Source organism: Bradyrhizobium sp. USDA 4354 (assembly GCF_054060315.1).
In genome coordinates this window covers 1,638,860-2,097,771 of the sequence record NZ_JBSSDC010000001.1, presented here as the reverse complement: position 1 = coordinate 2,097,771, position 458,912 = coordinate 1,638,860, and the positions used below count along the sequence as shown (strand labels likewise).

The window sequence follows — 458,912 nt, the reverse complement described above, 5'->3', positions numbered from 1 at the left end:
GGTCGTTGTCGCCGTCCTGGTTCTCGTCGTTCTCGTCATTGTCCTCGCTGTCGGCGCTGCGCTCGTCGCCGAGCTCGAGTGCCGAGAGCAGGTCGTGCACGGCGTCGCCGAACTTGGTCTGGTCCTCGAGCACGCCGTCGAGCCGGTCGAGCCGCCTGCCGATCTTGTCTTCGAGAATAGGACGCCAGAGATCGACCATCTTCCTCGCGGCCGTCGGCGGCGCCATGCCGGTCAGGCGCTCGCGCACCAGCATCGCCAGGGCGTCGGCGAGCGGCGCATCGGCGCGGTCGGTGATCTCGTCGAACTTGCCGCGGTGAAAATGATCATCGAGCATCGCGGTGAGGTTTTTGGCAACGCCGGCCATGCGGCGCGCACCGATCGCCTCGACGCGAGCCTGCTCGACCGCCTCGAACACGCCGCGGGCCTGCGGATTGCCGGGCATCAGCTTGCGATGAACCTTGGGATCGTGACAGGCGAGCTTGAGCGCGATGGAATCGGCGTGGCCGCGAACGATCGCGGCATCACGCTTGGTCATTTTCCGCGCCGGCTCGGGCAGCCGCGCCTTGCCCGGCGCAAGGCCCGGGCGCTCGGCGGCGAAGGAGACGTCGAGCTCGGGCGATTTCGCAATCGCCTTGAGGCAGGAAGCGACCGAGCGCTTGAACGGCTCGGTCGGCGCTTCCTTGTTGCTGCGGAATTTGGAGTTGGAGGTGGTGCTCATCTCGATCTCACCGTCGTCCCAGGCTCAACCTGAGCCGTCGTCCCCGCCTGGTGCGCAATTGCGCACGGGGCGCGGGGACCCATAACAGGACGTCGTTTGGCGAATGGTGGAATTGATAGCTCGCGCCACAACGCCGCCCTGGGGTTATGGGTCCCGGATCGGCGCTCACTGCGTTCGCTGGTCCGGGACGACATCGTGGTTGGGTCAGCTCAGCGCCACGTTCACCGCCGATTCCGGCAGCTCCGCGTTGAAGCAGCGCTGATAGAACTCGGCGACCAGGGGACGTTCGAGCTCGTCGCACTTGTTGAGGAAGGTGACGCGGAAGGCAAAGCCGATATCGCCGAAGATGTCGGAGTTTTCCGCCCAGGTGATCACCGTGCGCGGGCTCATCACCGTCGACAGGTCGCCGTTGGCGAAGGCGTTGCGGGTGAGATCGGCGAGGCGCACCATCTTGTTGACGATGTCGCGGCCCTCCTGGGTGCGATAGTGCTTGGCCTTGGCCAGCACGATCTCGACTTCCTCGTCGTGGCTGAGGTAGTTCAGCGTGGTGACGATCGACCAGCGGTCCATCTGGCCCTGGTTGATCTGCTGGGTGCCGTGATAGAGGCCTGACGTGTCGCCGAGGCCGACGGTGTTCGCCGTGGCGAACAGGCGGAACGCCGGGTGCGGCTTGATCACCTTGTTCTGGTCGAGCAGCGTCAGACGTCCCGAGACTTCCAGCACGCGCTGGATCACGAACATCACGTCGGGGCGGCCGGCGTCGTATTCGTCGAACACCAGCGCGACGTTGTTCTGCAGCGCCCAGGGCAAAATGCCGTCGCGGAATTCGGTGACCTGCTTGCCGTCGCGGACCACGATGGAGTCCTTGCCGACGAGATCGATGCGGCTGATGTGGCTGTCGAGGTTGACGCGCACGCAGGGCCAGTTCAGGCGCGCCGCGACCTGCTCGATATGGGTGGATTTGCCGGTGCCGTGATAGCCGGTCACCATGACGCGGCGGTTCTTGGCGAAGCCGGCGAGAATGGCGAGCGTGGTGGCGCGGTCGAAGCGGTAATCGGAATCGACTTCGGGCACATGAGGATCGACTTCGGAATAGGCGGGGACTTCGAGATCGCTGTCGATCCCGAACACCTGGCGCACCGACACCTTCATGTCGGGCAGACCGGAAACTTCCTCAACTTTGGACAGGGCGGCGGTCGTCATCAATCCTCCGAGGTCCCGGGCGGTCCCGAAACCGGTTATTCGCACGTTGGCTGCGGCTGGGTGCTGGAAAGCAACCTATCAGAGACAAGTGGCGGGCAGAAGCCCGCCCTCCAATCAAAGTTCCATTGTCTTTTCATTTAGATAGGCAAGGAACGCAGATTTTGGAGGGCTGCGTTGCGAATCACGCCCGAATTTCGGGCGGGGTAACGTCTCTGCCTGCCCAAATGGCACGTTTGCCGCATGCGCTTACTTAGGTAGGGTCTAAACTCCAATGCTCCAGCCCGCCGCAGAGACGACGTGACGTCCTTCCTCGATCCCCTCATCTCATTCGTCTCGGCCCATGCATGGCTGGGCTATCTGACCCTGTTCCTGGCGGCGCTGCTCGAAGCCGTTCCGGTGGTGGGGTCGGTGATCCCCGGCTCGACCATCATCCTGGCGCTGAGCGCCCTGGTGCCGGGCGGCGAGCTGCAGCTGCCATGGGTGCTGCTGGCGGCCGTGCTGGGCGCGGTGCTCGGCGACGGCTCGGCCTATTGGATCGGGCACCGGCGGCAGCGCGATATCCTCAACACCTGGCCACTGACCAATTATCCGCGCGTGGTCGCGGAGAGCGAAAGCTTCTTCAACCGCTTCGGCACCTGGGCCGTGTTCTTCGCCCGCTTCGTGCCCCCGATCCGCGCCTTCGTCCCCGTAACCGCCGGCGCGCTGGGCATGGCACCCGCGAAATTTTACGCGGTGAACATCCCGGCGATCCTGGCCTGGGCGCCCGCACACGTGCTGCCGGGCGTGCTGGCGGTCTCGGCCCTGCACGAATATGCCGGGCTGCATCATCACGCCCATATCGGCAAGCACATCTGGATTCTGACCGTGGTTGGGGTTGCGATCGTGCTGGGCGTGGCGGTCTGGATCTATCGCCGCCGGCAAAACGCCATCGTCGCAACAGTCAAGCCACGGGCGTCGCTCTTACCCTCCCCTGGAGGGGGAGGGTCGGCGCACGTTGAGCGCAGCGAAACGGGCGATGGGGTGGGGTGACGGTCGCTCCACATCCAACAGTGCCCATCTTGAGAGATCACCCCACCCCGCTCGCGCTGCGCGCGATCGACCCTCCCCCTCCAGGGGAGGGTGGCAGTGCGCCTCGCCGCTTCGCGCTGTTCGGGACCTAACCTAACTCCCCGCCCTTCGCCCCGGTGCCGGTCCCACATACCGCGCCCGCGGCCTGATCAGCTTGCCGAACTGCAATTGCTCGCTGGCATGTGCAATCCAGCCGACGCTGCGGGCCATCGCGAACAGCGCGAGCTCGCTGCCGGCGGGCAGGCGCAGCGCGTGCACCAGCACCGCGAGCGCATAGTCGATGTTGACGAATTCGCCGGTTGCTTCCGCGATGCGCTCCGGCAGCTCGCGGGTGAATTTACGCGGCGCGCCGGCGCGCGAGAGCGCATTCAGCAGCGATTGCGCGCGGGGATCGCCGCGCTTGTAGACGCCGTGGCCGAAGCCGGCGAAACGTTCGCCGAGCGCGACGCGCTCGCGCACCATCGGCTCGACGTCGCGGTCGACCAGGGTCTTGACGAGCTGCGAGGCCAGCACGCCGGCGCCGCCATGCTTCGGCCCTTTCAGCGCGGCAAGGCCGGCGATGACGGAGTCGTAGAGATTAAGGCCGGTCGAGGCCGCGCAGCGCGCGGTGAAGGTCGAGGCGTTCAGCTCGTGATCGGCCAGCAGCACGAGCGCGCGGCGGATCAGATCGGGCGCATGCTTGTTGTCCGCCGCCCAGGCCCGCGCGACCTGCTGATGCAGCGGCTCGGCCGACGGCTCGGCATTGAGCATGGTCGCGACCAGCAGGCGGACGATGCGCGCGCCGACCATGGCGCGGCCATCGGGCGCACGAGTGAAAGCGCGGGGATCGGCGCTCGCGGCCAGGGCCAGCACGGCGATGGCGCGGTCGATCGGCGCCGCCCGGCGCGCGGCCGCTGCGATCGTGCGCATCTCCTCGGAAATCTCGGGCTGATTGTCGGGCGCGAACGGATCGACGCCGGAGACGTCCCAGAGCAGCGTCGCGGTGTGCTCCAGCGTGTCGCTCTGGGAAAGATCGACGCAATTGACGCCGCGATAGATCGCGCCCTCCTCGGTGATGGTCGAGATCTCGGTGTCCATCACCGGCAGGTCGGCGTCGAAGCTGCGCAGGCCGCGCGGCTCCGGCGACGGCACGCGACGCTCCTTCAGCGCCCGGACGTCCTCGGCGCGATAGCGGTTTTTTCGCGAGTCCGGCGTCGGCTCGGAGCGGATCAGGCCGCGGCTGACATAGGCGTAGAGGGTGGCCGGCGAGATCGCGAGCTCGGCGGCGGCTTCCCGGGCGGAAAGGTACAGCCCATCGGAATTTTTCATATTGATTTACGTAATCAAGATTGATCAATCTGTCGAGAGGCCCGATCTTTCCGCCGTGAAAGGAGACAGGCCATGAATATCCACCTCACCAAAAGCCAGATCGGGCTGGACGGCGTTCCCGCGGCTGAGACCGTGCTGAGCCATGTCGATGGCGATCGCGGCGAGCTGATCATCGCCGGCGAACATGTCGGCCGGCTCGCAAGCCAGTCGAGTTTTGAGGGCGTCACCGCCCGGCTCTGGAACGGCGCGAGCAAGACCGGCTTGAGCGAAGCCAATGTGCGGGCAAGCCTCGGCGTGGCGCGCGAGCGCGCCTTTGCGCGGTTACCCGACCTCTTGTCCGCGACGCACGGCATGGGCATCGTCGACGGGTTCCGGGCCGCGGTCGCCGGGCTTCGCGCCGAGAACGGGCTGGAGCACGAGGCGACGATCGTCGGCGCGTTTCCGGTGATCGCAGGCGCGCTGGTTCGTCGCGCCAAGGGACTACCGCCGGTCGCGCCCGATCCGAATGCAAGCCATGCGGCCGATACGCTGCGGGCGCTGCGCGGCGCCGCGCCGGAGCCGCGCGAGGTCGCAGCACTGGATGCCTATTTCGTCACGGTCTGCGATCACGGCATGAACGCCTCGACCTTCACCACGCGTGTGGTGGCCTCGACCCAGGCCGACCTGTTCGCCGCCGTCACTGCCGGTTACTGCGCACTCACCGGTCCCCTGCATGGCGGCGCGCCGGAGCCGGTGCTGGAGATGTTAGACGCGATCGGCTCCAGCGAGCGCATCCGGCCATGGGTGGATGCGGCGCTCGCGCGCGGCGAACGGCTGATGGGCTTTGGCCATCGGGTCTATCGCGTGCGCGATCCGCGCGCCGACGTGCTCAAGGCCGCGATCGAGCGGCTTTCGGCTGAAGGCGCCGACCTGCCCTTTGCCGGCGAGGTCGAGGCCTATATCCGCAGCGCGCTGCGCAAGAAGAACCCGGATCGGCCGCTGGAGACCAATGTCGAGTTCTTCACCGCGATCCTGCTCGATGCGCTGGCGATTCCACGGCAGGCGTTCACGCCGATCTTCGCGGTGGCACGCAGCGCAGGCTGGACCGCGCATGCGCGCGAGCAGCAGCGCACGGGGCGGTTGATTAGGCCGAGCTCATCGTATGTGGGGGCGATGCCGGAGGGGTGATGTATCGCGGATATCTCCGCGAGTCCGGGAATCGTAGGGTGGGCAAAGGCGCACTGGCGCCGTGCCCACCATCGATCTGAAAATGCAACAGAAGCGGTGGGCACGCTTCGCTTTGCCCACCCTACGATAATTACACTTGAATTCGCGAGGCCTTACGCCTCCCGCACCACCGTCTTCAGATAGTTATACGCCTTGATGATCTCGATCAGGCGGTCTTCGGTGGAGCGGTCGCCGCCGTTGGCGTCGGGGTGGTGCTGCTTGACCAGGGCCTTGTACTTGGTCTTGACGTCGGCAAGCGTGGAGTCGGGGCCGAGGCCCATGACCTGCAGCGCCTTGCGCTCGGCGTTCATCACCTTGCGCGTCTCGGCCTTGGGCTGCGCTTCGGGCCCGCGGCGCCAGTTGGCGCGGCCGTTGATCTCGCTGAACATGCTGAACGGATCGGACGCCATGTCGATCTCGGCTTCCGCATTCTTCTTGCCGCCATTGGCGCCCATCTTCCAGGTCGGTCGATGGCCGGTCAGCGCATCCTTCTGATAGCGCGCGACCGCATCAGCGTTCATGCCGGAGAAGAAATTGTAGTTCTGGTTGTACTCGCGCACGTGGTCCAGGCAGAAGTGCCAGTATTCGCGCTGGTTCTCGCGTCCCTTCGGCGCGCGATGGCTGCCCTTGTTCTGGCAGCCGGCCCATTCGCAGGCGACCGTGGTCTCGCGCGGCTTCGCTTCCGGCTGCTTGCCCCGCGGCTTCACGCGGATGGAGTCGAAGAACTTTGATGAATCGATCGGCATGGCTGACTTTGACTACGCAACGCAAAAACCTTCAAGTCTTGACATTGCAATTCGCTGAGCACCCGGTCGAAGTGACCTCGGACGTCCGGGTATTGACGGGGCGCGATCACGCACCTTAATGGCACACATGGCTATGAAAGACACTATCAGCAACAAGTTGCAGGAAGCTTTCACGCCTGAAAGCCTGCAAGTCGTCGACGAGTCACATTTGCATGAGGGCCACGCCGGCCATCGGCCGGGCGGCGAGACGCACTTCCGTGTGTATATCGTGTCTGCCGCCTTCAAAGGGAAGAGCCGGGTCGACCGCCATCGCATGATAAATTCGGCGCTCGCCGCGGAACTCTCCGGCAGCGTCCACGCGCTCGCGATCAATGCGCAGGCGCCGGGGGAATGATCTTCCTACCCTCCCCTGGAGGGCAGGGGAATCGCATGTGGGATTCTGTAAGTCATTGCGAAGCGGCGAGAAATTGATTCTGAAGGTAGCTCCTGATTCGGATGGAGCGGCCGATGAACCGATTTGCGGAGTGCTTCGAGGAATTGCCGGACCCGCGCGCGGACAATGCGCTGCACGATCTGACGGAGATTTTGTTCATTGCGTTGATGGCGACGCTGTGTGGGGCAACGAGTTGCACCGACATGGCGCTGTTTGCGCGGATGAAGGCCTATCTTTGGGAGGGTGTGCTGGTGCTCGAGCATGGTCTGCCGAGCCACGACACGTTCAGCCGCGTGTTCCGCATGCTCGATCCGGCAGCGTTCGAGAAAGCCTTCCAGCGCTTCATGAAGGCCTTTGCGGAAGGCGCGAAGATCAAACAACCGAGGGGAGTGATCGCGCTCGACGGCAAAGCGCTGCGGCGCGGCTACGAGCGCGGCAAGAGCCATATGCCGCCCGTCATGGTGACCGCTTGGGCGGCGCAGACCCGCATGGCGCTGGCCAACGTGCAGGCGCCGAACAACAACGAAGCTGCCGGCGCGTTGCAGTTGATCGAACTTCTGCAGCTCAAAGGCTGCGTGGTGACGACCGATGCGCTGCATTGCCATCGCGGCATGGCCAAAGCGATTGTGGCACGGCGCGGCGATTACGTGCTGGCGGTGAAGGAGAACCAGCCGGCGCTGTTGGCCGACGCCAAGGCTGCCATCGGTGCCGCAACGCGCAAGGGAACCAGAGCGACCACCACCACCGATGCCGATCACGGGCGCAAGGAAAGGCGCACTGCCGTTGTCGCACCGGTCAAGGACATGGCGCAAAAGCACGACTTTCCCGGGATCAAGGCCGTGGCCAGGATCACCAGCAAGCGCGGCAAAGACAAGGCCATCGAGCGCTTCTTCCTGATGAGCCAAGCCTACAGCTCCAAGGATGTTCTGCGTATCGTCCGTACTCACTGGACCATCGAAAACGGCCTGCATTGGCCGCTCGACGTCGTCCTCGACGAGGATCTGGCCCGCAACCGCAAGGACAACGCCCCGGCCAACCTTGCCGTACTCCGGCGTCTTGCCCTCAATGTCGCCAGAGCCCATCCCGATACAACCACCTCCTTGCGCCTCAAGCTTAAGCGCGCCGGATGGAACGATGCCTTTCTCTTCGAGCTTCTTGGCCACATGCGATAGCCCTACCCTGGAGGGGGAGGGTCGCTGCGCATGGAGCGAAGCGCAATGCGCAGCGGGGTGGGGTGATTTCTCCACACGAACAGCGCCCGCGTGGAGAGATCACCCCACCCCGCTCGCGCTGCGCGCGATCGACCCTCCTCCTCCAGGGGAGGGTAAGAAAGAAATCAGAACGACGTCCCGGCCCTTCTCGGCTTGACCTCTTCCAGCTCCGTCTCCCGCGGCACCGGTGAAATACGGAGCGCGGTGATGCGGTTGCGTTCGCGGCGGAGGACGCGGAAGCGGAAGCCGTGGAAGGTAAAGCTCTGGCCGCGGTCGGGGATCGAGCGCGCCTCGTGAATGACGAGGCCCGCCACAGTCGTTGCCTCCTCGTCGGGCAGGTGCCAGTCCAGCGCACGGTTGAGATCGCGGATCGGGACCGAGCCGTCGACCACGACGGAGCCATCGGGCTGGCGGCGCACGCCGGCGACGACCACGTCATGCTCGTCGGAGATATCGCCGACGATCTCCTCCAGAATGTCTTCCAGGGTCACGAGGCCTTCGACCTCGCCATACTCGTCGACGACGAGCGCGAAATGGGTCTTGCGGCGGCGGAACGCCTTGAGCTGCTGGGAGATCGGCCGCATCTCCGGCACGAACCAGGGCGGCAGCATGATGGTGGTGACGTCGATGCGCGAGGTATCGCCCTCGGAGGCGCGAATGGCCCGCAACAGATCCTTGGCGTGCAGAATGCCGATGATGTTCTCCGACTTGTCGCGCCACAGCGGAATGCGGGTATATTCGGTGGCCAGCACCTCCCGCACCAACTCTTCCGGCGGCAGGTCGGCATTGATCATCACCATGGCGGTGCGGTGAACCATCACGTCGGACACGGTGAGCTCGCCGAGGCGGAAGACGTTGTGAATGTATTCGGCCTCGCCGCTCTCGATCTTGCCGTGCACTGCCGATTCCTCGACCAGCCCCTCGATCTCGGAATCCGTCAGGATCTCGTGCTGCGAAAACTCCTGGACGCCGATCAGACGCAGGATCGCGCTCGACGCCGTGTTCAGACACCAGCTCAGCGGATAGAACACCAGGTAGGAGGCATGAAGCGGATACGCGATCCACTGCGACACCGGCATCGGCTCCCTGATCGCGAGCGTCTTCGGCACCTGCTCGCCGATGATGATGTGCAGCGAGGAGAAGACCAGGAAGCCCGCAACGAACGAGGTGAAGTGCAGCGTGGCCTCCGACAGTCCGAGCGGGCTGAGGACAGGGCTCAGCAGCGCAGACACGGTCGGTTCACCGATCCAGCCGAGCCCGAGGGAGGCCATGGTGATGCCGAGCTGGCAGCAGGCGAGATAGGATTCGATGTTTCCCATCATGGTCTGCAGCAGGCGCGCGCCGAAGCGGTTCTGCTCGACCATGGCCTTGACGCGAAAGCCGCGGCTCTTCACGAGCGCGAATTCGGCAGCCACGTAGAACGCGTTGGCCGCGAGCAGGAGGGCCGCAAGCAGAAGATTGATCGAAATCGAACTCATGTTTGCCTCGCGACCGCCCCGGCATTCCCCGCCGTTTCGCGGGCGGCCGATCTGAACGGCCCCGCCATCACTGCGCGAGCTTCTCTCTCAGGAAGTCGCGCACCGGCGCCGGCTCGACATCCTTCGCGATCACCGCGCGGCCCACGGCCTCCAGCAGGATGAAGGTGAGCTTGCCGCGCTTGACCTTCTTGTCCTGCGCCATCAGGGCCATCAGCGCGTCGGCATCGGCAAGCCCTTCCTGCGCAAAGCCCGCGATGTCCTGCAGGCGTGTCGGCAGGCCTATCTCGATCAGGTGGCGTTCGACACGCGCCGCGTCCAGCTCGCCGATCATGCCGAGCCTGGCCGAGAACTGCGCCGCCAGCGTCATGCCGATCGCGACGCCCTCGCCGTGGAACAGGCGGTCGGAGAAGCCGGTCGCCGCTTCCAGCGCGTGGCCGAAGGTGTGGCCAAGATTGAGCAGCGCACGCTCGCCGGTCTCGCGCTCGTCGCGCGCGACGATTCCGGCCTTGGCGCGACAGGAGGTCGCGATCGCATGCTCGCGCGCCGAACCGCCCTTGAAGATGTCGGAATGGTTCTTTTCCAGCCAGGAGAAAAAGGCCTCGTCGCCGAGCACGCCGTATTTGGCGACCTCGGCATAGCCGGCGCGGAACTGGCGCGGCGACAGCGTGTCGAGCACGGCGGTGTCGGCTATGACAAGCACCGGCTGGTGGAAGGCGCCGAGCAAGTTCTTGCCCTGCGGCGAGTTGATGCCGGTCTTGCCGCCGACGGATGAATCGACCTGCGCCAGCAGCGAGGTCGGCACCTGCACGAAATCGACGCCGCGGCGCAGGATCGCCGCTGCAAAGCCGGCGAGATCGCCGACCACGCCACCGCCGAGCGCGATGACGAGATCGTTGCGCTCGATCTTCGCAGCGATCAGGGCTTCGCTGACCTTTTCGAGACCCGCATAGGTCTTGGAGATCTCGCCTTCCTCGACCACGATGCGCGAGGTCGGAATGCCGCTCGCGGCAAGCGACGCTTCGGTCGGCTCGAGCCAGTATTTTGCGACGGTGCGGTCGGTGACAACAGCCGTGCGTACGCCCGGCCGCAACGCTGCGACCCGTTCGCCAAGCGACGACAGCACGCCGCGGCCGATGACGATGTCATAGGCGCGATTCTCCAGCGCGACGTCGACCTTGACGGGATCGGAATGTTTCAACGGCGCAGTCATCTTAACGCACTCGCAACGTCGGCAGGTGGTTGGGCGGCCTGTCCACCGCACAGATGGGCGTGCAGCGCCGCGATGCATTCCTCGACGATTCTGTCGTGCGGCACGTCGCGCGAGGCGATCGTGAGGTCGGCATTGGCATAGACCGGCTCGCGCTCGGTGAGGAGGCGCGTCACGGTTCCCTCGGGGTCGGCGGTCTGAAGCAGCGGACGGTCGGCGCGGCGGCGGACGCGGCGCATGATGACGTCGTGGTCCGCCCGGAGCCAGATCGAGACCGCCTTGGCGGCGATGCGGGTCCGCGTCTCCTCACGCATGAAGGCGCCGCCGCCGGTCGCCAGCACCACGGGGCCACCCTCCAGCAGGCGCGCGATCACGCGGGCTTCGCCGTCGCGGAAATGCGTCTCGCCGTGGCGCTCGAAAATCTCCGGTATGGTCATGCCGGCCGCCGCCTCGATCTCGGTGTCGGCATCGACGAAGGGCAGCTTGAGCCTGAGAGCCATGCGGCGACCGATGGTGGATTTGCCCACGCCCATCATGCCGACGAGCACGATCGAGCGCGCACCCAGGGCCGACAGGATATCGGCCTCAGGCGAAGCTTGGATCGGCAACGCAGCGTCAGACATGAATCTCGCTCAATCTGCCGCCAAAGGCGGCATGGTTTGGCCACCTATACGACCCCACAGGGGCCCTCGCCAGTGGACTCTTGCCACGAAACGACGAACATGTTGGATGATTTCATTGGTTAATTTGCTCGCCGGAACCCCAGTCCGATGCCCAGCCTGTTCCGCTTCCTGACGGTCGTCGCCGTGATCGCCGGCATCGTCTATGGCGTGGTCTTCGCGCTGGCGAACTTCGTCAATCCGAAGCCGCGGGAAATGACGGTGACGATCCCGCCGGATAAGTTTCTCAAGAAATAGGAGCTAGCCTCCAGGGCATGCGCGCAAAGCCCTCCGACACCAAGCTCACCGGCCTGTTCCTCGACATGCTCGCGGCGGAACAGGGCGCCGGACCCAACACGCTCGACGCCTATCGCCGCGACCTCACCGATTTCTCCGAGTTTCTGGGCCGGGTCGGCCACACATTTGCTGACGCCGAAACGCAGACGCTGCGCGACTATCTCGCCGATCTCGACACCCGCGGCTTCAAATCCACCAGCGTCGCGCGCCGGCTGTCGGCGATGCGGCATCTCTACCGCTTCCTGCTGAACGAACGCATCCGCACCGACGATCCCGCGGCGATCCTGTCCGGCCCCAAGCGCGGGCGTGGCCTGCCAAAGGTGCTGTCGATCGCCGATGTCGACCGCATGCTCCGCCGCGCCAGGGAGTTGAGCGAGGCGGAAGATGCTTCGCCCTCGAAACGGCTGCGCGCCTTGCGGCTCTATTGCCTGCTGGAGGTGCTCTATGCCACGGGCCTGCGCGTCTCCGAGCTGGTGGCGCTGCCGCGTTCGGCGGCCAAGCGCGACGCTCGCATGATCGTGGTGCGCGGCAAGGGCAACAAGGAACGACTGGTGCCGCTGAACGAGGCCTCGCGGCAGGCGATGGCGGATTATCTCGCCGCGACGGAGGCTGCAAAGGCCGACAAGAAGAACAGCGTGGCCGCCTCGAAATGGCTGTTCCCCTCGTTCGGCGAGAGCGGACATCTGACGCGGCAGCATTTTGCCCGCGACCTGAAGGAGCTCGCGGTCGCCGCCGGGCTTCAGGCCCGCCTGGTCTCCCCGCACGTGCTGCGCCACGCCTTTGCCAGCCACCTGCTGCACAACGGCGCGGACTTGCGCATCGTGCAGACCCTGCTCGGCCACACCGACATTTCCACGACCCAGATCTACACCCATGTGGTCGAGGAGCGGCTGAAGAGCCTGGTGCGCGACCTGCACCCGCTGGCGGAGAAGTAATCAGGTCTCGTGCCCCGGACGCGGCGCAGCGTTCCCGGCGATGCGAAGCATCGTCGGGTTACGGTGCGCTGCAGAGCCGGGGCCCATGCCGCTTGCTGGGTCCCGGCTCTGCGCAGCAGCGCTATGGAAGCGCTGCAGCGCGTCCGGGACACGAGAGCTCGTCCGGGGTAACAGCCGAAACCGCCTTGACTTCGGCCACATCTCCGCAGAAAGAGCCGGGGCCTCACCACTGATTTGGCTCCCTGCCACGAGCGCACAAGCCAACTCGTTGAAGAAGCTACACTTCTTTCCGCGACCCCAACCTCGCTTCGCTCTCTCGCCCCGTGCCCCTATATTGAGTTGATGCAAGACCAGATGCGCAGCTATCTCGACTTCGAAAAGCCCGTCGCCGAGCTCGACTCCAAGGTCGACGAATTGCGCGCGCTCGCCGCCACTGGCACCGACATCAGCGACGAGATCGGGCGGATCGAGGACAAGGCGGCGCAGGCGCTGGCCGACCTCTATACGAACCTGACGCCGTGGCAGAAGACACTGGTGGCGCGGCATCCGCAGCGGCCGCATTTCAACGACTTCATCAAGGGCCTGATCACCGAGTTCACCCCGCTCGCCGGCGACCGCAAGTTCGGCGAGGACGAGGCGCTGGTGGCCGGCTTCGGCCGCTTCCGCGGCGAGCCGATCTGCGTGATGGGCCAGGAGAAGGGCGATTCCACCGAGAGCCGGATCCGGCACAATTTCGGCATGGCGCGGCCCGAAGGCTATCGCAAATGCGTGCGGCTGATGGAGATGGCCGAGCGCTTCGGCCTGCCGGTGCTGTCGCTGGCCGATTCCGCCGGCGCCTATCCCGGCATCGGCGCCGAGGAGCGGGGACAAGCCGAGGCGATCGCGCGCTCGACCGATGCGTGCCTGGCGCTGACCGTGCCGAACGTCGCCATCATCACCGGCGAGGGCATGTCGGGCGGCGCCATCGCCATCACCACCGCCAACAGAGTGTTGATGCTGGAGCACGCCATCTACAGCGTGATCTCGCCGGAGGCCGCCTCCTCCATCCTCTGGCGCGACGGCACCAAGGCGCAGGAAGCCGCCAACAACATGAAGATCACCGCCCAGGACATGCTCCGCTTCGGGGTGATCGACACCATCCTGAAGGAGCCGGTCGGCGGCGCCCACCGCGACCCCGCCGCCATGATCGCCACCACCGGGGATGCCATCGCCAAGGCCTTCGACGAGCTGCGGGGCCTCGACGGCGACGCCATCCGCAAGCAAAGGCGGCAGAAATTCCTCGATATCGGCCGAAAACTGGGCTGATTCGGGCTCGATTCCGTGTCCCGGACGCGGTGCGGCACGAAGTGACGCTCCGCAGAGCCGGGACCCAGCAGGCCTAGAGCTCGCGGTCAGCCATGGGCCCCGGCTCAGCAGCGCACCGCTAAAGGGCGCTGCGCTGCGTCCGGGGCGCGAGACCGCCCAAGGCACGGCCCGCCGGTAACCCCGCATTAACCCTTTTTTTGCCCAAATCGGCGATCTGAGTCCTGATTGGGCCGAAAGGCCCAAGTTACGTCCCAAGTCGCGTCCATTCAGTCTTCGTTGACCATGCCACTGGGCCAACGCCCTCGTGATCCCCGCTCGGGTTGCGACCACATGACCCAGAGGTTAGAATTTTAATCAATGGCTTCAGGGCATAAGCGCTGGAGCGTGAGCTGAAAAAACCCGTCATGACGGGTCCGGTTTTCCGGTCGGATCATGCTCCAGAAGAATTGGGGTTCGCGCTTCAATGCCCGGCACGGTGTGGGGTCCATCTTGATTTCTCGTTCGCTTGCTCGCGCGCTCTTGGCTTCGGTTGCGCTGATGACGGCCGGCGGTCTGCTGGCCGGCTGCAATAGCGACCAGATCTCGCTCGCGACCAACGCCAAGGCCAATCAGCCGGTGCCGCCGAAGCTGATCGCCGCCATGACCGAGAAGGACATGGACCTGCAATCGCCGATCCTGGTGCGCCTGTTCAAGCAGGAGGCCGAGCTCGAGGTCTGGAAGCAGACCCGCTCAGGCCAGTTCGCGCTGCTCAAGACCTATCCGATCTGCCGCTGGTCCGGCGATCTCGGCCCCAAGGTGCGCGAAGGCGACCGCCAGGCGCCGGAAGGATTCTACTCGATCAATCCGGGCCAGATGAATCCGCAATCGGCCTACTATCTGTCCTTCAACACGGGCTATCCGAACGCGTTCGACAAGGCCTTGGGCCGCACCGGCTCGCAGCTGATGGTGCATGGCGACTGCTCCTCGCGCGGCTGTTACGCCATGACGGACGAGCAGATCGCGGAGATCTATTCGCTCGGGCGCGAATCCTTCTTCGGCGGCCAGAAGGCGTTTCAGCTGCAAGCCTATCCGTTCAAGATGACGCCGGTGAACATGGCCAAGCACCGGAACAATCCGAACATGGCCTTCTGGAAGATGATCAAGGAAGGCTATGATCATTTCGAGGTGACGCGGCAGGAGCCGAAGGTCGATTTCTGCGAGAAGAAATACGTCTTCGACGCGGCGAAGCCGGCGGACGCCAAGCGCGATCCTGTGTTCGACGCCTCGGCGAAATGTCCGGCCTATGTGATCCCCGAGGAGATCGCCAGCGCCGTGCGCGAGAAGCAGGCCAAGGACGAAGCCGAATACGCCAAGCTGGTCGCCAAGGGCACGCCGGTGGCGCGCATGAACACCGGCATCGACGGCGGCATGAACAAGGTGTTCGCCGCCAAGATTCCGGAAGGCTCGACCGGGCTGTCCGAGGGCGCCGAAGGCACCACGCTGCAGATGCTGGCCATGGCGAAAGCGCCGGGCACGATCCCCGGCCACGTCAATCCGCCCAAGCCGAATCTCGACGCGGTGGCGTCCGCGCCTGGGCCGAAGGAAGAGCCAGTGGTCGCGGTGAACGCACCCGCTGCCAACACGCGCGTCGCCGCAGCTGCTCCGGCCGAGAAATCCCAAGAAAAATCCGGCGGCTTCTTCTCGAATCTCGGCCGCAAGATGGGCCTCGGTACCGCCGACACCACGGCGACCACCACGCCTGCGCCGCAGGCCACAGCGTCCGTGGCGCCGGCCCAGACGTCCACGACGCCGCCGACCGCAGCATCCAGGCTGAAGGCCGCAGTGACCCGATTCGTGCCGGGGCATGACAAGTCCAAGGACGCTGCGAAGGACGCGCCGAAGCCGACTGTCGCCGCCGCCAAGCCGGCAGAGCCGCCGAAGCCCGACACGCGGCTTGCCCAGACCCGACCGGCGCTGAAGCCGTCAGTCTCGGACGGCGCAGGTGACAGTGCCCCGATGATGGCCGGCGCCGCCCCCGTGGTGCAGTCGAACTCGTTCGACAGCCGCTTTGGTGCGATGAAGTAGGCCGGGCGAGCCGCGCTCCGTCTCGGCGCTTCTTCAATCGACAATATCTCCCGTCACCCTCCGCGCAACGGCGAAGCCGTTGTCGCTCGGGGTGGCCTTCTTCAGCAGCCCTCGAAGGGCGACGGCCCGGCTGACAGCTCGGCCTTTCATCCTTCGAGGCTCGCGGCACGATGCTGCGCATCGTGCCACTCGCGCCTCCAGCGACAATGGCTTCGCCATTGCGCGGGGATGACGGGACTGGCTGGATACGCGGTGCGAGACTTGAAGGCGGCGACTCGGAGCCGCGCCCTACGGCGCCAGATACCGCATCAGTTCCGGATTGCCCCTCACCTGCCCCGCCTCGCCTTGCAGCGCGACTCTGCCGCGGTCGAGCACATAGGCGTAGTCGGCGACGCGGAGCGCGAGGTCGAGGTGCTGCTCGACGATGATGACGGCGATGGTCTTGGCGAGCTCGATCAGGCGCTCGGTGATCTCCTCGATCACGCCGATCCAGACGCCTTCGGTCGGCTCGTCCAGCAGCAATAGCTTTGGGTCGCCCAGCATGGCGCGGCCGATGGCGAGCATCTTGCGCTCGCCGCCCGAGAGCGTGCCGGCGGGCTGGTCAAGGCGCTGACCGAGCTTGGGGAAGATGGCCAGCACGCGATCGACCGCGGCAGCATCCTTGTTCGCGAGCGAGCCGACGGCGAGATTGTCGCGTACCGACAGGCGCGCGAACACCGAATGCTCCTGCGGCACATAGCCGATGCCGGCACGCACGCGCTCCTGGGTGGCGCGGCGGCTGATGTCGCGGCCGTCGAAGGCGACCTCGCCCTTCCACGCCGGAAGCTCGCCGACGATGGTCTTCATCAGCGTGGTCTTCCCGGCGCCGTTGCGCCCGAGCACGGCAACGCCGCCGCGCCAGGGAATGCCGAGACTGACGTCGAACAGGACCTGGCTGCGACCATAGCCCGCGTCGAGATGCTTGATGTCCAAAAATTCAGGCACGGCGCAGATAGATCTCCTGGACGGATGTGTTGGCCTGGATCTCCGACACCGTGCCTGACGCCAGCACCTTGCCCTGGTCGAGCACGGTGAGGCGATCGCAGATGTCGCGGATGAAATCGAGGTCGTGCTCGACGATGACGAGCGAGCAATGTTCTTTGATCGGTTGCAGCAGCTCGCCGGTGACGCGGCGCTCCTCCAGGCTCATGCCGCCGGTGGGCTCGTCGAGCAGCAATAGCTTTGGCTTGCCGGCGAGCGCCATCGCGATCTCCAGCCACTGCTGCTGGCCGTGCGAGAGCGCGGCGGCCGCATCGAAGGCGCGATTCGCGAGACGGAACTGCGTCAGCATGGACATGACCTGATCGTGCAAAGCGCTGCGCGTACGCGAGAACACGAGGTCGAACAGCGAGCACTGCGCCTGTAGCGCGAGCAGGATGTTGTCGTAGAGCGTCAGCGTCGGCAGCACGGACGTGATCTGGAATTTCAGGCTCATGCCGGCGCGCGCCCGCTCGGTCGGCGTGAACGCGGTGATGTCGGTGTTGACGAAGGAGACTTTTCCTTGCGTCGGCACCTCGGCGCCGGCGATGCACTTCATCAGCGTGCTCTTGCCCGAGCCGTTCGGGCCGATCAGGCCGTGGAACTCGTTCTCGCCGACGGTGAGCGCGGCGCCATCGAGCGCGGTGAGCTTGCCGAATACTTTCCTGATGCCGGCGGCTTCAAGGAGCAGCATTGCGCTTCTCCTTCGGTTTCGCACCGAAGCTGCCGACACGTTCACGCTCGCCGAGGACAAAACTGATCAGGCCGAGCGGCCGGAACAGGATCACGAGCAGCAGCAGCAGGCCGAGGATGATCGGCCAGATGTCGCGGTAATTGTCCGAGAGCCAGAAGCTGACGCCCTCGACGATCACGGCGCCGATGACGGCACCGATCAGCGTGCCGGAGCCGCCGAACAGCACATAGAGCACGACCTGGGTCGAGACTACGACGCCGACCATGTTGGGCCAGACGAAGCCCTCGTGAAAAGCGTAGAGGCTGCCGGCAAGCCCGGCGACGGCGCCGCCAATGGTGAAGATGATGGCTTTCAGATGCTGCGCCTTGTAGCCGAAGAAGGCGATGCGCTGCTCGTTCTCGCGCAGGCCGGCGAGCGCCAGCCCGAATTGCGAGCGCACCAGGAAACGGCAGAGCAGGTAGACCACGACGAGAATGCCGAGCACGAGATAATAGAAGGCCGGCCCTTCCGTGAACTCGTAACCACCTGATGACATCGGCGCGATCGAGGGGATGCCGTTCTGGCCGCCGAGATAGTACCAGCCGCGCGCCAGGCGATCGGCGGCGTAGGAGCCGGTGAGCGTGCCCAGCGAGACGAAGATCACGCTGGAGGGATGCCGCCCCAGCAGCAGGAAGCCGCCGAGCAGGAGGGCGAAGGTGAGGCCGATCAGCGTGCCCGCGGGCAGCACCAGGAAGATGTTGGTGATGTCGAGGTCGCGCGCAAGCAACGCGACGCCATAGCCGGCCGAACCGAAGAACAGGGCCTGGCCGAAGCTCATGATGCCGGCATAGCCCCAGACCAGGTCGAACGACAGCGCGAACAGCGCGAGGATGATCACGCGCGTCGCGAACACGGTGAGATAGTCCTGCAGCACCAGCGGCGCGAGCAGCGCCGCGACGAGCACGACGCCCTCGACGATCGGCAGGATCTTTCGCGTCGAGGCTTGCTTCGCCGTCCCGCTGCTCCCCATGGCGACGTCCGCCTCCCCGCCGATCTCGGCGGGGATCGCCTGTTTCACTGCGCCCATCGACTTCAGCATTCCGCCTCAGCATTCCTTGGGATCGACGAGGCCGTTGCTGCGCGCGACGATCTCGTAATTCCCGCCCTTGGCGACGGCGGTGTACATCTTCATCTTGCAATGCCGCTTGCCCGGCACCATCTCGGCAGGTCCGCCCGGACCTTCGGCGATCTTGGCGTGGTCGAGTGCGGCGGCGACCGATTCCCGGTCGATCTTGCCGGCTTCCTTCACCGCGGCTTCCCACAGCTTCAGGCCGCGATAGGTGCCGGTGGCGGCGCTGCCGGCGGCGAACAGGAAGTTGCCGGGGAAATCCTTCTCGTAGGCCGCCTGGATTTTGGCGTCGAACGGATTCTCCTTGGTCAACACCTTGAAATAATCGAGGCAGCTGGCAAGGCCCTCGATTTCCGCGGCCTGGTTGATGTTGAGCGTGTTCTCGTCGTAGTAGACGCAGGCGAGCCGCCCACCATTCTTGAGGAAGCCGGCTTCATAGAGCTGCTTGAAGAACGGGCCGACGCCGGGCGGAATCACGGTGTTGAAGACGACGTCGACCTTGTTGGAGACGATGCGGTTGACGGTTGCGGAGAAGTCGACCTGGTCGAGCGGGTAATATTCCTCGAACACGACCTCGCCGCCATTCGCTTCAATCACCGTTGCGCGCATAGACGTTGAGCGTGTGCGGCCAGACGTAGTTGGCGCTCGGCAGCGCGAACTTCTTGCCGCCGTTCTTGATCAGCCAGGGGATGAACTCGTCGCATTGCTGCGCGGGCGTCGGCCCGGTGCAGAACAGATAGGGCGTGCACTCCTTGCCTTCGTAGAGCTGCGGATAGATGTAGAGCGTCTTGCCGCGCGCCACGATCGGATCCTTGATCGCGTTGCGCATCGACGAGGTGATGCCGCCGAGCACCATGTCCACCTTGTCGCGCTGAATCAGTTTTCGCACGTTGCCGAGGGCCACGGATTCGTTGGAGGCGGTGTCCTCGATGTACAGCTCGAGCGGACGGCCCAGCAGGCCGCCGGCCGCATTGATTTCCTTGATCACCATCTTGGCGACGTTGGCGTCGGCATTGCCGGCATAGGCGATCGGGCCGGTGAGATCGGTGGCGATGCCGACCTTGATCGGGGCCTCGGCCGCATTGGCCCAGGGCGCCGGGATCACCCAGCTGCCGACCCCGGTTGCGACTGCGCCGGATGCGAAAGCGAAATTGGAGAGGAAGCGACGTCGCGTGAGCTGAGCACGATCGAGCATGTGATTAAACCCCTTTTCCAGCGATGAGGCCCTGCGGGCGGAATTTGATGAAGACAATGGCAAGCACGAAGACGAGGACGTCGGCGACGACGGGCGCCATCACCCAGGGCAGCGCGGCACTGAGCGTGCCGATGACCCCGGCGCCCGCGACCGGCCCGATGAAGGAGCCGACACCGCCGACCATCACCGCGACGAAGCCCTGGATCAGGAAGCGCAGGCCGAGGTCGGCGTAGAGGCTGAACACCGGCACGATCAGCGCGCCGGCAAGGCCGGCGAGCGCGGAGCCGAACGCGAAGGTAGCGCCGTACATCAGGGGCGTGGAAATGCCCGAGGCCCGCGCCAGCGATGGATTCTCCAGCGTGGCGCGCATGCGCAGACCAAAGTTGGTGCGCGACAGCAACAGATAGCAGCCGGCCATCACCAGCAGCGTGATGACGATGATGGTGAAGCGCCAGGCCGAGATGTGCATGGCGCCGATGTCGATGGAGCCGCCGATCGGCTCGGGCACGGTGAGATAGAAGCCGCCGATCAGGCCGCGCACGGATTCGCGGATGATCAGGCCGAGCGCGTAGGTGCCGAGCATGGCGACGATCGGCGCGGCGTAGAAGCGGCGGATGATCAGCGCCTCCAGCACGAAGCCGAGCGCGCCGACGACGAAAGGCGCCGCGACCATGCCGGCCCAGATCGGCAAGCCCTTGGCATAGGCGAGATAGGTGATGTAGGCCCCGAGCAGGACGAACTCGCCCTGCGCGAAGTTGAAGATGCCCATCATGCTGGCGATGATCCCGAGCCCCAGCACGATCAGCACGATGATCGCACCAAAGCTCAGGATCTCGAACGCCGCGACGAACGCGTTAGCCATGCGGTAGAGCCGTCTGCATCAACACCTCGTTCACATCTTCTTCCAATCGCCGATCTGCTCGAAGGCATGGGCGGCGCGGTAGATGGTGGATTCCTCGAACATGCGGCCGACCAGCATCAGGCCGACCGGCAGGCCGTCGACCATGCCGCAGGGCAGCGACATCGCGGGATGATGGGTGATGTCGAACGGCGCGGTGTTCGAGATCATCTCGAGCGCACGCGCAACGTATTCCTCGCGGCTCGCATTGGGCTCCGGCAGCTTGGTCGCCTTCATCGGCGTCGTCGGAAGCAAGAGCAAATCGTAATCCCCGAACGCCTTGTCGTAGGCCGCAGCGAGCCGGCGTGAGATGTTGAGTGCCTTGCCGTAGAAGCGCGGACCGAAATTGTTGTTGATGTAGGTGCCGAGTATCATGAACAGCTTCGTGGTCTCGGACAGCGAATCGGCCTGGCGGCGCCAGCCGCGATGGAAATCCATCAGCGAGGTCGAATAGAGATCGCCGCGGCTGAGGCCGTAGCCGTCGCCGAACATCATGGTCTGGGTCAGGCCTTCGGTGCCGATCGGGGTCCAGATCGCGCCGCCCAGGAGGTGCATCGGGATCGACACGGTCTCTACGGTGGCGCCCAGATCCTTGAAGCGCTTTGCGGCCTCTCGCACGCTCTCATTCACCGCGGCCTCCGCGACCGGCTGCTCAAAACCTTCCTTGAGGATGCCGATCTTCATGCCCTTGACGCCCTGGCCGAGCGCCTTGGTGTACTCCTCGACCTTTGGCGCCTTGATCCGGGAATCGTAGCCGTCGTCGCCGGCGAGCACTTCAAGCAACAGCGCATTGTCGGCGACCGTCGCGGTCATCGGACCGGTATGGTCGACATAGATCTCGATCGGCATGATCCCGGTATAGGGCACGAGACCCCAGGTCGGCTTCATGCCGTAAATGCCGCAGAACGAGGACGGCATGCGGATCGAACCGCCCTGGTCGCCGCCGATTGCCATGTCGACCTCGCCGAGCGCGACCACGACGCCCGAGCCCGACGACGAGCCGCCGGCCGAATACCCCATCTTGTGCGGGTTATGCACCGGCCCGTAGGACCCGGTGTGGCTGCCGCCGGACAGGCAGAAGTGCTCGCAGTGGGTCTTGCCGGCGATCTCGGCGCCGGCATCCAGCATGCGCGTGACGATGGTGGCGTCGAAATCGGGCACATAGCCTTCCAGCGTCGACGAGCCGTTGGTCATGGGCACGCCGGCCAGCATGATGTTGTCCTTCAGCGCAACGGTCTTGCCCTTCAGCTTGCCGCTGGCGGCGCCTTTCACCGTCGATTTGCGGTACCAGGCATTGCGCGGGTTCTCTTCAGCCGAGGGCCGATAGCCCGGCGTGCGAGGATATTTCACCTCCGGCACCTCATCCGGCATCGCGGCAACGAGATTGTAGGCTTCGATCGAGCCCTGCATCAGGCCGCGGAACGAGGCGACGTCGTCGTCGGACAGCGAAAGGCCGCACTGCTCGGCGACGCTGCGAAGTTGGGCGGGCGTGGGAAGGACAACTGTCACGGCGCTCTCCTTGAGGCTTCTTGATCCCTGGCGTTGAACGGAAGCCTCTCGCTCGCGCCTGCACGGCGCGGGCCAACCGGCTTCACGTGGTTACTAGAGACGGAAATATTTTCCTTTTCAAGTATTATTTCGCAAACCCGCTGCGGCGTATCGGCAGCCGCCTCTCAGAGCGTCTTGATGATCTTGAAGTCGAGACCGTCGGCTTCAGCGAGATACATCGGCATCTCGGCGCGGCCGTCGCGAAGCGTCACGGGACCGCGGCCCGCCGAGTAAACGGTGTTGCGCGCGGCCTTCAGCAGCGGACGAAAGGCCAGCGATCCGGCGCGGTTGGCCACGGACTCCAGGAAGCGCAGCCCCTCATAGTTCGACTGGCCGACCGAGCCGACCGGCGGCGCGTTGGCACCGAACATGGCCTGATAACCGCTGAGGAACTCGTCATTGGCCCGCGAGGCCATGCAGTTGAAATAGCCGGAAGCGCAAAACAAATTCTCGGTGTTGTCGGCACCGATGCCGAGCAGCACGGTCTCGTCCATCGCGCCGGCAAGCCGCAGCGTCGAGGGGGCAAGGCCCGCTTCGGCGAAGGCGCGGTTGAAGGTGATGCTGTCGGTGCCGATCAGCGAGATCAGCACCACGTCCGGCTTGGCGGCGCGGATGCGCGCCAGATGCGGCTCGTGATTGTCCTCGCCGACCGGGACGAACTCCTCGCCGACGACCTGCCCGCCCGCTTCCTTGATGTAGCGCTTCACCGCGCGATGCGACTGCCAAGGCCAGACGTAATCGCTGCCGATCAGGTACCAGCGCGCCGCCCTCTTGACCTCCGCGAGCCAATGGATCGCCGGCCGGCTCTGCCAGCGCGGCGTCTCGCCGATCGCCATGACGCCCGGCGTGCGCTCGCCGCCTTCATAGACCGGGGTGTAGATATAGGGGATCCGGCTGCCTGTGACCTTGCGCAGCGCGACGCGGACCGCGCTGATATGCGAGCCCATGATGAGGTCGACCTCGTCGAAGGCGATCGCCTGCTCGGCGCGGCGCACCACGTCCTCGATCGGCCCGCCGGAATCGTAGATCGACAGCTCGAGCTCGCGGCCCAGAATGCCGCCGCGCTTGTTGATCTCGGCGACCGCCAGCATCGCGCTGTTGGTGGAGGTCGGGCCCCAGATTCCGGGCGAGCCGGTGAAGGTGAGAAAATTGCCGATGCGCAGCTTGTTGCGCGCGCCGCGCCGCTTCATGAACTGCGCATCGATCGGAGACAGGTCGAAATCCGCCGCCGATGACGACAAATTCCTGAACAGCAAGGACGGCGGCAACGCCGGGCCGCCGTGAGCCGGGAAGTTTACCGTCGCGCGCACGCCAACTCCTGTCTGGGACCAGACCTGAAAGCACATTGAGCAGGCGGCCGCGGCTTCCGCCCTTTTGTTGGGCAATGATCCTATTTTGAAAATATTGAATATTCAACAATTGAAGTGCATATAGATGCAGCATTGATTGCAAGACATTCACTCAATTGGGTCAAGACGAAGTCTTAGCCGTGGCAAAACCGTCGAAAGAAAACTCCCCGATCACCGAACATCTCGCCTACCTGCTCGCGCAAGCCAACCGGGAGATCAACCGGCAGCTCGAACTGCGGTTGAGCAAGGAGGGCGTGCCGGTCGAGCAATGGCGCATCTTGAAAGTGCTGTCGGATGGCAACGGCCACTCGATGGGCGAGCTCGCGGACGCCGTGCTGCTCAACCATCCGACGCTGACCAAGATGATCGACCGCATGGTGTCGGACACGCTGGTCTACCGCGTGCAGGACCCGAACGACCGTCGCAAGGTGCTGATGTTCATCTCCGACCGCGGCAAGGTGCTGTGCAAGAAGCTCAACTCGCTCGCGGTGGACCAGGAGGAGCACATCCTGGAGAGCTACGGCGATAAGTCGACGAGCGAATTGAAGCGGCTGCTGGAGAGTCTGATCGATAGTTCGAATTAGGACTGCGCGTGAATTGAAACGTTAGTTTGACGAGTTCTCAACACTCGTCGTCCCGGACAAGCGGAGCGCAGATTCGGGACCCATAGCCACAGGCCGTGGTTGTTTCAAAGATTAGTAGTTGCGCTTCTCGCGCGGTATGACGACTGCGCGCCACCGATAGATTCCGCGGTATGGGTCCCTGCGTTCGCACTAGTGCATGCACATATCTTTTCGAACCTAAAAACCGACTCTCAATCAAAGACTTGCTCACCACTCAGCGACGAGAATTCACGAGGGTCGGTCCGCCGGAGTGCAGCATTTCTCTGCACTCCAGAGGCAAGTCATTGATTAGACTCGGGAAGATATGTGCATGCCCTAGTGCGTTCGCAGGGACGACGGTGCGGAGAGAGTCCCGCGCCACATGTACAACTGTCATCGCCCGATTCAATCGGGCGATCCGGTATTCCAGAGACGGTTGTGATTGAGCCGAGAAGCCGCGGCGTACTGGGTCGCCCGGTCGAGCCGGGCGACGACAGCGGAGAATAAGGCGCGAGCGTCGCGCCTCATGCGCGGACGCCAGCGAAGCTAGCCGCTAGGCATACCGCCCGTGGCAGTGCTTGTACTTCTTGCCGCTACCGCACGGGCAATCCTCGTTGCGGCCGACCTTGCCCCAGCTGGCCGGGTTCTTCGGATCGCGCAGCGCGGCGTCGGTGGCCTGGGCGCCGAGCGTGACGCTGGCGAGAGCCATCTCGTCCTCGCCGGTGTTGGGGTCGAGCTTGTGCGCTTCCATCGCCGGCAGGATCGGAGCTTCCTGCTCCGGCGGGACGATCTCGACGCGCATCAGCTGCGCCGTGACGGCCTCGCGCAAGTGAGCGCTCATCTCCTGGAAGAGATTGAAGGCTTCGGTCTTGTATTCCTGCAACGGATCGCGCTGGCCGTAGCCGCGCAGGCCGATGACCTGGCGCAGATGGTCGAGCATGATCAGATGCTCGCGCCAGAGATGGTCGAGCGTCTGCAAGAGGATGGTCTTCTCGACGTAACGCATCACGTCGGGACCCCACTGCGCGACCTTGGCCGCCATGTGCTCGTCGGCCTTGGTCTCGATGCGCGTCAGCAGCTCCTCGTCGGCGATGCCCTCTTCCTTGGCCCATTCGTCGACCGGCAGGTCGAGATCGAGCACGCGCTTCAATTCGTCCTTCAGCCCGGCGACGTCCCACTGCTCGGCATAGGCATGCTCGGGCACGTGCTTGGCGACGAGATCGTCGATGAAGGCGTGGCGCATGTCGCCGACGGTCTCGGCGACGCTCTCGTCCTTCATCAGCTCGACGCGCTGATCGAAGATCACCTTGCGCTGGTCGTTCTGGACGTTGTCGAACTTGAGCAGGTTCTTGCGGATGTCGAAGTTGCGGGCCTCGACCTTCTGCTGCGCCTTCTCCAGCGCCTTGTTGATCCAGGGATGGATGATAGCCTCGCCCTCTTGCAGGCCGAGACGCTGGAGCATGCTGTCGAGACGGTCCGAGCCGAAGATGCGCATCAGGTCGTCTTCCAGCGATAGGAAGAACTTTGAGCGGCCGGGATCGCCCTGACGGCCGGAACGGCCGCGCAGCTGGTTGTCGATGCGGCGGGATTCGTGGCGCTCGGAGCCGATGATGTAGAGGCCGCCGGGCTTCTTCACGGTCTTGGCAGGCTTGCTCCCCTTCGCCGGCTCGACCTCGACGGTCTCCTCGGCCTTCAGCACGATGTCGCGGAAGTGCTCGATATCGGCCTTGATCTGCTCGATCCTCGATGCCTTCTCGGCTTCGTCGGTGATAGCAGCAGTCTCCTGCTGGATGCGCATCTCCAAGGAGCCGCCGAGCTTGATGTCGGTACCGCGGCCGGCCATGTTGGTCGCGATCGTGATCGCGCCGGGCACACCGGCTTCCGCCACGATATAGGCTTCCTGCTCGTGGAAGCGCGCGTTCAGCACCGCGAACAGCTTTGCCGGCTTGCCGGCACGGGCGGCGGCATAGAGCTTGTCGAGCGCGCCCTCCTTGCCGAAATCGATCTGCTTGTAGCCGTTCTTCTTGAGGAATTCGGCGAGCACTTCCGACTTCTCGATCGAGGCCGTGCCGACCAGCACCGGCTGCAGCCGCGCATTGGCACGCTCGATCTCGGCGAGAATGGCCTGATATTTTTCCTTATGGGTGCGGTAGACCTCGTCGTCCTCGTCGAGGCGCGCGATCGGCAGGTTGGTCGGGATCTCCACGACCTCGAGCTTGTAGATGTCGAACAATTCGTCCGCTTCGGTCGCGGCCGTGCCGGTCATGCCCGCGAGCTTCTCGTACATGCGGAAGTAGTTCTGGAAGGTGATCGAGGCCAGCGTCTGGTTCTCGGGCTGAACCTGGACGTGCTCCTTGGCTTCCAGCGCCTGGTGCAGGCCTTCCGAGTAGCGCCGGCCGGGCATCATGCGGCCGGTGAACTCGTCGATGATGACGACCTCGTTGTCGCGGACGATGTAGTCCTTGTCGCGGGTGAACAGCGTGTGGGCGCGCAGCGCCTGGTTGATGTGGTGCACGACGGAGACGTTCTCGACGTCGTAGAGCGACTCGCCCTTGAGCTGGCCGGCATCGCGCAGCAGAGTCTCGATCTTCTCCATGCCGGCTTCGGTCAGCGTCACCGTGCGCTGCTTCTCGTCGACCTCGTAATCGGTCTTGTCGAGCTTGGGCAGGAAGCCGTCGATGGTGTTGTAGAAGTCGGAGCGGTCGTCGAGCGGGCCGGAGATGATCAGCGGCGTGCGCGCTTCGTCGATCAGGATGGAGTCGACCTCGTCGACGATGGCGAAGAAGTGCGGCCGCTGGACCATGTCCTCGAGCCGGTACTTCATGTTGTCGCGCAGATAGTCGAAGCCGTATTCGTTGTTGGTGCCGTAGGTGATGTCGCAGGCATAGGCCGCCTTGCGCTCGGCGTCGTCGAGACCGTGCACGATCACGCCGGTGGTCATGCCGAGGAAGCCGTAGATCTGGCCCATCCAGCCGGAGTCGCGGCGGGCGAGATAGTCGTTGACGGTGACGACGTGGACACCCTTGCCGGCGAGCGCGTTGAGGTAGACCGCGAGCGTCGCGACCAGCGTCTTGCCTTCGCCGGTCTTCATCTCGGCGATGTCGCCCTCGTGCAGCACCATGCCGCCGATCAGCTGGACGTCGAAATGGCGTTGGCCGAGCGTGCGCTTGGCGGCCTCGCGCACGGTGGCGAAGGCGGGCACCAGCAAGTCGTCGAGCGTCCTGCCGTTCGCGAGCTGCTGCCTGAATTCCGCGGTGCGGGCCTTGAGCGCCTCGTCGGAGAGTTTCGAGACCTCTGGCTCCAGCGCGTTGATCGCGTTGACGCGGGACTGATATCCCTTCACCCGCCGGTCGTTGGCGGAGCCGAAAAACTTGCGGGCGAGCGCGCCGATCATGCCTAGTTCCTGTGTTCGCGATTTAACCGCGTTGCAGCCAAGAAGTTGTCACCCGCCTGCCTATTCAACTCACCGTGACGCTTCGCGGCGTCAGAGCCCGGACTGCGGGGGGTCATCCGCCATATGGGTGGGAATTGGGCAAGTCTGGGTTCAACGGCCAAAAACGCAGCAAAATAAACGCCATCGCCATGGTCGCGACCGGGCAGAGATATGGCCCGGTCAGGGCCTTGTCAACGGCGGGCGCATTGCGGCTAATTCATCATTTTGACAGACTTTTCGCGTTGCCAAGCCCCCCTGAATTGGGCGAGTGTCCGCCCCGCTCGAGCAGCCCCCTGCTTCAACAAAAGGATTTTCCATGACCACCTCGTTCCCGGTAACCACCGGCCAGCGCTTCCGCCATGCGTCCGCCCTGGCCAGCTGCCTCGCTCTGGCGCTGTCCCTGGCGTTCGCGGGCCCGGTCCGGGCCGCCGATGATCCGGTGCTGGCGAAGGTCAATGGCGCGGAAATCAAGAAGAGCGACGTCGCCATGGCCGAGGAGGAACTCGGGCCGAGCCTCGCCCAGATGGACCCGGCGACCAAGGACGAGAACGTCCTGTCCTTCCTGATCGACATGAAGATCGTCAGCAAGGCTGCCGAAGACAAGAAGCTCGCCGACAGCGAGGAGTTCAAGAAGCGCCTGGCGTTCGCCCGCAACCGTCTGCTGATGGACAGCCTGCTCGCCAATGAGGGCAAGGCCGCCACCACGCCGGACGCCATGAAGAAGGTCTATGAGGAGGCCTCCAAGCAGATCACCGGCGAGCAGGAGGTGCGCGCCCGCCATATCCTGGTCGAGACCGAGGACGAGGCCAAGGCGGTGAAGGCCGAGCTCGACAAGGGCGCCGATTTCGCCGAGCTCGCCAAGAAGAAGTCCAAGGACCCGGGCTCGGCCGATGGCGGCGACCTCGGCTTCTTCACCAAGGAGCAGATGGTGCCGGAGTTCTCGACCGTCGCTTTTGCACTCGAGCCGGGCAAGATCTCCGATCCCGTGAAGTCGCAGTTCGGCTGGCACATCATCAAGGTCGAGGAAAAGCGCAACCGCAAGGCGCCCGATTTCGAGCAGGTCAAGGCCCAGATCGAGCAGTACGTGACCCGCAAGGCCCAGGCCGAGTATGTCGCCAAGCTGCGCACCGAAGCCAAGGTCGAGCGGCTGGACCAGCCGGCGGCGGATGCGTCCAAGGACGCCAAGCCGTCCGACAGCAAGATGGCGCCGCCGGCGAAGAAGTAAGAATTCGCTGTCACTTCGGTGACGCCAAGAGTATCTAAACCTTCGTGATGCCCGGCCCCAAGCGCGAAGCGCGTCTTCGCACCAAGGGGCCGGGCATCTGCTTGTCCAGATCCCACGAAGGCGCCCGCGATGTCCTCCTCCGTCTCCCCCCTCGCCCCGAAACATGTTCCCGACATGCCCGTGATCGCGGGCATCCGCCTTGCGACGGCCGAAGCCGGCATCCGCTACAAGAACCGCACCGACGTGCTGCTGGCGGTGATGGACAAGGGCACCGCGGTGGCCGGCGTCTTCACCAAGTCGAAATGTCCCTCAGCCCCGGTGGAATGGTGCCGCGCCAAGCTGAAGGGCGGCAAGGCGCGGGCGCTCGTCGTCAATTCCGGCAATGCCAACGCCTTCACCGGCAAGACCGGCCGCGCCTCCACCGCACTAACCGCGAAGATCGCGGCCAAGGCCGTCGGCTGCAGCGAGCACGAGATCTTCCTGGCCTCGACCGGCGTGATCGGCGAGCCGCTGGACGCGACCAAGTTCGACGGCGTGCTCGACCGCCTCGCCGAAACCGCCGAACCCGGCGATTATCTCGCCGCGGCCAAGGCGATCATGACCACCGACACATTCCCGAAGGTCGCGACCGCGACCGTCAAGCTCGGCAAGGCCAAGGTCACCATCAACGGCATGGCCAAGGGCGCCGGCATGATCGCGCCCGACATGGCGACGATGCTCTCCTTCATCTTCACCGACGCGCCGATCGCGCCCGCGGCCTTGCAGGCGCTGCTCAAGAGCGGCGTCGAGGACAGCTTTAACGCGGTGACGATCGATGGCGACACCTCGACTTCGGACACGCTCTTGGCGTTCGCGACCGGCGCCGCCGCCGAGCACGGCGCGCCGAAGATCAGCCGCGCCAGCGACCCGCGCCTGAAGGCGTTCGCCAAGGCCTTCAACCAGGTGCTCGCCAACCTCGCCGAGCAGGTGGCGCGCGATGGCGAGGGCGCGCGCAAGCTGGTCGAGATCACGGTCGACGGCGCCAAGACCAAGGCCTCCGCGCGCAAGATCGCGATGTCGATCGCCAACTCGCCGCTGGTGAAGACCGCGATCGCCGGCGAGGACGCCAATTGGGGCCGCGTGGTGATGGCCGTCGGCAAGGCCGGCGAGCCGGCCGATCGCGACAAGCTCTCGATCTCGTTCAACGGCATCCGCGTCGCCAAGAGCGGCGCGCGCGATCCCGACTATGACGAGGCGCAGGTGTCGGAAGCGATGAAGGCGCCGGAGATCGCGATCAAGGTCTCGCTCGGCCTCGGCAAGGGCCGCGACCGCGTCATGACCTGCGATCTCACCAAGGAATACGTCGCGATCAACGGGGATTACAGGTCGTAATTTCCGCTACTCTCAGACCGTCATCCTGAGGTGCGAGGGATGGGGCGCGAAGCGCCCCATCGGGAGCCTCGAAGGATGCACGGCCACCGCTACAGCCGCGTGGAAAGAGCCGGGCCATCGCCCTTCGAGGGCCGCTGAAGGAGCGGTCACCTCAGGGTGACGGTAAGAGAGCGCGAGAGCCGTGCTTCAAATCACCCCGAGATCCGCGCGTCCGCGACCGCCTTCTTGAACAGCGCGTTCATGGCGTCCGCGATGCCTTGCGTCGGGCTGACCTCGAAATACAGCCCGGGCGAGGCGCAGCTCTGCATGTTCTGTGCGATCTGGCTGTTCGGCGACGGGCCATAGGGGCCGGTATTGAATGGATTGATCCATTTCATGTACCAGGTGTTGGTGGGCAGTGCGAGGTACGTCGTGTACAGCACGGCGATCTTGACGCCCCGATCCCTGATCGTCTTGCACAGCGCCGCATTGAGCGGCGACTGGCAACGCGTGGTGCCCGAGAGCGGTTTCAGGCACGCGGTGTTGCTCTCGTCAGCGACCCCATCGGACACGAAGAACAGATATTTGAGAGGGCTCGACGAAGTGCCGGGGCCGGGCGAACTGATCGCCTTGTCGATCGCAGGAAAGACCGCGGTGAACGGGGTGTCCTGATCGTTGTTCTCGTTCTGGCCGTTCACCGACATCAGGTCGATCTTGCCGGCCGCCGTCTTGGCGCTGGAGAGAGAGGCCGACAACGAAAACAGACTGCGCAGGCCGAGCGTGCTTGCGGAGCCGCCGAAATCATAGATCGCCATTCTGAACTGGTTTGAATAGGTTTGGGTGGCGCTCGCCGTATCCATCAACGACTGCGTGGCGCTCCGAAGCACGTCGATCCGGGTGGTCACACCGAGCTTCTTGGCAAGGTCGTAGTAATTGTTCTTGTCCTTGAGATCGTGGCACGCGAAAGCGCACTTGTCTGACGTGTTGTCGACCATCGTCTGCACGTCGGTCGGTGTCGCACCGACACCCATCGACGGCGAATTGTCGAGCAGCAGATAGAAGTCGATATAGAGCGGCATGCTGGCCGTTGCCTTCGACGTCCCGCTCAACGTCAGCGCGGTCTTGCCTATCAGGCCGAGAAACATGGTGTTCATCGTGGCGTTGAACGCAACGGTCGAGGTGATCGTCGAGCCGGACTTGACCACGGTGGCCGTGACGCTGTTGAGCGTGTAGTCGGTCAGATTGGCGCGATTGGCGTTGAAGATGTTCTCGGCATCGGTGACGCCAACGGAGATCGAGCCGTCCGAGGTCATGGTGCCGGCCGTCTTGAAGGCCGGAGAGGCCTTGGCCATCGAGCCGACACTGGCGGCATCGGCCGCGGCCTGAAGCTTGGACCGGATGTGAGTCGCGCGCGAATAGTCGACGGCACAGCCGACCGCGGTGATCAAGGGGACGCAGGCGAGTGCGAAAATCACCGCGATATTGCCGCGCCGGTCGTGGACGAACCGGCGGATGATGGTGGAAAGCGCAGTGCGCATAACTCGGGCCCGGAGTGGTTTAAGCGTTTCCACCCTAGGAACCGTAGATTAAATATGACTTATGGGAACCTCGGAAACACGAACGCAACGGGGTTAACAAACCGTAATGACGATCTTCAGCGAGCGATATTTTACGCATGGCCGATCTCAAACTGACCCTGGTAGTGGCCTGCGCGCTGGTCGATGCCGACAAGCGCGTCCTGATCGCGCAGCGCCCCGAGGGCAAGACGCTGGCCGGCCTTTGGGAATTTCCCGGCGGCAAGCTCGAGCCGGGCGAGCGTCCCGAGCAGAGCCTGATCCGCGAGCTCCATGAGGAGCTCGGCATCACCGTCGCCGAGCCATGCCTGGCGCCGCTGACCTTCGCCAGCTACGGCTACGAGACCTTCCACCTCCTGATGCCGCTCTATATCTGCCGACGCTGGGAAGGCATGGTGAGGCCGCGCGAGCGCCAGAACCTCGCCTGGGTCCGCGCCAACAAGCTGCGCGACTACCCGATGCCACCCGCGGACATTCCGCTGATCCCGCATTTGATTGATTTATTGATGTGAGCCGCACTGTGCCCCGGACGCAGCGCAACGCTTCCCCGGCGATGCGAAGCATCGTCCGGTTCAGCGGTGCGCTGCAGAGCCGGGGCCCATGTTTGCGGCAAGACTGGGTCCCGGCTCTGCGCAGCAGCGTCACAACGCTGCAGCGCGTCCGGGACACGCATTTACTCCTTCCCCGCCTTCCTCACCGCCTCCGCCAGGCTCGCTTTCGCCGATCCCGGCTTCAGCGGCTGTTGCTGGCTCGCATGCGGGGCCCAGCCGGATAGCCAGATGACGTCGAAGGTCGCACGGATGCGGCCGTCGGCATCGGCAAAGCGCTCGGCGTAGATCTCGGCCATGCGCAGCAGCGTCGCGCGCCGGCTCGGCGTGCGCCGCCGCTCGATCAGCACATTGGCTGCGCCCATGCGGCGGAGATCCTGCATCAGCGCAAACGCGTTGCCATAACGCACCACGACCCGGTCGACATCGGTGACCGGCAGTGCAAAGCCCGCCCGCTGCAACAGCGCGCCGATGTCGCGGAGATCAGCGAACGGCGCCACGCGCGGCGACACACCGCCCTCGCATTCGGCCTCCGCCGCGGCAAACGCCTGCCGCAGCTCGGTCAGGCTGTCGCCGCCGATCATCGCGGCGAGCAAGAGCCCGTCCGGCTTCAGCGCCCGGCGAATCTGCGCGAGCACGCCGGGCAGATCGTTGACGAATTGCAGCGCCAGCGCCGAGACGACGAGATCGAGGCTCTCTGGTGCGAAAGGCAGTTTTTCGGCGCCGGCCGCATCAATCGCGATCCGCGCGATCGATGGAAACCGCGCGTGCAGGACTTTGAGACCTTCGCCGGGAGTCCAGAGATCAGCCGGCGCGTGAAACTCACGCATCACAGCGGCCAACCGGTCTGACATGTCCTCGGCGACCCGATCGAGCAGGAAGCTCACGGCACCTTGCGCCCGCGCACGCCGCTGCCGTGCGTGCAGCAAGGCACGATCGAACAAGGTGGGCGGGGTTTGTGGGTTCTGGGCCATGCCGCTGGTTACGCTGATCTCTACGGTTCTTGCAACGCTCTCGTGTCCCGGACGCGCTGCAGCGCTCTTTAGCGCTGCCGCGCAGAGCCGGGACCCATGCATCTGCACATGCGGCTCTCTGGGCCCCGGCTGAGCAGCGCAGCGCTGCGTCCGCGGCACGAGACGATGGCTTGAGCAATCTATGGTGCAACGCTAGCCTCTCCACATGGAATCCGATGCCGCCCCTGCCCGTTCCATCGCCGCGCCGCTGCGTGCCGCGTGGACGGCCGGCCGCCACGTGCTGACGCGGGCGGCACGGCTCGCGCTCGACATCGCGCTGCCAACGCAGTGCGTATCCTGCCACGAGCCGGTGGACGGCGAGGGCGTTTGCGCTTCGTGCTGGGCGCGGCTGTCGTTCATTGAACGGCCCTACTGCCCGCGGCTCGGCATTCCTTTCGTCTATGATCCCGGCCCCGATATGCTGTCGATGGAGGCGATCGCAAGCCCGCCGGCCTACCAGCGCGCCCGCGCCGCGGTGCGCTATGACGACGTGGCGCGCACGCTGGTGCATGCGCTGAAATACCAGGACCGCACCGATCTGGCGCCGGCTATGGGCCGCTGGATGGCGCGCGCGGGCGGCGAGTTGCTGATGGGCGCCGACATGCTGGTGCCGGTGCCCCTGCATTGGCGGCGGGCCTGGCGGCGCCGCTACAATCAGTCCGGAGCGCTGGCGCGCATCATCGAACGGCAGAGCGGGGTCAAGGCGCGGGGCGACGTGCTGCGGCGGGTGCGCGCGACCGAGCAGCAGATCGGCCTGTCGCGGGCCCAGCGCGCCACCAATGTGCAGGGCGCATTCCAGGTATCTCCCGACCATCAGGCCGAGGTTCAGGGCCGCCGCGTCGTCCTGATCGACGACGTCCTGACCTCAGGTGCGACACTGGATGCCTGCGCACGCGCCCTGCTCCGCGCCAAGGCAGCCCAGGTCGACGTGCTGGTGTTCGCCCGGGTTGTGGAGATCAGGTGAAGTCCCATATAATTCAATGAATTCATGACATGAGAGCGCCAGACGAGATGACTGCTGCTGTCGAGATCTATACCAGGCCGGGCTGCGGCTATTGTTCCGCCGCCAAGTCGCTGCTGACCCGCAAGAAGGCGACCTTCACCGAGTTCGACGTCGCCAAGAACCCGTCCTGGCGCCAGGAAATGTACGGCCGCGCCGGCCAAGGTTCGACCTTCCCGCAGATCTGGATCGGCGGGACCCATGTCGGCGGCTGCGACGACCTCTACGCGCTCGACCGCGAAGGCAAGCTCGACGGCCTGCTCGATAGCGTCAAGGCCGCCTCATGAGCGAGAATCGCACCTTCACCGCCGCCATGGTGCAAATGCGCACCGGCCTGATGCCCGGGCCGAGCCTCGAACAGGCAACGAGGCTGATCCGGCAGGCTGCGGCCAATGGCGCCGACTACGTGCAGACGCCCGAAGTCAGCAACATGATGCAGCTGAACCGCAAGGCATTGTTCGAGCATCTGCAGAGCGAAGAGGACGACACCTCGCTGAAGGCGTACCGGGCGCTTGCGGCGGAGCTGAAGATTCACCTCCATGTCGGCTCGCTGGCGCTGCGCTTCTCGCCGGAGAAGGCGGTCAACCGCTCTTTCCTGATCGGGCCCGAGGGCAACGTGCTCGCGAGCTACGACAAGATCCACATGTTCGACATCGAGCTGCCGGACGGCGAGAGCTATCGCGAATCCGCCAATTACCAGCCGGGTGAGACCGCCGTGATCTCGGATCTGCCCTGGGGCCGCATCGGGCTGACGATCTGCTACGATTTGCGCTTCCCGGCACTCTACCGCGCGCTCGCCGAGAGCGGCGCGTATTTCATCACGGTGCCGTCGGCCTTCACTCGCAAGACTGGCGAAGCGCATTGGCACGTGCTGCTGCGCGCGCGGGCGATCGAGACCGGCTGCTTTGTCTTCGCCGCAGCCCAGGCCGGCCTGCACGAGAACAAGCGCGAGACCTATGGCCACTCGCTGATCATCGATCCCTGGGGCGAGATCCTGGCCGAGGGCGATGTCGAGCCCGGCATCATCATGGCCGAGATCGATCCGGCCAAGGTCGAAACGGCGCGCCGGGCTATTCCATCGCTCCAGCACGGCCGCCGCTTCGGCGTCTCCGATCCCAAGGCGGGGCCGGACCATTTGCACCTTGTGCGGGGCTCGGCATGATCCGCTACGCGCTCCACTGCGACCGCAATCACGCCTTCGAAAGTTGGTTCCAGAGCTCGTCGGCCTATGATTCGCAGGTGAAGCGCAAGCTGGTGACCTGCCCGATCTGCGGCTCGGCCAAGGTCGACAAGGCAATCATGGCGCCGCGCATCGTCGGCAAGAAGGGCCGCGGGCGCGCGACGCCGCCGCCGGAAGCCGCGGCCGCGACCACGCCCGAGGCTGCGCCGTCAGGACCGACCTCGCTGCTGATGGCGCAGGAGCGCGAGCTGCGCGCCAAGCTCAAGGAGTTGCGCGATCACATCGTCAAGAACGCCGACAATGTCGGCGAGCGTTTTCCCAACGAAGCCCGCGCGATGCATTACGGCGACAAGGAGCACCGCCCGATCTATGGCGAGGCCTCGCCGGAAGAGGCGAAGTCGCTGATCGACGAAGGCATCGAGGTCTCGCCGCTGCCGACGCTGCCGGAAGACCGGAACTAAGCCCCCACCAGCACTGCCACGCCGATCACGATCAGCGCAATGCCAAAGACCTCGCGCGGTGAGATCGGCTGCTTGAACGAGTAGTAGGCCACTCCTTGCGCGAACAGCACCTCGATCAGCGCGAGCGTGCGGACGTTGGCGGCGGCCGTCAGCGCGAAGGCCAAAAACCAGAACTGCGAGGCGAAGGCGCCCGTGAAGCCCGCCAGCATCGACGGCCTCCATAGTCCGAGGATTCCCCGCAAGACGTCTGGCGCGCGCCAGAGCAGATAGATCGTCAGCACCAGCGTCTGCACGAACAGGCCAAGCACCAGCGTGAACGACGAGGCTGTCACGAACGAGACGTTCGGCACCGTGATGATGGCGCCGCGAAAACCGACTGCTGACAGCGCGAACGCCGCCGCGGCGACGAGGCCAGTGATGGTCGGCTTCAGCTCCGCAAAGCTCTTCTCGCCGCCGGGGCGCAGCGCGGTGATGACGACACCGACGGTCGCGATCACGATCGCCAGCACCTTCAGCCAGGTCAGATGATCGCCGAGGAAGATGAAGCCGAAGATCGCGGTCTGGATCGCCTCGGTCTTGAGGTAGGCCGTGGTCACCACGAAGGAGCGGTCGTTCATCGCGAGCAGCATCAGCCCGGTGGCGACGATCTGGCTGAGCGCCCCGAGCAGCAGCCACGGCCAGAACACGACCGGCGGCAGACCGATATGATCGCCGGTCGCGACCAGCACCACGCCGAGGAACAGCAGCGAGAACGGGAAGCCGAACAGGAAGCGGATATTGGTCGCACCCCAGGTCCCCAGCGGCTTCGTCAACGACCGCTGCATCGCGTTGCGCACGACCTGGCCGAGCGCCGCGATGACGGTGAAGGGAATCCAGAGGCTGGCGATGGTGAGCATGGGGTGGCGGCCGAAGATTTCGGCCAACCTGCCGCCTGCGGCGAAACAGGTCAATCACGCCCAAGTCATAGGAGCGATGCTCGCGCCAACCGATGGCCTCACACCATCGCTTCCGCGACCACCATGTAGTTCACGTCCATATCGGACGAGAGAGACCATTTGTCGGCGAAGGGGGAGTAGACGACGCCGGTCTGCTCGGTGATGACGAGGCGGTTGTCGAGCAGGCATTTTGCGAGCTCGTCGGGGGTGACGAACTTGTTCCATTCGTGGGTGCCGCGCGGCAGCCAGCGCAGCACGTATTCGGCACCGACGATGGCGAGCGCAAAGCTCTTCCAGTTGCGGTTCAGCGTCGAGACCACCATGAGGCCGTTCGGCTTCAGCATCGAGGCGCAACGCGTCAGGAAGACGCCGACGTCGGTGACGTGCTCGACCACCTCCATCGCCAGCACGATGTCGAAGCGCTCGCGCGGATCGATCTCCTCCACCGTGGTGCAGCGATAGTCGATCGCCAGATGGCTCTTGTCGGCATGCAGCTTCGCCGCCGCGATGTTGCTCGCCGAAGGGTCGATGCCGATGACCTGCGCGCCCAGACGCGACAGCGGCTCGCAGAGCAGGCCGGCGCCGCAGCCGATGTCGAGCACGCGCAAGGACCCGAGGCAATTGAGGCTGCGCACGTTGCGCTCGAACTTGCGGCAGGCGGCGTCGCGGATGTAGCCGAGCCGCAGCGGGTTGATCCGGTGCAGCGGCGCCATCTTGCCGTTGGGGTCCCACCACTCCGCCGAGAGTTTTGAGAATTTCGCGATCTCGGCGGCGTCAACGGTCGAGCCCGGCTGGGCAGAAAGGGAAGTATTTTGCTGCATGCTCATGGTTACGCGCGGTCCTACCGCGTGGTGATCGAACTACGGAAAGCGAGCGGCGAGGCGATGGTCTTGATCGTCTCGATGCCCTCGCCGACGCCACGAATCGTCACGTCGCCGTAGTTGAGAATACGTCCAAGAATGGTCTGGTCGACGTCGACGCTCTCGACCTTGTCGAGCGCCATCTCGAAGGTTCGGCGCTTGATGAAGCCGGTCTTGTGCACGACCCTGAGGTTGGTGACGTCGGTTTCGGTGGTGAAGCGATGGAACCAGCCCTTGATGGTCCAGTACAAGGCCGCCAGAGCCACGAGACCAGAGGCAACGAGGCAAAGCAAAACGAGCCCGTCGGCGGTGGCCTGCCGGGACAAGACGAACAGGACCAGCGCCACGATCCAGGCCACGATGGCCGGAAAGTAGAAGATCCAGTGCGCATTGGTCGAATACAGCACCCGCTCGCCCGGTTGCAGGATCTCGTCGATATAGCGCGCCATGACCTCGGTTAACCCACTACCCCCGCGCCCTGCCCCCGCAGGAACCCGCTTGCCCCCGGCCCCGCCGCTCTGTATACGCGCGGTCGGTATCCGCGAGGCACCGTCCAATGCGGGTCACCATACTGATCCTTATGAAGGAATGCACGCGTCGTCATGAGCCGCCTCGTGATGAAATTCGGCGGCACGTCCGTCGCCAATATCGAACGTATCCGCAACGTCGCACGCCATGTGAAGCGTGAGGTCGACGCCGGCCATGAAGTGGCCGTGGTCGTCTCGGCGATGGCCGGCAAGACCAACGAGCTGGTCGCCTGGTGCACCGAGGCCTCGCCGATGCACGATGCGCGCGAATATGACGCCGTGGTCGCCTCGGGCGAACAGGTGACGTCAGGCCTCCTTGCCATCGTGCTCCAGGGCATGGGCATCCAGGCCCGCTCCTGGCAGGGCTGGCAGATTCCGATCAAGACCAGCGACGCCCATGCCTCGGCCCGGATCGAGGACATCGACGGCAGCGAGATCATCAAGCGCTTTAGGGAGCGCAAGGAGGTCGCGGTCGTCGCCGGCTTCCAGGGCATCAACCCCGAGACGGGTCGCATCACCACGCTCGGCCGCGGCGGCTCCGACACCTCGGCCGTGGCGATCGCCGCAGCCGTCAAGGCGGACCGCTGCGACATCTACACCGACGTCGACGGGGTCTACACCACCGATCCGCGAATCGTGCCGAAGGCCAAGAGGCTCGACAAGATCGCATTCGAAGACATGCTGGAACTGGCCTCGCAGGGCGCCAAAGTGCTCCAGGTCCGTTCCGTGGAACTCGGCATGGTCCACAACATGCCGATCTTCGTCCGCTCGAGCTTCGACAAGCCCGAGGATATCGACCCGCATGCCAACCAGCCGCCCGGCACGCTGATCTGCAGCGAGGAGGAGATCATGGAAAGCCACGTCGTCACCGGCATCGCCTTTTCGAAGGACGAGGCGCAGATCTCGGTGCGCCAGATCGAGGACAAGCCTGGCGTTGCGGCCTCGATCTTCGGCCCGCTGGCGGAAGCCAACATCAATGTCGACATGATCGTGCAGAATGTTTCCGAGGACGGTAAGACCACCGACCTCACCTTCACGGTGCCGGCGGCCGACTACACCCGCGCCAAGGATACGATTACCGCGGCCAAGGCCAAGATCGGCTATGCACGGCTCGATACCGCCACCGACGTCGCCAAGATCTCGGTGATCGGCAGCGGCATGCGCAGCCATGCCGGCGTCGCCGCCCAGGCGTTCTCGGCCCTTGCGGGGCGGAACATCAACATCCGGGCCATTACAACCTCCGAGATCAAATTCTCGGTCTTGATCGACACTGCCTATACCGAGCTTGCGGTGCGCACCCTGCACACGCTCTACGGCCTCGATCAGGCCTAAAGCGCGACCCTCGTCGCGCTTCAGATTGTCGTTTGAGCATGATCTTTCCGGAAAACCGCTTCGCACTTTCCGGACCATACTTAGGCTAATTTTCTCTTAGCGGTCGCAGCAAACGCGAAGGTGTACACACCGTTGCGTTTGGCAGGCGTTTTGCTTGGCAAAACAAGCCTCAATTCGCTATACGGCGGACAGGGTGGGCTGCCGCAGACTGTGTCCCAGTTCAGGCGGCGCTGATTCGGTACAAACGCCAAGTCTCGAGTAGATTTTGGACTTGTGCCTGCGCCGGACAGACAATTTGGTTGTTTTTCTGGAATTTTGGGCCAGCCGCCGGCCGATACCGCCGGGCCCGGCAGACGGAGGAGATTGACGGTTCATGCGGAGCGCGTCGGGAGGTCCCCGCGTCTTGTTGAGACGGCTCCGCGAAACCATGGCGGAGCAGGTCTCGGCCCAGGAGCGGCTGGACAAGATCGTGGTGCTGATCGCCGCCAACATGGTGGCCGAGGTGTGCTCGGTCTATGTGCTGCGCGTCGACAACACGCTCGAGCTCTACGCCACCGAAGGCCTCAACCGCGAGGCGGTGCACAACACCGTGCTCAGCGCTCATGAGGGCCTTGTCGGCCTCGTCGCCAGCGAGGCGACGCCGCTCAACCTCAGCGATGCGCAGAGCCACCCGGCGTTCTCGTTCCGCCCCGAGACCGGCGAAGAAATCTATCACTCCTTTCTCGGCGTGCCGATCCTGCGCGCCGGCAACACGCTCGGCGTGCTGGTGGTGCAGAATCGCGCCAAGCGCAACTATGTCGAGGAGGAGCTCGAGGCGCTGCAAACCACCGCCATGGTGCTGGCGGAGCTGATCGCCTCCGGCGAGCTGTCCGCGCTTGCCAAGCCCGGCTTGGAGCCGGCGGCGCGCCATTCCGCGCAGAAGGTCGGCGCCATCCTCTCGGAAGGCATCGCGCTCGGCCATGTCGTGCTGCACGAGCCCCGCGTCGTCATCAAGGACTACATCGCCGAGGATCTGCCGAAGGAGATCAAGCGGCTCGACAGCGCGCTCGCCAAGCTGCGCTCCGACCTCGACCGCATGCTGGAGCGCGGCGACGTCGCCGATGGCGGCGAGCATCGCGAGGTGCTGGAAGCCTACCGCATGTTCGCCAACGACCAGGGCTGGTCGCACAAGCTGCACGAGGCGGTCGCCACCGGTCTCACCGCGGAGGCCGCCGTCGAGCGCGTGCAGTCCGACACCCGCGCGCGCATGCTGCGCTCGACCGATCCCTATTTGCGCGACCGCCTGCACGATCTCGAGGATCTCGGCTACCGCCTGATGCGGCAGCTGGTCGGCCAGGACCATGCGCCTTCGCGCGAGCAACTGCCCGACAATGCCATCGTCATCGCCCGCGCGATGGGCCCGGCGGCGCTGCTCGATTACGACCGCAAGCGCCTGCGCGGCATCGTGCTCGAGGAAGGCACCGCCAATTCCCACGTCTCGATCGTGGCGCGCGCGCTCGGCATTCCCGCCGTCGGCGAGGTGCCGAACGCGCCCGGCATCGCCGATCCCGGCGACGCCATCATCGTGGACGGAACATCCGGCTCGATCTATGTGCGTCCGTCTCAGGAGATCGAGGCGGCCTTTGCCGAGCGCGTGCGCTTCCGCGCCCGCCGCCAGGCGCAGTATCTGGCGCTACGCGACCGGCCCTGCGTCACCAAGGACGGCCAAAGGGTCGAGCTGATGATCAACGCAGGGTTGGCCATCGACCTGCCGCATATCGAGGACACCGGCAGCGCCGGCATCGGCCTGTTCCGTACCGAGCTGCAATTCATGGTCGGCCAGAGCCTGCCGCGCACCAGCGACCAGCTCGCGCTCTATCGCACCGTGCTCGATGCCGCCGGCAGCAAGCCGGTCACCTTCCGCACCCTCGACATCGGCGGCGACAAGGCGCTGCCCTATATGGAAGCCGTGATCGAGGAGAATCCGGCGCTCGGCTGGCGCGCGATCCGGCTCGGGCTGGATCGTCCCGGCCTGTTGCGCGGCCAGATCCGCGCGCTGCTGCGCGCCGGCGGCGGCCGCGCACTGCGCATCATGTTCCCGATGATCTCGGAGGTCGCCGAATTCGATTCGGCCAAGGCGCTGGTCGAGCGCGAGCTCACCTATCTGCGCCAGCACGGCCATACGCTGCCGGAAAGAATCGACATCGGCACCATGGTCGAGGTGCCGGCCCTGCTCTACCAGCTCGACGAGCTCCTGAAGAAGGTCGATTTCATCTCGGTCGGCTCCAACGATCTGTTCCAGTTCCTGTTCGCGGTCGATCGCGGCAATGCCAAGGTGTCCGAACGCTTCGACACCATGTCGGCGCCGATCCTGCGCGCGCTACGCGACATCGCACGCCGGGCCCACGCGGCGCAGAAGTCGCTCTCGCTGTGCGGCGAGATGGCGTCCAAGCCGATCGGCGCGCTGGCGCTGATCGCGCTGGGCTACCGCTCGCTGTCGCTCTCGGCGACTGCGCTCGGCCCGGTCAAGGCGATGGTGCTCGACCTCGACGCCAAGAAGGCCGAAGCGATGCTCAACCCTCTGCTGGATGCGCCGGCGGGCAGCGTCTCGATCCGGCAGAAGCTGACGGAATTTGCGGAGGCCGAAGGCCTGGCGTTGTAGCGGACCTGTCGCTGCTCCCCGCCGCCTCGCTCCTTCCGCCCTTTGAGACTGAACCGATGTCGTCACTTCCCGAAGCCAAACTGGACGTCCTGCTCGCGCATCACGCCTCGCTCGAGGCTGAATCGCTCGGGCAGCTCACCTCCGAGCGTTATGTGCAGATCACGCGCGAGCTTGCCGAGATCACGCCGCTGATCGAGGCGGTGAAAGCCTATCGTTCCGCCGTCAAGGAGCTCGCCGACGCCGAGGCGCTGATCGCCGATCCCGCGACCGATGCCGAGATGCGGAGCATGGCGGAAGCCGAGCGCGACGAGCTGACGCCCAGAATCGAGGAACTGGTCCAGAAGATCCGCGTCGCGCTGCTGCCGAAGGACGCCATGGATGACCGTAACGTGGTACTGGAAATCCGCGCCGGCACCGGCGGCGACGAGGCCTCGCTGTTCGCCGGCGACCTGTTCCGGATGTACGAGCGCTTTGCCAGCCTTCAGGGCTGGAAGGTCGAGGTGATCTCGGCGAGCGAAGGCACCGTCGGCGGCTACAAGGAAATCATCGCCGAGGTGCAGGGCCGCGGCGCGTTCTCGAAGCTGAAATTCGAATCCGGCGTGCACCGGGTGCAGCGCGTGCCCGACACCGAGACGCAGGGACGCATCCACACCTCGGCGGCAACGGTTGCCGTGCTGCCGGAGGTCGAGGACGTCGACATCGACGTCAAGAACGAGGATCTGCGCATCGAGACCATGCGCGCGCAAGGCGCGGGCGGCCAGCACGTCAACAAGACCGAATCGGCGATCCGCATCACCCACATCCCGAGCGGGATCGTGGTGATGATGCAGGACAGCCGCTCGCAGCACAAGAATCGCGCCTCGGCCATGAACATCCTGCGCTCGCGCATCTACGACGCCGAGCGCCAGCGCGTCGATGCGGCCCGCTCGGCCGAGCGCAAGGAGAAGGTCGGCTCCGGCGACCGCTCCGAGCGCATCCGCACCTATAATTTTCCGCAGGGGCGCGTCACCGACCACCGCATCAACCTGACGCTCTACAAGCTGCCGCAGGTGATCGCGGGTGAAGCGCTGGGCGAATTGATCGACGCACTGACGACAGAGCACCAGGCCGCACAGCTCGCTGCACAAGGCGCGGCGGCCTGAGACGTGAGCAACCCTTTCGCCGGACAATCCATCGAGCGCGCGCGGCGGACGCTGGCTGCGCAACTGAAATCGGCGCAGCTCGACGAAGCCGAGTTCGACGCACGCATCCTGATAAGTGCGGCACTCGGCCTCGACCTCACCGGCCTGGTCACGCAGGCTGCCCGCCCTCTCACCGCAACCGAAGCATCGCGGCTCGCGCAGCATGCACAGCGCCGCATCGCCGGCGAGCCGGTGGCGCGCATTCTCGGGACGCGCGAATTCTGGGGCCTGCCATTCCGCCTGTCGGAAGCAACCCTGGTTCCGCGGCCCGACACCGAGACCGTGGTCGAGCGTGCGCTTGAGCTTTTTCGCGAGCGGCAGGCCTCTCATCCACCCCGCATCGCCGACATCGGCACCGGATCCGGCGCGATCCTGCTCGCGCTGCTGCACGAAATTCCGGATGCTTTCGGCGTCGGCACCGATCTCAGCCAGAACGCGCTCAGAACCGCCAGGGACAACGCCGCGGCGCTCGGCCTCGCCGACCGCGCCGCCTTCGTCGCCTGCTCCTACGCCGCGGCGCTCCGCAGCCCGTTCGACCTCATCGTCTCGAACCCGCCCTATATTCCCTCGGGCGAGATTCCGAAATTGAGCATCGAGGTACGCGAGCATGATCCGCATCTGGCGCTCGACGGCGGCAATGACGGATATGATGCCTACCGCGCCCTGATCCCGCAGGCGGCCGAACGGCTCGCGCCCGGCGGCGCGCTGATCGTCGAGGCCGGACAGGGCCAGGCCCAAAATATTGAAACCTTGATGAGGGGTGCCGCGTTATCGCTGGACAGGCCACCCAAGGCCGACCTGGCAGGCATTCAGCGGGCCGTCTCGGCCCGAAAAATGCCCCCATAAAAGCCGGATTGGGCTGCAAAAACCTCTTGGAATATCGCCTGGGAACGACTACGTTCCGTTCAACACATCGGTGCCGGCCCCCGTAGACCCTACGGGCGAAAGCCGGGCTCTCGGGCGAGAGCTTTACTGATTTAAAGGTTCCAAGCCGCAGGTCCTGTTGAGCGCGATGGCCAGTGGAGCTGCGCTGCTCTCCGACCGCAACGTGAACGAAAGCCAGATATTGCGCTTGAAGACTTACGCAAGAAAGCTGGGCTTGTTTCGGCAGGCGAAATGAATGGGTTCGCTGGCAATGGATGCTGGCGGGTGGGGAACGCGTCTTTGTTGAACGCGATGGTCGACGAACATCGGCAGGGTTCGATCCGCTCTTGCGCGCGGTGCGCGAGGGTTGTGAGCCGCTGTCACCAGGTCACTCCTGGCAATCAGTAATGCGTGCAACCTTTAGGGCTGGAATTGAAGGCAGGACATGAGAAACGGTCAAAACAAGCAGCGGATGCGCAACCGCAACAACAATAACAACAACCGACGCGGCCAGAACCCGATGACCCGGGTCTACGAGTCCAACGGACCCGACATCAAGATTCGCGGCACCGCTTCGCACATCGCCGAAAAGTATCTCCAGCTTGCGCGTGACGCGCGCTCCTCCGGCGACCCCGTTGCAGCCGAGAACTACTACCAGCACGCCGAGCACTATTTCCGCCTGATCGCGGCGGCCCAGGAGCAGTTCCGCCAGAACCAGCAACCGCGCGGCGATGAGCCCAGCAGCAGCAGCGATGACGGCGAGGACGACGGCGAGAATTTCTCGGCCTTCGGCCAGGAGCCAGGCTTCGTCCCGCAGCCCCAGCAGCAGACATTCACGCGCGACCGCGATGGCCAGCGCGATCACCACCACCAGCGTGATCATCAGCAGCGCGACAACCAGCAGCCCTATCAGCGTGACAACCAGCAGCCGCGCGAGCACCGCGAACGCGAGCATCGTCCGCAGCCGCAATATCAGCCACAGCCGCAACCGGCGAACCAGCCGCAGCCCGTCATCGCCGATGCCGGCGGCGTCGATCGCCTGCCGTCCTTCATCACCGGCGCGCAGCCGCAAGTGAATGGCGGCCAGAGCGGCTTCGAGGGCGGTGGCGGCGGCGAGCGCTATCCGCGCCGGCGCCGCCGGCCGCATGGGCCGCGTCCCGAGCGCGAAGCGGCCCCCGCCGCGTCGAGCGACGAGGTCGCCTCGGGCGAGTAAGCTTCTTCTGATGTTCTGATCTGGATCGTCCCGGCCTCGCCGGGACGATTTGTTTTTGACGATGTCCGTTGTCTCTCTCGGTGAGAGCCGCAAGCACGGATCACCTCCCCGTCGGGGAGAGGTGAAGCGAACTGCGCGTCACTGTCGTCGAGGAGGACGGCACCAGCACCGGCTTCGCGAGCGAGGGAATCAGCCGCGCGCGCTCGCGCTTGGCGGGGATCGCGCGATAGACCTGCTTGGTCGCCTCCACGATATGGACGCCGGCAAAGGGCAGCGACATCGCCGCGCCGGCACGTTCCCACATCTGCGCCGATTTCAGCACCCAGCCGCCCGCGTAAGGCGGCATGAACAGCGCCTCGCCCCAGGCGGTCGGCGTGAACCAGGTCTGGCGTAACAGCTCGGTGATCTGCGAGCGCGAGTAGGGCCGGCCGTGACCGAACGGCGTGCTGTCGGTGCGGGTCCACACCCCGCGCCGGTTCGGGATCACGGCGATCACCCGTCCGGACGGCGACAGCACCCGCCACACCTCGCGCAGCAGCGCAGCCGGATCGTCCGACATCTCAAGCGCGTGCACCAGCAGGATGCGGTCGACAGCGGCGTCGGGAAGCGGCAGCGAGAATTCGTCGACCAGCGAGGCCAGCGCCGGCCGGCCCGTCGGCCATTTCAGCACACCCTGGGCCGCCGGCATAAAGGCGAGGCAGCGCTCGGCGTCCTCGCGGAACAACCCCAGATAGGGCGTGGGATAGCCGATGCCGAGCACGCGCTGGCCCTCGGCGCCGGGCCAGCGCTCCCTGATGCCGCGATTGATCATTTGCCGCGCCACGATCCCGAGGCGGCGGGAATAGAACTCGCGGAGGTCGACGACGTCGATGGTCATGACGGCAATGTAACATGCGCGAGGGCACGCCTGCGCGCGGAATATTGCATTGCCTGCGCAACGTTAACGCCATATTTGTCTGCCGGGGCTGAGCGCGATGGAGATGACATGGCCGCCGAAATTCGTACTTTCACCTGTTTAAACGACAATTTCGGTTATCTGATCCACGACGTGGAAACCAAGGCGACGGCGTCGATCGACGCGCCGGAGGCCGGCCCCATCCTCAAGGCCCTGGAGCGTGAGGGCTGGCAGCTGACCGACATCCTGATCACCCATCATCATGGCGATCATGTCGGCGGGGTTGCCGAACTCAAGCAGAAATACAATTGCCGCGTCGTCGCGCCGCACGATAAGACGACGAAGATCGCAAATGTCGACCAGCGCGTCGCCAATGCCGACGTGGTCAAGATCGGCAATTTGCTGGCGCGCGTCGTGGAGACGCCCGGCCACACGCTCGACCACATCTCCTACGTGTTCGACACCGAGAAGACGGTCTTCGCCGCCGACACGCTGTTCTCGATCGGCTGCGGCCGTGTCTTCGAAGGGACCTACCCGATGATGTGGGATTCGCTTCTGAAGCTGCGCGCCCTGCCCGACGACTTCAAGCTCTATTGCGGCCATGAATACACGGCGTCCAACGTCAAGTTCGCGCTCACCATCGAACCCGACAATGCGGCGCTTCAGGCGCGCGCCGCGGAAGTGACGAAGCTCCGGGCCGAGAACAAGCCGACCATTCCTGTGCTGCTGGGCGACGAGAAGCGCGCAAACGTGTTCCTGCGCGCCGATGAGCCGGCGGTCGCGGCCAAGCTTCACATGAAGGGCGCGGATCCCGCTGCGGTGTTCGGCGAACTGCGCGAGCGCAAGAACAAGTCCTGAAGAACAAGTCCTGACGGGGATCGATGCCGACCGCAGCCGAGATCATCGCACGCCTCGAACTCCGACCGCATCCCGAAGGCGGGCATTACCGCGAAACGTTCCGCGATCAAGCCACGGATGCCAACGGGCGTTCGCGCTCGACCCTGATCTACTTCCTGCTCGCACGCGGCGAGCGTTCGCACTGGCATCGCGTCGATGCGGTCGAGACCTGGCACTATTACGCCGGCAGTCCCTTGATGCTGCGCATCGCTCATGACGGCTGCTCGCAGCATGAGGTCCGGCTGGGCACCGACCTCATCGGCGGCGAGCGGCCGCAGGCGATCGTGCCGGCGAATGCCTGGCAGATGGCGGAAACCACCGGCGAGTGGACGCTGGTCGGCTGCAGCGTGGCGCCGGCGTTCGAGTTCGCGGGCTTCGAGTTGGCACCGCCCGGCTGGGAGCCGTAGCTCCACACCGTCATTCCGGGGCGCCGCGCAAGCGGCGAGCTATGATGCGCACTTGCGCATCAGAGAATCCATCTCGCCACCATTGATGCGGATAAATGGATTCCGGGTTCGCGCTCCGCGCGCCCCGGAATGACAATCATCGCTTCCGCAGCACCATATCCTTGGCCGCGATCAGGCCACCGCCGGCAATGAGAATCGCAGCAATCGCGATGTTGGTGCTGGCCTTGGCAAAACCGGCAGCGATGAGGAAGCCGGTCGAGAGCAGCGGCGTCGCGTAGGAGGCGGCGCCGAGCACGCGGATGTCGCCGCGCTTCATGCCGATGTCCCATGCGTAGAAGGCAGCCCCGACGGGGCCGATGCCGAGTGCGATCACCGAGAGCCATTGCACATTGGTCTCCGGCCAGACCGTGGCTTCAAGCAAGCCATGCATCAGCGCGGCCAAAATGGCCGTGGCAAGACAGAAGCCCGCGACGGCATCGGTCGGCACCGCCTTCAATCGACGGGACAGCACCGAATAGCTTGCCCAAACGAAAGCGGCGATGAAGGCCGCGATCAATCCCGGCACCGCGCCCGGCGCAAAGCCGGACGTGTTGCCGGCGAACAGCAGCGCGGTGCCGACGAGGCCGAGCACAGCGCCGATGATGTGATGCGCGGCCAGCCGCTCACCGGGCAGGAATGACGAGAACAGCACGATCAATAGCGGCCACAGGTAATTCAGAAGACCGGCTTCGGCCGGCGGCGCGAAGCGCAGCGCGAGAAAATACAGCGCGTGATAGCCGAACAGGCCGCCGACGCCGACGACCCAGACGACCAGCGGCTGCCGCAGGCTTTTCGCCGCCTCGCTGCGCCCGATCCAGGTGAGCAGGCCGACGACACCGCCAATCGCGAAGGTCATCGCAGCGAGCTGAAACGCCGGGATCTTTCCGGTCGCCACCGTCATCACCGACAGCAGCGACCACATCAGGATGGCGGTCAATCCGATCAGCGTGGCAGTGCGGGGAGTCATCGGCCCAATGTTTCCGTCATGGCCGGGCTTGTCCCGGCCATCCACGTTCTTCCGTGGCGACGGCTGTTGTAAGGCCGCGGATGCCCGGGACAAGCCCGGGCATGACGATGTGGACAATATCAGCCCGCGTGATGCGATCGCATCACACCATGTACTGGCCGCCGTTGACCGTCAGCGTCGAGCCGGTGATGAAGCCGGACTCGTCGGCCGCGAGGAACACGACCGCGCGCGCAATCTCCTCGGGCTCGCCGAGCCGGCTGGCCGGGATCTGCGGAATCACGTTCTTCTCCAAAACGTCCTTCGGCACCGCCTGCACCATTTCGGTGTTGATGTAGCCGGGGCAGATCGCATTGACGGTGATGCCGCCCTTGGCGTTCTCGAGCGCGAGCGCCTTGGTGAAGCCGATGTCGCCGGCTTTCGCCGCGGAATAGTTGACCTGACCGAACTGCCCCTTCTGGCCGTTGATCGACGAGATCGAGATGATGCGGCCGAACTTGCGCGCGCGCATGCCCTCGATGACCTGACGCGTCATGTTGAACAGCGACCCGAGATTGGTGTTGATGACGGCGTTCCACTGCTCGAGCGTCATCTTGTGGAAGGCGGTGTCGCGGGTGATGCCGGCATTGTTGACGAGCACCTCGATCGGCCCGAGATCGGCTTCGACCTTCTTCACGCCCTCGGCGCAGGCGTCGAAACTGCTGACATCCCATTTGTAGACGGCGATGCCGGTCTCGGCCTTGAATTTTTCCGCCGCCGCATCATTGCCGGCATAGCTTGCCGCGACCTTGTAGCCGGCCGCCTTCAGCGCCTTGCTGATCGCCGCTCCGATGCCCCGCGTACCACCCGTCACCAGTGCAACACGTGCCATGTCGTATTCCTTCCCTTGGACTCTTCGGACGTTTCTGACGTGATCGTTTTTAGCTGCGGATTATGCGGGACGTTTGACGGACATCAAGAACAAAACGCCCGGCGTGAGCCGGGCGTCTCTCTTTAGTCGAGGCTTGCGTGGTTGCGAAGAATATTTGATTTGCAACCGCTGCCTTTTTAATCGCGTGCAACGCACGCGCCGACGTGTGCGGCGCACGCGTCAGCTGCGTGTCAGGTCGTCGTCAGTCGCGCGCCACACACATGGCGATGCCCATGCCGCCGCCGATGCACAGCGTGGCCAGGCCCTTCTTCGAATCGCGCTTCTGCATCTCGTGCAGCAGCGTCACCAGCACGCGCGCGCCGGAGGCACCGATCGGATGGCCGATCGCGATCGCGCCGCCGTTGACGTTGACCTTGGAGGTGTCCCAGCCGAGGTCCTTGTTGACGGCGCAGGCCTGTGCCGCGAAGGCTTCGTTGGCCTCGATCAGGTCGAGATCGCCGGCGCTCCAGCCGGCCTTCTTCAGCGCGGCACGCGAGGCCGGGATCGGGCCCGAGCCCATGATCTTCGGATCGACGCCGGCCTGAGCCCACGACACGATGCGCGCGAGCGGCTTCTTGCCTTCCTTGGCGGCCTGCTTCGCGGTCATCAGCACCACGGCGGCAGCGCCGTCATTTATGCCCGAGGCCGAGCCCGCGGTGACCGTGCCGTCCTTCTCGAAGGCCGGCTTGAGCTTGGCCATCGCGTCGAGCGTGGCGCCGTGGCGCGGATATTCGTCGGCGCTGACGACGACGTCGCCCTTGCGGGTCTTGATGGTGACGGGGACGATCTCGTCGCTGAACTTGCCGGCCTTCTGCGCGGCCTCGGCCTTCTGCTGCGAGGCGACCGCGAACTCGTCCTGCTGGGCACGCGTGATCTGCCACTGCCGCGCGACGTTCTCGGCGGTGTTGCCCATGTGGTAGCCGTTGAAGGCATCCCACAGGCCGTCCTTGATCATGGTGTCGACCAGCTCGAAACCGCCCATCTTGACGCCGCCGCGCAGGTGCTGGGCGTGCGGGGCCATGCTCATGGATTCCTGGCCGCCGGCGACCACGATCTCGGAGTCGCCGTTGAGCAGCGCCTGGTAGCCGAGCGCGACCGTGCGCAGGCCCGAGCCGCAGAGCTGGTTGACGCCCCAGGCCGGGCTCTCCACCGGAATACCGGCGGCGATCGAAGCCTGGCGGGCCGGGTTCTGGCCCTGGGCTGCGGTCAGGATCTGCCCCATGATGACTTCCGAGACCCGGCCGGGCTCGATGCCACCACGCTCCAGCGCGGCCTTGATGGCGATGGCGCCGAGGTCATGGGCGGGAAGAGTCGCGAAGGCTCCGTTGAAGCTTCCGACCGGGGTGCGGGCGGCGCTGACGATGACGACATCGTCTGACATGGGCATCTCCTGGGGCTTGAGGTTCTTGTGAAGGGGGCAGGCGGCGCTGGAAAGCAATCGCCAGTCTCGTCAGCCATCCTGTTAACGTCGTTGAGGCATGTCAATCGGCCGAGCACCGAATTCATACCGCAGCGCATTCAAAATAGCGTTCTTGGCGCTTTCGCAAGCAAGATTTTGCTCTGCGATTAACCGTGCCGCACAAAACGGTAGCGTAAGTCCTTTGAAAATGCTTATTTTGTTGCGTTGCGTACTCTTCCCGCCCTGCGGCATTGCCCGACAGGTTCCCGTTCTCCGCGCTTGCAAGTGAGAGCCCATGGCGAAATCAGACCAACCCACCACCATCAAGAAATACGCGAACCGCCGGCTCTATAACACCGGAACGAGCACCTACGTGACGCTGGAAGACCTCGCCGCCATGGTCAAGGACGGCGAAGATTTCCTGGTCTACGACGCCAAGACCGGCGATGACATCACCCGCTCCGTGCTGGCCCAGATCATCTTCGAGCAGGAAAACAAGGCCGGCCAGAACCTGCTGCCGACCACCTTCCTCCGCCAGCTCATCCGCTTCTATGGCGACAGCATGCAGATGGTGGTGCCGAAATATCTGGAGCAGTCGATCGCGACCCTGACCCAGGAGCAAGAGAAGTTCCGCAAGCAGATCGCCAATACGCTGTCCGGGACTCCTTTTGCTCCATTGGAGGAGCAAGTCCGCCGCAACATGGAGCTGTTCCAGCAGACCTTCTCGATGTTCAAGCCGTTCGCAGCGCCCCGTCCGGCCGCCACTCCCGAGCCGGAGCCTGATGCGAATGCCGAGACGCCGAAGAACGGCAATATCGACGAGCTGCGCCAGCAGATGAAGGAAATGCAGGAACGCCTCGAGCGGATGTCGAAGAAGGACGAGTAGTCTTTGATGTGCGCCGGCCCCGTGCGCGGGAGGGCGAGCCATGTCTGACCGAAGCACCCATTGGGACCATGTCTACGCCACCAAGGGCGAGGCCGAGGTCAGCTGGTATCAGGATAGCCCGGCGATCTCGCTCGAGATGATCCGCGCTGCCAACTCCGATCATGACGCAGCCATCATCGATATCGGCGGCGGCGCATCACGACTGGTCGATGCCCTGTTGCAGGATGGATACCGCCGTGTCGCAGTGCTGGACCTCTCCGCCAACGCGCTTGAGGTGGCGAAGAAACGCATCGGCCAAGCCGCTTCGATGGTCGACTGGATCGTCGCCGACGCCACGACATGGCGTCCGACCAAGACCTACGATGTCTGGCACGATCGCGCAGCGTTTCACTTCCTGACTGATCCTGATGACAGGGCGGCTTACGTCGAGCGCCTGCGATCGGCGGTTAGCCCCGGCGGCCACGTCATCATTGCGACGTTTGCACCCGATGGTCCTGAGAAATGCAGCGGCCTTCCGGTGCAGCGGCATGACAGCGCGAGCCTTGCGGCGGAGCTCGGGCCGGAGTTTGAATTGGTCGAGACACGGAGCGAGACGCATCACACGCCGTGGCAGTCGACGCAGGCGTTTCAGTTCAGCCGGTTTCGAAGACGGGGCTTGTAAGGCGTGGCGCGTGCTTGACGTGATGGATTCTCGATGCTCCCACAAGCGCGTCATTGCGAGCGCAGCGAAGCAATCCAGACTGCCACCGCGGGACGATTCTGGATTGCTTCGCTGCGCTCGCAATGACGGAGTACGCGGGAAGCAGCGAGACCTACGCCGCCAGCTTCACTGCATGCGCGAAGTCCCAATAGAGCTTGCGCGCCTTGGTGTAGAACGGACCCGGCTTCAGCTCGCGCTCGTCGATACGGATCACGGGCGCGACCTTGGCGAAATTGCCCGATGAAAAAATCTCGTCCGCGGCCAGGAAGTCGGCATAACGCAACGTCTTCTCGACCACGGTGACGCCGTCGCCGCGAAGCAGGCTGATGACGCGCTGGCGCGTGATGCCGTTGAGAAAGGTGCCGTTCGGCACCGGCGTAAAGACCACGCCGTCCTTGGCCATGAACACGTTGGAATTGCCGAACTCGGCGACGTTGCCGAGCATGTCGAGCATCAGCGCGTTCTGGAAGCCGCGCGAAGCAGCTTCCGCGAGCGCACGCGAATTGTTCGGATAGAGGCAGGCCGCCTTGGCCTCGACCGGCGCGCATTCGGCGGTGGGCCGGCGGAACGGCGACAACGTGATGGCGTTGCCGACGGGCTTTGGCATCGGCGCCTCATAGATGCATAGGCACCAATTGGTGGTCTCGGGGTCGAACAGCACGCCGCCGCCGCTTCCGTTCTGCGCCCAGTACATCGGGCGGATATAGAGCTCGGCATTGGCCGCGAAGCGCGCGATCCCTTCGTTCGCGAGCGTCAGCCAGGTGCCGTTGTCGACCACCGGCTTCAGGCCGAAATTGATCGCCGACTGATTGACGCGAGCGACGTGCCGGTCGAGATCGGGCGCAACACCCTCGAACGCGCGCGCGCCGTCGAACACGATCGAGCCGAGCCAGGCCGCATGCGTGCGCGGGCCCATGATGGACACATTGCCGTCGTGCCATTTGCCCTCGAAGAAGGTCCAGCTCGGCGAATAGTCGATAGGCTTCTTGATCTCGGCCATGACCAGCCTCCCCTTGGAAATATCCGGGCACTATTGTCCCAATTTCTAAACGATTTGCTGCGGGGGCGAGCCATCCTCCCTCCAGGGGAGCGTAAAGCAGGCTAAACCGGCTATAGTGCGGGCAATGATACGGAGTCCGCCATGCCGCTCGATCCGCTCGCAAAGCGTTTGTTGACCATGATGGCGGCGGCTGCGCCGCAGGCGCGGAGCCGACCCAGCGTGGAAGCGCGGCGACAATCGCTGGCAAAGCTGATGCAGTTCGCGCGTGCCGAGGCGCCGGATGTGACCAGCTCCGACGGCGTGCTGACCGGCCCGGGCGGCGAGCTGACCTATCGCCTCTACACGCCGGCAAGCGCTGGGGAGCTCGCACCGGGCTTCGTGTTCTTTCATGGCGGCGGGCTCGTCGCTGGCAGCATTGCCACGCACGACCGCATCGCGGCAGCGCTGGCGCATGCCACCGGCTGCCGCCTCGTGTCGGTCGACTACCGGCTCGCGCCGGAGCACAGATTCCCCGCTGCCGTCGACGATGCGATCGCCGCCACCGAATGGGTCGCGCGAGAGGCGGCATCGCTCGGCATCGACGCGGATCGTCTGGTGATCGGCGGCGACTCCGCCGGCGCCACGCTCGCTGCGATCGTGTGCCAGGAGGCGGCGCAGGCCGCCGGCCTCTCCATCGCCGCGCAATGCCTGATCTGCCCGGTGCTGGATTTCGAGGAGACCTCACCCTCGCGCGAGGCCTTTGCCGAGGGCCACCTGATCGATCGCGCCACGATCGAAGCCGATCTTTCCGACTATCTGCCTGGCGGCATCGACACCGCCGATCCCCGCGTCTCTCCGTTGCGCGCGACACGGCTCACGGGCCTGCCGCCGGCGATCATCCACACCGCCGAGTACGATCCGATGCGCGACGAAGGCAATGCTTATGCCCGCAAGCTGCTCGCCGCGGGCGTCGCCGTCGAGCATGTCTGCCACGACGGCATGATTCACAATTTCCACGCCATGGGCGCGATCCTTCCGCAGGCGCAGCTCGTGCTGTCGCAGATCGGCGAGCAGGTGCGGAGGGCGGTGAAGACGTGAGACGCTCACTTACCCTCTCCCCTTGTGGGAGAAGGAAGAAGGTGTCCAGACCGGATAGATGGGTAACACAGTAGACCGGATGGATGGGTAACAGTTCTCTATCGGCTGGAGGATCAGCCGATGCCTTGGCGAGAGAGCTGTGCAATGGACCAGCGGATTAGCTTCATATCGGAACAGCGAACCGGCTTGTGGACGATGACGGAGCTTTGCGAGCGATACGAGATCAGCCGCAAGACCGGTTACAAATGGCTGGATCGTTACCGGTTGGAGGGACCTGGAGGACTTGCCGATCGCTCCCACGCCGCGCGGGTGCATGGGCGAGCGACGCCGCAGCACATTGTGGATGCGATCGTTGGGCTGCGGCTCGAGCGGCCGAGCTGGGGACCGCGCAAGATCGTCAGCAAGCTTGAGGCTCGCCAAGGGGATGTCGATTGGCCGTCGGCCTCGACGGCGGGCGAGATTCTCAAGCGGGCGGGACTGGTCAGCAGCCGTCGGGTCCGGCGACGAGCGCCGCCGCGTATGGGACAACTGACGGTGCCGCAGCATGCCAACCATGTATGGGCTCTCGATCACAAGGGCTGGATCCGGCTGGGCGACGGATCTCGCGTTGAGCCCTTCACGGTGACCGATGGCTTCAGCCGCTATTTGATTAGCCTGGCGGCGACGGGCAGCACGCAATATGCCGAGTGCCAACCGCTGCTGGAGCGGGCGTTTCGCGAGCACGGCTTGCCGCAGATCATCCGTTCCGACAACGGCTCGCCGTTCGCCTCAACCGGAACCACCGGTCTGACGGCGCTGTCGGTATGGTGGATCAAGCTTGGCATCAGTCATGAACGAATTGATCCTGGCCATCCGCAGCAGAACGGCCGACACGAGCGTTTTCACCTCACGCTTCTGGAAGCCATGCGGCCACCGCCGCCGACCAAGACCGCGCAAGCCCGCCGGTTCGCAGCATTTGTGCGCGACTACAACGAAGAACGGCCGCACGAGGCACTTGGGCAGCGTCCACCTGCCAGCGCCTACCACGCTTCTCCTCGTGCGATGCCAAGTCGGCTTCCGGAGCCGGATTATCCGGTCGAAGCGGCGGTGCGCCAGGTTCGCTCCAATGGCGAGATCAAATGGCGCGGCGATCTCATCCATCTCTGCAGCGCTCTCGCTGGGGAAACCGTTGCCGTGGAGGAAGCCGCTGACGGGCAATGGCAAGTACGTTTCTTCAACGTGCCGATCGGCATCATCGACCAAAAAACATCAACGCTGCGGCGCTGCGCTAGCGCAGCGCCGCAGCGGACCGAACCATGAACGACTGTTACCCATCCATCCGGTCTGTTTTGTTACCCATCCATCCGCTGGACAAGGCAGCATCACGCCCTCGACCCAATTACCGCGCGCGCTGCCACGACATATTCCGGCCAATGCGCGTCGGCATAACGCTCCGCCTGCCGTGCGCAAACGACGTCGGGCGCATGCGCGGCCGCAATCGTGCGCGCGAAGCGCTCTTCGGCTACCGTCACGTCGCCGGGTTCGGCCGACGGTGCAGCGGCGGCGACAGCGGTCGGAGCAACAGCGAGCCCCGCCAGACCAGTGAGCAGGATACGGCGTGACGTGTTCATGGCTGTCGTCCTCCATTGTTCGGCCTGCACTGTGGCGGGCGAGTGTGTCAGCGCGATCACGGCAGGGTACCCGCACATATCCATGCCGTCCATCGCTTGCGGATAGCGCTTGACCAGACGAGCGATCACGTTCCATCTAACAACGGTTTCGCCATCAAATCGCCACGCGTCGGATCGTCACGTGCCTCTTCGCAGCCAATCCCGTCGTCCGGCCATGCGCGCTGCCGCGACGGGATTGCTTTGTCTGGCGATCCCGGCAGGCGCCGCCTTCGCGGCCGACGATGAGGACGAACCGAAAAAGCCGGCAGTGCCGAACATCTATCTCGACCTGCGCACCATCTATGCGGCGATCCCGGCGGGCACGCTCGGGCTCGGCTTCGGCAACACCTCGCTGTCGGCCGCATTCGGAGCGCTGGCGGCGCAACGCGGCACAACGCGGCCAAACGGCTTGCCGGCGGCAAAGGCCGTCGCCGTCGACCTGCCGCTGACCGTCGACGTCAGCGACCGCGTCTCGCTCTATGGCGGCGTGTCGGGCTCCACCATTGACATCGGCGGCGGCTGGTCATCCTTCGATATCACCAGCTGGAACATCGGCGTGCAGGCCGACCTCTACCAGCAGAATGGCGGGAAGATCCCGACCATCACGCTGCAATCGACCCTGACGCAGTCGGTGCCCAACGAGCAGGGCATGACGAATTCCTTCAACAACATCGTGGAATTCGACTACGCGCTCGACGAGGACGAGACACGGGGCTGGTTGGCCGGCCTGCAATATACCACCACCACCATCGCCAGCCCGTTCGCCAGTATCCGGCCGAACACAATCCTCTATGCCGGCGGCTATTATCAATGGCCGAGCAACTGGAAGTTCACCGGACGCCTCGGCATACAGTCTTTCGGCGGCGCGCAGTTCGCAGGCCGAACGATAGCGGAGTCCTTCACCCAGCCGACCCTGCGCCTCGACCTCGACCGCATGGACGACAACGACAACCGCCTGTTCGGCATCACAGCGCAGATCGCGTGGACGCCGAAGCCGGCCTACCAGCTGACGCTGCGCACGCCGCTCTACGCCGTGCGCAATTAGCATGATCCCGGAAAAGTGTGCAGCGGTTTTCCGAAGGGATCATGCTCAAACGAACGAAGCCGCTGCTACTCCGGCACCGGCACGTCGAAGGTGTTGAGCGTGACCGAGACCATGCAGTAGACGCCGACGAGATAGGACAGCTCGGCCGCGCCGTGCTCGCCGAATTCCTTCACTGCCGCACGATAGGTGAGCTCCGGCAGCACGCCACCACCGACCAGTGCCGAGGCCACGTCGTAGGCGACCGCCTCCTGCCTGGTGAGGTCCACCGGCCGCTGGCCGGCGACGATGGTTGCGAGCTTCTCGTCGGAGAGCCCACGCTGCTCGGCCACCAGCACATGGGCATAGAGCTCGTAACCGGATCGGAAATGCGAGCCGGTGACGAGGATCGCGACCTCGCGCACCGGCGCGGGCAGCAGCGGGTTCGACGCAATCGCCTTGACCAGCTCCCACACCGGCTTGCCGAAGCGCGGCTCGCGGATCCAGGGATTCCAGGGCCCGAGCAGCGCGCCGTCGTCGCGCATGTTCACAAAACCCTTGAAGTGGTCCTTGATGCCGGCCTGCATGTCGTCATAGAGCGGCTTCTGTTCAGCACTCAGGTCTTTCGGATCGAGAATGGGAAGGCGCACGGCAGGATCTCCTCGTTGAGAAGACGCAACCGTCACCTGCAGGGGGACGCAAGGCAAGTGAAGTTGCCGTGACGACCGTGCGATTTTACAAGTAGTGTAGAGATGTCCGCACAACCGTGCTATGTCCCGGCATCTGTTATCGCGAGTCATAGAATGATCGATCTAATTGTCGGACTTGATAGTTGGGTTATTCAGGACGGCAACTACGGCGATTTCGCTCAAGCGACAAGCGTCTCATTCGCGCTCGAATTCTACCCGGTAGTCCCGCTTCCGAAGTGCGGTCGATTTGACCGCAAAGCTCCATCACTTAAGCAAATCGTGCAGAGTTCTTACCAAGTTGTTGGCCAGGTTGTGCACGCACAAGAGGATTGGTGGGTACTGGACGCCGGCATCCTCATGTATTGCGACGGGAAGCCTCCTGACAATGTTCGCCTCGACGAGTGGTTGGAAGGACTAATCTCCATTGGAGTAGACCCATTCTTTTACTTCGAAAGCCATGCGCATCAGCCGGGCGCACCCGCCTTGGTCTACGATTGGAAGATCGACAAGATCGAAATGGAGACAGGCCCTTTCATTGAAACGAAGCCAAAGCACTTTGAGCGAGATCCCGAAAAATGCGGATGGCAAGAGGTTGCCAAGACCGATGCATGGCGCGAACAGGGCCCCTATCTGCTCCACTGTACGCGCCTGGGTGGTCCGCGCTGGCCCGAAGGCAGGGATCGTCCCTGACTGGTGCCAGCCGCATCACCTCAGCGCGCTATGCACTTGGGGATTGGCGACATCATCGACCGCGAGCGCCAGCGGCTCGCCTGTCGCCAGGAACGACGACAAGGCCGCCTCGAACGAGGCCGGATCGAGGCCGCGCGCTTTCAACCAAGCGGGCTCATAATAGGTCTGCCGATAGCGCTCGCCGGAATCGCAGATCAGCGTCACCAGCGATCCTGCGAGGTTCGCCTGGCGCATCTCCGAGGCAAGCCGACACAGCGCCAGGAAATTGGTGCCGGTGGAGCCGCCGACTGGGCGGCGCAGCCGGCGCGACAGCACGTTCATCGCCGCAATCGTCGCCGCATCCGGAATCTTCATCATGCGGTCGACCACGCCGGGCACGAAGGACGGCTCGCAGCGCGGCCGGCCGACACCCTCGATCAGCGACGGGCGTTCGCAAACATGGGAACGATCCTGCGTGCGGAAGCAGTCGAAGAAGGCGGAGTGCTCGACATCGGCGACGCACAGCCGCGTCGGATATTGCCGATAGCGCAGATAGCGTCCGATGGTGGCCGACGTGCCGCCGGTGCCTGCACCCATCACGATCCAGTCCGGCAGCGGGCGCGGCTCGCCTTGCAATTGCGTGAAGATGGACTCGGCGATGTTGTTGTTGCCGCGCCAGTCGGTGGCGCGCTCGGCGAAGGTGAACTGGTCCATGTAATGGCCGTTCAGGCGGCCGGCGAGCGCGGCGGCCTCCGCATAGAGGGCGCGGCCGTCGTCGATCAGGTGGCAATTGCCGCCAAAATGCTCGATCGCGGCGATCTTCTCCGCCGAGGTCGTCCGCGGCATCACGGCGTAGAAGGGCACCCCGATCATCTCCGCGAAATAGGCCTCCGACACCGCCGTCGATCCCGACGAGGCCTCGACGACGGGGGTGCCTTCGCGGATGTGGCCGTTGCAGAGCGCATAGAGGAACAGCGAGCGCGCCAGCCGATGCTTCAGGCTGCCGGTCGGATGCGTGGACTCATCCTTCAGATAGATGTCGATGCCTGACAGCGCCGGCACGATCAGCCGGATCAGATGCGTGTCGGCGGTACGGCACTGGTCGGCCTCGATCGCGGCCACGGCCTCGTCGACCCAGCCGCGCCGATAGGCCGGCCCGGCCGGATTGTGCTGGCGGAAGGGGAATGTCTGCATCGCATGAACCTCTCACGATGCGGATAGCGCATCAAGTGCGCAGCTCAAAACTCCAGCGGCGCGTTGTCGACGACTTCCTTCATCACGAAGAAGGTGCGGGTCTGGCGCACGCCGGGCAGCGCGATGAGCTGCTCGCCATGGATGCGGTTGAAATCCTCCATGTCGCCGACGCGGATCTTCAGGAAGTAGTCGAAATCGCCGGCGACGAGGTGGCAGTCGAGCACGAATTTCAACCTCGCGATCGCCTGTTCGAACGTGGCAAAGCTCTCCGGCGTCGAGCGGTCGAGCACGACGCCGACCATCACCAGCGTGCCCTTTGCCACCTTCTTCGGCGCGACCATGGCGCGCACGGTCGCAATGAAGCCGTCCTCGAACAGGCGCTGGGTGCGGCGGTGGCAGGTGGCGGGGCTGATTGCAACGGTCTCGGCCAGCTCGGCATTGCTGAGCCGACCGTTATTCTGCAGCAATCTCAGTATCTTAAGGTCAGTGCGGTCAAGCCGGGCGGCCATGAAAGAAGCTTCCATAAAAATGCAATATCTCGGAAGAACCATTAGCAGTAGATCACATTTCCGCAAGAACTGGCACAACAAATGGGCAATATTCGAGAGCACATTTTCCCGGGGCGATGCTAGGCAACTGCCAACACCAACGCCAATCGGGATTGACCCATGAAGCTCGACAAATTTCCGCGCTATCCGCTGACCTTCGGCCCGACGCCGATCGAGAAGCTGGAGCGGTTGTCAAAACATCTCGGCGGCAATGTCGAGATCTATGCCAAGCGCGAGGACTGCAATTCCGGTCTCGCCTATGGCGGCAACAAGCTGCGCAAGCTCGAATACATCATTCCCGATGCGATTGCCTCCAACGCCGACACGCTGGTCTCGATCGGCGGCGTGCAGTCCAACCACACCCGCATGATCGCCGCGGTCGCGGCCAAGCTCGGCATGAAGTGCCGCCTGGTGCAGGAAGCCTGGGTGCCGCACGAGGACGCCGTCTATGACCGCGTCGGCAACATCATGCTCTCACGCATCATGGGGGCCGACGTACGCCTGGTCGACGACGGCTTCGACATCGGCATCCGCAAGAGCTGGGAGCAGGCGATCGAGGAGGTGAAGGCGGCGGGCGGCAAGCCCTATGCGATTCCCGCCGGCGCCTCCGTGCACAAGTTTGGCGGCCTCGGCTATGTCGGCTTCGCCGAGGAGGTGCGCAAGCAGGAAGCCGAGCTCGGCTTCAAGTTCGACTACGTCATCGGCTGCACCGTCACCGGCTCCACCCACGCCGGCATGCTGGTCGGCTTCGCCGCCGACGGCCGCGCCCGCAAGGTGATCGGCATCGATGCCTCCTTCACGCCGGCGCAGACCAAGGCGCAAGTGCTCGAGATCGCGCAGAACACGGCAAAACTCGTCGAGCTCGGCAATGAGCTCGTCGCTGACGACGTCGTGCTGATCGAGGACTACGCCTATCCCGCCTATGGCGTGCCGTCGGAGGAGACCAAGGAAGCGATCCGCCTCACCGCGCGTCTCGAAGGCATGATCACCGATCCCGTCTACGAGGGCAAATCGATGCAGGGCCTGATCGATCTTGCGAAGAAGGGCTATTTCGAGAAGGGCGCGAAGATCCTCTACGCCCATCTCGGCGGCGCGCCGGCGCTGAACGGATATGCGTATGCGTTTAGGAATGGGTGAGTGAGGGCGTAGCTCTCGCCTCATCCACCGATGTCGTCCCCGGGCAAGCGTAAGCGCAGACCCGGGACCCATACGCCGCAGCAAGAGTTTTGCGAAGACTCGCAGTTGCCAGCTTCCATAACCAGATTGGCCTGTGGTTATGGATCCCGGATCTGTGCTACGCTTGTCCGGGATGACGATGTGGAGAGATCGAGGCTCGCTACCGCGTCCTGACAATCTGCAGCAGCTCGTCGCCGTAATGCTCGAGCTTCTTGTCGCCGATGCCCGGTACGTTGCGGAGCTCGTCGAGCGTGGTCGGCCAGGCCCGGACGATGCCGTCGATGGTGGCATCGTGCAGCACCACATAGGCCGGCACGCCGCGTTCGCGCGCGACCTCTGACCGCCAGGCGCGCAGGCGCGCGCGCAGCTCGGGATCGACATCGCCTTGCGGCGTGCTGGCCGTGGGTGCGAGATCGCCGCGGCGGGATTTGGCGCGACTCGAACGGATGCGGGTGCCCGGCGCCTCCTCGCGCAGCCACACCTCGGTTTCGCCGCGCAGCACGCCGCGCGAGGACTCCGTCAGCTTCAGGGCGCCGAACGCCTCGCTGTCGCTCTGCAAATGGCCCATCGCCACGAGCTGCCGCAGCACCGTGCGCCACTGCTTCTCGTTGAGCTCGCGCCCGATGCCGAACACCGACAGCTTGTCGTGGCCGAACTGCGTGACCTTCTCGGTCAAGCGTCCCACCAGCACGTCGATCAGATGCATGGCGCCGAAACGCTGTCCGGTGCGATAGACGCAGGAGAGCAGCTTCTGCGCCAAAACCTTGCCGTCGCGCATCTTGGGCGGCGCCAAGCAATTGTCGCAATTGCCGCAGCTCTCGGCCATCACGATCTCGCCGAAATAGGCGAGCAGCCGCCGGCGCCGGCAATGCGGCGTCTCGGCGAGGCCGACCAGCGCATCGAGCTTGCCGATCGAGACCCGCTTGAATTCGTCGGAGGCGTTGGACTCGTCGATCATGCGGCGCTGCTGCACGATGTCCGAGAGCCCGTAGGCCATCCAGGCCGCCGACGGCTTGCCGTCACGGCCGGCGCGCCCCGTCTCCTGGTAATAGGCCTCGATGCTCTTGGGCAGATCGAGATGGGCGACGAAGCGCACATCAGGCTTGTCGATGCCCATGCCGAAGGCGATGGTCGCGACGATGACGATGCCGTCCTCGTTGAGGAAGCGGTCCTGGTTACGCGAGCGCAACGCTCCGTCGAGGCCGGCGTGATAGGGCAGCGCCGCAATGCCGGCATCCTGAAGCGCGGCAGCAACCTCCTCGACACGGTTGCGCGAGAGGCAATAGACCACGCCGGCATCACCCATGTGGCGCTCGCGGATGAACTCCTTCAGCTGCGACACCGCGTTGCGCTTGTCGACGATCTCGTAGCGGATGTTGGGCCGGTCGAAGCTCGAGACAAACTGTGGCGCGCCCGTCAGCCGAAGCCGCTCGACGATCTCCTTGCGCGTCAGCTCGTCGGCGGTCGCGGTAAGCGCGATGCGCGGCACGTCGGGAAAGCGCTCGGCGATGATGGAGAGGCCGACATATTCGGGTCGGAAATCATGGCCCCATTGCGAGACGCAATGCGCCTCGTCGATCGCGAACAGCGCCACCTTCGCTTGCGCCAGCAGAGACAGGCAGCGCGGCGTGACCAGGCGTTCCGGCGCGACATAGAGCAGGTCGAGATCGCCCGCGAGCAGGCGCCGCTCGATATCGGACGCCTCCTGCGGCGACAGCGACGAGTTCAGCGCGGCGGCATTGACGCCGGCCTCGATCAGGCCGGCGACCTGGTCGCGCATCAAGGCGATCAACGGCGAGACCACGATGCCGCAGCCTTCGCGCAGCAAGGACGGAAGCTGGTAGCACAGCGACTTGCCGCCGCCGGTCGGCATCAGCACCAGGCAATTGCCGCCGTCGGTGACATGCCGGATGATCTCGCCCTGCGCGCCGCGAAAGCCCGGCAGGCCGAACACCGAATGCAGCACCGACAGCGCGTCGCGGCCGTTGGCCGGCGCAGGCAGCGGAGCGGTGGAGGGAGCGGACATGGGCGCGTCGGGAACAAGGCCGTGAGATTCGTCACAAGGCCAGTCGCATGCTGGCGCGGGCGTGGCAAGGGTATCGACGAGCTGGCACCGCTGCTTCCTCTCCCTCTCCCCGTTCTTACGGGGAGAGGGTTGGGGTGAGGGGCCCTCTCCGCGCATGGGATCGCCGATGGACCTGTACCCCCTCACCCGGATCGCATCTGTCGATGCGATCCGACCTCTCCCCGCAAGCGGGGAGAGGTGAGAGCTACGCCCCGATTCGCCGGAGCGCTTCGGCGACTGTCACGATCGGCATGTTGCGCTTGCCGGCCGCTTCGAGCGCATGTCGCATCAGGTGCGGTGTGCAGCCATAGGGGCTCGGCGCGTTCACGACGTCGTGGCCGTAGAAGATCAGCCAGCCCCCGCTCTCGACCGCCTCGTCGAAATAGCGATCAATGCCTGCCGCATCGATCTCGCAATCGATCAACGGCGAAGCGCGCAGGAATTGGAGATCGATAAGGTCGCGATTTACGCCGGGAAGGATGCCGCGCGCCGAGCGGTATGTCCTTGCAAGCTGCGGCTTGCGCCACACCGAAGCGAGGCCATACGGATAGGCGAAATTCTCCAGCTTGATCGAGGAATCGATGTTGCGGAAATAACTGCGGTTCCGCTCGATCTCGTCGGCCATGGCCGCCTCGTCAAGATCGACCGCGCAGTGGTGCGAGAAGGTATGGCAGGCAATCTCATGACCCGCACGGTGAAGTCGCACAATCGCGTCGTTCGTCAGCCCATGCCAATGATCCGAGGGACGATCGATCAGGCTGCCGGCGAGGTAATAGGTGCCGCGGCCGCCATGCTGCTCCAGAAGCTCGGCGCCCTCGCCTGCGGCGCTGTCGGGGGCATCGTCGAAGGTGAAGCTCACCATCGGCGCATGCGCGGGCAGCCGGTGCGGCGCGGCACGGAAATGCCGGGCCAGCCGATTGCTCACGCGTCCCTGGAGTGCCGACCACACGCAGCGTTTCCCGTGATGTCCTATTTCTCTACTGAAACATTCGTGCGCAGGTTGAGGCAAGCCTAACGCTCGGGTAATCCTAATGCGGCACCAAGACCCCTTCGGCTAGCGCGCCGCCACCGAGGCGTCGGCGCCAGCGCCGAGATAGCGCAACCAATTACGAAATAGCATCGCGGCCGCGTTGCCAGCGTCGATATCGGCGCGCAAGTTCAGCCCAGGCAGCTCGTTGGTGAGGGCCGGATGGCGCTGGTGTGCCGCCTTCTTCTCGAAGCGAACCAGTTTCTCTTCCGTCGCTGCGTCAAAATAGCTCACCGGCAGGCGCGGATAGTTGTCGCGCTCGCGCGCGAGATAGCGGCCGATGTCGCGCAGATATTCGCGCTGGAGCGACAGCGCGTCATATTCCGGGTGGCCCTGGAAAAACACGAAGCGGCTGGCATATTGGCGAACGAAGACGTCGACGCCGGCCGCCGCCGAGCGCGTCAGCACCCGATAACCGGCCTGCGCAAGATCGCTCTCGGCGATCTCGTTCAGGCGTGAATGCGAGACCTTGAGCTGCGCAGGCGCAGCACGGGTCAGGGAATCGCTCGTCACGACGTCGCAATCGAAAATGCCGTGACACTTGGCCGGCAGCCGCCGCCGTTCAATGCCGTCGAGATGCAGCACCGCGGCATGCGCGGCAAGGCACGACCAGATCGTCGAGCGCGTGTTGGTCTTGGCCCAGTCGATCAGGTTCGTGAGGTCGCGCCAGTATGGCTCCTGGTCCAGCTCGGGCGCGATCGGTTCTGCGCCGGTCACGATCAGCCCATCGAATTTGCCGCGCTCGAGATCGGACAGGGCGGAATATTCGCTCTCGACATGCCACTTCGCTTCCGGCGAGCGCTTCACGCTAGGAAGCGAGAAGCAGTGGAAGCGGATGCGGCACGCACCTGCTGCGGCCTGGAGCAGCTTCATGAACTGCCGTTCGGTCGCCTTCAGCGCCGGATCCGGCATGTTGTTGACGAGGCCGATGGTGAGTTCGGCGCCAGCACCGTGCGCGAGATCGTGCGCGGCCGGCACCAGCGTCGGGCCCGCGATGACTTGATCCTTGTCGATCAAGACCGTCATGGGTGACGCCGCCTACTCCGCGGCCTCGAGGCGCGCCGACGGGCAGGCCTTTTCCAGCGCCTGGTCGATGTCCGCGATGATGTCCGAGACATGCTCGATGCCGATTGACAAGCGGATGGTCTCCGGCAGCACGCCGGCGACGCGCTGCTGCTCCGCCGACATCTGCCGGTGGGTGGTCGAAGCCGGATGACAGGCGAGCGACTTGGCATCGCCGATATTGACGAGGCGCGTGATCAGCTTCAGCGCGTCATAGAAGGTCTTGCCGGCCTCCATGCCGCCCTTGATGCCGAAGGTGAACAGCGAGGAGGCGTTACCGTTCAGATATTTCTGCACGAGCGGATAATAGGGGCTGTCCGGGAAGCCCGTATAATTGACCCAAGCGACGCGCGGATCGCCACGCAAGAATTCGGCGACCTTGCGGGCGTTCTCGACGTGGCGCTCCATGCGCAGCGCAACGGTCTCGATGCCCTGGAGCAGCAGGAAGGCGTTGAACGGCGACAGCACCGAACCCATGGTGCGCTGATAGACGCTGCGCGCGCGCTCGATATAGGCGGTCTTGCCAAAGCGCTCGGCATAGACGAGGCCGTGATAGGAAGCGTCGGGCTTGTTGTAGGCCGGGAAACGATCGGCGTATTTGGCCCACGGGAAGTTTCCGGAATCGACGATGGCGCCGCCGAGCGTGGTGCCGTGACCGCCCAGGAATTTGGTCAGCGAATGCACGGCGATATCGGCGCCGTAGTCGAACGGCTTGAGCAAGATCGGGGTGGCGACGGTGTTGTCGACGATCAGCGGCACGCCATGCGCATGCGCGATCTTCGCCACCGCCTCGATGTCGCAGACATTGCCGGCGGGATTGCCGATGGTCTCGGCGAACACGGCGCGGGTGTTCTCATCGATCAGCTTCCCGATCGCATCCGGCTTGTCGCTCTCGGCGAAGCGACCGGTAATGCCCTGGCGCGGCAGGATGTGGGAGAGCAGCGTGTGCGTGGTGCCGTAGAGTTGCGGCACGGACACGATGTTGCCGCCGTGATCGGCGACGTTGACGAAGGCGAAATGCAGCGCCGCCTGACCGGTCGCGACCGCGAGCGCGCCGAGGCCACCTTCAAGCTGGGCGATACGCTTCTCCAGCACCGCGCTGGTCGGATTGGCGATGCGGCTATAGCGAAAGCCCTCGGTCTCAAGATTGAACAGGGCCGCGCCATGATCGGCGCTGTCGAAAGCGTAGGCCGCGGTCTGGTAGATCGGCACGGCCACTGCGTGCGTCGTGGCTTCGGGCTCGTAGCCGGCGTGAATAGCGATCGTCTCGTTGCGCATCGTGCCACCTCCGCGTGGGGCGGGTCGCACTTATTGGCCTGTAATGAGGCATGTGCGTTATCCGCCGTTCCTCTGTTAGAGGCGGGTGGTAAAGCGGACAATAATTCGCTTAGAGATCGAGGAAGTAACCCTAACGCTTGCTGGCGAATTGGCCGGAATCCGGGTTAAATTCGATTAACCGATAGCGCCTTCCTGCGCGGTACCATCCAGCTCGCCGCTGCGCTGCGAGCGCCCCTCTCCCACCCGGCGAAAGGGGCGCATCGTCAACGTGGCGGTACTTGCTTAGGCCTAAGCCATCGTCTCCCACAACCGGTGTGCGAGCACGCCGACGCGCTTCTCGATTGCGGCCGCGGCATCGAGTGCGAGATCCTCGCGATAGCGCCCCGCAATCAGCTGCACGCCGATCGGCTTGCCGTCTTGCAGCGCCACCGGCACCACTGCGCCGGGCAGACCCAACACGTTGATGGCGGAGATGAAGCGGATCTCGCCCCAGAAGATCTCGCGCACACGCTCGGGGCTGATTGCGTCCTCGCGCGGGCCCGGCGTCGGCTTCACCGTGGTCGGCGCCAGCACGACCGGATACTCCTCGAAGAACAATTGCCAGGCACGGATGTGGCCGTTGCGAGCGGCAGTCGCCTGCATCCAGGCCTTGAGATCGAGCACGTTGGCCTTGGCCTTCATGCCGCCCCAGGCCTTGTGAAAATCTTCGGACGTGACCTTCAGCATGGAGGCTTCCTGCATCACCACGGTCTCGTTGGTGATGATGTCGCACCAGGTCTGCCAGACCCCGTTGATGTCGGGCACCTCGACCTCGCTGACGCGATAGCCGGAACGTTCGAGATGATCGGCAGCCTGGCGCAGCGCCGCGGAGACAGACGGATCGATGTCCATGTCCTCAGGGATCTTGGCCAGCGCGACCTTGATCGGCCCCTTCGGCCTTTCGCCGACCAGCGGTGCCGGCACCCACCAGGGATCGCGCGGATCGCGCTGGCTCATCACCTCGAGCGCGAGGCGAACGTCCGCGACGTGGCGCGCGAGCGGCCCCTGCGCCGACATCAGATGCGCCAGCATCGGCCGCTCCGCCGTTGCGCTGGCGTTGAACGCGGGGATGCGGCCCTGCGTCGGCTTGATGGTGGCAACGCCGTTGCAATGCGCCGGCCAGCGCAGCGAGCCGCCGATGTCATTGCCGTGGGCGATGGTGCCGATGCCGGCCGCGACTGCCGCACCCGCGCCGCCCGAGGAGCCGCCGCAGGTGATATCAGGATCCCAGGGGTTGAGCGTCAGCCCATGCAGGGGATTGTCGGTGAAGCCGCGGAAGGAGAATTCGGGCGTATTGGTCAGCCCGATGACGATCGCGCCGGCCTTCTTCAGGTTGCGGACAACAGGCGCATCGGAGGGTGCGACCAGGTTCTTGTTGGCGGGCACGCCGTTGAAGTTCGGCCGGCCCTCGTAATCGACGTTTTCCTTGATGGTGATGGGCACGCCGTGCAGGAGGCCGAGCTCGCCGCCCCTGGCGCGCTGCTTGTCGGCCGCACGGGCCGCGGCAAGCGCCTCCTCGCCGAGATCAACGACGACCGCATTCAGCCTGGGATTGACGGCGCGCATCCGGTCCAGATGGGCCTCGACGGTCTCGACGGCGGAGATCGCGCCGGCGCGGACCGCGGCCGCGGTCTCGACCGCGGACCATTGCCAGATCGGCCCCTTGGGGCGGCGGACCGCGGCTGGCTTGCGCGGTGCCGCCTTCTTGACTGTCGTCTTCGCGGTTTTCGCAATGGCGCCCTTTCGGGCGGTGCTCGTCTTGCTCGAGGTCTTGGTTACCTGCCTTGAAGCACTTTTCTTCTTGCTTGCAGTCTTCTTCGCCACGTCGCATCTCCAAAAAATTGCGCGGCGGAGGTTATGGAGGTCACGCGACCGTGTACAGGCGCGTTTCTGCATGGCGCATTGTCGCGACGCTCTGTCGCAATTCGCAGCCTTCTATGAGCGAGCTCCTATACCAACGGTGGATTGAGCCGCGCAAAACCCTCTTGGACGCGATAGGGATAGTACGGATAAGGCGGCATCACCTCGGTGACCTCATCGAGCCGCTTGATCTGGTCCGCGCTCAGCGACCAGCCGACGGCGCCGAGATTGTCGCGCAGCTGCGCCTCGTCGCGTGCCCCGATGATCACGGAGGAGACCGTGGGACGCGACAGGAGCCAGGCAATCGCGACCTGCGGCACGGTACGAGCGGTCTCCGCGGCAATCGCATCCAGCACGTCAACAACGGCATAGAGGCGCGCATCGTCCACGGGCGGACCGAACTGTGCGGTGGCATACAGGCGGCTTCCTTGCGGCAGCGGCTGGCCGCGCCGGATCTTTCCGGTGAGCCGGCCCCAGCCCAGCGGGCTCCAGACCAGTGCGCCGACACCCTGATCGCGCGCGAGCGGCATCAGCTCCCATTCATAGTCGCGCCCGAGCAGCGAGTAATAGACCTGGTGCGCGACATAGCGCGGCCAGCCATGCCGGTCCGCGATGGCGAGCGACTTCATCAGCTGCCAGCCGGCGAAATTCGAGACGCCGACATAGCGCAGCTTGCCGGCGCGCACGAGCGTATCGAGCGTGGACAGCACCTCCTCGATCGGCGTGAACGCGTCGAAGGCGTGGAGCTGAAGCAGGTCGACATGGTCGGTGCCGAGCCGTCGTAGCGCCGCATCGACCGAGGCAAGCAGTCGCTGCCGCGACGAGCCGGCATCGAGCGGACCGTCGCCCATCGGCAGGCTCATCTTGGTCGAGATCAGCACCTTGTCGCGGCGCCCCTTGATCGCAGCACCGAGGATCTCCTCGGAGGCGCCGTTCGAATAGACATCGGCGCTGTCGAACAGATTGACGCCGGCATCGAGGCAGATATCGACGAGCCTGCGGGCCTCATCGGTGCCGCTGCGGCCCCAGGCGGAGAACAACGGACCCTGGCCGCCGAACGTGCCGGTGCCGAAGCTGAGGACGGGGACTTTGAGCCCGGAAGCGCCGAGATTGCGGTATTCCATGATCGCTCTCCTATTCCGCCGGGCACGCCGCGACTGCGGTCGCCGTGCGATCAAGCCGGAGACTCCACAGCGCCAGCACGAGACCAATGGCCGTGATGCCCGCTGCGACCAGAGGCAGCGCGGAGAGACCGAGCCCGTGACCGATGGTGACGCCCCCGGCCCAGGCGCCGAGCGCGTTGCCGAGATTGAACGCGGCGATGTTGAGGCTGGACGCGAGCGTGCGACCGCTGGGGCCGGCGGCCTCCAGCACCCAAAGCTGGAGCGGGGCGACGGTTGCGAAAGCGGCGATGCCGAGCAGCAAGATCAGCGCGACGGACAGGAGCTTGATCGACAGCACGGCGGCCAGGCCAAGCAGCACGATCGCAAGCGCGGCAAGCGTGCCGGTCAGGGCCCGTGCGAGGCCGCGGTCCGCAAGCCTGCCACCGGCGACGTTGCCGATCGCAAGGCCAACGCCGAACACCAGCAGGATCGGCGACACCGCGGCCTCTGAAAAGCCGGTGAAGCGCGTCAGGATCGGCTGGATATAGGTGAAGACGACGAACAGGCCGGCGAAGCCGAACACGGTCATCGCAAGACCGAGCAGCACCTGCGGACGGCCGAGCACGGCCACTTCTTCGGCAAGCGAGATCGGCTTGTCGCCATTGCCGACATGGCCGGGGACGAGAGCTGCGACCACCGCGAACGCAATCACGCCGATAACAGTCACGGCCCAGAACGCCGCGCGCCAACCGAGCATCAGGCCGAACCAGGCGCCGAAGGGCACACCCAGCAGCGTCGCGACCGTGAGGCCGATGAACATGGTCGCGATGGCGGAGGCGCGCTTGTCCTCGGCGACGAGGCTGGTGGCCACCACCGACCCGACGCCGAAGAACGTGCCGTGGGCGAGCGAGGTCAGCACGCGTGCGGCCATCAGCAATTCGTAGTTCGGCGCCAGCGCGCAAGCCGCATTGCCCAGCGTGAAGATCGCCATCAGCGCCAGCAGCACGGTCTTGCGCGGCATCCGCCGCGTCGCCAGCGTCAGCACCGGCGCGCCGACGAACACGCCGAGCGCATAGCCTGATATCAGCAGGCCCGCGACCGGGACCGAGACGTGCATGTCGGCGGCGACCTGCAGCAGCAAGCCCATGATGATGAATTCGGTGGTGCCGATGCCAAAGGCACCGGCGGTGAGCGCGAGGACGGCGGGAGGCATGCGTGGCTCCAATGGATGAGACGAGCCACGCAGATAGCTGCACTGCAGCAAAACCATTAGGATGTCCATAATCCAATCATTTGTGACGTGAATTCAATATGGCCCGCTTCGATACCAACCGCGCCGCCGAGATGGAGGTCTTCGTCCGCGTCGTCGATCTCGGCGGCTTCACACAGGCCGCACGAAAACTGCGCCTGACGCCGTCGGGCGTCAGCAAGCTGATCTCGCGGCTGGAGGCGCGGCTCGGCGCGCGGCTGGTCAACCGAACCACGCGCAAGCTGACGCTGACGGAGGAAGGCCAGGCCTTCTATCAGCGCTCGTTGCGCATCCTCGCCGAGATGGAGGAGGCCGAGCGCGAGGCGGCCTCAGGCGCGGCGCCGCGCGGCCGCCTCACGGTGAACAGCAACGTTCCCTTCGGCATGCTGCATGTGATGCCGTTGATCCCGCGCTTTCTGAAGCAGCATCCCGACGTCACGCTCGATCTCGTGCTGACCGATACGCTGGTCGACCTGATGCAGGAGCGCGCCGACGTCGCCATCCGCGTTGGCCCGCTGCGCGCATCACGGCTCGTCGCGCGCAAGCTCGGCAGCAGCCGCATGGTCGTGGTCGGCGCGCCGGACTATCTCGCCCGCTGCGGCACGCCGAAGACACCGGCCGATCTCGCCGATCACCGCGGCATCGGCTGGACCTTTCCGCGCAGCATCCGCGGCTGGCCGTTCAAGCGCGGCGACCACACCGAGGAGGCCCTGCCCCCGCCCGTCGCGCGCGCCAGCGACGGCGAAGCCGCCCGCCGCCTCTGCCTCGGCGGCGTCGGTCTCGCGCGCCTCGCCCTCTTCCACATCGGCCCCGACATCGAATCCGGCCGCCTCGTTCCGGTGCTGCAAGGCTACAATCCCGGCGACCGCGAGGACATCCACGCCGTCTATGTCGGCCACACCGCGCCGCTTCCGGCGCGCGTGCGCGCGTTCATCGATTTCCTCGCCGAGCATGTGCGGGTGAGCGATCCCGCGCTGAAGCGGGCGGGGGATGGGAGGTGGAGGGTGGTGGGATGAGGCCCATGACAGAGAGAGCGTCAGTCAATCCCCATTGAAACATGGAGCAACCGGGCGATCGCGGTGTGCCCTCTTCAGGCTGCAGGCCGTTCACCAAGGAAACCGTCGACAGCAGCGAAGACCTGCCAGCGATTCTTCTCCATGAATACCGAGTGCGTGCCTTCGCCGATCTCGACCCATCGGCGATATGGCGCCGCCGAGAGCTTGCTGAACACCGCCTGCGCCATATCCATCGGGCAGTCGCGATCCCATTCGGCGTGGACGATCAAGACCGGTACCGCGAGCAGGGTAGGATCATAGAGCGGCTTGCCGGACGCCCAATATTCCCGGCTGTCCTGGACCGTTCCGTTCGGCGCACGCAGCTTGTCCGGCCCGAGTCCGGTTTTGGCAAAGGTCGCCTCCGCCCACGCATCGAACCAGGCCGCCGGTAGAATCATATCCTTCTTCTGATCGGGAACGCCGTTGAGCCAGCGGCTCTTGGTCGCCGAGCGTTCGACGATACGGTAGGCTCCGAGGGGGCCGCCGGAATCAGCCGCGCTCGGGGTCGTCCGCAGCCATTGCGGCGCGATCAGAGCAAGCTTGTTGACGTGCGCCAGGTTCTCCGAGGCGTAGCGTGACATCAGCGTCGTACCCCACGACCATCCGATCAGGTTGATCTTGTCGACACCTCGCCGCGACCGGATGAACGCAGCAGCGCTCGCGACGTCGCGCACAGCGACGGGCGTGCGCACGATCGGCTGATTGTCGGACGCCGGTGCTTCCATTTCGGTCGGACGGGTCGACCGCCCATAGCCGCGGACATCGACGAGATAGACGTCATAGCCCTCCTGGGCCAGATGATCCATCCAGGACAGGCCATCCAGGCGAAGGTCGAACGAAGCCGACGCCGGATAGGTCGATCCCGCGACGAACAAGACCGTCTTGTCGGCCGAGAACCGGACCAGGTCGGACCGTCGCTTGTTGCGAACGAAGAGTTCGATCCCTGCGGTATCGCTCTGGATCATCATCTCTTCGCTGATGATGGCGTCGGCGATCGATTTATGCATCTCGGTGTCCTCTCAGGTTACACGAACCGCCAGTCGAACCTGTCGCCGCTACGCGTGACGTGTCCGGCTGACGTGTTGGCGAAATGAGCCGTGAAAACGGTCGAGCGATCTTCCGCGGCCTGTTCGAGAAGCCAGCGGCGCGATGCGCGGGCGCGCTCCTCGTCCTCACAAAACACGCTGTTCCAGTCCGGACGAAAGATCTGAAGGGGCTGATGCATGATGTCGCCGCTGAAGAGTGCCTTCTGACCCTGGTCAGTGAGCTGGATCGCGACGTGACCAGGGCTGTGCCCCGGGGTCGGATGGAACGTAAGACCGTCCCCGATCGCAGCCTCGCCATCGACGATCTCGGCCTGTCCGCTCTGGATGACAGGAAGAACGCTGTCCTCGAATACGCCTGCGCTGAAGCCTTCCTTGCCAGCCGGGCCGGACCAATGATCGTATTCGGCCTTGGAGAAGACGTACTTGGCATTCGGGAATGTCGGCACCCAGCGGCCGTCGAGGAGTCGCGTGTTCCAGCCGCAATGATCGGCGTGCAGGTGGGTACAGCAGACATAATCGACCTGTTCGGGTGCGACCCCTGCTTCCGCCAGCCGGTCGAGGAAAGGCAGATTCAGCTGATGAAAGCGTGGCAGCATCGGACGGTTCTTGTCGTTGCCTGCGCAACTGTCGACCAGGATCGTATGGTGGTGCGTCTTCAGAACCCAGGTGTGGATGCTCGCGATGAAGCGCCCCTCCGCCTCGTCGAAGCAATCCGGGATCATCAACGCCCGGTGCTTCTCCAGAACCGACGGATCCCAACCCGGGAAGAGGAAGTCCGGGGCGAAACCCGGACCTCGGATCTCGACAACCTTACGAATGGCAACGTTGCCGATCGCGTGCATTGCGGTCATTTGAAACAGACTTTCTTGCTTTGTGCAGATTGAGGCGTGACCGCTAGGCCGCGACGGCCGCGACTGCCTCGACCTTGGCTGCTGCCGGCGCCGATTGAAGCCAGAACAAGCCGACGAAGAACGAGATCGCCGAAATCACCATCACGTAGTACAGACCGGCGTATATATCGCCGCTCGCGATCTGGAGTGCCGCGGCGATCGCCGGCAAAAGACCGCCGAAATAGCCGTTGCCCACATGATAGCTGAACGAGACCGACGTGTAGCGCACCTGGGGTGGAAACAGATCGGTCATCGCCGATGCCAACGGACCGAAGATCATGCCGGCAACCGTGCTCAGCGCCGCCAGCACCAGAATGATCATGCCGAAATTCATCGCACCTGGATCGGCACGGCTCGGATATCCGGCCTCCTCAAGCGCATGCTTCAGCTTGGCGGTGAACGCCGCAACATCCGGAGCCTGCCCTGCGGCACCAACCGGAATTGCGTTGGTGCCAACGAAAACCGTCGCGACCGCCCCTTTTGCTTCGGACCTGGTCGAATAGGGAGCGCCGAACCGGATCAGGGCGTTCTTGGCGACATCGCACCCCTTGGTGAACTTCGCCGTTCCGATCGGATTGAATTGGAAGGAGCACTCCGATGAATCCACCGCAACGGTTACAGGTACGGCGGCCTGCGCAGCGTGGAGCGCAGGGTTGGCATAGAAGGTAAGCGCCTTGTAGAGCGGGAGGTAGGTGAACGTGCCGATGACGCAGGCGGCCAGGATGAATATCTTGGTACCGTAGCGGTCGCTCAACCAGCCAAAGAAGATCATCACCGGCAGCGTCAGCATCAGGGCCGCGCCGACCATGAGACTCGCGATCTGCGGATCGACCTTGGCCGTGCCGGTGAGAAACACCAGAGAATAGATCTGGGCACCGACCAGCAGCACGCTCTGGGGGACGACCATCGCAAACATCGCGATCAGCACGCGCTTCAGATTCGGCAGCACCCGGAGCGTGTCGTAGATCGGAGACTTCGAGAGCGTCCCCTCATTCTTCATCTTGAGGAAGAGCGGCGATTCCTGCAGCTTCAACCGAATCCAGACCGAGATCGCGAGCGGCAACACCGAACTGATGAACAGGATGCGCCAGCCCCAGTCATTGAATGCCTCGGGCGTCATGCTGGAGCGCATGAGATACACGGATAGCATCGAAAGAGCGAAGCCGATCGGTGCAGACGTTTGCAGCCAGGACGTCAGCCAGCCGCGGCGCCCCTGCGGGGCATGCTCCGCGATGTAGGTCGCGGCGCCGCCATACTCGCCGCCAAGAGCCAGTCCCTGGATCATTCGCAGCAAGATCAAAATCGAAGGCGCCCACAGGCCGATCGACGCATAGCTCGGCACCAGGCCGACGGCAACGGTCGAGAATCCCATCATCAGGATCGTGGTGAGAAAGGTTTGCTTGCGTCCGATCATGTCGCCGATGCGACCGAACACCAGCGCTCCGAACGGACGAACGAGATAGCCCGTGCCGAAGGTGAGAAGCGCGAAAACATTGGCCCAGACCGGATTGTCACCCGAGAAGAAATTGACCGAGATGGCCGAAGCCACCGAGATGTACATGAAGAAATCGTACCACTCGATGACCGTACCGGCAGTCGCTGCGATCATGACCCTTCGCTGCAACTCGATGGTGGGCTCCGCCGCGGCAGGACCGGCGTTTGGCAGCTTTCTCATCTGTACCCCCCAACTGTGTTGTCCGCTTTCGCGGCCCGTATGATCCGGCTTGCGTTGATGTCCTCCGTCGTGGGATATTTGAAATCGATAGATCAGATAGGAGGTATAACCCGGGTGGATGTCAGGGCTCACGACATGCCTCTGCTCGTATCGCTCAAGGTGATGCTCGATGAGAGGAACATCACCCGTGCGGCAGCGCGGCTCGGCATCAGCCAACCGGCACTTTCCGCCCAGCTGGCCAGGCTTCGCGATATCTTCAAGGATCAGTTGCTGACGCCTGCCGCCTCGGGAAAAGGCATGGTCCTCACTCCGCGGGGAAATGAGCTCAAGGAACCCCTGCGACTTGCTCTGCAGAATCTGCAAGATGTCATCGGTGCGCCATCTGGCTTCGACCCGAAGAAATCGGATCGAACTTTCACGATCGGCGCGAACGACAACGCAACCGCTATTGTTGGATCGCGGCTGGTCGCGTTCTCGCGACGGGATGGCTTATCGGGCATCCGGTTCGCTTTCCGCTCGATCGATTCGATGAAATTGGCTGGCCAGCTCGAGGCGGGAGATCTCGACGTTGCGCTGGTTTCGAAAAACGCGGTCCCAAGCGGAATGCCGTCCCAGCCGCTGCTCGAAGAACGGTTCATGATGGCCCAACGTAAGGATCATCCGCGCGGATTGCGGCGGCCCACGATGAAGGAGTATTCGCGCCTGGAGCACGTCATTGTTTCCGGAGAAGGCGGCGGCTTTCGCGGCTTCATCGACGATGTCCTGGCGAAGGACGGGCTGACGCGTCGCGTCGCCGTGTCAGTTCAGCACTACAGCGTCGTGCCGCTCTTGCTGCAGTCGACCGACTTCGTTTGCACTCTTCCGCAGCGTTTTCTCAATCGCTACCAAGATGTGCTGCAATCCCTGCCCCTGCCCTTCGATACGAGGCCCTTTACGCTGCACGCCACCTGGCACGCCAGATTCGATAACGATCGCGGGCATCAATGGCTTCGGCAGCAGCTCAAGGACTGCGCCACCGGCTAGCAAATGGCGGAGAGAGTGTCAGTCAATCCTCGTTGAAAGATAAAGTATTTTTGGCTTTCCCAGACCAAAACTCACCGTTTGAGCTACCGACGAAAATGGGATTTCAACTCCAACGAAAGTAATGTCCTGCCAATCGTAGCGGCCGAATGTTTCCTCAGCCGACCTCTGCAGATTCGAATGCCGACCACAGAGCTTCAACTTCTTGCCGCTGTCGTGCTGCCGGGCGGAAGAGCCGTATCTCGATCGGGACTGTGGACTTTGCGTCTCCGGCCTCGACAAGCGAGCCCGCCTCAATGTCGTCTTCGGCCAGCGTTCGAGGAAGCCAGGCTACACCGTCTCCTGACCTGACCATCGATAGCAGCGTCGCGGCGAGATGCGACGTGAATATCTTCTTCAAGTCCCTCTTCGCCAATTGATTTGCGACGATGCGGCCCAGCCCCGACTGCGGGCTGTAAGCCAGATAGGGCACGGTCTCGTCGTTATGAAGCGACCACCGCGGCTTCCGGCCGGCGTCCGCGACACTGAGGGGAACCAGCGTGTCGGTACCCACGATGATGCTCTTGAACTGCCTGGTGTCGAGCCGGCTGCCCATGCTGCGATGGTAGTGGCACAACAGGAACGATACGTCGCCCCGGAGCATCATCCGCTCACACGCCAGCATGCTGTCGGAGATGAGATTGAGATTGCCCAAGGCAAGGATCTTATCGCTGCTCCGGGCCCACTTTGGGAAAAACGTGAACGATAGCACGTGGGTCGCCGCGATCGAGAGCGGCCCCGTGCCCCTTCCTGCTACTTCAAGGGTCTCGCGTCGCAACTGATGCAGCGCTCGGGTCAGAATCTCCGCCTGGGCGTGAAAATGCTCGCCGGCGGGCGTGAGCGTCACGCTGTGTGTCGTGCGAACGAATAGCGGCGCCCCCACCCAGTCCTCCAATGCCCGGATCCGGCGGCTAAAGGCCGGCTGGGTCACGTGACGGGCTCCGGCGGCCTTGGAGAAACTCAAGGTCTCGGAGAGCGCCAGATAATCCTCGAACCAGATCAACTCCATCGGTGATGCCTAATCGGCATAGCTAATCTCGGCAACAGCATTGGCGTTCTCTCCGACCGAAGCCTACGGATCATCGCAAGCTACACAACACTACAGCAGCACGGAAGTCATTCCGGAGACCGGAGCGGCCCTTCCCAAGCAGCGACAAGGCCGACTGAGGCCCAGCTATCAAGGGAGAAAACATTGAAAAACACGTCTTCTTTCGGATATTTGAGCGAACTCTACGTGCAGGTCCTCCTCGCCATCCTGCTGGGCGGCCTGCTCGGTTATCTCTGGCCCCAGGTCGGGACCAGCCTCCAGCCGCTCGCCGACGGGTTCATCAAACTGATCAAGATGATGCTGTCGCCGATCATCTTCGGTACGGTCGTCGTCGGCATAGCCAAGATGAGCGACATCAAGGAGGTCGGCCGGATCGGCGTCAAGTCGTTGATCTACTTCGAGGTCGTCTCGACCCTGGCCCTTGTGATCGGTCTGGTCGTCGTCAACGTGATCAAGCCCGGCGCCGGCATGAACATCGACGCCAGCCACATCGATGCCGGATCGATCTCGGCCTATGTGAAGGCCGCCGACGGCAGCCACGGCTTCGTGCAGTTCCTGCTCGACATCATCCCGACCACGATCGTCGATGCCTTCGCCAAGGGAATGATGCTGCAGGTCATCCTGGTATCCGTGCTGGTCGGCATCGCCATGGTCCAGCTCGGCGACTACGGCAAGCCGCTGGTGAGCGTGATCGACATCCTGTTGCATGCACTGTTCCGTGTCGTCGCCATGGTCATGCGCCTCGCCCCGTTGGGCGCCGGAGCGGGGGTCGCCTTCACGATCGGAAAGTACGGGATCGCGACGCTCTGGTCGCTCGGCTATCTGATGATCGGCGTCTACGTTACCACGATCCTCTTTGTCGTGGTGGTGCTCGGTGGTATCGCGACGTGGGCCGGTTTTCCGTTGTCGCAGTTCTTCCGCTACTTCAAGGACGAAATCCTCATCGTCCTGGGCACCTGCTCGACGGAAGCGGTGATGCCGCAGATGCTGGTCAAGCTCGAGCGGCTCGGTTGTGACAAGACCGTCGTCGGCATGGTGTTGCCCACCGGCTATACGTTCAACGCGGACGGGACATCGATCTACCTTTCGATGGCTGCCATCTTCGTAGCTCAGGCGACGAACACCGATCTTTCGCTCGGCGACCAGATGGTGCTGCTGGGAGTGCTTCTTCTGACCTCGAAGGGATCCGCGGGCGTCGCCGGCGCCGGCTTCGTGACGCTCGCCGCGACGCTTTCGTCGATCCACACCGTTCCGGTCGCCGGGCTCGTTCTTCTGCTCGGCGTCGACCGCTTTATGAACGAAGCGCGCGCCGTGACGAACCTCATCGGCAACGGGGTCGCGACGATCGCGATCGCGAAGTGGGACGGCGCCTTTAATCAGAAGCAGGCGATGGAAGTCATGCAGTTACACCGCGACGGACTCGTAACGGCCGAGGCCGAAGTTCTAGCGAACGATCATTAACCGAAGACATCAACACCCCTAAAGGAGAATGCCATGCGTATCGTAGACGTCGTCGAAACGACCAAACCAATCTCATCGCCAATTCGGAATGCCTACATCGACTTTTCGAAGATGACCTCCAGCCTCGTCGCTGTCGTGACCGACGTTGTCCGCGACGGGCGGCGGGTGGTCGGCTACGGCTTCAATTCGAACGGCCGCTACGGCCAGGGCGGACTGATCCGGGAACGCTTTCGCGACCGCATCCTCGAAGCCGAACCCGCGAGCCTGCTGAACGACGAGGGCACTAATCTCGATCCGCACCGCATCTGGGCGAAAATGATGTCGAACGAGAAGCCCGGCGGCCACGGCGAGCGCTCCGTCGCCGTCGGAACGCTGGACATGGCGATCTGGGATGCGACCGCAAAGATCGCTGGCAAGCCCCTGTTCCGCCTGCTCGCGGAAATGAAGGGCAAGGAGGCCAACCCGCGGGTGTTCGTCTATGCTGCCGGCGGCTACTACTATCCGGGCAAGGACAACTCCGCGCTGCAGGCGGAAATGCGCGGCTATCTGAACCGCGGCTACAACGTCGTGAAGATGAAGATCGGCGGCGCGTCGATCGAGGAGGATCGCGGCCGCATCGAGGCCGTGCTCAAAGAGATTGGGTCGCAGGCCAAGCTCGCCGTCGATGCCAACGGTCGCTTCGATCTCGAGACCGGCATCGCCTACGCTAAGATGCTGCGCGAATACCCGCTGTTCTGGTATGAGGAGATCGGCGATCCGCTTGACTACGCCCTTCAGGCCGCCGTCGCGGACTTCTATCCCGGTCCGATGGCCACGGGCGAGAATCTGTTCTCGCATCAGGACGCCCGCAACCTTCTCCGCTACGGCGGCATGCGTCCAGACCGCGACTGGCTACAGTTCGACTGTGCCCTGTCCTACGGTCTCGTCGAGTATCTCCGGACATTGGACGTCCTGGCCCGACAGGGCTGGTCGCCGTCGCGCTGCATCCCGCACGGCGGTCACCAGATGTCGTTGAACATCGCCGCCGGCCTTGGGCTCGGCGGCAATGAGAGCTACCCCGACCTCTTCCAGCCTTACGGCGGATTCCCGGACTCGGTCCGGGTTCAAGACGGCCACATCGTCATGCCGGATATTCCAGGCATCGGCTTCGAGGGCAAGTCGGATCTGATCAAGGTCATGCGCGAACTGGCCGAATAGGCCGGTCGTTCAGGCGAACAGCAATCGAAAGCGACCCACATAGGTCGAGAAGCCCTGTTGTGGGTCGCTTGGCGACATCCTCCGAACCCACGGTCAGAAAACTACGGTTTGCCTGGTGACCAGGGGTAACATCGCCCAACTGGCCGCACCCGCCTTTATCGCGCTATCGCGCTACTCGTTGTTTGTGCTGTCGCTTCGAAGAATGGGATGCAGAGGAGAGCAGTGCAGTGGCGGAAGAACCATCCTCCGAACCCACGGCGAAAAACTACGGCTTTGCGCGAGGAACTAGCGCAAAATCGCGGAATCCTTCGGTCGCCTTACTGAAGATTCGAACAATCGGATACTGGAGAGGGCTGTGGTGTAGAAATGGCGGAGGGAGAGAATCTAGAAAGAAAATTGCTCCAGCGCTACCCCTCAGGTTCTCTTGCTAGGTAAGAAGACCAGCACTGGCAGCTTCTCCGCCAGGGAAATGGCCAGAGCCGACAACAAGTTCATCCGGACGCCCTGCACGGGCTGATCCCTACAACGGCAAATTCGTTACAGATATCCGGATCAGGATGGGGGTTCACCTCGGAAGCTGCGCGAGAGGACCATAGAGTGGACTCGAGACCGAGTTCGGGCTCGGGCTCGAGGGGCCCCGGTGACAGGGTGCCGGTCGTCCTAAATAGTCCGTTGAGACTGGGGACAGACCAGTCAACTGGGCCAGTCGCCGGTAGCCCTCCAGAGCGGCCGCTCCTTCACGACTAGCGCCGGCTCTTGATCTCGCGCGCCAGTTGCGTTTGGATATGTCCGTTTGGGGGGAAAGGAAATGCGTCGGCTGAGTTTTGCCGTACTCTGTGTGGCACTAGGGGGATGTTACGCGACAGGCGCAGATGTGCGCGCCAAGCTGGGCCAAGACTACGTCGGGCAGAATGTTGATGCTCTTGCCGTTCGGTGGGGGCCGCCGGCTAGCAGCTTCAAGATGAATAGCGGCGACACCGCGTATAGCTGGCAACTGGCGTCTGGGAGTTTATTTTCGGTTTCCCGTGATGGCCAATCGAGCGCATCGGGAAGTTCGCGGGCATACGCTTGCAAGGTCAACGTCGTTGCAGCGCCGAACGGAACGATCAAGAGTCTCGACACCGAGGACAAGGATAAAAGCCTCTATTACGGGCCCATCCCTACTGGTGTCCAGCTTGGCAGCGTTTGCGCAGAGCAACTTGGAATGAAGCAGCAGTAGAGCCGCGCGCCTTGGAGCTAGCGTAGTTTGTCGGTTCCGATGTGGAGCGTCCAAAGTGATTTCTAAGGTAGTTTCGCTTTTGATCATCGTGCAACTCTTGCATGCCCCATCGGCACTCGCAGCCTGCGGAGACAACGGAGGTCCGGGATACCGAAACCAATCTGGAAAGTGTGTCGGTTGGGAAGCGCTTGCGCGCCAGTGCGGAAACCCGCCCTCAACGAAGTGCACGCCTGAACGCGTCGCTGAGGACTCCGGAGATGCGGCGGCGAAAGGGGCAGCCATTCGGACACTAATGGATCGCTCACATGATGCGAACAAGATGCCGACCAAACCTTAAGACGCGAAGCCTCGGTCTCATCACATCCCGTGCGGCTGCACTCACCGCTATCATGTCACTGCTCGCCGTCCCGACCCTTGCTGCAATCGATCAGACGATCCGCCCGAGTTACATCGGTCAAACCGCAGGCGACATTGATCAGTGGCAGCGGATCCCGCTTCGATCCGAGCAGCGGCTTTCGCGTAGGGCGTCGCAAATCAAGGTCGCTATTCAAACGCGGGGCCCAAGCATGCAAGGGCTCATCCGCATTCCCGGTGCACCAGCTTCCAACTTTGACACGGGGCCCGGCCTGACCATGGTTGACTTAATCAATACCGGAGACGAGACGAGCGGCTATTCCGAGATTGTGGCCTTAGAAATTCTATTTACGCAGAGCGTCCTTGGACAATCATACGAAGCGTATGTAGCCGACGCTGGCGCCAAATAGCAGCCGCCTCCCAAATGGCGCTTGAATACTCCCGAACGCAGGAGTTCTATTTCGTGCAGGCAGGGCCAGACTAAGTGGAGGTGGCGAATGAGCAATGCGCTCGTCGTTCACAAGGCTCACCTGCCGAAGGCCCTTCACGGCGTTAGAGCAGCTCAGTACGTCCGAATGTCTACTGAGATGCAGCACTACTCAATTCAGAACCAGGCTGCGGTGATCGCTGCTTACGCGCACGCTCACAATCTCACTCTTGTGCGCACCTACAAGGACGAGGGTGAAAGCGGATTGCTCATAAAGAACCGGCCCGGCCTCCTTCAGTTGATGGAGGACGTCGAGAACGGGCAGGCCGACTTTGGTCACCTCCTGGTTTATGACGTAAGTCGATGGGGCCGCTTCCAAGACGTAGACGAGAGTGCGCACTATGAGTTCATGTGCAAGCGAGCGGGCATCAAGGTCTCATATTGCGCTGAGCAGTTCGACAATGACGGCACCATGTTGGCCAGCATCGTCAAGAACATCAAAAGAGTGATGGCAGCAGAGTACAGCCGCGAGCTTTCAGTGAAGGTCTATGCGGGTCAATGCCGCTTTGCTCGTCTGGGTTACAAGCCTTGTGGCAACCCCGGCTATGGATTGGTGCGAGAGCTTGTTGATGAGAATGAGCAATCGAAGGGCGTTCTGAAGAGGGGGCAGAGAAAATATCTCGCCACTGATCATGTCCGAGTTCGGCCCGGCGACCCGCGAGAGGTGGCCACTGTCAGGTGGATATTCAAGCGCTTCCTTGCGGTGAAGTGTGAAACGGTCGTGGCTTGGGAGCTGAACAGAAAGAACGTGCCGACTCGTCCAGGGACACCGTGGACGCGTGTGATGGTAGGCGCCATTCTCAGGGACGAAAGCTACATAGGCAATTTGGTCTTCAATAGGCGATCATGCAAGCTGCGAGAAACTCGAACATACAATCCTCCCGAACAGTGGATCCGGGCTGAGGGTTGTCTCGAACCAATTGTTGACCGCGCCACCTTCGCGAAGGTCGCAAAGTTCATTCACGAGCGGCGCGTTGATCTCACGGAAGAGGAGATGCTCGTTCGCTTGCGACGAACCCTGCTTAAAGAGGGGAAGCTGAGTGTGGGCATCATAGACCGCACACCGGGCTTACCATGCGTGGCCACGTGTCAGATCCATTTCGGCAACATGCGCAACCTATATCGATTGCTCGGCTATACTCCCAAGCGCAACTACGAATTTCTAGAGTCGAGGCCTATTTGGTCCGAGCTGAAGACAAGGCTCGCTTCTCGCATTGAAGCCGCCGTTCTAAAGGCGGGTTGTCGGACGAGCACTGGCGGATGGACAGATTCGCTTCGCGTGAATGGCTCGATTTGCGTTTCGATTAGAGCTGCACGCTGGACGCCGGGAATGGAGGAGACCCATTCGCCACATTGGACCATTCAATGCGATACGCATGTGCCCGCTGGGTGGATTGCTGCCATCAGGCTAGCAGCGCATAACAAGGACGTGCTTGATTACGTATTGCTGCCGACCGATGGGAAAGTGAAAAGAACAATTAGATTCTCTGACAGGGCCCGCGAACGCCGAGACATCACCTGCTTCAAAAGCCCTGACGCGCTCGTTCGAGCGATCACCCGGAAGATAACCAGGCAAGCCCGTGCCTTCCGACCCAAGTTAGCAACGCCGAGCAAACAACCGAAAGCAGGCCTGCCCAGAACCAAGAACGGCCGCGCGCGGCACTAATTGACCGAAGGTAGAGGAATGCGCCGAGTATTGTTCCGTAGTTCCTTCGGAAGTCCCCATTGAGTTTCGCGATTTTAGATAACTCAGTAGATGCTTTGACTTCATCAGCCATGCCGCTGGTTCCTTTGAATCGGTGAGCCAGCGCCCTATGAACCACTGTTTTGCCCGACGGTGCAAGCAGTGTTTCGTATTTAACGAATTTTCAATCTTCGCGGGGCAGCCTTGCGTTCAATTGCGTTGACGTCGATTGCGGCCCTAGATTGTGTCCAATTAGACGGACGGGTCGTTGTGTGGGCACCTTTTTTCAGCGCACCCGAGGGCCGCGCATGGGGCGAGACGCCGTGCTCAGGGCGAGCACTCGGGACAAGTGTCGCCAATGCTTTCAAGTACCTTCGCTACCGCGAGGGCAGCCGCCTCAGGCGATAACCCCGCTGGGTGGTGTTGCCGCGCAATCTCAAAGGCCAGATCGCGAGCGTGAGGATCGGCTTTATCTTTCATCCAGCCATGCTCTTCGCACTTCACGGATGGCGCCGGCGTCTTGGAACACCGAGATCGCCCAACCCTGCAAGGTTCGAATCGCCGGCCGTCTATCTCTTCTCGTCAGCATGAAGATCGCTCCTCCCGGACGAATCCGGGTGTCCCTCGCTCGTTCCACGCGGTTAGCACGGGGCAGCGATTCCGTTTTGCGGAGTCTACGGCTTTCCCCGTGTTCCGTGGTCCTGTGAAGAACTTATGCTGAGGCCGCGGGGTCTTCCTTCTCGCCGCTGGCGACGATTTTAAGGGCGTCGTCAGGAAGCGGCCGTTGCAGCGCCTTGGCCTCGTCCCATGGGGCGCGAAGCCAGAGATCGTATTCTTCGGCCGTGGTCAGAATCACCGGCATTGCCTTCGGGTGAACGCGCTTCATCTCCGCATTCGGCTCGCAGGTCAGAAAACCGAACAAATCGGCCGTGACTGCCCCTTCCTTGACCTTTCGCACCGATGTCCAATTCGTCCAGATGCCGGCGAAGGCGACGAGTGGCCGGGAATCCTCCAGGGCGAACCATACCGGCACTTTCTTACCATCCACAGTGTCGTACTCGGAAAACGAGGTCAGAGGGACGAGGCAGCGATTGTCGGGCCCGAGCCATCGCTTCCAATGTTTGCTGCTGGTGTTACGGATATTGGCCGTGCCGCTGTCCGTCTCCATCCGCAGCAATTAGTTGAAGTCGACTGGCTTGCCCTTCGCCTGAAGCTTCTCGGCTCGCTTCTTCGTCGCGTTCATGAGCGCCTCCGAGGAAGACGGCATTCCCCAGCGCGCCATGGCAACTTCACGCCCGTCGGGTACATTGCGGACGATCGGGGCCGGGTAGTCCGGGAAAATGCCTGGCATGCTAGGCAAGTTTCCGACGCTGCTGTTGAGCGCGCCGAACAAACGCCGGATCGCGTCCACGTTCTTGGTCATCGAGTAGAGATTGCACAACGTTCAGGTCTCCGATGCCTGGCGAGGACGGGGTGTCAGTTGCAAGAGGGTGGCCGCAGGCCGCCGGCCCGCCTTAGCACACTTGCTACAACGCAGCCGGCTGGCGAGATCGTGCACCGACATGGTCGGAGGATGACGCAGCGCAGCCAAGTCTACGTCCCTCTTGGTCTTGCAGCTCGAGCATTCAATCTCGAGCCAGGAGTATCCGCCGTTCACGGCTTGGTCCATCGTGGGGGACGGATCGACCGGTCCCCCATCGGCCCACATCTTTTCGTTCCAAGATTCGCAGAGCAGTTTGTCCGCTTGCCTGATGAGAGCTTCGCCTTTAGCGCGGGCTTCAGCCGACCGCGACCCCAGGATCGCGATCATCGCACGGGCCTTGCCGAGTTCCTTGCCCAGAGCCTTTCGGTCGCTGCCTGAGAGAGGTGTCGGGTGATGCTTCGGGGCCATTCGCGGTGCCTAGTCGAACGTTGGCCAGCAGCCATCCTCTTCGTAACGCCCCGTCCGCTGCGTGCAGGTATTGTCCAATAGCCGCTGCCCGACCTCCTTCCAGACAGCGTCTGCACCGTACAGACGGGTGGCGTCGACCTTTCGGATCTCGACCAGCCTGCTGCATCGGCGGCAGCCCACCCGCAAGACATGTTGAGGAATTTGGCTTAGCCGCAGCGCTCCGGAGGGAAGAGCCGGCCTTGCTTCGGCGCGAGCGTCCTCCAGAAGAGCCTGCCAATATTCCGGGGGCAAATCGTCGTCAGGAGCCAATCCGGGGGTCCGCATCGGATGTTGGCGAGCAGCGGTGGCCAGCTTTTCCATCTGTTTCGGTTTTGGCATGCGCCAGCTCGCGGGTCGATCAGACATACCCTATTTAGAACATACCAGGAACGAAAGAGTCGATACCCTCTCGTAGAAAATCGTGCGGTGGGCCTTCCGGGTTGTCGGAACCCGGTGCCCCCGTTCGTCTTGAGTCAAGGCGTCCTGAAGACCGGAGTTCTGCGTACATGGCACCGCGCGCCAATTGGAAAGGCTTCCTGCGATTGTCTCTAGTGACCTGCCCGGTGGCGCTCTACCCGGCCACATCCGAGAGCGAGAAGATCTCGTTCAACCAGCTCAACCGGCAGACCGGGCATCGTATCAAGTACCTGAAAGTGGACGCAGACACCGGCGACGAGGTGCCGAACGAGGACATCGTCAAAGGCTACCAGCTCGAGAAAGATCAGTTCATCGAGGTTACGAAAGAGGAGCTCGAGGAGATCGCGCTGGAATCCACACGCACCATAGAGATCGACGAGTTCGTTGACAGGTCCGATATCGACCCGCGGTATCTGATCCGCCCCTACTACATTCGGCCGGACGGCAAGGTCGGGCATGACGCCTTCGCGGTCATCCGTGAGACCATTCGCGACATGAACAAAGTCGCGATTGGACGCGTGGTGCTGACCAATCGCGAGCACATCATCGCACTTGAACCGATGGACAAGGGGCTCGTCGGCACGCTGCTGCGCTATCCATACGAGGTGCGGAGTCAGCAGGAGTATTTCGACGAGATCCAGGACGTGAAGGTCACCAAAGATATGCTGGATCTCGCCAAGCACATCGTGAACCAAAAGGCGGGGCGGTTCGATCCGGAGAAATTCGAAGACCACTACGAGACCGCGCTGATCGACCTCATCAACCAGAAGCGTGCCGGCAAGCCGATCACGCCCAAGTCCAAGCCCGCGGCGAGCAACGTCGTCGATCTGATGGAGGCGCTGCGCCGAAGCGTCTCCGGAGTGGCCGTGGAGCCCAAGGCAACGAAGAAGTCAGCGAACAAGACGCGAAACGCGGCGGCCGGCCAAAAAGAAATGTTGATGCCGATTGAGGGCAAGAGGTCGGTGAAAGAGGCAGCGACGAAGACGCCCTCAAGCAAACCGCGGCGAAAGTCGGCCTGAAATATCCGGCGCCTCCAGGTGACCGATACTTCGTCGTCCCGAGCGACACGAGTGTTAACGAAACTTATCGCCGCACGGCGGGCCTAGGCCTCTTCGGGAGCTGAGTTTACGGGGCGTGTCTATCCTGGATCTCGATAACTTCCGAGAGCAGATCAGCTGTGACTTGCAAGCTGTTCCTCACCTCCTCAAGCCTTCGACTGCATAGCAATGCGGGACGATGCGATAGCCTCAAGACGAACTCGAACACCCGATCCGAATTGCGCATCAGCTGCAACAGATGTTCGCCGCTCGGGCCGTTCGTGCCCGAAAGCCAATTCTTAGCAGTTCTTTCATTCGCCCCCGTCCACCGCATCAAGGTCTTCTGAGCATGATGGCTGTTGCCCAGCTCGGATCTTAGAATATCGGCTATCAAGGTCGCGTAAGTGGGCGACGCCCCTCCGTCGTTTGGAAACTTCTTGCCCGTTTTCGGAAACATGTTTCCCCCCGAGCTAAGCTATAGTTTCAAATACCAGATCATGCATTCTTGACGCTAGTAGGGCGACGATGTTGCAGGGCACGTCTCATTCAGGCGCTGAAGTAGAAGGCCAGGCTGTCAAACCCGCTGCGGAATACGTGCGGATGTCGACCGACCACCAGCAATACTCAACGGCGAACCAGTCACAGGCCATTCGCGAGTACGCTGTTCGTCACGGCTTTCGTATTGAAAAGACCTACGAGGATAGCGGCAAGAGCGGTCTCAATCTTGATGACCGTCAAGCTCTCAAACAACTCATCGAGGATGTGCAAAATGGTGCGGCCGACTTCTCGACAATCCTGGTCTACGATGTAAGTCGCTGGGGCCGCTTCCAGGATGCCGATGAAAGCGCCTATTACGAATACATCTGCAAGCGCGCAGGCATTTCGGTTCGGTACTGCGCGGAGCAATTCGAGAACGACGGCAGCCCGGTCTCGACCATTGTCAAGGGCGTCAAGCGCGCGATGGCCGGCGAGTACAGCCGTGAACTGTCGGTCAAAGTCTTTGCCGGACAGCGACGGCTGATCGAGCTTGGCTATCGGCAAGGTGGCCCCGCTGGATATGGATTGAGGCGGCAATTGATCGATCAGAACGGTGTCGCCAAAGCGGAGCTGGTTCGCGGCGAACACAAGAGCATCCAAACCGACAGAATCGTGCTCGTCCCTGGCCCCGAACAAGAGATCGAGACCATCCGCTTCATCTACGACGCCTTCGTCGCTCAAGGCAAAAGCGAGCGAGAGATCGCGGACAGCCTCAACGCAGGGAGCGTCACCACAGATCTCGGTCGCGCTTGGTCGAGAGCGACCGTGCATCAAATCCTCATCAACGAAAAATACATTGGCAACAATGTTTGGAACAGATGCTCGTGCAAGCTCAAGGGTCGGCGAATTCACAATCCCCCTGAGCGCTGGATTCGTCACGACCAGGCCTTCGAACCCATTGTCGATGAAGACACATTCAGATCTGCCCAGGCCATCATCTCCGAACGCTGCAAGCGTTACTCCGATGAAGAGCTTCTGGACGTGCTCCGCGGCCTATTGGAGCAACACGGCTATCTCTCCGGAATCATCATCGATGAACTTGAGGTCGGGCCATCTAGCAGCGCCTATCGCGCACGCTTCGGCAGTTTGATCCGCGCCTATGAACTCATCGGCTTCAGCCCAGACCGGGACTACCGCTATATCGAGATCAATCGTGCGCTGCGCCGGATGTATCCTGACTTTATAGCTGCGACGGTGCGCGGAATCGAGGAGATCGGGGGATCGGTCCGCCAGGATACCGAAACCGACCTCCTCACCGTCAATGACGAGTTCACCGCTTCTCTTTGCCTCGTCCGGTCGCAGGAAACCATGGCCGGGTCCTACCGCTGGAAAATCCGCTTTGATGCTGGGCTGCGGCCGGACATCACGGTGGCGATCCGGATGAACCAGATGAACAGCGCCGTGCTCGATTACTACCTCTTGCCCCGCTTCGAGATGGAGGCCGATCAGCTTGCCCTCGCCGAGCACAACGGCTTGGCACTGGATGCCTATCGTTTCGATGTTCTCGACATGCTGTTCGAACTTGCGGCGCGTTCGCAACTGATGGAGGTCAGCTATGGGATCGGCTCAATGCATTGAGATCATTCCTGTTGGGTCCATCGATGTCGTCAATCCGCGCGCACGCAATCGCCGGATTTTCAAAGAGATTGTCACCAGCGTCGCTGAACTTGGACTGAAGCGGCCGATCACCGTCAAGCGGAAGACCAGCGAAGGTGAGCCGCGGTACGATCTTGTATGTGGTCAGGGTCGCCTGGAGGCCTATCAAGCCCTCGGACAGCGCGAGATCCCTGCTGTCGTGGTCGATGCCACAGCCGAGGACAGTGCGATCATGAGCCTGGTAGAGAACTGCGCCCGCCGGCAGCATCGCGCGATCGACCTTTTACATGACATCGAGGGTCTGCGCACGCGCGGCTATGAGTTCGATGACATCGCCCGCAAGACCGGACTGAGCATTGAGTATGTCAAGGGGGTGACCAGCCTCTTGGAAGGCGGCGAGCACCGGCTGCTCCGTGCCGTGGAGGCCGGACAGATGCCCGTCAGCATCGCCGTCATGATCTCGCAGGCGCAGGACACCGACATCCAATCCGTGCTGCAGCAGGCCTATGAAGAAAAGCTCTTGCGGGGACAACGGCTGCTGGCCGCCAAGAAGCTGATTGAGCAGCGGCGACGTCGTGGCAAGGGGTATAAGACCGGCCCCCGACGGGCCGACGGTGCGCCGCTGAGCTCCAATGCGCTGTTGCGGGCCTACCGGCAGGATGTTGACCGCAAGCGGGTCTTGATCCGCAAGTCCAACAGCACCAAGGCACGGCTGATCTTTATCCTGGAGGCCTTGCGCAAGCTGTTGGTTGAGACGGAGTTTTTGGCAATCCTGGAGGACGAAAAGCTCGACACTTTACCCAAGAACCTAGCGTTGCGGCTGCATGGACAGGGCTAGGCCATGGCACGCCGTCCTCACATTTCAGTTCGAATGGGCTTTGAGGAACGGACCGCCATGGTCAGACTGGCCGACATCCAGCCGCTAAAGCTGGTGTCCGAGGAGGTGAAGCGCTCGCCAAAATATCGCCAAATCGCCGCATCCGTTGCTGAGATCGGGCTGGTCGAGCCGCCCGTGGTGGCGCGAAGTCGGGAAAACCACGGAAAATTCTTGCTGCTGGATGGCCATTTGCGCCTCGAGGTCTTGCGAGACCGCGGCCTCTTGGAAGTCGAGTGCCTGGTTTCCACCGAGGACGAGGCGTTCACCTACAACAAGCGGGTGAACCGTATCGCGATCATTCAGGAACACCGTATGATCCTGAAGGCCGTCGAGAACGGGGTGTCGGAGGGACGGATTGCAAAGGCGCTGAATGTCGATGTCGCCAGTATTCGCAGGCGGCGCAAGCTGCTGGACGGCATCTGCGCCGAGGCGGTGGATCTGCTCAAAGAGAAGCATCTGACCCTCAACTCGTTCTCCGAGCTGCGCAAGCTTGCGCCGATCCGGCAAATCGAAGCCGCCGAGCTGATGATCGCGATGAACAACTTTTCCAACAGCTACGTCCGCTCGCTAGTGGCGGCGACGCCGCGCAATCAGTTGGCTGCCGGCTACACCCCGCGCGCGCCCAAAGGCTTGTCGGATGAGCAATTGTCGCTGATGGAGCGCGAGTCAGCCTCGCTTGCCCGCGAATTCAAGGTGGCCGAACAGACCTATGGGACCGACCACCTCGACCTGGTGCTAGCGGTCGGCTACCTCTCAAAACTCCTGCGCAACGGCAGAGTGGTCGGCTACCTCGCCAAGCATTTTCAGGAATTGCTGTTTGAATTCCAGCGGCTGACCGAATCCGAAGCCAACGCGGCCTGATCTGCTCGGCCGCAATTAAATCGACTTGGCTACATTCGCGTATGCCTTCTTATGGAAGAACTCGGCCAGCGGCGGAGCGCTTAACCGGGCTGCCGGGAAACCGGGCTGTCGGGAAGTTGAGCTTAGAGCGCTCGCGTATTGAAAGTTATGACATAAATCGGCCGTTGACCGACCAATGTCAATTCGTCGAATGCAGATGAGCGCGTCGCGGCCAGCATACGTTGAATTTCTTTCCTTGATGATGAAAGAATAGGCGGATCTGACCCACGGCCAGGCGTAAACGCATCAGTGGACACTGGTTGCATGCAACTGCTTCGATTGTTTGTGTCATCGACATTTCGAGACATGGAAACCGAGCGCAACATTCTCGCCCGCTTGGTATTTCCTCACATGCGAAAACTGCTCTCAGCACGCGCTGCCTCTCTTCAAGAGGTCGACTTGCGGTGGGGAGTCACGAGAGCGATGTCGAGCGATAGCGGTGCAGTGGCGATTTGTTTGCGTGAGCTAGCAAGCTGCTTTCCACTCGTCCTCGGCATGGTCGGCAGAAGATCGGGCTGGACCCCTCCCCGAGAGGCCCTGTCGGCATTCGACGCTGCTTTCGCCGCGACCATGCAACCCACGGCTAGCATGACTGAAATCGAGCTTCGCTATGCCTCAAATCTAGCATCCCGAAACGCTGAACCACATTTTCCGATCATGATTCGCTCGGACAGTCTATCCAGCTCCGTCGGAATCGATGAGACCGAATGGATGGCGAGCGAACGGCTGCGAAACTGGGCGCTCGGCTCTTCCGTTGTTCGAGCAATCGAGTACCGGAGCTTTGACGAGTTCGAGCGCCTCGTCGACGCCGAACTTGAGCAGATTTTGTCGGCGCACGTCGGGCGAACGCCATCACAAAACGTCGCTGCTACTTCCCTGCCCGAACTTGCACGATACCGCGACTTCGCAGAACTATCTCGCGCGGCAAGTGGTGGCCGTCCGCTTCTGGTCAACAGCGAACAAGGGACTGGGACAAGTTGGCTGTTACGCCGCTGGATAAATGAAGATCCAACCGGATTGTATATCGACGGACGAGTTGTCAGCGCCGCTGATTTGGTCAAGACGTTGGGAGGCGCCAGCGCGACAAACAACGCCCCTTCAGTCGGAAGAGACATTGCAGGAATTCAAGGCGATGGATTCAGTGACAGCCTAACGTCGCATCTCCTTTCGCGACTTACCCGCGATCCCGCAACACGACGCATCGTCCTGGATCACTTTGACGACGCAATTCCTCACGAAGCACGATCCGAGATTAGCTGGATTCCCTCCTATTTGCCGCGTGGCTGCGGTGTCATAGTCGTCACTCGCAATAGGCGTTTGCAGAAACAGGCTGCCGATTTGGGTTGGCGACGTCACGATATTGGACCAATTAGTCGAGATGAAGCTGTAGATTTCGCCGAGCGCTATCTTGGAGCATTCTCCAAGCAGCTCGAGCGACAACAGATAACAGCTCTCAAATCAGCAACATGGGCCACTCACCTTGCAAGTTTAGTTCTTGCCCTCGATGAATTGCGTCGGCATGGCACGTTTGAAACGCTGGATCTGCGACTTGCAGAGTTAGTCGCGTGTTCAAGCGGCGCCGCTCTCGCTCAGGAGCTGATTTCTGGTCTGACATCGGCAATGCCTCCGGAGTGGCAGCGTTCAGTTGAGGATTCGGTCTTTGCGATCAGAATGAGTCTGAAAGGATTGGAAGAAAGCGAGATTCGGGCGACAGTTGGCGCATCGGCAACTGCCGCGAACTTGCTCGCTTCGGAGGCTCCATTGCCATCTCACCTCTGGTCAGCGATTCGAATTTGCCTCGCATCAGCACTCTCTACCAGAGGGCCTCTGATCGACTTATCTGGAGGCGCCTTGCTAGAATGGGTAGATCAGCGCTTCCTTGTAGATCAGGCGCGTATCAAGGTCACTGCAGCAGGGCTCAGGGCAGCGCTCGAGAATGAGCCGCCGCTGCGTCGCTGGACAGAGGCACCACAACTTGCACAAGTAAGTGGTGGAATGGCTGGACTTGAAGACTTTCTTTCCGATCCCGAGAACATCAGGATGCTGGCCAATGTGGGAGAGACCTTTGCGGAAGGTTGGCTTTTGCGGTTGACGCCTCTCTCACGTCAACGAGTTGTAGCGGAATGGGACGGCCGACTGGCCGCCAGCGCCCGGCCGGAGGCGGCCTGGCAACTTGGACTGATGGCAGCACGATGCGGCCAGACTGACGCTGGGCTGCGTCTAATGGAGCTTGGTACTGAGCAAGACCATAATCCTTCAAGCTCAAGAGGGCACAAAAGCTTGCTTGCCTTCCTGAAGCGCGATGGTGCGTATCTTGATCAACTTGCGAGACGCCTCGCCACTGTACAGGCCGCGACGGATGCCGACGCCGCTGCGGATATCACCGAGGGGATTTCAATCCTCGCTGCCTATGCCGATGGCGTCGTCAAACTCGATCGTTCAGTGGAGCGCGCGCTCCTTTCTCGGTTGACGCAAAACATTCGAAGGCATGGCAATGCCCTCCTCGAAGCTCAGCTGCGCATCTTCTCAGGCCAGATTCTGTTAAACCACGCCAAATGGTTTTGTGCGGCGCGATCGTTCACAAGCGCAGAGAAGATTTTACGCCGGCTCGGGCATGCTCGGCTACTCTGCCAGACACTGGAACGGATCTCTGCGGTGCAGCTGGAACGGAACAAGTTTCGATCTTCTCGGCGCGCGGCGGCCGAGTGCCGCGATTTGGCATTTCGTGCTGGTCTTCCTATTTTCGAGGCCTTGGCATTCGAGCGGCAAATCGAGGTAGAGCGGCGCCGCGCCAATTGGGCGGTGGCTTACGAACTTGTCACGGCATTTCGAGCGCGATGCCGCGAAGGTCTGTGCGACATGCACCGAGCCGATTCGGCGTTGGCGACGCTGGAGGCGACCGATGACCTCCGTCGACCATCACAATGGTGAGCAGTGAAACTGAGCCGCCGATGTTCGATCCGATCGAACTACACTGATTGCTTGATCGACGAGATCCAGCTCGCGCAGCGCACGAATGCGATTGCGGAACGTCGAAGCCGCCTCAATACCAGTACAAGCTTTTTCGACTCGACCTAGTTGTAACCACACACCTTCCGTTCTAGGCCAATGCTGATCTTCTTCCGTCTTCACGGCCGCGTTCGCAGCGGCTCGACACGGCTCGGGCGCGCCGCTGGCAACCGCAATGCTTCGCAGAAAGCTTGTGAGCTCGTTGTGCTGTGCGCTCAGCGTTTCGAACAATGGCCGATTTAGATTCCAGCGCTCATTTCTCTCTACCTTTACGAACGGCGCTGCCGCTCTCTGAAGCTTCACCAACGTTTCGAGCGGGAATTCAAATCCTAGTTGGCCGGCCAACGCGAGCCGAAAGAGCCGTTGAAGAATCGTAAAGTCGCGCATGTTAGCAAGCACCACGCGGGCGTCGGCATCGTTTGAAACGCCGCTAGCCACTGCCTGCTTTATGTCATTATCGATCGTTGGGAACCGCCAAGGATCCCAACTGCTGTCGACGCTGACGTCTCCCTGAGCGGTCTGCGGAACAGCCTGTATCATGAAATCAAGGGGCCACAATGGATCGGCCGCGCGATCCTCGCCTGTGAGGAATGTCAGCTTGTTGTCGAGCCTGAAGGCTGCCTCGCGCACGCCGCTATCTACCAAGTAGGTCGCTGAGGCGGGTTTGGAGCGAAGAGTTCTCAGGCAAACCTTGCTCTCTTCTTTCCGTGATAGACAAGCGAGCAACTCGGAAGCCGCGCCAAACTTAAAGCCGTACTTTTCATACGCCGCAATAGGAAAGCAGTCTGCACCGGCGCCGCAAGCTTGAGCATGCTTGGCAATAGGTTCCACGTAGCGAGGCAATTCATCAAGGAGTTCAGCCCGGTAGGCCGCTGCAGTATCCCCGAGAAGAATTCCCAGGCCGGTTACTCCCACCCGAGCGGCGTTAATGCGGCCCGATATAGGCTTGCCTTGGTCCTCCCTCGTAAAGGCGTCGACGAAACGATCAACTTGGATCGCCGAGCACGCAAAAGGCGTATCTTCAAAAGCCGGATGTACCAGGATACGCCTGGCATTGACGCGAATTTCGTCTCTGTCGGAGCTCTGCGGCTGAGGTAAGGTCGATGTTACAACCCGCCCGTCGGCTGCATATGCAAGCGCGTGATAGGCGATCGCGGGATGATACGGACCAAGCTTCTTGGGGGACTCGGCATCAACGGTGATCGTTAGATATAGACTGCTGTCAATCAACTCCCAATCTAGATTTCGTACATCAAGCCGATCGACACCACTTTGTGGTGGACTGCCTATCAGAACTCCTCCAATCCTACCGCTGAATCTAATCTTGCCGTACGACCGGGCTAACGGAGCCGTTGCGACGCGCGTTGCAGAGGATGGTCCTGCACGAGCCGGGTGCGCGCCGCCACCGCCACCTCCACCTCCACCTCCACTCCCAATACCGCCTCCGCCTCCACCTCCGGACGGAAAATAGTCGCCGTAGGGATTGGGCATGCCGCGCTCCGGCGCGCCAGGCAAACCACGGTGAAGTGAGCCGGGATCATAAGATCCTTCTCGAACTCCGAGAAGCGCGCGCTCGATTTGTTGCGGCGCGTCCGATCGATAATCCGCAACCAATCTTCTATCACGCACACTAAGCGGCACGTGCTCGTCGGAGAAAGATGGCACTCTGTAGTGTTCGTCCGGAGGGCGACCCGTACGCGCAGTTTGCACAACGAAGTCAAAGCTTGCTCGTTCTGCCCACATCCGGCTCGCGACAGAATCTGCTAAGTCGCTGGTCGGGAATGCCGTCTTCAAGAACGCTTCCCCAGCCAAATCGATCGACGCAGGTCGCGCTGCTGCCATTCTAAGCTGCAGCCACAGTCCCTCATTTTGGCGCAACACTTGTATACGGCGATCAAGCGCTTCATCCAGTACAGCAGTCGAACGCTGGACTTCGGCGCGATGGACACTTTCGCTGAAATCGAAAGTTTGTGTCTGACGACCACCTTCCAGATTTGGCGCGGCTGACCGAGTGCTCGCCAACAAAATGCGCTGACGCGCTTCGACCGAGGCAAGATCAAAGCGGTCACGCGGCGTCAACCGGAAGCTATCCTGGAGTGTGCGCGCCACCGAGGCTCGAAATGACTGCCGAAGGAAATCGACAGTAGCGCTTTCCGAGGCTGTTTCAGCTGGGGCCTGTACGTCCGGATCTCTAGTCGCAATTTCGTTAGTAGCCGCAGCAAGGTCAGCCTGCGCCCCCCTCGCAATGAGCGTGAGCTCGAGCGCCGCAGCCTCCGATATGAGAGACGGGCCAAGCCCCAAAACTCCAAGCCCAACGTACCCGAGAAAGGACACGAGCAAACAAACAAAAGCAGATGCCCTACCAACTCGAGATGCCGTTTGAACTGTGGCGACGCTCGTAGCACCACTCGCGAGCCATTCGCTAATTAACTCCGGCTCGCGACGCGCCTTGCTGAGACCCACAATGGAGTGGTTGGCGAGCTGCGCCTCCACGATTAGCCTGCGTAGCGCCGTCTCACGCTTCTCTTTCATACGAGCGGCGCCGGAGGCGTCCGCAAGCGCCTCACCCAATGGAACCTCACGCGTGTCTTCAAGAGTTCGCAATGGAACGGTGATCTGCTCTTCAATCTCCTCAATTCGCTCGCGAAGCGTATTTGCCGAGTTCACCAATCTCCGACGCTCCTCATCATCGGCATCGGCGTTTTCGTCGCCGGCGCGCTGCCTCATACTCTCTTCAAGTTCACGCAAGTTGTTGAGAGACATGACATTCTGAGGATCCTCTCCTAACTGTATGATGGCCTTATTCTGTAGCGCGTTGATACGGGTTGTGTTCTCGGAAGCGATCACTTCCGTACGCCGATCGAGATCAGCGACACCTTTTTGGTCAAGCGTAGTCGCACGCTCAGTCAGTTTCTCGCCGCTAAGGTCACCAAGAGCGGAAACCAGAGCGGCACGGCGTGCTACAAGCGCCGCTTCCCAAGAGCGCCGCGATGCGGAGCGCGAGGCGACAAGCCACACAAGCGCGAGCACAACCAGACAGCCGATCCAAGCTTCTGCCGAAAACCAGCGCAAGCTATCAACTGCCCGCTCGGCTTGATCGCGCACCCATACCACTCGCGAAATTGCAGAAGGCGTGTCAGCAAAACTCGACATATACAAGTTGAGGAGAACACCGACAGTCACAACAATGATCGTCGCCAACAACATGGCGTCGAGGAGCAACCGAACTGTAAGTAGAAGGCCGAAGCGGCCACCGACGGATATAAGACGTCCGGCGTTCGCAGCACGGACGGCTCTTTCCGAGTAGGAAACCAATAGAAACCGGACAAAGAGCCAAGCGACGAATATCGAAATGCCAAGAAAGATTAGGTTGTTGCTAAATACGATCCGCATTGCCCCCTCCTGAAATGAACCGGGCCAACCACCACGCTCAAATGATCACGCTCCCCAACACGGGTTGTGTGATCTACTTCACTAAACGAACGCGAGAATCTATATTTTTGTCAGTTGGGGGTATGATCGTAACGACCTACGATCGAACTGCCACTTAGAGTAGATTGAGTTCGGAAGTTATGGAGATGGTGGTGGCTCGATATCTGCAGACAATATGCCGAAGAGCAACGCACTCGGGCGCCGATCGCAATCTGAGCTGTGCCCGATGGGAACGCCATTTCTTGAAAGCTCTGCGCCGGCCGGCCGAACCAATGACGTTCGCACCAGGGTCAAGCTAGCGCGAGCGCAAACACGCCGCTTCGGAAGAAGTCGCTAGGAGCCATCCTCGAGAAAGAAGTGAAGTGTCGTGGACTTCATGCGGGCAGACGCTCTTCGTGTATCCATTGTTATGGAAGAAGTCGGCCGTTGGCCGATCCGTCCCGCGGACTTAAACTTCTCCCAGGGGATGGCTCGCAACTAAAGCGGCCGAGCCAACTCGAGATAGCGGCAGAACGCGTTTGCCAACTGCATCTGGCGGGGCGTTCGGCACTCGACCTCGAACAGGCGCGGACAGGCAACCAAAACACAGATGCACTTCGCCCGCGAAGTGGCCACGTTTAGCCGATTTGCGCTGTAGAGAAACTCCATTCCCCGCGGGGCGTCGGCATGAGACGAAGTGGTCATCGAATAGATCACGATCGGCGCCTCCTGTCCTTGAAACTTGTCGACGGTACCGATGCGCGCACCCGGCAATCGTTCCTGAAGTTCGAAGACCTGGGCGTTATAGGGAGCGATGATCAGAATGTCCTCCAGCCGGATTGTCGCTTCCTTGCCTGAACCGTCGACCCAGCTTGTGTTGCCGGCGAGAATTTCATCGACGAGTTTTTCAATCTCGTCCGCCTCTTCGGGAGACGAATTCTGGTTACCTACATGCGGTACAGCAAGATAACGAAGGCCCGACCCCATTTACGCGGCCCGATGATCGGATCTCCTGCCGTTCCAATCCCGCGCGCGAGCGAAGTCGGCCTTCATAGAAGAGTTCTGATGTGAAGGCGCAGATATCTGGGTGCAGCCGCCATGTTTCTCCAAGGAAAAGTCCGTGGCCGGCCTCGATCGTTGCGTGCTCGCCCAGGACGTGATCAAGCGCCGATGTCGCAACGCCGTCCGGATGGCTACCCTGTATCGGCTGCTCAAGCTGTCTTGGGTCGCCCAGGAGGACAATGCTCTCGGCCGCCTGGGAAACGGCCAATACGTTTGCCAATGACATCTGCGCCGCTTCGTCCACGAACAGAACATCGACACTGCCTGCCGCATCCGGCCGTGCCCAAAACCAGCTGGTGGCACCGCCAACCTGGCAACCATTGTCGAGCCCGTCGACGAAGTCCGCGTTCTTCGTCGTTTGCTGCAGTCCCGGACGAGACGTCGGCTCATCCTTGACCTTCTGGATGCATTGAATGGGCAGACTTTGCTCGGCGGCCGCTTCCAGGGATTTATCGAGTAAGTGACGAATGACCTTATGGCTATTGGCGGTGACGCCAACCGTCCGCTGGTCACGGGCAAGCGCGCAGATCATACGCGCACCGGCATGAGTTTTGCCGGCCCCCGGTGGCCCCTGCACAGGCAAAACGCTCTGATCAAGCGTGACTGCAGCACGTATTGCGGTCGCTAGCGGCGGCTCGCCGGCTTGCTCGAACACCTGCCCGGACAGACGTGGAGCGACTTTGAGCAGCAAGTCGCGCGCGGCACGATAAGCGCCCGGTCCAATGATCCCGTGGTCCGCGACATACTCACCAATCCGGAACACCGATTCAGCGAGAACCTGATTGTCGATGAACTTATGCGCGAACACGGCCTCTGGATGGAAACTCGCCGTATCCTGGCGCTTCTTGATGTCGATCGTTCTGTCATCATCGGAAATCGCGACGACGCTGCCAAGCTTGTCGCCGCCGACACTTCTCAGATCATCATCAGCGCGAACATCAGTTTCCTGAACCGTGAATTTGTAGCGATGAATCGGCGCCTTCGCTGTTCCACCAGCGTGGCTGAGGAAGGTTAGCTCTCCCAACCCCGCGCGCTCATACAAGAGATCCTCGGCCGACAAATCGCTCATCCGAAAATACTCCCACCAAACCGCCTTGTTCTCGCGACCGAAGAAGTCGATCAAGTGGGCCAGTAACCAGCGCGCCTGCTGCTCTTGGCTTCGCTCGGCGATGTCGTCCGGAACATCGCCTATTAACCGTGCCACAAGTCCAGCGACCCGCCGCTTCCAGGCACTGAGATCCTCACCAATCTCGGCCGCCTTCGGCTGCGGCCGATCGATCGCCTGCCCTTGCGCGATGAGCTCGTCGCGCACCCCCTCAAGCCAGTCCCGCAAGGCGCGAGTCGAGGCGCAATCGTCGCGATTGTAACCAATGATGGCGGCCTGATCGCCTCGTTCAATTCCATCTGCGTCGGCCAATTCGAGGCAGGCCTGCACCCGCGCCATAGCGCCGCCGACATCGATTAGCGCAACGGTGCGGTCAAACCGGTACAGCGGTTCCAGCTTCTTGATCGAGTAACTTTCGACGCTGGCGCGAATGCTCTGCCGGACAATGGCGTACAAGTCCACGAACACGCCCGCGCGAAGCAGGTTGTCGACCTCGTCCTCCCGCGTGGCGTACCGCCCCATCAGACGCTTCAATGCCGCCGGCTCATAGGGCGCGAAGTGATAGATGTGCAAGCCGGGGTGCTTGGTCAGCCGCTCCGTGACGAAGTCGATGAAGCGTTCGAACGCGGCCCGTTCTTGCTGCCTTGTGGTCACCCAGTCGCCGACATAGGCGTCTGTGCCGTCGTCATTGGCATAGAGGTAGCCGAACAGGAACTCGAGCCCGCCGCCGTCCACGAATGGATCGCCCTCGAAATCGAAAAAGATGTCGCCGGCCGAAGGCTCAGGCAGCCGGAATAGGCCGAATTCCGGTACCAGCGGCAGCGGCTCGTAAAGCACCTCGCCCGCAATACGCCCCTCCACCTGGAGCCTCGCCTGCTGGCGAACCTTCTCGTAGCTCGACGAAGTACCCCGATCGGGCCGCCACTGCAGCGGGATCGGCAGGGTCGCAAGTGCGGCCATTGTACCCGCACCTCGCCTCGCCAGCTCCTCAATCTGAGTTTTGGCTATCCCCGCGACGAGCGACAGGTGATCGTCGGCCCGCCGCTTGGAAGCACAAGGCTCGCGCCATCGGCAGACTTCGCAGTGCTCGATCGGGTCGGGATAGAGTCCATCATGCGGAGGCGACGCCGCAAAGGTCTCCAGGCTTTGCTTGATCCGGCGGTAGAACGCCGCAAAATCAGCCACGCGGTAGGCCTCAGGCAGGTACTCCGTGCCGGGCGTCACAACGTGGGCCGCCTCCGGGACCCTCTGCTGTGTGATCGCCAATAAATCCGAGTAGAGGCTCAGCTGCAGAATTGTGTTGCCCTTGGTCTCGCGGGCCAACTTGGTGTCGGTGACCTCGTACGACCAGGCGCCCAAGCCGCTCGGTGCCTCGACCCGCCGCAGCACGTCGGCGCGACCGCTCCAATGCCCATTCCGTAACGCCGCCTGAACGATTACCGCATCGCCCCGCACCATCGCTTGCCGCGTTTGGTCAACCGAGACGTCATCGACACCGACGCCGGCGATAACTGTGACGGTCCCACCCTCCTTGGCCAGGTGATCGACGAAACCCTGCTCGTGAGCCTTGCCGCGCTCCACCAGGGCATCGAGGGTTGGGTCATCGCGGAGTTTTGGCTTGGCCAGCTCGCCCTGGGCGACCTTGAGGTCGAGGTGTGTAAGATACCGACAATTCAGGTGCCCAACCAGGTCGCCAGCGCTGAAGACGATCCCTGCGCCGTTCTTTTGCATCTATCCCCCTGGACTGCTGCCGGGACCCCGAGGGGCACGGCGCAGCAACGATATCGACCTTCCGAGGGGCGCAAAAGGCCTCCGGAAGTAGAATACACACAGCGCGAATGGACAGCGTCCAGGTTATGTCCCGTCAAAACGGCGGCGTGACGACGACATATTTCGGCAGGAACAGCCGCGCGTTCGCGCATGCGATGTAAGGAACGAAATGCGCCCAAACGCTCATTGGCGCCGGCCTCTTCGGTTCGGCAGCGGCATTGCAAGCAGGCTGTGGCCTCGTCTTAAGGTTGAGCTTGCCTACTGGCTTCTGTTCTGGCCTTCTTGCACCCAATGGGGGGAAGCACATGACGCAGAGTTCAGGAGTTTTCTTATTGCAGGGCGAGCACTCGTTGCTCCCGATGGAGCCTGGCCAATTCGCCACCGAGGATGACTTTCAACGGCTGCTAGCTCGTTTCCCGGAATTGCTGGTCGGCGATCAGGTTGATCCGCAAAACCCCCGACGCTGGATTCTGGTCAAGCGCGAGCAATCCATCTCAACGGGCGAAATCGGCGCCTCGGTCTGGTCGATCGATCATGTGTTTTTGGACCAGGACGGTATACCGACCTTGGTCGAGATAAAGCGACAAAGCGATAGCCGGCTGCGACGCGAAGTCGTCGGCCAAATGCTCGACTACGCCGCAAACTGCATCACTTATTGGTCACTCGAGACCTTGCAGGGCGGGTTCGAGAAAACCTGCCGAGAGCTGGGCCGGTCGGCCGATGCGGCTCTCCAGGAATTGTTGGGCGCGAATGACGGCGTCCCCGAATTCTGGGAGCGCGTAAGAACCAACCTTCAAGCCAAGAAGATTCGCCTGCTCTTTGTAGCAGACGTGATTCCGATTGAGCTTCGGCGCATCGTTGAGTTTTTGAACGAACAAATGGATCCAGCAGAGGTATTGGCTATCGAACTCCGCCAATTTGCGAGCAAGGATCTTAAGACGATCGTGCCAACCGTATACGGCCAGACCCAAGCGACTGCCCGAAAGCGCGCCGGTCCGGTGCAGCGGTGGGACGAAACGTCGCTCTTCGAAAAGCTCTCGCGGACCGTAGGAGAGAACGAACTAGCGATCGCGCGAACAATCTACAATTGGATGGGAAAGGGCGGAAGCCGCCCACTCGTTTTCGGGACTGGTAAGGAGAACGGATCCGTTTATCCGGTCTTCAAGCCGAACGGCGTTCCGATCAATCCCGCTTATCTTTCGTCGGATGGCAAGCTGTGGCTTCAGTTCGGCGCCTTGGAGAATAAGCCGGTCTTCGGACCCATCGAGGTCCGCCGCTCCTTGATGGACCACTTCAATGCCATTCGAGGCGCCAATCTGAGAGAAGCAGACCTAACGAAGTATCCCTCCGTTTCATTGCGCACCATCGCGGCCGACCCTGAGGGAAAAGCCAAGCTGATAGCCGCTCTAGAATGGATGGAAGAACAGATCGAGCGAGCACGCTAGACGACGCCTACCTTCTAATTTTCGTACAAAGCGTCTATAGGAGATCGATTTGACGAACGTATTCTATTTTGCGCGATACTCTCAGCAGGAAAACTTTGCAACCAATAACACTCTCTTGCTGATGTATCGACTTTATGAGGAAAGCCGGCGCCGGTTTCAGGAGTTTCTGACGAAACTGCTGGACGAAACAGCTGACGCGCCTATCACCGCTCTCGGCTTGCAGATGAAGCAACAAGAACCCTCCGGAAAGAGCGTGTTAGATGGCTTTCTCTATCAAGATGCTGTCCGCATCGGCATCGAGGCGAAAGGGCTTGGCGTTGAGTTCGATGGAGGACAACTACTGAACCACCTCGATCGCTTCGACAAAAGCGGTTCTGGTTACTTGCTACTCCTCAGGCCAGACAAAGTCGATCTTACCGATCAAGCCTGGAAAGAGTTGCTCGAACAAGCAAAAAAACGGAGAGTCATTGTAAGCTCAATTACGTTCCAACAGATCATCGATAGCTTCAAGGAATGTCTTCGGCCTCACGATGATAATTTGATTGAGCTGATCGATGACTTCGAAGCTTTTTGCAGTGAGCACAGATTGCTAGGAACGGATGACGTCACGATCTTTGTCCCTCCCTGCGGCCAGTCCTTCGATATCAACATAAAGCACAAGCTCTATTTCTGCCCCTCCGACTGGAGCAGAAGGAACGTAAAGTACCTTGGTCTCTACAAGGATAAATCGGTTCAATACCTCGGCCAGATAACAAGAATTGTGCATTGCGAGCGCATAGGACAGCAACTCGTGACCCTAGGAGCTGACACCGCCCCGCTTAGCCATTCCGAACAGTTGCGGGTTTCTGCTGCCATGGATGATGCGAGAACGTCCACTGCGGGCTGGGACATTTCGGTCGGCCACAAATTTTTTCTGTGCGAGGAGTTGCTGCCTACCGCCTTTAATAAATCAAGCCGCGGCGGCATCATGGGTCATCGCTACCTGAATCTGCAAGGATATTTGCCTGCTGCGCGAAGGATGAGCCTGGCCGAAATCGGAGCCGCACTGAACGGAAAGACCTGGGCGTAGGTTCTGTGCAGGAAACGGTTCACAGAACCGTTCGAGGCCCGATCGATGATTGAAACAATCGGCAAATACAGTCCACTCGGCGAATACCTGAGGGGGGAATCCGCCGAGAACATATGGCTGTCACTCGCTCAAATCTCCCAGATAGTTGGCGGGCTGCCGGCCGAAGCGTCCAAACCTCAGTTCTGGGCCAATGCAGCTGATCATCATCGATCACGTCGACAGAACTGGCTAGAAGCCGGGTATGACGCGTTTCTGCGTTTCCGAGACGGTCAACCCGGTGTGTATTTCGAAAGAATGCGCCCGAGCGCGCGAGGGCAGCCATGGTCACGCGATGAGCTGCTGGTATGTGTCGAAAATTACCGGAGGCTGATACTCGCGGAGGAAAGGGGCGAAAGGCTGAACAAGACCAGCCTGAGAGCTGAGGCGATGGAGCGCGGCCTAACTTCGAGGACCACAAGCGCTTACGAATTCAGGATGCAGAACATTTCAGCCGTATTAGAGGAGTTGGGCCTAAGACGAGCGACGGGATACCCTCCCCTAAGGAACGTCGGAAGCGTGAAATCCGCTCTTATTGAGTTGATAAACGAGCTGTGGAACAGAAAAGCCGAGCTCGAAGAGCCTACTGACGACGAGAGCGCCTTGGCTACTCGCATTATTTCCGCTCGACAAAAACTTGATCTCGCCTGTTCGGCACCTCCGCCCGGAATAAAAGACGTGCGGCGCTCAAACTCGCAGACTGAACGTTTTATCCGAGATCCAAACGTGATCGCCTGGGTATTGCTCGCCGCTGCGCACAACTGCGAGGTCTGCGAAGAACCTGCCCCCTTTATCACAACAAGCGGCGATCCTTACTTGGAGGTGCATCACGTACGGCCGCTTAGTGAAGGCGGCCCCGACACGGTCGACAACGCGTGCGCATGCTGCCCAAACTGCCACCGGCGTCTTCACTTCGGATCCGATAGTGCATCGGTCAGAAAACGCCTAATATCCCGAGTAAGTCGTCTCGTTGACTATCCCACCGGCTCCAAATCGCATTGAACCTGCTCTTTGCCAGGTTAAATGTGTCTCCCTGCCGTGGGCGGGTGGTTGGCGCGATTCGTGAAACAGTTGTTATGGAAGAACTCAGCCAGCGGCCGACAACGGTCTCTCCTTCACATGCACCGCGCGCCAAGGTCCCTCACTGAAGCCAAAAGCATCGCTCGATGGCGTCAATTCGATGGGGCCGCGGTCGTAAAAACAGTGAACGAGCCCATAGTCGCTGCAATGATCTAATCGTTGTTCGAGCATTTGGTCGTGTCTTTGGACGCTTTCAAACAAGCACGGTATAACCAAGGCTCTGCAAAGCTGCCTCTCCAGATCCCCCGAGCGGCTCGTTCGGCAGACTGTTGGGCGCGAGCATATCTACCATTCGAGTATTTTGGCCAGTCGACTGCCAAACCTTGAGCCACCAACCACTCGCCGACGTCATCTCCGGTCAATGTACACGTAGCGACGATGCGGCGGTATCTGTCGTAAGAAATCTGCGTACAAGCCAAGGGCCCGCCGGAGATGTGTTCGTAAAGCTGATTGGCGGCCTCTGCACCGCAACGATACAGCCGACCTTCCTCGTCCCTACAAAGCTGATCGTTTTCGGGAGCATCAAGTCCCCAAATTCTTATGCGCTTGCCGTGAATCTCGAGTGTATCGGCATCTATGACGCTGGCCCGTCCCATTAAATCAGAAGAACTTGCTTTATTTCCGTCCAGGATCAGCAATCCAAGGATCGTGAGCACGACTCTTATCGGTCTGGTCCTATCTATCATTCGCGTGGACTAACCATTAACCCGAGAACCAAATGCAATTTGCGACAGCTCCATCAAAATCAAACGGCAGTTTTGCCAGAGACGATAGCGGACGAGGCAAACCATTGATTGCGATAGTCTGTGTTGCGGCGACACCCTCGTCCAAGTCTTGTTCGTAATAGCACCGCTGATAGTTTGGCTTCGACGTATCGCTTAAATCGAAGTTCCACCCTGTTATCACATAGCCGCCGCCAAACGAGAGGCCTTTGAAAACCGTATATTGCGTAAAAGGCGATTCGTTGCTGCTGCTAGTGGCGTCGAGCTGCAACTGTTGCTTAGATGGCTGAGGGACGTCGACTTTGAAATCGCCAGTCACCTTCACCGAAGCGTTTGGATCGAGAGATACAGTGGTCCCCTCTGCCAACTTTACAGTCTGGCTCGGAGCAAGAGTCAAAGAGGCATCGGGCGCGAGCGATACCTGTCCTTCGACTGATGTGTGTATAGTGGCTTTTGACAGTGCCTGCCCTATTGCGGCGGCGACATCATCTGCTGAAGAAGCTACCGATTGGGTGCTGCTATAACCCCAAAAGGCGAATAACCCACCCAATCCGACCAGGCAGAGCGCAATAGCCCAGCCACCACAAAACCAGCCGAAGCCAATGGCCTTTGCGATCTTAGCCTCGGCGGCAAGGCGAGAGTTGATGACTGAGGCGAAGCCTCCTACATCAGCGAAGTCACTGGGATCTGTCATATCCCATCCTTCTTGAACCAAACGCACTTGTTGAATGCTGCAGCGATATCCAGCGATTTGGACGCCGTTTTCGGAGCGTGAATCTTCTCGTCTACACCGATGTCAACTCTAAGGGAGACGTCCGGATTGTCCCCCTTCTCCTGATAGTAGCAGTACTGGGTGGTAGGAACTCGCTGCGCACTGGTCAAAAACTTCCATCCGGTGGTCACCGACCCTTTTTCATAGGACACGGACTTGAACACTGTAAAATTGGCAATTGCTGGCGACGCCTTTTTTGGTTTGGCTGTTGGAGCTTGCGGGACCGAAATCGAGGGCATTTGAACCCTTACTTCACCGTCTGCCTGGACCTTCGCATTTGGATCGAGTCGGAGGCGCGAAGCGGGATCCAACGATAGGGCTTGGCCCGGCGCCAACGAGAGGACATTAGGCTCTAACTTCACCTCTCCGCTTGCGGTACCGCGCATGTGAACTTCGGAAAGTGCTTTGACCAAAGAGTTTGACAGAACAGCCAGCGTCCGTTCCTTTCGCAACACCAACGAATAGCCATAAAATCCAAGGCCTACGGCCGCGCCTAGACCAAGGCCGATTACTCCGAAGCCAATGGCTCTCCAGAAGCCGGACTTTCCGCGTATAAGGAACATTTCGGCAGCTACTCTGCTTTGAAGAGCGCTTGCCAAGGTCTCATTCAGCTTCGATGGGATGATCTTCATCTGCTTGCTAGGCCGAATTTTCCTTCGATTGCCCCTGCGTAGCAGCGACGACCGCATCGCGAGCTTCTTTTCGAATGGCAGTAACTAGGGGACCGAAGAGGTATGCCGCCGCCTCGTCTGGGAAGCTAATTTCGGTTAGTGACTTTTTTGGTTTGATTCTCCGAACGGACGTCATCGCAATCAACGTGGAGGAAAACGCAGCGGCGATCGATGGAATGACGATCAGATACCATTCAAGCAATTTGACGTCGCCATCGTTGACGTCTTTCGGGTCCTTAGCAAGGAGCATCGCGGCATACGCGTGCAACTGTGACTGATAGATCGAACCGCGGCTCTCCCTTTCGGCAGCCCTGATCTCTGCATCAAGCTTTGTGGTGTCATATTTGGGATCTTGACGCAGAGTCTCCGCCTCTTTTACCGCCGCCTCCGCTTCATTCAGTTTTGTCTTAGATTCCGCAATAGCTGCATTCAATGGCTTAAGTGCCGGGTTTGGTTGGCATCGTTGGCGAGTTTCTGGAGCGCCACCCGGCGTCGGACTAGGAATCGTCGTTGTTGTACACTCCTGAGGCTTTTGGGCATTCAATTGAACCATCAGCGCTTGGGTCGCTTGAAATAGTCGGTCCCGTTCACTCTGACGTTGCTTCACAATACTGTCTGCTTGCGTGATCTGGCTCGAAAGAGCTTCGCGTCTGCTCTTGAGTTCAGCCAGTTTAGTATCGGCGATATGAGTTTCCTCGAGTCGCGGATTGAAGGTGGAATTGCCGATTTGAATTAGGGATGTCGAGGTGACCGCGACCGCACAGAGCACACCGACCAAGGCCGCCAGTTTGACATGCCATGAGTTTTGGGTGCGAACTGCCACAGCCAACGGAACGCGAGCTAATTCAACCATGGCCATCGCAATCGGAAATAAGAGAGCGTGTATGGTTTTAAGGTTCGTGGCGTCCGGAAGTTGAGCTACAGTTACGAAATTGTTGGTCAGAATTAGACCAATGATTACGAACTCGACTGCAAACGCGAGAACGATCTGCTTGACGTTGATCGAGTAGCCTCTCTCTTGGTCGCGTTCGAGACGATTTTTCTGCCGCGTTGACAAGGTTGATCGAACCTCAGCCTCTTGCTGATCCAATCTGTCCCGTTCGGTTAGAATCGCGTTCGTTCTGAAAAAATTCATCTCCCCTGCCCCCGCCAGCTATGGTTGTATCATGCCGCAATATTTTAGCTCTATCCAGGCCCGGCTGCCCCGTTCTGGGGATCCCGTCTCAAGTTCGCGCGCTGACCACAAGCGCCTACCTAAACAGCCTTTGAACAATCGTGCTGTCCCTTAACCCATTGAATAGTTTGAACGAAAGGAAGTAGCCGTCGAATAGGACCGCGAAGGGAATCTAGGCGAGGCCTGCCCGTGGATCTCCAGATGCGTCGAAGGACCACTTCGGCAGGCAAACCCGACCGCTCAACGCATGGGCGCGGCATTTTCCCTATGCGACCTAGTAGGAGCCACAAAGTCCTAAACCGCAGAGGGGGCCATTCGCAAATGAGACATTATGGAAGAACTCGGCCAATGACCCCGCTCGGCCCAATTCGGCCGAATGGCCGCTGCCGTTAGGCAAACTTTAAGCATCCACGGCGTCCACTACCTACACAATCTGTGGTTACAACCCAGAATTAATGCGATTGCCCTACACTTCGTCGGTTTTCGGCTAGGGCAATCCCATGTCAAATCTCAAGAACAGCGAACGCTCTCCCATTCCTTTCTTCGGAGCGCGCAAGTACGCCGAAACTCTCATCAAGGAAAATGAACAATTAGAGCGAGAGCGTGATGAGGCTCTGCTGCGCTGTAGAGAGTTGAGCGGCTACGTCACGGAGATTACGGACCGATACGAATCGGCCGTGAAGCAGCTGGAACAGATTGGAGGGGCTTCGCTGTTAGAGGTCGAAGCTCGCCGAAAGCACGTTGAAGTCGAGGTCGCGAACTTAAGTACACAAATCAGCCAGGAGCGTGCGCACGCTGAGGCGGAGAAGCGCGCGATTGCAGCTGAATTCGCGGAAGCGCGCCGCGATATTGTCGAGACAAGAGAGATTGCACTTCTTCAGGAAGTTGGCGTTTACGAGTACAATCACCCGCTGACCGACGCTGTAGCATATCAGGCGGCCCTCGAGCGACTAGAAGATGCCATCAAGTCAGCTGTCAAAAAGGACGGCGGCGCGATTTTAGCAAGCACGAATTGGCAAGTTAACGGCTCCGCCGCCGAAGGTGAGAAGATGGTTCGTGAAGCCTCTAAGCTTATGCTGAGAGCCTTCAATGCCGAAGCGGACAATCTGGTTCGCACCCTAAAGCCCTATAAGCTCGACAGCGCGATTGAGCGCTTGAGCAAGGTTGAGGAGACGATCCGCAAGCTTGGCAAGACGATGCAGCTGCAGGTCTCCCCGGCATACTTTCAGTTGCGTGTCGACGAGCTGCGCCTAACCGCCGACTTCCTCCAAAAGCAGTCAGAAGAGAAAGAGAAGGAGCGGCAGCAGCGCGAACGCATGCGCGAGGAGCGCAAAGCTCAACAAGAAATTGCCAGGGAGAAAGCGAAGCTGGAGAGAGAGAGGCTTCACTACGAGAATGCCTTTCAGGCTCTAGAGGCCAAAGGCGATCAAGACGCGATGCGGCGGCTGCGGGAGCAGATTGCCGAAGTGAACAACGCGATCGAGAGTGTTGAGGCACGAGCGGCCAATACTCGAGCGGGCTACGTTTACGTCATTTCAAACATCGGCTCCTTTGGCGAGGAAATGGTCAAGGTCGGAATGACGCGTCGGCTTGATCCAATGGAGCGCATACGGGAGCTGAGTGACGCGTCGGTTCCGTTCAATTTCGATGTCCATGCACTCTTTTTCTCGAATGACGCGGTAAGTATTGAGGCCGCCATGCACGAGCGCCTCGGCGACTTGAGAGTGAATGCCGTAAATCGCCGACGCGAATTTTTCCGCGCTCGGCCGTCGATCGTTAAAGCACTCCTGAGCGAGTTGGCTGGAGAACTCTTGGAATTCCACGAAGCCGCTGAGGCGATCGAATACAGGCAAACGCTTAACATGCGAGTCGCAGACTAGAGACTGCCCAAGGGCTTCATACCCACCGGCCCATTCGACGGCAGCGGTGGTTTGCTGTCGAAATCCATTGCAGGAAAATAATCGCCCACTTGATCAGCTCGGGTCCCACGTAGCACGCACAAACGCATTGAATACACTATCGTTCTTCCTCAGAGACGCTTACAGCCTTGTCTGAAAGTCGCTGAAATTCTCCCTAAACAGGAAAAAAATCTGCGAGTGGGGGTGGGGCCGGTACGCGGGTCGAACGGTCATGAGGAATCGACTCCCCCCACCCCATCAATTGGCGTCGCCATTCCTCCCCATCCAAGTGGGCTTTTTGTTTTTAATTCTGAACTTTTGGGTGTGAACGATGGAGACCGGTCTTCAGAGCGCCCCGCCAGACTTTTAGCGCCCCCCGTCAACCCGACTGTCAACCTTGTCAACCTTGTCAACCTAACTTTTCAGTACCTTCGGCTAGCGCGGTGGCGCGGTGCGAACTACCCGCGAGTCGTTCTGATACCAGAAGGACCCATGCCTCGCTTCGAGCTATCTCCTGACGTTCGCTAGCAATGGTTCACCTACAATTCTCTCTAACTCTCGCATGTCGACTGGTGGGCGTTGTTGGAAGGTCATAGGAACGACACGCCCCCAGCAGAACTGGGTGCGGCGTTCCTAGACCAAAACAGTCATGCCGACCGGAGCCGCGCCGCCGTTTAGGCCCGCATGCTACGCTGGTCGCGCATGCGTCAGCACCTACTTCCGACGATATCCAGTTCGCCGCTCGTCGCCCTCGTGCCTTTCGGACCGGGCTTTGCGCTTGACGAGGCCCCATAGCTCGCAAAGTGATCCATCGTCGCTACCGTCGTGCCCGACCGACCGACGATGGATGCAAGCGAGCTGAACTGAACGATTAGATTGGATGGTTCTGAACACACACACGAGCCCGCTGCGACGTCCCTATTAGGGGGTCTTCTTCGGGCTTGCAGATCAACTACCTCCCTTAAACCGGGGAGGCTTCTTACCTAGCTTGAGGTCCAGGATATACTGCTGCAGGAAGGCAATCCTGTAGACCACCATGGAGAGCTTCTTCTCAAGCGTTTTCCGGTCATCAGGATCGAGTGGGCTCTTCAATTCGCAAAAAAGCTGCGTTCGCTCGGCGACCAGTTCGTCTAGTTTGCGAAGGGGACGAGCGAGCGCGTGTAGCCAGCTTGTCACTCCGGAATACTTCTCCGCGTCGCGGCGGGTGGCATAGGCATAGACGTCTCGCAGAAAGTTATGGAAATCGCTTTTTTCTCCACCCTTTGCCTCATTCGGCCTAAAGCGTTGAAACAGGCTCCAACCCTGAACAACCAACTGGTATTCCGCGGAAGTGCGGTACTCCTTGAACAGGTTTGTATTGCCACCTTTATCGATTGATCCCCTCGGAAGACCTCTAACCTCCAAGAAACGGTCCGAAGCAGCGTACGTCGCTCGCTCCAATAACGTAAGACTTTGCTTCCACTCGCGGCTGCCATCATAAAACTCGAGCCCTTTGCAAGGCCCAGAGCGATCTGGGGCTTCACGCTCGTGGAGAGAAGCAAAGCCACCGACGTCACTGAATGCCAAGCGGGTAAAGTCGTTCACAGAGGAGATTGCATTCCGCAACACTTCGACGGCAGCTCGGATATCCTCAATTTCGCGAAGGACGTCTGCCGCCCGCGGAGCGTCTTTGCTGCGAATTACATCCTTGTTGTAGACAAATGCCAGCTCTTTGACGCCGGCTTTCGCGCAGTCCCGACAGGTGCATTGCTCTTGGTCGTCCTGATGACTGCCCTTTGGAGTGAGGCCATCTACGGCGCACTCAAAAAACTCAGGCAATCCGCGCGGCGCCGCATCAGCAGGGTTGCTGAGATCCAACGACCAGGGCTTAGGAATATTCATATTTGGACCTTCCCTGAGGACTACCTGATCGAATTCGGCCAGGTTGTTCATCTGACAGACGGAGGGGGACGGCGCTCACTAAGGCATGTTCGATTTACCATCTGATTCGACCTCCAGCGAAGGGCTTGCTGAGCTTTCGAGCCTCCTGTCGGCCGGCCTCCAGCGTCTTTTGGCGCGCAAGTCCAGTCATTTATCGCAGTGTAATCAACATATTCCTCTCGACTGGTCCTGCAACGTCATGTCCGGAAAAACGGCCGGGAATTGTCCCCATGAAACCCCACGTTCTTTCGCAGTTGGCGGCTTTGAAAGGCGCCTCCGCCCCCGCCCTAAAGGCCCGCTGGCGCGAGCTATTCGATACGGAGCCCCCTGCTTATAACCGCCGTTTTCTGGAGAGACGGCTGGCCTACCGCATTCAGGAATTGGCCTATGGCGGCTTGAGCCGGGAAACCACCGAGCGGCTTAAGGCCATGGCGAAGCAATATGCCGACCAGAAGGCGGCAGACCGTAAGGCCCGACCGCCTCTGCGCCCCGTCGCCGGGACGAAGCTGATCCGCGAATGGGAGGGCGTGGAGCACTGCGTCACCGTCCGCCACGACGATTTCGAATATCTCGGCCGCCCCTACAAGTCCTTGTCCTCGGTCGCCCGTCAGATCACCGGCACGAATTGGAATGGCTGGGTCTTCTTCGGCTTGAAAAATTTGATCGGCAAATGAACTCTCGCAAGTCGCAAAAGGGCCGAGCCTCCTTATTCGCCAACTCCTTCGAGAGTGCAGCCACAGGCCGCCCAGGCGTCCGTAAAGTCCGCTGCGCTGTCTACACCCGCAAGTCGAGCGAAGAAGGCCTCGACATGGACTTCAACTCGCTCGACGCCCAGAGAGAGTCATGTGAGGCTTACATCGTCAGCCAGCGGGCGGAGGGGTGGACCGCAGTTTCCGACCGCTACGACGATGGCGGGTTCTCGGGCGGCACCCTCGAACGACCAGCTCTGCAACGCCTCATCGCCGCAGTTCGGGCCGGCAAGATAGACGTTATCATCGTCTATAAGATTGACCGACTTTCGCGGTCGATGCTCGACTTCCTCAATCTCGTAGAGCTATTTGAACGTCACGGCGTGACCTTCGTCTCTGTCACCCAGTCTTTCAACACCAAGGATGCCATGGGCCGCATGGCGCTCAACATCCTGGTGACATTCGCCCAATTCGAGCGCGAGCTGATCGGCGAGCGGATCCGGGACAAGGTGGCTGCCTCTCGCAAGCGGGGCAAATGGATGGGCGGCTGGACGCCGCTCGGCTACGAAGTCCGAGATCGCAAACTGCTCGTTCATGAGGCCGATGCCGAGCGGGTTAGGGCCATTTTCCGTCGCTTCGTGCAGCTTAAGTCTGCAACCCTGCTGGCTCGAGAACTTATCGCTGCCAACCAACGCACACGTTACGGTCACCTCCTAGACAAGACCCTGCTGTACAGAATCCTCCGTAACCGTGTTTATCTCGGCGAGGCCGTTCACAAAGGCACCTGCTACCCCGGCGAACACGAGCCAATCATCGATCAGAAGCTGTGGGATCAAGCGCACAGCATTCTCAAGGAAAGCCCCCGCAAGCGCGCCAACAACAGTCGGGCGCAAACGCCAGCTTTGTTGAAAGGCCTGCTGTTCGGCCCTGATGGAGCGGCGATGTCCCCGACCCACACGCGAAAATCAGGGCGCCTTTATCGCTACTACATCAGCCAGACCGCTATGAAGCAGGGTAGATCAGATTGCCCGGTCAAGCTCGTGCCGGCGGCGGAGCTCGAGCGCATCATCATCGACCAAGTCCGTCGGCTACTGCAAACGCCTGAAGTCATCGTCCAGACCTGGCGCGCGCTGCGAAAGCAGGCCGCAGAGGTCAGTGAAAGCGAAGTGCGAAGCGCGCTGGTCGGGTTTGACGAACTCTGGGAAGAGCTATTTCCGGCCGAACAGGCCCGCATTGTTCAGTTGCTGGTCGAACGCATCGACATCCATGCCGAACGGCTGGATATCACCTTGAAGGTCCAGGGCCTGACCTCGCTGTCCACGGAATTACAGCCCCAGCCCTTCCAGCAGGCCGCCGAATGAACAGACCAACCACCCTCACCCTCGGCCCTATCGGAAGACCAAAGCTCAGCCGCGATGGCCGGACAATGGTTGTGAGTATCCCGATTTCATTCCGGCGATCGGGTGGCCGCAAGCGCGTGGTCACGCCTGCAAATGCGGAAGCCTGGGCGCCTGCGAAGCCGCAGATCGACAATACGCTGATTAAAGCCGTGGTGCGGGCCCATCGCTGGCGCAACATGCTCGAATCCAACCTGTTTAGCTCGGTCCGAGATCTTGCCAAGGCGGAGAAGATCAACGAGTCCTATCTTTGCCGAGTGCTCCGGTTGACGTTGCTCTCGCCGGCGATCACCGAAGCCATCCTGAACGGCCTACAGCCTGGCGGGCTTGAGCTGGCGCAGCTGTTGAAATCCATCCCCGCAGAGTGGGATGAGCAGCAGGTTCTGATCAGCTCCTCTGCCCGGAAAGCTGAAGCGCGTTAAAACCCCTCACAATAATGGAAGGGGTTTACTCGAGTGCGGATTCGCTGATCGAATGTTATGGAACACCCATTCCCATCCGCTTTAAGCAACAACTTGCTGCAATGATTGACAATCGGAAAACGCTTCCTCGGTGCGATCGCGGATATCGAAGCTGCGGGATCAACCAAACAATTGCCCTTTGCTGGCCCGCTCAGATACTGAACAGATAAACTCGGCCAAGGCAATCTTTTCCGCCGGCGAGCAATATAGGGCAGCGATCTTTCGACCGTTCGCATCAATCAGATACACTTGTCCAGTCCCCGGTTGCTTTCCGACTTGGGAAATTGTCTCGTAGGTCCATGGCATAGGTGGAAGATCTGACCGCATTGTAAGCTCTCTTTTTCTGCTAGCTTGATCCAAAGTATATCGACCTCAACTCATGCTTTCACCCAAGCGCAAGCCTCTCGCCGGATGAAAAGAGCCCAGCCCGACAGCCAAAGACCAAAGCATGGGCCGTGGGAGCGTTTACCGGGCCTTCCGAGCTGCCGGACGAGTCTGCTTCAAATGCCATCTCGAGAGCGGCTCCTTGGATTTTGATTCTTTTCGGCTAATAGGACCACGCGTTGTACCACCCACGTGCCGATACCAAGGGTGCGACCAATTTTCAGAATACCCATTCCCTCTGCGCGAAGCTCAAGTATCCGCTTTTCTATCGAGGCCGTCACCGGACGCCGACCGACTTTGGTGCCTCTCCCCTTGGCTCGCACAAGGCCCGCGCTGACACCCTCGCCGGCCACGGCACGCTCGAACTCTGCAAATGCAGCGACCATCTGAAACATCCCCTTGCCCACTGGCGTGCTGGTATCGAGTCCCTGCTGGTGCAGATACAGATCGCACTCAAGGGTCTGCAACTGCGTTAGGACGCGCACCAAGTCCCGCAGACTGCGACCGAGCCAGTTCACGGACCAAGTGATGATCATATCGATTTTACGCGCCGCCGCGTCCTTGAGTAGCCGATCGAAGGCGGAACGATGAGGATTACGACCGTCGAAACTTTCAGCATCTTCATAGAGCCCGACCACATGCCAGCCAGAGCGTGCCGCAACAGCTTCTAGCTCTCGTCGCTGATCCTCCGTGGCCTGCCCCTCCGGTGAAACTTTAAGATAGATGCCGACGCGCTTCATATTAGCCTCCGGAGCAACATCATCTTCAGGAATATATACTAAGCGGCCGATCGCTCATTTCCCAAAATGTTAGCGCAATCCTCCGCCAAGCGTGCGAAGTTGCGCACTTAATGCCGGCCAGTGCTAACGAGTACACTTAGGCGGGGCTCATTTGAGTTTGCCGCCACCAATACAGCGCGCCTGCTGGAATGCTTGCAGTCGCGATGAGTCCCACCGACACGCTGGTCGAGATCGTTGCAGTGCCTTTTACGTAATGCGGCTGCCTGCCCATCAACCGATGGATTGGCGCCGCTCGGAGTTCGCGCCCGAATGGACAACGCCCGTGCTAGCCGACGCATTCCGAAGCAGGCTCATGGCGTAGTCGCTAATTCGCTGGAGAGCGCCTCAGCCTGCTGCAACACGCTCCTGACCGCCGCATCCTGTAAGTCTGGCGGATAGCCATACCTGCGAAGCAGCCGCTTCACATGACGCCTAATGTTCGCCCTTGCCGAATCGCGATGCATCCAATCCACAGTAAGATTGCTTTTGATCACGCTCACCAGTTCGTGAGCAATCATCCGCAATGCTGGCTCGCCCATCATAGCCCGTGCACTCGCGTTTTCCGCAAGCGCATCGTAGAAGGCAACCTCCTCGTCGGTGAGACCGGCCTCCTCGCCTCGGGCCCGAGCCGACCGAATATCTTGAGCAAGCCGAATTAGCTCTTCGAGAACTTCTGTGGTAGAGATGGCATTCGCGTGATAGCGCGCAATGGCGGCTTCCAGCCGCTCGGAAAATGCTTTTGACTGAGTAACGTTGCGCTTCGCCTGAGAACGGACCGCCCCGTTGATCAGCTTTTTCAGCGCCTCTATCGCTAAGTTCCTCTTGTCCATCTGACGCACTTCGGCCAAGAACTCGTCAGAGAGGATCGAAATGTCAGGGGTTTTGATACCTGCTGCTTTCATGATGTCGACGATTTCCGTGGACACTATCGCCCGACTGACAATCTGCTGAATTGCTAGTTCACGCTCCGCGTGGCTTTTCCTCCCATCGCCAGGCACCGGTTTAAGAAGGGCCGCGCGGACCGCCTGGAAAAAGCCGACCTCTTCTCGAATCCTACGAGCCTCATCGCTGCCTGCTGCAAGGGCGAACGCCTTCGTAAGAGAAACGACAACATCTGCAAATCGCCGATGAGCCCGTTTTCTGCCCTCGTCGCTCGTTTCTCTTTCCGCATCCTTTTGCTGGAGTGTTAACACCCAGTCGATCGCACTGGCCATGATGCCGAGTCTGAGCTGGGGCGTCGCCTCTATTAGAAGTGCAGGGCGGTAGTCGAACCCGCCAGACATGTCTGGGCGGAATATCGCTCTCGCAACTTCGTATTTTCCCATGAGGACGCGAATCGCATCGGCTTCATCGATCCCTGTCTCCTCCTGGTCCCGAGCGGAATACTGGCCCAACGCAATCTTCAAATCCTGAGCAATCCCGATGTAGTCCACGATTAGACCTGCCGGCTTGTCGCGGAATACACGATTGACGCGGGCGATCGCCTGCATGAGACCATGACCTTTCATGGGCTTATCGACATACATTGTATGCATGCAGGGCGCATCAAAGCCCGTAAGCCACATGTCTCGGACAATCACCAGCTTAAGCGGGTCGTCGGGAGATTTGGCTCGCTTCGCCAACAACTCTCGCCGGGCCTTCGAGCGCTTGCCAATGTGTGTCTGCCAGCTCGGCGGATCGGAGGCCGCCCCGGTCATCACAACCTTGATTACGCCGGCCTCGTCGTTTTCGCTATGCCACTCAGGTCGTAGCTCTACTATGGCGTTATAAAGGGCCACGCAAATGCGACGACTCATACACACAATCATCGCCTTGCCGTCGAGGGCTCCGATACGATCCTCAAAGTGTGACACCAAATCCTGTGCCACCAAGGCAATTCGCTTGTCCGCTCCAACGAGCGCTTCGACGTTCGACCATTTGCGCTTGAGACGCTCTTGCTCGTTCTGCGCTTCGTCTTCAGTCAGCTCCGAAAGCTCCGCGTCGATTTTCGGCTTCTCATCCTCACTTAGCTCAATGCGCGCAAGCCGACTCTCATAATAGATCGGAACGGTCGCACCATCTTCGACCGCGCGGCTGACATCGTAAATATCGATGTAGTTGCCGAACACAGCTGGAGTGTTCACGTCCTCTTTCTCGATAGGCGTGCCTGTGAATCCGATGAAAGAGGCATTGGGCAGGCCATCTCGCATGTACTTGGCGAACCCATACGAAAATTCTCCAGATTTCTCCACGCGTGCCCGAAATCCATATTGGCTGCGGTGCGCCTCGTCGGCGATCACAATCACGTTGCGGCGGCCAGTGAGGACGGGATAATCTTGAGCTCCCGCCGCCGGCACGAATTTTTGCAAAGTTGTGAAAATTACTCCGCCCGAAGGTCGATCCAAGAGTTCCCGTAAATGAGCTCGATCGAGTGCCTGCTGGGGCGTCTGGCGCAGCAGGTCCTTACACATACTGAAAGTGCCGAACAGCTGATCATCGAGATCATTCCGATCAGTAAGCACAACAAGCGTCGGGTTCTTCAGCGCCGGATGCTTTATTATCTGCCCGGCATAGAACGCCATCAGCAGACTCTTGCCCGACCCTTGCGTATGCCAGATGACCCCCGCTCTTCGGTCGCCCCCCGGCGCGCTCGCTCCCAAGGTACGGGTGACGGCCTCACGCACAGCGTGAAATTGATGATAGCCAGCCAAGACTTTGACGACCTCGCTTCCGGATTCGCCAAACACAGTAAAGTCGCGGAGCAAGCTCAGGATCAGCTGCCGTCCAAATACCCCCTTTAGAACGGTTTCCAGTTCAGGGCTGCATCTTGCCGCGAGGTCATCGCCCGCGACAGTCCGCCATGGCATGAATCGCTCCCTGTCGGCCGTGAGCGTGCCGACCCGCGCAGCGATACCATCTGAAATCACCAACACCGCGTTGGTCCGAAAGACCGAAGGTATCTGCGACTTGTAGGTTTGCAATTGATTGAACGCCCCTTCGAGCGTCGCGCCCTCGTCACCAGGATTTTTCAGCTCGATGACACCGATAGGGAGACCATTGATAAATACCACTACGTCGGGTCGTCGGTTTGCGCCGCTCTCGATCACCGTGAACTGGTTCAAAGCGAGCCAATCGTTGGCATCCGCGTCCTCGAAATCAATGAGGCGAACATGCTCGCCTCCGACAGAGCCATCAGGTCGGCGAACTTCCAACGGGACGCCTTCGATCATGTAGCGATGAAGTCGTCGGTTTTCTCTCACGAGAGCCGGTGTTTCCGTTTGAAGCAGCTTGAACAGAGCCTGTTCTCGGGATTCCGCCGAGAGCCTCGGATTCAACCGCTGGATCGCGGATCTCAACCGCTTCAACAAGACTACGTCTGCATACGTGGCGCGCTCTGGCGAAGTACTGTCTGGGCCCACCGCAAGCGCATTGCCCGTTCGGTAACCAAGCTCTGAGAGCCAAGCAAGTGCCGCTTCTTCCACAATACCCTCAGTGAGGACGGGTGCCACGTCTAGCTATCCGCTTGCAGATGATCGGATGTAATTCTGACCCAAACCGCGCCGTTGGGTGATCGAATCATTTCAAACGATTCGCTCGCCCACGCAAAAGTCTCAAACTGGCCATCGCGGAGAGCAGCGATCTTTACGCCCATGTCCTCTAACTCCGGGACCGAAAAGCAACGGCGCTGCCCAAGTTTCGTGTTACATATTGCATGGCCCCACGCCACATTCTGTGCGTTGTGACAAACATCAGAATACGTTAGCGGCTGAACGTGAAATAAGTTTACTATGGTCGAGCGAGTTGCATTGACAATTTGCTCAGCCGCATTGAGGAGCGCGTCCTCTTCTGAGAATACAATTGTTTCATGCAGCTCTGGATACCTAAGTTGCTTTAGGCACAGGGGGCAATTCGTCAATCCGTTCCTTGTCAGCCCTCGCCGCTCAAAAAGATCTTTCGCCAAGAGGCCCTCGGAGATTAGGATTTCTTCCAGCCACTCCGCTTGAGCACCCACGTATGGGCTGTCAATGGTTTGATTTATGAGCCAAGCAAGTAGGCATTTCGATAAGAAATTGTTTTCGGCATCACAGTACTCCGGCGCGAATATGCCTTGCGGCGGCCCCTCAATGATCTCCTTCCGATTTCCATGTGCAGCAATGCGCATCACGTAATGGCCATGGTCTACCGCTCCGTCCCCTCTGCGATCAACTCGTTCGCCATCTTTCTCCAAGTAACGCACTTCCCATCCCGGAGATGGGGGAAGCCTGTCATATTGATCATGTGTCCGATAAAGGACAAATGCGTTTTGCCCAACGATGACGTTGTGCTGTGCTATTTCCGTGCGAACGGTATGCTGCGCGCTGAAGTACTGATCTGCGTGAACTCGTATCACATACCCGTCGCGGAAATGCTCAAGATCCAAGCCCGCCAAGCGCTCGAATGGAATGATGACCCTATTTGCCCGACTGACATGGTTTTGATACGCGCCTTTTTCTCCCCCGCGTGGCGTCGCAAAACCGGCTTTGTTGATCTTCTTCTTGTCTTTCTCTCTTAAGAAGTCCCACGCCTTTGTTGGGTAATGCTCGTGGACTCCATCATGTCCTTTTAATCTACGACACCCATTTATTCCGCAGATTGGCATCAAAGGACCGCCTTTGCGAGATCAAGCCGTGAATTCTCGGATGACAAGCGTCCAGTCAACAAAAACGGCGCTAACTGCTCGCGCAACTCGATGATCCTGCGCACCTTCGACTGAATCCGAGTAACTTCCTCCACATTTGTGGACGACTGTTCGGCCATATTACAGGAGAAGAGCAGTTTTTGGATCGCCAGGAAATAGCTCACAATTGCTTTCTGCTCGTCAGGCGGAGGCACCCCCATCTCAAATTCAAACAGATCGCCTTTGTACAATTCGGGATACGTTGATCCATTAGCGACTGCATCGAGATAGATCTTGTTGGCGCGCAACCAAAAGGCCAAGTAAAGAGGATTCAGTCGCGGACCGCAGACAAAATTCAAAAAGCCTTGATTGGTTGTGATGGGAACGGCAGCAACGGCAACGGTGCCGACTGGCGCGCGCTTTGTGAGCAGCACGGTGCCAGCGGGCAGGAGCTTCGCAGCACTATTTGTCAGTCCAATCCGAGAAATGGTCCTTTCAGTATGAGAAACATAGAGGGGCGTATAGTCTCCCGTAATTTCCTTGGGAGTCAGCCACGGAATTCCTCCGTCCCAATAGCTGTCTTCTCCAGTTTTCGGCGTTCCGCCACTTTCGGCGGACATGATGCAGCACTGCTTTGCGTTGGGTCTCAATGTGATGCTTGTCCAACGTGACGGTATGGGCAGATATGGCTTAGCCATGGAACAATATCCGAAGACGGTTCATCGAAGATTCCAAGTCGTTGGCGAACCCCGCGACTTCGTCGATGACAGTGAGAAATTCTGACCGAAGAGAGCTGAGAGTCGCATCCTCAAGAGCCAACGGCGGAAACCCCACGTACCGGCCCGGGACGAGCGCGTATCCGTGCTCTGCTATTTCATTTAAGGAGCAGGATCGACAAAAGCCAGGAACATCCACATACTCCGCGGCATGAGATCGCCCCTGCCAAGCATGGTATGTCGAGACGATATGAAAAATCTCACTATCGGATAGTTCACGTCGTGTTCGATCAACCAAATGTCCCATACGTTGCGCGTCAATCATTAGGATCGACTTGCTTCTATCACGCTGGTTGCGCGGAGATTTGTTGCGCGCCAGAAACCAAAGGCTCGCGGCAATCTGTGTCGAGTAAAACAGCTGAGCGGGAAGAGTGATGATGCAATCCACTAAATCCGCTTCGACCATCATCTTGCGGATCTCGCCCTCGCCTGACTGATTCGATGTCAGTGAGCCGTTGGCGAGAACTACTCCCGCCAACCCATCCGGCGAAAGATGATGGGCGATATGTTGCAGCCAGGCATAGTTTGCATTGCTTTCGGGCGGGATACCGAATTTCCATCGACCGTCTTCGCGCAGCCGGTCGCCGCCCCAGTCTGAGATGTTAAATGGTGGATTGGCAAGAATATAGTCGAAGCGCAGATCCCTCAATTCGTCTTTATGGAAGCTGCCCTCGTTGTTCCATCGAATGTCCGCGTCAATGCCGCGCACCGCAAGGTTCATCTTGCACAATCGCCAAGTTGTGTAATTGCTCTCTTGACCATAGATCGCAATATCACCAAGGCGTCCCCCATGACTCTCGACAAATTTTTCTGACTGCACAAACATTCCGCCCGAGCCACAGCAGGGGTCATATACTCGGCCCCTATAGGGTTCCAGCATCTCGACCAACACACGCACAACCGAGCGCGGTGTGTAGAACTCACCGCCTCTTTTTCCCTCAGAGCCAGCGAAGCCGCCAAGGAAATACTCGTAAACGCGACCGAGAATATCCTTGGCCGTGTCGCCGGGCTCCCCCATTCCGATTCCGGAAATGAGGTCGATCAACTCCCCCAACATGACTTTGTCGAGGGCCGGCCGGTTATAATCCTTCGGCAGGACGCCTTTGAGTCCCGGATTAGCTTGCTCGATCGCGCCCCATGGCGTCGTCGATGAGCTTGCCTATTTGAACTTGGCGAGCATTGTCCTGCAAATGGGACCAGCGGGCCTCTTTCGGGACCCAAAAAACGTTCTCCGCCAGATATTCGTCGGGATCTTCAGCCGCAGCAGCATCTTCCGACAGCAAAGCAGCGTGCTTTGCCTCAAATGCGCTCGAGATATGCTTCAGAAAGATCAGTCCGAGTGCCACGTGTTTGTAGTCAGATGGCTCAAGGTTTTTGCGGAGTTTGTCAGCCGCAAGAAACAACTGGGTCTCGAAGCCCAAGTTCGCCGCATTGCCATTCCGGCCGGCGTCGCTGAACTTGTTGGCGTCTATCACTTTGAGCTCCGCTTCTCTCTCGTTCTGCCGTCCTCTCGGCATTCTTAGCAGTCCCCAGTCTTTAGCATGATGCATAAGTCTGAAGTGAGATTGGAATCACCCGTTTGTCAATGATTTGGGCACCAATGGCCTGCACCGTGCGCCGGCCCGAACGCGCAGAGCGGTCTGGCTCCTTCCTCGTGCTGGTGAACGAGGACGACGCCAGGCCTTTTGTTGCATTTGGGGAAGGGAGGGTGGCCGGCCGCGGCGTGAACGAGTGAAAACAACCAGCTACCTAACGCATGACGCCAACGCTCTCCCGCGCCTGGCCATCAATCCTTCCGTTACTACGAGAATTGACTGCCGTATTGGGGCTTGCGCGGCTGTGCGATGAGTTGATGGGCCGGTCCCCTGCGCTGCCAATTGCGTCCGGTCCTGGCGGCCAACGGCACGTCGGATACACTCCGAGTGCAAAGGTTCGCTGCTTCGAAGGGCGAACCGGTAGTTGTCGCCGCCGCTCGGCTGCATCAGAAGAAGGAGGCCATCGCATTTGCGAGCGAATCGCGCCACTCGGCAGAATGTTGGTACCGTCCTTTGACGGCAAGGCTCAGATGCCAACGAATCGTAACCAGACGCGCTGGAGTTTCCCCGGACGATATCCACCGGAACATTCGAGAGTTCTCCGGCAGTCCGGCTCCCTCAGTCCCATGAGCGAGAGAGATCCAAACCGCGGGCCGATCAAGCCGTTGATTTTCCGAGAAATGCCGTACTAGACCAATTTCGCGGGTTCGAAGATTCGGAGAAAATTCGGTTCTCCAGGGGGCATCCAAGGCTCTCCGACATATGAATGCGAGTTCTCCGCGCGCAGAAAAGCGGGAAAACAGCAGAGTTTCTGGCCTCTCTCCAGCCTTCGGTACGAGACGATTTTAGCGGGATGGCGGAGAGAGTGGGATTCGAACCCACGGTACGGTTTCCCGCACACACGCTTTCCAAGCGTGCGCCTTAAGCCACTCGGCCATCTCTCCGGAGCGCCCTCTCTTGAAGGGGCGCCGATGATTTTGCAAGGGATGGCGGGACAAATCGGGCGATTTTCCGCAACTTATTGTATTTACAGCACAATATCCGGCTTCATACGTGCCCTGACCCACTGCCGGGTGAACCACGGGCGGCTCTGGCGCGACGATTCACGGCAAGCCGCCAAACACCCCCGGGGACGCCATGACCATCCACAACACCATCGCCGCGCTGAGCCTGATTTCGGCCCTCGGCTCCGCCCTTGCCGCCCCGGCCCTGGCGCAGGTCTGCACCCGTCAAGGCGTCGACGTCAGCTGCGAGGACGGACGGCGCGGGGTGCTGTCGGGCGATGCCATCTTCTGGCCGGACGGCACGCGCTTGAGCTCGACGCCGCATCAGAGCGTCATCATCGGCAACAAGAGCTCGGTGCATGTCGGGACCGGCGTGTTCGTCGGCCAGGGCAAGGGCGTGGTGCCGCTGGATAACCCCAACGCGCCGAACAAGCGGCAGTGCGCGATCCTGGATGGCGTCTCATATTGCTATTGAGGGGGCGACTCCACCTCGCCCCGCTTGCGGGGAGAGGTCGGATTGCATCTTCGATGCAATCCGGGTGAGGGGGACTCTCCGCGAAACCGACTGTCACCGTCCTTGCGGAAACAGGCCCCTCACCCCGCCCCTCTCCCCGTAAGAACGGGGAGAGGGAGAAGAGCGCTAAATCAACCGCACGCCTGATATCGCCGACTTCAGCCAGCGCAGCGCCTGCGGCGGCTGGGCTGCGAGCGGGGCGACGGCGGCCTTCTCGGTGCGGCACTTCTCGAGTCCGGCGACGAAATCCGCGGACCATTGCTGGATGGTGTGGCCGCGCAGCTTCTTCATCATCGCGTCCCAGCGCATCTTGCGCTCGGTGAGCGGCATGGATGCGGCGACCGCGATCGCGCGGGCCATGCCGTCGATGTCGTGCGGATTGACCAGCAGCGCGGCGTCGAGCTCGTTGGCGGCGCCCGCGAACTTCGACAGTACCAGCACGCCGGGATCGGCCGGGTTTTGCGCGGCGACGTATTCCTTGGCGACGAGGTTCATGCCGTCGTGCAGCGGCGTCACCACGCCGATCTGCGCGGTGCGATAGAGACCCGCGAGCACGGCCTGGCTGAAGCCTTTGTTCAAGTAGCGGATCGGCGTCCAGTCGACCTCGCCGTGGCGGCCATTGACGTCGGTGACGAGGCGCGCGACCTCGTTCTGGAGATTGCCATAGGCCTCGATGCCGCCGCGCGAGGGATTGGCGATCTGAAGCAGAGAGATGCTGCGCGCAAACTGCGGCTGCTCGGTCCAGAGCCGGTCGAACGCGCTGATGCGGTTGACGAGACCCTTGGAATAATCGAGCCGGTCGACGCCGATCGCGAGACGCTCGCCGTTGAGGCTGCGGCGCAGCCGCGATACATCAGGATGCGAGGCTGACTTTGCGGCATAGGCAGCGAACTTCTCCGCATCGATGCCGATGGGGAAGACTTCGCAGCGCGTGCGCCCATGCTGCGAGATCGCAACGCCGTCCTCGATGGCAAGGCCGAGCTCGCCGCCGACATAACCCAGAAAATTCTGGCGATCTTCCTCGGTCTGGAAACCGAGCAGATCGTAGGCCAGCATCGCCGTGATCAGCTCGCGATGGTTGGGCACGCCCTGCATCACCGCGGCGACGGGCCACGGCGTATGCAGGAAGAAGCCGATGGGATCATCGACGCTGAGGTCGCGCAGCTCGGCGCCAAGCGCGAGAAAATGATAGTCCTGCACCCAGAACGCGGTCTTGGCTTTTCGGAAGCGCAGCAGGGCCCGCGCCATGAAGGCGTTGACCTCGCGATAGCTGACATAGTCCTCGCGCGAGACGCGGATCAGGTCGCTGCGCGAATGCAGTGCCGGCCACAGTGCCGAATTGGCGAAGCCTTCGTAATAACCGCCGTAATGCGCCGCCGGCAGATCCAGCGTCGCAATCGCGCCCGTGCCGAGCGCCTCGATCTCGGCGAAAGGTTCCTTCTGATGGCCATCACGCACCCGGCCGGAGGAACCGACCCAGATCGCACCAGAATGTTCCACCACGGGAAGCAATGCCGCCGCAAGGCCGCCCGTCATGGGCTCGTTGGGTTTGCCGCGGGCGACACGATTTGAAACGACGATCAAGTTCACAGGTCGTCCCCTCCTGTTCATTCCACCCCGTTTAACTGCCGTTCATCAATATGGTTCCTGACCATCGTTTCAACCAATTGAAACCAAAATCGGGCGCGCGCGTTGGAACTGGCCTCGCTCGCGGAACCCGCGAATTTTGCTGCAAAGACAGCTTTTCGGTTTCGGTTGCGCAGCATGCATTGAGGCGCGCAATGGCGCTGCGTTGAAGGCATTTATGTCTGCGAGGTGGCGCTGCCTTTGTTTCACCTCGGATCGAGCAGGCGCGCGAGGAAGGCACGCACATCGCTCGGCGCATCGAAGTGGCCATTCACGCCCATGGCGCGGCGGCCGACCGAGAAGGCGAGCCCGTCCATGTCGGGCATGATCGCGAACACCGTTTCATCGGTGACGTCGTCGCCGATGAACAAGGGGCGTCGTCCGCTGAACGGCTCGTGCTTCATCAACTCGCGCACGCCGCTCGCCTTGGTGAAACCGGAATGCTTGATCTCGCAGACGAACTTGCCCGGCAGCACCTCGATCGGCGCATTGGGCAGATCGGCGCGGATCAGCGAAACGGATTCGTAAATCGCCTTCTCCGCATGCGGCGCAAGGCGGTAATGCAGCGCGAGCGAATAGCCCTTGTCCTCGAGCAGAATGCCGGGGCTGAGCTTGGCGATGGCGGCCAGGCGCCGCTTCAGCTCCTTGTCGAGCGGCGGCGCGTGCACGTCATCCGCTTCACTGTCCACCGACAGCCGCATCTCCGCGCCGTGGCCGGCGACGGCGCGGAACACATCCGGCGCGAAGATCAGGTCGATGTCGTTGAGCGAGCGGCCGCTGACCAGCGCCAGCGCCCCGGAGGTGCGCTCGGTCAGATGCTTCAGCGTCTCCGACAGGCCCGGCGGCACCCACACCTCGCGCGGCGTCGGCATCAGCTCCAGCAGCGTGCCGTCGATGTCGAGCAGAATGGCGATTTCATCGAGATGCGGCACCAGCGCATGCGGCACCGGCACCGTTTCCGGCGTGTCGTCATCCAGCATGGTGCGCTTCTGGTCCAATGCCATTTCCGCAAGTTCCGATTTCATCAGTCTACTCCATAAAGGCGAGCGGGCGTGCGATGTGTTCGAGCGATTTGCGCTCCGCGGAGACGGCATAGCGCCACGCCACGATCGCAGCCGCGATCATCAGGACTGCCCCCAGCAGATAGCCGGCGAACACGCTGTTGCGTGATCCCGTGTCGATCAGCGCGCCGAACAGCGCAGGGCCGATCACGCCGCCGATGCCGGTGCCGACCGCATAGAACACCGCGATCGCCAGTGCGCGAACTTCGAGCGGGAAGTTCTCGCTGACGGTGAGATAGGCCGCGCTCGCGGCGGGCGAGGCAAAGAAGAAGATCACCATCCAGGCGATGGTCTGCCCCTGCGCGCTCAGCACGCCGATCGAGAACAGATAGCCTGACAGCGCCAGCAACAGGCCTGACACGCCATAAGTGAACGTGATCATGGTGCGGCGTCCCAGCGTATCGAACAAGCGGCCGAGCAGGAGGGGCCCGAGGAAATTGCCGGCGGCGAAGGGCAAGAGGTACCAGCCGACGTGATCGGCGCTGATGCCGTAGAAATCGGTCAGCACTAGCGCGAAGGTGAAGAAGATGGCGTTGTAGAAGAACGCCTGCGCGCTCATCAGCACGAGGCCGACCAGCGCGCGCTGGCGATAGACCGAGAACAACGTGTGCACGACCTCGGCGATCGGCGTGTGGTCGCGCATCTTCAACCGGATCTTCGTGAAGCGCCCGTCGCTCGTATCCTGGTCATGCCCGACCACCGAGCGCTCGATGCCGTCAACGATGGCATGGGCCTCGTCGGGACGGCCATGGATCATCAGCCAGCGCGGACTTTCCGGGATCCACATTCGCATCAACAGCACGACGAGGCCGATGGCCGCGCCGATCAGATAAGCCAGGCGCCAGCCGAGATCGGGGCCGGTTACGGCGGGATCGAGCAGCACGATGGCCGCCACCGCGCCCATCGCAGCACCGATCCAGAAGCTGCCGTTGATGACGAGATCGGTCCAGCCGCGATAGCGTGCCGGCACCAGCTCCTGGATGGTCGAGTTGATCGCCGTATATTCGCCGCCGATGCCGGCGCCGGTGAGGAAGCGGAATAGCGCGTAGCTTGCGACATCCCACGACAGGGCGGTCGCGGCCGTTGCCGAGAGATAGAGCGCAAGCGTGATGAAGAACAGTTTCTTGCGGCCGATGCGATCGGTCAGCCAGCCGAAGCCGAGCGCACCGAGCACGGCGCCCGCGAGATAGGCGGAGTTGGCGATGCCGAGATCGAGATTGGAGAAATGCAGCGACGGGCTCTGCTTCAACGCACCGGAGAGCGCGCCGGCGAGAGTTACCTCGAGCCCGTCGAGAATCCAGGTGATACCCAGCGCGAGCACGACGCGGGTGTGAAAGCCGCTCCACGGCAGGGCGTCGAGCCGCGAGGGAATGCTGGTCTCGACGATGCGGTCGGTCGCGGTCGCCGCCGGGACTACGGGTGCATAGTTCAGCGCTGGGCTTTGCTGCAATTCCATCGGGTTGTTGCGTCTGATCAATGGAAGCGGCCCCGGTTCACATGACGTGGACGGGGTCGATCCGATCATGGGGGTGCGGCATTCTGCCTGCCACCTGCGACAACGTTTGCGATGAGGCTCGGTTCCCACGGGAACAGCCTTCAAGCACACCCGTTTCCGATTGAGCTCCAAGGAGTTGACGCATGGCTCAGGTCAGAAAGACGACACATTCACGGAAGACAGGCGCGCGCAACGCCGCGCGCCGCAAGCCGAGTACGACGCGCAAGAGGTCAAGTCGCCGTGCAGCGCCGAGGCGCTGGTCGCAACGGGTGACGCAGGAGAGCGACGCGCTCGATCTCAAGCGCGGTGTGTTCAAGCTGAGGGATCCCCGGAAGATAGCGGCCTCGCTGAAGCGTTCGGCCGAGCACAGCTCCCGCCGCAAGACCGGCGCCTATCGCTCGGCGCTGTCGATGCTGACGTTCTACATCAATCGCGCCGGCAAGACGCTGCCGAAGACGCAGCGCACGCGGCTGGAGCGCGCAAAGGTCGAGCTGAAGCGGGCATTCGGGAAGGAGTGAGGCTTGCGCGCCTTTTTTGCTCCGCTGTCGTCCCGGACAAGCGGAGCTGCCGGCAACGCGCAGCGTTGTCGGGAGCGGAGCGCTGATCCGGGACCCATACTCCGCAGCAATCGTTTTGCGAAGGCTCGGAGTTACCGGCGCGTGCAACAACGCAATTCGGTGGTTGTGGGTCCCGGATCGGCGCGCGCTTGAGGGCGCGCTTGTCCGGGACGACAGCGAGTGTGAGGCGATAGGGTCGGCTTCACGCCGCGAACTTAGAGGCAGCGAACCTACGCCGCCCGGATATTCGCCATAAAGCGGTCGAGCTCGGCGCGGAGACGGGTGCTTTCGCTCGACAGGGTCTTGGCCGAGTTCAGCACCTCTTCCGAAGCCGAGCCGGTCTCGGCGGCGCCGCGGTTGACCTCGCCGATATCGGTGGCCGCGGTCTGGGTGCCCTGCGCGACGGTCTGGACGCTGCGGGCGATCTCCTGGGTGGCGGCGCCCTGCTGCTCGACCGCGCTCGCGATCGAGGTCGAGATCGACGAGATCTGGCCGATGGTCGCGCCGATCTCCTTGATGGCGGCGACCGATTCGGCGGTGGCACCCTGCATGCCCGAGATGTGTGAGGAGATCTCGTCCGTTGCCTTCGCGGTCTGGCTTGCCAGCGATTTCACCTCGCTCGCCACAACCGCGAAGCCGCGGCCGGCCTCGCCGGCGCGGGCGGCCTCGATGGTGGCGTTGAGCGCGAGCAGGTTGGTCTGCTCGGCGATCGCCGTGATCAGCTTGACCACTTCGCCGATCTGCTGGGCGGCATGCGACAGCTTGCCGATGCGGCCGTCGGTTTCCCTGGCCTGCACCACGGCGGCCTCGGCGATGCGGCTGGAATCGCGGACCTGGCGGCCGATCTCCTCGACCGAGGCCGAGAGCTCTTCGGTCGCGGTCGCGACCGACTGCATGTTGGAGGAGGCCTGCTCGGAGACGCCGGCGACCTGGCTCGACAGGCTCTGCGTGGTCTCGGCGGTGCGGGTCAGGGTGGAGGCCGCCGATTCCAGCTGCACGGCCGAGGCCGAGACGTTGGAGACGATGGCGCCGACCGCGCTCTCGAAATCGTCGGCAAAGCGGATCAGCTCGGCGCGGCGGCTGGCGGCCTGCTCCCGGTTCTGGACTTCGCTGGCGGCGGCGTCGCGCTCGGCTTTTGCAACGGCTTGAATCTTGAACTCCTCGACCGCGCCGGCCATCTCGCCGATCTCGTCCTTGCGGCCGAGGCCCGGCAGCACGACGTCGAAATTGCCCGAGGCCAGCTCCCGCATCGCCTTGCACATCGCGATCATCGGACGCGAAATGCCGTTGCCGAGCCACAAGGCCAGCGCGACGCCGACGGCCAACCCGCCCAGCGCCAGCATCAGCATCAGCTGCTCGGTCTCTCCGATCGTCGCATTGGCGCTCGCCTCGATGCGTTGCTGGTCCGCGGTCAGATCCGAGCGCAGCTCGGCCGAGAGCTTGAGGATGGTCGCCGCCGTCTTCGTCATCTCGCCGTTCAGCTTGACGATGACCTTCACGTTCTCGGTCAGCTTGGCAAACGAGGTGCGGTACTGCTTCAAGAGATCGCCGATCTCCTTGACGCGATCAGTGATCTTTTGGTCGTTCGCGTAGATGGAGACCAACAGCGTCTCGAGGAACTTGATGCGGGCGATCACGCCGTCGGCGGTCTTCGGCTCCGGCTTGGCCACGAAGGCGCCGACCGAGGTGGAGACCGCCAGATATTGCGAGGTGACGTCCTTGGCCGTGGTCTGAACCGAGCTCAGGCCCGCCAGCGCTGCGGTATCGGCGAGATCGTCGAATTTGAAACGGATCTTGTTGCCGACACTGTTGAGCTCGTCGGCGGCGATCTTGTTGTTCTCGCGCGTCAGGGTGATGATGTCGCCGAAGACTTTCGCAAAGCTCTGGAACTCGGCCTCGAGCTTGCCGACCTGCTCACGGCGGGCGGCGCCGGTCGTCGCGGCCATCGACTTGGCAATCGCGCTCTTCAGATTCCCTTCAGCCGCCTTGGCTGCGGTCTCGTCATCCGCCGCGCCAGTCAGGGTATAGGCCCGTGCCAGCCCCTGATAGGCGATCAGCTCGCGATCGACCGTCCGCGCCTGATCGGCTTCCGATACGCTGGTGCGGTAGGATGCCACGGCGCCTGCGATCCGCTCGAAGCCGAAATAGGCAAATGCCATGCTGACGGCGAGGATGGCGAGCACCGCCCCGAAGCCGAGGATGATCTTTGCGCGAAAACGCAGCGTTGGCAGCTTCGATTGGCTCGACTTCGATTGGCTCGACTTGGATTGGCTCGACTTGGACTTGACCGACATTCCCCCACCCCATTCCATTCGCGGAAAACCAGGCGCAGCCCGGAAGCAGCCCGCTTCCCGACTCCGCTGCACGTTACGGGGCAAAGGATAAGCCACGGTAAATTTATGGCGTCGCAACTTGCGGTTAGACGACGCGGGAAATTGTTAAGGCGCGCTTGTCCGGGACGACAGCGAGTGTGAGGCGATAGGGTCGGCTTCACGCCGCGAACTTAGAGGCCGCGAACCTACGCCGCCCGGATATTCGCCATGAAGCGGTCGAGCTCGGCGCGGAGACGGGTGCTTTCGCTCGACAGGGTCTTGGCCGAGTTCAGCACCTCTTCCGAAGCCGAGCCGGTCTCGGCGGCGCCGCGGTTGACCTCGCCGATATCGGTGGCCGCGGTCTGGGTTCCCTGCGCGACGGTCTGGACGCTGCGGGCGATCTCCTGGGTGGCGGCGCCCTGCTGCTCGACCGCGCTCGCGATCGAGGTCGAGATCGACGAGATCTGGCCGATGGTCGCGCCGATCTCCTTGATGGCGGCGACCGATTCGGCGGTGGCACCCTGCATGCCCGAGATGTGTGAGGAGATCTCGTCCGTTGCCTTCGCGGTCTGGCTTGCCAGCGATTTCACCTCGCTCGCCACGACCGCGAAGCCGCGGCCGGCCTCGCCGGCGCGGGCGGCCTCGATGGTGGCGTTGAGCGCGAGCAGGTTGGTCTGCTCGGCGATCGCCGTGATCAGCTTGACCACTTCGCCGATCTGCTGGGCGGCATGCGACAGCTTGCCGATGCGGCCGTCGGTTTCCCTGGCCTGCACCACGGCGGCCTCGGCGATGCGGCTGGAATCGCGGACCTGGCGGCCGATCTCCTCGACCGAGGCCGAGAGCTCTTCGGTCGCGGTCGCGACCGACTGCATGTTGGAGGAGGCCTGCTCGGAGACGCCGGCGACCTGGCTCGACAGGCTCTGCGTGGTCTCGGCGGTGCGGGTCAGGGTGGAGGCCGCCGATTCCAGCTGCACGGCCGAGGCCGAGACGTTGGAGACGATGGCGCCGACCGCGCTCTCGAAATCGTCGGCAAAGCGGATCAGCTCGGCGCGGCGGCCGGCGGCCTGCTCCCGGTTCTGGACTTCGCTGGCGGCGGCGTCGCGCTCGGCCTTGGCAACGGCTTGAATCTTGAACTCCTCGACCGCGCCGGCCATCTCGCCGATCTCGTCCTTGCGGCCGAGGCCCGGCAGCACGACGTCGAAATTGCCCGAGGCCAGCTCCCGCATCGCCTTGCACATCGCGATCATCGGACGCGAGATGCCGGTGCCGAGCAGGAAGGCGAGAACCGCGCCAAGCAGCGTGCCGCCGACCGCCAGCATCAGCACCAGCTGCTCGGTCTGCCCGATGGTCGCCTCCGATTCCGAATCCAGCCGCTGCTGCTCGGCGACGAGGTCCGCCTTCATGGCGGTGGCTCCCTGCAGGATCGCGCCAGCCGAGCCGTTCATCTCGGTGACGAGATCGTCGACCAGCTTGGCGTTGGTGATCAGATTCTCCAGCGCTTCGCGATAGGCCCCGAGCAGCGCCTTGGCATCTTTCAGGCCGGCGACGATCTTGTCGTCCATCGAGTAGACCGCGCCGAGCGAGTTCTCGACGAATTTCAGCCGCGCCAGCGCGCTGGCGGCGATCGCCTGGTCGGACGTCAGCACGAAATTGGTCGCCGCGGCACTCGCGGTCTGGAATTGGGCGTTGACCTGCTTGGTGCCGAACTCGATCGCCTGCGCTTCGGCGTCGGACGCGTTGTTGCCGATGTCGTCGAGCTTGTATTTCAGGAGATTGGCGTTGCGCTGGAGCTGGTTCTGGACCAGCAACGCGCTGTCGCGCTTGGCCTGGAGCACTTTTGCGAAGGTTGCGGAGAAGCTGGAAAACTCCTTGGCGAGCTTGCCGAGGCTTTCCTGCCGCGCCGGTTTCTTGGCACCGTTGACGGCCTGCTCGATGGCATTCTTCAGACTAGCCTCGGCGTCGAGCGCCGCCTTGGCGTCGTCTTCCTTGCCGGTGACGACGAAATATTTGACGGCCGAACGATAGGCGAGCAGCTCGCGGTCGATGTTGCGGGCAAGATCGGCCTCGGACACGCTGCTGCGGTAGGATCCGACCCCGGAGGCAACCCGCTCGAAGCCGAGATAGGAGAAGGCCATGCTGCCGGCGGAGATCACCAGCACGGCGGCGAAGCCGAGAATGATCTTTGCGCGGAACCTGAGGGTCGGAAATAATGTGCGCTTCGACGGCGAGGCGATACGCCTGGACATTCCCAACCCCCAGCTCATGTTCTTTGCAGCGATTCTGCGGCCCGGAAGCAGCCCTTTCCGAACCGTGCGTAAAATTAGGGCAGAATCCTCAAGGGGTGGTAAATCCGTCCGGTCTGCATTCTGGATGGAGAGCTCCTCCGCAGGGCTTGTCCGGCCTTGCACGGACCAGGCGCCGTGTTGCGGCTAACCGGAAAACGCCTTACTCTCGAATACTTATAAGGCACTTGGCGTTAGACCGAGCTGGTCCTCGAGGGGAGAAACGGAGTGGGGCAAACCGATTTTCGGTTTGGCGGCGCGTCGGGCGTTGCCGTGGCCAAGTCGAAGGCTGCGAGCGTCGATGAAGCCGTGGCCGAACTGGCGGCCCAGCTCCCCTCTGACGAGTTGGCGCTGATCCTGGTGTTCCTCTCCCCGAGCTACGATCCCCACCACTTCATCGCCGAGATCACCCGGCAATTCGATGAGACCCAGGTCTGCGGTTGTACCACTGCCGGCGAGCTTGCCCCTGATGGCTGGGACGAGAACAGCGTCGTGGCGCTGGCCTTCAGCCGTACCGATTTCTCCGCGGCGGTGCGGCCCATCTTCAACCTCGACAGTTTCCGCGTCGAGGACGGCCGCAGGATCGGCGGTGAGCTCCGGCACGAGCTGTTGCGGGCTACCCCGCAGGTCGATCGTGGCAGTCCCTTCGGCCTGGTCCTGATCGACGGGCTGTGCCGCCGCGAGGAAGCGGTGATGTCCGCGATCTATGCCTCGCTGGACGACATTCCGGTCGTCGGCGGATCCGCCGGCGACGGGATGCGCTTCGAGAAGACCTGGGTGTTCTTTGGCGGCAAGGCGCACACCAATGCCGCCCTGCTGATCCTGCTGAACACGTCGTTGCCGTTCCGCGTCTTCAAGTGCGACAACTTCGAGCCGCGGGCGCAGAAGATGGTCGTGACCGAGGCCGACATCGAAAATCGAATGGTCAGGGAGCTGAACGCAGAGCCGGCCGCACTGGAATATTCGCGCATGGTCGGGATCATGGATGCCAAGCTCGATCCGTTCTCCTTTGCGTCGCATCCGGTGCTGGTGCGCGTCGGCGGCTCCTATTACGCGCGCTCGATCCAGCGCGTCGAACCGGACGGCTCCCTGCACTTCTTCTGCGCCATCGACGAGGGCATGGTGCTGACGGCGGCGACGTCGCGAAGCCTGGTCGGCTCGACCCGCGAGACGTTTGCCGAAATTCGCGACCAGATCGGAGACGTCTCGCTCTATATCGGCTTCGAGTGCCTGCTCCGCCGGCTCGACGCCGAGCAGCACCAGCTCGCCCGCGACATGTCCGAACTGTACCGGCAGAACCGCGTGATCGGCTTTCACACCTATGGCGAGCAGTTCGGCTCGATGCATGTGAACCAGACCTTCACGGGGGTCGCGATCGGAAGGCGCCCGTCGTGACGGACATGTGGCAGGGTCCCGATGCGGTCGACCAGCTGCGGCACGAAGCCGCCAAGCTGAGGAAGATCAATGCCGCGCTGATGTCGCGCGTCGAGCGCTCGATGGACCAGCAGCTCAACGCCTTTTCATTGTTCGAAACCGCCATTGCGCTCGACCACAAGGTCCGCGACCGGACGCATCAGTTGCGCGAGGCGCTGCATTCGGTCGAGCGCGCCAATGAGGGTCTCTACCGCGCCAAGCAGCAGGCGGAGGCGGCAAGCTCGCTGAAATCCTCGGTGCTGATCTCGGTCACCCACGATCTGTTGCAGCCGCTCAACGCGGCGCGCCTGACCCTGTCCGCGCTGACCGAGATGATGGAATCGCAGGAGGCCGGCCTGCTCATCGATCAGGCCGACCGCTCACTGGTGATGCTGGAGGACCTGCTGCGGTCGCTGCTGGAGATCGCCAAGCTCGACGCCGGCGCGCTCAAGCCCGACGTGCGCGCGATCGCGCTGGCGCCCTTGTTCGAGCAGCTCCGCAACGAGTTCGAGCCGATCGCCGCGCGGCAAGGCCTGTCCTTGCGCATCCGCAGCTCTCAGCTGGCGGTGATGTCGGATGCGATGATGCTGCGGCGAATCCTCCAGAACCTGCTCGCCAATGCCATTCGCTATACCCGCAGCGGCGGCGTCGTCATGGGATGCCGGCCGCGGGGCGACCAGATCTGCGTCCAGGTCTCCGACACCGGACCCGGGATTGCGCAGGCGCAGCAGGAGGCGATCTTCCGCGAATTCCAGCGCGGCGAGGCAATCGCGACCGACCAGGCCGGCTTCGGGCTCGGTCTCTCCATCGTCCGCCGCTTCGCAACCGTGCTCGGGCACGAGGTGCGGCTGTCGTCGCAGCTCGGCAGGGGATCGACCTTCACCCTGGAGCTGGAGCCGATCGACCTCGTCGAGGTCGACGACGGGGTGCATGAGGTCAAGCTCGCCGCGCGGCACTACAATTATAGTGGGCTCGAAGGCGCCAAGATCCTGCTGATCGAGAACGATCCGAACGGCTCGGAGGCGATGGCCGCACTGCTCGAGGGCTGGGGCTGCGACGTCGCGACCACACGATCGGGCGCGGACGCGCGGTTGCGCCTCAGCGAGCTCGGCGGCGCGCCCGATGTCGTGATTGCCGACCTCCATCTCGATCACGGCGAGAGCGGCCTGTCGGCCATCGCCGATGTCCGGGAGCATTTGAAGCTCGACACGCCCGCCATGATCATCACCGCCGACTATTCCGAACAGGCGGCGAAGGAGGCGAGCCTCCACGGCCTCGAAGTGTTGAAGAAGCCGATCAAGCCGGCCGAGATGCGGGCGCTGCTGTCATTCCTGCTGAGCTAGAGCGCGCGGCTGGCGCACATCAAATATCGCAAAACAACCCCATGCACAGTACCGGTAATATCTTACGTGAAGCTATGACTTTGACTTATCGATGAATTACCTTGTCGGATGTTGCGCCCCGCCGCGGCAAACCAGGCGACAATCGCGTCACTGCTGGTCGGGATGTGCCCGCTCGCGCCTCGTCGTGCTGCCCTCGGCCAGCGTCGCAAAATCGATCCGGGACATTTCGACGATGGCCTTGGTGCGGCTGAGCACGTTGAGCTTGCGCAGGATGTCGGACACGTGGACCTTCACGGTGGTCTCGGAGATCTTCAGCTCATAGGCGATCTGCTTGTTTTGCAGGCCGCGCTTGAGCATTTCGAGCACGCGCAATTGCTGCGGCGTCAGTTCGTGCAGGCGCCTGATGAGATCCTGCGCGGGGCCGGACGGGCGTTGCGGGCGAACAAGTCCGCGATACGCGGCGGGAACACAGACCGAGCCGCGCAGGACCTCGCCGATCGACTCCGCCAGATCCTGCTTGGACGATGATTTGAGGATGTAGCCGGACACGCCGAGCGACAGGGCGCCGGACATGATCTGCGGATCCTGATGGCCGGATACGATGACGACAGGAATCCTGGGAAACCCCTTGCGGATGCGGATGACGCCCGAAAGACCTGTGGTGCCCGGCATCGACAGATCGAGCAGGATGAGGTCGAGCTCGGTGGTCGCCGCGACCCGCTCGAGCGCACCGTCGATCGACGTCGCCTGAAGGATCTCAGCCGCCGGCGCCACCATCTGGAGCGCGCCCTCGAGGGCCTCGCGAAACAGTGGATGGTCTTCGACAATCAGAAATTGCATCACGTATGAGCCATTCCTGGATAATTACCCAGATGATTGACGGGTTCGAGGTCGAAACGAGAATGTCCCAGCCGGGTCAGGCCGGCTTGATCCAGGTCAAGCTCGACGTCAAGCTCGACATCGCCCGTCATTGCGGCCGCCCGCGATCGGCCCGCGCATAGGGCCGGCTCTTTGGATCCGGCAGATCCACCTTGCCGATCTCGATGATCGCCTTGTTGCGGCTGAACAGGCCGAGCTTGCGTAAGATCTCGGTGATATGCGCCTTCACCGTGGATTCGGCGAGCTGAAGCTCCTGGGCGATCTGCCGGTTCGGATAGCCGCGCCGCAGGAGCTCGAGCACGCGAAGCTGCTGCGGCGTGAGCTCGCGCAGCTTGACCTCGAGCGCCTTGCTGGCCTCGGCCCGCCGCCGCTGCGGCGCCGCCACGAAATCCTTCGGCACCGACACCGATCCATTCAGCACGCCCTCGATCGATTGCGCCAGCTCGCGCTTCGACATCGACTTCGGCAGATAGCCGGCGGCCCCGAGCTCCAGCGCCTCGCGGACGATGCGCTGGTCCTCCTCGCTCGACACGATGGCAACAGGCAGGCGCGGATAGGCCTCGCGCAAACGCAGGAAGCCGGAGAAGCCGGTCGCATCCGGCAGCAACAGGTCGAGCAGCGCGAGATCGATGCCCTCGCCCTGCTCGGCCGTCAGGATATGAAAGGCATCCTCGATCGACATCGCCTCGAGGATCCGCGCCTCCGGCAAGGCCAGCCGCACCGCATTGCCGAGCGCCTCGCGAAACAACGGATGATCGTCGATGATCAGGATGCTGGTCATGGCGCCTTCACACTGCACCGCCGAATAGCCCACCATACGGGCATCCACCGCCGTAGCGGAAGAGGCAGCACCATACGGCACCCCTCCGGCGCCGGGATGGTGCCGGATGGACGGTAGCACATCCTCCCGATCGGGTTCGGTCAAGACCGTTCAGTCGTTCGATTCGGACTGGACCGTCAGCAGGAAGGAATAGATGCTGTTGAACTGGTCGTCGGTATAGACCTCCTTCCAGGCCGGCATGCCCTTGGTCGGCCGCCCCTCGTGCACGGTGGTCCAGAACTTCTCGCGCATCTCGTCGCCGTAGCGGTGACGCAGCAGCCGCAGATCGATCTTCCGCTCGCTCTGGATCGCGTCGGGACCGTGGCAGTGCGCACAGGTTCCGTTGAAGATCTCCTTGCCCGCGCCGACGGCCTCGGCGCCCGGTGCGACCGCATCGCCCTTGGTCTCGGTCGCCGCCATATTGGCGACCTGCGCCACGCCGGCTCCGGTTCCCGTTCCCGTCGTGACTGCCGCCGGCGCCGCGCCGAAGCGGACCGGTTCGCCGGTCGGCAGACCGTATTTCACCACGAGCTCGCCGATCGTCTTTTGAAGCTGCGGCAGGACGGCATCGACGCGATCGCGTAGCTCAGTCGAGGTCTTCGCGAAGCCGATGGCCGCATCCCACGACAGGCCTTCGCCCTCGGTGAGCTCGATCTGGTAGCGGTCATTGTAGCTGGTCTTGTTCAGCCAGCCGGCGACCGGCCCCCAGATGAAGGCGACGTCGGCCCTGCCCCGGTCGAGCGCCTGCATGCCTTCCTCCGGTGACAGCACCGTCACCTTCTCGATGTCGTCGCGGCTCGCGAGCAGGTTTTGCGGCGTGCTGGCGAACTGCACGGCAACCCGTTTGCCCCTGAGGCCGTCGATGCCGCCGAGTGCCTGGCCCTTGGCGGCCACGAGAGCATAGCCCTCTTTCGCGAAGGCGTTGGAGAAGATCACGGCCGGTCCCATGAAATCCTCGGACCGCGGCAGCCCGATCATGGCGTCGCATTGCTTGCCGAGCAGCGTGACGCGCACGGTGCGCTTTCCGAAATAGGATTTGTACCAGTCGTAGGCGACCGGCCGGCCGAGCGCCTGCGCCAGCGCCTGTCCGATCTCGACATAGAAGCCCGGCCTCGACGGACTATCGCTCGAGAATGGAAGATTGGTGGGATCGGCGCAGAGACGGAGCGGCTGCGCCTCGTCGGCGTGCAGCGGCGCGGCCGGAACGGTCAGCGCCGCTGCGGCACATGCGAGCAGGCTTGCGATGGAGCGGCGTCGGCTCGCACCGATGGCAGAATGATTGGCACGCATCCTCGTCTCCCTTGGCGTTTGCCTCGGCGTTTGCCTTGGCGTTGCTAGGCCGGAGCTTGCTGACCCAGGCGCGGCGGCACCAGGCGTCGGCCGATGCCGCAGTTCATGTCTGGAGAAAGCGCGCGCGTATCCGTCACCTCGAGGATACGCGCGCGAGTGGTCACTGGACGGAGAACACGAAGAGCGAACCGCCCTCGGGAGCTGCGGCTGTCATCTTCTTTCCTACCTCGCCCAGGAACGCAGGCAGCGCAGCCGTGCGGCCGACGACGATGGCGACATATTGCTTGCCGTCGACCTGGTAGGTCACCGGACCCGCGCCGATGCCGGAGCCGAGATTCTTGCTCCACAGCACCTTGCCGGATTTCGCATCGATGGCGCGGAAATCGCCATGGATGTTGCCGGCAAACACGAGACCGCCGCCGGTGGTCAGCGTGCCGCCGTTGAACGGCAGGTCTTCCTTGATCGACCAGACCTTCTTCTGCGCGACCGGATCCCAGGCCACGAGTTCGCCGAGGAAGCCGCCGGGACCTTCCTTGGTCGGGAATTCGGCGCCGAGATAGAACACACCGCGCTTGTAGGCGACATCACTGACCGACCAGTCCATGCAGACATTGTTGGACGGGATGTAGACGAGGCCGGTCTGCGGGTTGAACGACATCGGCTGCCAGTTCTTGCCGCCGATCAGGTTCGGGCAGATGTCCTTGGCGGGATGATTCGGCCCGGGACGCTTGTCGGGATCCTCGACCGCGCGCATCGTGGCGACGTCCCACTTCTTGGCCCAGTTGGAGAACACGTATTTCTCCGCCGACAACACCTTGCCGGTCTCACGATTGGCGACGAAGAAGAAGCCGTTGCGGTCCGCCTTCATGAGGGCCGGAACGGTGCTGCCGCCGATCTTCAGATCCGCGAGCACGGCCTCGTTGACGCCGTCATAGTCCCAGGCGTCGGCCGGCGTGGTCTGGATATGCCACTTGATCTTGCCGGTGTTGGGATCGAGCGCGAGCGTGGAGGCAGTGTAGAGGTTGGTCAGCTTGCCGAAATTGCCATCGCCGGTCGAACGCACCGCAGTGTTCCACGGGCCGGGATTGCTGGTGCCCCAATAGACCGTGTCGGTCTTCGCATCGTAGGAGCCGACAAGCCATGCCGCGCCGCCGCCATGCTGGGCGGAGTCACCCTTCCAGGAATCGCCGCCGGGCTCGTCCGGCGAAGGAACGGTGTAGGTCTGCCACACCTGCTTGCCGGTGTTGATGTCGAAGGCCTGCAACGCGCCGCGCACGCCGTATTCGCCACCGCCGAAACCGGTGATGACCTTGTCGCGCACGACGAGCGGCGGCGAGGTGATGACCGAGCCCTGCTTGTAGTCGACCACCTTCGCCGTCCACAGCGACTTGCCGGTCGCGGCATCGAGCGCCGTCAGCTTGCCGTCGAGGCGGCCGACGAAGATCTTGCCGTCGGCATAGGAGACGCCGCGATTGTTCACGTCGCAGCAGGCGTATTGCAGCACGTCCTCGGGAATGTCGGGCTCCCAGGTCCATTTCCGCGCGCCGGTGGCCGCATCGAGCGCATAGACGTATTTCGGCCCCCACGAGCTCGAAACGTAGAGCGTGTTGCCGACGACGATCGGCGAGGATTCGTTCGAGCGCAGCGACGCCAGCGAGAAGGAATAAGCGAGCGTCAGCTTGCCGGCGTTCTCGGTGTTGATCTGCTTGAGCGGGCTGAAGCGGGTGTTGGCATAGTCGTGGCCCGCGACGGCCCACTGATTCGAATCGGATTGCGCCTTGAGCAGGGAATCGTTGGCGCGAACGCCCGGTGTAATGGCGGCGAGCATCGCAATCATGGAGATGCCGGCCAAGAAGCCCTTCGTTCCAAAGGTCATGTATTCCCTCCGCGATGTTGTTGTGCACGCCTCGTTGGGCGCTGAGCGGGCTGCGCTCGTGATGCGCAGTTTGCCTGCGAGCCATCGTTCGAAATTACAGCATCGCCTCCTCGCGCTTAGTATAGGCGGAAGGTAGTAGTGCAAATCATTGGCGGCTTTCGCCGCTCATCTCGTTGTCGAAGCTCGACTCTTTGCCTTGATTTGCAGGTCGAAATGCATCAAGCGCGTGTGGCGACCGACGACGTCGCCTCACTCTCGGTCGTCGTCCCGGACAAGCGAACGAAGTGAGCGCTGGACTCAGTTTGGCGCAGGCTGACAACTCCGAGTCCCCGTAACCACCTCTGCCTGTGGCTATGAGTCCCGGATCTGCGCTTACGCTTGTCCGGGACGACAGGGGAGTTTGCGGCGACCTTGCATCGTCGCGTGCAGCGATGCTGTGCATCGGTCACGATGATGGCGCTACCACCGCCGCAAAGCTTTGGAAGAAGTTCGCGGCAAGTTTGCGCGACGTGGACTCGATCAGCCGCGAGCCGAGCTGTGCGAGCTTGCCGCCGATCTGCGCGTCGGCCTCGTAATGCAGGATGGTGACGTCAGGCGATTCTTCTTCCAGCCTGACCTTCGCGCCGCCCCTTGGCAAAGCCGGCGACGCCGCCGGCGCCTTCGCCGACGATGCGGTAACCGTTGGGCGCATCGATGTCTGCCAGCGTCACCTTGCCGCTGAACGTCGCCTTCACTGGACCGACCTTCAGCACCACGGTCGCGGTCATCTCCGTCGGCGATGCCATCTCGAGCGATTGGCAGCCGGGAATGCAGCGCCTGAGAATATCGGGATCGTTGAGCGCAGCCCACACCGTGGCCTTCGACGCCGGGATCCGCTGACTGTCGTTCATCTGCATCGCTTCCACCCTTTTGGCCGTTGCTTGTACGGTTCGACTAGGGGGCCCCTTGGCTGCGATCAATCGCCAGGAAGTACTAGTCCTGCCTTGCCGCGTCTCATTCATTCAATGTCATTCCGGGGCGCGACCAACGGGTCTGCGCAAAGCGCGGCCCGATGGTCGCGAGCCCGGAATCCATCCGTCCACCTACTCTGACGCTCGATGGATTCCGGGCTCCCTCGCTTCGCTCGGGCCCCGGAATGACGGAGTGGACTGTTCGAGTCGCAACACTCGGCCGGCGCGGCCTGTCGGCAACGGTTTGCTGCATCGCCGTAAGTAAAATCAAGGGCTTAGACGGTCGCCGCCTACTACCAAGATCGCGATTACAAAGGCGGGAGCGCGTGCTCCTATTCGTGCAACGAACGAAGCATCAAGGGAGAAACGACGCACGACCGGGCCTGGTCCAGGGGCTAGTGGCAGGCATGACCAAGCCACGCACCACCAGGACAAGCGCTTCGCATGATGGCCGTCGCGGACGCCATCGCGGATGGAGGAGCGACCGTTTCCGCAAGCTTCCTGCAAGGTCGCGCCACGCACTGGCGGCGGCGCGGAATGTCGTGACCGGATCGTGCGACTGCGACGGCCGCACGATGTCTTTTACATGACGCGCGGTCGCCAAAATCCCAGTTGCAAAGTTTCGCTCGCGCTGTCTCTAATTAGAACCAATCAAAATCACTCTGGGAGGACTTCACGTGTCTACAGTCAAACTGACGGTCAACGGCAAGGCCGTTGCTGTCGACGTCGAGGACCGCACGCTGCTGGTCCAGCTCCTGCGCGATCACCTCAATCTCACGGGAACCCATGTCGGCTGCGACACCAGCCAGTGCGGCGCCTGCGTCGTTCACATGGACGGTAGGGCGGTGAAATCCTGCACCATGCTGGCGGGACAGGCCGACGGCGCCAGCATCACCACCATCGAGGGCATCGCCAAGGGCGACGAGCTGCACCCGATGCAGGCCGCCTTCCGCGACAATCACGGCCTGCAATGCGGCTATTGCACGCCGGGCATGATCATGTCTGCGATCGACATCGTGCAGCGCCATAGTAGCCAGCTCGACGAGGCCACCGTGCGTCACGAGCTCGAGGGCAATATCTGCCGCTGCACCGGCTACCACAACATCGTCAAAGCCGTGCTGGATGCAGCCGGCCGCATGAAGGTTGCGCAGGCGGCCGAGTAGAACGGCGCCGCGACAAGAAAACAACTGCCGCTTTCAAGGGAAAGCGCGGGTCAACAAATTTCCGGTCGGGAGGACCAGACATGGGTGTTGAAGGCATCGGCGCGCGCGTCGTGCGCAAGGAAGACAAGCGTTTCATTACCGGCAAGGGCCGTTACGTCGACGACATCAAGCTGACGGGCATGACCCATGCCTATTTCATCCGCAGCCCGCACGCGCACGCCAAGGTGAAGGGGATCGACTCTTCCGCCGCACTGAAGATGCCGGGCGTGGTCGCGGTGCTCACCGGCAAGCAGCTCGTCGACGACAAGGTCGGCAACCTGATCTGCGGCTGGGCCATCACCTCCAAGGACGGCAGCCCGATGAAAATGGGCGCATGGCCGGCCATGGCGCCGGAGACGGTGCGCTTCGTCGGCCAGGCCGTCGCCGTCGTGATCGCCGAAAGCAAGAATCTGGCGCGCGATGCCGCGGAAGCGGTCGTTGTCGATTACGAAGAACTTCCCGCGGTCGCCGACATGCACGCCGCGATCAAGGCAGGCGCGCCGCAGCTTCATCCCGAGGCCCCCGGCAACCAGGTTTATGACTGGGTGATCGGTGACGAAGGCGCCACCGATGCAGCCTTCGCCAAGGCCGCCAACGTGGTGAAGCTCGACGTCACCAACAACCGCCTCGCCCCGAACGCGATGGAGCCGCGCGCGGCAATCGCCGATTACGACGCGGCGGAGGAGCACTTCACGCTCTACACGACGTCGCAGAACCCGCACGTCGCCCGCCTCGTGCTGTCGGCATTCTACAACATCGCGCCCGAGCACAAGCTGCGCGTGATCGCGCCCGACGTCGGCGGCGGCTTCGGCTCCAAGATCTTCATCTATCCCGAGGAGATGGTGGCGCTGTGGGCCTCGAAGAAGGTCGAACGTCCCGTGAAATGGACCGGCGACCGCACCGAGGCCTTCCTCACCGACGCGCATGGCCGCGACCATGTCACCCATGCCGAGATGGCGTTCGACGCCAACAACAAGATCACCGGCCTCAAGGTGAAGACCTACGCCAATTTCGGCGCCTATATGTCGCTGTTCTCGTCCTCGGTGCCGACCTATCTCTACGCGACGCTGCTGTCGGGCCAGTACGACATCCCGGCGATCCATGCCGAGGTGATCGGGGTCTACACCAACACTACGCCGGTCGATGCCTATCGCGGCGCGGGCCGCCCTGAAGCGAGCTATCTGATCGAGCGGCTGATGGAAACGGCGGCGCGGCAGTTGAATGTCGATGCGGCCCAATTGCGCCGGACCAACTTCATCACCCAGTTCCCGCACCAGACGCCGGTCATCATGGCCTACGACACCGGCGACTTCAACGCCTCGCTCGATGCCGCGATGAAGGCGATCGACTATGCCGGCTTCCCCGCCCGCAAGGCCAAGGCGAAAGCCGACGGCAAGCTGCGCGGCATCGGCGTGTCCTGCTATATCGAGGCCTGCGGCATCGCGCCGTCGAAGGCGGTCGGCAGCCTAGGCGCCGGCGTCGGTCTGTGGGAATCGGCCGAGGTCCGCGTCAACCCCGTCGGCACCATCGAGATCCTCACGGGCTCGCACAGCCACGGCCAGGGCCACGAGACCACGTTCTGCCAGCTGGTGGCGGACCGTCTCGGCGTTCCCATCAGCCAGGTCTCGATCGTCCATGGCGACACCGACAAGGTGCAGTTCGGCATGGGCACCTACGGCTCGCGCTCGGCGGCCGTTGGCCTCACCGCGATCCTGAAGGCCATGGAGAAGATGGAATCCAAGGCCAAGAAGATCGCAGCGCATGCGCTGGAAGCCTCGGAGGCCGACATCGTCATCGAGAACGGTGAGTTCAAGGTGACCGGCACCGACAAGGCGATCGCCTTCCCGATGGTCGCGCTCGCAGCCTATACCGCGCACAATCTGCCTGACGGGATGGAGCCGGGCCTGAAGGAGAGCGCCTTCTACGATCCGACCAACTTCACCTTCCCGGCCGGCGCTTATATCTGCGAACTCGAGGTCGATCCCGGCACCGGCAAGACCTCCTTCGTCAACTTCGTCGCGGCCGACGATTTCGGCCGGCTGATCAACCCGATGATCGTCGAGGGCCAGGTCCATGGCGGCCTCGCGCAAGGCATTGGTCAGGCGTTGCTCGAGCACGCCATCTACGATGCCAACGGCCAGCCGGTCACGGCCTCGTTCATGGACTATGCCATGCCGCGCGCCGACGACCTGCCCTCATTCAACCTCTCCCACACCACGACGCTGTGCCCGGGCAATCCCCTGGGCATCAAGGGTTGCGGTGAGGCCGGCGCGATCGGGGCGTCAGCTGCCGTGATCAACGCGATCACGGATGCGATCGGCAAGAACAATCTGGAAATGCCCGCAACCCCTGACCGGGTGTGGCGCACGATCCACGCGGCTTAACCGCCTCATCGTCGTCATTCCGGGGCGACGCGAAGCGTCGAATCCGGAATCTGGAGCCACGAATTCAACCTCGAGATTCCGGGTCTGCGCTATCAGGCGCATCCCGGAATGACAGAGAAACGATTTCAGGAGCAACCAAGATGTACCAGACCACCTATCATCGCGCCTCCTCGGTCGACGAAGCCGCCAGCCTGTTCGGCAAGAGCAGCGAGCCGAAGTTCCTTGCCGGCGGCCAGACATTGCTGCCGGTGATGAAGCAGCGTCTCGCAGGCCCCTCCGACGTGATCGATGTCGCCAAGATCAAGGACATGATCGGCATCGAAGCGTCCGGCGATACGCTGACCGTCAAGGCCGCCACGCCGCATTACGATGTCGCGACCAGCGACACCGCCAAGAAGGCGATCCCTGCGCTCGCCTATTTGGCCTCGCTGATCGGCGATCCCGCCGTGCGCTATCGCGGCACGATCGGCGGCTCGATCGCCAACAACGACCCCGCCGCGGACTATCCGGCCGCACTGCTCGCGCTCGACGCGACCGTGAAGACCAACAAGCGGTCGATCGCGGCGGCCGATTTCTTCAAGGGCCTGTTCACCACGGCGCTTGACGACGGCGAGATCATCACCGCCGTGTCGTTCCCTGTTCCGGCGAAAGCGGGCTATTCCAAGATGCCGCATCCGGCCTCGCGTTTCGCGCTGACCGGCGTGTTCGTGGCGCAGACCAAGTCGGGCGAGGTTCGGGTGGCCGCCACCGGCGCCTCGCAGAATGGCGTGATGCGGGTGCCTGCGATCGAAGCCGCGCTGAAGGCGAACTGGTCGCCGGCAGCGATCGACAGCGTCAGCATTCCGGCGAGCGGATTGCTCGCCGACATCCATGGCACGGCGGAGTACCGCGCCAATCTCGTCAAGGTGATGGCGCAGCGTGCGGTGGCCGCAGCGGGCTGACCATCGCAATCTAGACGACAAGGCAAGTTCTCTCACTCCCTCTCCCCGTTCTTACGGGGAGAGGGTGGGGTGAGGGGCTGCCTCCGCTTATTCGATGCATCTTGCATGCGATCAGGTGCCGGAGAGATCTTTGATCGCGGTCGGCTCATTGCCATGCCCCTCACCCGGAATCCGCGCGGCGCGCAAATTCCGACCTCTCCCCGCGCAAGAGCGGGGAGAGGTTAAGACAGCGTCTCAGCACAAATTTTCCGCGGCGCGCACTTCGGTACGTGCCGCTTTATTTTGGCCATGCGGCATGAAAACCGCTTGCCTCGCTGGCGTGAAGGCGAGAAAAGTTAATCGGTCAATTAACTCGCCCACAGAGGAACGTCCGAGGCGATTGCCGGATCACCGGCATCCGCCTGCGACCCGAGGAAACAACAACGTGCTCGATCAATCAGCCCAAGAACAATCAGAAGGCTCGTCCGTCCGCACCTCCGGCCCGCTCTCGGGCTTCCGCATCGTCGAATTCGCTGGCATCGGCCCCGGCCCGTTCGCCTGCATGATGCTGGCCGACATGGGCGCCGATGTCGTCACGCTCGACCGCGTCGGCGCCAAGAAGAGCATGAAGTCGGTGGCGGGCCGCGGCCGCAAGGTGATCGAGCTCGACCTCAAGGACAAGGCCGCGATCGCAGCGGTGCTCGACCTGCTCGCGAGCGCCGACGCGCTGGTCGAGGGCTTTCGTCCCGGCGTGATGGAGCGGCTCGGGCTCGGCCCCGAAATCGTGCTCGCGCGCAATCCGAAACTGGTCTATGGCCGCATGACCGGCTGGGGCCAGGAAGGCCCGCTCGCCAACGCCGCCGGCCATGACATCAACTACATCTCCATCACCGGCGCGCTCGCCGCGATCGGACCTAAGGAAGCGCCGGTGCCGCCGCTCAACCTGGTCGGCGATTTCGGCGGCGGCGCGCTCTATCTCGTCGTCGGTGTGCTCGCAGCGCTGTTGGAAGCGCAGAAGTCCGGCAAGGGCCAGGTCGTCGATGCCGCGATGTGCGACGGCGCGGCTTCGCTGATGTCGTTCTTCTTCGACATGGCCACGATCGGCCGCTGGACCGAGGGACGCAACCAGAACTTCCTCGACGGCGGCGCGCACTTCTACGGCGTCTATGAATGCGCTTGCGGGCACTTCATTTCGATCGGCTCGATCGAGCCGCAATTCTACGCGCTGCTGCGCGAGCATGCGGGCCTGACGGACGCCGATTTCGACGCCCAGATGGACCGCAACGCCTGGCCGGCGCTGAAGGAGAAGCTGAAGGCCGTGTTCAAGAGCAAGACGCGCGAGGACTGGTGCAAGATCATGGAAGGCACCGACATCTGCTTCGCGCCGGTGCTGACCATGTCGGAAGCGACCGAGCATCCGCACATGGTCGCGCGCAACGTCTTCGTCGAGCGCCACGGCGTGAAGCAGCCGGCCCCGGCGCCGAGATTCTCACGCACGCCGTCGGCGGTGCGCGAGCCGGAGGCCGCAGAGATCGCCGCGGTGACGAAGGCGTGGAAGGCGGCGAAGTAGCCCCAGCGCACAAATCCGTAGGTGGGCAAAGGCGCATAGCGCCGTGCCCACCACCTTTCGCGATCCCGATAGAAATGGTGGGCACGCTTCGCTTTGCCCACCCTACGATACCTGTTTTGACGCTGCAGCGCGCCTGAGAACGGCAGCTTACGCCGCGTTCTCCACCTTCAGCACCCCGCGCCGGATCTGGTCCTCCTCGATCGATTCGAACAGGGCCTTGAAATTGCCCTCGCCAAAACCATCGTCGCCCTTGCGCTGGATGAACTCGAAGAAGATCGGGCCGATCGCGTTGGCCGAGAAGATCTGCAGCAGCACCTTGGTCTGGCCGCCCTCGACCACGTCTTCGCCGTCGATCAGGATGCCGTTCTTCCGGAGCCGTGCGACGTCTTCGCCGTGCTTGGGCAGGCGCGTATCGATCCGCTCGAAATAGGTATCGGGCGGCGACGGCATGAACGGCAGGCCGGCCTCGCGCAGGCCTTCGATGGTGCGGTAGATGTCGCGGCAGCCGCAGGCGATGTGCTGGATGCCTTCGCCGCGATAGGTCTTCAGATATTCCTCGATCTGGCCGGAATCGCCGGCGTCCTCGTTGATCGGAATCCGGATCTTGCCATCCGGGCTGGTCAGCGCGCGCGAGAACAGGCCGGAGGCGCGGCCCTCGATGTCGAAGAAGCGGATCTGGCGGAAGTTGAACAGCTTTTCGTAGAAGCCGGCCCAGACATCCATGCGGCCGCGATGGACGTTATGGGTGAGATGGTCGAGATAGAACAGGCCGGCGCCGACCGGCTTGGGATCGCGCGCGCCGAGCCATTCGAACTCGGCATCATAGGCCGAGCCGTTGTCACCGTAGCGATCGACCAGATAGAGCAAGCTGCCGCCGATGCCCTTGATCGCGGGCACGTCGAGCGTCTTCTGCGCGGATGATGCATCGGCAGGCTCGGCGCCGAGCGCGATTGCGCGGTCATAGGCCGCCTTGGCGTCGACGACGCGGAACGCCATCGACGGCGCGCAGGGGCCGTGGGCGGCGACGAATTCATAGCCGTGGGTGCCGGGCTCCTCGTTGACGAGATAGTTGATATCGCCTTGGCGATAGACCGTGATTTTCTTAGTTCTGTGGCGCGCGACGGGTGCATAGCCCATCAGCTTGAACAGCGCGTGCAGCTCTTGCGGATTGGGATGGGCGTATTCGACGAACTCGAAGCCGTCGGTGCCCATCGGATTGTCGGTGCTAACAGTGGCCGGCGGTGCGTCGTGCGGAAACGGACCCATGGCGTTCTCCCAAATGGCTGCTGCGAGGAATTATCCTTCATGAAGCGTGCAAGGGGCGTGCAAACGGGATGGCGTTCGGCTATCTTATGCACGATCCGTGCATCAAATGGGCAAAACACGCATGATCTCCGTGGACGCCTTCGACCTCAAGATCCTGACTGCGCTCCAGGACGATGGCCGTCTCACCAACCAGGAGCTGGCCGAGCTCGCTGGCCTCTCCGCCTCGCAATGCTCGCGGCGGCGGATGCGGCTGGAGGAGGATAAGGTGATATCCGGCTACCACGCCGATCTCTCCAGCGAGGCACTCGGCTTCGGCGTGATCGCCTTCATCCAGGTGGGGCTGGCGACGCACTCGCCGGACAATTCGAAACGCTTTCGCGCGCTGGTGAACCGGATCGACGAGATCCAGGAGGCCTATTCGCTCACGGGCGATGCCGACTATGTGCTCAAAGCCGTGCTGCGCGACCTCAAGGGACTCTCCAACCTCGTCAACGACGTCTTGATGCCGCACCAGAGCGTGGCGCATGTGCGCTCCTCGATCGTGCTGGATCGGCTGAAGGAAAGCTCAAAGCTGCCGTTGAAGGATTTGAAGGCTGGCTGAAATCGAGGGAACTACGGCATTCGCGCTTTCCGCGCCGTCTGCGATGATCAGGCCAACTCGGGAGACCCTGCCATGGCCCTCCAGCTTCGACCGAACTGCGAATATTGCGACCGCGACCTGCCGCCGAACGCCACGGATGCGCGGATCTGCTCCTATGAATGCACGTTCTGTGCGGACTGCGTCGAGACAAAACTCTTCAACGTCTGCCCGAACTGCGGCGGCGGCTTTGCCCCGCGCCCGATCCGACCGACGCAGGAATGGCGTCCGGGCGTGTGCACGGCGAAACAGGTGCCGTCCGACAAGCGGGTGCATCTGAAGTACAGTGTAGAGGACGTCGCGGCACATTGCGTGCGGGTGCGCGACGTGCCGCCGGAGAGGCGGTAGGTCCCTCCACACCGTCATTGCGAGCGCAGCGAAGCAATCCAGAAATGCATCCGCGGAAGCAGCCTGGATTGCTTCGTCGCAAGTGCTCCTCGCAATGACGGAAGTTGTGGCAGCGACCGAGGCTACTCCGCCGGCAAAATCGTCCCCTCGACCTCGCCGAACCCGATGCGATAGCCGTTGCCCTGGCACCAGCCGCGCATGACGAGGCTGTCGCCGTCTTCCAGGAAGCAGCGCTTGGCGCCGCCGGGCAATTCCACGGGCTCGCTGCCGTTCCAGCTGATCTCGAGCAAGCTGCCACGCTGGTTCTTCTCGGGGCCGGAGATGGTGCCGGACCCTAAGAGATCGCCGACATTCATGGCGCAGCCTGAGGAGGCGTGGTGCATCAATTGCTGCACCGAAGACCAGTACATGTACTTGAAATTGGTGCGGCTGATGCTGGCGGGCGCATTGGCGCCGGCGGCGCGCAAGGAGACGTCGAGTGCGACATCGTAGTTCTGCGGCTTCGTCTGCCTGAGATAGTCGAGCGGCACCGGCTGCTGCTCCGGCCCGTTCAGGCGGAACGGCTCCAGCGCCTCGCGCGTCACCACCCAGGGACTGATCGAGGTCGCGAATGCTTTTGCGAGAAACGGGCCGAGCGGCACATATTCCCATTGCTGGATGTCGCGCGCGCTCCAGTCGTTGAGCAGCACGAAGCCGAAGATCATCTCCTCGGCCTGTTGCTCGCTCAGCATGCCGCCCATCGGCGAGGGCTGGCCGATCACGACGCCCATCTCCAGCTCGAAATCGAGCCGCTTGCACGGCGCAAAGCTCGGCAGCTCCACATTCGGCGGCTTCAGCTGCCCGCGCGGACGCTTCACCTTGGTGCCGGAGACGACCACGGTGGACGCGCGGCCGTTATAGGCGATCGGCATATGCAGCCAGTTCGGCTGCAGCGCGTTGTCCTTGCCGCGGAACATCACGCCGACATTGGTGGCGTGTTCTTTCGAGGAATAGAAGTCGGTGTAGCCGGAGACGGTGAAGGGCAGATGCAGTCTGGCATCGCGCATCGGCACCAGCGCACGGCTGCGCAGCTCCTCGTTGTCGCGCAGCTCAGGATGATCCGCGCGCAGGAGCTCGCTGATGCGCGCCCGCGTCTTCGTCCAGACCTTCGGCCCCAGCGCCATGAAGGGATTGAGCGAGGGGCCGGAGAACACGCCGAGCGGGCCGACATCGAGCCGGGAATCCCGCTCGAGCTCCCAGAGATCGAGCACGTAGTTTCCTATCGCCACACCGACCCGCGGCGTCGGATTGGCCGCGTTCGAGAACACGCCATAGGGCAGGTTCTGGATCGGAAAGTCCGAGGCGGGATCGACCTCGATGAAGGCGCGGAGGCTGGGGTCGTTGGGGTGGGGCATTGGTTTCCCGTGGCGCAGCGGTGACGGTGTCACCCTCCCCTGGAGGGGGAGGGTCGGTTCGCATGAAGCGAAGCGGAATGCGAAACGGGGTGGGGTGATCTCTCAGCACGGGAACTGTTGGACGTGGAGAGACCGTCACCCCACCCCGCTCGCGCTACGCGCGATCGACCCTCCCCCTCCAGGGGAGGGTAAGAACATCACGGCTTGTTCGGATCGAACCTTTTTTCCAGGCCCTTCCAGCAATCGGCGTAATCGTCCTGCAGCGTCGACGACTTCGCCGCGTGTGCGGTGACGCGCTGCGGGTAGCGGGTCTCGAACATGAAGGCCATGGTGCCGGTCAGCTTCACCGGCTTCAATTCGCCATTGCTGGCGTGCTCAAAGGCGTCGCGGTCCGGGCCGTGCGGCAGCATGCAATTGTGCAGGCTGATGCCGCCGGGGACGAAGCCCTGCGGCTTGGCGTCGTAGACGCCGTAGATCAGGCCCATGAACTCGCTCATGATGTTCATGTGGTACCACGGCGGGCGGAAGGTGTTGTCGGCAACCATCCAGCGCTCGGGGAAGATCACGAAATCGATATTCGCGGTGCCCGCGGTCTCCGACGGCGAGGTCAGCACCGTGAAGATCGAGGGATCGGGATGATCGAAGCCGATCGCACCCACGGGCGAGAAGGTGCGCAGATCGTACTTATACGGCGCGTAATTACCGTGCCAGGCGACGACATCGATCGGCGAATGGGAGAGCTGCGTCTTGAACAACGACCCGCCCCATTTCACGAACAGCTCGGTCGGGGTGTCCTTATCCTCGTAATACGCAACCGGCGTCAGGAAATCGCGCGCATTGGCGAGACAGTTGGCGCCGATCGGCCCGCGCTCCGGCAGCGTGAAGGCGCCGCCGTAGTTTTCGCAGAGATATCCGCGTGCCGGGCCGTTCGGAATCTCGACGCGGAATTTGACGCCGCGCGGGATCACCACGATCTCGCCGGGCTCGGCATCGATGCGGCCGAACTCGGTGACGAGGCGCAGATTGCCCTGCTGAAGCACGAACATCAGCTCGCCGTCGGCATTGTAGAAATGCTGATCCACCATCGATTTGGTGATGAGGTAGACATGCGCGGCCATGCCCGCTTGCGTGTTGACGTCACCGGCCGTCGTCATGGTCTGCACGCCCTCGACGAAGGTGATCTCCTCCCTCGGAAGCGGCGTCGGATCCCAGCGCAATTGCGCGATCGGCAGGTCGTATTCATGGCACGGCGCCGACCGCCACAGGCCGGCATCGACTTTCTCGAACCGACCGGAATGCTTCACCGAGGGCCGGATGCGGTAGAGCCAGGAACGCTCATTGGTGCCGCGCGGCGCGGTGAAGGGCGAGCCGGAGAGCTGCTCGGCATAGAGCCCGTAGGCGCAACGCTGCGGCGAGTTGCGCCCGATCGGCAGCGCGCCCGGCAATGCTTCGGTCTCAAAACTGTTGCCGAAGCCGGACATGTAGCCCGGCGTCACCTGGGCCGAGCTGCGGATGATCTGGTCAGGCGAGGTATTGATGTTCATGACTATCCTCCTCCTTGCAAGGCGGCCCACATCTCCTGATCGCGCTTGTCGGTCCAGATCACGGGGTCATCGATTCCGGACGCTTCGTCATAAGCGCGCGACACGTTGAACGGCAGGCAGTGCTCGTAGATGGCGAAACTCGAAAATTTCGGATCCATCACCTCGCGCGTCGCCGCCATCGATTCCTTCAGCGTACGCCCTTTGGCGACCGAGATTTCGGCGACACCGTAGAGCGAGGTGACGAAGTCGCGGGTCATCGCAATGGCCTCGCGCACCGTCGCAGTCCCCTTCAGCGCATCGCCGCGGCCCGGCGCGATCGCCTTGGGATTGAAGTTGCGGATCTCGTTCAGCGTCATCGGCCATTCGCGCAAATGCGCATCGCCGCAATAGCAGGCCGAGTGATATTCGATGAGATCGCCGGAGAACATCACCTCGGCATCAGGCACCCAGGCAACGATGTCGCCGGATGTGTGACCGGCGCCCAGCTGCATCAGGCGCACCTCGCGCTTGCCGAGGTAAATTGTCATCTCGCCTTCGAAGGTCAGCGTCGGCCAGGTCAGGCCGGGAATGCTCTGCGCATCCTGGAACAGACGCGGAAAGCGGCCGTATTCGGAATCCCAGTCCTGCTTGCCGCGCTCCTCGATCAGCCGATACGTCTCCTGCGAGGCGACGATGCCCTGCGCCTTGTAGGCGGAAGCCCCGAGCACGCGCACGGCGTGATAGTGCGACAGCACGACATATTTGATCGGCTTGTCGGTGACGGTGCGGACGCGCTCGATCACCTTGTTCGCCATCGCCGGCGTTGCCTGCGCGTCGAACACGAGGCAGCCGTCGTCGCCGACGATGACGGCCGTGTTCGGGTCGCCCTCGGCAGTGAAGGCATAGAGATCGGTGCCGATCTCGGAGAAGGTGATTGTCTTCTCGGAGAGATCGCCGGTGGATGCGAAGTTCTTCGCCATCAATTCGTCCTTTGAGTCACGGGGCTATTGTTGTTGCTGTTGTTGCTGCTGGCCGTCGATCATGCGGCGCTTGGCAAGCCCAATCGCCTCGCGCAGCACGTCGATGTCGCCGATATGGTTGGCGAGGATCAGGACCAGCGCCGCGTCGAAATCCGCGCTCTGCTCCTCCGTGAGACCGCGATGCGCCTCGACGATGGCGCGGAAGGCGTCGTCAGGGCGTGCGAAGTTCGAGCTGGTCGAGAGAGCCATGGCGCAAGAACCTCAATTAAGACCCTGGGCGCGCGACAGCGCGGCCGCAATCACGGCAGCGGTCGGATAGCGGAACCGTGCTGCGACGTAACCATCGGGCCGCAGCAGATAGGCCGTCGCAGGCTGGGCATCGTAGCGCTTTGCCGCGAGACCAGCCGGATCGGCCAGCCCGGTCTCGCCACCGATGCGAATGTCCTTCACGCCATCAGGGATCTCGATCGGCGTACCATTGCCGAACGACAGCAGGGTGAATTGCGTTCCCCCCTTGCGGAAGGCATCAGTCAGATAGGCCTGCTCACCCGCGCGCGCTGCAACGGGCGCATCGAGCATGGAGCAGCCGGGGCGAGGCCCGCCGGCCCACATATCGGCATCGGGTGACGACAGCGGCGTATCATAGCTGCACGGCACAGACAGCCGGCCGCCATTGACCATGCGCTTGCCGAACTCGGTCTCCTTAGCCAGCGACAGCACCGCCTTGCGCAGGCGCGCTTCCTGATGCGAGTTTGGCGCCATGAAGTCGGTCGAGCGCGTCGACTCGCGGATGTTCTCGTCCGCCGCCATGCTGCGTTCGACGTGGTAGCTCTCCAGCAGGCTCGCGGGCGAGGTGCCCCGCAACACGCGATCGAGCTTCCAGGACAGATTTTCGGCGTCCTCGAGTCCCGAGTTCGCGCCGCGTGCGCCGAAGGGCGAGACCTGATGCGCGGAATCGCCGGCAAAGATCACGCGGCCATGGATGAAGCGATCCATCCGCCGGCACTGGAATTTGTACAGCGAGATCCACTCGAACTCGAACTTGTCGTGGCCGAGCATGCGCGCGATCCGCGGCCGCACGTTTTCCGGCTTCTTCTCGACGACAGGATCAGCGTAACGGTTGAGCTGGAGGTCGATGCGCCAGACATTGTCAGGCTGCCGGTGCAAGAGCGCCGAACGCCCGGCATGGAACGGCGGATCGAACCAGAACCAGCGCTCGGTCGGAAACTCCGCGGTCATCTTGACGTCCGCGATCAGGAACTGGTCCTCGAACACCTGGCCAGCGAATTCGGCACCGACCAGCTGCCGCAGCGAGGACCGCGCGCCGTCGCAGGCGATGACATATTGGGCGAGCACGCGGTATGCGCCCTCGGGCGTCTCGATCGTCAGCACGGCGGAATCGTTGCGCTGCTCGAGTGCCGTCACCTTGTTGCGCCAGCGCAGGTCGATCTCAGGCAGGTCATTGATGCGATCGACCAGATAGGCCTCGGCGTAATATTGCTGGAGATTGATGAAGGCCGGCCGCTTGTGGCCGTCTTCCGGCAGCAGGTTGAACTGGTAGAGCTGGGATTCGCCGTGGAAGATCCGGCCGACGCTCCACACCACGCCCTTGTCGACCATGCGGTCGCCGACGCCGAGCCGGTCCCAATATTCGAGCGAACGCTTCGAGAAGCAGATCGCGCGCGAGCCTTCGCCGATGCGGTCGGCATCGTCCAGCAGGACCACCCGCTGGCCGCGCTGGGCAAGATCGATCGCCAGCGACAGCCCGACCGGGCCAGCGCCGACAATCACGACCGGATGCTCCGCGGGGCTTGACCCGGGGCGGTCCTGATCGGGGTGACGGCGATAGCCGAACTGGGTCTTGGCGTGAGGGGTATTGGCCGGCGCCATACACGAACCTCGGCTCTGGTCAGAAGAGGACTGATCTGCTAGATAGTCTCACGTGCAACTATTTTGGACCGGAGCCGGCCGGCCGTCAACTGGAATTCGGAGCGCTCTCCTTGGCGAGGACATCCAGCGACATCGCGTTGAAGACACGGCAAGCCGACGAGCGCTCAGCGGGGCTCAAGCCGCGGCTCGACCTGTTCAAGTTCGTGCCGTTCCGTCTCAATCGGCTGGCGGCGGAAGTCAGCGCCGCGCTTTCGGTCGAATATCAGGAGCGCCATGGCCTCGACATTCCGGCCTGGCGTGTCATTGCCACACTCGGCTTTCGCAACGATGCCTGCAGCGCGCAATTCATCTCGCAATGCACCCGCACGCACAAATCCACCATCAGCCGCGCGGTGACCACGCTGCTCAACGAGGACCTGATCGAGCGGGTCGAGAACGAAGCCGATCGTCGCGAATTCCGCCTGCAACTGACGAAAAAGGGCCGCGCGCTCTATGAAGAGCTGTTCCCGCAATTGCTGCGGCGGGAGGACGAGATCCTCGCCTGCCTCTCTGCGCAGGAGCGCAAGCAATTATCGACGTTGCTCGGCAAGATCGAAGCGAGCCTCGACCTGATCCAGACCAGCGAAGAGGCGGATGCGAAGCAGGCGTATTAGGGTGCGTGCTCATAAAGGCGCAGACGTCAGCTTTTGGGAGTCCGGTTGAGAAAGCTTGGTAGGACCGTGACGGCAGTGGCGTATATAACGATGCTACTTGTGGCGTTTGCCGCAACGCGCGCTTACGCCGCTGACATAGGTTATCTGGCTTCCTCCGGAGTCGCTGCAAACGAGTTTCCCTCACCGCCGCGTCCAGTCGCACGGATCGTCAGCCCGCGCCGCTCCGCCGAAGAGCGCCGCGACGCGCTCAACGAGGCCGGTCAAATCGCACGCCATCTTGAACTGAAACCAGGTATGACAGTCGGCGACATTGGAGCAGGCAGCGGCTACCACACGGTCAGGCTCTCGCACCTCGTCGGACCCGCCGGCTCTGTCGTTGCCCAGGACGTCACGCGGGATTACCTCGTCGAACTCGCCAGGCGAACAAAGCTTCTGAAGTTGACAAACGTGCAATTCGCGCTCGGCGAACCACACGATCCGCGCCTGCCCGCTTCCTCGCTGGACGCCGCAATCCTTGTGCATATGTATCACGAGATAGCCCAACCGTATGCCTTCCTCTACAATCTCGCGCCCGCCTTGAAGCAAGGTGCGCGGGTCGGAATTGTCGATCTTGAGCTTCCGACGTCGAAGCATGGCACGCCAATTGAGCTCTTGCGCTGCGAGTTGACCGCCGTCGACTATCGCGAGATCGCCACATATAAGCTCGCAGGGGGCGGAGGATACCTGGCGGTATTCTCTCCTCCGGAGCTAGCGGCTCGAAAATCTCCCCACGAAATCGTTGCTTGCGGGGATCCTGCCGGCGCTCATTGACATCGCGCCCGCCGCCCGTCTCGGCGCGTAGGATGGGTTGAGCCCTTGCGAAACCCATCATGCTTCGTCATCGCGGATGGATGGATGGGTTTCGCAAGGGCTCAACCCATCCTACGAGCTACGAGCTCTCTACCCACGATAACCGGGATTATCGCGCTTCGGCTAGGGGCCACGAGGCGACATGTCGGCTTGCCCGGACCGCAAGATACTTCTTAACATTAGCGCCTAGCACGTCCCCGTAGGCTTCGCTTGAATTGCATGGATGCGATCCATACAAACGATAAGTACCTCACTCAGTTGCGCATCGATGCTCTGCGCCTGCGCAGCCATGTTTCCGACATCGTGGTGATGATTTTCCAAGGTTCAACAGAAGGGCCAACCCGGAAATTGCCAGAGAGATTCCGCTTCGCATTGCGCGCAGTCACCGCGACGACAGACGCCGAAAGCGTTCTCGACGCCTTGGACAGGCTCGTCGGGCCTTACATCAATCTGCTCTCGATGTGGCCCGCAGAGCTGATCGAGGAGGAGCCCTCGCACGTTTTCGGCGGCATCATGTATTCGAAGACGGTCCCAGCGGCCTACAAAGAAGATCGTCGGGTGATGATGGAGAAACATGGTCCCAGCCTGCTCGCCCACACGGCTGCCAGCGATCCCGCACCGTTCACGTTCACCGATGTGATGCGGCGGATGCAACCAACCGGCAGCGACCGTCTGGTCTTCGACATGCTGCAAGAACACGGATTCCGCGACGGGTTCTATTGCCCTCAGGGATCGTGGATGGTGTCATTTACGTCGCGCCACGTGCTGACGGAGACGGTGCTCACCCGAGAACTCCGAATGACAATAGACGCCGCCGCGAATCTTGCCGTCTATCGGATGAAGGAAGTGATGGCGAACGCGACAATCCTGGAGGCAGCCGATCTTTCCCCGCGCGAGTTGACGGCCTTACGTCATTTCGCGGCGGGCGAGAGACCTCCCGCCATTGCCGAGCGGATGCGCCTCAGCGAAAATTCGGTGCGAACCTATCTCAAGCGCGCACAGAAGAAACTCAACGCCAAATCACAGGTTCACGCAGCGGTCCTCGCGGTACGCCAGCGCCCTGATCTGATCAACAACAACTGTTGGGTCTGGCCTATCGCTGCTCGACGTGTTGGTCTTCTAGTGCTCGCGACCAAGCTGGCGTCTTTCGGCCGCTATGTCGTCCACGAGCATTTCAAGCTGGCTGGCAAGAGCGGTGTAGCTCCGGCTGATGTTTCTCAGGAGGGTCGCTCGTTTTGCGGCTATTCCAGTCTGCGTCGCTCGATCCTTGTACTGGGCCGCGATTTCACGGCATCGAGCAGCACTCAATCCAATGTTAGGCAATATGGGCGACCCGACCAACTTACGAGAGACCCCGAGCCGATAACTGCTCGTGCAGTTCCGATCAAGAGGTGCGCCCATGCCGAAGCGTCTTGTCACCGCTGTGGTGACAATGGACGTTGTCCATCGACTTTTCAGTTGCTGCCCATCAATTCCAGATAGAGCGTGATTCCGACATGTTCGCGACGATGGGCACTAAATGGATGCAGAACTCCGCTTCAAGATCGCCGTGATCGGTCTCGGCGTTCTATCCGTCATAATGGCGGCGGTGGCGATTTTCGCTCCAAGGGGCTGAATACGGAACAGTACCCTCCGCGCTGATCTCGTTGGTCAGAATGCGAAGACCTCAGAGTGAACAAATCTGGGCCGCTACGTGCCGATAGCAGAGCTCCACCAGAGGGGCCGCCACTTGGCTGATGGGCCAATTGCCGCCGCTCCAAACGTGCATTCGCGCAAGGTGCCAGGCACCTCGACGCCCCAGATTCCGGCTCAGCAGCAACGGGACGTTGGCGAGCTCAGTTTTGTGAACGCGTAAAGGGGACAAAGCGCACGAGGGCGACGGCGCGCGTCGTCGTCTTGCCGGGGGCGATTTTTTCGATGATCGTGAGCTGCTGAGTGGTGTAACCGGGTCCCACCGGCATAACGAGCCGGCCACCTACTTTAAGCTGTTCGATCAGGGGCGGCGGTGGCTGCCCGAGCGCGGCAGTCACGACGATGGCGTCAAAAGGACCGCATTCGGGCCAGCCATCGTATCCGTCGCCAAGCTTGACGCTCACGTTGTCATACGCAAGGTCTCTTAATGTTTTCGCGGCGGTCTCGGCCAATTACGGAATGATCTCGATGGTGCAGACCTTTCGCGCCAGGTGGGCAAGGACGGCGGCCTGATAGCCCGAACCCGTCCCCACTTCCAGCACAACGTGATCGGGCGCGACCTCGACCAACTGGGTCATCAAAGCCACGATGTACGGCTGCGATATGGTCTGCCCGAGGCCGATCGGCATCGGTCTGTCCGCGTATGCGATGGAGCAAGGTTGCTCGGGGATGAACAGATGGCGTTTCGTTTGCTCCATGGCCTCAAGGACACGCTCCGACAGGCGTTGCTGTCCCAAGGCACTGGCGGCGGATCGGGCGTATGCCCGGATGGTTTCGACCATGGCGGCGCGCTCGCGGACGCATTGCGCGTCCTTTGGTGCGTCCTGAGCGGTCGCTTCCCGGGCCACGACAACCACGGCAAACACGAGCGGCAGCAAGGCTTTCATCGTGCGCTCTCTGAGAAGTAATCGGCTCACGTCGACCGCTCGAGCGCAATGAGCCGATTCGACGCATCACCTCAGCGAAACACGGCGTCCGGCGAACGACCCCAGTGCGTCATGGGCCCGCCAGCGGACACGATCCATCACTGCATCTCGCAGGACACGCATTGCCGCCTCACTGCTCTCAACCGGGAATTCCTCACCTAATGTCCGGCCTTCGGAAGCCGACATCTAAGGTTTATAAGCACCCGCCCTAAAGCGGAATGGCGATAGGTTGAATTGATCGCCGCGGCCCGTTCACCTCTCCCGCTTGCGGGAGAGCGAGCGCACCCCTCTCATTGCAGCACAGGACGCCGCGATCACGAAGACTCGCGGTTACCTTGTCGCGCCAAACTCTTCCCTGGGGTCATGGGTCCCGGATCTACGCGCGCTTTGGGCGCGCTTGTCCGGGACGACGGGCATGGAGCAGGCCTCAGCCGTCACTTCGCAAACGACCGCGTCGGCGGCAGATGCAGTGCCCAGGCGTCGACCTTATCGCTGGCGCGCGGATAGATCTCCGTCACGATCGGATCATGGCCGGGGATGAACCTGTCAGGGTGGCCGGCGAGGCGCTCGATCGTCTCCCAGCCCTGCGCCATGTCGCCGACATTGTAGACGATCGGGAACGGGCTCCTGCGCTGCAGATTGGCATAGTAATGCGCGGCATCGGACGCCAGCACCACGGAGCCGCGCGCGGTCTCGACCTTCACTACCTGCAGGCCGTCGGAATGGCCGCCGACGCGGTGCACGGTGACTCCGGGCGCGACCTCGCCGTCGCCCGAGTAGAAGGTGACACGCTCGCCATAGACGTGGCGCACCATCTGCGTGACGTGCTCGACCGAGAACGGATGTCGCAACAGGCCGTTGCACATGCAGCGCCCCGTCGCGTAATCCATCTCGCGTTCCTGGAGATGGAAGCGCGCATTCGGGAAGCGGTCGAGATTGCCGGCGTGGTCGTAATGCAGATGCGTCACGATGACGTCGCGAATGGCTGTTGCCGCGACGCCGAATCGCTCCAGCGCATCGACCGGATTGAGCGTCAGCTTGCGCGCCCGCGCGCTCGCCTCCTCGGCGTTGAAGCCGGTATCGACCAGGATGTCGCGGCCGTGCCCTCGGATCAGCCAGACGAAATAATCGAGATCCTGCGCCGCGCTGTCATGCGGGTCGGGCAGGAGGAAGTTCATGTGGGGGGTGCGCGGCGACATCGTCGCGTAGCGCAAGGCGTAGATTTCGTAGACGTTTCCCATGGTCTTCTTTTCTGAGTTGGATCTTGTGGGACGATCGAGCACACCAAGCCATCGCCGGCAGGAAAGGTCAAACGTGGGGCGTTGCGGCGGCGGCAGGGCTGCAATGTGAGACCAATCACATCTTCATCGCCATGGTTGCCCTAACGTGCCGCCGATAGGATCGAGGTACCGAGGACTGTCATGACAACCCATCTAATCCGCTCGCGGCACGCCCCCTGCGCTGCAGTCCATCGTCACGATAATGCCGAATCTCCAAGCGGTTGACGCCCCCCGTCTCCGGTTTGATAATGAGGTAAGCGTAAGTTAAGGTCGCCGCGGCGCAAGCTGGAACGGCGCCTTTTTGGCTGGACCGCGCTGATTATGAAAATTCGCTTCTTTTTTCTTCTCTCCTTGCTCATCTCGCTCGCCCCGACGGCTCCATCGCTCGCGGCCGGTGACCGCTTTGCGCTGGTCATCGGCAACGCCAAATATCCGGACGCGGATGCTCCGTTGAAGGAACCGATCAACGATGCGCGCGACGTCGCCGATGAGCTCAAGCGGGACGGCTTTTCGGTCGAGATCGGCGAGAACCTGACCGGCGACGGCATGCGCCGCGCCTTTGACAAGCTCTACAGCAAGATCAAGCCAGGATCGGTGGCGCTGGTGTTCTTCAGCGGTTTCGGCATTCAGTCGGCGCGCCAGAGCTATTTGCTGCCGGTCGATGCACAGATCTGGACCGAATCCGACGTGCGCCGCGACGGTTTCAGCCTCGAGACCGTGCTCGGCGAGCTCAACACCCGCGGCGCCGGCGTCAAGATCGGGCTGATCGACGCCTCCAGGCGCAACCCGTTCGAGCGCCGGTTCCGCAGTTTCTCCGCCGGCCTGACCCCCGTCATCGCGCCGAACGGCACGCTGGTGATGTACTCGGCGGCGCTGGCCTCGGTGGTCTCGGACGCCGGCGGCGACCACAGCCTGTTCGTCCAGGAGCTGCTGAAGGAAATCCGCGTCCCCGAGCTGATGGCCGAGGAGACGCTGAACCGCACCAAGATGGGCGTCACCCGCGCCTCGCGCGGCGAGCAGGTGCCGTGGATTTCCTCGTCACTCGCCGAAGATTTCTCGTTCATTCCGGGCGCCGGCGGATCGCGTCCGGCAACGCCGCCGCCTGCACCTCCCGCTGCGCCGGCCGTCGTCGCCAACAACCCGCCGCCCGCTCCACCCGCGCCGCCGACACCGCCTCCGCCGCCGAAGCCGGCCGACACTGCTGCGGCACCTGCTCCTGCGGCTCCAGCTGCGCCGGCGCCTGCACCGGCCCCCACACCAAAGCCGCAGATCGAGGCCGCTCTGCCCCCACCGCCACCGCCGGTGAAACCGATTGATCCCGCTCCCGCGCCGAGCACAGACAGCGGACCCAGTGCCGCCGTCCTGGCTGACGATCCCACGATCAAGGGCCTGACCGCCAAGATTGCCGCCAATCCGGACGACGTGAACGCGCTGTACCGGCGCGGCCAGGTCTATGCCAGCAAGGGCGCCTACAACCTCGCCATCAAGGATTTTGACGACACCCTCCGGATCAACTCGAAGGACGTCGAGGCGCTGAACAACCGCTGCTGGACCCGCACGGTAGTCGGCGACCTCCAGGGCGCGCTGAAGGATTGCAACGAGGCGCTGCGGCTGCGGCCGAACTTCGTCGATGCACTGGACAGCCGCGGGCTCGTCAACCTCAAGTCGGGCGCGGTGAAGAATGCCATCGCCGATTTTGATGCGGCCCTGAAGATCAACCCGCGCCTGACCTCTTCGCTCTATGGACGCGGCCTTGCCAAGCAACGCAACGGCTCGGCCCAGGAAGGGGCGCTGGACATCGCCAATGCCAAGGCGATGGATCCGAACATCGTCCAGGAATTCGCAAGCTACGGAGTGCGTTGATATTTTTTGAGTTGAGGCCGTCCAAGCCTCGAACCTTGAACAGCCCTGGGAACACTAATGGGCGGATGCCGCAACAGTCCTTTTCCGGGGCTTGTTGCCGGAATTTTGAAGTACGCGAGCTGGCTGCGCAGGAGGGACTGGCTATGAGATCGGCTGCAAAAGGGCTTACCGCGATTCTGTCCATCATCACCGTCGGCGCCGCGCTGTCATTGCCGACCTCGGCCGCATACGCAGGCGATGACGGCAACAGCAAGAATGTCACCGAGGACGAGATCGTCCGCGCGCTGGCGCCGGCGCCGAAGAAGCCCCTGACCCGCGGCCTCTCGATTGGCCCGCAGACCGAACCCGCGCCGAACGCGGCGGAGACCAAGCTGCTTCAGTCCGTGCGCGGCCGCTCAACGCGCTCGCTGTCGTCGACCGAGCGCGAGGAGATCGCTTCGGTCGCCAAGGACAAGCCGAACATCGATCTCGAAATCACGTTCGACTACAACTCCGCCAATATCAGCGCCAAATCGATGCCGTCCGTGCAGGCGCTCGGCCGTGCCTTGACCAGTCCCGACCTGAAGGGCTCGACCTTCGTGGTCGCGGGCCACACCGACGCCGCCGGCGGCGAAACTTACAACCAGGACCTGTCAGAGCGCCGCGCGGATTCGATCAAGCGCTACCTCATCGAGAAGTACGGCATCTCCGCGACCGATCTCGTCACCGTCGGCTATGGCAAGAGCAAGCTCAAGAATCCGAACCAGCCGCTGGCGGAGGTCAATCGCCGCGTGCAGGTCGTCAATATGGAAAACAAGACCACCGCATCGAAGTGAGCACGACGTAATCCTTTGCAGTGACAAGTCGTGATGTGGTGTAAGGTCTCGCTGCCAAAGCGCGTCCCGCAGCCTTGCGGGACGCCGCTTTATTTCAGGGAAACGCTCTGTTCGGGCCTCGCGCGGATGGCCGTGAGCCAGGTCAGGATGATCCGGCGATGAATTTGACTGAATATCTCAAGCCGGCCGGAACCGTCGTGTTCGTCGTCGCGCTCGGCGTCGGCTACTATCTGTTCGAGCATCGAAAGCGCGCCGAGCCGAAGGAGACGCCGAGCACGGCGCTCGTCATCGTGACGAAGTCGACCAATGCCTGCTTCTCTGACCTGGTGCGGGTGACCGGCTTCTTCGTGCCGCGCCGCGAGGCGGTGGTCGTTGCCGACCAGGAAGGTTCCAGGGTCACCGACCTCCTGGTCACCGAAGGCACTGTGGTCACCGACAACCAGGAGCTAGCGCGCCTGACCGCGCCGCCGCAGATTCCGGGCCAGCCGCAGCGCCCCGGCCCACAAGGCCCGGCCTCGATGAAAGCACCCGCGCCGGGTCTCATCACCGAGGTCCGCACCATCGTCGGCGCGCCGGCCTCGCCGCAGGCCGGTCCGATGTTCCGCATCGCCGTCAACAATGAGATCGAGCTCGACGCCCAGGTCCCGGCGGTGCACATGTCCAAGCTCAGTTCCGGCGCGACCGTGCGCATCAGCCGCGACGACGCGCCCGATTTGATCGGACGGGTCCGGCTGGTTGCACCCGAAATCGACCGCACCACCCAGCTCGGGCGCGTCCGCATCAGCGTCACCAACAACCCCTCACTGAAGGTCGGCGTGTTCGCTCGCGCCTCCATCGACGCCAAGCGAAGCTGCGGCGTCTCGATCCCCAAGACCGCGATCGACCATCTCACTGTGCAGGTCGTCAAAGGCAATATCGTCGAGACGCGCAAGGTGCGGGTCGGACTGTCGTCCGACAGCGCGACGGAAATCCTGGAAGGGCTCGAGGTCGGCGAAATCGTCGTGGCCGACGCCGGCTCTTCGCTCCATGACGGCGACCAGATCAAGACCATGTTCGCCGATGAACTCGATCGCACACGGGTACGCTGATGGCTCTCAATATCTCGGCATGGTCTATACGTCATCCGCTGCCGTCTGTCGTCTTTTCGATCATCCTGCTGGTCCTCGGCTGGGTGTCCTTCACCAAGCTCGCGATCACACGGCTGCCCTCGGCCGACATCCCCGTGATCTCGGTCGCGGTCTCGCAATTCGGCGCGGCGCCAGCCGAGCTCGAATCCCAGGTCACCAAGACGGTTGAAGACGCGGTCTCCGGCGTCGAGGGCGTCAGGCACATCACCTCACAGATCACCGACGGCCTGTCGGTCACCACGATCCAGTTCGCGCTCGAGACCAACACCGACCGCGCGCTCAACGACGTCAAGGACGCGGTGACGCGCGTGCGCTCCAACCTGCCGCAGAACGTCACAGAGCCGCTGATCCAGCGCGTCGACGTCATCGGCCTGCCGATCGTGACCTATGCCGCGATCTCGCCCGGCAAGACGCCGGAGCAGCTCTCCTATTTCGTCGATGACGTGGTCAAGCGCGCGCTGCAAGGCGTGCGCGGCGTCGCGCAGGTCGAGCGCATCGGCGGTGTCGAGCGCGAGATCCTGGTCTCGCTCGATCCCGACCGGCTGCAGGCGATGGGCCTGACTGCCGTCAATGTCAGCCAGAGCCTGCGCGGCACCAATGTCGACGTCGCCGGCGGCCGCGCCGAGATCGGCAAGAACGATCAGGCGATCCGCACGCTCGCCGGCGCCAAGACGCTGGGCGATCTCGCCGGCACCATGATCCCGCTGTTCGGCGGCGGCGAGGTCCGGCTCGACGATCTCGGCACCGTCACCGACACCATCGCCGACCGCCGCACCTTTGCCCGCTTCAACGGCGAGCCGGTGGTCGCGCTCGGCATCAAGCGCTCCAAGGGCGCCAGCGACGTGAAGGTGGCCGAGGCCGTGCAGAAGCGCATCGACGCGCTGAAGGCCGCCTATCCCGACGTCGATCTGAAGCTGATCGACACCTCGGTCGAATACACCAAAGGCAACTACCACGCGGCGATCTCGACCCTGTTCGAAGGCGCCATCCTCGCCGTCGTCATCGTGCTGCTGTTCCTGCGCGACCTGCGCGCGACCATCATCGCCGCGATCTCGCTGCCGCTATCGATCTTCCCGGCGTTCTGGGCGATGGACCTGCTCGGCTTCTCGCTGAACCTCGTCAGCTTCCTCGCCATCACGCTGTCGACGGGCATTCTCGTCGACGACGCCATCGTCGAGATCGAGAACATCGTCCGGCACATGAACATGGGCAAGTCGCCCTACCGTGCCGCGCTGGAGGCCGCCGACGAGATCGGCCTCGCGGTGATCGCGATCTCGCTGACCATCATCGCGATCTTCGCACCGGCGAGCTTCATGTCGGGCATCGCCGGACAGTTCTTCAAGCAGTTCGGCATCACCGTCTCTGTGCAGGTGTTCTTCTCGCTGCTCGCGGCACGCTTCGTGACGCCGGTGCTGGCCGCCTACTTCCTCAAGCACAGTTCGCATGTGGAGCCGCCGCCCGGCCGCATCTTGCGGTCCTATCATGGCATCGTGGCCTGGTCGGTGAAGCACTATTTCATCACTGTGCTGATCGGCCTCGGCGTCTTCGCCGCCTCGATCTGGAGCATCACGCTGCTGCCGCAGGGCTTCCTGCCGGCCCAGGACAGCGCCCGCTCGCTGCTTGCGCTCGAGCTGCCGCCGGGCACCCAGCTCGCCTACACCGAAAAGGTCACCGAGGACATCGTCGCGCGGCTGCGCAAGCGGCCCGAGGTGAAGAGCATCTTCGTCGACGGCGGGCGCGTCCCACCGGGCACGCAGGAAGTCCGGCGCGCCGCCCTGATCATCAACTACACGCCCAAGGACAGCCGCGACATCACCCAGCGCGAGCTCGAATTCTCGATCAGCCAGGAGCTGGAGAACGTTCCAGACATCCGCTTCTGGTTCCTGGACGAGAACGGCCTACGCGCGATCTCGCTGGTGGTGACCGGCGTCGACCCCAACATCGTCAATAACGTCGCGAGCGAGCTTGCGACGCAGATGAAACGCATTCCCACCATCGCCAACGTGATCTCGGAGACCTCGCTGGAGCGCCCCGAGCTGCGCATCGAGCCGCGCGCCGATCTCGCCGCACGGCTCGGCGTCTCCACCGAAAGCCTGTCGCAGACCATCCGCGTCGCCACCATCGGCGACGTCGGGCCCGCGCTCGCCAAATTCGACGTGGGCGATCGCCTGGTGCCGATCCGCGTGCAGCTCGAGGATGCCGCCCGCGGCAATCTGAAGACGCTGGAGCAGTTGCGCGTGCCGCTCGGCGAGCGCGGCGAGAAGGGCGGCGTGCCGCTCTCGGTCATCGCCGACGTCAAGCTCGACCAGGGTCCGACCAGCATCAACCGCTACGATCGCGAGCGGCAGGCGACCGTTGCCGCCGACCTCGTCGGCTCCGCCGCACTCGGCGATGCCACCAAGAAGATCTACGATTTGCCGGTCATGAAGACCCTGCCGAAAGGCGTGAAGGTCTCGCCCTCCGGCGACGCGGAAAGCCTGAACGAATTGTCGGACGGCTTCGCGACCGCCATCACGGCGGGGCTGATGATGGTCTATGCCGTGCTGGTGCTGCTGTTCGGCACCTTCCTGCAGCCGATCACCATCCTGTTCTCGCTGCCGCTCTCGATCGGCGGCGCCATCGCGGCGCTGCTCGTCACCGGCAAGCAGCTCACCACGCCGGTGTGGATCGGCATCCTGATGCTGATGGGCATCGTGACCAAGAACGCGATCATGCTGGTGGAATTCGCCATCGAAGCCATTCACGCCGGCAAGCCGCGCGAGGAGGCCATGATCGACGCCGGCATGAAACGCGCCCGCCCGATCGTGATGACCACGATCGCGATGGCCGCAGGCATGATGCCGAGCGCGCTCGCAGTCGGCGCCGGCGGCGAGTTCCGCTCGCCGATGGCGCTCGCGGTGATCGGCGGCCTGATCTTCTCGACCATCCTGTCGCTGGTGTTCGTGCCCGCGATGTTCATGGTGATGGACGATTTCGGCGCCCTGATCTGGCGCTTTGCCAAGCGGCTGATCGTGCACAGCGAGGACGCGGAGGTGACCGGCCATGACGAAGCCGCGCCGGCACCGAAGAACGTCGCGCACCGCGCTGCGGAATGAGATTCGAGGCAAGCCGGCTTGGAGGTACACGGTGGCGCAGGTCGTTCGTGCGCGCTAGCTTGTGTCATGACTTTTGTGCGCATCACGATGGACCCTGCCGTCTGCACAGGCAAAGCCTGCATTCGGGGGCTGCGGTTTCCGGTCGCGCGATTGCTTAGCCTGCTGGCGGCCAGCGAGACGCACGAATCCATTCTCAAGGACTACCCGTATCTCGAGCGCGAAGACATTGATGAGGCTTTGCGATACGGAGCCTTTCTCGCAGAGGACATAGCCGTCGATCTGCCACCGACCGACCAAGCTAAGTGAAGTTGCTCGACCTACTCGTTCCGCGCGATCGCGGTCAGCTTGGTCATGTTCCGCAGCAGGATCCGGCCGCGCTGGAGATCGAGGATGGCTTCCTTGCGCCAGGCTTGGAGCTGGCGGTTGACGCTTTCGCGGGCGGCGCCGACGAAGACGCCGAGCTGCTCCTGCGAGATGTGGACCTCGGAACCGAAATCGGCGGCGAGCGCGCAGAGCCGCCGCGCCAGGCGCACCGGCAGCGGCTGCAGCATGGATTCTTCCATGCGCTCGCTCTGCCAGCGGATGCGCTGGCACAGCAGGGCGATGATCTTGATCGCGACCTTCGGCTCGCGCTCGAGGAAGCCGAGGAAATCTTCGCGCCGCAGCACGAACAACTCGCTGGCCTCGCCCGCGGTGGCATCTGCCGTGCGGTTCTGGCCGTCCAGCACCGCGACCTCGCCAAACAGGTCGCCCGGCCCCATGAAATTCAGCGTCAGCCGGCTGCCGTCGGAGGCGCCGGTCTCGATGCGGACCTGGCCGCGGCGGACGCCGAACAGCGCGTCCCCGGGATCGCCTTTCTGGAACAGCACCTCGCCGTTCCCCAAATGCTGAGTGTGACACAGATTGGACAGCCGCTGGAGCTCGTCTGCGCCGAGATCGGCGAACATCGGGTTCATCTTCAGGATGACCGCAAATTCGGCCTGCTTGCTCATGTCAATGTCCTTGTGAACGTCCTGGTCATTGTTGCTGCCAAATCGCTTGAAACCATCAACTTCAGGATCGCGTAAAACCGCGCCGGAGAAGTGTGTCATAAGTCACATAACTTTGCAGCACCCCCTGACTATTTTTACGCGCTTGGAGCCGCTTCCCGTCCGGGGATAAACTCAAGGCGCAAGGGACGGGTCATCTGCCGGATTCGACGCCGATTGTCCGTCGTTGGAAAGTCGAGATGAGAGCATTGAAATTCGCCGGCGCGGCGTTGGCCGCCGTCATCATCGTAATCGCACTGCTGCTGGTGGTCGGGATCCCCTCGGGCTTCCTGACCTCGACGATCGCCTCGCGCGTCGAGAGTGCGACCGGCTATCGCCTGTCGATCGACGGCACCACCAAGATCAGCCTGTGGCCGACGCTGAACGTCACCTTGAACGACCTCACGCTTGCCGACCCCAAGGACCGCAGCGGCATCACGCGCCTGACGGTCGACAGCGTGCAGGCCGACATGTCGCTCGCCAGCGTATGGTCGGGCCGCCCTGAGATCAGCGAGCTCGTCGTCACCCATCCCGTGCTCTACCAGCCGCTGCTGCGTGAGCGCCTGCCGAGTGCCGGCGCCCCGTCGAAGCCGCTCGCGCTCGATACCAGTGGCGCCACCATCGACCGCATCAAGGTCACCGACGGCGAAGTCGCGTTCTCGCGCCTGCGCGATCGTGTCGAGGGCCGCATCAGCGCCATCAACGCCGACGCGATCATGGGCCGCGACCGCAAGGTCAATATCACCGGCACCGCGCGCGTCGGCGAGCATCCGACCAAGTTCGATATCAAGGCAGCCACGCCGGTCTCGCCGGCCGAACGGCCGACGGTTCCGGTGGATTTCGCCATCGACATGCCCGACGTGCTGAAGTCCCAGCTCACCGGCCATGCCGAGATGCGGCTCAATGGCGATGTCGTGATGATCAACGGCGTGAATGGCAGGCTCGGCGACGGCGCATTCAACGGCTGGGCGTCCATCGACATCGCGAGCAAACCGCTGGTCAAGGTCGATCTCGACTTCCAGCGGCTGGCGATGCCGCTGGCGAAATCGCCGGAAGGCGTGTCCGGGCAGCCCTGGAGCAATGCGCCGATCGACGTCTCCGGGCTCAACTATGTCGATGCGCAGGTGAGGATTTCCGCGAACGAGGCCGTGATCGGCGATGCGCGCATCGCGCCGCTGGCGCTCGACGCCAAGCTCGCCGGCGGCGTGCTGAAGGCCGGCACCGCCAATCTCGGCGCCTATGGCGGCCAGGTCTCGGGCGAGGTGATCCTGGACGCGACCACCGGGGCGCCGAGCTTTGCCATGCATTCCGACCTCGTCGGCGTGCGCGCGCTGCCTCTGCTTCAGGGCCTTGCCGAATTCGACCGCATCGACGGCAAGCTGCAAGCCAAGCTCGCTTTGCGCAGCGCCGGCAACAGCCAGCGCGCGCTGATGGCGAACATGCAAGGCACGGCCTTCGTCAATTTCCAGGACGGTGCCATCCGCGGCATCAATGTCGCGCAGATGATCCGCTCGCTGACGACGAGCACGCTGTCCGGCTGGCAAGGAAACCAGAATGGAAACCAGAACGGAAACCAGGATCCCAGCCAGGAGCAGAGCACGGATCTGTCGCAGCTCTCGGCCTCCTTCCGCATCGACAAGGGCCAGGCGGTGACGACCGATCTCAATCTGATCGGACCGCTGGTGCGCGTGACCGGCGCCGGCACCATCGCCCTCGACACCAAGATGATGGGCTTTCGCGTCGAGCCCAAGCTCGTGATGACGACCGAAGGCCAGGGCCGCGCTAACGAGCCGGTCGGCTTCGGCATCCCCGTGATGATCCAGGGCTCTTGGTCGCAGCCGCGGATCTATCCTGACATGGCCGGCATGCTGGACAATCCGGACGCCGCCTATGCCAAGCTGCGCGAGATGGGCAAGGGCCTGTTCGGCCCCGACGGCGCCGGGCTCGGCAACATTCTGGGCAGCCTCGGTCTCGGTGGCACCGCCGCGCCGGGCGGCGGCAATGCGGCCGGCAATGCCAATCCGCAAGCACAGCAGCCGGGCCAGAACAATCTGCTCGGCGGCCCGCTGGGGGAAGCGATCGGCAATCTGATCCAGCAGGGGCTTTCCAGTGGCGCGGGAAGCAGCACTGGCGCCGCGCCGGGCAGTGGCCGCAGCCGCAGCCTGCCGGCAGCGCCCTCCACACCGGCGCCACAGGCCTCGCCAGCCCCCGCTCTGGAGGACCCGCCGCTCGCGCAGCAGGACAGTCAGCCAATGAACGACGTGCTGCGGCAGCTCTTCAATCGATAACTCACGCCCAATCCCCCTACATTGGCTTTGCCGTCCGCTATTTCCTCTGAACGGATGAGGCTGCGACAATTCACCACCCATCTTCCTGCCCGGGAGTCCGCAGGGAGTAACCACATCGGCCGGTCCGCCGGCCGCGCGACGGCCCTTTGGCCCAAATTGTGATAGAACGGCCCGGGAAGGGGCTGTACGGCCCGTAGCGCCGGCGTCGATGACGGCGCGAGAGGATCGGGATGGCAGGAGCGAACGACAAGACACGATCTCTGCGCGAGGGCCTGTTCGCCAAATACGTCGTCTCCCTCGTCGGCCTCGTCGTGTTCGTCCTCGCCGTCAACGGCGCGATGGAGACCTGGATCTCCTACCGCGCCACCAGGACACAGTTGACCGACGGGCTGGAGGACAAGGCGCAAGCAGCCGCCCGGCGCATCGAGCAGTCGATTTCCGAGCTCGATCGCCAGATCAGCTGGGTGACGCGCGCCAGCCAGGACACGCTGGAGAAGCGCCGCGCCGACTACGCATCGCTGCTGCACCAGGTCTCGGTCGTCAACCAGCTGTTCCAGCTCAACGGCGACGGCCGCGAGGTGCTGCGCGTCTCCAGGCAGTCGACCACGACCGGCAGCAATGCCGACCTCTCCCGCGACGTTCGCTTCACCGACGCCGTCGCCCGCGGCGTCAGCTATGCGCCGGCCTGGTTCGCCGACCGGACGCCGTTGATGTCGATCTCGGTGGCGCATTCCGGCTTCAATGCCGGCGTCACCGTGGCCGAGATCGATCTCAGCTTCCTCTCCGACTTCCTGTCCGACGCCCAGGTCGGAAAAGCCGCCTTCGCTTATGTCGTCGACCCACGCGGCCGGGTGCTGGCGACGTCCTCGAAGGGGCCCGAAATCGGCAAGGACCTTTCCAAGCTGCCGCAGGTTGCGGCCGCGATTGCGCCCGGCCACGAGCCCGACACGTCGGGCACCGACTTCAACGGCCATGCGGTGATGAGCGCGGCGAGCATCGTGCCGAAGCTCGGCTGGAGCGTGCTGTTCGAGCAGCCGACCACGCAGGCCTTGATGCCGATCCGCGACCAGTTGGTGCGCATCGCGCTGCTGATCGGCATGGGCCTCTTGGTCGCGATCCTCGCCGGCACGCTGCTGGCCCGCCGCATGATCATCCCGATCACGGCGCTGCGCGACGGCGCCTACAGGCTCGGCGAAGGCGATTTCAGCCACCGCATCGACGTGCACACCTCCGACGAGCTGGAAGACCTCGCCGGGCAGTTCAACCGCATGGCCGACCAGATCCAGGAGACCTATTCGAACCTGGAGACCAAGGTCGAGGAGCGCACCCGCGATCTCGCGCAGTCGATCCACGAGCTCAAGGTGCTGGAGGAGGTCGGCCGCGCGGTGGCCTCCTCGCTCGACCTCAACGCGGTGCTAGCGACGATCGCCGCCCGCGCGATCGAGATCACCCGCGCCGACGCGGTGCTGATCTACGGCTTCGACGCCGAGGCGCGCCGCTTCAACCTGGTCGAGGCCAACGGCATCGACAAATCCGCCGACGGCGCGCATGTCACCATCGCGCAAGGCGAGAACATCCTGAGCGATGCCGCCGCGAGCGGCGAGCCGATCGCGCTTGCCGATCTCGGCGAGGCCGCCGAGCAGCCGCTGCGCGAGGTCGCGCTCGCCGCCGGCTTCAGCTCGGTGCTGGTGGTGCCGCTGATCGACCAGCAGGGCACGCTGGGCTCGCTGGTGGTGCTGCGCCGCGCCGGTGGCGCGTTCGCGCCCAGCATCATCGGCCTGATGCGCACCTTCGCCAACCAGGCCGTGCTGGCGATGCGCAACGCGCACCTGTTCACCGAGGTCGACCACAAGAGCCACGCGCTGGAGGCGGCGAACGAGACCGTGCGCGCCCAGGCCGACAAGCTGCGCATGCAGACCGAGCAGCTCAAGGACTGGAACAAGTCGCTGGAGGCGCGCGTCAAGACCCAGCTCGGCGAGATCGAGCGCATCCGCAAGCTCGAGCGGTTCCTGGCACCGCAGGTGGCGCAGCTGATCGCCTCCTCCGACAGCCCGGAAGGGCTGCTCACCAGCCAGCGCCGCGAGGTCACGGTCGTGTTCTGCGACCTGCGCGGCTTTACCGCGTTTACGGAGGCGACCGAGCCGGAAGAGGCGATGAACGTGCTGCGCGAATATCACGCAGCGCTCGGCAAGCTGATCTTCAAATACGAGGGCACGCTCGACAAATATGCCGGCGACGGCGTGATGATCCTGTTCAACGCGCCGATCCAGTTCGAGGACCACATCAAGCGCGCGGTGAAGATGGCGGTGGAGATGCGCGACACCATCGGCCCCTTGACCGAGCGCTGGCGCAATCGCGGGCATAGCCTCGGCTTCGGCATCGGCATCGCGCTCGGCTATGCCACGCTCGGCCAGGTCGGCTTCGAGCAGCGGCTGGAATATGCCGCGATCGGCAGCGTCACCAACCTCGCCTCCCGCCTCTGCGGCGAAGCCAAGGCGGGCCAGATCGTGGTGAGCCGCCGCGTCTACGGCATGGTCGAGCCCTGGGTCGAGGCCCGCGCCCTCGACGATCTCCAGCTCAAGGGATTCAATCATCCCGTGCTGGCGATGGAGATCCTGAGCTGGCGCGAGGAGGTGGAGAACGTCGTGGATGCGGCGGCGGTGCGGCGAAGGGGGTAGCCGCAAACGAAAATGCGAAAACAACCCCATGCACAGTAGGGAAGGCTTTCAGAACACAGCGACTTTTTCTGGAGATGCGGATTTTACGAAATTTGGATTGACTGTCGGGCGAAACAGGGGTAGGATGGCATCATCGGAGCGAATACACGGTAGGCAGACGTTACCGCGCACCGACATTGTCTCGCTTCCAAACAAAGTCTTTAGGCCGAGGCCTCTGTAGCGCGCGAAGCTGGCAGAGGAACTGCTCGTCGCTGTGCGGGCCGAGCGCGACTGCTCTGTCGTTCCTGTTGCCGACGCCAAGCTTTTCAAGCAGCTTCCCGGGAAACTGCAAAGCAAGGCTCTTGCGCCATTTGGAAATCCGCATCGTCGATCCCCGGGATACCGCTGGGGTGTTGTATATATCGCCATCCTATTGTGATCTAAGCAAAAAAGCTAATGCGCAAGCGTTGCCCCGTGTCGTAATACTAAGCGCACGTTGGACGGGAAAAGACTGGAAGAGATGGCAAGAGGTCCGGGGAAGAACCGAGGGACGAAAGTCGATCGCAGCACGGAAGCCAATGGCAATGGCGCCTTCGAGGCGAAGCTTTGGGCTGCTGCCGACGCCTTGCGCAACAATATGGATGCGGCCGAGTACAAGCATGTCGTGCTCGGGCTGATCTTCCTGAAATACATCTCCGACGCCTTCGAGGCCAAGCACACGGAACTCGACGCGCAGCGCGCGCAAGGCGCCGACCCCGAAGATCCCGACGAGTATCGCGCCCAAAACATCTTCTGGGTGCCGCCGGAGGCACGCTGGAGCTATCTCAAATCGATGGCGCCACAGCCGACGATCGGCCAGCTCGTCGACGATGCCATGACCGCCATCGAGCGGGACAACACCACGCTCAAGAGCGTGCTGCCGAAGGATTTCGCCCGGCCAGGCCTCGACAAGCAGCGGCTCGGCCAGATCATCAACCTCGTCAGCGACATCGCGCTGGGCGCGCCGGCCGATCGCTCAAAGGACACACTCGGCCGCGTCTACGAGTATTTCCTGTCACGCTTTGCGAGCGCCGAAGGCAAGAGCGGCGGCCAGTTCTACACGCCGTCCCATGTCGTGCGCGTGCTGGTCGAGATGCTGGCGCCCTACAAGGGCCGCGTCTACGACCCCTGCTGCGGCTCCGGCGGCATGTTCGTGCAGAGCGAGAAGTTCATCGAAGCCCACGCCGGCAAGCTCGGCGACATTTCGATCTACGGACAAGAATCCAACTACACCACGTGGCGGCTCGCCAAGATGAACCTCGCGATCCGCGGCATCGATGCCCAGATCGCCCACGGTGACACCTTTCATAACGACCGCCATCCCGATCTCAAGGCCGACTACGTGCTAGCCAATCCACCGTTCAACGATTCGGATTGGCGCGGCGACCTCTTGAAGGACGACAAGCGCTGGGCCTATGGCACTCCGCCCGCCGGTAATGCCAACTTCGCCTGGGTGCAGCACTTCATCCATCATCTCAGCCCGACTGGGCTCGCAGGCTTCGTGCTCGCCAACGGCTCGATGTCGTCGAACACTTCAGGCGAAGGAGAAATTCGAAAGGCGATCATCGAGGCGGACCTCGTCGATTGCATGGTGGCACTGCCGGGACAGCTATTCTATTCGACCCAAATTCCCGTCTGCCTCTGGTTTCTCGCCCGCAACAAGAAGAACGGCCGCTTCCGCGACCGCCGCGGCGAGACGCTATTCATCGATGCGAGGAAGATGGGCACGTTGATCGATCGCGTCCATCGCGAGCTGTCCGACGATGACATTGCAAAAATCGCCGACACCTACCATGCGTGGCGCGCAGACAAGCAGGCCGGCGAGTTCGCAGACGTGCAGGGCTTCTGCAAGGCGACAACGCTGGACGACATCCGCAAGCACGGCCATGTGCTCACCCCTGGTCGCTATGTTGGAGCGGCGGCGGCGGAGGAGGACAATGAACCGTTTGATGAGAAGATGGCGCGGCTCGCCGCGACGCTGCGGGAGCAGCAGAAAGAGGGCAAGCAGCTCGATTCTGCCATAGCTTCAAATCTGAAGGAATTGGGGCATGGCTAGCAGCAATCATGACGCATCAGTCGGCGACTATGTAACGCTCGTTCGGGGGACGACGTACAAGGGCACGCTTGTCGGCCAACCCGGCCCCGCGCTCCTCGGACTCGGCTCAATAGAGCCAGGAGGGGGCTTCCGAATTGGGGACTACAAGACATACGGCGGCGAGTGCCCTGCCGAGTTAATGCTATTTCCGGGTGACCTTTACGCGTCCCTCAAAGGGGCAACGAAAGACGGGAAGATGATTGGGTCCGTTGCTCGTGTTCCAACATCAGTCCCCACGGGGCGCCTCACACAGGATACCGTGAAGCTCGTCTTCAGAAGCCCTAACCCGAAAGACGTAAGCTACCTACATTGGATACTCCGTACTCCTCAGTACCGAGAGTATTGCGCGGGACATGCGATGGGGAGTGCCGTTGTTGCGCTCAGTCGACGAGACTTTCTCAGCTATCCGGTTCCTCCGCCAACCGTCGAGCGCAGACGGGCCACAGCTTTGCTCGACGCAATCGAGGAGAGAATTGAGCTGAACCGACGAATGAACGAAACGCTTGAGGAAATCGCACGAGCAATCTTCAAGTCCTGGTTCGTTGACTTCGATCCAGTACGTGCGAGCATTGAGAAACGCCGCGCCGCATCGGCCTCCCCGACTAGAGACGTCTTCCCAAACAGCTTTGAACGCTGCGTAGCAGGCAACATTCCAACCGGTTGGCGATCCACAGTATGGGGCGAGCTGGTGAGCCTAGAATACGGGAAGAGCCTGAGCGGCTATTCCGGAAGCACCTCTGTCTATCCAGTCTTTGGTACGAACGGAAAGATTGGGACCTACGACAAACCTCTCTGCAGTCACCCTGGAATAATTATCGGAAGAAAAGGCGCATACCGCGGGATACACTATTGCAGCACGCCCTTCTTTGTCATTGACACCGCCTTTTATGTCGAGCCACGAGGCCCAATGGAAATGCGATGGGCTTACTACGAGCTGCTACGCAATGACATCAATAGCATGGATAGCGGCTCCGCAATTCCGTCTACAAGTCGCGAGGATTTCTATCGCCTTCCAGTTGTAGCCCCTCCTATTCAGGTTCAGCAGGCTTTCACGCGAGTTCTAGAAGCAAACTGGCTTCGACAAGAGGCAAACGAAAGGCAGTCACAAACCCTCGCGGCCCTCCGCGACACGCTCCTCCCTAAGCTCATCTCTGGCGAGCTGCGAGTGAAGGCCGCCGAGAAGATCGTCGAGGCGGTTGCATGAACGACGTCCCGTCCCGCGGCGAGTTAATGCTCTACCTCACCGAGGATGGGCGCGACACGATCCGGCTGCGGGCGGTGGATGGCACGGCCTGGTTGCCCCTGATGCAGAGGCCATTTCGGCAAGAAGCAGTTGTCAAGGAATCCTTGACAACTGCTTTCGCGCGGCTGGACGAGGGCGCAACCTGTAAGGATTTCTTACAGCTTCGGCCGAAAGGGCCAGCCACACTGAGGGCTCATCCATGAGCGCCTTCACCGAGTCAGTCGTCGAAGAAGCCGCTCTCGATTGGCTAGCACGTCTTGGCTATGCCGTGCTGCACGGCCCTGACATCGCCGAGGGCGGAGCGGCTGCCGAGCGCGACGCATCCGGCTACCGCGACGTGATTTTGGACGCGCGATTGCGCGCGGCGCTGGCCCGGCTCAATCCCGACCTGCCGCCCGAAGCGCTGGAGGACGCCCACCGCAAACTGGCGCGGCTCGATGCGCCGTCGCTGATCGAGCGCAATCGCGCCGTTCACCGGATGCTGATCGACGGCATCAATGTCGAGTTTCGGCGCAAGGACGGCTCGATTGGCGGCGCGCAGGCGCGCCTGATCGACTTCGACGATCCCGCAGAGAACGACTGGCTCGCCGTCAATCAGTTCACGGTGACTGACGGGCAGCACCTTCGCCGGCCCGACGTCGTTCTCTTCGTCAACGGCCTCCCGCTCGCCGTGATCGAGCTGAAGAACGCTGCCGACGAGGGCGCCGACGTCTGGGCAGCGTTCCGCCAGCTCCAGACCTATCAGGCGCAAATTCCGGCGCTGTTCGCAACCAATGTCGCGCTCGTCGCCTCTGATGGCGCACAGGCGCGGATCGGCTCGATCGGCGCTGGACGCGAATGGTTCAAGCCCTGGCGCACCATCACCGGGCGCGACGAAGCAATCAAGCTCGCAGAATTGCAGGTGGTGCTGGAGGGCGTGTTCGACCAGCGGCGCTTCCTCGACCTCATCCGATATTTCGTCGTGTTCGAGGCGCTGGACGGCGGCAAGCTGGTCAAGAAGATGGCGGGCTATCACCAGTTCCATGCCGTCAACGTGGCCCTGGAAGAGACCTTGCGTGCGGCGCTTCCGTCTACGAACTGGCACAAGTCGCAAGGCTTTACCGAGAGCGACGGCCGCTATGACGCGGGGCCGATGGCGGGCGGCGAGGACGGTGACCGACGTGTCGGCGTCGTCTGGCACACGCAAGGTTCCGGCAAGAGCCTGACCATGGCTTTCTATGCCGGCCGGGTGATCCTCGCACCCGAGATGGAAAATCCGACCATCGTGGTGCTGACCGACCGCAACGACCTCGACGACCAATTGTTCGGCACCTTCGCGCGCTGTCGTGACCTGCTACGACAGCCACCGGTTCAGGCCGAAGACCGTGCCGATCTGCGCACCAAGCTGTCGGTGGCGGGCGGCGGCGTGGTGTTCACCACCATCCAGAAGTTCTTTCCCGAGGAGCGCGGCGACCGCCATCCGGTCCTCTCAGAGCGGCGAAACATCATCGTCATCGCCGACGAGGCGCATCGCAGCCAGTACGATTTCATCGACGGCTTCGCGCGCCACATGCGCGACGCGCTGCCCCGCGCCTCCTTCATCGGCTTCACGGGGACGCCGATCGAGCAGACCGACGCCAACACGCGCGCCGTTTTCGGCGACTATATCAGCGTTTATGACATCCAGCGCGCGGTGATCGACGGCGCCACGGTGCCGATCTACTATGAGAGTCGGCTCGCCAAGCTGGAGCTGAAAGCCGCCGAGCGGCCGAACATCGATACGGAATTCGAGGAAGCGACCGAGGGCGAGGAGGTCGAACGCAAGGAAAGGCTGAAGAGCAAATGGGCCCAGCTCGAAGCGGTGGTCGGCTCCGACAACCGGGTCACGCTCGTCGCACGCGACCTCGTCGAGCATTTCGAGAACCGGCTTACCGCCATGGACGGCAAGGCGATGGTCGTCGTGATGAGCCGCCGCATTGCGGTCGCGCTTTACAACGAGATCACCAAGCTGCGGCCGGGCTGGCACAGCGCGGATGATGACAAGGGCCTCCTCAAGATCATCATGACGGGCTCGGCGTCCGATCCGCTGGAGTGGCAACCGCACATCCGCAGCAAGTCGCGACGGGAGGATATGGCGGAGCGGTTCCGCGATGCCAAGGACCCGTTCAAGATCGTGATCGTCCGCGACATGTGGCTGACCGGCTTCGACGCGCCGAGCCTTTCCACCATGTATCTCGACAAGCCGATGCGCGGGCACGGGCTGATGCAGGCGATCGCTCGGGTCAATCGCGTGTTCAAGGACAAGCCGGGCGGATTGGTCGTCGACTATCTCGGCCTTGCCGACGAGTTGCGGCAAGCGCTCGTCACCTACACGGATGCCGGAGGCACCGGTCGGACGGCACTGGATCAGGCCGAAGCGGTTGCCGCGATGCTGGAGAAATACGAGGTCTGCCGCGGCCTATTCCACGGTTTCGACTGGTCGCATTGGCTGACCGGAACGGCGGGTCAGAAAGTCTCGCTGTTGCCCCAGGCCCAAGAGCACATCCTCGCGCAGGAGGATGGCAAGAGCCGTCTGATGCAGGCGGTCACCGAACTGTCGAAGGCCTTTGCCTTGGCCGTGCCGCACGCCGAGGCGCTGCGCATCCGCGACGACGTCGGTTTCTTCCAGGCGGTGAGGGCCGTACTTGCCAAGAACGAGCCCGGCGAACGCAGGACCAATGAAGACCTCGATCACGCCATCCGACAGATCGTCTCCAAGGCCATGATGTCGGATGAGGTGGTCGATATCTTCGCCGCCGCGGGGTTGAAGAAACCGGATATCTCGATTCTGTCGGACGAATTCCTGGCCGAGGTCCGCGGCATGCCGCAACGCAATCTCGCCGTCGAGCTGTTGCAGAAATTGCTCAAGGGCGAGATCAAGATTCGCTCCCGTCGCAACGTCGTGCAATCGCGGACCTTCTCCGAGATGTTGGAGCAGGCGCTCCGCCGTTACCAGAACCGCGCAATCGAAACCGCCAAAGTTGTCGAGGAGCTCATCCAGCTCGCCAAGGACATGCGCCAGGCTGCGCAGCGGGGCGAAGACCTCGGACTGAGCGATGATGAAGTTGCCTTCTACGATGCGCTCGAAACGAACGACAGCGCGGTGAAGGTTCTGGGGGACGAGGCACTACGCACAATTGCCCGCGAGCTCGTCGCCACGGTTCGCGCCAACGTCACGATCGACTGGACCGTCCGTGAGAACGTCCGCGCTCATCTTCGCGTGCTGGTAAAACGTATTCTTCGCAAATACGGCTATCCGCCCGACCTCCAGGAAAAGGCAACCCAAACGGTACTCGAGCAGGCCGAGGCGCTTTCAGAGGGATGGGCTGCCGCTTAGGGCGGCTGGCCTCAGGCAGATAGCTGCGCGGCGAGGCCGACCGACCTCTATCTGGACGACCACAGCTACAGGTGACCCATGCTGATGACGAAGCGCAAGCCGGCCACGGTCGGCGAAATCCTCACCGAGGAATTCATGAAGCCGATGGGCCTGACCCAGGGCGCGTTGGCCGAAGCCATGGGGGTGCAGCGCAAGCACGTCAACGAACTCTGCAACGACCGCCGCAACGTCACCGCGGCCACCGCGCTGATTCTGGCCCGCGTGTTCGGCAACAGCCCGGATTTCTGGCTGAACGTGCAGCGGCGAACCGATTTGTGGGAGGCGATGCACTCAGCGCGCGATCGCAAGCGGATCGAACGGGCGCGACCGCTGACATCGGCGGCGTGACGCGCACCGAAGGCACAACTTTACGGCGGGCGCGGTGATTTGGCGGCGGCAACGCGCAGCTCGACTTCAAGGACATGAAGTTCGACTGGGCGTGCGGGTGATCACACCCCCCGCTTCGGCCCAAGCGCCTCGAACCCCGCCTTCTGCTCGTCGCTCAGATCCGCCTGGAAATCGTCGAGCGCATCAGTGACACCGCTCACCGCTTCCAGCATCGTCGCCAGCCGCGTCTTCACGGCGGCGAGGCGGGCCTGCGGGGTTGCGGCGGCCTCTGTCGGGCAGGCGCTGAGCGTCTGCATGGTGCGGAGCGTGGTGTCCTGGAGCACCTCGAAGCGGGCGCGGGCTGTCTCGTCGAGCTGGAGCGTGGAGGCGATGTCGGCGGCGGGCCATTGCTGCTGCATGAGCTGCTCGTATTGGCGCTGCGCGTTTTCGTCGTAGCGGGGATCGTAGTCGGGCTGGCAGGCTTTGGCCGCCTGCGCGTCCTTGGCCGCGTCCTTACTCCCGTCCTTGATCGACTCCTTGGGCCGGTGGGACGCCAGCGCGGCGCGACGCTCATTGGCGAGGGCGTTGAGCCTGGCTTTCTGGTCGTCATTGAGCAAGCCGACGAATTTCGAAAGCGGCGCTTCGATTGCGTCCGTCGCCTTGATCATGGCCTCGAGACGCTCGCGCATCAGGCCGAGGCGCTCCGACGCATTGGCGGGGGCCTGCGCCGGGCAGGCGGTGTGGATGGCGTCGCGCGCGGAATTCCAGGCGGATGCGAGCTCGTCGAGCGCGGTGCGCTGCAGCTCGTTCGGCTGAACAGCGCTCGCGATGCGGTCGACCGGCAGGCCGCCGGTGTCGCTGGCCTCGCAGAGCGTCTCCGCGGACGGGATTTTTCGCGCGCGCCGGCCTTGCGGCACGGTGTAGGCGGCGAGCTCGGTGGCGGCGTAGGGCGTGAACAGTGCGGCATAGATGTCGCCGTAGCCGTACAGCGAGATGCTGGTCGCATCGCCGAAGATGATCGCGGTGGTGAGATCGTCATGCGCGAACGGCCAGAACACCGGGCCGGTCCAGCCGTAGCTACCGTCGGGATGGCGCCACCAGCCCTGCGGGCGGCGACCGCCTTGCCACCCCGCCAGCGCAGCCTGCGCCGTGAGGGCCGCACGCAGGACGTAAGGGTTGGATAGCTGGCCGCGCTCCGCCCCGCGCGGGTCTTGCGACCTCAGCGCAGCGGAGCGGTAGCGGCCACCGCGCACGGCCATGCGGGAATGGCGCAGCCGCGACAGGCCCATCATGTGGCCGACGGCGAAACGCGCAACCCCAAGCGGACCGCCGCGCAAGCCAAACTGCGCCTCGGCTCTCTCAGGCAGCAGCACTGCCGCAATCACGAGAGCCGCGCCGGCCAGCGCCAGGCCCAAGCGTCCCGACAAGATCGCTGACCTGACCGCCGATCCGGCCACGTATTGGTCCTCCCTCCCGCGCCATGCGCGCAATGCGCCGCATCACAATGACGCGCGAGGGAACCGATTGTTCCGGAGAGACACAGGACAATGCGTCGCAATGCTCGCCGGCCATCCCGATGCGGTGTCACTCCGCCTTTTGCGGCATCACGAAAGTCTGCCCGGGATAGATCAGGTTCGGATTGTGGATCTTGTCGCGGTTGGCTTTGAAGATCACCCCGTAACGGGCGCCGTCGCCGTAAGCGAGCCGGCTGAGCGCCCACAGGCTGTCGCCGCGGCTAATGACCCGGCTGCCGCCCGCTTCCGCCGGTGCGGTGGTGAGCACGTCCGCCGGCGAGGCCGATGCGACCGTGGTGGGCGCCGGCGCATGCGCGAGGGCCTTGGGCTTCGGCGCGCCGATCAATCTCGGCCGGGCCGCTGGCCTGTCGGGCCCTGACGCCAGGCGCGGCGAGGCCGATGGCAGCGCGGCCACGACATCCGGCTTGTCGTCGGGCTTCTCGGTTTGCTTCGTCTCCTGCTTCGTGACTGGCGCGGGCCGCGCGGGCGGCGGCGCCGCCTCGGCGATGGTGACCGGCATGGTCCGGCCGGACTCCGTCACGGTGCCGTCCGGTGCCTTGGCCCGGAGCGACAGCTCATAAGAGCCGGCAGGAAGCTGCGGCGGGGTCATCACGAACTGGCCCGAGGCATCCGCGACCACGGCATCGAGCGGCTTGCCGTCGCGCAGCAGCTCGACCCTTGCACCCGGCGTGGCGCGGCCCGCGATCACCGCCGCCTCGCCATGATCGTCGATGCGGGCGACGTCGAACCGGGGGCCGCTATCGGCAACCGCCGGCGGCGGCTTGACCGGCGCGAGATCGCCGAGCGCGGCCACCTGCTTCTGGGTCTCGGCCAGCGCGCCCGCCTTCGGCTCGGAGGCCGGTGCAGGCGGCGCGCTCGCGGCAAGCTTTGGCTGTTCCGGCTTGAGCTCTGGTTTGGGCTCTTCGACTTTGGGCTCGACCTTGGCCTCAACTTTGGGTTCGACCTTGGCCTCGGGCTTGGCGGCGACGGCGGTCTTCGTTCCGTCCGGCAGCAGGCGGCGCAGCTCGGTCGGGCCGATCACCAGCGCGGTGCCGACCAGCGCGAGCAGACAGAAGGCAATGAAGGCCTTGGATGCGGTCATCATCAGAAAAGGACCTTGGGTGGCAAATCAGCCGAGGTCGGCAAAGTGCGCCGATTTGGCTGCGGCAGCAAGACGGTCGAAGGGATTATGCCTCGCGCGCGCGGATGAACCGGAGCGACCATGCGGGTGTCCAAGGATCAAGGCCGCCTCGCGGCGTTTCTTCAAGGGAATTCTTGTCGTGACCGTATTTTCCCGTGCCGCGCGATGGCTGGCGCTTGTCCTGACGGCCGCCGCCTCGCCCGCATTGGCCGCCTCCGGTCCGCCGCCCGGCTTCACTCTTTCCGACGATGCCGATCTCGCCTTCACCTCGCCCGACGGCGCCACCAAGCTCGAGCAGTACATGAAGGAGGGCGAGGACTTCGACATCAAGTGGCAGGTCTGGGCCCGCCACGGCGAAGAGATGACCGAGCTCAAGCCGGAGCAGGACTATCCGGCCGGGTTCCGTTTCACGGCCGACTCGCAATGGCTGGTGCGGATGCAGAAGACCGGCTCGGGCTCGCAGGACCTCTTGCTCTACCGGGCCGAGAAAGGCACCTTCGTCAACGCGACGAAGAAATCGCTCAGCGATCTCGCCTGGGCCTATTTTCACAGCAGGCCCGACACGAAGAACATGAAGCTCGACTACCACATCTCGGCCAATCTGATGAAGGGCACCGAAGATGCTTATCGCTGGCTCGGCGTCGACTGGCCCAACAACCGCTACCTCCTGATCTCGCTGTCCGGCGAAATGGACAAGCATCCGAAGAACGTCGCCGTCAAGGGATTGGCGGATTGGAAATTGCCGCTATGACCTCAAGACCGGCAAGTTCGACGTGCCCAGGATATTCGCCAAGAGCAATGCGGAAGCGCTGACCTGGGAGATCAAGCGGTGAGTGTCGCTTCGAGCCGCGGCATCGAATCCGCCGACTCGGACTCCTGCATCACAGCAGAGACGGCACTGGTGACTCGCAGCAGTCCTTAGACCATCAGCTTCCATGACCAGTAGATGCCAATCGCCATCTGGACCGCGAACGCGGTGAAGCGGAGCCTTACTGCCGTCGGACTGTTCGACGCGAGATGGATGATCGACTGCACAATCCTTGCACCAAGAAACCAAAACGCCAGAGGGTCCGTAACATCTGTTCTCGATACCATGATCGCGATCGCCAACAAGCCGCCGAAAATCGGCAGGCCTTCGACGCAATTCGCGTGAGCCCGTGCGAGACGCTGCATGAAGGGCGATAGTCCGGAGTTGTCTGGTGCGAAGGCGTTGGCCGCAACCTGTCCAGTCACCACGAGATACGTTCGGATGGCCTCCATCACGACCAGCAGAAGGAGCGCCCACGAGACGAAGCCTGCCAGTGCATAGCCCGTATTGGACATGTCCGCTCCCAAGTCATTCCTGCCCTTTGTTCAGCTGTAGCCGATCTTCCGAACCAGACAAACAGGCCCCCTCGCCTGTGCGCTTCGGTTTCATTTGCTGACCTTGCACATGACACCCGACCGCCTTCGCGAAAATAGGATCAAACCTCGCGTCTCGCGGTTATCGCCTCGCTGAGACGGCCGGGAACTCCGGCCGGCGGGTACCAGTCAACATTGCATCACGCGCATCGCAGGCGACTTTTCGCCCGCGCGGTGGCGTGCGCGTGCGTGAAACGAGCGAGGTGACATGGCGATCCTGGCTTTCAGAATGATCCTTCTCATCGCGGTTGCTGCCATCATCGGGCTCTCCGCGGAGGCCCGCGACGACGGGCGGTACGCAAACTCCCCGCTCAAGGGCTGGTTCGAGAGCCTGCACAGCAAGGGCGGCGGTCCATGTTGTGCCGATGCCGATGGCACTGCGCTCGCCGACGTCGACTGGGAGACGCGGGACGGACATTACCGGGTGCGGCTCCTCGGCAACTGGATCGAGGTGCCAGACGACACTGTCATCACCGAGCCCAACCGCGCCGGGCGCACCATGGTCTGGCCTTATTACGTCAACGGCCGTCCGATGATCCGCTGCTTCATGCCCGGCAGCATGACGTGAACCGGGACGAGTTCTTGCGGGATCGGGAAGCTCACATCGATCGTCGCGCCGCCTGCACTTCGGCGAATTCGGCGTCAAGTGGCAGGCCTGGGCTCGGCACGGCGAAGAGATGACCGAGCTGAAGCCGGAGCAGACCCCGGCGGGCTTCCGTTTCACCGACGACTCGCAATGGCTGGTGCGGATGCAGAAGACCGGCTCCGGCGAGCAGGACCTCTATCTCTACCGTGTCGAGCTGCGATGGGAGATCAGGCGGTGAGGCTTCATCGTTGACGCGAGGCCGCCATGCCCGGGCTTGTCTCCCGGCGCAGGCGGTGGTGGCCTAGCATCGGCGTCATTCACGCCCCCGCCGTGACCGTCCAGAACGCGCGCCATCTGCGGCGGCCGAGCGCAGCCAGCCGCCTCCAGGACAGGCGGGACAGGCCGGCCACCAGCGAGGCACGGGCGAGAAGGAGGTGGGAGATGATGTCAATCACGGCCGTTCTCGCCTCGCGTCCGCAGCGTGCGGCTGGACCGCGATCGCGCTGATGCGCCTCGCGCAGGGATGTGCGTGACCCTCATGGCCGCGCCTCCAGGATCATGTTGAAGGGCGAGGCGGCAGCCTTGCCGATCTGCGAGAAGCCGCCTTGCCGCAACACCTGCGCGATGCGCTTTTCACCGGCCTGCGCTCCTAGTCCCAGACCGACGTTCTGGCTCAGCGACGTCGGAAGGCAGATGTGGGTGGAGCCGGCGTAATAGACCCGCCCGACCGGATTGAGATTGTCGGCCAGGCTGTCGCCCGCCGCCGGCTCGACCAGCATCAGCGTGCCGTCCTGCTTCAGCGCGGCACGAACGTGGCGGGCGGCGCCGACGGGGTCGCCCATGTCGTGCAGCGCATCGAACATCGTCACGAGATCGAAGCCAGATCCCGCGAAATCCTGGGCCTTTGCGACCTCGTACCGCAGATTGCGCGCGCCGGAGATCTCGGCCCGTGCGCAGTCGATCGAGGCCTCGTCGTAGTCGATGCCGGTGAAGTCCGAGTTCGGGAATGCTTCGGCCATCAGCCGGGTCGAATAGCCGTGGCCGCAACCGACGTCTGCGACCTTGGCACCTCGCTCCAGCTTCTCGACGACGCCGTCGAGCGCAGGCAGCCATTCGGCGATCAGATGCGCGCGATAGCCGGGCCGGAAGAAGCGGTCGACGCCGCAGGACATGCAATTGCAATGATCGCTCCAGCGCAGGCCCTTGCCGGTCTTGAACGCCTCGGCCAGTCGCGGCTCGTCGTGATAGACCGCCGGCAGCAGGCTGAAGCCGCCAACCATCGCGACTGGGCTGTTCTCATCGGCGAATACGGCCTTCTGCTCCGGTGTCATGCTGAACGTGTCCTTCGTCGCATCAAAGCTCACGAAGCCAGAGGCCGCCTGTGAGGACAGCCATTCGCGAACGTAGCGTTCGTGAGTCCCCGTTCGCCTGGCCAGTTCGGCTGACGTCATCGGGCTGTCGGCCAGCGCGCGGAACAATCCCAGTCGATCGCCGAGGACGACAAGCGCCGCATTGGAGGCAGCGCCGAGTTCGTTGACGACCAGTCCAAGCAGCTGCTCGAGCTTTCTCTCATCCAAGTTCATGTCTGGCTCCTCAGGGCGCCGAGATGCGCCGCTGGGGTGCGACATAGGATGTCTGGACTCGCGGATGGAGAGGCAGAATAGTCAGTTTCGAGCCAATCGAGCCAGAGGCTGCAGAATGTCACGTGGACGTGTACGCGTGAGTATTCCCGTGTTCGCCGAATGCGATCCGTCGATCATCTACGGCGTATTCGACACGCTGTGGGGCGCGGGACGGATGTGGGACGGCGTCAAGGGCGGCACGCCGGAAGGCCTGTTCGAACCGCGGCTGGTTGGCGCCGAACCTGGCCCGATCACGCTGATCACCGGGGTCAGCATCCTGCCGCAGGACTTGGTCGATCAGGTTGAAGCGACCGACATCGTGTTCGTACCGAATGTGATTGTCACGGCAGAGACGGGCACCGCCGTGCTCGATCGCCGGCTCATCGCATGGATCAGGCGGATGCACGAAGCGGGCGCGCAGCTGTACGGATCCTGCGGTGGGTCTCTCGTGCTCGCCGAAGCCGGCCTGCTCGACGGATACGAGGCTACCACGCACTGGGTTTACGAGCCGGTGTTTCGAAAGCATTTCCCCAAGGTCAAGCTCCGCATGGAGCGCGTGCTGGTGCAGAACGGGCCCGGTCACAATCTCGTCTGCGGGGGCGGTGCATCATCCTGGCAGGATCTCGCGCTGCTGATCGTCGCGAAATACGGCGGTACGGAGGAGGCAATTCGCATCTCGAAACTCTTTCTCTACCAGTGGCATCGCGAAGGACAATTGCCGTTCGCCTCGATGGTGCAGAACGTGGATCACGGCGACGGCGTGATCAGGAAGTGCCAGGACTACATCGCGCAGAACTACCAGCGGCAGGACCTCATTGCGGCGCTGGTGCATCACTCCGGATTGCCGAAGCGCTCATTCGATCGCCGCTTCCGGGCAGCGACCGGCTATTCGCCGCTCGCCTATGTGCAGACGCTGCGCATCGAGGAAGCCAAGCAACTGCTCGAGACGACGGAAACGGCCATCGAGGATATCTGCCGCGAGGTCGGATACGAGGACGTGGCGTCCTTCCGCCGCTTGTTTCGAAAGCAGGCCGGCGTGTCACCGAAGGATTACCGACGCAAGTTCCAGCTTCCCGACTACGTCACGGGAGCGCGGCCCCCGGCCTCCGGCACATCGGTCAGGCCGCGGCGGGCTGCCGGCTGACGGCAACAGGGATCACGGTTGGCGGGCAGTCCCGACGGGCTGCTCTCCGCATTCGTCCGCTCAGGACCTCTGTAAAACAGGGGCAAACCCGCGAACTCGGGAAGCTCACGTCGATCGTCGCGCCGCCTGCACTTCGGCGAATTCGGCGTCGGGGTGGCTGACGATGGTGGCGACCATGATGCCGCTGATGATCAGTGACCAGGCGGTGTCCCAATAGATCCAAAACACGAGCCAGCCTCCCTTTCCATCTCTCACGCCCGCCGCACCAAGCTAACGGCGTAACGATGCCGCCGTTCCGGCGCGAGTCTCGCCTCGACAGCGCGCGGGCGCGCAAGGCGCTATTTGTGTTTGGTCGGCGGCGGCGCTCGATCGGTTTGGCCGGTGTGGCGCTTTGCCACGACGTCCTCGTCGCGCTCGCCCTCGCGCGGGCGCGGCGGAAGCTTTGGCTGCCCTGCCTGACCGCCATGCTTGCCGCCCATGTCGGGCTTACCTTCGAGATCGTTTTCGCGGGGCATGCCGGTCAATGCGTTCGCACCGCATTGGTTCGCAACAGCATCGGCCGTTTTCGCACTGTGAACGGGCTCATAGAACCGCCCATCTTTGCAGTGCACGATGGCTGGCGCGCCCCGGTGCGTCGCGATTTCTACCGACGGATTGGCCTGATGCAAAAACGACTCATCATCTGGACCATCATGACGTCCACCCTGGTTGCGGTCACCCTGTGGACCATGCTCGGGCCGCCGGACCGCCCCTCCGGCCCGCATCTGCCCTCCCGCACGGCGGCGGTGCGTTAACCGCTATCCTGCAACCGATACGATTTCGGTATCGATCGATCCCAATTGGAATTTGGTGCGGCGGCGCGCCTCCCGCTATCCTCGCCCGCAAAACGACAATGGCCGCGACCCGGCTTTCAGGAGGAGCCCATGTTGAGTCCGACCCGACGCATCGCATCTTGCGCGCCACGCGCTGCGATCGCCATCACCCTGTTCGCTTCTCTCATTCTCATTTCTGGAGTCCGTGCCGGCATGGCCGAAACCTTCGCCTATGTCGGCAACGCCGACAGCAACGACATCAGCGTGTTCAAGATGGCCGAGAGCGGCGAGATGACGCTCGTGCAGACGGCCGCCTTCAAGGGCGTCGAAAAGCCCGGCTCCTCGACGCCGCTCGCAATCACGCCCGACCACCGCGTGATGATTGCCGGCATCCGTTCGCAGCCATACCTCGCGGTGAGCTTTGCGATCGATCCCAAGACCGGCCAGCTCAGCCATCTCGGCAACGGACCGCTCGCGGACAGCATGGCCAATATCGCCATCGACCGCAGCGGCAAGTTCCTGTTCAGCGCCTCCTATGGCGGCAACAAGGTCGCGCTGAATCCGCTGCTTGCCAACGGCGTGGTCGGCGAGCCCAAGCAGGTGATCCCGACCGGGCTGAATGCCCACGCCTTCCTGCCCTCACCCGATAACCGCTTCGTGTTCGCGACCAATCTCGGCTCGGATCAGATCATGAGCTTCGCGTTCGATGCCGCGGCCGGTACGCTCACGCCGAGCGATCCGCCGGCCCACAAGGTGCCGGAAAAATCGGGGCCGCGGCACTTCGTGTTTCATCCGGGCGGCAAGTTCGTCTATCTCCTCCACGAGCTGAACGGCGACGTCGCGGTATTCACCTATGAAGCCAGGAGCGGCGCGTGGGACGAGATCCAGCGCACCACCGCGCTGCCGGAAGGATTTTCCGGAAAAGAGTCTGATAAGAAGGCTTGGGCCGCCGACATCCACATCACTCCGGACGGCCGCTTCCTCTACGCCTCCGAGCGCACCACCAGCACGCTCATCGCCTACAAGGTCGATGGATCAAGCGGCAAGCTGACCACGATCGGCAGCGTGCCGACCGAGAAGCAGCCGCGCGGCTTCCAGATCGATCCTTCCGGGCGCTACCTCGCCGCGGTCGGCGAGGTCTCGGACAGCATGACGCTCTATGCCATCGACCAGACCAGCGGCGCGCTGGCCAGGCTGAAATCCTACCCCACCGGCAAGAAGCCGAACTGGGTCGAATTCCTGAGCCTGCCGTGAGGGGCTGCGGCGACGGACCTACGTAAACATCCGTAATTTCGTAAGTCCCGGCTGGCGTCATATCTTCGGCCATGGACCGACAGATTGTCTTCAAGTGCCCTCAGACCGGCCTGAACGTGCAGCATCGGCTTGCCGACGAGCCGGCTGATCGCACCCACGTGTCCGTGTCCTGCCCGGCCTGCACGCGGCTGCATCTGATCGATCGGGCCACCGGCAAGCTGCTGGGTGATCGACGCGCCTGACGGTTGACGCCGGCCTGCGGCCTGCGCCGTGACGTCTTCGGAGCGAACCTGTTCTCCAATCCCGCGACTAATCAAAGACTTGCCGCGACTGGCTGCGGCGGCGCGGCATCCTGGCTTGGGACCACGCGGCCGTGGTGCGGGCGGCGGCCATCTGCTATCGATTGGAGGCATAGCCCCTGTGGAATTTCCGATGCGTCATTTGTCCCGCGCCGTTGTTCGAAACCTCTGTCCCGCAGCCGTCGCCGGCCTGCTCGTCCTCGGCCCCTGTCCGGCCGGCGCCGCCGATGACGACGCGCCCAAGGGGCCGGCGGTCACGGTGCTGAAAGTCGCAAAATCCTGCTTCTCCGACATCGTCGAAGCCACCGGCACGATCATCGCGCGGGAGGAAACCTCGGTGCGGCCCGAGCGTCCCGGCCTCAAGGTCACGGACGTGCTGGCGGAAGCGGGCGATACCACCACCGCCGGCCAGGTGCTGGCGCGGCTGGCGCTGCCCGAAGGCGGCACGCTTCAGGTCACCGCGCCCGTGGCGGGCGTGATCGCGACCTCGACTGCGCAGATCGGCAACTTCGCCTCGGCCAAGGGCGAGGCGCTGTTCACGATCGTGGCGCGCAGCGAATACGATCTCGTCGGCCTCGTGGCCACCGCCGATGTGCGCAAGCTCGCAGTCAATCAGCAGGCCACCGTGCGGATCGCAGGCGCCGGCGACATCAGCGGCAAGGTGCGCCGCATCGGCCCGACCGTCGAGCCGAACATCCAGCAGGGGATGGTTTATATCGGCATCTCCTCGCAGAAGCGGTTGCTGCTGAACGCGAGTGGGCGGGCGCTGATCAAGACCGGGCAGAGCTGCAACGTCGCGGTGCCGCTCACCGCCGTGCAGTATTCATCCGCCGGCACCGTGGTGCAGGTGATCCGCCGCAACCGCGTCGAGACCAAACGTGTCGAGATCGGCTTGATGTCGGGCGGCAATATCGAGGTCCGCGATGGCCTGAACGAAGGCGATGTCGTCGTCGCCCGCGCCGGCGCATTGCTGCGCGAAGGCGATCCGGTGCGTCCGGCGATGGCGAGCGCGGAAGCGGCGAAGTAGCGGCCACGATCGTCATTGCGAGGAGCTCTTGCGACGAAGCAATCCAGAGTCTTTCCGCGGAAAGATTCTGGATTGCTTCGCTGCGCTCGCAATGACGATGCAGGTACAGTGTGCCCCAGAAAACTAGGCCCCGGCTCAGCGTCGCATCATTGCATGATGCGCCGCGTCCGGGGCACGAGACTTCGTAAGAGTCTAGCAGAAACTAGCCGCCGGCTTCGCCGAAATGGACGTCTTCGAGCAACGATGACGACACGGTCGGGACCTGGTCGCCTTCGCTGGCGCGGGAGATGGCGAGGCGGGTCTTGTTGAAGACGCTCTCGGCGCTGCCCGGCTTGCTGAGATTGTTGAGGAACTCGCTGACCAGCACGCTGTGCTCGCCCTTGCCGTCGTCGACGACCTTGCCGGGCGAGGCGGAGGTGAGGATCAGTGCATTGTCGGACGCGCTGATCGGCGCGAGACCGTGGCTGTAGGAGCGGAAGCGGCGCTCGTAGGGATTGCGGCGGGAGGCGTCGACCACGACCAGCTTGGCCTTGGCCCCCTGCTCCTTCATCATGTCGAGCACGCCGTCGATGGAGATGCCATGGCGACGGACGTCGCTTTCCTTCCAGATCACGGCATCGACCGGCAGCATGTAGCTCTCGCGACCGGCCTGCACGCCGTAGCCGCCGAAGAACAGCATGACGACGCTGTCGCGCTTGATCCGGGACTTCAGGCGGTTGACGGCGCGGACCATGTCGTCCTTGGTCGCGTCTTCCACCATGTCGACGTCAAAGCCGTTCTTGCGCAGCGACGAGGACAGCGCACGGGCGTCGTTGATCGACTGCGCCAGCGGCGCGTTGGCGTCGGGATAATGTCCATTGCCGATGACGAGCGCGAGGCGCGAGGTCTGGCCGATCGAACCGGTGATCTGTTCGGTCGTCACAGCCTTGGCGGCATCGATCGCACGCATGTTGAGAGCAGCATGGGCGCCGATCACGAGCGACACCGTGCCGATGAGGGCTGCGGCGAGGGCGATCGTACGTCTGGAAAGGTCGAGCTGCTTTACATTCATCTCGGTTCGTTTCCTGTGCCAAAGACCAGCCACGCGCGCGCACACTGTTTGAGTAGCGCGATAGCGTCTTTAGGTTTGAGGGATTGGCCGGGGAAGTGCCCCCGAATTGCGCGCAATTTGCGGCGCCGCACCAAACAAACCCTTAACCGGATATAGGCCCTGGGGCAATAGATTGCCCAAAATTTGAACTAAGTAGCTGAATATGTTGATTAATTCTCCGAGGCAGGATACCGCATCCTTGGTTCCCCCGTAGCCCTCCGGGGACGATCATGCAGCCCTCGTGCCGGCTTTTTCCGTGACCTCCATCACATTTGTATTTCCTGCGAATCCGGGTAGCCTTTTCAACGACTTGCAGGGGGTGGCGCGCAGATGGGAGCGTGCCGGCCGTCCCCGACCAAGGCCCCCGCAACCAGGTATTTCATGAGCTTTCATTATTTTGCCGGCGCCGCCTGCCGGGCGCTGACGGCGCGGAAGGACGGCCCCACGCTTTACGACGTCTGCGATCCCGTATTGTCTGACACGGCCAGCGGCGATCCGCATCTGGCCAAATTCTACAAGACCGCACTCGGCAATCCCGCGCTGCGGATACTGCTCCGCCGCGCCGGCCTGCCCGAGCTGCGCGACGAGGCCAGGCTGACCCGGCTGCGCGAGGCGCTCACCCACGCCCGCGACGAGGTCGAGCCCGACTGGGCGGCGGTGGGGCGGCCGATCGCCGATCTCGTCGACAGCATCGCGCTCGATCATCCCAAGCCGCCGCCCGTGCCGTTCACCGCCGCCCTGCCGCAGAGCGCGCAGATCGACGGCGCGATCCGCGACTGCGCGCAGCATCTGCTCGGCTCGTACCGCCGCAACGGCTTCCTGCCGACCTATGCCGCCTTCAACCTGATTGGGGATCCCGATTTCCGCGGACGTGAGCTGATCATGGCGCTGACGGGGCTGAACGCGCGCGGCTACAAGAACTCCTCGCTGCTGTTCAACCTCGCCCGCGTCTTCATCGCGCGCTCACCCGCGCGCGCCGTGGTCAATCCGCCCTGGAAAGGCATTGCCGAGCCGATGTGGGAGCCGGTGCAGATCCGCCATCGCTCGGCCTATTACGATGCGTTCTTCATCGAGGCACTGCTGAGCTATGTCGAGACCGGGCTCGCCTCGCCGGCCGACAAGACCGCGGCGGAGCGCGCGATCGCCGACATGGTCGATTTCTGCGTCAATATCAGCCGCGAGGAGGTCGAGGGCTTGGGCGGCGCGCGCTTCAACGTCATCACCGCACTCGCGCCAGCGCCGCATCCACGGTTCTCCCGCTACTTCGCGCAGATCAAGCAGGATCTCGGCTTCGGAATCTACGTGCCGGATTGCGACACCACGGCCTGCTCGATCTCGGCAGCGACGCAGGCCGGCTGCACCGATCCCATCATCGACCAGCCGCTATTGGATTTCTACTCGGGCTATCAGGTGCGCGCCGGCGTCAACGCGCCGCGCGTGACCGTGCCGCTCAACGACAATATCGACTATGAAGGCGGGGTTGCGACCTGGATCGACAATCTCGCAGGCGAACGCCCTTACGGCAACGATCTCGATCCCACGCTCAATCTCGACATTCTCGAGGTCAGCTTTCGCAACCTGGCACGCTGGAAGATTCTGGAGACGCCGGCGCGGCTCGCCACCGTGCACCGGATCATCGGCTTCCAGAAGCGCCTGGCGGCCAGCGGCGCCTTCGCCAATCCGCGCTCGCACATCTATTACCTGCCGGAGCTCTACAGCGCCTATTTCGGCCGCTGCTATGCCGCGTTCCTCGCGCTGCCGCTGGCGGCGCAAGCGGCGATCGACCCCGACGGCGATTTCGATTTCATCCGCCACCGCGTGCTGTCCTACGTCAAGGGCGAGCTGATGGCCGCGGAGATGAACGTGTTCGACGCTGCGCTGGCGCTGATCGCGCTCGGCCATCTCGGCGCCGACCCGCGTGCCTTTGCGCCGGCCTTGAACGTCATCATCGCTGGGCTTGGCGAAGGCGGCCGCCGCGGCCCGTTCCGCGCCTATGAATGGAACAAGATGAAGACGCCGACGCGGATTCTCGTTGGCGGACCGGAGGTGACGTCGGCCTTCGTGCTGATGGGGCTGGCGGTGGCGAAGCGGGTGATGGCGCGGGGGTGAGGGCACACTGTATCCGTGCCCCGGACGCCATCAGCGCGTCTACGCGCGTCTTTGACGCGCTATGGCAGCGCCTCTTCGGCGGTGCGCTGCAGAGCCGGGGCCCATACCTCCGCGAGATGTGTCTGTGAATTTCTGGGTCCCGGCTCTGCGGAGCGGCGTTGCACGCCGCACCGCGTCCGGGACACGAGCCGAGAGGCCATCGCGCAATGACGGGAAGTTGAAAGCCCATCTGTTCGGCATGCGCTGGCCGTGCGGCCAAAAGCCGACCACAATTGCGCGGCTTATCGAGATTGTCATTACAACTGGACCGGCATGTTGCGAAAAGTCCTGATTGCGCTGTCCTTGTTCGCCATCCCTTCGCTGGCTGATGCTGCCGACATCACCGGCACGGCAAAGGTCCGCGCCGGCGACGCCGTCGTCATCGGCAACACGCGCATCCGGCTCGGCGGTATCGACGCGCCCGCGATCGACCAGCTCTGTCTCAACACCAAGAGCGAGCGCTGGACCTGCGGCGTCGCGGCCCGCGACGAGCTCGCCAAATTCGCCGAGGGCAAGACCTGGGTCTGCCACACGAGATCGATCGACCGGCGCGGCCGCACCGTGGCGCGCTGCGAGGTCGGCGGCGAGGACATCCAGAAATGGCTGGTGCGCAGCGGCTGGGCACTGGCCTACACCCACATGTCCCGCGACTATGAGCTGGATGAAAAGGCCGCGCGCGATGCCAAGGCCGGGATGTGGCAGGGCGCCTTCATCGCGCCCTGGGACTGGCGGGTCCGCAACAAGAAGACCGTCATCCTCGGCGCCACCAAGCCGCCTGATGGGGCGCATGCGGTGCTGCTCGCCTCGGCCTCGGGGCCGGTGGCGCCGTCGCCGGACTGCACCATCAAGGGCAACGTCAACAGCGCCGGCGAATGCATCTATCACCAGCCGACCAGCCGCTGGTACACCCAGATCAAGATGAAGATCAGCAAGGGCACGCGCTGGTTCTGCTCGGTCGAAGAGGCCGAAGCGGCCGGTTGCCGGGAGACCAAGAGATAAGAGCCCCAGACCTGCGTTTTGCGCGCTTTTCTTGGCCTCCAACGCCGCGTAAAAGTGAGACTCAGCAACCCACCATCCTGTTCTCAAGCAACAAGGACTGACAGCAATGACCGTTCGCGCGGGCCGGGAGTTTCTGGCCATCCCCGGGCCCACCACGATGCCCGACGAGGTGCTGCGGGCGATGCACCGTCCGGCGATCGACATCTACTCCAAGGAAATGCTGGACCTGACCGAGAGCCTGCTCGGCGACATCTCGAAATTGTTTGCGACTAAGGGCAAGTCCTACATCTACATCGCCAACGGTCACGGCGCTTGGGAAGCGGCGCTGAGCAACGTGCTGTCGCGGGGCGACAAGGTGCTGGTGCTGGAGAGCGGGCGCTTTGCGATCGGCTGGGGCAATGCAGCGGCGCTGATGGGCGCCGAGGTCGAGGTGCTCAAGGGCGATTGGCGCCGCGCGGTGCGGCCGCACGAGGTCGAGGAACGCCTGCGCCGCGACAAGGAGCACAAGATCAAAGCCGTCGTCGTGGTCCAGGTCGACACGGCCTCCGGCGTGCAGAACGACATCGAGGCGATCGGCAAGGCGATCAAGGCCAGCGGCCATCCCGCGCTCTACATGGTCGACACCGTCGCCTCGCTCGGCTGCATGCCTTTCGAGATGGACAAATGGGGCATCGACGTCGCCATGTCCGGCTCGCAGAAGGGCCTGATGACGCCGCCAGGCCTCGGCTTCGTCGCCGCCAATGCGCGCGCGCTCGAGGTGCACAAGAAGGCGAACATGTCGACGCCCTATTGGAGCTGGAGCGAGCGCGAGGGCACCGAGAACTATCGCAAATATGCCGGCACCGCACCGGTGCATCTGTTGTTCGCGCTGCGCCGGGCGATCGACCTGTTGCACGAGGAAGGGCTGGAGAACGCCTTCCGCCGCCACAGCCTGCTCGGCGAAGCCGCGCGCCGCGCGGTCTCCGTGTGGTCGGAAGGCCAGGTGCTCGGCTTCAACGTCGCGGAAGCGAGCGAGCGCTCCAACACCGTAACCACGGTGACGATGAGCAACGGCCATGACCCGGCCGTGCTGCAACGCTATTGCAAGGACAAATGCGGCGTCGTGCTCGGCACCGGCATCGGCGACCTCTCGGGACAGGCTTTCCGTATCGCCCATATGGGCCATGTCAATGCGCCGATGCTGCTCGGCACGCTGGGCGTGATCGAGGTGGGCCTGAACGCGCTGAAGATCCCGCACGGCAAGGGTGGGCTGGAGGCGGCGGTGGCGTATCTTGGCGAGGAAGTGGCGGTGTAACGTAAGGCGCAGCCACAAACACCGCTGTCGTCCCTGCGAACGACGCCCTTCTTCCTTCTCCCCTTGTGGGCGAGGGGAAAATCAGCGCTTTGTAGCCCGGGTGAGCGAAGCGACACCCGGGATTCTTGCGCGAGATCCCGCATATCGCTCCGCTCATGCGGGCTACGGCACAATGAGGCACCATCCCCATCGATGTTTCGGCTCGCGCTTGGATTGCAGTGGGAGAACCTGCCGGGGCCTCAAACACCTCGTACTACAAACTTTTCACACTCAATGCGGCTCCGCCACGGCCTCAATCCGACACGGCCTAGCGGATCCTCAGGCAGCGCGGCGGAATAGAACCATTGGTCGTATGGACCCACGACTCGAGTCGCGAGGCGACGGTCCGCGATTGTGATGCTGATCGAGTACGTAGCCCCCTCCTCCATGGAGAACTGTATTCCGTCGTCTAGGTGCTGAAAGTCGAGATAAGCGTCACCGCCGCGGTCGCCAATCAGTTCAAGAAACATCCGCTCCTGATTGAGCAAGAGGTTATAGTACCTGCGCACACCGCGAGGCGTCGCCCAGCCAAACACGATGCCAGCATTCACAGCGTCGAGCCGATTGACAGGCGCGAGGTCCATGAATCGAAGTACGGCATCAATCGATATCCCTGTCGAGTAATGCCCATGCGACAGCACATAATTGTGCATCCCGCTGCCGATCAGAGTCTTATCCTCATCCCGACGATACCATCGTCCAATCTTCAAGAGATTTTGCCATCCCATCGGCGAAGTAAATTCCTCGCCCTCCCCCGAGGCGCCTGATCGATCGAAACGCGATACCGAAAAGATTTTGCATATATCGTCAAGGAGAATACCTATCTGCGCGGATGTCTCTATCGTGCGGCCCTGCGGCATTCGGAGTATGTCGATCAACTCTCTCGGATCAACGTGCCGAAATACAGGCAGTAACGGCTTTTCCAAAACCCATGCAGCTCCTGCTTCAGCATGTACCCACCCGCTTGTCTTGGACTCGGGCGTAATCAAGCACAACACAAGTTTGGCGTTCTTCAGCGCACTGCGAATCGCAGGTTCCCAGTTCTCACCGGCATTCAAGTTGCGCTCGGCCAAGAATACCCGAAGACCCAGATCGTCAAGCTGAGAGGCAAGGCTGGCTGCAATTTCCCCGTTTTTCTGGGCATAACTGATAAAGACGTGATACATCCGCGCCCCCGAGCCTGCCAGGCAATTCGCAATACGGACCGCTCATTTCAGCCATCTGCCACAACGAGTACATTGAGGCAACATGGCAGCCCAGACCCGAGGAAAGAATTCCGACGCAGGCCGGTGGAGGAACAGTCCTGCGATCAGATGCGGAAAATGGGTCACGAAAAGCGCATAGTGCGGCAGCGCATAGGCTGCGACCTGCTCTCCGCGGATGAGATGGTCGAGAGACCTGTACCCCCTCACCCGGAATTTGCTTTCGCAAATTCCGACCTCTCCCCGCATCCGCCTTCGCCGAAGCTTCGGCGGACAAGGGCGGGAAGAGGCGAAGAACAGCGACTTCGGACACAAATGAGGATCGAGTGACACAAGCCAAGACGCCTTCCCAGCCGCCCGTCGCCCCGCGCCGGCCGCATTCCTTCACGCGGCACGGCATCACCGTGAACGACGACTATGGCTGGCTGAAGGACGAGAATTGGCAGGAGGTGCTGCGCGATCCCGCGGTGCTCGACCCTGATATCCGCGAATATCTCGACGAAGAGAACGGCTACACCGAAAGCCTGCTCGGACACACCGCACCCTTGCAGAAGACGCTGGTGCGCGAGATGCGGGGACGGATCAAGGAGGACGATTCCAGCGTGCCGTCGCCGGACGGGCCGTTCGCCTATTTCCGCAGATTTCGCGAGGGCGGGCAGCACGAGTTGTTCGGCCGCATGCCGCGCGACGGCGGCGAGGGCCATATCGTGCTCGACGGCGATGCGCTCGCCAAGAACCACAAATATTTCAAGTTCGGCGGCAGCCGGCACTCGTACGATCACAAGCTGCAGGCCTGGAGCGCGGACACCAAGGGCTCGGAATATTTCTCCATCCGCGTGCGCGACTGGGCCAGCGGCAAAGACCTCGACGATCTCGTCGAGGAGACCGATGGCGGCGTGGTCTGGGCCGCGGACTGCAAGAGCTTCTTCTATGTGAAGCTCGACGACAATCACCGGCCGATGCAGGTGTGGCGTCACAGGCTCGGCACCAGGCAGGCCGACGATACGCTGGTCTATGAGGAGCAGGATGCCGGCTGGTTCACCCATCTGCACGAGAGCACCAGCGGCCGCTTCTGCGTGATCGCGGGCGGCGACCATGAGACCTCGGAGCAACGGCTGATCGATCTCGCCCATCCCGAGGCGCCGCCGCGCCTCGTCGCCGCGCGCGAGGAGGGCGTGCAATATTCGCTCGCCGACCGCGGCGACGAGCTGTTCATCCTCACCAATGCGGACGATGCCATCGACTTCAAGATCGTCACCGCGCCGCTCAGCCAGCCCGAGCGCAAGAACTGGCGCGATTTGATTCCGTATCGGCCCGGCATCTACATCATCGACCTCGATCTCTATGCCGGCCATCTGGTGCGGCTGGAACGGGCCAATGCGCTGCCGTCGATCGTGATCCGCGATCTCGCAACGAAAGAAGAGCACGCCATCGCGTTCGACGAGACTGCCTATTCGCTGGATACGATGGGCTCCTACGAATTCGAGACGACGAATTTGCGCTTTGCCTATTCGTCGATGACGACGCCGTCGGAAGTCTACGATTACGACATGATCAAGCGCACGCGCGTGCTGCGCAAGCGGCAGGAGATCCCGTCCGGCCACAACGCTGCCGACTATGTCACCACGCGCATCATGGCAAAGGCACATGACGGCGCCGAGGTGCCGGTGTCGATCCTGCATCGCCGCGGGCTCAAGCTCGACGGCTCGGCGCCACTGCTGCTCTACGGCTACGGCTCCTACGGCATGGCGATGCCGGCCTCGTTCAGCGCCAATCGGCTGTCGCTGGTCGACCGCGGCTTCGTCTATGCCATCGCCCATATCCGCGGCGGCGCCGACAAGGGCTGGGGTTGGTATCTCGACGGCAAGCGCGAGAAGAAGACGAACTCGTTCGACGATTTCGCGGCAAGCGCCCGCGCGCTGATCGATGCGAAGTACACTAGCGCAAAGCGCATCGTCGGCCATGGCGGCTCGGCGGGCGGCATGCTGATGGGTGCGGTGGCGAACCGCGCCGGCGAATTGTTCGCCGGCATCGTCGCCGAGGTCCCGTTCGTCGACGTGCTCAACACGATGCTCGACGACACGCTGCCGCTGACGCCGCCGGAATGGCCGGAATGGGGCAACCCGCTTCTGAGCGAGAAGGATTTTCGCACCATCCTGTCGTACTCGCCCTACGACAATGTCGCAGCGAGGCAGTACCCGGCGATCCTGGCGATGGGCGGGCTGACCGATCCGCGCGTCACCTATTGGGAGCCCGCCAAGTGGATCGCGCGCCTGCGCGCCACCATGACCGGCGGCGGCCCGGTCCTGCTCCGCACCAACATGGGCGCCGGCCACGGCGGCGCCTCGGGTCGATTTGATCGGCTGGATGAAGTCGCGATCGTGTATGCGTTCGCGCTGTGGGCGGCGGGGATGGCGGAGGCTTAACTCTTCTCCCTCTCCCCGTTCTTACGAGGGTCGGGGTGAGGGGCTCTATCCGCGAACACACCGGCAGTGAAGCTCGCGGAGACTCCCCCTCACCCGGAATTCGCTTTGCGAATTCCGGCCTCCCCCCCCCCCCGGCGAGCGGGGAGAGGCGAAGGAACTACCTCCCGTTCCTCTTCCGCCATTCCCCAAAATCGGTGAGCGTCTGCGGATCGGTCGCCGGATAGAGACCAAAAATGCCGCGGCCCTTGCCGACCTTCTCGGTGACGAAGTCCTCGAACGCGGTCATCTCGAAAGTCTCGTTCGCGATCTCATCGGCGAGATGTGCGGGGATCACGATGACGCCGTCGGCATCGCCGAGGATGACGTCGCCGGGGAACACCGGGGCGTCGCCGCAGCCGATCGGGACGTTGATCTCGATCGCCTGGTGCAGCGTGAGGTTGGTCGGCGCCGAGGGGCGGTGGTGGAAGGCGGGAAAACCGAGCTTGGCGATCTCGGCGGAGTCGCGAAAGCCGCCGTCGGTGACGACGCCGGCGACGCCGCGCTTCATCAGCCGGGTCACCAGGATCGCGCCGGCTGAGGCCGCGCGCGCGTCCTTGCGGCTGTCCATCACCAGCACCGCGCCCGGCGGGCAATCCTCGACCGCCTTGCGCTGCGGATGGGAACGATCCCTGAACACCTCGATGGTGTTGAGATCCTCGCGCGCCGGCATGTAGCGCAGCGTGAAGGCCTCGCCGACCATGGTCGGCTGGTCGGGGCTCAACGGGCGAACATCCTGGATCATCTGGATGCGCAGGCCGCGCTTGAACAGCGCGGTGGCGACGGTGGCGGTGGAGACGGATTGGAGCTTGTTGCGGGTGGCTTCGCTGAGTTTTGTCATTTGGTACACTCTCTCTTTCGTCATTCCGGGGCGATGCGTAAGCATCGCCCCGGAACGACAGTCAATAAATCGACGGCTCGCCGATCGGCGCGCCGAAATCGGTCTCGAGGAAGTCGAAGTCGCAGCCGTCATTGGCCTGCTTGATGTGTTTTGTGAACATCCAGCCATAGCCGCGCTCGAAGCGGCGCTCGGGTTGCTTCCAGGCGGCGCGGCGCTTTGCGAGCTCGGTCTCGCTCACATCGAGATTGATGGTGCGTGCGGCGACGTCGAGCGTGATGCGATCGCCGTTCTGCACCAGCGCCAGCGGACCACCGATGTAGGATTCGGGCGAGACGTGCAGGATGCAGGCGCCATAGCTGGTGCCGCTCATGCGCGCGTCCGAGATGCGCACCATGTCGCGCACGCCCTGCTTCACGAGCTTGGTCGGGATCGGCAGCATGCCCCATTCCGGCATGCCCGGCCCACCCTGCGGCCCCGCATTGCGCAGGATGAGGATGTGGTCCTCCGTGACGTCGAGGTTCGGATCGTCGACTGCCTTCTTCATCGAGGGATAGTCGTCGAACACCAGCGCTGGGCCCGTATGCTTGAGGAAGCGCGGTGCGCAGGCGCTTGGCTTGATGACGCAGCCGTCGGGCGCGAGGTTGCCCTTGAGCACGGCGAGCGCGCCCTCCTTGTAGATGGGATTGTCGACCGACCGGATCACGTCGTCATTGTGCACTTCGGCATGCTCGATGTTCTCGCCGAGAGTCTTGCCGGTGGCGGTGATGCAATCGAGATGCAGATGTTGCCTGATCTGGCCCATCAGCGCCGGCAGGCCGCCGGCATAGAAGAAGTCTTCCATCAGATAGGCATTGCCGCTGGGCCGGACGTTGGCGATCACAGGCACCTTGCGGCTGGCCTTCTCGAAATCGTCCAGGCCAATGTCCTGCCCGGCGCGGCGGGCCTGCGCGATCAGATGGATGATCGCGTTGGTAGAGCAGCCCATCGCCATGGCGACCGCAATCGCATTCTCGAACGCCTTGCGGGTCTGGATCACCCTCGGCGTCAGATCCTCCCAGACCATCTCGACGATGCGGCGGCCGCATTCACTGGCCATGCGGATGTGATTGGCGTCGGCCGCGGGAATCGAGGACGCACCCGGCAGCGTCATGCCGATCGCCTCGGCAATCGCGGTCATGGTGGAAGCCGTGCCCATGGTCATGCAGGTGCCGTAGCTGCGGGCGATGCCGGCTTCGATGTCGAGCCAGTCCTTGTCGGAGATCTTCCCGGCGCGGCGCTCGTCCCAGTATTTCCAGCCGTCTGAGCCGGAGCCGAGCGTCTTGCCCTTCCAATTGCCGCGCAGCATCGGGCCTGCCGGCAGGTAGATCGCCGGGATGTTCATCGAGGTCGCGCCGAGCAGCAGCGCCGGCGTGGTCTTGTCGCAACCGCCCATCAGCACCACGCCGTCGACGGGATGGCTGCGCAGGAGCTCCTCGGCATCCATCGCCAGCAGGTTGCGATAGAGCATGGTGGTCGGCTTCAGCAGCGATTCCGACAGCGACAGCGCCGGCAATTCCAGCGGCAGGCCGCCGGCCATCAGGATACCGCGCTTGACGTCATCGACGCGCGACTTGAAATGCATGTGGCAGGGCTGCGCATCCGACCAGGTGTTGAGGATCGCAATGATCGGCCGGTCCTTCCACTCCTCCGGCGCGTAGCCCATCTGCATGGTGCGGGAGCGGTGGCCGAACGAGCGAAGATCGTCGGGCGCGAACCAGCGCGCGCTGCGGAGCTGGTCGGGCGTCTTCTTCTTGGTCATGATTGGGTGCCCCATTTCTGGACGGTGTTCCGCTCGATGGCGCGGAAGATCAGGTTTCTCGACTCAGGTTTCTCGACAAAGAGCCCGATGATGATCACCGTCAAGAGGCCTGCGAAGACCGCAGGTATGTCGAGGAGATTGCGGTTCTCCAAGATGAACCAGCCGAGCCCGCCCTGGCCCGAGCACACGCCGAACACCAGCTCGGCCGCGATCAGGGCGCCACGCTCAGCTTGCGCTCGGCCTCACCCCGAGCGGGAGAGGTGCACGAGCGCACGCGCGATCGATTCAACTTAAGGCGATTCCGCCTCAGGCCACGTCGCGGCCGTTGCGCCGCTCCGGCTCGCGATAATCGGCATCGCCGCTGTCGCGATGGGCCAACACCGGAAGTGACAAGTCTTATTCAATCACCTCGTCCGCGCGCGCGAGAAGGGATGCCGGGATTTCGATACCGAGCGATTTCGCCGTCTTGAGATTAATGACAAGCAGGTATTTGGTGGGTTGCTCGATAGGAAGCTCGGCCGTTTTGGCCCCCCTCAGAATTCGATCGACATAATGGGCCCCCATTCGAGCCAAGGCAGGAAAGTCCGGCCCGTAGGAAATCAATCCGCCTGCTCGCGCAAAGCCGGCATCGAAGGAGATTGATGGTAGGCCGGCCTGGACCGCGAGATCGGCCATACGGTTCGGCGGAAAGATTGGGTCACTAAATATGTCCATCGCCTCTGCTCCTCGGCTTTTCGCGGCGGCAACGGCGCGAGGTACTTCGCCCACTTCGTGCACATCGACTACGTCGAGCTGAAAGCCGAGCTTGGCGGCCGCAGTTGGCGTCTCCGGAAACACCAGCCGATGCATCTCGTTTGAGGTGTTGAGAAAAACTGCCACGCGCTTGGCCTGTGGCAAAACCTCTCGAAGAATACCAAGAAACTTTCCTCCAAAATCGGTCCGATCCATTGTAGCGACGCCCGTCAGGTTTCCGCCAGGATGGGCAAGACTCGACGCAAGTCCCATACCGACCGGATCGGCGACCAGGATTATTACAATTGGTATGTCCGAGGTGGCGTTCTTTGCAGCGCGCGCAGCAAAAGGAGAGAAGGCAACGGTGAGAGCGGGTCTCGACCGCACAAGGTCGGCTGCGAGCGCCGGAAGCTGGTCGAGGTGATAATCCGGATCCTTCCGCTCAGTCGCAATGGTCGTGCCCTCGACCCAGCCAATTTTTTGAAGCTCGTCCGAAAACGCCTCAATATAGGGAACCTTGCAGGCAGGCACGCAAAGCACGCCGATCCGCGCCACACTTCGCACCGATTGAGCTGTGGCTGCCGACGCGAAGGACAGCAGCACAACCAGAAGAGCGGACACTGTAACGGCAAAAACGGCAAATCGTCTCATGCGATCACCGTATCGCTGCACGGACGGCGTTCGGATCGACAGGTCGAGCGTCTTATCCAACAAGTCAATTAGTAGCAGCTTCGAGACGATCGAATGATCACAAATGAACGCTATGGGTCATGTTCGACGGATTCATCAAGGATTGTCGGCAGGTTGATGTCCGCTTCGCCCAGTAGCGCTCGCAATACTCTCTCGATGGTTGTTCTGGCGCACATATCAGCCGCTTGGCGGAATTTGGCCGCGAAGGTAGGCCTGCGACCAATAGGAACCGGTATAGATCACGATCGCCGCGAGCAGGCCGCAGATCAACGCAAAGCCGCCGAGCAGCCGGGTGCGAAGTCCGGTGTTCGCGATCGATCTGAACATGACAGGGTCTCGTGCTGATGGCCGGTGGGAGGCCGGCCTTCGTCGGATGCGGAATACGGGAATGAGAAATGCGCGAAAATGCCGATACGAAAACTATCTGAGATTGTAATCTGTCGCCTTTAACCTATAGTGAAAGCTCGGTTCCGTACAACTACGGCGAGAACAATATCTCCCGTTGCTGAAACGGCTTAACGCCATTCCAGAACCAAAGTTTAGCTCATATGCACGCAAGAGTGTGTATGCTGTACAAGGCATTGCCTGCCCGCGCGCCAGGAAGAGCCATCGCAGCAAACGCGAGGCGCTTGCGGCACGGGCAGAATCCGCGCAACAATTTCACATTTGTTGCTTTGATTTGAGGTCGCTGGAAGTCTCACGCGACCCCGGAGGACTTCAGGCGTGGCCAACATCCTGATCGTGGATGACGATCCGGCCGTACAGATCACCCTCCGGCTGCTGCTGGAACGGGCTGGTCATCACGTGACGGTCGCCGGCGATGGCCGCGAGGGACTGGCGCTGTTCGAGGCCAGCTCATTCGACCTACTGTTTCTCGACATCTTCATGCCCGGCATGGACGGCCTGGAGACGATGCGTCACATTCGGGCGCAAGCCCCGGCCATTCCGATCGTCGTCATCTCCGGCCGTTCGATCACGCCGGATCCCTATGCGGAGCCGGACTTCCTGAAGATGGCGACCAAGCTCGGCGCGGTGGCAAGCCTGCAAAAGCCGTTCCGACCCGGCGCACTGCTTGCCGTGGTCGATGGTTGCCTGAACGCGGGCGAGCCGGAGGGCTCCGATGTCCGCTCCGGCTGCCGATGACAAGAACACCTCCTCTGCTCCAGGCCAGAAATGGCGCGGCGATACGGCCATTCCTGCGAATATCCCCATGAGACTTGCAACGACGCTGACAACGCGGCTGGCCATCGCGATGATCCTGCTGGTAGCGGTCACCGTGGCCGCCGTCGGATGGCTGGGCTATCGCAACACGACACAGGCCGTCATTCCGCGGGTCCTGGAGCGGGTCGAAGCCCAGTCGCGCCTGCTGGCGGCCAATCTCGAATCTTACGTCGCCGGCGCTCGCGGCGATTTGACCGGCTATCGCTCCGCCGCGGCAATCAATGGCCTGATCCGCGCTCGCCTCGGCGGAGGAATCGACGCTTCCGACGGCGTCTCTGAAAAGACCTGGCGCGAGCGCATCGCGGCGCGGCTTGCGGCCGAGATCGATGCCAAGCCCAGCTATGGGCAGTTTCGAATTATCGGTCTGGACGATAACCAGCGCGAGCTGGTCCGCGTCGATCGCTCCGGCCCGAATGGAACGGCCCGGATCGTCCCCGACGACGAATTGGAGGGCAAGGGCGAGCGAACCTATTTCCAGGAAACGATACGGCTGGCGCCGGGCGAGATCTATGTTTCGCCCGTCGATCTCGCCACGCGGCAGGGCGGCACCACGGAGCCGCACATTCCGACTCTTCGCGTCGCGACCCCCCTGTTCACGCCGGACAACAAGCCGTTCGGGATCGTCATCGCCAATATCGACATGCGCCCGGCGCTCGACCGCATCCGCTCGACCAGGAGTTCGGGAGGAGAGCTGTATGTCGTGAATTCGCGCGGCGACTATCTCGTGCATCCCGACCGCACGCGGGAATTCGGCTCATTGCGCGGCCGTCCCACCGATTGGCGCAATGACTTTCCATTCTTCTCGGCCCTGGCTGGCACGTCGGACGTAACCACGCGGCTCACAACCGATGAGTCGGGCGCGGCCGAGCGGCGCGGCCGTCGCGCCGGCACTGCTTGCGAGCAAGGAATGGGTCGCCATCATCGTGACCGTTCCCCCGTCCGTCTTCGGCCGCGTGCCGGCCGCCATTCAAAGAACGTCTCTGCTCGTCGGCGTGCTCGCCGTTCTCGCTGCAGCCGCGCTCGCGGTGCTGCTGGCGCGCTCATTGACCCGCCCGATCGGGCGTCTGACCGAGGCGGTGGAGGCCATCGGCAGCGGACGTCCCGCGGACATACCCGTCGATGCCAGCGGCGAGACCGGCGTGCTGGCACGGGCCTTTGCCCACATGGTCGAGGAAACCCGGGCGAAAACAGCCGCGCTCGAACGCGAGATCGAGGAGCATCGCCGCACCGAGGCCGCGCGAAGCCATCACGCGGCGCGCGCGAGCCTGTTCAGCGCCGCGGTGGAATCGTCCGACGATGCGATCGTGATGCAGACGCTCGATGCCGTCATCACGGGCTGGAACCCGGCCGCCGAGCGTCTTTACGGCTATTCGGCGGATGAGGCGATCGGCAAGCCGACGTCGATCATTGTCCCGCCCGACCGCCGCGAGCATGGCAAGGACTATTTGCGGCGGATCGCGCGCGGCGAGCCGATCGAACGCTTCGAGACGGTGCGCCTGCGCAAGGACGGAACGCCGGTCGAGATCTCGCTCAGCCTGTCGCCGATCAAGGGACCGTCGGGCGAGATCATCGGCGCCTCCGGATCTGCGCGCAGCCTCACCGAGGCACGCCGCGCCGAGCGGGCGCTGCAGCAGCAGCTCGAGGAGCGGCGCCAGATCTTCGAGACGTCGCAGGACCTGATCATGGTCATGGACGCGCGGGGCCATATCGTGCAGATCAGCCCGAGCAGCGAGGCCATTCTCGGCTACCGGCCCGAGGAGATGATCGGCCGCAGCGGCGCCGACTTCACGCATCCCGACCATCTGGAGCAGTCGCGCGCGGACATGCGCGCTGTGCGGCGTGGCGAACATCGCAGGCTCGGCGACACTCGCTGCTTGCACAAGAACGGACACGACGTCTGGCTGTCCTGGCTCGGCAACTGGTCCGAGCAGGCGCAGCGTTTCTTCTTCGTCGGACGCGACATGACGGAGGCTCGGCTCGCGCAGGAATCGCTCCGCGAGAGCGAGCGCCTCGCCCGCAGCATCGTCGAGACCGCGCTCGATGGTTTTGTGCAAATCGACGAAACCGGAACGATACTGGACTGGAACTCGCAGGCCGAGAGAATCTTTGGCTGGCTTCGTAGCGAGGCGATCGGCCGGAAGCTCACCACATTAATCATACCAGAAGCTCAACGGTCCGCGCACACGGCCGGCATGGAGCGTTTCCTGGCGACCGGAGAAGCCGCAATCCTCGGCCGCCGTTTCGATATCGAGGCCCAGCGCCGTAACGGAACCGCTATCAAGGTCGAACTCAGCATTACCGAGCTGAAACGCCGCGATGGCTTTGTGTTCAACGGGTTCATCCGCGACCTCACCGACAAGTTCGCCGCCGAGGAGCGCATCCGCCATGCCGAGAAAATGGAGGCCGTCGGCCAGCTTACCGGCGGCGTGGCGCATGACTTCAATAACATTCTCACCGTCATCACCGGGACCATCGAGATTCTCGCGGACGCGGTCGCGAAGGAGCCGCAGCTCGCGGCCATCACGAAGATGATCGACGAGGCCGCCGCGCGCGGCGCCGATCTGACCCAGCACCTGCTCGCCTTCGCGCGCAAGCAGCCGCTCCAGCCGCGCGAGATCGACATCAACTCGCTGATCGTCGACACCGCGAAGCTGTTGCGGCCGACACTGGGCGAGCAGATCCAGATCGAATCGGTGTTCGAGGACGAGAATTGCGTCGGGATCGTCGATCCCAACCAGCTCACCACCGCGATCCTCAACCTCGCCCTCAATGCCCGCGACGCCATGCCCGGCGGCGGCAAGCTGATCCTCGAGACCGGCGTCGCCTATCTCGACGAGGTGTATGCCAGCGCCAACGATGTGCCGCCGGGGCACTATGTGCTGATCGCCGTGAGCGACACCGGCACCGGGATCCCTGCGAACATGCTGGCCAGGGTGTTCGACCCCTTCTTCACCTCGAAGGGACCGGGCAAAGGCACCGGGCTCGGGCTTTCGATGGTCTACGGCTTCATCAAGCAGTCCGCAGGTCACATCAAGATCTACAGCGAGGAGGGTCACGGCACCACGATCAAGATGTATCTGCCGCCCGGCAAGTCGCCGACGGCGGTCGGCGAGGGCGTGACGCCGGCGACGATCGAGGGCGGACACGAGACGATCCTCGTCGTCGAGGACGACCGGTTGGTGCGGGACTACGTGCTGGCGCAACTGCATTCGCTGGGTTACGTCACCTTGCAGGCCGCGAACGCCGCCGAGGCGCTCGCGATCGTCGCCGCCGGAAAACCGTTCGACCTGCTGTTCACCGACGTCATCATGCCCGGCAAGATGAACGGACGGCAGCTCGCCGACGAGCTTCAGAAGACGCGCCCCGATCTCAAGGTGGTCTACACGTCAGGCTACACCGAGAACGCGATCATCCATCACGGCCGGCTGGATTCGGGTGTTCTGCTGCTCGCAAAGCCCTATCGCAAATCGGATCTGGCGCGGATCATCCGCAAGGCGCTGAGCGCTTGAGGCGCTTATGGCTCTCGTGTCCCGGACAAGGCGCAGCGCCGCAAGCGCTGCGACGCAGAGCCGGGACCCAGAACGTCTTGCGATGCTTGAAAGATGGACCCCGGCTCAGCAGCGCATCACCATAGTGCGTCGAAGACGCGCGTGAACGCGCTTTCGGTGACGCGCTGCGTCCGGGGCACGAAAGAGAAATCTCGTCCTATGACGCGCGCTGGGCCGCGGTCATCACGATGCGGATCAGGTCGGCGGCGTTGCGGGCGCCGAGCTTCTTCATGATGTTGGCGCGGTGGTCCTCGATCGTCCGCGGGCTGATGCCGAGCGTGCGGCCGGCTTCCTTGTTGGAGGCGCCGGAGGCGAACTGCTCCAGCACCTCGCGCTCCCTGCGCGTCAACGGCTCGCGTCCTGGGAAATGCAGCGAGCCGAATTTCGGAGACGCGTTCTCCGCCTGCCTGCGTGCATAGGCGCCGATCGCCTCGTCGAGCCGGCCGACGATCTCGCTGCCGCGGAACGGCTTCTCGATGAAGTCGAGCGCGCCGCTCTTGATCGCACCTACCGCCATCGCGATGTCGCCTTGCCCGGAGATCATGAAGATCGGCGCCGGATAGTCCTCGCCGTGCAACTCCTTCAGGATGTCGAGACCCGACTTTCCGGGAATATGCACGTCGAGCAGGATCGCAGCCGGTGTGCGGTTTCGCGCGACGGAAAGCAGCGCTGCGCCGTCCGCAAAACAGATCACCTCATAGCCCGCCGCCTTCAACACCATCGACAAGGTGTCACGAACGGCAGGGTCGTCGTCGACCACGAAGATTTCACCGCGAGAGCTTTGTTCGGCCATGTGCCACATCCGGTTGGCAATGAAGGACTCGCGTCCGCACAAATCGTTATGGCGCTCGGCGCGGATTCGGCCCACCCGTATTTGTACGGGACATGGACTTAACGCACAAGTAGCGGCATGGCGCCTAATTGCTGGAGACGGAGAATATCCATGCTAAATTTGGCTGACACGCCGCCTCTTGTCGCAACGCCCGAAGTCGAGAGCCGTGAACTGATTGCGGCAGACCTTCGCTTGCTGATCGCACAGATCGAGACCAGCATGCGCCGGATCGCCGCAGCCATGGATCAAGAACACGGCAGCGATCCGGAAGGTTCCGCGGACGTTTTCTTACTCGACGACGTCACGCCCCGTTATGCCACCGCGAACGCGGCCCTCGACGCCTGCCGGGCGGGCCTCGGCCACGCCCTGCAATGCCTGTCCGAATCCGGCAGCGCGGCGGACGACCGCGTCCGATCGCATGGCAGCTCCGCGGTTTAGGCGCGGTGCCGTTCCACGATCGCATCGTTGGCGACGCCACCCCAGGTGTGGATCGCCGGCAGGCCCATCGCGGTCTTGCCGAGATTGGCGAGGCTGATGCGCAGAGCCGCGAGATCCAGCGGCTTCGGCAGACTTTGAAGCTCGATCCCGACGGAACGGGCGAAGCTGCGGGCGGCGCTGCGGCGCTTGCCGTCCATGCCGCTGATGACGATCACGGAGCCTGCAAATTTCGCGCTCGCCATCTCGCGCAGCACGTCGATGCCGTCGCCATCCTCCAGCACGAGATCCAGCGTCACGCAGTCAAAGCGCGCAGCGCGGAGCTTCTCGATCGCGTCTGCCACTGACGGCGCCACGGTGACTTCGTGGCCGGCCTGCTTGGCGGCGACCGTGATCAGGCGGCGCTGCGTGGCGTCGTCGTCGACCACCAGGAGCTGAAGCGCACGCCGCTCGGCGACGTCGGGCAGGTTTGACGGGATGGGCGAAAGAGAACTTCTGGGCATTGCCGTATCCTGAGATTGAGACCGTCAATGGATACACGGCTCGCACTTAGGCCACGTAAAGCAGCTGCGGCCAATTGATTCCGAAATTTTCAGCAATTGTGAAGCAACGCGTCGGAAAGAGTGGCGACGCTGCGGCCAGATCACGCCGCGGCGTCATGGCCGCCGGCCGTACCGCGCTTCTTCCTGTTCTTGCCGCGCAGGAACTGGATGTCCATTTCGGCGCCGTTGACGCGGACCAGCTCGCAGCGACGGTAGGCGAGGCCCGTCGACGACAGCAGTAGGAAGAACTCTTTCAGGTTCAACCCCTGGATCGAGCCCTCCACCGTGAGAATGGCGTCGGTGTCGGAGATCGCGTTGAGCTTGCAGTCGCGCCGCCAGGTGCCGTCGATAGCCATGATGCAGACATCATAGCCCCGGCTGAACGTCACGCGTTCGGCGCCCTTGCCATCCTCGGCCATGCCTATCGTCCTGCCATCGCCGCCATGCGCGGCGCCGCAGCGGCGAGAACCGGCTTGGCCGCTGCCGCGCGCGGATCGTTCGGCTTGTAGAGGCCGCGCCGCTCCGGAATTGGCCTGAACGTATCGGTCAGTCCGACCACGGTTTCGGCGGCGCCCAGCACCAGGAAGCCGTCCGGCTCGATCTGGCGCGCCAGGCGGTTGAAGATGTTGATCTTGGTGTCCTGGTCGAAATAGATCAGCACGTTGCGGCAGAAGATGACATCGAAGGTGCCGAGCTGGGCAAAATCGTGCAGCAGGTTGAGCTGCCGGTGCTGGATCATCGCGCGCAATTCGGGATTGATCTGCCAGGTCTCGCCGGTCTGCTTGAAATACTTCACCAGCATCTGGATCGGCAGGCCGCGCTGCACCTCGAACTGGCTGTAGACGCCGGCCTTGGCCTTCTCGAGCACCTCCTGCGACAGGTCGGTCGCGATGATCTCGACGCGCCAGCCGGTGAGAGCCGCGCCCATCTCCTTCAGGCACATCGCCAGCGAATAGGGTTCCTGGCCGGTCGAGCCGGCGGCGCACCAGATGCGCACGCTGCGTTTGCCGGCGCGCGCCTTGATGATCTCCGGCATGATGTGGTCGCGGAAATGATCGAACGGGACCTTGTCTCGGAAGAAGAAGGTTTCGTTGGTGGTCATGGCTTCGACCACGTCGGTGATCAGCGCGCGCGAGCCGGCTTGCAGCTTCTGCACCAGTTCGGCGATGCCGGAGAGCCCGGATTTGCGGGCGAGCGGCAGCAGGCGGCTTTCGATCAGGTATTGCTTGTCTGCGGACAGGTCGAGACCGGAATTATCCTTCAGGAACTTACGCAGATACTCGTACTCGGTCGGGGTCACGGATGGCCTCTCAGAAAGCTGTACTGGAACACTCTGGCCCAAACACTTTGGGCCAGACACACTCAGACCATGGCTTGTCCGACCGGGATCAAACCAACTTCAGCGAACTTGTCGGCAATGATGTCTTTGTCGAAGGGCTTCATGATGTACTCGTTGGCGCCGCCGCTGAGCGCCTGAGCGATATGAGCCACGTTGTTTTCGGTGGTGCAGAACACGACCTTGGGCTGATCCCCACCGGGCAGGCGGCGCATGTGGCCCATGAACTCGAATCCGTCCATGACCGGCATGTTCCAGTCGAGCAGCACCGCATCGGGCAGCTTGCGCTGACAGATCTCGAGTGCCTTCGAGCCGTCCTCGGCCTCGGTGACCTCGAATTCCAGGCCTTCCAGGATCCGGCGCGCGATCTTGCGGACGACGCTGGAATCATCGACGACCAAACACGTTTTCATTTTGGTTCTCCGGCTTCGATGTTTTCGTTAGCTCACGCAGCCATCTGCACTTTGGTTTCGAGCTCGAGGACGCGATCGACGTCGAGGACGACCATGAGCTGGCCGTCGAGGCGGTGGACGCCGCCGGCGAGCTTGGCCATGCGAGGGTCGAGGTTGACGGGGTTCTCCTCCATGCCGTCCTCGGGCAGGCGCAGCACCTCGCCGATCTGGTCGATCAGCAGGCCATAGGATTCGCCGCGCAGGTCGACGCCGACCGCCATCGCCGTCTTGCCGTCCTCGTCCCTGGGCAGACCGAGACGCGAGCGCATGTCGACCACGGTGACGATGCGGCCGCGCAGGTTCAAGACGCCCGCGATCTCGCGCGAGGACAAGGGCACGCGGGTGACGCGCTCGGGCATGAACACGTCCTGGACGCGGGAGATCGGCAGGCCGAACAGCTGGCCGCCGATCATCGCGGTGACGTATTCGACCATGGCGCCTTCGCTGGATTGGGTCTTGCTGCTCATGTGTGTCTCCTGATCCCGGACTTTTGTCTGAGCATGATCTTGTCGGAAAACCGCTTCGCACTTTGCGCTAACGCGGCCCTTCGGGTCCGGATCATGCTCTACGCCGCCGCCCGGCTCAGCTCGGAGGCGCCCGCGGCGCCTGCGGTCTGCTCCTTCAGCGCCGCGATCAGACCGGGACGGTCGAACTTGGCGACATAGTCATGGAAGCCGGCCTGGCGGCCGCGCTCGATCGCCGCCGGCGACACCAGCGCCGAGAGGCCGATGATCGGCGTCGCAGCGAGGTTGTTGTCGGAGCGGATCACTTCCGCGAACTCGAACCCGTTCATGTCGGGCATCTCGATGTCGGTCAGGATCACGTCGAAGTTTTGGGCGCGCAGCGCCGCCAGGCCCTCCTGCGCGGTCGGCGCGGTGCGGACGCGGTAGCCGGCGGCTTTCAGCACCGGCGCCAGCATGTTGCGGAAGAAGGCTGAGTCGTCGACCAGCAGCACCGACTGCGAGTGCAGCGACGGCTTCATCTCCTTGCGGGTGAACCAGTCGGCGAACGCCATCGGCAGGAAGTGGCCGACGTCGATCACCTCGGTGGCCTGGCCCTTGATCACGGCCGAGCCCAGAATGCCGGAGGAAGAGCCGCCGACCTCGATGTTGAGCCGCTCCTCGACGATGTCGATGATCTCGTCGACGACGAGGCCCATGGAGCGGCCGTCGTCGGCGAACACCAGGATCGGCTGGACGCCTTGGCTGGCAATGGTGACGCCCTCCATGGCCACCAGCGGCATCAGCTGCTCGCGGTACTGCACCATGTAGCGGCCGTTCGAGAACTCGATCTTGTCGGCCGGCAGCTCTTCGAGGCGCGTGACGAGGCCAAGCGGGACCGCCTTGGGCTGCGACGAGCCGGCGCGGAACACCAGCAGCGAGGTGGTCTGCTCGCCCGAGCCGATGTGGTGGCCGGCGGCTTCGTCGCCCATGTCATGGGCCGAGGAGCCGGCGGCGCCGAGCGCTTTGGCAATGCCGTTGGGATCGATGATCATGATCACCGCGCCATCGCCCAGAATGGTGTTGCCGGAGAACATGTCGATGTGACGCAGCTTGGTCGACATCGGCTTGACCACGATCTCTTCGGTGTGGAACACGCCGTCGACGACGATGCCGAAGGTCTGGCTGCCGACCTGGGTCACCACGATGAAGCCGTTCTCGGGATCGGACGCCGCGCCGTCGTCGATCTTGAGCAGCTTCTTGAGGTGGATCAGCGGCAAGAGCTTGTTGCGCAGACGGAGGACCGCGGTGTCCTTGATGCGCTCGATGCGGTGCTCGCTGTTGGCGCGGGCGCGGACCAGCTCGACCACCGAGAGCTGCGGAATGGCAAAACGGTCGCCGGCGGCCTCCACGATCAGGGCCGAGACGATGGCCAAGGTCAGCGGGATCTTGATGGTGACCGAGCTTCCCTCGCCGGCCACCGACTTGATGTCGATGGTGCCGCCGATCTGGTCGATATTGGTGCGCACCACGTCCATGCCGACGCCGCGCCCCGACACCGAGGTGATGGCGGCCGCGGTGGAGAAGCCCGGCGCGAAGATGAACTTGTGGACTTGCGCTTCGCTCATCTTCTCGAGCTCAGCCTCGGTGACGAGACCGCTCGAGAGCGCCTTGGCCTTGATCTTCTCGGTGTTGAGGCCTCTGCCGTTGTCGGCGATGCAGATGATGATGTGGCCGCCCTCGTGATAGGCGGAGAGCCGAATGGTGCCCTGCTCGCCCTTGCCGCTGGCTACGCGCTCGGCGGGGGTCTCCAGGCCATGATCGGCGGAGTTGCGCACCATGTGGGTGAGCGGATCCTTGATCAAATCGAGCACCTGGCGGTCGAGCTCGGTGTCGGCGCCGTGCATCTCGAGTTCGATCTGCTTGCCGAGTTCGCTGGAGAGGTCGCGGACGATGCGGGGCAGCTTCTGCCAGGCATTGCCGATCGGCTGCATGCGCGTCTTCATGACGCCTTCCTGCAGCTCGGCGGTGACGTTGGAGAGGCGCTGCAAGGGCACCTTGAACTCGGTGTCCTCGTTGCGGCGGGAGATCTCCAGGAGCTGGTTGCGGGTCAAGACCAGCTCGGAGACCATGGTCATCAGGTGCTCCAGCGTATCCACGTTGACGCGGATCGACTGGTTGGCGATGCGGTCGCCCTCGCTCGCGCTCTCGTCGGCCATCGACTTCTTCGGCGCGGGCTTGGCGGGTTTTGCGGCTTCCTTTGCGACCGGCGCTTGGGGGCCGGGCTCGGCCTTCGCTTCAGCCTTGGCAACGGGCGCGGGGATCGGCGCTTCGATCGCGGTCTCGCGGAAGGCGCGCTCGAGCTCGTCGAGCGAGACTTCGCCCGGGCGCAAGGGACGCTCCAGGGTCTGCTCGACCAGCAAGCCCGTGGTCATCTCCTTTGCCGGCGCGGCGGCAACAGGGGCTTCCGGCGCCAGCGGCGGCGCGTCGGCAACGGGAGCGGTGCCAGCCGGCATCGGCTGCGCCGAGCCTGACATCGCGGCCATGCCCTGCTCGACCATCGCTTCCAGCTTGTCGATGAGATCGCGGTCGTTGCCTTCAGGCTCGGCTTCGGTCGCCTCGAGGCCGGCCAGAATCTCCTTGATGCGGTCGATCGAGGACAGGATCACCGTCACCGCCTGCCCGGTCACCGGCATGCCGTCACGGAATTTGCCCATCAAGGTCTCGCCGGCATGCGCCAGCGCTTCCAGCCGCGGCAGGCCGAGGAAGCCGCAGGTGCCTTTGATGGTGTGGACCAGGCGGAAGATGTTATCCAGGATCTTGGCGTTGTTCGGCTCCTGCTCGAACTTCACCAGCTGATTGTCCACGGTGTCCAGGCTCTCGCTGGTCTCCGTCAGAAACTCCCGCAACAGATCATCCATGAGCTACGCCTTACTGACCTGGACCTAAACCCGACGCCTGAGCCATCCCTGCACGGACGGACGCCCTATCCTGGATCGTTAGACATCCCCTTTCACAGTCCCGTTAATTTCATCCTCCGTGCTACTACGGATATTGAAGAGAAGTTTGCGGTTCGACTGCATGCCGCAGCGCCTTTCGGCAGAACCAGCTCCGCGCCGCAAGGGAGGAGCCGTGCGAAGTAAATGGGCCGATAACAACGGGACGAGGCGCGCGGGAAAGTCCTGCTCGTGAAGTGCGATAGAGACGGCGTGCAGGGTGTTGGACTGAGCCGCCCACAACGGCGGCGCTCTCGCGATCCGCGTTTTGCGGTGTTGCCGCGATCTGCCCGGTCCGTGCTCGAGGTAAACGAACGGTTACCCTGCAGCCAAAGCGGCTCGTGCCGCGCTAACCGAGCCGCGCGGCCGAGGCAACGTCGCCGTCGGGGCGATGCTCTTCCAGGCAATCGTTGATGGCGACGAGCAGCGCGCGCGGCGTGAACGGCTTGCGCAGCAACGGGTATATGAACGACATCACAACTTTTAGGTTAGTATTTGTTCGCCTCGCCACTGAATGTCAAACGGGCGCAGCGATCGTCTATCGGACCCGCCGGATTGACTTGCATGACCGCGAGCAGCCACCCTTCCAATCAGCTGCTGAAACTGCTCGACGCTGCGGATTTTGATCTGCTGCGTCCGCATCTCGCGACAGTCGGAAATGGTCAGGAAATCTGTCTTGAGCGGGGGCGGCGCTACGTTGCGATGCGTCTACTTCTCCCATGGTGGATCAGTTCAGCGTCGCAGGCCCACCGCCACAGAGGACAACTTGTCCCAATTGCCAATATATCCCGGCGTGAACATGATGGAACTACCCGCGCAGGACGTGATTGCGCGCGCGATTCGAGAGGTGCAGGAAACGGGGGAGGCAGCTTTGGAAACGACGGTGCGTCCATCCAACGGTTTCCTGTCCGCACTGCCGGCAGACGATTATGAATTGATCCGCCCGCACCTGCGAACGGTCGATCTGCCTCATGATGCCGTGCTGGTCGAGACCGGCGAGACGCTCAAGCGCGCCTATTTTCCCAACCGCGGCGTGATCTCGCTGGTGGTGGAGCTGGCCAAGGGCGAGCATGTGCAAGTCGCCATGATCGGCCGCGACAGCCTGCTCGGGACGCTTTCGATCATGGGCGATGCGCGTGCATTGAACACCGCCATTGTGCTGGTTCCCGGCGTCGCCTCGGTGATGGATCTGGACCGGCTGCGGATCGCCGCCGACCAGAGCAGCACCCTGCGCACGTTGCTCACGCGCCATGGGCTGGCTGTCTACGCCCAGGTGCAGCAGACCGCGGGCTGCAACGCCGCCCATCCGGTGGAGTCGCGGCTGTCGCGGTGCCTGTTGCACACTCATGATCTGTCGGGCGATTCCCGGCTGCTGCTGACCCAGGAGACCATGGCACAAATGATCGGGGCGCGGCGCAACAGCGTGTCGCTGGTCGCCAACTCCTTGCAGCAGGCCAATTTCATCCACTACAGCCGCGGACACATCCAGATCACCAACCTGGACGGCCTGCGCCAGACGGCGTGCGAATGCTACGCCACCGTGAAGGCCCAGTACGACCGGCTGCTCGGCGCACGCTGATCGCTGCGGTCGATTGGTAAACCGCCTGCTAATGCCGGCCTGCAAACACCGGCCATCCTGCTACCGGAACTGAAATTCGAAGGCCGTAGACACGGCGCATGCCTCGCGCCGGCACGTGCCGCGCGACAACCGTGATCAAGGCAGGCAAGGCCATGTTTGACGTAACCGTCGCGCCTGCGCAGACGACGCTCGATGCCAAACCCGCGCGCGAGCCGCGCGCGTACGAAGCGCTGGTGCGCGAGATCGGCGAGGACGGTGCCTGTGAGGTGCGCGATGTGTTCTGGAGCGAGACCTGCGCGCGCCTGCAACTGTTCCGCACGCTCTCGCTAGCGCAGCAGCACGCCAGGATCGCACGCGAAGCGCATTCGCTGAAGAGCGCGGCCGGAACGTTCGGCTATGTCAGGCTCGCAGCGCTGGCGTTGCGGCTGGAGAAGACCGCGGAGGGCCTCGGCGAGGCCGAATTCCGCGCTCTCCTGGACCTGATGGATGCCGCCTATGCCGCCGCGCGCGCGCAGGAGCCGCAGGTCTAAAGCGGCATTGCGCGAACCGGTATCCGCTTCGCTCGAAAGCGCTCCGGCACAGACCGCGCGGAACCCGCCGTACTTCTACGGTTTGGGATTTTTAGAGATGGCTAATCATAGGTGGCGATAGTCCCGGAAAACCAGGAGGGTTTTCCATGTTCACCTACGAGACCGCAGACCAGAAGGAGGTGCGTCGCTTCCGCATCGCACAGTTCAACGGCCGGATGGCGACGGTGAAGACTGGCGAGTCGACCGTGACCGGCTTCGTGCGTTCGGTGCTGGAGCAGGAATCGAGCATGCCTCCCCGCTGGACCATCACGATCATTCCGAACGCGCCGAAGGAAGAGATCAAGCCGCTGCGTCCCGCCTCGCGCGCACGTCCGTTCGCCGAAGATTATTTCTGAGCGCGGCGGGTTTCCCAGACTTCTCGAGAGATTCCTGGAGCCTCGTCCGCACGCCTGCCGGCGGCGCCCCCCCACCTCAGTCGATCGAATGCAGCAGCGCCGCACGGACGAGGTCCGCGGTGTTGCGCGCACCGAGCTTGCGCATCGCCTCGGCGCGGTGGCTCTCGAAGGTGCGCGGACTGATCTGCATGCGAAGCGCGCCCTGCTTGTTCGAGTAGCCTTCGCTGATCAGCCTCAGCACCTCGCGCTCGCGCTTGGTCAGCCGCTTCTGGCCCGACGGGCCGAGGAGTTCGGCGCTCGGCACGCGCTGCGGCTGCAGCACGCGGGCGGCCTTCGATTCTGCCCCCTCGGCGCTGGACGGGATCGGCAAGCCGCCCTTGTGCGGCCCGGCAAGCTGCTTGACCAGACCGCAAACGCGCTCGGTCTGTGCCAGCGCGTTCTCCACCACCCGCTGCAGATAGGCACGATCGCTCGTAACCGGCGCGAGCTGATCGCTGTGATGCTTGATCTCGCCCATATAGAGCAGGAGCGCAGTCAGGGGGCCGTTGAGCTCGCGGGCGATGGCAGCGGCCATTTCGTCGGCCGCCTTGGCACGGACGGCGCTCAGGCGGACGAAATCGGGCTCTTCAGCTGAAGCAGCGCTGCCTTCGTGCCATTCCGACCGCCGCGAATCGGTGGCCGTATCATTCTGTGACCCCATGTCACTCGTTTAGCGGAACCGGGGCCGGTCTGTGGTTAACTTTTTGTTCCGTAAGACTACGGTGATTTAGGCATTTTTCCGCGAAAATGGCGGCTTCGGCACAATTTGTGCTTGCGCGACGCCGCGCTCGACCATGCAGGGGTTGAGTTCTTCCCCGAGGATCTTCGGCGAGCAGGCTGAACCCCTTGGCCGCCGCCTTCCCCCTGACGTCCGCCCCCCGGGTTTTACGGATTAATTAACGGCGACTTGCTTCTCTAGGGAGGTTGAGAGCGCGCAAATGCCTCCACGCATTGGGCCCGCAAGCCCGCGGGACACGCTGCGAAAGATTGCGTGCCATGAACGAGATCGATCGGCTGTCGGAATTCCTGCAGAGGCTGACGCCGCTGTCGCGCAGCTGCCTGCTCAGCGAGCTCGAACGGCTCGAGCTGTGCGGCATCGACATGCCGGGTTCGGCCGACATCCAATCCCGCCTGCGCGCCGAGTTCCGCAAGGACGGATCGACCCAGGCGCGCGCCACCAACCCTTCGCGCTATTTCTTCGCGCCGCTGGAGCTGCTGCTGATCGATGGCGCGCCCGAGCACGCCAATATGGGGCGGATCTCGCGCAACACCCTCACCCCGATCTGGGAATGGATCTGCCGCGATCTGCTGCCGACCATGGCGCGCGACTACATCAAGGCGATCACCGAGCAGGTCGCGGCCAACAACCCGAAGGAAGTGCAGAAGATCGCGTCGACCTTCCAGACCAAGGTCGTCAAGGTCCTCGAGAGCACCCTCACCTCGCCGGAGAGCGCCGAATCTGCGCGGGCCAAGCTTGCGCAATACACGGCCTCGCGCAGCGCCTTCGACGACGTCTTGAAGATGCTTCATGTGCTGCGCGCCGGCGATGCGCTACCGAAGTTCAACGAGAAGCTGCCTGAGAAGATCGCGAAGTTCGACGACGGCCAGGTCGCCCAGATCACCGCGCAGCTCGACGCCTTCAAGAAGGCGCATCCCCAGGCGCTGCCCTTCGCGCTCGCGCTGGTGGCGCGGCGATTGAAGACGTCCTGGCAATTGGCGCGGCTCGCCACCAAGGCCGCCGCGAGCAAGGCCGCCGCAGACGTTGCCGCCACGCCCTATGCCTGCGCCGTTCCCATGGTTCTCGACCGGCTCGACGACAAGCGCCTCGCGCTTCGTATCGCACTTCGGCACAACCGGGTGCTGGTCGCCCGCGACCTGCTCGCCGAAATTTATGATACCGAATATGCGCTCAAGGTCCGCATCGACGGCATCGAACATTGCGACTGGGGCGTCCGCCTCCAGCAATTGATGGACGCGATCGCGGCGCTGGTGTCCGCCGAGGTGAGCCGCTTCCCCGCCAATGTCGGCCACATTCTTGGATCGCGGCGGCTGCGCAGCCACGACACGCTCGGCGGCAAGCTGACTTATCTGGCCTGGAAGGGACGCGACGCGATGCAGGACGGTGCAGCGGCGTTCCGCAAGTTGATCGGGCAGACCTAGATCGGGGCTTGGCCGCGAAGGGCACGTTGCGCAGCGCGGCTAACGCGGCAGGCACAGGAAGCGATCCATAAATCGCCCTGACAGCACGAATCTGAACCACCAATAGATCATTCGCCGCATCGACATAGCTGTAGTCCTCGACAGCCCACCACCGGCTGCGCGGAGCAATAGCGCAGATGCAGCAATGCGCATGTGATGCGCTTCACATTTGCGGCCGCCGGCCCGGACCTGTTGTCGCAGAACCGTCACGAGCGAAAGGCGACGGCGCACGCATCGCGGGAAGGCGCAACGTGAAAGCCACCGCCGATTAACGTTGCACCCGCTTCATCGCTGCGTCGGAGCAACCGCGCGAGCGCTTCCTTCGACGTCGTCGATCGGCAAGTCGCACGCCGATCGCGCGCGAAAGACATTTCATCTGCATCAACCGGTACTGCGCGTGTGGTGCTCGGGTATGCAAATTCCTTTCGAAGATTCTGTCGACAAATTAGCTCGAATTGCAGGGCTTAACGTTACTCAAATTATTCAAGAACGATGTGAAGCTCTCCTTATTTGAACCCACGCTCAGCGTTTAAGAAACCGTCACGGAACGGGAGTGGTGTACGATGAACGATGGGATTACTGAACTCGTCGAACGGAGGCCTGTGACCTTCGGACGGCGAAAGGTGACGCCGCGCGCCTGCGTGGCCGACAGCAAGCGTCACTTGCGCGCCTTTCTCAGCGAGGTGCTCGAGGATCTCGGCTTCGTCACCTGCGAATGTGCCAGCGCCGACGAGCTGCAGACCGTGCTCGCCAGCGAATTGCCGGACCTGATCCTGCTCGGCGTCGCCGCCGATGGCATCGAGCCGGGACGATTCCTCGAAGTATTGGTGCGCGAGGCCTTTGTCGGCAAAGTTCTCGCGGTCGGCGCCCGCGAGTCGATCATCGTCAAAGCCGTGCGGCAGGTCGGCGAGGAATATGGCCTTGCGATGCTGCCGCCGCTCACGACGCCGTTTGCCGCGGAGACGCTGCGCGAGCGCGTTGCGATGCTGCTGCCGGAGGAGCCGGCGCCGAGCCCGGCCGTGCATGTCGGCGAGGCCTTGCACGCCGGCTGGCTCGAGCTCTGGTACCAGCCCAAGGTCGACGCGCGGACGCTGGTGCGCAGCGGCGCCGAGGCCTTGGTGCGGATGCGGCATCCGACCTGGGGCGTGGTGCCGCCGGCCTATTTCATCCCGGAGCCGCACGATCCGCATTTTCGCGAGCTGTCGGAGTTCGTGATCGATCGCGCCGTGCAAGACTGGCACTATCTGCTGGAGCAACAAAGCCCGGTCGATCTGTCGATCAATCTTCCTGCCTCCTATCTCAGGGAGCCGCAGGCGGTGCGCGATCTCTGCCGCCGCGTGCCGACGCATCCGGCCTTCGGCGGACTGACGGTCGAGATCGAGAGCGAGGAGGCGATCCGCGAGCTCGATCTGCTGACCGAGGTCGCGCGCGAGGTCGGACTGCACAATATCGCCCTGTCGATCGACAATCTCGGCGCCGACTGGCCGGCGCTGATGGGCCTCGACAAGATTCCCTTCGTCAAGCTGAAGGCCGACCGGCAGTTCGTCACCGGCAGCGGCAATGACCGGCTCAAGCGCACGGTGTGCCGTCACATCGTCGAGCTGGCCCAGAGCTTTGGCGCGCGCGCGGTGGCGCAAGGGGTCGAGAGCCGCGCCGATCTCGTCGCCGCGAACGAGCTCGGCTTCGATCTCGTGCAGGGCTTTCTGTTCGGCAAGCCGATGCCGCTGAAGAAATTCGCAAGGAGCGCGTTGACGCGGACGGTGATGGGGCAGGCGTGAGGCGATAGGCCTCAGGCAAACCGCCGCGCGAAGAAGACGCAGGCGACCACGATCGCGGTCGCGGCGATCATGCTTCCTGCGACCGGCTCGTGCAGCAGAAGACCTGCGAGCGCGAGCCCGAAGAACGGCTGCAGCTGCTGCAGCTGGCCGACGCGGGCAATGCCGCCGATGGCGAGCCCGCGGTACCAGAAGATGAAGCCGACGAACATGCTGAAGACGGAGACATAGGCGAGCCCGATCCAGGCGGGCACGCCGATGCCGCTCCAGACGGGCGGCCAGGTCAGCACTGCGAGCGCCAGCATCAAAGGCAGCGCGAGCAGCAGCGCCCAGGAGATCACCTGCCAGCCGCCGAGGCGGCGCGACAGCGCAGCGCCTTCGGCATAGCCGAGGCCGCACAGCACGATCGCGGCCACCATCAGGAGATCGCCGGTGAGCGACGCCGAGCCGTCGCCGGAGAGGGCAAAGCCGGCCACCGTGGCGCTGCCGAGACAAGCGAACAGCCAGAACGGCGGCCGCGGCCGCTCGCCGCCGCGCAGCACGCCGAAGATCGCGGTCGACAGCGGCAACAGGCCGATGAAGACGATGGAGCGCGCCGAGGTGATGTGCTGGAGCGCGAGCGCCGTCAGCAAGGGAAAGCCGACCACGACGCCGATGGCGACGATGGTGAGCGAGGCGAGATCCTGCCGCTGCGGCCGCATCTGCCGGAGCACGACGAGCACCGCCGCCCCGATCAGCGCCGCGATGACGGCGCGCGCGGACGTCAGGAACAGCGCCGAGAAGCCGCCGACCGCCACCCGCGTCGCCGGCAGCGAGCCGCTGAAGATGATGACGCCGAGGAGCCCGTTGCCCCAGCCGATGGCGGAAGAGTGCATGTTGGTCTCGCTTGGTGGATGGCGGTTGATCTGGTGCCGCGACCGTTGAACGCTTCGCGTTCTGCCATGGAACAACAAAAGTGCGAAAACAACCCCATGCACAGTAGACGGGGGTTGCAAGATCAATGGGTTAGGTGGGGGTGGACTTGGGGGACGCGGCGGGCAGGGTTCCGAGAGCCAAAAAGCCGAGGGATCGTGGTTTGACTCGCCTCTCCGGCGCACCCCTGCGAGCCGACGAGAACAGGTCGCTAGCGGTGCCGCCCATTTCGAATGACGTCTCCCGTCATTTGCTTCGTCGGGCAAAACAGGAGCATAGTGCCATGATCGCAGGAGGTCGACAGGCAGGGTTCTGGCTGGGCCTTTCGGAGGCGAGTGAGTTGCATCATCGACGCTAGTTCGGACTTTTTTTCTCCGACATCGGCCGCTGAACAGTCGGAGTTTAGTGCAGTGTTACGCTAACCGCATTTGGTGGTGATCAGACAACCTTGTCCAGCAATCCTAAATGAAAAGCGGGATGCGAGGGGAGCCGAGCTTATTGGGCACTGTCGGTTTGCGGCGGCGCCACTACCGGCTCTGGCGGACGAACAGCTGGCAGGAGATCGCGCCAGACGTGCGGTGGGACCGGCAATCGGTGGCAGCGGCAAGCCATGAGTACGATGGGCCAATGCCCCAACCGGACGGCCGAAAGCCGATCATAGTGTGGGTTGCTCGTGACTTCCTCCAGGACGAAATCGAGAGTGTCGCGCGTGCCTTTCGTAACAGGAACGCCCGTCAGTGACGCACCATGATTGTCACGGCCGAGATAAAGATTGTCTTCGCTGTCTTCGTCCGGCAACCACGCCTGGAAGGTGCAGTGTCCAAGTGACTGGGCCTTGAAGCTGGCCAACTCGTCAAACAATTCCTGCTTGTTACGCGCTGCGGCCCACAGAGCGAGCATCGGGTACAGCGTGCTGCCCTCAGTCGAACCCTGACTATACTCCTCGCTGCGGTCGGAGGGATGATCGACCAAATCCCAATAGGAGCGGCTTGTTATCGGGTAGCGCCCATGCGTTTTGAACGCGAAGATGCTGCGTTTCGCCAACTCCTCGCTCCATTCGTCGATTGCAGCATGAGCCGCCGGGCGGCAGGCGAGAAGCGTAAAAGCGAGACCAATATCGATCGCCTGCCAGTCGCCAACCGGCGACAAGAGGGCCCGGTTGTTGCCGACAATCTGCGCTAGCCGCTGGCAGAGACGGTCGATCCGCTCGACGGTCTCCCTAGTGCTCTCGGCAATCGCGGTTGGAACTGTTTGCAGATAGTCATTACTGAGCACAATCGGGCCGTATGGCGGCGCGAGCTGCCACACCAACCACAGCCCCCGCAGCGCAAGGCGACCGACAAGTTCGAACAGCTTGAGATTTACGTCGAGCGCCGCATGCGATCCAACCGCCGAGGAGAGCGCATGCCGAACGTCCGCGTGAGGCAGAATCTTCGTCTCGAACAATTCGTCCCAGATCTTGAAATGCAGCTCAGCCAGCTCGTTGATGACGAGACCTGCCGCCTCAGCCACTTTGCCTGAGCGCGCGACATCTCCTTTGAGAAGGTGCCAGACCTCAAGATACGCGCGCTCGCTGGCTCGATAGGGAGCCTCGACATTGTTCGCCTCGCGCGCCCAAACAAACATGATCCACAGGCAAATGTTAATCAGCCGCGCTTGTGACAGCCGCGCCGCCGGACTCGCGCCGGGCGCATCGGCTATAGCACGCAGAAGCCTCCCGAAATGGTCGAGCGCGATGTCGGGCTCCTCGACCATCGCGGCGCTTTTGCGCAAATGGCTCCGCAAAGCGGCGGGGAGCAAACCTTCGCGAAGGATGCCAGCGAGGATGACATTTGCCAGACGGTCTCCGTTCCACTCTTCGTAGCTGATCCGCTCGGTGGTGTTGCGGCTCATATAGCCGGTCACTTCAGCACGAACTTGCTCGTCTATCGCGCCGCCGAACGTGAGGCAGATAGCGATCGGCAACTCAGCATACTCAGGCGGGATACGGCTTGCGATGTAGTGGTCGAGAATTTCGTCCAGCGATGGCCTGAGACTCTGCGGCGAGGCCGTGTTCCACTCGGCGCGATCGAGATCGCCCGATTTGACCGAGAAGAGATGGACACGTCGCACGCCATCGCGTCCGGCACCGACCGCAGCTACGTCTACGCCATATTGGCGGGTTCCCCGCGCTGGACGCGAATAGACCGTGAAACCAAGCTCCGTTAGCAGATCTGGCAGGACCGCATCGAGCTCGCCGCGCTCGCGCAAGGAGGCAAGATACTCGCGAATAACGAGCTTCATTTCGCCACTCGCATCGCACGGAACACGCGGAGCGTATAATCCAGTTCGAACGGTTCGAGAATGTCGAGCCGCGGCGCCTCGACACTGTGGCTGACACTGTGCAACTTCATTTCGTTGCGCTGCCTCTTGCCATCAGGCCCCTCGAAATAGCTAATCGAGCGATTGCCGTAGAGGAGCACCGAGCGACTCACGATCGACAAGAAGATCGACTTCTTTTCGGCCTGCTTGTGCGCTTGGCGCATCGACTCGTGCCGGCGATGATTCTCGATCAACCGCTCGCGCTCGGACGGGCGCAGCTCCTTGATCCTACCGGCCTTGCGCAGCCCCTCAATGTAGGTCTCAAGCCGGGCGAGCAGTTCTGCGATAACGAGATGTGCGGGATCGGAGCTGTCCCTTGCTCGTTCACGGAGCCAATCGGCAAGCTCCCCCGAATAGTTGATGAGCAGTGGATCAAAGAGGACGTTCGCCATTATTTTGCGGGGGTCCTCCGCGGCGCCGCGGATGAGCCCCAGCACCAACGAGGCTGCAGTGATCGGGTGAATGAACAGATAGCCGACTGTGCGATGCGCGAGCAGGATCGCGTCGGCGTCTGACATGCCAGCTGCAGTGCCGCCGACCTCTAGTACAAGTGGCCCGCCGTGATGGTTGCCGACTAGCGAATGTGCGGCTTCGCCGAGGTTGCGATCGAGCGATAACAGCCACCCTATTATTACCTTCGTCAGTTGATCTGGTGCGAGTTGGAGCAAAGCGTGGGCGAAGCCCTCAAACGCCTCAAGCGAGGTGAGTTCGTCATTCGCGGAGATCAGTGGCGTGACTACTTCAAGCGCCTGGTCTAAGCGTCCGTGCGTCACGAGCTTTGAAATTGCGGCGTCGATGTTCTTAAGCGTGGCGTGATTGCCAATCGCAACCTTGTGCACGATCGCAGTTAGACCTGCCATGATCGCTGGCGAAAGTGTCTCGCCGTGAAACATGAGCTCGAAGGACACTTGATGAATTGCCTGGTCGCCGACTTGAGTTCTGGCCTTGGCGATAAGCGCGACCGCCGCTCCTTCCATGTCCTTATGGGCACGGGCAATCTCACAGATGGCGGTTACGATATGCCCGAGGCTATTGTCGTCGGCGGCCACCCTGGCAGCCGCGAGCGCATCTGCGGCGCGGATTCGGTCCTCTGGCTTCGCGAGCACCATGGTGCCGATCGCTTTGGCTGCCGCGGACCGTGCAGGCGCGGCCGTGCTGGCGAGATACCCAATCGCTTGATCGAGGGCGATCTCGGGCTCGTTCTTGGCGAGCGCCTGGAGCCCAATGAATAGATAAGCCGCGTCTTCGGGTTGAGCAGCATCGAGGGCGGAGAGTGTGACCCTGGCGCGATTGCCTTGCTCTGCCCAACTCCGATAAGCGCCGTTGGGCATGCCGGATACAAGATCATTGCCCGCGCGTGCGATTAACGCCTTCACCGCTGCCAGCATAGCCGGCACCTCGGCCTTGAGTTCGGGAATGAGGCCGCAATAAACGTGCAAAATGGTGAAAAAGTCGTGCTGGGTGATTGGAGAGCTGTCAATCGTGCGCGCAGGCTCAAGCACATTGATCGTGCCGTCGTTATGGAGCGCCGTTAGCGTCGCGCGGAACTCTCTACCGATGTCATCAGTGCTGTGGCCACGCAGGCGCTCGACCAACAGCTCCAGGAACGTGCCCGCACTGTAGTGCGCAATGATTTCGTTCGTATCGGCCATCGTCCACCGCGGCTACACAAGAATGCCACCGCTCCAATGTTGAGGGCTACGCATCGTACGCCATCGTCGGCCCTACAGGATCTACTGTTACGCCGTTCGGCTTGGGAAAATCGACAGATAAACAAACATATGCGGAGAGGGAGGGATTCGAACCCCCGATAGGCTTGCACCTATGCCGCATTTCGAGTGCGGTGCATTCAACGACTCTGCCACCTCTCCTGAAGGCGTCTTATAGGAGTAGCGGCCCCCGTGGTTCGGGACGTTAATAGGCGAGGATGGCGGGCCAGACAAGGCGCTCGGGGCGAAAATCAGACTGGTTCTAGGAACTGGCAACGCCATGTCCCGGCGAAGATGCCGGTCGCGGCAGCTTTTTCAGCGGCAGTTTGAAAGAATTGGGCACATGCCCGGACCATCGCAGCGGCATGCCCCGGGGCGACCGACGGCTTGGACGCGACCGAATCACATATGGCCGGGAGAGGAGAGGATGTTTCCGCAATGGGACAGTCTCGAAGAGGAGAAAGCCCTCACCCGGCGCCGCGGCAATCGATCTATCCCAGCGCCATTCCGCCCTAATACCACGGCTCCTCGTACACCGGCTTGCCGTCGAGCAGCAGCCGCTTGATGGCGGCGCGGCCTGAGGGCAGCACGGCGGCGACGATCCGCAGCTTCTGCTGATTGCGGGCCTGCTCGAGCGTCCTGCCCTCGCCTTCGGGCACGAAATAGCTTTCGAGGCCGTATTTGATCGTCAGCTTGTCGCAGAAGATGGGGCTGGTCGAACCGCAGGAATAGAGGACGCGCCCGCGGATCAGGATTTCGGGAGCCGTGACGGCAACAGGCTCGGCATGCACCGAGACGGCCTCGTAAAGCCCGCTGGCATTGGGCGCGAGCTTCACGAACACGACGGGATTGCGCGTCCCGGACGGCTTGCCCGTGAGCGCACCCGCCGGCAGCTGCGAGATGTCGTAGCGGAGCACGACATAATCGCCGCGCAGGAGATCGCGGGGATCGACGGGCTGGGTCTGCAGGGTCACCTCACGGCCGTCGCGCAGGATCTGCACGCGATCGGCGACCATCAGGATCAGCAGCAGGCATTGGATCAGGATGGCGACGCCGAACAGCACGGCTTTCGGGATGCGCTGCCAGAGTCTTGTGACGGATGCGATCAGCTCGGTCATCGCTCGACCCTCGGCAGCATGCGATTGAGCGCGGTTGCAAATGCGACGGCCGCGACGCCCGCCGCCGCTAGGAATGCCGAGCGACGCAGCAGCGACCCCTTCACCGCCCAGGTGATGCCGGCGATGACCCCGGCAATCCCGAGCCAGCCGGCGACGATGCGCGGACGCACGTCATCGAGCATGCCGGAGACGACGAGACACAGCATGGCTGAGAGCAACGCGGCATAGGCGAGCCAGGATTCGCCGGCCATGGATGCCGGCCACACCGGCGCCGCGAGCAGGACCAGCCCGATCGCACCTGCTGCAAGGAGTTCTCCCGCGCGCCTGGTGATTGCAGCCGAGATCAGCGCAAGGATCACACCGGCAACCCCGCACGCGATCGCCCAAAGCGGCTGGCCCGCAACAGACCCGGCGCGGAAGCGAACGAGATCGTCGACCGTCGTCACCTCCAGGAACGCGGCAATGGCGAGTGAAAACGCGCCGTAAATCGACAGGACGCTGCCGAGCCGGAGCGCTCTCGGCGACGGCGCGGCGGCGATCGCGAGCCCGGCGCCGAACAGCAAGGCCGCACCGTTCGCGAGCACGAATGACGGCTGGGCACCGTCGAATTCGAAGCGAAGCGACGTCGCGACCCACCACGGCAGCACCGCGACCGCGACGAGGTGGGCGGCGACGCGGGAATGCCAGGCGAAGGCGACAGCGGCGGCCAGCAGCCAGACCGCCAGGAACGAAAGATGCAGGACATCAGGCGCATCGTAGATGCGCATGCAGGTCCAGACCGAGGCGGCCGCGAGACCGACCGCAAGCGCGCCGCGCGAGCCGGTCAGCACCGCCGCGGCAAAGGCGCCGATCGACCACAACAGCATGCCGCCGGCAAAGTCGTCGCCGAGATGATACATCTGGCCGACCAGCGCGATGCCCGCGCCGAAGATGATCGCACCGATGCCGGCACAGAGATCGGCGAGAACGGTGCGCCCCGTCGCGGCGAACCAGGCGCCGAGGCCGCCGGCGACGATCATGCCGGCGATCAGGATCGCAAACCGCGCCAGCCGCGCGATCTCCGTCCAAAGGGCCGCGACAAAGGCGAGGAACGCGGCTGCGATCAAGAGGCCGCCGACGATGGCGACGACCACGGCGATGTTGATGCCGGGCGAGGTTGGCGGCAGCGCATTGCGGATGGAGGCGGCGGCCGCCGGCGCGATCACGCCATCGGCTTCCCATTGCGCAAGATCAGCTTCGAGGCGCTGACGGTAGGCTTTGTCGAACATCGTCCTGGATACCTGGCGCCAGTCAGCCGGCGGTGTTTGCTTCGTCGGATCCAGCCTTTGGCAGGTTCAACCTATCCGCTCTGGTTCGCACGCCAGTCGGCGAGCTTCTGCTCGCGGATCGTCTGCGCGCCCGCCAAAATGCCGCGCTGGAGTGCGCGCGCGGCCGGCGACAGATCGCGGCCGATGCGCCAGATCAGATAGAGCTCGCGCTCAATCACGGGATCGACCAGCTTGCGCCAGGTGAGCACGGGATGGCTGGCCTCGGGCCAGGCGAGACTCGGCAGCGGCGCAACGCCGACGCCGGCCTCGACCAGCGCCAGCAGCGTCGCCGGATGCTCGGCTTCGTGGATCGGCGTGCCCTGACCGAGCTCGGCGACGCCGCGTTCGATCTCGAGCCGGATGCCGGTGCCTGATGCCATCACCACGAGGCCTGCTTTCGACGCCTCCGCCCAGCTCACGGTGCCGCGCGCGCTGAGCCGATGATCGCGGCGCATCACCAGCGCGAAATTGTCCACCAGCAGGCGCGTCGCATCGAGCTCGGGATCGTCGCCGGGCACGTTGGCAATGCCGAGATCGGCATCGCCACCACGCAACGCCGCAAAGATCTGATGCCGCGAAATCTCCTTCAGCGTCACCGCCACCATCGGATGCTCGCGCTGAAACGTGGCGAGCACGTGCGGCATCAGCCGCAGCGCCACCGACGGCACGCAAGCCACCGTCACGTGACCGCGGCGATGCTCACGCAGATCGCGTAGATCCTGGAGCTGGCGATCGAGATCGGCGAGCAGACGCTGGATGCCCGGCATGAAATCCGCGCCGACCTTGCTGAGCTGAAGCTTTCGCGTGGTGCGGTCGAGCAGCCGCACGCGCAATCCGTCCTCGAGCTGACGTACCGCCTGGCTGACGGCGGATTGCGACATCCCCAGCGCCCGCGCTGCCGCGCTGAAGCTGCCGGTCTCGACAACGCGAACAAAGGCGCGAAGCTGTTTCAGGTCGAGCCGATCCATCAGCATTGCTTATAAATATATCTATCTATTCCGGATTGCTAATGAAAAACTTCAATGCAAAGATTTTGGGCGAAGACCGGGGATGATCGTCAATTAGGCAGAGCAGGGCGTAACCCACTGTTCTGACAAGCAAAGGACAGGGACGTGATCAACAGACGCGACCTCATGAAGTATTTACTGCTCGGCGCGGCAACGGCACCGCTGGCGGGTGCCCCAGTTTTCGCGGCCGGCGCCAAGGTGGCGATCGCCGAAGCGCTGCGGCTCGGCATGTACAACTCACTTTATGTCGCCGCGGACAAAGGGCTGTTCGCCAAGCACGGCCTGGATGCCGACCTCTCCACCGCCGGCGGCATCGCGCTGCCGGTGCCGATCCTGCTTTCGGGACGCGGCCAGATCGGTGTCACCAGCCCGGGCATGTCGGTCAACGCCGTTCGCGAGGGCGGCAAGATCAAGAACATCGCAAAGATCGTCGGCGGCGTGTCGATGTGGGCCATCGCCAAGCCCGACAGCAAGATCAAGACGATCGACGATCTGCGCGGCAAGACCATCGCCACGCTGAAATTCCCGTCCTCGACGATCCAGGTGCCGACTTACGCAATCAAGACCGTCGGCAAGTTCGATCCGAAGGAGGCCGGCGTCACCTTTCTCGAATTGCCGCCGGGCGCGCAGGCTGCCGCCGTGAAGGACGGCCGCGCCGACATCGCCACCGCGTTCGAATGGGACGTCAGCATCGCGGCCGAGCAGTTCGGCCTCGTCCCCGTGCTGTCCTTTGCCGACGCGCTCGGTTCGCTCTGCTTCACCACCGCGATGGCGACCGAAGAGACGATCGCGAGCAATCCGGCCGCGGTGCAGGGTTTCTGCAACGCGATCGCGGAAGCGCAGAAGCTGATGCACGAGAACAATTCCGTTTTCACCGAGGTCGCCGAGAAATATTTCCCGAAGGTCGCTCATTCCGTCGTCGCCAGCGCAACGAAGAACTTCTTCGGCTCCAAGACGGCGATCCCGCGCAATCCGACCATCTCCGCCGATGAGTGGGACCGCGCGATGCAGCTCGAACAGGGCGGCGGCGCGGTGCAGTCCATCCTCCCCTATGCGCAGATGGTCGACAACCGTTTTGCCGAGCAGGCCACCAAGCAGTTCGGTCTGGTGTGATGACGGTGAATACCTCTCCCGCGCGCGAGCCGCGCTACGTCACGCTGCCCGCGCGACCCGAGCCGCTCCGCCTCGCGGTCGACGAGACCGCCGTCGTCGTCGTCGACATGCAGAACGCCTATGCTTCGCCGAACGGCTATCTCGACCTCGCGGGCTTTGACATCTCCGGCGCCAAGGCTGCGATCACGGCGATCCAGGACGTGCTGGATGTCGCGCGCGGCGCGGACGTTCCCGTGATCTTCTTCCAGAACGGCTGGGATGCCGACTATATCGAGGCTGGCGGGCCGGGCTCGCCGAACTGGCACAAGTCGAACGCGCTGAAGACGATGCGCCAGCGGCCTGAGCTGCAAGGCAAGCTGCTCGCCAAGGGCGGCTGGGACTATGCGCTGGTCGACGATCTCCAGCCGAAGCCCGGCGACATCGTGGTGCCGAAGACGCGTTACAGCGGCTTCTTCAACAGCCAGTTCGACAGCATCCTGCGCGCCCGCGGCATCCGCAACCTCGTGTTCTGCGGCATCGCCACCAATGTCTGCGTGGAATCGACGCTACGCGACGGCTTTCACCTCGAATATTTCGGCGTGATGCTGGAGGACGCGACCCATCAGGCCGGACCCGACTACATCCAGAAGGCTTCCGTCTTCAACATCGAGACCTTCTTCGGCTGGGTCTCGACCGCGAGCGACTTCCGCCGCGCCTTTGCCCAGACCGAAGCCGCTCCAGCAAAAGAGGATATGCCATGACCGCCCGCGCCATCATTCCATCAGGCACCCACGCCCCCATCGCCCCGTTCTCGCCGGGCATGATGGCCGACAACGTGATCTATGTGTCGGGCACGCTGGCTTTCGATGCCAACAACGACGTCGTCCATGAGGGCGACGCAGCAGGCCAGACCCGGCACATCCTGGAGACGATCAAGCGCGTATTGGAGACGGCCGGCTCGAGTCTTGCCGACGTCACCTTCAACTCGATCTTCATCACCGATTGGACGAACTATGCCGCCGTCAACAAGGTCTATGCCGAGTATTTTCCCGGCGAGAAGCCGGCGCGCTTCTGCATCCAGTGTGGCCTCGTGAAGCCGGCCTACCTCGTCGAGATCGCCTCGATCGCGCACAAGAGGCCGTGAGGTGGCCGCGCTCGACGCTGGCGAGGCCCCGGTGACCGGCGGCGCACGCTTCAAGCTGCCATCCGCGCTTCGCATCGCGCTGCTCCAGATCGCGCTGCTGGTCGCGCTGCTCGCGGCGTGGGAGCTCGCGATCCGGTTCGGGCTGATCGCGGTCTATCTTTATGGCCAGCCGAGCGGCATCATCGCCAAGGCGGGCAAGCTGATCGGCAGCGGCGAGCTCCTGCGCGACGCGGCCCTGACCGCATGGGAAGCCATCGCGGGGTTCCTGATCGGCACGGTGCTCGGCAGCGCGGCGGGCCTGTCGCTGTGGCTGGTCCCGACCGGCGCCGCGGTGCTGCGGCCGTACCTCGTGGCGCTCAACGGCCTGCCGAAAATCGCGCTGGCGCCGCTGATCATCGTCTGGTTCGGCATCGGTCTCTCCTCGAAGATCGCGATCGCGGCGATCATCACCTTCATCGTCGCGGTGATCACTGCGCTCCAGGGCGCCAAGGAGGTCGATGCCGATCTCGTCAAGCTGTTGCGCTCGCTCGGCGCCAGCCGGCTGAAGACCTGGCGCACCGTCATCGTGCCCGGCGCGATGCCGTGGATCGTCGCGGCCTTCCGCCTCAATGTCGGCTTCGCCCTGATCGGCGCGGTCGTCGGCGAGTACATCGCCTCGAAAGAGGGCCTCGGCTACATGATCTACTACGCCGGCGTGCTCTACGACCTCAACGCAGTCTGGGTCGGCATCGCGACGCTGATGGTGGTGGCGCTCCTGATGTACGGCGCGATCGACCTGATCGAGCGGCGCCTGCTGTCCTGATCCGAAACCACATCACTCCAATAGCTGGGACGTCATGGCTTTTGCACGCGGCAAGGATGCCGAGATCTATTACGAAGTTCACGGCCACGGCACGCCGGTTCTGCTCTCGGCCGGCATGGGCGGCAGCGGCTCGTTCTGGGCGCCACAGCTCGATGCGCTTGCGAACCGCCACCAGGTCATTCTCTACGATCATGTCGGCACCGGCCGCAGCGCGGCTGCCAGCCGCAGCATCGCCGGTATGGCCGACGACCTCGCCTGCGTGCTCGACCAGGCGAACGTCGACACCGCTCATGTGGTCGGGCACGCCATTGGCGGCATCGTCGGCATCGAGCTGGCGCTGCGCCACCCCGGGCGGCTGCGCAGCCTCACCGTCGTCAACGGCTGGGGCTGCGCCGATCCGTTCCTGCGGCGCTGCTTCGAAATCCGCAAGGCGCTCCTCAACCACTCCGGTCCGCAAGCCTATGTGCGGGCGCAGCCATTATTCCTCTATCCGCCGCAATGGATCTCGGAGAACATCGCCCATCTCGATGCCGAGGAAGAGCGCATCCTGAAGCATTTTCCCTCCGTCGCGACGATGAACCAACGCATCGACATGTTTCTGGCGTTCGAGGGCGGCAAACGCCTCGCAGCAATCAATGTGCCGACGCTGCTGGCTTCCGCGAAGGACGACGCGCTGGTGCCGGCTTATCTCACGCGCGAGCTTGCCGCTGCGATTCCGGATTCGCGCGTGCACGAGGTCGATTGGGGCGCGCACGCCTTCAGCGTGGTCACACCGGAAGTCTTCAACGACACGCTGCTCGATTTCTGCAAGGAGGTGGACCGATGAACGCGCTCGCGCAGAATCTCGCTGAAGCGGCGCCGATCGTGCTGCGCGCCGACAATGTCGGCGTCACCTTCGATGGCGGCGGCCGCCCGGTCGAGGCGATCCGGAAAGTGGATTTTGAGCTCCGCCGCGGCGAGACGCTGGCAATCGTCGGCCCCTCCGGATGCGGCAAATCCACGCTGTTCAACGCGATCGCAGGCCTGCTGCGGCCGACCCGCGGCCATGTCGAGGTCGGCGGACGCCGCGTCGATGATGCCGCCGGTCATGTCGGCTACATGCTGCAAAAGGATCTGCTGCTGCCGTGGCGCAGCGTGCTCGACAACGTCATGCTCGGGCTGGAGATCCGCAAAACGCCAAAACCTCGCGCGCGCGAGATCGCGCTGGAGCTGATCAAGGCCTATGGGCTCGCCGGGTTCGAGCATGCCAAGCCGGCCGCGCTCTCCGGCGGCATGCGCCAGCGCGTCGCCATCATGCGCACGCTGGCCTTCGACCCTGAAGTGATCCTGCTCGATGAGCCGTTCTCGGCGCTCGACTTCCAGACCCGCCTCTTGATGCAGGCCGATGTCTCCCGCATCATCGCCGAGCGCGGCAAGAGCGCCATTCTCGTCACCCACGACATCGGCGAAGCCATCGCCATGGCCGATCGTGTGCTGGTGCTGAGCGCACGCCCGGCTACGGTGCGGTCGCTGCACGTGATCGACCTGCCGCGTGAGGGCCGCGATCCCGCAGCGCTGCGGACCGATGCGGCATTCCAGGATTATTTTGCGAAGATCTGGGCCGATCTGGAGAAACCAGTTGGGGTGGTGTGACGAGTGAACCTAATTCGCCTTGATCCCGGCCTCGCTGATGAGCTTGCCCCATTTCGCACTTTCGCTCTGAATGAAGCGGCCGAACTGCTCTGGCGATGTCGGCGCTGGCTCTGCGCCTAGGGTCCGGATCTTTTCCGCCACCGAAGGATCCTTCAGGGCTTTGGTGAAGGCTTCGTTCAGCCGGCCAATGACATCCGCAGGCGTGCCGGCAGGAGCAACGAGCCCGAACCAGCCCACCGATTCGAATCCCGCAATGCCGCTCTCGGCCAGCGTCGGGACATCGGGCAAGGACGGAAGGCGGCGCGCGGAGGAAACGCCGATCGCATTGAGCTTGCCATCGAGGATCAATTGCCGCGACGACGGGATATCCAGCACCGCGAAGGGGACATGCCCCGCGAGAACATCGACCGTTGCCGGCGCCGTCCCGCGATACGGGACCAGTTCCATGGCGATCCCGGCCTTTTGCGTGAACAGCGCGGCCGTCAAATGCATCGCCGTCGAGTTGCCGCCGTGTCCGATCGACAGCGCGCCCGGCTTGGCCTTGGCGAGCGCGATCGTCTCCGCGGTGGTGTGCGCCGGGATATTCGCGGACGCGACCAGCACAAAGGGAATTTCCGCGAGCAGGGTGATGGGCGCAAGATCCTTCAGCTCGAACGGCATCGCGGAATTGAGGTGCGGATTCACCGTCAACGCACCCGCCGGCGCCACACCGAGCGTGTAGCCGTCGGGCTTGGCCTGCGCGACCGCCGCCATGCCGATGTTGCCGCCGGCGCCCGCGCGGTTCTCGATGACCACGCTCTGCTTGAACTCGGCCGCGACCAAAGGTTCGAGCGCGCGGATAACGGTGTCGGCGCTGCCGCCGGGCGGGAAGGTCACGATGACCTTGATCAATTGCTCTGGATAGGCGGCGCGGCCTGCCTCCAGCGGCAACACGGCGAAAGTCGCAGCCGTCAGCACGGCCAGGATGCGGCGCCTTGCAACGTGAAACACGTTCTCCTCCTTCGGTGTGTTCTCGTTCTTGAAACACGGCCGGCGGCCTGCGCCGCCAGGCTGTCCGCTTGAAGTCGTCTTACGCCGCAGCGCCGGTGATGCGCGCCAGCAAGCCCAGTGGATTTTCGGGCGCGACCTGCCCGCGCCAGGCGATGTGCTGATCGGGCCGCGCCAGCACCAGCTTTTCAGCATAGGCGCCGTTCGCCTCATCAGGCGCGATGTCGATCAGCGCGAGCGGCACGCCGCGCTGCTTCGCGGCAGATTGCAGCCGCGTCACATCGGTCGCCGGGTCGAACCGCAGCAATGTGTAGCCGGCGCCGAACGCATCGTAGAGCGATCGTCCGTCGCGCAGGAACAGATGCGGCGCGCGGGCGCCCGGCACGGTGGAGGGCGTGAAGCTGCCCATCGCGTAAGGCGGCGGCGTCTCGCCATCATAGGCGATGATCGGCGAGGCATCATAATAGTAGCCGAAGTTGAGGCCGGCGCAGCAATATTGCTGCACGTTGAGTTCGTAGGCCGCTCTCGCCAGCGCTGCGCGCGCCGCATGGCCGCGCGGCGTGTCGTCCTCGATCTCCGCCGACACGCCGCCACGCTGGGCCATCATCTTCATCGCGTGGTCCATCGCAAAGCGCGACACCTGCTCGGTGATGGGCTGGCGCTCCGCCTCATAGGCATCGAGGATCGCAGCCGGCGCCCAGCCGTTCAGATGCGCCGCCAATTGCCAGCAGAGGTCGACGGCGTCCGCAATGCCCGCATTCATGCCGTAGCCGGCATAGGGCATCCACAGATGCGCGGCGTCGCCGCAGATGAAAACCCTGCGGTCGCGGAAGCGATCGGCCACGAGGCGACGTCCGACCCAGTCCTCCTTGCTGAGCACCCGGTATTCGAAGCGCTCGTCGACGCCGAGGATGGCGCGGATCGCCCAGTCGCGATCGACCGAATCGAACTCGAGCTCGTCGGGCTTGAGGTGATTGTGAATCAGCCAGCGGTCGTGACCGTCGATCGCAACCGTGGTGCCGGAGCGGCGCGGATTGAGTGAGAGCACCATCCAGGCCGGCTTGTGCGCACCCATCAGCTCCTTCAGTTGCGGGGCCTCGATGAAGGTCGACTGCACGCGCTGGATCACCGGCGTGCCGGACAGGCTGGCGCCGATCGATTTACGAACGAGGGAACGGCTGCCGTCGCAGCCGATCACGAAGCTGGCTTCGATGCGGAGCGAATTTCCGCTGTCGAGATCGCGCGCCAGTGCGACGACATGATCGTCGTGCTGCTCGATCTCGGTGATTTCCGTGCGCGCCAGGATCTTGATGCGTGATTGCGCCGCGGCATGGCTGAACAGGATCGGCTCGAGGTAGATCTGGTTGATCCGGTGCGGCGGCTCGGGCGTCGGCCACCAGGTGTCGGGGCCGCCGGTCGCGCTATAGCGGCGCGCGCGGGAGGGAATGTCGATGCGGCAGAGCTCGATGCCGGTCGCCGTGGTCCGGTAGGAGCAATCGTTGGGAAAGTCCGCAGGGAGCCCCGCATCGCGCAGCTTGGCGGCAACGCCGAGCCGCCTGAAAATCTCCATCGAGCGCGCCGACACGTGATTGCACTTGACGCTGGGCGGATCGCCGGCGTGGCGGATCTCCGCGACGACGACGTCGATCCCGCGCGAGGCCAGATCCATCGCCGCGGTCAATCCGACGGGCCCGGCGCCCACCACCAGCACCTGTGTCCTCATGCTTGCTCCAATCATTGCCGCGGATTCTTTCCGTCCGCACAGCATGCATTTTATTGCAGGTCCGTTTATGCGATAAGCCGGAAAGATCTCATCAATTCATGAGCTATCTCTATGAATGTCACCTTGCGCCAGTTGCGGGCCTTCACCGGCGTCTACCGGACGCGCAGCATCACGCGGGCCGCGCGCGAGCTCGGCATCACGCAATCGGCGGCGAGCCTGTTGATCCAGCAGCTCGAAGCCCAGCTCGGCGTCAGACTGTTCGACCGCTCCACGCGCTCGGTGCAGCCGACGCTGGCCGCCGACGAGGCGTTCGACGCCGCCGAACGCATGCTGAGCGACGCGCAGGGCCTGTCGCGCCGCATGCGCGACCTCGCGCAGGCCCGCGCGGGCCGCGTCGCGTTTCTCGCCTCGGCCGGCACCGCATCGGCGCTGCTGCCCCTGGTGCTGGCGAAATTCCGCGCCAGCCATCCCGACATCGAGATCGACATGCGGGATGTTGCCGCCGACGATCTGGTGCCACGCCTGACCGCAACCGATGCCGAATTTGCGATCGGCAGCGTGGAGGGCGAATTCGCCGACATGACGATCGAGACACTGACCCGCGGCCGCCTCAGCGCGATCGGCCGCCGCACCGCGGACTTCGCCGCGCGGCGCTCCCTCACATGGGACGAGCTGGTGCAACTGCCGACCATCGCGATGCGCCGGGAGACGCGGATCCGCATCCAGATCGATCAGGCCCTGGGCGCGCAGGGCAAGCGCCTCGATCCGACCTATGAAGTGACGCTGATCAACACCGCCCTCGCCATGACGGCGCAGGGCCTCGGTCTCGCGATCCTTCCCGCGACGATGCTGCCGGCCGACCAGTTCCCGACACTGATCGCAAGACCGCTGGTGCGGCCGGCCATCACGCGACCGGTGTCGCTGCTGCAGCGTCAGGGTCGGACGCTGTCACCGGCGGCGCAGGCGTTCGTGGCGACGGCGCGGACCGTGCTGGCGGGGCGAACGGCACAGGCATCAGGCTGATTCTACGGAGCTTTTCGGCGAGCTGGTTGATATGGCGGAGAGGGAGTCAGTCACGATGGCGAGGAACGAGCATCGGTCAATCGTGTGCAGCTCGGCTCGAGCAGGGGCCAAAATAGTCAAGGCTTTCCCGATTTTCGTCCGCCACGGCCCAGCTGGCAATTTTTCGTGGCGCCCAATCGAACATTCCTTCACTCGCCTCGTTCCAATTGCCGGCGCTGCCACGATGACACGCCCCCATTGGGAACAGGAACCACCTCCGTTCGCGGCTCGTTTTGATTCCACCTATGGCTGCGGAGATCCGAACATGGCGATCGAATTCAATCATACGATTCTGTCGACTCATGACAGCAAGGCATCGGCCGATTTCTTGGCCGAGATGTTGGGGCTGCCTCCACCGCGGCGCTGGGGACCGTTTTACATGGTCACCACCGAGAACGATGCCAATCTCGATTATATGGACACCCAGGGAGAGTTCGCGCGCCAACACTACGCTTTCCTGGTCGGTGACGCCGAATTCGACGCGATCTTTGATCGGATTCGCAAGCGGAAGCTGACTTACTGGGCTGATCCCGCGCAGCGCAAGTCGGGCGACATCAACGATCACGATGGCGGACGCGGTCTTTATTTCGAAGACCTGAACGGGCATCTGCTCGAAGTCATCACGCGCCCCTACGGCAGCGGCGGCTGGAATCCTTAGACGCAGACAACAAAGGAAAGTGCTCCGCGGGCGATAACAGCGCGACCTCGCAAATTCAACTATGGCAGATGAGCGGCAAGTGCACGCTGGCGGAGAGGGAGGGATTCGAACCCCCGATAGGCTTGCACCTATGCCGCATTTCGAGTGCGGTGCATTCAACCACTCTGCCACCTCTCCTGAAGGCGCCATATAGGAGCTGGGCCCCTGTGGTTGGGGGCGTTAATAGGCGAGGATGGCGGGCCAGACAAGGCGCCAACGGGGAAAATCCGCAGCCTCTTTCAGCCCTTGTCGTCTCACTTGGCCTGGAGCTCCGCTCCGATGAGCCGGAACGGAGCCCTGGATTCTTGTTTTGACGTGTTTTCTCGGGCGCGAACCGGTGGCCACTTCGCTGGAAAACGCTTCTGCCACGAAAGGAACCGCCATGGAGCATCTGACCATCTCGGCCAATGGCGCCGATTTCCACCTGGTCCGCGCTGGACGGGGTAAACCGCTGCTTTTGCTGCATGGCTGGCCGGAATTCTGGCTGACCTGGGAGCCGCTGATGGCGCGCCTGGCCGACCGCTTCATGCTGATCGCGCCCGATCTGCGCGGCTTCGGCGACAGCGACAAGCCGGACGGGCCTTACGGGCCGGAGGGCCACGCGGCGGACATGCTGGCCCTGATGGACGCGCTCGGCATCAGCCGATTCGCCGTAGCCGGCCATGATGTCGGCGGTGCCGTGATGCAGCCCCTGGCCCGGCAGGCGCAGAAGCGGCTCACCGGGCTTTTCTTCTTCGACTTCGTCTATCCCGGGATCGGAGCGCGGATGGCGGCACCCGACCGGCTCAATCACATCTGGTACCAGTCCTTCCACCAGATGGAGATGGCGCCAAAGCTCGTCGGCGCGAGCCGGGAGACCTGCCGGCTCTATATCAGCCATTTCCTGCAAGGCTGGGCGCACCGGAAGAATGCTTTCGACGACGTGCTCGACGCCTTCGCCGACAATTTCGTCAAGGAGGGCAATCTCGCCGGCGGCTTTGCGCATTATCGCGCCTCCCATGCCGGGCGTCTCGCGATGATGAAGGGCGAAGCGCCAAAGCTGCCGCCGATCGCGGTGCCGACATGCGTGCGCTGGGCCGAGCACGATCCGCTGTTTCCGTATGCGTGGACCGACCGGCTGGCCGAGACCTTCAGCGAACTCGATCTGGCGATGTTTCCGGATGTCGGCCACTTCCCGCATCGGGAAGATCCGGATCGCGCGGGACGCGAGATCGCGGCGTTCCTTCAGCGCATCGGCTGGAGCTGAGGATGAGATTCTTATTTTGACGCGTTTTCTTTACGCGAACCGGTGTCCACTTCGCTCGAAAACGCTTTGGAAGAACGGGGTGGGACCGCCAGACGCGGTAAACACTGGCGGTCCCGTGCCGCTCATTGAAATGCTGGCCGTGAAGGGCGGCTTCGCCGGCCAGGTGAAGCGACGATTCGACCCTAGCGTGCAGCCCGCGCCCCGCAACGCAATCCGGTCCTTAACCTAACCGATCAAGGTTACTCCTTGTCCGCTTTACCCTTTTTCTTCCCGTTCTCCGTGGAATCCCGGTCTTTGCCGTTGCCGTTCTCCTTGCGGCGGTTGGTGAAGCGCGCATTGCCGAGTCCGGTGCCAATGGTGAGCACGCCCCAGCGCTCGACATGCTGCATGAACGGCACCTCGGAGAGGCCCTGAACGACGCCGTCATTGTGCATCACGATCGCGGTGTCGTGCTCACCGATCTCGGGGATGGCCTCGATCAGGCTCGCCGGCAGGTTGAACTTGCTGCTCTGCCAATTGCCGGGGAGATTCTGCGCGCCTTTCTCGATCGAGCCGTCCGCGTTGATCACGCCGGGACAGGCGATGCCGATGAACGGCGCGAGCTTGAAGCCTTCGGCTTTGGCATCCTCGACGAGGCCTTCGAGCATCTTGACCAGCCGCTTGACCGCGGCTTCGCGGCTCGGCTCGTCGTCGGCGTGGCGCCACAGATCGGATTTGAAGACGACGGCCTTGGACAGGTCGGGCACCTTCTTCCAGCGGGTCTCGACGATGCCGCAGCGGATGTTGGTTCCGCCGATATCGACGGCGAGAATGCTGTCATAGGCCTCGAAGATCCAGGACGGCGCGAGGTGCAAGGCTCCGATCAGGCCGGCATCGTCCGGATCGAAGCGGATCGGCACCAGGTCGACCTTGAAGCCCTCCGATTTCAGGATGATCTCGGCCCGGGCGATGGCAATTTCGCCGAGCCGGCTGGCGCGAAAGCCGCCCCCAACCACGATGCATTCGGTCTTGGCCCAGGCCTTGGTCTTGAGGAATCGCCGCGTCACGTAAGCGAGCTCCTGCGCGAAGTCCTCGATCGCGCTGTGCACGACGGCCGTGGCCTCGGTGTCGTCGCCGGCCAGAACGGCATCGAGGGTCTTCTTGCTGATCTTGTCGGACGGCTCGTCACCGAACGGATCCTCGCCGCTCTTGCGTAGCGGCTTGCGCCATTCCTCGAGGATCTCGCGAAACGCACCCTTGCTGGCGCGATCGCCGAGAAAGCCGTCGTCATCCTTGATCTCGATGTTGAAGCTGTCGACATCGACCGACGGCAGGCGGCTCGCCCCGTGCTGGGCGATACCCGTTGTCTTGACCAGCTCGTCTGCAGCCATGATAGCCCTTGCCCGCGTGCTCAATTTGCGAGGACACAACGGGGTGGGAACCCGTTGGTTGCAGAGCAGGCCGGAGAATCGTTCGAGCATCGGAAATGGCCCAAATGCTTCAAATCCGGGCCCTTTTTGGCGGTTTTCCTTGACTCTCCGCGGCCGGCGGCTATAAGTCCCACAGCCGGCGCGGGGCGTTTCTCGCGCCGCTTGTTTTTGCCCGGGTTTTCAAAGGGATAACTCCCGCCCGCGCAGACTCGCATAAACCCGTAGCGACTGACAAAAAGCCGGCCCGGACGATGTTCGTCCCGAGGCCGGGATTGAACACGAAGGAAAAAAACGATGTTCGCAGTCATCAAAACCGGCGGCAAGCAATACCGCGTCGTGCCGGATGATGTCTTGGAAGTAGGCAAGATCGAAGGCGAAGTCGGCTCGATCGTGCAGTTGAATGAAGTTCTGGTGGTCGGCGGCGACACGCCGGTGCTGGGCGTGCCGACGGTCGCAGGTGCCTCCGTCGCGGTCGAGGTGCTCGACCACAAGCGCGGCCCGAAGGTCATCGCCTTCAAGAAGCGTCGCCGCAAGAACTCGCGCCGCAAGCGCGGCTACCGCGACGAGATCACCGTGCTGCGCGTCAGCGAGATCCTGACCGACGGCGCCAAGCCCACCAAGGGCCCGCGTCCGAAGAAGGAGAAGGTGGCCAAGGAGCCGGCAACGGAAGCCGCCGAATAAATCGAATTGATCACGCCAGTTCACGAATTGAGGCGTGAGAAATTTTGAAATGATTCCGTCAAGGAATTGATCTAGAAATACGCAGGATTTCGGAGACGAGCCATGGCTCACAAAAAAGCAGGCGGTTCATCGCGCAACGGACGCGATTCCAAGGGCAAGCGCCTCGGTATCAAGGCGTTCGGCGGGGAGATCGTCACTCCCGGCAACATCATTGCGCGTCAGCGCGGCACCACCTGGCACCCCGGCCTTAATGTCGGCATGGGTACGGACCACACTTTGTTCGCCAAGATCGAGGGCCGCGTTGCGTTCCAGGCCAAAGCCAACGGCCGCACCTTCGTATCGGTGCTCCCGCTTGCCGAGGCTGCTGAATAGACGGTGGATCAAATTGGAGTCCGCCGGTCCCGACTGAACCGGCGGAGTCCTAAAGATCGCAACAGATCGAAGGCTCCAAGGGGAGGCGGGAAACCGGCCTCCCCTTTTCGTTGCTCACTTTGACTTAGTGACTTTCACGGAGCCGGACATGTTGCAGGACTTCTCGAGCGTGACCTTGCGGGAGGCGAGACCAAGCGTCGTCGCCACCGAGCGGCTGACCTTGCGGCGGCCGACGCTGGCCGACGTCAGGGCCATCGCCCGGCTCGCCAATGACCGCCGTGTCGCCGAGAACACGCGCCGCCTGCCGCATCCCTATTCGCAGGACGACGCCGCCGAATTCATCCGCGCCACCGCCGAGCTCGGCAGCGAGACCGTATTCCTGATCGAGCACGATACCGGGCCGCTCGGCATGGTCGGCATCGATTGCTCGAAGCCCGACAATGCCGAGCTCGGTTACTGGCTTGGCGTCGAGCACTGGGGCCAGGGCTTTGCCACCGAAGCCGCGCGCGGTGCGATCGACTTCTTCTTCGAGGAGTTCGAGGACGAGCATCTCTATGCCGGCGCCCGCGTCACCAATCCGGCCTCGCGCAAGGTGCTGGAGAAGTGCGGCTTCCAGTGGAGCGGCGTGCAGCTGCACCGTTTCCTGGCGCTGGGCTCCTCTACGCCCGTCGACTGCTTCCGCCTGTCGCGCGGAGTGTGGGCCTCGCTGAAGAGCTGGAGCAGCGCGCGGAGGGTGCGGTAACTTACCCTCCCCTGGAGGGCAGGGGAATCGCATGTGGGATTCTGTAAGTCATTGCGAAGCGGCGAGAAATTGATTCTGAAGGTAGCTCCTGATTCGGATGGAGCGGCCGATGAACCGATTTGCGGAGTGCTTCGAGGAATTGCCGGACCCGCGCGCGGACAATGCGCTGCACGATCTGACGGAGATTTTGTTCATTGCGTTGATGGCGACGCTGTGTGGGGCAACGAGTTGCACCGACATGGCGCTGTTTGCGCGGATGAAGGCCTATCTTTGGGAGGGTGTGCTGGTGCTCGAGCATGGTCTGCCGAGCCACGACACGTTCAGCCGCGTGTTCCGCATGCTCGATCCGGCAGCGTTCGAGAAAGCCTTCCAGCGCTTCATGAAGGCCTTTGCGGAAGGCGCGAAGATCAAACAACCGAGGGGAGTGATCGCGCTCGACGGCAAAGCGCTGCGGCGCGGCTACGAGCGCGGCAAGAGCCATATGCCGCCCGTCATGGTGACCGCTTGGGCGGCGCAGACCCGCATGGCGCTGGCCAACGTGCAGGCGCCGAACAACAACGAAGCTGCCGGCGCGTTGCAGTTGATCGAACTTCTGCAGCTCAAAGGCTGCGTGGTGACGACCGATGCGCTGCATTGCCATCGCGGCATGGCCAAAGCGATTGTGGCACGGCGCGGCGATTACGTGCTGGCGGTGAAGGAGAACCAGCCGGCGCTGTTGGCCGACGCCAAGGCTGCCATCGGTGCCGCAACGCGCAAGGGAACCAGAGCGACCACCACCACCGATGCCGATCACGGGCGCAAGGAAAGGCGCACTGCCGTTGTCGCACCGGTCAAGGACATGGCGCAAAAGCACGACTTTCCCGGGATCAAGGCCGTGGCCAGGATCACCAGCAAGCGCGGCAAAGACAAGGCCATCGAGCGCTTCTTCCTGATGAGCCAAGCCTACAGCTCCAAGGATGTTCTGCGTATCGTCCGTACTCACTGGACCATCGAAAACGGCCTGCATTGGCCGCTCGACGTCGTCCTCGACGAGGATCTGGCCCGCAACCGCAAGGACAACGCCCCGGCCAACCTTGCCGTACTCCGGCGTCTTGCCCTCAATGTCGCCAGAGCCCATCCCGATACAACCACCTCCTTGCGCCTCAAGCTTAAGCGCGCCGGATGGAACGATGCCTTTCTCTTCGAGCTTCTTGGCCACATGCGATAGCCCTACCCTGGAGGGGGAGGGTCGATCGCGCGCAGCGCGAGCGGGGTGGGGGTGATCTCTCCGCTCGGGCAGCGTTTAATGCGGAGAGACCGTCACCCCACCCCGCTACGCATTCCGCTTCGCTACATGCGCAGCGACCCTCCCCCTCCAGGGGAGGGTGGGCGTCACGCCGGCGGATTTACTTCCGCGCTCTCTCGTCCGAGATCCCGTTCGCGCAAGAAGATGTAGAACCCGGCGCCGATGATGATGGCAGCGCCGACGAGTGTTGCGATGGATGGGACGTCGCCGAACACGACGAAGCCAAAGATCACGGCCCAGACGATCATCGAATATTGATAGGGCACCACGACGCTGGCCGGCGCGAGCTTGAGCGAACGGTTGACGCAGAACAGCGCGGTCACCGAGACGCACCCTGCGAGCGCGAAGATCACGAGACTGCCAGGGGTCGGCGGCACCCAGTGGAACGCCGACAGCGCAGCCCCCAGCGAAAACGTGCCGACGAATTGCGAGGACGCCATCACGATGTCGGGTGTCTTGCGCAGGCTGCGCGTGATCAGCATCAGGGTCGCGAAGGAGAGGCTGCCGCCGAGCGCGATCAACGCCGGCAGGCTGACCGTCTGCGCCGAGGGGCGCAGCGCGATCAAGACGCCACAGAAGCCGATCAGGATCGCGGTCCAGCGCCGCCAGCCGACCTTCTCGCCCAGAAAGATCGCCGACATCGCGGTGACGAAGATCGGACCGGCGAGATAATAGGTGATGACGTCGGCGAGCGGCAGATAGACGGTCGCGAGGAAGAAGGCGGCCACCTCCAGCGTCGACAGCACGACGCGAAACAGCTGCAAGCCCGGCCGCTCCAGATGCAGGAACTGGTGACGCTGCTTCCACACCAGCGGCGACAGCAACAGCAGCGCCGCGCAGGCGCGCAGGAACAGGAGCTGTCCCACCGAATAGGTCCCGACCAGGAACTTGCCCATGGCATCGCCGAACGAGAACATGAAGATCGACAGCACCATCAGTGCAATGCCGGCCAGCCGCGCGGAGCGATCGTCATAGGCGGAGAGGTTCTTGAACAGGGGCATCGAATAAGTCGGACTGTGAGAGGTCGTCATTGCGAGCGAAGCGAAGCAATCCAGACCGTCTCCATGGCGGCAGTCTGGATTGCTTCGTCGCTACGCTCCTCGCAATGACGGGCGGAGAGAACGCAGAAAATCAGCGGTAGAGTTCGCTTGCGGTCGTTTTTAATGACGTGAGCCGCCGCGGCAACCCCGCGCAAGCCGAATTGAACGGATTGTCGCACTCTTCGCATCGCGGTAGCGATAAGCGCCCCGCCGATAAAGTGAGTATGGACATGCCCGACTTCGATCCAACCCAGCATCGCATGATCCCCACGCAACGCTGGTTTGAGGATTTCGTCCTCGGCGAGCGTTTCGTGTTGCCGAGCCGGACCCAGACCTCCGCATTGTTCGCCGCATTCCAGACCGCGAGCGGCGACACCCATCCGGTGCACTATGACGTGGAATATTGCCGCGCCCGCGGCATGCCGCATCTGCTCGCCCACGGCTTCCAGACCTTGATCCACACCGCGCCCGGTGCCGGCCTGTTTCCGTTCATGGTCGAGGACTCCCTGATCGGCTTCCTCGAGCAATCAAGCCGCTTCCTCAAGCCCGTGTTCGCCGATGACACCATTTATCCGGCGCTCGAAGTCATCGAACTGGTGCCGGGACGCACGACAGGCGTCGTGACGCTGCGGAGCACCGTGTTCAACCAGCGCAAGGAGCTGGTGCTGGAGGGCATGCAGAAATTCCTGATCCGCCGCCGCCCGATCGGTTAAGCAAGGCCGCAATTCGCGGAATTTCCGCCGATTTGCGGACCGATCCGGGTTGCCGGGCGGGATTGGCTGGCCTACCTATGGCCCATGAAATTCCTCGACGAAGCAAAGGTCTATATCCGCTCCGGTGACGGCGGGAACGGCTGCGTGGCGTTCCGCCGCGAGAAGTTCATCGAATTCGGCGGTCCCTCCGGCGGCAATGGCGGCCGCGGCGGCAATGTCATCATCGAGGTCGCCGACGGGCTGAACACGCTGATCGACTACCGCTACCAGCAGCACTTCAAGGCCCAGAAGGGCGAGAACGGCATGGGCTCGGACCGCCACGGCGCCAACGGCAAGAACATCGTGCTGAAGGTCCCCATGGGCACGCAGATCTTCGACGAGGACCGCGAGACGCTGATCCACGACTTCACCAAGGTCGGCGAGAAATTCGTGCTGGCCGAGGGCGGCAATGGCGGCTTCGGCAATGCGCATTTCAAATCGTCGACCAACCGAGCGCCGCGCAACGCCAATCCCGGCCAGCCCGGCGAGGAGCGCTGGATCTGGCTGCGGCTGAAACTCATCGCCGATGCCGGCCTCGTCGGCCTGCCCAATGCCGGCAAGTCGACCTTCCTCTCCAAGGTCAGCGCGGCGAAGCCGAAGATCGCCGACTATCCCTTCACCACGCTGCATCCGCAGCTCGGCGTCGTGAATGCCGACGGCCGCGAATTCGTGCTGGCGGATATTCCCGGCTTGATCGAGGGCGCGCATGAAGGCGCGGGCCTCGGCGACCGCTTCCTCGGCCATGTCGAACGCTGCCGCGTGCTGCTGCATCTTGTCGACGCAACCTGCGAGCACGCCGGCAAGGCCTACAAGACCGTGCGCAAGGAGCTCGATGCCTATGGCGGGCAGCTCACCGACAAGATCGAGATCGTCGCGCTGAACAAGATCGACGCGGTCGAGCCGGACGAGCTCAAGAAGCAGAAGGACCGCCTGAAGCGCGCCGCCAAGAAGACGCCGCTGCTGCTCTCCGGCGTCACCGGCCAGGGCGTCAAGGAAGCGTTGCGTGCGCTGGCCGACGTGATCGGCGAAAGCCCGGTGTCCGCGAAGGCGAAGAGCGCAGCCGAAGCGGAGCCGTGGTCGGCGTGAAGTAAGCACCGCTCTCTCCACCGTCGTCCCCGCCTAGTGCGCAATTGCGCACGGGGCGCGGGGACCATACCGCGTGATCTCTCGATGCGGATGGTTGCTGTACCGAACTTCTGATCTTCGCCAAACCACTCCCTGTGGTTATGGGTCCCTGCTTTCGCACTAGTGCATGCACATATCTTCCCGAGTCTAATCAATGACTTGCCTCTGGAGTGCAGAGAAATGCTGCACTCCGGCGGACCGACCCTCGTGAATTCTCGTCGCTGAGTGGTGAGCAAGTCTTTGATTGAGAGTCGGTTTTTAGGTTCGAAAAGATATGTGCATGCACTAGTGCTTTCGCAGGGACGACAGTGGAGTTGGCGACTGCGGTCACGCGCATCTCTGGCTTGTCTTCGCTGGCGCAATAGCGCAGCATCGAACAATCAAGAAAATGCAGGGGCGAGGCATGGCGCGCGCGAAGAACGTTCTCTGGATCATGTGCGACCAGCTTCGCTATGATTATCTCGGCTGCACCGGCCATCCCACGCTGAAGACACCGAACATCGACGCCATGGCGAAGCGCGGCGTGCTCTTCACCAAGGCTTATGTGCAATCGCCGATCTGCGGCCCGTCGCGGATGTCGTTCTACACCGGGCGCTACATGCGCTCGCACGGCTCGCACTGGAACGGCTGGCCGCTGCGCGTTGGCGAGCCCACGCTCGGCGATCACCTCAACAAGATCGGCGTGCGCAACGTGCTGGTCGGCAAGACCCATATGGCCCCCGACCTCGAAGGCATGAAGGCGCTCGGCATCCCCCCGGAATCGGTCATCGGCGTGCATGTCGCCGAATGCGGTTTCGAGCCCTATGAGCGCGACGACGGCCTGCATCCGACGGGACGGCCGCGGCCGAAATACGATGACTATCTGCGCAGCCAAGGTTTTGAAGCCACCAATCCCTGGGAGCATTGGGCCAATTCGGGTGCGGCTGACGACGGCTCGCTGCAGAACGGCTGGCTGCTGGTGCACGCCGACAAGGCCGCGCGCGTGCCGGAGGAGCATTCCGAGACGCCCTACATGACGCGGCGCGCGATGGACTTCATCAGCGAGGCCGAGACCGACGGCCGGCCATGGTGCCTGCACCTGTCCTACATCAAGCCGCACTGGCCCTATATCGCGCCGGAGCCCTACGCCAGCATGTATTCGACGGATGACTTGATTCCGGTGATCCGCTCCGAGCGCGAGCGCTCGAGCCCGCATCCGGTGTTCGGCGCCTATATGGACATGCGCTACTCCCGCAACATGGCGCGCGATGAGGCCCGCGAGAAGGTGATCCCGACCTATATGGGCCTGATCACCCAGATCGACGACCAGATGGGCGTGCTGATGAAGTTTTTGGAGGCGCGCGGCCTGCTGGAGACGACGATGATCGTGTTCACCTCCGATCACGGCGATTATCTCGGCGATCACTGGATGGGCGAGAAGGACCTGTTCCACGAACAGTCGGCGAAGATCCCGCTGATCATCATTGATCCGTCGAAACAGGCCGACGCCACGCGGGGCACGCGCAGCGATGCGCTGGTTGAGGCGATCGATCTCGCCCCAACCTTCGTCGATTATTTCGGCGGCAAGGTGCCGGGCCACATTCTCGAAGGACGCTCGCTGCTGCCGCTGCTGCGCGGCCCAACGCCGCCGGATTGGCGCAAGGTGGCGTTCTCCGAATACGACTACGCGATGCAGGACGTGCGTTTGAAGCTGAACCAGCCGATCGAACGCTGCCGCCTGTTCATGGTGTTCGACGGCCGCTGGAAATACATCCACACCTCCGGCTTCCGCCCGATGCTGTACGACCTCGAGGCCGATCCGGAAGAGTTTGTGGATCGCGGCGACGATCCTGAATGCGCCGGTGTGATCGCGCGCCTCCAGGCGGAATTGTTCGACTGGGCGCTGCATCCGAGCGGTCACATCACCACGCCCCCCGAAAAGATCGCAGCCTATGCCGAGAACCAGCTCCAAGTGAAAGGCGGCTTCCTGATCGGCATCTGGGATGAGAAAGAGCTCGCATCGATCCGCGACGGCATCGCGCAGCGCGCGAAGCTGTAAGACCCTCATGGTGAGGAGGCGCGCGAGCGCCGTCTCGAACCATGAAGGCTCGTCTCTCGCACCTCGGCCTTCATCCTTCGAGACGCGCGTTCCGCGCTCCTCAGGATGAGGGGAGACAGCGCATCGCTCGTCCTAATTCTCGATCTTGTAGCCCGTCGCCTGCACGATCGGCCGCCAGAACGCGATATTCGCCGCGAGCTGTTTTGACAGGCCTTCCGCCGTGCTGCCGACCGGGATCAGGCCGATGGCGGCGAGCTTGTCCTTCACCTCCGGCTTGGCCAGCATCGCGACCGCGGCTGCGCTGAGCTTTTCGGCAAAATCCGGCGGGCTGCCGGCGGGGAGCCACATGCCGTACCAGCCGTCGGCAACGAGATCGATGCCGCTTTCCTTCAGCGTCGGCACATCGGGGACGAACGGCGAGCGCTCTGCGCTTGCAATCGCGAGGATCCTCACGCCGTTGGCACGATGCTGCGCGATCGCATCGGATACCGTGGTGATGCCGAACGGCAGATGGCCGGCGATGAGATCATTCATGACAAGCGCGCTCCCGCGATAGGGCGCCCGGGTCATTGAAAGACCAAGGATCTGTTCAAGTCGCCATCCGAGGAAGTGCGGGATGTTGCCGCTGCCTGGTGTCCCATAGGCGGCCTTTGCGACATTTGCCCTCAACCAGATGACGAGTTCACTAAAACTACCCACCCCGATCGCGGGACTTGCAACGACGGCAAACTCGAAGCGAACGAGTTGCGACACGGGGACGAAATCCCTGGCCGCGTCGAAGCTCGGTTGATTCTCCACCATCGGCAGCAGGTACATGGTCGGACCGGTCGTCACCAAGATTGTATTGCCGTCGGAGCTTGCGCCCTTCACGGCCCTGATTCCGATCAACCCGTCCCCACCGGTACGATTCTCGACGATCATGGTTCGCCCAAGCGCGGCGCCGAATTGCTCGGCGATGAGACGACACAAGGCATCACCGCTGCCGCCTGCCGCGAACGGGAAGATGATGCGCGTCAGCGGACCGGATTGAGCATGTGCGCCACTGGCCTGCGCCAGCAAGGGCAGCGAGAGGCCTCCGGCGATGAAGCTGCGTCGGTCCACGTCATCCTCCCTCGTTATTGATTATTCGAGGCATAGACTGCCCGGGCCTCGGCCGACAAGGGCGCCGTTCGGCCTATTTACCGGCTCCGCTGCCTTGCGCCGGCCACCGTCCTGCTGCAAAAGCTAGCCGCATCGGCGCCGCCCTTTTTCGCTCCGCCGGACCAACGACAGAGCAATTTGACGACCGCCATGGCCAGCCCCGAACTCAGTCAATTCCGCCGCATCGTCGTCAAGGTCGGATCCGCGCTGCTGGTCGATTCCGACAAGGGCGAGCTGCGGGCGTCCTGGCTCGCCGCGCTTGCCGACGACATGGCCAAGCTGCACCGCGAGGGACGCGACGTGCTCGTGGTGTCCTCAGGCTCGATCGCGCTCGGCCGCAGCCGGCTCAAGCTGCCGCGCGGCCCGCTGAAGCTGGAGGAGAGCCAGGCCGCCGCGGCCGTCGGCCAGATCGAACTGGCGCGGATCTGGTCGGAGGTGCTGGGGGCCCACGGCATCGGCGCCGGCCAGATCCTGGTGACGCTGCAGGACACCGAGGAGCGCCGCCGCTATCTCAATGCGCGCTCCACCATCGGCAAGCTCCTGGAATGGCGCGCCATCCCCGTGATCAACGAGAACGACACGGTCGCGACCAACGAAATCCGCTACGGCGACAATGACCGCCTCGCCGCGCGCGTCGCCACCATGGCGAGCGCCGATCTGCTCGTGCTGCTGTCCGACATCGACGGGCTCTACGACGCGCCGCCGAAGAACAATCCGAACGCCAAGCTCATTCCCGTCGTCGACAGCATCTCCTCGGAGATCGAGGCCGTGGCGGGCGACGCCGAGTCCGAGCTGTCGCGCGGCGGCATGCGCACCAAGGTCGAGGCGGCCAAGATCGCGACGACCGGAGGCACGCACATGCTGATCGCCTCCGGCAAGATCGAGCATCCCTTGCAGGCGATCGCCGATGGCGGCCGCTGCACCTGGTTCCTGACGCCGGCCAATCCCATCACCTCGCGCAAGCGCTGGATCGCGGGGACGCTGGAGCCGAAGGGCACGCTGACCATCGATGCCGGCGCCGTAACGGCGCTGCGCGCCGGCGCCAGCCTGCTGCCGGCCGGCGTGATCAAGGTCGAGGGCCAGTTCGCCCGCGGCGATGCGGTGATCGTGCGCGGCCCCGACAGCAGCGAGGTCGGCCGCGGCCTGATTGCCTATGACGCCGATGATGCCGAGCGGATCAAGGGCCGCTCCTCCCCGGACGTGATGGCCATCCTCGGCATCAGCGGCCGCGCGGAGATGATCCACCGCGACGATCTGGTGGTGGGCGGGTAAAGCCAGCCGCGGCTATTGCATGTCGTCAGCGTTGATATCCTGCCGGCCGTGCATGACGCGGACAATCTCGACGCCGTCCGGTAACGGAACATAGAAGATGACGTAATTGCCGACGGGGGAAGCTGCGCAAGCCGATGCGTAAGTCCCGGCGTTCGCGCCCGGCAAGCGGATTCCCCAAGAGCATTTCGAATATCTCGGCGATCCGCGCGATCTGCTTGTCGGCGGACCGGACGCTGTGTGAAGCAATGAAGTCCCAGATCGAATCGAGATCGACGTCTGCTTGCGGGGTTTTGCGAAATCTATTTGCCACGTTTGCGCGCGGCCAAGCGTTGCCGTCCCCGCGCCTTGATGTCGTTCATCCATTCCTGGACATCGACCTCCTCCATCGGCCCGCTGTCGAAGCCCTTCTGGATCTCCTCCCGCAGCGCCTCCAGCTTGAGCTTTCGGCGCTCCTCGCGCTCCTCGACGAGGCGCAAACCTTCGCGCATCACCTCGCTCGCGCTGGCATAGCGGCCGCTCTCGACCAGAGTGTCGATCAAATCCTCGAAATGCTTGCCGATGCTGTAGCTGCTCGCCATTGGGGACGGCTCCGTTATCAAAATATGCTACTTATTGATATCTGGGCATCCCGCAAGGATGCGCCCCGCCTCCGGCCCAACCCGGCCATTGGCCGACCTGACGGCGCCAACCGAACCCCTGCCATACCCTCCCCGCCCTTCGCAAAAGCTGGATTTCCGTGCTAGGACACCGCCTTAGCAGAAGGTTGAACTCCCATGGCCGCCCCCCTCAAAGCCGTTGACGGCAATGCCGATCGGACTAGCGATCTCTTGGCGCTGATGTCCGATCTCGCCACCCGTGCCCGCGCGGCCGCGCGCGTGCTGGCGCTGGCGTCGCCGGAGCAGAAGAACCGGGCGCTGGAGGCCATGGAGCGGGCGATCCGCGCCAACTCGGCGGCGATCCTCGCCGCCAATGCCGAGGACGTCGCGGAGGCCCGCGCCTCCGGCAATGCCACCTCCGCCTTCATCGACCGCCTGACGCTGACGTCGGCGCGGGTCGAAGGGATGGCCGAGGGTATCGGCATCGTGCGCGGCATTGCCGATCCGATCGGGGTCGTCATCGAGAGCTGGCAGAGGCCGAACGGCATGACCATCGAGCGCGTGCGTGTGCCGCTCGGCGTCGTCGGCGTGATCTTCGAGAGCCGGCCGAACGTTGCGGCGGATGCCGGCGTGCTGTGCCTGAAATCCGGCAATGCCGTGATCCTGCGCGGCGGCTCGGACAGTTTTCGTTCCTGCCGCGCCATCCATGACTGCCTGGTGCAGGGCCTGCGCGAAGCCGGCCTGCCCGAAGCTGCGATCACGCTGGTGCCGACGCGCGACCGCGCCGCGGTCGGCATGATGCTGTCAGGGTTGAACGGGGCCATCGACGTCATCGTGCCGCGCGGCGGCAAGAGCCTCGTCGCGCGCGTCGAGCAGGAAGCGCGCGTGCCTGTCTTCGCGCATCTCGAAGGCGTCAACCACGTCTATGTCGACGGCAGCGCCGACCTCGCCATGGCGAAGTCGATCGTGCTCAATGCCAAGATGCGCCGCACCGGCGTCTGCGGCGCGGCCGAGACGCTGCTGGTCGATCGTGCCGCCGCCGGCAAGAGCCTGAAGCCGCTGGTCGAGATGCTGCTCGATGCCGGCTGCGAAGTGCGCGGCGACGACGCCGTGCAGAAGGCCGATGCACGGGTCAGGCCTGCCAGCGAGGACGATTGGGACACCGAATATCTCGACGCGATCATCGCGGCGAAGGTGGTGGACGGCGTCGACGGCGCGATCGCACACATCCAGAATCACGGCTCGCATCATACCGACGCGATCGTGAGCGCTGACGAGCGTGCGGCGAAGAAATTCCTGAGCGAGGTCGATTCCGCGATCGTGCTGCACAACGCCTCCACGCAGTTTGCCGATGGCGGCGAGTTCGGTTTCGGCGCCGAGATCGGGATTGCCACGGGCCGGTTTCATGCCCGCGGCCCGGTCGGCGCCGAGCAGTTGACGAGCTTCAAGTATCGCGTTCACGGCACCGGGCAGACGCGACCGTAAGCAATGTTGCAGGGCGGGCATTGAGCAACAATTTCGTCGTGCCGCGTCTTGTGGCGCAAGCGGTCCCGCCCCACACGGAGGGCATGCGCATCGGCCTGCTCGGCGGCTCCTTCAATCCGCCGCACCAAGCCCATCGCGCGATCAGCCGGTTCGCGCTCAAGCGATTGCAGCTCGATCGCGTCTGGTGGCTGGTCACGCCAGGCAATCCGCTCAAGGAGAACGGCACGTTGCACGAGCTCGGCGCGCGCATGCAGGCGGCGCGCGAGGTCGCCGATGATCCGCGCATCGAGGTGAGCTGTCTCGAATCCGTCATTCGCACCCGCTATACTATCGACACGATCAACACCTTGCGCCGGCGCTTCCCCGGCTTGCGCTTTGTCTGGATCATGGGCGCCGACAATCTCGCTCAATTCCATCGTTGGCAGGACTGGCGGCGCATCGCCGCCCAGGTGCCGATGGCAGTGATCGATCGCCCGCCGCAGAGCTTTCGCGCCCTCAGCTCGCCCGCCGCCCAGGCGCTATCGCGCTACCGTCTGCCCGAGCATAAGGCAGCCCTGCTAGCAGATCGGCCGGCACCGGCCTGGGTATTCCTGACCGGATTGAAGCTGAATCTGTCCTCGACGGGCCTGCGGAACCCGGACGGGAGCTGGAAAGGTACGAACTGAGACGGATGTGCGGACATGGTGTGGACTACGGGCTCTCTGGCATATTGAAACCCTTAACCCCACATGATGTAGTGTAACCAGTGAGCGCCGGATTCGGCGTTCGCGATACAGTGAAAGGAATGGTCCCTGACCGCATCTGTATTGTCCAAGCCTGTTTTACCCAAGGTTGCCAAGCCTACGCGTAAAACATCGACCAAAGCTGCGGCCTTGAAGGCGCAACCCGACGCCGACAAGACGCTGAGCCTGATCCTCTCCCGCCTCGAGGACATGAAGGCGGAAGAGACGGTCACCATCGACCTTCGCGGCAAATCGGCGTACTCCGACTACATGATCGTCACCACCGGCCGGGTGAACCGGCACGTCGGCGCGATCGCGGAAAACGTCACCAAGAGCCTCAAGGAAAACGGCGTCAAGAACATCCATGTCGAGGGCTTGCCCAATTGCGACTGGGTGCTGATCGATTCCGGCGACGTGATCGTGCACGTGTTCAGACCCGAGGTCCGCGAGTTCTACAATCTCGAGAGATTGTACACGCAGGGCCCAGGGGCGGCGAAGGCGATCTAGGCTCATCGAGCCGATTTCGAATCGGCTGACGCGCATGCTAGCGTCGTGCGCGTCCGGAATGCGCGCGGTCTTGAAAACACGGCGCTGAAGCCATCATGCGTGTTGCTGTCATTGCGGTGGGCCGGCTGAAGCAGGGCCCCGAACGGGAGCTTGCCGACCGTTATTTCGAGCGGTTCGACGAGGCCGGCCGCAAGCTTGGATTCCGCGAGCTCAGCATCCACGAAATCCCCGAGAGCCGCGCGCGCGACACCGCGACGCGGATGGCAGAAGAGGCCGCGGCGATCTCGGCGCACATCCCGGACAAATCGATCCTGGTGGCATTGGACGAGCGCGGCCAGAATCTCGACTCCACCGTATTCGCACGGCATCTCGGACGCTGGCGCGACGAGGGAGCCGGACATACTATCTTCGTGATCGGAGGGGCGGACGGACTTTCGCCCGAATTGCGCCGTAAGGCCAAGCTCGCGATCGCGTTCGGCTCTGCGACCTGGCCGCACCAAATGGTCCGCGTCATGCTTCTGGAACAGCTTTATCGGGCCGCCACCATTCTAGCCGGCCATCCCTATCACCGCGCGTGATTCGCGCCACAACGAGCACGTCTGCCTAAAGCGATGCGAGCGCCTGTCCTCAGTCTGCTGATTGCAAGCCTCGCAGGCACAAGCCTCGCGCAAGCTCAGACGGCAGCACCGGCGCCCCAGACCGCGGCCGTCTCGCCCGACGCCATCAAGCAGCGCGAGCAGGAGCTGGAAGCCGCACGCGCGAGACAGAAGAGCGCGGAGGAAGCGCAGGCCAAGCTCAAGACCGAGATCACCGCGCTCGGCCAGGACCGCACCCAGCTCAATCAGCAGCTGATCGAGACCGCCGCCAATGTGCGCACTGTGGAAACCAAGATCGACGAGGCCGAGGCGCGGCTGCGCGCGCTGAACGGCCGCGAGCAGCAGATGCGCGCTTCACTCGATTCGCGCCGCGCCGACATCGTCGAGGTGCTGGCGGCCCTGCAGCGCGCCGGGCGGCGCACGCCGCCGGCGCTGCTGGTGCGGCCCGAAGATGCACTGCAGTCATTGCGCACGGCGATGCTGCTCGGCGCCGTTGTGCCGGAATTGCGCGGCCGCGCCGAGAAGATCGCGGGCGAGCTCGGCGAGCTCGTGGCCTTGCGCAAGACCATCGCCACCGAGCGCGACCAGCTCGCCTCCGACCGCGACAAGGTCCGCAACGACCAGACCCGGCTCGCCGCCCTGGTCGACGAGCGGCAGCGCCAGCAGGCGGCACGCGAAAAGGACCTGGACGCCGAGAATTCGCGCGCCATCGCGCTTTCAAAGCAGGTCGGCGATCTCCAGGGGCTGATCGCCAAGATGGAGCAGGACCTGCAAAGCGCCGCCAAGGCGGCCGAGAAGGCGGCTGAGGCTGCAAGGCAGGCCGAGGCCAAGGCGGCCGCCAGCGCCAAGTCCGGTCCGGGCGCTTTCAAGGACAAGTCCCGCACCACCCCGGCGATCGCCTTCGCCTCGGCCAAGGGCCTCCTGCCGCTTCCGGTTAACGGTAACAAGATCAGGGATTTTGGCGGTTCCGACGGGGTCGGCGGGGTCCAGAAGGGTATTTCGCTGGCCACCAAGCCCGGCTCCCAGGTCACGACGCCGTGTGACGGCTGGGTGGTCTATGCGGGCCCATTCCGCAGCTATGGACAACTCTTGATCCTCAATGCCGGGGGCGGGTATCATGTCCTGATCGCCGGGATGGAGCGCATTTCGGTCAACATCGGACAGTTTGTGCTCACGGGGGAGCCGGTCGCGACCATGGGGTCGACATCTCAAGTCGCCTCCATTCTCGCCACGAACGCGAGTCAACCTGTGCTGTATGTCGAGTTCCGTAAGGACGGCACTCCAATCGATCCAGGCCCATGGTGGGCCGCAAATGAAGGCGAGAAGGTTCGCGGATGATGCGCAAGACTTCAGTAATCCTCCTCAGCGCCGCCACCGGTGCAGCGCTGACGCTGTTCGTGACCCAGCCGCGCGCGGTGTTCATGGGCTCCAGCGCGCGAGCCGCCACCGCGGACACCTATCGCCAGCTCAATCTCTTCGGCGACGTGTTCGAGCGCGTGCGCTCCGATTATGTCGAGAAGCCGGACGACACCAAGCTGATCGAGTCCGCCATCAGCGGCATGCTCACCGGTCTCGATCCGCATTCGAGCTACATGGACGCCAAGAGCTTCCGCGACATGCAGGTGCAGACCCGCGGTGAGTTCGGCGGGCTCGGCATCGAGGTCACCATGGAAGATGGCCTGATCAAGGTGGTCTCGCCGATCGACGACACGCCGGCCTCGCGTGCCGGCGTCATGGCCAACGACATCATCACCAATCTCGACGACGAGGCGGTGCAGGGCCTGACCCTGAACCAGGCGGTCGAGAAGATGCGCGGCCCGGTCAACACCAAGATCAAGCTCAAGATCATCCGCAAGGGCCAGGACAATCCGATCGAGGTCACCCTGGTGCGCGACAACATCCGCGTCCGCTCGGTGCGCGCGCGCGTCGAGCAGGATGACATCGCCTATATCCGCATCACCACCTTCAACGAGCAGACCACCGAAGGCCTGAAGCGCGAGATCTCCAGCCTCTCGAACCAGATCGGCGACAAGCTGAAGGGCTTCATCGTCGACCTCCGCAACAATCCGGGCGGCCTGCTCGAGGAAGCGGTCACCGTCTCCGACTCGTTCCTGGAGAAGGGCGAGATCGTCTCGACCCGCGGCCGCAACGCCGAGGAGACCCAGCGCCGCACCGCGCATTCCGGCGACCTGACCAAGGGCAAGCCGGTCATCGTGCTGGTCAATGGCGGCTCGGCCTCGGCCTCCGAAATCGTCGCGGGCGCGCTGCAGGACCACAAGCGCGCGACCATCGTCGGCACGCGCTCGTTCGGCAAGGGCTCGGTGCAGACCATCATTCCGCTCGGAAGCGGCAACGGCGCGCTGCGGCTGACCACCGCGCGCTACTACACGCCGTCGGGCAAGTCGATCCAGGCCAAGGGCATCGTGCCCGACATCGAGGTGCTCCAGGACGTGCCGGACGAGCTGAAGTCGCGCACCGACACCAAAGGCGAGGCTTCGCTGCGCGGCCATCTGAAGAACGATGGCGACGAGAAGACCGGCTCGCAGTCCTACGTCCCGCCGGATGCCAAGGACGACAAGGCGCTCAAGCTTGCCGGCGACCTGCTCCACGGCATCAAGAACAGCGCCTCCGCCGCACCCACGCCGGGTGGCGACAGCAAGGCCACGACCGACAAGCCCAAGGCGGCGAACTAAGGCGGCGAACTAAGTCGGCGCCACGCACGATCTCACGAAAAGGGCGGCTTCAGGAAGCCGCCCTTTTTGCTTGGAGGTGCCGTCGTCCCCGGCCTATCCCGGCCTGCCGCCGCTTGACCGCGGCGTGGTATCGTCGGCGTGAGTGATTCGGGATCGCGCATGACTGAGACGGCCGATGATCTGAGCGCCCCGCTCGGACAGGACAAGCCGCGCCGGAAACGCCGGCTGCGGCTGCCGTTCACGGCCATGCAGCTGCTTGCCGTGCTGCTCGGCCTGTTCCTCGTCACCTTTGCCGGCTTCGCCATCTTCAACAAGGACCCGCTCGGCGGCGAGCCGATCACCCGGATTGCAATCCGCGCTCCCAATGCCACGGACGAGAAGCCGGCGGCCTCGGGCCACGGCTCGGAGAGCAAGCCGGAGGGCAAGCACGAGAGCAAGGAAGCGCCGAAGCAGGCCGCCCCCGGTGAGCAGAAGACCGTCACCATGATCGACGGCTCGACCGGCGCACGCCACGACGTGGTGATCGGCAGCGCCGATGCCGCCGACAAGGGCGAGGCAGCGTCCGCCCCGCCGCCCGTCATGGCCGGGATCAATCCGAAGCTGCTGGAGAAATCACGCTACGGCATGATCCCGGTGGTCGCCGACGGACTGAAGCCGTTCAACGTCTATGCGGCAGACGCCGACCGCGCCAAGGCCGCCAAGATGCCCGTGGTCGCGATCGTGATCGGCGGCCTCGGCGTCGGCGCCGCCAAGACCACCGACGCTATCATGAAGCTGCCGGCAGCGGTGACGCTGGCCTTCACGCCCTATGGCGCCGACCCCGGCAAGCTCGCCGAGCGGGCCCGCGCGCAGCGCCACGAGATCTTCCTCCAGATCCCGATGGAGCCCTACGACTTCCCCGACAACGATCCAGGTCCGCAGACGCTGCTGACCTCGCTCAGCGCCGACCAGAACATGGACCGCCTGTACTGGCATCTGAGCCGGATGCAGGGCTATGCCGGCCTCACCAATTTCATGGGCGCCCGCTTCATCGCGACCGAGCCGGCGATGCAGCCGATCATCCACGAGGCGGCCAAGCGCGGCCTCGGCTTCTTCGACGACGGCGCCTCGCCACGCAGCATCGCGCCCCAGGCCGCGGCGAACCAGGCGATGCCGTTCGGCAAGGGCGACATCGCGATCGACGTGGTGCCGACCCCGACCGAGATCGACCGCGCCCTGAACAAGCTCGAAGCGACGGCGCGCGAGCGCGGGATCGCTGTCGGCACGGCCTCTGCCCTGCCCGTCTCGATCGAGCGCATCAGCGCCTGGACCAAGACATTGGGCGACCGAGGTATCCTTTTGGTGCCATTGACAACCGCGATGCTGAAATCAAAATCCAGCTAAATCAACGAATTGGTACGGCACGGCTCCCGCGGGGCCGCATCAAGCCGGACCTAAGGCATGCGAGGTCTGGCGGAATGGCGCGTTACGAGGATCTGCCCTACCGGACCTGTGTCGGTGTGATGCTGATCAATCCAAAAGGACTGGTGTTCATCGGCCGCCGCGCCGGCGGCATCGAGCATGTCGACGACGCCCATGTCTGGCAGATGCCGCAAGGCGGCGTCGATCCCGGCGAGGACACCTGGGAAGCCGCCAAGCGCGAGCTCTACGAGGAGACCAGCGTGCGCTCGGTCGAGCGGCTCGGCGAAGTCCCGGACTGGCTTACTTACGACATTCCACGCACCGTTGCGGGGCGCGCCTGGAAGGGCCGTTATCGCGGCCAGCGCCAGAAATGGTACGCGGTGCGCTTCACCGGCAAGGACAGCGAGATCAACGTCGAAAGGCCCGGCGGTGGCGGCCACAAGGCGGAATTCGTGAGCTGGCGCTGGGAGCCGATGCAGAATCTGACCGGGCTGATCATTCCCTTCAAGCGCCCAGTCTATGAGCGCGTGGTGCAGGAATTTTCCGCGCTGGCAGGTTAGACAGCGAGCTCCATCCCAACCCTCCGCTCGTCACCCCCGCCTAGTGCGCAATTGCGCACGGGGGGCGGGGGTCCATACCCCAGGGAGACGTTGTGCGGAGGGTCGCAACCGCGAGCTTTCAACAAACCCCAGCCTGTGGTTATGGATTCTCAGGTGCGCAATTGCGCACCATAGCTCGCGCTCCGCGCGTCCCGGAATGACAAAGATGACCGAACAAAAACCCTACCGCCCCAACGTGGGGATTGCGCTGTTCAACACCGACGGTCGTGTGCTGATCGGCCACCGCTTCAAGGGCGACGGTCCCGAGATCATCCTGCCGGGCCTTGACTGGCAGATGCCGCAGGGTGGCGTCGACGAGGGCGAGAACTTGCGCGATGCGGCGATGCGCGAGCTCTGGGAGGAGACCAGCGTCGTCAGCGCCGAATTCCTTGGCGAGACCGACTGGCTCACCTACGAGTTTCCGCCCTATGACGGGCCGCAGACGCATCGGCTGGCAAGATTTCGCGGCCAGCGGCAGAAATGGTTCGCGCTGCGCTTCTCCGGCAAGGACGACGAGATCGATCCGCTGACGCCGCGCAACGGCCAGCCCGCCGAGTTCGACGCCTGGCGCTGGGAGCGCCTCGACCGGGTCGCCGATCTCGTGGTGCCGTTCCGGCGTGAGGTCTATCGCGCGGTGGCCGAGCAGTTTGCGGGGTTCGCAAACTAAAACTGCGAAAACAACCCCATGCACAGTACCTAAGTATTCGATATTTCGAGCAAATGAGCGGCAGCGCTGCCATTTCCGCGCCGTCGATCGTGCAACAAAGTTTCAGCGCCCGCCACGGTGGTGGCGAGCGCTGAAGCTGTTCAGGGATGCCTTTGCAAGGTCGTCTTTTCGAGCCCCGGAGCAGCTGCGCCGGGGCTTAGTGCATAGCCGTGGAGCTGAGCTGCTGCTGGATGCTCTTGAAGTGGTCGAGCCGCTCGATGGCCTGATCGAGCTCGTCGCCTTCGTGCTCCTTCAGCCCCTCTTCCATCTCCGCGATGGTCTCGGCGAACTGTGCCCGATCGAGCTCGTCCAGCGACGTCGCGACGTCGGCGAGAACGGTCAGGCCGCTTTCGGAGACTTCGGCGAGACCACCGAGCACGATGATCTTTTCATGCCTGCCGCCCGTGGTCACGGTGAGAATGCCTGGCCGGATCGCAGCCACGACCGGCGCATGCCCCGCCAGCACGCCGAAATCACCCTCGACGCCGGGGATGTCGACCTGATCGACCTCACCCGAGAAGGCGAGCTTTTCCGGAGAGACGAGATCGAAATGGAAGGTGGCCATAAGAAACCTGCGAATGGTGAGTGGCGAAAGGCGAGTGATTGAAACAGGGAGCAGCTATTCGCCACTCCCTATTCGCTATTCGCCAGCTTAGGCGGCCTCCGCCGCCAGCTTCTTGCCCTTCTCGACGGCTTCTTCGATGGTGCCGACCATGTAGAAGGCAGATTCCGGCAGGTGGTCATACTTGCCTTCCACCAAGCCCTTGAAGCCCTTGATGGTATCGGCGAGGTCGACGAACTTGCCCGGCGATCCCGTGAAGACTTCGGCGACGAAGAACGGCTGCGACAGGAAGCGCTCGATCTTGCGGGCGCGAGCCACCGTCAACTTGTCCTCTTCCGAAAGCTCATCCATGCCGAGAATGGCGATAATGTCCTGGAGCGACTTGTAGCGCTGCAGCACCTGCTGGACTTGACGGGCGACGGCGTAGTGCTCCTCGCCGACGACCAGCGGGGAGAGCATGCGCGAGGTCGAATCGAGCGGATCCACCGCGGGGTAGATGCCCTTTTCCGAGATCGCGCGCGACAGCACGGTGGTGGCGTCAAGATGCGCGAACGAGGTCGCAGGCGCCGGGTCGGTCAAGTCGTCGGCGGGCACGTAGATGGCCTGCACCGAGGTGATCGAGCCCTTCTGCGTGGTGGTGATGCGCTCCTGCAACGCGCCCATGTCGGTCGCGAGCGTCGGCTGATAACCCACGGCCGAAGGAATACGGCCGAGCAGCGCCGACACTTCCGAACCCGCTTGCGTGAAGCGGAAGATGTTGTCGACGAAGAACAGCACGTCCTGGCCCTGGTCGCGGAAGTGCTCGGCGACGGTGAGGCCGGTCAGGCCGACGCGGGCGCGGGCACCCGGCGGCTCGTTCATCTGGCCGAACACCAGCGCGCACTTCGACTTCACGCTCGGATCCGGGTTCTTCGGATCGGCGTTGACCTTGGACTCGATGAACTCGTGATAGAGGTCGTTGCCCTCGCGGGTGCGCTCGCCGACACCGGCGAACACCGAGTAACCGCCGTGCGCCTTGGCGACGTTGTTGATCAGCTCCTGGATCAGCACGGTCTTGCCGACGCCGGCGCCGCCGAACAGGCCGATCTTGCCGCCCTTCGCATACGGAGCGAGCAGATCGACGACCTTGATGCCGGTGACGAGAATTTCGGCTTCGGTCGACTGGTCGGTGTAGGTCGGCGCTTCCTGGTGGATGGCGCGGGTGCCTTCCGACTTGATCGGGCCGGCCTCGTCGATCGGCTCGCCGATGACGTTCATGATGCGGCCCAGCGTACCGTCACCCACGGGAACCGAAATCGGCTGACCGGTGTCGGTCACTTCCTGGCCGCGCACCAGACCTTCGGTGGCGTCCATCGCGATGGTGCGGACGGTCGACTCGCCGAGATGCTGCGCGACTTCCAGCACCAGGCGGTTGTTGCCGTTCTTGGTCTCCAGCGAGTTGAGAATGGCCGGCAGGTGGCCTTCGAACTGCACGTCGACGACGGCGCCCATGACCTGGGTAACGCGACCGATCTGTGTGGCTGCTGTAGCCATTTACTGTCTCCTTCGATCCGAATTTCGTGTCCGGTCAGACTGCTTCTGCGCCGGAGATGATTTCGATGAGTTCCTTGGTGATCTGCGCCTGGCGCGTACGGTTGTAGACCAGCGTCTGCTTGCGGATCATTTCGCCGGCGTTGCGGGTGGCGTTGTCCATCGCCGACATCTGCGCGCCGTAGAACGAGGCGTTGTTCTCGAGCAGGGCGCGGAAGATCTGCACCGCGAGGTTGCGCGGCAACAGGCGCGTGAGGATCTCGTCCTCTTCCGGCTCGTATTCGTAAGACGTGGTGCTCGCGGCAGCGCCCTCCTCGACCACCAGCGGAATGATCTGCTGCGCGGTCGGGATTTGCGCAATCACCGACTTGAATTGCGAGTAGAACAGCGTGCAGACGTCGAACTCGCCGGCATCGAAACGAGCCAGCACCTTCTTGGCGATATCCTCGGCGTTGACGAAGCCGAGCTGGCGCACGCTGCGCAAATCCATGTGCTCGACGATCTGCTTGTCGAACTGGCGGCGGAGCTGCTCGTAGCCCTTGCGGCCGACGCAGAAGAACTTCACTTCCTTGCCCTGCGCGATCAGCGCCAGGGCGCGCTCGCGGGCTAGGCGCACGATCGAGGAGTTGAAGGCGCCGGACAGGCCTCGCTCGCCGGTGCAGACCAGCAGCAGGTGAACCTGGTCCCTGCCGGTGCCGGCCAGCAGCGTCGGCGCGCCGGGCGAGCCCGCCGCGGCGCTGGCGATGTTGGAGATCACCGCGCTCATCTTGTCGGCATAGGGACGCGCCGCTTCCGCGGCGGTCTGCGCGCGGCGCAGCTTCGAGGCCGCGACCATCTGCATGGCCTTGGTGATTTTTTGCGTCGCCTTGGTGGAGGCGATGCGGACGCGCATGTCTTTAAGTGACGCCATTCTTCGTTCACCCCGGCGGTTCGATCGCTTGGATCAAGCCGCTAGCCTATCCCAGTCGTCATGCCCGGGCTCGTCCCGGGCATCCACGTGCCGCCTCACACGTCGATAGACGTGGATGGCCGGGACTTCAGTTGCGAAGACGCGCTTCGCGCTTTAGCCCGGCCATGACAGTTCTCTAATTACGCGAAGCTCTTCGCAAAGCCTTCGACCACCGACTTCAGCTTGGCAGCGGTGTCGTCGGCGAGATCGCGGCTGTCGCGGATCGCGCTGAGGATATCGACGTGCTTGCCGCGCAGCAGCGAGAGCAGGCCGTCCTCGAACGCGCGCACTTTGTTGAGCGGAAGCGGATCGAGATAGCCGTTGGTGCCGGCCCAGATCACGCAGACCTGCTCTTCCATCTTCAGCGGCGAGAACTGCGGCTGCTTCAATAGCTCGGTGAGACGCGAGCCGCGGTTGAGCAGGCGCTGGGTCGAGGCGTCCAAGTCGGAGCCGAACTGCGCGAACGCCGCCATTTCGCGGTACTGCGCCAGCTCGCCCTTGATCTTGCCGGCGACCTTCTTGGTGGCCTTGGTCTGCGCCGAGGAGCCGACGCGCGACACCGACAGACCGACGTTCACCGCGGGACGGATACCCTGGAAGAACAGGTCGGTTTCCAGGAAGATCTGGCCGTCGGTGATCGAGATGACGTTGGTCGGGATGTAGGCCGACACGTCGTTGGCCTGGGTTTCGATGACCGGCAGCGCCGTCAGCGAGCCCGAACCCTGGTCCTTGTTCAGCTTCGCCGCGCGCTCGAGCAGGCGGGAGTGCAGATAGAACACGTCGCCCGGATAGGCTTCGCGGCCCGGCGGACGGCGCAGCAGCAGCGACATCTGGCGGTAGGCGACGGCCTGCTTGGACAGATCGTCATAGATGATGACCGCGTGCATGCCGTTGTCGCGGAAGTACTCGCCCATGGTGCAGCCGGTGAACGGCGCGATGTACTGCATCGGCGCCGGATCCGACGCGGTGGCGGCGACGACGATCGAATATTCGAGCGCACCCTGCTCTTCCAGCACCTTCACGAACTGGGCGACGGTGGAACGCTTCTGGCCGACCGCGACGTAGACGCAGTACAGCTTGATGTTCTCGTCGGGCTGCGCGTTGAGCGGCTTCTGGTTCAGGATGGTGTCGAGCGCGATCGCGGTCTTGCCGGTCTGACGGTCGCCGATGATCAGCTCGCGCTGGCCGCGGCCGATCGGGATCAGGGCGTCAATGGCCTTGAGGCCGGTCGCCATCGGCTCGCTCACCGACTTGCGCGGAATGATGCCGGGCGCCTTGACGTCGACGCGCATGCGCTTGTCGGCTTGGATCGGACCCTTGCCGTCGATCGGGTTGCCGAGCGCGTCGACGACGCGGCCGAGCAAGCCTTTGCCGACCGGGGCGTCCACGATGGCGCGGGTGCGCTTGACCGTCTGACCTTCCTTAATTTCACGGTCGGCGCCGAAAATAACGACACCGACGTTGTCGGTCTCGAGGTTCAGCGCCATGCCGCGGGTGCCGTTCTCGAACTCGACCATTTCACCGGCCTGGACGTTGTCCAGACCGTAGACGCGGGCGATACCGTCGCCGACGGACAGCACCTGTCCGACTTCGGAGACTTCAGCTTCCTGGCCGAAATTCTTGATCTGGTCCTTGAGGATCGCGGAAATTTCCGCGGCGCGGATGTCCATCAGCCTGCCTCTTTCATCGCGTGCTTGATCGAATTGAGTTTGGTGCGAAGCGAACCATCCACCATGCGGCTGCCCAGCTTGACGACGAGGCCACCAATGATCGAGGGATCGACTTTCACGTTCAGCGCGACGTCCTTGCCGGTTACCGACTTCAAGGCAACCTTGAGGGCATCGAGATTCTTGTCCGAGAGCGCTTCCGCCACGGTGACGTCGGCCGTCGTCTCGCCCTTGAACTTGGCAACGAGAGCGCGGTAGGCGCGAATGACGTCGGCCACCGCGAACAGGCGACGGTTGGCGGTCAGCACTTTCAGGAAGTTGGCGGAGATGCCGGCAATGCCGGCTTTGTCCAGCACGGCCGAGAGGGCCTTGGACTGGGCGTCCGCCGCGAACACCGGACTGCGGACGAGGCGCTTCAGATCAGCGCTTTCGTTCAGCAGGGCGTCGAATTTGTCGAGATCGGCTTTGACCTCATCGACCACTTTCTGGTCGCGGGCCAGTTCAAACAAGGCCGTTGCATAACGGCCGGACACACCTGAAACGGACGTATCTTCTGCAGCCACAGACGCGCTCTTTTTGCTGTCAAACTCGCAAGGGAAAAACCGTCGCCACGAAGCGGCGCCTAGCGATCCAAGCCCTTGGAATTCAAGCGGGACTTCGATTTTCGACCAGCACGGGAGGTGCCGGGCTCGTTAAAATCGCGGCTTTGCTAACATAGCAGGCGCGCAGGTGCAACATGACGCCAAATTAAAGGCACGAGGTTCTGTCGCCAGTTCGTCGCAGCCGGCAACGCCTTGAGACCGACGGCGAGGAGCCGGCACCGATGTCCCCGCGCGGAAATGCCGCGAGCCTTGCCGCGAACCTTGCCACGAGCCCCTCCATTGGTTCCTGCCGCCAGCGCATAGCGGCCATGAACACGAATCAGCGAGGCGTGAATCCGGCCTCGTCGGTTCCACCTGCCGAATACTTACCCAATTCTAAACAATCGGGGCGATGACTTCGCTTTACAGTAGTTCCAAATAATTCGCAGGTTAATAAATCGTTAAAGCCGAAGATTACGGAACATCAGACGAATATCGTACGCCGGTAACAAGATATTTCATGACGAAACATTGCAGATTTACTGCCTAATTCACGCCTCATTGGGAATCGAAACGCCAATCCGCTCACAAACTGATGGGGGCTCCACTAGCCACATGTGTGGCAATACTAGCTTAGGGACCACTAAATGCTGTCTTTGAAGACGCTGGGCTTTGTGACCCGGCCGCGCACAGCGATTGCTTTCGTTGCCGCAACTCTCCTCGTCGGCGGAACCGCCACCGAGGCTTCCGCCAAATCCAGGCATCACCGTCACCACCATCATCACCGCCACGCCCAGACCGATACCAACGCGACGTCCGATTGGCGCAATGCCAATGCGTCGATGACGCCGACCTCCGGCACGGGCCGCAGCTTCTCCGGCGTGGCCTCCTATTACGGCAACGAGTCCGGCAGCCGGACCGCCTCGGGCCAGCGCTTCAACCAGAACGCCATGACCGCGGCGCACCGTTCGCTGCCGTTCGGCACCAAGCTGCGCGTCACCCACCGCGGCCAGAGCGTGGTCGTCACCATCAACGACCGCGGTCCGTTCATTCGCGGCCGCGTGCTCGACCTCTCCACGGGCGCTGCCCGCGCCATTGGCCTCACCGGCGCCGGCGTCGGCCGCGTCACCGCGGAAGTCGTCTCCTAACGGCGCGCTTCAAGCGCCTCACCGCACGCGCGCAGTTTCCATCAGTTTGATGCGCGCACGAAACAAGCCCGCGGTCTTGGGGGACCGCGGGCTTTTTGTTTGGCCCCGTCATCGCCGTGTCCCGGACAAGCTGCAACGCGCAAGCGTTGCGGCGCAGAGCCGCGACCCAGGAAGCCGCGGAGCCGTGTGCGGCATGGGCCCCGGCTCTGCAGCGCACCGCTGAAGAAGCGCTGCCATAGCGCGTCGAAGACGCGCGTAAACGCGCTTATGGCGTCCGGGGCACGAGAGGAGACAGGACGCACTGCTCCCATCGCGTCATTGCGAGCGCAGCGAAGCAATCCAGAATCTTTCCGCGGAAAGACTCTGGATTGCTTCGTCGCAAGGGCTCCTCGCAATGACGTGGAGAGAGCGGGGGGGGGGGGCAGCCCCTACAAAAAGCTCTGCGGATCGACGTCGACTTCCAGCTTCAGATTGCCTGATGGCTTCGGGCAAACCGCGAGCCAGTTGCGCAGGTAATCCGACAGATCGAAACCGCGCGCCGATTTCACCAGGATGCGGAAGCGGTAGCGGCCCTTGATGACGGCGAGCGGCGCTTCGGCCGGGCCGAGCACCACGACACGCTCGTCGCGCGGCGCGAGCGCGACGAGCTTGCGGCCAAAGCCTTCAGCGGCCGGGCGGTCGCCGGCGGAGATGATCAGGCTGGCGAGCCGGCCGAACGGCGGATAGAGCGTCTTCTCGCGCAGCTCGATCTCGCTGTCGTAGAAGGCCTCGCGGTCACAGGCGATCAGCGCCCTCATCACCGGATGATCGGGCTGATGGGTCTGGAGATAGCCGACGCCGCGGCCCTGCTCGCGACCGGCGCGGCCGATCACCTGGTTGAGCAATTGCCAGGTACGCTCCGCCGCGCGGGGATCGCCGTTGCTGAGACCGAGATCCGCATCGACCACGCCGACCAGATTGAGCCGCGGGAAGTTGTGACCTTTTGCCACGAGCTGCGTGCCGATGATGATGTCGACGCGGCCCTCCGCGATCTCGGCAAGCTCGCTTCGCATCGTCTCGATCGAGGTGATGAGATCGCTCGACAGCACCATGGTGCGTGCCTCCGGGAACAGCGCGGCCGCCTCTTCCTGCAGGCGCTCGACGCCGGGACCGACGGCGACCAGCGATTCCTCGGCCGAGCAGTTCGGGCAGAGATGCGGGCGCGGCATCGAGAAGCCGCAATGGTGACAGACCAGACGCTGGCGAAAGCGGTGATCGACCAGCCAGGCGTCGCAGATGGTGCAGGCGAAGCGATGGCCGCAGGCACGGCACAAGGTCAGCGGCGCATAGCCGCGGCGGTTGAGGAACAAGAGCGCCTGCTCGCGCCGCTCGATCGCGGTTCTGATCTCGCCGGCAAGCCGCGGCGAGATGAAGCGGCCGCGCGCGGGCGGCTCGCGGCGCAGATCGATCGCCTCGATATGCGGCATGTGCTGGCCGCCGAAGCGCGAGGGCAGCGCGATGCGCTGATAGCGGTTCTTGCGCGCATTGACCTCGGACTCGACAGACGGCGTGGCAGAGGCCAGCACGACCGGGATTTTTGCGATATGCCCGCGTACCACCGCCATGTCGCGGGCGTGGTAATGCACGCCCTCGTCCTGCTTGTAGGCCTGGTCGTGCTCCTCATCGACGACGATGAGGCCGAGATTGGCATAGGGGAGAAACAGCGCCGAGCGCGCGCCGACCACGACCGGTGCGGTGCCTGCGGAGATCGCCGCCCAATTGCGCGCGCGGGTGCGCGGTGTGAGCTCGGAGTGCCACTCGATCGGCCGCACGCCGAAACGCTGCGCGAAGCGGTCGAGGAACTGGCCGGTGAGCGCGATTTCCGGCATCAGGATCAGCGACTGCTTGCCGCGGCGAATGGCTTCGGCAACCGCCTCGAAATAGACCTCGGTCTTGCCCGAGCCGGTGACACCGTCGAGCAGCGCGACGTGGTACGTGCCATTGGCCGCGAGCGCGCGCATCGTGTCGACCGCGGCGCGCTGCAGCGGCGTGAAATCCGGCCGGCCGAAATCCGGATCGGGCGCCGGCGGGGGAGGAGGCGGCGGCATCGGCTCCACCGTGAGCGTGCCTTCATCGACGAGGCCGTCGATCACGCCTGAGGAGACGCCGGCTTCCTTGGCCGCATCGGACTTGCCGTGCAGCAGCCGGTCCGACAGCAGCGCGAGCACCCGCTGCCGCGCCGGCGTCAGCCGCTTCGGGGGATCGCCGACGAGGCGCACGCCGGCGCGCGCCCGCTCCGGGCCGAGATTCTCGCCCATCCGCAGGCACATGCGCAGCACCATGCCGCGCGGGCTCAGCGTGTAATTCGCGACCCAGTCGACCACCTGGCGCAGCTCCGGCTTGAGCGGCGGGATGTCGAGCTTTTCGCTGACCTCCTTGAGGCGGTTGTGCAGGCGTGGATCTGGATTGGCGTTTTCGCCCCAGACCACGGCGAGCACCTCGCGCGGGCCGAGCGGCACACTAAGGAGATCGCCCGCCTTCAGCTCCATGCCGCGCGGCACCTTGTAGGAATAAGTCTGGTCGAGCGCGACAGGCACCAGCACGTCGACCATGCGGGTCGCGTTGGCGGGGGCGGTGTTGCGCGGTGTGTGATCCATGGGTGGAGAATCGGAACTCGGGGACTTGAGGCTAGCGCCGCGGGCCCGCCTTAGCGAACGATAAACGAGTGTGATGCGATATACTGTGCGGAATCACCACGTCCAGAGCGCATGAGCAAAGCGGCCGCCCCCTTGATCGAGCTCGCCAGCGCCGATCCCTCGATCGCGCAGGAGATGGCGCGCTGGCTGGCGCATCTCGGCGCCGAGCGGCGGCTGTCGCCGAAGACGCTGGAGGCCTATGGCCGCGACTTGAGGCAGTGCCTGGATTTCCTCTGTGCCCATTGGGGCGAGCGGGTCACGCTCAAGCGCTTCGCGGCGCTCGAAGCCACGGATATCCGCGCCTTCATGGCAATGCGCAGGGCCGACGACATTGCCGGCCGCAGCCTGATGCGCGCGCTGGCGGGCTTACGCTCGTTCGGCCGTTTTTTGGAGCGCGAAGGCAAAGGCAAGGTCGGCGCGTTATCAGCGATCCGCGCGCCAAAAGTCGCAAAGAGCCTGCCGAAGCCGCTGCCGATGGCATCGGCCAAACGTCTTGCCGATGCCGACGAGCGCGCCGGCGAGGAACGCGAGACCTGGATTTTGGCGCGCGATGCTGCGGTGATGGCGCTCTTGTACGGCTCGGGCCTGCGCATCTCCGAAGCACTCGGACTGAAACGCCGAGAAGTGCCGCGGCCCGGCGAAGGCGACGTGCTGGTCGTGACCGGCAAGGGCAACAAGACCCGCATGGTGCCGGTGCTGCAAAACGTGCTCGCGCTGGTGCAGGAGTACGTCGCGATGTGCCCGTATCCGCTGCCCGCGGAAGGGCCGATCTTCGTAGGCGCACGCGGCGGCCCCTTGAGCCCGCGCATCATCCAGCTCGCGATGGAGCGGCTGCGCGGCGCGCTCGGACTTCCCGACAGCGCCACACCGCACGCGCTGCGCCACTCCTTCGCCACGCATCTGCTGTCGCGCGGCGGCGATCTGCGCGCCATCCAGGAATTGCTCGGCCATTCCTCGCTCTCGACCACGCAGGTCTATACCGGAATCGATTCCGAGCGATTGCTGGAAGTCTATGCCAGCGCGCATCCGCGGCGCTGACACACTGACGTCATAACTTCCTTGCCTCTTGCGCGGCGCGCGCGGTTCGGTCAATCGTTGCGGGACCGAGGCAGGAGAGATTTATGAGCGCACATGAAAGCATGGAGCATGCCGAGCACGCCGAGCACGCGTCCGGCTCGAACAAGAAGATCGCGCTCCTGATCGCCGTGCTGGCGCTGTTCCTGGCGATCTCGGAGACGCTCGGCAAAGGCGCCCAGACCGAATCGATCAGCAAGAACGTCGAGGCCGCCAATCTCTGGGCGTTCTTCCAGGCCAAGAGCATCCGCCGCACCGTGGTGCTGACCGCGGCCGAGCAGGGCAAGCTGACCCTGGCCGGTGCGACCGACGATGCCATCAAGGCTACGGTGCAGAAGCAGGTCGACGACTGGACCAAGACTGCGCAGCGCTACCGCTCCGAACCCGAGACCGGCGAAGGCACCGAGCAGCTCGCGGCGAAGGCCAAGCACGCCGAGCACGATCGCGACGAGGCGACGGCGAAATACCATCACTTCGAGCTGGCGTCGGCCGCGTTCCAGATCGGCATCGTGCTGGCGTCCGCCACCATCATCACCGGCATGATCGCGCTCGCCTATGTCGGCGGCGTTCTGACGATCGCCGGCCTGATCATGACCGCGCTCGGCCTATGGTGGCCGCATCTGTTGCATTTGCATTAGTCGCTGCACGTAACGGCCGCGCTGTTAATCCCGTCATCCTGAGGTGCGAGGAGCGCAGTGCATCAGCACTGCGCTTGGAGCCTCGAAGGATGAACGGCCGAGCTGCAGCCGGGCCGTCGCCCTTCGAGGGCCGCTGAAGAAGCGGCCACCTCAGGGTGACGGGGAGAGGCTGATTGTGCCGGCGCTCAACGCGCCTGGTGCACGCTCTTCCTAAAACGCTGGATCTGGCGCAGCGTGCGGGCGGACCAGCCTTCGCCGTTGCCGGCGATCAGCTCGCGGATGCGGCGCTTGATCGGGTCGACCAGCTCCGCGGCCTTGGCGCGCACCCTCAGCACCAGATCATAGATCCGCTCGAACCAGCGCATCTCCAGCAGCTTGGCGCGCGTCACGTCGAACACGAAGGCAGTGACGCCGACGCCGACAAGTTTCGCGAACACGATCGTGAAGACTGCGCTGGTCCAGTATTCGTGCGCGAGCAGCCACAGGCCGACCAGCTTGAGCGGAAACAGCGGGATGACGGGGACCGCGAACACGATCAGCGTCATGGCCGGCGACAGCGCATCGACGCGCTCCGTCAGCCATTGCTTGAACCGCGCGAGCGGGATGGCTGAGACGACCTTTGCAACGATCGGTTCGAGATGGTCCCACAGCCAGGCTTCGATCAGGAAGACGATCGCGAGCAGGACCCAGACCGGTTGAAGGAGGCGGCGCAGCATGTGTTTCCCGCCCGGTTCGGCGCTGGGCGCGTCGTTACATATGGATGGCCCGCTTGCCGACTGCAAGCGCGGCTTCCTTGACGGCCTCCGAGCGGGTCGGATGGGCATGGCAGGTGCGTGCGAGATCTTCCGCGCTGCCGCCAAATTCCATGAGAACACAGGCTTCATGGATCATTTCGCCGGCTTCGCGGCCGATAATGTGCACGCCGAGCACGCGATCGGTCTTCGCATCTGCGAGAATCTTCACAAAGCCGTCGGTGGTCTGGTTGACCTTGGAGCGGCCGTTGGCGGTAAAGGGAAACTTCCCGACGGTATAAGCTGTGCCCGCCTGCTTCAGCTCCTCCTCGGTCTTGCCGACGGAGGACACTTCCGGCGTGGTATACACGACGCCCGGGATCACGTCGTAGTTCACGTGGCCGGCCTGGCCTGCGATGATCTCCGCGACCGCAACACCCTCATCCTCGGCCTTGTGCGCGAGCATCGGGCCCGCGACCACGTCGCCGATGGCATAGACGCCCTTCAGGCTGGTGGCGAAATGCGGGTCAATCTGGACGCGGCCGCGCGGGTCGAGCGCGACCCCGGCTTCCTTCAGGCCGAGACCGTCGGTGTAGGGCGTGCGGCCGATGCAGACGAGCACGACGTCGGCCTCGATGGTCTCGGCGGCACCGCCGGCAGCCGGCTCGACTTTCGCCAGCAATGCCTTGCTGTTCGCTTCGACGCCGGTGACCTTCGAACCCAGCTTGAATGCAAATCCCTGCTTTTCAAGGATGCGCTGGAATTGCTTGGCGATCTCGCCGTCCATACCGGGCAGAATGCGATCGAGGAATTCGACCACCATCACTTCGGATCCGAGCCGGCGCCACACAGAGCCAAGTTCGAGCCCGATCACGCCGGCGCCAATGACCAGCAATCTGCCGGGCACCTTCTCCAGCGACAGCGCGCCGGTCGACGACACGATGCGCTTCTCGTCGATCTCGATGCCCTTGAGGCGCGCGATGTCCGAGCCGGTAGCGATCACGATGTTCTTGGTCTCGATCGTCTGCGACTTGCCGTCGGCGGAGACTTCGACCTTGCCGGTCCCCAAGATCTTGCCGGTGCCCTTGAGCACGTCGATCTTGTTCTTCTTCATCAGGAACTCGACGCCCTTGACGTTGCCGTCGATGCCCTGCTGCTTGAAGTTCATCATCGCGGGCAGATCGAGCTTCGGCGCGGAAACGCTCACGCCCATCTTGGCGAAGGAATGGCCGGCTTCCTCGAACATTTCCGAGGCGTGCAGCAGCGCCTTGGACGGCATGCAGCCGACATTGAGGCAGGTGCCGCCGAGCGTTGCGTTCTTTTCGACCACGGCGACTTTCATGCCGAGCTGGCTCGCGCGTACCGCGCAGACATAACCGCCCGGTCCGGTGCCGATGACGACGAGATCGTAGGTAGCCATGAGAGAAAGTCCCGTAGGTTAGGCGTGATGAGGATGTGTCAGCGTGCGCCGGTGCGTCAGCGTCCGCCGGACACATCAAGAATGGCCGAGGTGACGTAGGAGGCCTCGTCCGACAGCAGCCAGACGATGGCGTTGGCGATTTCATCGGCGGTGCCGACGCGCTTCATCGGCACCAGATGGGCCAGACGATGGGCGCGGTCGGGCTCGCCGCCGGCGGCATGGATTTCGGTGTCGATCAGGCCCGGACGAATACCCGCGACGCGAATGCCTTCGCCCGCAACCTCGTAGCCGAGGCCGATGGTGAAGGAATCGATCGCCCCCTTGGACGCCGCATAGTCGACATAGGTATTCGGCGAGCCGAGCTTGGCGGCAACCGACGACAGGTTGACGATGACGCCGCCCTTGCCGCCATGCTTGGTCGACATCCGCTTCACCGCCTCGCGCGCGCAGAGCATCGAGCCGGTGACGTTGACGGCCATGACGCGCTGGATGCGCTCGGCCGACATCTCGTCGACGCGCACGCCGCTCTTGCCGACGATGCCGCCATTGTTGACGAGGGCGCCGAGCGTGCCGAACTTGTCGGCTTCCCTGAACAGGTTGAGGATGTCGCTTTCCTCGGCGACATCGCATTTCACCGCGATGGCCTTGCCGCCCTTGGCCTCGATCTGCGCGACGACTTCGTCGGCCGCATTCTTGTTGCTGGCATAGCCGACCACGACCCGAAAGCCGCGCGCCGCCGCCGCAAGCGCGGTCGCCCGGCCGATGCCGCGGCTGCCGCCGGTGATGACAACGACTTCATCCGTCACGCGCGCCTCCATGGTTCGACATGCGCCGTCGCGAATGACGACGGCGCTCGCAGGGCATCAGGGATCAGAGATCGAGCACCAGGCGCGCCGGATCTTCCAGGCTCTCCTTGACGCGGACCAGGAAGGTGACGGCTTCCTTGCCGTCGATGACGCGGTGATCGTAGGACAGCGCCAGGTACATCATCGGGCGGACCTCGATCTTGCCGCCGACGACCATCGGCCGCTCCTGGATCTTGTGCATGCCCAAAATGCCGGACTGCGGCGCGTTCAGGATCGGGGTCGACATCAGCGAGCCGTAGATGCCGCCATTGGTGATGGTGAAGGTGCCGCCTTGCATCTCGTCGATCTTGAGCTGGCCGTCACGGGCGCGGCGGCCGAAATCGGCGATGCTCTTCTCGATGTCGGAGATCGACTTGTGATCGCAGTCGCGCACCACAGGCACGACGAGGCCCTTGTCGGTGCCGACGGCAACGCCGATGTGATAATAGTTCTTGTAGATCAGGTCGCTGCCGTCGATCTCGGCGTTGACGGCCGGGATGTCCTTCAGCGCCTGCACGACGGCCTTAGTGAAGAAGCCCATGAAGCCGAGCTTGGCGCCGTGCTTCTTCTCGAACGCGTCCTTGTAGTGCGCGCGCAGCGCCATGACGTTGGTCATGTCGACCTCGTTGAAGGTCGTGAGCATGGCCGCGGTGTTCTGCACGTCCTTGAGGCGGCGCGCGATGGTCTGGCGCAGGCGGGTCATCTTGACGCGCTCTTCGCGGGCCGCGTCATCGGCCGGCGACGGCGCGCGCACCTGAACGGCAGCGGCTGGCTGGTTGACCGGGGTCGGCGCGGACGCCGCGCGCTCGATCGCGGCGAGCATGTCGCCCTTGGTGACGCGGCCATCCTTGCCGGAGCCCGGAACGGTCGAGGCATCGATGCCGGTCTCGGCCGACAGCTTGCGCACAGACGGAGCAAGCGGCGCATCGGCCGGCGGCGCCTTGGCGGCAGCGGGAGCAGCGGCAGCAGCAGGAGCAGCAGCCTTGGCCGGCGCGGCGGCCGGCTTGGCAGCGCCGGCACCGTCGGTGATCTGACCGAGCAGCGCGCCGACCGCAACGGTCGCACCATCGGCGGCAATGATCTCGCTCAGCGTGCCGGCGGACGGCGCGGGGACTTCGATGGTGACCTTGTCGGTCTCGAGCTCCACCAAGGGCTCGTCGACGGCGACGGGATCGCCGGCCTTCTTGAACCAGCGGCCGATGGTGGCCTCGGTGACGGATTCGCCGAGCGTCGGCACACGAATTTCAGTCATGGTCTTTTTTCCTCGATCGCTAATGCCGTCATCGTCCGCCTTGTGCGCACTTGCGCACCGGAGCGGACGATCCAGTACTCCGTGACGACCGCGTTCAAAACGGAGGGCACGGCGCACTGGATGCCCCGGTCAAGCCGGGGCATGACATTGGAATTCAGTTCAGCTCAGTGCTTCGTCCAGGAACGCCTTCAGCTGCGCCTGATGCTTGGACATCAGACCCGTGGCGGTCGCGGCGGAAGCGGCGCGGCCGACATAACGCGGACGCCGGCTTACACCGTTCACCTGGTTCAGCACCCATTCCAGATAGGGCTCGATGAAGTGCCAGGCACCCATGTTGCGGGGCTCTTCCTGACACCACACCACTTCGGCCTTCTTGAAGCGCGACAGCTCGGCCACCAGCGCCTTCAGCGGCACCGGATAGAGCTGCTCGACGCGCATCAGGTAGATGTCGTCGATGCCGCGCTTCTCGCGCTCCTCGTAGAGGTCGTAATAGACCTTGCCGGAGCACAGCACGATGCGGCGGATCTTCTCGTCCGGAACGAGCTTGACGGCTTCGCTCGGCAGCATCTGGGCGTCATCGTAGAGAATGCGGTGGAAGGTCGTGCCCTTCGCCAGCTCTTCGAGACGCGACACCGCCCGCTTGTGACGCAGCAGCGACTTCGGCGTCATCATGATCAGCGGCTTGCGGATCTCGCGATGCAGCTGCCGGCGCAGCACGTGGAAGTAGTTCGCCGGCGTGGTCGGGTAGACCACCTGCATGTTGTCTTCCGCGCACATCTGCAGGTAGCGCTCGAGGCGCGCCGAGGAGTGCTCCGGTCCCTGGCCCTCATAGCCGTGCGGCAGCAGGCAGACGAGGCCGGACATGCGCAGCCATTTGCGCTCGCCCGAGGAGATGAACTGGTCGAACACGACCTGCGCGCCGTTGGCGAAATCGCCGAACTGGGCTTCCCACAGCGTCAGCGTGTTCGGCTCGGCGAGCGAGTAGCCGTATTCGAAGCCGAGCACCGCCTCTTCCGACAGCAGCGAGTTGATAACCTCGTAATGGCCCTGCTCGTGGCCAAGATGGTTGAACGGCGTGTAGCGGCTCTCGTCCTCCTGGTCGATCAGGACCGAGTGGCGCTGCGAGAAGGTGCCGCGCTCGGAGTCCTGTCCGGACAGGCGGACGTGATGGTTTTCGTTGAGCAGCGAGCAGAACGCCAGCGCCTCGCCGGTCGCCCAGTCGATGCCGGTACCGGTGTCGATCGCCTTCGAGCGGTTATCGAGGAAACGCTGGATGGTGCGGTGAACGCGGAAGCCGTCCGGCACCTTGGTGATCTTACGGCCGATGTCCTTCAGCGTGGCGATGTCGACGCCGGTGACGCCGCGCCGCGCATCCTCTTCCTGATCGGCGATCTTGAAGCCCGCCCACTTGCCGTCGAGCCAGTCGGCCTTGTTCGGCTTATAGGATGTGCCGGCCTCGAACTCGGCATCGAGCCGCGCGCGCCAGTCGGCCTTCAGCTTGTCGACCTCGCCCTCGGTGACCACGCCCTCGGCGATCAGGCGCTTGGCATAGAGCGACAGTGTCGACGGATGGGCCGCGATCCGCTTGTACATGACCGGCTGGGTGAACGCCGGCTCATCGCCCTCGTTGTGGCCGTAGCGCCGATAGCACCACATGTCGATGACGACGGGCTTGTGGAACTTCTGCCGGAATTCGGTCGCGACCTTGGCCGCGAACACCACGGCTTCCGGATCGTCGCCGTTGACGTGGAAGATCGGCGCGTCGATCATCTTCGCCACATCCGACGGATAGGGCGAGGAGCGCGAATATCGCGGATAGGTGGTGAAGCCGATCTGGTTGTTGACGATGAAGTGCACGGAGCCGCCGGTGCGGTAGCCCTTCAGGTCGGACAGGCCGAAGCACTCGGCGACCACGCCCTGGCCGGCGAACGCGGCGTCGCCATGCATCAGGAGCGGCATCACGGAGATGCGCATATCCGGCGGATCGCCGTGCTGGTCCTGCTTGGCGCGGACCTTGCCGAGCACCACGGGATCGACAATCTCGAGATGCGAGGGGTTGGCGGTCAGCGACAGATGGATGCGATTGCCGTCGAACTCGCGGTCCGAGGAGGCGCCGAGGTGATACTTGACGTCGCCGGAGCCTTCGACGTCCTCCGGGTTGGCGGAGCCGCCCTTGAACTCGTGAAACAGCGCGCGGTGCGACTTGCCCATCACCTGCGTCAGCACGTTGAGGCGGCCGCGATGCGGCATGCCGAGCACGATCTCCTTCACACCGAGATTGCCGCCGCGCTTGATGATCTGCTCGAGCGCCGGAATGAGAGACTCGCCGCCGTCGAGGCCGAAGCGCTTGGTGCCGGTGAACTTGGTGTCGCAGAATTTCTCGAAGCCTTCGGTTTCGACCAGCTTCATCAGGATGGCTCGGCGGCCCTCGCGGGTGAACGAGATCTCCTTATCCGGTCCCTCGATGCGCTCCTGGATCCAGGCCTTCTGCGCGGCATTGCTGATATGCATGAACTCGACGCCGAGCGTCTGGCAGTAGGTGCGCTCGCAGATCGCGGTGATCTCGCGCAGCGTGCCGTATTCGAGGCCGAGCACATGATCGAGGAAGATCTTGCGGTCGAAATCGGCTTCACTGAAGCCGTAGGTGCGCGGGTCGAGCTCTTCGCGGTTGCGCTGGGCCTCGATGCCGAGCGGATCGAGCTTGGCGTGGAAGTGGCCGCGCATGCGGGTAGGAGCGGATCAGCATCAAGGCGCGGACGGAGTCGCGCGTCGCCTGAAGCACGTCGGCGGAGGAGATGTCCGCGCCCTTGTCGCCTCCCTTGGCCTGCGCCCTGGCGGCGATCTTGGCGCCGACCGCCTTCTCGACCTCGGCCCAGTTGCCGTCGAGGGCGGAGGTCAGATCGTCCTTCGGGGTCAGCGGCCAGTTGTCCCGCTCCCAGGACGGGCCTTCCGCGTTCTTGCTGATGTCAGCAGGCGCGTCGTTCAGGCTCTTGAAGAACTCCTGCCACTCGGCGTCGACCGAGGACGGGTCCTTCTCGTAGCGGGCGTAGATTTCGTCGATGTAGGTGGCGTTGGTGCCCTGCAAAAAGGATGACAAGGCAAAGGCTGCGTTCGCGTCCTGGCGAGACATACTTGAGTTCCTGGCGATTTCGGTTCGCGCATAACAAACGGCGCTGGCGCCGAGCTCCCCCGACAGGGCTCGACGCGACAGGCACCCTTTACCCTATTTGCTGCGAAACTTCGCCCGGAAAAGCACGAAGAAGTGAATTAGCCCTTCAACTTTTCGGCAAGCGTATGGCCGAGGCGGGCCGGCGACGGAGACACTGTAATCCCTGCCGATTTCATCGCCTCGGTCTTGGAACCGGCGTCGCCCTTGCCGCCCGAGATGATCGCGCCGGCATGACCCATGCGGCGGCCGGGAGGGGCCGTGACGCCGGCGATGAAGCCGACCATCGGCTTCTTGCGGCCGCGCTTGGCCTCGTCCTTGAGGAACTGGGCGGCGTCTTCCTCGGCGGAACCGCCGATCTCGCCGATCATGATGATCGATTCCGTCTTGGGGTCGGCGAGCAGCATCTCGAGCACGTCGATGAATTCGGTGCCCTTGACCGGGTCGCCGCCGATGCCGACCGCGGTGGTCTGTCCCAGGCCTTCCTGGGAGGTCTGGAACACGGCTTCATAGGTGAGCGTGCCCGAGCGGGAGACGATGCCGACCGAGCCGGTCTTGAAAATGTTGGCGGGCATGATGCCGATCTTGCACTCGCCGGCGGTCATGACGCCCGGGCAGTTCGGCCCGATCAGGCGCGACTTGGAGCCGATCAGCGAGCGCTTCACGCGGACCATGTCGACGACAGGAATACCCTCGGTGATGCAGACGATCAGCGGGGTCTCGGCATCGATGGCTTCGCAGATCGCGTCCGCGGCACCCGGCGGCGGCACGTAGATCACCGACGCATCGGCGCCGGTCTTCTCACGCGCCTCGCGCACGGTGTCGAACACCGGCAGGCCCAGATGCGTCGAGCCGCCTTTGCCCGGCGAGGTGCCGCCGACCATCTTGGTGCCATAGGCCATCGCGGCCTCCGAGTGGAAGGTGCCGTTCTTGCCGGTGAAGCCCTGGCAGATGACCTTGGTGTTCTTGTCGATCAGGATGGACATGAGGTCTGCTTTCGCGAACTAACGAGTGAGAAGTCAGTGGATGCGGCGGTAGACGCCGGTGAGCACGTCGGCCCAGCCTTCCGCGTCCGGCGAGAACTGGATCTTCAACGAATAGGAATTGTCGTCGATGATCTCGTAGACGTGGCGCGCATTGCCGCGGAGCGAGCCGCGCACCAGCGTCAGGGTCTTGCCGACCCACCCGCCGGAGGCGGGCGAGGGCGGCGTGTAGCCGAGCGAGTCGTACCAGAACAATTTGTAGGTCCGGTCGTCGCGGTCGTAGGTGAAGATGCCGTGGGTGGCGAAGATCTGCTTGCCGTCACGCATCTGGACACTGTCCTGGATCAGGTAGAACCCGTTGAGGTCCATGCGCGCGACGACGTGAGAGGTTGCCGGCCCGCCCGCCGTCCAGCGCGACGGGAAGACCACCTCTTCGCCATCCCATTCGCCGGCGAACGCGGCGAGACGCGCATGCTCGGGGAGCGGAGATGATGCGGCGAGATGGTCCTGGGCCATGGCGTTAGCCTCCCTTGACGGCCTTCACGATCTTCTGCGCGGCGTCGTCGAGATTGTCGGCCGGCACCACGTTCAGTCCGGATTCACGGATGATCTTCTTGCCGAGCTCGACATTGGTGCCTTCGAGACGGACCACCAGCGGCACGCTGAGACCGACCTCGCGCACGGCAGCCGTGACGCCCTCGGCGATCACGTCGCACTTCATGATGCCGCCGAAGATGTTGACCAGGATGCCCTTCACGTTGGGATCGGCGGTGATGATCTTGAAGGCGGCTGCGACCTTCTCCTTGCTGGCGCTGCCGCCGACGTCGAGGAAGTTCGCCGGCGCCATGCCGTAGAGCTTGATGATGTCCATCGTCGCCATGGCGAGGCCGGCGCCGTTGACCATGCAGCCAATGTTGCCGTCGAGGGTGACGTAGTTGAGGTCGTACTTGGACGCCTCGATTTCCTTGGCGTCTTCCTCGGTCTCGTCGCGCAGCGCGAGCACTTCTGGGTGACGGAACAGCGCGTTGTCGTCGAACGACACCTTGGCATCGAGCACGCGGAGCTGGCCCTGCTTGGTCACGACCAGCGGGTTGATCTCCAGCATCGACATGTCCTTGGCGACGAAGGCGGCGTAGAGCTGCGCGGTGAGCTTCTCGGCCTGCTTGGCGAGATCACCGGAGAGGTTCAGCGCCTTGGCAACGGTGCGGCCGTGATGGCCCATGATGCCGGTGGCGGGATCGACCGAGAAGGTCACGATCTTCTCAGGGGTGTTGTGCGCGACGTCCTCGATGTTGACGCCGCCTTCGGTCGAGACGACGAAGGAGACGCGCGAGGTCTCGCGATCGACCAGGATCGAGAGGTAGAACTCCTTGTCGATGTCGGAGCCGTCCTCGATATAGAGGCGGTTGACCTGCTTGCCGGCGGGGCCGGTCTGCACGGTCACCAGGGTGGCGCCCAGCATCTGCTTGGCGAACTCGGAGACCTCGGCGGCCGACTTGGCAATGCGGACACCGCCCTTGTCGCCGGCCGAGGCTTCCTTGAACTTGCCCTTGCCACGGCCGCCGGCATGGATCTGGCTCTTCACCACCCAGACCGGGCCGGGCAGCGCCTTGGCAGCGGCTTCAGCGTCGGCGGCTTTGAGGACCGGAACGCCCTTGGAGATCGGCACGCCGAACTCATTCAGCAGCGCTTTGGCCTGATATTCATGGATATTCATATGGTCGCTCCCTGAACCCGCGGGCGGTGACCCCATGGGCCCACCTCAGTCTTGTGGCTGGCATACCATATACCACAGGAACTGCAACCCGGATTCTTTGACATCGATCTCTGGACTGCCGAACCCGAAGCCCGCCAATCCTTCAAACAAGAATTGCACCGGACCCCGGAAATGAAACCGCCGAAGACCGGGTTTCGATCTTCGGCGGGGATTGGTTGCGCCTTAGCGGCCGAGAAGATCGGGGGCGATCTTCTTGCAGGCGTCGACCAGGCCCTGCACGGCGCCGACCGACTTGTCGAAGGCTTCACGGTCCTTGCCGGCAAGCTCGATCTCGACCACGCGCTCGACACCCTTGGAGCCGATCACGACGGGCACGCCGACATACATGTCCTTCACGCCGTACTCGCCGTTGAGGTAGGCGGCGGAGGGCAGCACGCGCTTCTTGTCCTTCAGGTAGCTCTCAGCCATCGCGATGGCGGACGCGGCCGGCGCATAGAAGGCCGAGCCGGTCTTGAGCAGGTTGACGATCTCGGCGCCGCCGTTGCGGGTGCGGTCGACGATCTCGTCGAGGCGCGCCTGCGAGGTCCAGCCCATCTTGACGAGGTCGGGCAGCGGGATGCCGGCGACGGTGGAGTACTTCACCAGCGGCACCATGGTGTCGCCGTGGCCGCCGAGCACGAAGGCGGTGACGTCCTCGACGGAGACGTTGAACTCGTCGGCCAGGAAGTAGCGGAAGCGCGCCGAATCCAGCACGCCGGCCATGCCGACGACCTTCTTGTGCGGCAGGCCGGAAGCCTTCTGCAGCGCCCAGACCATCGCGTCGAGCGGGTTGGTGATGCAGATGACGAAGGCGTCGGGGGCGTACTTCTTGATGCCGGCACCGACCTGCTCCATGACCTTGAGGTTGATGGAGAGGAGGTCGTCGCGGCTCATGCCGGGCTTGCGCGGCACGCCCGCGGTGACGATGCAGACCTTGGCGTTGTCGAGCGCTTCGTAGGAGTTCGCGCCGGTGTAGTGGGCGTCGAAGCCGTCGACCGGCGAGGACTGCGCGATGTCGAGCGCCTTGCCCTGCGGCACGCCCTCGGCGATGTCGAACATCACGACGTCGCCCAGTTCTTTCAGGCCGATGAGGTGAGCCAGCGTTCCGCCGATCTGACCGGAGCCAATCAAAGCAATCTTGTCGCGCGCCATGTGAACCTGTCCTTTAGACACGTAAGGAGGGGAAAACTGAGACGGGTGGTTATCCCTTTCGCCTCCCCCGTTCAAGTCGCCCAATGCCCAATTGTCGGGCTTGCCGCGGCCACGGGCACGCAGCCCTGTCATTCCGGGGCGCGACGAAGGTCGCGAGCCCGGAATCCATCGGGCGGCGGAGCGCGCTGAGAAATGGATTCTCAGGTGCGCAATTGCGCACCAAAGCTCGCCGCTTCGCGTCGCCCCGGAATGACAGCGCTGGCAAATAGGACTTAAGTCTCCACCAGGCCCTTGGTCGAGCCGCTCGCGGTGGAATCCTTGCGGCCGTGAGGCAGCGCCAGATAGGTTTCCGAGCCCATTTCGATCAGGCGCGAGGCGGTCCGCTTGAACTCCATGGCCTCGTTGCCCTCGGTGGCGAGGTAGAGCGAGATCGGATTGGCGTCGGCCGAGGCCATCAGCTTCACGGCGTTGTCATAGAGCGCGTCGATCAGCGTGATGAAGCGCTTGGCCGCGTTGCGCTGGGAGAGGTCCATCACTGGAATACGGTCGACCAGGATGGTGTGATAGTCGTGCGCCAGCCTGAGATAGTCGGATGCACCTAACGGCTTCTCGCAGAGGTCGGCGAACGAGAACCGCGCCACGCCATGGGCCGAGCACGGCACGTGCAGGATGCGGCCCTTGATCGAAATATCGCGCGACCTGCATGTGGCGCCGCCCGACATCCGCGTCCAGGCGCGGTCGAGCGCGGCGTCAGCATCGCCATCGGCCGGTGTCAGCCACATCGGCACGCCCTGCAGCTTCTCCAGCCGGAAGTCGGTGCGCGCATCGAGCCGCGCGACGTCCATGTGGTCGGTGATCTGCTTGATGAAGGGCAGGAACAGCGAGCGGTTGAGGCCGCCCTTGTAGAGATCGTCGGGCGCGACGTTGGAGGTCGCGACCACGACCGTGCCGAGCTCGAACAATTTCGCGAACAGGCGCCCCAGGATCATCGCATCCGCGATGTCGGTGACGTGGAATTCGTCGAAGCAGAGCAGCCAGCTCTCCTCGAAGATCGCATTCGCGGTCAGCGCGATGACGTCGCCGTCGGCGATCTCGCCGCGCGCGATGCTCTGGCGATAATCGTAGATGCGCTCGTGCACATCCGCCATGAACTCGTGGAAATGCGCGCGCCGCTTGTGCTCGACCGAGGCGTGCTGGAAGAACAGGTCCATCAGCATGGTCTTGCCGCGGCCGACCTCGCCATGGATGTAGAGCCCGCGCGGCGCATCGTCCTTGTCATTGCTGCTGAACAGGCGACTGAGCAGGCCCTGCTTGCGCTGCGGCTTGTAAGTGGCGAGCCGTTGGTCGAGCGCCGCATAGGCCTCGGCGACCTCGGCCTGTGCGGCATCGGGCTCGATCGCGCCGGACGCGATCTCGGCGTGGTAGGCCTCGCTGAACGGGGAACTGGGGGTGGAGAGCATGGCCCTTTACCGCCAGAGACGGAGGGAAATTGCAAGCCGTCAATTGGTGCGGGGCGCTATGCGTTCCCTGCCCCGGACGCGCTGCAGCGTGTAACGCTGCTGCGCAGTGCCGGGACCCTCTGTTTCGCGCATCGCCAAATTTCGTTCGTCGCGGAGGCTGGGCCCCGGCTCTGCGGCCGGGGCGCGAGAGCTGTACTACTCGCACAGCTCGTACGCATCCTCGACGACATACGGCCCGCCACCCGTCGATGCGCGCGAGGAGAACAGCACGAAGCGCTCGGCCATGAACGCCTTGCTCGGGAAGTAGCCGCGCAGCGAGAGATAGTCGGCGACGTCGCGGTCGGAGGCGTCGTGGAGCCGGGCCAGTGTGACGTGCGGGATGAACTTGCGTCCCTCCGGATCGAGGCCGATCCGCTGCATCATGCGCTCGAGCTCGGCCTGCAATTCCATCAGCGGCTTGCTCGGCGCGATCGTTGCGACCACTGCGCGCGGCTTGCGACCGCCGAAGCTGGTGAGCCCCTGCACCTTCACCTCGAACGGCTTGCGGTCGACGCGAAACAGCATCGAGGCGATCTCGTTGGCGGAAACGCCGTCGATGTCGCCGATGAAGCGCAAGGTGACGTGATAATTTTCGGGATCGATCCAGCGGGCGCCGGGAAGGCCGCCCCTCAAGTTGGAAAGCGACTGGCCGATCTCGGCCGGAATTTCCAGACCCGTAAACAAACGCGGCATCGTTTCGCACTCCCGATGCTTGGGTACAGTCCTCGAAGAGCGAGAACCATATCCAAATTAGAGCCGGCGACGAATCACCGGTACCCTGATTCCTATCGCAGTTGTGTGACTCTGCGAAGCATGCCGCGCCTCACCCCGGCAAAACCCTGGGAATTAGGGTTAGCGCTGCCTGCTTTTCAACGCCGCTGCTCAGCGATCGTGCCAACGAATGCCTCCACCATGGGCATGATCCTGCCGACGATGATGTCGACGCCCGCCGCGGTCGGATGAATGCCGTCGGCCTGGTTGAGCTTGGCGTCGGCGGCGACCGCATCGAGGAAGAACGGATAAAGCGGCACGTCGAATTGTTTCGCCAGATCCGGATAAATCGAATTGAAGCGCGCGGCATAGTCGGCGCCGTAATTCGGCGGCGCCAGCATGCCGCACAGCATCACCGCGATCTTGCGCGCCTTGAGCCGCTGGATGATGTCTGTCAGCGCGGCGCGCGTCAGGTCGGGATCGATGCCGCGCAACGCGTCGTTGGCGCCGAGCTCGACGATGACGCCGTCGGTTCCATCGGGCACCGACCAGTCGAGCCGGTCGCGGCCGCCGGAGGTGGTGTCGCCGGACACCCCGGCATTGGTCATGTCGACCGCTATCCCTTTGGCCTGCAACGCTTTTTGAAGCTTTTGCGGAAACGCCTCCTGGGCCTGCAGGCCGAGACCGGCGCTTAAGGAATCGCCGAGAACGACGAGCTTGACCGGTTTTGTCGCGCCCGCCCGGGCGGGGGGCGCAACCGTCATCAGGGCGAGCATCAACACGGCTATGTGCATGAACAATCCGTAACGCCTCTCGACCGCGCGTGCGGAGTTGCCATATGACCGGACCATGGACACTCGCATCGAAACCTCTTCGCTCGCCGCTACCGCCGCGGACACTATCGCCATCTCCAACGTCAATCTCTCATTGGGCACGGGGGCGGCACGCGTTCACATCCTCAAGGATATCAGCATGCGGGTCGCCTCGGGCGAGACGATTGGCCTGATCGGCCCGTCAGGCTCGGGCAAATCCACGCTGCTGATGGTGATGGCGGGGCTGGAGCGCCCTGATAGCGGAGAAGTGGTGGTATCAGGCACGGCTTTCAATGCCCTCGACGAGGACGCGCTGGCGCGCTTCCGGGGTCGCCAGGTCGGCATCGTCTTCCAGTCCTTTCACCTGATCCCGACCATGACGGCGCTGGAGAACGTCGCCGTGCCGCTCGAGCTTGCCGGCAATCCGGATGCGGCAAAGCGCGCGGCGGAGGAGCTGCAATCGGTCGGCCTCGGCGACCGCCTGCACCATTATCCGACGCAGCTGTCCGGCGGCGAGCAGCAGCGCGTCGCGCTCGCGCGCGCGCTGGCGCCCGATCCCGCCATCCTCGTCGCCGACGAGCCCACCGGCAATCTCGACGAGGCGACCGGAAAGCAGATCGTCGATCTCCTGTTCAGCAAGCACGCCGAGCGCGGCATGACCTTGGTGCTGGTGACGCACGATTCCTCGCTCGCGCATCGCTGCGATCGGGTCATCCGCTTGCGCTCCGGGCGCATCGATACGCAGTCTGCACCGGCATGAGCGCTGCTGCCGAGCCATTCGCGAAGCCGAGCGGCGTCGCGCTGTCGCTGCGTTACGCCCTGCGCGAATTGCGCGGGGGCTTGCGCGGCTTCTATGTCTTCATCGCCTGCATCGCGCTCGGCGTGATGGCGATCGCCGGCGTCGGCTCGGTCTCGGCGAGTCTGAGCGATGGTCTCGCGCGCGAAGGCCGTACGCTGCTCGGCGGCGATGTCTCCTTCGTGCTGTTCCAGCGCGAGGCCAAGCCGGAAGAGGTCGCCTTCCTGCGCTCACGCGGCACCGTCTCGACCGCCGCGACCCTGCGCGGCATGGCGCGCTCGGCCGGCGGCAAGCTCGCGCTGGTCGAGATGAAGGCGGTCGACGACACCTATCCGATGCTGGGACAGATGACGCTGGCACCGCCCCTGCCAATGTCCGATTTGCTCGCCGAGCGTGACGGTGCGTTCGGCGCTGCCGCCGATCCGACGCTGCTGGCGCGGCTTTCTCTCAAGACCGGCGACCGCGTCACCATCGGCTCGGCGACCTTCCAGATCCGCTCCACCGTCGAGGCCGAGCCCGACAAGCTCGCCGGCGGCATCGGATTCGGCCCGCGCTTCCTGATCAGCGAGGCGGCCTTGCGCGCCACCGGCCTGATCCAGCCCGGCAGCCTGGTGCGCTGGGTTTACCGGGTCAAGCTGCCCGAAACCGCGAACAACGAGCGCGCTACCGAAACCTTCATCGCGGACGCCCGCACCGCCGCGCCGCAGGCCGGCTGGGAGATCCGCAGCCGCTCCAATGCCTCGCCGCAACTCGAGCGCAACATCGACCGCTTCACGCAGTTCCTGACCCTGGTCGGCCTTGCCGCGCTTCTGGTCGGCGGTGTCGGCGTTGCCAATGCCGTGAAGAGCCATATCGACCGCCGGCTCGAGGTGATCGCGGCCCTCAAGGCCGTCGGTGCGACCGGACGCGACGTCTTCGGCATTTATCTTGCGCAGGTCATTCTGCTGGCCGCGATCGGATCCGTGATCGGCCTTGCGCTCGGCGCCGCCATGCCCTTCGCCATCGTCGGCCTGTTCGGCAAGCTCTTGCCGCTGCCGGTGGTGCCGGCCGTGCATGCCGACGAGCTCGCGCTGTCCTTCGTCTATGGCCTGCTCACGGCGCTCGCCTTCGGCCTGTGGCCGCTCGGGCGCGTGCACGACGTGCCGGTGGCCGCGCTGTTCCGCGACACCATCAGCTCGGAATGGCACCGGCCGCGCGCGAGTTATCTGGGGCTCATGGGCGTGGTGATCGCGCTGCTCATCGCAGTCGTGATCGGGCTCTCCTTCGACAGGCGCATCGCTGCGGTGTTCGTGGCCTCCTCCGTCATCGTGTTCGCCTTGCTGCGCGGCATCGCCGCCCTGCTGATGACAACCGCGCGCCGGCTGCCGCGGACGCGGCTGCCGATGCTGCGGCTTGCGATCGCCAACATCCACCGGCCGGGCGCGCTGACGCCCTCGGTGGTGCTGTCGCTGGGGCTCGGGCTCGCCGTGCTCGTCACCATCACGCAGATCGACGGCAATCTGCGGCGGCAGTTCCTCGCGGCCCTGCCTGATCGCGCACCGTCGTTCTTCTTCATCGACATCCCGAGCACGCAGGCCGAGCAGTTCGACGGTTATCTGCGGCAGATCGCGCCGGGTGCCAGGATTGAGGGCGTGCCGATGCTGCGGGGGCGCATCGTTGCCGCGCGCGGGGTGCGTGCCGAGGAGCTCAAGCCCACCACGGATTCCGAATGGGTGCTGCAGAGCGACCGCGGCCTGACCTACACGGCCGAGCTGCCGAAGGGTTCCAAGGTGGTCGAGGGCGAGTGGTGGAGCGCGGACTATTCCGGCCCGCCGCTGGTCTCGATGGAGAAGAAGATCGCCGACGGGTTAGGCCTCAAGCTCGGCGACGAGGTCGTGGTCAACGTGCTCGGCCGCGACATCCCGGCGAAGATCAGCAATTTGCGCAACATCGACTGGCAGGGGCTCGGCATCAATTTCGTCCTCGTCTTCTCGCCCAACGCCTTCAAGGGCGCGCCGCACACCCATATCGCGACGCTGACGGAAACCGGCGGCGATGCCGCGGGCGACGGCAAGATCATCAAGCAGGTGGCCGACGCCTATCCGATGGTGACCAGCGTGCGCGTGCGCGAGGTGATGGAGACGGTCGGCTCGGTCGTGACCAATCTGGCGCTGGCGATCCGCGGCGCCAGCGCCGTGACCCTGATCTCGGCGATCCTGGTGCTGGGCGGCGCGCTCGCCGCCGGCCACCGTCACCGGGTCTATGATGCGGTGATCCTGAAGACGCTGGGCGCGACGCGGCTGCGGCTGCTCGGCGCCTATGCCCTCGAATACCTCCTGATCGGGCTCGCCACCGCGGTGTTCGGCGTGATCGCCGGCAGCATCGCGGCCTGGATGATCGTGACGCGGCTGATGACGCTGAGCTTCGTCTGGCAGGCCGGCAGCGCGGCCGGCGTGGTCGCGGCCGCCCTGGTCGTCACCGTCGGGCTCGGGCTCGCCGGCACGCTCCTGGCGCTGAACAAAAAGCCCGCCACAGTGTTGCGGAATTTGTGACAAATGGTAGCGGCTATCCGGGCGGGAGCGAAATCGCACGATTCCTGCGATTAACCACGTCCGCTCGGCAGGATTGTGGGCGAGGGCGACATTCGGCCGCGCGTGGACGGTTGCAGCGAATGTGTTAGTTTCCCACATATCGAATGGGTTCGGAGTCCCGATTGTTAGCCAAAATTTAGTCGGCTGGTATCGGTATCCGAGATAGAATTTGACGAACCGGCGGTATGGCGACCCTCATGCCGGACCGGACCAACCAACGGGAATTCGACCATGTCGGACCTAGACCGTAACTACGCTTCTCCTTTCGGCAGGGCCGCCGGGCGCGTTGACGCCGCGACGGTCGATGCCGGCCTGCGCGCTTACATGCTGCGCATCTACAACTACATGAGCATTGGCCTCGCCATCACGGGCCTTGCCGCGCTCGGCGTCTACATGGCCGCCGTGACGGACGTCCCCACGGCGGACGCCGTTCGCGTCGGCAAGCTGTTCCTGACGCCGTTCGGCTACGCCATGTTCGTCAGCCCGCTGAAGTGGCTGTTCATGCTCGCGCCGCTGGCGATGGTGTTCGTGATCTCGGCGGGCATCAACCGTCTCGCTCCCTCGACCGCCCAGATCCTGTTCTGGGTGTTCTCGGCGCTGATGGGCATCTCGCTGTCGTCGATCTTCCTGGTGTTCACGCACACCTCGATCGTGCGGGTGTTCTTCATCACCGCGGCGACCTTCGGTGCACTCAGCCTCTACGGCTACACCACCAAGCGTGACCTGACCGGGATGGGCTCGTTCCTGTTCATGGGCCTGATCGGCATCATCATCGCGAGCCTGGTGAACCTGTTCCTGGCCAGCTCGATGCTGCAGTTCATCGTGTCGGTGGTGGGCGTGCTGGTGTTTGCGGGCCTCACCGCCTGGGACACCCAGCGGCTGAAGAACGATTACATTTACGGCTACGCCTCAGCCGGCGGTGACATCGCAGAGCGTGCGGCCATCACCGGCGCACTGTCGCTGTACCTGAACTTCATCAACCTGTTCACGCTGCTGCTGCAGCTCCTCGGCCAGCGCGATTAAGCGATAGATCCGAGAGAACGACACGAACCCCGGCCGAGAGGCCGGGGTTTTTGTTTTGGGCAGGTGGCGTCTACAAACGCCGTCATTGCGAGCGCAGCGAAGCAATCCAGGAGTGCCTCCGCGGAGGCAGTCTGGATTGCTTCGTCGCAAGGGCTCCTCGCAATGACGGGGGATGTGGGATGCGCCGTGGCCCCCTTCCAGCCACTGCGGGAACGCTCTAATCTTCCCCTCATGTCCGCACCTGAAATCAGGCCCACCACCGAGGCCGACCTTCCTGCCATCACCGCCATCTACCAGCAGGCCGTCCGCGAAGGCACCGCGACGTTCGAGCTGGAGCCGCCCGACCTCGCCGAGATGACACGCCGCTATCGTGCGCTGATCGACGGCGGCTACCCCTATTTCGTCGCCATGCTGGACGGGCGCGTGGCCGGCTATGCCTATGCCGGCGCCTACCGGCCGCGGCCGGCCTACCGCTTCACGGTCGAGAACTCGATCTATCTCGATCCCTCTTTCCACCGCCGCGGTGTCGGCTCTCTGCTGCTCGAGCGGCTGGTTGCCGAATGCGAGGCACGCGGCTTCCGCCAGATGATCGCGGTGATCGGCGATTCCGCCAATGCCGGATCGATCGGCGTGCACACCAGGGCCGGCTTCAAGATGATCGGCACCCATCCCAATGTCGGGCTGAAATTCGGCCGCTGGCTGGACACGGTGATGATGCAGCGCGACCTCGGCGAGGGGGCAAACACGGTGCCGGGGAAGTAGGTTCATCCGTCATTCCGGGGCGATGGCAGCATCGAACCCGGAATCCATTGAACGGCACAGAAGGTGGATGAATGGATTCTCTGGTGCGCAATTGCGCACCAAAGTTCGCGACTTCGTCGCGCCCCGGATGACGACCGAGGGTCGTCACACCACCGCCAGTTTCCGATCGATCACCAGCAACACCCGCTCCAGCTCATGGCCACGGCGCAGGATCAGGCCGGTCGCCGAGATCACGCTGTACATGCCCTGCTTGCGCGCGAGCCGCGGATCCTTCTCGATGCGATAGATCGGCACTTCGGAGGCGCGGCGATACACCGAGAACACGGCGCGATCCTTCAGGAAGTCGATGGCGTAGTCGCGCCACTCGCCGTCGGCGACCATGCGGCCGTAGAGATTGAGAATGCGGTGCAGCTCGAGCCGGTTGAACGTCACCCGGTTCGGCTGCGCATTCGTAGCGGCGGGTCGCGCCGCCGCGCGCTGCTCGCTCGGATCGGCATCCTCCGACATCAGACTCATGGGAAGCGCCTCCTCATAGCCGGCAAAGACCCGCGTCCGCGAAGACCGTCCCCGGAACCGCGTTCATGACAATTGCATGATCGCGCCAACCGTTCCCTACCGCAAGGGGTTCAACCGATTGATTCGGTTGCGAGTCAGGGCACACGCAATGGTGGAACTCTGTCGCGGCAAACCGTCACGGGATCGTGCTCAAGAATCTTAGTCTCGCCGCTTTTCCGCCCAGCGCCTGCCGCCCTGCATTGCGAAAAGACTCACGTGCGTTGACCCGGTCCTTTCGGTTCCGGATTCCTCAGCCCCCAGCCCCCCGGGGTCGGACAGGATCGGGTCTGTACGCACGGCAAGGAGGGACCGACGCGAGTTGGTCCTTTTTTGTTTGTGTCGGGATGTTTCCGGCGCGACCTCTCTCCGAACATCCGCGCGAAGACTCTCTCCCCTCATCCTGAGGGCCGCGCCCTTCGCGCGGCGTCTCGAAGGATGAAGGCTGAGCTGCATCAGCGGGGCCTTTCATGGTTCTCGCGGCGATGCGCAGGATCGTCCGCCCGCGCGCAAGGGCGCGCTCCTCACCATGAGGGTCGAGAGCAGAGTGCGACGCTAGAAAAATATCAGTGCAACGACGTGTACGCCGCGCCGAGCATCGGGCCCGGCTTCTCACGGCTGCCGTCCTGGATATAGACCACCGCGCCGTCGACGCCGTCGCGCGTGAGGTTCTCGATCGGCACCGTCCAGCTTTCCGGACGGCCGGTCCAGTCGCCGACCTTGAGCAGGTTGCGCACCACGTTGTGATAGGTGACCTGCTGTCCGCGATTCTCGCCCTTGGTGATCGCGATCGGCACCGACCTGGCGATCGAGCAGATCCAGACTTCGCCGTGCGAGGCCGCGGGCTCCTTGCTTGCGGCCACCGAGACGTTGATCTGCTTGCCCGAGAGTGACATCGTCACCGGCACGCTCATCACGCCGGTGCCCTTGTCGGTCTTGCCGATCGCACTCTCGATGCCGGCACGGTCGCTGCCGATGACATGTGTGGAGCCGTTGACGACGACCTGCGGTGTATAAACTTCGCGGTCGCCGCGCATGCGCGAATAGGCACGCTGCCGTGCAGAGAAGCGCGAATCCGCCAGCGTGTCCTTCCAGCCGAGATAGTCCCAATAGTCGATCGGCATGCTCAGCGCGATGACCGAAGGATCCTTGGAGAGATCGCCGATGATCTGGTCGGCGGGCGGGCAAGACGAGCAGCCCTGCGAGGTAAACAATTCGACAACGGCACGGGGATCAGCCTCGGCGGGGCGGATGACGGCGATGATCGCACAGATGCCGAGAGCTCCCGACCAGAGGGCACCAGACCAGCGCGAAATCGGATGAGTAGCCGTCATTGTTGTCATGTCGAACGCCGCACACCATTGCTCGTGAGAAGGGAAATCTTATCGCCTGATGGTCACCGTAGTCTTACGGGGTGCGGTACGTTCGTCCGTCCAGGCAACCATCCAAGGGAGGTTTTCCGCCGGGCGGGCCCATCTGAAGCGTACCGCAAACGCGTGAAGGCGGCCTTTGATAGGCCGCCTTCATTTAGGCTTCTACTCACTTCGCAGTGAGCCATCGTTCACAAATCCGCGCTTACGCAGCGAGCTTGCGCAGCACGTAGTGCAGGATACCGCCGTTGCGGTAGTAGTCGAGCTCGTCCAGCGTATCGATGCGGCAAAGCAGCGAAACGCGCCGCAGCGAACCGTCGCCGGAGACGATCTCCGCGGTCAGCTTCTGGCGCGGCTTGAGGTCGCCGACCAGGCCGCGCAGCGTGACCTTCTCGTCGCCCTTCAGGCCCAGCGACTGCCAGGAGGTGCCTTCCTCGAAGGTCAGCGGCAGCACGCCCATACCGACCAGGTTGGAGCGGTGGATGCGCTCGAAGCTCTGGCAGATCACGGCGCGGACGCCGAGCAGACGCGTGCCCTTGGCGGCCCAGTCGCGCGAGGAGCCGTTGCCGTATTCGGCACCGGCGAACACCACCAGCGGCACCTTCTCTTCCTGATACTTCATCGCGGCGTCGTAGATCGACATCTGCTCGCCGTCGGGCCAGTGCTTGGTCAGACCGCCCTCGGGGATGTTTCCATCCGCGCCCTTCAGCATGAAATTCTTGATGCGGATGTTGGCGAAGGTGCCGCGCATCATGACTTCATGGTTGCCGCGGCGCGTGCCGTATTGGTTGAAGTCGGCCGGACGCACCTGGTGCTCGCTGAGATACTTGCCGGCGGGCGAGGTGAGCTTGATCGAACCGGCCGGCGAGATGTGGTCGGTGGTGATCTTGTCGCCGAACATGGCGAGGATGCGCGCCTCGACGATGTCGGTGACGGGCTCCGGCTCCTTCTTCATGCCATCGAAGTAAGGCGGGTTCTGCACATAGGTCGAAGACATGTTCCAGCGATAGGTCTCGCTCTCGACCGTCTTGATCTTGCGCCAGTTGGTGTCGCCCTTGAACACGTCGGCATACTTCTTCTTGAAGATCGACGCGGTCACGAACTTCTTCATGAAGGCGTTGATCTCCTTGGCCGTCGGCCAGATGTCCTTGAGGTACACCGGCTTGCCGTCCTTGCCCTCGCCGAGCGGCTCGGTGGCGAGGTTCTTGGTGACGCTGCCGGCGAGCGCATAGGCGACGACCAGCGGCGGCGAGGCCAGGTAGTTCGCCTGCACGTCCGGCGAGACGCGGCCTTCGAAGTTGCGATTGCCGGAGAGCACGGCGGCCGCGACGACGCCATTGTCGTTGATCGCCTTCGAGATCTCCTCCGGCAGCGGACCGGAATTGCCGATGCAGGTGGTGCAGCCGAAGCCGACCAGGTTGAAGCCGACCTTGTCGAGATAGGGCTGGAGACCGGAATTGGCGAGATATTCCGCGACCACCTGGCTGCCCGGGGCGAGCGAGGTCTTGACCCACGGCTTGGCCTTGAGGCCCTTCGCAGCCGCGTTGCGCGCGAGCAGGCCGGCGCCGATCAAGACGCTCGGGTTCGAGGTGTTGGTGCAGGAGGTGATGGCGGCGATCACGACGTCGCCATGGCCGATGTCGAAGTTCTTGCCTTCGACGGCGAAGCGCTTGGCCGGCTCCTCGGCCTTCTTGTACTCGCTGGCGAGCGCGAGCGAGAAACCGTCCGCGACGGTGGGCAGCGCGATGCGGCCTTCGGGACGCTTCGGGCCGGCCATCGACGGCACGACGTCGCCGAGGTCGAGCGTCAGCGTTTCCGTGAACACCGGATCGGGCGACTTGGCGGTGCGGAACAGCCCTTGCGCCTTGGCATAGGCCTGCACCAGCGCGACGCGCGCCGAGGCGCGGCCGGAGGTCTTGAGATAATCGAGCGCGGCGGCATCGACCGGGAAGAAGCCGCAGGTCGCGCCGTATTCGGGCGCCATGTTGGCGATGGTCGCCTTGTCGGCGACCGAGAGGTGGTCGAGGCCGGGGCCGAAGAACTCGACGAACTTGCCGACCACGCCGAGCTTGCGCAGCATCTGCGTCACGGTCAGCACGAGGTCGGTCGCAGTGACGCCTTCCTTCAGCGCGCCCTTCAGCTTGAAGCCGACGACATTGGGCAGCAGCATCGACAACGGCTGGCCGAGCATGCAGGCTTCCGCCTCGATGCCGCCGACACCCCAGCCGAGCACGGCGAGACCGTTGACCATGGTGGTGTGGGAATCAGTTCCGACCAGCGAATCGGGATAGGCGACCTCGAAGGTGCCGGTCTTCTTGCCGACCGTCATCTTCTCCTTCCTGGTCCAGACCGTCTGGGCCAGATATTCGAGGTTGACCTGGTGGCAGATGCCGGTGCCGGGCGGCACGACGGAGAAGTTCGAGAACGCCTTCTGGCCCCACTTCAGGAACTCGTAGCGCTCCTGGTTCTGCTTGTATTCCTCGGTGACGTTCTTGCCGAAGGCCTTGTTGTCGCCGAAGAAGTTCACGATCACGGAGTGGTCGATGACGAGATCGACCGGCACCAGCGGGTTGATCTTCTCGGCATCGCCGCCGAGCTTCTGCATCGCGTTGCGCATCGCGGCGAGGTCGACCACCGCGGGCACGCCGGTGAAATCCTGCATCAGCACGCGCGCCGGGCGGAAGGCAATCTCGTGCTCCAACGACTTCTTGCGCAGCCATTTCGAGACGGCGACGATGTCCTCTTTCTTGACCGAACGCCCGTCCTCATTGCGCAGCAGGTTCTCGAGCAGGACCTTCATCGAATAGGGAAGTTTCGAAATTCCCTTCAGACCATTCTTCTCGGCCGTAGGCAGGCTGTAATACACATAGGTCTTGGCGCCGACCTTGAGGGTCTTTTTGCATTTGAAGCTGTCGAGCGAGGTCATGTAGGAGATCCCAATTGTTAGTTATACCCGGCAGGGTATTTTAACACCGTCAGCGTGTCAGGCTGGGCCGCTTGCAGGGGCAGGTTGAGTTGCTGCATCAAGTAGTTCCGGGCTTATAGAAGCTTTCTAACCGCGCCGCCACAGCCACAATCGTGCCGCAGCAATCGCTGAGCCAAAAATTCCCATGCGCTACCCCAAGATTTCCTGAGGCCTGGCTTTGAGCGGGTTGAAACGAGACGAGATGCGGCTGGCAGGTCACGGGCTCAGATGCGTGCGGGGCGGCCGCGAGGTGTTCGCCGGCCTCGATTTCGCGGCCAACTCGGGCGAAGCCCTGGCGGTGACGGGCCGCAACGGATCGGGCAAGACCTCGCTGCTGCGGCTGATCGCGGGCCTGCTGGTCCCCGCCGGCGGGACGATCGCGCTCGACGGCGGCGATGGCGAGCTGACCTTGGCGGAGCAGTGCCACTATCTCGGCCATCGCGATGCCCTGAAGCCGGCGCTCAGCGTGGCGGAAAATCTGTCATTTTGGGCTGATTTTCTCGGCGGCGAGCGTTTTGAGGCAACTGATAGCCTCGCCAAGGTCGGCCTCGACCATGCCATCCATCTGCCCGCGGCCTTCCTCTCCGCAGGCCAGCGCCGCAGGCTCTCGCTGGCCCGGCTGCTGACCGTGCGTCGCCCGGTCTGGCTCCTAGACGAGCCAACCACCGCGCTGGATGTGGCCGGCCAGGATATGTTCGGCAGCCTGATGCGTGAGCATCTGGCCGCCGGCGGCATCATCATCGCCGCCACCCACGCACCGCTGGGGATCGAATCGCGCGAGCTGCGGATCGGGGGTATGGCGTGACGCGGCCCCACCCTCAGCTTTCCGAGCGGCGGAGCTTCGCTCCACCCGTTGCCTCCCCTCTCTTCCCGCGGGCTCCCACGCCTCTCCCGCTTGCGCTTGCGGGAGAGGCCGGCATAGGCGGCCCTTGGCCGCCGTCCCTTAAAAGCGCCGATGCTTTGCATCGGTTATGGCGCCGGGTGAGGGTTCTCTCCTCCGGGGGAGTCTTCGTTGTCGAGACACCCTCTCCCCAACCCTCCCCCGCATCCGCCTTCGCCCAGGCTTCGGCGGACAAGAGCGGGGGAGGGAGCGCACCGCCCTTGCGGTCGGCAGTGGGGGTGTTCCCAATGAATGGAAGCACCTCATGACCGCCCTCTCCGCCCTCATCCGCCGGGACATCAGGATTGCGCTTCGCGTCGGCGGCGGGGCGTTGATCGGGGTGCTGTTCTTCCTGACCGTGGTGGTGCTGATGCCGTTCGCAGTCGGTCCGGATCTGGCGCTGCTGTCGCGGCTGGGACCGGCGATCCTCTGGCTTGGCGCGCTCTTGGCGAGCCTGCTGACCCTGGACCGGCTGTTCATGGCCGACCACGAGGACGGCTCGCTCGACCTGATCACGATGAGCCGCACGCCGCTGGAACTCGCCTGCGCCGCCAAGGCGCTGGCGCATTGGCTGGCCGCCGGCCTGCCGCTGATTGTCGCAACCCCCGTGCTCGGCCTGTTGCTCAACCTCGACATGGTCGCCACGGCTGCAGTGGCGCTGACGCTGCTGGCGGGCACGCCAGCCCTGACCTTCACCGGCATGATCGGCGCGGCGCTGGCCGTGACGCTGCATCGCGGCGGATTGCTGATGGCCGTTCTCGTGCTGCCGCTGTCGATTCCCGTGCTGATTTTCGGGGTTGCGGCCTCGCAGGCGGTGATCGTCGGTCCCATGACGTTCGGCGCGCCGTTCTCGATTCTGTGCGCGTTGTCGCTGGTCAGCCTCGTGATCGGCCCGTTCGCGGCGGCGGCGAGCCTACGGCATGGACTGGACTGACCTTGACCCCGATCAACTTTCGCGACGAACTTTCGTGCTGATTGCCTGAGCGGCCCCCGGTGATTATCAGGATACCATGACGCTGATCGACCTCGCCAATCCCACGCGGTTCCTCGCGCTGACAACGCGGGTGTTGCCGTGGCTCGCGGCCGCGACTGTCATCCTGCTGACCATCGGCCTCTATCAATCCGCCTATGCACCGGACGACTATCAGCAGGGCGCGACCGTCAAGATCATGTTCATCCATGTGCCCAATGCCTGGCTGTCGATGTTCGTGTGGGGCGTGATGAGCATCGCCTCGCTGGGCACGCTGGTGTGGCGGCATCCGCTCGCCGATGTCGCGGCGAAGGCGGCCGCGCCGATCGGCGCGGCCTTCACCTTCCTCGCGCTGCTCACGGGCTCGCTGTGGGGCCGGCCGATGTGGGGCACCTATTGGGAATGGGATGCGCGGCTGACCTCGGTGCTGATCCTGTTCCTGATGTATCTCGGCCTGATGGCGTTGTGGCGCGCGGTCGACGATCCCTCGCGCGCGGCGCGCGCCGCGGCGGTGCTGACCCTGGTCGGCGCGATCAACCTGCCCATCATCAAGTTCTCGGTCGACTGGTGGAACACGCTGCACCAGCCGGCCTCGGTGATGCGCATGGGCGGCTCGGCGCTCGACAAGTCGTTCCTGATTCCGCTGCTGGTGATGGCGATCGCCTTCACGCTGCTGTTCGTCACGCTGCACCTGGCTGCGATGCGCAACGAGATCCTGCGCCGCCGTGTCCGCTCGCTGCAGATGATGCAGGCGAGTCGCATAGAATTTTCGAGCGAAGTGGCCGCCGGTTCGCGTGAAGAAAACGCGTCAAAAGAAGCTGGGGCCGCATGACGATGTCACTTGGTCCTTACGCGTCCTTCATCGTGACGTCTTACGCCGCGGCCGCGCTCGTGGTCGTGATCCTCATCGGCTGGGTCATGCTCGACTATCGCAGCCAGACGCAGCGCCTGCGCGAGTTGGAGGAGCGCGGCATCACCCGCCGGTCAGGCCGCAGCGCGACGGAGCTGCGATGAGCGATCGATCGAGCTCCGCTCCGCCGCAGCGCCGCACCCTCCTGATGGCGCTGCCGCTGATCGCCTTTCTCGGTCTTGCGCTGCTGTTCTGGTTCAGGCTCGGCAGCGGCGACCCCTCGCGAATTCCTTCGGCGCTGATCGGTCGTCCGGCGCCGCAGACGACGCTGCCGCCGCTCGAGGGCTTGCAGGCCGACAACGCGCAGGTGCCGGGGCTTGATCCCGCCGCCTTCAAGGGCAAGGTCAGCCTGGTCAACGTCTGGGCCTCCTGGTGCGTGCCGTGCCATGACGAGGCGCCGCTCCTGACCGAGCTCGCCAAGGACAAGCGCTTCCAGCTGGTCGGCATCAATTACAAGGACGCAGCCGACAATGCCCGCCGCTTCCTCGGCCGCTACGGCAACCCGTTCGGCAGCGTCGGTGTCGACGCCAACGGCCGCGCCTCGATCGAATGGGGCGTCTACGGCGTGCCGGAAACCTTCGTCGTCGGTCGCGAGGGCACCATCGTCTACAAGCTGGTAGGACCCATCACGCCGGACAATCTGCGGACGGTATTGATGCCGCAGCTGGAGAAGGCGTTGAAGGCGGCGGGAAGCTAGACTCGCGCTCTCGTGCCCCGGACGCCATCAGCGCGTTTACGCGCATCTTCGACGCGCTATGGCAGCGATCCTTCATCGATGCGCTGCAGAGCCGGGGCCCATGTCACCACAGCGTCACTTCTGGAGAGAGGCCTGGGTCCCGGCTCGCGCTTCGCGCGTCCGGGACACGAGACCGACTACCCTTTCCTGACATCCCCCGCCTCGGCCTCGCTGGTCTCCAGCGAGACCGGCTCGAGGTGGTAGCGTTTGGTCAGCGGCATCTGGGCGATGGCGAAGATCATCGTGATCGGGGTGACGCCGAACACCTTGAAGTTCACCCAGAAATCCGTGCTCTGGGTGCGCCAGACGATCTCGTTCAGCACGGCCATGCCGGCGAAGAACAGCGCCCAGCGCAGCGTGAGGATGCGCCAGCCCTGCGGCGTCAGGTTGAACATCTGGTCGAACATCACGGCGATGAAGGAGCGGCCGAACAAGAGGCCGCCGCCGAGGATCGCGGCGAACAGACCGTAGATGATGGTCGGCTTGACCTTGATGAAGGTCTCGTCGTGCAGCACCAGCGTCAGCGTGCCGAACACCAGCACGATCACGCCCGTCACGATCGCCATGATCGGGATGTGGCGCGTCACCACATAGGAGGCGGCCATCGCCGCCACGATCGCAACCATGAAGGCGCCGGTGGCGGCGAACAGGTTGAACTTCGCGTTGACGAAGAAGAACACGAGCAGCGGACCGAGCTCGGTCGCAAGCTTGAACAGCGGATGCGGCTGGGTCTTGTCCATTCTCTAACCTTTGTTGTGGTCATCCCCCGCCTTGTGCGCAATTGCGCACTGGGGCGGGGATTCCAGTATTCCAGAGACAGCTCGGCTTGAACCGAGAAGGCGCGGCGTACTGGATGCCCCCGGTCAAGCCGGGGCATGACAAAAAACCTATGACTCGATTCCGGCGATGGCGCGGGCGAAGTCGCGCGCGGTGAAGGGGGCGAGATCGTCGACGCCTTCGCCGACGCCGATGAAATGCACCGGCAGTTTGAATTTTTCCGCGAGCGCCACCAGGATGCCGCCGCGCGCGGTGCCGTCGAGCTTGGTCATCACGAGGCCGGTGACACCGGCGGTGCGATGGAAGGCCTCGACCTGCGACAGCGCGTTCTGCCCGACGGTGGCATCGAGCACCAGCAGCACCGCATGCGGCGCGGTCGCATCCACCTTGCGGATGACACGCACGACCTTTTCGAGCTCGTTCATCAGCTCAGCCTTGTTCTGCAGGCGGCCGGCGGTGTCGATCAGCAGCACGTCGATGTTCTGCTCTTTCGCCGCGGTGAGTGCGCTGAAGGCGAGGCTCGCCGAATCCGAGCCCTGCGCGCCGGCGATGACCGGCGTCCTGGTCCGCTCGCCCCAGACCTTGAGCTGCTCGATCGCGGCGGCGCGAAACGTGTCACCGGCGGCCAGCATCACCTTGCGGCCTTCGGATGCGAATTTCTGCGAGAGCTTTCCGATGGTGGTGGTCTTGCCGGAGCCGTTGACGCCGACGACGAGAATGACGAACGGCTTCTTGGCCGTGTCGATCTCGAGCGGTTTTGCCACCGGCGCCAGCACCTTCTCGACCTCGGTCGCGACGACGTCCTTGACCTCGTCCGCCGAGATCGCCTTGTCGTAGCGGCCCGCGCCGACGGCGTCGGCAATGCGCACCGAGACCTGCGTGCCGAGGTCGGCGCGCAGGAGCACGTCTTCGATGTCGTCGAGCATGGCGCGGTCAAGCTTGCGCTTGGTGACGAGGTCCGCGACTGCGGTCCCCAGCGAGGACGAGGTGCGCTTCAGCCCGTTGGACAGGCGGCGCCACCAGCTCAGTTTGGGGGTGTCGGAGGTGGTATCGTTCATGGTGGCGTGTTAGCCGTTCCGGCCCGTAAACGAAAGTCTTGACCGAAAGTCGTTATCCTTGCTCGATGTTCCCGAATTGACATCAGACGAAATCCTGGCGCGCGTGCTCCATCGCGACGGGCTGATGCTCATCATCGACAAGCCGGCCGGCCTGCCGGTGCATCGCGGCCCCAAGGGCGGGCCGAACCTCGAGGATTCCTTCGATGCGCTCCGCTTCGGCCTGCCGCGGCCGCCGGTGCTGGCCCACCGGCTGGACAAGGACACCTCCGGCTGCCTCGTGCTCGGCCGCCACCGCAAGGCAACGGCTTCGCTCGGCCTGCTGTTCAAGCACGGCAAGATCGGCAAGACCTACTGGACCGTGGTCGAGGGCGGCCCCACTGAGGACGAAGGTACCATCGACATGCCGCTCGGGCGGCTCAATGCCGAGCGCGGCTGGTGGCAGAAGCCCGATCCGGAAGGGCAGAAGGCGATCACCCACTGGAAAGTGATGGGGCGGGGCGACGGTTTCACCTGGCTCGCCATGGAACCCGTCACCGGCCGGACCCATCAATTGCGGGTGCATTCGGCCGCGACCGGCTGGCCGATCTTCGGCGATAACATTTACGGCAACGGCCCCCGTTTCGGCGAGCCGCGCCTGCATTTGCATTCCCGCGAGATCGTGGTGCCGATCTCCCGGAACAAGGAGCCGGTCCGCGTGGTGGCCCCGGCCCCGCCGCATATGTACGAGAAGCTCGGGGCTTGCGGCTGGAACGGGGAGTAGGCGCCGTCTTTGCCCGATCCGAGCATGGTTTACGAAACCTTCAGCGCTCGCCTCTAATGATAACGGTTGCTTAGAAAAAGCTACCGTAACCGCTCAGGACGAGCCGCGCGTGATGACCAAGGCCGGGCTATCGATCATCGACGAGGTCGAATCCGCGATTCGAGCAGGCTCACCGGAAAAGGGGCTGGAGACCGCCCGGCGCGTCACCGACCTGTTCCTGTCTTCCGCCGGCCGCTTTGACGACGAGCAGATCGCGCTGTTCGACGACGTGCTCGAGCGCCTGATCGTCACCATCGAGCTGCGCGCGATCGCCGATGTGGCAGCACGCGTGGCGCTGGCCGAGATCAGCGCGCAGCTGGCGCCGATCGCGCAGGCGCCGCCCTCCGTGATCCGCCGCCTCGCCAGCAATGACGAGATCCGCATCGCCGGCCCCGTGCTGCAGGAATCCGCCCGCCTCGACGACGGCGAGCTGGTGAAGATCGCCTCGACCAAGGGCGAGCCGCATCTGCTCGCGGTCGCGGGCCGCTGGTGGCTGAAGGAGATCGTCACCGACGCGCTGCTGACGCGCCGCTATCCCAGCGTCAGCCGGCGGCTCGCCGCCAATCCCGGCGCGCGCGTCTCCGGAGGCGGATTTGCCATCATCGTCGCGCAGGCCGAAAGCGATCCCGAGCTCGCCGTGAGCGTCGGCGTCCGCGTCGATCTGCCGTCGGATCTGCGCCGCCAGCTGCTGCGCTCGGCGACGGACGCGGTGCGCACGCGCCTGTTATCGCGCGCGCCGCCGCATCTGTTCGAGGAAGTCCAGAGCGCAATCGCCGCCGTCACCATCGGTGTCGAGCGTGAGATGTCGGGCGTGCGCGATTTCGAAGGCGCCAAGCGCGCGATTGCGGCGCTCAAGGCGACCGGCCAGCTCGATGAGGCGATGCTGTTCGGCTTTGCCAAACAGCGGCGCTATGAGGAGACGGCGGCGGCGCTGGCGGTGCTGTCCGGGTCGACAGTCGAGGTGATTCGTCCGCTGATGCAGAGTCTGCGCGAGGACGGTCTGCTGGTGCCGTGCAAGGCCGCGCAGCTCAGCTGGGAGACGACCGTGGCCGTGCTCGAAAGCCGTTTTGCAACGGGTGCGATGAAGCCGGCGGACACCGCCAGGGCGCAGGGGAATTACGCGAGAATGACGGCGGAGAACGCAAAGCGGACGCTGCGATTCTGGCAAGTGCGGGCGTTGTAGGGGCGCGCCACCCGCGGTGTCATCCCTGCGTGCGCAGGGACGACATTGGGGATGCAACGCGCCGCAACTCCGACACCGACTACGTGGTGAGCCGCTCGCCATCAATGGCGGCAATCACCCGTGGCACGATGCTCCCGACACGCTCGCCCGTAATCGCCACCGGCAGATAGTGCTCGGTGCGCCCCTGCTCCTCGCTCTCGATCAGCACATCGCGCGTTGCGCCGACTTCGGCCTGCAGCCGCCGCCGCAATGCCGCTTCGCCAGCCGCCCGCAGCCGTTTCGCGCGGTCCTTGATGATCGGCCCCGCCACCTGTGGCATGCGTGCGGCCGGCGTACCGAGCCGTGGCGAATAGGGGAAGACGTGCAGGAATGTCAGGCCGCATTCTTCGACCAGATCGAGCGAGCGCGAAAACATCTCCTCCGTCTCGGTCGGGAAGCCCGCGATGATATCGGCGCCGAAGGCGATATCGGGGCGCAGGCGGCGAACCCGGTCGCAAAACGCGATCGCATCTTGCCGCGAATGCCGCCGCTTCATGCGCTTCAGGATCATGTCGTCGCCCGACTGCAGCGACAGGTGCAGATGCGGCATCAGCCGCGCGTCTTCGGCGATGGCATCGAGCAGATCGTCATCCGCCTCGATCGAATCGATCGAGGAGATGCGCAAGCGTTTCAAGTCCGGCACGTGCCGCAAGATCTGCCTGGTCAACATGCCGAGCTTCGGCGCGCCCGGCAGGTCCGTGCCGTAGCTGGTGAGATCGACGCCGGTCAGCACGATCTCGGCATGGCCGCGTTCGACCAGCGCCCGCACTTGATCGACCACTGCGCCCATCGGCACCGAGCGTGAATTGCCGCGGCCGAATGGGATGATGCAGAAGGTGCAGCGATGGTCGCAGCCGTTCTGCACCTGCACGAACACGCGCGGCAGACCGCTCGCATAGCCATCGACGAGATGCGGCGCCATCTCCTTCACCGCCATGATGTCGCTGACGGCGATCTTTTCGTTGGCACCGATGTCGAAGGCATCGCGTGCCTGGCGCCATGCTTCGTCGCGCATCTTGTCGTCATTGCCGACGACACGATCGACCTCGGCCATGTCGGCAAACATCGCGGCTTGCGTCTGCGCCGCGCAGCCGGTGACCACGATGCGCGCCTCGGGGCGCTCGCGCTTCAGCTTGCGGATCGACTGGCGCGCCTGCGCCACCGCCTCGTTGGTGACGGCGCAGCTGTTGATGACGATGGTGTCGGAAAGGCCCGCGCCCTCCGCTTTGGTGCGGATCACCTCGGCCTCGAAGGCGTTGAGGCGGCAGCCGAAGGTGACGATATCGACAGCCATCAAGCCACCGGCGCGAACAGCGCCGGATCGAAATGGCCCTCATATTCGAAGGTCGCCGTGCCCGTCATCAGCACGTGGTCGTCGCGCTCGCGCCATTCGATGCCGAGCTTGCCGCCGGGCAATGTGATCTCGACCTTGCGCTCGGCGCGCTTCAGCCGCGCCGCGGCGACCGCCGTGGCGCAGGCCGCCGACCCGCACGCCTTGGTCAGGCCTGCGCCGCGTTCCCAGGTGCGGATCGTGATGTGCTGGGGATCGACGACATGAGCGAGCGTGATGTTGGCACGCTCCGGAAAGATCGGATGGTTTTCCAGCAGCGGGCCGAAGCGCCCGAGATCATAGGCGTTGACGTCCTCGACCCAGAACACCGCATGAGGATTGCCCATGCTCACCACGGAGGGCGAATGCAGGATCGGATTGTCGATCGGCCCGATCTGCAATTCGATGTAGCGGGTGTCGCGAAACTCTTCCGCCAGCGGAATATCCTCCCAGCCGAATTTTGGCGCGCCCATATCGACGGTGTAGAGGTCGGCCGCGGGACCCTGCCAGGCATTGAGCAGGCCGGCGGCCGTCTCGAAGGTTGCGGTGGTCTGCCCGGTCTTCTCGAAGATGCGGCGCACGACGCAGCGCATGCCGTTGCCGCAGGCGCCGGCCTCCGAGCCGTCATTGTTGTAGATGCTGATGAAGGCTTCGGTGCCGTCGAGCCGCGGCTTCTGCAGCACCATGAGCTGGTCGTAGGCCACGCCGGCCTGCGCGGACGCCACGGCGCGGGCGTCGTCCGGCGTGACCCGGCCTGCGGAATCACGCATGTCGACAACGACGATCTCGTTGCCGATGCCGTTCATCTTGGCAAATGCGTGGTTGGCCAGCGCGCTCATGAAAATTCCCGAATTTCGCCTGCCTTATATGGCGATCCTCGGCCGCTTGGCCAGTGATTTGCCACCGCGAGCGGGACATCGGCCAAGGTGCCTGCCATGACGCATCTGTCATGGGACGAATTCGGCACTCGCGTGTTAGAACGGCGCGGTTCGCGCAAGCCGGGACGCGCGGCCGGGCTAAAAGCCGGATTAGGCCTTGGTGGGCAAGGTCTTGATGCCCAAGGTCTTGGGGAGAATAAGTCTTGGGGAGAATAAAATGATCAGGTTTCGTCGTCTCGCTCTGGCCGCGCTGATCCCGGCAGCGGTCTTGTCGCTTGGCTTGTCATTTGGCCTGCCCGAAGTTCTGGCGCAAACCCCGAGCCCGGCGCCCGCCGCGTCGGTTAGCCCCTCGCCAGCCCCCTCCGCCGCGCCCTCCCCGGCGGCAAGCGCCTCGCCCGCACCCGTGCCCGCCCCCTTGGCAACACCCTCGCCAGCGGCCAGCGCCTCACCCGCTCCTTCAGCATCGCCATCACCCGCGGCCAGTGCCTCGCCCAGCCCGACGGCCCCACCGCCCGCCGCGGCCGCCACTCCAGCCCCGGTGCAGACTGCGGATCCCTTCGGCCTCGAGACCACGCTCGAGCCGAAGAAGGTCGTGATGGTCAAGGGCACTGCCAATTGGGACTCGGCCTTCGACACGCTGATCAATGCCTTCAAGGCGTTGAACACGCTGCTGGACAAGCAGGGCATCAAGCCATCTGGCAATTCGATGATCGTCTACACCTCGACCGACGACACCGGCTTCACCTTCCTTGCCGAGATCCCGGTCGATCAGGATCCCAAGAACTTGCCCAAGGACATGAGCATCGGCAAATCGCCTGAAGGCAAGGCGCTGAAATTCGTCCATCGCGGCTCCTACGACAACATGGACAACACCTATGAGGCGATCACCAATCACCTCGACGACAAGAGGCTGGAAGCCAAGGACACCTTCATCGAGGAGTACCTCACCGATCCCCTGAAGACGGCCGAGGACAAGCTCGTGATCAACGTTTTCGTACCGCTGAAGTGAGACTGATGAAAAAGCCTGCCGTACTTGCCGCCGTTTTCGCCACCCTGCTGACCGTCCCCGCACGCGCCGACGATTTTCCGTCCGCCATCACGGTGAGCGGCGAGGCCATGATTTCCGCAGCGCCCGATCTCGCGCACATCGATGCCGGCGTCGCCACCGACGCCAAGACCGCCAAGGAAGCCTCCGACGCCAACAACGCAGCGATGGGCAAGGTGCTGCTGGCGCTGAAGGGCGCCGGGATCGCCGAGAAGGACTACCAGACCTCGCGGCTGTCGCTGCAGCCGCAATACGGCCAGAACAAATCCACCGGCGCCTCGCCCGTGGTCGGCTTCCGCGCGAGCAACCGCGTCACCGTAAAGATCCGCGACGTGACCAAGGTGGCCGGCATCATCGACACGCTGGTCAGCGCCGGTGCCAACGATATCGGCAACATCTCGTTCGAGGTGACGCAGGCGTCCAAGCTGCTCGACGATGCGCGTGAGCAGGCAGTGGCAGACGCGCGGCGCAAGGCGGAGATCTACGCCAAGGCCACCGGAGTGACGCTGGGGGCTCCGCTCAACGTGTCCGAGGGCGGTGGCCCGGTGCCGTTGTTCAAGGGCCGCATGGCGGCAGCGCCGATGGCTGCGCCGGCCGCCGTTGCGCCCGGCGAGGAGACGCTGACGGTGACGGTGAATGTGAGCTGGGCGATCAAGGCCAAAGAGCAATAGGTCTCGTGTCCCGGACGCGCTGCAGCGTGAAACGCTGCTGCGCAGAGTCGGGACCCAGAATATTGCACGGTACGATACGGCGAGATGGGCCCCGGCTCTGCAGCGCACCGTCGAAGGGACGCTGCGCTGCGTCCGGGGCACGAAGCGGCGTGTTTGGAAAAGGTTAAATCTCCACCACCTGCCCCGGCATCATCGCCACGAATCTTTCCTGCGGAATCTTCGCCGCATCGAGCGCTTCGACCAGCGCCTTGGCTGGCGCGTCGATCGCTTCGTCCGTCAGTTGGAACGTGCCGTGGTGATGCCCGAGCGCGGCCTCGGCGCCGCAATCGGCCAGCGCCTTCACCGCGTCCTCCGGGTTCATGTGCTGGTCGCGCATGAACCAGCGCGGCTCGTAGGCACCGATCGGGAGGATCGCCAGACGCAGCTTGCCGTGCTTCTCGGCGACGCGGCGGAAATGCCGGCCATCGCCATAGCCGGAATCGCAGACGACGTAGATTTTCCCGGCGGGCGTCTCCAGCACGAAGCTCGCCCACAACGCCTTGTTGCGGTCGAACAGGCCGCGCGCGGTCCAGTGCCGGGTCGGCACCAGGTGCACGGCGACGCCTTCGCCGAGTTCGATGCGGTCGTGCCAGTCGAACGCTTCGACCTTGATCGTGGGATCGGCGCCGCGCATCGTGACGTCATTGCCGAGCGGAGTGACCACGCGCGGAGCGAAATTCTTGGTGAGCCGCGACAGCGTCGCGATATCCAGATGATCGTAGTGCCCGTGCGAGACCAGCACGACATCGATCTTCGGCAGCTTCTCAAAGGCGATGCCTGGGTCGTTGTGCCGCTTCGGTCCGGCCCAGGCGACCGGCGAGACCCGCGAGGACCAGACGGGATCGATGAGGATGTTGAGACCGCCCGCCTGGATCAGCCAGCTGGCATGCCCGACGAAGGCGAGCCGCACCTTGTCGCCATCGACCCGCTCCGGTGGCGTGTCGGCATGGGGGCTGGGGGCCCAGTCCGGCCATACGGCGCGCTGCCGCTTGCCGCCGAACTGCCAGCGCAGCACCTCACGAAGCGATTTTGGCGGCGCCCCGTCCGGATCGAAGAAGTGCAGGCCGTCGAAATGGTCGGAGGCGGGGCCGTCATAGGTCTTCATGCTGGATATCCAGAGGGAGGGGACACCGACCAGAGCACCGGCTCCGGCGAGCAGTCCGAAAAGGCGGCGACGAGTGACCGGCACGGCGGGCTTCTAGGGATAGTCGGGATGGTAAGTCATCACCGGCTATATGGGCGGGGCTGGCGAAAAAGGAACCCGTCGCCAAAAGGATCACATTTTCAGTATCTTGCCCTACCAAAGGCACGCCGGCACCCTAACTTTCCTTGACTTTTGGGTGGGAGCGGCGTTTAACCCAGCCACTTTCTCGGAAAGGCTTTCTTTTCGACCCGCCGACTGGCCCTCGAGGCCGGAGGCCAACGCCCGACAGCGCTGTGCGCCCTCGGGCGCAAAGGTGTTTGGACTTTCTTCTCCCTCGCCCCGCTCTTGCGGGGAGAGGGTCGGGGTGAGGGGCTCTCTCCGCGCGTGGTGTGCGTAGATAGTCCCGTACCCCCTCACCCGGATCGCAAGGGCGATCCGACCTCTCCCCGCAGGCGGGGAGAGGTAAAAAAGGACAACGGCATTGTTCGACAATCTGTCGGAACGGCTTGGTGGCATTCTCGATCGTCTGACGGGGCGCGGTGCGCTGACCGAAAAGGACGTCGACGCCGCGATGCGCGAGGTGCGCCGGGCGCTGCTGGAGGCCGACGTCGCGCTCGAGGTGGTGCGCAGCTTCACCGAGCGCGTGCGCGAGCAGGCGATCGGCGCCACCGTCGTCAAGTCGGTCACCCCCGGCCAGATGGTGGTCAAGATCGTCCACGACGAGCTGATCAACACACTCGGCGCCGAAGGCCAGACCATCGACGTCAATTCCGTGCCGCCGGTGCCGATCATGATGGTCGGCCTGCAGGGCTCCGGTAAGACCACCACCACCGCCAAGCTCGCCCGCCGCCTGGTCCAGCGCGACAAGCGCAAGGTGCTGATGGCCTCGCTCGACGTCTACCGCCCGGCGGCGATGGAGCAGCTGGCCGTGCTCGGCCGCGACCTCGACATTCCGACCCTGCCGATCGTGGCGGGCCAGCAGCCGCCGCAGATCGCCAAGCGCGCGCTGGAAGCCGGCAAGCTCGGCGGCTACGACATCGTGCTGCTCGACACCGCCGGCCGCACCACGCTCGACGAAGAGATGATGGCGGAGGCGGCGGCGATCAAAGCGGCGGCCAATCCGCACGAAGTGCTGCTGGTTGCGGACTCGCTCACCGGCCAGGACGCGGTGAATCTTGCGCGCTCGTTCGATCAGCGCGTCGGCCTCACCGGCATCGTGCTGACCCGCGTCGACGGCGACGGCCGCGGCGGCGCCGCGCTGTCGATGCGCGCGGTCACCGGCAAGCCGATCAAGCTGATCGGCACCGGCGAAAAGACCGATGCGCTGGAGGATTTCCACCCCGACCGTATCGCCGGCCGCATCCTCGGCATGGGCGACGTGGTCTCGCTGGTCGAACGCGCCGCCGCCAATATCGACGCCGAGAAGGCCGCGCGCACCGCCGAGCGCATGCGCAAAGGTCAGTTCGACCTCAACGACATGCGCGAGCAGCTGCTGCAGATGTCCAACATGGGCGGCATCAGCGGTCTGATGGGCATGATGCCCGGCATCTCCAAGATGAAGAACCAGATCGCCGCAGCCGGCATCGACGACAAGATCCTGAAGCGCCAGGTCGCGATCATCGATTCCATGACGCGCGACGAGCGCCGTCATCCGGACCTGCTCAAGGCCAGCCGCAAGAAGCGCATCGCGGCCGGCAGCGGCCAGAGCGTCGAGCACGTCAACAAGCTGCTGAAGATGCACCGGAACATGGCCGACGTGATGAAGGCCATGGGCTCGGGCAAGCGCGGCCCGCTCGCCGGCATCGCGCAGGCGATGGGCTTTGGCGGCGGCATGAAGATGCCCTCGCCCGAAGAGATGAAGGCGCTGCAGGAGAAGATGCAGAGCGGCGGCGGACAAGGCCTGCCGAATTTGCCGAAGGATCTGCCGCCCGGTCTTCGCAGCGGCCTGCCCAACCTTCCTGGACTGACCGGGCTGAGCGGCAAGCCGACGCTGCCGGGTCTCGGCGGTTTCCCGGGCAAGAAGAAATGAGGAATTCGTTGCACGGGACCGCATCGGTCCCGCGCGACGCGAAAATACCAATCAACCGAACAAAACGTACTTTGCAAACCGTACTTCGAAGGAGAACTGAATGTCCGTCGTTATCCGCCTCGCCCGTGCAGGCACCAAGAAGCGTCCCGTCTATCACGTCGTCGTCGCCGATTCGCGCTTTCCGCGCGACGGCCGCTTCATCGAGCGTCTCGGCTATTTCAACCCGCTGCTGCCGAAGGACAACGAGGCGCGCCTCAAGCTCGACATGGAGAAGGTGAAGGCCTGGGTCGCCAAAGGCGCGCAGCCGTCCGACCGCGTGGCGCGTTTCCTCGATGCCGCCGGCGTCAAGAAGCGCGAAGCCCGCAACAACCCGCAGAAGGCCGTGCCGCGCAAGGAGCGCAAGGCGCAGGCCGAAGCCGCCAAGGCCTAAGGCTAGATCATGTCGGCGCTGGTCTGCGTCGCGCGGATCGGCGCCGCGCATGGTGTGCGCGGTGCGGTCAAGCTGTGGACCTTCACCGAAGATCCCTTTGCCATCAGACGCTACGGTCCGCTTCTCGCCAAGGACGGCACGCGCCACTTCGAGGTCGCAACGGCGCGCGAAGCGAAAGATCATCTGGTCGCGACGTTCAAGGGCGTCACGACGCGCGATGAGGCCGAGCGCCTCAACGGCATCGAGCTCTACGTTCCGCGCGACAAGCTGCCAGCGACTGAGGCGGACGAATATTACCACACCGATCTGATCGGGCTCGCCGCCGTCACCACGGATGGCGAGCCGCTCGGCCGCGTGCTCGCGATCCATAATTTCGGCGCCGGCGACATCATCGAGATCGCGCCGCCCAAGGGCACGACGATGCTGCTGCCGTTCTCCAATGCGGTGGTGCCGGAGGTCAATGTTGCGGGCGGCCGTGTCGTGATCGAATTGCCGCAGGAGATCGAGGGCAATCGGGACGAAGACCCCTCCGCGAGTCGTCCCCGCGAACGCGGGGACCCATAACCACAGGTCGGGATTTTTCGCTAAGCTGATGGCTCCAGCCATCGCCAATCTAACAACGGTGGTTATGGGTCCCGGATCTGCGCGCGCTTGAACCGCGTTTGTCCGGGACGACGAGAACTGAGATCGAATGACCAACCCCTCACCCTGGCGCGCGACGGTGCTGACGCTGTTTCCGGAGATGTTTCCGGGACCGCTCGGCGTGAGCCTGGCTGGACGTGCATTGACGTCCGGGCTGTGGCAGCTCGAGGCGCGGGATATCCGGGCCGCCGCCACAGACCGCCACCGCAGCGTCGACGACACCCCGGCCGGCGGCGGGCCCGGCATGGTGCTGCGGGCGGACGTGCTGGCCGCGGCCATCGATGCCGCGGAAGCCAGTCCGGAACGGCCCCGCCTGCTGATGAGCCCGCGCGGTCGGCCACTGACCCAGGCCCGTGTCGTCGAGCTCGCCAAGGGCCCCGGCCCCCTGATCGTCTGCGGACGGTTCGAGGGGGTGGACCAGCGGGTGATCGACGGACGCGGTCTGGAGGAGGTCTCGATCGGCGATTACGTGCTGTCCGGGGGCGAAATCGCGGCCCTGGCCCTGATCGACGCCTGCGTCCGGCTGCTTCCGGGGGTCATGGGCAAAGAGGCCTCGGGAACCGAGGAAAGCTTTTCGGACGGGCTGCTCGAATACCCCCAATACACCCGTCCGCAGCTGTTCGAGGGGGCTCCGATCCCTGAGATCCTGACCTCCGGCGACCACGCCAAGGTCGCCAGCTGGCGGCGGGCGCAATCCGAGGCCCTGACGGCAGCCCGGCGGCCGGATTTGTGGGAAAAGGCCACGAATCGGGGGGCGGGCCAAAAAACGCCAAAAAGCAAGACAGACGGGTGACAAACGCTCCGGCTTGCCTTATAGGAGCGGCCAAATCCGCAATGGCTGGATAGACGAATTTCGCGCAGCCCCCGTTTTAAAGGCTGGGCGCGCCGATGGAGATTTACCCATGAACCTGATCAAGCAGCTCGAACAAGAGCAATTCGACAAGCTGTCCGCCGGCAAGGACATCCCCGAATTCGGTCCCGGCGACACCGTGATCGTCAACGTGAAGGTCGTCGAAGGCGACCGCACCCGCGTGCAGGCCTATGAGGGCGTCTGCATCGGCCGCTCGGGCGGCGGCCTCAACGAGAGCTTCACCGTTCGCAAGATCTCCTATGGCGAGGGCGTGGAGCGCGTGTTCCCCGTGATGTCGCCGATGATCGACTCGATCAAGGTGGTGCGCCGCGGCAAGGTGCGTCGCGCCAAGCTCTATTACCTCCGCAATCTCCGCGGCAAGTCGGCCCGCATCGTCGAGAAGCAGGACCGCGCTGCTGCCGTCGGCGAGTAAGCTTCGCCACCAGGCAAGTCTTTCAAAAGCGCGGGGCTCGGCTCCGCGCTTTTTTGTTGCGTCTGCCGTGCGCTTCAAAGCTCTCGCGCTTCCAATTCGGCCTGCTATATATTCCTAGAATGTTTCCAGATCTGACCAGCTTCGCCCCCGTCAAGCGCATCGTCATCGACGATCGCTCGCGGCTGCCTGGCCGGTTCTTCGGACGCTTCGCGACCTCGGCAACGTCAGAGCTTATTCGCGCAGCCTGAAAAGCTGCGCTGACGATTTTGTTGCCCGCGCGCCAAGCGCGCATTCCGCTTACACACATTCTTCGGAGCTTAAGCTCATGTCCAAGCCCACCACCCTGTACGACAAGATCTGGAACGACCATCTGGTGCACGAAGCCGAGGACGGCACCTGCCTGCTCTACATCGATCGTCACCTGGTGCACGAGGTGACCTCGCCGCAGGCGTTCGAAGGTCTGCGTGCAACGGGACGCAAGGTTCATGCGCCCGAGAAGACGCTCGCCGTCGTCGACCACAACGTGCCGACCACCGACCGCACCAAGCCGAATCCCGACCCTGAGAGCATCGAGCAGATCAAGGCGCTGGCCGAGAACGCCAAGGAATTCGGCATCGAATATTACAACGAGTTCGACAAGCGCCAGGGCATCGTCCACGTCATCGGCCCCGAGCAGGGCTTCACCCTGCCGGGCACCACCATCGTCTGCGGTGACAGCCACACCTCGACGCATGGCGCGTTCGGTGCGCTCGCGCACGGCATCGGCACGTCGGAAGTCGAGCACGTGCTGGCGACGCAGACGCTGATCCAGAAGAAGGCCAAGAACATGCGCGTCACCGTCGACGGCAAATTGCCTGATGGCGTGACCGGCAAGGATATTATTCTGGCCATCATCGGCGAGATCGGCACCGCGGGCGGCACCGGTTACGTGCTGGAATATGCGGGCGACGCGATCCGTGCGCTCTCGATGGAAGGCCGCATGACGGTCTGCAACATGTCGATCGAGGGCGGTGCGCGCGCCGGCCTGGTTGCGCCCGACCAGAAGGCCTACGACTTCCTGCGCGACCGTCCGAAGGCGCCGAAAGGCGCGGCCTGGGATGCGGCCATGCGCTATTGGGAGAAGCTGCGCTCCGACGAAGGCGCGCATTTCGACCACGAGCTGCGCCTCGATGCGGCCAAGCTGCCGCCGATCGTGACCTGGGGCACCTCGCCCGAGGATGTGATCTCGGTCACCGGCATCGTGCCCGACCCCGACAAGATCGCGGACGAGGCCAAGCGCATCTCCAAGCACCGCGCGCTGAAATACATGGGCCTGACCGCGGGGACGAAGATCACCGACATCAAGCTCGACCGCGTCTTCATCGGCTCCTGCACCAACGGCCGCATCGAGGACTTACGTGCCGCAGCGAAGATTGCTGAAGGCAAGACCGTGTCAGCGAACGTCAACGCCATGGTCGTGCCGGGCTCCGGCATCGTGAAGGAGCAGGCGGAAGCCGAGGGTCTCGACAAGATCTTCATCAAGGCCGGCTTCGAATGGCGTGAGCCGGGCTGCTCGATGTGCCTTGCCATGAACCCGGACAAGCTGAAGCCGGAAGAGCGCTGCGCCTCGACCTCGAACCGCAATTTCGAGGGCCGCCAGGGTTTTAAGGGCCGCACGCATCTGGTGTCGCCGGCAATGGCGGCGGCGGCGGCGATCGCAGGTCACTTCGTCGACGTCAGGGACTGGCGCTAAGCCGGTTCCTGCAATTGTAGCGATCGCGGCAAAGCGCCGTTAAGCCGCGTCGCCGACATTCTCGTCCTCGCGACATCTTCGCGAGGACGCGCGCCATGGCCAACAAGCCGGAATATGTCGATCTGATCAGCGAGGCCACGCGCCAGCACCGGCGGCGCGCGACGCCGCTGCGCATTGTCGCCAAGCCGGAGGTCGAGGAGACCTTGAAGCTCAGCCGCTGGCCGCCGGCGATGTTCCGGCAGTGGAAGGTTGAGAACCTGATGCGGTGGAAAGCTTCGTCGTGGAAGCTGAGGGATTGGCTGTAGGCCACGCTGTCATTCCGGAGCGCCCGAAGGGCGAATCCGGAATCTCGAGATTCCGGGTCTGGCGCTTGCGCGCCATCCCGGAATGACGGTGCTCACTCACATCACCAATAATACCGGTACGGATAGTGCCAGCGGGGCCAGCGGCAGACGCGGCGCGGACCGTAATAGGTCCAAATGATCCGGCAGCGGCGCGGATAGTGGTAGTAGGGATAATAGCCGCCAACATAATAGCGGCGATGGAAGTGACGATAGCCGTAGTGGGGACGATGATGGCCCCAGTGACGGTGGTAGCCGCCATATCCGCCATAGCGAAAGCCGCCATAGCGATAGCCGCCGACATGTCTGTGGTGGAAGGCCGGCGCGGCGCGGAAGCCGCCGATATGGCCGCCGCGAAATCCACCGCCGCGGAAACCTCCGATGTGTCCTCCGCCATGGAAGCCACCGCCGCGGAAACCTCCGCCGTGGAAGCCGCCACCATGTCCGCCGTGCCCGCCGCCGTGACGAATCTGCGTGACGAGATCGTCGGCCGCAGCCTTCGTCGCGGGTGACGTCGCCGGATTGATCAAGGTCAGCGCTTCAGCGCGACGCGCGGTGCCGGCTGACAGCATCAGCGTTGCGGCGGCCGCGATCCCGAGCAAGCGCATCGGGCTTGTCCCGAGGCCCAACATCCTCAGCATGGAATCCTCCCTGAATCTGGACAGCAGAGTTGCGGCGCGACGTCTCGGCCGCGCCATTGCTGTTCAATTACAGTCGCTCCCAAGATTAAATTGCGGACACCGATGTGAACGCGCCATGAATGAACGACACTGGGCTCCGCGATGCGACGCAGTGCCGCTATGGGAAGGAATTTTGCAGATGACTGTCTACGCCATTGCGCAATTGAAGATGACGGACCGCGCGGCCTATGACCGCTACCAGGCGCGGTTCTTCGACGTGTTCAAGAAGCACAATGGACGGCTGCTCGCCGCCGACGAACATCCGCGCGTGCTCGAAGGCGCATGGCCGCATGACAAGCTTGTCATGATGTCGTTTCCCGACGAGGCCGCGTTCCTCTCCTTCTCGAACTCGCCCGACTACGAAGAGATCTCGCGTGATCGCAAAGCCGGCGCGCAGGCCACCGTGCTGCTGGTCAGGGGATTTGCGCCCGCGGGCTAACGCGTCCAGAACGGCCCGTAGCTGAACACGAATGGTGCCGGCACGCCGTAAGGATAGGGACGGTAGGTGACCGGCCGCGCGTAATAACGTGGATCACGGCGCGCAGCAGGCCGAACAATGTCATGGGTTCGCGCGTGTCGTCGCACATCGAAAACCGCGATCCCTGCCGACGCCTCCGGTATCGTCGCCCCATGCGCCGCGGAAGCGCAAGGCAGGCCGGCGGCAAGCGCGACGGCAACAGCTAGTGCAATCCATCTCGCCATCACGACCCTCACGAGGCCACCGCACTGTTCGCGAGCGCGGGCATTGAACAGGTCAGCCCCGGCGCCAGTAGCAGCTGACGCGCGGCACGATCACCGTGCCGCTCAGCCTGTACTCCTGCACATAGGTGGCGTTGCAGACGCGGAGGGCGTCGGGACCGGGATTGTAGCGGGGATAGACGCCATCCGGGCTGTAATAGGGCGTGACGCGCAGGCGCGCCGGCGGCCGCTTGCGCGGCGGGGGGACATCGTCCGGCGAGACCAATTGGGCCATCCGGATTCCGGAACTGGCGGTCTGCGCCTCGGCACCGACGCAAAACTGCGAAAACAACCCCATGCACAGTAGAGTCAGCGCTGTTTTCGCTCGCATTTTTCCGCCCACCTGAAACGTCCCATTGACGGCCCCACGCTCCCCGTTTTGCCGGCGCCCGTCAACCTCGCCGCGCTTATAATGCGGGATGCATCGCCGCGGAACCCGCGGTATGAGGGTCTCATGTGGACGGAATTGAAAGCGCCTTCGCTGGCCGAGATGGAAGCGATGGCTCACGACGTGTTCGAGCGCCTGCCGGCGGAATTTCGCAAGCTCTGCGAGGGCGTGATTGTCCGCGTCGACGACTTCCCGACCGAGGAGGTGCTCGACGAGATGGACTGCGAGAGCGAGTTCGACCTGCTCGGCCTGTTCCAAGGCGTCGGCCTGCCGCAGCAGAGTTTTGGCGACGTGGCGCGGCTGCCCAACATGGTCTGGCTCTACCGCCGGCCGATCCTGGATTACTGGGCCGAGCACGACGAGAGCCTCGGCCATATCGTCCGCCACGTCTTGATCCACGAGATCGGCCACCATTTTGGTCTGTCGGACGACGATATGGCGGCGATTGAGGCTAAGGCAGACTAGATCTGCCCAATTCGGCCTAGGATTCCCGCCCCGATCGCGATAAACACCTGTTCCCCTAGACCCATCCGGGAAAGCGCAACCATGGACAAGTTCACCACGCTGGAAGGCGTCGCGGCGCCGCTGAAGATCATCAATGTCGACACCGACATGATCATTCCGAAGCAGTACCTGAAGACCATCAAGCGCACCGGCCTTGGCAAGGGGCTCTTCTCCGAGCAGCGCTACAAGGACGATGGCAGCGAGAACCCGGATTTCGTCCTCAACCAGCCCGCCTATCGCAATGCGAAGGTGCTGGTTGCCGGCGACAATTTCGGCTGCGGCTCGAGCCGCGAGCACGCGCCGTGGGCCCTGCTCGACTTCGGCATCCGCTGCGTGATCTCGACCTCGTTCGGCGACATCTTCTACAACAACTGCTTCAAGAACGGCATTCTGCCGATCCGCGTTGCCCAAGAAGACCTCGACAAGCTGTTCGACGACGCCGAGCGCGGCGCCAACGCGACGCTGACGATCGACCTGCCGAACCAGGAGATCCGCGGTCCCGACGGCGGCAAGGTCAAGTTCGAGATCGATCCGTTCCGCAAGCACTGCCTGATCAACGGCCTCGACGACATCGGTCTCACCATGGAGAAGAAGGCCTCGATCGACTCCTATGAGGACAAGCTCAAGCGCGAACGCGCCTGGGCCTGAGATCACTCTCCGCTTCGAGCCCCGGTGCCACCTGCGCCGGGGCTTTTTCTTTGTTCTGACTATCGCTTTATATTTTTGAGCATGATCCTCTCGGAAAACCGCTGCACACTTTTCCGGATCATGCTCTAAGCTTCCGCGCATGCTCCCCGAGATCGTCACCTTCTGGCACGGCCCGATGGATGCGCTGCGCCAGACCTGTCTGCGCTCGCAGCTCGCGGCCGGCCACCAGGTCACGGTCTACAGCTTCGACCCCATTCCCGGCCTGCCCGCGGGAATCGCGAATGCCGAGGCCGAAGCGATCCTGCCGCACGCCTTCTCGGAACGCTTGCGGCCGCCGCAGCCTGACGGCAGCTGGCGCGACTGGACCACGTTGCAGTTCAGCGACTTCTTCCGCATGAAGCTGATGGCGAAGAATCTCGGCCTCTGGCTCGATGCCGACGTGCTGCTCTTGAAGCCCGTCGAGATCGATCCGGCAAAGCCGTATTTCGCCTGGGAGCGGCCGCGCCAGCTCGGCAATTCCGTGCTCTATTTGCCGGCTGAGCACGGCATCGTTGCCGCCTTCGAGGAGCTGATGGAGCAGGAGGAGCTGACGCCGAACTGGCTATCGCTGCGCCATCGCATCACCTTCATGGTGCGCCGCCTGCGCGGCGGCTCGAACCGCCTCTCGGACATTCGCGTCGCGATCTATGGCCCTGCCGCGCTCACCGCGCTGGCGCGCCGCACCGGCGAGCTGCAGAACGCATTGCCGAAGCAGTCGTTCTACGCGGTGCATGCCGAACCAAAACTGTTCTTCGATCCCTCGAGCTATCTCGGTCTCGTCACCGATCCCGAGATCATCGGCCTGCACATCTCGCCCAAGGGCCGCGGCGGCGAGAAGCCGATTCCCGGCAGCCTGTATGCCTGGGCGGCGGAAAGGTTTGCGTAGCTCTCGTGCCCCGGATGCAGCGCAGCGCTTCTTCAGCGCTGCGCTGCTAAGCCGGGGCCCAGCGATGCCGAAAGATGGATCCCGGCTCTGCGCAGCAGCGTACCGGACGATGCTTCGCATCGCCGGGAACGCTGCAGCGCGTCCGGGACACGAAAGCGATTTCCTTGCCCTCTTCCTGTTTGATCCAGCGCAACGCGCCCCTGCATCATTGTGCTTAATTCGCTCCAATTCCGCCGTCCGAATGGAGCTTTCCATGAGCACCGCAACCAGGCCCTATCCCATCGTCCAGGATCTCATCGAGTCCTTCGCGAACTGGCTGAAGCACCGCCGCGAGATCAACGAGATGCGGCAGCTCGATCGCGCCGATTTCGACCGGATCGCCAGCGACCTCAGGATCGCCCCCGACGATCTCGAGGAGCTGGTCCGTCACGGCCGGCACGCCGCCGATGAGTTGCCGAAGATGCTGGAGCAGCTCGGCATCAACGCAGAAGGCCTCGGCCGCGCACAGCCGCTGCTGCTGCGCGACATGGAGCGGGTCTGCTCGCTCTGCAATCACAAGGGACAGTGCGACCGCGATCTCACTGAGGGCACCGCCGCGGAGAACTATCACGGCTACTGTGCCAATGCCGCGACGCTGGAATCGCTCGACCGCGCCGACCTCGCGCCGCGCTGAGTCGCGGGCACTCGACCGACGAATGAGGTTTTCGGGGAGAACGGGCCGTCGGCCTGGCGCACGCCCGTGCGGGCGCAAACCTCGCACCGGACGTTGTAAGGGACTATGCTGGATAGGTATGGTGTCGCGTATACTGGCTCGAACGATACCGCATGACCAATTCCGCGAAGACCGGGACGAGGAAGCGACGGTGGCCTGTCGTGCTGGCCTTTGGTGTGCTCGTCTATCTAGCCCTCGCATATGTTCTGGTTCCTACCCTGTGGATTCACCACGAACACGAAGCAGGGCTCGCTTCTTTGCCGATGCTCACCAGGACATCGGACGATATCCCTGGTGACCCTCTAAACGTTGGACTTGTTGGCGATGGCGAAGATGTCGTCCGCGCCATGAATGCGGCCGGATGGTTTGCGGCCGACGCCGTGACGCTGCGATCGAGCATCGAGATCGTCGGAAGCGTGGTACTGGATCGGCCGTATCGCGACGCACCTGTCAGCCCGCTCTACTATCTGGGAAAGAAGGAGCAATACGCGTTCGAGAAGCCTGCAGGGAATAGTGCAGATCGGCGGAATCACGTTCGGTTCTGGAAGGCTCTCGAAAAGGGTGATGACGGTCGACCAGTCTGGCTCGGTTCGGCAACTTTCGACCGAGGCGTCGGGCTGAGCCACGATACGGGACAGGTCACCCATCACATCGCGGCCAACATTGATGCCGAGCGGGATCTCTTGATGGCCGACTTGCGAGCGGCCCGCGTCGTCAGCAATTTCTTTCAGATCTCCGGCGTAGGCCCGACCATGTTCGGCCGAAACGGTGGCGGCGACCCCTACCATACGGATGGCGAGATTCACGTCGCCGTCTTGGTGGTGGGAGCGGCGAGCGGACCTGCCGATCCGCCGACCATTCCGCCGCCCCCATTCATTGCTCTCAAAGATGCCATATGGCACCGCATCGCCCGCCAAGTCGAAACGACGCCCTAGCTCTTTGCTCATTCCTGCAGGCGCTTCCGTATCGTACGCGCCGGCGCGTTACAAACACCCTCAGCCCTTCCCCATCGCCGCGATCGCGTCCGCGATCTCGATCGTGCGGCGGGCCATGTCGGCGTGCAGGCGCTCCACCATGGCGCCGTCGAGGCGGATCGCGCCGCGCGAGGCGTTCTCCGGCAATTCGAACGCCGCGATGATCTTTCGGGCGCGCGCGACTTCCTCTTCAGGCGGCGTGAAGATCGCGTTGCAGGCGTCGATCTGGGAGGGGTGGATCAGCGTCTTGCCGTCGAAGCCGAGATCGCGGCCTTGCGCGCATTCGGTGGCGAAACCATCGGAATTGGCGATGTCGCTATAGGGGCCGTCGAGGATTTCGAGGCCGTGAGCGCGCGTCGCCAGGATGCAGTGGGTGATCATCGGGATCATCGCGGCGCGGCCCGGCAGCATCCTGATCCGCGTCTCGCGCGAGATGTCGTTCGGGCCGAACACGAAACCGGAGAGGCGGCTCGATGGATCGCGGCCGGCGGCGGCCAGTTCCTCGGCATGCAGCACGGCGCGCGCGGTCTCGATCATGGCCCAGACCTTCACGGTCGGCGCCGCGCCAAGCTCGGCCAGCTTCCGGCCGATCGCATCGAGATCTTCGATGCTTGAAACTTTTGGAACCAGAATGCCGTCCGGCGAGGCCTTGGCGGCCATCGCCACGTCATCGGCCCACCAGGACGTGTCGAGCCCGTTGGTGCGGATCAGGATCTCGCGTTTGCCAAAGCTCCTGGCCGCGATGGCGGCGGCGATGCCGTCGCGGGCCACCGCCTTGGCCTCGGGGGCGACGGAGTCTTCCAGATCGAGGATCAGGCCGTCGGCGGCCAGATTCCGCGCCTTTTCCAGCGCGCGGGGGTTGGAGCCGGGCATGAACAGATGACTGCGGCGCGGGCGGGTCATGCGATCGTTCCTTCCTGTTTCCTCGTCTGCCTTCTGACCGAAGCCGATAGCATCTGGCCTGCTCATTCGAAAGGCTTGTTCGCTCCCGGGCTCTATGGTTAGGCATAGGCCATGACGACATTCCCGAAGCATTTGCTGGAAGGCTACAAGGCCTTCGCCACCCAGCGGCTGCCGACCGAGCAGAACCGCTACCGCGAGCTATCGGTGAAGGGGCAGTCGCCGGAAGTGATGGTGATCGGCTGCTGCGATTCCCGCGTTTCACCCGAGGTGATCTTCGACGTCGGCCCGGGCGAGCTCTTCGTGGTCCGCAACATCGCCAATCTGGTGCCGACCTATCAGCCCGACGAGAACGCACATGGCGTCTCGGCCGCGCTGGAATATGCGGTGACCGTGCTGAAGGTGAAGCACATCGTGGTGCTCGGCCACGCACAATGCGGCGGCATCCGCGCCTTCGTCGACAAGATCGAACCGCTGACGCCCGGCGACTTCATCGGCAAATGGATGCAGATGTTCATCAAGCCCGGCGAAGTGGTCGAGCAGCGCGATCACGAGACCATGGCGCAGTTCGTCGAGCGCATCGAGAAGGCCGCGGTGTTCCGCAGCCTGGAAAACCTGATGACCTTCCCGTTCGTGCGCAAAGCCGTCGAGAGCGGCCAGATGCAGACCCACGGCGCCTATTTCGGCGTCGCGGAGGGATCGCTGTTCGTGCTGGACAAGACGACGAAGGAATTCAAGAACGCGCGGGGCGTGGCGTAGGCCACCGCTCTCGTAGGGTGGGCAAAGCGAAGCGTGCCCACCACTTCTATCGCAAGCTTGGAGAGATGGTGGGCACGGCGCGCGACGAGCGCGCCTTTGCCCACCCTACGGTAGTTCGCCTTACGCCGCCTTCTTCTTCGCGGTGATCAGCTTGCGGTTGATCAGCACTTCGGCGATCTGGATGGCGTTGAGCGCGGCGCCCTTGCGCAAATTGTCGGACACGCACCACAGCACGAGACCGTTCTCCACCGTCGCGTCCTCGCGGATGCGGCTGATGTAAGTCGCGTCCTCGCCGGCCGCTTCATACGGCGTCGCGTAGCCGCCGGGCTCTTGCTTGTCGATGACGAGGCAACCTGGCGCCTTGCGCAGGATCTCGCGGGCGTCGTCCGCGGTGATCGGATTCTCGAACTCGATGTTGACGGCCTCGGAGTGGCCGACGAAGACAGGCACGCGCACGCAGGTCGCGGAGAGCTTGATCTTGGGATCAAGGATCTTCTTGGTCTCCGCCATCATCTTCCACTCTTCCTTGGTGTAGCCGTCCTCCATGAAGACGTCGATGTGGGGAATGACGTTGAAGGCGATGCGCTTGGGGAATTTCTTCGCGACCAGCTCGTCATTGGTGTAGACGGCCTTGGTCTGCGAGAACAACTCGTCCATCGCGTCCTTGCCGGCGCCCGAGACCGATTGATAGGTCGAGACCACGACGCGCTTGATCGTCGCCTTGTCGTGCAGCGGCTTGAGCGCGACCACGAGCTGCGCGGTCGAGCAGTTCGGGTTGGCGATGATGTTCTTCTTCTTGAAGCCTTCGGTCGCGCCCGCGTTCACCTCGGGCACGATCAGCGGCACGTCCGGGTCCATGCGCCAGGCCGAGGAATTGTCGATCACCACAGTGCCGGCGGCGCCGATTTTCGGCGACCATTCCTTCGACACCGACCCGCCCGCCGACATCAGGCAGATATCGACGTCGGAGAAGTCGTAATGCTCGAGCGCTTTGACCTTCAGGGTGCGGTCGCCATAGGACACCTCGACGCCGACGCTGCGGCGCGACGCCAGGGCCACGACCTCGTCCGCGGGGAATTTGCGCTCGTCCAGGATGTTGAGCATTTCCCGACCGACATTGCCGGTCGCGCCGACGACTGCGACTTTGTAACCCATCGTTCACTCTCCGATGAAAAAGCCCGTTCCTGAAGCTGACGCTTAAACAGGAAGAGCAGCGCTTCTATGCGAGAACCGGCCGCAAGACAACGTGGGACCATGCCTTAGGGACGTGGATGCAGTCGCCTGAGGCCAGCACGGCCGTTAGCCCTACCCAGATCCAGCTGGCGCTCTTGGCTTTCGCCGACGAGGTCATCGGTACGCTGGCGCGCCTGGTCGCCTATGTGGGGGCGCTCGCCCTGTTTGCCATCCTCGCCCTCGCGGCGCTCGGCCAGCTGTCTGACTTGAACGACGATGAGCCGGCGGACAAGCCGGGCTGGAGCGTGGCCGACCGCTCGCACCCGGCCTTCGCAGTCAACCGGCTCGATTCCTCAGAGAAAACAGCATCTTACACCATCCTCAGGCACCCCGAGGGCGGCCGCAGGGACGTGCTGCGCCTGACCGACGCGGCGGACAAGCCTGTGGCCGAGCTCGAAATCTACCGCCAAGGCGCCGAATTCGACGTGACACGGCCGGCGGCCGCGGGCCTGGCGGCCCAGATGGGTTTGGGCGCGGCCACCCCGCTCGAGCAGGCCGGCCTGATCGACACCAAATTCGGCCCCGTTGCCCTGTTCCGGCCAACCGGCACGATGGAGGGCTGCCTCGGCTACCTCAAGCGCAGTGAGGAGCCGGGCTTGCAGATCTCCGGCTTCTCCTGCCAGGGCGGCAGCCTGCCCGCGACGCGCGCGGCGATCGCCTGCGCGCTGAACCGGCTGACGCTGCTGACGTCGGGCAACGACCCGAAGCTGGCGGAGTTGTTTCGCCCATGCCGAGCTGAAGCGCCGCGCCTGCGATCCCCAGGCATCGCCGGACTGGCTGCTGGGCGCCGCCAACGCGCAATTGCGCGGGGCGTTTTGATCGGCACCGCGCTCAAGTGGCTGGTTTGCATGCAACTTTTGTCCGCACGCCCGATTATTCCGAGCTGGTGTGACCCAATTGACCTAGCTGCGGTCACCCCGCCCGGGCTAGTATGGGGGTGAAATCGACTGGCGGCGTGCCGCCTGAAGGGGACGTGATGAGCTCGAAATTTGCTGGTGTAAACAAGTTGGCCGCGAACAAACTGGCGACATTGCTTGCGGCGGGCGCCGCAATTGCCATCGCGTTCGCGACGCCGGCTGCGGCCGACACCAAGATCAAGCGCTATGACGACCGCGGCCGCCCCTATTACGGACCGAGCGGCCCCAACGCGGTCTATCAGCAGGGCCGCACCCGCATCTATGTGAGCAAGCGCTCCTGGCTCGACGGCGGCACCGAGGTCAATCCGGGCGACCGCAAGTTCACCGACTACGCCTTCCCGCCGGCGGTGGGCTATCCGTCCTTCGCCCGCGAGAACCTCAACCGCCCGATCGACCGGCAGCCGCTCTCGCCGCCGCAGGATGTCGGCGGCTATCCGCAGAACTTCCCGCTGTACTGAGCGACGGATCGACCGAATCAAAAGGCCGGGCTCACGCCCGGCCTTTTTGTTTTTGGGGCGGTGCCGTTGGGCCCTCCTGCCTCTCCATCGTCATTGCGAGCGCAGCGAAGCAATCCAGAATCTCTCCGCTGAAAAATTCTGGATTGCTTCGTCGCTTCGCTCCTCGCAATGACGGCTGAGGCTACGCTTGAGCGGCAAAAGCCGGATCGTACCGACTGCAAAACTCCTCGATCGCCTCGGAGCGGAAATCACCGAGGCGCTCGAAGATGAGCGCATCCGGCCAATCCCACCAGGCGATGCGGCGCAGGCTCGCCGCGACGGCATCAGGGAATCGCTTGCGGATGGGGCGCGCGGGAACGCCGCCGACGATGGTGTAGGGCTCGACATCGCGGCTGACGACAGCGCCGGCGGCAATTACCGCGCCGTCGCCGACCGTGACGCCCGGCAGCAGGATGGCGGCGTGGCCGATCCAGACATCGTTGCCGACGATCACCCGGTCGCCGCGGCGACCCGCGAAGAAGTCGCGGTCGCGCGTCGCGCCCGCCTCGTAATATTCGGGGACATAGGTGAAGCGGTGCTGGGAGGGACGGCCCATTGGGTGGTTCGGCGCACCGATCCGCACCGAATTGGCGATTGCCGTGAACTTGCCGATCGCGGCATCGGCTATGTCGCAATTCTCGCCGAGATAGGAGTAGTCGCCGAGCGAAGCATATTCGATGCGCGTGCCCGCGAGCACCTCGCAGCGGCGCCCGATCTGCGCCTCGCACAGGCGCACCGTTTCATGGATGATGGTTTCCGCGATCTTGGGGCGGGGTGAGGCATCCATGACGCAGCTCCGAGAACAGGTGCGTAGGGTGGGTTAGCGCAGCGTAACCCACCACTCTAGTTTCCGCGGAGAACAGAAGAGGTGGGTTACGCCATGCAGTCTGCGCTTCGCGCAGTCTGCATGGCTAACCCACCCTACGATTCTGTGCCCGCCGCCTTACGCGTGCAGCTTCTGCAATTCCTTCAGGATCGCTTCGCCCATCTGCGTGGTCGAGGCGGCCGTGGTGCCTTCCGACTTAATGTCGGCGGTGCGCAGGCCGCTGGCGAGCACGGCGGCGATCGCGGCATCGACCTTGTCGGCGAGATCGCCCATGTCGAAGGAATAGCGCAGCGCCATGCCGAAGGACGAGATCATCGCGATCGGGTTGGCGAGGCCCTTGCCGGCGATATCAGGCGCCGAGCCGTGCACGGGCTCGTACAGCGCCTTGCGCTTCCTGGTCTTGACGTCGACCTCGCCGAGCGAGGCCGAGGGCAGCATGCCGAGCGAGCCCGTCAGCATCGCCGCAATGTCGGACAGCATGTCGCCGAACAGGTTGTCGGTGACGATGACGTCGAACTGCTTCGGCCATTTCACCAGCATCATGCCGCCGGAATCGGCGAGCTGATGCTCGAGCGTGACATCAGGATATTCGCGCTTGTGGACCTGGGTCATGACCTCGTTCCAGAGCACGCCCGACTTCATGACGTTGCGCTTCTCCATCGACGTCACCTTGTTCTTGCGCTTCCTCGCAAGCTCGAAGGCGACGCGGCCGATGCGCTCGATCTCATAGGTGTCGTAGACCTGGGTATCGATGGCGCGCTTCTGGCCGTTGCCGAGATCGGTGATGGTCTTGGGCTCGCCGAAATAGACGCCGCCGGTGAGCTCGCGCACGATCATGATGTCGAGGCCCTCGACCGCCTCGCGCTTGAGGCTGGAGGCATCGGCCAGCGCCGGGTAGCACATGGCCGGACGCAAATTGGCGAACAGCGCGAGATCCTTGCGCAGGCGGAGCAGGCCGGCTTCGGGGCGCACCTCATAGGGAACGGCATCCCACTTCGGTCCGCCGACCGCGCCGAAGATCACCGCATCGGCGTCCTTGGCCTTGACCATGTCGCCTTCGGAGATCGACACCTTGTGCGCGTCATAGGCGGAGCCGCCGACCAGGCCGGTGTCGGTCTCGAACTTGGCGATCCCGGCCGAATTGAGCCAGTCGATCAGCCGCTTCACCTCGCCCATTACCTCGGGGCCGATACCGTCGCCGGGGAGCAGCAGCAATTTGTGGGTCGCCATGGTCGTTCCTCTCAGGTCGAACTCGGCCGGAGTGCTAGAGCGGCGTTGCGCGCTTGGCAAGACACCATTGCCGCGCCGCGGCTGTGCAAGACGGGCAGGGCCTGCCACACTGCGCATGCCGGAGTACCCCTTGCACGCCCCTGACCGTCCCCCGAACCCGCATCCTGCGCGGCTGATCCTGACGCTGTCGCTGGCAGCGACGGTCGGGCTTGGCATCGGCCGCTTTGCCTATGCGCTGGTGCTGCCCGACATGCGGGAGGACCTCGGCTGGTCCTACTCGGCGGCCGGTTTCATGAACACCATCAACGCCGTCGGCTATCTCGTGGGCGCGCTTGTCGCGTCCCGGCTGATCCAGCGTATCGGCTGGTCGGCCGCGATCCGCGGCGGAACCCTGGCCTGCGTCGCCGCACTTGCAACATGCGCACTATCAGGCAATTTCGTCGCGCTGAGCCTGGCGCGCCTCGTGCTGGGCTTGGGCGCGGCGGCCGGCTTCGTCGCCGGCGGCGCGCTGGCTGCGACCATCGCGCAGTCGCGCCCGGAGCGGGCCAATTTCCTGCTGAGCCTGTTTTATGCCGGCCCCGGCATCGGCATTCTCGCCTCAGGGCTGATCGCCCCGTTCACGCTGCAATATTTCGGACCCGGCTCGTGGTGGATCGTCTGGTGGGCGCTGACGCTGCTGTCGGTCGCGATGACCATCCCGCTGTTCCTGATCCGCATCGAGAGCGGCGTCCGCTTCTCGGAAGGCGCTCACGGCTCGTTCGCGATCCAGCCGGTGCTGATCTATCTCGCCGGCTACTTCCTGTTCGGCGCGGGCTACATCGCCTACATGACCTTCATGATCGCTTATGTGCGCGACGGCGGCGGCGGGGCCGCGGCGCAGGCCGCGTTCTGGAGCCTGATCGGGCTATCCGCCTTCGTGACCCCCTGGGCTTGGCGCGGCGTGCTGGCGCTCGACCGCGGCGGGCTCGCCACGGCGATCATCCTCGGCACCAACGCGTTAGGGGCCGCCTTGCCGATCCTCGGGCATTCGCCGGCATGGCTCGCGGTCTCGGCCGTCGTGTTCGGCGTCGCCTTCTTCGCCGTGGTCGGCTCGACCACCGCCTTCGTCCGCTTCAATTATCCGCCGCAGGTGTGGCCGACGGCGATCGCGGCGATGACGATCTCGTTCGGCGTCGGCCAGACGCTGGGGCCGATCGCGGTGGGCGCGATCACGGATGCGCTGGGGAGCTTGAGCTACGCGCTGAATGTGTCGGCGGCATTGTTGGCGTTGGGCGCGGTGGCGGCGTTGTGTCAAAGGAAGGTGGGGCCGAAGAGCGCGGTCCAGTAGGGTGGGTTAGCCGCAGGCGTAACCCACCACTTCTGTCACTGCGGACATCAAAGAGGTGGATTACGCTGCGCTAATCCACCCTACAGCAGCTCGGCTAGCTTCCGCTGAACGAATTGTAGCCCTGGTCTTCCCAATAGCCGCCCTTGTAGTCGTTGGTCACTTCCATCGAGACCACGTATTTCGGGTTCTTGAAGCCGAGCTTTGTCGGCACGCGGATCTTCATCGGGAAGCCGTAGGCGCGTGGCAAAATCTCGTCCGCGTATTTGAACGTCATCTGGGTCTGCGGATGCAGCGCGCTGCGCATGTCGAGCGGCGAGTTGTAGCCGTCCTTGTCGGCACACTGGAACCAGACGTACTTCGCGCGGGTATCGGCGCCGATCAGCTTGAGGAAATCGCGCAAGGGCGTGCCGGTCCAGCTGCCGATCGCGCTCCAGCCCTCGACACAGATGTGGCGGGTGATCTGCGTGACCTGCGGCAGCTTATAGAGTTCGTCCAGCGTCCAGGACTTCTTGTTGTCGACGAGGCCGCGCACCTCGAGCTTCCAGTCCGCAGCCGAAACGTCGGGCGCGTCGTCGAGATCGTAATAGGCGTTGAACGGAAATGGCTTCGTGATCGCGCTTTCGGGAAACGTCGGTGCCAGCGCGTCGGGATTGAAGATGAAGGCTTGCACGGCGTCGTTGAATTTCGAGACCTGCTTCAGCATCTCCTCGGCCGAAGAGGAATCGACGACGTCGCAGCCGGTGAGCAGCGTCAGCGCACCGAGACTCGCGCCGCCCGCGATGAAGCGGCGGCGGGTCACGTCGGGCATCGTCTTGATGGAGTCCTTGATCAAGAGGCGCTTGTCGACGCCGGGGATCAGGAATGAGCGCTTGGCCATTGTTCTTCCTCCGCTCAACGACCGATGATCATCGCGCGCAGGCTCTTCGGCACCAGCAGCGCGAGCAAGACATGAATGACGAGGAACGCGCAGATCGCGGCCATGCAGAAGAAATGGACGTAGCGCGCGTTCGGATAGTCGCCGAACAGCATCACCAGGTAATAGAGCTGCACCGGCTTCCAGATCGCGAGACCCGACAGCACGATCAGCACGCCGACCACGATGATGCCGGCATAGAGCAGGCGTTGCACGTAATTGTACACGGTGAGATCGTCATGGCCGAGCTTGAAGGTCAGCGCCGCCTTGACATCGTGCAGCACGCCCGACGCCGTGATCGGCAACAGCTTCTTAGCGAAGCGGCCGGTGGCGAAGCCGGTGACGAGATAGGCGAGGCCGTTGATCATCAGCAGCCACATCGCGGCAAAGTGCCAGAGCAGGCCGCCGCCGAGCCAGCCGCCCAGCGTATACTCGCGTGGAAAGCTGAAACCGAACAGCGGCGAAGCGTTGTAGATCTGCCAGCCCGACAGGATCATCAGGATCATGGCGAGGGCGTTGATCCAGTGCATGACCCGCACCCAGGCTGGCTGGATCACTTTGGCCGGGGTGGCCCTGACCTGCTCGTCGGTGACTGTGAGGCTCGCCATGGTGGTTCCGTCCTGAAGGTCGCGTGACAACAATTATACGCCGGTGCGTCCAATTTCGTTACGCCCTGTCCGGCATCGAATCGATGCCGGCGGGCTATACCGGTCACAAAAAAGCGAGCCGGGCACCCCCGGCTCGCCGTCCCGAAGCACCCTGTTCGGGGGATGAAACAGGGGTGCGCGGTGTTACGTCGCCGGCATCAGCACGGTGTCGACCACATGGATGACGCCGTTCGACTGGTTGACGTTGGAGATCGTCACCATCGAGGTGCCGCCCTTGGCATCGACGATCCAGGTCTTGCCGTCCTGCTTCTTCACCATGAGTTCCTCGCCTTCCGCGGTCTTCAGCTTCTTGCCGTCAGTGAGGTCGGAGGTTGCGAGCTTGCCGGCCACGACATGGTAGGTGAGGATCTTGGTCAGCGTCGCCTTGTTCTCGGGCTTGACCAGATTGTCGACGGTGCCGGCCGGCAGCTTGCCGAAGGCGGCGTTGGTCGGCGCGAACACCGTGAACGGACCCTTGCTTTCCAGCGTCGGCACCAGGCCCGCCGCCTTCACCGCCGCCACCAGGGTGGTGTGGTCCTTCGAGTTGACGGCGTTCTGGACGATGTTCTTGGATGGGAACATCGTGGCGCCGCCGACCATGACGGTCTTTTCCTCGGCGCTCACAGGCGCGACGACGGTCGCGGTGATGGCGAGGGCGCTGAAGGCGGCGGCAGCGAGATAGGCAATGCGCTTCGACATGGAAAGTCTCCCGATTGAATTGTAGCCGGCGGGGCCGGCGTTGAGTTGGGGCAACAACGGCAGCTGCGAAAGGTGATGCAGCAGTGCCGTCGTTGGACCGAACTACGGGAGGGTTTGCGATGCGGTTTCGGAGAAAAATTCTTTGTGATGCGTGAAACTATGCGGGGGCGTGTTCGTGTGCTCGATCCGCCGTCATTGCGAGGAGCTCTTGCGACGAAGCAATCCAAACTGTCTCCGCGGGATAGATTTCTGGATTGCGTCGCTGCGCTCGCAATGACGAGTTCGCGGCCACGACCTTGGCTAATCCCTGTTCGTCGGCGTTTGAATAAACCCGCGATTATGCGTCGGGCTGATCAGCACTTCGTTGATGCAGACGCGCGCCGGCATGCTCGCAATGAACGCGATGGTGCGGCCGAGATCTTCGGATTGCAGCATCCTGGCCTGCTCTGCCTCGCTCGGCACCACCGGGCGCAGCTTCAGGATCGGCGTCGCCACCTCGCCCGGCATCAGGCAGCAGGCGCGCAGGCCGTTGACGCATTCGTCCATGTTGAAGGAGTGGGTCAGCGCCAGCACCGCATGCTTGGTCGTGGTGTAGGCCGGGCCCGGCATCTTGGAGACGTGGCGGCCGGCCCAGGACGAGACGTTGATGATCGAACCGTCCTGCTGCTTGCGCATCGTCGGCAGCACCGCGCGCATGCAATAGAGCACGCCGTTGAGATTGACCTGGACCAGCTTGTCCCAGCCCTCCAGTTCCATGTCCTTCCAGCTGCGTTTGGGGACATTGATACCGGCATTGTTCACCAGGAGATCGATGCGGCCGTGCTTCGCGACGATCTGATCGGCCGCCTTCTGGGCCTCGGCGGCGTTGGACACGTCCAACGCGATGGCTTCCGCTGCGCCGCCCGTCTTGGTGATCTTCGCGACCACGGCATCCAGGGCTGACTGGCGCCGGCCGGACACCACCACCGTCCAGCCGTCGGCAGCTAACGCCTCGGCGCCGGCCTCCCCGATCCCGCTGCCGCCGCCCGTGACCCAGGCCACGCGTTTCCCGTTTTTTGACATGCAAACTGTCTCCGTTGCTTCATCGGGGCGGTTTTTGCTAATCCAGCCCTCGGTTTTGACCGGCCTCTGCCGGCGAGGAATGTTGCATGAACCAAGCTGCCAACGCCAACCTGTTTTCCCGCCTGTTCGACGGCCTCGACGATCCGAAACGGCTCGCGATCGAGACGCATGACGGCGCCCATATCAGCTATGGCGATCTGATCGCGCGCGCCGGGCAAATGGCGAACGTGCTGGTCGCCCGCGGCGTGAAGCCCGGGGACCGCGTCGCGGTGCAGGTGGAGAAATCCGTCGCCAACATCGTGCTGTATCTCGGCACCGTGCGCGCCGGCGCAGTCTATCTGCCGCTCAACACCGCCTACACGCTGAACGAGCTCGACTACTTCATCGGCGATGCCGAGCCGTCGCTCGTGGTCTGCGATCCCTCCAAGGCGGAAGGGCTCGCCCCGATCGCCGCCAAGGTGAAGGCCAAGGTCGAGACGCTCGGACCCGACGGCAAGGGCTCGCTGACGGAGGCCGCTGAGAAGGCGAGCAGCGAGTTCACAACAGTGCCGCGCGAAAACGACGATCTTGCCGCGATCCTCTACACCTCGGGCACCACCGGCCGCTCCAAGGGCGCGATGCTGACGCATGACAATCTGGCGTCCAACTCGCTCTCGCTCGTCGACTACTGGCGCTTCACCGACAAGGACGTCTTGATCCACGCGCTGCCGATCTACCACACCCATGGCCTGTTCGTGGCGACCAATGTGACGCTGTTCGCCCGCGCCTCGATGATCTTCCTGCCCAAGCTCGATCCGGACCTGATCATCAAGCTGATGGCGCGCGCCACGGTGCTGATGGGCGTGCCGACCTTCTACACCCGCCTGCTGCAGAACCCCGCGCTGTCGCATGAGACGACCAGGCACATGCGCCTGTTCATCTCGGGCTCGGCGCCGCTCTTGGCCGAGACCCATCGCGAATGGTCGGCGCGCACGGGACATGCCGTGCTCGAGCGCTACGGCATGACCGAAACCAACATGAACACGTCGAACCCATACGATGGCGAGCGCGTACCCGGCGCAGTCGGTTTCCCGCTGCCGGGCGTCTCTGTGCGCGTGACCGATCCCGAAACCGGCAAGGAGTTGCCGCGCGAGGAGATCGGCATGATCGAGGTGAAGGGCCCGAACGTCTTCAAGGGCTATTGGCGCATGCCGGAGAAGACCAAGTCCGAATTCCGGCCCGACGGCTTCTTCATCACCGGCGACCTCGGCAAGATCGACGACAAGGGCTACGTCCACATCCTCGGCCGCGGCAAGGATCTCGTGATCTCCGGCGGCTTCAACGTCTACCCGAAGGAGATCGAGAGCGAGATCGACGCCATGCCCGGCGTGGTGGAGTCCGCCGTGATCGGCGTGCCGCACGCCGATTTCGGCGAGGGCGTCACGGCGGTGCTGGTGCGCCAGCCCGGCGCGAGCATCGATGAAGCAGCCGTGCTGAAGGGCCTGGACGGACGCCTCGCGAAATTCAAGATGCCGAAGCGCGTCTTCGTTGTCGACGAGCTGCCGCGCAACACCATGGGCAAGGTGCAGAAGAACATCTTGCGCGAGACCTATAAGGATATTTACGCGAAGAAGTGAGGTCGCCGCTGCTCTCTCGTCGTCATTGCGAGGAGCCCTTGCGACGAAGCAATCCAGACTGTCTCCGTGGAGAGATTCTGGATTGCTTCGCTGCGCTCGCAATGACGGTGGACGCGGCGACTACAAGCCGCCGACCAGGCTCATCACAAACCGGCTGCCGACTACGAACAGATAACACCCGAACGCGACTTCCAGCGTGCGCTTCGACATCGCATGCGCAGCTCTCACCCCTAACGGCGCCGTGACGAGGCTCATCGGCATCACCAACACGGCGCCGATCAGTGAGACGTAGCCGAGTGCGAACGGAATCTGCAGCGCTGCGACGGCGGGATAGTTCGCCGCCGCTGGCCAGCCGGCATAGATGTAGCCGAGTGCGCCGGGAATCGAGATCAGCACCGCGAGCGCCGACGAGGTCGCGACCGCCTGATGGATCGGACGGCTGTAGAAGGTCATCAGCAGATTCGAGAACAGGCCGCCGCCGATGCCCATCAGGGTCGAGAGGATGCCGACGCAAAAGCCGTAGACGCGCATCAATGGGCCCTTCGGCAGATCATCGCCGAGTTTCCAGGTCTCGCGCGCGAAGATCAGCCGGACCGCGGCTGACCAGGCCACGGCGACGAACACGATCTTGAACAGCCGCTCCGGCGCAAAGCGCGCGATCACACTGCCGGCGAGGACGCCGATCACAATCGGCAGCCACCAGACGCGCAGGATGGCGATGTCGACGGCGCCGCGCTTGTAATGCGCCCGGAACGAGCGGATCGAGGTGGGGATGATCACCGCGAGTGAGGTGCCGACGCAGAGCGGCATCCGCACCTCCAGCGGCACGCCGGCGATGCGGAAGCATTCGTAGAACACCGGCACGAGAATCGCGCCGCCGCCGATCCCGAACACGCCGGCCAGGAATCCCGAGAGCGCACCGGTTGCGATCAGCAGCAGCGCGAGCTCGACGATTTCCTTGATATCAAGTCCTGCAACCACCCCTGACCTGCCTCGGCGACTGGTCGCAGCTCCTCGGAGAGCTCGATTCGGAACCGGCTATGTAAAGCTGTAGGCGATCTGCCGGGTCTGGTCGACAACCGGGGCGACCCGGCTGGGGTGGAATGCGGGCGGTGCATATCGGTCGTCGGCGCGCATGGTGCCGCTGGGCTGCGCGCCGGGATTAGCCGTCCTGGGGAGTGCGCGGCAGGCTGCCGCGATGGTTTGGCCGGAATGAACGGCCGGTGACAGTGGGTGGGTTAGAGGCGTTCCAATAGTGATTTCAACGCGCCTCGCACGATCGTATCAAGAAATGAATGTATATTTCTATCTTCGTTGGCAGACCGACTTGCTGGTATACCAAGCCCCTGATTGGCCTTGTTTCATCAAGGCTGTAGAGCTGAACTCACGTTCGATTTATGGCCATTTGGTGATTGCGCAGGCCAGATCGACTCCGTAAATAGAGCCGACCTTTCGCGATCCCCGCGCGCCCCATGCTGGGCCGCAACAAACATCAAAGCCGCCCATGACCGCACGGATCGAACGACCGCTTTCGCCGCACATCCAAACCTATCGCTGGACCCTCACGATGGCGCTGTCCATCGTCCATCGCGCCACCGGTATCGCCCTCTACGTCGGAACCCTGCTGCTGGTCTGGTGGCTGGTTGCAGCGGCCTCCGGCCCGGCGGCCTATGCGCACGTCCAGGCCTTCTCTGGAAGCATCATCGGCCGTCTGATCGTGTTCGGCTACACCTGGGCGCTGATGCACCATATGTTGAGCGGCATCCGGCATTTCATCTGGGATCTCGGCTATGGCTTCAAGGCCAATGAGCGGGAAGCGCTGACCTGGGGCGCCCTGATCGGCGGCATCGCTTTGACGGTCCTTATCTGGATCATCGCCTATGCGATCGGAGGTGGACGATGAGCGCAACCGATACGCCGAAGCGCAGCATGCGCACCCCGCTCGGCCGCGTCCGCAATCTCGGCGCCGCGCATTCGGGCACGTCCGATTTCTGGCGCCAGCGCATCACTGGCGTCGCGATGACCCTGCTGATGATCCCGGTGCTGGTGATCATCATGATGTTGCTCGGCCGCAATCAGGTCGGCGCTGCGCAGATTCTCAGCTCAATTCCCGTTGCGGTGATCCTGCTCCTCTTCATCTTCGCCAGCGCTTGGCACATGAAGATCGGCATGCAGGTGGTGATCGAGGACTACGTCCATAACGAGAAGCTGAAGCTCACCGCGATCATGCTCAACAATTTCTTCTCGTTCGCCGTGGCGCTCGCCTCGACCTACGCGATTCTGAAGCTTTCTTCCGGAGTGTAAACCCATGGCCGCTGAGACGAATGGCAAGGGCAACGGCGCTCCCGCCACCAACGGAAAAGCCTATCCGATCGAAGACCACACCTATGACGTCGTCGTGGTCGGCGCCGGCGGCGCGGGCTTACGCGCCGTGGTCGGCTGCAGCGAGGCCGGTCTTCGCACCGCCTGCATCACCAAAGTGTTTCCGACCCGCTCGCACACGGTCGCGGCGCAGGGCGGCATCTCCGCCTCGCTCGGCAACATGCACAAGGACGACTGGCGCTGGCACATGTACGACACCGTGAAGGGGTCGGACTGGCTCGGCGACCAGGACGCGATCGAATACATGGTGCGCAACGCGCCCGAGGCGGTCTACGAGCTCGAGCATTGGGGCGTGCCGTTCTCGCGTACCGAGGACGGCAAGATCTACCAGCGTCCGTTCGGCGGCATGACCCTGGACTACGGCAAAGGCCAGGCGCAGCGCACCTGCGCCGCCGCCGACCGCACCGGTCACGCCATGCTGCACACGATGTACGGCCAGTCGCTGCGCCACGCGGCCGAGTTCTTCATCGAGTTCTTCGCCATCGACCTGATCATGGACGACCAGGGCACCTGCCGCGGCGTCATCGCGCTCAAGCTCGATGACGGAACGCTGCACCGCTTCCGCGCCCAGACCGTGATCCTCGCCACCGGCGGCTATGGCCGCGCCTACGCCTCCTGCACCTCGGCGCATACCTGCACCGGCGACGGCGGCGGCATGGTGCTGCGCGCCGGCCTGCCGCTGCAGGACATGGAATTCGTCCAGTTCCACCCGACCGGCATCTACGGTTCGGGCTGTCTCGTCACCGAGGGCGCGCGCGGCGAAGGCGGTTATCTCGTCAACGCCGAGGGCGAGCGCTTCATGGAGCGTTACGCGCCGTCGGCGAAGGACCTCGCCTCGCGCGACGTGGTCTCGCGCGCGATGACGATCGAGATCCGCGAAGGCCGCGGCGTCGGCAAGAAGAAGGACCACATCTTCCTGCACCTCGACCACCTCGATCCCGCCGTGCTGGCCGAGCGCCTGCCGGGCATCTCGGAATCGGCCAAGATCTTCGCCAATGTCGACGTGACGCGCGAGCCGATCCCGATCGTGCCGACCGTGCACTACAACATGGGCGGCATCCCCACCAACTATCACGGCGAAGTGCTGACCAAGAAGGACGGCGACGACAACGCAGTGATCCCCGGCCTGATGGCGATCGGCGAAGCCGCCTGCGTCTCCGTGCACGGCGCCAACCGCCTCGGCTCCAACTCGCTGATCGACCTCGTCGTGTTCGGCCGCGCTGCGGCGCTCCGCCTCGCCGAGAAGCTCACGCCCAACGGCAAGCAGCCCGAGCTGCCGGCGAACTCGGCCGAGATGGCGCTCGGCCGGCTCGACCATTACCGCTACGCATCCGGCGGCACTCCGACCGCGAAGCTGCGCGAGGGCATGCAGCACGTGATGCAGAACAATTGCGCCGTGTTCCGCACCGGCGAAGTGCTGAGCGAAGGCCAGAACCTGATCGCAAAGGTCCACAGCGGCATCACCGATATCGCCGTGTCCGACCGCTCGCTGGTGTGGAATTCGGACCTGGTCGAGACGCTGGAGTTCGACAATCTGATCTCGCAGGCGGTGGTGACGATGAACTCGGCCGCCAACCGCACCGAGAGCCGCGGCGCTCATGCCCGCGAGGACTTCTCCGAGCGCGACGACAAGAACTGGATGAAGCACACGCTGGCCTGGCTGGACGACGCCGGCAAGGTCAAGATCGAGTACCGCCCGGTTCACGACTACACCATGACCAACGACGTGCAGTACATCCCGCCGAAGGCGCGCGTGTATTGATCATTGCTCGTCATGCGCGGGCTTGACCCGCGCATCCATCTTCTCAGAAGGATGGATTGCCGGGTCAAGCCCGGCAGTGACGAGGGAAACCAGAGGCAGGACTTATGGTTGAATTCGCACTTCCGAAGAACTCGAAGATTTCCGGCGGCAAGACCTGGCCGAAGCCCGCGGGCGCGACCGAGCTCCGCGAGTTCAAGGTCTATCGCTGGAATCCGGACGACGGCAAAAATCCGAGCGTCGACACCTACTACGTCGACACCAATGATTGCGGTCCGATGGTGCTGGACGGCCTGATCTGGATCAAGAACCACATCGATCCGTCGCTGACCTTCCGCCGCTCCTGCCGTGAAGGCGTCTGCGGCTCCTGTGCCATGAACATCGACGGCCAGAACACGCTGGCCTGCACCCGCTCGATGCACGACGTGAAGGACGGCGCGGTGAAGATCAATCCGCTGCCGCACCAGCCGGTGGTGAAGGATCTCGTCCCCGACCTCACCAATTTCTACGCGCAGTACGCCTCGGTCGAACCGTGGCTGAAGACGACCTCGCCGACGCCGCAGAAGGAATGGCGCCAGAGCCACGAGGACCGCGAGAAGCTCGACGGCCTTTACGAGTGCATCCTGTGCGCCTGCTGTTCGACCTCCTGCCCGAGCTATTGGTGGAACAGCGAGCGCTATCTCGGCCCCGCCGCGCTGCTCCAGGCCAACCGCTGGGTGTCCGATTCGCGCGACGAGGCCACCGGCGAGCGCCTCGACAATCTCGAGGACCCGTTCCGCCTCTATCGCTGCCACACCATCATGAACTGCGCCAAGGCGTGCCCGAAGGGCCTGAACCCGGCCGAAGCCATCGCCGAGCTGAAGCTCAAGATGGTCGAACGCCAGATCTGAGACGAAGGCCATCCCTTCCACCCCGGCCAGATCGGCCGGGGTGTTCTGCAATTGCGTTCAATTCGAGCAGAATTTTTCTTCTCCCGCCCGGCGGGCAAAATTTCGTCCCACAACCAACAGTTCCAGCATAAGCTGCTTCCTTCCTTGCGCGGGTTTCAGTTAAGCTCCCGTCAGGGACGGAGCGACTGTGCAGAGGGCGCAACGCAACTCGCTGAGGCTGTTGCAGTGGATGATGGCGGCATCCCTGGCGCTGCCGATTGCGCTCTTCGTCGTTGCCGCCACGATCTCCTACACATCGACCAGGGATATCGCCGACCGGGAGATCGAGCGCACCGTCGATGTCGCTCATGAGCACGCGCTCAAGGTGTTCGAGACCATCGACCGCAGCCTCGCCGAGCTTAACGAGGTCGTGCGCGGCCTTTCCGACGAAACCATCCGCGCGCGAGAACCGACGCTGCATCGCCGCCTGAAGCGCCTGACCGATTCGCTGCCGCAGCTCAAATCGGCCTGGATCTTCGATGCGGACGGAAAAGCGCTGGTCAACAGCCTTGTCTCGCCACCGCCTGAGCTCGGCTTTGCCGACCGCGATTACTTCTATGCCCATATCGACCAGAGCATCGGCACTTTCATCGGCAAGGCCCTGACGCCACGGCCGCCCTATCAGGGCGCGCGCTTTTTCAGCATGAGCCACCGCCGCGATACCGACGACGGCAGCTTCATCGGCGTAATCCAGGCCTCCGTTCTGCCGGATTATTTCGAGAGCTTTTACGCCAGGATCGGCTCCGATCCCGGCAGCTTCTTCGCGATGGGCCGCACCGACGGCGTGGTACTGGCCCATTTCCCGCGGCTCGACCGTGACCTCCGCCTCGATCCGGGCGGACCTGTCGGCCGCGAGATCGCGGCTCACCCCGAGCACGGCCTCATCACCGCCGTCTGGCCCTCGGACGGCATCGAGCGGCGCATCGCCTACCGGCGTGTTGCCGAATATCCGATCTATGTCAGCGCCGGGCTCGAGACCTCGGCGATCCGCGCGCGCTGGTTCGCCACCATGGGCCAGCATCTGGTGTTCGGCATTCCCGCCACCGCGCTGCTGTTTCTGCTGCTGACGCTCGCCATGCGGCGCACCCAGCACCTTCAGGCCGAAGCTGCAAAGCGGCGCGAGGCCGAGGAGGCGCTCAAGCACAGCCAGCGCCTGGAGGCGCTCGGCCAGCTCACCGGAGGCGTCGCCCACGACTTCAACAACCTCCTGACGGTGATCCGCGCCTCGGTCGATTTGTTGAACCGCCCGCAGCTGACCGAGGAGCGGCGCCAGCGCTACATCACGGCCATTGCGGATTCAGTGGCGCGCGCGGCCAAGCTGACTTCCCAGCTGCTCGCCTTTGCGCGGCGCCAGACCCTCAAGCCGGAGGTGTTCGACGTCGGCGCGCGGGTGCAGTCGCTGCACGATATGCTCGCCACGCTGCTGGGTCCCGCGATCGAGATCGTCATGCAGCTGCCGGCGGAGCCGTGCCTCGTCAATGCCGATGCCAGCCAATTCGAGACCGCGCTGATCAACATGGCGACCAATGCGCGCGATGCCATGCAGGGCAAAGGCAGGATCGTCTTCAGGGTCGAGGCCACAACGACCGTTGCGGACACGCTGACGCAGCTTTCGGCCAGCCAGACCTCGGCAGACCATGGCTTTGTCCGCGTGACGGTCAGCGACACCGGCGTCGGCATTCCCGCCGCGCGGCTCGGACGAATCTTCGAGCCGTTCTTCACCACCAAGCAGGTCGGCCACGGCACCGGTCTCGGCCTGTCCCAGGTGTTCGGCTTCGCCCGGCAGTCCGGCGGCGAGGTGACTGTGACGAGCGAGGTGGGGCACGGCAGCACCTTCTCGCTCTATCTGCCGCGTGTGCCGCCGGACCTGCTGCCGGAGCGCCAAGCGCCCAACACTGCGCCGGCGGTGGCCGGAAGCGGCATGTCGGTGCTGGTGGTCGAGGACAATATCGCGCTTGCCAATTTCGCCGCTGATGGCCTCACCGAACTCGGCTACACCATCACTCTGGTCGATAATGCAACCGACGCACTCGCCGAGCTCATCGTGGACGCGGACCGTTTCGATGTCGTGTTCTCGGACGTGGTGATGCCCGGGATGACCGGGCTCGATTTGGCCCAGGCGATCCGCGATCGCGGCATCGGCGTGCCGGTCGTGCTGACCACCGGTTACAGCCAGGCCCTGTCACAGGACGGCGCTGCCGGCTTCGAGCTCGTGCAAAAGCCCTATTCGATCGAGGAGTTGTCGCGCGTTCTGCACCGGGCCGCGCGGCTGCGACGCGTGCGCGACGGCGCCGCCGAGTGATTCCGCGGCCGGAACCGAAGGGAACCGATTGATTTCCTTGTGCGTTGTTCGCTCATGCACAAGCCGGCCACAACGCGCGAACGGGGCAGGAAGGCGCCCATTGTGGAGATCAAAGGCGCGCACGGCGATGATGTGGCACCGCCGCCGCCCGAGCTGGTCGAACCCGACCCCGAGCTATCACCCGAGGAAGCCGAGCAGGCCCGCAAGGATTATCTGCTGACGCGGTTCTGGATCAGCGCGCGCGGTTTCTGGGGCCGCAACGGCGATCGCCTGGCCTGGCCGTTCTCGATCGGTCTCGGCGTGCTGATCGTGCTGATCGTCGTTTTTCAATACGGCATCAACGTCTGGAATCGGGCCATCTTCGATGCCATCGAGCAGCGCGACGCGACGAGCGTGTTCCGTCTCACCGTAATGTTCGTCCCGCTCGCGATCGGAAGCATCGTGCTCGGCGTGGCGCAGGTGTTCGCGCGGATGAGCATCCAGCGGCGCTGGCGGGCCTGGTTAACTGCGAGCGTACTGACGCGGTGGCTCAAGAATGGGCGCTACTACCAGCTCAACCTCGTCGGCGGCGATCACGGAAATCCCGAATACCGGATCGCGGAGGATCTGCGGATTGCGACCGACTCCCCGGTCGATTTCCTCGCCGGCGTCACATCCGCGCTGCTGTCGGCCATCACCTTCATCGTCGTGCTCTGGACCATCGGCGGCGCGCTCACCGTGACGCTCGGCGGCTCCGCCATCACCATTCCTGGCTTCCTGGTGATCGCCGCAATGTTATACGCCGCGATCGCCTCGGGCTCGATCACGATGATCGGCCGACGCTTCGTGCAGATCTCCGAGAACAAGAACCAGGCCGAGGCCGATTTCCGCTACACGCTGACGCGCGTGCGCGAGCACGGCGAGAGCATCGCATTGCTCGGCGGCGAGCAGGAGGAGCGTGACGGCATCGACCGCAATCTTGCCCGCGTGCTGCGGCAATGGGCGCGGCTCGCCGGCCAGCATATGCGCACCACGCTGGTGTCGCAGGGATCCAGCCTCGTTGCACCGGTCGTGCCACTGCTGCTCTGCGCGCCAAAATTCCTCGACGGCAGCATGACGCTCGGTCAGGTGATGCAGGCGGCCTCCGCCTTCACCATCGTGCAGAGCGCGTTCGGCTGGCTGGTCGACAATTATCCGCGGCTGGCCGACTGGAACGCCTGTGCGCGCCGCATCGCCTCGCTGATGATGTCGCTCGACGGCCTCGAACGCGCCGAGCAGGGCGACGGCCTCGGCCGCATCAAGCGCGGCGAGACGCGCAACGACGCCATGCTGGAGCTGCGCGATCTCTCGGTCACGTTAGATGACGGCACCGCGGTGGTCGGCGAGACCGAGGTGGTGATCGAGCCCGGGGAGCGGCTGCTGGTCGCCGGCGAATCCGGCACCGGCAAGAGCACACTGGTGCGCGCCATTGCGGGGCTATGGCCATGGGGCGACGGAAGCGTCAATTTCCATCCGGACCGGCGGCTGTTCATGCTGCCGCAACGGCCCTATGTGCCCTCCGGCTCCTTGCGGCGGGCGGTCGCCTATCCCGGCGCTGCCGACCACTGGACCGTCGACGAAATCGGTGAAGCCCTGCACAAGGTCGGCCTCGATCATCTCAAGGAGAAGATCGAAGAGGAAGGGCCGTGGGACCAGACGCTGTCGGGTGGCGAGAAGCAGCGCCTCGCCTTCGCGCGGCTGCTGCTGCACAATCCCGATATCGTCGTGCTCGATGAGGCGACCTCGGCGCTCGACGAGAAGAGCCAGGACAAGATGATGAATATGATCACCGACGAACTGCCGAAGGCGACCATCGTCAGCGTCGCGCATCGCGCCGAGCTGGAGGCTTTCCACAGCCGCAAGATCGTGCTGGAGCGGCGCAAGGACGGTGCCAAGCTCGTCAGCGACATCGACCTGATTCCGCGCAAGGGCAGGCGCAGGCTGCTCGGGCGATTCCTGAGGCAGCGGAAGGCGCCGAAGAAGGCGGCGTGAGGCGTTCTCCGTCGTCCCGGACAAGCGCGCCAAAAGCGCGCGCCGATCCGGGACCCATATGTGGACGGCCCCCGTGGCACAAGAGCTTTGTGAAGGTTTTGATCGGATCGCTTGCATCCATATGTCCGGCCTGTTGGTTCGGCGTGTGAGACCGCTGGCCAAGATGGTTTCCGCGACACGAGCTCGAATCAACCACGCGACCTTGATCGGCCAATGGGTCCCACGGATTTGCTCGCATCATCGGTCGATCGATCGCACCATCTCCTCTGCTCTTGCAGCTCCGGTTCGGCCGGTGGGTGAACCCGCCGGTCGGCCGAATCTCTCAACTACGCGGCGGCTGCCGTTTGGTCGGCTCGGGCATCCAGCCGCGCGCTGTCATATTCCTGTCCAGTCGTCATCAGCTTCCAGGCGATGCGGGCCATCTTGTTGGCGAGTGCCACCGCAGCAAGCTTCGGTGTCTTGCGCTTCAAGAGCTCGACGAGCCAATGCGGGCCAGAGCCTTTCGCTGTCGCTTGCTTGACCACCGAGGTCGCTCCGACCACCAGCAGCTGACGCAATCTCTCATCGCCGGCGCGGGTAATCTTGCCGAGCCTGGTCTTGCCGGCGGTGGAATGGTCCTTTGGGGTCAGACCGAGCCAGGCTGCGAACAGCCGGCCCGAGCGGAAGGCGTGCGGATCTGGCGCCTTCATGACCAGCGCTGCGGCGGTGACCGGACCAATCCCCGGGATCTGCGCTAGGCGCCGGCTCAAGGCATCGGCGCGATGCCAGGCCAGCAGCTTGGCCTCGACCGCCTTCAGCTCGACTTGCACCTGGTCATATTGGCGAGCGAGCAACGCAAACAGCTCGCGAGCCAGCGCTGGAACGCGATCGTCCTGTTTGATCGCCGCCAGGAACGCAGCGAGCTTGTCCAGCCCCTTGGCTGCGATCAAACCGAACTCCGCCGCATGACCGCGGATCGTATTGGAGAGCTGGGTGCGACGCGCGACCAATTGCTCGCGTACGCCCAGCAGCATCAGCGCTGCCTGCTGTTCGGCCGTCTTCACCGGAACATAGCGCATCCGCGGCCGGCTCGCCGCCTCACACAGTCCCTCCGCATCGCGCCCGTCGTTCTTGTTGCGCGGCACGTACGGCTTGACCAGTTGCGGCGCGATCAGCTTGACCGTGTGCCCGAGCCTGCCAAGCTCCCGCGCCAGGTAGTGCGCGGCCCCGCAAGCCTCGATCACAATCACCGTCGGCGGCAGCTTGGCAAAGAACTCCAGCATCGCCTTGCGGCTGAGCCGTTTGCGCAGCACCATCTGCTCTGACGCATCAACGCCATGGAGTTGAAAAATATACTTCGACGTATCCATCCCAATGCGGATAATCTGGCTCACGGACGGCTCCTGTGAATGAGTGTGTGACAACCTCATTCTGGCACAACTGATGCCGTAGGGGGCCGTCCACACCATCAGCCACAGGATTGAGTTTGGCGAAGACTCGGAGTGGGCGTCTCGCGTCACACTCCTCACTGTGGTTATGGGTCCCGGGCTCGCTTCGCGCCCCCGGACGACACTGACGTTGGAGTCGCCCGCAAAACCGGCTATGCATGCCTCGCCTGCAACGAGGACCTGCTGCTTGCCGACCGACAATGCCCCTTCGTCAGCGCCGTTCGGCGCGTTTGCGCCCAATGCGGCACAGGCTGCGCTCATCCGCCTGGCTCAACGGTCAGGGCTGAAGCGCGGCGCGTTCCGGCCGTGGCTGTCGCGGCTGGTCAATCTGCTGCGGAGCGGGCCGATCGACGTGCAGTATCAGGGCGCTTCGTTCCGCTTCCATCACCAGGGCAGCGCGACCGAGCGCGGCGCGCTGTTCAACCCCGACTACAATCTCGACGAGCTCGACTTCCTCCGCCAGCACACCCCTGCGGGCGGCACGTTCGTCGACGTCGGCGCCAATGTCGGCACCTTTGCACTGGTGATGGCGCGGCAGGTCGGGACCACGGGGAAGGTGGTTGCCATCGAGCCGCATCCGCTCACCTTCGGACGGCTCTCCTTCAATCACGCCGCGTCGAAGACGCCGCAGGTGCGCCTGGTGCAGGCGGCCGCGGGCGACAGCGACGGCGAGCTGATGATCGAGAGCGGTGGCGGCAATCTCGGCGCCACCCATGTCGTCACCGGCACGGCCAGTGCCGAGGCCATCAAGGTGCCGTCGCTGCGGTTGACACGCATTCTGGAGGAGGCCGGCGTCCGCCAAGTCGATTCGCTCAAGATCGACGTCGAGGGTTTTGAGGACCGCGTGCTGACCGGCTTCTTCCGCGACGCGCCGCAATCGCTATGGCCGCGCGCGGTGGTTATCGAACACCTGTCACAAAACGAATGGCAGCAGGATTGTATTGCCGACATGGTCGTGCGCGGCTTTACGATCGCACGCAAGACACGGAGCAATACGTTCCTGTCGCGCTGACGAGGACAAGCAACGGAGGTTATGATGATCGACCATTTGGGTTTCTCCGTCTCCGACTATGAGCGCGCGAAAGCGTTCTACGCTAGAGCGCTGGCGCCGCTCGGCTATGGCCTGATCATGGAAGTGACGGCAGAGCAGACCGGCCACGCGGCGGCCGCAGGCTTCGGCGCCGACGGCAAGCCGGACTTCTGGTTCGGCGCGGAAGGCGCCATGAACAAGCCGGTGCATATCGCGATCGCAGCCAAGGACCGCGCCACGGTCGACGCCTTCTACAAAGCGGCGATGGCGGCCGGTGGCCGCGACAACGGTCCGCCCGGCATCCGTCCGCATTATCACGCGAACTATTACGGCGCCTTCGTGCTCGATCCCGACGGCCACAATATCGAGGCCGTCTGTCACGCGCCGGAATAAGGCGGGCCTCGAAGCGATGTGACGAGGAACATCAGCGCTGCATCGTCGTTGTCGTTCTCCGGACAACGATCTCGATGATGCCGATGCCGATCGAACCGCCCGAGATTCCGCCGTCGACGCCCGGCACTCCGACCGAGCCGCCGCCCGGAATTCCGCCGGGCAATCCGCAGCCCGACATCACGCCGCCGGTGCGCGAGCCAGACGCGCCGGCGCCGCCGGACGAGTTGCCACCGCGCGCTCCCGAGGAGATTCCGCGACGCGGACCGAATGGACCGCGCACGCCCAATCCTGCAACGGACGCAAATCCGCCGCGCGATCAGCTATGAGGGGAAGCATCATATGTGAGGCGATTGCAAGCTGCGTCTGAATGCGCAATGAACGTCGCCGTAGTGAGATGATTTGCGTGCAGAAATAAATCGGACTGCGGTCGCATCGCCCGCCACAATGCGGCCTAACGCGTAGCTGTTCATCACAACACTTCGTCAAAGAACCTTCCGGGGAAGTTCACCACCATGACCAACCTTCGTTTCGTGCTGCTTGCGACGACGGCTCTGACCGCGATGCAATTGGCAAACACCGCATCGCATGCGCAAAGCGCTTCGCCGCTCGTGGTCGCACAGGCCCAGCCTCAAGAGACGGGCCCTGATGGAAAACCGAAGCAGCCGCCGAAGGGACCGCCCGCGGCCGCCCCACCCGCGCGCCCGGCGGCACCGCCGCCCGCGGCACCCCCGCCGGCAGCCGCACCGCCGCGCCCGGCAGCGCCGCCTCCACCTCCACCTGCAGCCCGTCCGGCGCCTCCGCCGCCCCCGCCGCCGTCGGCCGCTCCGAAGCAGCCTTCGCCGCCTCCACCGCCGGCCGCCCCGAAGCAGCCTTCGCCGCCTCCGGCTGCGGCGCCGCAGCAACACGCCCCGACACCACCTCCTCCGACGCCGCCTGCCGCGCGCCCGGCTCCCACGCCGCCGCCTGCGGCTCGCCCGACCCCGACCCCTCCGCCGCCGCCAGCGGCTCCGTCGGCCCGGCCGACGCCTGCGCCAACGGCGACACCGCCTGCGCCGACAGCAGCGCCTACGGCCCGCCCCGGCGCGCCTGCGCCGGCAGCCACGCCTGCTCCGACGGCGACACCCACGCCGACACCTGCGCCGACCGCAACGCCGGCGCCGGGCAGCACGCCTGGCGCGCCGCCGGCTGGCCGCCCCGGCGCGCCTCCGCCCGGTGCACGTCCCGGCTCGCCTCCGGCGGCAGGATCGCCGGCCCCCGGTGCCGCGCCCGCTCCAACGGCAACGCCGGCTCCCGGCAGCACTCCGACGCCGCCGGCCGGACGTCCGGGGGCGGCAACGCCCGCTCCCGGCGCGACCCCAGCCCCGACGGCGACGCCAACGCCCGGCCAACAGGGTGGAACGCCTCCTGCCGGCGCGCCCGCTGCCGGAACTCCGGCTGCGCCGCCCCAGGCCGGCACCCTCCCGCCCCGGCCCGCAGCTCCGGCCGGCGCCGCAGCACCGACGGTCGTCCCCGGCTCGCCCGCCGCAGCACCGCCGCCCAACAGGGCGCAATACGCGCCGCCGACGGTCGCACCGGCCTTCCGTGCCGCGCCGACAGTCGCTGCACCCTTGCCGCCCCCGCCGCGTCCGCAGCAGCGTGATCTGACGCCGCTCGCGGTTGGTGCAGGCGTGGTGGCAGGCGCCGTGATCGGTGCGACCATCGCCGACCTCCACAACCAACGACGCGAGGTCGTCGAGGGCGGCCGCACCGTCTATACCGAGCCGGACCGCATCATCATCCGCGATCCGGGCGGGCAGGCCTATGTCCGCGGCAACGATCTCTATCGCTTCCGCTATGGCGCCCGCGACATCCGCACCGACACCGTCGGCGGCGAAACCCGCACCGTCGTGATCCGTCCCGACGGCAGCGAGGTGATCACCGTGGTCGGCCCGGACGGCTCGCTGCTGCGGCGGATCCGCAGGGATCCCGGCGGGCGCGAGATCGTCATCATCGACAACAGCTACCGCGATCCGCGCGCGGTCGGCGGCTTCTATGTCGACGCGCCGCCGCCGGTCGTGAACATTCCCTACGATCGCTACATCGTCGACGCCCAGGAGGCGTCGCCGGACGTGATCTACGCGACCATGCAGGCACCGCCGGTGCAGCGGATCGAGCGGCGTTACTCGCTTGACGAGATCCGCTACAGCCCGAATGTCCGCATGCAGATGCCGAGCATCGACGTCAACACGATCAACTTCGAGACGGGATCGTGGACCATCCCGCCGGACCAGGCGGCCCGGCTGCAGGTGATCGCCGACGGCCTCAACCAGGCGATCCAGCGCAATCCGCGCGAAGTGTTCCTGATCGAGGGACACACCGATGCGGTCGGCAACGAGGTCGACAATCTGTCGCTGTCGGACCGCCGTGCGCAGTCCGCGGCCGAATTGCTGACGCAGCAGTTCAATGTGCCGGCGGAAAACCTGACGTCACAGGGCTATGGCGAGCAGTATCTGAAGGAGCAGACGCAGGGACCGAGCCTGATCAACCGGCGCGTCACGGTCCGCCGCATCACGCCGCTGCTCAATGGCGGCCAGGCCTCGCTGCCGCCGCCCCCGCCCGGCACCGCGCCGCCGCGCTGAGGCGAAGCACAAACGCAAATGGCCGGGAGCGATCCCGGCCATTTTGTTTGGAGCGTGTGCAGCCGCTACTGCCCGGCCGCGAGCCCGAGCGCGTCGGCCATGACACGGAACACTTCGGTATTGTCCATCGAGCCGTGCACGCGCTCGCTGCCCGGTCCGGTCGCGGTCAGGATGACGTCCTCGCCCGAATGCACGCTGGCGCCGACCAGCGCCGACAGATTGCCGGGGCGCAGCACCGCGCCCGGGACCTCCTTGTATTTGTCGTTGGCCTTGAAGGTGCCGTCGTCGCCGGCCTTGACGGTCGGCTCGTTGGGATTGTCCAGCTTCGGACGGAACGTCTCGTAGTGATCCGGCAGGCTGGCGGAGAAGATGGCTAGCCGCCGGCTCACGTCGACGCGTGCCGGATAACCTTCCGCATCCGGCGCCGGATAGTTAGGGAATCCGGCCTTATCGTAGACTGCGACGCGCTCGCGTAAGGGAACATTGGGCACGGTGCCCATGTCGTCATTCACCGTGCCGACAAGGCTGTTGGGATGATTGTGGTCCGCCGCCACCAGGATGAGGGTGTCGTCACCACGTGCGCGCGCCCATTCGCGCGTCTGGCGCACCGCGTTGTCGAGCATGATCGTGTCGTAGACGGCGCGCTCCATGTCGAGCAAATGCGCGTATTTGTCGATCATTCCGGACTCGACCATCAGGAAGAAACCGTTCTCGTTCCTCGAGAGGATGTTCAGCGCTCCCTGCACCTGCTCGGTCAGATCGGGCTGCTCGGGGAATTTCTTGACGCCGCCGCCCTTCAGGAATTTGCGGTCGAGCACACCGTCCATGTTGCCGGTGGCGAACAAGCCGAGCAGCTTATTCGTCTCTGGCCTCGCGGCGGACGCCCCGAGCTCGCTCGCGGTGGTCGCCACCTGATAGCCGGCATCGCGAAACTTCGCGATGTAGTCGGTCTCGTCCTTGCGCTTCGAGCCGGCGGCCGACTTCGGCAGAAAATTCGCGCTGCCGCCGCCCATCAGGACATCCGGCTTCGCCGTGAAGAATTGCTCGACGATGTCGTCATAGGCGGCGCGCCGGCGGGTGTGCGCAACCATCGCCGCCGGGGTCGCGTCTTCGATCTCGGTATTGGTGACGATGCCGATCGCCATGCCGAGCCGCCTTTTGGCGAGACTCGTGATGGTTTCGACCCGGGGATCGTCCAACGGGCTTGCGGTGCGGTCCGCATAGACGCCGAGGGCGTTGACGGCGCTCTTGTGCCCGGTCGCATAGGCGCTGGCCGAGTTCGCGGAATCAGTGATTATCGAGTCCGAGCCGGCGGTCGCGACCAGCGCCATATGGGGCATCTCGTCGATGGCGAGCTTGCCGCGGCTCTTGCCCTCCGAGATCCCCTTGGACAGGATTCGCGCGGCGACCCGATGCGCCGGCGACATGCCGTCACCGATGAACAGGATGACGTTCTTCGCCTTGCGCTGGCCCGTGTCGTAGACCGTCCACGTGACGCTGCGCTGGCGCGTGCCATCGCTCACGTCCACGGCAACGCTGCCCGGCGTGGTCAGCGTGACGTCGCGCAGGATCAGGGCCGACTGCTCCTTGCCGTCCTCGCGTTCAATGAAGGTCCCGGCACGTCCGAACGCGGTCGAATAATCTGCGCCATTCACCGTCACCTTCAACTTGGCGGGATCGACCGGCCCGGGAAGCTCGATCTTGAAGTCGAATTTGGCTCCCGCCAGGATCTCGGCACGATCGATCGGATAGATCGTCTGTGCCGACGACGATGATGTCCAACTGAGGACGATGAGAAAGACAAGGGCCGAATTCTTGATCATGCGCGATGCTCCGCAATCCCGTTCCGGTAGAAACAGCAAGCGTAGCGATCGAGAATGACACCGTCATTAAGTCACGTATCGCCCGGCCGGGTGGCGAAGGGCCTCACCCCAAAGCGTTGAACGCATGTCCGCCCATCATGGCACGGCCAAGCCGAGACGAGACCGGCAAAGGGAAAGGCCGGGAGCGCTCCCGGCCATTTTATTCGTATCACGCAGTCAACGCTTCTGACGGCAGGCATGCCTCGCAAACGGCGGCGACATGCCGGTGATCGGTGCCGCAACAGCCGCCCAGGATCCGCATGCCCGGGAACGCGCGCCGGAGCGAAAGGTAACGGCGGCCGAGATCGACGGGATCGCCGCTGTCGAGCGTCTCCGACTCGTCGAGCTCGGCATGGCTCTTGGTCGACGCATTGGCTCTGACGCCGTGAATGCGCTGGACCCATGCCTCGCCGCCCGCGAGTGCCCCCTCGAAATGGGCCGGATGCGCGCAATTGATCAGGAAATATTCACAAGCACGTTCCGTTGCATTGTCGACAGCTTCAATCGCTTCGCGCAGGGACTCTCCCCTGACCAGGCGACCATCCGTCTCGACCGTGAAGGAGATCGCGACCGGAATCTCCTGTCTCTTGGCCGCGCGCACCACACCTACGGCCTCGTTGATGCTGTTCAGCGTGAACGCGGTCACCATGTCGGCGCCTGCCTCGACGAAGGCCGCGATCTGAGCCGAGTGATAGGCTTCCGCCTCCGCCGCGTCCATGTTGCCGGCCTTGTAGCCGTCGCCTCGCGGCCCGATCGCGCCACTGATCACGCAGGGCGCGCCGGAGGTCTCCCATTGGCCGCGCAATTCTTCCAGAAAGCGGATGGAGCGCATATTGACGGCCTTGAGCGCAGCTGCATCGTAGCCGAGCTTGGCGGCCCAATCGGGGTTGGCGCGCCAGGTCGGGCTGTCGAGCACGAAGCCGAGCCCATGCTGCCGCGCAATACGAAGATAGGCTTCATAGTAACGTTTCAAATGCGCGCGACCATCCGCGCTGTCGAGCAGCACGAATGCCGCGAAATGAGGCAGCTCCAGCCCCTCGTGAAAGATCAGGGTGGTTTCCATGCCGCCATCGGTCAGGAAAATGCCGCCGCGGTGCTGCGGCAGGCCGTGTCTGTATCTGGCCATTGATCGCTCCATCATTTGCACGGGCCGCTCTCATCGTTCGGTCGCGTCGTGCCCGCCCTCGGTCTGGGGCCATTGGTGCCGCATAATGTCGCGCTGCTCTAGAAGCCTGATGGTGCGGCTGAACTTCTACCTGCAAACAGATGACAAATCAGAGGCTTGCGCGAGGCTCTCGGATTAGGCGTTTGCCGCGCGCGGCGGATTCCGCACCTTTGGTGTGGTTTTGGAGGAGCCGATGGGAAAGGGCGAAGCGACGCGGGGACGCATTCTCGAGATCGCGGAAGCGGCGGTGCTCGCAAAAGGCTTCGCCGCGACGTCGATCGACGAGGTCATCGCCGAGGCCGGCCTCACCAAGAGCGGTTTCTTCTATCACTTCAGGGACAAGAACGCGCTCGCGCGGAAGATGCTGCGTCGCTACGTCGAGACGAACGATCGGCTGTTCGACGAAATCTTCAGGCGGGGACGCGAGCTTTCGGACGACCCGCTTCAGTCCTTCCTGATCTCCCTGAAACTACTCGCCGAGACCATGGCCGATCTGCCCAACGGCCATCCCGGCTGCCTGATCGCCAGCATCTGTTATCAGGAGCGCTTGTTCGACCACGAGGTTCGCGACCTGACCGCGCAATCAGTCAGGAGCTGGAATGCGCATTTCCGCGCGATCCTCGATGGCATCGCCGCGGTCTATCCGCCGCGCGATGCCATCGACCTCGACGATCTCGCCGAGATGATCTCGTGCGTCGTGGACGGCGCCATCATCATGTCGAAGACGCTCAACGACCCCAAGCGGCTGGAGCGACAAATCCTGCTGTTCCGCAGCTGTGTGAAGCTGGTATTCACCCCGACATCGACAAGGCCGTCGATCGGTTCCTAAAGCGCGATGAGATCAGGATGAATCGTCATCGCGCTTTAGGTTATTGTTTGAGCATGATCTTTTCGGAAAACCGCTGCACGCTTTTCCGGATCATGCTCTAGCCCGATCGGGCCGACAAGCCATCAACCCTTGTCGCTTTCGAGCCGGAAGATCTGCGAGCCTTCGCTTCCCGAAAGCAGGCCCGTGTCGCTGTAGAGCTTCAGCTTGGTGCGGGTGTCGGCGATGTCGAGGTTGCGCATGGTGAGCTGGCCGATGCGGTCGGCCGGCGTGAAGGCAGCGTCCTCGACCTTCTCCATGCTGAGCCGCTCCGGCGCATAGGTGAGGTTGGGGCTTTCCGTGTTGAGGATCGAATAGTCGTTGCCGCGGCGCAGCTCGAGCGTGACCTCGCCGGTGACGGCGCGCGCGACCCAGCGCTGCGCAGTCTCGCGCAGCATCAGCGCCTGCGAATCGAACCAGCGGCCCTGATAGAGCAGGCGGCCGAGACGCATGCCGCTGATGCGGTACTGCTCGATAGTGTCCTCGTTATGGATGCCGGTGACGAGGCGCTCATAGGCGATGTGGAGGAGCGCCATACCGGGCGCCTCGTAGATGCCGCGGCTCTTGGCCTCGATGATGCGGTTCTCGATCTGGTCGCTCATGCCGAGGCCGTGACGGCCGCCGATCGCGTTGGCTTCGAGGAACAGCGCGACGGGATCGGAGAAGGTCTGCCCGTTCAGCGCCGTGGGCTGGCCTTCCTCGAACCGCACCACGACCTGCTCGGCCTTGACGTTGCAGTCGTCGCGCCAGAACGGCACGCCCATGATCGGGTTGACGATCTTGATGCCGCTGTCGAGGCTTTCGAGATCCTTCGCCTCATGCGTGGCGCCGAGCAGGTTGCTGTCGGTCGAATACGCCTTCTCGGCGCTCATCTTGTAGGCGAAGCCCTGCGCGGTCATGAACGCCGACATCTCGGCGCGGCCGCCGAGCTCGTCGATGAACTGCTGGTCGAGCCAGGGCTTGTAGATCTTCAGGCCGGGATTGGTGAGCAGGCCATAGCGGTAGAAGCGCTCGATGTCGTTGCCCTTGAAGGTCGAGCCGTCGCCCCAGATGTTGACGCCGTCTTCCTTCATGGCCGCAACCAGCATCGTGCCGGTGACGGCACGGCCGAGCGGCGTGGTGTTGAAATAGGTGATGCCGCCGGTGGAGATATGGAAGGCGCCGGACTGGATCGCGGCAATGCCTTCGTGAACGAGCTGCGTGCGGCAATCGACGAGGCGCGCCTTCTCGGCGCCGAACTCCGTCGCCTTGCGCGGAATCTCGTTGTAGTCGGCCTCGTCGGGCTGGCCGAGATTGGCGGTGTAGGCGTAGCAGCGCGCGCCCTTCTGCTTCATCCAGAGCAGCGCCGCAGAGGTGTCGAGACCGCCCGAAAAAGCGATGCCGACTTTCTCACCCTTGGGCAGGCTTTTCAGGATCGTGGTCATGGCGCGTCCAATCGGTCTCAAGTAGCTGATGTTGTTTGTGGCTCGAGGGCGGCGAATAACAAATTTCGCACGCCTCGGCACGCATTTAATGGCTCAAACCGACGGCTCGGGACCGGTCTTGCGGCCGAACAGGCGCTGGCGGAGCCGGTAGGCGGGCATGTTCAGCCGGGTCAGGGCGGCATCGACCGCTTCGTCCGAGAACCGCGTCCGCGGCCAGCGGTAAATCAGCGCGTAGGCGAACCAGATCACGACGAAGGTGACGAGGCCGGCGATGGAAACGTCGGTGAAGAAATGGCCACCAAAGGCCATGCGCAGCCCACTGGTCAAGGCGCCGAACACCACGGCGGCAGTATAGGCGAGCGGCCGCCACGGCGGCGGCGCCAGCGCGGCCGGCGCGAGCGTCCAGAATGCCGTCGCCCCTTCGCCGGAGAAGAACGAGCAGTTGCGTCCGCAGGCGCCGCGCGGATCCCACCACGGCACGAATTGCTGATCGCCGGCAAACTCGGTCACCACCACCGGACGCGGACGGCCCCAGTAGTTCTTGAACGTCAGGTTGGTCAGGATGCCGGCCGACATGGTCAGCGTCACCAACAGGAAGATGACGGTGCGCCCCGGCACCAGCAGCGGCCGGTCGGGCCGGATCATCTTGACCACGAGCGCGACGATCGAGGGCAGCGCGAATGCCCAGGCGATCCACATCGCCGCATCGCGCGCAAAGCCGGCCCACTCGTTCAGCTTGAGCGGGAACGTCTTGGTCGCGGGGTCGAAGAACAGCGCAGCGAGCTTGAGATCGAGCTCGGGGTAAACGCCGAAGACGACGCCGATCACGAGCCACAGCGCCAGGGCGATGAAGAGTCCAGTCCGGTTCATGGCGCGCGGTTTAGCGGAGTGGGGAGAAGATGAAAACCCCAACGGAGGTGCCATCCTCCCCTGGAGGGGGAGGATCGATCGCGCGAAGCGCGAGCGAGGTGGGGTGAAGCCGCGCAAATAGTCTCTCGACTGTCCGCAAACTTGAATCCTCAACACCGCCGTCGCCGATAGTCTGTCACCCCACCCCGGATCGCATCGATGATGCGATCCGACCCTCCCCCTCCAGGGGAGGGTCAGCAAGTCATCGCGCATCCGGCCTGGAGTTCGACGGCAGTGGCGGGGGCGGTTTGCGCGGAGGTAGCGGCTCGCGCCAGGCGCCGGCGTTGCGGCCGGCGATCAGCCAGTAGACGACGCCTGCGACGATGCCCGCGCCGGTCATGATCTCCAGGTGACGCCGCACGATACCCTCGAACTGAAACGTGTCGGCGTGAAAGGGAACGAGGCCGAGATAACAGGCGAGCCCGACAAGGCCGCCGCCGACGGCATAAGCGAGCGCGCTGCGAATGTAGAGCGCTTCGGTGATGGCGACGATCACCGCCGCCGGCACCAGTGCAAAGCCCGAGACGAAGATGAAGCCGAAGCCGAGCAGGATATCGATCGTCCCCTGATCGACGGGACCCGCACCAAGATCGGCGAATTCCGGAAACAGCAGCGCGACGACGACGATCATGCCGCCGACGAAACAGGCGGCGAGGAAGCCGATGAAGATGACGACGAGGCGGCCGATCAGGGACATGACAAAAATGTCAACTCAGTCGTCATTGCGAGGAGCGCAGCGACGAAGCAATCCAGACTGCCGCCGCGGAGATATTCTGGATTGCTTCGCTGCGCTCGCAATGACGAGGATGCGAGAGCGCGGGCATGACAAACTAATCCGTCATCGCCATGGCGCGCAGCGCCTGGCGCTCCCGGGCCGAGAGCTTTTCGGTCTCCGATTTCAGCTGGCCGCAGGCGGCGAGGATGTCGCGGCCGCGCGGGGTGCGCACGGGCGAGGAATAGCCGGCGTTGAAGATGTATTCGGAGAACTTTTCGATCTGGTCCCAGTCCGAGCATTCATAGGCGGTGCCGGGCCAGGGATTGAACGGGATCAGGTTGATCTTGGCGGGAATGCCCTTGAGCATCTTCACCAGCAGCTTTGCATCGTCGAGCGAATCGTTGACGCCCTTGAGCATCACATATTCGAAGGTGATGCGGCGCGCGTTGGAGGCGCCGGGATAATCGCGGCAGGCCTGCAGCAGCTCCTTGATCGGGTATTTGCGGTTGAGGGGCACCAGCTCGTTGCGCAATTCGTCGCGCACGGCGTGCAAGGAGATCGCGAGCATGACGCCGATCTCCTCGCCGGCGCGCACGATATTCGGCACCACGCCCGAGGTCGAGAGCGTGATGCGGCGGCGGGAGATGCCGATGCCTTCATTGTCGCCGACGATCAGCAGCGCGTCGCGCACCGCGTCGAAATTGTAGAGCGGCTCACCCATGCCCATCATCACGATGTTGGTGACGCGGCGCGTGCCGTCCTCGCGATCGGCCCAATCATTCAGGCGATCGCGCGCGACCATCACCTGCCCGACGATCTCGCCGGCGGTGAGATTGCGCACCAGGCGCTGCGTGCCGGTATGGCAGAAGGCGCAGTTCAAGGTGCAGCCGACCTGCGAGGAGACGCAGAGCGTGCCGCGATCGGTCTCGGGGATATAGACGCACTCGACCTCATGCGCCTTCTGAACATTGTCGCCGCTCGGCAGCCGCAGCAGCCATTTGCGGGTGCCGTCGTTGGAGATCTGCTCGGCCACGACTTCGGGCCGGTCGACGGTAAAGTGCTGGGCGAGATCGGCGCGAATGCCCTTCGAGATTGAAGTCATCTCGTCAAAGCTCTGGGCACCGCGGAAATAGATCCAATGCCAGAGCTGCTGCACGCGCATCTTGCGCTGGGCCGGCGCGACCCCGATCTCGCCGAGGCGGTCGGCAAGCTCGCTGCGCGACAGACCGATGAGCGACGGTTTTGCCGGCGGCACGTAGGTTTCGAGCGGAGTCTTCTCCACCAGGATTGCGTTGTGCGGCTCGGTCGTCGGTTGCATTCAATGGACCTAATGGCTTGGTTGTTCCGGGATGGTCCGAAGGGATCGCGAAGCGACCCTGGGGACCAGACCCGGAACCTCGAGATTCCGGGTTCGATGCTGCGCATCGCCCCGGAATGACGGAAAAACTTGGAACGGTCCCTATATAGCAAGCGGAACCGCCGATTGCGACCTTAACGCCCGCAGTCTTAACGTCGGCGGTCTTACCGCTTGCAGTCCTGCGCGATCTTGTCGAGCGCCTGGGCGAGGCCCTTCAGCGAGAACGTGTCGGTCGTCTCGGTGCCCTTGGCCGAGACGCCCTTGACCACGAGATCGGCGGATTTGCGCATGGCTTCGACCATCCGCTCCTCCTCGGCCGCGTTCTTGATCCAGAGGCCGTCGCCCTGCGTGTACATGGCATAGGAGGCGCCCCCGACCTCGACGGTCGATTCCGAGCCCGGCTTCAGCGCATAGCCGATCATGACCGAGACTTCGTTGTTCACCTTCTCGGCCGGCCGGGTCGAGACGAAGGCATAGGCGGGATCGCGCGGCCGATTCGGCGGATTGGTCTTCGACGAGGAGGGCTTTGCCAGCGCGAAGCAGACCTTCTTGCCGTTCGGCGCCGCCGAGTATGCCCCCCAGGTACCGAACTGCCCGATCAGGGTCGGCTCCGCGCCGCCGGCAACCGCCGGGGGCGGGGCCGCCGGTTTGCTCTCTGGCTTCGAGGCCGCCTTTGCGGTCGTGTTGGCCGGCGGCGCGGCCGGCTTCGGTGCAGTCTCTTTCGGTGCAGACTCTTTTGGAACGGACTTGGGCGCCGGCTGCGCCCACGCGGAATCGGCAATTCCCCCGGCCATGACGCCAGTCATCAAAGCTAAAATCAGCACCCGCCACATGCTGGACTGGTTCCCTCAATATTGTGACTGGAAGATGGCCCGGCCGCGCGTTGTCCCCGGGCAGGGATAGCCGGGAAAGTCCAATTTGGGAAGGCAGTTAGCGGTATCGGCGGCGGCTAGGCTTTGGATCGCTCAGCGCGTTGCTCGGCCCATTGCGTCTCGGTCCAGCCGAGCAAATCCTCGGCGCCGGAACTGCGCAAATGCGCGCCACCGTCGATCACCACCATCTCGCCATTGATATAGGCGGCGCGGTCCGAGACCAGGAAGCTGGCGAGGTCGGCAAGCTCGCCGTGCTCTCCGGTCCGGCCCAGCGGGTTGCGCGCGGTCCAGCCTTCGTCGCGGCCCTCGGGGCGGAGCTGCCCCGACGCGCCCGCGGTCGGGAACGGGCCCGGCGCAATGGCGACGGTGCGGATGCCTTTCGGCCCCCATTCCACCGCGAGGCTCTTGGTCATCGCCAGCAGCGCCGATTTCGCCATTGCCGACGGCACCGTGAAGGCGCGGCCGGTGATGGTGGAGGTCGAGAGGATCGACAGCACGACGCCACCATGCTTGTCCGCGATCCAGCGCCTGCCGGCGGCGAGCGTGCAATACATCGCGCCGTGCAGCGTCGGCGCCAGGATCGCATCCGCGGCGCGGAAGGAGAGATGCTCGCTCTGCGCAATGAAGGTGGCGGCGGCATTGTTGACGAGGATGTCGAGCGGCGCCTCGCGCCAGATCGCATCCATCATGCTGTCGACGGCCGCACCGTCGCGGATATCGCAGGCGATCGTCGCGACCTTGCCGCCGGTCTCTTCGCGCATGTCGCGCGCGGTTGCCTCAAGCCGGTCGAGCTTGCGGCCGCAGATCACGAGCTCGGCGCCGAGCGCAAGGAAGCGACGTCCCATCGCGGCGCCAAGGCCCGAGCCACCGCCGGTGACGAGGATGCGCTTGTGCTTGAGCAGGCTTGTTTCAAACATCGTTTGAATCCTTTCTCCGCGGATTTCGTCATTGCGAGCGCAGCGAAGCAATCCGGACTATTTCCGCAGGACGAATTCTGGATTGCTTCGCTGCGCTCGCAATGACGGGAGGATAGGTCTGTGCATCGCTTTGGGCAAAGAATCCGGATTGTCGCCACGGCCTAAATCCGGCAGAAACGACCCAACTATAATTCCACTCGAAACGCCTCAAGGTGCCGCCATGAAAGCCATCCTCTGCTCGCAATATTGCCAGCCCGACGATCTCGTGCTGACTGAGGTGCCGGATCCGGTGGCGGGTCCCGGCGAAGCCGTGATCGCGATCAAGGCGGCGGCGCTGAACTTCTTCGACATCCTGATGATCCAGGGCAAGTACCAGATCAAACCGCCGTTCCCGTTCTCGCCAGCGGCGGAGGTCGCGGGCGTGATCGAGAGTATCGGGCCCGGCGTCACCGACCTGAAGGTCGGCGACCGCGTGGTGGCATCCTGCGGCCACAACGGCGCACGCGAGAAGATCGCATTGCCAGCGGCATCGATCGTGAAGATTCCGGACAATCTCGACTATGACCGCGCGGCCGGCATCATCATCATCTACGGCACCGCGCTGCATGCGCTGGAAGATCGCGCCAGCCCCAAGCCGGGCGAGACGCTCGCGGTGCTAGGTGCGGCCGGCGGCACCGGCCTTGCCGCCTGCGAGCTCGGCAAGCTGATGGGCCTGAAGGTGATCGCCTGCGCTTCCTCGGACGAGAAGCTCGAATTCGCCAAGGCGCATGGCGCCGAGCTGACGCTGAACTACGCCAAGGAAGATTTGAAGGAAGGCCTGCGCAAGCTCACCGGCGGCAAGGGCGTCGACATCATCTTCGATCCGGTCGGTGGTGCTTACGCCGAACAGGCGCTGCGCTCGATCGCGTGGGAAGGCCGCTTCCTCGTGATCGGCTTTGCCGCGGGCGACATTCCCAAGATGCCGCTGAACCTCGCGCTGCTGAAGGGCTGCGACATCCGTGGCGTGTTCTGGGGCGCCTGGACGCGGCTGAACCCGGCGAAGAACCGCGCCAATCTCGAGAAGCTCGTGAAGTGGACCGCGGAAGGCAAGATCTCCTCGCATGTCGACCGCACCTTCCCGCTGGCGCAAACCGCCGATGCGCTGAAGGTGCTCGCGGGACGCCAGGCCATGGGCAAGGTGATCCTGCATCCGTGATCGCAACTTCATCGCGACGCCGCTTCAGCATACTCAACTGTCGTCGCCCGGCTTGACCGGGCGATCGAGCATTCCAGATAGCCCAGTGATTTAGCCGAGAAGCCGCGGCGTACTGGATGCCCCGGTCCCGGCTCCGCTAGGCTACGCCGGACCTACGACGGCGCTCGAGCCGGCGAAGCTTCAGCGAAGACGGCAAGCCGGGGCATGACAGCTGACTTTCATGACAGCTGACTTTCATGGCACGCCGCTCGCACGCCGTCATTTGGTAAAGTCTCATCAACCACTGCTGGCAAGTTTGCGGTGCATTCCGCAACCTCGCCCGAATCAAACCCAAAATTTTCCCGATTCGTCCCAACCGTCGTCGCTTTTTGGGCTGATTCAAATTGCGATTTACCGGCTCCAGTTTGCTGGGCGCTCCTGGACAACAACAAAAAAACTGAAACCGGTATGCCCCGCGTTGTGTCAGTCCAGGGGGAGCATCACCATGGAGACGACGGCGTACCGCCCGTCCAGGGAATCAAGGGCCTTCGATTCCGATCCAGCCGCATCACATACATCCACCGCATCCTACATCCGTGCGCGCGCCGCACGGATCGATCTGTCGCCGGACGATCCAATACCACTGTTCCTGTCCGATCCGCTCGGTGCGCCGAACCCGGATGAATATACCCCGCTGGAGTTGCGGCCCCGGGGCAGAATTGTCCCGCGCGTTCTTGCGAGCGTTCTCGCAGCCGTTCTGGTGGCATCCAGCCTGGCAATTCTGGCCGCGCTGTTTCAGTCCGACCTTCGCGGCATCTTCGCCGCCGTTGGCTCGGCGGGCATCGCGCTGGAGCAGGCGGCGGCCTCGGCCAGCGCGCCGGCCGTACCGCAGTCTCCGCGCAAGGATCCGGGGCGCGTGGCCGACGCAACGCTCGCGAGCGCTGACGCGCAGGATCTCCCTGCATCGTCACCGCCGAGCCGCGAAGCGATCGCGACCGCCTATCAGACCGCGCTGCAAGCCCAGACGCCTGTGCCTCAGCCCGCACCGGTGACCACACCGCCTGCGTCCCCTCCGCCCGCGAGGACGCTCGACGCCGACACGGTGGCCGGGCTGATGGCGCGCGCGAAGAGCCTCCTGACGGTCGGCGATATCGTTGCAGCGCGCCTGTTGCTCGAACGCGCGGCCAACGCTCAGGATGTGACAGCGGCGTTTCTGCTGGCCCAGACCTATGATCCGGCCGTGCTGGGCACCAGCGACGCGCGGCGCATCGCCGCCGATGCGACCGCTGCGCGCGACTGGTACGAGAAGGCCGCGGCACTCGGATCGACGGAGGCGCGGCAGCGCCTCGCCCAGCTTCAGAACTAGTACTTTTTTAGAGGATATCATGCATAACGCTTTGAAAATGGCGCTTGCCGCCATCATGACGATCTGTGCCTTCGCGGCACGTGCTGAGCAGCAGACCGAATACGATCCGGCCAAGGTCTCCGACAGTCTGAAGGCCATCTTCCAGTTCGGCTCGACCTCGACCAAGCAGGCGCTGAACGCCAACACCGTCACGCTGATCACGGGCACGATTGGTGGCACCTATGTGCAGTTCGGCGCCGACCTCGCCTCGGTGCTCGACGACGGCAACAAGATCCGCGTGCTGCCGATCGTCGGCCGCGGCTCGGTGCAGAGCGTCGCCGACATCCTGTTCCTGCAAGGCGTCGATCTCGGCATCGTCCGCGCCGACACGCTCGACTATCTCGAGCGCAAGGGCTTCGCCAAGGATATCAAGAAGCAGTTCACCTATGTGACGAAACTCTACAACGAGGAGATGCAGGTGATCGCGCCGAAATCGGTCGCGACCCTCAAAGATCTCGAAGGCAAGACGGTCAGCGTGGACCTGCCCAACGGCGGCACCTTCGTCACAGCGCTCACCGTGTTCGAGCGGCTCGGGATCAAGGCGAAATTCGCCTATGTCGAGCAGCGCATCGCGATGGAGAAGCTGAAGGCCGGAGAGATCGACGCCGTGATCGTGGTCGGGGGCAAGCCGTACAAATCGGTCTCGACCTTCGGCAATGACGGCCGTTTCCATCTTGCGAAGGTGGACTATGCAAAGCCGCTGCAGAGCGACTATCTGCCGGCAACCCTGACTGCGAAGGACTATCCGAACCTGATCAAGGAGGGCGAGAGCGTCGACACGATCGCGGTGCCTGCGGTGCTCGCGGCCTATAGTTGGGCGCCCAACACCGAGCGCTATCGCAAGCTCGCGCTGTTCGTGGACGCGTTCTTCACGAAATTCACGGCGCTGCAGAACCCGCCCTTCCATCCCAAGTGGAAGGAGGTCTCGCTGGCGGCGCCGCTATCCGGCTGGAATAGATTGCCGGTGGCGCAGCAATGGCTCGACAAGCACGGCATCGAGCCGGTGACACGGCAGCGCTTCGAGGCGTTCCTGAAGCAGAGCCCTGCGGCCGCGAAGGTGTCCGACGCGGACAAGGAGACGCTGTTCAGGCAATTCCAGGCGTGGGACGCGGAGAAGGCGCGGGCGGAGAAGAAGTAGCGAGCTTCATCCTCACATTCGCTGTCATCGCCCGGCTTGACCGGGCGATCCAGTACTCCGTGACGCAGTGATTGAATCGAGAAGCCGCGGCGTACTGGATGCCCGGTCAAGCCGGGGCATGACAGAATGGGGTGGCTACGGCGTGCCGCCGACGCCTCGCCTACTCCGCCGTCTCCTTCTCACCCACCCCGCGCTTCAGCGCAGCGCGGGCGGCTTCGCGATGCTCGTTCGTGATGTGGCCGGCAACCATGCGGATGGCGGTGGCGAGCACGGCGGCGTCATCGGCGAAGCCGAGGATCGGCATCACGTCCGCGACGAAGTCGAACGGCAGGATGAAATAGGCGATCGCACCTAGCAGCGAGGCCTGAACGTGGCGCGGCGTCTGCCGGTCGAACGCACAGTAATAGGCGGCAAGCAAATCTTCCGCGAACGGCAGCTGCGCGGCGACACGCTTCAGCTTGCGCCAGAAGCGGCGGCGCACGCTCTCGCGATCTTCCGCGAGCCGATCGGCCGGCTCGAAGCCGACGCTGTGCTCGGCGGCCATGCTCAAATGCTCCCGTTCTGCCGGAGGCGGCGGATCGCCCCATCCCGGCTGATCACAAGATGGGGATGCGGCCGGTCCCTGCAAGACGTCAGCTTGATGTCAGCCCGCGATGGCGTTCATCGCCCTGGCCAGCGCCATGTCGCGTGCGGTGACGCCGCCCGCGTCGTGGGTCGACAGCACCACCTCCACCGTCTTGTAGACGTTGCGCCATTCCGGGTGGTGGTCCATCTTCTCGGCGACCAGCGCGGCGCGGGTCATGAAGCCGAACGCCTCGTTGAAATCCTTGAAGACAAAGGTCTTCCCGATGGCGTCGCGGCCTTGGACTTCGGTCCAGCCCGGTAGTCCGCCCAGCGCCTGCTTGCGCGCCTCCGCCGAGAGCCGTTCTGCCATGGTCGTCTCCGTCCTCTAAGGGGAACTTTACTCTAACACCGCCCCGGCGCCCGGGTTCATACGGGATTTCCTGCATCCGCTAACCATGACGGAGATGTAACCCCGCCGGACAAGAAATTTGCTACAATTGCCGGCGTAAATCGCCGGCGAAGATGAAACTGAGCCTGAAGCGCCTGTTTGGGAGATCGATGACCGGGGGATTGGACCTGGCCGAAACGCCCCCTCCGCCTTCGCCGCGATCCGCGGCGCGGAAGACGGCGCTCGTGTCTCTGGCACTCGTGCTTGCGATCATCGGCGCACTGGCCGGCGGCTATTACTTCGCGATGCGCCCCGTGACCCTCAAGATCGCGGTCGGCCCCGCCAACAGCGACGACGTCAAGGTCGTGCAGACGCTGACGCAGGCCTTCACCCAGAGCAAGGGCCAGGTGCGGCTGCGGCCGATCCAGACTGACGGCGCCACGGCCAGCGCCAACGCGCTCGCGGAAGGCAAGGTCGATCTCGCCATCGTGCGCGGCGACCTCGACGTGCCGAAGAACGCGCAAGCGGTCGCGACCCTGCGCAAGAACGTCGTGGTGCTGTGGTCCGTGCCGGGCAAGGGTAAGAAGCGGGGCCCAAAAATCACCAAGGTGGCGCAGCTCGCTGGCCATCGCGTCGGCGTGGTCGGCCGCACCCAGGCCAACGTCAACCTGCTCAAGGTGATCCTCCAGCAATATGGCGTCGATCCCGCCAAGGTCGAGATCGTGCAATTCCCGGCGAACGAAGTGGCCGAGGCGATCAAGGCGCAGAAGGCCGATGTCTATCTCGCGGCCGGCCCCGTCAACAGCAAGATCACGGCGGACGCGATCGCCGCCTCCACCAAGGATTTCGGCGCGCCCACCTTCCTCGCGATCGATTCGGCGGACGCGATTGCGCAAAACCATCCGGTCTACGAGGCGTCCGAGATTCCCGCCGGCACCTATGGTGGCTCGCCCGCCCGCCCGGAGGACGAGGTCAAGACCATCAGCTTTTCGCACCACATCGTGGCGCGCAAAAGCGTGTCCGAAACCATCATTGCGGCGTTCACACGCCAGCTCTTCGCCGTGCGCCAGCAACTGGTTACGGAATTCCCGCTGGCGGCGAAGATCGAAACGCCCGATACCGACAAGGATGCGGTGATCCCGGTGCATCCGGGTGCGGCCGCCTTTGTCGACGGTGAAGAGAAGACCTTCCTCGACAAATACAGCGATTACATCTGGTGGGGCCTGATGGCGCTTTCCGCCATGGGTTCGATCGGCGCCTGGTTCGCCGGCTATCTGAAGAAGGACGAGCGCGACAGCAACAATCATCAGCGCGAGCGTCTGCTCGACATGATCTTGGCGGCGCGCAAGTGCGAGACGACCGAACAGCTCGACCAGATGCAGACCGAGGCTGACGACATCCTGCGCGATACGCTGCGCTGCTACGATCACGGCGCGATCGATGAAGGCGCGCTCACCGCCTTCAACATCGCACTCGACCAGTTCCACTCCGCAGTCGCCGACCGCAAGGCGGTGCTGATCAGCCTGCCGCAGAACCTGCAACGCGCAGGCGCGCAATTCCGGGCCGCCGGCAACGCGTGAGCGCTTGCGCGCGTTATTGCTGCGTCATATTGTCTCAATATAGCTTCCGCAGTCATTCCGGGATGGTCCGAAGGACCAGACCACAGGTGCGCAATTGCGCACCGGGGAATCTCGAGATTCCGGATTCGCGCTTCGCGCGCTCCGGAATGACAGCGAAAGACGCGCCAGCCAGCGAGCCAGCCATGAACATCAAATTCTCCCGCCGCCGTTTCCTCGCGACCGGCGCCGGCGCCCTCGGGGCCATCGCAATGCCCTATCTGTCGCGTGCCGCGGACCGGCCGGCGGTCACCCATGGCGTGCAGGCGGGCGACGTCACGGTCGACGGTGGCGTGGTCTGGGCGCGCGCCGACCGTCCATCGCAGATGCTGGTCGAGGTGGCGACGACTGATACGTTCAGGGATGCCCGCACGCTGCCGCCGATCGCCGCGCTGCCCGAGAGCGATTTCACGGCAAAGATGCTGGTTGAAAATCTTCCGGCCGGCCAGGACATTTTTTACCGCGTCCGCTTCCGCGACCTCTCGCACAGCGCGGTCGAGGGCGAGCCGGTGGTCGGCCGCTTCCGCACCGCGCCGGCCGACCGCCGCGACGTCAGCTTCGTCTGGGGCGGCGACGTCGCAGGGCAAGGCTGGGGCATCAACCCGGACGACGGCGGCATGTCCACCTTCTCCGCGATGCGCAAGCACCGGCCGGATTTCTTCCTGCATTCCGGCGACACCATCTATGCCGACGGTCCGATCCAATCCGAGGTGAAGCTTGCCGACGGCAAGATCTGGAAGAATCTGACCATCCCGGAGAAGGCCAAGGTTGCCGAGACGCTGGACGAGTTTCGCGCCGCGCACAAATACAATTTCACCGACGACAACCTCCGCGCCTTCAATGCGGAGGTGCCGGTCTTCGTGCAGTGGGACGACCACGAAGTCACCAACAACTGGTCGCCGTCGAAAGAGCTGCCGGCCGCCTACAAGGTGCGCGACATCTCGCTGCTCGCGGCCCGCGCGGGCCGCGCCTTTCACGAGATGTACCCGATGCGCGAGAGCATCATCGAGCCCGGCCGCGTCTATCGCCGGATCTGCTACGGCCCGCATCTCGACGTGTTCGTGCTCGACGAGCGCAGCTATCGCGGCCCGAACGGCGCCAATCTCGAAACCGCCTACGGTCCCGCCAGCTATTTCCTCGGCCCGGACCAGATTGCCTGGCTCAAGCGCGGCCTTTTGAATTCGCGCGCGACATGGAAGGTGATCGCGTCAGACATGCCGATCAGCCTGATCGTCCCGGACACGCCGAAGGGCGGCTCGGAGGCCGTCGCGCAAGGCGACGGCCCGGTGCGTGGCCGCGAGCTCGAGATCGCCGACATCCTCCGCTTCATCAAGATGGCGCCGATCAGCAACACGGTGTGGCTGACGGCGGACGTGCACTACGCCGCGGCGCATTACTACGATCCGAACAAGGCGCAATTTCAGGATTTCGAGCCGTTCTGGGAATTCGTCTCAGGTCCGCTACATGCCGGCACATTTGGTCCAAACGCGCTCGACAACACCTTTGGCCCCGAGGTGCGCTTCGTCAGGGCGCCTGGCAAGGACAGCCAGAATCTGCCGCCGTCCGCGGGCATGCAGTTCTTCGGTCACGTCAAGATCGACGGCGCCTCCGGTCAGATGACGGTGACCCTGCGCGACCGCGCCGACGTCGCGCTGTGGTCGACAACGCTCGATCCGAAGCAAGGCTGATCGCTAATTGGCGGCGCGCAGCTTAAGCGCCGCCTCCAGCGCGTCGCTCGAGCATGGCTTCTGCAGCCGCGGCCGGCCTACCAGTTCGGCCGGAATGCGCGCCTCAGCGCCGTAACCGGTGACGAAAACGAACGGAACCTTCAGCGCGATCAGCCGCTCGGCGATCGCAAAGCTCGTCTCGCGGATCAGCTCGACATCGAGCAGCGCGAAGTCGGGCGTACGCTTCGCGATGGCGTCCAGCGCCTGCGTCACCGAACCGACGGTCCGCACACCGGTCACACCGAATCCGAGCAGGCGGTCCTCGAAATCGATCGCGATGATCGGGTCATCCTCGACGATCAGAACATCGGCGGGCCAGCCTGAGCCATTGGAATGTGCGGGTGCCATAATCGCATCTTGGTTGGGATTTTCGGATCAGGGTCGCCGCGACACGATGCCTGCGCTCAGCGCGGAAGGTTCCCGGAACGAAACTCATCACATCATCGTTCTTCAGTCTGTCCACTTGTGCACAAAGGGGCTGGATGGAACTCGCTAAGGTGGGAGGAAGGACGGGAGTTCAAGATGGATGCGCTTATCGGCAAAGTCACCGAGGTCGAGAGCCGGCCGGCCAACAATCTGCTGCGGCGTTTGAGTCAGGCCGACTACGGTCTCCTGGCGCCGCACGTGACCATCGAGGACTCCGCAGCAGGCCAATTGCTCTACAATCCCGGCGATGACGTGCAGGTCGTCCACTTCCCCTGCGGACCGTCACTTGCGACTTTCCTCGTCCCCAACGAGGACGGCCGCGACGTCGAAACCATTCTGGTCGGCCGCGAAGGCGCGGTGGGCGGCATCGTCAGCGAGGGATTTCTGCCGGCCTATACCCGGATCTGCGTGAAATTCGGCGGGCCGTTTGCGCGCATTCACGTGGTCAAGCTGGAAGCCGCCAAGCTGCGCTCGGCGTCACTGCGCAACATCTTTGCCCGCTATGCCGATTGCATGCTGGCCCAGATCTTCCAGTCGACTGCCTGCAACGCGATCCACTCGATCGAACAGCGTACCGCCAAATGGATCTTGGCGGCGATGGAGCGGACCGGCAACGAGACCAGCGTGCCGCTGACCCACGAACAGCTCGCGACGCTGCTCGGCGTTGGCCGCAGCTATGCCAGCCGCGTGCTCCAGTCGTTCAGGGCCGACCGGATCCTCGACACGAGGCGCGGTTCGATCCTGGTTCGCAACCGCGATGGCCTGAGGCTGCGCGCATGCCTGTGCAATGACGCCGTGAAGATGCATTTCGAGGAGGTGCTGCGCGGTGTCTATCCGACGGAGGAGCGGGAGGCCGGGTAGCGGCCGGATCTTGATGCCCTCTCCCACAAGGGGAGAGGCGCAGTAATGCGCATCGCGCTTTTTTGAGCGTGACCGTGCTATACTCTCCCCGCATGGGCGGGGCTTTGCTTCACACTCTCTTCGACGTCGCAGCGTGGCTGGCGGCCGCGGCGGCCGTCTACTGGCTGACACGACAAGGCTTGCGGTTTCCGGCGCAATCCTTCGAGCTGCCCTATATCGCCGCGCTGGTTTTCGGTGCCGGTCTTGGCGCCTATCTGTTCGGCTCCGCCAATTTGTGGCTGTCGGGCCAGAGCGGCATTGCGCGCTCGGTCGAGGGCGCGCTGGCTGGCGGCATCGTGGCGATCGAGCTCTACAAATGGACCGCCGGGATCAGGGTGCGAACCGGCGCGCGGTTTGCGCTGCCGCTGGCGCTCGGCATCGCGATCGGCCGGGTCGGCTGCTACTTCGCGGGCCTCGACGATTTCACCTATGGCACGCCGACAGCGCTGCCCTTCGGCCATGATTTCGGCGACGGCGTTCTGCGACATCCCGTGCAACTCTACGAGAGCGCAGCCATGACCGCATTCGCGCTCATGTATGTGCTGGCGGTCTTGAACGGGAATACGTTCACGATCACCAATGGTTTCTACCTGGTGCTCGCCTATTACGGAGCGCAACGCTTCCTATGGGAATTCCTCAAGCCCTACGGCACGTTGATCGGCCCCCTCACCGTGTTTCACCTGCTGTCGCTGTCCATCCTGCTCTACGCCGCTTTCATGCTGGCGACGGCGCCCAAAGCGAGATCCCTGCATGAACGCGCCGTTGCGTAAGTCGCGTCCCTACATCTTCTGGGGCCAGACCCAATCCCTCTGCGAGACCTGCCTGAAGCTGGTGCCGACCAAGATCCAGATCCAGGGCAACGAGGTCTGGTACGAGAAGCGCTGCAGGGAACATGGCATGCAATCGACGCTGGTGTCGACGGATGCCACCTATTGGCGCCTGTGCAAGGATTTCATCAAGCCCGGCGACCGCCCGCTGCAATTCCAGCAGCGGACCGAATTCGGCTGCCCCTATGATTGCGGCCTCTGTCCCGACCACGAGCAGCATTCCTGCCTGGCGCTGATCGAGATCACCGAGCATTGCAATCTCACCTGCCCGGTCTGCTTCGCTGAATCTTCGCCGGCACGAACGAAATTCACTCCGCTTGCGACGGTGGAGAAGATGCTCGACGCGCTGGTTGCGAGCGAAGGCGAGCCCGATCTCGTGCAGATTTCCGGCGGCGGCGAGCCGACGCTGCATCCTGATTTCTTCGAGATCCTGGCGGCCGTGCGCGCCCGCCCGATCCGCCATGTCATGATCAACACCAACGGCCTGCGCATCGCCCGCGAGAAGGATTTTGCGGCGCGGCTCGCCGAGAACAGGCGCGGGCTGGAGGTCTATCTCCAGTTCGATTCGCTCCAGCGCGATGCGCTGATCGATCTGCGCGGCGCGGATTTGCGCAAGATCCGCCAACAGGCCCTCGAGAATCTCGAGCATCATGGCGTATCGACCACGCTGGTCGCGACCATCAAGCGCGGCGTCAACGACGCCGAGATCGGCGACATCGTACGCCACGCACTGACCTGGAAATGCGTGCGCGGCGTCACCTTGCAGCCGGTGCAGGATGCCGGCCGCAACGAGAATTTCGACAAGGCCACCGACCGCATCATGCTGTCGGAGATTCGCAAGCGCGTGGTCGAGACCGGCGTGTTCGGCGACAAGGACATGATCCCGCTGCCCTGCAATCCCGAGAGCATCTCGATCGGCTATGGCCTGCGCAACGGCGAGAAGGTGCTGCCGCTGACCTCTCTGATTCCGCAGGAGCAGCTGGTTGCGGTGATGCCCAACACCATCAGCCCGGAAAAATATCCGATGCTGCGGGAGAAATTCGTCGATCTGTTCTCGCTGTCGTCGGGGCCCCTCAACACCAGCGAGCGCGTCTGCGAACTCTTGTGCTGCCTGCCGAGCTTTCAGGTGCCGCAGGGTCTCACTTACGAGAACGTCTTCCGCGTCACCATCGTGCAGTTTCTCGACCGCTTCAATTTCTGCGTTGGCAACGTCAAGCGCAGCTGCATCCATTTCGTGACCGAGCAGGGCGCGATCATTCCGTTCGACACCTACAATTTGTTCTACCGGAACGGACAGATCGACGGCATCCGGGCCGGATTGGCGGCGCAGTCGAGCGAAGGAGTCTTGCAGGCATGAGCAGCAGCGACACACCTCCGCCGGCGCGCCCATCTCGGCCGCCTCCTCCGCCGATGCAAAAGCGCAGCGGCTGCCTGACCGCGCTGATGGCGATGTTCGGGATCTTCATGCTGCTGCCGGGCCTCTGCGCGCTGCTGTTCGGAGGAATGTCGGTGGTCGAGGACGGGCGGATCGGCGCCGACATGGCACCGTTGGTTTTTCTGGGCGTGGTCATCGGCATCGGAGGGGTCGTTCTGATCTGGGCGGCGATCAAGGGGCGAAAGGCCCCCGCCGATCCAGGAACCCAGCCTTAAGCCCCGGAAATTCCCGGACAAAATTCAGTCAACCAACGGCCAAAGAACACATTGTTTTTTGGCCGTTTTTGCATATATTGCGCCGCAACGCGCAGGGCGCCCGGTCTGATATGGCCGGGCTTCCTTTTTGGGCGCAAAGCGCCCTGTTTCCAGTCTTCCAGCGTTGTTTCGAGAAGAGGTCCCGGTCTGACCGGCGAGATCGCGCTTAACCCATTGTTCGACCGCAAAGAAGCTCACTCATGAACCTTCGTAACGTCGCCATCATCGCCCACGTCGACCACGGCAAGACGACCCTGGTCGACCGCCTCCTGCAGCAATCCGGCACGTTCCGCGAGAACCAGAAGGTGACCGAACGCGCCATGGACTCCAACGATCTGGAGCGCGAGCGCGGCATCACCATCCTGGCCAAGGCAGCCTCGGTGCAGTGGAAGGACACCCGGGTCAACATCGTCGATACCCCCGGCCACGCCGATTTCGGCGGCGAGGTCGAGCGCATCCTCAACATGGTGGACGGCGCCCTGGTGCTGGTCGACGCCGCCGAAGGCCCGCTGCCGCAGACCAAGTTCGTGGTCTCCAAGGCGCTCAAGGTCGGCCTGAAGCCGATCGTCGTCATCAACAAGGTCGACCGCCCCGACGCGCGCCCGACCGAGGTCATCAACGAGGTGTTCGACCTGTTCGCGGCGCTGGATGCCAGCGAGGAGCAGCTCGACTTCCCGATCCTCTACGGGTCGGCCAAGCAGGGCTGGATGGCCGAAAGCCCGGAGGGTCCGAAGGACAAGGGCATGGAGCCGCTGTTCGACCTGATCCTGCGCCACGTCGCGCCGCCGAAGGTCGAGGAAGGTCCGTTCAAGATGATCGGCACCATCCTGGAGGCCAATCCCTATCTCGGCCGCATCATCACCGGCCGTATCTCGTCCGGCGTGCTGAAGCCGAACCAGCAGGTCAAGGTGCTGAACGCCGACGGCAAGCTGGTCGAGTCCGGTCGTATCACCAAGATCCTGGCGTTCCGCGGCCTCGAGCGCACCCCGCTCGATGAAGCCGAAGCCGGCGACATCGTCGCCATCGCGGGCCTCACCAAGGGCACCGTCGCCGACACCTTCTGCGATCCGACCGTCGAAGTGCCGCTGCCGGCGCAGCCGATCGATCCGCCGACCGTCTCGATGTCGTTCATCGTCAACAACTCCCCGCTCGCCGGCACCGAAGGCGACAAGGTGACGAGCCGCATGATCCGCGACCGTCTCTTGCGCGAAGCCGAGGGCAATGTCGCGCTGCGCGTCGTCGAATCCGCCGACAAGGACGCGATGGAAGTGTCGGGCCGCGGCGAACTCCAGCTCGCGATCCTGATCGAGACCATGCGCCGCGAAGGCTTCGAGCTCTCGGTGTCGCGCCCGCGCGTCGTGTTCCAGAAGGACGAGGCCACCGGCGCCACCATGGAGCCGATCGAGGAAGTCGTGATCGACGTCGACGAGGAGCATTCCGGCGTCGTCGTGCAGAAGATGAGCGAGCGCAAGGCTGAGCTGATCGAGATGAAGCCGTCCGGCGGCAACCGCCAGCGCCTGGTGTTCTACGCGCCGACCCGGGGCCTGATCGGCTACCAGGGCGAATTGCTGACGGATACCCGCGGCACCGCGATCATGAACCGCCTGTTCCACGGCTATGCGCCGTACAAGGGCGAGATCCAGGGCCGCCGCAACGGCGTCCTGATCTCCAACGACCAGGGCGAAGCGGTGGCCTATGCCATGTTCAAGCTGGAAGACCGCGGCCCGATGATGATCGAGCCGGGCTGGAAGGTCTATCGCGGCATGATCGTCGGCGAGCACACCCGCGACAACGATCTCGAGATCAACGTGCTCAAGGGCAAGCAGCTCACCAACATCCGCACCACGTCGAAGGATGAAGCCGTGCGCCTGACCCCGCCGATCCGCATGACGCTGGAAAAGGCGCTCGCCTATATCGAGGACGACGAGCTCGTCGAGGTCACCCCGAAGTCGATCCGGCTGCGCAAGAAGCACCTCGACCCGAACGAGCGCAAGCGCGCGGAAAAGGCCAAGGAAGCGGTGGCGTAAGGCCGCCGCTGTCTCGTGCCCCGGACACAGCGCAGCACGATAGTGATGCGCTGCTGAGCCGGGGCCCAGATACTCTCAGCACCCACGCATCACCTTGGGTCCCGGCTGTGCGCCGCACCGCTGCGCGCTGCAGCGCGTCCGGGACACGAGAGCTGCATACCTGACTGGCTTCAGCACACCCCCCGAACGTGCTAGAGCCCGCCCATGACCTCCCTCCCCTCCTCCGTCAACGTCGCAATCATTGGCGCTGGCGCTGCCGGCCTCGGCGCCGCGCATGCGCTGGCGGGCTCCAGCCTCGCCGTGGTCGTGCTGGAGGCGCGTAACAGGCTCGGCGGCCGCGCCTGGACCGTGCAGGCTTCGCCAGAGGTGACGTTCGACGTCGGCTGCGGCTGGCTGCATTCGGCGGACAAGAATTCCTTCGTGCCGATCGCACGGCAGCTCGGTTTCGAGCTCAACAAGGACCTGCCGCCCTGGCGCGAGCGCGCCTATGGCAATGCCTTTCCGCAAGAAGAGCGCGACGATTTCATGCGCGCGATGGACGTGTTCTATGAGCGTCTGTGGGAAGCGGCGCAGAAGGGCAAGGACGAACCCGCAAGCTTGAGCCTCGAGCCCGGCAATCGCTGGAATCCGATGATCGACGCGATCTCGACCTATATCAATGGCTGCGAGCTGAAAGGACATGTCCACATTGGACTGGAACGCCTATGAGGACACGAACCTCAATTGGCGCGTCCGTCGCGGCTATGGCGCGCTAATTGCGGCCTATGGCGCGCCCTGCCCGATGACGCTGAACTGTAACGTCACGCTGATCGACCATTCCGACAAGCGCATCCGCATCGAGACGTCGCGAGGCACGCTGACTGCCGACAAGGTGATCGTCACCGTGCCGACCAATCTGATCGCCGCTGAGACGATCCGCTTCTCGCCGCCGCTCCCCGCCAAGGTCGACGCCGCCGCCGGCCTGCCGCTCGGCGTCAACGACAAGGTGACGCTGGCGCTTAGCGATGCCGAATCCTTCCCCAAAGAGGGCAACCTGCGCGGCGCCACCATGCGCACCGAGATGGGAACCTACCACATCCGCCCATTCGGCCAGCCCTGCATCGAAGGCTTCTTCGGCGGCAGCTTTGCCCGCGAGCTGGAAGACGCCGGCGACGGCGCCATTGCCGCGCACAGCATCGATGAGATCGCGGGCTTTCTCGGCAACGACATCAGGGGCAAGCTGAAGCCGCTCTGCGAGTCCGGCTGGGCGCGCGATCCTTTCGCGCGGGGTTCCTATTCGCACGCGCTGCCCGGCCACGCGGGGGATCGCGCGGTGCTGGCCGCGCCGGTGGATGGACGATTGTTCTTTGCTGGAGAGGCGACGTCGCCAACCTTCTTCACGACGGCGCATGGCGCGCGGGACAGTGGGGAGCGGGCGGCGGGGGAAGTACTGGCGGCCCTGGGCGAGCCGTAACCAGGAGCTCCGTCATTGCGAGCGCAGCGAAGCAATCCAGAATCTTCGCGCGGCGGTAGTCTGGATTGCTTCGCTACGCTCGCAATCACCAACTACTCGATCACCCGCGCTCGCAGATCTGCATCCGGCACGAAGCACGCATCGTACTTGCCGAAAATGCGATAGCGGTTGCGCGCGACAAGACTGTAGACGGAGTCCCGCAGCGGCTTCGGCACCGCGAATAGTACGCGCACCCAGCTCCAGCCGGGAAGCTGCGACAGCACGGTCAGCGCCGCATCGGACTTCATAAAGATCTCGCCGCCATGGACCACGGCGTTGGTGTCGGGGTCATCTGGGTCGATGCCGAACGTTCGCGCCAATCGCGCCCCATAGTCCGACTGAATTGGCGTGAACCGAAACTGTTTCGCGGTATCGCGCTTGGCGACGAAGCGTACCCAACGCGAGCAGAAGATGCAGACACCGTCGAACAGGATCACGTCGTCGTCGGGCCAATTGGGCATCAGCGATTGTCCAGCATCAGGAGCGCAACCAGCATCAGCACGATCGCCGGCGCGGTCTTCACCAGCGCACCAAGCGGTTCGATCCAGAGGTCGGGCGTCAGGATCGCCGCGCCGAACATGTAGCCGAGCGAGGCAATGATGCCCGCAGCCAGCCCGATCGCCGCGGTGCGGCGGAAGGCGATCAGCACGCCGATGCTCATGTCCATCAGGCTGGTGCCGATGGTAATGGGATCTACCAGCGCGGACGGGAAGTTGTGTGCAGTCAGAATTCCAGCGGCAGCGTGGTAAGATACGAACAAGGCGATGAAGCCCGAGACGATCCAGAATGCGACCAGGCTCGCGAGGATGAGCGCCTTGGTCAGAAACAGGCGCGCGAACCATTTGTCCTGGATGGTGGCGGGATGGCGACCGACCACATCGGCCAGCGTCTTCGGCGCGATGCCCGTCGCGGCGATCCACGCCGAGGGATCGCCTCGCACGCCACGGCGCAGCTCGGCGATGGCCGTCGAGCGCATCGGCGGCATCCAGCCAAGGTAACTGGCGACATCGCCGATTTTCGCGCCGAGATCGAGCAGGAAGGACGGCATCGAGATGCGCGGCCAACCTTCGGTGCCGAAGGCATAGCGAAACGGCTTGATGACACCGGCCATGGTGACCGGTTCGGCCTGCATCAGGTCCCAGCTCACCGCCTTCACGGAGGCGTCGTCGACGTCGCGTGCGGCGACCCAGGCGATGGTCGCCGAAATATCCTCGACCGCGACGGGTTGGAATGGCGTTGCCATTTCCTTGGCCGGCAAATCGACCGGGAAGGCAGCAAGCGCGCGGAGCATGGCGCTGCCACCATAGGCTGACGGTGCGACCACGAAGCCGGCACGGAGGATGGCATGGGGAATGCCGGAGGCCGCGATCAGGTGCTCGGCCTCGCGCTTGGTCGTGGCGAAGGCGGTGCGATCCGCCTCAGCGGTTCCAGGGATCGAGATATGCACCAGCCGGATTGTGCGACCGCTGCCGCCGATCGCCTGAAGCAGCCGCGCGACGAAATTGCGATGCACGGCACCGGTGTCACTGCCGGGACCATCCTGGAGCACGCCGCAGCAATTCACGACGACATCCACGGTGTGCTCGCTGAGGAGACGCGTCAGCGCAGCCACATCGAGCGAGAGGATCGGCCATTCGACGTCCAGGGCGCTCATCCTCTGCGCCGAGGACAGGCTGCGTGCCACGCCGACGACGCGAAAACCACGTGCACGCAGATCGTCGGTGACGAAGCGGCCGATCAGGCCGGAGGCGCCGAGCACCAGAATGGTTCGCTCACTCATGGATTCTCTCAGAACGGTTTTGCGATCATCAGCCAGAGGATCAGCATCGTCGTCCCGAAGCCGGGGAAGCCGAACGCAAACCAGCGGCGGAACAGGATAAAGTAGCGCTCCGGGAGCGCGCTGCGCTGCTCGGCCGCCTTGCGCGCGAGGTCACGCATCTCGATCTGCATGAAGACGACGGGGACCCAGAACAGGCCGGCGACGGCATAAAGAGCAAGTGAGACAAGCAGCCAGCGCTCGGTGATCGACGTCGCCGAGAGCATCATCAACAGGCCACCCGTGACCGGCTGCAGCAGCACGGCGGAGAGCGTGAAGATCGCATCCGCAATCACGACGACGGACGCCGTGCGCGCAATGAATTCCGCGTCATGCGTGCGATGGGCCATCAGCATGAAAAAGGCGATGCCGGTTCCGGTGCCGAGGATGACGATAGCGCCGAGCACATGGAAAAACTTGACCAGGAAATACAGCGTCATGGCTTCTTGGTCGCCACAGGCCTGGGCGGGTTCAGTGCGCGCGCGAGCTCGCCGCTTGCGGCTTTGACCCCGGCTTCGGTTTCGATCATCCAGTGGCCGTCGCTGCCGACGGCCGGCAGCGTGCGCAAGTCGGCCTTGCCGCCACTGCCGCGAAACGCATCAACGAGTTTCTGCGAAAACGCGGGCGCGAAATAGCTGTCATTGACTGCAACAAGCCACGTGACCGGAATGCGCGCCGCTTTGCCGAACTCCGCTGCCGCGGCAAGTAGCGTATGCGGCGCGCAGATTCGGTTCGGCTCATCATTGGCATGGCCACCGCGCCCCGGCGCGAACACTGTGATCGCGGAGATCACCTTCGGATCGGCATTGGCGAGCGCAAGCGCACCCCATCCGCCGGCGGAGTGGCCGATCACGATCGCGGCATCCTTTCGGATGAAATCCTGCTTTTGCAGATAGGCTAGCGCCAGTGAAATTGCGCCGGCCGTGGCGCGGCCCGAGCGTACGTAATCGGCTTCGTCACAGCCGCCTTGATCCTCGACATAGCGGCCGCCAGTCGCACCATGGCCGGGCCGCTCCGGCACCAGCACGGCAAACCCGCGCGCGACGAGATCGGCGGCAAGCGGGCGGTATTCCGGCTGCGGCATTTGCGCCCGACGCAACGCGTTCTGCGTCGAGGCGTGCGCGATCACCGCGAGCCGGAATGGACCTGCGCCGGCGGGGCGAAACAACAGGGCATGCGCAGCAAGGCCGGTATCCGGCGAGGGCACAAGCCACTCTTGCCGACGAAACGGTTCGCCCTCCTCTCCCGATGGGCCAAACGTGACCTGAGCGCACAGAGGCGGCGCAGTCAGCAAAAAAGCCAGCAGAGGCAAGAGCGCGATGGTGTTGAGGAGCCGCATGAATTGCCGAGCACGGACACGAACAGCGAGAGGCAGATTAGTAGGAACGAATCAATATCGGCCGACTTTCTGCGTTGCCACTGCCGTTCCCTGGTTGCCGCAACGTAGTTTTGCACCGACGCCTGGCCCTGCGGGTGCCGTTTGAAAAGGCGGCTTGTCCTCTTTCGGCACAACATGGCCGAAATACTGATGCAGAAAGTCCACAGGTTAACCGATAATTAACGATAGGTCTTGCCGCCGACGCGGCGACTTGGTTTGATCGCGTTCATGAGCACAACCCTGATCGAGGTCCGGCCGGCCAAAGCTGCAGATGCAACTGCGGTGGCATCGACCCATGACGAAGCCTGGCGTTCGGCCTATCAGGGCATCATTCCCGGCGCCGAGCTGGAGAAGCTGATCAACCGCCGCGGTCCGCAGTGGTGGGACAGCGCGATCCGCAAGGGCAGCCGCGTCAGCGTGCTGGTGTTCGGTGACAAGATTGCGGGCTATGCCAATTACGGCCGCAACCGTGCCCGCAGCCTGCATTTCGACGGCGAGATCTACGAGCTTTACCTGCGTCCGGAATTCCAGGGGCTCGGCTTCGGCCGCCGCCTGTTCGCTGCCGCCCGCCGCGACCTCATGCAGAGCGGGCTGAAGAGCATGGTGGTGTGGGCGCTCTCCGACAACGACCCGGCGACCGAGTTCTACCGGGCGTTGGGTGGGCGCATGGTCGCACGCTCGTCGGAGCGGTTCGGGCCGAAATCGCTCGACAAGGTTGCCTTCGCTTGGACCAATTGAGCTGCTGAAACCTGATTCGGCAGCGTTTCCCGTCCGTCGATACCGTTGCCTTTAGAGCCGGTGATCGCCGGATTCATTATTTCACAAAAACGCGATGGATCAGCGGGCCGAGCCCGCGTATGACAGCGCCAAAATCGCTGCCGGGCGCGATTTCACCTCGGCAACAACGGAGTCTTGAATGCGTATCGATGCGGTCTCGATCGGAAAAAACGTCCCCCACGATGTCAACGTCATCATCGAGGTCCCCGTGGGCGGCGAACCGATCAAGTACGAGATGGACAAGGAGGCCGGCACGCTGGTGGTCGACCGCTTCCTCTACACGCCGATGCGTTACCCCGGTAACTACGGCTTCATCCCGCATACGCTGTCGGATGACGGCGACCCTTGCGACGTTCTGATCATCAACACCCGCGCCATCATCCCCGGCGCCGTCATGAGCGTGCGCCCCGTCGGCGTGCTGTTCATGGAAGACGAAGCCGGCGGCGACGAGAAGATCCTGGCGGTGCCGTCGTCCAAGCTGACGCAGCGCTACGACAAGGTGAAGAGCTATTCCGACCTGCCGGACATCACGCTGCAGCAGATCCAGCACTTCTTCGAGCACTACAAGGATCTCGAAAAGGGCAAGTGGGTGAAGATTTTGCGCTGGGGCGGCCCGGAGGATGCGCACAAGCTGATCCTCGAAGGCATCGAGCGCGAGAAGAAGAAGAAGGGCTGAGGCATCGGCCCGGACAAAGGTTTGCTCCCTCGCCCCGTTCTTACGGGGAGAGGGTTGGGTTGAGGGGCCTTTCTCCGCAAGCTACGCCGCCGACGGACCTGTACCCCCTCACCCGAATTCGATCTGCGATCGAATTCGACCTCTCCCCGCAAGCGGGGCGAGGTGGACTACACCGCCGGCTTCGGCAGGCCGGCAATCGCACAAGCAGCCCGCAGCGTATTCACGAGCAGGCACGCCACCGTCATCTGGCCGACACCGCCCGGCACCGGCGTGATCGCGCCGGCGACGGCGAGTGCTTCCTGATAGGCGACGTCGCCGACGAGGCGCGTCTTGCCGTCCTGCTTCGGAATGCGGTTGATGCCGACATCGATCACGGTCGCACCCGGCTTCAGCCAGTCGCCGCGCACCATCTCTGGCCGTCCGACCGCGGCATAGACGAGATCGGCCTTCTTCACGAGGCCGGGCAGGTCGCGCGAGCGCGAATGCGCGATGGTCACCGTGGCGTTCTCGTTCAGCAGCAGCTGCACCAGCGGGCGCGCCGACCAGATTGGAGCGGCCGATCACGATGGCGTTCATGCCTTCGAGCGAGGCATGCACGCTTTTGGTCAAAATAATGCAGCCGAGCGGCGTGCAGGGCGACAGCGCCTCGAAGCCGCCGGCGAGCCGGCCGGCATTGTTCGGATGCAGGCCATCGACATCCTTGGCCGGATCGATGGCGTTGATGACGGCCTCGGTGTTCAGCCCCTTCGGCAGCGGCAATTGCACGAGAATGCCGTGCACGGCGGGATCGCGGTTGAGCTTTGCGACCAGCGCCAGCAGATCGCCTTGCGAGACGTCGGCCGGCAGCTTGTGCTCGAACGAGGCCATGCCGGCGGCCTGGGTCTGGGTATGCTTGGAACGGACATAGACCTCGCTGGCGGGGTCGTTGCCGACCAGCACCACCGCGAGGCCCGGCACCAGATTGTGCTCGCGCTTGACGCGGGCGACCTCCTCAGTGACGCGGGCCCGGAGGTCCGCGGCAATGACTTTTCCATCGATGATCTCAGCGGTCATATCCGTTCTCTCAGTCTATCGATTTGGCCGATGTGAGCTGGCGCAGGGTTTCTCCGAGCCGCGCCGGATCGCCATCGACCGCGATCTGCTTCAGCCGCGAGGTCGCTCCGGATAGCAGCTTTACACTGCTCTTGGGAACGCCGAGCGATTTCGCCAGTAGCACCAGAACGGCCTTGTTGGCCTCGCCGCCATCGGCAATGGCGCGCACCCGCACCTTGAGCACGCTCCGGCCATCCGAGAGTTGCTCGATCCCATCGATGTCGTCGCGGCCGCCGCGCGGCGTCACCCGTAGCGCGATGCTGATTCCTGCGGCCGAGTAACGCCAGGGTTCGCTAGAAGCTTCTTTCGCAACCAAGGCGCTCCCGCCTGCTCAGATCACGTTCGGGTAGATGTAGTACAGGATCACCCGCTCGATGAACATGATGATCAGGATCAGGATGATCGGCGAGATGTCGAGACCGCCGAGACTGGGCAGGAAATTGCGGATCGGCGCCAGCAGAGGCTCGGTGATCCGGTACAGGAACTCCGCCACCGCCGACACGAACTGGTTGCGGGTGTTCACCACGTTGAAGGCGATCAGCCAGGACAGGATCGCAGAGGCGATCAGCAGCCAGACGTAGAGGTCGAGCACGATGATGACGATGTCGAGAACGGCACGCATGGCTTTTGAGGCCTCTGGCTTTTTGAAAATTCTGGCTGCGGTCGGGATTGACGCCTGTTGCTAGATATCGGTTCCCCCCGGGCCAAACAAGGGAAGTCGGCGCCTCCATGGCTAAAACCGGGTTACACCCGTCCTTGACTTGACCTTGGCGGGGACTTAAATGGCGCCCGGTTGTCGGCCGCATTCACCAGAGCGGCCAGCAAAGGGGCCATAGCTCAGCTGGGAGAGCGCGTCGTTCGCAATGACGAGGTCGGCGGTTCGATCCCGCCTGGCTCCACCAGCCTTCGCTCGCTTCGCGAGCTACGGCTAGGCAAGCCTGGGGAAGTCCATCGTAGCGAAGTGAGCGAAGGCTGCCGCGCCATAGCCCGAAGGGCGACGGCGGGCTCCCTCCGCATCCCCCTACCTCCCCGTAAACCTCGGCGGCCGCTTCTCCATGAAGCTCGCCACGCCCTCCCTGAAGTCACTCCCGTTCAGCGCCACCATCATTTCCCGGTTGGCCTCGATCGTCGCCTCGGCCAGCGTCTGGAACGGCACCTCGTAGAGCTGCCGCTTGATCACGGCCATGGCGCTCGGCGAGACGAAGTCGGCGAGATCGCGCGCATAAGCATAAGTCTCCTCGCGCAGCTTCTCCGGCGGAGAGAGCCGGTTGACCAGCCCGATCCGCAGCGCCTCCTCGCTCGACACGCGCCTTGCCGAGAGCAACAGATCCAGCGCGTTGGCGTGGCCGACGATACGCGGCAGCATCCAGCTGATGCCATGCTCGGCGATCAGGCCGCGCCGCGCGAAGGCCGTCGTGAACACCGTGTTGTCGGCGGCAAAGCGCAGGTCGCAATAGAGCGCGTGCACGAGTCCAATGCCGGCAGTCGCGCCATTGAGCATGGCGATGACAGGCTTCTTGATCGAAGGGTAATAGCCGTAGCGCGTCTGCCAATCCGGCCGGCGGTTCATGTCGAACGGCGGCAGGTTCGATGCGCGCCTGACGTCATCGGGGTCGAGCCCCTTCAGTGCATCCATGTCGGCGCCGGCACAGAAGGCGCGGCCGGCGCCGGTGAGCACGATGACACGGACATTGTCGTCGGCGCTTGAGGCTTCCATCGCATGGCGCACGTCGCGCTCCATGATCGGCGTCCACGCATTCATGCGATCCGGGCGATTGAGCGTGATGGTCGCGATCTTGTCGCTCACCTCGTAGAGAATGTGTTCGTAGGCCATGGCTCTCTCCCTTGTTTGCCGGCACGCGTTGGTGCGCGCTCGTTAGGAACGAGCCTAGCATATTCGGGGAAGAGGCAAGGGCCGCCAAGGACCTGCGCCAACGACCTCGCGCGAAGGCGCGATCACTCGGCGGCTTGCGCCAGCACCGGCCGGCGCGCCAGCCAGCCGTCGATGAAATGATCGAGCCAGGCGCGCTCCGCGACGTCGTAGACGGCACGATCCGCGAAGTGATGATGCCGCTGCCGCGCACCGGGCGCGCTGAAGCCGTCATAGCCGCGCGTGGTCCAGCGATGCATCATCGCGTAGGTCACGTCAGGGTGAAACTGCACGCCGAAAGCACTGCCGGCACGGAACGCCTGCACCGGAAAATCATCGCCTTCGGCGAGCAGCTCGGTGCCTTCAGGCAGCTCAAATCCCTCGCGGTGCCAATGATAGACCTGCGCCGGCCAGTGCGGGCAGAGCGCGCGCCCAGCGGCGGTCGGCCTGATCGGGTAGTACCCGATCTGGGTCAGTGCCTCGGCATGCGGCGCGACGCGGGCCCCCAGCTGCATCGCCAGCATCTGCGCACCTAAGCAGATGCCGAGGAACGGCCGTTGCTCGCGGAGCGGAATTTCGATCCAGTCGATCTCGCGGCGAATGTAATCGTCGGGATCGTTGGCACTCATCGGGCCGCCGAAGATCACGGCGCCGGCATGCTGATCCAGCGTCTCGGGCAGGGGATCGCCGAAGCGGGGACGGCGGATGTCGAGGCGATGCCCGAGCGCGCGCAGCGCATTGCCGACGCGGCCCGGTGTCGAGCATTCCTGATGCAGGACGATCAGAACCGGGAGCCGGATTTCGGAGGCGGCGGCGCTCGGCGCCCTCTGCGGGAAGGCTACCACCTCTGCGCCACCAAACCTGTCCGTCCGGAACGACATGGCCTCTGCGAGTGCTATCGGTTCAGACCACCAGCATAGCTAAGCGATGGTTAACATCGTGTGAGTTCGCGCACACAGGTCCGATAAGCAAACCCCGGGCCACTACGGGAGCTCTGCGATTTCTCTATCGCCTGCGCCGCTGGAACCGACTGGTGGCTGCCAGGATGAAGCCGCGCGGGAAGAAACGCAGCGCGAACGGCACAATCTTGATGCCGAGACCCGGCAGCACTGCCCGTTTGTTGGCCATCAGGCCACGATACGCCTCCTGCGCAACTTCGGCGGCGGAGACGTTGAGAAGGGCCGTGTCATGTTGGGAGCCGACGCCGGCGCGGGCCTGGAATTCGGTCGGCACCGGGCCCGGACAAAGCACGGTGACGCGGACGCCGCGTGGTGCAAGCTCGGCCCGCAACGCCTCGGTGAAGGAAATCACATAGGCCTTGGACGCGTAGTACACGGCCATGCCGGGGCCGGGCAGGAAGCCGGCGACCGAGCCGACATTGAGAAGACCGCCCTTGTTCCTGATGAGCTGATCGGCAAAGCGCAGCGACAGATCCGTCACGGCCCGGACGTTGACATCGACGATGCCGAGCTGCTCGGCGCGATCGTGCTCGATGGCATCGCCGAACACACCGAAGCCAGCATTGTTGACGAGATGGTCGAGCTCGACACCTTCGGCGGCAAGCGCTGCCGCGATCGTCTCGCCGGCATCCGCGTCCTCGAGATCGCAGGCGATCACGATCGGCTTCTTGCCGCCCTTGGCAGCGAGCTCATTCGCGAGCGCTTCGAGCCGATCCGCCCGTCTCGCGGTCAATGCGAGGCGATGTCCATTGGCGGCAAACACACGCGCCAGCTCCATCCCGATGCCCGCCGAGGCACCAGTAATCAGCGTCACCCGCTCAGCCACGATCAACGTCTCTTGAATTCAAGTATTTTGGCCCCGCAACGGCGGAACGAGAGCATAGGCCGAGCGCAACAGGCAAGCGGCACTGCCATCATGGCCACCTGAGCAGAACGACAGGCCGCGCTGAAAGACCGTTGATTTACAGGCGAATTCGGCGCAGGTGCCAAATAAATTAAAGTTTCTTCATGTGCCCGCAGGCCGCGGCTCGCAGAGTCCAGAGCCGTCAGCCGCCGCTATCCTTGGCTTTCCATCGGCCCTCTCTGCAGCTGCGTGCTTCAGCTCGATCCGGTCGCGCTGGGAGACCCCGAGCAGGTCGGACGCGCGCCAGACGACGTTGTCCTCGAACTCGCTGACCTGGCCGTCGGCATAGACCAGTTCCCACATCATTTGCACGATGCGCTTGCGCCCCTCTTCGTCGAGCGAGCGCATGATGACGCTGGTGAAGCGATAGAGATCAACCGCCTCGCCCTCGACCTGGGTGGCGTCTGCGATCAGACGATCCGCGGTGCCGCGGTCCAGCTCGAAATGGCTTTCGATCAGGCCATGCAGCTTGCGTTGCTCGGTTGCTGTCGGCCGGCCGTCCAGCGAGACCACGTGAATCAGCAGCGCAGTGGCCGCGAGCCGATAATCGCTGTCGCCGAATGCACGGGCCTGGTGCTGAGGACCGACAATATCAGCGATGAATTGGCGCAAACCGTCGAGCATAAGGTCCTACCGAGATCGATGACGCCGCAAGGAGCGCGGCCGTTACCAGCATTATATGAGCGGGAAACCCAATCGGCGCAACGTGCGTCAGTTCCGCGCGCGTATTACGTTTCGGCAATCTGTTCGGGCGAGTGGCCGTCATGGCCGGGCTTGTCCAGCCAAGACAATGGAGATGTAATACCCATCTGCCTCCACCTCGTCATTTGCGAGCGCAGCGAAGCAATCCAGAATCATTCCGCGGAGGCAGCCTGGATTGCTTCGTCGCAAGGGCTCCTCGCAATGACGGAGAATGTGGCGATCTCGTTCCGCCCCTCACGGTATCTCGTACACCACCATCTTGTCGGCGATGCCACGGAGCGCGGCCTGCTTCTGGATCGGCTTGATCTCGCGCTGCTGAAGGATTTCGGCGACCGCCGGCGCATCCAGCACCGGCCCGGTGATGTGAATTTCCTGTGCGGTCGACAGGCTCTGCACGCGGGCGGCGATGTTGACGGTCTGGCCGAAATAATCCTGCCGCTCGTTGAGCATGACCGCAAGGCAGGGACCCTCATGGATGCCGATCTTGAGAATGAGGTCGTTGGAGCCGCGCTGCTTGTTCAGTTCGTGCATGGCTGCACGCATGTGCAGCCCCGCGGTGATGGCGTGCTCAGGTCTGACGAAGGTCGCCATGACGGCATCGCCGATCGTCTTCACAACTGCACCCTTCTCGGTAGCGATGATCTCCAGCAGCGCACGAAAATGCGCGCGCACAAGATCGAACGCAGTGAGATCGCCGACGCGCTCGTACAGGGCCGTCGATCCCTTCAGGTCGGTGAACAGGAAGGTTAGGGACGTGATCTTCAATCGCTGGTCGACATTGAGATTGTCGGCCTTGAAGACATCGCGGAACGTCTGATTGGACAGCATCCGCTTGGCGGTCAGAATTGGCTTGCGTTTGCCGATCATCTCATGCAGCGCGTCGGCAGCAATCCAGATCGAGGGCAACACGCGACCGCCCGATTGATTCTCAAGCGTGAGGCGCAACGGACCGGGGCGCATCACGGTGGTCCCCGTAGGCGCCTCCAGCTTGTTGAACATGATCGAAAGCTGCTGGCGTTCGCTCGTCGGCTCACCCTGGACGTCCAGGAAATGAGCAGAATGAGTGACCGGTTCGAACACGATAATGAACTGGCTGGGCAGGTTCAGCGATAGGATTGCCTTCTCGCCGGCAGGCAATTCGAGTGCCTCCAGCGTCACCTCGTTGATCAGGCGCGAAAATGTTTCATCGTTGATGTCGACGCCCGAACTCCAGAACATCTGCCGCACATATTCCCAGATCGGCAGCGTGTCGGGATCGTGAGCACCGATGCGGCGAACCCGCGGACTGACGGTGAAGGCCACCTCGACCATCTCATCGACAGATGCCTCGTATCCGGCTGCACAGAGCGCGCAGTTGTAGTCTTCGTGCTTCAACGATTTCAGCGTTGCGTGTGCGCCCAAAACCCCTCCGCAGCCAGGACACAGCACGTTCCAGCTCATGTCGAACAGGCCGAGCCGCGAGGCATGCAGGAATCCGGAAATGACCTTCTCCTGGTCGAGCCCCGTGCGATCGGCAAAATCCAGCACATTGATGCGGTTAAGGTCGCGATCTTGGCCTTGGGCGATCAGCTGCGCGATCGCATCGACCACCTTGGCGTCGGCGGTCTGCTTCAGAACGGAGAACTGGGCCTGGATGTCGCTCATGGCGGGGCTCTATCTAGGGTGTATCACGCCATCGACCAGACGAGCGCCTGTCACCGACGCGTGATGCGGAACATGGGTGAGTGGTCCGGCTGGGTCGTGACGACGCCATGCGGGATCACGGGCGTCGCCGGATCGGCGAGCGCGACACGGAACGCTCCGATCAGCCGCGCCAGGGCCAGCACGGATTCGGCTTGGGCAAACGGCGCACCGACGCAGACGCGCGGACCTGCGCCGAACGGCAGGTACGCAAAGCGGTCCGGCTCCTTCGACATGAAGCGCTTTGGAATGAACGCGTTCGGCTGATCCCACAGCTTCTCGTGCCGGTGCAGCAGCCAAGGCGCGATCATGATGATGTCGCCCTTGCCGATCTCGACGCCCGCCGCATTATCCTTCTCGCGCGCGGCCCGTGCGACCAGGAAGGCTGGAGGATAGAGCCGCATGGTCTCGTCGATCACGGCGCGGGTGAATTTCTGGCGGTCGATGTCGGCCATGCTGTCGAGATGTTCGCCGTGCGCTTCGGAGGCGACCTCCTCCTGCGTGTCGGGATCGAGCGCGAGCAGATAGAGCGCCCAGAACAGCGCTGTCGCGGTGGTCTCGTGTCCCGCGAGGATCATCGTCGCGACCTCGTCGACGAGCTGCTCGTCCGAGAAGCCCTTGCCCGATTCGGGATCGCGCGCCTCGTCCATGAGATCGAACAGGTCGCGCGGCGGCGCGCCGTCCTTCTTGCCGGCCGCGCGCCGTTCGGCGATCAGCATGGCAACGAACTCGGTCCAGCGCTTGCGGAAACGGGCGCGGGCAAAATCCATCGGGCTCGGCCAGGATACCGGCAGCACCATGTCGAGGAAATAGGGACGCCCCAGCCTCGCGGCATATTCCATGATGAAGTTGCGCAAGGTCGCGCCGTGGCGGTCCATGCCGAACGAGAACATCGTGCGCCCGGCGATCTCGAGCGTCATGCGCTGCATGACCTCGCGCAGGTCGACGTCTTCACTCGCGCGCGCGTCGAGCTTGGCGATGGTCTCGTCGAGCACCGCCGTCATGTGCGGGACGAGATTTGCGGTGGCGCGCGGCGTGAAGGCCGGCGCGAGCGTGCGGCGCTGAAAGGTCCAGGAATGACCTTCCGCGATCAGAAGGCCGTCGCCGAGCACGGGGCGCAGCATGCGGATGCCGGCCGGCGTGCGCGTGTAGTTCTCGTAATTGCTGAGCAGAACGTGCCGGATCGCATCCGGCTGGTTGAGGATGAAACTGTTGCGGAAAAAGAAGCGGCCCGGGATGACGTCTTCCTCATAGGCGCGCTGTCCCCAGGTCGCGATCATGTTCTGCCGGATCACCGCGAGACGGGCGAAGAACGACATGTCGTCGGGCGCACGCGGGGGAGCCGGAGGGATGATGGGCCGACGCACGCTGGCGATGTTCATGGCTCCCTCCCGAGAGATGTGACGCAGGCAAATAGCTAGTAAGTCAGCTCGGCAATCGCAATCCGCTTCTCGGAGGCCGGCCAGGCGCGTGCCACAATCCGTTCTTCGCCAAATTGGGCCACGATGTTACGCCCGACCTCGCTGGCCGGAAGCCGCAGGGTTGCTGTCGCATCCGTGGGCACGCCTGGCTTGACGTCGGCGGGCTGCTTGCCGTCGAACAGCACCACGTCCCGCGGCAGGCCGAAATAGCCGCGCGGACGCGACATGATCACGACGGCGCCGGCATCCTTGTCGGCCGGTCCGAGCGGGCGCGCAGGCCTCAGATGCACGACGTCGGACGAGCGTGGGAACGGCGAACGATAGATGTGCGTCGTCGGCGCATCCGGCGAGGTCAGAACAAATTCGAGCGACCAGGCGGGCTCGACCTGCGCCGGCCCCCAGCGGCCGTCGAAGCCGGTCTTTGAGCTGTGCAGCGCACCACCCTTGCGCTCACCGGTATCGGGGTCGACACGGAAGACATCGACCGTTGCACCCGCGACCGGGCGATTGGTCGACACACCGCCGGGCGTGCCAGTGACGAGTCCGCTCAGGCGGACACTCTGCTCCGGCACGATCGCAATTCGCTGGGGCTCACGCCCCGCGATGAACTTGTAGATCTCGCGGAAGGCGCGCGGATGGAACGCCACCTCGCGATGGTCGAGCGCGCCGAGCACGAGATTGGTGGCACCCTTCAGCTCCGGCCCCTCGGCAGTGACATTGATCGGCGTGCCGGGCTTGCCGATGAAGCGGCCGTCGGGTTGCGCATATTTGTCCATGCCGTCGCTGCGCAGCGTGAGGAATGCAACGCCCGGCGTTACCTCGCTCTCGCCTTCGTTCAAGCCGCGCAGGAACGCGCCGCGGCCGTTGAACTCATTGTTCGGCTGGTCGTCGGTCGCGAACACGCCGTGATTGGGCGTGCCGCACAGCACGGCATGGCTGACATCGCCGGCGCCGCCGTTCCTGATGACGTTGCGGATGGCATAGCCGCCGCGCGAGCTGCCGACCAGCGCCACGCGAGGCGCACCGGTGCGGCGCTTCAGTTCAGTGATGGCAGCGGCGAGCTCACGGCGCTGGTCCTCGGTCGAGGAACGGTTCGCCTGCTCGACCTTGTCGTCGCTGCGCGCCAAGGGGTCGGTGAAATTGATCGCCATCATGCGATCCCGTGCGATGCCGTTGGACTCCATCCGCCAAAGCGTCGTCATCCAGAGCGCGTCGTAGTCGCCATTGCCGTGGACGAACAGGATCGGCGGCACCTCAGGGCTCGGCGTGGCCGCAGGTGCGGTCTGCGCCATAGCCTCCGTCCGCAAGCTCGCAATTGCGAAAGGCAAGCTGCCAACGCCCTGCAAAATCGTCCGTCGCGACAGCTTCATCTGTTCCTCCCCGGCAAGACCCGCCTCTTTGCACCGCTTATAGCGGCCTAACCACTGGACAGCGAAGGACTTTCGCGGGCATCACTGAATCTGCCGGAATCGCCCAAGATCGCTCTAAGACCATTTTCTGCCAGACCGTTTGGAAGGGGATATGACCGAGCAGACGAACCGCCAGAAAAGTGCCGCCGACGGCATTGCCGCGCCCCTGCGGTACACCGTGTTCCGGCGGATCTGGCTCGCCAGCCTGCTCTCCAATCTCGGCCTCCTGATCCAGGGCGTGGGCGCGGCCTGGGCGATGACGCAAATGGCGGCCTCGGCCGACAAGGTGGCGCTGGTGCAGACCGCGCTCATGCTGCCGATCATGCTGATCTCGATGCCGGCCGGCGCCATCGCCGACATGTATGACCGCCGCATCGTCAGCGTGGTTTCGCTGTCGATCGCGCTGATCGGCGCGAGCGCGCTCACCGTGCTGGCCGGCTTCAACCTGATCACCCCCGAATTGCTGCTCGCCTTCTGCTTCGTCGTCGGCAGCGGCAATGCGCTGTTCGGCCCGGCCTGGCAATCCTCGGTCAGTGAGCAGGTGCCGCCCGGCGCATTGGCGTCCGCGGTGGCGCTGAACGGCATCAGCTACAACATCGCGCGTAGCTTCGGTCCTGCGGTTGGCGGTGTCATCGTCGCGACGCTCGGCGCCGTGGCTGCGTTCGCCTGCAATGCGATCCTCTATCTGCCGCTGCTGGTGGTGCTGCTGCTCTGGCGCCGCAGCACCGAGCCCTCGCGCCTGCCGCGCGAGAAGCTCAACCGCGCCATGGTCTCGGGCGTGCGTTACATCACCAATTCGCCGCCGATCAAGATCGTGCTGTTGCGCACGCTGGTGATGGGCCTGATCGGCGGCGCCGTGATGGCGCTGATGCCGCTGGTCGCGCGTGATCTCCTCCATGGCGACGCGCAAACCTATGGCATCATGCTCGGTGCCTTCGGCATGGGCGCGGTGATCGGCGCGCTCAACATCCACGAACTCCGCAAGCGCATGAGCGGCGAGGCGGCGATCCGCGCCTGCACCATCTCGATGGCTTTCGCGATGGCGGCCCTGGCCCTGAGCACCGAACCGGTGCTGACGGCAACCGCGCTGGTCTTGGCCGGCGCCGTCTGGATGGCTGCGATCGCGCTGTTCAACATCGGCGTGCAGCTCTCGGCGCCGCGCTGGGTCGCGGGCCGCTCGCTGGCAGCGTTCCAGGCCGCGATCGCCGGCGGCATCGCGATCGGCGCCTGGGGCTGGGGCCATCTCACCGACTATGCCGGCGTCGAGATGGCGTTACTGACGGCGGCCGGCCTGATGCTGATCTCGCCACTGCTCGGCATCTGGCTCACGATGCCGCGCGTCGGCGCGCGCAACGAGGATGCGGACATGCTGGCCGATCCCGAGGTGAAGCTGTCGCTGACGGGGCGTAGCGGCCCGCTGGTGGTCGAGATCGAATACCGGGTCGCCCAGGAGAACGCGCGCGCGTTCCACAATGTGATGCAGGACGTGCAGCTCTCCCGCCAACGCAACGGCGCCTATGGCTGGTCGATCGCGCGCGACATCGCCGACCCCGAGCTGTGGACCGAGCGCTATCACTGCCCGACCTGGTTCGATTACTTACGTCAGCGCAACCGCTCGACCCAGTCCGAACGCGCGCTGCATCAGCAGGCGATCGATTTCCACATCGGCCCCGAGCCGGTGCGGATCCGCCGCATGCTGGAACGTCCGTTCGGCTCGGTGCGCTGGAAGGACGAGACGCCGGACCGTGCGGGTGGCGAGGTGCTGCCGGTGGTCGCGACCGCGGCGGGGAGCAGTACGTAGGTCTCTCGTCATTCCGGGGCGCGCGAAGCGCGAGCCCGGAATCCATCGAACGGCATACATTTGGGGAAATGGATTCCGGGTTCGCGCTTCGCGCGCCCCGGAATGACGATCACTGCCCGTGATCCGTCAGCACCTTGTCGCAGCCCTTGCTGAGGCGGGCGCGGTGCTGCTTCAGGCAGGCGAGCACGGCGCCGTCGCCATTGTTCATCACGGCGCGGCAGAAGCGGCTGACATCGCGTGCGCAGGCATCGTGGCCGGGCTGCTGCTGCGCTGACGCGCCCGATGCGCACAGGAGCAAAGGGATGATGAAAAGAAATCTGGCCATCGCGTAATGCCTCGTAGCGCAAAAGAATGTGCGGGCGAAGCTAGTGCGATGATCCCGGAGCCGCAACGGCTTTGTTGCCGAACGGGACGAACGCCAACGTGCGGGCCCGGCTTGACGCCGGGGGCACATCGCGAGGGGAGCTGACCGACGCAACGATCTCGGTTGCGCGCTCTTACTGCTTGTCTTTTACTGCTTGTCCTGGGCGTCAGCGACCTTGCGCGAGGCGCCCTTGGCGAGGTTCTTGTCCATCACCGCGCGGCAGCCGGCGCTTAAGTCCGAGCGATGCTTGATCATGCACGCCGTGATCTTCGGGATGTTCGGGATCTCCGCCGAGCACAGGCGAAAGGCATCGCCGGTGCACATCTGCTGCGCCTCGGCCGAGAAGGCGAAGCTCGCGCTCGTCGAAGCGATCGAGACGATGGCGGCCAGACCGAGGGTCAGGCTGGTGTCGCGGATCTTGCTGGTTAGGGACTTGGCGGTAAACGACTTGGTCATTTGAAGCTCCCATTGGCACCGCGCAAAGCGGGCCCGTTGTCGGTGGGAGCTACGATGCTCCGGCAAAACCGTTTCCACTGTGATGATGCTCACGGGAGGCCCATCCTCTGTGACATCAGTCACTTTGGCGCACCTCGCTGAAATTCCTCCGCAACCGCCGTCGCGTTGGTGTCACGTTAACTCTTACTTCGCATTAATGGCTTGTCGCGCGGGAAATTCCGCCGGTTTGGTTGCGTAATTGGAAAGAGTTGCGATGCGTAATGCGTTGGGCCTGATGCTGGCCAGTGTAGTTGCCGCGGTCGTGATCGCCGCCGGCGGTTGGTTTTATTATTCCGCGCGCGCCGATCAGGGCGCTCCCAAGACAGTTGCCGCCCGCGCCCGCCGACCCATTGCCGGCACAGGCGAAGCTCGCCGCCAAGGACGACGTTGAGACCACCGCGGCGATCGCGGCCAAGCCGGCCGCAGCGGCTTCGGTACCTGCGCCCACGCCAGCCATGCCGATGCAGCCGAAACAAGCCTGCGCCAATCCGACCGCGTTGGGAGTGTCCCGCGTGGTCGAGATCGACACGACAGGCGGACCGGGCTTCGGCTTCGAACACTTCAAGCAGTTCGACTTCCTGACCGAGAAGGAGGTCGTGCTGACCTTCGACGACGGTCCATGGCCGGTCAACACGCCCGCCGTGCTGAAGGCGCTTGCGGACGAATGCACCAAGGGCCTGTTCTTCTCGGTCGGCAAGCACGCGACCTACCATCCGGAAATCCTGAAGCAGGTGTTGGCCCAGGGCCACACGGTCGGCACGCACACCTGGTCGCACGTCAACCTCAACAGCAAGAAGATGACGGAGCAACAGGTCAAGGACGAGGTCGAGAAGGGCTTTAGCGCGGTGAGATTCGCGCTCGGCACCAACCCGGCACCGTTCTTCCGCTTCCCGCAGCTTCAGCACAATCCGGCGATGGTGACCTATTTCGGCACCCGCAACGTCGCGATGTTCTCGACCGAAATCGACTCCTTCGACTTCAGGAAGGGGGCAACCCCGGAGAAGATCGTCGAGACCGTGATGACGAGGCTCGACAAGCTCGGCAAGGGCATCATCCTGATGCACGATTTCCAGAAGAACACCGGCATCGCCCTGCCGACATTGCTCGCGCGGCTCAAGGCCGGCGGCTACAAGGTCGTGCAGATGAAGGCCAAGACGACCTTCCAGACGCTGCCGGAATATGACGAAGCGCTGATGAAGGACATGAAGGTGCCGACCGCGGGCACGAACACGCGCCCGATCGGAAGCGTGGTGCAGACGGTCTCGCAGTAAGCGCGATTGAAACGCTTCCTCAAGACGTCATGGCCGGGCTCTCGCCCGGCCATTTGCTTTTCGAAACGGGGATGGTGCCTACCAATAGATGTCCGTGGCGGTGCCACTCGCTGATGATGCGGCGCTCAGTCCAGCTGTGCTTGTGCTTCGGCTTGTCCAGTCTTGCCGTGGTCCTGGTGGCGGGCTTGGTCGTTGTGACCGGCGCTGAGGCGGTGGTAGCCGTAGTGGGAGCGACCACCGCAGTAGGCGCAGGAGCCGAGATCGCCGGCGGGCGAGGCGCTGGTGCCGCAAGAGGGATTCGAACCCCCGACCCCGTCATTACGAATGACGTGCTCTACCGACTGAGCTATTGCGGCGAACCCTGCCGGGGCCCGGACGTGGCGGCCCCGATACGTGCGCTCCTGATATCGGGCATGGCCGGAATTGGCAAGGACAAGCCGGGCCTGAAATGCGGCGTTACGCGCCCCAGCGGGACCAGAATCCGCGCCAGCCGCCGGCCTGGGCCTTTGCTTGGGCCTTGGGCGTGCCGATTTGTTCCGTAAATTCATCGCTCGGGCCGTCGTCGTCGATTGCCGGGATCATCCGGTGCACGGACGATCGGGATGACGGGCTGGATCGGCGCCGATGCCGGCTTGCCGAGGTCGGCTCGGGTTCGGAACACCGGCGTTGCCGCCGGCGGCGATGATTCGGCGGGCGCCGGAGCCGGATTCGCCGGCTCGGAGGGCGTGACAGCCGGCTCGTCGTCCTTCGCAGCGTCCTTGGCGGTTCCCTTGGCAGCTTCCTTGGCAGCGTCCTTGGCGCTTTCCTCGGCAACTTCTTTGGCCTGAGGGGGCGAATTGTCCTGGGCGGCCGGTGCCGGCACCGAGGCCATCACCGGCGGTTCCACGGGGCCTTCGCTGGGAGCGGCGGTCACCCGCTTCGGCGGCGGGGCCGCCAGCATGGCTTCCTCGAAGGCCGAGGATTCGATCGTGGCGCCCTTGTCCGAGGGCAGGCTCGCGACCGGTGTCTGCCACTGGAACGCATCGAGGCGGCCGGTGACCGGGGAGACCGGGCGCCAGCGCTCGCTGACATAGCCGTCGGCAGTCCAGGCGGGATCGAGGCGGGCGCGCACCGCGCGCAAGGTCCAGGCGCGGGCGCGGCCGCCGTCACCATGCTCGGTGCGCTCGATCTCGGCCATCAGCAGCGCGACGCGCTGGGTCGGATCGTTGACGTAGGGCGCCAGCACCTCGCGGGCGCGGGCGAACTCGGAGGCGTCGATCGCGGCGCGCGCGATCGCAAGCTGGCCCTCGACATGGCCGGGCGCGTTCGCAGATGTCTTGGCGGCGAGCGTCTCGACCCGTTGCAGGCGCTGCCGCGCGGAGTCGCCGAGCTTCACATGCGCATAGGCATCGGCGAGATCGGGATGCGGATTGGCGAGCCAGGCGGCCTCCACCAGCTTCATGGCGCGGCGCACCTGATGCGCCTCGCTCTCGAATCTTGCCGCGAGCACCGCCGCCGGCACCAGGGTCGGCGCGAGCTTGACCGCCTCCATCACGCTCTCGCGCGCGACGTCGCGATCCATCTTTTCCAGTTCCAGCGCGCGCGCGGTGAGCAGGACGCCGCGTTGCCGGCGATAGGTCCGCTTGTCGATCAGGCCTGCAGACAGATTCGAATCGAGGATCGCGAGCGCGCCGCTCCAGTCGCCGCGCGCGCAGCGGAAGCCGAGCACCGCATGCGAGGCCCAGGTCGATGAAGGCGACAGCTTGATTGCCTCCTCCGCGATCATCACCGCCCCGACTGCATCGTCGGCGCGCTGCGCCTCGATGAACAGGCCGCGCAGGCCGAGCAGCCGCGTGTCCTCGCGCTCGGCCATGGCGCGGAAGATGCGCTGCGCCTCGTCGCGATTGCCTTCGAGCTGCGCCGACTGTGCGTGCAGGAGGAGCGCGAGCGGATCGTTCGGCGCATGCCGCCGCGCCGCCTCGGCGTGACGGCGGGCGAGCCCAGAATCGCCATGACCGATCGCGAGCAGGCCGTGGGTGATGGCGTGGCGTCCCCGCGCCTGGCGCTTTTCGTGGCGACGGCGGCGCAGACGCCCCGGCGTGCGCCAGATCATCGTCAGGATGCTCCAGACCAGCACGACGGCCGCGGCAAAGAGCCCGAGCAAGAACACGAACCTGGGAAGCGTGGTCGAGATGCGGAGGCTACCCGCGGTCAGGACGAGATCGCCGGGCTGGTCGGCAACCCAGGCCGCACCGGCCGCCGCCAGTGCGATCAGGACGAGAAACAGGACGATGCGAAGCATGGCGACCCCTATACGCGCCGATTGTTGCGCGAACCTTTACTGAAGAGGCTTGACCGGATCAGATTTGGCGAGATCCGCCATGGTGTCGTCGGCGAATTTGCGGGACGCGGCGAGCGCGGCGTCGCGGGCATCGGCCTTGTCGAGCCAGGCCTGCGCGGGGGCACGATCAGCCTCGGGCAGAGTCTTCAGCTCGCGCCGCGCCTCCACGAAATCGTTGCGGAGCGCAGCCGCCGTCACGCGCGCAACAATGGCACCGCGATCGTTGCCGACCCCGTCGGTGCGCTCGATGCGGACGAGTTTTGACGCGCCGGCCTGGAGCCGCTCGACAATGCCGGCGGCGCTCGACGGAGCTTCCGCCGGCGGCGACAGCTTCGGCACGATGTTGAGGAGCTCGCGGCTCAGCGCGGCCGCCGTCGGAATGCCGGACGATGCAAACGCATCCAGCGGCTTCAGCGTGTCCGGCTTGGCCGCCAGCGACCGTGCCGCGGCCAGTTGCGATTGATAGGGATCGCCGTGGCGAACGGCGACGTCGAGCAGGGATGCCGCCACCACATGGCGGAGCGGCTTGTCGTCCATCGTCCTGGCCTCCGCGATCTTCTCGCCCTGCTGCGCGAGCTCGGCGCGCTCCGTCTTGCTGGCGCGCTCGAGCTGAGCGATGCGGTCGAGGACAGCGGCAAGATCAGGCGCTGCAGCGGGCGAGGCCACTTTCGCGTCGTTCAAGGCATTGGCCGTCTTGTCGAGCTGCGCACGCAGATTGGCAACGTCGCTGCGCAGGCTGCTTGCGGATTTCTCCAGCGCGTCGAGCCGCGCCGCCATGGCCGGATCGACTGCGAGCTTGCCGGCCTTGGCTTCGACCGCGGCAACGCGTCCGCTCAGCGCATCGACTGTCGCACTAGTGACCTGCGGCGCCTGCACCGCGGGCCAGCCCAGCATCCAGCCGACCGCGATCACGACCGCCGCTGCGACAGCACCGGAGAACGGCGCAATGATCCAGGGGGAAATCGGCGCTGACAGAGGCGCGGATGCTGCGGACGCTTGCTGCTCCCCAGACTCGGACTGAGGCTCGGGCTTCACCTCTTCCGATCCCGTCTCTTCAAACCTGGCCTGCTCCTGCCCGGCATGCTCGGACGCCTCGGGCTCGCCCGCGACCTGCTGCGGTTGGGTGGAGACTTCCGTCGCCTCGATATCGATGGTGGGCGGCGTGCGCTTGGCGCGACCCGCGTCGGGCGCCAATCCGGCGTCTTCAGGCTTGTCATCGGCCATCGTGACGGTTCCTCACACTTCATACCAGGGTGGATTAGCTTGCGTCGGATTCGGCCCGACCTTTACGCCAAACGGGTGCGCAACGCACGCTCCAAGGTGTCGAATAAGGCAGTTTCGTCCGGCGTTGCGGCCACCAGAACCTGTGACGCGCCAGCATCGCGTAGTACGGCCGCAACCGCCTCGGACACGCAGCAATGCGGGATCGCCAGCGCCGAGATTTCGACGCCTTCGTCCCGCGCCGCATCCAGGAACGCACGTGCGCTGCGCCGGGAGTAGTGCAGCACCGCCTCTATCCCGTGGGCCGCAAAGCCCTCGCAGACCTCGCGCGGCAGATGCTTGACCGGCGCCATGCGATAGGTCGTCTGCGTCACCACGCGGAAACCCGCCGCACCGAGCTCGCCGCCGAGGTCGCGCGACAGATCCGCGCCCGCGAGATACAGCAGCGTGCTCTTCTTCTTCAGCACCTTGTCGCGCGCGCTCTGCATCACCTTGTCGCGCAAGGAAGCAGCGTCGCCGCCGGCAACGATCACCTCGCCAAAACCGGCCTCGCGCGCCGCGGCCGCCGTATGCTCGCCGACAGCAAACAAAGGCAGCTCCAACAGACCAAGGTCCGGCAATTGCGGCGCGACGGCGCGGATCGCGTTGGCTGAGGTGATGAGAACGGCACCGTAGGGCGCTTCACGCTCGCCATGGAAGGCGACCGGCTCGAACTTGAGCACCGGCGCAAGCAGCACCGCATGCCCGCGCGCGCGCAGATTTTCCGCCGTCGCCTCATTGTCGGGATGCGGCCGTGTGACAAGGATGGACATCGCTGGTGTTCCCGAACCACGTGGCGGTGACGCATTGACCTCGACGGCTGCGCGTGACGATTGCGCAAGCCGACCCGGGAATGCTACCGGACGTACCAGAACTCTGCTTTACGGATGAGCGCAAGGGCGCAAATTGGATAACGATTCGCCAATGCTGGTATTGGGCATCGAAACCACCTGCGACGAGACCGCCGCGGCCGTGATCGAGCGCGCGGGCGACGGCAGCGGCAAGATCCTGTCCAACATCGTGCGGTCGCAGGTCGAGGAGCATGCCCGTTTCGGCGGCGTGGTACCGGAGATCGCCGCGCGCGCGCATGTCGACGTGCTCGACGGGATCATCGACCGTGCCATGCACGAGGCCGGCATCGACTATGCCCAGCTCGACGGCGTCGCAGCGGCCGCGGGGCCCGGGCTGATCGGCGGCGTCATCGTCGGGCTCACCACCGCGAAGGCGATCGCAATGGTGCATGACACGCCGCTGGTCGCAGTGAACCATCTGGAGGCGCATGCGCTGACGCCGCGCCTCACCGACGGAATCGATTTTCCCTACTGCCTCTTCCTCGCCTCGGGCGGCCATACCCAGATCGTCGCAGTCACCGGCGTCGGCCAGTATGTGCGGCTCGGCACCACGGTCGACGACGCGATCGGCGAGGCCTTCGACAAGGTCGCGAAGATGCTGGGACTGTCCTATCCCGGCGGTCCGCAGGTTGAACGCGCGGCCGCAAGCGGCGATGCCACGCGCTTTGCATTTCCGCGGCCGATGCAGGGGCGCCCCGATGCCAATTTCTCGCTGTCCGGATTGAAGACGGCGGTCCGCACCGAAGCGAGCCGGCTGGCTGAGCTCACGCCGCAGGATATCAGCGATCTCTGCGCGAGCTTCCAGGACGCGGTGCTGGATTCGACCGCGGACCGGCTCAGCGTCGGCCTCAGGCTTTTCCGTGAAAGGTTCGGCGCGCCGCGCGCGCTGGTCGCTGCCGGCGGCGTCGCTGCCAATCAGGCGATCCGCGGCGCCCTCGATGACGTTGCGAGGCAGGCCGGGACGCAGCTGATCATGCCGCCGCCCGCGCTCTGCACCGACAACGGCGCCATGATCGCATGGGCCGGCGCCGAACGCCTCGCGCTCGGCCTGACCGACACGATGGACGCGCAGCCGCGCGCACGCTGGTTACTCGACGCCAACGCGACGGCGCCAGCAGGTTACGGCAACACGCGGGCGGGATTTTAGCCATGACCGCGCTGCAATCCGTCGCGGTGATCGGCGCGGGCGCCTGGGGGACGGCGCTGGCGACGGTGGCGGCACGGGCAGGGCGAAGCGTCACGCTCTGGGCCCGCAATGCGGAACATGCCGCGCGGATCGCGTCGACCCGCGATAATCCGCGACTGCCTGGCGTGCAGCTTGCTCCGGACATTGTCGTGACGAGCGATCTGGCGCTTGCCGCGCGTGCGGACATGCTGCTGATTGCAACACCGGCGCAACATATGCGCGGCACCGTCAACATCCTGGCATCGCATCTGGCAAAGGCGAAACCGATCGTCGCCTGCGCCAAGGGCATCGAGCACGGCACCCACAAGTTCATGACCGACGTGATCGCCGAGGCCGCGCCGCACGCGCAGCCGGCGATCCTGTCGGGCCCGAGCTTTGCCGACGACGTCGCGCGTGGCCTGCCGACGGCAGTGACGCTGGCGGCAAGCGATGAGGCGTTGGCCAGCAGCCTGGTGCAGGCGCTGGGCTCGCCGACATTCCGCCCCTATCACTCCACCGACATCCGCGGCGTCGAGATCGGCGGCGCTGCCAAGAACGTGCTGGCGATCGCGGTCGGCATCGCGGTCGGACGCAAGCTCGGCGCCTCCGCCCAGGCTGCGCTCACGACCCGCGGCTTTGCCGAGCTGACGCGCCTCGGCCGCGCGCTCGGCGCGCGCAGCGAGACGCTCACCGGCCTGTCCGGTCTCGGCGATCTCATTCTGACCTGCTCGAGCCCGCAATCGCGCAACTTCGCGCTCGGCCTCGCACTTGGCCGCGGCGAGCAGCCTCCCGCCGGCAAGCTCGCCGAGGGCGAGTTCACGGCACCTGTGCTGATCGAACTCGCCGCTTCGCAAGACATCGAGTTGCCGGTATCGGAAGCGGTCGCGTCGATCCTGAGCGGCCGAAGCACGATTGATGCCGCGATCTCGGGGCTGATGACGCGCCCCTTCAAGGCAGAGGAGTAAGCATGGCGTACTGGCTCGTGAAATCCGAACCGTCGGCGTGGTCCTGGGACCAGCAGGTTGCGAAGGGCGCCAAGGGCGAGGCCTGGACCGGCGTGCGCAATTTCACCGCGCGCCAGAACCTCGTGAACATGAAGAAGGGCGACAAGGCGTTCTTCTATCATTCCAACGAGGGCAAGGAGATCGTGGGGATCGCCGAGATCATCAAGGAGGCCTATCCCGATCCGACCGACAAGACCGGCAAATTCGTCTGCGTCGACATCAGGGCCGACAAGCCCTTGAAGACGCCGGTGACGATGGCCGCGGTCAAGGCCGAGAAGAAGCTCGCCGACATGGCCCTGGTGAAATATTCGCGCCTGTCGGTGCAGCCGGTGACAGCAGAGGAGTGGAAGCTCGTCTGCAAGATGGGCGGGGTTTAGGAGCAAGCTGCCGTAGTGCAGTAGTTTTGTAGGGTGGGCAAAGCGCAGCGTGCCCACCATTCAGGATGAAAGCTCGCGGTTTGAATGGTGGGCACGGCGCGCGAAGAGCGCGCCTTTGCCCACCCTACAGGTCCGGTAACGCAAACACCTCGCACGGGGCGGCAATGCCGCGCAGCGAATGTGATCCGAGCGCAACGAGCGGCATTTCCGTCTCGGCAGCGAGTGCGCCCGACACCAGCACCGTCCGGCCCAGCGGCTTGCACAATCCCTCGAGCCGGCTGGCGAGATTGACGGCGGGACCGATCGCGGTGAAGTCGAGCCGGTTGGCGGCGCCGATATTGCCCCACAGCATCTCACCGAGATGGAGTGCGGCACCAAACGACAATGGCGGCAGCCCCTGCGCGCTGCGCTCAGCATTGAGATACGCCATCCCGGCTTCGGCCGCGCTCGCCGCGCGCAGAGCAGCATCACAGGCGCGGCGCGGGGATGCCTCGACCACCGGAAAGATCGCGAGGACGCCGTCGCCGATGAATTTCAGCACCTCGCCGTCAAAGGCGTGAACCGCACCGGCGATGCGATCGAACCAGGCGTCGAGCGCCGCGATGACCTGGGCCGGTGGTGAGGTTTCCGACAAGCTCGTGAAATTGCGCAAATCCGCATAGAGCAGCGCGGCCTGGATGGTCTCGCCGATATCGCGCCGCAAGGGCGCCGCCAGCACCCGCTCCGCGCTGCGCTCGCCGAGATAAGCATCCAGCGTCGCCCGCAATGTGGCGCGCGCGGCGAGCGCGGCAAGAGGCGTCGCCACGAAGCGAGCAGCCTGGCGCAGTTGCTCGATGTCATGCGCGGTGAACGGACGCGGCCCGATCCAGCCGAGTTGCGGTCCATTGGGCCTGCCGACGATGTCTTCGTGCACCTCGCCGCGCGCGATGTCGCGCAGCCAGCGGCGGCCGGCATCGTTCGGCGGGTCTGGCGCCAGCCCGCCAGGCGCGAAGCCGAGCGCTTCGATCACCTGACCGCTGTCGGCACGCCATAGCCACGTCCGCTTCGCGATCAGCGGATGCGGTACCTCCAACGTCAGGGCGCCCGCGGCAAGCGGCACGCCGTCGGCGATCAGATGCGCGCCGAGTTCCGCGAGCAGGCGGTCGGCCCCGGGACAATCCGAGGCGGCATCGACGAGCCAGGCGAGGGTCGAGGAGAGCTGCATGGCCCGATGATGACGAAGCCGAGCCGTCTTTGTCACGGGCAATCCTTGACGGACGCAAGCGGTGCCGCCATGTCCCAGGGTCAATCCAGGGATGATCGCCAATGGCCGAGCCGTTCATCGTGCGACGCGAGACCCAGATCGCGGCCCCGCGCGCCACCGTCTTCGCTTACCTGACCGACCCGGAGAAAATCCTGAGCTGGATGGGCTCCGGCGCGACCACGGAACCACATCCAGGCGGGCTCTATCTGCTGAAGGGTGTCGGCCCGCGTGGCGGCGTCGCCCGCGGCGCGTTCCGCGAGGTCGTGCCTGTGCATCGCCTGGCCTACACGTTCGGTTGGGAGGGCGGCCAGGAAGTGCCGCCCGGCTCGAGCCTGATCGAGATCGACCTGATCGAGCGCGACGGCGGCACGCTGCTGCGCATGACCCATAGCGGCCTGCCGAGCGAGGCGCAGGCCGCCGCGCATGCGACGGGATGGGCGCATTATCTGGAGCGGCTCACGACCGCAGCCGCAGGCGGCGATCCCGGTCCCGACAGGGGCGTCTCGGACAAGACGTAGCTCTTGTAGGGTGGGCAAAGCGAAGCGTGCCCACCACTCAGAACGAAAGTTCGGATTAGATGGTGGGCACGGCGCTTCGCGCCTTGGCCTACCCTACGGCAGCACGACCGTTACACCGCTGCGGTCGCCACCACCTGCGCCAGCAGCTGCTCGCGCCTTGCCTGCGAGCGCTGGCCCTTCATGGTCGCGGCGAAGCGCTCGAGGATGCCGTCTTCGAACGCGGTGACGATGGTGTCGTGGACGTAGCTCTTGCGGCAGATCGCCGGCGTGTTGGAGAGCTTGTCGGCGGCGGCGCGGATTGCATCCAGCACCTGCTTCTTGCGGCCGCGCTGGGCTGGTCGCCGGCGTGATCCGCGACAGCGATTCCACCACGACGGCGGACGCCATCAGCGTACGAAAATCCTTCAGCGAGATCTTGATGCCGGCGATCTCGCGCAGAAACGCATTCACCTGCGTGGTGTTGACCGCGCGCACGATGTCGTAGGCATCGCGATACTGGAACATGCGTTTGCCGGGAACGCCCTGCAAAATGCCGATGGCGCGCACCAGCTTGGCCGCGTCGCACTCCTTACGCACCGCCTTGCCGCCCTTTGCCTTGAAGGTCAGCACGAAGCTGTCGTCTTCCAGCGTGACGTTGGATTTCAGCAGCGTGGTGGCGCCGCGGGTACCGTTGAGGCGGGCGTAGGATTCGTTGCCCGGACGGATCGCGGTGCGCGCGATCAGCTCGATCACCGCCGAGAGCGCGAACTCGCGCGTCGGCTCGTCCCCCGACAGGAACGCCGAGACCTTGCGCCGGATTTTTGGCAGCGCGCCGACGAGCTTCTCCAGGCGATGCGCCTTGCGGTGCTCGCGGACCTTCTCCCAATCGGCGTGATAGCGATATTGCAGCCGGCCCGCGGCATCGCGGCCCACGGCCTGAAGGTGCGAGTTGGGATCGGCGGAGTAGCGCACCTCGCGATAGGCCGGCGGCACCGCCATCGCGTGCAGCCGGCGGATGGTGCGGGCATCACGGATGTGCGCGCCATTGGGACGGACGAAGGAGTAGCCCTTGCCGCGCTTGATACGGCGGATGGTCAGCTCGTTCTGGTCGCCGATCCGCAGACCGAGCTCCTTAGCGAGCGCCTCGACCGTCGCGGGCGCCGTGTCGAACGTCCTTTTGGGGCTCAGACGCCTGAAAGGGGCCGGTTTCGGCCATTGTCCGAGGGCCTTGGCGAGGGCAATGGCTGCAGGATCGGCTGAAGCGGGCCGCATCGTCCCGAAATTCTGCTGATCCATCATAGTCTTATGCCTTTAGCCCTGTCTGTTATCGATCAATGCTGTTGTTCTGATTTTTGTTCCGAGGGGTCGCTTTGGACCCGGGTTGGCCATTTAGGGTGTTCCGAACCGTATTGCGAGTCCCGAATCAGTGAGAAGAGGTTTCTAAATACCTCCGTTGACGCATGAGGCTCTGCGCCGGGCTGTTCCGGGCAAGCGGGTACACAGCCCGAAAGGCGCCCGCGGGCCTGTTTCAGATCTGCGACAGTCGCAGCAGGTGGCCTTGATCCTCCGCATGGCCGGCAGCCCGCCGAAGGTCCAGCTTGTGCTCCTTGTCGGGTCCGGCTAGCCCGACGCATAATCAGTCAATGATCAAGTCGGCTCGCCGATCGCTGCCGTTCGGCCTGCCGTATGTGGAGGGAAGCATGTCCGAGAAGATCTACGACGTCCCCGCGGAGTGGGCGAAACGCGCCTGGGTCGACCAGGCCAAGTACAAGGAGATGTACGCCCGCTCGATCTCGGACCCGAACGGTTTCTGGGCGGAGCAGGCCAAGCGCATCGACTGGATGAAGGCGCCGACGAAAATCGAGAACGTCTCGTTCGCGCCCGGCAACATCTCGATCAAATGGTTCGAGGACGGCGTCCTCAACGTCGCGCATAACTGCATCGACCGGCATCTGCCTGCGCGCGCCAATCAGACCGCGATCATCTGGGAAAGCGACGATCCCTCGCAGTCAAAGCACATCACCTACAAGGAGTTGCACGACGAGGTCTGCCGGATGGCCAACATCCTGCGCACCCGCAACGTCAAGAAGGGCGACCGCGTCACCATCTACCTGCCGATGATTCCCGAAGCCGCCTATGCGATGCTGGCCTGCGCACGCATCGGCGCGATCCACTCCGTGGTGTTCGCGGGCTTCTCGCCGGACAGCCTCGCCCAGCGCATCAATGACTGCCAATCCAAGGTCATCATCACCGCGGACGAAGGCCTGCGCGGCGGCAAGAAGGTGCCGCTGAAAGCCAATGTCGACGCGGCGCTCGCCAAGACGGACGGCGTCGACTGGGTCGTCGTGGTCAAGCACACCGGCGGCAAGGTCGACATGAACCCGACGCGCGACCTCTGGTACCACGAGGCGGCGGCGATGGTGACGACCGAATGCCCGCTCGAGCACATGCACGCCGAGGATCCGCTGTTCATCCTCTACACCTCGGGCTCGACCGGCCAGCCCAAGGGCGTGCTGCACACCACGGGCGGCTATCTCGTCTATGCCGCGATGACGCATCAATACGTCTTCGACTATCACGACGGCGATATCTACTGGTGCACCGCCGACGTCGGCTGGGTCACCGGCCACAGCTACATCCTCTACGGGCCGCTGGCCAACGGGGCGACCACGCTGATGTTCGAAGGCGTGCCGAACTATCCTGACAATTCGCGCTTCTGGAACGTCATCGACAAGCACAAGGTCAACATCTTCTACACCGCGCCGACTGCGATCCGCGCACTGATGCAGGGCGGCGACGAGCCGGTGAAGAAGACCTCGCGTGCCTCGCTTCGCCTGCTCGGCTCGGTCGGCGAGCCCATCAATCCCGAAGCCTGGGAGTGGTATCACCGCGTCGTCGGCGACGACCGCTGCCCGATCGTCGACACCTGGTGGCAGACCGAGACCGGCGGCATCCTGATCACGCCGCTGCCGGGCGCGACCAAGCTGAAGCCGGGCTCGGCGACGCAGCCGTTCTTCGGCGTGGTGCCTGAAATCGTCGATGCCGACGGCAAGGTGCTGGAAGGCGAGACCACGGGCAATCTGTGCCTGACGCGGTCCTGGCCCGGCCAGATGCGCACGGTCTATGGCGATCACGCCCGCTTCGAGCAGACCTATTTCTCGACCTACAAGGGCAAGTATTTTACGGGCGACGGCTGCCGCCGCGATGCCGACGGCTATTACTGGATCACCGGCCGCGTCGACGACGTCATCAACGTCTCCGGCCACCGCATGGGTACGGCCGAAGTCGAGAGCGCGCTGGTCGCGCATGAGAAGGTGTCGGAGGCCGCCGTGGTCGGCTTCCCGCACGACATCAAGGGCCAGGGGATCTACGCCTATGTCACCCTGATGGCCGGCGTGCAGCCGACCGAGGATCTGCGCAAGGAGCTCGTCACCTGGGTGCGCAAGGAGATCGGCCCGATCGCCTCGCCGGACCAGATCCAGTTCGCACCCGGCCTACCCAAAACCCGCTCCGGCAAGATCATGCGCCGCATCCTGCGCAAGATCGCCGAAGACGAGCCGGGAAGCCTGGGCGACACGTCGACCCTCGCCGATCCCGCCGTGGTCGACGACCTCGTCAAGAACCGGCAGAACCGGAAGTCGGCGTAAGTCATCGGCGTCATTCCGGGACGATGCGTGAGCATCGAATCCGAACGTCGTAATTCTGAACTTCATGACGGGGCCACGCTTGCGTGGCCCCGTCGTCTTTGGCCCACCTCGTCACCAATCCTGCAATGTTGCTCGCGAAAGATTCCCGGATTAACCTGAAGTTGTTATTCCAGGACGATTATTCGAGGGCTGGGTGCTTGGCCGATATCTTTTTCAGCTATGCCAAGGTTGATCGCGCGCAGATCGAGCCCATCATTCACGCGCTCGAAGCCGAGTGGACGGTATGGTGGGACGACGATCTTCAGATCGCAAGATCCTTCAGCGAGGAGATCGAGGAAGAGCTGAATAGAGCGTCATGCACGATTGTCGCGTGGTCGAAAGCCTCGACGAAATCCAAATACGTTTTTGACGAAGTCGGACTCGCCAATGACGCGGGCAAGCTCGTTCCGATTTCCCTGGACGGCGCCAAGCCTCCGCTCGGTTTCCGCGGTATTCAGACAGGCGATTTTTCGAAATGGCAAGGCGATCGCAGCGCGCCGGAGTTCATGAAGCTTCGTCAAGCGATTCAACTGAAAGTGGGAGTTCAGCCAGCTCCAACCAGGTCGACGTCATCGGCTGCCAACGAACTTCCCGGTTCGACCAGCCCCGGACCTGTACAAGAGCGACAGCCTGGAGCTGAGCCTGAACCCTTAACGGGACCGGCCGGGGGAAAGCCAAGATCATTTCAGGGTTGGTTGATCGCGTTGGCAATGGCAATGGCAGCAAGTGTCGCAGTCATCATCGTCATGCTAAATTGGCCGCCAGCAGGCCGCCCCTCTCTACCTGACGCGACTCCGACGCCGAGTCCTACGGCCACAACGACGGCGACTGCTTTCAATGGAATCGCGATCTACCTGCACACCAAACGTCCTCAGCAGCAGATCGATGACCTTTCTGCGAAGCTGCGCGAGGCCGGCTTTGAGCAGGTCCGTCCTGATGGTGACGTCGACAACGACAACAAGCCGGACAGCGTATCGCCACGCTCGGGGGTTGATTACCGCGCGGGGGATGCGAAGAGTCTTGCTGCCGCCACCAAGGTCGCTCAGATCACCAACGAGTTGCTCGGTACCGGCATCAAGCCGCGGCCGCAGACGATGGAAGCCAACAAGCTCGGCATCTGGCTGCCATATCGGGGCGACTACACCGCCTCTCTCGTATTTGCCGGCGACTTCAACCGCGACCGCGACATCAGGCCGTTCGCGCGCGAGGTGGGCGCGCTAGGCTGGAAATGGCAGGAGCCGACGGCCGGCGGTGGCACCAGGAACGAGGCGGCGGCGCGGATGTGCGAGGTGCGGTATGGGTCCCCGTCCGACCGCCCGTTCGCCGAGCTGCTGGCCAAGGACATCACAGGCATCGCCGCTCCTGCCGGAGCCACACGCGTTGCGCCTGGTGGGGTGAGCGTCAAGGTCGATTCCAGCGTCGCCGCGAGCAGTCTGCAGATCTGGATCGGCTCCGGAATCTGCAAGTAGCAGCCGGCCGCGCGTCCTAAACCGGTCCTCTCCAGTATCTCGCCGCGCGGATGGGCAGGACCGGAAACACCTGCCCGGCATCTTTCCCGCCGAGTGTTGTTTTCAGGTTATTTACTTTATTTGGAACATTTCCTTTGTTCCCACCGCTGGCTGGCCCTCGGCGGCCGTGTGTGGAAACCATCCGGTTAACGGGCGCGGTTAAGATTGTCGGGACGAGCGGGCAATTGCCGGGTTTTGCGTAGATTTGGACGACCCGTTCGGGGCAAGGGAAAGATTGATGTCGATGAGGATTGCGGTGGCGCTGGCTGCCACCATCGGGGCAGGGATCTTGATGTCGACCGCGGCCGAGGCGCGGCCGGAAATGGTGGGGACGCGTCTGGCCGACTATTCGCCGGGCACCATCGTGGTCAAAACCAACGAGCGCAAACTCTATCTCATTCTCGATAACGGCCATGCCGTGCGTTATCCGGTCGGCGTCGGCAAGGCCGGCAAGCAGTGGGCCGGCACGACGAAGATCGACGGCAAGTATCTCAATCCGGCCTGGGCGCCGCCCGCCGAGGTGAAGCGCGACAAGCCGAATATCCCCGACGTCATTCCGGGCGGCTCGCCGCGCAACCCGATGGGCGTTGCGGCGATGACGCTCGCCGGCGGTGAATACGCCATCCACGGCACCAATGTGCCGGGCTCGATCGGCGGCTTCGTCTCCTATGGCTGCATCCGCATGCTCAACGACGATATCACCGATCTCTATGGCCGCGTCTCCGTCGGCACGACGGTGGTCGTGACGCGCTGATCGCCTGAACCAGTCGAGATGAAAAGCCGCGTCTTTCGACGCGGCTTTTTTGTTACCAGAAGCGCCAGCCGCGCGCGCACCAGCCGTCGCGATGGCCGCCATTGTAGCTGCGCACAAAGCCGCCGGAGAGCAACGCCGCCGAGACGTTCGCAGTCTGCCGGGTCGAGACGTCGGCGAGAACGCGGCCGTATTTGTCGGGGCCGAGATTGGTGATGGTCACGCCGCCCTGGCCGAGCAGGTCGTGCAATGCGCGGGCCGCAGCTTCGGCCTTGTCCAGCTCCGCCTGGCAGGACGCCTTCAGCTCGGGCGCATCGATGCCGCGCAGCCGGATGCGCACGACGGGATCGCGGCCCTCGCGCTGGCGAACACGCGCCAGAAAGGTGTCGCCGTCAACGGTGCGGATGACGTCGACCGGACGGCGGACGTCGGGATGGCCGGCCTGCTGCAAGATGATCTCGGCGTCCTGCGCGCGGTCGTCGGCCGCATGCGGCAGGGGCCAGTTCGTTCCGTGACGAAAGGCGAGCACGATCGCCGCCGCCACGCCGACCACGAACATCCACGGCAGGAGGCCCGAGAATTGGCGGCGGAACGGAGAACCGTTGAACGACGACTGATGAGGATTGATACGGCCGCGGGAACGCATCGTTCCACGCTAGAGCTGAGTCGGGCAGCCTCGCAAGCGCGGACGTGGGCGATCCAGGGAGGCAATGGTGGGGTCATTCAGGTTTCGTATTGGAGCCCAGCTCGGCATCGTAACGGGCGTTAGCGTCGTGCTGTTTGGCGGCATGCGGGCGACCAGATGCTCGAGATCGTGCAGGAGCTGATGGCATCGCGCACCTCCGAACGACAGGGGCGCATGATCGACCGGGACAGCTCCGCATCGATGGAGCGTGCGTCCCGGTCGTTGCGCCGACGACATCGTTGCCGCGAGCGCGCGGATGTCCTGGTACACGCTTCGCGCCTGCCTCTCCGGCAAGCAAGCGAGAGAGGTTAAGCAAGAGCGGGAGCGTCAGAAGTCGGAGGCGATGCCTTTAGTTTCCCAATCGCCGTAGCGGGTGGGCTCGGGTCCCTTCGGTCCCTGGAGCTCCTTCGGCCGCGCTTTGGCCTCCGCGGCCGCAGCCTGCCGACGCGCTTCGGCCTCGGCCAGCGCGCGCTGGGCAGCCGGCGATAGCGGCTTGCGGGCGGGAACGGGAGACTGGTCACTCATCGCCGGTCTTTCTAGCGCAGGACCGGGCGCAACGCGATGCCCAATCACGCATTGCTGAAATCGGCCCAAAGGGCTGAAAAACCCGCAAGCGATTCTTACATTTGGCATATTCGCGTGCCAGAGATCGCCTTCTCAAGGCATGCGCCCTTTGCGGCGGAACTGCCGCTCGCTCAGAACCTTGCTTCCGCATGCCTTCTCAACGTTTCGTCCCTCCATCCGAAGTGCCTGGTCTTGCGGCACGGCGGATTGCCGCCGACATCGTCGACGGCGTGCTGCACAAGCACCGCACGCTTGACGACCAGCTCGACGGCAGCGGCGCTCATCCCGGACTGAAGACGCTGGCCGACCGCGACCGCGCGCTGATGCGACGCCTCGTCGCCACGGTGCTGCGCCGGCTCGGCACGCTTGGCCATGTGCTGTCCCGTCTGCTCGACAAGGGCATTCCCTCCGATGCGCCGCGCGCGCAGAGCGCGCTCCTGATCGGCGCCGCCCAGATCCTTTGGATGGACGTGCCGGATCACGCCGCGGTCGATCTCTCCGTCCGCCTCGTGCAATCCGACCGCCGCGCCGCGCGCTATGCCGGCCTCGTCAACGCCGTGCTGCGCCGCTGTGCGCGCGAGGGCAAGGCGCTGGTCGAGGAAGTTGCGACGCAATCGCTGGATCTGCCGCCATGGCTGCTCGCGCGCTGGAGCGCGCATTATGGCGAGGCGACCGCACGAGACATGGCACTGGCGCTCGGCCACGAGCCCTCGCTCGATCTGACGGTGAAGTCGGATCCCGCACAATGGGCGAGCCGCCTGCACGGCGAGACACTGCCGACGGGAACGGTGCGGATGCTGCTGCATGGTTCGGTGACCATGCTGCCCGGCTTCGCCGAAGGACAATGGTGGGTACAGGACGCCGCCGCCGCGTTGCCCGCCCGGCTGTTCGGCGACGTCAAAGGCAAGTCCATTGCCGATCTCTGCGCCGCCCCCGGCGGCAAGACCGCGCAGCTGGCGCTATCAGGCGCGCGTGTCACGGCCATCGACCGCTCGCCCGCGCGGGTGGCGCGTTTGCGCGAAAACCTGGCGCGACTGTCGCTCCAGGCCGAGACTGTCGTCGCTGACGCCGTGGAATGGGCCGGCCCGGCCGAGGCCTTCGACGGTATCCTGATCGACGCGCCCTGTACCTCGACCGGCACGATCCGCCGTCATCCCGACGTGGCATGGCTGCGGCAGGAATCCGACATCGCCGCCCTGGCCGCGCTCCAGCAGCGATTGCTGCGAAAATCGGTGTCGCTGCTCAAGCCGCGCGGAACGCTGGTCTATTGCACCTGTTCGCTGGAACCTGAGGAGGGCGAGCAGGCCGTGGCTGCACTGCTCGCCGACGAGCCTGCGCTTCGCCGCGTTCCGATCAAGCCATCGGAGGTCGCGGGCCTCGACGAAATCCTCAACCGGGACGGCGACCTTCGCACCCTGCCCTGCCATCTGCCGAATGCCGATCCCAAGCTCGGCGGCCTCGACGGATTTTTCGCAGCCCGGCTCGTTAAATCCTGATTTTGCACTGGATTTTGCGACCACGACGCTGATTCGCGCCGTTCAAGGTGGTGTCAGACGTCCGATTTTGGGATTAATAAGGATTCGTCACTGATCCTCTCCCCCATCAAGGCAAGGCGTGTCGGTCGCTCAACGCAGACGTATCTCGACGCTGGTCATGAACCGCTTCGCGCGGAACATGCTCGCGCGCGCGAGCGGCGGTTCCGTTGCGTTGTCGCGGGTCTGGCCCGGCCGCACCGACCGGCTGATCATCGCGCCGCATGACCTGCGCACGGCAGATGCGACCCGCGCCGCCGAGATCTATGCCGGCCGCTTCGTCTTCGCCGGCAAGATCGTCAATTGCCACGGCCGTTCGATCTTCGATCTCGAGCCGCCGTCGGAGGATTGGGAGGTTGCGTTGCTCGGCTTCGGCTGGCTGCGTCATCTGCGCGCCGCCGACACTGCGCTGACGCGGGCGAATGCGCGCGCGCTGATCGAGGACTGGATCTCGAATCCCGCCAACAAGCGCCGTCCTGTCGCGCGCCGCGCTGACGTGCTGGCGAGGCGCGTGATCTCGCTGCTCTCGCAAGCGCCGCTGGTGCTGGGCGAGACCGACAACAAGTTCTACCGCCGCTACCTGCGCGCGCTCGCACGCGAGATCCGCTTCCTGCGCTACACCATGGTCGACATTCCGGACGGCGTGCCGAAGCTCCAGGTGCTGATCGCGCTGTGCTATGCCTCCCTGTGTCTCGCCAACCAGACGCGTCACATCCGCAGCGCCTCGAAGAAGCTGTCCGACGAATTGCAGCGGCAGATCCTGCCCGACGGTGGACACATCTCCCGCAACCCGGGCGCGCTGATCGAACTCCTGATCGACCTGCTGCCGCTGCGGCAGACCTTTGCCGCGCGCAACATCGCGCCGCCGCCGGCGCTGCTCAATGCGATCGATCGCATGATGCCGATGCTGCGCTTCTTCCGGCACGGCGACGGCAATTTCGCGCTGTTCAACGGCATGAGCGCGACATCTTCGGACCTGCTCGCCACGCTGCTCGCCTATGATGACACCCACGGCGCGCCGATGGCCAACATGCCGCATACCGGCTTCCAGCGCCTCGATGCCGGCCAGACCACTGTGATCATCGACACCGGCCCGCCGCCGCCGGCCGGGGTCAGCCACGACGCCCATGCCGGCTGCCTGTCGTTCGAACTGTCTTCAGGCATCAGCCGCATCGTCACCAATTGCGGCATGCCGACCACGGGCCGCGACAATTGGCGGCCGTTCGCGCGCAGCACGGCGGCGCATTCGACGCTGACCTATCACGACACCTCCTCATGCCAGTTCGTCGAGATGTCGGCGATGAAACGGCTCCTGCACGGCGCGCCGGTCACCAGCGGTCCCGTCGAGGTCGAGAGTTATCGCGAGGTCGTGCAGAACGGCACGCTGCTCACGACCTCGCATGACGGCTATCTCTCTAAATTCGGCGCGATCCACCGCCGCGTGCTGATGATCGCCAATGACGGCGCGCGCATCGATGGCGAGGACACGCTGTCGCCGCCGCAGGGCGGACGCTTCAAGGGCGCCGATGCCGATTTCGTGCTGCGCTTCCATCTGCATCCAGCGGTGAAGGCGAGCCGGCTGTCGGATGCCCGCGGCGTCATGCTGGTGCTACCGAACCGCGACGTCTGGACCTTTGAAGCATTGGACGACAAGGTCGACCTCGAGGACAGCGTGTTCCTGGCCGGCAATGACGGCCCGCGCCGCACCGCCCAGATCGTGATCCGCCAGGATGCGCGGCAGGCTCCTTCGATCCGCTGGAGCTTTATCCGTTCCACTGCATCGCCGGCGGTGACCAATGCCCGAAGAAACGCGCGGCGCGAGCCGGAACTTCCGCTGTAAGCGCACGAATTCGGCCCCATCTCGTCGTTGTGAAAACGGCCAAAAGCTGCTATCGAGCCCTCGCTCGCGCGACTGGCGACCTTGGATGGAGCACCATCGGGAAGCGCGGGACATAGAAGCCGCGCGCCTGGGCATAGACACTCCCTTAGCAGAGGATCTTGCTCATGACTGACCATCCCCGCCGCGTCACCCGCGCCCTTCTCTCGGTCTCCGACAAGACCGGCCTGATCGAGTTCGCCAAGGCGCTCGCCGCGCATGATGTCGAGCTGGTCTCGACCGGCGGCACCGCGAAAGCGATCGCCGCGGCCGGCCTCAAGGTGAAGGACGTCTCAGACCTCACCGGCTTCCCCGAGATGATGGACGGCCGGGTCAAGACGCTGCATCCGAAGGTCCACGGCGGCCTGCTCGCGATCCGCGACAACAAGGACCATGCCGACGCGATGAAGGCGCACGGCATCGCGCCGATCGATCTGCTCGTCGTCAATCTCTATCCGTTTGAGGCCACCGTCGAGAAGGGCGCCGGCTTCGAAGATTGCATCGAGAACATCGACATCGGCGGACCCGCGATGATCCGCGCCGCCGCAAAGAACCATGACGACGTCGCCGTGGTGGTGGAGGCGCAGGACTACAAGGCCGTGCTCGACGAGCTCGCCGCCAACAACGGCGCGACCACGCTGAAGCTGCGCCGGCGGCTCGCCGCAAAGGCCTATGCGCGCACCGCGGCCTATGACGCCGCGATCTCGAACTGGTTCAACCGCCAGCTCGAGATCGACGCGCCCGACTTCCGCGCTTTCGGCGGCAGACTGATCCAGTCGCTGCGCTACGGCGAGAACCCGCACCAGACCGCGGCGTTCTACGCCACTCCGGACAAGCGTCCGGGCGTCTCGACCGCGCGGCAGCTCCAGGGCAAGGAGCTCTCCTACAACAACATCAACGACACCGATGCGGCCTATGAGTGCATCGGCGAGTTCGACGCCAAGCGCACCGCGGCCTGCGTCATCGTCAAGCACGCCAATCCCTGCGGCGTCGCGGAAGGCTCCAACCTCGTCGAGGCCTATCGCAGGGCGCTGGCCTGCGATTCCACCTCGGCGTTCGGCGGCATCATTGCGATGAACCGTCCGCTCGATGCCGATACCGCGCGCGAGATCACGAAGATCTTCACCGAGGTGATCATCGCACCCGATGCCAGCGAAGAGGCGATCGCCATCATCGGCGGCAAGAAGAACCTGCGCCTGTTGCTCGCCGGCAGCCTGCCCGACCCGCGCGCGCCAGGCCTCACCGCCAAGACGGTCGCCGGCGGCCTGCTGGTGCAGAGTCGCGACAACGCCGTGGTCGATGACATGACCTTCAAGGTCGTGACCAAGCGCGCACCGACCGATGCCGAGATGCGCGACCTGAAATTCGCGTTCCGGGTGGCAAAACACGTCAAGTCCAACACCATCATCTACGCCAAGGATCTCGCCACCGTCGGCATCGGCGCGGGCCAGATGAGCCGGGTGGATTCAGCGCGGATCGCGGCGCGCAAGGCGCAGGATGCAGCCGCCGAGCTGAAGCTCGCCGAGCCGCTCACCAAGGGCTCGGTCGTGGCCTCGGATGCGTTCTTCCCGTTCGCCGACGGCATGCTCGCCTGTATCGAGGCCGGCGCCACCGCCGTGGTACAGCCCGGCGGCTCCATGCGTGACGACGAGGTGATCAAGGCCGCCGACGAGCACGGCATCGCCATGGTGTTCACGGGAACGCGGCACTTCAGGCACTGAGCCAATCAGCGCGCTGCAAGAGCAGCGACGATCCCATCGACTTCGTCATTGCGAGCGTAGCGAAGCAATCCAGAGATATCTCCGCGGGTTGCAATCTGGATTGCTTCGTCGCTTCGCTCCTCGCAATGACGGAGGTGAAATCGCGTAATGCGGCTACTCCCGCACCCGCATCAACAGGCCCAGTCCCGCAACGAAGAACACCACCAGCACGGCCATGCCGGCCTTCTGGCTCGCGGTCACCGCGGTGATCATGCCGATCAGGAGCGGGCCCATGAAGGACGTCACCTTCCCGGTCAATGCGAACAGGCCAAAATACTGCGCGATGCGATCGTTCGGTGCGAGGTGGATCAGCAGCGTGCGGGAGGCGGCCTGCAGCGGGCCACCGGCTGCACCGATCAAGCAGCCCAGCACCAGATAGGCGCGCTCCGCCGCGCTCGAGAACAGGGGAGCGCCTGCTTGCGGCGGCGCGACCTTGACGAACAGGACACTATCCTTGTCGACCAGAAGGATCGCGGCCACCGCCAGCAGCAGGATCAGCAAGCTGCCGGCGATGACGCGCTTCGGTCCGAGACGATCGTCGAGCTTGCCGCCGAGCCACGCGCCGAACGCGCCGGCAACCGCGAGCATGATGCCGAACGTGCCGATCTGGATCGTGTGCCAGCCGAAGGTGCCCGCGGCATAGATGCCGCCGAAGGCGAACAGCGACACCAGACCGTCGGTGTAGATCATGTTGGCGAGCAGGAACGCTGCAAGCGACTTCTGCTTGGGCAAACCTTTGATCGACTGCTTGAGCTCCGACAGGCCCTCGCGCAGCGCCTCGCGCAACGGACGCCTCGCCGGATAATCCGGCGTGAACAGGAACATTGGCGTCACGAAGATGATGAACCACAGCCCGGTCAGCGGCCCGGCGGCCCGGTCGCCCTGATGAGTGACGGGATCGAGCCCGAACAATGGCGTCAAGCCGAGCAGCGTGCGGCCGGTCTCGGGATTGGCGGCGAGCAAGCCGAGCACGATGATCAGGCTGACGATGCCGCCAATGTAGCCCGTGGCCCAGCCGGTGCCGGAGAGCCGGCCGATCCGTTCCGGCGGCACCAGGGTCGGCATCATCGCATTGTTGAAGACGGTGGCGAACTCGGCGCCGACGCTGGCAAGCGCCACCGCGGTGAGCAGCGACGGAATGACGGCGTAATCGCCGGGCTTGCCGATCCATAGCGTGCAGGACGCCAGCACCAGCACCGCGCCGAAGCCTGCGATCCATGGCTTCCTGCGGCCGGCCGCGTCGGCGACGGCCCCCAGCACCGGCGACAGCAGCGCGATCGCAAGGCCCGCCGCGGCCATCGCAAAGGCCCACAGCGACTGGCCGGTGGCGGGATTTGGCGCAACGCTGGTCGCGAAATAGGGCGCGAACACGAAGGTCGTGATCAGCGTGAAATAGGGCTGCGCGGCCCAGTCGAAGAAGATCCAGCTGACGACGGCGGCGCGCGGCGGGTAGATCCGCTGCGCGCTGGCCATGCGCACATCCGGGGCGATCGTCGTCATCACGCAGTCCTCATCACGAACAGTTTTGCCTCTCCTGGAGCAAACCGTATAGCATTGCCGCGAGGCGTGTGAACTGGCCCGAGGCCGCGGCGGAAGTTTGATGATGTCATCATATTCGACACGGCGGACATTCTTCGCCTTCATGGCCACTCTGGCGCTTGGTCTCGCGCCTGCGGCCGCTCAGGATGCGCGGAGGGGTTATGTCCCGCCCGCACGCGACATGGTGCGCGCCGTCGCCGCCGAGCACGGCATGGTGGTGGCGCAGGAGAAGATCTCCGCGCAGATCGGCGCCGACATCCTGCGGCGCGGCGGCAACGCGGTCGATGCTGCGGTCGCGACCGGCTTTGCGATGGCGGTGACCTACCCGCGTGCCGGCAATATCGGCGGCGGCGGCTTCATGGTGATTCATTCCGCCGATCGCAATGAAGACATCACGATCGACTATCGCGAGACCGCGCCAGCCGCGACCACGCCGCAGATCTTCCTCGGCGCCGACGGCAAGCCTGACGCGACGAAGTCGCGGGATTCCGCGCTTGGCGTCGGCGTGCCCGGCACCGTCGCGGGCCTGGCGCTGGCTCTGGACAAATACGGCTCGGGCCAGTTCACGCTGGCGCAACTGCTCGCGCCCGCGACCGCGCTCGCACGCGATGGCTTCATCGTCAGCGACGACATTGCCGATACGCTGCCCACCTGGCACCGGCGGCTGGCACGCTGGCCTTCCTCGGCCAAGATCTTCTCGCGATCCGATGGCACGCCGCTGGGCGAAGGCGACCGGCTGGTGCAGGGCGATCTCGCCGAAACACTGTCCGCCGTCGCCGCGCTGGGGCCGCGCGGCTTCTATGAGGGGCCGGTCGCGGAGAAACTCGCCAAGGCCGTGACCGACGCCGGCGGGATCATGACGCCAGCCGACCTCAAGGCCTATCAGCCGGTCATCCGCGCGCCGGTGCGCGGCACCTATCGCGGCTATGACATCGTCTCGATGCCGTTGCCATCGTCCGGCGGGGTGGTGCTGATCGAGACGCTCAACATCCTCGAAGGCTTTCCTCTTGCCGATTTGAACCAGGGATCGGCGGCGTCGCTGCATCTCTTGATCGAGGCCATGAAGCGCGCCTACGCCGACCGCGCCCGCTATCTCGGTGATCCCGCCTTCGTCAATGCACCGATCGAGACCCTCATCGCGAAGGACTATGCCGCCAAGCTGCGCGCGGGCATTTCTGCCGAACGCGCCACGCCCTCGAAGGAACTCGTGTCTGCTTCTGCCGCGCCGCGTGAGGGCAGCAACACCACGCATTTTTCCGTGGTCGATGCCCGCGGCAATGCCGTCAGCAACACTTACACGCTGAACTTCAGCTATGGCGTCGGTCTCGTTGCCGACGGCACCGGCGTGCTGCTCAACAACGAACTCGACGATTTCACCGCGGCAGTCGGCGCTTCCAATGCCTATGGCCTCGTCGGCTTCGAGGCAAACCTGCCCGGACCCGGCAAACGGCCACTCTCGTCGATGTCGCCGACCATCGTGCTGAGGGACGGCAAGCCGGTGCTGGTGACGGGCTCGCCCGGGGGCAGCCGCATCATCTCGACGGTGCTTCAGGTGATCGTGAACGTTCTCGACTACAAGATGGATGTTGCGGCCGCCGTCGCGACACCGCGGCTGCATCATCAATGGCTGCCGGATGAGGTGCGCGTCGAGCGCGGCTTCCCCGACGACGTGCTGCTCGAGCTGAAGGCGATGGGCCACCCCATCGTCGAGCCGATGGGACAGACGTCGGCCAACTCGATTCTCGTGACGCCAACCGGCCCCCTCGGCGCGCCCGATCCGCGCACGCGCGGCGCGGAGGCGGCGGGGCAGTAACCTGCTCCCGGAATGATGGGGTAGAAACTTTACCGCCCGACCTGATACGGCCCGCCCTTCTCCAGCGCGCGCGCATACGCAGGCCGGGCGTGAATGCGCTCCAGGAACGCCATGGCCTTGGGGTGGCCCTGCTCCAATCCACCGCGGGCTTGAGCCGCTTCGAGTGGAAAGCTCATCTGGATATCGGCCGCGGTGAATTCGCTGCCGGCGAACCATTCGCTCTTGGCAAGCTCGCCTTCCCAATAGTCCATGTGCTGCTTGAGCTGCGGATTGACCAGCGCGGTCAGCGCCTGGTTGCAGACCTTGCGCACCAGCGGGCGCAGCAGTGCCGGCGCGCGCTTCGGCATCAGCGTGAACAGCAGCTTGAGCAGCAGCGGCTGCATCGCGGATCCTTCCGCATAGTGCAGCCAATAGGTGTAGCGCAGCCGCTCCGGCGTGTTCGGCGGCGGGATCAGCCGGCCGTTGCCATAGGTGGCGATGAGATATTCGATGATCGCGCCTGACTCGGCGATGGTGTTGCCGTTGTCGGTGATGACGGGCGACTTGCCGAGCGGATGGATGGCGCGCAGCTCCTTCGGCGCGCGCATGTCCGGCTGGCGCTGATAGCGCACGATCTCGTAAGGAACGCCCAGCTCCTCGAGCAGCCACAGCACGCGCTGCGAGCGGGAATTGTTGAGGTGGTGAACGGTCAGCATCGCGGGGTCCTCAAGGCTTGGGCGTGGTCGATCAAGCGCGCCGTTCGTGCCAGCCCGGAAACACATTGTCGAGCCGTCGGTGCAGATATTTTCACCCGGGTATATTGACGCGGATAATTTACCCGGGTATTAAGCTGTCAACGCGATCAATATGGTAATGATTCCAATGCAAGGGACCTACACTGCCTTCGTCGGCCAGCGCCGGCTGGCCTCCGGCACCGCGGGCGATGTCGCGCTCGCGGTCAAGCGTGCCACGCAGCCGCTGGACCTGCCGATCATCATCTTCGACGATGGGACGGGCCGGTCGATCGATTTCGATCTGCGGGGCGACTTCCGCGAGGTGCTGGCGCGGCTGGCGAAGCTTGCCCCGCCGCCGACTGTGACCGAAGCACCCGCAGAGTCGCGCGGACGCGGCCGGCCGAAACTCGGCGTGGTCGCGCGCGAGGTGACCTTGCTGCCGCGGCACTGGGAGTGGCTCAACGCGCAAGCCGGCGGCGCCTCGGTCGCGCTGCGCAAGCTCGTCGACGAAGCCAGGCGCGCCAGCGGCGACAAGGACCGCGAGCGCCAGGCGCGCGATGCGGCCTATCACTTCATGTCGACCATGGCCGGCGACCTGCCGCAGTTCGAGGAAGCTTCGCGCGCGCTGTTCGCAGACGACCGGCGACGTTTCACCGGGCTGATCGCCGACTGGCCCGCCGACATCCGCGACCACATCGTCAAGCTCGCCTACAGCGACCGCGCTTAAACCGCGCGCCGCTCTTCACAACCCATCGACGGCCGAGCCGCGCATTGCGCGGCAACGGCTTCGCGCGCCCTCATGAAAGGCCAATGCCATGTCTGCCGCAAAACCGCTCTGGTCCACATTCCTCCGCTTCCTCGCACCCCTGATGCTGAGCAACGCGCTCCAATCGCTGTTCGGCACCGTCAGCAACGTGTATCTCGGCCAGATGATCGGCGTCGGCGCGCTCGCCGCGGTCTCGGCATTCTTCCCGGTGATGTTCTTCCTGTTCGCCTTCGTCATGGGCCTGAGCACCGGCGCCACCGTGCTGATCGGCCAGGCCTTTGGCGCGGGCGAACATGGCCGGATCAAGATCATCGTCGGCACGACGCTCGCGGTCGGCCTGCTGCTCTCGGTTGCGATTGCACTCGTCGGCGGACTCTTCAGCCGGCACCTGATGATCATGCTCGCCACGCCCGCGGACATTCTCGATGAAGCCAGCGCCTATGCACGCATTATGCTGTTGACCATGCCGCTCGGCTTTGTCTTCCTGCTGATGACGGCAATGATCCGCGGCGTCGGCGATGGACTGACGCCGCTGCTGGCGCTGGCCTTGTCGACAGCGATCGGCCTGATCCTGACGCCGATGCTGATCCGCGGCACGTTCGGATTGCCGGCCGCCGGCATCACCAGTCCTGCCTGGGCGGCTACGATCGCCAACGCGCTGACGCTGATCGTGCTGGCCGTCTATCTGCTGCGGCGAAAGCACGCGCTCGCACCGGACGCGACGCTGCTGCGTCACCTGCGGCTGAACGGCGCCGTGCTCGGCAAAGTCCTCGGCATCGGCCTGCCGAGCGCGATCGGCATGGTGGTGATGGCGATCGCGGAGCTTGTGCTGCTCGGCCTTGTCAACGACTTCGGCTCGAATGCCACCGCCGCCTATGGCGCCGTCAACCAGGTGATGGGCTACACGCAGTTCACGGCGATGTCGATCTCGATCGCCGTCTCAATCCTCAGTGCCCAGGCCGTCGGCGGCGGCGACCGAGCCCGGCTCGACGGCATCGTGCGGACGGGCCTTGCGCTCAACATCGTGCTGACCGGCGGACTGGTGGCGCTGATCTATCTCGCGCCGCGCGCGGTGCTCGGTATCTTCATCACCGACGGCGCCGTGCTGGATCTGGCGAAGGGATTGCTCAACATCGCCTTGTGGAGCTCGGTGCCGTTCGGGCTCGCCACCGTGTTCTCGGGCGCGATGCGCGGCGCCGGCGTCGCGTTGACGCCGATGCTGCTGTCGATCTTCGCGATCGTCGCGATCGAGCTGCCGGCGGCGGTGATCCTGAGCCGCACGGTCGGTCTTGAGGGCGTGTGGGCTGCCTACCCGATCGTGTTCTGCGCCATGTTCGTTTTGCAGATGGGCTATTACCTCCTGGTGTGGCGCAAGCAGGCGGTGCGACGCCTGATCTGACCCTCAAAGTATTATGACCATCATTAAACGGTGGACCTGTGGCGCGGCCTGCGCCACAATGAGCAAAAAGCGACGTCAGGGAGAATGATATTGACCCGCACCGCCCCGCAATTCCTGTTCGACTTCGGCAGCCCCAACGCCTATCTCAGCCATCTGGCGATTCCGGCGATCGAGCAACGGATCGGCGTCAAGTTCGAATATGTGCCGATCCTGCTCGGCGGCATCTTCAAGTCGACCAACAACAGGTCGCCGGCCGAGACGCTGGCCGGCATCAAGAACAAGCGCGAATTCCAGGCGGTCGAGACCGAGCGCTTCATCAAGCGCTTCCATGTCCAGCCCTATGTCTGGAATCCGCATTTTCCCGTCAACACGCTGAACCTGATGCGCGCGGCGATCGCGGCGCAGCTCGAGGGCGTGTTCGAGAAATATGTCGAGGCCGCCTTCCACCACATGTGGCGCGAGCCGAAGAAGATGGACGATCCTGAAGTCGCGGCGAAGGCGCTGGCGTCCTCCGGCCTCGATGCGCAAAAACTGTTCGCCCGTGCCGGGGAACCCGAGGTGAAGGGCAGGCTGATCAAGAACACCGAGGAGGCGGTTGCCCGGGGCGCGTTCGGCTCGCCGACCTTCTTCGTCGGCAACGAGATGTTCTTCGGCAAGGAGCAGCTCCGCGAGGTCGAGGAGATGGTGTCGGGAAAGTGAAGCGCGCGAATGGCGAGTAGCGAATAGCGAGTGGAAATCGGGCCTACTATTCGTTACTCCCTATTCGCCATTCGCCAGAAATAGAACGGAGCTCTCGCATGCGTATTCTCGTGGTCGGCGCCGGCGCCATCGGCGGCTATTTTGGTGGCAGGCTGTTGCAGGCCGGCCGCGACGTCACTTTCCTGGTCCGGCCACGACGCGCCAGCGAGCTTGCGAGCGCCGGTCTCGTCATCAAGAGCCCGAATGGCGACGTGACCTTGAAAAATCCGCCGACCGTGCCGGCGGACGGGCTCAAGGACAAGTTCGACGTCGTGCTGTTGAGCTGCAAGGCGTTCGACCTCGACGATGCCATCAAGTCGTTCGCGCCGGCGGTCGGGCCTAACACCGCCGTCATCCCGATGCTCAATGGCATGAAGCACCTGGACACGCTGGATGCCAAGTTCGGCAAGGAGCGCGTGCTCGGCGGCCTCTGCGCCATCGCCGCGACACTCAACGAGAAGCGCGAGGTGGTGCAGCTCCAACCGATGCAGTCGATCAATTACGGCGAGCGCGACGGCAACATGTCGGACCGGGTGAAGGCGATCGATGAGGCCTTCAAGAGCGGCATCACTGGCGCTGCCGCCAGCCAGAACATCATGCAAGATATGTGGGAGAAGTGGGTGTTCCTCTCCTCGCTCGCGGCATCCACCAGCCTGATGCGCGCCTCGGTCGGCAACATTCTTGCGGCTCCCGGCGGCCGGGATTTCCTGCTCGGCATGCTGGACGAGACCAGCGCGATCGCCGCCGCGTCGGGCTATCCGCCGGGCGGGCCGTTCTTCGAGCGGGTGAAGGGCAATCTCACCACCGAGGGCTCGCCGTTGACCGCGTCGATGTTCCGCGACATCAAGGCGGGCCTGCCGGTCGAGGCCGATCACGTCATCGGCGATCTCATCGCGCGCGCCGACGCCGCCAAGGTGCCGGTGCCGAAGCTGCGCATCGCCTACACGCATCTGAAGGCGTATGAGAAGCAGCGGGCGGGGTAGCTGCAGCTACAATCTCGGCTGTCGTCCCGGATCTACGCGCGCTTTGGGCGCGCTTGTCCGGGACGACGGCGGAGTTTGTGGCTACACCTTCCGCTACTGCAAATGCGCGAGATAGTGCGAGACCGCCGTGATTTCCTCATCGCTCATGTGATAGGCGACATCGGCCATTGCGGCGACGCCGCCGCCGACGCGCTGGCCGGCCTTGTAGTCGTGCAGCGCCTTGGCGAGATATTCCTCGCGCTGGCCTGCGAGCCGCGCCACCGCCTTGGTGCCGGCATAGGTGTCCGTATGACATGAGGCGCAGCGGCGGCCGGCGGCAACCTGCGCGCCCTTTTTCGACAGGTCCGGATCCTTGTCCTCGGGTCCCTTCGGCGGCGTCAAGGAGGCGAAGTAGGCGCCGAGATTGCGAATGTCCTCGTTGCTGATTTCCTCGACGATCGGCTGCATCTGGTCGTTCTTGCGCGAGCCGGCACGGAAGAACACGAGCTGCCATTGCAGGAATTGATCGGGCTGGCCGGCGAGCGAGGGGATGTTCTCGGTCTGCGAGATGCCATTCTCGCCGTGACAGCCGGCGCAGACGGAGGCTTTTTCCTTGATCGCGGTGTTGTCGGCGGCTCGGGCCAGGATAGATGAAAGCAGAAGCGTCGCACACAGAATTCCGAACCGAACGACCCGCATCGCTGATTTCTCCGGCTGTCATTGCCGGGCCAGACCCGACAATCCATCCATATTGAAAAATTTGTCGTTTGATGGATGCCCGGATCAAGTCCGGGCATGACGAAGGCGTTCCATTGCAACTCTGTCACAAGCAAAAGAGGCTGCGGCCGGCGCGCGGTCGCAGCCTCTTCTCGTGTCAGCGCTACTTCTTGCTGTAGCTGATGCGGTAGATCGCGCCGGCCCAGTCGTCGGCAACGAGGATCGATCCGTCCTTGGCGAGGATGATGTCGGCGGGACGGCCGAGATAACCCTGGTCGCCTTCGAGCCAGCCGGAGGCGAAGATCTCCTGCTTGGGGTTCTTGCCGTCGGGCCCGACGATCACGCGCACGATGCGCGCGCCCTGGTACTTGTGGCGATTCCAGGAGCCGTGCTCGGCGATCAGGATGTTGTTCTTGTAGTCGGCGGGGAATTGGTCGCCGGTGTAGAACTTCATGCCGAGCGGAGCGACATGGGCGCCGAGATTCAGCACGGGAGGCGTGAACTCGGAGCATTTGTGGCCCATCGCGAACTTGTCGTCAGGCAGATTGCCCTGGTGGCAATAGGGATAGCCGAAATGCTCGCCGATCCGGCTGATCATGTTCAGCTTGTCTGAGGGCAGATCATCGCTGATCCAGTCGCGGGCATTCTCGGTGAACCAGAGCTTGCCGGTACGCGGATCGACGTCGCCGCCGACCGAGTTGCGGACGCCGAGCGCCCAGATTTCGGCGTTGCCGGTCTTGGGATCGACGCGACGGATCTGCGACACGCTGGTCGGCGGGATGCCGATGTTGAAGGGTGGTCCGAACGGCAGGAAGAACCAGCCCTCCTTGTCGACCGCGATGTACTTCCAGCCATGCGCGGCATAGGACGGCATGTCGTCATAGACGACCTTGCCCTGGCCGAGATTGTCCAGATTGGCTTCGGCGTTGTCGTAGCGGATCAGCTTGTCGACGGCGATGACGTAGAGCGCGCCGTCCTTGAAGGCGAGACCGGTGGGCATGTTCAGCCCCTTGAGCACGGTCTTGACCTCTTTCTTTCCGTTGTTGTCCTTGATGGCATAGACGTTGCCGAGGCCGAACGAGCCGACGAACAACGTGCCCTTGTCACCCCAGGCCATCTGCCGCGCGGCCAGCACGCCGGAGGCGTAGACCTCGATCTTGAAGCCCGGCGGCAGCTTGATCTTCTTGACGATGTTGGCGAGCTCGGCATCGGAGGCGCCGGTCGGCGGACCCGATGGCGGCGCAAGGCCCTTCTGCGCCTCGGTCTCGTCGCCGAGGAACCAGTCGTCCGGCGGATGGGTCCAGAATTCCTTGGTGCCGGATTCGTATTTCTTCAGCGGCTTGCTCTTGTCCTGCTGTTGCGCATTGCCGGCGCCGGTCCCCGCGAGAAGGGCCACGGCCGCAAGCGCCAACACGGATCGATGGAACATCGATATCATCGCATCACTCCCCTAAGGCAGCCGTCAGGGCTGCGCGTTATTTTGTTTTGCTAGTCGAGAGGCGAAGTTTTGAGCCCGTCGGGACGACAGACGCAAAAAAAGGTTAGCACATCTGCCAATAGTGAGAAGCGCGCCGGATGCAGCGCGGCTGCGCGCGTTAGAAATTGAGACGGAATGTCAATGGAGGGACGAACGCTGCGACGAACGCACTCTCGCTGCAATGCGAAATCAAATGCGCGCGTGGATCGTCTTCAGACGGCCGGAGGGCATGGACTTAAAAAAATGCGAAAACAACCCCATGCACAGTAGAACGGCTTAAGCTGACCCACTCCCGGTGACACCGGACAGACATTTGAAGCGTCGAGCAAAATAGCAATGACGGCGCTCACGAGGCGACGGGGTAGGGTCCGTCGTCGAACTGCGTGTCGTGATAGCCTTTCGAACCAACCTCGCGCGCGATCGAGCTGCGAAAATCGCGGTCATCTCGCAGGCTGCGCAGCACATGCGCGAAGTCGAATTCGGGCCTCCAGCCGAGCTCACGCCGTGCATGCTCATTGACATAGACGCGGTCGATCGCGGGCAAGAGCCGCCAACCGCGCGCCGCATAGAGCTGCGCACACTGCGGATAGAGCTCGCGCACGACACTGGCGGCATCGCGCGCCAGCGCGGCGAGATGACGTTGCTCGAACGGACTCGTGGCCGAGACGATGTAGCGGGCGAATCCGATTCTGGGCGCGCGCTCGGCGGCGAGCAGATGGGCGCTCACCGCGTCCGCGATATCCAGCCGGCGATAGAGCAACTCGTTGGCCTGCGCGTTGTCCAGCGGATAAGCCGACCGCATCGCCGGATCGTCATCGTCCTCCGGAAAGAAGCGCGAGGTCCGCAGGACGACGACCGGCAGGGCGCGCTCGCGAAAGAACAGCTCGCAGAGGTGCTCGGCCATCAGCTTGGTGGTGCCGTAGATGTTCTTCGGCACCGACGGCAGCTCCTCGGTGACCCACACGGCCGGCTCCCCCGCCTCGGGACGGAGCTGCGAGCCGAACGCGCTGGTGGTGCTGGTGAAGACAAAACTCTTCACACCAGCCGCCGCGGCCGCCTCGAGCAGGTTGAGCGTGCCGGTGACATTGGTGTCGACAAAGTCCTGCCTGGAGTGGGTCGCCACATGCGGCTTGTGCAGCGTCGCGGTGTGGATCACCGCAGTGACGCCGTCCATCTGGCGCCGCACGAAGTCGGCATCGACGATCGAGCCGACCGCATCGGTGAAGGGGGAGGGCTTGAGATCAAGCCCGCGCACGGGCAGACCGCGCCCCCGGAGCGTCCGCAGAATGGCCTCCCCGAGGTGACCCGCGCTGCCCGTGACCAGAATTGTCATATCAGATCCAATACAGCCGTCAGCGGCGTGGAAAACCACGGCCCGACCCGGTTTGGCTGGATGCTCTGGGAAAAATTGGAGCGGGCGAAGGGGCTCGAACCCTCGACCCCGACCTTGGCAAGGTCGTGCTCTACCACTGAGCTACACCCGCATCCTGTGTCGGTCGCATGACGCGCCGGCAACGGCTGTCGTATGCCAAAAGCGGGAGGGGAATGCAACAGCTACCGGCGGCATCAATTCGCAATTGAGGGCCCCATATGGACCCCGAACGTGGCCAAATCGACCGGAAAAGCCCAGGAACCGGCGAATCGGGGTGCCTGGATTGAAATTCGGCCCATTCGGCCCAATTTAGGAGCCGACAACAAGCATATGATGTGGCGGCGTGCTAAAGAGCGGCCATTCCAGACATGACGAGGGGATCCCGTGACGATCATCGACCAGGGTAACGGAGCGGCGGGCCCGGCTGCGGCCGACCTGATCAAGGACACCACCACCCAGACCTTCGTGAAGGACGTCATCGAGGAATCGAAGCGCCAGCCGGTGCTGATCGATTTCTGGGCGGAGTGGTGCGGCCCCTGCAAGCAGCTCACCCCCGTGCTGGAGAAGGCGGTGAAGGCGGCCAAGGGCAAGGTCAAGCTGGTCAAGATGAACATCGACCAGCATCCGGCGATCCCGGGCCAGATGGGCATCCAGTCGATCCCGGCCGTGATCGCTTTCGTCAACGGCCAGCCGGCCGACGGTTTCATGGGCGCGGTGCCGGAGAGCCAGGTCAACGCCTTCATCGAGCGGCTGACCAAGGGCGTCACCGCGCCGGGCGAGGTCAACGTCGCCGAGATCGTGCAGGAGGCCGAAGCGGTGCTCGCGGAGGGCGACGCCGCGGCGGCGGCGCAGATCTATGCCGAGGCGCTCCAGCATGATTCGACCAATATCGCGGCGCTTGCGGGCCTTGCGAAGTGCTACGCCGTCTCCGGCGCGATGGAGCAGGCCAAGCAGACACTGGCCATGGTGCCGGAATCCAAGCGCAACGACCCGGCCGTGAAGGCCGTGCAGACCGCGATCGATCTCGCCGAGCAGGCGAAATCGCTCGGACCGGTCGCCGAGCTGGAACAGAAAGTCGCCGCAAACCCGCTCGATCATCAGGCCCGGTTCGACCTCGCCACCGCGCTCAACGCACAAGGCAATCGCGCGGCTGCGACCGAGCAGTTGCTCGAGATCGTCAAGCGCGACCGCAAATGGAACGACGACGGCGCCCGCAAGCAGCTGGTGCAGTTCTTCGAGGCCTGGGGCGGCACGGATGATGCAACCGTCGAGGGACGCAAGCGTTTGTCGACGGTCCTGTTTTCGTAGGCCCTCTTTTGAGCATGATCTGTTCGGAAAACCGCTCCACACTTTTCCGGATCATGCGCTAGCAACGCCAGGGGACCGGGCAGATGCCGATCAACATCGAATATCGCGGGCCCGCCGACCTCCCGGAGATCATCCCGGTCTTTCCGCTGCCGGGCGCGCTGCTGCTGCCCCGCGGCCAGATGCCGCTCAACATCTTCGAGCCGCGCTATCTCGCGATGGTCGACGATTCCTTCCGCGATGGCCATCGCCTGATCGGCATGATCCAGCCCGACATCGCGCACTCGCCGAGGAATTCCGACAAGCCGGCGCTGTTCCGCGTCGGCTGCGTCGGCCGCATCACCCAGCTCGCCGAATCCGGCGACGGCCGCTACATCCTCGAGCTCACCGGCGTTTCGCGCTTCAAGGTGGTCGAGGAGCTTGAGGTGCTCACCGCCTATCGGCAGTGCAAGGTGGACTTCTTCGCTTTCGTCGACGACTTCACCGCGCGCATGGGCGAGGAGGAGGTCGATCGCGAGGCGCTGCTATCGGTGCTCGCGGACTTCCTGAAGGCCAATAATCTCAAGGTCGACTGGGAAGGCGTCGAGAGCGCGCCCAATGAGGCGCTCGTCAACGCGCTGGCGATGATGTCGCCCTATGGTCCCGCGGAGAAGCAAGCGATGCTGGAGGCGCCCGACTTGAAGACCCGCGCCGAAATCCTGATCGCCGTCACCGAGATGGACCTCGCCAAGAAGCGCACCAGCGGCGATCCGCCGCTGCAGTGAGGCTCTGAAGGCTCAGGCAGCGCGGATGGCTGCTTCGTCTCGTCGCAACATTCTGGCGGTGTCCGATGCAGGCATCGGCCGGCTGAAATAATAGCCTTGCGTTTCAACGCACCCCTCTTCGCGGAGGATGTCGAGCTGCTCCTTCGTCTCGACGCCTTCGGCAGTCGTCGTCTTGCCAAGGCTGACTGCGAAACGCACCACTGCGCGCGAGAGATGGCGCGCCTCTGCCCGGGCGCTGGAGAGCTCGGCGACGAAACTGCGGTCGATCTTGACCTTGTCGAACGGGAATCTCTGCAGAAAGCTCAGGGATGAATAGCCGGTGCCGAAATCGTCCAGGGCGATTCGCACGCCGAGATCGCGCAGCTGAGCGAGCACCGCGAAAACGGCCTCGCTGTCATGCATGATCACCGTCTCGGTGACCTCGAGCTCGAGCCTGTGCGGTGCAAGTCCTGAACTCGCCAGCGCGCCGACGATGACCGGAACAAGCTCCTTGCTCCTGAATTGAGCGGGCGACAGGTTGATTGCGATCCTGACATGTGCAGGCCATTTGGCGGCTTCGGCGCAGGCGGTCCTCAAGACCCATTCTCCCAACGGCACGATCAAGCCGGTCTCCTCCGCAAGCGGGATGAATTCGCCGGGCAAGACCAGGCCTCGCTGCGGGTGATGCCAGCGCAGCAACGCCTCGAAGCCGCAGGTCTTGCCGGTCGCGGCGCCGACGAACGGCTGGTAGTGAAGTTCGAATTGACGGCCGGCAAGCGCATCTCGCATGTCGCGCTCCAGGTTGCGTCGCGCATGCATGAGCTCGTCGAGCTCCGGCTCGAAGAAGCGGAATGCACCACGTCCACCGCTCTTGGCCGAGTAGAGGGCGAGATCCGCGCTCTTCAAGATCACGTCGGAATCGTTGCCGTCGCGCGGCGCGATGGCAATGCCGATGCTGGTGCCCACCGTGACCCGGTGATCGCCGAGATCGAAGGGTTCGCAAAGCGCCTTTCTGATGTTCTCGGCGAGTGCGGCGGCCTCCACGGCCGGGCTGGTCACGTAGTCGATGACCGCGAACTCGTCGCCGCCCAGCCGGGCAATCAATGCGGTTTCCGTGACGCATTCGCGCAGACGCGCGGCGACGGCGCGCAGCAGGGCATCGCCCGCCGGATGTCCAAGCGTGTCGTTGACTTCCTTGAAGCGATCGAGGTCGAGCATGAGCACGGCCAGATCGAGGCCGCCGCTGCGCGTCACCGCAATCGCATGCTCCATCCGTTCCCTGAGCAGCACGCGATTTGGCAGATCGGTCAGCGCGTCGTGTTGTGCCATATGGATGATCTTGGCCTCGGACCGGCGTTGCTCGGTCACATCGAGATGCGTGGCCACCCATCCGCCACCGGCCATTGGCTGTCGCGTCACGCAGATCAACCGGCCATCCGCAAACTCATCGATCCTGCTCGAGACGGCATCGAACGGCAAGGCCGCCAGTTTCGAGATGAATTGCTCGGCGGCACCCTCGCTGGGATCGCCCTTGAGAATTCCCTTCACGATACGATGCCTGATGATGTCCGAGTGCGACGTCCCCGTCCTCAGCAGTTCCGGCGGCAGCCGATAGAGCCGGGCATAACGCTCGTTGCAGACTACAAGCCGCTTATCGGCATCGAACATGCAAAGGCCTTCGACCATGTAGTTGATGGCGGTGTCCAGCCTGAGCTTCTGTTCCTGCAATTCCTTTTGCGAGTCTTCGAGTTGCAGCCGGGCGACCGAAAGCTGGGTGATGATCTCCTCGAACTTGGCGGTTCGGGTTGCCAGACGACGATCGGCCAGCACGCCGATCAAGCTCATCCCGAGCACGGACAATGCCACACCGGCGATGGCGAGCGCGAGGAAGGCCGGAGAAAGCGAAAGGGTATCGGTCGCGAGCGTGGGATCTGGCGTGATCTGCACGGCACCCATGGCCGTGAAGTGATGCGACACGATGGCGAGCGTCAGCAGGACTGCCGCTGCGAGCGTGCCCCGATAGCCCTGATAGGTAAGCGCGACCGCCAGCGCGGCGTAGCCGAGACACATGCCCAGGATGATCGAGACAAGCACGAGATCCACGGACCAAGAGATTCGACCCGGCACTTCAAGGGCCCACATCCCGAGATAGTGCATGCTGGCAATGCCGCCGCCGATGATGACACCCCCTGCCGCCGCGCGCCAGCGGCCGGAGGTGCCGACCGCAACGCCGAAACCGATCGATGTCAGGAGCATTGCCGCAGCGAGAGAAGATGCCGTCAGCACGATGCCGTAGCCCGTCGTAACGCCAGGCTCGTAGGCGAGCATCGCGACGAAATGCGTCGCCCAGATGCCGTATCCGATGGCCGCGCCGGCAATCGTGATCCAGATCCAGCGCGTTCTCGCGCGCGTCGCGATCGCACGATGAAAGATGCTGACCGCGCCAATACTGGCAACGAAGCAGACCAGGCCAGCAAGCACGACGAGGCGCCAATCGTGCTGGGTCGCAAGGCAGGAGAAAACGCGGAACATCCAATATCGCTCCATCGTCAATACTGTCGATGGTGGATGGGCTAAACGTGCTTCGCGTTAATTTTGTGCAACGCCTGATTGCATGCTTACCGGCGGGTTAACGTCGGCCACACGATTTGATCTGCCGCGCATTTGCGCATGAGGCCGCAGCGCGATCGCGCCCGACCCGAGCGACGAAAGGCGCGCAACGATCGCAACGAACTTAGAGATGGCCGCGGATGCGCTTGCGTCCGGTGATCATCGCGCGGATCAGATTCTCGCGCTGCAAAACTCCCATCAGCACCACGCCCGCGACGTGGAGCACGACCAGGACGATGACAGCATCCGATGAATAGTGGTGGGCGTCTTCGACCCACCACACGCCGAAGAACGTGACGGTGACCGACATCGCTCCCGTGATCGTCGAGACGGCGAGCGAGACCAGGAGCGCGACCAGCATCAACGTGCCGGCCGGATTGAGCCCGATATAGCGGCCGGTGATGCCGCGACGCAGATTCCAGAGATAGCGAGGCGACGCGCGCAGCCTGACGCCGACCATCCTGAAGCGCGAATAGCGGCTTCCCCAGAAGCCCCAGACCAGCCGAAAAGCGAGAAGCCCCAGCACGGCATAGCCGACCACGCGGTGAAGGCCGTCATAAACGGTCGGCGTGAACCACGCGGCCAGAACGCCGGCCGCGAGAGCCCAGTGCCAGAGGCGCAGCGGAAGGTCCCAGACCGCGACCGTCCGCGGAGCGGTTCGCTCGGCGGGGGTCCGGTCGGACACCCCGCGCGCGTCTGGCGCTTGTTCGATCAAGCGAAGACCCACCCTCAAGCCTTGCTTTGCGCAGATTGCGTCGTGCGATCGACGTCGCAGCCTACTTGGCGATCGTGTGCTTCAGGCTGAGATCCTCGGGGCTGTAGAACAGCTCGTAGAGCTTGCCTTCCTTGACGCCGTAGACCTCGTAGCACGAGCCTTCGACCTTGGAGCGCCGTACCTCATAGCCCAGTGCCTTGGCCTTGGCTTCGGCTTCGCTGGCCGGCTTCCACGACGCCTTGTCGAGCTTGGTGCAGTCCTTGAAACCGTCGGCCATGGCCGTCGATCCCGCGCCAATCCCGATCGTCAGTGCAATGGCAACAACACGAAAGACCTTCACGAACCTCTCCTCCTCTGTCGTGGGCGCACCGCGGAGCCGCGGAGCCGCGGAGCGCACCGAAGGAAGCAAAGGAGGTGGTGAAGTCAATCGGGTACGGGCCTGGTTCGCTTTAGATAACTTCTAACATGTGCGAAAACGCGAGCACTCTCTGCGCACAATGCGGAGTTGCCCCGCCGGCGAGCGTGGCGACGATCCAGTGCCGGCCGCTGCCGGCGACGCGGCTTCAGGCCCTGCTCGACGAGCTCCTGGGCATGCTCGCCGCTTAGGCCCGTGATGGCGGGCGCGCGTTTCTGTGCTAAAGGCAACCGACTGCCGGAGACCCCAATGAACGCGCCCACCGAACGTCCCGAAGCCAGCGTCGATCCCAAATTGCTGGAGATTCTGGTCTGCCCGCTGACCAAGGGTCCGCTGGAGTTCGATTCTGCAAAGCAGGAGCTGATCTCGCGCAGCGCCAAGCTCGCCTATCCCATTCGCGACGGCATCCCGATCATGCTGCCGGAAGAGGCGCGCAAGATCGATTAGCGGCCGCGAATAGGGAATGGCGAATAGCGAATGGATCCACTCGCTATTGGCTACTCACCATTCGCCCTCACAACGCCTCGCCCTTCAACAGCCGCGGCACCTCGCCGGTGAGCCCTGCGGCCTGACGGATGAAGAGGTTCTTCAGCGGCGGGGCGCGGTCGACGAGGCCGAGGCCAATGTCGCGCACCGTGCGCAACAGCGTCGACTGGTTGGAGAACAGGAAGTTCAGCGAGTTGGTGGCAACGCCCATCGCCATGGTATCGAAGCGGCGCCAGCGCTGGTAGCGCTCGAGCACGTCGGCGCCGCCGATATCCATGCCGAGCCGCGCGGCATCGACTACGACCTCGGCCAGCGCGGCGACGTCCTTCAGGCCCATGTTCAGGCCCTGACCCGCGATCGGGTGGATGACGTGGGCGGCATCGCCGACCAGCGCGAGGCGTTCGGCGATGAAGGACCGCGCGACGAAATACGACAGCGGAAACGCACGCGGCTTGTCGAGCGCCTTCACCTCGCCGAGATGCAGGCCGAAGCGCTGCTCGAGCTCGCTGTGAAATTCCTCGTCGCTGAGCGCAATGATGCGCGCGGCCTCAGCTCGGCGCTCGGTCCATACCAGCGAGGAGCGTTTTCCCGACAGCGGCAGGATCGCGAACGGGCCCGCCGGCAGGAAATGCTCTTCGGCGCGGCCTTCGTGATCGCGCTCATGGCCGACGGTGACGATGATGCCGGACTGATCGTACTCCCAGCCATGGGTGACGATGCCGGCGCGCTCGCGCAGCTTCGACCGCGCGCCATCGGCAGCGACCAGCAGGCTGGCTGCGATCACGCTGCCGTCGCCGAGCGTCACGTCGATGCCGTCGGAACGTGCGTCGTAGGATGCGACCGGGGTGGCGCGGAGATCGATGCCCTCGGCCTCGGCACGCACCACCAGCGCATCGATCAGGTGGCGGTTCTCGACCATATGCGCGAAGGGCTCGCCCGGCGCGACATCGCCGGCAAAGTTGAGGAACACCGGACGGGTGGCGTCCTCGAGCTTGGAATCGGTGACGACCATGTCGAGGATCGGCTGCGCCTCGCTCCTGACGTCGTCCCAGGCGCCGATCGTCTCGAACAGGCGGCGGCAGGCGGCCACGATCGCGGTGGCGCGGGGGTCGCGGCTCGGCCGCATGCTGAGCGCGGGATCGGCGACGATGACGGGAATCTCGGGACCCAGCCCCTGGCGCAGCGCCAGGGCCAGCGCGAGCCCCGCAAACGCGCCGCCACCGATGACAATGCTACCCTGTACCGACATACCAAGCTTCCCGGTCAATTCTCGGTCTTGCTAGCAGACTTGAGCTGGGCGAAACAGTGCGGTGAAACGAGGGCGGAACGGCCTCTTTCGGTCATTCCGGGGGCGCGCAACGCGCGAACCCGGAATCCAGAGGATATCAGCTCGAGATTCTCAGGTGCGCACTTGCGCACCAGGGTTCGCACTGCGTGCGCCCCGGAATGACGCGGCATTAGAAAGCACCATCATGTCCAAAGGCCTGATTGACCTCATTGCGATCCTCGATCTCGAACAGCTCGAGGTGAACCTGTTCCGCGGCAACAGCCCGAAGACGAGCTGGCAGCGGGTCTTTGGAGGCCAGGTGATCGGGCAGGCCATGGTGGCGGCCTGCCGCACGGTCGAAGGACGGCTGCCGCATTCGCTGCATTGTTATTTCATCCTGCCGGGTGATCCGCAGATCCCGATCATCTACCAGGTCGAGCGCCTGCGCGACGGCAAGAGCTATTCGACCCGCCGCGTCACCGCGATCCAGCACGGCAACGCGATCTTCTCGATCATGGTGTCGTTCCACGCCGAGGAGGAGAGTGCGTTCGACCACCAGGACAAGATGCCCGATGTGCCGCCGCCGGAAAAACTCACGGCGGAGGAGGTGGCGAAGCAGCCGATGTTCAAGGAGATGCCGGAGTTCATCCGCCGCTACTATGAATCCGATCGTCCGATCGAGCTGCGCCCGGTCGAGCTCGGCCGTTATTTCGGCCAGAAGATCGACGACGGCCGCATTCACGTCTGGATCAAGACCGCGGCGAAGTTGCCGGACGATCCGGCGCTGCATATGTGCGCGCTCGCCTACGCCTCCGATTTCTCGCTGCTCGATGCGGTCATGGCGCGCTACGGCCGCACGCTGTTCGACAAGCGCATGATGCCGGCGAGCCTCGATCACGCGATGTGGTTTCACCGCCCGTTCCGCGCCGACGAATGGCTGCTTTACGCGCAGGATTCGCCGAGCGCGCAATCGGGCCGCGGCCTGACCCGCGGCTCCATCTTCAAGCCGGACGGGACACTGGTCGCCTCCGTCGCGCAGGAAGGTTCTGTGCGCGAGCGGAAGTCCTAAATTGTCGCCCTCGTGCGCTCGACGAGCACGAACTGTGTCGTGCCCCAGGCAAAATACCAGCGCAGCAGCCATGGGATCGGAATGATGAAAAGGCATCCGAGACAAAACGCGATGGTGCGCCAAAGCAGTTGAAGACCGGTGGCGGTAAAGATCATCTCGCGGCGCGTTCCGCTGACGTGACGGCAAATCCATCGCGTCCACGCGGCCATGACCCAGGCCCAGCCGATGATCGTGAACACGGCGAGGAGCATGAGGATCTGCCAGCCGATGAAACCCCAGACGCTGCCGGTGAACGTCATCGGCAGCGGCTGACCATTCGAGCTGATATTGGCGACCACCCAGCGTATGAGCACCCAAGACAAGATCGCCTGAATCGGTATCGTCAGGATCTGAAGGGTGCTGTCGATATGGCCCAAATAGCCCGCCAGCGCCATCCCGATAAAGACGTACCAGAGGTCCCCAACCTGGCCGGTAAAGGTGAGGTTCGGCCGCTGCGGAATGTGCATGCGCGGGAAGAGCCAGCGATAATAGCCTGTCCCGGTCCAGGGCGACGGGATCACCAGGAGACTGCCGATTATCAGCAGAATCCACCATCCCAGGAACGACCAGACGGGCAGGTCCACCGATAGCGGGCCGCTGGTGCCGCCCGAGCCGCCATCGACTGGCAAGGACGACGGCGCGGCGCCGGGAACGAGACCCGGCACGTCACCGGCCTTCTGCCAGCCCGCCAACCCTTCAGCCCAGACCAACGTCGCGGCGGTCACCGTGCCCTGGACGACGAGATCGCGGAACTGCGCCTCCGGAAACGGACCTTTCTGCTGGCCGCCAGATGCGTGAAACCAGATGCGATTCGACATCTCGTCTTCTCGCTAGCGAAAGCCAGCGGCCGTCACATGGCCGCCTGCGAGCCGCGCGGCGCGAGCTCGGTCTGCGAGGCGAACCAATTCATGATCCAGCGATACACCCACGGGATCGGGATGATGAGGCTGCACAGGATCGCAGCCACGATGCCGCGCCAGAGGATGTCGAGACCCGAGCCCTTGAAAACGATCTCGCGCCGCGTGCCCTCGATGCTGCGGCAGAACCAGCGCATCTGGGCCGCGGCCACCCAGGCCCAGCCGATGATGGTGATGATGGAAATCGCGAACAGCAGATTCCAGCCGATATAGGCCCAGACCGAACCGGTGAAGCTCAAGCCCAGCTGCTGCCCGTTGGAGGCGAGGTTCGCGACCATCCATTTGATCAGCAGCCAGTAAAGAACGATCTGCACGATGAACAGCAGATTGCTCAGGATCTCGCTGCCGACGAAGGCGAGCGCGATGGCGAGAACGATGAAGCCGAAATACCACGGCACCAACGTCATCGCATTGCCGGTGAAGCTGAGGTTCGGCCGCCCAGGGACCTTCACGCAGGAGACGATCCATCTGGTGTACCAGACGAAGACCCACGGCGCCGGAATGACCAAGATCATTCCGATCAGCAGGACGATGCTGCGCCAGGTGAATTCGAGGATGCCGAAATCGACCGAGAGTGATCCGCCGCTTGCGGTAGCAGCGTAGCCGCCAGCGCCGCCATAGCCACTTCCGCCCATCATCGGCGGGCCGCCCGCCGGGACCATCGGAGGTGCACCGCCGCCGAGCAGGCCGGGAATCTCGGCGGCCTTCTGCCAGCCGGCCATGCCCTCGGTCCATACCAGCGTGTCCGGACGAACAACGCCCTGGGCGATCAGATCGCGGAACTGCCCTTCCGGAAAGGGCCCCTGCTGCTTGCCCTCGGATGCGTAGAACCAACTCGTCATGAAGCGTCCCCCTCAAACATACTTATGTGCCGGCCGGGACGCTTCGGTTCACCGCATCCATGCCAAAAATGCATTGTGAAGGATGAACGGATGCCCTGTACAGAGGCGGCCGTTCACATGACCGCCCTTGGCCAAACGTTTTTCCGCTTCAACCTGCAACTTTTTTGTGCCATTTGCCCGGAAAGATGCCAGATTGACGCGGCGCCGGGGACATACGGCGCGGCGCATCCCGGGGAATAGGCCTGACCATGAAACTCGTCGTCGCGATCATCAAACCCTTCAAGCTCGATGAGGTCCGTCAGGCCCTGACCGCGATTGGCGTCCACGGCATGACCGTGACCGAGGTGAAGGGTTACGGCCGGCAGAAGGGCCACACCGAGATCTATCGCGGCGCCGAATATGTCGTGAACTTCCTGCCGAAGCTGCGTATCGAGATCGCGGTCGCCTCCGACGTGGCCGATAAGGCGGTCGCCGTGATCACCTCGACCGCGCGCACTGGGCAGATCGGCGACGGCAAGATCTTCGTCACGCCGATCGACCACGCACTGCGCATCCGCACCGGCGAGACCGACAGCGACGCGCTCTGAATTCTGTTTGACGCGTTTTCTTCACGCGAACCGGTATCCACTTCGCTTGAAAACGCTTTGATCTGCTTCGATCGCACCGGGCAACGACGCCGCAACGTGCGACGCCAATTAATGCCGGGGGGGGGGGAACGATATGGCGGGATTGTTGCGCCGCGCAGCTGCTATGGCTGCGCCAATCGGATTTGTGTCCATCGTAGCTTCGCCGGCGCACGCAGCTGCCTCCGAGATCAACACCGCCGACACCGCCTGGATGATCGTCGCTACCGCGCTGGTGCTGATGATGACGGTTCCGGGGCTCGCGCTGTTCTATTCCGGCATGGTGCGCAAGAAGAACGTGCTCGCCACCATGGCGCAGAGCCTCGCCGCGGTGACGCTGATCTCCATTCTCTGGGTCGCGTTCGGCTATTCGCTGTGCTTCGTCGGCGACGGCCCGTGGATCGGCACGCTCGACCGCTGGTTTCTCGCCGGCATGACCATGGACAGCGTCAACCCTGCGGCGAAGACCATCCCGGAATCGCTGTTCATGCTGTACCAGATGACGTTCGCGATCATCACGGTGGCACTGGTCGCGGGCTCGGTCGCCGACCGCATGCGGTTCTCCGCCTACCTCCTGTTCTCGGTCGCCTGGTTCATCTTCGTCTACATTCCGCTAGCGCATTGGGTTTGGGGCGGCGGCTTCCTCGCCAGCATGGGCGTCTTGGATTTCGCCGGCGGCCTCGTCGTGCATCTGTCGGCCGGCACCGGCGGCCTCGTTGCGGCCAAGGTGATGGGGCGCGGTCACGGCTACGGCACCGAGAATCTCTCGCCGTTCGATCTGTCGCTCGCGGTGATGGGCACCGGCCTGCTGTGGGTCGGCTGGTTCGGCTTCAACGGCGGCTCGGCGCTGGCGGCGAACTCACGCGCGGTGATGGCGATCACCGCCACCCATCTTGCCGCCTGCGCCGGCGCGCTGACCTGGGGCGCGATCGAATGGTCGACGCGGCGCAAGCCCTCCGTGCTCGGCATGATCTCCGGCGCGGTGGCCGGGCTCGGCACCATCACGCCGGCCTCGGGCTTCGTCGCGCCCTGGCATGGCATCGTCATCGGCATCATCGCCGGTGCGGTCTGCTACTGGGCCTGTACCTGGCTGAAGCACCGCTTCAACTATGACGACTCGCTCGACGTCTTCGGCGTCCACGGCATCGGCGGCCTGACCGGCACCCTGCTCGGCGGCGTGTTCGCGACCAGCGCCATCGGCGGCACCGCCGGCCTGCTGGAGGGCCATCCGCAGCAGCTCCTGATCCAGTTCTACGGGGTCGCCGTCACCTTCGTCTGGTCGGCGGGCGTGAGCTTCATCCTGCTCAAGCTGGTCGGACTGTTCGTGCCCTTGCGCGTATCCCGTGAGCACGAGCTCGAGGGACTGGATATTTCGCAGCACGGTGAAGCCCTGCAATAGGCGCCGACACTACTTAAATACCCTCTCGCTGCACGACACGTGAGCAACATTGTGTCGGCAGCCTGTCATGCCCTCGTTTTGAGCAGGCGTGACCACGTTTTGAGCGCGACGTAATAGCGCACTGCACCGCAATACCCATCGAACGCGAAAACACCCGTTTTCATAGTCCGTTAGGCAATACGCCCGATCTGGCACGGCATTTGATTCTAGGGGTCCGGCTGTGCCCGCGTAGTGAAACGTCTCCCTCGTGGCGAACCAGTCGAGAAACGCCCGGCCACGTCCGGACCGGGCCCAAGCGGGGATAGGACCCATGAAAATTGTTATGGCGATTATCAAGCCATTCAAGCTTGAAGAAGTCCGTGACGCCCTGACCGCCATCGGCGTTCACGGTCTCACGGTGACGGAAGTCAAGGGATATGGCCGCCAGAAGGGCCATACGGAAATCTATCGCGGCGCCGAATATGCCGTGAGCTTCCTGCCCAAGATCAAGATCGAGGTCGCTGTCGCCTCCGACCAGGTCGACAAGACCATCGACGCCATCACGTCCGCTGCGAAAACCGGACAGATCGGCGACGGCAAGATCTTCGTCATCAATCTCGACCATGCGGTTCGCATCCGCACCGGCGAGGCCGATGCCGCGGCCCTCTGATTTCGCGCTCAACCTTATCCAAGCAGGAGTAAATAATATGACGTTCAAGCGTCCCTATGGCGCGGGATTGGCGGCTCTCGCAGTCGGCCTGTTCGCTGCGACCGCAGCCTATGCCGAGCCAACGGTCAACAAGGGAGACAACGCCTGGATGCTGACATCGACAGTGCTGGTGCTGTTGATGACGATCCCCGGCCTCGCGCTGTTCTACGGCGGCCTCGTCCGCTCCAAGAACATGCTCTCGGTCCTGATGCAGGTGTTCTACACCGTCTGCGTCGTCACCGTGATCTGGGCCGTGTACGGCTACAGCCTCGCCTTCACCGGCGGCTCCGACTTCATCGGCGGCTTCTCCAAGGCCTTCATGATGGGCGTCACCACCGACTCGAAGGCCGCGACCTTCTCGGTCGATGCCAACATCTCGGAGCTCATCTATATGTGCTTCCAGATGACCTTCGCGGCGATCACGCCCGCCCTCATCGTCGGCGCCTTCGCCGAGCGCATGAAGTTCTCGGCGATCGCTCTCTTCATTCCGCTCTGGGTCACGCTGATCTACTTCCCGATCGCGCACATGGTCTGGTACTGGCCGGGCCCGGACCTGATCCAGGACGCGGCCAAGGCTCTGGCTGCGGCGGGTGATGCGGCGGCGAAGACCGCGGCGCAGGCCAAGCTCGACGAAATCAACGCCGACGCCGGCTGGATCTTCAAGATGGGCGCGATCGACTTCGCGGGCGGCACCGTGGTGCACATCAACGCCGGCATCGCAGGTCTCGTCGGCGCCCTTCTGATCGGCAAGCGCGTCGGCTACGGCAAGGAGCTGATGGCTCCGCACTCGCTGACCATGTCGATGATCGGCGCCTCGCTGCTCTGGGTCGGCTGGTTCGGCTTCAACGCCGGCTCCAACCTGGAGGCCAGCGGCGGCGCTGCGCTCGCCATGACCAACTCCTTCGTCGCCACCGCAGCCGCTGCGCTGTCGTGGATGTTCGCGGAGTGGATCATCAAGGGCCATCCGTCGGTCCTCGGCGTCATCTCCGGCGCCGTCGCGGGCCTCGTGGCCGTCACGCCTGCGGCCGGCTTCGCCGGCGTGATGGGCGCGATCGTCCTCGGCCTGATCGTCGGCGTGGTCTGCCTGTTCTTCTGCACCGTCGTGAAGAACGCGCTCGGCTATGACGACTCCCTCGACGTGTTCGGCGTGCACTGCATCGGCGGCATCGTCGGCGCCATCGGCACCGGCATTCTCGTCAACCCCGCGCTCGGCGGCGCCGGCATCATCGACTACACCGCGATCCCGCCGAAGGTTGCCGATTACGACTTCGCCACGCAGATCCTCGCCCAGATCAAGGCCGTCTGCACCACGCTGGTGTGGTCGGGCGTCGGTTCGGCGATCCTCTACAAGGTCGTCGACGTGATCGTTGGCCTCCGCGCCAATGTCGAGACCGAGCGTGAAGGCCTCGACATCACCGAGCACACCGAGCGCGCCTACAACATGTAACCTATCCTCCCGGGCGCGGTCTCTTCGGAGACCGCGTCCACAACTACGGTTCGGGCACATACCCGGCAATGCCCTGACCGTTGAGGGGCTCCAGCGCAAGCTGGAGCCCCTTTCTTTTGACCTGCGCGCTGAAGAAAGGGATTGCCATTCCGCGCCGCCGGCGCAGAAATATCGACCACAAAGACAACAATCGGGAGGTCGTCATGCGTTTGGAAGGCGGATGCTATTGCGGTGAGGTGCGCTACGTGGCCGAAGGCGATCCGATGATGCAGGCGCAGTGCCATTGCCGCGAGTGCCAGTACATCTCGGGCGGCGCGCCCAACACCTTCATCGCGATGCCGGCGGCCGGCTTCTCCTACATCACCGGCCAGCCCAAGCAGTTCACCCGCAAGGACCTCGAACGCGCCGTGACGCGCGAGTTCTGCGCCGAATGCGGCACCCATCTGGTGACCAAGGTTCCGGGCCTGCCCGCCGCGATCCTGAAGGTCGGCACGCTGGACGAGCCAAAACAGTTCCAGCCGCAGATGGCGATCTACACCTGCGACATGCAGGAGTTCCACGCGATCCCCGCGGGCATGAAGACATTCGAGAAGCTGCCGGGGCACTGAAACCGCGATCACGGTGCGCTCCCTCAACCGCACGCGAGGTGTAAGAACCTGCCCCGCCCTGTAGCCCCGCATCCCGTTGTTATCCGGTCCCATTATTCCCGCTCTGGACGGAGGCGGCGGCCGATGGTTAATCGCGTCTTAACCTCGCCCTATCTATGGTGAACTGAACCGCTTCCCGCCGGCGCCTTGGTGCGACCGGCCGTTCCAAGAGTACTGGCGCCCAGAATGGTCATGACCGCTTCATCCCGTGCGCCGCAGGCCAGTGGAAGCTCCGATTCCGAGCGCTCGCCCTTCGTCCGGCTGAACGAGCTGCTGGCCCCGCATCAGCCTGGCAAGCCGTTGATTTCGCTTGCAGTCGGCGAGCCCCAGCATCCCGTGCCCGACTTCGTCGGCCCGGTGCTGGCGAAGCACATCGCCGAATTCGGCCGTTACCCCGCGAACAAAGGCACCGATCCATTCCGCCACGCTGCCGGCGCCTGGCTGTCGTCGCGCTTCAGGCTGCCGCGGCCGCTCGATCCCGAGAGCGAGATTCTCGTCCTCAATGGCAGCCGCGAAGGGCTGTTCCTCGCCGCGATCGCGGCTGCGCGATATGTCGGCCCGCGTCCCGGCAAGCCCGCGATCCTGATGCCGAACCCGTTCTATCCGGTCTATGGCGCGGGCGCCCTCGCGGCCGCCTGCGAGCCGGTGCATCTGCCGACAACGGTCGAGAACGGCTTCCTGCCCGACCTCGACGCCATCGACGAGGCGACGCTGGCGCGCACGGTGGCGTTCTACCTGGCCTCGCCCGCCAATCCGCAAGGATCGGTCGCCAAGCCCGATTATTTCAAACGATTGAAACAGCTCGCCGACCGCTACGGATTCGTGATCCTCAGCGACGAGTGCTATTCCGAGATCTACACCCGCGAAGCCCCGGGCAGCGCGCTGGAATGCGCAGGGCCCGACTTCACCCGCGTGGTCGCGTTCCAGTCGCTGTCCAAGCGCTCCAACCTGCCGGGCCTGCGCGTCGGCTTCGCCGCCGGCGACAAGAAGTTCATCGGCATGTTCCTCGAGCTGCGCAACATCGCGGCGCCCCAGGTGCCGGTGCCGCTGCAGCATGTCGCGACGGTCGCCTATGGCGACGAGGCGCATGTCGAGGAGAACCGCAGGCTCTACCGGATCAAGTTCGATCTCGCCGACCAGATCATCGGCAATCGCTATGGCTATCGCCGGCCCGATGCCGGCTTCTGCGTCTGGCTCAACACGTCGGAGATCGGCGACGACGTGTCGGTGACGCTGAGACTCTTCAAGGAAGCAGGCGTGCGCGTGGTGCCCGGCAGCTATCTCGCGCGGCTGCAGCCTGACGGATTCAATCCCGGCGCGGGCTACATCCGCCTCGCGCTGGTGCAGGATGGCGAGACCACGGCGCAGGCGCTGCATCGCCTGGTCGAGACTCTGGGTTAGGCGGGGCCCGTGAGCATGTCGGCAATCGAACGTGTCATTCCACTGGTCGGCCATCTGCCGCCCTCGATCCGCGAGGGGCTGGCACGGCGCATGCGCGAGCTGACCGGCCTCGGCCTGATCGCGCTGGCGGGCGTCGCCTCGGCAGCGCTGATGACGTGGTCGGTGCAGGATCCCAGCCTCAGCCATGCGACCTCGCGGCCGATCCACAACATCCTCGGCTATGCCGGCGCGATCGGCGCCGACCTCGCGATGCAGATCCTCGGGCTCGGCGCGATCATGCTGGTGCTGACGGTTGCGGTCTGGGGCTGGCGTATGATGACGCACCGCCCGTTCGACCGTGAGGCGCTGCGGCTCGGCTCCTGGATTCTCTGCACGGTGATCGCGGCGGGCTTCGTCAGCTGCTGGCGGCATGGCGGCGCCTGGCCGCTGCCGACCGGACTCGGCGGCGTGGTCGGCGACGCGCTGGTGCGCGCGCCCGCCGTCATCTTCGGGCCGGCGGGCACGATCTATCGCATCGTGCTGGGCACGATCCTGTTCGCCGCGATGACCGCGACCTTCCTGATCGCCTGCGGCTTCGGCGCGCGCGAACATGATGACGAGCTCGCGGAGATCGAGGATGACGACAAGCCGCTCGACGAGCACGAGGAGAGCGATCGCGGCTCGGTGTCGCTAGGCTGGCTGTTCCATGCGCTGATGAGCACCAAGGCGCGGCTGATCTGGCTGCTTGGTGCCGCTTACCGTTCGCTGGTCTCGAGCGGACCCAAGACCAAGGCCGCTCAGTTCAGCCGGCAGGAGCCGAATCTGGGCGGTGGCCGCGCCGCGCCCTCGATCTCGCCGCAGGCCGAAGACGAGGACCACGAGGACGAGCACCACGAGGAGGAAGGCGAGGAGGAGGAGGAAGAAGAGGAGCCGGCCGCACGTGCCCCGCGCAAGAAGGCTGCACCGAAGGCCGCGGTCAAGAAATCCTCCGACAGGTTCGACCTTCCGTCCGTCTCCATGCTGGCCGCCCCGAAGGCCGGCGATCGCCAGCCGCTCAGCAAGGCCGAGCTGGAGAACAATTCCCGTGCGCTCGAAGGCGTGCTGCAGGATTTCGGCGTGCGCGGCGAGATCGTGAAGGCCAATCCGGGCCCCGTGGTCACGCTGTACGAACTGGAGCCGGCGCCCGGCATCAAATCGTCGCGCGTGATCGGACTTGCCGACGACATCGCCCGCTCGATGAGCGCGCTGTCGGCGCGCGTCGCCGTCGTGCCCGGCCGCAATGCGATCGGCATCGAGCTGCCGAACGCACACCGCGAGAAAGTCTACTTGCGCGAATTGCTGGTGGCGAAGGAGGCGACCGACACGGTGGCAAAGCTGCCGCTGTGCCTCGGCAAGACCATCGGCGGCGAGCCCGTCATCATCGACCTCGCCCGCACGCCGCACATGCTGATCGCCGGTACCACCGGCTCGGGCAAGTCGGTCGCGATCAACACCATGATCCTCAGCCTGGTCTACCGGCTGCGGCCCGATCAGTGCCGGCTGATCATGGTCGATCCGAAGATGCTCGAACTCTCCGTCTATGACGGCATTCCCCATCTGCTGACGCCCGTCGTGACCGACCCGAAGAAGGCGGTGGTCGCGCTGAAATGGGCCGTGCGCGAGATGGAGGAGCGCTACAAGAACATGGCCAAGCTCGGTGTGCGCAACATCGACGGCTACAACACGCGCCTGCTCGAGTTGAAGGCCAAGGGCGAGGAGCCGACGCGCACCGTGCATACCGGCTTCGACAAGGAGACCGGCAAGGCGATCTACGAGGAAGAGAAGCTCTCGCTCGACCCGCTGCCCTACATCGTCATCATCGTCGACGAAATGGCCGACCTGATGATGGTCGCCGGCAAGGACATCGAAGGCGCGGTGCAGCGTCTCGCGCAAATGGCGCGCGCCGCCGGCCTCCACGTGATCCTCGCCACGCAGCGTCCGTCGGTCGACGTCATCACCGGCACCATCAAGGCGAACTTCCCGACCCGCATCGCCTTCCAGGTGACGTCCAAGATCGACAGCCGCACCATTCTGGGTGAGATGGGCGCCGAACAGCTGCTCGGCCAGGGCGACATGCTCTACATGGCCGGCGGTGGCCGCATCAGCCGCGTGCACGGACCTTTCGCGTCCGACGAGGAAGTCGAGAAGGTGGTGCGTCACCTCAAGACGCAAGGACAGCCGGAATATCTCGAAGCCGTCACCGCAGAAGAGCCGACCGAGGACGAGGACGGCGCCGTGTTCGACGCGACCGGCATGGGCGGGGATGGCGGCGGCGATCTATTCCAGCAGGCGGTTGCGATCGTCAAACGCGATCGCAAGGCCTCGACCAGCTACATCCAGCGCCGCCTGCAAATCGGCTATAACCGCGCCGCATCGCTGATGGAGCGCATGGAACTGGAGGGCATCGTCGGTCCCGCCAACCACGCCGGCAAGCGCGAGATTCTGGTCGAGGAAGAAGACAGCCACATGTGAGGCGAGGAGCCTCTGAACATAATTTCACGCAAAATCGATATCTGCTTTTGCCCGAAATCACGCTAAAAGGGCGCCCAGCCATACAGGACGACGCGTTGATCAGACATCCGGACATTCGATTCGCTGCCACCATCGCCGCGCGAAGCGCGCGCGTGGCCGGCGTGCTTCTCGTCACTGCCGCGATGGTAACCGGTGCGTCGCTCGCGCAGACCGTGCCGGTGCCGAAGCCCGCACCGAAGGGCCGCGATAGCGCTCCTGCCGGCGGTGGCCCGGCTGTCACCGGCGCGACGCAGACGCCGCCGAATCCGGTGATCCCGGACCCGCGCCGTAACGTGCCAAGCAGCATCTTCCAGACCTTCGACGCCAACCAGAAAGCACAGGCCGCCAAGGTCAGCGCCTATCTGTCGTCGCTTCAGACACTGGTCGGGAATTTCGTCCAGGTCGGTCCCGACGGCAGCAAGACGCAAGGCGATTTCTACATCCAGAAGCCGGGCAAGGTGCGCTTCGAGTATGACGCGCCGAGCCCGATCGACATCGTCGCGGACGGATCCTCGCTGGTGGTGCGCGACCGCAAGCTCGCGACCCAGGACGTCTATCCGCTGTCGCAGACGCCGCTGCGTTTCCTGCTGTCCGACCGCATCGACCTGATGAAGGACACCAACGTCGTCAGCGTCTCGGCCGACGACGTCTATGTCAGCGTCACCATCGAGGAGAAGCAGGCGCTGGTCGGCACCAGCCGGCTGCTCCTGATGTTCGGCGCCAAGGACGGCCAGCTCAAGCAGTGGACCGTCACCGACCCGCAGGGCTACGACACCACGATCGCGGTCTACAATCTGGATTCGAGCAAGAGGCTCGATCCCAGCATGTTCAAGATCGATTTTACCAATTACGGTCAGTCGCCGGGTTGAACACTCTGCTCTCGTAGGGTGGGCAAAGGCGCACTTGCGCCGTGCCCACCATCTCTTCCTCATGGCAGGCATCGTGGGCACGCTCCACTTTGCCCCACCCTACGAGAGCACGCCCAGACCCTCACATCTCGAACCCGAAAAGACGGTGGGCACGGCGCTTTGCGCCTTTGCCCACCCTACGAGAGCTTGCTAAGACGCATTTCCCATGCGTCTTTCCCTGACCACCTGGAACATCAATTCGGTGCGGCTGCGCATCGATCTGGTCGCGAAGTTTCTCAAGAGCGCGCGGCCGGAGGTGCTGTGCCTGCAGGAGACCAAGTGCATCGACGACGCCTTTCCGCTGAAGCGCTTCAAGCGGCTCGGCTATGAGCACGTCGCGCTGAACGGTCAGAAGGGCTATCACGGCGTCGCCATCGTCTCGAAGATCCCGTTCGAATCGAAAGACATCCGCACCTTCTGCGACAAGATCGATTCACGCCACATCTCGGTGTCGTTCGGCGAGAAGGCGGGCATCGCAAGGCCGCTGGTGCTGCATAATTTCTACGTGCCGGCGGGCGGCGACATTCCCGATCCCGCGCTGAACGAGAAATTCGATCACAAGCTTCGTTTCCTCGACGAGATGACCGCGTGCGAGCCGCTGCATCCGCGCGGTGAGGACCGCCACATCCTGGTCGGCGATCTCAACGTCGCCCCGCACGAGAACGACGTCTGGTCGCACAAGCAGCTTCTGAAAGTCGTCTCGCACACGCCTGTCGAAACCGAAAAGCTGAAGGCGGCACTCGCCGCCGGCGAATGGGTCGACGTCGCGCGCGAGCGCATCCCGATGTCGGAGAAGGTCTATACGTGGTGGAGCTACCGCTCCGCCGACTGGACCGTCGGCGATCGCGGCCGCAGGCTCGATCACATCTGGGTCTCGCGCGCGCTGAGGGACACGGTCAGCGATTTCAAGATTCTGCGCGATGCGCGCAGCTGGGAGCGGCCGTCGGACCATGTGCCGGTGACGGTGACGCTGGAGGTTTAGTCCGCGCCGTCATTCCGGGGCGCGCATAGCGCGAGCCTGGAATCCATTCATCCACCGTCTCTGCCGCTGGATGGATTCTCAGGTGCGCACTTGCGCACCATAGTTCGCGCTGCGCGCGCCCCGGAATGACGCGTGGAGAGAGCTACGACGTCAGCTTCGCGCCGGCCATCAAGATATCGCTGGCGATCTGGCTGGAGCGCACCGCGAATTCGTCGCGCAGGCGCACCGCGGCGGCGGGATCGCTTTCGAGCACGCGCTGGAACAGGCTGCGTGCGACGCGGATGACGGAGGAATGCTCCAGCGCGATCGCACTCGACGGCCGTTTCATCGGCACCACCAGCGCGAGCTCGCCGATCAGCGCGCCGGGGCCGGCGATCATCTCGGCGCCGGCGCCGTCCTCGACCCGGAAGGCGCCGCGCTGGACCACGAAGCCGGCATCGGCATCGTCGCCGAGATTGAACAGGACGTCGCCGCGGACGAAGTCACGCTGCTCGGAGCCGATCGCCAGCATGCGCAACGAGGCGTCTCCCAACAGGCGCAGTGTCGGGACACGCTCGAGAAGCGCTACGTCATCGTCGATTGACATTCAGGTCCGGAGCTCAAGGGCACGCGATCTAAATCGATTCGCGCGCCCCTGAAGCGTATCACGGCACCAGCTTGTAGCCACCGGCTTCCGTGACCAGGATTTCGGGGTTAGCCGCGTCCTTCTCGATCTTCTGGCGAAGGCGATAGATGTGGGTTTCCAGCGTGTGGGTGGTGACGCCGGAATTATAGCCCCAGACCTCCTGGAGCAGGGTCTCGCGCGACACCGGCATCTGGCCGGCACGGTAGAGAAAGCGGAGAATCGCCGTTTCCTTCTCGGTGAGGCGGACCTTGCGGGCGTTGGCCGCGGTCAGCATCTTCGAGCCGGGACGGAAGGAGTAGGGGCCGACCGAGAACACCGCGTCCTCGCTGGCCTCGTGCTGGCGCAGCTGGGCGCGGATGCGGGCCAGCAGGACAGCGAAGCGGAAGGGTTTTGCCACATAGTCATTGGCGCCGGATTCCAGGCCCAGAATCGTATCGGAATCGGTGTCGTGCCCGGTCAGCATGATGATCGGGGCCTTGAAGCCGCCCTTGCGCAAGGAGCGGACAACCTCGCGGCCGTCGGTGTCGGGCAGGCCGACATCCATCAGAACCAGATCGGGGGAGTTGGCCTTGGCGGCGCTCGCGCCCTTCGCGCCGGTATCGACGGCGGAGGCTTCGAATTCTTCGTGTAGCGATAATTGCTCCACCAGCGTGTCGCGCAGATCGGTATCGTCATCCACGATCAGGATCTTGCGGGCGTTGGGCATGGGAGGTCATCCTTTTAGGGTCCGGCTCGGCGCGCATCCATGCCGCACCCAGCCGCGAGGGGAAGTTTAGGGTCGCCGTTGTTATTGTTGTTCGTGTTGAAGTAGTGGGCTGTTACCGATTCACAAGCCAGAAGCACTCTAACTCAGAATAGCCGGGCGTTTTGATGAATGTCCTGTAATGAATCCGACATTGCACGTTCACATGAAAAATAAAGCAGCTTCAGTTGGTTACGGCAGGAATCGAAGCGCTGGGCCGCTCTCCGCGATCCGCGTTAAGCCTGCCGCCGGTAATCCGCGCCGGGGTTGGTTGATGGCCGGAGCGCTGACCATCCCGGTTGCGCTGGGGCGGGGCGGCATACTCGCCAACAAGCGCGAAGGCGACGGCGGCACCCCCAGGGGCAGCTTCCGTCCCAGACGGTTATGGTGGCGGGGTGACCGGCACAGTCGCCCCCGGACCTTCTTGCCGACCCGGATGATCACCGGCGTGGACGCCTGGTGCGAGGATCCACGGGACCGTCATTACAACCAGAGCATGCGGCTCGGCGAGGGGCAGGGCGGTGACCGGCTCAAGCGGGCGGATCATCTCTACGACTTCATCATCGAGATCGACCACAACACGCGACCGCGCATCGCCGGCCGCGGCAGCGCGGTGTTCCTGCACCTCGCCCGCGACAATTTCGGCCCGACCGCGGGCTGCGTCTCCATGACGAAATCTGCGATGCTGCAATTGCTGCGGCGCCTGGGCCCGCGAACAAAAATCATCATCGGGTGAGGGTGCATGCTCGACAAGGATCAGATCGCCGCCGCTTCGCATGTGGGCTCGCACGCCGCGGTCATTGCGAGCGTCACGCTTCGCGCTCGTGCCCCGGACGCAGCGCAGCGCTTCTTCAGCGGTGCGCTGCAGAGCCGGGGCCCATTCCGTCGCACTGCACCGCGTTGCCCTGGGTCCCGGCTCTGCGCCGCAACGCTTTAAGCGTTGCGGCTTGTCCGGGACACGAGAGTAAGCCCCGACGATGCGCGCGCTTCGTTGCCGGGTACGACCTTCCTACCTGTGCCCGAAGATGGCACTCCCCACGCGCACATGGGTGGCACCGAGCATGATCGCCGTGGCGAAATCCGCGCTCATGCCCATCGAGAGATTCTTCAAGCCGTTGCGCGCGGCGATCTTGGCGGTGAGAGCAAAGTGCGCCGCCGGCGGTTCGTCGACTGGCGGGATGCACATCAGTCCGGCGATCGTCAGCCCATAAGTGTCGCGGCAACTCGCGAGGAAGGCGTCGGCCTCGCCGGGCGCGACGCCGGCCTTCTGCGGCTCCTCGCCGGTGTTGATTTGGACGAACAGCTGCGGGTGCTTGTTCTGGGATTCGATTTCTTTGGCTAACGCTTGGCAAATGCTCGGGCGGTCGATCGAATGGATGGCGTCGAACAGCGCGACCGCATCTTTCGCCTTGTTGGATTGCAGCGGGCCAATCAGATGCAGCGCGATATCGGGGTAAGCAGACGTTAACGCCGGCCACTTGCCTTTGGCCTCCTGCACCCGATTCTCGCCGAATGCGCGCTGTCCGGCGGCGATAACCGGGGTAATTGCATCCGCCGCGAAAGTCTTGGACACCGCGATCAGCGTCACGGAGGCGCGATCACGCCGCGCATCCTTGCAGGCGCGTGCAATTTCGGCTTCGACCGCGGCGAGCGCGTTTGGTGAATGGCCGGTTACCGGCGCGGTGTTGGCTTTTGTCATGACGTCTCTTGGCTGTGGTCGTAGCCCGAGTTAAGTCCAATTTTACCGAATTCAAGAAACAGTTTTTGAACCCTTCGCTTTACCTTAGCCCATGGGGTGGGTAGCGAAGATGGCAAGCGTCAGTCTCAACCGCAAACGAGCGAAACTCAAGCAGGTTCTCGGAATCCGGGCGCGGCTTGCGTTGCTCGCGGTGATTCTTGTGACGCCCCTGATGCTCGAGCGCATCCGGTCGCTCGAAAACACACGCGCGCGGCAGATCGCGCAAGCTGCGGCCGAATTCACCACCGTGGCAAGGCACAGCGCCGATGCGCAGCGTGAGGTGATCTCGTCGGTCGAGACCATCCTGAAATCGGAGGCCTTCATCCGCGCTTCCGCCGGCGGCATCAGCAAGAGCTGCGACGTGCTGCGCGCAAGTCTGCCGTCGAGCCTTCCCTGGATCCGCACGCTTCTGATCGCCGGCCAAGACGGGCGCATCCAATGCGCCACCAACAACATATATGTCGGCCTCGATCTCAGTGACCGGCCGTACTTCCAGCAGGCACAGGAAACCGGCCGCTTCATACTGAGCGACTTCATCATGTCGCGGCCGGTGCCGTCGCCGACGGTGATGGCGGTTTATCCGGTCTCCGCCTTCAGCGGGGAGCCCGATGCCGTCGTGCTCGCCACCGTCAATCTCGACTGGATGTCGAAAGTCATGAGCAATCTCGGCGGTCGCGCCGGCATCACCGCGGTGCTGGTCGACAGCGCGGGCACCGTGCTGGCGGCCCCGGCCGATCAGCACAGCGCAGTCGGCCGTCCGCTCGACAACATGCCGCTGATGTCCGCGATCGCCGACAAGGCGCTGCGGTCCGACCAGGATGAGGGTTCACTGTCTTTCCTCGCGGCCGACGGCTCCCGCCGCGCGGTCAGCTATATCCGCATCGTCGGCACCAATGCTCGCCTGATCGCCAGCATCGATGAAGACAAGGTATCCGCAGCGGTCAGCCGCGACATCCGCACCGCTTATTTGCAGCTCGCTTTCGTCCTCATGTTCGTCCTGCTCGGCGCGCTGATCGCCGCCGAGAAGCTGGTGATCAAGCCGATCGAGATGCTCGCCGATATGGCCAAGCGTCTTGGCGAGGGCGATCTGTCGGCCCGCGCGGCACGCAATCGACTGCCGGCCGAGTTCGTGCCTCTGGCCCGCGCGTTCAACGCGATGGCCGCGCAGCTGAGCCAGCGCGAGCGCGAGCTGATCGCAAGCAACGACCGCCTGACGGTGATGGCTTCGATCGACATGCTGTCCGGTCTCGCCAATCGCCGCGGCTTCCAGAGCCGGCTCGACTTCGAGTGGATGCGCGCGCAGCAATATGGCAGCGAGCTCGCGCTGCTGATGATCGACGTCGACCATTTCAAGCTCTTCAACGATACCTACGGCCATCTCGAAGGCGATTCCTGCCTGACGCGGCTTGGCGAATCGCTGTCCGGCATCGCCGCCGACACGATGGGCTTTGCGGCACGCTATGGCGGCGAGGAGTTCTGCCTGCTGCTGCCGAATACCGACGTGATGCGTGCCGTTGAAATCGGCGAGCAGGTGCGCGCGGCCGTGCTGAAGCTGTGCCTGCCGCACATCACCTCCAGCCACATGATCGTCACGGTCTCGATCGGCGTCGCCGCGACAAAGCCGAACGAGTCCTTGCGTCCCGGCGACCTGATCGAAGCCGCCGACGCCGCGCTCTATGCCGCCAAGCATCGGGGCCGCAACAATGTCGTCGAGCACGGCGTGCAGGCGATCGCGGCCGGCGCGGCCGAGATGATGATGGTGGCGAGCGCGTAACCCGCGCGGCTAACGCTCTTCACCTCGCCCCGCTTGCGGGGAGAGGTCGGATTGCATCGGAGATGCAATCCGGGTGAGGGGACTCTCCGCGAGTCCGACTGTCACCGTCTTTGCGGAAGCAGCCCCTCACCCCAACCCTCTCCCCGTAAGAACGGGGCGAGGGAGCACACCTTCGCTGATCGCTAACCCGCAGCCCCGGCACGATCGAGCTCGATCTCCGTCACCACGCGATTGCGGCCGCCGCCCTTGGCGAGATAGAGCGCGCGGTCGCAACGCTCGATCAGATCGGTGATCGCCTCGCCGGTCCGGTACTGCGCCACGCCGATCGACACGCTGATGTTGGGCAGGGTCTCGCCGGTCGAGCGACGCGTGATCGTGCATTCGGCGATCGCGCGCCTGATGCGTTCGGCGAGCTCGGCGCAAGTGGCGAGATCGGCGTCCGGCAGCACCGCAATCAGCTCCTCGCCGCCATAGCGGGCCGGCAGATCCTGCGCGCGAACCTTTTCGCGCAGCACCTTGGCCATCAGGCGCAGCACCTGGTCGCCGACGCCATGGCCGAAATTGTCGTTGAAGGACTTGAAGTGGTCGATGTCGAGCAAGAGCACGCTGAGCGGCTCGCCCCATTCCGCAGTCGCCTGCGCCTTGCGCAGGAATTCATCGAGTGCCCGCCGGTTCGCCAGGCCCGTCAGCGTGTCGGTCCGGGCGCGCTGCTCGGACCGCGACAGCGAATCGCGGATGACGTCGAGCTCGCGGGTCTTTTCCGCAAAGCCTGCTTCCAGCCGCGTCGCCCTTGTGGCGGCCCGCGCCAGCTCGTTCATGAGCTGGGCGACCAGCAGTTTTGAATCGACGCCGGCCCTGCCCTGGTCGGCCACCTGGCTGATGACCTGCATCTGCGAATGATTGTCGGCGATCGCAGTCGCCAGAAACTCCTTGGCGGCCCCCATGAGCGCCTGCAGCCGCTCGGAGGTGTCGACCGCGACGGCACTCACCTGGGGCGCAACATAGGTCTCGAACAGGTCCTGATTGGTGCGGGCGTCGAAGGAACGATTGTGGTCGATGAGGAGATCGATCGCGTTGCGCAGATCGTCATGGCTGCCTGCGAAATACTGGAACCAGACGGCGAAATTGGCCGGGGTCGGCGCAATCCGCTGTTCGGCCATGCTCCGCATCGCCCGTCCGGCGATGGACGCGGCATAGTCGTAATCGGGATCGTCGAAGCTGGAATCCATTGCGCTCATGCGGTGTTGTCGGGCCGCAAATTGGCATTGACCCCTTAATCACACCCCAACGCGGGCCCTCGTAGTTATGCGGAGGCGCGGCCGAAGTTCCCAAGCGCGGCAACCCATTGACCCCCCGAGGTCTTCTATGGCCTAGTCCGCCGTCTTGAGACGGCCGAACCCACAAAAACCCAACGATTCCATGACCTCTGAACGCTATAACGCCCGCGACGCCGAACCGCGCTGGCAACGCCTCTGGGACCAGCAGGCGATCTTCGTCTCCAAGAACGACGATCCGCGGCCGAAATACTATGTGCTCGAGATGTTCCCCTATCCGTCCGGGCGCATCCATATCGGCCATGTCCGAAATTACACGCTCGGCGACGTGCTGGCCCGCTTCATGCGCGCCAAGGGCTTCAACGTGCTGCATCCGATGGGTTGGGATGCCTTCGGCCTGCCGGCCGAGAACGCCGCGATCGAGCGCAAGGTCGCCCCGAAGGCCTGGACCTACGACAACATCGCCGCGATGAAGAAGCAGCTTCGCTCGATCGGGCTGTCGCTGGACTGGTCCAGGGAGATCGCGACCTGCGATCCCAGCTATTACAAGCACCAGCAGAAGATGTTCCTGGACTTCCTGCGCGCAGGGCTTGCCGAGCGCGAGAAGCGGAAGGTGAACTGGGACCCCGTCGACATGACCGTGCTCGCCAACGAGCAGGTGATCGACGGCCGTGGCTGGCGTTCCGGTGCTGTGGTCGAGCAGCGCGAGATGAACCAGTGGGTCTTCAAGATCACGGAGTACTCGCAGGAGCTGTTGAGCGCACTGGACGGGCTGGACCGCTGGCCCGACAAGGTGCGGCTGATGCAGCGCAACTGGATCGGCCGCTCCGAGGGCCTCTTGATCCGCTTCGCGCTGGATGCGGCGACGACGCCGGCTGGCGAGAGCGAGCTGAAGATTTTCACCACGCGCCCGGACACGCTGTTCGGCGCAAAGTTCATGGCGATCTCGGCGGATCATCCGCTGGCGCAGGCCGCCGCTGCCAAGAATCCTGAGCTTGCCGAGTTCATCGCCGAGATCAAGAAGATCGGCACCGCGCAGGAGATCATCGACACCGCGGAGAAGCAGGGCTTTGACACCGGCATCCGCGCGGTGCACCCGTTCGATCCGTCCTGGAAGCTGCCGGTCTATGTCGCCAATTTCGTGCTGATGGAATACGGCACCGGCGCGATCTTCGGCTGCCCGGCGCACGATCAGCGCGACCTCGACTTCGTCAACAAGTACAGTCTCGGCAACACACCGGTGGTGTGCCCGGAAGGCCAGGATCCCAAGAGCTTCGTCATCACCGACACCGCCTATGACGGTGACGGTCGCATGATCAATTCGCGCTTCCTCGACGGCATGACCATTGAGCAGGCCAAGGAAGACGTGGCGAAGCGGCTCGAGACCGAGCTGCGCGGCAATGCGCCGGTCGGCGAGCGGCAGGTCAATTTCCGCCTGCGCGACTGGGGCATTTCGCGCCAGCGCTATTGGGGCTGCCCGATTCCCGTCATTCACTGTCCGAAGTGCGATGTGGTGCCGGTGCCGGATGCCGACCTCCCCGTGAAGCTGCCTGACGATGCGACCTTCGACAGGCCGGGCAACGCGCTCGATCATCATCCGACCTGGAAGCACGTCACCTGCCCGCAATGCGGGGCTAAGGCCCAGCGCGAAACCGATACCATGGACACTTTCGTGGACTCGTCCTGGTACTTCGCGCGCTTCACCGATCCCTGGAACGAGGCCGCGCCGACGACGCCAGGTGTCGCCAACCGGATGCTGCCGGTCGACCAATATATCGGCGGTGTCGAGCACGCGATCCTGCATCTGCTCTACAGCCGCTTCTTCACCCGCGCGATGAAGGCGACCGGGCACATTGCATTGGACGAGCCGTTCGCCGGCATGTTCACGCAAGGCATGGTGGTGCACGAGACCTACCAGAAGGCCGACGGCAGCTATGTGCAGCCGGCCGAGGTGAAGATCGAGGTCGGCGGCAACGGACGCCGCGCAACGTTGCTGACGACAGGCGAAGACATCCAGATCGGCCCGATCGAGAAGATGTCCAAGTCGAAGAAGAACACGGTTGACCCCGACGACATCATCGAGACCTACGGCGCCGACGTCGCCCGCTGGTTCATGCTGTCGGACTCCCCGCCCGACCGCGACGTGATCTGGAGCGACGAGCGCGTCCAGGGCGCATCCCGCTTCGTGCAGCGGCTGTGGCGGCTGGTGAACGATGCCGTCGAACTCGGCAAGGGTGCGCCGGCAGCTCGGCCGGCCAGCTTCGGCCCGGACGCCACCGCCTTGCGCAAGGCCGCCCACGGCGCGCTGGACAAGGTCACCACCGGCATCGAGCGGCTGCACTTCAACGTCTGCCTCGCCCATATCCGCGAATTCACCAATGCATTCTCGGAGGTGCTCCAGCGCCCCGGCCAGCCCGCTGCCGATCTTGCTCCAGATTTGGCTTGGGCGGTCCGGGAGGCCGGCCAGATCCTGGTCCAGCTGTTCTCGCCGATGATGCCGCATCTGGCCGAGGAGTGCTGGCAGGTTCTGGGCCAGACAGGGCTGGTTTCGGAGGCCAATTGGCCCCAAATCGAACGCGATCTGCTGGTTGAAGACAGCGTGACCCTGGTGGTCCAGGTCAACGGCAAAAAGCGGGGTGAGGTCACAGTTGCAACAGCGGCCCAGAATCCGGAAATCGAGGCTGCCGTTTTGGCCCTCGATGCGGTAAAGCTGGCCCTGGATGGCAAGCCCGTCCGCAAGGTGATCATCGTCCCCAAGAGGATCGTGAATGTTGTCGGCTAGGATCCGTATCGCCGCCCGCTTGCTGGCAGTGGCCGCGCTGGCGGCGCTGACGGCCGGCTGCTTCCAGCCGATGTATGCCGAGCGTACCGACGGCACCCCCGGCCTGCGCGAGAAGCTGATGGGGGTCGAGCTGCCGCCGATCAGCAAGCCCAATGCCTCCCGCGAGGCCCGCGTCGGCGTCGAAATCCGCAATGCGCTGGCCTTCA

At 63.8% G+C, this 458,912-nt stretch carries 398 protein-coding genes, 6 tRNA genes, 14 pseudogenes and 1 riboswitch (2 of these 419 running past the window's edge); of the genes and pseudogenes, 212 read left to right on the top strand and 206 right to left on the bottom strand.

The annotated features are described in order from the left end of the window. On the bottom strand, nt 1-718 hold the beginning of the coding sequence (gene cobT, locus ACVIIV_RS09795; protein ID WP_456744001.1) for a cobaltochelatase subunit CobT. 1,187 nt of this gene lie to the left of the window's left edge; 718 of the gene's 1,905 nt are visible here — the first part of the coding sequence; it begins with the start codon at nt 716-718; its stop codon lies beyond the left edge, outside the window. A gap of 204 nt (nt 719-922) precedes the next feature. After that, complete coding sequence (cobS, locus tag ACVIIV_RS09790) at nt 923-1,921, bottom strand: cobaltochelatase subunit CobS (protein ID WP_122400559.1); 999 nt, start codon at nt 1,919-1,921, stop codon at nt 923-925. A 297-nt stretch (nt 1,922-2,218) separates the two neighbouring features. On the opposite strand from cobS, the gene ACVIIV_RS09785 reads away from it, so the two are divergent. Then, a complete protein-coding gene (locus ACVIIV_RS09785; RefSeq protein ID WP_456744000.1) occupies nt 2,219-2,950 on the top strand; it encodes a DedA family protein in 732 nt (243 codons plus the stop codon). Between the two features lie 132 nt (nt 2,951-3,082). Here ACVIIV_RS09785 and ACVIIV_RS09780 read toward each other — a convergent pair whose 3' ends face one another. Next, nucleotides 3,083-4,297: a citrate/2-methylcitrate synthase gene (locus ACVIIV_RS09780; protein ID WP_456743999.1), complete on the bottom strand. Its 1,215-nt coding sequence runs from the start codon at nt 4,295-4,297 to the stop codon at nt 3,083-3,085. Nucleotides 4,298-4,369: 72 nt separating this feature from the next. Here ACVIIV_RS09780 and ACVIIV_RS09775 point away from each other — a divergent pair, with 72 nt between their 5' ends. Then, on the top strand, nt 4,370-5,464 hold the full coding sequence (locus ACVIIV_RS09775; protein ID WP_456743998.1) for a citrate synthase/methylcitrate synthase: 1,095 nt from the start codon (nt 4,370-4,372) through the stop codon (nt 5,462-5,464). Nucleotides 5,465-5,616: 152 nt separating this feature from the next. Here the strand turns inward: ACVIIV_RS09775 and ACVIIV_RS09770 are convergent, their stop codons facing one another. After that, complete coding sequence (locus tag ACVIIV_RS09770) at nt 5,617-6,249, bottom strand: J domain-containing protein (protein WP_456743997.1); 633 nt, start codon at nt 6,247-6,249, stop codon at nt 5,617-5,619. 127 nt (nt 6,250-6,376) lie between these two features. On the opposite strand from ACVIIV_RS09770, the gene ACVIIV_RS09765 reads away from it, so the two are divergent. Continuing rightward, nucleotides 6,377-6,643: a BolA family protein gene (locus tag ACVIIV_RS09765; protein ID WP_456743996.1), complete on the top strand. Its 267-nt coding sequence runs from the start codon at nt 6,377-6,379 to the stop codon at nt 6,641-6,643. A 113-nt stretch (nt 6,644-6,756) separates the two neighbouring features. After that, the gene (locus ACVIIV_RS09760; RefSeq protein WP_456742655.1) at nt 6,757-7,854 is read left to right on the top strand and encodes an ISAs1 family transposase; all 1,098 of its coding nucleotides are present in this window, start codon (nt 6,757-6,759) and stop codon (nt 7,852-7,854) included. 164 nt (nt 7,855-8,018) lie between these two features. On the opposite strand, the gene ACVIIV_RS09755 is transcribed toward ACVIIV_RS09760, so the two are convergent. From ACVIIV_RS09755 to ACVIIV_RS09745, 3 genes are all read right to left on the bottom strand, one after another. Continuing rightward, on the bottom strand, nt 8,019-9,371 hold the full coding sequence (locus ACVIIV_RS09755; RefSeq protein ID WP_456743995.1) for a hemolysin family protein: 1,353 nt from the start codon (nt 9,369-9,371) through the stop codon (nt 8,019-8,021). A 67-nt stretch (nt 9,372-9,438) separates the two neighbouring features. Further along, nucleotides 9,439-10,581, bottom strand: coding sequence for a 3-dehydroquinate synthase (aroB, locus tag ACVIIV_RS09750; protein ID WP_456743994.1), 1,143 nt, complete (start codon nt 10,579-10,581; stop codon nt 9,439-9,441). Further along, nucleotides 10,578-11,201, bottom strand: a complete 624-nt coding sequence (locus ACVIIV_RS09745) for a shikimate kinase (RefSeq protein ID WP_456743993.1) — start codon at nt 11,199-11,201, stop codon at nt 10,578-10,580. Before ACVIIV_RS09745 ends, aroB begins: the two co-directional genes overlap by 4 nt. Nucleotides 11,202-11,348: 147 nt before the next feature. Between ACVIIV_RS09745 and ACVIIV_RS09740 the strand changes: the two genes are divergently transcribed. The 4 genes from ACVIIV_RS09740 (at nt 11,349) to ACVIIV_RS09725 (ending at nt 15,838) form a co-directional block, all read left to right on the top strand. Then, a complete protein-coding gene (locus tag ACVIIV_RS09740; RefSeq protein ID WP_035669499.1) occupies nt 11,349-11,495 on the top strand; it encodes a hypothetical protein in 147 nt (48 codons plus the stop codon). A gap of 17 nt (nt 11,496-11,512) precedes the next feature. Next, nucleotides 11,513-12,469 carry a site-specific tyrosine recombinase XerD gene (gene xerD, locus ACVIIV_RS09735; RefSeq protein ID WP_456743992.1) on the top strand — a complete coding sequence of 319 codons (957 nt, stop codon included), beginning with the start codon at nt 11,513-11,515 and terminating at the stop codon, nt 12,467-12,469. Between the two features lie 342 nt (nt 12,470-12,811). Further along, a complete protein-coding gene (locus tag ACVIIV_RS09730; protein WP_456743991.1) occupies nt 12,812-13,774 on the top strand; it encodes an acetyl-CoA carboxylase carboxyltransferase subunit alpha in 963 nt (320 codons plus the stop codon). A 537-nt stretch (nt 13,775-14,311) separates the two neighbouring features. Beyond that, complete coding sequence (locus ACVIIV_RS09725; RefSeq protein WP_456743990.1) at nt 14,312-15,838, top strand: L,D-transpeptidase family protein; 1,527 nt, start codon at nt 14,312-14,314, stop codon at nt 15,836-15,838. 288 nt (nt 15,839-16,126) lie between these two features. Here ACVIIV_RS09725 and ACVIIV_RS09720 read toward each other — a convergent pair whose 3' ends face one another. From ACVIIV_RS09720 to ACVIIV_RS09690, 7 genes and pseudogenes are all read right to left on the bottom strand, one after another. Then, entirely contained in the window at nt 16,127-16,822 is a 696-nt protein-coding gene (locus ACVIIV_RS09720) for a branched-chain amino acid ABC transporter ATP-binding protein (RefSeq protein ID WP_456743989.1), read from the bottom strand. Further along, on the bottom strand, nt 16,815-17,549 hold the full coding sequence (locus ACVIIV_RS09715; RefSeq protein WP_456743988.1) for an ABC transporter ATP-binding protein: 735 nt from the start codon (nt 17,547-17,549) through the stop codon (nt 16,815-16,817). Before ACVIIV_RS09715 ends, ACVIIV_RS09720 begins: the two co-directional genes overlap by 8 nt. After that, on the bottom strand, nt 17,536-18,627 hold the full coding sequence (locus ACVIIV_RS09710; protein ID WP_456743987.1) for a branched-chain amino acid ABC transporter permease: 1,092 nt from the start codon (nt 18,625-18,627) through the stop codon (nt 17,536-17,538). The genes ACVIIV_RS09715 and ACVIIV_RS09710 overlap by 14 nt, the downstream gene beginning before the upstream one ends. A gap of 6 nt (nt 18,628-18,633) precedes the next feature. Continuing rightward, nucleotides 18,634-19,852, bottom strand: a pseudogene (locus tag ACVIIV_RS09705) (substrate-binding protein). 4 nt (nt 19,853-19,856) lie between these two features. Further along, nucleotides 19,857-20,714, bottom strand: coding sequence for a branched-chain amino acid ABC transporter permease (locus ACVIIV_RS09700; protein ID WP_028141883.1), 858 nt, complete (start codon nt 20,712-20,714; stop codon nt 19,857-19,859). Between the two features lie 30 nt (nt 20,715-20,744). Further along, nucleotides 20,745-22,259, bottom strand: coding sequence for an amidase (locus ACVIIV_RS09695; RefSeq protein WP_456743986.1), 1,515 nt, complete (start codon nt 22,257-22,259; stop codon nt 20,745-20,747). A 164-nt stretch (nt 22,260-22,423) separates the two neighbouring features. Beyond that, a complete protein-coding gene (locus ACVIIV_RS09690; protein ID WP_456743985.1) occupies nt 22,424-23,608 on the bottom strand; it encodes a substrate-binding domain-containing protein in 1,185 nt (394 codons plus the stop codon). Nucleotides 23,609-23,787: 179 nt separating this feature from the next. Here ACVIIV_RS09690 and ACVIIV_RS09685 point away from each other — a divergent pair, with 179 nt between their 5' ends. Next, a complete protein-coding gene (locus tag ACVIIV_RS09685) occupies nt 23,788-24,231 on the top strand; it encodes a MarR family winged helix-turn-helix transcriptional regulator (protein ID WP_025576502.1) in 444 nt (147 codons plus the stop codon). Between the two features lie 571 nt (nt 24,232-24,802). Here the strand turns inward: ACVIIV_RS09685 and secA are convergent. Beyond that, nucleotides 24,803-27,643: a preprotein translocase subunit SecA gene (secA, locus tag ACVIIV_RS09680; protein ID WP_456743984.1), complete on the bottom strand. Its 2,841-nt coding sequence runs from the start codon at nt 27,641-27,643 to the stop codon at nt 24,803-24,805. A 355-nt stretch (nt 27,644-27,998) separates the two neighbouring features. Between secA and ACVIIV_RS09675 the strand changes: the two genes are divergently transcribed. Both ACVIIV_RS09675 and argJ read left to right on the top strand, forming a co-directional pair. Beyond that, nucleotides 27,999-28,907, top strand: a complete 909-nt coding sequence (locus tag ACVIIV_RS09675; RefSeq protein WP_456743983.1) for a peptidylprolyl isomerase — start codon at nt 27,999-28,001, stop codon at nt 28,905-28,907. Nucleotides 28,908-29,036: 129 nt separating this feature from the next. Next, the gene (gene argJ / locus ACVIIV_RS09670; protein WP_456743982.1) at nt 29,037-30,278 is read left to right on the top strand and encodes a bifunctional glutamate N-acetyltransferase/amino-acid acetyltransferase ArgJ; all 1,242 of its coding nucleotides are present in this window, start codon (nt 29,037-29,039) and stop codon (nt 30,276-30,278) included. A gap of 191 nt (nt 30,279-30,469) precedes the next feature. Here the strand turns inward: argJ and ACVIIV_RS09665 are convergent, their stop codons facing one another. Further along, complete coding sequence (locus tag ACVIIV_RS09665; RefSeq protein ID WP_456743981.1) at nt 30,470-31,795, bottom strand: TadE/TadG family type IV pilus assembly protein; 1,326 nt, start codon at nt 31,793-31,795, stop codon at nt 30,470-30,472. 137 nt (nt 31,796-31,932) lie between these two features. On the opposite strand from ACVIIV_RS09665, the gene ACVIIV_RS09660 reads away from it, so the two are divergent. Then, nucleotides 31,933-32,343: a (deoxy)nucleoside triphosphate pyrophosphohydrolase gene (locus tag ACVIIV_RS09660; RefSeq protein ID WP_456743980.1), complete on the top strand. Its 411-nt coding sequence runs from the start codon at nt 31,933-31,935 to the stop codon at nt 32,341-32,343. Nucleotides 32,344-32,504: 161 nt separating this feature from the next. Here ACVIIV_RS09660 and ACVIIV_RS09655 read toward each other — a convergent pair whose 3' ends face one another. Next, the gene (locus ACVIIV_RS09655) at nt 32,505-33,353 is read right to left on the bottom strand and encodes a methyltransferase domain-containing protein (RefSeq protein WP_456743979.1); all 849 of its coding nucleotides are present in this window, start codon (nt 33,351-33,353) and stop codon (nt 32,505-32,507) included. A gap of 205 nt (nt 33,354-33,558) precedes the next feature. On the opposite strand from ACVIIV_RS09655, the gene ACVIIV_RS09650 reads away from it, so the two are divergent. The 4 genes from ACVIIV_RS09650 to ACVIIV_RS09635 are packed head-to-tail and all read left to right on the top strand — an operon-like array spanning nt 33,559 to nt 36,033. Then, entirely contained in the window at nt 33,559-34,356 is a 798-nt protein-coding gene (locus tag ACVIIV_RS09650; protein ID WP_456743978.1) for a ComF family protein, read from the top strand. 47 nt (nt 34,357-34,403) lie between these two features. Then, nucleotides 34,404-34,679, top strand: a complete 276-nt coding sequence (gene grxC, locus ACVIIV_RS09645) for a glutaredoxin 3 (RefSeq protein WP_456748696.1) — start codon at nt 34,404-34,406, stop codon at nt 34,677-34,679. Continuing rightward, the gene (locus ACVIIV_RS09640; RefSeq protein ID WP_456743977.1) at nt 34,676-35,554 is read left to right on the top strand and encodes a carbon-nitrogen hydrolase family protein; all 879 of its coding nucleotides are present in this window, start codon (nt 34,676-34,678) and stop codon (nt 35,552-35,554) included. The genes grxC and ACVIIV_RS09640 overlap by 4 nt, the downstream gene beginning before the upstream one ends. Continuing rightward, nucleotides 35,551-36,033, top strand: a complete 483-nt coding sequence (locus tag ACVIIV_RS09635; RefSeq protein WP_456743976.1) for a DUF1178 family protein — start codon at nt 35,551-35,553, stop codon at nt 36,031-36,033. The genes ACVIIV_RS09640 and ACVIIV_RS09635 overlap by 4 nt, the downstream gene beginning before the upstream one ends. Here ACVIIV_RS09635 and ACVIIV_RS09630 read toward each other — a convergent pair. From ACVIIV_RS09630 to ACVIIV_RS09620, 3 genes are all read right to left on the bottom strand, one after another. Further along, nucleotides 36,030-36,929, bottom strand: a complete 900-nt coding sequence (locus tag ACVIIV_RS09630) for an EamA family transporter (protein WP_456748695.1) — start codon at nt 36,927-36,929, stop codon at nt 36,030-36,032. The two genes, ACVIIV_RS09635 and ACVIIV_RS09630, sit on opposite strands and share 4 nt — an antisense overlap. Before the next feature lie 98 nt (nt 36,930-37,027). Then, nucleotides 37,028-37,795, bottom strand: coding sequence for a bifunctional 2-polyprenyl-6-hydroxyphenol methylase/3-demethylubiquinol 3-O-methyltransferase UbiG (gene ubiG / locus ACVIIV_RS09625; protein ID WP_456743975.1), 768 nt, complete (start codon nt 37,793-37,795; stop codon nt 37,028-37,030). Between the two features lie 14 nt (nt 37,796-37,809). Beyond that, on the bottom strand, nt 37,810-38,277 hold the full coding sequence (locus tag ACVIIV_RS09620; protein ID WP_456743974.1) for a PH domain-containing protein: 468 nt from the start codon (nt 38,275-38,277) through the stop codon (nt 37,810-37,812). Nucleotides 38,278-38,430: 153 nt separating this feature from the next. Here ACVIIV_RS09620 and ACVIIV_RS09615 point away from each other — a divergent pair, with 153 nt between their 5' ends. The 5 genes from ACVIIV_RS09615 (at nt 38,431) to ACVIIV_RS09595 (ending at nt 45,586) form a co-directional block, all read left to right on the top strand. Next, nucleotides 38,431-39,687: an aspartate kinase gene (locus tag ACVIIV_RS09615; RefSeq protein WP_456743973.1), complete on the top strand. Its 1,257-nt coding sequence runs from the start codon at nt 38,431-38,433 to the stop codon at nt 39,685-39,687. A gap of 373 nt (nt 39,688-40,060) precedes the next feature. Beyond that, a complete protein-coding gene (gene ptsP, locus ACVIIV_RS09610; protein WP_456743972.1) occupies nt 40,061-42,328 on the top strand; it encodes a phosphoenolpyruvate--protein phosphotransferase in 2,268 nt (755 codons plus the stop codon). Between the two features lie 56 nt (nt 42,329-42,384). Continuing rightward, on the top strand, nt 42,385-43,470 hold the full coding sequence (gene prfA, locus ACVIIV_RS09605) for a peptide chain release factor 1 (RefSeq protein WP_456743971.1): 1,086 nt from the start codon (nt 42,385-42,387) through the stop codon (nt 43,468-43,470). 3 nt (nt 43,471-43,473) lie between these two features. After that, nucleotides 43,474-44,355 carry a peptide chain release factor N(5)-glutamine methyltransferase gene (prmC, locus tag ACVIIV_RS09600; RefSeq protein ID WP_456743970.1) on the top strand — a complete coding sequence of 294 codons (882 nt, stop codon included), beginning with the start codon at nt 43,474-43,476 and terminating at the stop codon, nt 44,353-44,355. 463 nt (nt 44,356-44,818) lie between these two features. Beyond that, entirely contained in the window at nt 44,819-45,586 is a 768-nt protein-coding gene (locus tag ACVIIV_RS09595; protein ID WP_456743969.1) for a DUF4167 domain-containing protein, read from the top strand. A 100-nt stretch (nt 45,587-45,686) separates the two neighbouring features. Here ACVIIV_RS09595 and ACVIIV_RS09590 read toward each other — a convergent pair whose 3' ends face one another. Then, nucleotides 45,687-46,463, bottom strand: coding sequence for a methyltransferase domain-containing protein (locus ACVIIV_RS09590; RefSeq protein WP_456743968.1), 777 nt, complete (start codon nt 46,461-46,463; stop codon nt 45,687-45,689). A gap of 108 nt (nt 46,464-46,571) precedes the next feature. On the opposite strand from ACVIIV_RS09590, the gene gloB reads away from it, so the two are divergent. Both gloB and ACVIIV_RS09580 read left to right on the top strand, forming a co-directional pair. Further along, the gene (gene gloB, locus ACVIIV_RS09585; RefSeq protein WP_456743967.1) at nt 46,572-47,339 is read left to right on the top strand and encodes a hydroxyacylglutathione hydrolase; all 768 of its coding nucleotides are present in this window, start codon (nt 46,572-46,574) and stop codon (nt 47,337-47,339) included. A 23-nt stretch (nt 47,340-47,362) separates the two neighbouring features. After that, on the top strand, nt 47,363-47,785 hold the full coding sequence (locus ACVIIV_RS09580) for a cupin domain-containing protein (protein ID WP_456743966.1): 423 nt from the start codon (nt 47,363-47,365) through the stop codon (nt 47,783-47,785). A gap of 136 nt (nt 47,786-47,921) precedes the next feature. On the opposite strand, the gene yddG is transcribed toward ACVIIV_RS09580, so the two are convergent. The 3 genes from yddG to ACVIIV_RS09565 form a co-directional block, all read right to left on the bottom strand. Continuing rightward, the gene (yddG, locus tag ACVIIV_RS09575) at nt 47,922-48,791 is read right to left on the bottom strand and encodes an aromatic amino acid exporter YddG (protein ID WP_456743965.1); all 870 of its coding nucleotides are present in this window, start codon (nt 48,789-48,791) and stop codon (nt 47,922-47,924) included. 142 nt (nt 48,792-48,933) lie between these two features. Beyond that, on the bottom strand, nt 48,934-49,659 hold the full coding sequence (gene phbB / locus ACVIIV_RS09570) for an acetoacetyl-CoA reductase (RefSeq protein ID WP_456743964.1): 726 nt from the start codon (nt 49,657-49,659) through the stop codon (nt 48,934-48,936). Nucleotides 49,660-49,900: 241 nt separating this feature from the next. After that, nucleotides 49,901-51,079 (bottom strand): acetyl-CoA C-acetyltransferase, encoded by a 1,179-nt coding sequence (locus ACVIIV_RS09565; protein ID WP_456743963.1) that lies wholly within the window; start codon nt 51,077-51,079, stop codon nt 49,901-49,903. 313 nt (nt 51,080-51,392) lie between these two features. Between ACVIIV_RS09565 and phaR the strand changes: the two genes are divergently transcribed. Both phaR and ACVIIV_RS09555 read left to right on the top strand, forming a co-directional pair. Beyond that, a complete protein-coding gene (phaR, locus tag ACVIIV_RS09560) occupies nt 51,393-51,983 on the top strand; it encodes a polyhydroxyalkanoate synthesis repressor PhaR (RefSeq protein WP_456743962.1) in 591 nt (196 codons plus the stop codon). A gap of 40 nt (nt 51,984-52,023) precedes the next feature. Next, complete coding sequence (locus tag ACVIIV_RS09555) at nt 52,024-52,644, top strand: class I SAM-dependent methyltransferase (protein ID WP_456743961.1); 621 nt, start codon at nt 52,024-52,026, stop codon at nt 52,642-52,644. 151 nt (nt 52,645-52,795) lie between these two features. Here ACVIIV_RS09555 and ACVIIV_RS09550 read toward each other — a convergent pair whose 3' ends face one another. Then, a complete protein-coding gene (locus ACVIIV_RS09550; protein ID WP_456743960.1) occupies nt 52,796-53,683 on the bottom strand; it encodes a branched-chain amino acid aminotransferase in 888 nt (295 codons plus the stop codon). Between the two features lie 141 nt (nt 53,684-53,824). Here ACVIIV_RS09550 and ACVIIV_RS09545 point away from each other — a divergent pair, with 141 nt between their 5' ends. Both ACVIIV_RS09545 and ACVIIV_RS09540 read left to right on the top strand, forming a co-directional pair. Continuing rightward, a complete protein-coding gene (locus ACVIIV_RS09545; protein WP_456743959.1) occupies nt 53,825-54,760 on the top strand; it encodes an alpha/beta hydrolase in 936 nt (311 codons plus the stop codon). A gap of 120 nt (nt 54,761-54,880) precedes the next feature. After that, nucleotides 54,881-56,059, top strand: a complete 1,179-nt coding sequence (locus tag ACVIIV_RS09540) for an IS481 family transposase (protein ID WP_456743958.1) — start codon at nt 54,881-54,883, stop codon at nt 56,057-56,059. A gap of 62 nt (nt 56,060-56,121) precedes the next feature. On the opposite strand, the gene ACVIIV_RS09535 is transcribed toward ACVIIV_RS09540, so the two are convergent. Next, complete coding sequence (locus ACVIIV_RS09535) at nt 56,122-56,370, bottom strand: hypothetical protein (RefSeq protein WP_456748694.1); 249 nt, start codon at nt 56,368-56,370, stop codon at nt 56,122-56,124. 214 nt (nt 56,371-56,584) lie between these two features. Here ACVIIV_RS09535 and ACVIIV_RS09530 point away from each other — a divergent pair, with 214 nt between their 5' ends. After that, entirely contained in the window at nt 56,585-57,454 is an 870-nt protein-coding gene (locus ACVIIV_RS09530) for a hypothetical protein (RefSeq protein WP_456748693.1), read from the top strand. A 65-nt stretch (nt 57,455-57,519) separates the two neighbouring features. Here the strand turns inward: ACVIIV_RS09530 and ACVIIV_RS09525 are convergent, their stop codons facing one another. Further along, the gene (locus tag ACVIIV_RS09525) at nt 57,520-58,080 is read right to left on the bottom strand and encodes a carboxymuconolactone decarboxylase family protein (RefSeq protein ID WP_456743957.1); all 561 of its coding nucleotides are present in this window, start codon (nt 58,078-58,080) and stop codon (nt 57,520-57,522) included. 153 nt (nt 58,081-58,233) lie between these two features. On the opposite strand from ACVIIV_RS09525, the gene ACVIIV_RS09520 reads away from it, so the two are divergent. Beyond that, on the top strand, nt 58,234-58,809 hold the full coding sequence (locus tag ACVIIV_RS09520; RefSeq protein ID WP_456743956.1) for a hypothetical protein: 576 nt from the start codon (nt 58,234-58,236) through the stop codon (nt 58,807-58,809). A 15-nt stretch (nt 58,810-58,824) separates the two neighbouring features. Here ACVIIV_RS09520 and ACVIIV_RS09515 read toward each other — a convergent pair whose 3' ends face one another. After that, a complete protein-coding gene (locus ACVIIV_RS09515; protein ID WP_456743955.1) occupies nt 58,825-59,982 on the bottom strand; it encodes a PLP-dependent cysteine synthase family protein in 1,158 nt (385 codons plus the stop codon). A gap of 44 nt (nt 59,983-60,026) precedes the next feature. Then, nucleotides 60,027-60,491, bottom strand: coding sequence for an Lrp/AsnC family transcriptional regulator (locus ACVIIV_RS09510; RefSeq protein WP_247550406.1), 465 nt, complete (start codon nt 60,489-60,491; stop codon nt 60,027-60,029). A 159-nt stretch (nt 60,492-60,650) separates the two neighbouring features. Between ACVIIV_RS09510 and ACVIIV_RS09505 the strand changes: the two genes are divergently transcribed. Beyond that, complete coding sequence (locus ACVIIV_RS09505) at nt 60,651-61,667, top strand: 1-aminocyclopropane-1-carboxylate deaminase (RefSeq protein ID WP_456743954.1); 1,017 nt, start codon at nt 60,651-60,653, stop codon at nt 61,665-61,667. A gap of 199 nt (nt 61,668-61,866) precedes the next feature. Here the strand turns inward: ACVIIV_RS09505 and recQ are convergent, their stop codons facing one another. The 7 genes from recQ to ACVIIV_RS09470 form a co-directional block, all read right to left on the bottom strand. Continuing rightward, on the bottom strand, nt 61,867-63,732 hold the full coding sequence (gene recQ / locus ACVIIV_RS09500) for a DNA helicase RecQ (RefSeq protein WP_456743953.1): 1,866 nt from the start codon (nt 63,730-63,732) through the stop codon (nt 61,867-61,869). 244 nt (nt 63,733-63,976) lie between these two features. Continuing rightward, nucleotides 63,977-64,720 (bottom strand): polysaccharide deacetylase family protein, encoded by a 744-nt coding sequence (locus ACVIIV_RS09495; protein WP_456743952.1) that lies wholly within the window; start codon nt 64,718-64,720, stop codon nt 63,977-63,979. 105 nt (nt 64,721-64,825) lie between these two features. Then, nucleotides 64,826-65,824 carry a homoserine O-succinyltransferase MetA gene (gene metA, locus ACVIIV_RS09490; RefSeq protein ID WP_456743951.1) on the bottom strand — a complete coding sequence of 333 codons (999 nt, stop codon included), beginning with the start codon at nt 65,822-65,824 and terminating at the stop codon, nt 64,826-64,828. Nucleotides 65,825-65,836: 12 nt separating this feature from the next. Continuing rightward, entirely contained in the window at nt 65,837-67,138 is a 1,302-nt protein-coding gene (locus ACVIIV_RS09485) for an O-acetylhomoserine aminocarboxypropyltransferase/cysteine synthase family protein (RefSeq protein ID WP_456743950.1), read from the bottom strand. A gap of 288 nt (nt 67,139-67,426) precedes the next feature. After that, nucleotides 67,427-69,001: an amidase family protein gene (locus tag ACVIIV_RS09480; RefSeq protein WP_456743949.1), complete on the bottom strand. Its 1,575-nt coding sequence runs from the start codon at nt 68,999-69,001 to the stop codon at nt 67,427-67,429. 125 nt (nt 69,002-69,126) lie between these two features. Further along, the gene (locus ACVIIV_RS09475) at nt 69,127-70,161 is read right to left on the bottom strand and encodes an aldo/keto reductase (protein WP_456743948.1); all 1,035 of its coding nucleotides are present in this window, start codon (nt 70,159-70,161) and stop codon (nt 69,127-69,129) included. A gap of 10 nt (nt 70,162-70,171) precedes the next feature. After that, on the bottom strand, nt 70,172-71,353 hold the full coding sequence (locus ACVIIV_RS09470; RefSeq protein WP_456743947.1) for an MFS transporter: 1,182 nt from the start codon (nt 71,351-71,353) through the stop codon (nt 70,172-70,174). A 98-nt stretch (nt 71,354-71,451) separates the two neighbouring features. Here ACVIIV_RS09470 and ACVIIV_RS09465 point away from each other — a divergent pair, with 98 nt between their 5' ends. Then, nucleotides 71,452-72,405 (top strand): LysR family transcriptional regulator, encoded by a 954-nt coding sequence (locus ACVIIV_RS09465; protein WP_456743946.1) that lies wholly within the window; start codon nt 71,452-71,454, stop codon nt 72,403-72,405. A 74-nt stretch (nt 72,406-72,479) separates the two neighbouring features. Here the strand turns inward: ACVIIV_RS09465 and ACVIIV_RS09460 are convergent, their stop codons facing one another. The 3 genes from ACVIIV_RS09460 to ACVIIV_RS09450 are packed head-to-tail and all read right to left on the bottom strand — an operon-like array spanning nt 72,480 to nt 76,055. Further along, a complete protein-coding gene (locus ACVIIV_RS09460) occupies nt 72,480-73,451 on the bottom strand; it encodes an alpha/beta hydrolase (protein ID WP_456743945.1) in 972 nt (323 codons plus the stop codon). A 17-nt stretch (nt 73,452-73,468) separates the two neighbouring features. Beyond that, a complete protein-coding gene (locus tag ACVIIV_RS09455) occupies nt 73,469-74,341 on the bottom strand; it encodes an MBL fold metallo-hydrolase (RefSeq protein WP_456743944.1) in 873 nt (290 codons plus the stop codon). Nucleotides 74,342-74,384: 43 nt separating this feature from the next. After that, a complete protein-coding gene (locus ACVIIV_RS09450; protein WP_456743943.1) occupies nt 74,385-76,055 on the bottom strand; it encodes an MFS transporter in 1,671 nt (556 codons plus the stop codon). A gap of 135 nt (nt 76,056-76,190) precedes the next feature. Here ACVIIV_RS09450 and ACVIIV_RS09445 point away from each other — a divergent pair, with 135 nt between their 5' ends. Next, nucleotides 76,191-77,078, top strand: a complete 888-nt coding sequence (locus ACVIIV_RS09445) for a LysR family transcriptional regulator (RefSeq protein WP_456743942.1) — start codon at nt 76,191-76,193, stop codon at nt 77,076-77,078. Between the two features lie 154 nt (nt 77,079-77,232). Here ACVIIV_RS09445 and ACVIIV_RS09440 read toward each other — a convergent pair whose 3' ends face one another. Then, on the bottom strand, nt 77,233-78,123 hold the full coding sequence (locus ACVIIV_RS09440) for a LysR family transcriptional regulator (protein ID WP_456743941.1): 891 nt from the start codon (nt 78,121-78,123) through the stop codon (nt 77,233-77,235). A gap of 183 nt (nt 78,124-78,306) precedes the next feature. On the opposite strand from ACVIIV_RS09440, the gene dctA reads away from it, so the two are divergent. The 5 genes from dctA to ACVIIV_RS09415 all read left to right on the top strand — a co-directional run bounded on the left by dctA (nt 78,307) and on the right by ACVIIV_RS09415 (nt 84,546). After that, nucleotides 78,307-79,623, top strand: a complete 1,317-nt coding sequence (dctA, locus tag ACVIIV_RS09435) for a C4-dicarboxylate transporter DctA (protein ID WP_456743940.1) — start codon at nt 78,307-78,309, stop codon at nt 79,621-79,623. Between the two features lie 33 nt (nt 79,624-79,656). Further along, nucleotides 79,657-80,820 (top strand): mandelate racemase/muconate lactonizing enzyme family protein, encoded by a 1,164-nt coding sequence (locus ACVIIV_RS09430; RefSeq protein ID WP_456743939.1) that lies wholly within the window; start codon nt 79,657-79,659, stop codon nt 80,818-80,820. Between the two features lie 961 nt (nt 80,821-81,781). Then, the gene (locus ACVIIV_RS09425) at nt 81,782-82,039 is read left to right on the top strand and encodes a hypothetical protein (protein ID WP_456743938.1); all 258 of its coding nucleotides are present in this window, start codon (nt 81,782-81,784) and stop codon (nt 82,037-82,039) included. Nucleotides 82,040-82,428: 389 nt separating this feature from the next. Continuing rightward, nucleotides 82,429-82,803, top strand: coding sequence for a hypothetical protein (locus ACVIIV_RS09420; RefSeq protein WP_456743937.1), 375 nt, complete (start codon nt 82,429-82,431; stop codon nt 82,801-82,803). Between the two features lie 87 nt (nt 82,804-82,890). Then, nucleotides 82,891-84,546, top strand: coding sequence for a recombinase family protein (locus ACVIIV_RS09415; RefSeq protein ID WP_456743936.1), 1,656 nt, complete (start codon nt 82,891-82,893; stop codon nt 84,544-84,546). Nucleotides 84,547-84,891: 345 nt separating this feature from the next. On the opposite strand, the pseudogene ACVIIV_RS09410 reads toward ACVIIV_RS09415, so the two are convergent. From ACVIIV_RS09410 to ACVIIV_RS09395, 4 genes and pseudogenes are all read right to left on the bottom strand, one after another. Then, nucleotides 84,892-85,153, bottom strand: a pseudogene (locus tag ACVIIV_RS09410) (hypothetical protein). Nucleotides 85,154-85,276: 123 nt separating this feature from the next. Next, nucleotides 85,277-86,005, bottom strand: a pseudogene (locus tag ACVIIV_RS09405) (SOS response-associated peptidase). Between the two features lie 3 nt (nt 86,006-86,008). Next, nucleotides 86,009-86,455 carry a hypothetical protein gene (locus ACVIIV_RS09400; protein ID WP_456743935.1) on the bottom strand — a complete coding sequence of 149 codons (447 nt, stop codon included), beginning with the start codon at nt 86,453-86,455 and terminating at the stop codon, nt 86,009-86,011. Nucleotides 86,456-86,464: 9 nt separating this feature from the next. Next, on the bottom strand, nt 86,465-86,860 hold the full coding sequence (locus ACVIIV_RS09395; protein WP_456743934.1) for a hypothetical protein: 396 nt from the start codon (nt 86,858-86,860) through the stop codon (nt 86,465-86,467). Between the two features lie 140 nt (nt 86,861-87,000). On the opposite strand from ACVIIV_RS09395, the gene ku reads away from it, so the two are divergent. From ku to ACVIIV_RS09370, 5 genes are all read left to right on the top strand, one after another. Then, the gene (ku, locus tag ACVIIV_RS09390; protein ID WP_456748692.1) at nt 87,001-87,930 is read left to right on the top strand and encodes a non-homologous end joining protein Ku; all 930 of its coding nucleotides are present in this window, start codon (nt 87,001-87,003) and stop codon (nt 87,928-87,930) included. Between the two features lie 543 nt (nt 87,931-88,473). Next, nucleotides 88,474-90,063: a recombinase family protein gene (locus ACVIIV_RS09385; RefSeq protein ID WP_456743933.1), complete on the top strand. Its 1,590-nt coding sequence runs from the start codon at nt 88,474-88,476 to the stop codon at nt 90,061-90,063. Next, nucleotides 90,041-90,919 carry a plasmid partitioning protein RepB C-terminal domain-containing protein gene (locus ACVIIV_RS09380; protein ID WP_456743932.1) on the top strand — a complete coding sequence of 293 codons (879 nt, stop codon included), beginning with the start codon at nt 90,041-90,043 and terminating at the stop codon, nt 90,917-90,919. Before ACVIIV_RS09385 ends, ACVIIV_RS09380 begins: the two co-directional genes overlap by 23 nt. Before the next feature lie 57 nt (nt 90,920-90,976). Next, nucleotides 90,977-91,819 (top strand): plasmid partitioning protein RepB C-terminal domain-containing protein, encoded by an 843-nt coding sequence (locus tag ACVIIV_RS09375; protein WP_456743931.1) that lies wholly within the window; start codon nt 90,977-90,979, stop codon nt 91,817-91,819. A 303-nt stretch (nt 91,820-92,122) separates the two neighbouring features. Beyond that, entirely contained in the window at nt 92,123-94,789 is a 2,667-nt protein-coding gene (locus tag ACVIIV_RS09370) for a DUF4062 domain-containing protein (RefSeq protein ID WP_456743930.1), read from the top strand. Here ACVIIV_RS09370 and ACVIIV_RS09365 read toward each other — a convergent pair. The 3 genes from ACVIIV_RS09365 to ACVIIV_RS09355 all read right to left on the bottom strand — a co-directional run bounded on the left by ACVIIV_RS09365 (nt 94,778) and on the right by ACVIIV_RS09355 (nt 102,176). Further along, entirely contained in the window at nt 94,778-98,260 is a 3,483-nt protein-coding gene (locus ACVIIV_RS09365; protein WP_456743929.1) for a hypothetical protein, read from the bottom strand. The two genes, ACVIIV_RS09370 and ACVIIV_RS09365, sit on opposite strands and share 12 nt — an antisense overlap. Before the next feature lie 516 nt (nt 98,261-98,776). Then, entirely contained in the window at nt 98,777-99,265 is a 489-nt protein-coding gene (locus ACVIIV_RS09360; RefSeq protein ID WP_456743928.1) for an AAA domain-containing protein, read from the bottom strand. Next, nucleotides 99,222-102,176 carry a TM0106 family RecB-like putative nuclease gene (locus ACVIIV_RS09355; RefSeq protein WP_456743927.1) on the bottom strand — a complete coding sequence of 985 codons (2,955 nt, stop codon included), beginning with the start codon at nt 102,174-102,176 and terminating at the stop codon, nt 99,222-99,224. Before ACVIIV_RS09355 ends, ACVIIV_RS09360 begins: the two co-directional genes overlap by 44 nt. Before the next feature lie 344 nt (nt 102,177-102,520). Between ACVIIV_RS09355 and ACVIIV_RS09350 the strand changes: the two genes are divergently transcribed. From ACVIIV_RS09350 to ACVIIV_RS09340, 3 genes are read left to right on the top strand one after another with little or no spacing between them, the layout of a single operon-like run. Then, the gene (locus tag ACVIIV_RS09350) at nt 102,521-103,660 is read left to right on the top strand and encodes a hypothetical protein (RefSeq protein WP_456743926.1); all 1,140 of its coding nucleotides are present in this window, start codon (nt 102,521-102,523) and stop codon (nt 103,658-103,660) included. 49 nt (nt 103,661-103,709) lie between these two features. Further along, nucleotides 103,710-104,729, top strand: a complete 1,020-nt coding sequence (locus ACVIIV_RS09345; protein ID WP_456743925.1) for a hypothetical protein — start codon at nt 103,710-103,712, stop codon at nt 104,727-104,729. 45 nt (nt 104,730-104,774) lie between these two features. Then, entirely contained in the window at nt 104,775-105,767 is a 993-nt protein-coding gene (locus ACVIIV_RS09340) for an HNH endonuclease (protein WP_456743924.1), read from the top strand. Nucleotides 105,768-105,997: 230 nt separating this feature from the next. Here the strand turns inward: ACVIIV_RS09340 and ACVIIV_RS09335 are convergent, their stop codons facing one another. From ACVIIV_RS09335 to ACVIIV_RS09320, 4 genes are read right to left on the bottom strand one after another with little or no spacing between them, the layout of a single operon-like run. Further along, nucleotides 105,998-106,501, bottom strand: coding sequence for a thermonuclease family protein (locus tag ACVIIV_RS09335; protein ID WP_456743923.1), 504 nt, complete (start codon nt 106,499-106,501; stop codon nt 105,998-106,000). 46 nt (nt 106,502-106,547) lie between these two features. After that, a complete protein-coding gene (locus ACVIIV_RS09330; protein ID WP_456743922.1) occupies nt 106,548-107,261 on the bottom strand; it encodes a hypothetical protein in 714 nt (237 codons plus the stop codon). Beyond that, nucleotides 107,258-107,971: a hypothetical protein gene (locus ACVIIV_RS09325; protein WP_456743921.1), complete on the bottom strand. Its 714-nt coding sequence runs from the start codon at nt 107,969-107,971 to the stop codon at nt 107,258-107,260. Before ACVIIV_RS09325 ends, ACVIIV_RS09330 begins: the two co-directional genes overlap by 4 nt. Nucleotides 107,972-107,978: 7 nt before the next feature. Continuing rightward, nucleotides 107,979-109,145, bottom strand: coding sequence for a hypothetical protein (locus tag ACVIIV_RS09320; protein WP_456743920.1), 1,167 nt, complete (start codon nt 109,143-109,145; stop codon nt 107,979-107,981). A gap of 539 nt (nt 109,146-109,684) precedes the next feature. Between ACVIIV_RS09320 and ACVIIV_RS09315 the strand changes: the two genes are divergently transcribed. Beyond that, complete coding sequence (locus ACVIIV_RS09315; protein WP_456743919.1) at nt 109,685-111,064, top strand: DUF4041 domain-containing protein; 1,380 nt, start codon at nt 109,685-109,687, stop codon at nt 111,062-111,064. A 966-nt stretch (nt 111,065-112,030) separates the two neighbouring features. On the opposite strand, the gene ACVIIV_RS09310 is transcribed toward ACVIIV_RS09315, so the two are convergent. Beyond that, nucleotides 112,031-113,014: a hypothetical protein gene (locus tag ACVIIV_RS09310; RefSeq protein WP_456743918.1), complete on the bottom strand. Its 984-nt coding sequence runs from the start codon at nt 113,012-113,014 to the stop codon at nt 112,031-112,033. 218 nt (nt 113,015-113,232) lie between these two features. On the opposite strand from ACVIIV_RS09310, the gene ACVIIV_RS09305 reads away from it, so the two are divergent. From ACVIIV_RS09305 to ACVIIV_RS09295, 3 genes are all read left to right on the top strand, one after another. Continuing rightward, nucleotides 113,233-113,676, top strand: a complete 444-nt coding sequence (locus ACVIIV_RS09305; protein ID WP_456743917.1) for a DUF2924 domain-containing protein — start codon at nt 113,233-113,235, stop codon at nt 113,674-113,676. Beyond that, complete coding sequence (locus tag ACVIIV_RS09300; RefSeq protein WP_456743916.1) at nt 113,673-115,052, top strand: recombinase family protein; 1,380 nt, start codon at nt 113,673-113,675, stop codon at nt 115,050-115,052. Before ACVIIV_RS09305 ends, ACVIIV_RS09300 begins: the two co-directional genes overlap by 4 nt. A gap of 65 nt (nt 115,053-115,117) precedes the next feature. Next, on the top strand, nt 115,118-115,510 hold the full coding sequence (locus tag ACVIIV_RS09295; protein ID WP_456743915.1) for a hypothetical protein: 393 nt from the start codon (nt 115,118-115,120) through the stop codon (nt 115,508-115,510). A 539-nt stretch (nt 115,511-116,049) separates the two neighbouring features. On the opposite strand, the gene ACVIIV_RS09290 is transcribed toward ACVIIV_RS09295, so the two are convergent. From ACVIIV_RS09290 to ACVIIV_RS09260, 7 genes are all read right to left on the bottom strand, one after another. Beyond that, nucleotides 116,050-116,673 (bottom strand): recombinase family protein, encoded by a 624-nt coding sequence (locus ACVIIV_RS09290; RefSeq protein ID WP_456743914.1) that lies wholly within the window; start codon nt 116,671-116,673, stop codon nt 116,050-116,052. Between the two features lie 350 nt (nt 116,674-117,023). Then, the gene (locus tag ACVIIV_RS09285; RefSeq protein ID WP_456743913.1) at nt 117,024-120,200 is read right to left on the bottom strand and encodes a type I restriction endonuclease subunit R; all 3,177 of its coding nucleotides are present in this window, start codon (nt 120,198-120,200) and stop codon (nt 117,024-117,026) included. Nucleotides 120,201-120,202: 2 nt separating this feature from the next. Then, nucleotides 120,203-121,330 (bottom strand): BstXI family restriction endonuclease, encoded by a 1,128-nt coding sequence (locus tag ACVIIV_RS09280; RefSeq protein ID WP_456743912.1) that lies wholly within the window; start codon nt 121,328-121,330, stop codon nt 120,203-120,205. Further along, complete coding sequence (locus ACVIIV_RS09275) at nt 121,330-121,968, bottom strand: restriction endonuclease subunit S (RefSeq protein WP_456743911.1); 639 nt, start codon at nt 121,966-121,968, stop codon at nt 121,330-121,332. The genes ACVIIV_RS09280 and ACVIIV_RS09275 overlap by 1 nt, the downstream gene beginning before the upstream one ends. A 70-nt stretch (nt 121,969-122,038) precedes the next feature. After that, nucleotides 122,039-123,181, bottom strand: a complete 1,143-nt coding sequence (locus ACVIIV_RS09270; protein WP_456743910.1) for an N-6 DNA methylase — start codon at nt 123,179-123,181, stop codon at nt 122,039-122,041. Nucleotides 123,182-123,239: 58 nt separating this feature from the next. Next, the gene (locus ACVIIV_RS09265) at nt 123,240-123,599 is read right to left on the bottom strand and encodes a type I restriction-modification system subunit M N-terminal domain-containing protein (RefSeq protein ID WP_456743909.1); all 360 of its coding nucleotides are present in this window, start codon (nt 123,597-123,599) and stop codon (nt 123,240-123,242) included. A 914-nt stretch (nt 123,600-124,513) separates the two neighbouring features. Continuing rightward, nucleotides 124,514-124,603 (bottom strand) — tRNA-Ser (locus tag ACVIIV_RS09260). Between the two features lie 193 nt (nt 124,604-124,796). Here ACVIIV_RS09260 and ACVIIV_RS09255 point away from each other — a divergent pair. Next, entirely contained in the window at nt 124,797-125,138 is a 342-nt protein-coding gene (locus ACVIIV_RS09255) for a hypothetical protein (protein ID WP_456743908.1), read from the top strand. 165 nt (nt 125,139-125,303) lie between these two features. Here the strand turns inward: ACVIIV_RS09255 and ACVIIV_RS09250 are convergent, their stop codons facing one another. From ACVIIV_RS09250 to ACVIIV_RS09240, 3 genes are all read right to left on the bottom strand, one after another. Next, the gene (locus ACVIIV_RS09250; protein WP_456743907.1) at nt 125,304-126,767 is read right to left on the bottom strand and encodes a trehalose-6-phosphate synthase; all 1,464 of its coding nucleotides are present in this window, start codon (nt 126,765-126,767) and stop codon (nt 125,304-125,306) included. Nucleotides 126,768-127,009: 242 nt separating this feature from the next. Continuing rightward, nucleotides 127,010-127,828, bottom strand: a complete 819-nt coding sequence (gene otsB / locus ACVIIV_RS09245) for a trehalose-phosphatase (protein ID WP_197964140.1) — start codon at nt 127,826-127,828, stop codon at nt 127,010-127,012. 4 nt (nt 127,829-127,832) lie between these two features. Continuing rightward, on the bottom strand, nt 127,833-129,320 hold the full coding sequence (locus ACVIIV_RS09240; RefSeq protein WP_456748691.1) for an MFS transporter: 1,488 nt from the start codon (nt 129,318-129,320) through the stop codon (nt 127,833-127,835). Between the two features lie 182 nt (nt 129,321-129,502). Between ACVIIV_RS09240 and ACVIIV_RS09235 the strand changes: the two genes are divergently transcribed. Beyond that, a complete protein-coding gene (locus tag ACVIIV_RS09235) occupies nt 129,503-129,877 on the top strand; it encodes a DUF3175 domain-containing protein (protein WP_456743906.1) in 375 nt (124 codons plus the stop codon). Between the two features lie 269 nt (nt 129,878-130,146). Here the strand turns inward: ACVIIV_RS09235 and ACVIIV_RS09230 are convergent, their stop codons facing one another. Both ACVIIV_RS09230 and ACVIIV_RS09225 read right to left on the bottom strand, forming a co-directional pair. Beyond that, nucleotides 130,147-132,228 carry a methyl-accepting chemotaxis protein gene (locus tag ACVIIV_RS09230; protein ID WP_456743905.1) on the bottom strand — a complete coding sequence of 694 codons (2,082 nt, stop codon included), beginning with the start codon at nt 132,226-132,228 and terminating at the stop codon, nt 130,147-130,149. Between the two features lie 206 nt (nt 132,229-132,434). Beyond that, nucleotides 132,435-134,474 (bottom strand): methyl-accepting chemotaxis protein, encoded by a 2,040-nt coding sequence (locus ACVIIV_RS09225; RefSeq protein WP_456743904.1) that lies wholly within the window; start codon nt 134,472-134,474, stop codon nt 132,435-132,437. A gap of 264 nt (nt 134,475-134,738) precedes the next feature. On the opposite strand from ACVIIV_RS09225, the gene ACVIIV_RS09220 reads away from it, so the two are divergent. Together ACVIIV_RS09220 and ACVIIV_RS09215 are read left to right on the top strand one after the other, a co-directional pair. After that, nucleotides 134,739-135,905, top strand: a complete 1,167-nt coding sequence (locus ACVIIV_RS09220; RefSeq protein WP_456743903.1) for an FIST N-terminal domain-containing protein — start codon at nt 134,739-134,741, stop codon at nt 135,903-135,905. Nucleotides 135,906-135,910: 5 nt separating this feature from the next. Next, entirely contained in the window at nt 135,911-137,266 is a 1,356-nt protein-coding gene (locus ACVIIV_RS09215; RefSeq protein WP_456748690.1) for a hybrid sensor histidine kinase/response regulator, read from the top strand. 147 nt (nt 137,267-137,413) lie between these two features. On the opposite strand, the gene ACVIIV_RS09210 is transcribed toward ACVIIV_RS09215, so the two are convergent. The 6 genes and pseudogenes from ACVIIV_RS09210 to ACVIIV_RS09185 all read right to left on the bottom strand — a co-directional run bounded on the left by ACVIIV_RS09210 (nt 137,414) and on the right by ACVIIV_RS09185 (nt 143,027). After that, complete coding sequence (locus tag ACVIIV_RS09210) at nt 137,414-138,106, bottom strand: response regulator (RefSeq protein WP_456743902.1); 693 nt, start codon at nt 138,104-138,106, stop codon at nt 137,414-137,416. Further along, entirely contained in the window at nt 138,106-138,237 is a 132-nt protein-coding gene (locus ACVIIV_RS09205) for a hypothetical protein (RefSeq protein WP_456743901.1), read from the bottom strand. The genes ACVIIV_RS09210 and ACVIIV_RS09205 overlap by 1 nt, the downstream gene beginning before the upstream one ends. After that, nucleotides 138,234-138,926 carry a response regulator gene (locus ACVIIV_RS09200; RefSeq protein ID WP_456748689.1) on the bottom strand — a complete coding sequence of 231 codons (693 nt, stop codon included), beginning with the start codon at nt 138,924-138,926 and terminating at the stop codon, nt 138,234-138,236. Before ACVIIV_RS09200 ends, ACVIIV_RS09205 begins: the two co-directional genes overlap by 4 nt. 150 nt (nt 138,927-139,076) lie before the next feature. After that, nucleotides 139,077-140,255 (bottom strand): c-type cytochrome, encoded by a 1,179-nt coding sequence (locus tag ACVIIV_RS09195; protein ID WP_456743900.1) that lies wholly within the window; start codon nt 140,253-140,255, stop codon nt 139,077-139,079. A gap of 160 nt (nt 140,256-140,415) precedes the next feature. Continuing rightward, on the bottom strand, nt 140,416-142,131 hold the full coding sequence (locus ACVIIV_RS09190) for a PQQ-dependent methanol/ethanol family dehydrogenase (RefSeq protein ID WP_456743899.1): 1,716 nt from the start codon (nt 142,129-142,131) through the stop codon (nt 140,416-140,418). A gap of 445 nt (nt 142,132-142,576) precedes the next feature. Then, nucleotides 142,577-143,027 (bottom strand): annotated as a pseudogene (locus tag ACVIIV_RS09185) (SRPBCC family protein). Between the two features lie 731 nt (nt 143,028-143,758). Here ACVIIV_RS09185 and ACVIIV_RS09180 point away from each other — a divergent pair. The 4 genes from ACVIIV_RS09180 (at nt 143,759) to ACVIIV_RS09165 (ending at nt 149,157) form a co-directional block, all read left to right on the top strand. Continuing rightward, a complete protein-coding gene (locus ACVIIV_RS09180; RefSeq protein WP_456743898.1) occupies nt 143,759-144,244 on the top strand; it encodes a (2Fe-2S)-binding protein in 486 nt (161 codons plus the stop codon). An 80-nt stretch (nt 144,245-144,324) separates the two neighbouring features. Next, nucleotides 144,325-146,667: a xanthine dehydrogenase family protein molybdopterin-binding subunit gene (locus ACVIIV_RS09175; RefSeq protein WP_456743897.1), complete on the top strand. Its 2,343-nt coding sequence runs from the start codon at nt 144,325-144,327 to the stop codon at nt 146,665-146,667. 140 nt (nt 146,668-146,807) lie between these two features. After that, nucleotides 146,808-147,608, top strand: coding sequence for an FAD binding domain-containing protein (locus ACVIIV_RS09170; protein ID WP_456743896.1), 801 nt, complete (start codon nt 146,808-146,810; stop codon nt 147,606-147,608). Between the two features lie 424 nt (nt 147,609-148,032). Beyond that, nucleotides 148,033-149,157, top strand: coding sequence for a CaiB/BaiF CoA transferase family protein (locus ACVIIV_RS09165; RefSeq protein WP_456743895.1), 1,125 nt, complete (start codon nt 148,033-148,035; stop codon nt 149,155-149,157). 147 nt (nt 149,158-149,304) lie between these two features. On the opposite strand, the gene hppD is transcribed toward ACVIIV_RS09165, so the two are convergent. Then, nucleotides 149,305-150,423, bottom strand: a complete 1,119-nt coding sequence (gene hppD / locus ACVIIV_RS09160) for a 4-hydroxyphenylpyruvate dioxygenase (RefSeq protein ID WP_456743894.1) — start codon at nt 150,421-150,423, stop codon at nt 149,305-149,307. 121 nt (nt 150,424-150,544) lie between these two features. Between hppD and ACVIIV_RS09155 the strand changes: the two genes are divergently transcribed. Both ACVIIV_RS09155 and ACVIIV_RS09150 read left to right on the top strand, forming a co-directional pair. Further along, nucleotides 150,545-151,024, top strand: a complete 480-nt coding sequence (locus ACVIIV_RS09155; RefSeq protein ID WP_456743893.1) for an Lrp/AsnC family transcriptional regulator — start codon at nt 150,545-150,547, stop codon at nt 151,022-151,024. Between the two features lie 72 nt (nt 151,025-151,096). Beyond that, the gene (locus ACVIIV_RS09150; protein ID WP_456743892.1) at nt 151,097-151,408 is read left to right on the top strand and encodes a DUF1272 domain-containing protein; all 312 of its coding nucleotides are present in this window, start codon (nt 151,097-151,099) and stop codon (nt 151,406-151,408) included. 122 nt (nt 151,409-151,530) lie between these two features. On the opposite strand, the gene fahA is transcribed toward ACVIIV_RS09150, so the two are convergent. From fahA to ACVIIV_RS09125, 5 genes are all read right to left on the bottom strand, one after another. Further along, nucleotides 151,531-152,802: a fumarylacetoacetase gene (gene fahA / locus ACVIIV_RS09145; protein ID WP_456743891.1), complete on the bottom strand. Its 1,272-nt coding sequence runs from the start codon at nt 152,800-152,802 to the stop codon at nt 151,531-151,533. Nucleotides 152,803-152,999: 197 nt separating this feature from the next. Further along, the gene (gene hmgA, locus ACVIIV_RS09140) at nt 153,000-154,346 is read right to left on the bottom strand and encodes a homogentisate 1,2-dioxygenase (RefSeq protein WP_456743890.1); all 1,347 of its coding nucleotides are present in this window, start codon (nt 154,344-154,346) and stop codon (nt 153,000-153,002) included. A 2-nt stretch (nt 154,347-154,348) separates the two neighbouring features. Beyond that, entirely contained in the window at nt 154,349-155,305 is a 957-nt protein-coding gene (locus ACVIIV_RS09135; RefSeq protein WP_456743889.1) for an MBL fold metallo-hydrolase, read from the bottom strand. A gap of 24 nt (nt 155,306-155,329) precedes the next feature. Further along, the gene (locus tag ACVIIV_RS09130; RefSeq protein WP_212031111.1) at nt 155,330-155,554 is read right to left on the bottom strand and encodes a DUF2783 domain-containing protein; all 225 of its coding nucleotides are present in this window, start codon (nt 155,552-155,554) and stop codon (nt 155,330-155,332) included. Between the two features lie 12 nt (nt 155,555-155,566). Further along, the gene (locus ACVIIV_RS09125) at nt 155,567-157,195 is read right to left on the bottom strand and encodes an FAD-dependent oxidoreductase (protein ID WP_456743888.1); all 1,629 of its coding nucleotides are present in this window, start codon (nt 157,193-157,195) and stop codon (nt 155,567-155,569) included. A gap of 110 nt (nt 157,196-157,305) precedes the next feature. On the opposite strand from ACVIIV_RS09125, the gene ACVIIV_RS09120 reads away from it, so the two are divergent. The 3 genes from ACVIIV_RS09120 (at nt 157,306) to ACVIIV_RS09110 (ending at nt 160,179) form a co-directional block, all read left to right on the top strand. Next, entirely contained in the window at nt 157,306-157,848 is a 543-nt protein-coding gene (locus tag ACVIIV_RS09120) for a MarR family winged helix-turn-helix transcriptional regulator (RefSeq protein ID WP_456743887.1), read from the top strand. Between the two features lie 90 nt (nt 157,849-157,938). After that, entirely contained in the window at nt 157,939-158,658 is a 720-nt protein-coding gene (locus tag ACVIIV_RS09115; RefSeq protein ID WP_456743886.1) for a class I SAM-dependent methyltransferase, read from the top strand. A gap of 258 nt (nt 158,659-158,916) precedes the next feature. Then, the gene (locus ACVIIV_RS09110; RefSeq protein ID WP_456743885.1) at nt 158,917-160,179 is read left to right on the top strand and encodes a response regulator transcription factor; all 1,263 of its coding nucleotides are present in this window, start codon (nt 158,917-158,919) and stop codon (nt 160,177-160,179) included. 353 nt (nt 160,180-160,532) lie between these two features. Here ACVIIV_RS09110 and ACVIIV_RS09105 read toward each other — a convergent pair. Beyond that, nucleotides 160,533-161,171 (bottom strand): annotated as a pseudogene (locus tag ACVIIV_RS09105) (protein-L-isoaspartate(D-aspartate) O-methyltransferase). A gap of 578 nt (nt 161,172-161,749) precedes the next feature. Beyond that, nucleotides 161,750-162,556, bottom strand: a complete 807-nt coding sequence (locus tag ACVIIV_RS09100; RefSeq protein ID WP_456743884.1) for an N-acyl homoserine lactonase family protein — start codon at nt 162,554-162,556, stop codon at nt 161,750-161,752. Nucleotides 162,557-162,916: 360 nt separating this feature from the next. On the opposite strand from ACVIIV_RS09100, the gene ACVIIV_RS09095 reads away from it, so the two are divergent. The 5 genes from ACVIIV_RS09095 to ACVIIV_RS09075 all read left to right on the top strand — a co-directional run bounded on the left by ACVIIV_RS09095 (nt 162,917) and on the right by ACVIIV_RS09075 (nt 169,801). Continuing rightward, the gene (locus ACVIIV_RS09095) at nt 162,917-164,458 is read left to right on the top strand and encodes a caspase family protein (protein WP_456743883.1); all 1,542 of its coding nucleotides are present in this window, start codon (nt 162,917-162,919) and stop codon (nt 164,456-164,458) included. Between the two features lie 143 nt (nt 164,459-164,601). Continuing rightward, nucleotides 164,602-165,273, top strand: a complete 672-nt coding sequence (locus tag ACVIIV_RS09090) for an OmpA family protein (RefSeq protein ID WP_456743882.1) — start codon at nt 164,602-164,604, stop codon at nt 165,271-165,273. Between the two features lie 158 nt (nt 165,274-165,431). Beyond that, the gene (locus ACVIIV_RS09085) at nt 165,432-166,361 is read left to right on the top strand and encodes an efflux RND transporter periplasmic adaptor subunit (RefSeq protein WP_456743881.1); all 930 of its coding nucleotides are present in this window, start codon (nt 165,432-165,434) and stop codon (nt 166,359-166,361) included. Continuing rightward, nucleotides 166,361-169,495 (top strand): efflux RND transporter permease subunit, encoded by a 3,135-nt coding sequence (locus ACVIIV_RS09080; RefSeq protein WP_456743880.1) that lies wholly within the window; start codon nt 166,361-166,363, stop codon nt 169,493-169,495. The genes ACVIIV_RS09085 and ACVIIV_RS09080 overlap by 1 nt, the downstream gene beginning before the upstream one ends. Nucleotides 169,496-169,561: 66 nt before the next feature. After that, on the top strand, nt 169,562-169,801 hold the full coding sequence (locus ACVIIV_RS09075) for a DUF433 domain-containing protein (RefSeq protein WP_456743879.1): 240 nt from the start codon (nt 169,562-169,564) through the stop codon (nt 169,799-169,801). Nucleotides 169,802-169,812: 11 nt separating this feature from the next. Here ACVIIV_RS09075 and ACVIIV_RS09070 read toward each other — a convergent pair whose 3' ends face one another. Further along, nucleotides 169,813-170,487, bottom strand: coding sequence for a Crp/Fnr family transcriptional regulator (locus tag ACVIIV_RS09070; protein WP_456743878.1), 675 nt, complete (start codon nt 170,485-170,487; stop codon nt 169,813-169,815). A 236-nt stretch (nt 170,488-170,723) separates the two neighbouring features. On the opposite strand from ACVIIV_RS09070, the gene ACVIIV_RS09065 reads away from it, so the two are divergent. The 6 genes from ACVIIV_RS09065 (at nt 170,724) to ACVIIV_RS09040 (ending at nt 182,587) form a co-directional block, all read left to right on the top strand. After that, a complete protein-coding gene (locus ACVIIV_RS09065) occupies nt 170,724-172,811 on the top strand; it encodes an AsmA family protein (RefSeq protein ID WP_456743877.1) in 2,088 nt (695 codons plus the stop codon). A 230-nt stretch (nt 172,812-173,041) separates the two neighbouring features. Then, a complete protein-coding gene (locus ACVIIV_RS09060) occupies nt 173,042-175,489 on the top strand; it encodes an adenylate/guanylate cyclase domain-containing protein (protein WP_456743876.1) in 2,448 nt (815 codons plus the stop codon). A 499-nt stretch (nt 175,490-175,988) separates the two neighbouring features. Further along, entirely contained in the window at nt 175,989-177,563 is a 1,575-nt protein-coding gene (locus ACVIIV_RS09055; protein WP_456743875.1) for a class I SAM-dependent DNA methyltransferase, read from the top strand. After that, the gene (locus ACVIIV_RS09050; protein WP_456743874.1) at nt 177,556-178,806 is read left to right on the top strand and encodes a hypothetical protein; all 1,251 of its coding nucleotides are present in this window, start codon (nt 177,556-177,558) and stop codon (nt 178,804-178,806) included. The genes ACVIIV_RS09055 and ACVIIV_RS09050 overlap by 8 nt, the downstream gene beginning before the upstream one ends. 238 nt (nt 178,807-179,044) lie before the next feature. Continuing rightward, complete coding sequence (locus tag ACVIIV_RS09045) at nt 179,045-182,200, top strand: type I restriction endonuclease subunit R (RefSeq protein WP_456743873.1); 3,156 nt, start codon at nt 179,045-179,047, stop codon at nt 182,198-182,200. 78 nt (nt 182,201-182,278) lie between these two features. Beyond that, nucleotides 182,279-182,587: a HigA family addiction module antitoxin gene (locus ACVIIV_RS09040; protein WP_247550462.1), complete on the top strand. Its 309-nt coding sequence runs from the start codon at nt 182,279-182,281 to the stop codon at nt 182,585-182,587. Between the two features lie 101 nt (nt 182,588-182,688). Here the strand turns inward: ACVIIV_RS09040 and ACVIIV_RS09035 are convergent, their stop codons facing one another. Together ACVIIV_RS09035 and ACVIIV_RS09030 are read right to left on the bottom strand one after the other, a co-directional pair. Beyond that, a complete protein-coding gene (locus ACVIIV_RS09035; protein WP_456743872.1) occupies nt 182,689-183,993 on the bottom strand; it encodes a Spy/CpxP family protein refolding chaperone in 1,305 nt (434 codons plus the stop codon). 157 nt (nt 183,994-184,150) lie between these two features. Beyond that, nucleotides 184,151-185,185 (bottom strand): LysM peptidoglycan-binding domain-containing protein, encoded by a 1,035-nt coding sequence (locus tag ACVIIV_RS09030; RefSeq protein WP_456743871.1) that lies wholly within the window; start codon nt 185,183-185,185, stop codon nt 184,151-184,153. A gap of 175 nt (nt 185,186-185,360) precedes the next feature. On the opposite strand from ACVIIV_RS09030, the gene ACVIIV_RS09025 reads away from it, so the two are divergent. After that, complete coding sequence (locus ACVIIV_RS09025) at nt 185,361-185,972, top strand: hypothetical protein (RefSeq protein ID WP_456743870.1); 612 nt, start codon at nt 185,361-185,363, stop codon at nt 185,970-185,972. Between the two features lie 167 nt (nt 185,973-186,139). Here the strand turns inward: ACVIIV_RS09025 and ACVIIV_RS09020 are convergent, their stop codons facing one another. After that, the gene (locus ACVIIV_RS09020) at nt 186,140-186,544 is read right to left on the bottom strand and encodes an MAPEG family protein (protein WP_456743869.1); all 405 of its coding nucleotides are present in this window, start codon (nt 186,542-186,544) and stop codon (nt 186,140-186,142) included. A gap of 286 nt (nt 186,545-186,830) precedes the next feature. Between ACVIIV_RS09020 and ACVIIV_RS09015 the strand changes: the two genes are divergently transcribed. Beyond that, nucleotides 186,831-187,190 (top strand): hypothetical protein, encoded by a 360-nt coding sequence (locus ACVIIV_RS09015; protein ID WP_456743868.1) that lies wholly within the window; start codon nt 186,831-186,833, stop codon nt 187,188-187,190. 109 nt (nt 187,191-187,299) lie between these two features. Next, complete coding sequence (locus ACVIIV_RS09010; RefSeq protein ID WP_456743867.1) at nt 187,300-187,446, top strand: hypothetical protein; 147 nt, start codon at nt 187,300-187,302, stop codon at nt 187,444-187,446. Between the two features lie 79 nt (nt 187,447-187,525). Here ACVIIV_RS09010 and ACVIIV_RS09005 read toward each other — a convergent pair whose 3' ends face one another. Next, nucleotides 187,526-187,663: a hypothetical protein gene (locus tag ACVIIV_RS09005; RefSeq protein ID WP_456743866.1), complete on the bottom strand. Its 138-nt coding sequence runs from the start codon at nt 187,661-187,663 to the stop codon at nt 187,526-187,528. Between the two features lie 81 nt (nt 187,664-187,744). Beyond that, nucleotides 187,745-188,791: a class I SAM-dependent methyltransferase gene (locus ACVIIV_RS09000; protein ID WP_456743865.1), complete on the bottom strand. Its 1,047-nt coding sequence runs from the start codon at nt 188,789-188,791 to the stop codon at nt 187,745-187,747. Between the two features lie 136 nt (nt 188,792-188,927). Here ACVIIV_RS09000 and ACVIIV_RS08995 point away from each other — a divergent pair, with 136 nt between their 5' ends. Further along, a complete protein-coding gene (locus ACVIIV_RS08995; protein ID WP_456743864.1) occupies nt 188,928-189,974 on the top strand; it encodes a GlxA family transcriptional regulator in 1,047 nt (348 codons plus the stop codon). A 105-nt stretch (nt 189,975-190,079) separates the two neighbouring features. On the opposite strand, the gene ACVIIV_RS08990 is transcribed toward ACVIIV_RS08995, so the two are convergent. Continuing rightward, nucleotides 190,080-190,202, bottom strand: a complete 123-nt coding sequence (locus ACVIIV_RS08990; protein ID WP_456743863.1) for a hypothetical protein — start codon at nt 190,200-190,202, stop codon at nt 190,080-190,082. A gap of 56 nt (nt 190,203-190,258) precedes the next feature. On the opposite strand from ACVIIV_RS08990, the gene ACVIIV_RS08985 reads away from it, so the two are divergent. From ACVIIV_RS08985 to ACVIIV_RS08970, 4 genes are all read left to right on the top strand, one after another. Beyond that, a complete protein-coding gene (locus tag ACVIIV_RS08985; RefSeq protein ID WP_456743862.1) occupies nt 190,259-190,768 on the top strand; it encodes a hypothetical protein in 510 nt (169 codons plus the stop codon). 129 nt (nt 190,769-190,897) lie between these two features. Then, a complete protein-coding gene (locus ACVIIV_RS08980; RefSeq protein ID WP_456743861.1) occupies nt 190,898-192,040 on the top strand; it encodes a lactonase family protein in 1,143 nt (380 codons plus the stop codon). Nucleotides 192,041-192,111: 71 nt separating this feature from the next. Continuing rightward, nucleotides 192,112-192,282, top strand: a complete 171-nt coding sequence (locus ACVIIV_RS08975) for a hypothetical protein (protein WP_456743860.1) — start codon at nt 192,112-192,114, stop codon at nt 192,280-192,282. A 190-nt stretch (nt 192,283-192,472) separates the two neighbouring features. Next, nucleotides 192,473-193,366, top strand: coding sequence for an efflux RND transporter periplasmic adaptor subunit (locus ACVIIV_RS08970; protein ID WP_456743859.1), 894 nt, complete (start codon nt 192,473-192,475; stop codon nt 193,364-193,366). A gap of 202 nt (nt 193,367-193,568) precedes the next feature. Here the strand turns inward: ACVIIV_RS08970 and ACVIIV_RS08965 are convergent, their stop codons facing one another. Further along, the gene (locus ACVIIV_RS08965; RefSeq protein ID WP_456743858.1) at nt 193,569-194,417 is read right to left on the bottom strand and encodes a caspase family protein; all 849 of its coding nucleotides are present in this window, start codon (nt 194,415-194,417) and stop codon (nt 193,569-193,571) included. 420 nt (nt 194,418-194,837) lie between these two features. Here ACVIIV_RS08965 and ACVIIV_RS08960 point away from each other — a divergent pair, with 420 nt between their 5' ends. From ACVIIV_RS08960 to ACVIIV_RS08950, 3 genes are all read left to right on the top strand, one after another. Further along, a complete protein-coding gene (locus ACVIIV_RS08960; protein ID WP_456743857.1) occupies nt 194,838-196,565 on the top strand; it encodes a hypothetical protein in 1,728 nt (575 codons plus the stop codon). A 312-nt stretch (nt 196,566-196,877) separates the two neighbouring features. Continuing rightward, nucleotides 196,878-197,603 carry a thermonuclease family protein gene (locus ACVIIV_RS08955; protein ID WP_456743856.1) on the top strand — a complete coding sequence of 242 codons (726 nt, stop codon included), beginning with the start codon at nt 196,878-196,880 and terminating at the stop codon, nt 197,601-197,603. A gap of 106 nt (nt 197,604-197,709) precedes the next feature. Continuing rightward, nucleotides 197,710-198,897, top strand: a complete 1,188-nt coding sequence (locus ACVIIV_RS08950; RefSeq protein ID WP_456743855.1) for a pyridoxal-phosphate-dependent aminotransferase family protein — start codon at nt 197,710-197,712, stop codon at nt 198,895-198,897. 239 nt (nt 198,898-199,136) lie between these two features. On the opposite strand, the gene ACVIIV_RS08945 is transcribed toward ACVIIV_RS08950, so the two are convergent. Continuing rightward, nucleotides 199,137-200,102 (bottom strand): toll/interleukin-1 receptor domain-containing protein, encoded by a 966-nt coding sequence (locus ACVIIV_RS08945; protein ID WP_456743854.1) that lies wholly within the window; start codon nt 200,100-200,102, stop codon nt 199,137-199,139. A 362-nt stretch (nt 200,103-200,464) separates the two neighbouring features. On the opposite strand from ACVIIV_RS08945, the gene ACVIIV_RS08940 reads away from it, so the two are divergent. Further along, complete coding sequence (locus tag ACVIIV_RS08940) at nt 200,465-202,564, top strand: S9 family peptidase (RefSeq protein WP_456743853.1); 2,100 nt, start codon at nt 200,465-200,467, stop codon at nt 202,562-202,564. 157 nt (nt 202,565-202,721) lie between these two features. Here ACVIIV_RS08940 and ACVIIV_RS08935 read toward each other — a convergent pair whose 3' ends face one another. The 5 genes and pseudogenes from ACVIIV_RS08935 to ACVIIV_RS08915 form a co-directional block, all read right to left on the bottom strand. Beyond that, nucleotides 202,722-203,441 carry a ribonuclease activity regulator RraA gene (locus ACVIIV_RS08935; protein ID WP_456743852.1) on the bottom strand — a complete coding sequence of 240 codons (720 nt, stop codon included), beginning with the start codon at nt 203,439-203,441 and terminating at the stop codon, nt 202,722-202,724. A gap of 61 nt (nt 203,442-203,502) precedes the next feature. Continuing rightward, nucleotides 203,503-205,239, bottom strand: coding sequence for an L-arabinonate dehydratase (araD, locus tag ACVIIV_RS08930; RefSeq protein ID WP_456743851.1), 1,737 nt, complete (start codon nt 205,237-205,239; stop codon nt 203,503-203,505). Beyond that, nucleotides 205,236-205,454: pseudogene (locus tag ACVIIV_RS08925) on the bottom strand (ABC transporter permease); the annotation flags it as partial. The pseudogene ACVIIV_RS08925 and the gene araD, both read right to left, overlap by 4 nt. 181 nt (nt 205,455-205,635) lie before the next feature. Further along, on the bottom strand, nt 205,636-206,682 hold the full coding sequence (locus ACVIIV_RS08920) for an ABC transporter substrate-binding protein (RefSeq protein WP_456743850.1): 1,047 nt from the start codon (nt 206,680-206,682) through the stop codon (nt 205,636-205,638). 156 nt (nt 206,683-206,838) lie between these two features. Next, a complete protein-coding gene (locus ACVIIV_RS08915; RefSeq protein ID WP_456743849.1) occupies nt 206,839-206,988 on the bottom strand; it encodes a hypothetical protein in 150 nt (49 codons plus the stop codon). 396 nt (nt 206,989-207,384) lie between these two features. On the opposite strand from ACVIIV_RS08915, the gene ACVIIV_RS08910 reads away from it, so the two are divergent. Beyond that, complete coding sequence (locus ACVIIV_RS08910; protein ID WP_456743848.1) at nt 207,385-207,804, top strand: response regulator; 420 nt, start codon at nt 207,385-207,387, stop codon at nt 207,802-207,804. Next, nucleotides 207,782-211,391 (top strand): annotated as a pseudogene (locus tag ACVIIV_RS08905) (PAS domain S-box protein). Before ACVIIV_RS08910 ends, ACVIIV_RS08905 begins: the two are co-directional and overlap by 23 nt. Nucleotides 211,392-211,587: 196 nt before the next feature. On the opposite strand, the gene ACVIIV_RS08900 reads toward ACVIIV_RS08905, so the two are convergent. Further along, nucleotides 211,588-212,223, bottom strand: coding sequence for a response regulator transcription factor (locus ACVIIV_RS08900; protein WP_091897867.1), 636 nt, complete (start codon nt 212,221-212,223; stop codon nt 211,588-211,590). Between the two features lie 150 nt (nt 212,224-212,373). On the opposite strand from ACVIIV_RS08900, the gene ACVIIV_RS08895 reads away from it, so the two are divergent. After that, complete coding sequence (locus ACVIIV_RS08895; RefSeq protein WP_456743847.1) at nt 212,374-212,700, top strand: hypothetical protein; 327 nt, start codon at nt 212,374-212,376, stop codon at nt 212,698-212,700. On the opposite strand, the gene ACVIIV_RS08890 is transcribed toward ACVIIV_RS08895, so the two are convergent. The 7 genes from ACVIIV_RS08890 to ACVIIV_RS08860 form a co-directional block, all read right to left on the bottom strand. Further along, complete coding sequence (locus tag ACVIIV_RS08890; RefSeq protein WP_100236822.1) at nt 212,697-213,200, bottom strand: response regulator; 504 nt, start codon at nt 213,198-213,200, stop codon at nt 212,697-212,699. The genes ACVIIV_RS08895 and ACVIIV_RS08890 overlap by 4 nt on opposite strands. Before the next feature lie 140 nt (nt 213,201-213,340). Continuing rightward, nucleotides 213,341-213,658 carry a hypothetical protein gene (locus tag ACVIIV_RS08885; protein ID WP_027577507.1) on the bottom strand — a complete coding sequence of 106 codons (318 nt, stop codon included), beginning with the start codon at nt 213,656-213,658 and terminating at the stop codon, nt 213,341-213,343. A gap of 2 nt (nt 213,659-213,660) precedes the next feature. Further along, nucleotides 213,661-214,539 (bottom strand): CheR family methyltransferase, encoded by an 879-nt coding sequence (locus ACVIIV_RS08880; RefSeq protein WP_456743846.1) that lies wholly within the window; start codon nt 214,537-214,539, stop codon nt 213,661-213,663. Between the two features lie 62 nt (nt 214,540-214,601). Beyond that, on the bottom strand, nt 214,602-214,988 hold the full coding sequence (locus tag ACVIIV_RS08875; protein ID WP_027577509.1) for a response regulator: 387 nt from the start codon (nt 214,986-214,988) through the stop codon (nt 214,602-214,604). A gap of 32 nt (nt 214,989-215,020) precedes the next feature. Continuing rightward, nucleotides 215,021-215,494, bottom strand: a complete 474-nt coding sequence (locus ACVIIV_RS08870; protein ID WP_456743845.1) for a chemotaxis protein CheW — start codon at nt 215,492-215,494, stop codon at nt 215,021-215,023. Between the two features lie 98 nt (nt 215,495-215,592). Next, the gene (locus ACVIIV_RS08865) at nt 215,593-218,388 is read right to left on the bottom strand and encodes a hybrid sensor histidine kinase/response regulator (protein ID WP_456743844.1); all 2,796 of its coding nucleotides are present in this window, start codon (nt 218,386-218,388) and stop codon (nt 215,593-215,595) included. A gap of 424 nt (nt 218,389-218,812) precedes the next feature. After that, entirely contained in the window at nt 218,813-218,938 is a 126-nt protein-coding gene (locus tag ACVIIV_RS08860; RefSeq protein WP_456743843.1) for a hypothetical protein, read from the bottom strand. 396 nt (nt 218,939-219,334) lie between these two features. On the opposite strand from ACVIIV_RS08860, the gene ACVIIV_RS08855 reads away from it, so the two are divergent. The 3 genes from ACVIIV_RS08855 to ACVIIV_RS08845 all read left to right on the top strand — a co-directional run bounded on the left by ACVIIV_RS08855 (nt 219,335) and on the right by ACVIIV_RS08845 (nt 220,967). Further along, a complete protein-coding gene (locus ACVIIV_RS08855) occupies nt 219,335-220,042 on the top strand; it encodes a Crp/Fnr family transcriptional regulator (RefSeq protein WP_456748688.1) in 708 nt (235 codons plus the stop codon). 152 nt (nt 220,043-220,194) lie between these two features. Continuing rightward, nucleotides 220,195-220,572: an Hpt domain-containing protein gene (locus ACVIIV_RS08850; protein ID WP_456743842.1), complete on the top strand. Its 378-nt coding sequence runs from the start codon at nt 220,195-220,197 to the stop codon at nt 220,570-220,572. Between the two features lie 146 nt (nt 220,573-220,718). Then, nucleotides 220,719-220,967 (top strand): hypothetical protein, encoded by a 249-nt coding sequence (locus tag ACVIIV_RS08845; protein ID WP_456743841.1) that lies wholly within the window; start codon nt 220,719-220,721, stop codon nt 220,965-220,967. 76 nt (nt 220,968-221,043) lie between these two features. Here the strand turns inward: ACVIIV_RS08845 and ACVIIV_RS08840 are convergent, their stop codons facing one another. After that, the gene (locus ACVIIV_RS08840; protein ID WP_456743840.1) at nt 221,044-221,667 is read right to left on the bottom strand and encodes a LuxR C-terminal-related transcriptional regulator; all 624 of its coding nucleotides are present in this window, start codon (nt 221,665-221,667) and stop codon (nt 221,044-221,046) included. A 335-nt stretch (nt 221,668-222,002) separates the two neighbouring features. Here ACVIIV_RS08840 and ACVIIV_RS08835 point away from each other — a divergent pair, with 335 nt between their 5' ends. Beyond that, on the top strand, nt 222,003-223,166 hold the full coding sequence (locus ACVIIV_RS08835) for a hypothetical protein (protein WP_456743839.1): 1,164 nt from the start codon (nt 222,003-222,005) through the stop codon (nt 223,164-223,166). Between the two features lie 602 nt (nt 223,167-223,768). Then, a complete protein-coding gene (locus tag ACVIIV_RS08830) occupies nt 223,769-224,983 on the top strand; it encodes an EAL domain-containing protein (protein ID WP_456743838.1) in 1,215 nt (404 codons plus the stop codon). Nucleotides 224,984-224,994: 11 nt separating this feature from the next. Here the strand turns inward: ACVIIV_RS08830 and ACVIIV_RS08825 are convergent, their stop codons facing one another. From ACVIIV_RS08825 to ACVIIV_RS08795, 7 genes are all read right to left on the bottom strand, one after another. Then, a complete protein-coding gene (locus ACVIIV_RS08825) occupies nt 224,995-225,855 on the bottom strand; it encodes a DMT family transporter (protein WP_456743837.1) in 861 nt (286 codons plus the stop codon). 532 nt (nt 225,856-226,387) lie between these two features. Beyond that, the gene (locus ACVIIV_RS08820) at nt 226,388-228,175 is read right to left on the bottom strand and encodes a hypothetical protein (protein ID WP_456743836.1); all 1,788 of its coding nucleotides are present in this window, start codon (nt 228,173-228,175) and stop codon (nt 226,388-226,390) included. Continuing rightward, complete coding sequence (locus tag ACVIIV_RS08815) at nt 228,172-229,905, bottom strand: hypothetical protein (protein ID WP_456743835.1); 1,734 nt, start codon at nt 229,903-229,905, stop codon at nt 228,172-228,174. The genes ACVIIV_RS08820 and ACVIIV_RS08815 overlap by 4 nt, the downstream gene beginning before the upstream one ends. Nucleotides 229,906-230,037: 132 nt before the next feature. After that, nucleotides 230,038-230,124: transfer RNA gene (locus ACVIIV_RS08810), tRNA-Ser, on the bottom strand. A gap of 350 nt (nt 230,125-230,474) precedes the next feature. Beyond that, nucleotides 230,475-231,080, bottom strand: coding sequence for a GDYXXLXY domain-containing protein (locus ACVIIV_RS08805; protein WP_456743834.1), 606 nt, complete (start codon nt 231,078-231,080; stop codon nt 230,475-230,477). Beyond that, a complete protein-coding gene (locus ACVIIV_RS08800; RefSeq protein WP_456743833.1) occupies nt 231,077-232,348 on the bottom strand; it encodes a DUF2157 domain-containing protein in 1,272 nt (423 codons plus the stop codon). The genes ACVIIV_RS08805 and ACVIIV_RS08800 overlap by 4 nt, the downstream gene beginning before the upstream one ends. A 71-nt stretch (nt 232,349-232,419) precedes the next feature. Next, nucleotides 232,420-233,355, bottom strand: coding sequence for a LysR family transcriptional regulator (locus tag ACVIIV_RS08795; RefSeq protein ID WP_456743832.1), 936 nt, complete (start codon nt 233,353-233,355; stop codon nt 232,420-232,422). Nucleotides 233,356-233,499: 144 nt separating this feature from the next. Here ACVIIV_RS08795 and ACVIIV_RS08790 point away from each other — a divergent pair, with 144 nt between their 5' ends. From ACVIIV_RS08790 to ACVIIV_RS08765, 6 genes are read left to right on the top strand one after another with little or no spacing between them, the layout of a single operon-like run. Beyond that, nucleotides 233,500-234,507 (top strand): ABC transporter substrate-binding protein, encoded by a 1,008-nt coding sequence (locus ACVIIV_RS08790; RefSeq protein ID WP_456743831.1) that lies wholly within the window; start codon nt 233,500-233,502, stop codon nt 234,505-234,507. Nucleotides 234,508-234,512: 5 nt separating this feature from the next. After that, entirely contained in the window at nt 234,513-235,247 is a 735-nt protein-coding gene (gene rutB, locus ACVIIV_RS08785; RefSeq protein WP_456743830.1) for a pyrimidine utilization protein B, read from the top strand. Continuing rightward, the gene (gene rutC / locus ACVIIV_RS08780; RefSeq protein WP_456743829.1) at nt 235,244-235,630 is read left to right on the top strand and encodes a pyrimidine utilization protein C; all 387 of its coding nucleotides are present in this window, start codon (nt 235,244-235,246) and stop codon (nt 235,628-235,630) included. Before rutB ends, rutC begins: the two co-directional genes overlap by 4 nt. Nucleotide 235,631: 1 nt before the next feature. Beyond that, on the top strand, nt 235,632-236,432 hold the full coding sequence (locus ACVIIV_RS08775) for an ABC transporter permease (RefSeq protein ID WP_456743828.1): 801 nt from the start codon (nt 235,632-235,634) through the stop codon (nt 236,430-236,432). Nucleotides 236,433-236,466: 34 nt separating this feature from the next. After that, on the top strand, nt 236,467-237,258 hold the full coding sequence (rutD, locus tag ACVIIV_RS08770; protein WP_456743827.1) for a pyrimidine utilization protein D: 792 nt from the start codon (nt 236,467-236,469) through the stop codon (nt 237,256-237,258). Further along, on the top strand, nt 237,255-238,064 hold the full coding sequence (locus ACVIIV_RS08765) for an ABC transporter ATP-binding protein (RefSeq protein ID WP_456743826.1): 810 nt from the start codon (nt 237,255-237,257) through the stop codon (nt 238,062-238,064). Before rutD ends, ACVIIV_RS08765 begins: the two co-directional genes overlap by 4 nt. Before the next feature lie 9 nt (nt 238,065-238,073). On the opposite strand, the gene ACVIIV_RS08760 is transcribed toward ACVIIV_RS08765, so the two are convergent. Together ACVIIV_RS08760 and ACVIIV_RS08755 are read right to left on the bottom strand one after the other, a co-directional pair. Beyond that, a complete protein-coding gene (locus ACVIIV_RS08760; protein WP_456743825.1) occupies nt 238,074-239,054 on the bottom strand; it encodes a Bug family tripartite tricarboxylate transporter substrate binding protein in 981 nt (326 codons plus the stop codon). A 79-nt stretch (nt 239,055-239,133) separates the two neighbouring features. Then, nucleotides 239,134-240,774 carry an FAD-dependent oxidoreductase gene (locus ACVIIV_RS08755; RefSeq protein ID WP_456743824.1) on the bottom strand — a complete coding sequence of 547 codons (1,641 nt, stop codon included), beginning with the start codon at nt 240,772-240,774 and terminating at the stop codon, nt 239,134-239,136. A gap of 111 nt (nt 240,775-240,885) precedes the next feature. Between ACVIIV_RS08755 and ACVIIV_RS08750 the strand changes: the two genes are divergently transcribed. Both ACVIIV_RS08750 and ACVIIV_RS08745 read left to right on the top strand, forming a co-directional pair. Further along, nucleotides 240,886-241,797 (top strand): LysR family transcriptional regulator, encoded by a 912-nt coding sequence (locus tag ACVIIV_RS08750; protein WP_456743823.1) that lies wholly within the window; start codon nt 240,886-240,888, stop codon nt 241,795-241,797. A gap of 304 nt (nt 241,798-242,101) precedes the next feature. After that, a complete protein-coding gene (locus ACVIIV_RS08745) occupies nt 242,102-242,494 on the top strand; it encodes a VOC family protein (protein ID WP_456743822.1) in 393 nt (130 codons plus the stop codon). Nucleotides 242,495-242,581: 87 nt separating this feature from the next. Here ACVIIV_RS08745 and ACVIIV_RS08740 read toward each other — a convergent pair. After that, nucleotides 242,582-242,671 (bottom strand) — tRNA-Ser (locus ACVIIV_RS08740). A gap of 244 nt (nt 242,672-242,915) precedes the next feature. On the opposite strand from ACVIIV_RS08740, the gene ACVIIV_RS08735 reads away from it, so the two are divergent. Continuing rightward, the gene (locus ACVIIV_RS08735; protein WP_456743821.1) at nt 242,916-243,779 is read left to right on the top strand and encodes an alpha/beta fold hydrolase; all 864 of its coding nucleotides are present in this window, start codon (nt 242,916-242,918) and stop codon (nt 243,777-243,779) included. A gap of 239 nt (nt 243,780-244,018) precedes the next feature. Here the strand turns inward: ACVIIV_RS08735 and ACVIIV_RS08730 are convergent, their stop codons facing one another. Then, a complete protein-coding gene (locus ACVIIV_RS08730) occupies nt 244,019-245,149 on the bottom strand; it encodes an ROK family protein (RefSeq protein ID WP_456743820.1) in 1,131 nt (376 codons plus the stop codon). Between the two features lie 333 nt (nt 245,150-245,482). On the opposite strand from ACVIIV_RS08730, the gene rplU reads away from it, so the two are divergent. The 4 genes from rplU (at nt 245,483) to ACVIIV_RS08710 (ending at nt 248,190) form a co-directional block, all read left to right on the top strand. After that, complete coding sequence (gene rplU / locus ACVIIV_RS08725; protein WP_027572946.1) at nt 245,483-245,869, top strand: 50S ribosomal protein L21; 387 nt, start codon at nt 245,483-245,485, stop codon at nt 245,867-245,869. Nucleotides 245,870-245,971: 102 nt separating this feature from the next. Beyond that, nucleotides 245,972-246,241, top strand: coding sequence for a 50S ribosomal protein L27 (rpmA, locus tag ACVIIV_RS08720; protein WP_025032812.1), 270 nt, complete (start codon nt 245,972-245,974; stop codon nt 246,239-246,241). 148 nt (nt 246,242-246,389) lie between these two features. After that, nucleotides 246,390-246,983: a GNAT family N-acetyltransferase gene (locus tag ACVIIV_RS08715; protein WP_456743819.1), complete on the top strand. Its 594-nt coding sequence runs from the start codon at nt 246,390-246,392 to the stop codon at nt 246,981-246,983. A gap of 109 nt (nt 246,984-247,092) precedes the next feature. Next, nucleotides 247,093-248,190, top strand: a complete 1,098-nt coding sequence (locus tag ACVIIV_RS08710) for an ISAs1 family transposase (RefSeq protein WP_456742655.1) — start codon at nt 247,093-247,095, stop codon at nt 248,188-248,190. A gap of 164 nt (nt 248,191-248,354) precedes the next feature. Here the strand turns inward: ACVIIV_RS08710 and ACVIIV_RS08705 are convergent, their stop codons facing one another. Both ACVIIV_RS08705 and ACVIIV_RS08700 read right to left on the bottom strand, forming a co-directional pair. Next, a complete protein-coding gene (locus tag ACVIIV_RS08705; RefSeq protein WP_456743818.1) occupies nt 248,355-249,269 on the bottom strand; it encodes a DMT family transporter in 915 nt (304 codons plus the stop codon). A gap of 26 nt (nt 249,270-249,295) precedes the next feature. Next, nucleotides 249,296-249,565, bottom strand: coding sequence for a hypothetical protein (locus ACVIIV_RS08700; RefSeq protein WP_456743817.1), 270 nt, complete (start codon nt 249,563-249,565; stop codon nt 249,296-249,298). Here ACVIIV_RS08700 and ACVIIV_RS08695 point away from each other — a divergent pair. From ACVIIV_RS08695 to ACVIIV_RS08685, 3 genes are all read left to right on the top strand, one after another. Then, nucleotides 249,539-250,021 carry a MaoC family dehydratase gene (locus ACVIIV_RS08695; RefSeq protein WP_456743816.1) on the top strand — a complete coding sequence of 161 codons (483 nt, stop codon included), beginning with the start codon at nt 249,539-249,541 and terminating at the stop codon, nt 250,019-250,021. The two genes, ACVIIV_RS08700 and ACVIIV_RS08695, sit on opposite strands and share 27 nt — an antisense overlap. 84 nt (nt 250,022-250,105) lie before the next feature. Beyond that, entirely contained in the window at nt 250,106-251,146 is a 1,041-nt protein-coding gene (gene obgE, locus ACVIIV_RS08690; protein WP_456743815.1) for a GTPase ObgE, read from the top strand. Nucleotides 251,147-251,588: 442 nt separating this feature from the next. Beyond that, nucleotides 251,589-253,223: an alkaline phosphatase family protein gene (locus ACVIIV_RS08685; protein WP_456743814.1), complete on the top strand. Its 1,635-nt coding sequence runs from the start codon at nt 251,589-251,591 to the stop codon at nt 253,221-253,223. A 132-nt stretch (nt 253,224-253,355) separates the two neighbouring features. Here ACVIIV_RS08685 and ACVIIV_RS08680 read toward each other — a convergent pair whose 3' ends face one another. Further along, nucleotides 253,356-254,324, bottom strand: coding sequence for a Bug family tripartite tricarboxylate transporter substrate binding protein (locus tag ACVIIV_RS08680; protein WP_456743813.1), 969 nt, complete (start codon nt 254,322-254,324; stop codon nt 253,356-253,358). Between the two features lie 189 nt (nt 254,325-254,513). Here ACVIIV_RS08680 and proB point away from each other — a divergent pair, with 189 nt between their 5' ends. Next, on the top strand, nt 254,514-255,635 hold the full coding sequence (gene proB, locus ACVIIV_RS08675; RefSeq protein ID WP_456743812.1) for a glutamate 5-kinase: 1,122 nt from the start codon (nt 254,514-254,516) through the stop codon (nt 255,633-255,635). A 25-nt stretch (nt 255,636-255,660) separates the two neighbouring features. On the opposite strand, the gene ACVIIV_RS08670 is transcribed toward proB, so the two are convergent. Continuing rightward, a complete protein-coding gene (locus ACVIIV_RS08670) occupies nt 255,661-255,945 on the bottom strand; it encodes a type II toxin-antitoxin system RelE/ParE family toxin (protein ID WP_456743811.1) in 285 nt (94 codons plus the stop codon). Further along, nucleotides 255,935-256,213 carry a type II toxin-antitoxin system ParD family antitoxin gene (locus ACVIIV_RS08665; RefSeq protein WP_157286469.1) on the bottom strand — a complete coding sequence of 93 codons (279 nt, stop codon included), beginning with the start codon at nt 256,211-256,213 and terminating at the stop codon, nt 255,935-255,937. Before ACVIIV_RS08665 ends, ACVIIV_RS08670 begins: the two co-directional genes overlap by 11 nt. A 195-nt stretch (nt 256,214-256,408) precedes the next feature. Here ACVIIV_RS08665 and ACVIIV_RS08660 point away from each other — a divergent pair, with 195 nt between their 5' ends. The 9 genes from ACVIIV_RS08660 to ACVIIV_RS08620 all read left to right on the top strand — a co-directional run bounded on the left by ACVIIV_RS08660 (nt 256,409) and on the right by ACVIIV_RS08620 (nt 264,901). Further along, nucleotides 256,409-257,716, top strand: coding sequence for a glutamate-5-semialdehyde dehydrogenase (locus tag ACVIIV_RS08660; protein WP_456743810.1), 1,308 nt, complete (start codon nt 256,409-256,411; stop codon nt 257,714-257,716). 20 nt (nt 257,717-257,736) lie between these two features. Beyond that, entirely contained in the window at nt 257,737-258,381 is a 645-nt protein-coding gene (locus ACVIIV_RS08655) for a nicotinate-nucleotide adenylyltransferase (RefSeq protein ID WP_456743809.1), read from the top strand. A 207-nt stretch (nt 258,382-258,588) separates the two neighbouring features. Continuing rightward, on the top strand, nt 258,589-258,945 hold the full coding sequence (rsfS, locus tag ACVIIV_RS08650; RefSeq protein WP_035702860.1) for a ribosome silencing factor: 357 nt from the start codon (nt 258,589-258,591) through the stop codon (nt 258,943-258,945). A 95-nt stretch (nt 258,946-259,040) separates the two neighbouring features. Continuing rightward, nucleotides 259,041-259,523, top strand: a complete 483-nt coding sequence (gene rlmH / locus ACVIIV_RS08645) for a 23S rRNA (pseudouridine(1915)-N(3))-methyltransferase RlmH (RefSeq protein WP_027547557.1) — start codon at nt 259,041-259,043, stop codon at nt 259,521-259,523. A gap of 33 nt (nt 259,524-259,556) precedes the next feature. Further along, nucleotides 259,557-260,879, top strand: coding sequence for a murein hydrolase activator EnvC family protein (locus ACVIIV_RS08640; protein ID WP_456743808.1), 1,323 nt, complete (start codon nt 259,557-259,559; stop codon nt 260,877-260,879). Beyond that, nucleotides 260,876-262,234, top strand: a complete 1,359-nt coding sequence (locus ACVIIV_RS08635; protein ID WP_456743807.1) for a S41 family peptidase — start codon at nt 260,876-260,878, stop codon at nt 262,232-262,234. Before ACVIIV_RS08640 ends, ACVIIV_RS08635 begins: the two co-directional genes overlap by 4 nt. 159 nt (nt 262,235-262,393) lie before the next feature. Next, entirely contained in the window at nt 262,394-263,617 is a 1,224-nt protein-coding gene (locus ACVIIV_RS08630) for a divergent polysaccharide deacetylase family protein (RefSeq protein ID WP_456743806.1), read from the top strand. 74 nt (nt 263,618-263,691) lie between these two features. Beyond that, nucleotides 263,692-264,195, top strand: coding sequence for an RNA pyrophosphohydrolase (locus ACVIIV_RS08625; protein WP_456743805.1), 504 nt, complete (start codon nt 263,692-263,694; stop codon nt 264,193-264,195). Nucleotides 264,196-264,400: 205 nt separating this feature from the next. Beyond that, a complete protein-coding gene (locus tag ACVIIV_RS08620; protein ID WP_456743804.1) occupies nt 264,401-264,901 on the top strand; it encodes an RNA pyrophosphohydrolase in 501 nt (166 codons plus the stop codon). A gap of 196 nt (nt 264,902-265,097) precedes the next feature. Here ACVIIV_RS08620 and ACVIIV_RS08615 read toward each other — a convergent pair whose 3' ends face one another. The 5 genes from ACVIIV_RS08615 to ACVIIV_RS08595 all read right to left on the bottom strand — a co-directional run bounded on the left by ACVIIV_RS08615 (nt 265,098) and on the right by ACVIIV_RS08595 (nt 270,211). Then, on the bottom strand, nt 265,098-265,505 hold the full coding sequence (locus ACVIIV_RS08615; RefSeq protein WP_456743803.1) for a F0F1 ATP synthase subunit epsilon: 408 nt from the start codon (nt 265,503-265,505) through the stop codon (nt 265,098-265,100). An 87-nt stretch (nt 265,506-265,592) separates the two neighbouring features. Beyond that, entirely contained in the window at nt 265,593-267,035 is a 1,443-nt protein-coding gene (gene atpD / locus ACVIIV_RS08610; RefSeq protein WP_456743802.1) for a F0F1 ATP synthase subunit beta, read from the bottom strand. 34 nt (nt 267,036-267,069) lie between these two features. Continuing rightward, complete coding sequence (locus ACVIIV_RS08605; RefSeq protein WP_456743801.1) at nt 267,070-267,942, bottom strand: F0F1 ATP synthase subunit gamma; 873 nt, start codon at nt 267,940-267,942, stop codon at nt 267,070-267,072. 179 nt (nt 267,943-268,121) lie between these two features. Next, nucleotides 268,122-269,651, bottom strand: a complete 1,530-nt coding sequence (atpA, locus tag ACVIIV_RS08600; RefSeq protein ID WP_456743800.1) for a F0F1 ATP synthase subunit alpha — start codon at nt 269,649-269,651, stop codon at nt 268,122-268,124. Further along, complete coding sequence (locus tag ACVIIV_RS08595) at nt 269,651-270,211, bottom strand: F0F1 ATP synthase subunit delta (RefSeq protein ID WP_407116095.1); 561 nt, start codon at nt 270,209-270,211, stop codon at nt 269,651-269,653. Before ACVIIV_RS08595 ends, atpA begins: the two co-directional genes overlap by 1 nt. A gap of 665 nt (nt 270,212-270,876) precedes the next feature. Here ACVIIV_RS08595 and ACVIIV_RS08590 point away from each other — a divergent pair. After that, nucleotides 270,877-271,377 carry a septal ring lytic transglycosylase RlpA family protein gene (locus ACVIIV_RS08590; RefSeq protein WP_456743799.1) on the top strand — a complete coding sequence of 167 codons (501 nt, stop codon included), beginning with the start codon at nt 270,877-270,879 and terminating at the stop codon, nt 271,375-271,377. A 428-nt stretch (nt 271,378-271,805) separates the two neighbouring features. Here ACVIIV_RS08590 and ACVIIV_RS08585 read toward each other — a convergent pair whose 3' ends face one another. Next, the gene (locus ACVIIV_RS08585) at nt 271,806-274,013 is read right to left on the bottom strand and encodes a primosomal protein N' (RefSeq protein ID WP_456743798.1); all 2,208 of its coding nucleotides are present in this window, start codon (nt 274,011-274,013) and stop codon (nt 271,806-271,808) included. Between the two features lie 111 nt (nt 274,014-274,124). Between ACVIIV_RS08585 and ACVIIV_RS08580 the strand changes: the two genes are divergently transcribed. Next, complete coding sequence (locus tag ACVIIV_RS08580) at nt 274,125-275,090, top strand: tyrosine recombinase XerC (protein ID WP_456743797.1); 966 nt, start codon at nt 274,125-274,127, stop codon at nt 275,088-275,090. 83 nt (nt 275,091-275,173) lie between these two features. Further along, on the top strand, nt 275,174-275,764 hold the full coding sequence (locus ACVIIV_RS08575) for a DUF4337 domain-containing protein (RefSeq protein ID WP_456743796.1): 591 nt from the start codon (nt 275,174-275,176) through the stop codon (nt 275,762-275,764). A 185-nt stretch (nt 275,765-275,949) separates the two neighbouring features. Here ACVIIV_RS08575 and ACVIIV_RS08570 read toward each other — a convergent pair whose 3' ends face one another. The 12 genes and pseudogenes from ACVIIV_RS08570 to ACVIIV_RS08515 form a co-directional block, all read right to left on the bottom strand. Next, on the bottom strand, nt 275,950-276,480 hold the full coding sequence (locus ACVIIV_RS08570; RefSeq protein ID WP_456743795.1) for a hypothetical protein: 531 nt from the start codon (nt 276,478-276,480) through the stop codon (nt 275,950-275,952). A gap of 34 nt (nt 276,481-276,514) precedes the next feature. Further along, entirely contained in the window at nt 276,515-277,915 is a 1,401-nt protein-coding gene (gene lpdA, locus ACVIIV_RS08565; RefSeq protein WP_456743794.1) for a dihydrolipoyl dehydrogenase, read from the bottom strand. 56 nt (nt 277,916-277,971) lie between these two features. Then, nucleotides 277,972-278,733: an SDR family oxidoreductase gene (locus tag ACVIIV_RS08560; RefSeq protein ID WP_456743793.1), complete on the bottom strand. Its 762-nt coding sequence runs from the start codon at nt 278,731-278,733 to the stop codon at nt 277,972-277,974. Between the two features lie 52 nt (nt 278,734-278,785). Continuing rightward, on the bottom strand, nt 278,786-280,012 hold the full coding sequence (gene odhB, locus ACVIIV_RS08555; RefSeq protein WP_456743792.1) for a 2-oxoglutarate dehydrogenase complex dihydrolipoyllysine-residue succinyltransferase: 1,227 nt from the start codon (nt 280,010-280,012) through the stop codon (nt 278,786-278,788). A gap of 159 nt (nt 280,013-280,171) precedes the next feature. Continuing rightward, nucleotides 280,172-283,142 (bottom strand): annotated as a pseudogene (locus ACVIIV_RS08550) (2-oxoglutarate dehydrogenase E1 component). A 137-nt stretch (nt 283,143-283,279) separates the two neighbouring features. Further along, nucleotides 283,280-284,164, bottom strand: coding sequence for a succinate--CoA ligase subunit alpha (gene sucD, locus ACVIIV_RS08545; protein WP_456743791.1), 885 nt, complete (start codon nt 284,162-284,164; stop codon nt 283,280-283,282). Between the two features lie 33 nt (nt 284,165-284,197). After that, the gene (locus ACVIIV_RS08540; RefSeq protein ID WP_456743790.1) at nt 284,198-284,677 is read right to left on the bottom strand and encodes a DUF1579 domain-containing protein; all 480 of its coding nucleotides are present in this window, start codon (nt 284,675-284,677) and stop codon (nt 284,198-284,200) included. Nucleotides 284,678-284,681: 4 nt separating this feature from the next. After that, complete coding sequence (gene sucC / locus ACVIIV_RS08535; RefSeq protein WP_197962398.1) at nt 284,682-285,878, bottom strand: ADP-forming succinate--CoA ligase subunit beta; 1,197 nt, start codon at nt 285,876-285,878, stop codon at nt 284,682-284,684. A 222-nt stretch (nt 285,879-286,100) separates the two neighbouring features. Beyond that, the gene (mdh, locus tag ACVIIV_RS08530) at nt 286,101-287,069 is read right to left on the bottom strand and encodes a malate dehydrogenase (protein ID WP_130362877.1); all 969 of its coding nucleotides are present in this window, start codon (nt 287,067-287,069) and stop codon (nt 286,101-286,103) included. 272 nt (nt 287,070-287,341) lie between these two features. Beyond that, nucleotides 287,342-288,529: a cell division protein ZapE gene (zapE, locus tag ACVIIV_RS08525; protein WP_456743789.1), complete on the bottom strand. Its 1,188-nt coding sequence runs from the start codon at nt 288,527-288,529 to the stop codon at nt 287,342-287,344. 195 nt (nt 288,530-288,724) lie between these two features. Continuing rightward, nucleotides 288,725-289,261: an RNA 2',3'-cyclic phosphodiesterase gene (gene thpR / locus ACVIIV_RS08520; protein WP_061850347.1), complete on the bottom strand. Its 537-nt coding sequence runs from the start codon at nt 289,259-289,261 to the stop codon at nt 288,725-288,727. Between the two features lie 176 nt (nt 289,262-289,437). Continuing rightward, a complete protein-coding gene (locus ACVIIV_RS08515) occupies nt 289,438-290,073 on the bottom strand; it encodes an arylesterase (protein WP_456743788.1) in 636 nt (211 codons plus the stop codon). A gap of 55 nt (nt 290,074-290,128) precedes the next feature. Between ACVIIV_RS08515 and ACVIIV_RS08510 the strand changes: the two genes are divergently transcribed. The 4 genes from ACVIIV_RS08510 to ACVIIV_RS08495 all read left to right on the top strand — a co-directional run bounded on the left by ACVIIV_RS08510 (nt 290,129) and on the right by ACVIIV_RS08495 (nt 295,242). After that, nucleotides 290,129-290,851 carry an ABC transporter ATP-binding protein gene (locus tag ACVIIV_RS08510; RefSeq protein ID WP_456743787.1) on the top strand — a complete coding sequence of 241 codons (723 nt, stop codon included), beginning with the start codon at nt 290,129-290,131 and terminating at the stop codon, nt 290,849-290,851. Continuing rightward, entirely contained in the window at nt 290,848-293,418 is a 2,571-nt protein-coding gene (locus ACVIIV_RS08505) for an ABC transporter permease (protein ID WP_456743786.1), read from the top strand. The genes ACVIIV_RS08510 and ACVIIV_RS08505 overlap by 4 nt, the downstream gene beginning before the upstream one ends. A gap of 270 nt (nt 293,419-293,688) precedes the next feature. Continuing rightward, nucleotides 293,689-294,480, top strand: a complete 792-nt coding sequence (locus ACVIIV_RS08500; RefSeq protein WP_026312126.1) for a Bax inhibitor-1/YccA family protein — start codon at nt 293,689-293,691, stop codon at nt 294,478-294,480. A 231-nt stretch (nt 294,481-294,711) separates the two neighbouring features. Next, nucleotides 294,712-295,242 (top strand): N-acetyltransferase family protein, encoded by a 531-nt coding sequence (locus ACVIIV_RS08495; RefSeq protein ID WP_456743785.1) that lies wholly within the window; start codon nt 294,712-294,714, stop codon nt 295,240-295,242. A gap of 144 nt (nt 295,243-295,386) precedes the next feature. On the opposite strand, the gene ACVIIV_RS08490 is transcribed toward ACVIIV_RS08495, so the two are convergent. The 3 genes from ACVIIV_RS08490 to acnA all read right to left on the bottom strand — a co-directional run bounded on the left by ACVIIV_RS08490 (nt 295,387) and on the right by acnA (nt 300,090). Further along, nucleotides 295,387-295,758, bottom strand: a complete 372-nt coding sequence (locus ACVIIV_RS08490) for a DUF2794 domain-containing protein (protein WP_456743784.1) — start codon at nt 295,756-295,758, stop codon at nt 295,387-295,389. 602 nt (nt 295,759-296,360) lie between these two features. Continuing rightward, a complete protein-coding gene (locus ACVIIV_RS08485) occupies nt 296,361-297,137 on the bottom strand; it encodes a DUF1223 domain-containing protein (RefSeq protein WP_456743783.1) in 777 nt (258 codons plus the stop codon). Nucleotides 297,138-297,369: 232 nt separating this feature from the next. Beyond that, nucleotides 297,370-300,090: an aconitate hydratase AcnA gene (acnA, locus tag ACVIIV_RS08480; RefSeq protein ID WP_456743782.1), complete on the bottom strand. Its 2,721-nt coding sequence runs from the start codon at nt 300,088-300,090 to the stop codon at nt 297,370-297,372. A 241-nt stretch (nt 300,091-300,331) separates the two neighbouring features. Here acnA and ccmA point away from each other — a divergent pair, with 241 nt between their 5' ends. From ccmA to ACVIIV_RS08455, 5 genes are all read left to right on the top strand, one after another. Continuing rightward, nucleotides 300,332-300,934, top strand: a complete 603-nt coding sequence (ccmA, locus tag ACVIIV_RS08475) for a heme ABC exporter ATP-binding protein CcmA (RefSeq protein WP_456743781.1) — start codon at nt 300,332-300,334, stop codon at nt 300,932-300,934. A 340-nt stretch (nt 300,935-301,274) separates the two neighbouring features. Beyond that, complete coding sequence (ccmB, locus tag ACVIIV_RS08470; RefSeq protein WP_063198473.1) at nt 301,275-301,943, top strand: heme exporter protein CcmB; 669 nt, start codon at nt 301,275-301,277, stop codon at nt 301,941-301,943. 76 nt (nt 301,944-302,019) lie between these two features. Continuing rightward, nucleotides 302,020-302,811 (top strand): heme ABC transporter permease, encoded by a 792-nt coding sequence (locus ACVIIV_RS08465; RefSeq protein ID WP_456743780.1) that lies wholly within the window; start codon nt 302,020-302,022, stop codon nt 302,809-302,811. Further along, nucleotides 302,808-302,993, top strand: a complete 186-nt coding sequence (ccmD, locus tag ACVIIV_RS08460; RefSeq protein WP_456743779.1) for a heme exporter protein CcmD — start codon at nt 302,808-302,810, stop codon at nt 302,991-302,993. Before ACVIIV_RS08465 ends, ccmD begins: the two co-directional genes overlap by 4 nt. Further along, entirely contained in the window at nt 302,990-303,586 is a 597-nt protein-coding gene (locus ACVIIV_RS08455) for a DsbE family thiol:disulfide interchange protein (RefSeq protein WP_456743778.1), read from the top strand. Before ccmD ends, ACVIIV_RS08455 begins: the two co-directional genes overlap by 4 nt. Before the next feature lie 176 nt (nt 303,587-303,762). Here the strand turns inward: ACVIIV_RS08455 and ACVIIV_RS08450 are convergent, their stop codons facing one another. Both ACVIIV_RS08450 and ftsY read right to left on the bottom strand, forming a co-directional pair. Further along, nucleotides 303,763-304,365, bottom strand: coding sequence for a septation protein A (locus ACVIIV_RS08450; RefSeq protein WP_183249435.1), 603 nt, complete (start codon nt 304,363-304,365; stop codon nt 303,763-303,765). A 147-nt stretch (nt 304,366-304,512) separates the two neighbouring features. Continuing rightward, a complete protein-coding gene (gene ftsY / locus ACVIIV_RS08445; RefSeq protein ID WP_456743777.1) occupies nt 304,513-305,460 on the bottom strand; it encodes a signal recognition particle-docking protein FtsY in 948 nt (315 codons plus the stop codon). Nucleotides 305,461-305,518: 58 nt separating this feature from the next. Here ftsY and ACVIIV_RS08440 point away from each other — a divergent pair, with 58 nt between their 5' ends. Continuing rightward, nucleotides 305,519-306,220, top strand: coding sequence for an RluA family pseudouridine synthase (locus ACVIIV_RS08440; RefSeq protein ID WP_456743776.1), 702 nt, complete (start codon nt 305,519-305,521; stop codon nt 306,218-306,220). A 112-nt stretch (nt 306,221-306,332) separates the two neighbouring features. Continuing rightward, nucleotides 306,333-307,442 (top strand): DUF2336 domain-containing protein, encoded by a 1,110-nt coding sequence (locus ACVIIV_RS08435; protein WP_456748687.1) that lies wholly within the window; start codon nt 306,333-306,335, stop codon nt 307,440-307,442. A 79-nt stretch (nt 307,443-307,521) separates the two neighbouring features. Here ACVIIV_RS08435 and mtaB read toward each other — a convergent pair whose 3' ends face one another. Continuing rightward, the gene (mtaB, locus tag ACVIIV_RS08430; RefSeq protein ID WP_456743775.1) at nt 307,522-308,775 is read right to left on the bottom strand and encodes a tRNA (N(6)-L-threonylcarbamoyladenosine(37)-C(2))-methylthiotransferase MtaB; all 1,254 of its coding nucleotides are present in this window, start codon (nt 308,773-308,775) and stop codon (nt 307,522-307,524) included. After that, nucleotides 308,775-309,650: a diaminopimelate epimerase gene (gene dapF, locus ACVIIV_RS08425; protein WP_456743774.1), complete on the bottom strand. Its 876-nt coding sequence runs from the start codon at nt 309,648-309,650 to the stop codon at nt 308,775-308,777. The genes mtaB and dapF overlap by 1 nt, the downstream gene beginning before the upstream one ends. Nucleotides 309,651-309,906: 256 nt before the next feature. On the opposite strand from dapF, the gene ACVIIV_RS08420 reads away from it, so the two are divergent. Together ACVIIV_RS08420 and ACVIIV_RS08415 are read left to right on the top strand one after the other, a co-directional pair. Then, entirely contained in the window at nt 309,907-310,698 is a 792-nt protein-coding gene (locus ACVIIV_RS08420; RefSeq protein WP_456743773.1) for a GyrI-like domain-containing protein, read from the top strand. Between the two features lie 5 nt (nt 310,699-310,703). Continuing rightward, nucleotides 310,704-311,405: an SIMPL domain-containing protein gene (locus tag ACVIIV_RS08415; protein ID WP_456743772.1), complete on the top strand. Its 702-nt coding sequence runs from the start codon at nt 310,704-310,706 to the stop codon at nt 311,403-311,405. A 163-nt stretch (nt 311,406-311,568) separates the two neighbouring features. Here the strand turns inward: ACVIIV_RS08415 and ACVIIV_RS08410 are convergent, their stop codons facing one another. Then, entirely contained in the window at nt 311,569-312,633 is a 1,065-nt protein-coding gene (locus ACVIIV_RS08410) for an MBL fold metallo-hydrolase (protein WP_456743771.1), read from the bottom strand. Nucleotides 312,634-313,069: 436 nt separating this feature from the next. On the opposite strand from ACVIIV_RS08410, the gene ffh reads away from it, so the two are divergent. The 7 genes from ffh (at nt 313,070) to ACVIIV_RS08375 (ending at nt 319,009) form a co-directional block, all read left to right on the top strand. Further along, nucleotides 313,070-314,617, top strand: coding sequence for a signal recognition particle protein (gene ffh, locus ACVIIV_RS08405; protein ID WP_211410663.1), 1,548 nt, complete (start codon nt 313,070-313,072; stop codon nt 314,615-314,617). Nucleotides 314,618-314,717: 100 nt separating this feature from the next. Beyond that, the gene (rpsP, locus tag ACVIIV_RS08400) at nt 314,718-315,047 is read left to right on the top strand and encodes a 30S ribosomal protein S16 (RefSeq protein WP_456743770.1); all 330 of its coding nucleotides are present in this window, start codon (nt 314,718-314,720) and stop codon (nt 315,045-315,047) included. Between the two features lie 9 nt (nt 315,048-315,056). Then, the gene (gene rimM / locus ACVIIV_RS08395) at nt 315,057-315,611 is read left to right on the top strand and encodes a ribosome maturation factor RimM (RefSeq protein WP_456743769.1); all 555 of its coding nucleotides are present in this window, start codon (nt 315,057-315,059) and stop codon (nt 315,609-315,611) included. Nucleotides 315,612-315,738: 127 nt separating this feature from the next. Continuing rightward, nucleotides 315,739-316,482, top strand: a complete 744-nt coding sequence (gene trmD / locus ACVIIV_RS08390; protein ID WP_456743768.1) for a tRNA (guanosine(37)-N1)-methyltransferase TrmD — start codon at nt 315,739-315,741, stop codon at nt 316,480-316,482. Nucleotides 316,483-316,591: 109 nt separating this feature from the next. Then, nucleotides 316,592-316,972 (top strand): 50S ribosomal protein L19, encoded by a 381-nt coding sequence (rplS, locus tag ACVIIV_RS08385; RefSeq protein ID WP_027573014.1) that lies wholly within the window; start codon nt 316,592-316,594, stop codon nt 316,970-316,972. 325 nt (nt 316,973-317,297) lie between these two features. After that, a complete protein-coding gene (gene leuC / locus ACVIIV_RS08380; RefSeq protein WP_128928924.1) occupies nt 317,298-318,704 on the top strand; it encodes a 3-isopropylmalate dehydratase large subunit in 1,407 nt (468 codons plus the stop codon). Nucleotides 318,705-318,799: 95 nt separating this feature from the next. Beyond that, on the top strand, nt 318,800-319,009 hold the full coding sequence (locus ACVIIV_RS08375; protein WP_456743767.1) for a hypothetical protein: 210 nt from the start codon (nt 318,800-318,802) through the stop codon (nt 319,007-319,009). Nucleotides 319,010-319,110: 101 nt separating this feature from the next. On the opposite strand, the gene ACVIIV_RS08370 is transcribed toward ACVIIV_RS08375, so the two are convergent. Further along, nucleotides 319,111-319,686, bottom strand: coding sequence for a hypothetical protein (locus tag ACVIIV_RS08370; protein ID WP_456743766.1), 576 nt, complete (start codon nt 319,684-319,686; stop codon nt 319,111-319,113). 178 nt (nt 319,687-319,864) lie between these two features. On the opposite strand from ACVIIV_RS08370, the gene ACVIIV_RS08365 reads away from it, so the two are divergent. Then, on the top strand, nt 319,865-320,164 hold the full coding sequence (locus ACVIIV_RS08365) for a DUF1330 domain-containing protein (protein WP_456743765.1): 300 nt from the start codon (nt 319,865-319,867) through the stop codon (nt 320,162-320,164). A 315-nt stretch (nt 320,165-320,479) separates the two neighbouring features. On the opposite strand, the gene ACVIIV_RS08360 is transcribed toward ACVIIV_RS08365, so the two are convergent. Then, the gene (locus tag ACVIIV_RS08360) at nt 320,480-320,761 is read right to left on the bottom strand and encodes a hypothetical protein (RefSeq protein ID WP_456743764.1); all 282 of its coding nucleotides are present in this window, start codon (nt 320,759-320,761) and stop codon (nt 320,480-320,482) included. 156 nt (nt 320,762-320,917) lie between these two features. Here ACVIIV_RS08360 and ACVIIV_RS08355 point away from each other — a divergent pair, with 156 nt between their 5' ends. From ACVIIV_RS08355 to ACVIIV_RS08335, 5 genes are all read left to right on the top strand, one after another. Further along, nucleotides 320,918-321,316, top strand: a complete 399-nt coding sequence (locus ACVIIV_RS08355; protein WP_456743763.1) for a metallopeptidase family protein — start codon at nt 320,918-320,920, stop codon at nt 321,314-321,316. Between the two features lie 81 nt (nt 321,317-321,397). Next, nucleotides 321,398-322,003 carry a 3-isopropylmalate dehydratase small subunit gene (gene leuD / locus ACVIIV_RS08350; RefSeq protein WP_212376752.1) on the top strand — a complete coding sequence of 202 codons (606 nt, stop codon included), beginning with the start codon at nt 321,398-321,400 and terminating at the stop codon, nt 322,001-322,003. Between the two features lie 139 nt (nt 322,004-322,142). Next, nucleotides 322,143-322,928 (top strand): hypothetical protein, encoded by a 786-nt coding sequence (locus ACVIIV_RS08345; RefSeq protein WP_456743762.1) that lies wholly within the window; start codon nt 322,143-322,145, stop codon nt 322,926-322,928. Nucleotides 322,929-323,181: 253 nt separating this feature from the next. Beyond that, nucleotides 323,182-323,601, top strand: a complete 420-nt coding sequence (locus ACVIIV_RS08340) for a DUF6455 family protein (RefSeq protein WP_456743761.1) — start codon at nt 323,182-323,184, stop codon at nt 323,599-323,601. 152 nt (nt 323,602-323,753) lie between these two features. Continuing rightward, the gene (locus ACVIIV_RS08335; protein WP_456743760.1) at nt 323,754-324,575 is read left to right on the top strand and encodes an LssY C-terminal domain-containing protein; all 822 of its coding nucleotides are present in this window, start codon (nt 323,754-323,756) and stop codon (nt 324,573-324,575) included. A gap of 60 nt (nt 324,576-324,635) precedes the next feature. Here ACVIIV_RS08335 and ACVIIV_RS08330 read toward each other — a convergent pair whose 3' ends face one another. Next, the gene (locus ACVIIV_RS08330) at nt 324,636-325,517 is read right to left on the bottom strand and encodes an HpcH/HpaI aldolase/citrate lyase family protein (protein WP_456743759.1); all 882 of its coding nucleotides are present in this window, start codon (nt 325,515-325,517) and stop codon (nt 324,636-324,638) included. Nucleotides 325,518-325,628: 111 nt separating this feature from the next. Here ACVIIV_RS08330 and ACVIIV_RS08325 point away from each other — a divergent pair, with 111 nt between their 5' ends. Further along, the gene (locus tag ACVIIV_RS08325; RefSeq protein WP_456743758.1) at nt 325,629-326,273 is read left to right on the top strand and encodes a carbonic anhydrase; all 645 of its coding nucleotides are present in this window, start codon (nt 325,629-325,631) and stop codon (nt 326,271-326,273) included. Between the two features lie 120 nt (nt 326,274-326,393). On the opposite strand, the gene ACVIIV_RS08320 is transcribed toward ACVIIV_RS08325, so the two are convergent. Beyond that, nucleotides 326,394-327,428 carry an aspartate-semialdehyde dehydrogenase gene (locus ACVIIV_RS08320; RefSeq protein WP_456743757.1) on the bottom strand — a complete coding sequence of 345 codons (1,035 nt, stop codon included), beginning with the start codon at nt 327,426-327,428 and terminating at the stop codon, nt 326,394-326,396. 116 nt (nt 327,429-327,544) lie between these two features. Between ACVIIV_RS08320 and ACVIIV_RS08315 the strand changes: the two are divergent. Together ACVIIV_RS08315 and ACVIIV_RS08310 are read left to right on the top strand one after the other, a co-directional pair. Next, nucleotides 327,545-328,325 (top strand): annotated as a pseudogene (locus tag ACVIIV_RS08315) (hypothetical protein). Nucleotides 328,326-328,482: 157 nt separating this feature from the next. Then, nucleotides 328,483-328,881 carry a hypothetical protein gene (locus tag ACVIIV_RS08310; RefSeq protein ID WP_456743756.1) on the top strand — a complete coding sequence of 133 codons (399 nt, stop codon included), beginning with the start codon at nt 328,483-328,485 and terminating at the stop codon, nt 328,879-328,881. Nucleotides 328,882-329,062: 181 nt separating this feature from the next. Here the strand turns inward: ACVIIV_RS08310 and ACVIIV_RS08305 are convergent, their stop codons facing one another. Beyond that, complete coding sequence (locus ACVIIV_RS08305; protein ID WP_456743755.1) at nt 329,063-329,707, bottom strand: DapH/DapD/GlmU-related protein; 645 nt, start codon at nt 329,705-329,707, stop codon at nt 329,063-329,065. Between the two features lie 156 nt (nt 329,708-329,863). Further along, a complete protein-coding gene (gene leuB, locus ACVIIV_RS08300) occupies nt 329,864-330,976 on the bottom strand; it encodes a 3-isopropylmalate dehydrogenase (protein ID WP_456743754.1) in 1,113 nt (370 codons plus the stop codon). Nucleotides 330,977-331,106: 130 nt separating this feature from the next. Here leuB and ACVIIV_RS08295 point away from each other — a divergent pair, with 130 nt between their 5' ends. After that, nucleotides 331,107-332,303 carry a YbfB/YjiJ family MFS transporter gene (locus ACVIIV_RS08295; protein ID WP_456743753.1) on the top strand — a complete coding sequence of 399 codons (1,197 nt, stop codon included), beginning with the start codon at nt 331,107-331,109 and terminating at the stop codon, nt 332,301-332,303. Nucleotides 332,304-332,397: 94 nt separating this feature from the next. Here the strand turns inward: ACVIIV_RS08295 and ACVIIV_RS08290 are convergent, their stop codons facing one another. From ACVIIV_RS08290 to ACVIIV_RS08275, 4 genes are all read right to left on the bottom strand, one after another. Then, nucleotides 332,398-333,180, bottom strand: a complete 783-nt coding sequence (locus tag ACVIIV_RS08290; protein WP_456743752.1) for a molybdopterin-binding protein — start codon at nt 333,178-333,180, stop codon at nt 332,398-332,400. A 14-nt stretch (nt 333,181-333,194) separates the two neighbouring features. Next, the gene (locus ACVIIV_RS08285) at nt 333,195-333,824 is read right to left on the bottom strand and encodes a cytochrome b/b6 domain-containing protein (protein ID WP_456743751.1); all 630 of its coding nucleotides are present in this window, start codon (nt 333,822-333,824) and stop codon (nt 333,195-333,197) included. A 183-nt stretch (nt 333,825-334,007) separates the two neighbouring features. Continuing rightward, nucleotides 334,008-334,562: a fasciclin domain-containing protein gene (locus ACVIIV_RS08280; RefSeq protein WP_456743750.1), complete on the bottom strand. Its 555-nt coding sequence runs from the start codon at nt 334,560-334,562 to the stop codon at nt 334,008-334,010. Nucleotides 334,563-334,862: 300 nt separating this feature from the next. Next, nucleotides 334,863-335,624, bottom strand: a complete 762-nt coding sequence (locus ACVIIV_RS08275) for an SDR family oxidoreductase (RefSeq protein WP_456743749.1) — start codon at nt 335,622-335,624, stop codon at nt 334,863-334,865. Nucleotides 335,625-335,710: 86 nt separating this feature from the next. On the opposite strand from ACVIIV_RS08275, the gene ACVIIV_RS08270 reads away from it, so the two are divergent. Continuing rightward, nucleotides 335,711-337,240 (top strand): malonate--CoA ligase, encoded by a 1,530-nt coding sequence (locus ACVIIV_RS08270; RefSeq protein ID WP_456743748.1) that lies wholly within the window; start codon nt 335,711-335,713, stop codon nt 337,238-337,240. A gap of 120 nt (nt 337,241-337,360) precedes the next feature. Here the strand turns inward: ACVIIV_RS08270 and ACVIIV_RS08265 are convergent, their stop codons facing one another. After that, on the bottom strand, nt 337,361-338,221 hold the full coding sequence (locus tag ACVIIV_RS08265; protein WP_456743747.1) for a sulfite exporter TauE/SafE family protein: 861 nt from the start codon (nt 338,219-338,221) through the stop codon (nt 337,361-337,363). A 523-nt stretch (nt 338,222-338,744) separates the two neighbouring features. Here ACVIIV_RS08265 and sdhC point away from each other — a divergent pair. The 6 genes from sdhC (at nt 338,745) to ACVIIV_RS08235 (ending at nt 346,622) form a co-directional block, all read left to right on the top strand. Next, complete coding sequence (gene sdhC, locus ACVIIV_RS08260) at nt 338,745-339,143, top strand: succinate dehydrogenase, cytochrome b556 subunit (protein ID WP_456743746.1); 399 nt, start codon at nt 338,745-338,747, stop codon at nt 339,141-339,143. Further along, nucleotides 339,140-339,544 carry a succinate dehydrogenase, hydrophobic membrane anchor protein gene (gene sdhD, locus ACVIIV_RS08255; protein WP_456743745.1) on the top strand — a complete coding sequence of 135 codons (405 nt, stop codon included), beginning with the start codon at nt 339,140-339,142 and terminating at the stop codon, nt 339,542-339,544. The genes sdhC and sdhD overlap by 4 nt, the downstream gene beginning before the upstream one ends. A gap of 4 nt (nt 339,545-339,548) precedes the next feature. Further along, nucleotides 339,549-341,384, top strand: coding sequence for a succinate dehydrogenase flavoprotein subunit (sdhA, locus tag ACVIIV_RS08250; protein ID WP_456743744.1), 1,836 nt, complete (start codon nt 339,549-339,551; stop codon nt 341,382-341,384). Nucleotides 341,385-341,488: 104 nt separating this feature from the next. After that, the gene (locus tag ACVIIV_RS08245) at nt 341,489-342,271 is read left to right on the top strand and encodes a succinate dehydrogenase iron-sulfur subunit (protein WP_060734471.1); all 783 of its coding nucleotides are present in this window, start codon (nt 341,489-341,491) and stop codon (nt 342,269-342,271) included. Nucleotides 342,272-342,458: 187 nt separating this feature from the next. After that, on the top strand, nt 342,459-344,612 hold the full coding sequence (locus ACVIIV_RS08240) for an ATP-binding protein (protein ID WP_456743743.1): 2,154 nt from the start codon (nt 342,459-342,461) through the stop codon (nt 344,610-344,612). A gap of 54 nt (nt 344,613-344,666) precedes the next feature. Further along, a complete protein-coding gene (locus ACVIIV_RS08235) occupies nt 344,667-346,622 on the top strand; it encodes an ABC transporter ATP-binding protein/permease (protein WP_456743742.1) in 1,956 nt (651 codons plus the stop codon). A gap of 326 nt (nt 346,623-346,948) precedes the next feature. Here ACVIIV_RS08235 and ACVIIV_RS08230 read toward each other — a convergent pair whose 3' ends face one another. Then, on the bottom strand, nt 346,949-347,995 hold the full coding sequence (locus tag ACVIIV_RS08230) for an IS110 family RNA-guided transposase (RefSeq protein ID WP_456743055.1): 1,047 nt from the start codon (nt 347,993-347,995) through the stop codon (nt 346,949-346,951). 241 nt (nt 347,996-348,236) lie between these two features. On the opposite strand from ACVIIV_RS08230, the gene ACVIIV_RS08225 reads away from it, so the two are divergent. From ACVIIV_RS08225 to ACVIIV_RS08210, 4 genes are all read left to right on the top strand, one after another. Then, complete coding sequence (locus ACVIIV_RS08225; RefSeq protein WP_456743741.1) at nt 348,237-349,061, top strand: FkbM family methyltransferase; 825 nt, start codon at nt 348,237-348,239, stop codon at nt 349,059-349,061. A 24-nt stretch (nt 349,062-349,085) separates the two neighbouring features. Continuing rightward, on the top strand, nt 349,086-349,472 hold the full coding sequence (locus ACVIIV_RS08220) for a VOC family protein (protein WP_456743740.1): 387 nt from the start codon (nt 349,086-349,088) through the stop codon (nt 349,470-349,472). Nucleotides 349,473-349,555: 83 nt separating this feature from the next. Then, nucleotides 349,556-349,798 carry a hypothetical protein gene (locus ACVIIV_RS08215; protein WP_456743739.1) on the top strand — a complete coding sequence of 81 codons (243 nt, stop codon included), beginning with the start codon at nt 349,556-349,558 and terminating at the stop codon, nt 349,796-349,798. Between the two features lie 186 nt (nt 349,799-349,984). Next, the gene (locus tag ACVIIV_RS08210) at nt 349,985-352,090 is read left to right on the top strand and encodes an OmpA family protein (RefSeq protein WP_456743738.1); all 2,106 of its coding nucleotides are present in this window, start codon (nt 349,985-349,987) and stop codon (nt 352,088-352,090) included. A 65-nt stretch (nt 352,091-352,155) separates the two neighbouring features. On the opposite strand, the gene ACVIIV_RS08205 is transcribed toward ACVIIV_RS08210, so the two are convergent. Then, nucleotides 352,156-353,913 (bottom strand): alkaline phosphatase, encoded by a 1,758-nt coding sequence (locus ACVIIV_RS08205; RefSeq protein ID WP_456743737.1) that lies wholly within the window; start codon nt 353,911-353,913, stop codon nt 352,156-352,158. Between the two features lie 208 nt (nt 353,914-354,121). Continuing rightward, the gene (locus tag ACVIIV_RS08200) at nt 354,122-355,078 is read right to left on the bottom strand and encodes a homocysteine S-methyltransferase family protein (RefSeq protein WP_456743736.1); all 957 of its coding nucleotides are present in this window, start codon (nt 355,076-355,078) and stop codon (nt 354,122-354,124) included. A 232-nt stretch (nt 355,079-355,310) separates the two neighbouring features. Here ACVIIV_RS08200 and ACVIIV_RS08195 point away from each other — a divergent pair, with 232 nt between their 5' ends. Then, on the top strand, nt 355,311-355,946 hold the full coding sequence (locus ACVIIV_RS08195; RefSeq protein WP_456743735.1) for a TetR/AcrR family transcriptional regulator: 636 nt from the start codon (nt 355,311-355,313) through the stop codon (nt 355,944-355,946). A 122-nt stretch (nt 355,947-356,068) separates the two neighbouring features. Here the strand turns inward: ACVIIV_RS08195 and argG are convergent, their stop codons facing one another. The 6 genes from argG to ACVIIV_RS08165 all read right to left on the bottom strand — a co-directional run bounded on the left by argG (nt 356,069) and on the right by ACVIIV_RS08165 (nt 362,176). Beyond that, nucleotides 356,069-357,406 (bottom strand): argininosuccinate synthase, encoded by a 1,338-nt coding sequence (argG, locus tag ACVIIV_RS08190; protein WP_456743734.1) that lies wholly within the window; start codon nt 357,404-357,406, stop codon nt 356,069-356,071. Nucleotides 357,407-357,499: 93 nt separating this feature from the next. Beyond that, nucleotides 357,500-358,276: a phosphatase PAP2 family protein gene (locus ACVIIV_RS08185; RefSeq protein WP_456743733.1), complete on the bottom strand. Its 777-nt coding sequence runs from the start codon at nt 358,274-358,276 to the stop codon at nt 357,500-357,502. 241 nt (nt 358,277-358,517) lie between these two features. Continuing rightward, entirely contained in the window at nt 358,518-359,012 is a 495-nt protein-coding gene (locus ACVIIV_RS08180) for a hypothetical protein (RefSeq protein ID WP_456743732.1), read from the bottom strand. A 133-nt stretch (nt 359,013-359,145) separates the two neighbouring features. Further along, nucleotides 359,146-360,348 (bottom strand): 23S rRNA (adenine(2503)-C(2))-methyltransferase RlmN, encoded by a 1,203-nt coding sequence (rlmN, locus tag ACVIIV_RS08175; protein WP_456743731.1) that lies wholly within the window; start codon nt 360,346-360,348, stop codon nt 359,146-359,148. 203 nt (nt 360,349-360,551) lie between these two features. Beyond that, complete coding sequence (locus ACVIIV_RS08170) at nt 360,552-361,220, bottom strand: invasion associated locus B family protein (protein WP_456743730.1); 669 nt, start codon at nt 361,218-361,220, stop codon at nt 360,552-360,554. A 116-nt stretch (nt 361,221-361,336) separates the two neighbouring features. Continuing rightward, complete coding sequence (locus ACVIIV_RS08165; protein WP_456743729.1) at nt 361,337-362,176, bottom strand: SDR family oxidoreductase; 840 nt, start codon at nt 362,174-362,176, stop codon at nt 361,337-361,339. Between the two features lie 220 nt (nt 362,177-362,396). On the opposite strand from ACVIIV_RS08165, the gene ACVIIV_RS08160 reads away from it, so the two are divergent. The 3 genes from ACVIIV_RS08160 (at nt 362,397) to ACVIIV_RS08150 (ending at nt 365,893) form a co-directional block, all read left to right on the top strand. Further along, nucleotides 362,397-363,371: an NADPH:quinone oxidoreductase family protein gene (locus tag ACVIIV_RS08160; RefSeq protein WP_225113194.1), complete on the top strand. Its 975-nt coding sequence runs from the start codon at nt 362,397-362,399 to the stop codon at nt 363,369-363,371. Nucleotides 363,372-363,855: 484 nt separating this feature from the next. After that, a complete protein-coding gene (locus tag ACVIIV_RS08155; RefSeq protein WP_456743728.1) occupies nt 363,856-364,716 on the top strand; it encodes a hypothetical protein in 861 nt (286 codons plus the stop codon). Nucleotides 364,717-364,735: 19 nt separating this feature from the next. Beyond that, a complete protein-coding gene (locus tag ACVIIV_RS08150) occupies nt 364,736-365,893 on the top strand; it encodes a TAXI family TRAP transporter solute-binding subunit (protein WP_456743727.1) in 1,158 nt (385 codons plus the stop codon). 160 nt (nt 365,894-366,053) lie between these two features. On the opposite strand, the gene ACVIIV_RS08145 is transcribed toward ACVIIV_RS08150, so the two are convergent. Beyond that, nucleotides 366,054-366,437 (bottom strand): YkvA family protein, encoded by a 384-nt coding sequence (locus ACVIIV_RS08145; protein WP_456743726.1) that lies wholly within the window; start codon nt 366,435-366,437, stop codon nt 366,054-366,056. A gap of 99 nt (nt 366,438-366,536) precedes the next feature. Next, complete coding sequence (locus ACVIIV_RS08140) at nt 366,537-366,827, bottom strand: 4a-hydroxytetrahydrobiopterin dehydratase (protein ID WP_456743725.1); 291 nt, start codon at nt 366,825-366,827, stop codon at nt 366,537-366,539. A gap of 152 nt (nt 366,828-366,979) precedes the next feature. Between ACVIIV_RS08140 and ACVIIV_RS08135 the strand changes: the two genes are divergently transcribed. After that, entirely contained in the window at nt 366,980-368,425 is a 1,446-nt protein-coding gene (locus ACVIIV_RS08135) for a TAXI family TRAP transporter solute-binding subunit (RefSeq protein WP_456743724.1), read from the top strand. Nucleotides 368,426-368,607: 182 nt separating this feature from the next. Next, the gene (locus ACVIIV_RS08130; RefSeq protein ID WP_456743723.1) at nt 368,608-370,149 is read left to right on the top strand and encodes an alkaline phosphatase D family protein; all 1,542 of its coding nucleotides are present in this window, start codon (nt 368,608-368,610) and stop codon (nt 370,147-370,149) included. Between the two features lie 3 nt (nt 370,150-370,152). Here ACVIIV_RS08130 and ACVIIV_RS08125 read toward each other — a convergent pair whose 3' ends face one another. Next, nucleotides 370,153-370,536 carry a response regulator gene (locus ACVIIV_RS08125; RefSeq protein ID WP_456743722.1) on the bottom strand — a complete coding sequence of 128 codons (384 nt, stop codon included), beginning with the start codon at nt 370,534-370,536 and terminating at the stop codon, nt 370,153-370,155. A 174-nt stretch (nt 370,537-370,710) separates the two neighbouring features. Between ACVIIV_RS08125 and ACVIIV_RS08120 the strand changes: the two genes are divergently transcribed. The 6 genes and pseudogenes from ACVIIV_RS08120 to ACVIIV_RS08095 all read left to right on the top strand — a co-directional run bounded on the left by ACVIIV_RS08120 (nt 370,711) and on the right by ACVIIV_RS08095 (nt 377,510). Next, the gene (locus ACVIIV_RS08120) at nt 370,711-371,475 is read left to right on the top strand and encodes a Crp/Fnr family transcriptional regulator (RefSeq protein WP_456743721.1); all 765 of its coding nucleotides are present in this window, start codon (nt 370,711-370,713) and stop codon (nt 371,473-371,475) included. Between the two features lie 92 nt (nt 371,476-371,567). Then, nucleotides 371,568-372,284, top strand: coding sequence for a prolipoprotein diacylglyceryl transferase family protein (locus ACVIIV_RS08115; RefSeq protein ID WP_456748686.1), 717 nt, complete (start codon nt 371,568-371,570; stop codon nt 372,282-372,284). Beyond that, nucleotides 372,265-373,698: a radical SAM protein gene (locus ACVIIV_RS08110; protein ID WP_456743720.1), complete on the top strand. Its 1,434-nt coding sequence runs from the start codon at nt 372,265-372,267 to the stop codon at nt 373,696-373,698. The genes ACVIIV_RS08115 and ACVIIV_RS08110 overlap by 20 nt, the downstream gene beginning before the upstream one ends. Next, complete coding sequence (locus tag ACVIIV_RS08105) at nt 373,695-373,991, top strand: hypothetical protein (RefSeq protein WP_456743719.1); 297 nt, start codon at nt 373,695-373,697, stop codon at nt 373,989-373,991. Before ACVIIV_RS08110 ends, ACVIIV_RS08105 begins: the two co-directional genes overlap by 4 nt. 239 nt (nt 373,992-374,230) lie before the next feature. Beyond that, the gene (gene typA, locus ACVIIV_RS08100; RefSeq protein ID WP_456743718.1) at nt 374,231-376,057 is read left to right on the top strand and encodes a translational GTPase TypA; all 1,827 of its coding nucleotides are present in this window, start codon (nt 374,231-374,233) and stop codon (nt 376,055-376,057) included. 204 nt (nt 376,058-376,261) lie between these two features. Beyond that, nucleotides 376,262-377,510, top strand: a pseudogene (locus tag ACVIIV_RS08095) (flavin monoamine oxidase family protein). 92 nt (nt 377,511-377,602) lie between these two features. On the opposite strand, the gene ACVIIV_RS08090 reads toward ACVIIV_RS08095, so the two are convergent. From ACVIIV_RS08090 to ACVIIV_RS08075, 4 genes are read right to left on the bottom strand one after another with little or no spacing between them, the layout of a single operon-like run. Next, a complete protein-coding gene (locus tag ACVIIV_RS08090) occupies nt 377,603-378,010 on the bottom strand; it encodes a thiol-disulfide oxidoreductase DCC family protein (RefSeq protein ID WP_456743717.1) in 408 nt (135 codons plus the stop codon). After that, nucleotides 378,010-379,329 (bottom strand): DoxX-like family protein, encoded by a 1,320-nt coding sequence (locus tag ACVIIV_RS08085; protein WP_456743716.1) that lies wholly within the window; start codon nt 379,327-379,329, stop codon nt 378,010-378,012. Before ACVIIV_RS08085 ends, ACVIIV_RS08090 begins: the two co-directional genes overlap by 1 nt. Nucleotides 379,330-379,337: 8 nt before the next feature. After that, on the bottom strand, nt 379,338-379,805 hold the full coding sequence (locus ACVIIV_RS08080) for a DUF2269 family protein (protein WP_456743715.1): 468 nt from the start codon (nt 379,803-379,805) through the stop codon (nt 379,338-379,340). Beyond that, on the bottom strand, nt 379,802-380,704 hold the full coding sequence (locus ACVIIV_RS08075) for an alpha/beta hydrolase family protein (protein WP_456743714.1): 903 nt from the start codon (nt 380,702-380,704) through the stop codon (nt 379,802-379,804). Before ACVIIV_RS08075 ends, ACVIIV_RS08080 begins: the two co-directional genes overlap by 4 nt. 267 nt (nt 380,705-380,971) lie before the next feature. Between ACVIIV_RS08075 and ACVIIV_RS08070 the strand changes: the two genes are divergently transcribed. Continuing rightward, nucleotides 380,972-381,481 (top strand): GNAT family N-acetyltransferase, encoded by a 510-nt coding sequence (locus ACVIIV_RS08070; protein ID WP_008136728.1) that lies wholly within the window; start codon nt 380,972-380,974, stop codon nt 381,479-381,481. 178 nt (nt 381,482-381,659) lie between these two features. Continuing rightward, nucleotides 381,660-382,196, top strand: a complete 537-nt coding sequence (ppa, locus tag ACVIIV_RS08065; RefSeq protein ID WP_247299836.1) for an inorganic diphosphatase — start codon at nt 381,660-381,662, stop codon at nt 382,194-382,196. A 167-nt stretch (nt 382,197-382,363) separates the two neighbouring features. Here ppa and folD read toward each other — a convergent pair. The 3 genes and pseudogenes from folD to ACVIIV_RS08050 form a co-directional block, all read right to left on the bottom strand. Beyond that, a pseudogene (gene folD / locus ACVIIV_RS08060) lies at nt 382,364-383,249 on the bottom strand (bifunctional methylenetetrahydrofolate dehydrogenase/methenyltetrahydrofolate cyclohydrolase FolD). Between the two features lie 10 nt (nt 383,250-383,259). Then, the gene (locus ACVIIV_RS08055) at nt 383,260-383,604 is read right to left on the bottom strand and encodes a DUF167 domain-containing protein (RefSeq protein ID WP_456743713.1); all 345 of its coding nucleotides are present in this window, start codon (nt 383,602-383,604) and stop codon (nt 383,260-383,262) included. A 15-nt stretch (nt 383,605-383,619) separates the two neighbouring features. Continuing rightward, nucleotides 383,620-383,910 (bottom strand): YggT family protein, encoded by a 291-nt coding sequence (locus ACVIIV_RS08050; RefSeq protein WP_018645113.1) that lies wholly within the window; start codon nt 383,908-383,910, stop codon nt 383,620-383,622. Nucleotides 383,911-384,114: 204 nt separating this feature from the next. Between ACVIIV_RS08050 and ACVIIV_RS08045 the strand changes: the two genes are divergently transcribed. Further along, nucleotides 384,115-384,190 (top strand) — tRNA-Ala (locus tag ACVIIV_RS08045). 119 nt (nt 384,191-384,309) lie between these two features. On the opposite strand, the gene ACVIIV_RS08040 is transcribed toward ACVIIV_RS08045, so the two are convergent. From ACVIIV_RS08040 to ACVIIV_RS08010, 7 genes are all read right to left on the bottom strand, one after another. Continuing rightward, nucleotides 384,310-385,122, bottom strand: a complete 813-nt coding sequence (locus ACVIIV_RS08040) for an enoyl-CoA hydratase (RefSeq protein WP_456743712.1) — start codon at nt 385,120-385,122, stop codon at nt 384,310-384,312. Between the two features lie 122 nt (nt 385,123-385,244). Continuing rightward, complete coding sequence (locus ACVIIV_RS08035) at nt 385,245-386,039, bottom strand: glutamine amidotransferase (protein ID WP_456743711.1); 795 nt, start codon at nt 386,037-386,039, stop codon at nt 385,245-385,247. A 124-nt stretch (nt 386,040-386,163) separates the two neighbouring features. Further along, entirely contained in the window at nt 386,164-386,943 is a 780-nt protein-coding gene (locus ACVIIV_RS08030; RefSeq protein WP_456743710.1) for an SDR family NAD(P)-dependent oxidoreductase, read from the bottom strand. Nucleotides 386,944-387,123: 180 nt separating this feature from the next. Then, nucleotides 387,124-387,645, bottom strand: coding sequence for a tellurite resistance TerB family protein (locus tag ACVIIV_RS08025; RefSeq protein WP_456743709.1), 522 nt, complete (start codon nt 387,643-387,645; stop codon nt 387,124-387,126). Nucleotides 387,646-387,957: 312 nt separating this feature from the next. Beyond that, nucleotides 387,958-389,367 carry a DUF5939 domain-containing protein gene (locus tag ACVIIV_RS08020; RefSeq protein ID WP_456743708.1) on the bottom strand — a complete coding sequence of 470 codons (1,410 nt, stop codon included), beginning with the start codon at nt 389,365-389,367 and terminating at the stop codon, nt 387,958-387,960. 50 nt (nt 389,368-389,417) lie between these two features. Beyond that, complete coding sequence (locus tag ACVIIV_RS08015) at nt 389,418-390,785, bottom strand: cytochrome P450 (protein WP_456743707.1); 1,368 nt, start codon at nt 390,783-390,785, stop codon at nt 389,418-389,420. 35 nt (nt 390,786-390,820) lie between these two features. Further along, nucleotides 390,821-392,194: a hydrolase gene (locus ACVIIV_RS08010; RefSeq protein WP_456743706.1), complete on the bottom strand. Its 1,374-nt coding sequence runs from the start codon at nt 392,192-392,194 to the stop codon at nt 390,821-390,823. Between the two features lie 151 nt (nt 392,195-392,345). Between ACVIIV_RS08010 and ACVIIV_RS08005 the strand changes: the two genes are divergently transcribed. Continuing rightward, nucleotides 392,346-394,034, top strand: coding sequence for an MFS transporter (locus ACVIIV_RS08005; protein WP_456743705.1), 1,689 nt, complete (start codon nt 392,346-392,348; stop codon nt 394,032-394,034). A 109-nt stretch (nt 394,035-394,143) separates the two neighbouring features. On the opposite strand, the gene ACVIIV_RS08000 is transcribed toward ACVIIV_RS08005, so the two are convergent. Both ACVIIV_RS08000 and ACVIIV_RS07995 read right to left on the bottom strand, forming a co-directional pair. Further along, entirely contained in the window at nt 394,144-394,359 is a 216-nt protein-coding gene (locus tag ACVIIV_RS08000) for a cysteine rich repeat-containing protein (protein ID WP_456743704.1), read from the bottom strand. A 186-nt stretch (nt 394,360-394,545) separates the two neighbouring features. Next, complete coding sequence (locus tag ACVIIV_RS07995; RefSeq protein WP_456743703.1) at nt 394,546-394,854, bottom strand: hypothetical protein; 309 nt, start codon at nt 394,852-394,854, stop codon at nt 394,546-394,548. Nucleotides 394,855-395,107: 253 nt separating this feature from the next. Here ACVIIV_RS07995 and ACVIIV_RS07990 point away from each other — a divergent pair. Next, a pseudogene (locus tag ACVIIV_RS07990) lies at nt 395,108-396,164 on the top strand (polysaccharide deacetylase family protein). Between the two features lie 280 nt (nt 396,165-396,444). Here ACVIIV_RS07990 and ACVIIV_RS07985 read toward each other — a convergent pair. From ACVIIV_RS07985 to ACVIIV_RS07970, 4 genes and pseudogenes are all read right to left on the bottom strand, one after another. Continuing rightward, nucleotides 396,445-396,520 (bottom strand) — tRNA-Thr (locus ACVIIV_RS07985). Between the two features lie 100 nt (nt 396,521-396,620). Further along, a pseudogene (locus ACVIIV_RS07980) lies at nt 396,621-398,445 on the bottom strand (heme biosynthesis HemY N-terminal domain-containing protein). A 36-nt stretch (nt 398,446-398,481) separates the two neighbouring features. Then, nucleotides 398,482-399,708: a COG4223 family protein gene (locus ACVIIV_RS07975; protein ID WP_456743702.1), complete on the bottom strand. Its 1,227-nt coding sequence runs from the start codon at nt 399,706-399,708 to the stop codon at nt 398,482-398,484. 62 nt (nt 399,709-399,770) lie between these two features. Continuing rightward, nucleotides 399,771-400,517: a uroporphyrinogen-III synthase gene (locus ACVIIV_RS07970; RefSeq protein WP_456743701.1), complete on the bottom strand. Its 747-nt coding sequence runs from the start codon at nt 400,515-400,517 to the stop codon at nt 399,771-399,773. Nucleotides 400,518-400,668: 151 nt separating this feature from the next. Here ACVIIV_RS07970 and tsaD point away from each other — a divergent pair, with 151 nt between their 5' ends. From tsaD to ACVIIV_RS07955, 3 genes are read left to right on the top strand one after another with little or no spacing between them, the layout of a single operon-like run. Further along, nucleotides 400,669-401,742, top strand: coding sequence for a tRNA (adenosine(37)-N6)-threonylcarbamoyltransferase complex transferase subunit TsaD (gene tsaD, locus ACVIIV_RS07965; RefSeq protein ID WP_456743700.1), 1,074 nt, complete (start codon nt 400,669-400,671; stop codon nt 401,740-401,742). Nucleotides 401,743-401,744: 2 nt separating this feature from the next. After that, nucleotides 401,745-402,725: an NAD(P)H-dependent glycerol-3-phosphate dehydrogenase gene (locus tag ACVIIV_RS07960; protein WP_456743699.1), complete on the top strand. Its 981-nt coding sequence runs from the start codon at nt 401,745-401,747 to the stop codon at nt 402,723-402,725. A 2-nt stretch (nt 402,726-402,727) separates the two neighbouring features. Then, nucleotides 402,728-403,141 (top strand): EVE domain-containing protein, encoded by a 414-nt coding sequence (locus ACVIIV_RS07955; RefSeq protein ID WP_456743698.1) that lies wholly within the window; start codon nt 402,728-402,730, stop codon nt 403,139-403,141. A gap of 124 nt (nt 403,142-403,265) precedes the next feature. On the opposite strand, the gene ACVIIV_RS07950 is transcribed toward ACVIIV_RS07955, so the two are convergent. Continuing rightward, nucleotides 403,266-404,345 (bottom strand): adenylate/guanylate cyclase domain-containing protein, encoded by a 1,080-nt coding sequence (locus ACVIIV_RS07950; RefSeq protein WP_456748685.1) that lies wholly within the window; start codon nt 404,343-404,345, stop codon nt 403,266-403,268. A gap of 101 nt (nt 404,346-404,446) precedes the next feature. On the opposite strand from ACVIIV_RS07950, the gene ACVIIV_RS07945 reads away from it, so the two are divergent. After that, the gene (locus ACVIIV_RS07945; RefSeq protein WP_456743697.1) at nt 404,447-404,902 is read left to right on the top strand and encodes an SRPBCC family protein; all 456 of its coding nucleotides are present in this window, start codon (nt 404,447-404,449) and stop codon (nt 404,900-404,902) included. Nucleotides 404,903-405,012: 110 nt separating this feature from the next. Here ACVIIV_RS07945 and ACVIIV_RS07940 read toward each other — a convergent pair. After that, nucleotides 405,013-406,180, bottom strand: a pseudogene (locus ACVIIV_RS07940) (DNA topoisomerase IB). 401 nt (nt 406,181-406,581) lie between these two features. Here ACVIIV_RS07940 and acs point away from each other — a divergent pair. The 3 genes from acs to ACVIIV_RS07925 all read left to right on the top strand — a co-directional run bounded on the left by acs (nt 406,582) and on the right by ACVIIV_RS07925 (nt 410,829). Continuing rightward, the gene (gene acs, locus ACVIIV_RS07935; RefSeq protein WP_456743696.1) at nt 406,582-408,528 is read left to right on the top strand and encodes an acetate--CoA ligase; all 1,947 of its coding nucleotides are present in this window, start codon (nt 406,582-406,584) and stop codon (nt 408,526-408,528) included. Nucleotides 408,529-408,626: 98 nt separating this feature from the next. Continuing rightward, nucleotides 408,627-410,036: a toll/interleukin-1 receptor domain-containing protein gene (locus ACVIIV_RS07930; protein ID WP_456743695.1), complete on the top strand. Its 1,410-nt coding sequence runs from the start codon at nt 408,627-408,629 to the stop codon at nt 410,034-410,036. A gap of 277 nt (nt 410,037-410,313) precedes the next feature. Further along, nucleotides 410,314-410,829 (top strand): L,D-transpeptidase, encoded by a 516-nt coding sequence (locus ACVIIV_RS07925; protein ID WP_456743694.1) that lies wholly within the window; start codon nt 410,314-410,316, stop codon nt 410,827-410,829. 52 nt (nt 410,830-410,881) lie between these two features. Here the strand turns inward: ACVIIV_RS07925 and ACVIIV_RS07920 are convergent, their stop codons facing one another. Both ACVIIV_RS07920 and ACVIIV_RS07915 read right to left on the bottom strand, forming a co-directional pair. Further along, complete coding sequence (locus tag ACVIIV_RS07920) at nt 410,882-411,472, bottom strand: thermonuclease family protein (RefSeq protein WP_456743693.1); 591 nt, start codon at nt 411,470-411,472, stop codon at nt 410,882-410,884. A 366-nt stretch (nt 411,473-411,838) separates the two neighbouring features. Then, a complete protein-coding gene (locus ACVIIV_RS07915) occupies nt 411,839-412,036 on the bottom strand; it encodes a DUF1674 domain-containing protein (protein WP_456743692.1) in 198 nt (65 codons plus the stop codon). A 188-nt stretch (nt 412,037-412,224) separates the two neighbouring features. Between ACVIIV_RS07915 and ACVIIV_RS07910 the strand changes: the two genes are divergently transcribed. The 3 genes from ACVIIV_RS07910 to purH all read left to right on the top strand — a co-directional run bounded on the left by ACVIIV_RS07910 (nt 412,225) and on the right by purH (nt 417,204). Then, nucleotides 412,225-413,571: an RsmB/NOP family class I SAM-dependent RNA methyltransferase gene (locus ACVIIV_RS07910; protein ID WP_456743691.1), complete on the top strand. Its 1,347-nt coding sequence runs from the start codon at nt 412,225-412,227 to the stop codon at nt 413,569-413,571. A gap of 157 nt (nt 413,572-413,728) precedes the next feature. Then, a complete protein-coding gene (locus tag ACVIIV_RS07905) occupies nt 413,729-415,447 on the top strand; it encodes a heparinase II/III family protein (RefSeq protein WP_456743690.1) in 1,719 nt (572 codons plus the stop codon). A gap of 58 nt (nt 415,448-415,505) precedes the next feature. Further along, a riboswitch (ZMP/ZTP riboswitch) is annotated at nt 415,506-415,587 on the top strand. Between the two features lie 24 nt (nt 415,588-415,611). After that, the gene (gene purH / locus ACVIIV_RS07900) at nt 415,612-417,204 is read left to right on the top strand and encodes a bifunctional phosphoribosylaminoimidazolecarboxamide formyltransferase/IMP cyclohydrolase (protein ID WP_456743689.1); all 1,593 of its coding nucleotides are present in this window, start codon (nt 415,612-415,614) and stop codon (nt 417,202-417,204) included. 153 nt (nt 417,205-417,357) lie between these two features. Here purH and ACVIIV_RS07895 read toward each other — a convergent pair whose 3' ends face one another. Further along, nucleotides 417,358-418,743: an MFS transporter gene (locus tag ACVIIV_RS07895; RefSeq protein ID WP_456743688.1), complete on the bottom strand. Its 1,386-nt coding sequence runs from the start codon at nt 418,741-418,743 to the stop codon at nt 417,358-417,360. A 100-nt stretch (nt 418,744-418,843) separates the two neighbouring features. On the opposite strand from ACVIIV_RS07895, the gene ggt reads away from it, so the two are divergent. Beyond that, nucleotides 418,844-420,595, top strand: a complete 1,752-nt coding sequence (gene ggt, locus ACVIIV_RS07890; RefSeq protein WP_456743687.1) for a gamma-glutamyltransferase — start codon at nt 418,844-418,846, stop codon at nt 420,593-420,595. A gap of 29 nt (nt 420,596-420,624) precedes the next feature. On the opposite strand, the gene ACVIIV_RS07885 is transcribed toward ggt, so the two are convergent. Next, the gene (locus tag ACVIIV_RS07885) at nt 420,625-421,290 is read right to left on the bottom strand and encodes a glutathione S-transferase family protein (RefSeq protein WP_456743686.1); all 666 of its coding nucleotides are present in this window, start codon (nt 421,288-421,290) and stop codon (nt 420,625-420,627) included. A gap of 166 nt (nt 421,291-421,456) precedes the next feature. Between ACVIIV_RS07885 and ACVIIV_RS07880 the strand changes: the two genes are divergently transcribed. The 4 genes from ACVIIV_RS07880 to panE all read left to right on the top strand — a co-directional run bounded on the left by ACVIIV_RS07880 (nt 421,457) and on the right by panE (nt 425,194). Then, nucleotides 421,457-422,035: a DUF2239 family protein gene (locus ACVIIV_RS07880; RefSeq protein ID WP_456743685.1), complete on the top strand. Its 579-nt coding sequence runs from the start codon at nt 421,457-421,459 to the stop codon at nt 422,033-422,035. A gap of 88 nt (nt 422,036-422,123) precedes the next feature. Next, nucleotides 422,124-423,473: an MATE family efflux transporter gene (locus tag ACVIIV_RS07875; protein WP_456743684.1), complete on the top strand. Its 1,350-nt coding sequence runs from the start codon at nt 422,124-422,126 to the stop codon at nt 423,471-423,473. A gap of 90 nt (nt 423,474-423,563) precedes the next feature. Beyond that, on the top strand, nt 423,564-424,172 hold the full coding sequence (locus tag ACVIIV_RS07870; RefSeq protein WP_456743683.1) for a 2-hydroxychromene-2-carboxylate isomerase: 609 nt from the start codon (nt 423,564-423,566) through the stop codon (nt 424,170-424,172). 98 nt (nt 424,173-424,270) lie between these two features. Further along, on the top strand, nt 424,271-425,194 hold the full coding sequence (gene panE, locus ACVIIV_RS07865; protein WP_456743682.1) for a 2-dehydropantoate 2-reductase: 924 nt from the start codon (nt 424,271-424,273) through the stop codon (nt 425,192-425,194). 93 nt (nt 425,195-425,287) lie between these two features. Here panE and ACVIIV_RS07860 read toward each other — a convergent pair whose 3' ends face one another. The 4 genes from ACVIIV_RS07860 to ACVIIV_RS07845 all read right to left on the bottom strand — a co-directional run bounded on the left by ACVIIV_RS07860 (nt 425,288) and on the right by ACVIIV_RS07845 (nt 428,851). Continuing rightward, complete coding sequence (locus ACVIIV_RS07860; protein WP_456743681.1) at nt 425,288-425,872, bottom strand: c-type cytochrome; 585 nt, start codon at nt 425,870-425,872, stop codon at nt 425,288-425,290. A gap of 181 nt (nt 425,873-426,053) precedes the next feature. Then, a complete protein-coding gene (locus ACVIIV_RS07855) occupies nt 426,054-427,328 on the bottom strand; it encodes a PQQ-dependent sugar dehydrogenase (RefSeq protein ID WP_456743680.1) in 1,275 nt (424 codons plus the stop codon). 385 nt (nt 427,329-427,713) lie between these two features. Then, entirely contained in the window at nt 427,714-428,700 is a 987-nt protein-coding gene (locus ACVIIV_RS07850) for an NAD-dependent epimerase/dehydratase family protein (RefSeq protein WP_456743679.1), read from the bottom strand. A gap of 76 nt (nt 428,701-428,776) precedes the next feature. Beyond that, nucleotides 428,777-428,851, bottom strand: a tRNA-Gly gene (locus tag ACVIIV_RS07845). Between the two features lie 272 nt (nt 428,852-429,123). Here ACVIIV_RS07845 and trxA point away from each other — a divergent pair. Continuing rightward, a complete protein-coding gene (trxA, locus tag ACVIIV_RS07840) occupies nt 429,124-430,047 on the top strand; it encodes a thioredoxin (protein WP_456743678.1) in 924 nt (307 codons plus the stop codon). Nucleotides 430,048-430,130: 83 nt separating this feature from the next. Then, complete coding sequence (locus ACVIIV_RS07835; protein WP_456743677.1) at nt 430,131-430,808, top strand: LON peptidase substrate-binding domain-containing protein; 678 nt, start codon at nt 430,131-430,133, stop codon at nt 430,806-430,808. A 12-nt stretch (nt 430,809-430,820) separates the two neighbouring features. Here the strand turns inward: ACVIIV_RS07835 and ACVIIV_RS07830 are convergent, their stop codons facing one another. The 3 genes from ACVIIV_RS07830 to ACVIIV_RS07820 form a co-directional block, all read right to left on the bottom strand. Then, the gene (locus ACVIIV_RS07830) at nt 430,821-433,319 is read right to left on the bottom strand and encodes an EAL domain-containing protein (RefSeq protein ID WP_456743676.1); all 2,499 of its coding nucleotides are present in this window, start codon (nt 433,317-433,319) and stop codon (nt 430,821-430,823) included. 202 nt (nt 433,320-433,521) lie between these two features. Beyond that, nucleotides 433,522-434,112, bottom strand: a complete 591-nt coding sequence (locus ACVIIV_RS07825) for a cytochrome b/b6 domain-containing protein (protein WP_456743675.1) — start codon at nt 434,110-434,112, stop codon at nt 433,522-433,524. Nucleotides 434,113-434,173: 61 nt separating this feature from the next. Beyond that, entirely contained in the window at nt 434,174-434,452 is a 279-nt protein-coding gene (locus ACVIIV_RS07820; RefSeq protein WP_456743674.1) for a PepSY domain-containing protein, read from the bottom strand. Between the two features lie 324 nt (nt 434,453-434,776). Between ACVIIV_RS07820 and ACVIIV_RS07815 the strand changes: the two genes are divergently transcribed. After that, the gene (locus ACVIIV_RS07815) at nt 434,777-434,974 is read left to right on the top strand and encodes a Trm112 family protein (RefSeq protein WP_007598651.1); all 198 of its coding nucleotides are present in this window, start codon (nt 434,777-434,779) and stop codon (nt 434,972-434,974) included. A 67-nt stretch (nt 434,975-435,041) separates the two neighbouring features. Here ACVIIV_RS07815 and ACVIIV_RS07810 read toward each other — a convergent pair whose 3' ends face one another. Beyond that, on the bottom strand, nt 435,042-436,262 hold the full coding sequence (locus ACVIIV_RS07810; RefSeq protein WP_456743673.1) for a ubiquinone biosynthesis hydroxylase: 1,221 nt from the start codon (nt 436,260-436,262) through the stop codon (nt 435,042-435,044). A gap of 223 nt (nt 436,263-436,485) precedes the next feature. Between ACVIIV_RS07810 and tesB the strand changes: the two genes are divergently transcribed. Further along, nucleotides 436,486-437,349: an acyl-CoA thioesterase II gene (gene tesB / locus ACVIIV_RS07805; RefSeq protein WP_456743672.1), complete on the top strand. Its 864-nt coding sequence runs from the start codon at nt 436,486-436,488 to the stop codon at nt 437,347-437,349. Here tesB and ACVIIV_RS07800 read toward each other — a convergent pair. Then, nucleotides 437,346-438,206 carry a DUF4339 domain-containing protein gene (locus ACVIIV_RS07800; protein ID WP_456743671.1) on the bottom strand — a complete coding sequence of 287 codons (861 nt, stop codon included), beginning with the start codon at nt 438,204-438,206 and terminating at the stop codon, nt 437,346-437,348. The genes tesB and ACVIIV_RS07800 overlap by 4 nt on opposite strands. Nucleotides 438,207-438,238: 32 nt before the next feature. Further along, nucleotides 438,239-439,147 carry a DUF4339 domain-containing protein gene (locus ACVIIV_RS07795; protein WP_456743670.1) on the bottom strand — a complete coding sequence of 303 codons (909 nt, stop codon included), beginning with the start codon at nt 439,145-439,147 and terminating at the stop codon, nt 438,239-438,241. A gap of 248 nt (nt 439,148-439,395) precedes the next feature. Here ACVIIV_RS07795 and ACVIIV_RS07790 point away from each other — a divergent pair, with 248 nt between their 5' ends. The 9 genes from ACVIIV_RS07790 to ACVIIV_RS07750 all read left to right on the top strand — a co-directional run bounded on the left by ACVIIV_RS07790 (nt 439,396) and on the right by ACVIIV_RS07750 (nt 449,771). Further along, on the top strand, nt 439,396-439,734 hold the full coding sequence (locus ACVIIV_RS07790; protein ID WP_018323564.1) for a P-II family nitrogen regulator: 339 nt from the start codon (nt 439,396-439,398) through the stop codon (nt 439,732-439,734). A 133-nt stretch (nt 439,735-439,867) separates the two neighbouring features. Then, entirely contained in the window at nt 439,868-441,169 is a 1,302-nt protein-coding gene (locus ACVIIV_RS07785; RefSeq protein WP_456743669.1) for an ammonium transporter, read from the top strand. A 310-nt stretch (nt 441,170-441,479) separates the two neighbouring features. Next, nucleotides 441,480-441,818, top strand: a complete 339-nt coding sequence (locus ACVIIV_RS07780; RefSeq protein WP_008142813.1) for a P-II family nitrogen regulator — start codon at nt 441,480-441,482, stop codon at nt 441,816-441,818. Nucleotides 441,819-441,855: 37 nt separating this feature from the next. Then, nucleotides 441,856-443,304 (top strand): ammonium transporter, encoded by a 1,449-nt coding sequence (locus ACVIIV_RS07775; protein ID WP_456743668.1) that lies wholly within the window; start codon nt 441,856-441,858, stop codon nt 443,302-443,304. Between the two features lie 203 nt (nt 443,305-443,507). Next, a complete protein-coding gene (locus ACVIIV_RS07770; RefSeq protein WP_456743667.1) occupies nt 443,508-443,912 on the top strand; it encodes a GFA family protein in 405 nt (134 codons plus the stop codon). A 225-nt stretch (nt 443,913-444,137) separates the two neighbouring features. Then, nucleotides 444,138-445,352 carry an aminotransferase class I/II-fold pyridoxal phosphate-dependent enzyme gene (locus ACVIIV_RS07765; protein ID WP_456743666.1) on the top strand — a complete coding sequence of 405 codons (1,215 nt, stop codon included), beginning with the start codon at nt 444,138-444,140 and terminating at the stop codon, nt 445,350-445,352. 9 nt (nt 445,353-445,361) lie between these two features. Then, nucleotides 445,362-447,842 (top strand): DNA translocase FtsK, encoded by a 2,481-nt coding sequence (locus ACVIIV_RS07760; protein ID WP_456743665.1) that lies wholly within the window; start codon nt 445,362-445,364, stop codon nt 447,840-447,842. Between the two features lie 152 nt (nt 447,843-447,994). Beyond that, nucleotides 447,995-448,750, top strand: a complete 756-nt coding sequence (locus tag ACVIIV_RS07755; protein ID WP_456748684.1) for an outer membrane lipoprotein carrier protein LolA — start codon at nt 447,995-447,997, stop codon at nt 448,748-448,750. 205 nt (nt 448,751-448,955) lie between these two features. Further along, nucleotides 448,956-449,771, top strand: a complete 816-nt coding sequence (locus tag ACVIIV_RS07750; protein ID WP_456743664.1) for an exodeoxyribonuclease III — start codon at nt 448,956-448,958, stop codon at nt 449,769-449,771. Nucleotides 449,772-449,913: 142 nt separating this feature from the next. On the opposite strand, the gene ACVIIV_RS07745 is transcribed toward ACVIIV_RS07750, so the two are convergent. Further along, nucleotides 449,914-450,357 carry a cyclic nucleotide-binding domain-containing protein gene (locus ACVIIV_RS07745; protein ID WP_018646009.1) on the bottom strand — a complete coding sequence of 148 codons (444 nt, stop codon included), beginning with the start codon at nt 450,355-450,357 and terminating at the stop codon, nt 449,914-449,916. A gap of 58 nt (nt 450,358-450,415) precedes the next feature. Beyond that, nucleotides 450,416-451,102, bottom strand: coding sequence for a response regulator transcription factor (locus tag ACVIIV_RS07740; RefSeq protein ID WP_024338712.1), 687 nt, complete (start codon nt 451,100-451,102; stop codon nt 450,416-450,418). Between the two features lie 202 nt (nt 451,103-451,304). Between ACVIIV_RS07740 and ACVIIV_RS07735 the strand changes: the two genes are divergently transcribed. Next, a complete protein-coding gene (locus ACVIIV_RS07735) occupies nt 451,305-451,874 on the top strand; it encodes a L,D-transpeptidase family protein (RefSeq protein ID WP_456748683.1) in 570 nt (189 codons plus the stop codon). A 273-nt stretch (nt 451,875-452,147) separates the two neighbouring features. Here ACVIIV_RS07735 and ACVIIV_RS07730 read toward each other — a convergent pair whose 3' ends face one another. Continuing rightward, a complete protein-coding gene (locus ACVIIV_RS07730; protein ID WP_456743663.1) occupies nt 452,148-452,837 on the bottom strand; it encodes a YggS family pyridoxal phosphate-dependent enzyme in 690 nt (229 codons plus the stop codon). 109 nt (nt 452,838-452,946) lie between these two features. Here ACVIIV_RS07730 and ACVIIV_RS07725 point away from each other — a divergent pair, with 109 nt between their 5' ends. Further along, entirely contained in the window at nt 452,947-454,650 is a 1,704-nt protein-coding gene (locus ACVIIV_RS07725; protein ID WP_456743662.1) for a sensor domain-containing diguanylate cyclase, read from the top strand. 182 nt (nt 454,651-454,832) lie between these two features. On the opposite strand, the gene ACVIIV_RS07720 is transcribed toward ACVIIV_RS07725, so the two are convergent. Beyond that, complete coding sequence (locus ACVIIV_RS07720) at nt 454,833-455,879, bottom strand: GGDEF domain-containing protein (RefSeq protein WP_456748682.1); 1,047 nt, start codon at nt 455,877-455,879, stop codon at nt 454,833-454,835. A gap of 190 nt (nt 455,880-456,069) precedes the next feature. On the opposite strand from ACVIIV_RS07720, the gene leuS reads away from it, so the two are divergent. Both leuS and lptE read left to right on the top strand, forming a co-directional pair. Next, on the top strand, nt 456,070-458,706 hold the full coding sequence (gene leuS / locus ACVIIV_RS07715; protein ID WP_456743661.1) for a leucine--tRNA ligase: 2,637 nt from the start codon (nt 456,070-456,072) through the stop codon (nt 458,704-458,706). Then, on the top strand, nt 458,693-458,912 hold the 5' end (the start) of the coding sequence (gene lptE, locus ACVIIV_RS07710; protein ID WP_456743660.1) for an LPS assembly lipoprotein LptE. Its footprint extends 332 nt past the window's final position; 220 of the gene's 552 nt are visible here — the first part of the coding sequence; its start codon is at nt 458,693-458,695; its stop codon lies beyond the right edge, outside the window. The genes leuS and lptE overlap by 14 nt, the downstream gene beginning before the upstream one ends.

Bases quoted from the DNA above. Each gene is read 5' to 3' on its own strand.
- cobS (WP_122400559.1), bottom strand. From the start codon at position 1,921: ATGACGACCGCCGCCCTGTCCAAAGTTGAGGAAGTTTCCGGTCTGCCC.
- ACVIIV_RS09780 (WP_456743999.1), bottom strand. From the start codon at position 4,297: ATGAAAAATTCCGATGGGCTGTACCTTTCCGCCCGGGAAGCCGCCGCC.
- ACVIIV_RS09775 (WP_456743998.1), top strand. From the start codon at position 4,370: ATGAATATCCACCTCACCAAAAGCCAGATCGGGCTGGACGGCGTTCCC.
- ACVIIV_RS09770 (WP_456743997.1), bottom strand. From the start codon at position 6,249: ATGCCGATCGATTCATCAAAGTTCTTCGACTCCATCCGCGTGAAGCCG.
- ACVIIV_RS09765 (WP_456743996.1), top strand. From the start codon at position 6,377: ATGGCTATGAAAGACACTATCAGCAACAAGTTGCAGGAAGCTTTCACG.
- ACVIIV_RS09760 (WP_456742655.1), top strand. From the start codon at position 6,757: ATGAACCGATTTGCGGAGTGCTTCGAGGAATTGCCGGACCCGCGCGCG.
- ACVIIV_RS09755 (WP_456743995.1), bottom strand. From the start codon at position 9,371: ATGAGTTCGATTTCGATCAATCTTCTGCTTGCGGCCCTCCTGCTCGCG.
- aroB (WP_456743994.1), bottom strand. From the start codon at position 10,581: ATGACTGCGCCGTTGAAACATTCCGATCCCGTCAAGGTCGACGTCGCG.
- ACVIIV_RS09745 (WP_456743993.1), bottom strand. From the start codon at position 11,201: ATGTCTGACGCTGCGTTGCCGATCCAAGCTTCGCCTGAGGCCGATATC.
- ACVIIV_RS09740 (WP_035669499.1), top strand. From the start codon at position 11,349: ATGCCCAGCCTGTTCCGCTTCCTGACGGTCGTCGCCGTGATCGCCGGC.
- xerD (WP_456743992.1), top strand. From the start codon at position 11,513: ATGCGCGCAAAGCCCTCCGACACCAAGCTCACCGGCCTGTTCCTCGAC.
- ACVIIV_RS09730 (WP_456743991.1), top strand. From the start codon at position 12,812: ATGCAAGACCAGATGCGCAGCTATCTCGACTTCGAAAAGCCCGTCGCC.
- ACVIIV_RS09725 (WP_456743990.1), top strand. From the start codon at position 14,312: ATGACGGCCGGCGGTCTGCTGGCCGGCTGCAATAGCGACCAGATCTCG.
- ACVIIV_RS09715 (WP_456743988.1), bottom strand. From the start codon at position 17,549: ATGCTGCTCCTTGAAGCCGCCGGCATCAGGAAAGTATTCGGCAAGCTC.
- ACVIIV_RS09710 (WP_456743987.1), bottom strand. From the start codon at position 18,627: ATGCTGAAGTCGATGGGCGCAGTGAAACAGGCGATCCCCGCCGAGATC.
- ACVIIV_RS09700 (WP_028141883.1), bottom strand. From the start codon at position 20,714: ATGGCTAACGCGTTCGTCGCGGCGTTCGAGATCCTGAGCTTTGGTGCG.
- secA (WP_456743984.1), bottom strand. From the start codon at position 27,643: ATGATCGGCGCGCTCGCCCGCAAGTTTTTCGGCTCCGCCAACGACCGG.
- ACVIIV_RS09675 (WP_456743983.1), top strand. From the start codon at position 27,999: ATGACCACCTCGTTCCCGGTAACCACCGGCCAGCGCTTCCGCCATGCG.
- argJ (WP_456743982.1), top strand. From the start codon at position 29,037: ATGTCCTCCTCCGTCTCCCCCCTCGCCCCGAAACATGTTCCCGACATG.
- ACVIIV_RS09665 (WP_456743981.1), bottom strand. From the start codon at position 31,795: ATGCGCACTGCGCTTTCCACCATCATCCGCCGGTTCGTCCACGACCGG.
- ACVIIV_RS09660 (WP_456743980.1), top strand. From the start codon at position 31,933: ATGGCCGATCTCAAACTGACCCTGGTAGTGGCCTGCGCGCTGGTCGAT.
- ACVIIV_RS09655 (WP_456743979.1), bottom strand. From the start codon at position 33,353: ATGGCCCAGAACCCACAAACCCCGCCCACCTTGTTCGATCGTGCCTTG.
- ACVIIV_RS09650 (WP_456743978.1), top strand. From the start codon at position 33,559: ATGGAATCCGATGCCGCCCCTGCCCGTTCCATCGCCGCGCCGCTGCGT.
- grxC (WP_456748696.1), top strand. From the start codon at position 34,404: ATGACTGCTGCTGTCGAGATCTATACCAGGCCGGGCTGCGGCTATTGT.
- ACVIIV_RS09640 (WP_456743977.1), top strand. From the start codon at position 34,676: ATGAGCGAGAATCGCACCTTCACCGCCGCCATGGTGCAAATGCGCACC.
- ACVIIV_RS09635 (WP_456743976.1), top strand. From the start codon at position 35,551: ATGATCCGCTACGCGCTCCACTGCGACCGCAATCACGCCTTCGAAAGT.
- ACVIIV_RS09630 (WP_456748695.1), bottom strand. From the start codon at position 36,929: ATGCTCACCATCGCCAGCCTCTGGATTCCCTTCACCGTCATCGCGGCG.
- ubiG (WP_456743975.1), bottom strand. From the start codon at position 37,795: ATGAGCATGCAGCAAAATACTTCCCTTTCTGCCCAGCCGGGCTCGACC.
- ACVIIV_RS09620 (WP_456743974.1), bottom strand. From the start codon at position 38,277: ATGGCGCGCTATATCGACGAGATCCTGCAACCGGGCGAGCGGGTGCTG.
- ACVIIV_RS09615 (WP_456743973.1), top strand. From the start codon at position 38,431: ATGAGCCGCCTCGTGATGAAATTCGGCGGCACGTCCGTCGCCAATATC.
- ptsP (WP_456743972.1), top strand. From the start codon at position 40,061: ATGCGGAGCGCGTCGGGAGGTCCCCGCGTCTTGTTGAGACGGCTCCGC.
- prfA (WP_456743971.1), top strand. From the start codon at position 42,385: ATGTCGTCACTTCCCGAAGCCAAACTGGACGTCCTGCTCGCGCATCAC.
- ACVIIV_RS09595 (WP_456743969.1), top strand. From the start codon at position 44,819: ATGAGAAACGGTCAAAACAAGCAGCGGATGCGCAACCGCAACAACAAT.
- ACVIIV_RS09590 (WP_456743968.1), bottom strand. From the start codon at position 46,463: ATGACCATCGACGTCGTCGACCTCCGCGAGTTCTATTCCCGCCGCCTC.
- gloB (WP_456743967.1), top strand. From the start codon at position 46,572: ATGGCCGCCGAAATTCGTACTTTCACCTGTTTAAACGACAATTTCGGT.
- ACVIIV_RS09580 (WP_456743966.1), top strand. From the start codon at position 47,363: ATGCCGACCGCAGCCGAGATCATCGCACGCCTCGAACTCCGACCGCAT.
- yddG (WP_456743965.1), bottom strand. From the start codon at position 48,791: ATGACTCCCCGCACTGCCACGCTGATCGGATTGACCGCCATCCTGATG.
- phbB (WP_456743964.1), bottom strand. From the start codon at position 49,659: ATGGCACGTGTTGCACTGGTGACGGGTGGTACGCGGGGCATCGGAGCG.
- ACVIIV_RS09565 (WP_456743963.1), bottom strand. From the start codon at position 51,079: ATGTCAGACGATGTCGTCATCGTCAGCGCCGCCCGCACCCCGGTCGGA.
- phaR (WP_456743962.1), top strand. From the start codon at position 51,393: ATGGCGAAATCAGACCAACCCACCACCATCAAGAAATACGCGAACCGC.
- ACVIIV_RS09555 (WP_456743961.1), top strand. From the start codon at position 52,024: ATGTCTGACCGAAGCACCCATTGGGACCATGTCTACGCCACCAAGGGC.
- ACVIIV_RS09550 (WP_456743960.1), bottom strand. From the start codon at position 53,683: ATGGCCGAGATCAAGAAGCCTATCGACTATTCGCCGAGCTGGACCTTC.
- ACVIIV_RS09545 (WP_456743959.1), top strand. From the start codon at position 53,825: ATGCCGCTCGATCCGCTCGCAAAGCGTTTGTTGACCATGATGGCGGCG.
- ACVIIV_RS09540 (WP_456743958.1), top strand. From the start codon at position 54,881: ATGCCTTGGCGAGAGAGCTGTGCAATGGACCAGCGGATTAGCTTCATA.
- ACVIIV_RS09535 (WP_456748694.1), bottom strand. From the start codon at position 56,370: ATGAACACGTCACGCCGTATCCTGCTCACTGGTCTGGCGGGGCTCGCT.
- ACVIIV_RS09530 (WP_456748693.1), top strand. From the start codon at position 56,585: ATGCGCGCTGCCGCGACGGGATTGCTTTGTCTGGCGATCCCGGCAGGC.
- ACVIIV_RS09520 (WP_456743956.1), top strand. From the start codon at position 58,234: ATGATCGATCTAATTGTCGGACTTGATAGTTGGGTTATTCAGGACGGC.
- ACVIIV_RS09515 (WP_456743955.1), bottom strand. From the start codon at position 59,982: ATGCAGACATTCCCCTTCCGCCAGCACAATCCGGCCGGGCCGGCCTAT.
- ACVIIV_RS09510 (WP_247550406.1), bottom strand. From the start codon at position 60,491: ATGGCCGCCCGGCTTGACCGCACTGACCTTAAGATACTGAGATTGCTG.
- ACVIIV_RS09505 (WP_456743954.1), top strand. From the start codon at position 60,651: ATGAAGCTCGACAAATTTCCGCGCTATCCGCTGACCTTCGGCCCGACG.
- recQ (WP_456743953.1), bottom strand. From the start codon at position 63,732: ATGTCCGCTCCCTCCACCGCTCCGCTGCCTGCGCCGGCCAACGGCCGC.
- metA (WP_456743951.1), bottom strand. From the start codon at position 65,824: ATGACGGTCTTGATCGACAAGGATCAAGTCATCGCGGGCCCGACGCTG.
- ACVIIV_RS09485 (WP_456743950.1), bottom strand. From the start codon at position 67,138: ATGCGCAACGAGACGATCGCTATTCACGCCGGCTACGAGCCCGAAGCC.
- ACVIIV_RS09475 (WP_456743948.1), bottom strand. From the start codon at position 70,161: ATGGAATACCGCAATCTCGGCGCTTCCGGGCTCAAAGTCCCCGTCCTC.
- ACVIIV_RS09470 (WP_456743947.1), bottom strand. From the start codon at position 71,353: ATGCCTCCCGCCGTCCTCGCGCTCACCGCCGGTGCCTTTGGCATCGGC.
- ACVIIV_RS09465 (WP_456743946.1), top strand. From the start codon at position 71,452: ATGGCCCGCTTCGATACCAACCGCGCCGCCGAGATGGAGGTCTTCGTC.
- ACVIIV_RS09460 (WP_456743945.1), bottom strand. From the start codon at position 73,451: ATGCATAAATCGATCGCCGACGCCATCATCAGCGAAGAGATGATGATC.
- ACVIIV_RS09455 (WP_456743944.1), bottom strand. From the start codon at position 74,341: ATGACCGCAATGCACGCGATCGGCAACGTTGCCATTCGTAAGGTTGTC.
- ACVIIV_RS09450 (WP_456743943.1), bottom strand. From the start codon at position 76,055: ATGAGAAAGCTGCCAAACGCCGGTCCTGCCGCGGCGGAGCCCACCATC.
- ACVIIV_RS09445 (WP_456743942.1), top strand. From the start codon at position 76,191: ATGCCTCTGCTCGTATCGCTCAAGGTGATGCTCGATGAGAGGAACATC.
- ACVIIV_RS09440 (WP_456743941.1), bottom strand. From the start codon at position 78,123: ATGGAGTTGATCTGGTTCGAGGATTATCTGGCGCTCTCCGAGACCTTG.
- ACVIIV_RS09430 (WP_456743939.1), top strand. From the start codon at position 79,657: ATGCGTATCGTAGACGTCGTCGAAACGACCAAACCAATCTCATCGCCA.
- ACVIIV_RS09425 (WP_456743938.1), top strand. From the start codon at position 81,782: ATGAATAGCGGCGACACCGCGTATAGCTGGCAACTGGCGTCTGGGAGT.
- ACVIIV_RS09420 (WP_456743937.1), top strand. From the start codon at position 82,429: ATGTCACTGCTCGCCGTCCCGACCCTTGCTGCAATCGATCAGACGATC.
- ACVIIV_RS09415 (WP_456743936.1), top strand. From the start codon at position 82,891: ATGAGCAATGCGCTCGTCGTTCACAAGGCTCACCTGCCGAAGGCCCTT.
- ACVIIV_RS09400 (WP_456743935.1), bottom strand. From the start codon at position 86,455: ATGGCCCCGAAGCATCACCCGACACCTCTCTCAGGCAGCGACCGAAAG.
- ACVIIV_RS09395 (WP_456743934.1), bottom strand. From the start codon at position 86,860: ATGTCTGATCGACCCGCGAGCTGGCGCATGCCAAAACCGAAACAGATG.
- ku (WP_456748692.1), top strand. From the start codon at position 87,001: ATGGCACCGCGCGCCAATTGGAAAGGCTTCCTGCGATTGTCTCTAGTG.
- ACVIIV_RS09385 (WP_456743933.1), top strand. From the start codon at position 88,474: ATGTTGCAGGGCACGTCTCATTCAGGCGCTGAAGTAGAAGGCCAGGCT.
- ACVIIV_RS09380 (WP_456743932.1), top strand. From the start codon at position 90,041: ATGGGATCGGCTCAATGCATTGAGATCATTCCTGTTGGGTCCATCGAT.
- ACVIIV_RS09375 (WP_456743931.1), top strand. From the start codon at position 90,977: ATGGTCAGACTGGCCGACATCCAGCCGCTAAAGCTGGTGTCCGAGGAG.
- ACVIIV_RS09370 (WP_456743930.1), top strand. From the start codon at position 92,123: ATGCAACTGCTTCGATTGTTTGTGTCATCGACATTTCGAGACATGGAA.
- ACVIIV_RS09365 (WP_456743929.1), bottom strand. From the start codon at position 98,260: ATGCGGATCGTATTTAGCAACAACCTAATCTTTCTTGGCATTTCGATA.
- ACVIIV_RS09360 (WP_456743928.1), bottom strand. From the start codon at position 99,265: ATGGGGTCGGGCCTTCGTTATCTTGCTGTACCGCATGTAGGTAACCAG.
- ACVIIV_RS09355 (WP_456743927.1), bottom strand. From the start codon at position 102,176: ATGCAAAAGAACGGCGCAGGGATCGTCTTCAGCGCTGGCGACCTGGTT.
- ACVIIV_RS09350 (WP_456743926.1), top strand. From the start codon at position 102,521: ATGACGCAGAGTTCAGGAGTTTTCTTATTGCAGGGCGAGCACTCGTTG.
- ACVIIV_RS09340 (WP_456743924.1), top strand. From the start codon at position 104,775: ATGATTGAAACAATCGGCAAATACAGTCCACTCGGCGAATACCTGAGG.
- ACVIIV_RS09330 (WP_456743922.1), bottom strand. From the start codon at position 107,261: ATGACAGATCCCAGTGACTTCGCTGATGTAGGAGGCTTCGCCTCAGTC.
- ACVIIV_RS09325 (WP_456743921.1), bottom strand. From the start codon at position 107,971: ATGAAGATCATCCCATCGAAGCTGAATGAGACCTTGGCAAGCGCTCTT.
- ACVIIV_RS09320 (WP_456743920.1), bottom strand. From the start codon at position 109,145: ATGAATTTTTTCAGAACGAACGCGATTCTAACCGAACGGGACAGATTG.
- ACVIIV_RS09315 (WP_456743919.1), top strand. From the start codon at position 109,685: ATGTCAAATCTCAAGAACAGCGAACGCTCTCCCATTCCTTTCTTCGGA.
- ACVIIV_RS09310 (WP_456743918.1), bottom strand. From the start codon at position 113,014: ATGAACAACCTGGCCGAATTCGATCAGGTAGTCCTCAGGGAAGGTCCA.
- ACVIIV_RS09305 (WP_456743917.1), top strand. From the start codon at position 113,233: ATGAAACCCCACGTTCTTTCGCAGTTGGCGGCTTTGAAAGGCGCCTCC.
- ACVIIV_RS09300 (WP_456743916.1), top strand. From the start codon at position 113,673: ATGAACTCTCGCAAGTCGCAAAAGGGCCGAGCCTCCTTATTCGCCAAC.
- ACVIIV_RS09295 (WP_456743915.1), top strand. From the start codon at position 115,118: ATGGTTGTGAGTATCCCGATTTCATTCCGGCGATCGGGTGGCCGCAAG.
- ACVIIV_RS09290 (WP_456743914.1), bottom strand. From the start codon at position 116,673: ATGAAGCGCGTCGGCATCTATCTTAAAGTTTCACCGGAGGGGCAGGCC.
- ACVIIV_RS09280 (WP_456743912.1), bottom strand. From the start codon at position 121,330: ATGCCAATCTGCGGAATAAATGGGTGTCGTAGATTAAAAGGACATGAT.
- ACVIIV_RS09275 (WP_456743911.1), bottom strand. From the start codon at position 121,968: ATGTCCGCCGAAAGTGGCGGAACGCCGAAAACTGGAGAAGACAGCTAT.
- ACVIIV_RS09270 (WP_456743910.1), bottom strand. From the start codon at position 123,181: ATGTTGGGGGAGTTGATCGACCTCATTTCCGGAATCGGAATGGGGGAG.
- ACVIIV_RS09255 (WP_456743908.1), top strand. From the start codon at position 124,797: ATGACCATCCACAACACCATCGCCGCGCTGAGCCTGATTTCGGCCCTC.
- otsB (WP_197964140.1), bottom strand. From the start codon at position 127,828: ATGAAATCGGAACTTGCGGAAATGGCATTGGACCAGAAGCGCACCATG.
- ACVIIV_RS09240 (WP_456748691.1), bottom strand. From the start codon at position 129,320: ATGGAATTGCAGCAAAGCCCAGCGCTGAACTATGCACCCGTAGTCCCG.
- ACVIIV_RS09235 (WP_456743906.1), top strand. From the start codon at position 129,503: ATGGCTCAGGTCAGAAAGACGACACATTCACGGAAGACAGGCGCGCGC.
- ACVIIV_RS09230 (WP_456743905.1), bottom strand. From the start codon at position 132,228: ATGGAATGGGGTGGGGGAATGTCGGTCAAGTCCAAGTCGAGCCAATCC.
- ACVIIV_RS09225 (WP_456743904.1), bottom strand. From the start codon at position 134,474: ATGTCCAGGCGTATCGCCTCGCCGTCGAAGCGCACATTATTTCCGACC.
- ACVIIV_RS09215 (WP_456748690.1), top strand. From the start codon at position 135,911: ATGTGGCAGGGTCCCGATGCGGTCGACCAGCTGCGGCACGAAGCCGCC.
- ACVIIV_RS09210 (WP_456743902.1), bottom strand. From the start codon at position 138,106: ATGCAATTTCTGATTGTCGAAGACCATCCACTGTTTCGCGAGGCCCTC.
- ACVIIV_RS09205 (WP_456743901.1), bottom strand. From the start codon at position 138,237: ATGACGGGCGATGTCGAGCTTGACGTCGAGCTTGACCTGGATCAAGCC.
- ACVIIV_RS09200 (WP_456748689.1), bottom strand. From the start codon at position 138,926: ATGACCAGCATCCTGATCATCGACGATCATCCGTTGTTTCGCGAGGCG.
- ACVIIV_RS09195 (WP_456743900.1), bottom strand. From the start codon at position 140,255: ATGCGTGCCAATCATTCTGCCATCGGTGCGAGCCGACGCCGCTCCATC.
- ACVIIV_RS09190 (WP_456743899.1), bottom strand. From the start codon at position 142,131: ATGACCTTTGGAACGAAGGGCTTCTTGGCCGGCATCTCCATGATTGCG.
- ACVIIV_RS09175 (WP_456743897.1), top strand. From the start codon at position 144,325: ATGGGTGTTGAAGGCATCGGCGCGCGCGTCGTGCGCAAGGAAGACAAG.
- ACVIIV_RS09170 (WP_456743896.1), top strand. From the start codon at position 146,808: ATGTACCAGACCACCTATCATCGCGCCTCCTCGGTCGACGAAGCCGCC.
- hppD (WP_456743894.1), bottom strand. From the start codon at position 150,423: ATGGGTCCGTTTCCGCACGACGCACCGCCGGCCACTGTTAGCACCGAC.
- ACVIIV_RS09155 (WP_456743893.1), top strand. From the start codon at position 150,545: ATGATCTCCGTGGACGCCTTCGACCTCAAGATCCTGACTGCGCTCCAG.
- ACVIIV_RS09150 (WP_456743892.1), top strand. From the start codon at position 151,097: ATGGCCCTCCAGCTTCGACCGAACTGCGAATATTGCGACCGCGACCTG.
- fahA (WP_456743891.1), bottom strand. From the start codon at position 152,802: ATGCCCCACCCCAACGACCCCAGCCTCCGCGCCTTCATCGAGGTCGAT.
- hmgA (WP_456743890.1), bottom strand. From the start codon at position 154,346: ATGAACATCAATACCTCGCCTGACCAGATCATCCGCAGCTCGGCCCAG.
- ACVIIV_RS09135 (WP_456743889.1), bottom strand. From the start codon at position 155,305: ATGGCGAAGAACTTCGCATCCACCGGCGATCTCTCCGAGAAGACAATC.
- ACVIIV_RS09130 (WP_212031111.1), bottom strand. From the start codon at position 155,554: ATGGCTCTCTCGACCAGCTCGAACTTCGCACGCCCTGACGACGCCTTC.
- ACVIIV_RS09125 (WP_456743888.1), bottom strand. From the start codon at position 157,195: ATGGCGCCGGCCAATACCCCTCACGCCAAGACCCAGTTCGGCTATCGC.
- ACVIIV_RS09115 (WP_456743886.1), top strand. From the start codon at position 157,939: ATGCTACTTGTGGCGTTTGCCGCAACGCGCGCTTACGCCGCTGACATA.
- ACVIIV_RS09110 (WP_456743885.1), top strand. From the start codon at position 158,917: ATGGATGCGATCCATACAAACGATAAGTACCTCACTCAGTTGCGCATC.
- ACVIIV_RS09100 (WP_456743884.1), bottom strand. From the start codon at position 162,556: ATGGGAAACGTCTACGAAATCTACGCCTTGCGCTACGCGACGATGTCG.
- ACVIIV_RS09095 (WP_456743883.1), top strand. From the start codon at position 162,917: ATGAAAATTCGCTTCTTTTTTCTTCTCTCCTTGCTCATCTCGCTCGCC.
- ACVIIV_RS09090 (WP_456743882.1), top strand. From the start codon at position 164,602: ATGAGATCGGCTGCAAAAGGGCTTACCGCGATTCTGTCCATCATCACC.
- ACVIIV_RS09085 (WP_456743881.1), top strand. From the start codon at position 165,432: ATGAATTTGACTGAATATCTCAAGCCGGCCGGAACCGTCGTGTTCGTC.
- ACVIIV_RS09080 (WP_456743880.1), top strand. From the start codon at position 166,361: ATGGCTCTCAATATCTCGGCATGGTCTATACGTCATCCGCTGCCGTCT.
- ACVIIV_RS09075 (WP_456743879.1), top strand. From the start codon at position 169,562: ATGACTTTTGTGCGCATCACGATGGACCCTGCCGTCTGCACAGGCAAA.
- ACVIIV_RS09070 (WP_456743878.1), bottom strand. From the start codon at position 170,487: ATGAGCAAGCAGGCCGAATTTGCGGTCATCCTGAAGATGAACCCGATG.
- ACVIIV_RS09065 (WP_456743877.1), top strand. From the start codon at position 170,724: ATGAGAGCATTGAAATTCGCCGGCGCGGCGTTGGCCGCCGTCATCATC.
- ACVIIV_RS09060 (WP_456743876.1), top strand. From the start codon at position 173,042: ATGGCAGGAGCGAACGACAAGACACGATCTCTGCGCGAGGGCCTGTTC.
- ACVIIV_RS09055 (WP_456743875.1), top strand. From the start codon at position 175,989: ATGGCAAGAGGTCCGGGGAAGAACCGAGGGACGAAAGTCGATCGCAGC.
- ACVIIV_RS09050 (WP_456743874.1), top strand. From the start codon at position 177,556: ATGGCTAGCAGCAATCATGACGCATCAGTCGGCGACTATGTAACGCTC.
- ACVIIV_RS09045 (WP_456743873.1), top strand. From the start codon at position 179,045: ATGAGCGCCTTCACCGAGTCAGTCGTCGAAGAAGCCGCTCTCGATTGG.
- ACVIIV_RS09040 (WP_247550462.1), top strand. From the start codon at position 182,279: ATGCTGATGACGAAGCGCAAGCCGGCCACGGTCGGCGAAATCCTCACC.
- ACVIIV_RS09030 (WP_456743871.1), bottom strand. From the start codon at position 185,185: ATGATGACCGCATCCAAGGCCTTCATTGCCTTCTGTCTGCTCGCGCTG.
- ACVIIV_RS09020 (WP_456743869.1), bottom strand. From the start codon at position 186,544: ATGTCCAATACGGGCTATGCACTGGCAGGCTTCGTCTCGTGGGCGCTC.
- ACVIIV_RS09015 (WP_456743868.1), top strand. From the start codon at position 186,831: ATGGCGATCCTGGCTTTCAGAATGATCCTTCTCATCGCGGTTGCTGCC.
- ACVIIV_RS09010 (WP_456743867.1), top strand. From the start codon at position 187,300: ATGACCGAGCTGAAGCCGGAGCAGACCCCGGCGGGCTTCCGTTTCACC.
- ACVIIV_RS09000 (WP_456743865.1), bottom strand. From the start codon at position 188,791: ATGAACTTGGATGAGAGAAAGCTCGAGCAGCTGCTTGGACTGGTCGTC.
- ACVIIV_RS08985 (WP_456743862.1), top strand. From the start codon at position 190,259: ATGCCGCCGTTCCGGCGCGAGTCTCGCCTCGACAGCGCGCGGGCGCGC.
- ACVIIV_RS08980 (WP_456743861.1), top strand. From the start codon at position 190,898: ATGTTGAGTCCGACCCGACGCATCGCATCTTGCGCGCCACGCGCTGCG.
- ACVIIV_RS08975 (WP_456743860.1), top strand. From the start codon at position 192,112: ATGGACCGACAGATTGTCTTCAAGTGCCCTCAGACCGGCCTGAACGTG.
- ACVIIV_RS08970 (WP_456743859.1), top strand. From the start codon at position 192,473: ATGCGTCATTTGTCCCGCGCCGTTGTTCGAAACCTCTGTCCCGCAGCC.
- ACVIIV_RS08965 (WP_456743858.1), bottom strand. From the start codon at position 194,417: ATGAATGTAAAGCAGCTCGACCTTTCCAGACGTACGATCGCCCTCGCC.
- ACVIIV_RS08960 (WP_456743857.1), top strand. From the start codon at position 194,838: ATGAGCTTTCATTATTTTGCCGGCGCCGCCTGCCGGGCGCTGACGGCG.
- ACVIIV_RS08955 (WP_456743856.1), top strand. From the start codon at position 196,878: ATGTTGCGAAAAGTCCTGATTGCGCTGTCCTTGTTCGCCATCCCTTCG.
- ACVIIV_RS08950 (WP_456743855.1), top strand. From the start codon at position 197,710: ATGACCGTTCGCGCGGGCCGGGAGTTTCTGGCCATCCCCGGGCCCACC.
- ACVIIV_RS08945 (WP_456743854.1), bottom strand. From the start codon at position 200,102: ATGTATCACGTCTTTATCAGTTATGCCCAGAAAAACGGGGAAATTGCA.
- ACVIIV_RS08935 (WP_456743852.1), bottom strand. From the start codon at position 203,441: ATGACAAAACTCAGCGAAGCCACCCGCAACAAGCTCCAATCCGTCTCC.
- araD (WP_456743851.1), bottom strand. From the start codon at position 205,239: ATGACCAAGAAGAAGACGCCCGACCAGCTCCGCAGCGCGCGCTGGTTC.
- ACVIIV_RS08915 (WP_456743849.1), bottom strand. From the start codon at position 206,988: ATGTTCAGATCGATCGCGAACACCGGACTTCGCACCCGGCTGCTCGGC.
- ACVIIV_RS08900 (WP_091897867.1), bottom strand. From the start codon at position 212,223: ATGGCCGAACAAAGCTCTCGCGGTGAAATCTTCGTGGTCGACGACGAC.
- ACVIIV_RS08895 (WP_456743847.1), top strand. From the start codon at position 212,374: ATGCTAAATTTGGCTGACACGCCGCCTCTTGTCGCAACGCCCGAAGTC.
- ACVIIV_RS08890 (WP_100236822.1), bottom strand. From the start codon at position 213,200: ATGCCCAGAAGTTCTCTTTCGCCCATCCCGTCAAACCTGCCCGACGTC.
- ACVIIV_RS08885 (WP_027577507.1), bottom strand. From the start codon at position 213,658: ATGGCCGAGGATGGCAAGGGCGCCGAACGCGTGACGTTCAGCCGGGGC.
- ACVIIV_RS08875 (WP_027577509.1), bottom strand. From the start codon at position 214,988: ATGAAAACGTGTTTGGTCGTCGATGATTCCAGCGTCGTCCGCAAGATC.
- ACVIIV_RS08870 (WP_456743845.1), bottom strand. From the start codon at position 215,494: ATGAGCAGCAAGACCCAATCCAGCGAAGGCGCCATGGTCGAATACGTC.
- ACVIIV_RS08865 (WP_456743844.1), bottom strand. From the start codon at position 218,388: ATGGATGATCTGTTGCGGGAGTTTCTGACGGAGACCAGCGAGAGCCTG.
- ACVIIV_RS08860 (WP_456743843.1), bottom strand. From the start codon at position 218,938: ATGTCGTTCATATACCCGTTGCTGCGCAAGCCGTTCACGCCGCGCGCG.
- ACVIIV_RS08850 (WP_456743842.1), top strand. From the start codon at position 220,195: ATGTTTGACGTAACCGTCGCGCCTGCGCAGACGACGCTCGATGCCAAA.
- ACVIIV_RS08845 (WP_456743841.1), top strand. From the start codon at position 220,719: ATGTTCACCTACGAGACCGCAGACCAGAAGGAGGTGCGTCGCTTCCGC.
- ACVIIV_RS08840 (WP_456743840.1), bottom strand. From the start codon at position 221,667: ATGGGGTCACAGAATGATACGGCCACCGATTCGCGGCGGTCGGAATGG.
- ACVIIV_RS08835 (WP_456743839.1), top strand. From the start codon at position 222,003: ATGAACGAGATCGATCGGCTGTCGGAATTCCTGCAGAGGCTGACGCCG.
- ACVIIV_RS08830 (WP_456743838.1), top strand. From the start codon at position 223,769: ATGAACGATGGGATTACTGAACTCGTCGAACGGAGGCCTGTGACCTTC.
- ACVIIV_RS08825 (WP_456743837.1), bottom strand. From the start codon at position 225,855: ATGCACTCTTCCGCCATCGGCTGGGGCAACGGGCTCCTCGGCGTCATC.
- ACVIIV_RS08820 (WP_456743836.1), bottom strand. From the start codon at position 228,175: ATGAAGCTCGTTATTCGCGAGTATCTTGCCTCCTTGCGCGAGCGCGGC.
- ACVIIV_RS08815 (WP_456743835.1), bottom strand. From the start codon at position 229,905: ATGGCCGATACGAACGAAATCATTGCGCACTACAGTGCGGGCACGTTC.
- ACVIIV_RS08805 (WP_456743834.1), bottom strand. From the start codon at position 231,080: ATGACCGAGCTGATCGCATCCGTCACAAGACTCTGGCAGCGCATCCCG.
- ACVIIV_RS08800 (WP_456743833.1), bottom strand. From the start codon at position 232,348: ATGTTCGACAAAGCCTACCGTCAGCGCCTCGAAGCTGATCTTGCGCAA.
- ACVIIV_RS08795 (WP_456743832.1), bottom strand. From the start codon at position 233,355: ATGGATCGGCTCGACCTGAAACAGCTTCGCGCCTTTGTTCGCGTTGTC.
- rutC (WP_456743829.1), top strand. From the start codon at position 235,244: ATGACCGCCCGCGCCATCATTCCATCAGGCACCCACGCCCCCATCGCC.
- rutD (WP_456743827.1), top strand. From the start codon at position 236,467: ATGGCTTTTGCACGCGGCAAGGATGCCGAGATCTATTACGAAGTTCAC.
- ACVIIV_RS08765 (WP_456743826.1), top strand. From the start codon at position 237,255: ATGAACGCGCTCGCGCAGAATCTCGCTGAAGCGGCGCCGATCGTGCTG.
- ACVIIV_RS08755 (WP_456743824.1), bottom strand. From the start codon at position 240,774: ATGAGGACACAGGTGCTGGTGGTGGGCGCCGGGCCCGTCGGATTGACC.
- ACVIIV_RS08750 (WP_456743823.1), top strand. From the start codon at position 240,886: ATGAATGTCACCTTGCGCCAGTTGCGGGCCTTCACCGGCGTCTACCGG.
- ACVIIV_RS08745 (WP_456743822.1), top strand. From the start codon at position 242,102: ATGGCGATCGAATTCAATCATACGATTCTGTCGACTCATGACAGCAAG.
- ACVIIV_RS08735 (WP_456743821.1), top strand. From the start codon at position 242,916: ATGGAGCATCTGACCATCTCGGCCAATGGCGCCGATTTCCACCTGGTC.
- ACVIIV_RS08730 (WP_456743820.1), bottom strand. From the start codon at position 245,149: ATGGCTGCAGACGAGCTGGTCAAGACAACGGGTATCGCCCAGCACGGG.
- rplU (WP_027572946.1), top strand. From the start codon at position 245,483: ATGTTCGCAGTCATCAAAACCGGCGGCAAGCAATACCGCGTCGTGCCG.
- rpmA (WP_025032812.1), top strand. From the start codon at position 245,972: ATGGCTCACAAAAAAGCAGGCGGTTCATCGCGCAACGGACGCGATTCC.
- ACVIIV_RS08715 (WP_456743819.1), top strand. From the start codon at position 246,390: ATGTTGCAGGACTTCTCGAGCGTGACCTTGCGGGAGGCGAGACCAAGC.
- ACVIIV_RS08710 (WP_456742655.1), top strand. From the start codon at position 247,093: ATGAACCGATTTGCGGAGTGCTTCGAGGAATTGCCGGACCCGCGCGCG.
- ACVIIV_RS08705 (WP_456743818.1), bottom strand. From the start codon at position 249,269: ATGCCCCTGTTCAAGAACCTCTCCGCCTATGACGATCGCTCCGCGCGG.
- ACVIIV_RS08695 (WP_456743816.1), top strand. From the start codon at position 249,539: ATGCCCGACTTCGATCCAACCCAGCATCGCATGATCCCCACGCAACGC.
- ACVIIV_RS08700 (WP_456743817.1), bottom strand. From the start codon at position 249,565: ATGCTGGGTTGGATCGAAGTCGGGCATGTCCATACTCACTTTATCGGC.
- obgE (WP_456743815.1), top strand. From the start codon at position 250,106: ATGAAATTCCTCGACGAAGCAAAGGTCTATATCCGCTCCGGTGACGGC.
- ACVIIV_RS08685 (WP_456743814.1), top strand. From the start codon at position 251,589: ATGGCGCGCGCGAAGAACGTTCTCTGGATCATGTGCGACCAGCTTCGC.
- proB (WP_456743812.1), top strand. From the start codon at position 254,514: ATGGCCAGCCCCGAACTCAGTCAATTCCGCCGCATCGTCGTCAAGGTC.
- ACVIIV_RS08665 (WP_157286469.1), bottom strand. From the start codon at position 256,213: ATGGCGAGCAGCTACAGCATCGGCAAGCATTTCGAGGATTTGATCGAC.
- ACVIIV_RS08660 (WP_456743810.1), top strand. From the start codon at position 256,409: ATGGCCGCCCCCCTCAAAGCCGTTGACGGCAATGCCGATCGGACTAGC.
- rlmH (WP_027547557.1), top strand. From the start codon at position 259,041: ATGCGTGTTGCTGTCATTGCGGTGGGCCGGCTGAAGCAGGGCCCCGAA.
- ACVIIV_RS08640 (WP_456743808.1), top strand. From the start codon at position 259,557: ATGCGAGCGCCTGTCCTCAGTCTGCTGATTGCAAGCCTCGCAGGCACA.
- ACVIIV_RS08635 (WP_456743807.1), top strand. From the start codon at position 260,876: ATGATGCGCAAGACTTCAGTAATCCTCCTCAGCGCCGCCACCGGTGCA.
- ACVIIV_RS08630 (WP_456743806.1), top strand. From the start codon at position 262,394: ATGACTGAGACGGCCGATGATCTGAGCGCCCCGCTCGGACAGGACAAG.
- ACVIIV_RS08625 (WP_456743805.1), top strand. From the start codon at position 263,692: ATGGCGCGTTACGAGGATCTGCCCTACCGGACCTGTGTCGGTGTGATG.
- ACVIIV_RS08620 (WP_456743804.1), top strand. From the start codon at position 264,401: ATGACCGAACAAAAACCCTACCGCCCCAACGTGGGGATTGCGCTGTTC.
- ACVIIV_RS08615 (WP_456743803.1), bottom strand. From the start codon at position 265,505: ATGGCCACCTTCCATTTCGATCTCGTCTCTCCGGAAAAGCTCGCCTTC.
- atpD (WP_456743802.1), bottom strand. From the start codon at position 267,035: ATGGCTACAGCAGCCACACAGATCGGTCGCGTTACCCAGGTCATGGGC.
- ACVIIV_RS08605 (WP_456743801.1), bottom strand. From the start codon at position 267,942: ATGGCGTCACTTAAAGACATGCGCGTCCGCATCGCCTCCACCAAGGCG.
- atpA (WP_456743800.1), bottom strand. From the start codon at position 269,651: ATGGACATCCGCGCCGCGGAAATTTCCGCGATCCTCAAGGACCAGATC.
- ACVIIV_RS08590 (WP_456743799.1), top strand. From the start codon at position 270,877: ATGCTGTCTTTGAAGACGCTGGGCTTTGTGACCCGGCCGCGCACAGCG.
- ACVIIV_RS08585 (WP_456743798.1), bottom strand. From the start codon at position 274,013: ATGGATCACACACCGCGCAACACCGCCCCCGCCAACGCGACCCGCATG.
- ACVIIV_RS08580 (WP_456743797.1), top strand. From the start codon at position 274,125: ATGAGCAAAGCGGCCGCCCCCTTGATCGAGCTCGCCAGCGCCGATCCC.
- ACVIIV_RS08575 (WP_456743796.1), top strand. From the start codon at position 275,174: ATGAGCGCACATGAAAGCATGGAGCATGCCGAGCACGCCGAGCACGCG.
- ACVIIV_RS08570 (WP_456743795.1), bottom strand. From the start codon at position 276,480: ATGCTGCGCCGCCTCCTTCAACCGGTCTGGGTCCTGCTCGCGATCGTC.
- lpdA (WP_456743794.1), bottom strand. From the start codon at position 277,915: ATGGCTACCTACGATCTCGTCGTCATCGGCACCGGACCGGGCGGTTAT.
- ACVIIV_RS08560 (WP_456743793.1), bottom strand. From the start codon at position 278,733: ATGGAGGCGCGCGTGACGGATGAAGTCGTTGTCATCACCGGCGGCAGC.
- odhB (WP_456743792.1), bottom strand. From the start codon at position 280,012: ATGACTGAAATTCGTGTGCCGACGCTCGGCGAATCCGTCACCGAGGCC.
- sucD (WP_456743791.1), bottom strand. From the start codon at position 284,164: ATGTCCATCCTGATCGACAAGAACACCAAGGTCATCTGCCAGGGCTTC.
- ACVIIV_RS08540 (WP_456743790.1), bottom strand. From the start codon at position 284,677: ATGGCCCAGGACCATCTCGCCGCATCATCTCCGCTCCCCGAGCATGCG.
- sucC (WP_197962398.1), bottom strand. From the start codon at position 285,878: ATGAATATCCATGAATATCAGGCCAAAGCGCTGCTGAATGAGTTCGGC.
- mdh (WP_130362877.1), bottom strand. From the start codon at position 287,069: ATGGCGCGCGACAAGATTGCTTTGATTGGCTCCGGTCAGATCGGCGGA.
- zapE (WP_456743789.1), bottom strand. From the start codon at position 288,529: ATGCTCTCCACCCCCAGTTCCCCGTTCAGCGAGGCCTACCACGCCGAG.
- thpR (WP_061850347.1), bottom strand. From the start codon at position 289,261: ATGCCGCGTTTGTTTACGGGTCTGGAAATTCCGGCCGAGATCGGCCAG.
- ACVIIV_RS08515 (WP_456743788.1), bottom strand. From the start codon at position 290,073: ATGCACATAGCCGTGTTGATGCTCGCCCTGATGACGGTTGCGCCCCCC.
- ACVIIV_RS08510 (WP_456743787.1), top strand. From the start codon at position 290,129: ATGGACACTCGCATCGAAACCTCTTCGCTCGCCGCTACCGCCGCGGAC.
- ACVIIV_RS08505 (WP_456743786.1), top strand. From the start codon at position 290,848: ATGAGCGCTGCTGCCGAGCCATTCGCGAAGCCGAGCGGCGTCGCGCTG.
- ACVIIV_RS08500 (WP_026312126.1), top strand. From the start codon at position 293,689: ATGTCGGACCTAGACCGTAACTACGCTTCTCCTTTCGGCAGGGCCGCC.
- ACVIIV_RS08495 (WP_456743785.1), top strand. From the start codon at position 294,712: ATGTCCGCACCTGAAATCAGGCCCACCACCGAGGCCGACCTTCCTGCC.
- ACVIIV_RS08490 (WP_456743784.1), bottom strand. From the start codon at position 295,758: ATGAGTCTGATGTCGGAGGATGCCGATCCGAGCGAGCAGCGCGCGGCG.
- ACVIIV_RS08485 (WP_456743783.1), bottom strand. From the start codon at position 297,137: ATGACAACAATGACGGCTACTCATCCGATTTCGCGCTGGTCTGGTGCC.
- acnA (WP_456743782.1), bottom strand. From the start codon at position 300,090: ATGACCTCGCTCGACAGCTTCAAATGCAAAAAGACCCTCAAGGTCGGC.
- ccmA (WP_456743781.1), top strand. From the start codon at position 300,332: ATGCGGCTGGCAGGTCACGGGCTCAGATGCGTGCGGGGCGGCCGCGAG.
- ccmB (WP_063198473.1), top strand. From the start codon at position 301,275: ATGACCGCCCTCTCCGCCCTCATCCGCCGGGACATCAGGATTGCGCTT.
- ACVIIV_RS08465 (WP_456743780.1), top strand. From the start codon at position 302,020: ATGACGCTGATCGACCTCGCCAATCCCACGCGGTTCCTCGCGCTGACA.
- ccmD (WP_456743779.1), top strand. From the start codon at position 302,808: ATGACGATGTCACTTGGTCCTTACGCGTCCTTCATCGTGACGTCTTAC.
- ACVIIV_RS08455 (WP_456743778.1), top strand. From the start codon at position 302,990: ATGAGCGATCGATCGAGCTCCGCTCCGCCGCAGCGCCGCACCCTCCTG.
- ACVIIV_RS08450 (WP_183249435.1), bottom strand. From the start codon at position 304,365: ATGGACAAGACCCAGCCGCATCCGCTGTTCAAGCTTGCGACCGAGCTC.
- ftsY (WP_456743777.1), bottom strand. From the start codon at position 305,460: ATGAACGATACCACCTCCGACACCCCCAAACTGAGCTGGTGGCGCCGC.
- ACVIIV_RS08435 (WP_456748687.1), top strand. From the start codon at position 306,333: ATGACCAAGGCCGGGCTATCGATCATCGACGAGGTCGAATCCGCGATT.
- mtaB (WP_456743775.1), bottom strand. From the start codon at position 308,775: ATGGCTGTCGATATCGTCACCTTCGGCTGCCGCCTCAACGCCTTCGAG.
- dapF (WP_456743774.1), bottom strand. From the start codon at position 309,650: ATGAGCGCGCTGGCCAACCACGCATTTGCCAAGATGAACGGCATCGGC.
- ACVIIV_RS08420 (WP_456743773.1), top strand. From the start codon at position 309,907: ATGATCAGGTTTCGTCGTCTCGCTCTGGCCGCGCTGATCCCGGCAGCG.
- ACVIIV_RS08415 (WP_456743772.1), top strand. From the start codon at position 310,704: ATGAAAAAGCCTGCCGTACTTGCCGCCGTTTTCGCCACCCTGCTGACC.
- rpsP (WP_456743770.1), top strand. From the start codon at position 314,718: ATGTCCGTCGTTATCCGCCTCGCCCGTGCAGGCACCAAGAAGCGTCCC.
- rimM (WP_456743769.1), top strand. From the start codon at position 315,057: ATGTCGGCGCTGGTCTGCGTCGCGCGGATCGGCGCCGCGCATGGTGTG.
- trmD (WP_456743768.1), top strand. From the start codon at position 315,739: ATGACCAACCCCTCACCCTGGCGCGCGACGGTGCTGACGCTGTTTCCG.
- rplS (WP_027573014.1), top strand. From the start codon at position 316,592: ATGAACCTGATCAAGCAGCTCGAACAAGAGCAATTCGACAAGCTGTCC.
- leuC (WP_128928924.1), top strand. From the start codon at position 317,298: ATGTCCAAGCCCACCACCCTGTACGACAAGATCTGGAACGACCATCTG.
- ACVIIV_RS08375 (WP_456743767.1), top strand. From the start codon at position 318,800: ATGGCCAACAAGCCGGAATATGTCGATCTGATCAGCGAGGCCACGCGC.
- ACVIIV_RS08370 (WP_456743766.1), bottom strand. From the start codon at position 319,686: ATGCTGAGGATGTTGGGCCTCGGGACAAGCCCGATGCGCTTGCTCGGG.
- ACVIIV_RS08365 (WP_456743765.1), top strand. From the start codon at position 319,865: ATGACTGTCTACGCCATTGCGCAATTGAAGATGACGGACCGCGCGGCC.
- ACVIIV_RS08360 (WP_456743764.1), bottom strand. From the start codon at position 320,761: ATGGGGTTGTTTTCGCAGTTTTGCGTCGGTGCCGAGGCGCAGACCGCC.
- ACVIIV_RS08355 (WP_456743763.1), top strand. From the start codon at position 320,918: ATGTGGACGGAATTGAAAGCGCCTTCGCTGGCCGAGATGGAAGCGATG.
- leuD (WP_212376752.1), top strand. From the start codon at position 321,398: ATGGACAAGTTCACCACGCTGGAAGGCGTCGCGGCGCCGCTGAAGATC.
- ACVIIV_RS08345 (WP_456743762.1), top strand. From the start codon at position 322,143: ATGCTCCCCGAGATCGTCACCTTCTGGCACGGCCCGATGGATGCGCTG.
- ACVIIV_RS08340 (WP_456743761.1), top strand. From the start codon at position 323,182: ATGAGCACCGCAACCAGGCCCTATCCCATCGTCCAGGATCTCATCGAG.
- ACVIIV_RS08335 (WP_456743760.1), top strand. From the start codon at position 323,754: ATGACCAATTCCGCGAAGACCGGGACGAGGAAGCGACGGTGGCCTGTC.
- ACVIIV_RS08330 (WP_456743759.1), bottom strand. From the start codon at position 325,517: ATGACCCGCCCGCGCCGCAGTCATCTGTTCATGCCCGGCTCCAACCCC.
- ACVIIV_RS08325 (WP_456743758.1), top strand. From the start codon at position 325,629: ATGACGACATTCCCGAAGCATTTGCTGGAAGGCTACAAGGCCTTCGCC.
- ACVIIV_RS08320 (WP_456743757.1), bottom strand. From the start codon at position 327,428: ATGGGTTACAAAGTCGCAGTCGTCGGCGCGACCGGCAATGTCGGTCGG.
- ACVIIV_RS08310 (WP_456743756.1), top strand. From the start codon at position 328,483: ATGAGCTCGAAATTTGCTGGTGTAAACAAGTTGGCCGCGAACAAACTG.
- ACVIIV_RS08305 (WP_456743755.1), bottom strand. From the start codon at position 329,707: ATGGATGCCTCACCCCGCCCCAAGATCGCGGAAACCATCATCCATGAA.
- leuB (WP_456743754.1), bottom strand. From the start codon at position 330,976: ATGGCGACCCACAAATTGCTGCTGCTCCCCGGCGACGGTATCGGCCCC.
- ACVIIV_RS08290 (WP_456743752.1), bottom strand. From the start codon at position 333,180: ATGGCCAAGCGCTCATTCCTGATCCCCGGCGTCGACAAGCGCCTCTTG.
- ACVIIV_RS08285 (WP_456743751.1), bottom strand. From the start codon at position 333,824: ATGGCGAGCCTCACAGTCACCGACGAGCAGGTCAGGGCCACCCCGGCC.
- ACVIIV_RS08280 (WP_456743750.1), bottom strand. From the start codon at position 334,562: ATGTCGAAGCGCATTGCCTATCTCGCTGCCGCCGCCTTCAGCGCCCTC.
- ACVIIV_RS08275 (WP_456743749.1), bottom strand. From the start codon at position 335,624: ATGTCAAAAAACGGGAAACGCGTGGCCTGGGTCACGGGCGGCGGCAGC.
- ACVIIV_RS08270 (WP_456743748.1), top strand. From the start codon at position 335,711: ATGAACCAAGCTGCCAACGCCAACCTGTTTTCCCGCCTGTTCGACGGC.
- sdhC (WP_456743746.1), top strand. From the start codon at position 338,745: ATGACCGCACGGATCGAACGACCGCTTTCGCCGCACATCCAAACCTAT.
- sdhD (WP_456743745.1), top strand. From the start codon at position 339,140: ATGAGCGCAACCGATACGCCGAAGCGCAGCATGCGCACCCCGCTCGGC.
- sdhA (WP_456743744.1), top strand. From the start codon at position 339,549: ATGGCCGCTGAGACGAATGGCAAGGGCAACGGCGCTCCCGCCACCAAC.
- ACVIIV_RS08245 (WP_060734471.1), top strand. From the start codon at position 341,489: ATGGTTGAATTCGCACTTCCGAAGAACTCGAAGATTTCCGGCGGCAAG.
- ACVIIV_RS08235 (WP_456743742.1), top strand. From the start codon at position 344,667: ATGCACAAGCCGGCCACAACGCGCGAACGGGGCAGGAAGGCGCCCATT.
- ACVIIV_RS08220 (WP_456743740.1), top strand. From the start codon at position 349,086: ATGATCGACCATTTGGGTTTCTCCGTCTCCGACTATGAGCGCGCGAAA.
- ACVIIV_RS08215 (WP_456743739.1), top strand. From the start codon at position 349,556: ATGCCGATCGAACCGCCCGAGATTCCGCCGTCGACGCCCGGCACTCCG.
- ACVIIV_RS08210 (WP_456743738.1), top strand. From the start codon at position 349,985: ATGACCAACCTTCGTTTCGTGCTGCTTGCGACGACGGCTCTGACCGCG.
- ACVIIV_RS08205 (WP_456743737.1), bottom strand. From the start codon at position 353,913: ATGATCAAGAATTCGGCCCTTGTCTTTCTCATCGTCCTCAGTTGGACA.
- ACVIIV_RS08200 (WP_456743736.1), bottom strand. From the start codon at position 355,078: ATGGCCAGATACAGACACGGCCTGCCGCAGCACCGCGGCGGCATTTTC.
- ACVIIV_RS08195 (WP_456743735.1), top strand. From the start codon at position 355,311: ATGGGAAAGGGCGAAGCGACGCGGGGACGCATTCTCGAGATCGCGGAA.
- argG (WP_456743734.1), bottom strand. From the start codon at position 357,406: ATGACCACGATCCTGAAAAGCCTGCCCAAGGGTGAGAAAGTCGGCATC.
- ACVIIV_RS08185 (WP_456743733.1), bottom strand. From the start codon at position 358,276: ATGAACCGGACTGGACTCTTCATCGCCCTGGCGCTGTGGCTCGTGATC.
- ACVIIV_RS08180 (WP_456743732.1), bottom strand. From the start codon at position 359,012: ATGTCCCTGATCGGCCGCCTCGTCGTCATCTTCATCGGCTTCCTCGCC.
- rlmN (WP_456743731.1), bottom strand. From the start codon at position 360,348: ATGCAACCGACGACCGAGCCGCACAACGCAATCCTGGTGGAGAAGACT.
- ACVIIV_RS08170 (WP_456743730.1), bottom strand. From the start codon at position 361,220: ATGTGGCGGGTGCTGATTTTAGCTTTGATGACTGGCGTCATGGCCGGG.
- ACVIIV_RS08165 (WP_456743729.1), bottom strand. From the start codon at position 362,176: ATGTTTGAAACAAGCCTGCTCAAGCACAAGCGCATCCTCGTCACCGGC.
- ACVIIV_RS08160 (WP_225113194.1), top strand. From the start codon at position 362,397: ATGAAAGCCATCCTCTGCTCGCAATATTGCCAGCCCGACGATCTCGTG.
- ACVIIV_RS08155 (WP_456743728.1), top strand. From the start codon at position 363,856: ATGGAGACGACGGCGTACCGCCCGTCCAGGGAATCAAGGGCCTTCGAT.
- ACVIIV_RS08150 (WP_456743727.1), top strand. From the start codon at position 364,736: ATGCATAACGCTTTGAAAATGGCGCTTGCCGCCATCATGACGATCTGT.
- ACVIIV_RS08145 (WP_456743726.1), bottom strand. From the start codon at position 366,437: ATGGCCGCCGAGCACAGCGTCGGCTTCGAGCCGGCCGATCGGCTCGCG.
- ACVIIV_RS08140 (WP_456743725.1), bottom strand. From the start codon at position 366,827: ATGGCAGAACGGCTCTCGGCGGAGGCGCGCAAGCAGGCGCTGGGCGGA.
- ACVIIV_RS08135 (WP_456743724.1), top strand. From the start codon at position 366,980: ATGAAACTGAGCCTGAAGCGCCTGTTTGGGAGATCGATGACCGGGGGA.
- ACVIIV_RS08130 (WP_456743723.1), top strand. From the start codon at position 368,608: ATGAACATCAAATTCTCCCGCCGCCGTTTCCTCGCGACCGGCGCCGGC.
- ACVIIV_RS08125 (WP_456743722.1), bottom strand. From the start codon at position 370,536: ATGGCACCCGCACATTCCAATGGCTCAGGCTGGCCCGCCGATGTTCTG.
- ACVIIV_RS08120 (WP_456743721.1), top strand. From the start codon at position 370,711: ATGGATGCGCTTATCGGCAAAGTCACCGAGGTCGAGAGCCGGCCGGCC.
- ACVIIV_RS08115 (WP_456748686.1), top strand. From the start codon at position 371,568: ATGGGCGGGGCTTTGCTTCACACTCTCTTCGACGTCGCAGCGTGGCTG.
- ACVIIV_RS08110 (WP_456743720.1), top strand. From the start codon at position 372,265: ATGAACGCGCCGTTGCGTAAGTCGCGTCCCTACATCTTCTGGGGCCAG.
- ACVIIV_RS08105 (WP_456743719.1), top strand. From the start codon at position 373,695: ATGAGCAGCAGCGACACACCTCCGCCGGCGCGCCCATCTCGGCCGCCT.
- typA (WP_456743718.1), top strand. From the start codon at position 374,231: ATGAACCTTCGTAACGTCGCCATCATCGCCCACGTCGACCACGGCAAG.
- ACVIIV_RS08090 (WP_456743717.1), bottom strand. From the start codon at position 378,010: ATGCCCAATTGGCCCGACGACGACGTGATCCTGTTCGACGGTGTCTGC.
- ACVIIV_RS08085 (WP_456743716.1), bottom strand. From the start codon at position 379,329: ATGAGTGAGCGAACCATTCTGGTGCTCGGCGCCTCCGGCCTGATCGGC.
- ACVIIV_RS08080 (WP_456743715.1), bottom strand. From the start codon at position 379,805: ATGACGCTGTATTTCCTGGTCAAGTTTTTCCATGTGCTCGGCGCTATC.
- ACVIIV_RS08075 (WP_456743714.1), bottom strand. From the start codon at position 380,704: ATGCGGCTCCTCAACACCATCGCGCTCTTGCCTCTGCTGGCTTTTTTG.
- ACVIIV_RS08070 (WP_008136728.1), top strand. From the start codon at position 380,972: ATGAGCACAACCCTGATCGAGGTCCGGCCGGCCAAAGCTGCAGATGCA.
- ppa (WP_247299836.1), top strand. From the start codon at position 381,660: ATGCGTATCGATGCGGTCTCGATCGGAAAAAACGTCCCCCACGATGTC.
- ACVIIV_RS08050 (WP_018645113.1), bottom strand. From the start codon at position 383,910: ATGCGTGCCGTTCTCGACATCGTCATCATCGTGCTCGACCTCTACGTC.
- ACVIIV_RS08040 (WP_456743712.1), bottom strand. From the start codon at position 385,122: ATGGCCTACGAACACATTCTCTACGAGGTGAGCGACAAGATCGCGACC.
- ACVIIV_RS08035 (WP_456743711.1), bottom strand. From the start codon at position 386,039: ATGTCGTTCCGGACGGACAGGTTTGGTGGCGCAGAGGTGGTAGCCTTC.
- ACVIIV_RS08025 (WP_456743709.1), bottom strand. From the start codon at position 387,645: ATGCTCGACGGTTTGCGCCAATTCATCGCTGATATTGTCGGTCCTCAG.
- ACVIIV_RS08020 (WP_456743708.1), bottom strand. From the start codon at position 389,367: ATGAGCGACATCCAGGCCCAGTTCTCCGTTCTGAAGCAGACCGCCGAC.
- ACVIIV_RS08015 (WP_456743707.1), bottom strand. From the start codon at position 390,785: ATGAACATCGCCAGCGTGCGTCGGCCCATCATCCCTCCGGCTCCCCCG.
- ACVIIV_RS08010 (WP_456743706.1), bottom strand. From the start codon at position 392,194: ATGAAGCTGTCGCGACGGACGATTTTGCAGGGCGTTGGCAGCTTGCCT.
- ACVIIV_RS08005 (WP_456743705.1), top strand. From the start codon at position 392,346: ATGACCGAGCAGACGAACCGCCAGAAAAGTGCCGCCGACGGCATTGCC.
- ACVIIV_RS08000 (WP_456743704.1), bottom strand. From the start codon at position 394,359: ATGGCCAGATTTCTTTTCATCATCCCTTTGCTCCTGTGCGCATCGGGC.
- ACVIIV_RS07995 (WP_456743703.1), bottom strand. From the start codon at position 394,854: ATGACCAAGTCGTTTACCGCCAAGTCCCTAACCAGCAAGATCCGCGAC.
- ACVIIV_RS07975 (WP_456743702.1), bottom strand. From the start codon at position 399,708: ATGGCCGATGACAAGCCTGAAGACGCCGGATTGGCGCCCGACGCGGGT.
- ACVIIV_RS07970 (WP_456743701.1), bottom strand. From the start codon at position 400,517: ATGTCCATCCTTGTCACACGGCCGCATCCCGACAATGAGGCGACGGCG.
- tsaD (WP_456743700.1), top strand. From the start codon at position 400,669: ATGCTGGTATTGGGCATCGAAACCACCTGCGACGAGACCGCCGCGGCC.
- ACVIIV_RS07960 (WP_456743699.1), top strand. From the start codon at position 401,745: ATGACCGCGCTGCAATCCGTCGCGGTGATCGGCGCGGGCGCCTGGGGG.
- ACVIIV_RS07955 (WP_456743698.1), top strand. From the start codon at position 402,728: ATGGCGTACTGGCTCGTGAAATCCGAACCGTCGGCGTGGTCCTGGGAC.
- ACVIIV_RS07950 (WP_456748685.1), bottom strand. From the start codon at position 404,345: ATGCAGCTCTCCTCGACCCTCGCCTGGCTCGTCGATGCCGCCTCGGAT.
- ACVIIV_RS07945 (WP_456743697.1), top strand. From the start codon at position 404,447: ATGGCCGAGCCGTTCATCGTGCGACGCGAGACCCAGATCGCGGCCCCG.
- acs (WP_456743696.1), top strand. From the start codon at position 406,582: ATGTCCGAGAAGATCTACGACGTCCCCGCGGAGTGGGCGAAACGCGCC.
- ACVIIV_RS07925 (WP_456743694.1), top strand. From the start codon at position 410,314: ATGTCGATGAGGATTGCGGTGGCGCTGGCTGCCACCATCGGGGCAGGG.
- ACVIIV_RS07920 (WP_456743693.1), bottom strand. From the start codon at position 411,472: ATGCGTTCCCGCGGCCGTATCAATCCTCATCAGTCGTCGTTCAACGGT.
- ACVIIV_RS07915 (WP_456743692.1), bottom strand. From the start codon at position 412,036: ATGAGTGACCAGTCTCCCGTTCCCGCCCGCAAGCCGCTATCGCCGGCT.
- ACVIIV_RS07910 (WP_456743691.1), top strand. From the start codon at position 412,225: ATGCCTTCTCAACGTTTCGTCCCTCCATCCGAAGTGCCTGGTCTTGCG.
- ACVIIV_RS07905 (WP_456743690.1), top strand. From the start codon at position 413,729: ATGAACCGCTTCGCGCGGAACATGCTCGCGCGCGCGAGCGGCGGTTCC.
- purH (WP_456743689.1), top strand. From the start codon at position 415,612: ATGACTGACCATCCCCGCCGCGTCACCCGCGCCCTTCTCTCGGTCTCC.
- ACVIIV_RS07895 (WP_456743688.1), bottom strand. From the start codon at position 418,743: ATGACGACGATCGCCCCGGATGTGCGCATGGCCAGCGCGCAGCGGATC.
- ggt (WP_456743687.1), top strand. From the start codon at position 418,844: ATGATGTCATCATATTCGACACGGCGGACATTCTTCGCCTTCATGGCC.
- ACVIIV_RS07885 (WP_456743686.1), bottom strand. From the start codon at position 421,290: ATGCTGACCGTTCACCACCTCAACAATTCCCGCTCGCAGCGCGTGCTG.
- ACVIIV_RS07880 (WP_456743685.1), top strand. From the start codon at position 421,457: ATGCAAGGGACCTACACTGCCTTCGTCGGCCAGCGCCGGCTGGCCTCC.
- ACVIIV_RS07875 (WP_456743684.1), top strand. From the start codon at position 422,124: ATGTCTGCCGCAAAACCGCTCTGGTCCACATTCCTCCGCTTCCTCGCA.
- panE (WP_456743682.1), top strand. From the start codon at position 424,271: ATGCGTATTCTCGTGGTCGGCGCCGGCGCCATCGGCGGCTATTTTGGT.
- ACVIIV_RS07860 (WP_456743681.1), bottom strand. From the start codon at position 425,872: ATGCGGGTCGTTCGGTTCGGAATTCTGTGTGCGACGCTTCTGCTTTCA.
- ACVIIV_RS07855 (WP_456743680.1), bottom strand. From the start codon at position 427,328: ATGATATCGATGTTCCATCGATCCGTGTTGGCGCTTGCGGCCGTGGCC.
- ACVIIV_RS07850 (WP_456743679.1), bottom strand. From the start codon at position 428,700: ATGACAATTCTGGTCACGGGCAGCGCGGGTCACCTCGGGGAGGCCATT.
- ACVIIV_RS07835 (WP_456743677.1), top strand. From the start codon at position 430,131: ATGCCGATCAACATCGAATATCGCGGGCCCGCCGACCTCCCGGAGATC.
- ACVIIV_RS07830 (WP_456743676.1), bottom strand. From the start codon at position 433,319: ATGTTCCGCGTTTTCTCCTGCCTTGCGACCCAGCACGATTGGCGCCTC.
- ACVIIV_RS07815 (WP_007598651.1), top strand. From the start codon at position 434,777: ATGAACGCGCCCACCGAACGTCCCGAAGCCAGCGTCGATCCCAAATTG.
- ACVIIV_RS07810 (WP_456743673.1), bottom strand. From the start codon at position 436,262: ATGTCGGTACAGGGTAGCATTGTCATCGGTGGCGGCGCGTTTGCGGGG.
- tesB (WP_456743672.1), top strand. From the start codon at position 436,486: ATGTCCAAAGGCCTGATTGACCTCATTGCGATCCTCGATCTCGAACAG.
- ACVIIV_RS07800 (WP_456743671.1), bottom strand. From the start codon at position 438,206: ATGTCGAATCGCATCTGGTTTCACGCATCTGGCGGCCAGCAGAAAGGT.
- ACVIIV_RS07795 (WP_456743670.1), bottom strand. From the start codon at position 439,147: ATGACGAGTTGGTTCTACGCATCCGAGGGCAAGCAGCAGGGGCCCTTT.
- ACVIIV_RS07790 (WP_018323564.1), top strand. From the start codon at position 439,396: ATGAAACTCGTCGTCGCGATCATCAAACCCTTCAAGCTCGATGAGGTC.
- ACVIIV_RS07785 (WP_456743669.1), top strand. From the start codon at position 439,868: ATGGCGGGATTGTTGCGCCGCGCAGCTGCTATGGCTGCGCCAATCGGA.
- ACVIIV_RS07780 (WP_008142813.1), top strand. From the start codon at position 441,480: ATGAAAATTGTTATGGCGATTATCAAGCCATTCAAGCTTGAAGAAGTC.
- ACVIIV_RS07775 (WP_456743668.1), top strand. From the start codon at position 441,856: ATGACGTTCAAGCGTCCCTATGGCGCGGGATTGGCGGCTCTCGCAGTC.
- ACVIIV_RS07770 (WP_456743667.1), top strand. From the start codon at position 443,508: ATGCGTTTGGAAGGCGGATGCTATTGCGGTGAGGTGCGCTACGTGGCC.
- ACVIIV_RS07765 (WP_456743666.1), top strand. From the start codon at position 444,138: ATGGTCATGACCGCTTCATCCCGTGCGCCGCAGGCCAGTGGAAGCTCC.
- ACVIIV_RS07750 (WP_456743664.1), top strand. From the start codon at position 448,956: ATGCGTCTTTCCCTGACCACCTGGAACATCAATTCGGTGCGGCTGCGC.
- ACVIIV_RS07745 (WP_018646009.1), bottom strand. From the start codon at position 450,357: ATGTCAATCGACGATGACGTAGCGCTTCTCGAGCGTGTCCCGACACTG.
- ACVIIV_RS07740 (WP_024338712.1), bottom strand. From the start codon at position 451,102: ATGCCCAACGCCCGCAAGATCCTGATCGTGGATGACGATACCGATCTG.
- ACVIIV_RS07735 (WP_456748683.1), top strand. From the start codon at position 451,305: ATGAAAAATAAAGCAGCTTCAGTTGGTTACGGCAGGAATCGAAGCGCT.
- ACVIIV_RS07730 (WP_456743663.1), bottom strand. From the start codon at position 452,837: ATGACAAAAGCCAACACCGCGCCGGTAACCGGCCATTCACCAAACGCG.
- ACVIIV_RS07725 (WP_456743662.1), top strand. From the start codon at position 452,947: ATGGCAAGCGTCAGTCTCAACCGCAAACGAGCGAAACTCAAGCAGGTT.
- ACVIIV_RS07720 (WP_456748682.1), bottom strand. From the start codon at position 455,879: ATGGATTCCAGCTTCGACGATCCCGATTACGACTATGCCGCGTCCATC.
- leuS (WP_456743661.1), top strand. From the start codon at position 456,070: ATGACCTCTGAACGCTATAACGCCCGCGACGCCGAACCGCGCTGGCAA.